Consider the following 461,373-nt stretch of genomic DNA (forward strand, 5'->3'; position numbering starts at 1 on the left):
TGGGCGATTACCGCTGGGGCGACCGAGACGAGCCGCGATCCTGAAACCGGCCTGGAAAGCTGGCAGGTCGAGGCACGCGGCATCCAGCTTCGTCTGACGCAGATCAGCCCCGATCAGGCGCGGGCCTTCTATCAGGCGCGCGGCTTCACCCCGGAACAGGCGGAAGACTATGCGTCCAGCTGCGTCTTCATGACGGTCGTCCGCAATATCGGCACCCTTCCGATCGAACACCGCCTGGCCGACTGGCGCTACGTCGCCGGCGACGGCAAGGCTCGCGCCCTCCGCAGCAAGGCTGAATGGGATGCGGCCTGGGTCGACCGCGGGGTCTCCGAGCCTGCCCGAATCGCATTTGCCTGGGCTCAGTTCCCCGCGACCCAGACTTTTCACGCGGGGGACTGGAATCAGGGCATGACCACCTACCAGCTTCCGCGCGGCAGCCGCTTCAACCTGATCGTCAACTGGCGCGCAGGTGACGCAGGGCGCAAAACAACACTCGAAAATGTGAGGTGTACGGATGAAATTCAGTAGCATGATGGGCGCCCTGCTCATGACAATGGGCATGACGACCTTCGCGGCGGATCTGCCGGCCTTGTCCCACAGCCTGACCGAGCAGGCCGCGAAAGTGCCGGCCCCGGTGCTGGCCCTTAAGGATCTCGATGGACAGTTGCACGACCTGGCCAGCCTCAAGGGCAAGGTCGTTCTGGTCAATTTCTGGGCGACCTGGTGCCCGCCCTGCCGCCGCGAAATGCCGTCCATGGATCGCCTTGCGCGCAAGCTGGCCGGCACACCGTTCGTCGCGCTGGCGGTAGACATCGGCGAAGATGCCGATACCATTCACACCTTCATCAGCCAGTTGGACGCGACGCCTTCGTTTCCCATCCTGCTCGATCCGCATGCCCGGATCATGCAAACCTGGAAAATCTCCGGCCTGCCCACGACCTACCTGATCGACTCGCAGGGCCGTATCGCCTACAGTGCGGTAGGCGGCCGCGAATTCGACCATCCGGAAATCGAACGTCAGGTGCGTGCCCTGCTCAAACCCTAGGAGCCCCATGCCATTCGACCGGGAAAGCCTGGCCCTGCTGGACGAAGCCCTGGTCGTACTGGCGGACGGCTTCCGGCATCTTCCCGACGTCCCGCAGACCGTCGACCTCGCCCAGCTGCGCGAACCGCTGCTCGCCGCCGCCAGCCGGCTGCAGGACAACGCGCCCTACCATCATCCGCTCTACGTCGGGCACATGCAGAAGCCGCCTCATCCCGTCGCGCGGCTGGCCTACACGCTGACCCTCTGGCTCAACCCGAACAACCACGCCTACGACGGCGGGCGCGCCAGTTCGATCATGGAGCAGGAAGCCATCGGCGAAATCGCGCGCATGGTCGGCTGGCCGGACAGCCAGGGGCATCTGTGCGGCGGTGGCACACTGGCCAATTTCGAAGCGCTCTGGGTCGCGCGCGAACAACATCCCGGCAAGGCCATTGCCGCTTCCAGCCAGGCGCACTACACCCACGAACGCCTGTCCGGCGTGCTCGGCGTACCGTTCCGTTCCATCGCGGCCGACGCGCGCGGACGCATGGATGCCGCTGCCCTGGAAGACGCCTTGCGGGACGGCACGATCGGCACGGTGGTCGTCACCCTGGGCACGACGGCAACCGGCGCCGTCGATCCGCTCGAACGGATCCTCGCCCTGCGCGCGCGTTACGCATTCCGGATTCATGTCGACGCCGCCTACGGCGGCTACTTCACACTGGCCGACAACCTGGACGCCGAAACCCGGCAGGCGTTCGACTGCGTTGCGCAGGCCGATTCCCTTGCCATCGACCCCCACAAGCACGGGCTCCAGCCCTACGGCTGCGGCTGCGTGCTGTTCCGCGACCCCGCCGTCAGGCACCACTACCGCCACGACTCGCCCTACACCTACCTGAGCTCGGACGACCCGCATCTGGGCGAAATTTCCCTGGAATGCTCCCGTCCAGGTGCCGTGGCCGTCGCGCTGTGGGCCACCCAGCGCCTGCTGCCGCTGGTGTCCGGCGGAACCTTCGCGCAAGATCTGGCGGCCGGCCGCATGGCCGCCCTGACCCTGCATGGTGCCCTGGCTGGCGACGCGCGTTTCGCCCCGCTCTTTCCGCCCCAGCTCGACATCGTCGTCTGGGCCGTCCGNGCCGACACCGCCAGTCAGGCATCCCTGCGCGCGCGCGCNTTGCATGCCGCCGCCAGGGAACACGACCTGCATCTGGCGCTCGTCACTCTGCCCAAGGCCATGCTGGAAGTCTGTACACCGGTACGAACCTGGGATACCGACACGCTGACCTGTTTGCGCGCCTGTGTCATGAAACCCGAGCACCGTGAATGGATGGACGAGATATTGGCACGCCTGGATACGGCTGCTGCGCTTGCCGGGTAAATGCGTTATCGCGCTTCGGCGCTTCGGCTCTCCGTCGCCGCTCTCGAACCGCCATGAGCCCGTCAGATTCGGACATGCGATGATCCACAACTAACGAGACGAGTCATTTCCAGCGCGTGAATCGACTTGAGTCGCCCGTCTGATCCCTGCTTTTTCAAATCACCTGTTTCGCTTGGGTGATTGGGATCCCCTGCAGATTTCATTCAGGCATGCGCACTTTCAAGAATCCGCATGGTCAGGCTTAATATATCGCTCATTTAAGGATCGGGTATGACCCTCGTCAAGACAGCCCTATTTTTGCTAATACTCGTCATCCTTGGCGCCGGCGTATTCATATGGTCAGGCACCTACAATCCTGGCGCCGACAGTCCTCACTGGAAAATCACCTACGCGCTGATGCAAACCGCGCGCGAGCGTTCCGTCGAACACCATGCCTCCGCCATCGCGCTACCCACCAACCTCGATGATCCGGACGTAATCCTGAAAGGCGCGGGCCAATATGCCGCAATGTGCACCAGTTGCCATCTGGCACCAGGCATGAGGGATACCGAACTGCGTCCCGGCTTGTATCCCAAACCGCCCAATCTGAGCAAAGGCAGCGTAGAACCCCGGGAGGCCTTCTGGGTCATCAAGCACGGCCTCAAGATGAGCGCGATGCCGGCCTGGGGAATGAGTCATGACGATCCGACGATCTGGAGCATGGTTGCCTTCCTGAGGAAACTACCCGCCATGACCCCGGCGCAATACAAGGAGATGGTCGCCAAGGCCCCGCCAGACGATGATATGGAGTCGGGCGGGGACGGCTCCGATGGTCACGCCCATGGCGACCACTCGCATGTCCACGAGTGAGCGATCCGGCTCACGTGCCTGCCAACGCCTGGTCGAGCTGTGGTTTCTGTTGGGCGAATGTTCCATNAANAAACGACGCGCCAATGACCGTGATGGGGGCGACCCGAACCCCATAGCGTGACTTGGCTTCATCGGCCACGCCCGGGGCGGTAATGTCCCGCTCTTCAAACGGGACACCGCGATCCGCGAGATAGCGCTTGACCGCGGCACAATCGGGACATCCCGGGCTGGTGTAGACGATGACTTGCCCGTTGCCGGAACGAGTGTCGGTCATGGCCTGGATGTCACGGACAGGCTCAGGATCAGCCGGGCAAGCTGCGTCGCCTGGGCATCGCTGGCCAACCCCGGGGGCATGCGGCCAAAGCCGTGTGCTATGTGCATGGCGAGCAGGTTCTCCGCATCCGCCCGACTTGAATAGCTTGTCGCGATCGACTCGAAGGAGGNGCCGAAGCTCGCCCCCGACACCACATGGCATTGCAGGCAGGCCGGGTTGTGTTCATGGATGTAGCCCAGCAGCGCCTTGGCGCGGGTCGGATTCACCTGGCCGGGAGAAGCCTCCTCGGGACTGCCTGGAGATCCCATCATGCCTACGCCCATGCCCCCTGCTTCGGCCAGCCTCGGACCGGCAAGGCATGCCAAGCCGAATGCCGCAGCCACGCCAAAAACCATCGCTTCACGTAAATAGCGCATGAAACCTCCTCATCGAAAATCGTATTGCAATAACGACCAACGGCCTGCCAAAGGCAACGCACCAGGATCAGGCATGGGCCCTTGGGATGCCAGGGTACGCTCAAACCGATTGGCGTGCCCGCAGCACCTTGATCTGGAACAGCGTGTTGCGTTCGTCCTCTTCGAGTGCGGCACGGATGTGTTGTACGGTCGCCTGATAGCGCGGGATGATGTTGTATTTCAAGGCATTGACCCGCTTCTGCGTCTTGCGGCTGGCGGCGAGCAACCGCCACAGCGCGTTTTCCGCCTCGCCCAGTCGCGCCAGCGTCACGGTCAGTTCGCGCAGGCGGATACGCGCCTCGTCGAAGCTGACGTCGGTCCACATCAAGCCGACCGGCTGCAAGGGCAACGGCTCGGCCGACACGCTGGGATATTCCACGCCGACGCTGGAACGCGCCACCACCTTGATCGCTACCGCCGGCTTCAATCCGACCGACGCCTGGCGCAGCATCTGCTCGCCCATGCGTATCTGCACGATACCGAGCCAGCGGTAGGCTTCGGCAAGTTCGCGCTGGGTCTGCGCGCGCAACTCGCGATATTGCGCCAGCCGTTCATAGACCAGCCGGGTCAGCAGATCGCGTTTCTTTTCCAGCATCTGCCGGCCCTGCTCCAGGAAACGCGCCTGCCTGCCGACCTGCAGCAACGCGCTTTTCGTGGGGGNGACGGGAAGGCGCTTCTTCATGCGCCGTCCTTCCGGACGGCAGGTACAAGATTCAAGTTGCAAGTTGCAAGAAGGACGCAATCCATTGCTTTTCCTTGTAACTTGTAACTTGCACCTTGCATCTGTTTCACGCCGTCCCCTTGTGATACTTCGCCAGTTCCTCTTCCGACACCCGGATCAGCGATTCCGGCGGCAGCAGGAAAGCAGATCCCAGGCGAGGTTGAGCGTTTCATGGATACTGCGGTCTTCGTCCTCGCCCTGGTTGATGAAGCGCCGCTCGAAGGCGTCGGCGAACGCCAGGGTGCGGCGATCGGCGTCGGAGAGTTCTTCGGCACCGATGATGGCGGCCAGCCCCGCACTTCCAGCGCCTTGGCGTAGCTGGCGAACAACTGGCTGGCGACGTGGGGTGATCTTCGCGGGTGAAGTTCTTGCCGATGCCGTCCTTCATCAATCGCGACAACGACGGCAGCACCGTCACAGGCGGGTAGACGCCCTGGTTGGACAGCTCGCGCCCGAGCACGATCTGGCCCTCGGTGATGTAACCGGTGAGGTCGGGAATCGGGTGGGTGATGTCGTCCGACGGCATCGACAGCACCGGAATCATGGTGATCGAGCCGCGCCGGTTCTTGATGCGTCCCGCGCGTTCGTAGATTTCCGCGAGGTCGGAGTACAGATAGCCGGGATAGCCCTTGCGCGCCGGCACGTCGCCGCGCAGCACCGCGACTTCCCGCAACGCTTCTGCATAGGCGGTCATGTCGGTCATCACCACCAGCACGTGATAGTCGAGGTCGAAGGCGAGGTATTCGGCGGCGGTGAGCGCCGCGCGCGGCGTCAGCAGGCGTTCGATCACCGGCTCGTCGGCGAGGTTGAGGAACATCACCACCTTGTTGAGCACCCCGCTTTCTTCGAAGCTTTCCTGGAAGAAGCGGGCGTCGGCATGCGAGGCGCCGAAGGCGGCGAACACCACCACGAACTCGGCGGCTTCCTCGCCCAGCAGTTTGGCTTGGCGTACGATCTGCGCCGCCACCCGGTTGTGCGGCAAGCCGCCGCCGGAAAAGATCGGCAGTTTCTGGCCGCGTGTCAGCGAATTCATGCCATCGATGGCCGAGATGCCGGTCTGGATGAATTCGCGCGGGTAGGCACGCGCCGCCGGGTTGAGCGGCTCGCCATTGATGTCGCGACGGTCGGCGGAAATGACGGGCGGGCGCCCGTCGCATGGCCGGCCGGAGCCGTTGAACACGCGGCCGAGCATGTCGCGCGACACGGGCAACTTGTAGGGTTCCTCCAGGAAACGTACCCAGGTTCGTTCCAAATCGAGTGCATCGGTCCCTTCGAACACTTCCACCAGCACGGCATCGTTGGCGCTGCGGATGACCAGGCCGGAACGTACACGGCCGGCGTGGTCGCGCAGTTGCACGCGCGAGCCGGCCGCCACACCGGGCACGCCGGCCATGACGACGAGGCCCTCCCTGGGCGGACGCGGCGGTGCGGAATTCGATGTTCTTCATGGCCGGATCGCTTCCATCGCCGAGGACGGTGCAGCGGGCGTATATTCCAGCAACAATGGCTCGAAGGCCGTCGGGATCGCAGCGATTTTCACCTTCAATGCTTCGAGGTCGTCCGAGCTGTGCTGACTCTTCCAGCGCCGCGCTTGGGCCAGCAGCGGCATCTGGATCAGGCGCCGGGCCGGCGCGCCGAGCTTCACCAGTTTCATGCCCTGACGATAGATGTCGAGCAATGCCGACAGCAGCGCGAACTGCTTTTCAGGCGAGGCGAAGCTGTCGACCTCGTCGGTGGCGGCCTGCTGCAGCAAGCCTTCCTTGATCAAACTGGCGGCTTCCAGCGTCCAGCGCTGCTCGGACGACAGCGCCTCGACACCGACCAGGTTGACGATGCGTTGCAGTTCCTCGGAGGCGGCGAGCAGATCTAGCGCGGCGGCACGCGCGGCTTCCCAACCCGGATCGATGTTGTCCGCCCACCACTTCGCAGCGGAGTTTACATAGCCCGAAAAGCTTTCCAGCCAGTCCACGGCCGGGTAATGGCGGGCATCGGCCAGTTCCTTCGACAGCGCCCAGAAGGTCTGGATGATTTCCTTGGTATGGCTGGTCACCGGTTCCGAGAAGTCACCGCCCGGTGGCGATACCGCGCCGATCAGCGTCACTGAGCCGTGGTCGCCGGCTAGGGTTTCCACCCGTCCGGCACGCTCATAAAAAGCCGCCAGGCGCGAACCGAGGTAGGCCGGATAGCCCTCTTCGACCGGCATCTGGCCCAGCCGGCCGGCAACCTCGCGCAATGCCTCGGCCCAGCGGCTGGTGGAATCAGCCACCATCACCACGTCGTAGCCCTGGTCGCGGAAATATTCCGCCAGCGTGATGCCGACATAGATCGAGGCCTCGCGCGCCACCACCGGCATGTTGGAGGTGTTGGCCACCAGCAGGGTGCGTTCCATCAGCGGGCGGCCGGTGTGCGGATCCGTCAGCGTGGGCATGGATTCGAGCACGTCGGTCAGTTCGTTGCCGCGTTCGCCGCAGCCGACATAAATGACGATCTGGGCGTTGCACCAGCGTGCGACCTGGTGCTGCAGCATGGTCTTGCCGGCGCCGAACGGACCCGGAATCGCCGCCTTGCCGCCCTTCAGCAAGGGGTAGAAGGTGTCGAGGATGCGCTGTCCCGTGATCAGCGGCGCGACGGCATGGTCGCGCTGCCTGAACGGGCGCGGCGTGCGTACCGGCCAACGATGGAACAGGTGCAGTTTCTCGATGCGGCCGTCGGCGAGTCTCACCCGGCCGATCACGTCCTCCACGGTGTGCTCGCCTTCCGGCGCCAGTTCCAGCAATTCGCCCTGAACCCGCGGCGGGACCAGGATACGGTGCTGGATCGACTCGGTCTCCTGCACCGTGCCCAACACCTCGCCACCGACCAATGGCATGCCGGCATGACACCGGGGATCCGGCGCAAAATGCCAGCGCCGGCCGCGCGGCAGTGACGCCACCGCGACGCCGCGGGCGATGCGATCGCCACTCTGTTCCCACATCGCCTGCAAGGGGCGCTGCACGCCGTCGAAAATGCCGCCCAGCAAGCCTGGCCCGAGTTCCACCGACAGCGGCCAACCCAGGCCTTCCGCTTCTTCGCCCGGACACAGCCCGGCGGTGTCTTCGTACAACTGTGCCAGCGCCGTGTTGCCGTCGCGGCTGATGACTTCGCCTACCAGGCCCAAGCGGCCGACCTGCACCTGCTCGCCGAGCACCGTCTGCGGCAGGTCGAGTTTGACCAGGGGGCCGTTGATCTCGAGAATTTTGCCCATGTAATTCCTTTAATGCGCAAGCAGTGAGCAGTAAGCGGGGAGCTGTTAAACACCGGGGCGCTAGCGCATCCATTACCGCTCCCTGCTTACTGCTCACCGCTTACTCCTTTCACCCATGAATCAGCCTGCCAAGGTCGGGCGCGCTGGCGAACAGGCGTTCCATCGTCACGCGTGCCAGTTCGTCGGCCAGGCGCGCGTGGCGGGCTTCGACCGTCTGGTCGTATTGGGCGCGATTGTCGGCCAGCCGTACCCGGATGCCGCCTTCGCTGGGATCGCCGTGCGGGGCGAGCGTGACGCTACGCCCCGGCGCGCGCGCGCGCATTTCATCCACCGCGGCGCCAGGCGCTTTTCGTCTTCGGGCCGGACTTCCGCCACCAGATCGCCCGGCGGCAGGGCCTGCGCCGCCGCTGCCAGCCAGGCTTCGAGCACGTCCAGATAACGCGTTTCGTCCTGCACCAGATGCCGGAAAGCAATCTTGACCTCCGCCAGCGCGGACTCCGTAAGCGCCCAGCGCAGCCGGTCGAGTTCGGCTGCCAGCCGCGTTTCCGCCGCCTGGCCTTGCCGCCGCACCAGCCGCTCAGCCTCGACCTTGGCGCCCAGCACCTCGTGCTCGCCCGCCAGTCTCAGCTTCTCAGCCGACTCAGCGAGCATGCGCGCGCGTGCCGATTCGGCATTCTGCAGAAGTTCGCGCGCCAGCGTCCCGGCCTGCTGCTGCAGCGCCTGCTCGAGTTGGGAGACCTGCACATCGGCTTCCATTTTTCTCCATATTCATGAACTTGAGTAACAAGTTTCACGTTGCAAGTTACAAGATTGGTTGCCAGCTTTTCCTTGTAACTTGTAACTCGTATCTTGCAACTTGCATCTACTTCAGCGCATCCGGCCCGAGGACAGCCCGCACCACGTCGTCGACCGCCGGCGCATAATCCTGGGGCGAGGGCAAGGACGGCAGTTCGGTAATGACGATGCGCCCGCCTTCGTTGCGCAGGCGATTGAGCCAAGGGCCGCCGGCATGGGCCAGCGGCGTCTCCAGCAGTACCAATGCCGCCTCGCCGCTCTGCACCAGCTGCTCCAGCACCGTTTCCACGGTGGCCGGTTCGGCATCGGCGTACACGTCGGCGCCGATCAGACTGAAGCCGTCGGCGAGGCCAGCGCTGCCCAATACAACCAGACGCGCGCTATCGGACGGGCTGCCGGTTCCTGGCGGCATCGGCTCAGAGCTTGCCGAGCAGCAGGATAGACATGACCAGGCCGTAAATCGCGATCCCTTCGGCCAGCCCCATGTAAACCAGAGTGCGGCCGAACATTTCCGGCTTTTCGGCAATCACTGCCAGCGATGCGGAACCGATCGGCCCCAGTGCCATCGCCGCGGCAATGGCCGCCAGCCCCGTCGGCAGGCCGATGCCGAGCAGGGCCAGCCCCTGCCCCAAGGTGATCTCGCGCGCGGCCGTCGCAGCCGTTTCGGCCGCCATGACCTCCTGCACGCCCATCAGCAGGACGCCTGCAACGCCCAGGCCGAACAGCGCCAGGTTGGCCAGCAGCCCACCCTTGAGCCAGCCCGCGGATACGCGGCGCGGCTTCAGCATCAACCAGATTCCCACGCCCAGCGTGGCCGCCACCGGCACCCCCATCAATGCAATCAACCAGGTCATGTTTTCTCCTTTTTCGGTAAACGGTGAGCGGTGAGCGGTGAGACGGTCTCCGCTCACTGCTCACCGCTCACGCCTTCTCGATTCGCAACGGCACGAACGCCCTTCCATCTCCGCTGAAGAAGCGCGAGAACCCCTCGTAATACATCAGGCGTAGCGCCTGGATCGCAACAATGCCGCCTTCCAGCACGATGATGACGACATTGCCCAATACAAGCGTGATCCCATGACCGACCATGCCGAGGCCGTGCGCCAGGGTGAAGACCGCCAGCGCCAGCGCCACATGGTTGAGGCTGAAGGCCGCCACGCGCATGAACGACAGCGTATTCGAAAACAGGTTGATCGCGGTTTCCAGTGTTTCGATGGAAGTGACCAGCATGCGCTCGCCCAGCCCAGCCCGGGTTTCATGCCACTTGAATGCCGCCACCCCGGCGATTCCCAGCCCGGCCAGTATCCAGGATGTCTGCGCGACATCCGCCACGCGGGCCAGACTCGCCAGGATGCCGACGGCGCCGAGATAGAACGCCAGGCCGGCGAGGCCGCTGGAATCGAACAAGGCCTCGCCGCCCCGTCCGGCCGTCCATTTGTTGCGTACGTTGACCAGCAGCGTGAACACGATGAACCCGACGCCGAACGTCACCGCTATCGTCAGCACGCGGATCGGATCGTGCAGCGGCGACAACCAGCGCGGCGAGACGATGTCCTCGTAGCCGAAGACGCTGCCGTAGAAAANACCGAACAGCATCGACACGGCGCCGGCGGCCACGCCTATCCAGGCCATCTGGCCGAGGCGCCGCGCGAATGCCAACGCCAGCAGCAGGATCGCCGCACCGTGGCCGATGTCGCCGAACATGGCGCCGAACAGCAGCAGGTAAGTAACGGCGAACGGCAACGCCGGGTCGAACTCGCCGTAGCGCGGGACCCCGTAGCTTTTCACCAGCGGCACGAAGGGCGTGAGCCAGCCCGGATAGCGCACCAGCGACGGCACCTCGGCCGCGTCGCCGGCAGCGAGCTCACGCGGGTCGAGCCAGTAGCGGCCACGCAGGCGCACGTCCAGCGTTTCTCGCAATTCATCCAGCTGTCGGCGGGGGATCCAGCCCGACAAGGCAGCCAACCCACCGCGGCCGAGTATGCCTGCCTGTGCGGCCTCGGCCAATGGACGCGCCAGGGCCAGGCGCAAGCGTGCTTCATGCAGGCGCGGACCGAATTGTTCGCGCAGTCCGTCCCGGATCTGGCAGGCCGCGCCGGTTTGCGCGTTCAAGCGGATGCGTTCGGCCTCCAGCCAGGCGCGTGCCGCCTGCGGATGGGTACGCAGTTCGTCCGGTACCGGTAGTTCGCGCCAGCCCGCCTGAGCCAGCAGGCCGCGAACTTCGTTCCGGCGCGTGCGCGGTCCGGCAATCACCGCGAACACCTGTTCGCCTGCCTGATCGAAACGCGACACCAGGTACCCGGTCATGGACAAGGCTTCGGTCACCCGTTTGAGTTCCGCCGCCGGCAAACTGCCGATGCTCGCCGACAGCAGACTGTCGGGACGCAGCAGGTATGCCAGGTTCACATTCAGCCCTTCCAGCTTGGCCAGCGTGTCCTCCAGCGCACCAAGATGACTGCGCGCATCCTCGATCCTCGCCTCGTTCTCATGGCAATCGAGGCAATCTTTCCACACGTCTTTCAGCCAATGGTTCAGTTCCTGCAGATCGGCGAGCGACGGCGCTTCGGCATCCGCCGGTGGATTCAGGGNGCCGGTGTCGCCGCATTCCTCCTGCAGCTTGGACAGGCGGGCCTCCGCCTCGAGCCAGGCTTCGCGATACGCGGCTGCAGGCGATTCCGCAAGCGCGGTCTCCTTGCACGGCGCCGGATTGAACACACCGAAGCGGGCCAGCGCCAGGGCGGCATCCTGCGCTTCGGACGCCAACATCAGCAATTGAATCCTGAGCAGGGGTTCGGCGCGCAGCATCAGTTGAGCTCGGCGGGCGCGCGTCGCAGCGCCAGACGGATATCGTCGTCGGGCAGGCCGAGATGGCGCCCGCGCAGCACCGCCCGGACGGCGCGCAGGTCGCGTTCGCGCAGGATCAGGTAGGCGAACGCGCGGGCGATGCCGGGGGCACGGGCACGAAGCACCCGCAAGGCCTGTTCGGCGGCGACGTGCTCCATGCGTGCGAAGACATCGGGTACATCCGTCACGCCCGCCAGCCGGACCTGCCATGCCGCAGGCAGCGCGGCCAGCACGGCCTCCAGACTGTCTTGCGCAGCGAGATCCCGTAGCCGCGCGCCGGACAGGGCGTAATGCGACGCCACCAACAGGTAATACACCTCGGCAGGCGGCAATCCGTAATTAAAGCGGTAGCGCAGCAGCCAGACCAGGTTGATGCGGTCGACGAGATTGGCCATGAGGCTGCGGAACGGCGCACCCACCGCCTCTTCAAGCGGCTGGGCACGCTGGACCAGGCCTTCGTAGTAGCCGCGATCGAGCGCGGCATCGAGGCTGAACGGATCGTGGCTCTGTTCGAACGCACGCCGCGCGCGGCGCACGATGCCGGCATAGGGACCGGCTTCCAGGCGACGCAACAGTTCGCCGATATCCTCGGCGTGCGCCAGGTCCTGATTGTCCAGACGGCCGAACGTCCCCATCGGGATCAGCCGGGCGAGGACGGCCGCGGGACGCTCGTTGGTCATCTTGCTGCGCAGCAGCGTCTTTACGTTGGACATCTCGAAACGCGCCGTCCAGAAGGTCAGGAACGCACGCGCCTCCCCGGATTGGGGCCGGATCAGCACGCGCGTCTCGTCCAAAATCTGGGCGATGATGCGTTGCTCCAGCGAGCGGGAACCCTGGGGTCNCCCGGTCCGGTCGTAACCCGTTGCCAGTTGCGGCAATCCGCGTCCGATCAGCCTTTCCGCCACTGCGCCAGCCGGCGCGTCGACCAGCGCCGCCAGGACATCGTCCGGCCACAGGCGGCCGGCATACAGGCTGACGCGGGTATCAAGGTAAGCAGACATGGCAGCGGGGCGGCGTGATTAGGGAGCCCTGTNCCGTCTAGGGCCAGGCANGCCTTCATAAGGTCGGGTCGAGCAGCAGCGCCAGCGCCGCATCCACGGCTTCGGATTCGTGGCGGGCGGCCAGTTCGCGCAGCATGCGCTGACGCTCGCCGTATTTGCGCGTCAGCTCGGCCAGCATCTGGTCGGCGCGCCCCTGCGCTTCGTGCAGGTAAGGTGCCCGCAACTCGGCTCGCCCGGCATCGAAACGTGCCTCGGCGCCGCGCACGGTAGCCAGCGCGTCGTCCATCATGCGCTGGCGCTCCCGGCTGGCGTCATCGATGACCGCTTGCGCGCGGGCCTCGGCGTCGAGCAGTCTTTGCAGCGAATCATCCACCCGATTGGCTTCCTTCAGTCCGGTTCAGAAATGGCCCGGCGCATACCGTCCCGATCACGCCAGAACCAGCAAGGCTGCACCGGTAGCCGCGATGCCGATGCCGGCCATCCGCATCGCGCGTCGGCCCAGCAGGCCGCCAACGATGCCCACGCCATGCAGGCAAGCCGTGGCCAGCACGAAACCCAGGGCATACAGCACGGGCGACGTGGCCTGCGGCATTTCCATGCCGTGCGCGTAGCCATGGAAGAGTGCGAACGTGCCGGCGATCCCCATGCCGACGATGACGGAGGCGCGCCGCTGCGTGGCGACCAGCAACCCCAGCAACAGCACCGACAGCGCGATGGCCGTCTCGACATGCGGCAGCGCCCCNNCTGTCCAGGCCAGCACGCCACCCAAGCCCATCGCGCCGACAAAAGCGGCAGGCACCGCCCACAGCGCCCGCCCGCCTTGCTGCGCGGCCCACAGGCCGACCGCGATCATGGCGAAGAGGTGGTCCACGCCCAGAAACGGATGCGCGAAGCCGCCGGCGAAACCGGTCGGAGGATGGCCGGGGTGCGCGTATGCCGTGCCCGCAAACAGGCAGAGGACAGTCAGGACGATTGGGCGCGAGTAGTTCATCGGTTTCATTGCATGCTCTCCACGTTCAAAATCTCGTCGGCAAGTCACTTGATTTTCACCTGCACCAGTTCTTCGCCGTCCGGGTCGGTCACGTGGACGGCACAGGCAATGCAGGGGTCGAAGGAATGGATGGTGCGCAGGATCTCGATCGGCTGCTTCGGGTCCTGCATCACATGATTGTCCTGCAGCGCCGCCTCGTAGGCGCCCGGCTGGCCTTGCGTGTCGCGCGGGCCGGCGTTCCAGGTGCTCGGCACCACGGCCTGGTAATTGCTGATCTTGCCGTCGTCGACGACGATCCAGTGCGAAAGGCCGCCGCGCGGCGCTTCCATCAGGCCGACGCCCTGCATGTGCCTGGGCCAGGTCGACGGCTCCCAGTATTGCTCGTTGAACGTTCGGATGTCGCCGGCCTTGATGTTGGCAATCAACTGGTCATACCAGCCTTGCATGGCGTCGGCGAGGATCTTCGATTCCAACGTGCGCGCGGCGGTACGGCCCAGCGTCGAGAACAGCGCATCGACCGGCACGTCGAGCGTCTTCAGCGTGTAGCCCACCAGTTCCTTGGCCTGGGCGTTGCCGGTGGCATAGAGCATCAGCACGCGGGCAAGCGGGCCGACTTCCATGGATTTGCCCTGCCAGCGCGGCGACTTCAGCCAGGAATATTTCTTGTCAACGTCGAGCTGTTCATACGGCGGCTTCGGCCCGGTGTAGTTGAGTTCGGTCTCACCTTTGAACGGATGCAGGCCCTGTGCGTCGCCCTGGCTGTACTTGTACCAGGAGTGGCTGACGAATTCCTGGATCTCGTTGTCCGCATCCAGGTCGATGGGATGGATCTTGGAGAGGTCGCGATTGAGGATGACGCCGCGCGGGATGAGATAGGAATCGGTATCCCAGAAGCCTTTCGACGGCAAGTCGCCGAACGACAGGAAGTTGCCCAGGCCTTCGCCCCGCCCGGCCCAATCCTTGTAGAAACCGGCGATGGCGAGCGTGTCGGGGACGTAGACCTGATCGACGAACTCGCGCATCTGGCGGATGACGTTCTGGATCGTCTCCAAGCCCACCACGTTGAGCGCGGTGGCGTCCTGCCCGCCGCGATAATGCGGCCCACCCTGACCCTGGCCCACGCCGGGCTGAACGGAAATGGCCGAGGGCACGCCGCCCACCACGAAGTTGGGATGCGGATTCTTGCCACCGAAGATGGTGTGCAGCTTGACCACGTCGCGCTGCCAGGCGAGCGCGTCGAGATAATGCGCCACCGCCATCAGGTTGGCCTCCGGCGGCAGCTTGTAGGCCGGATGGCCCCAGTAGGCGTTGGCGAAGATGCCGAGCTGCCCTTGCTCGACGAAGGTCTTCACCCGCTTCTGCACGTCGGCGAAATAACCCGGCGACGATTTCGAATAGCTGGAGATCGACTGCGCCAGCGTGGAGGTGGCCTTGGGATCGGCCTTCAGCGCCGACACCACGTCGACCCAGTCGAGCGCATGCAGATGGTAGAAGTGCATGACGTGGTCGTGCACGTATTGCGCCGCGATCATCAGGTTGCGGATCAGCTCGGCATTGTGCGGAATGCTGTAGCTGGGGATGGCGCGGTGCAGCGCATCCTCGACCGAGCGCACCGAGGCGATGCCATGCACCAGGGTGCAGACGCCGCAGATACGCTGGGCGAACGCCCAGGCGTCGCGCGGGTCGCGCCCGCGCAGGATGATCTCGATGCCGCGCACCATGGTGCCGGCGGAATACGCCTGGGTGATCTTGCCGCTGGCGTCGGTTTCGGCCTCGATGCGCAGATGCCCCTCGATGCGGGTGATGGGGTCGACGACGACGCGTTGTGCTGTGGTCATGTGTTCAGGCCTCCAGGTGTTCCGCCAGCAGCTCGGTCAGGCCGAGCAGTTTGGTATTCATCTCGTAATGGTCGAAGCCTTCCTCGATCGTGATGCGGCAGTTGGCGCAGAATGTCACCATGGTGTCGACGCCCGCCTCCTCGATCTGGCGCTTCTTGATGCGGAAAGCCTTGGCGCGCAGCGCTTCCGCCTCCTCGGTGTGGATCGCGGAAGCGCCGCCGCCGCCGCCACAGCACCAGTTCAACTTCTGCTTGTCGGCGATCGGGATGTAGTTCTCCGCGACCTGCTGGATCAGCGGCTCGGGCGCCTGCAGCACGCCGCCGCGACGCACGATCTGACAGGNGTCGTGCAGGATGAGCGGATCCTTCAGCTTGTCCTTCATCTTCAACACGCCCTTCTGGCGCAGTTCGTCGAGCAGTTCCAGCACATGCACGACATTGAAGCCGAAGGGACGGCCAACCAGGTTGGGCCCCTCCCAGCGGATCGCCATGTAGGCATGGCCGCATTCGGGCGACAGCACGTTCTTCACCTTAAGTTTCTCGGCGGCGTCGACGATGCGCGTGACGATCACCTTGGCCAGGTCGGAACTGCCGATCTGGATGCCGGCGTTGGTCGCCTCGTAGGCGTCGGAGGCGAGCGTGAAGCTGATGCCCGCCTTGTGGAAGATCTTTGCCAATGCTTCGATGTATTCCGGGTAGTTGACGATCTCCATCGACGACAGCAGCACCAGGTAGTCGGCACCGGACTGGTCGACGGGGATCTTCAAACCGGTGTTCTCTTCAACGTGCTTGAGCACATTGGAGACCGCCGGCCACTTCAGGCCCATCGGCCNCCCGAGCTCGACCGTACGCTTGGTCGCGCTCCGGATGCCGTCGGGGACATGGCCCGACACCGCCATGCCTTCGCGGAACTTGCGCACCATGTAGACGATGTCGTTGCCCACCGGACAGACCAGCGAGCAGCGGCCACACAGCGTGCAACTGTCGTAGACCAGTTCCTGCCACTGGTCGAGCTCGGCGTCGGTCACCGGCTTCGACAGGCCGACCATTTTCTTCAGCCGCCCGAGCAGCGTGTATTCCTGTTCGTAAACGCGGCGCAGCGGCTCCAGCTTGTGGATCGGCGTGTATTTCGGATCGCCGGTCTCGGTGTGAAACAGGCAGGCCTCGGCACACAGGCCGCAATGCACGCAGCTTTCGAAATAGCTGGCGATGGGCGCATCGATGACTTCCTTGAGGGCGTGGATGCCTTTTTCGAGTGAGGTGCTCATACCGCTTCCTCCTTGAATATGTCACTTATCCCGAGCCCATCGTGTCGGGCGTGGCCGGTATTCGCGGACACTCGCATCCCCGCAAAGCGGGGCCCCTGCTCCCTGCTCATACCGGCACCCCTTGTGCGCATTGACGCGGCCGTTGTACCAGCGCGAGCCGAACAGCGTGAAGCCATGGAACAGCTTGCTGAAAGGCAGTACCACCAGCAGGATTTCCGCAGACAGGATATGCAGTGCCAGCATCTGGGTGTACGGCAGAAGCAGGTGCTGCGTCGCCATCCACCCCGTCAGTACCGGCAGGAAGGTCACCGCCCAGGTGAACCAGTCCTCGAAGGTGCTGAGGAAGCGCTTGACTGGCTTGTTGATACGGTCGGCCAGCATCACCACCATCGCCGCCATCGTCACCACGGCCGTCAACCCGATGAACTGCGAAGGCAGCGCAGGCCACGACAGACCGACAAGGTTCTCGATCAACAGGATGTGCGGGGCGCCCAGGAACACGATGATCGCCAGCCCGATGTGAAAAATATAGCCGCCGATATAACTGACCGGCGAACGCTTCAGCATGCCGGACGGCGGCAGCGAGCGCCGGAACACAGTATGGAAACCGGACGCGCCGGCAGCGTGGCGCGGCGCGGCGAGATCCTTCTTGCGGCCAAGCGTGTAGATCTCGATCAGGCGCCACAGCACGCCCAGGAGGAAGATGCCGACGGCGATGTCGAGGCCCGGCCCCCGGGTCCAGGTCAGAAATTGCAGATCAGTCATGCCTATTTCTCCAGGTCGGCCAGCGTGGTGGTCTCATGCGTCGCCTTGGCGGCGCTTTTCTTGACCCGGTTGGCGACGCTGACCGCCACCCCGGCACCGGCGCCCACGACCGCGGCGACAGCGGCGAACTTGAGAGGGTCGGCCGGCGCCGACAGCGCCTTGTAGAAGCCGCCGCCGTCCCAGAAATCGGGTTCGGAACAGCCGAGGCAGCCATGCCCCGATTCCACCGGCCACGAGGTGCCGCCATTCCATTTCACCGTAGCGCAGGCGTTATGCGTCACCGGCCCCTTGCAGCCGAGCTCGAACAGGCACCAGCCCTGGCGCGCGCCTTCATCGTCGAAGGTCTTGGCGAACTTGCCCTGGTCGTAGAACGGGCGGCGGTAGCAGCGGTCGTGAATGGTCTCGCCGAAGAAGGACTTGGGCCGGCCCTTGTCGTCGAGCTCGGGCAGGCTGCCGAAGGTGAGGTAATGCGCCAGTACGCCGGTCATCACCACCGGGATGGGAGGACAGCCGGGAATGTTGACGATAGGTTTGTCCTTGACGAGGTCGGACACCGAAACCGCGCCGGTCGGATTCGGGTTGGCCTTCGGGATGCCGCCGAAGGAGGCGCAGGAGCCGACGGCGATGACAGCGGCTGCACCAGCGGCCGCCTCCTTCAAGATGTCCACGTTGGAGCGTCCGCCGATGCAGGAGTAGGCGCCGTCCTGCCCCAGCGGGATCGAGCCGTCGACGATCAGCAGATACTTGCCTGCGTTGTCCTTCATCGCGGCATGCAGGGCTTCCTCGGCCTGGTGGCCGGCGGCGGCCATCAGCGTTTCCTGGTAGTCCAGCGAGATCATGTCGAAGATCATGCCTTCGATGGTCGGGGAGTGCGAACGCGTGATCGATTCGGTACAACCGGTGCATTCCTGGAACGGCAGCCAGATCACCGAGGGCCGTCGCGCCGCCGCCATCGCCTCGGCCATGGCACGGCCTGCCGTCGGCGGCAGGGCCATCATCGAGGCCAGCGTCGCGCAATACTTCAGAAAGGTACGGCGGGTCACTCCCCGCCGCGCAAGCGTATCGATCAACGGACCTTGCATGATGCGTGCCTCCTGACAAGAAACATTCCCGCGCTCCCTACACCTTAGAGGTCGGATACCAGCAGTTCAAGATATCCCGATCCAATTTCCACATCCTGGGGATGGGCCTTGACCAGATCGGGAACGAATGCCACTTCGATGAATTGCGACGTCACCGCGCCCTGCTCGTTGCGATGCGTCACCCACCACACGCCGGAGCATGCCGTTTCGTTCAAAGTCGATTCGCCATTGGCCTGCAAGGTGACGTCGATTTCACCGGCGCCGAGCTTGTCGCGCAGCCAGTCCAGGTCGGCCGGCGTCAGCGGCAATGCAGACAGATCGATGGCGGACGCTTCGCCGGTCGCGAGCAGACGCCGCACCATCTCGAGCAATTCGCGCAGGAGAGGCAGCGCATTGCCGGTCAGGCCTGGCTCGCCCGGCGGAACGACGTGTATGGGAATGGCATCAAGCGACATGGCGCCATACCCGGATCAGGTCACGGATCGCCGTACAGGCAGNGGAAATGGCAGCGGCGACGGTAGCGGTAGGATGCTCGCCCCAGTCGATGATCTGCGGCTGGATGGCCAACATGGCACGCTTCTCGGGCCAGTGCCCCGCCAAAATGGCGATGGCGCGCAGATCGGTCAGCCCCACCTCGTGCACCGAGGCTTTGCGATTGCTCATCAGGAATGCGTCCATCTCCTCCCCCTCCAGCAATGTCCAGTCGCCTGGTTTCGATTTGATATTCGCGGCATCAACGACGATCAGCGCATCGGCTTCCTCGATCGGTCCCGCCAGGGTGAACGAAAGCGTGCCGCCATCGAGCAGGGTCACATCTGGCCAATCTGCCAGTTCGGGTTCGAGTGCCTGTAAAACATGAATGCCAATGCCTTCGTCGGTAAGCAGGGTGTTGCCGATGCCGAGCACGAGCGTTTTCATCAATTCAATCTACCAGCCCGGAATTAGAATAACAACCAAGTAATTCGCTCAAGCTTCTGATTCTCCATCATTATTTTGTAATATTTGCGATCCGGCAGAGGGCCGGCAAATCACATATACTGGTTCGAGTGTAGATTTTGATTGCCGCCCATGTGTCTCGCCATTCCGATGCAGATCGAATCGATCGACGGCTTTACCGCCCGCTGCCAGGCCAAGGGGTGTGGCGCGATGTCAGTCTGTTCATGATGCAGGATGCGCTGCCCGCCGTCGGTGATTACGTCATGGTGCACGTCGGCTACGCCATCCAGAAGATCGCCGAATCCGACGCCCGCACAACCTGGGAACTGCTCGACCAGATCCTGGAGGGCCAAGCCCAGGAGGTGGGGCGTGCATGAACTGGCCGTCGCCCAGGCACTCGTCGAGCAGGTGGAAAGCGTGATCGATCAGCATCAGGCGAGCCATGCTGCTCTGATCCGCGTGCGCATCGGTCCCCTCGCCGGTGTCGTGCCCGAGTTGCTGGGCAGCGCCTTCCCGCTCGCCGCCGCCGGTAGCCGCATGGAACACGCCGTGCTCGACCTCGTCGCCGCACCGGTCCGGGTGCATTGCCAGACCTGCGGCGCGGAGACCGAAGCCGCGATGAACCGTTTGGTCTGCGGCACCTGCGGCGACTGGCACACGCAAATCGTCAGCGGTGATGAACTCCTGCTCGAAAGCGTTGAACTCGAAACCGTCCCCACCTGACCCCTCACCCCTCACTACTCACCCCTTACCACTTACCCAAAATGTGTGACACCTGCGGCTGCAACCTCACCCCCGGCAACAAGCACCTCGCGTTCAAGCCTGTCGCCAAGGGCGCGACTGCGGTCTCTGTGCTGAAAGGCCTGCTGGCGAAAAACGACGACCAGGCCGGACACAACCGCGAGCACTTCGACAAACGCGGCATCCTCGCGATCAACCTGATGTCGTCGCCCGGCTCCGGCAAGACCGCGCTGCTCGAGGCCACGCTCGTCGCGCTGAAAAACGAATTCACCTGTGCCGTGATCGAGGGCGACCTCGAAACCGAGAACGACGCCGAGCGCATCCGCGCCAAGGGCGTGCAGGCGCACCAGATCGTCACCGGCACCGCCTGCCACCTCGACGCGCATCTGGTGCACGATGCGCTGCATCACATGACGCTCGACGGCGTCGACATCCTATTCATCGAGAACGTCGGCAACCTGGTATGCCCGGCGAGCTTCGATCTCGGCCAGCATCTCAACGTCACATTGCTCTCGGTCACCGAGGGGGACGACAAGCCGGCCAAGTATCCGGTGATGTTCCGCGCCGCCGACGCCATGCTCCTGACCAAGACCGACCTCCTGGCCGTGCTCGACGACTTCGATCCGGACAAGGCCGAAGCGCACCTGCGCAATCTCGCCAATCCGGCGCCGGTGATGTGTCTGTCGGCGCGCAAGGATCTCGGCATGGAACATTGGCTGACCTGGCTGCGTGAGCAGCTTGCTTCACAGCGCGCCCGCGTGGCGATTGGACAATCGCGCCGCCCGGCGATCCAGGCCGACGGCATGAAATATCACAGGACCACGGCCTGATGAGCGAGTCCCGCGCCTGGCTGGACAGGATCCACGCCTTCGAATTCGACCGCCCGATCAAGATCATGAACGTGTGCGGCGGCCACGAGCGTTCGATCACCCATGCCGGCATGCGCGGCACTTTGCCGAAATGGCTCGAACTGGTGCCCGGCCCCGGCTGCCCGGTGTGCGTATGCCCGGAGGAAGACGTCTACCAGGCGATCCAGCTGGCGCTGCAGGACAAGGTCATCCTGGTTGCGTTCGGCGACATGCTGCGGGTGCCGGTCAATGTCAAAAAGGTGAGGTGCGCTCGCTGGCCGAGGCGCAAGCCGCCGGCGCCGATATCCGTCCGATCGCCAGCCCGCTCGATGCGCGCCGGATCGCGCAAGACAATCCTGGTCGCCCGGTCGTGTTCTTCGCCGCCGGCTTTGAAACCACCACGGCACCGACGGCCGCCATGCTGGCCGAGGGGATTCCCGACAACCTCAGCATCCTGTTGTCCGGCCGCCTGACCTGGCCGGCAGTCGCGATGCTGCTCGACTCCGGCAGCCCCGGCTTCGACGCGCTGGTCGCGCCCGGCCATGTCTCCACGGTCATGGGGCCGGAGGAATGGTCTTTCGTCATCGACCGGCACGAGATTCCCGCCGCAGTGGCCGGCTTCGGCACGGAGTCGCTGCTCGCCTCGTTCTATTCCGTACTGCGCCAGCTGAAGACCGGCGAGCGCTTTCTCGACAACTGCTATCGCGAGGTCGCCCACCCGGGCGGCAACCCGACCGGTCGCCGCTTGCTCGACCACACACTCGACATCGTCGACGCCAACTGGCGCGGCATCGGCATCATTCCAAGCTCCGGCTACGCGCTGAAGCCTGCCTTTGCACAACACGACGCACGCCTGCTGTTTCCCGACCACACCGACCCCGGCCGCCGCCGCGCGGCGAAATGCCGCCCGGCTGCGATTGCGCGCAAGTGGTGCTCGGCAAGATCTACCCCAACCAGTGCCGCATCTACGGCAAGGCCTGCACCCCGCGCAATCCGGTCGGGCCCTGCATGGTGTCGGACGAAGGCGCCTGCCGCATCTGGTGGGCAGGCGGCGTGCGCGTAGCCGCCGATGCCTGAACGCGTCGCCCGCTTCATCACGATCAGCGGCAGGGTTCAGGGCGTAGGCTTCCGGCCCTTCGTCTATCGGCTCGCCCATCGGCATGGCATCACCGGCTGGGTGCGCAACGCCAACGGCGCAGTGGAAATCCATGCGGAGGGACTGCCCGCACAACTCCAGCGATTCAGCGACGCCTTGCTGAACGATGCACCGCCCCTGTCGGCGCCCGCCAAACTGTCCAGTGAAAACTGCCCGCCCGAAGCGTCACATGCATTCTCCATTCTCGACAGTGAGTCCCGGAACGCGGCCGATATCCATGTGCCGGCCGACGGTTTTGTCTGTGCGGACTGCCTGGCCGAACTGCACGACCCGGCCAACCGCCGCCATCGCTACCCCTTCATCAACTGCACCCAGTGCGGGCCGCGCTACACGCTGATCACCGCCCTGCCCTACGATCGCCCCAATACGGCGATGCACGATTTCACGCTGTGCCCGGATTGCCGGCAGGAATACGAGAACCCGCTCGATCGCCGCTTTCATGCCGAACCCATCGCCTGCCCGACGTGCGGCCCGCACCTGCAGTTCGTCTCGGAGGATAAGACAGCAGACGGCGACGAGGCCGCGCTGGCCGCAGCCGTCGCCGTGCTGCAGTCCGGAAGGACTGTCGCGGTGAAAGGCGTCGGCGGTTACCACCTGATGTGCGATGCCGCGAACGATGACGCCGTCGCTTCACTGCGTGCACGCAAGTCGCGCCCGGCCAAACCGCTGGCGGTGATGTTCCGCAATCCCGACGCCATGCGCCGTGCCGTACAGACGACACCGGAACTGTTGGATTTCGCGGCGTCGGCCCAACGCCCCATCGTGCTGCTGCCGAAACGGGCTGACTCCGGCCTGAGCAATCTCATCGCACCCGGTCTCGCGGAAATCGGCTGCCTGCTGCCCTACTCGCCGCTGCACGACCTGCTGCTGGCCGATTTCGGCGGGCCACTGGTGGCGACGTCCGGCAACCTCTCCGGCGAGCCGGTGCTGACCGACAGGATGGAAGCGCAAACCCGGCTCGCCCATCTTGCCGACGCGTTCCTGCACCATGATCGTCCCATCGTGCGGCCGGCCGACGATCCCGTGTACCGCCCCATCGCCGGCACACCGCGGCCACTGCGCCTGGGGCGCGGCAACGCGCCGCTGGAACTCGGACTGCCTGCCCCGTTGCCCGAACCCGTGCTGGCGCTTGGCAGCCACATGAAGAACACGCTCTGTCTCGCCTGGGGATCGCGCGCCGTCATCTCGCCGCATATCGGCGAACTCGGCACCGCGCGCAGCCAGGACACCCTGGCGCAAGTGGCGTCCGATTTGCAAGGCCTGTATCAGGTGCAGGCAACACGCCTGATCGTCGACCGCCATCCTGGCTACGGCACGCGCCGTTACGCCCGCGCCGGCGGCTTGCCGGTGTTCGAGGTCTGGCATCACCACGCCCATGCGTCCGCGCTGGCCTGGGAATTCCCGGATGTCGCCGACTGGATCGTGTTTGCGTGGGATGGCGTCGGTCTCGGCGAGGACAGTACGCTGTGGGGTGGCGAGGCCTTCACCGGCGCACCCGGACGCTGGCAGCGTGCCGCTTCGATGCGGACATTTCGCCTGCCTGGCGGCGACAAGGCCGGGCGCGAACCGTGGCGCGCCGCCGCAGCACTGCTGTGGGAAACGGGACAGCCGGCACCCTTTGCACCCGAACCCCTGCATCAGGCATGGTCGGCCCGGCTCAACAGCCCGGCCAGTTCCGCCGTCGGGCGCCTGTTCGATGCCGCCGCAGCCTTGTGCGGCGTCTGTACCCACGCCAGTTTCGAGGGCGAGGCGCCGATGCGGCTGGAAGCGGACGCGGCCACCTCTGCCGCCAATGCCGTCGAACTGCCGCTCGCACGCGACCCGCTCGGCCTATGGCGTACCGACTGGGCGCCGCTGCTCCCCATGCTCGGCGACACGACCCGGCCGCCCGCCGAGCGCGCAGCCTGCTTTCATCTGAGTCTGGCGCAGGCGCTGGTCGAACAGGCGCAACAATTGCGCACGCAAACTGGCATCCGGTCGGTCGGCCTCACTGGCGGCGTGTTCCAGAACCGCGTGCTCGCGGAAGCTGCGATCAGTCTGCTTGAACGCGCAGGCTTCAGCGCTCATCTGCCCCAGCATGCCCCCGTCAACGATGCCGGGTTAAGCTTCGGCCAGGTCATCGAACTCCTCCACCAATAAAGACACGCCATGGACGACACCCGCATCCTTCTCGCACACGGCAACGGCGGCCGCCTGATGCGCGAACTCATCACCGACGTCTTTGCCCGCCATCTCGGCAACCCGCTGCTCGATACCGACGCCGACGCCGCCACGCTGCCGCATGCGGACGGCGAACTCATGGTCACCACCGACGGCTTCACCGTCGAGCCACTTGAATTTCCCGGCGGCGACATCGGCTCACTCGCCGTGCATGGCGTGGTCAACGACCTGGCAGTGGCCGGGGCCGACCCGCTTTATTTCACCGTGTCCGCGCTCATCGAGGAAGGGCTGGAAATCGGTGCGCTCGATCGCTACGTCTCCAGCTTCGCGCGGGCTGCGCGACAGAACCATGTCGCCGTCGTGGCCGGCGACACCAAGGTGGTGCGCCGGGGCGAAGGCAGCGGCCTGTATCTATCGGTCACCGGCATTGGCGTCAAGCGCGCGGCCACCCGCCTCGCCATGGACCGCATCGCGCCGGGCGACGTGGTGCTGGTGTCCGGTCCGGTTGGCGATCACGGCATTGCGGTGATGCTGGCGCGCGAGCAGTTCGGTCTCTCGGGCGAACTGCGTTCCGATTCGGCCTCGGTGCTGCCGCTGACGCGCGCCGTACGCGATTTTCCTGATCTCAAGTTCATGCGCGACCCGACGCGTGGCGGGCTCGCCACGGTGGCCCACGAAATCGCACGCGCCAGCGGCCACAGTGTGACGCTTGACCAGAACACGGTACCGCTGCGCCCGGAAGTCGTGTCGGTCTGTGAAATGCTGGGCTACGATCCGTATTTCCTGGCCTGTGAAGGCCGGGTCGTCGCCGTCGTCGANCCCTTCGCAGCCGACGACGTACTCGCCCGTTGGCATGCCCTGCCGGAAGGGCGGGACGCCTGCATCATCGGTCGCGTCGAAACAGGCGGCGGACGCGTGATCCTGGAAACCGGCCTTGGCGGCCGGCGCGTACTGGACGAGCTGGAAGACGATCCGCTGCCACGGATCTGCTGAATCGCAGTGTAGTGGCACGTCACGCCAAAATGCAGTTTCAGCGCCTGTGTCGATTGCATTGACGGATAATGCCCGGCTTCGCTCCCCCTCTGGAAACCAGGCCGCATGCAAAAAGAAGTCAAACAAGCCCCTCAGTACGCCGTCGTGGCGTCGGTTCAGCTCCCAGGGGTGAGCGACATGGAGTTTGAAGCCTCGCTGGCCGAGCTGCGCGAACTGGCCAAGACCCTGGGCTTCACGGTTACCCGTACGTTCACGCAAAAACGGTCCGGCTTCGATTCGACGGCCTATCTGGGCGTGGGCAAGCGGCGGGAGATCCACCATTTTGTCCAGGGCAAACCGGATAGCGAAACCGAGCCAGCCGTTCGTTCGCTGAANCCCTTGTATCGCCTCGACACGGTTGTCGAGGGAATGGACGACGAAGCGCCGGTCTCGCCCGACCCGATCGACGTCATCTTCGTCGACCACGAGATTTCCCCGTCGCAGGCGCGCCATCTCGAAAACGAAGTCGGCTGCCAGGTGATGGATCGCACCATGGTCATTCTCGAGATCTTTCACCGCAACGCACGTTCNCCCGCTGCGCGCGCGCAGGTGGAAATCGCGCGTCTGGGCTACCTGGCGCCGCGCCTGCGCGAGGCGGCGAAGCTTGCCGGGCCACAAGGGCGGCAACGCAGCGGCGTTGGCGGACGCGGGGCCGGCGAGTCGCACACCGAACTGGACAAGCGCAAGATTCGCGACCGCATCGCCGAGCTGCAGAAGGAGATCGCGGCGATGGACGCCGACCGCAAGACGCAGCGTGCGCGGCGACAGGCGCACCAGGGGCTCGCCAGCGTGGCGCTGGTCGGCTACACCAACGCAGGCAAGTCCACCCTGATGCGTGCACTCACGGGCAGCGAAGTGCTGGTCGCCAACAAGCTCTTCGCCACGCTCGACACCACCGTGCGCACCCTGTTTCCCGAGAGCGTTCCGCGCGTACTGGTCAGCGATACGGTCGGTTTCATCAAGAACCTGCCACACGGACTGGTCGCGTCATTCAAGTCCACGTTGGAAGAGGCACTGGATGCCTCGCTGCTGCTTCACGTCATCGACGCCAGCGACCCGGGATTCGAACGGCAGATCGAGACCACCGAGCACGTGCTGGACGAGATCGAGGCGCAGGACGTGCCACGCATCCGGATTTTCAACAAGATCGACCACGTCGGCGATGCGGCGGCACAGGCCGAACGCGAAGCTGCGCTGCGCGCCGCGTATCCGGGCTGCATCGTGATGAGTGCGCGCCGTCCCGACGACGTCGCGAAACTGCATCAGGCGATCGTTGCCTTTTTCCAGCGCGATCTGGTCGAGGCCGAGCTGTTCCTGCCCTGGTCGGCCCAGCAACTGCGCGGAAGCATATTCGCGCGTTGCGAGGTCCTGGCCGAGCGTGCCGATGCCGAAGGTGCGTTCTTCAGCGTGCGGGGCGAGCAGGCTGCCCTGGACAGTCTGCGCGAGCAGCTTGGTCAGACGCATTGAAAGATCGCCGTATCGAGCTGCTCACCGTTTGCACACCCACACCGATCACCCTCAAACCTAACGCCTTCGACCGCCTTCGGCTGAGGAAGCCGACAGCTGTCAGGATTTGGCCTGCCTGCGACAGCGATCCGCCCACACGGCCGCTTCCACCCGCGAACGCAGGTTGAGCTTCTTCAGCAGGTGCTTGACGTGGACCTTCACCAGCCTTCGGCGATATTCATGTCGCGGGCGATCAGCTTGTTGCCTGCCGCCGGCCAGATGGTCGAGGATGCGGCTTTCCTGCTCGGTCAGGCCGGCTTCGGCAAGGCTGGTGGGGCGGCTTTTCTCGCGCAGCGAAGCGACCAGCAACTGGGTCAGGCGCTCGCTGATGGTGATCTTGCCGTGCGCAGCCTCGACCAGCTTCTGCATCAGCTCCTCCGGTTCCATGTCCTTCAGCAGATAACCGTCGGCGCCGGCCTGCAGCGCCGCCATCAGATCCTCCGCCTGGTCCGACACGGTGAGCATGATGACGCGGGAATCGGAGCCTTCGTCCTGATCGCCTTCAGCACGTCGACGCCGTTCATGTCCTTCATGTTGAGGTCGAGCAGGATCATGTCGGGATGCAGGCGCTGTGCGAGCTGGATGCCTTCCTTGCCACTGGGGCTTCACCGACAAAGCGGAATTCGGGGTGGCCTGGATCAGTTGGATCACGCCCTTGCGGAACAGGGGTGATCATCGACGACCAGGATGGTGTGGGTATCGGACGGATTCATAGGGAAGGGGGCAATGGTTCAGTAGGCAAAGAAGGGATGTCGCGCCGCGCGGTTGGCATGAAGTGCAGGGTGACACGGGTGCCGGCGGCAGGAAGGTTCTCGACGCTCAACTGGCCGCCCAGGTTTCTGGCCCGCTCTTCCATGATCGTCATCCCGTAATGATGGGCTCCCGCTGCCTGGTGGACGCCGATGCCGTCATCGGTCACGATCGCCGACACCGACCCGTCGCTGTTGCAGTGCACGCTGATTTCCGCCTGGTGCGCCCGGGCATGGTGAAGCACATNTGAAAGCGCCTCGCGCACGATCTGCAGGGCGTGGATTTCTTCGTTGGGCGTGAGTGTACAGCCGGCCAGATGGACGTCCAGCGTGATCGGAATGCCGCCGCGGGCAGTGAATTCATTCACGGTGTCCTGCAGGGCGGCACCCAGGCCTTCTCCTTCGATACGTAGACGGAACGTGGTGAGGAGTTCGCGCAACTGGCGGTAGGCGCTGTTGAGGCCTTCTCGCAGTTCGGCCAGCACTTCGTTGGCTTCGCTGCCTGCGCCGGGCTGCGACGCCGGGTCCGCGGCAGGCAACAATGGCTTCAGCCGGCTGACCTGGATTTTCATGTAGGCGAGCGACTGCGCCAGCGAATCGTGCAGTTCGCGCGCCAGCGCGGCACGCTCTTCCAGCAGCGACAGCCGGCGAGTCTGCTCGGTACGGCGCGCGGTGCCGATGGCGATGCCGATATGGCGCGACAAGGCCTCGAGCAGCTGGGTCTGCCATTGCGCCAGCTCCTTGCCCGGAGGCATCTCCAGTTGCAACACGCCATAATGATGCTCGGTATCCTTGAGCGGCAACGTCAGCATGCGACGACCATCTGGCAGCGCATGGACGGCCAGCGTTTGGTGGGCAAGGCATTCCGCGCAACTCGTCAGACCGCACTGACCGGGATCGCTGTCGTCCGGGTGCAGCGTGCTGGCGATCACGCGNNCGCGCGTCTCGCCGGCCTCCACCAGACAGGCGAGCCCGTGTCCGACGCCGAGGACATTCTCCAGATCGTTCAGCAGGATGGCATAGGTGTTCGCCGCCACCGGCCCGTTGTAGAGCCGGGCGATGGAGTGATAGAGCAATTCCAGCGAACGGTTGGCGATGGTGAGCTCGGCAGTCTTTTCTTCCACCCGCGCTTCCAGGTTCTGATACATCCTGGAAAGATCCTCGGCCATGTGGTTGAAGGCCTGCCCCAGCCGTCCGAGCTCGTCGCTGCCGGTGTGCTCGGTACGCACCGCGAGGTTGCCCTGGCCGACATTGGCCGCAAACGACAGCAGGTCGCGCAGGGGCAGGATCAGGTCGTTGCGTGCCAGATACAGCGTGAGCGAGCCGACCAGCAGCGTCATCAGCAAGGCGGCGCCGAGCACCATGCGCAGGACCAGGATTTTCGCCTCGGTATCGCGTTCGATCTGCTTGACCAGGTGATCGATCTGGTCGACGAATACATTGATCTCCGCGATCAGCGGAGCCTGGTTTGTCTCTGCAGGTGGGCTGTTGTCCGCCTCCGCCCTGAAACGCGGCTTCACCTTCTGCCAGGCCTTCAGCACGGTCGCATAGCTGCGCGTGAGTTCGGTTTCGGCCTGCCGCGGCATCAATTCCGTGATGCGGGGATCGGCCAGCGTGGATCCGAACGTGTCGATCGCATCGCTGAGCTGGGCAGCGGCATTTCCGTCTTTCGACTGCCTGGCCGACAGTGCGAGGCTGGCCATCCTGTAGGTCTGCATGCGCAGGCTGCCCGCGAGGTTGATTGCTTCGCCGCTGCCCTGCACCGATTCGGCAATGATGCCCGAGCTGGTCATGCCGAGAATGGCGAAACAGGCGATCAACGCCAGGGCTCCACCCAGTTTCAGCAGCAGCGAATGCTGCAGGAAGCCGCGTTTTTCGTTCATATCCACCTTTGGGCCGGCTGGGCGCGCGAAAATAAAGAGGTACCTCGAAAGTACCATTCGTTCAGGATCATGCTGGCAACGATCTGTTGATTTGTTGTGAAAACATGGGCTTAACAATTTTTTACCATACATCTTTAGCCAGTGGCATGGGGCCAGCAATATCGTGATTCCAAACATTATTTGCAGACCTCGAGATCGTATTTTCTTTATATGCTAGATTCCAAATGCGACATTTTGTCGCAGCGGCGAGTGGTCGGGATGATCGCTTGCCGGATTCGAGCGATCCGGATTGTCTTGCGCCAATCCGAATGGACGTGCCGATTATTTTCAAGATGGGGAGCACCACGACATGACACAGGACCATACGCAGGACGATAGCAAAGTATCCGACACCCAGCCCGATCTGAGTCGCCGGAAATTCATGAACACCGCCGCCCTGGTCGGGCTTTCCGGCGCGGGGCTTTCGCTGGGCCTGTCTGCGTGCAACAAGAAATCGGCGCCCTCGACTGGCGACGGCGCCGGTACGGGTGCCAGCGCCCCGTCCGCTCAGGCAGGCGCGGTCGACTATAGCAAGTACGAAGTGCCGCCCGGCCAGCTCGACGAATACTACTCCTTCTCCAGTGGCGGCCACTCGGGCGAGGTGCGCATCTACGGCATTCCNTCGGGCCGCGAGCTGAAGCGGATTCCCGTCTTCAACATGGACGCGCTGGTCGGCTGGGGCATCACCAACGAATCGAAGGCGATCATCGGCACCAAGCCCGACGGCACGCTGAAATACCACACCGGCGACACGCACCACCTCCACCAGTCATACACGGACGGCACCTACGACGGCAAGTACATGTTCGTCAACGACAAGATCCACGGCCGCCTCGCGCGCGTCCGCATGGATACCATGGAAACCGACAAGATCACCGAGTTGCCGAACGTCCAGGGCTTCCACGGCACCTTCCCCGACAAGCGCGACCCGGTCGACTCCAACGTCAACCACACCACCCGCGTGTTCTGCGGCGGCGAGTTCTCGATTCCGCTGCCCAACGACGGGCGCGACCTGGAGGACGGCAGCAAGTACAAATCGATATTTACCTGCGTCGACTCCAATTCCATGGAGGTGCGCTGGCAGGTGCTGATCGACGGCAACTGCGACCTGGTGGCCAGCTCCTATGACGGCAAGCTTGCCGCGACCAACCAGTACAACACCGAGATGGGGCTCCATTACGAGGACATGATGGCGGCGGAAATGGACGACTGCCTATTCTTCAACATTGCCCGCATCGAAGAGGCCGTGAAGGCAGGCAAGGTGCGGTACATCGCCGGATCCAAGGTGCCCGTCGTCGACGGCACCAAGGCGGCCAACCAGGACCCCAAAACCGCGCTGACGTGCTATGTGCCGATCCCGAAGAATCCCCACGGCGTGAACATCAGCCCGGACGGCAAGTACTACGCTTGTTCGGGCAAGCTTTCGCCGACGGCCTCGGTCATCGAGCATGCCCTGGTACTGAAGTGGTTCGATGGCGGCCTGGCCAANCCCCGCGACGCCGTGGTCGCCGAACCCGAGATCGGCCTCGGCCCGCTGCACACCGGTTTCGACAACAAGGGTAACGCCTACACCACCCTCTTCCTCGACAGCCAGATCGTGAAGTGGAACGTGGAAGCCGCGATCAAGGCATACAAGGGTGACAAGAATGCCAAGGTGGTACTTGACCGCATCGACGTGCATTACCAGCCGGGCCACGGCTTCACGTCAATGGGTGAAACCAAGGAATCGGATGGCCGCTTCTTCATTTCCGACAACAAGTTTTCCAAGGATCGCTTCCTGCCCGTGGGGCCGCTGCACGCCGAGACTGCCCAGCTGATCGACATCAGCGGCGACAAAATGAAGCTGGTAGCCGATCACTCGGTGTATTCGGAGCCGCACGATTCCATCATCATCCGCCGCGACATCATCAAGACGCGCCAGATCTACAACATGGACGACTTCCCGCTGGCGGTGAAGGATCCCAAGGATTCGGGCGTCTTCCGCAACGGCAGGAAGGTGACCATCAAGCTCACCAGCCAGGCGCCGACCTTCAGCCTGCGGGAGTTCAAGGTCAAGAAAGGCGACGAGGTGACCATCATCCTGACCAACCACGACAAGGTCGAGGATCTGACGCATGGTTTCGCCATTCCCAAATACGACATCCAGTTCATCGTCAACCCGCAGGAGACCAAGTCGGTCACCTTCGTTGCCGACAAGCCGGGCGTTTACTGGTGCTACTGCACCAATTTCTGTCATGCACTGCACCTGGAGATGCGCAGCCGCATGCTGGTCGAGGCTTGACCGATTGCTCCGTTCCGCTCCCTGGGCGGAACGGACGACCAGATCGCAAGGCCGCCGGCTGGCCGGCGGGCAAAATGCGCGTTCCAGGTGATGTTCAGACATTTGCGGTGTTTTTCATGGATTATCTAGCCCGCCCTATCGCCTGTTTCCTGGCGATACTCTGTTTTTACTGCGCNCCCGGGCTGGCTGTCGCCGGCAGCTACGAGGCGCCGTTGCCGGTGCAACTATCCACCGATCCCGACCTGTGCGCGTACGTACCCTGCAAGGACGTGATGCCTGGCGCCGACAGCTTTTCCAAGCGCATGGGCAAACCGGCCTATGTCGAGGCCTACCAGAGCCGCAAAGACAAGCATGACGGGAAGGACGATCATGGCGACGAGAAAGACAAGCATGACGGGAAAGACGACCGCAAGCTGATCGGCTACGTATTCCTGTCCACCGACGTGGTCGATATCCCGGCCTACTCGGGCAAGCCGGTGGTGACGCTGATCGGCATGGATACCAAGGGCATCATCACCGGTGTCCGCGTCCTGAAGCACTCCGAGCCTATCCTGCTGGTGGGCATTCCGGAGTCGCAGCTCACCAAGTTCGTCAAGCAGTACCTCGGCAAGTTCGTCGGCGACAAGATCGAAGTGGGCACCTCCCGGCCGGGCGAAGGCATGATCGGCGTCGACGCGATCTCCGGCGCCACGGTGACGGTGATCGCTGAAAACCAGGTCATCCTGCGCAGCGGCCTCGAAGTCGCCCGCCAGGTGGGCATCGTCAAGCCCACGATCCGGCCCCAGGCGAAATTCAAGGACATCCCGGGCACGCTGGACTGGCAGGCGCTGCTCGACGAAGGCAGCGTCCAGGAACTCAAGGTCAAGGCGGACGAAATCGGCCAGGGGCCCGGAGGGCAGCCCTACATCGACATCTATTTCGGCTATCTCAACGAGCCGACGATCGGGCGCAGCGTGCTGGGCGAGCATGGCTATGCCGCCCTGATGTCCAAGCTCAAGCCGGGCGAGCATGCCATTTTCCTGATCGCCAACGGCACGGGATCCTTCAAGGGTTCGGGCTTCGTGCGCGGCGGCATCTATGACCGCGTGCTGGTGTCCCAGGACATCGATTCCTTCACCTTCCGCGATCTGGATTATCTCAACCTGTATGGCATCGAGGCCGCCGGTGCGCCACGCTACAAGGAGTCGGCCATCTTCATCATCCGTTCGCCTATCTTCAGTGCAGCCTATCCCTGGAGCCTGGTGTACCTGGCCAACAAGATAGACCGGCAGACCGGCACCAAGACCTTTACCAGCTTCGACCGGGAGTACTGGCTGCCCGCCCGCTATCTGGAAGGCGGGCGCCCGGAAATCGTCAAGCCGGAGGCGACCTGGGTCAAAGTCTGGAAATCGCGCAAGATCGAGGTCGTGCTGTTTCTGCTGTGGCTGATCGCTGCGGGCACCGTCTATGCGTTGCGCGACAAGCTGGTCCGGCGCTCCACCATGAAGGACACACGCTGGAAGGAAATCCCGCGCTACCTGCTGTGGGTCTCATCGATCGGCTTCGTCGGCTTCTACCTGCTGGCCGTGCCGTCGATCACCCAGGTGCTGACCTGGTTCCATGCCATCCTGTTCGAGTGGCGTTGGGAACTGTTCCTGTCCGATCCGTTCGTCTTCCTGTTCTGGATTTTCATCATCGTCACCACGTTCTTCTGGGGACGCGGGATGTTCTGCGGCTGGATGTGCCCCTACGGATCGCTCGCCGAACTGGTCTACCATGTGGCCGGCAAGCTGGGGCTGAAGCGCTACCAGCGCCACCTGCTGCCGCAGAATTGGCATGATCGGCTGAAATGGATCAAATACGGCATTTTTACCATCCTGCTCGCCGTGTCCTTCTATTCCATGGGATGGGCGGAAAAGCTCGCCGAAGTCGAGCCGTTCAAGACCACTTTCCTGGTCGGCGTGTGGAACCGCTCCTGGCCTTTCGTGACGTTCTGGACCGTCCTGATCGTCGCGTCGGCTTTCTTCGAACGCCCATTCTGCAAATACCTGTGCCCGTTGGGCGCGGCGCTCGCGGTGCCTTCTACATTCCGCTGGTGGGGACTCAAGCGCAAGGCGGAGTGCGGGCCGTGCGCGGCGTGCCAGGTGGGCTGCGGCTCGCAGGCGATCGACGACAGCGGCCGCATCGACCAGCGCGAATGCCTGTTGTGTCTCGACTGCCAGGTCCTCTATTACGACACCCATGCCTGCCCGCCGCTGGCCAAGGAACGCAAGCGCCGCACCAAGGCCGGCGAGCCGCTGACCGCGATCGGCGCGGACGGCTACTACATTCCCATCGTGCCGGTTTCCGCCCGTCCCACGCCGGCGGCCGCGGAACGGCCGAGCCTGCCCGCCTTCATCGGGCAGGAATTCTTCGACCATCTGTTCCCCTGGAGCCGCAAGGTATTCCAGCAGCCGGTCCTGCTGCAGGCGACCACGTTCGCGCTGACCGTGCTGGTGACCTGGGTGTGGGTGCTCGGCGCCGCCGGTCAGATCGGCCCCGGCATCGTGCTCGGTTGGTGGCTGGGCTGGAGCGCCTACGAGCTGGTGGTGCGTATGCGCTGCAAGCCCTACGTCAAGGATGGCCCGTGGTGGGGACGCAACCTGCGTCCGGCCTCCTGGGCCGACATGGCCGCCTACGTGGGGTTCAAGAACCTGCTCATCGCTGCCACCCTGTTCCTGATCATGAAGGGCACAGGGATACTGGATGTCCTGCAAGGCCTGCCGGCGCTGCAATGGCTTTACTAGCCGCCAGGCCGATCGTATGGCTCGTTCTGGGTGGCCTGCTGGCCTGCCTGACGGGCCTGGCGCGCGCCGACATCCTGACGGTGCACGCGGGCGAGTCCATCGGCGCGGCCATCGCCCAGGCCCGCCCGGGTGACGAAATACGGGTGGCGCGCGGCCTGTACCGGGAAAACCTGCGGATCGACAAGCCGCTGACGCTGAAAGGCATCGACCGGCCCACGCTGAGCGGCGGCCTCAAGGGCGACACCATCCGCATCACCGCCGAGGATGTCGTCATCGATGGGCTGATCGTGCGCGATTCCGGAGACAGCCTGCTCGACCAGAATGCCGGCATCTACATCCAGCCGGGCGCGCATCGCGCGATCGTGCGCAACTGCGACCTGACCTACAATCTATTCGGCCTCTGGATCGAATCGGTGCAGAACGTGCAGATCCTCAACAACGTGATCACCGGCAAGCGCGATTACCAGTCGGCCCGCCGCGGCAATGGCATCGAGCTCTACCACACCGAGGGCGCGCAGATCGTCGGCAACCAGATCAGCTTCGTCCGCGACGGCATCTACGTGGATGTGTCGAATCACGCGCTGTTCCGCAACAACCGCATCCACAATGCGCGCTACGGCACCCACTACATGAACTCCAACGACAACGTATGGGAAGGCAACGACTCGTACCACAACCGCGGCGGTCTCGCGCTGATGATGGCGCGCAACCAGGTGGTGCGGAACAATCGCGCCTGGGGCAATTCTGACCACGGCATCATGCTGCGCACGCTCCAGGATTCGGTGATCGAAGGTAACGTCGTCGCCGGCAATGCCCGCGGCTTTTTCATCTACGATGCCGAGTACAACACCATCCGCAACAATCTGGTGATGGACAACACGGTCGGCATCCACCTGTGGGCGGGCTCTTACCACAACAAGGCGACAGGCAACGATTTCATCCAGAACCGCACCCAGATCAAGTACGTGGCCAGCCGGGACGAGATCTGGCCCGGCAACTACTGGAGCAACTATGTGGGGTGGGACCGCAACGGCGACGGCATCGGCGATGTGCCCTACGAGGCGAACGACATGGTCGACTACCTGTCCTGGCGCCACCCGATGATGAAGCTGCTGCTGGCCAGCCCGGCCGTACAGACGCTGCGCATGGTCAGCCAGCAGTTCCCGCTGCTGCGCGCCACCAGCATCGTCGATCCCCAACCGCGGATGCAGCCGCACAACCCCGACTGGAGAAAATGGCGTGGCCTCTTCCCTTCCNCCCAATGACGCCGGCGCACCNCTGATCGTCGCACANGGGGTGCGCAAGCACTACGGAAACATCCGCGCGGTCGACGGCGTCGACCTCGACATCCGTTCCGGCGAACTGTTCGGCCTCATCGGGCACAACGGCGCCGGCAAGAGCACGCTGTTCAAGATGATGCTGGGCCTCACCCCCACCACCTCGGGCGACATCCGCATCGGCGGCGCGCTCGTCACCGGCCGCGACTTTCGTGCCGTACGGCGCACGGTCGGCTATCTGCCGGAGAACGTGGTGCTGTATGACAATCTCACCGGACTCGAGACGCTCTGGTTCTTCGCCCGGCTGAAGGGCGTCTCGCCGGCAGAAGCGGGCCCGACGCTCGAACGCGTGGGCCTTGCGCATGCGGCCAAACGGCGCGTACGCGAATACTCCAAAGGCATGCGCCAGCGTCTCGGCTTTGCCCAGGCCCTGCTCGGCAAGCCGCGCATCCTGTTTCTCGACGAGCCCACCACGGGCCTCGATCCGGAAGCGATCCGCAGTTTCTACGCGACGCTGCGCCAGCTCAGAAGCGAAGGTGTGACGACGGTTATCACCTCCCACATCCTCGCCGAGATCCAGGAACGGGTGGATCGCATTGCGATCATGGCCGCCGGCAAGGTGCAGGCCCGCGGGACGGTCCAGGACCTGCGTGAACAGGTGGACCTGCCGCTGTGGTTCAGCGTGCGCGTCTCGAAGGAGGATTTCGAGGCGGTGCGCGCCGCGCTTTCCCATCTGCAGGTGGAGGCGATCGAGGCGCACGATGATCACGTGAAGGTGCGCTGCCGGCGCGAAGCGAAGATGGCGGTGATCGAGGCGCTCGCCCGGCTGGACGGCCGCGTCCGCGACCTGACGGTACGCGAGCCTTCGCTCGAAGATGTGTTCTTCGGCTTTTCGGACTGAGAGGGCGACATGGAAATCGCACAGATCGCCACCATCGCGAGCAAGGAATTCTGGGACCGCATCCGCAATCGCTGGGTGCTGGCCGTGGCGCTGGTTTTCACCGCCTTCGCGCTGGTCATCGCCTATTTCGGCGCCGCGCAGCAGGGCGCCGTCGGCTTTCGCTCGATCGACCTCACCATCGCCAGCCTGGTCAGCCTGGTCATCTACCTGATTCCCCTGATCGCGCTGGTCCTGGGTTTCGACGCCATCGTCGGCGAGCGCGAACGGGGATCGCTCGATCTCCTGCTCTCGATGCCGATCACGCGCCTGGAACTGCTGCTGGGCAAATATTTCGGGCTGGCCGCCGCGCTGGCCTTCTCGACCATCGCCGGTTTCGGCCTGGTGGCGATCGTGCTGTCGGCCAGGCTCGACCTCAACGCCCTGTTTCACTACGCCGGCTTCATGCTCAGTTCGGTGCTGCTGGGCTGCGCCTTCCTGAGCCTGGCGGTGATGCTGTCGGTGTTCGCCGCCGACCGTACCCGGGCCTCGGGACTCGCGATCGCCACCTGGTTCTTCTTCGTGCTGGTGTTCGACCTGCTGCTGCTCGGCGCGCTGGTCGTCACCGGCGGCCAGTGGGGCGGCGAGATCTTTCCCTACCTGCTGCTGGCGAACCCGGCCGACGTGTTCCGCATCCTCAACATTTTTTCNCTGGACGACGTCCGTACCCTGTACGGGCTGGCGACCGTNTTTCCCCGTGCACTGGCCGACCCCTGGCTGCTCGGCCTGGTGATGCTTGCCTGGATCGTGGTGCCCCTGGGTATTGCAAGCTGGAGATTCCGTAAATGACATCAATCAGATCGACATTCATCCTCGCCGCGCTGACCGCAGCCCTGCTCGCGGCCTGCGGTCAGTCTGCAGGCCCGACCGCAGTCGCGCCGCTGGAAATCAGCCGCAGCACCTCCTGCTCCCTCGACGGCATGCTGCTTGCCGATTACCCCGGTCCCAAGGCGCAGATCTTCTATGCCGGGCAGGCGGAGCCGGATTTCTTCTGCGACACGATCGAGATGTTCCACGTCTATCTCACCCCGGAACAGGTCCGGGAAGTGCGCGGCATTTTCGTGCAGGACATGGGCAAGGCGGACTGGGACGAACCGCACGACCACTGGATCGACGCGAAATCCGCCTACTACGTCTACGGCAGCAAACGCGAAGGATCGATGGGACCGACCATTGCCAGCTTTGCGCTGGAACAGGATGCGACGAAATTCGCTGCCGAATACGGCGGCAAGGTCACCCGCTTTGCCGATATCCAGCCCGACATGGTCGTACTGGATGGCGGCGTACTCAACGACCGCCACATGTAAGAACACCATGCCCGAATTCTTTGAAAGCGTCCCGTTCGAGACGGCAACCGAAATCGAACAACTGGCCCGGCTGACCTACGAACTGCGCGAGAACTGCAACACCGTCCTGCAGTTCCATGGCGTGCCCGACGAAGCGGCACTCCTGCAGAAAATCCAGCGCGGCGAGGTGGCCGAGCATCCGGCCTATGAACACTATCTGGCAGCCCGGATTCTCGCCGATACCCGCGAAACGGCTCGTGCCGCGCTCGCCGAGCGCCTGAAGGAGGCCAACAGCAAATGAGCCTGCACCTCGAACTCGGTACGGCGATCGAACACGCTTTCCTGGACGATCTCGACGGGCCTGTCGAACACAGGCAGGACGCGCTCATCGTTCGGCTGAAGAATGGCGTGACGCTGGATGTGCGCTATGCCGCGGCGGATGCCTATTCGCTACGCTGGGTCTATGGCGAGGCCGAATCCGGTATCGACACGGCGCCTTTGCACCCGGACCTGGCGACCTTTCCCAACCATTTCCACGACGCCGCCGGGCGTATCGTGGCCGACCCGATCACACGTCCCGATGCCTCTCCGGAAGACAATCTGCGCAATCTGATTCGCGCCCTGTTCGACGACCCCAGCTCGGCGTCAAGGACACCGGATGAGGCAGCTGCCGCCCAGACTGCTGTCGTCGGGAGGCCTCACGATCGTATTCGCCACCTCCCTGCTGCTGCTCGCCGACGGGCAGCCGGGACGCGACATCGACCTGTTCAACAACGAGCTTTGCATCGTCGCCCCTGCAACGCCCTACGACCCTGCTGCTGGCCAGCCCATGTATGCGCCCCGCCCGGTGCCCGCCGCTGCACGCTGCCCGGTCTGCGGCATGTATCCGGCCCGTTATCCGCGCTGGGCGGCGCAAACCATTTTCAAGGACGGCGCCGCCCATTACTTCGACTCGCCGATCAACCTGTTCGACTTTCTCCACAAGGTCAGTCACTACGATCGGCGCTACACGCTCGATGATGTCGCGGTCAGCTATGTACGCGACCTCGAGAGCGGGCGATGGATCGAGGCCGGACAGGCCCATTTCGTCCACGGCTCCACAATCACCGGCCCGATGCGCACTGCCGACCTGCCCGCCTTCGCCAGCCGCACGGCTGCCGACGCCTTTGCCCGCCAGCACCGCGGTACCGTGCTGACCGCTGCGGACATGACGCCCCGCCTGTTGGCATCCCTGAGCCGAAACAGCCAGCATCGCCACTGACACAGGGAATCGACCCAGCCAAACGGGCTCAAAAAACGGGGAGCGCGATGCTCCCCGTTCCTGAATTGCACAAGTCCGACCATCCGGACTTGGTATTTATTTGACTTTATCCACCATGTAGTTCACCGCTGCCTTCACTTCGTCATCCGTGAGCTTGGGGTTGCCGCCACGTGCGGGCATTGCCCCTTNTGCACCGTTGAAGCCTTCGAGCGCGTGCTTGTACAGGACGTCCATGCCCTGGGCGATGCGCGGCTCCCAGTCGGCCTTGTTGCCAAACACGGNGGCGCCCGCCGCACCCGACGCATGGCACAGCGCGCAGACCGCGCCGAACACCTTCTTGCCCACGTCATTTGCGGGTTCCTCATGTTTTTCCATGGCGGCCGGTGCCGGTGCGGCCGCCTCGGGCGCGGCAGGCGCAGCTGCCTCAGGCGCACTTTCCTGTTNTCCGCAGGCGCCCAATAGCGTTGCAAGTGAAATGGCGAGGATGAGCGATGCTTTTTCATTTGAGTTTCCTGTTGTGCTGGTAAAGGGGGTGATTCATTAAAGCGTCCGGCCCAGGCGGCCCGCGCATCACATCGGACTGGCCACCTCGTTACGGTTCAAAATATAGCATCTCACTTCCGGACAGTCTTCACTGCTGAAGAGCTACTCCCAATATATCTATTGCCCTGCTCCACGCCAAACAATATCCAAAATACTTACGATAAAACATTGAATTAGCAGAATACCCCCACTACCTCTTTAGAGGTAGAAAGCGTCTCAAAACATACAAATCCCGACCTTTTCATTTACACCCATAGGCATACACTGCGGTCAACATTTCAGATAAACCAGTCTTGAAATCTCGGTAAAGGATGTGTCATGTCGACCCAGACCCAAAAGCAGATTTCCGTGCTCACGCTGAGCACGCTGGCATTCACCGCCTGCTTCGCCGTGTGGATGATGTTCGCGATCATCGGCATCCCCATCAAGAAAATGCTGGGCCTGAACGAGACCGAGTTCGGCATCCTGGTGGCCACGCCCGTGCTGACGGGCTCGCTCATCCGGCTGCCACTCGGCATGTGGACCGACAAGCTGGGCGGCCGCATCGTCTTTTTCGTATTGATGCTGGCGACGGTCGTGCCGATCTGGCTGATCGGCTACGCCACTGCCTACTGGCACTTCCTGCTGCTGGCGCTGTTCGTCGGCGTGGCCGGGGGCTCCTTCTCGGTCGGCATCGCCTATGTGGCCCGCTGGTTCCCGAAAAAGCGGCAGGGATTTGCCATGGGCATCTTCGGCGCCGGCAATTCGGGCGCGGCGCTGACCAAGTTCGTCGCGCCCTCCCTGGTGGTCGCCTACGGCTGGCAGTCCGTGCCGCACGTGTACGCGGTGGCCATGCTGATCGTGGCCATGCTCTTCTGGATCTTCACCTATACCGACACGGCGCATCACGTACCCAGCCACATCACCTTCAGGCAGCAGCTCGCCGCGCTGAAGGACCCCAACGTCTGGAAGCTCTCGCAGTATTACTCGATCGTGTTCGGCGGCTATGTGGCGCTGTCGCTCTGGCTGACCAAGTATTTCATCACCGAGTACGGCTTCTCCATCAAGACCGCTGCACTGATGGCAGCCTGCTTCTCGCTGCCGGGTGGCGTGATGCGCGCAGTGGGTGGCTGGATCTCCGACAAGGTCGGCGCGCACCGGCTCACCTGGTGGGTGATGTGGGTGTCGTGGATCTGCCTGTTCCTGCTGTCGTATCCGCAGACCGACATGGTGATCCAGACCACCAAGGGCGAATTCGCGCTGCACATCGGCCTCAATGTCTGGGTGTTCACCGTGCTGCTGTTCGTGCTGGGCCTGTGCTGGGCATTCGGCAAGGCCTCGGTATTCAAGTACATCTCCGACGAATACCCCGACAACATCGGCGTCGTCTCCGGCATCGTCGGCCTGATGGGCGGCCTCGGCGGCTTCGTGCTGCCCATCCTGTTCGGCGCCATCGTCGATCTCACCGGCATCAACAGCGGCATCTTCATGCTGATGTATGGCATCACCTGGGTATCGCTGATCTGGATGTACCTGACCGAGGTTCGCAAGCTGCCGATGATCAGGACCGCAGGCGCCGACCCGCTCGAGTAATTCCTCTTTCACGCCAGGAGCAATCTATGCCCACCAATATCAAGGAATGGAACCCGGAAGACGCCACCTTCTGGGAAACGACCGGCAGGAAGATTGCCTACCGCAACCTGTGGATCTCGGTGCCGGCCCTGCTGTGCGGCTTTGCCGTATGGCTGATGTGGGGAATCATCACCGTGCAGATGTCCAACCTGGGCTTTCCGTTCAGCCAGGACGAACTGTTCACGCTCACCGCGATCTCGGGCCTGGCGGGTGCGACCATGCGCATTCCTTCCTCCTTCTTCATCCGATTGGCNGGNGGGCGCAACGTCATCTTTCTCACCACCTCGATGCTGCTGGCGCCGGCGATCGGTACCGGCATCGTCCTGCAGCATCCGGACTGGCCGCTGTGGTCGTTCCAGCTGATGGCACTGTGGTCGGGCGTCGGCGGCGGCAACTTCGCCAGTTCGATGTCCAACATCAGCACCTTCTTTCCCAAGCGCCTGCAGGGCACCGCGCTCGGGATCAACGCGGGGCTGGGCAACTTCGGCGTGACAACGATGCAGATCCTGATCCCGCTGGTGATGACGGTCAGCGTGTTCGGCGCGCTCGGCGGCGAGCCGATGACGCTGGTGAAGGACAGCGGCTGGATCTTCGGCAAGATCCTCGCCGGCACGCCGACCTACATCCAGAACGCCGGCCTCACCTGGGTGCTCTCGCTGGTGCCGCTCGGCATCCTCGCCTGGTTCGGCATGAACAACCTGCTGCAAGTCTCACCCGACGCCGGCAACGCCATCACCGCGTTCATCAAGGTCACGTGGCTCTACACCCTGGTCTTCATCCCCGCCATCGGCGGCCTCTACCTCTACCTGCCGGCGCCGACGGGCCTCGGTGTGCTCAATATGTGGGTGGCGATGCCGCTCATCATCGTCGTCACGCTGCTGATCCTGAAGCTCGCCGCCTTCGGGCCGATGAAGGAGAACATCGCCAAACAGTTCGCGATCTTCAGGAACCGTCACACCTGGTCGATGACGGCGCTCTACCTGGTCACCTTCGGTTCGTTCATCGGCTTCTCGATGGCGCTGCCGCTGTCGATCACGGTCATCTTCGGCGACACCCACACCCTGAATGCCGCCACCGGCGCCTGGGTGCATGCCAAGAACCCGCACGCNCCCTCGGCGCTGCAATACGCCTGGATCGGCCCCTTCGTCGGCGCGCTGATCCGTCCGGTGGGCGGCTGGATCTCCGACAAGGTCGGCGGCTCCATCGTCACCCAGATCATCTCGGCCGTCATGGTCGCCGCTTCGGTCTATGCTGGATACGTGCTGATGCAGGCCTACCACTCGGCCACGCCAGAGATCTATTTCACCCAGTTCCTGCTGGTGTTCGTGATCCTGTTCGCCGCCAGCGGCATCGGCAACGGCTCGACCTTCCGCACCGTCGGCGTGATCTTCGACCGCGCCCAGGCGGGACCGGTGCTCGGCTGGACCTCGGCGGTCGCGGCCTACGGCTCCTTCATCGCGCCGGAGATCATCAAGGGCCAGCTCAAGGCCGGCACGCCGGAGAACGCGATGTATGGCTTCGCCGTGTTCTATGCGGTGTGCCTGGTGCTGAACTGGTGGTTCTATCTGCGCAAGGGTTCGGAGATTCGGAATCCGTAAGGCGTGAGGGTGAGGCGTGAGGCGAAACAGCCGACGCCCGCACTCCGCGTCACCCGCGCCTAACGCCTCACACCTAACGCCTCACCTGCGACTGTAAGGAGCAAACAATGAGTCACTTCCTCGACCGACTGACGTTCTTCAAGAAGACCGTTGCCGAGTATTCCAACGGCCATGGCGTCGTCAGCAACGAAGACCGCAGCTGGGAAAACGCCTACCGCAGCCGCTGGCAGCAGGACAAGGTGGTGCGTTCCACCCACGGGGTGAACTGCACCGGATCGTGCAGCTGGAAAATCTTCGTGAAGAACGGCCTGATCACCTGGGAGATCCAGCAGACCGACTACCCGCGTACCCGCCCCGACCTGCCCAACCACGAGCCGCGCGGCTGTCCGCGCGGGGCCAGCTATTCCTGGTATGTCTATTCGGCGCAACGGGTGAAATACCCGCTGATCCGCGGCCGCCTGATGGAAATGTGGCGCGAGGCGAGGAAGACGATGGAGCCGGTGGCGGCCTGGAAATCGATCACCCAGGATCCGGAGAAGGCCAAGCGCTACAAGTCGGTGCGCGGCCAGGGCGGCTTCGTGCGCGCCAAGTGGGACGAGGTGACGGAAATGATCGCCGCGTCCAACGTCTTCACCATCAAGGAATTCGGTCCCGACCGCATCTACGGCTTCTCGCCGATTCCTGCGATGTCGATGGTGAGCTACGCGGCCGGATCGCGCTATATGTCGCTGATCGGCGGCGTGTGCGGCTCGTTCTACGACTGGTACTGCGACCTGCCGCCGTCGAGCCCGCAGGTGTGGGGCGAGCAGACCGATGTGCCGGAGTCGGCCGACTGGTACAACTCGACCTATCTGATGGTATGGGGCTCCAATGTGCCGCAGACACGCACGCCCGACGCCCACTTCTACACCGAGGTGCGCTACAAGGGCACCAAGACGGTGGCGGTATCAAGCGACTTCGGCGAGATGGTGAAATTCGGCGACATCTGGCTGGCGCCGCGCCAGGGCACCGACGCCGCGCTGGCGCTGGCGATGGGCCACGTCATTCTCAGCGAATTCCACAACAAGAACAAAAGCCAATATTTCGATACCTACTGCCGCCAGTACAACGACATGCCAATGCTGGTCATGTTGAAGATGCACGAAGGCCAGCTAATCGCCGACCGCTACCTGCGCGCCTCCGACCTCACCGGCCACATGGGGCAGGACAACAATCCCGAATGGAAGACCGTGGTGTACGACGAAAACACCGGCTACCTGGTCGCACCCAACGGGTCGATCGGTTTCCGCTGGGGTCAATCGGGCGCATGGAACCTGGAAATGCGCGACGGCTATTCCAATAAAGAGGTGAAGCCGCAGCTGAGCCTGCTGAGCAATTACGACGACATTGTCGAGGTCGCCATGCCCTACTTCGGCGGTGACGATCACGACGAACTGCTCGTCCGCAACCTGCCGATCAAGCTCATCAGCGTCGGCGGCAAGGACGTGTATGTGGCCACCGTCTACGACCTGACGCTGGCCAACTACGGCGTCGACCGCGGCCTCGGCGGACCGAACCTGCCCAAGAGCTACGATGACGACGTGCCCTACACGCCGGCCTGGGCCGAGAAGCATTGCGGNGTGCCGCGCGCCGACATCATCACGGTGGCGCGCGAATTCGCCGACAACGCCGACAAGACCCTGGGCAAGTCCATGGTCATCCTCGGCGCGGCGCTCAACCACTGGTACCACAACGACATGATCTACCGCGGCATCATGAATCTCCTGATGATGTGCGGCTGCATCGGCCAGTCGGGCGGCGGCTGGGCGCACTACGTCGGTCAGGANAAACTGCGGCCACAAACCGGCTGGGCGCCGCTGGCCTTCGGCCTCGACTGGCATCGTCCGCCGCGGCAGATGAATTCCACCTCCTTCTTCTACGCCCACACCAGCCAATGGCGCCACGAGAAGCTGGCGGCATCGGAGATCCTGTCGCCGACGGCAGACAAGAANAACGGCGACTACCGGCTGATCGATTTCAACGTGCGTGCCGAACGCATGGGCTGGCTGCCTTCCGCGCCCCAGCTGGAGACCAACCCGCTCGACATCACCCGGGCGGCGGATGCTGCCGGCATCGACCCGGTCAAGTACGCGGTCGAGCAGATCAAGAGCGGCGCGCTCAGGTTCTCCTGCGAGGATCCGGACAACCCGAAGAACTTCCCGCGCAATCTGTTCGTGTGGCGCTCCAATCTGCTGGGTTCCTCGGGCAAGGGCCACGAGTATTTCCTCAAGTACCTGCTCGGCACGCAGAACGCGGTGCTGGGACCGGACCTCGGTGAACTCGGCGAGGCCAAGCCGAAGGAGGTGGTGTGGCACGACAAGGGCGCCGAAGGCAAGCTTGATCTGCTGGTCACGCTGGACTTCCGCATGTCGACCACCTGCCTGTATTCCGACATCGTGCTGCCCTCGGCCACCTGGTATGAGAAGGACGACCTCAACACTTCGGACATGCATCCCTTCATCCATCCGCTGTCCGAGGCGGTACAGCCACTGTGGGAATCGAAGTCGGACTGGGAAATCTACAAGACCATCGCGAAGAAGTTCTCCGAGCTCGCCGCCACCCATCTTGGCACGCAGAAGGACCTGGTGCTGACGCCGCTGATGCACGACACGCCGTCCGAACTGGGGCAGAGCCTGGGCGTGCGCGACTGGAAGAAGGGCGAAGTCGATCCGATTCCCGGCAAGACCCTGCCGACGATGACAGTCGTAACGCGCAACTACGGCGACACCTACAAGAAATTCACCGCACTGGGCCCGCTGATGACCAAGGTCGGCAACGGCGGCAAGGGCATCAGCTGGAATACCGAAGTCGAAGTGCAGCAACTCGCCGAACTGAACTACACCGTTACCGAGGAAGGCGTCAGCAAGGGGCTGCCGAGGATCGAATCGGCCATCGATGCCTGCGAAGTGGTCTTGATGCTGGCGCCGGAAACGAACGGCCATGTGGCGGTGAAGGCATGGGAGGCCCTGTCGAAGATCACGGGCCGCGACCACACGCATCTGGCCAGTTCGCGCGAGGACGACAAAATCCGCTTCCGCGACATCCAGGTGCAGCCGCGCAAGATCATCTCTTCGCCGACCTGGTCGGGTCTGGAATCGGAGCACGTGTCGTACAACGCCTGTTTCACCAACGTGCACGAACTGATTCCCTGGCGCACCCTGACCGGCCGTCAGCAGTTCTACCAGGACCATCCGTGGATGCTGGATTTCGGCGAGGGCCTGTGCGTGTACAAGCCGCCGGTCGACACCAAGACGATCGCGCCGCTGCTGGGCAAGAAGCCAAACGGCCACCACGAGCTGGTGCTCAACTGGATCACCCCGCACCAGAAATGGGGCATCCACAGCACCTACACCGACAACCTGCGCATGCTCACCTTATCCAGGGGCGGTCCCCACGTCTGGGTGTCCGAGATCGAGGCCAAGCATGCCGGACTGGTCGACAACGACTGGGTCGAGGTGTTCAACGTCAATGGCACATTGACCGCCCGCGTGGTGGTCAGCCAGCGCGTGCCCAAGGGCATGTGCCTGATGTATCACGCGCAGGAAAAGATCGTCAACGTGCCGGGCGCCGAAGTCAGCGGATTCCGCGGCGGCATCCACAACTCGGTGACGCGCACCATCACCAAGCCCACGCACATGATCGGCGGCTACGCGCAGCTGGCCTATGGCTTCAACTACTACGGCACGGTAGGTTCCAACCGCGACGAATACGTGATCGTGCGCAAGATGCAGAAGGTGGACTGGATGGAAGGTCCGCTGGTCGAACGATGAGCCGGACACCGGAATGAGGGTTTAGAGGGCGGTGTCTCCCGCCGCCTTCGCCCGCGTCCACTCTCTCCGGCGCGGGATTTTTATACAAGCACAGGGGCTGCCCCTGTCAGGCAAGGAGTTACAACATGAAAGTGCGTGCGCAAATTGCCATGGTCCTGAATCTCGACAAGTGCATCGGCTGTCATACCTGCTCGGTCACCTGCAAGAACGTGTGGACCTCGCGCGAAGGCATGGAATACGCCTGGTTCAACAACGTCGAATCGAAGCCCGGAATCGGCTATCCCAAACAGTGGGAGAACCAGGACGTCTGGAACGGCGGCTGGAAGCTCAAGGGCGACGGCAAGCTCGAACCGCGACAGGGCAGCCGCCTGAAGATCCTCGCCAACCTCTTCGGCAATCCCAATCTGCCTGAGATCGACGACTACTACGAACCCTTCACCTACGACTATCAGCATCTGCAGAAGGCGCCGCTGTCGGAGACGCCGCCCACCGCGCGTCCGGTCTCGGCCATCACCGGTCAGAAGATGGACAAGATCCACTGGGGGCCGAACTGGGAAGACGATCTTGGCGGCGAGTTCGCCTCGCGCAGCCGCGACAAGAACTTCGACAACGTGCAGAAGGAGATCCATTCGACCTTCGAGAACACCTTCCTGATGTATCTGCCGCGCCTTTGCGAGCACTGCCTCAACCCGACCTGCGTCGCGTCCTGCCCCTCGGGCTCGATCTACAAGCGCGAGGAAGACGGCATCGTGCTGGTGGACCAGGACAAGTGCCGCGGCTGGCGCATGTGCATCTCTGGCTGCCCGTACAAGAAGATCTACTACAACTGGAAGTCCGGCAAGGCCGAGAAGTGCATCTTCTGTTACCCGCGCATCGAGGCCGGCCAACCGACCGTGTGCTCGGAATCCTGCGTCGGCCGCATCCGCTATCTCGGCGTGATCCTGTACGACGCTGACAGAATTGAAGAAGCCGCCAGCGTCACCGACGAAAAGGAGCTCTACGAAGCGCAGCTGAAGATCTTCCTCGACCCGTCCGACCCGGCGGTCATCGCCGCCGCGCGCGCCGAAGGCATCCCCGAGGCCTGGCTCGACGCCGCGGTGAAGTCGCCGGTCTACAAGATGGCGATCGACTGGAAGATCGCGTTCCCGCTGCATCCGGAGTACCGTACCCTGCCGATGGTCTGGTACGTGCCACCGCTCTCCCCGATCCAGGCTGCGGCCGAATCGGGCCAGATGGGGATGAACGGCATCATCCCCGACACCCAGTCGCTGCGCATCCCGATCACTTATCTCGCCAACCTGCTGACCGGCGGCAAGGAGAAACCGGTGATCACCGCCCTCGACCGCCTGCTGGCGATGCGCGCCTACATGCGCGGCAAGTCGGTGGAGGGCAAGCCCAACACCGCCGCGCTCGATCAGGTCGGACTGACTTTCGCACAGGCCGACGAAATGTACCGTTATCTCGCGATCGCCAACTACGAGGACCGTTTCGTCGTCCCCACCACCCACCGCGAGGAGACGATCAACACCTTCGAGGAGAAATCGAGTTGCGGCTTCACCTTCGGCAACGGCTGTTCCGACGGCGTCTCGCCCAAGACCACCCTGTTCGGCAACCGCAGGAATGCCGTCCCGGTCGACCTGTCGCAGCTGCACGCCAAGAAGAAAACCGGTTAAGGAGCCCCACGATGAAAACTTTCAAAGTCCTGTCCCTGCTGCTGTGCTACCCGGAACCCGAGTGGCTGGCGGCGCTGCCCGAGATGCACACCGCGCTGGAGGACGAAACCGACTTCAATGGCGGCGCGCCGACGCGACTCGCGCCGCTGTTCGACCTGCTGCACGAGTCGAAACTGATCGCGCTGCAGGAAAACTACGTCGCCACCTTCGACCGCAACCCCTCGCATTCGCTGCATCTGTTCGAGCACATCCACGGCGAATCACGCGACCGCGGCTCGGCGATGATCGACCTGCTGGAGGAATACTGGAAGCATGACTTCGATGCCTCTGCCGCCGAACTGCCAGATTACGTGCCGCTGTTCCTCGAGTTCCTCTCGCTGCTACCGGCTGAGGAAGCTCTCGAACTGCTGGGCGACGCCGTGCACGTGCTTGCCACCATCGGCCGCAAGCTCGACGCCAACGGCAGTCCTTATGCCACTGCTTTCCAGGTGCTGGAAGCGCTGTCGCCGGTGGCGGCACAGGAACTGGCCGAGCCGCCAGTGCGCGACATGGACGAGGCGATGGAACTGTTCGGCCCGTCGATGGATGGTGTCGAACCGCTACTCAAGCCAGGTCCACAGGTAACGGTGGTGCGGATGCCGGCGTCGCGTCGGCAGGCGGCCGCTTCGACGCATTGATCAGGAGGATCTGAAAATGTCCTACTCGCAAACGTTCCTGTTCGGAATCTATCCCTACATCGCCCTGACGATCTTCCTGCTCGGCAGCCTGATCCGCTTCGACCGCGAGCAATACACCTGGAAGAGCGATTCCTCGCAATTGCTGAAGCGCGGCCAGCTTAGGCTGGGCAGCAACCTGTTCCACGTCGGCGTGCTGTTCCTGTTCTTCGGCCANTTTTTCGGCATGCTGACGCCGCATTTCGTCTACGAACCCTTCATCAGCGCTGGGGCCAAACAAGTGCTGGCCATGGTCTCGGGTGGCACGGCGGGTGTGCTGGCCTTCTTCGGCATCTCGCTGCTGCTGCATCGCCGCCTGACCGAGCCGCGCATCCGTGCCACGTCGAAAGCCAGCGACATCCTGATCCTGCTGCTGCTCTGGCTGCAACTGCTGCTCGGCCTCGCGACCATTCCGCTGTCGGCCCAGCATCTGGACGGCAGCATGATGATCCGCCTGGCCGAATGGGCGCAGCGCATCGTCACCTTCCGCGGCGATGCGGTCGAACTACTGCTCGGCGCGGGCTGGGTCTTCAAGACGCACCTGTTCCTCGGCATGACGATCTTCCTCGTCTTCCCGTTCACGCGTCTGGTGCATGTGTGGAGCGGTTTTGCCGCGACGACCTACGCCGTGCGCGCCTGGCAACTGGTGCGCCCGCGTGGCTGAGCAGCGTGACCCCAACGAATCAAGGAGACTGAAATGACGCATGTTGTCATCCTGGGAGCCGGCATCGCGGGCGTGACCGCGGCCTATGCCCTGAAAGCCCAGCTGGGCCCACACGACGAAGTGACGGTGGTGTCGGACAAGCCCTATTTCCACTTCGTGCCGTCCAATCCCTGGATCGCCATGGGCTGGCGCGAGCGCGCCGACATTGCCTTCCCCATCGCGCCCTATCTGGAATCGCGCGGCATCAAATTCATCCACAGCGCCGTCGAACGCATCCATCCCGACGTCATCCAGGTCGACCTGGAGAACGGCGACGTGCTGTATTACGATGCGCTGCTGATCGCCACGGGCGCCAGCGGCATGACCGACGCGATTCCTGGCCTTGCCGACTACACGCATTCGGTGATCCACATCGACCAGGCCGAACGCGCACTGGCGGCCTATCGTGAGTTCGTGCGCCACCCCGGACCGATCGTGATCGGGGCGGCGCCTGGCGCCAGCGTGTTGGGACCGCTCTACGAATATGCCTTCCTGATCGATGCAGACCTCAAGCGCCGCAACATCCGCGAACGGGTGCCGATCACCCTCGTCACGCCCGAACCCTGGCCCGGCCATCTCGGCCTTGGTGGCGAAGGCGCCAGCCGCGGCGCGGTAACCGCTGCGCTGGTCGATACCAAGATCAGTGTGATCTGCAACGCCATCACGACGCGCATCGACGCGGACCTCCTTCACATCGCCGAACTCAATGCCACCGGCGGCACCAAACAGACCCATGCGCTGCCATATGCCTATTCGGTCTATTGGCCGGCTTTCGGCGGNGTGCCCGGCATACGCAGTGCCGCCGGCCTGGTCGACAAGCATGGACTGGTGATCGTGGACGAGTACCTGCGCAACCCGGACTACCCCAATGTATTCGCCCTTGGCGCCTGCGTGGCACAACCGGCAGTGACCCACACCCCGGTGCCGGTGGGTGCTCCCGACTCGGTATACGCGATCCAGAAGGCCGGCGAGATTGCGGTGCACAACATCCTGGCCCAGCTCGGTGATGCGCAGCTGACGAGTTATGTCCCGCAACGCGCCAAGTGGCTCAGCGACATGGGCAACACCGGCGCCGCCTACCTGTCGGAACCCCAGGTGCCCTTGCGCGACATCAACTGGATGCGCCAGGGGCGCTGGGTGCATCAGGCCAAGGTCGATTTCGAGAAGTACTTCGTCAACCGGATCCGCCTGCAGCCTGCTGGCCACACTCCTTCCGTCGCTTCGCACATCGCCGGCGTGATGAGTCGAGTGCTGGCCGGAAACAGCGGCGAACCGCACCCGCCGCTGATGGCGGCCGGTGGCGGCAAGCCTCTCGAAATCCGGCTGCCGCAGGATCCCTGCATCGAGCTCAGGGCGCTGGCCAAATCGGTCGGTCGCGATCCCGACACATTGGCAGCCGACCTGCTGGCTGCCGCGGTGTCCGACGCCAAATCGTATCTGAACGAACCGGGCGTCGAGGCCATGGCGCTGGCACGGCGCGAACTCCTGGTGGAAGCTCTGCCGGAACGCCAACCGGGTGTCGAATTCCACGGCGGCGGGACGTGACGGGGTGCATCTGCCGATTCCGGCTTGATCGCATCGGCAGAACATGTAAACATATATAAGAAATGAATTATTAAGCAACGAATCGGAACAGGAGAAAATCATGGCCATCGATTTGCCCGAACGCGACGCGGAAGGTTATCTGATCGAACCGGGAGACTGGAACGAGGAAATAGCCAAGGTCCTGGCCGAAGGCGAGAACATCCAGCTCACCGACGACCATTGGGATGCCATCCGTTTCATGCGCGAATACTATGACGAACACCAGATCGCAGCCGATGCCCGCTTCGTCATCAAGCACCTGGCCGAGCGCATGGGCCGGGACGCTCAGAAGAAACTGTTCGAACTGTTCCCGTATGGCTATGTGAAGCAGGCCTGCAAGATCGCCGGCATGAAACGTCCGCGTGCCTGGAGCACGGGCTGATTGACAACCTGCGAACGGCACAGCGCGGCACCCCGCCACATCTGATTGCTCCCGCACGCCCCACATGGCCATGCTGCCCACCGACGATTTAGCGAAGCGTCCGCCGCCCGTCGGCTGGGCGCCTTTCGCGCTCGGCTTCCGGCCGTTTTTCCTGGCGGCCGGCCTCTATGCCGTGCTGATGATGGCGCTGTGGCTGCTTGTCCTGAATGGTGCCGTCATTCCCGGCGAACTGCTTCCGCTGGTCTGGCATGGCCATGAAATGGTGTTCGGCTTCGCCGTATCAGTGATTGCCGGCTTTCTGCTGACCGCAGCACAGAACTGGACCGGCCTACGTACGCCCTCGGGCCGTCCGCTGGCCGCCCTGTTCCTGTTGTGGCTGGCGGGGCGGCTGGGCTTCTTGATTCCGGGCCTTCCTACCGGCCTGATCGCGCTGATCGACCTGGCGTTCCTGCCGGTACTCGCGGTCACGCTGGCAGGGCCGATCCTGCGGACGAAGCAACTACACAACTATCCCTTCCCCATCCTGTTGCTGGCGCTGGCTGCGGCCAATGCGCTGGTGCACGCCGATGCCCTGCACTGGACGTCCGGCACGGCACGGCCAGGGCTGCATCTGGGTGTCTATGTGGTGATCATGATGATCACGGCAATGGGCGGACGGGTGATCCCCAGCTTCACCGACAACAAGCTGCGTACCCGCGCGCGCCGCTGGACAATCATCGAATGGCTGGTACCAGCCACCACCCTGCTGGCATTGATCGCCGCGCTGGTCGCGCCGACCTCGCCTGTCACGGCCCTGCTTGCCGCTGTAGCGGCGGCGGCCCACGCGATCCGCCTGGCGGGCTGGTATACCCCGAAATTCTGGTCGGTGCCGCTGCTGTGGATCCTCCACCTGGGCTATGCGTGGGTCCCGCTCGGCTTCGCGCTGCTGGCACTGTCGGCGGCCGGATGGAACACCGCTGCCGGCAGCGCGCTGCATGCCTTCACCGCCGGCGCCATCGGCGCCCTGACCCTGGGCATGATGGCGCGCGTCTCGCTCGGCCACACCGGCCGTCCGCTGGAACCACCGCCGATCATGACGGTGGCCTTCATCGCGATCAACCTCGCCGCGCTAGCCCGCGTCGCGCTGCCGCTGCTNTTTCCTGCCGCATATACGCAAGCCATGACCATGGCCGGGCTGGTGTGGATCGCCGCATTCGGCCTGTTCGTGGCGGTGTATGCCCCGATGCTGCTGCGCCCGCGCGTCGACGGCAAGCCCGGCTGAATACCTGGTCCGCGCATTGACGCGCGTGGCCTAACCGGTGCAGGCTCTGTCCTGCTCTCTTTCTGCCGATCCCGGCCGTGGCCCATGATCCGTATTGCGCGCTGGTTCATCTTCTGCCTGCTGTCCTCCTCCGTGCTGGCCGCTTCGCCCGAGGGTGTGGTGGCGGTCTCGCAACCGGCTGCCGCCGCGGCCGGTGCGCGCATCCTGGCACAGGGCGGCAACGCCATCGATGCCGCTGCCGCCGTGCAATTCGCGTTGAACGTCGTCGAGCCGCAATCGTCCGGCATCGGCGGCGGCGGCTTCATGCTGGTCCACCTGGCCAGGACCGGCGAGACCTACTTCGTCGATTCGCGCGAACGCGCNCCTGCACGCGCCCGTGCCGACATGTTCGCGCCTGACGGCCTGCCGATGACCTTTCCGCTTGCCTCGACCAGCGGCCTCGCAGTGGGCGTGCCGGGTACGCTCCTCGGCGTCGACACTGCCCTGCGCCGCTGGGGCACGATGAAGCTGGCCGACACGCTGGTGCCTGCGATCGAACTCGCCGAGCACGGCTTCCGTGTCAACCGTTTCCTGGCGGACGACATCGCGAACGATGACGGTCGAACGCAGATCCAGCCGGAAACCGCTGCGACCTTCCGTCCCGGCGGTGTGCCGCTCGCCGAGGGCGACTGGCTGGTGCAGCCCGATCTGGCGAAGACCCTGAAACTGATTGCGGCCAAGGGCCCCGATGCGTTCTACCGCGGCCCGATCGCGCGCGCCATCGTCAAGGCGCAGCAGCGCGAGCGTAGCGAGCTCGGCGATGCGGGCAAGGGCCGCATGACGCTCGCCGATCTGGCACAGTACCGGGTGGCGATTCGCCGGCCGCTGATCGGCCACTATCGCGGCTGGACGCTCGCCGGCATGCCGCCNCCCTCCTCCGGCGGTCTCACGCTCTTCGAAATCCTGAAGCTGCTCGAGCGCTTTCCGCTCGGCGACGTCGCACAAGGCTACGGCTTCGGCAGCCCCAAGACCCTGCATGTGATGGCCGAGGCCATGCGCCTGGCCTTCGCCGACCGCGCGGTGTGGATCGGCGACGACGATGCCGCGCAGGTGCCGCAACACGCCCTGCTGAATCCCGAGTATCTGGCGGCGCGCTCGGCATTGATCAAAACGGATCGCCGCATGGACACGCCACAGGCAGGCGACCTCACACCCTGGGGCACNCCCGCCGCCATGCGGCCGAAGCCGGCCCGCACACGGGAAGAAAGCCTCCACACCACCCACTTCGCCATCGTCGACCGCTGGGGCAACATGGTGAGCTATACCACCACCATCGAATACACCTGGGGTTCCGGTATCACCGTGCCGGGCTATGGCTTCCTACTCAACAACGAGTTGACCGATTTCAATTTCCTGCCCAGCGCCGACCCCGCCGAAGGCAATCCTGGCGCCAACGACGTCGCGCCATTCAAGCGCCCGCGCTCCAGCATGGCGCCGCTGCTGCTGCTGAAGGACGGCAAGCCCGTCGCCGCCTACGGCTCGCCCGGCGGCGCCACCATCATCAACTCGGTGCTCAACGTCACGCTCAACCTCATCGACCACGGCATGACAATGCAGCAGGCCATCGATGCGCCGCGCCTGTCGGTTACGAACGCAACGGGCAAGGTGAGCTGCGAAGGCGGCCAGGCCTTCATGCAGCCATCTTTCAGCCTCGCCACGCAGGACGCGCTGCGCACACTCGGGCATACCGGTCTGGGCGAAGCGGGAACGGACGGCTGCCGCGAAACCATCGGCTCGGTGCAGGCCATCGTCGTCGATCCCGCGACCGGCGCGCACAGCGGGGCCGCCGATCCTCGGCGCGAGGGAACGGTGATTCGGGTAGGGCGTTGACGCGAGGCCTGCCGGCACAAGGCAAGCCGGCGTCAAGGCGCCCGAGTATCTGCATGAGATCGAACCGGGTGCACTGTAGCCATCGTCACGCGGCGAATGCCTTGCCGAGCGTGAAGCAAGCTCGCTAACATGATGGCCTGTGGGAGCTGGTACGGCCCCGGAAGCGCTCCATTCCAAATCCTGGCCACGCAACACGTACGTGGCCACAACCGATACGGACAAGGAACATGCCGCGACGTCACAGGGAACATCACCGCACTGACCGTATCGGCTGGCTGCGTGCAGCGGTGCTGGGGGCGAATGACGGCATTGTTTCCACGGCCAGCCTGATCCTGGGCGTCGCGTCGGCACAGGGCGGCCACAGCAGCGTGCTCGTCGCAGGCCTGGCCGGCCTGGTCGCGGGTGCCATGTCGATGGCGGCCGGCGAATATGTCTCCGTGCATTCCCAGTCAGATACCGAGCAGGCCGATCTCGAACGCGAGCGACAGGAACTGAAGACGAACGATCCGGGCGAGCACCGGGAACTGGCGGCAATCTATGTCAACCGCGGACTCGATCCGGCCTTGGCGAAGCAGGTCGCCGATCAGCTCATGGCGCACGACGCGCTCGGCGCACATGCGCGCGACGAACTCGGCATCTCCGAGGCGCTGACTGCCCGGCCGATCCAGGCGGCGCTTTCTTCGGCCGCCAGCTTTTCCTTCGGCGCAGCCATGCCGCTGCTGGTCACGGTATTCGCGCCGGAAACCGACCTGATCCTGCTCGTCTCGGCAAGCTCGCTCGTATTCCTGGCGCTTCTGGGCGGCGTGGCGGCCCGTGCCGGCGGTTCGCGGGTGGCGATGGGCGCCCTGCGTGTCACGTTCTGGGGTGCGTTGGCCATGGGCGTGACGGCAGGCGTCGGGGCCTTGTTTGGCACGCTGGCGTGATCGGCTGCATAGCGGGCCTTGGATAACGCCTCGTGCTTTCTGGAGAAAACACCTATGAAACCGCGTGTCACCCTGATTACCCTTGGCGTGGACGACCTCGACCGTGCGGTGAAATTCTATGCCGAAGGCATGGGCCTCAAGACCGAAGGCATCGTGGGACGGGAATTTGCTTTCGGGGCCGTCGCATTCTTCGAACTCCAGGGCGGCCTGAAGCTGGCGCTGTGGCCCCGGGCAAGCCTCGCCCATGACACCGGGCTGCCTCCAGGCGCGCCCAATGCCATCGATATATCGCTTGCCCATAACGTCGCGTCCAGGGCCGAGGTCGATGCGGTGATGGCCGAAGCCGCCGCCGCAGGCGCCCGCATCGTCAAGCCTGCCCTCGATACCTTCTGGGGCGGATACGCAGGCTACTTCCTGGATCCGGACCAGCATCTCTGGGAAGTGGCCTGGAATCCCCAGTGGGTCCTGGATGCGTGACGCCTGCCCCGTATCGCTCCCAGCACAACCTAGGTTTCCATGAACAGCCCTCCAGCGAAGGGCTTGGAGGCAACGCTGAAGGCGGATACCCTGTCGCCCAACGTCGCCCGATCTCCTGATGGCGATCGAAAGAAGCCTACCATGTCCCATACCCGTACCCTCACCCTGACGTCGCTCGCCATGCTGGCCTTTGCGGGCAATTCCCTGTTCTGCCGGATTGCGCTCAAACACACCAGCATCGACCCGGCCAGCTTCACGACCCTCCGGCTGGCCTCCGGCGCGCTGACACTCTGGCTGTTGGTGAAGGCCAGGCAAGGCACCACGGCCGGGCGCGGCAACTGGCTATCCGCGCTCGCGCTGTTTGCCTATGCGGCGGGCTTTTCCTTTGCCTATGTGAGCCTGCCGGCGGCAACGGGTGCGCTGCTGCTGTTTGGCGTCGTCCAGGCGACGATGATCGGCCACGGCATGTGGACAGGCGAACGTCTGGGACGCATGCAGCTTGCCGGCTTCGTCCTCGCTTTCGGNGGGCTGGTCGGCCTCCTGCTCCCGGGCCTCTCGGCACCGCCGCTGCTGGGCTCGGCATTCATGCTGGGCGCCGGGATTGCATGGGGCATCTATTCCCTGCGCGGGAAAGGGACGGGAAACCCGCTCCGGGTCACGGCGGGCAATTTCCTGCGCGCAGCACCCATTGCAGCCGCATTGAGCCTGTTCATGATGCACGGCACGCCGCTGGATTACGCCGGCATCGGGTATGCGGTTCTGTCGGGCGCGCTGGCGTCGGGGATGGGCTATGCCATCTGGTACATGGTCCTGCCTGCACTGAAGGCCACCCAGGCTTCGATCGTGCAGCTCAGCGTCCCCGTGATTACCGCGCTGGGCGGCATCCTGTTTCTGGGCGAGCCACTCACCCTGCGGCTGAGCTTGGCGTCCGCCGCCATTCTCGGCGGGATTGCGCTGGTCATTCTCGAAAAGCCGGCCATACGCCCGCATGCGATCACGGCAAGCCAGCCGTAGACAACACAGCCCTTGCCTCGATGCGCCTAATCCGCCCGGCTCTTCACTTTCTCTGGCTCGCTGCCATCTCAATCGGCGGATGTGCATCCCATACTGTCATCCCGCTCGACGTCCCCATGACCGACGACGCTGCCCAGGTGGCCGTGCTGAGCGACCATTCGCGGCACCCTGTGTTGTTGCGAGGTGTCGACCAGAAGCCCGTGTCCGCGATCCGCATCCCGAATGCTTTCCGGCACACGATCTACCTGCTGTCGCCAGGCCTGCATGTCCTGTGGGTAAGCAGCGTGCCCTACGGACACCCCCTCCTGCCCCAGACTGTCCGCTGCTATGTCCTGGGCGCACATTTCGAACGGGGTGCGCGCTATGTCCTCGAAGAAGATCCTGACAACGAACACGTTCGGATGCTGCGCGAAGGGTCGGAGTTGCCGGCGGCATCCGGCCAACGGGTGGACAAGGCTCCTGTATTCCTGAGAGATTGCAGATGGCAGTAAGACCCGGCATAGGACGCGGGAATGGCCGGATCCAGGCCTCGACAATGCGCGCTTGCCAAGGACCGAACATGGCCTACGCTTCCAGATGATCCGCGGTGGGCATCCCGCTTGCCGGCCGCGGGCGCTCACACTGTATTTCCCCGGAAGGAGCAGACATGAAAGCCAGGTTATTGGTATGTGCCCTCGTTTCCAGCCTTGCATCCTGGAGCGCCATCGCCGACATGGTGGTCCCGATGCACAGCGTGAACGAACACGGGATCGGCCCGTCGGTCGGCCAGATCACCGTCTCGGAATCCCGCTACGGCTTGGTGTTCACCCCCGATCTCAAGGGCCTGGCGCCCGGCCTGCATGGGTTCCATATGCACCAGAATCCCGATTGCGGCCCGAAGGAAAAAGATGGAAAGATGGTCGCCGCCCTTGCCGCAGGCGGGCATTACGATCCTGAAAAGACCAATCGCCATGGCACGCCCTGGGGCGATGGGCATCTGGGCGACCTGCCGCCGCTCTATGTCGACCCGAACGGCAGCGCCACCCAGCCGGTGCTCGCGCCGCGCCTGAACATGGCGGACCTGAAAGGACGTTCGCTGATGATCCATGCCGGCGGCGACAACCACGCCGACCACCCAGCCCCGCTGGGCGGCGGCGGCNNGCGCGTGGTGTGCGGTGTCACGCCATAGGGGCCGCGGATGGACATCCGCGTCAAGCGCGCCTACGCAGCCCCCTCNCCGGACGATGGCATGCGGGTCCTGGTCGACCGACTGTGGCCGCGCGGACTTGCCCGGGACAAAGCCCGCATCGACCTGTGGCTCAAGGAACTGGCCCCCAGCACGGAATTGCGCAAATGGTTCAATCACGAGCCCGCGAAGTGGGCGGAATTCGAGCGTCGCTACCGGCAGGAATTGCAACAGCAGCCCGCAGCGCTGACGCATGCGATCGAGGCCCTCGGGACCGGGCCGGTGACGCTGTTGTTCGCGGCACGGGAAGAACGATACAACGATGCGGTCGCACTGAGGACATTCCTGCTTTCCCGGCGCTGACCGGAAACCGGCCACGGCCCCCTCCCGCACATGCTTCCCGGGCCGAGGCCGGCCATAGCATAATTCCGGGGCGATCTCGCACGATGCCAGATGGCTGGCTGTGCCGACTCGCGCCGCCCCAGGAATGCATCGTGTCGCCAAACGAACTCGAACACTATCTGCATCAGCACATTCCCCTGTCGCAGGCCATGCATGTCTCGGTCGTGTCGGCACGGCCCGAGGACGTCATACTGAGCGCGCCCCTGCCGCCGAACATCAACCACTGCGGCACCGTGTTCGGCGGCAGCGCCTCGGCCATTGCCATCCTTGCAGCCTGGTCGCTGCTTCATGCGCGCTTGCACGACGAAGGCATCGACAGCCGGCTGGTGATCCAGCGCAACACCATGCGCTACGAGCGCCCCATCGACGGCAGCTTCACGGCGCGTTCCTTTCTTTCGGACCCTTTGGCCTGGACCGTTTTCACGCGCACACTTCGGCGACGTGGCCGTGCCAGGATCGCGGTTTCATGCGTGCTCGAATACGCCGGCCGGCCTGTCGGCCAGCTTGACGGGCTGTTTGTCGCATTAGGCATGGACAGCGATTAAATCCCCGTCACAGGCCAGTACGTCGCGCTGAGGTTCCCGCAGTCGGCCANGTGGCCGATTTTTTCGCAACGATGATCCTTTGTCATGGCGATGTCATCTACGAATCCAACAATCCGGGCAGCAATTTCGATTGCCGACCCGGCGTCTTCCACATCCTGTCGTTGCGGTGAACGGGACGTCGCCCTCCTCATGACCACCGGAGAATCAAACTGTGCGAAAACTCATTCTTCCCCTGATGCTGGGCGCCAGCGTGTTTGCAGCCACCGCAGCCCAGGCCCATTCGTTCCATGACAAGGCATCCCATGATGCGCATGGCGTGCTCGGCATCGCCGTATTCGGCGACTCGCCCTACGGCACCAAGGACGCCGACACGGCCCAGTTAGATGCCACCCCGGCGTTCATCAAGACGATCAACGATGATCGCGATGTTTCGCTGGTTCTCCACGTCGGCGACATCCACTCCGGCAAGCAGACCTGCTCCCAGACCTACGATCAGTCGATCTACGACCTCTGGACTGCCTTCCAGTCTCCCGTGGTGTACACNCCCGGCGACAACGAATGGACCGACTGCCACAAAAGCAAGGAAGGCGGTCTCGACCCGCTTGCGAATCTCGGATATGTCCGCGACATCTTCTTTGCCACACCCGGCAATGCCATCGCCGTCGACAAGCCGCTGATCTCGCAGGCCCAGGCCTACGATGCGAACTATCCGACCGACGCCGAATACGTCGAGAACGTGATGTGGGAGCAGGCTGGCGTCGTGTTCGTGACCCTGAACGTTCCGGGCGGCTCGAACAACGACGAAGACAACTGGTTCGGCCTCGACCGCACGCAAGCGCAAACCGACGAGATCCTCAAGCGCACCAGCGCTGACCTGCGCTGGCTCGACAAGGCCTTCGCCCTCGCCAGGACAAATCACGCCCGGGCCGTGGTGATCCAGATCCAGGCCGACATGTGGGATCTCGACGGGCATGACCCGAAGGACCTGCACATCGCCAACTACCGGCAGTTCATCGACAGCATCGCGCTGCACACGACCGCATTCGGCAAGCCGGTTCTGCTTTTGAACGGCGACTCCCACGGCTATCGTTCGGATAACCCGCTGGTCAAAGGTGCGCCCTGTGCCGCCGAGAACGGCGCCACGGAAGCGGCGTGCAGCGACGACGCCTATGACAGCCATCCCAACGGTTACGACGTGAAGAACTTCCACCGCATCGTGGTGCATGGCAGCGTCGCCCCGATGGAATGGGTCAAGCTCATGGTCAAGCCGGGCGACAGCGATGGCCGCGCCAGCGCGAGCAGCTTCGGGCCATTCAGCTGGAAGCGCATGGTCCAGGTGTTGCCGCCGGCGCCGTAAATCGGCCTGGCCTGTTCGCGCGTGCGGACAGGCGCGTGGCGTCCCGAAACCGGCGCAAGCCGGTTTTCTCGCCAACCGGCAGCCTGCCCGGCGCTTCAGGCATGCGCCAAACCGGCACGCGTGTCCGGATCGAAGATCCGGTAGGCGGCGAGCTTGGCAAGATCATTGATGAAAAACCACGCCAGGGCATACCNCCACACCATGAGCGCCCAGCCCCAGCCCAGCGGCGTCATGAATACGCCGTAGACCGCGATCAACGTCGCCACCAGCTGCGTGCCGACCACCGCCAGCAACAGGATCGGTGCGGGACGTATCGACCAGAACGGGCCGCGCGTGCGGGTCAGGAAAATCGTCAGGTGCCCCGCGACGGACAGCTTCAGGTACATCAAGGTCTGGACATGCGCACGGTCAAGATGGAAGACGCGCTCGCCGAGATAGAACAGGCCAAAGGCGGAAACGACCCGGTCACGCCCAGCACCGTGGCGACGCCCAGTACGCTGGGNCATGTTCCAGGCTTCGGGCATGTTCTTGTAGTGCACGTTATCGTAGGCGATGGACAGAATGGCCCCGTCGTTGAGCAGGGCCAGCATCACGATCATCACCGCGGTCACCGGGTAAAAATTGAACACCAGGATGGACAAGGTCATGAACAGCAGTACGCGCAGCGTTTCCGTGATGCGATAGATTGCATAGCTGTTCATCCGCTGGAAAATTTTCCGGCTTTCCTTGATCGCGTCGACGATCACCGACAGGCCGGGCGTCATCAGCACGATGGACGCCGCCGCGCGTGCCGCATCCGTCGCGCCCGAGACGGCAATGCCGCAGTCGGCCTTCTTCAATGCAGNGGCATCGTTCACCCCATCGCCCGTCATGCCGACGATATGCCCGCGTTGCTGCAGGACGTCGACGATGTGGTATTTGTGTTCGGGAAAGACCTGGGCGAAACCGTCGGCGTTTTCGATGGATGCCGCCAGTTGTCCCGTTTCGTGGTGCCTGGTATCGCCAAAGCCGCTGGCATCGAGGAGGTTCGCTCCCAATCCCAGCTTGCCCGCAGTCTCGCGCGCGATGGCCAGTGCATCGCCCGTCACCATCTTGACGCTCACGCCCATTTCGCGCGCGGTTGCGATGGTCGCCCTGGCCTGCTCGCGCGGCGGATCGAACAAGGGCAATACGCCGACGAACTGCCATTGACCGTCGCCATCGGTTCGCGCCACGCCCAGGGAACGAAAACCGCGCGCCGCAAATTCATTGATGGCCTGATCGACAGCCGTGACGACCTCATCGGCATTGGCAGACAATTCCAGGATCACCTGCGGCGCGCCCTTGGTCACCTTGAATTCGTCGCCATCCGGTCCCTTGACGGTCGCCTCGGTGCGCTTGTGCACCGGGTCGAATGGCTGGAAGTGAAGCACCCCATAAGCCTTCAACGCATCCTTGTCTTTCAGCCCGCCCAGGACGGCCAGGTCGATGGTGTCCTGGTTGTCTGCGCGCGAGGCCAGTGCGGCGTCGAGGATGACCCGATCGGCCGGGATGCCATCGACGCTGAAGGGATCGCCCAGGGTCAATTTGTTCTGGGTCAGGGTGCCGGTCTTGTCCGAACACAACACATCCACGCCCGCCAGTTCCTCGATGGCCGCCAGGCNGGTGACGATCGCCTCTTTCCTGGCCAGCAGGCGCGCGCCGACCGCCATGGTCACCGACAGCACGGTAGGCATTGCAACCGGGATTGCGGCCACGGTCAGCACCAGGGCAAACTGCAGGGTGGTGAGAATGGGATCGTCGCGGAACAGCGCGACGGTAATGATGATCGCCACCAACACCACCGCGAGGACTATCAGGTAATTGCCGATTCTCAGCACCGCGCGCTGGAAATGGCTGGTTGTCTGCGCCCNCTGTACCAGTTGCGCCGTCTTGCCGAAATAGGTGTTCGTTCCCGTGGCATAGACCAGCGCGTCGATTTCGCCGGTGCGGACGATCGAGCCGGAAAATACCGCCTCGCCGGATGTGTGCGTGACAGGCAAGGATTCGCCGGTCAGCGCGGCCTGATCCACCTCGATCGGATCGCCTTCCAGCAAGCGTGCGTCCGCCGGCACGATATCGCCCAGACGCAGATGGATGACGTCGCCCGGCACCAGTTCACGCGCCGCCGGGGTGGTCCACTGCCCATCGCGCTTCACCTGGGCCTTGATTGCCAGTTTGGCCTTCAGCGCGGCAATGGCGTTGCCCGCCTGGTGTTCTTCCCAGAATCCGACCACGGCGTTGGCTAGAAGCAGCACGAGGATGATGACAAAGTCCGGCCAATGTTGGGCTACCGCCGAGAGGATGACGGCGGCTTCAATCATCCACGGGATGGGACCCCAGAAATAGCTGAGGAATTTCAGGAAAGCATTGGCCTGTTTCTCTTCCAGTTCGTTCGGCCCGTATTGCGTCAACCGCTTCTGCGCTTCGGCCTGGCTGAGACCGTCCGGCGACGACCCCAGTTNTTTCTCCACTTCCGGCAACGGCAGGGATTTCAGATCGTCATGTGCGCCGGGCTTCAATCCGGATGGCTCGGCCTGGTCACGATTGGCTTCCATATGGCTCTACTCCTGTCCTTGCACTGACACAGGGTTCCTGAGCCATCGGAATGGCTCCTGTTCGTACCCTTGGCATTCGCTGCATTGAATGAAACCGAAGCCGTTGCGCTTCTCTCAACCACGCCCCTACCGCGTCGACGTGACCAAGCTATTGACCGCCGCTTTCATGAATGGTTTGCAGAGCGTCGCCATGCCGTGCTGCCCATGCTTTTTCAGCCTCCGTTCATGCATCTCTACTACCCGATTCCCTGAGTCTCTGGCCGAACGTTGTCGAGAAGTTGAATACGATGCATGAAGGGAAACGGCATCACGGCTTCCTGTCCATGCCTGTTCAATTTTTGTGCAACAACAGGATCATGCCGCCCAATGCCGCCAATACCGCCAGCCACAACGTAATGGCGATGCGCGTGGCTTTCGAGGCGCGATCTTTCTCCCACCATGTCGCCGGACGAATGCCCTGCACCAGAAACGTCGTTACTCCAGCCAGATTCACGCAGATCAGATTCATCAGAAACAGCGACAACGCACCCATCGCCAGTACTGCATGCCCACTGCCAAGCAGCAGCCCGAACGCCACCAGCGGCGGCAATAGCGCCACGGCCACCATCACCCCGATCAAGATCGCCGACACGCCTGTCGTGAACGCCAGTGCCCCTGCCGCACCCGATGCCAAAGCCACGACGAGGTCGCCCAGCCCCACTCCGTCGCGCGATGCAATTTCCGGTATTGCCGGGTCCACCTGCAGCAGCACGCCGATGATCGTCGACAACACCATCGCCACCGAAATCCCGGCCAGGGCTGTCAGGAACGCACGCCGAAGCAGGGCCAGGTCGCCCAGGGTCGTAGCGAGTGCCAACGCCATGTTCGGCCCGAGCANGGGTGCGATCACCATCGCCCCGATGATGATCGCCACACTGTTGTAGTACAGGCCAACGGCCGCCACGATGGTGGACAACACCACCATCGTCAGATAGACCCGCGAGCACTGCGCGGCATCCTTGATGTCCTCGTACAACTCCTCGCGGCTGATCCGTTCCGGCGGTTTCTCCTGTGGAGCGGGCTGCTCGGGTTCTGGCTCTGGCTCTGGTTCAGCACGTGGCAAGGTCGCCTCGACAGCCAGAATCACCACCCGGTTGCCCTCTTTTCCGGCGTAACGTTCCCCCAACAGATCGAGCACGGCCTCGCTCTGTTCTGCATCCAGCAAGATCCTCACCAGCACGTCCCCATCGGGCAAGCGGATCTGCCGGTATTCGAGCGTCTTGTGCTCCTGGAGAAGCGCACGGATTTCCATGCCGTCCTGCTCCGGCAATACCATTTCGATCAGTCGCAGCGCCATCGCGGCGTCATCCTTTCCATTTCCAATCCTGAATTTCCGGCATGTCCTGGCCGTACTTGTTGATGTACTGCTTGTGCTCGATGAGCTTGTCCTTCAGCTGCTGTTTCAGGTAGACGCCCTTGTCGCCGGTCTGCGGCAGGCGGTCGATGGTGTCCATCACGAGGTGGAAGCGATCGAGGTCGTTCAGCACCGTCATGTCGAAAGGCGTGGTGATGGTGCCCTCCTCCTTGTAGCCGCGGACGTGGAAGTTGTCGTGATTGGTGCGGCGGTAGGTGAGCCGGTGGATCAGCCACGGATAGCCGTGGAAAGCAAAGATCACCGGCTTGTCGCGGGTGAAGATCTCGTCGAAATCCCTGTCGCTCAGGCCGTGCGGATGCTCCGTCTGCGGCTGCAGCTTCATGAGGTCGACGACGTTGACCACACGGATTTTCACGTCAGGCAGGCGTTCGCGCAGAATAGAGACGGCGGCCAGTGTTTCCAGCGTAGGCACGTCGCCGCAGCAGGCCATCACCACGTCGGGCGCGACGGCCTGATCATTACTGGCCCATTGCCAGATACCGACACCCTGGGTGCAATGCTTGATGGCCGCATCCATGGTGAGCCACTGCGGCGCCTGGTACTTGCCGGCGATCACGACGTTGACGTAATGCCGGCTGCGCAGGCAATGGTCCCAGACCGAGAGCAGGCAGTTTGCGTCCGGCGGCAGGTAAACGCGAACGATGGCGGCTTTCTTGTTGACGACGTGATCGATGAAGCCCGGATCCTGGTGGGTGAAACCGTTGTGCATCTGCTGCCAGACATGCGACGCGAGCAGGTAATTCAGCGACGCGATTTTCCGCCGCCACGGCAGGTCAGCCGTGACCTTCAGCCATTTGGCGTGCTGGTTGAACATCGAGTCGACGATGTGGATGAACGACTCGTAGCTGTTGAACAGGCCGTGTCGCCCGGTGAGCAGGTACCCCTCGAGCCATCCCTGGCACTGATGCTCGCTCAGCATTTCCATGACCCGGCCGTCCAGGGCGAGGAATTCGTCGTCGTCCTGCGTCCGTGCGTCCCACTGCCGATCAGTGGCCTCAAACACGGCATTCAGGCGATTGGAAAGCGTCTCGTCAGGGCCGAAGATCCTGAAATTGCGTTGCGCCCGGTTGAGTTTGACCACATCGCGCAGGAACACGCCGAGTTCGTGCGTGTCGGCCGCCGTCACGGCCCCGGGCGACGGCACCTTCACCGCGTAGTCCCGAAAATCCGGCATGATCAGATCACGCAGCAGCAGACCGCCGTTGGCGTGGGGATTGGCGCCCATGCGTCGCTCTCCTTCTGGCGCGAGTTCGGCCAGTTCCGGTTTGAGGCGGCCCGACTCGTCGAACAGCTCCTCCGGCCGGTAGCTCTTCAGCCACGCTTCCAACAGCCTGATGTGTTCGGGATGCTCGGCATCCACGGCAATCGGCACCTGGTGCGCACGGAAGGTGTCTTCGATTTGCAGGCCATCGACCACCTTCGGTCCGGTCCAGCCTTTGGGCGATTTGAACACGATCACCGGCCAGCGCGGGCGCATGGTGTTGCCGTTGACGCGTGCTTCGTATTGGATGCGCTTGATTTCCTCCATCGCGATGTCGAGCGTCGCCGCCATGGCCTCGTGCATCAGCGCCGGCTCATCGCCCTCGACGTAATAGGGCATCCAGCCGCAGCCGCGGAAGAACTGATCCAGTTCTTCCAGCTCGATGCGGGCGAAAATAGTGGGATTGGCGATCTTGTAGCCGTTGAGGTGCAGAATCGGCAGCACCGCGCCATCGGTAACCGGATCGAGAAACTTGTTGGAATGCCACGCCGTGGCCAGCGGTCCGGTTTCCGCTTCGCCGTCCCCGACGACGCAGGCGACGACGAGATCGGGGTTGTCGAACACCGCCCCGAAGGAATGGCTGAGCGAATAGCCCAGTTCGCCGCCTTCGTGTATCGAGCCCGGGCATTCAGGCGACGCGTGGCTGGGAATGCCGCCGGGAAAGGAAAACTGGAGAAAGAGCTTCTGCAACCCCGCCTCGTCCTGGCTGACGTTGGGATAGATCTCGCTGTACGTGCCTTCGAGATAGGTATGGCTCACGACGGCCGGACCGCCGTGCCCGGGGCCGGACACGTAGATCATATTGAGGTCGTATTTCTTGATGAGCCGGTTCAAGTGCGTGTAGATGAAGTTTTGGCCCGGCGTCGTGCCCCAGTGTCCCAGCAGCATGCGCTTCACGTCGCCCATCGCCAGCGGCCGCTTCAACAGCGGGTTGTCGTAGAGATAGATTTGCCCGACCGATAGATAGTTTGCCGCGCGCCAATAGGCGTCCATCCTGTTCAGCAGGTCCGGCGAAAGGGTCTTTGGCGTGGCATTCATGTGGGCTCCTTACTTATTCATCGAGGTCGAGAATGCGGCAGACTAATCGGGCGATCATCTGCTCTTCGTCCGTGCGGATGACGCGGACCCGCACCCTGCTGGCGTCCGTGGAAATCACGTCCGCGTCCACCGCGTTGCGCGCCGCATCCAGCTCGATGCCGAGGAAGCCGAGTCCCTCACCTATACGCGCACGAACGGCCGGCGCGTTTTCACCGATGCCGCCGGCAAAGACCAGCGTATCGATCCCGCCCAGCGCGGCAGCGTAGGCGCCAATCTGTTTCTTCGCCTGATAGCAGAACAGTGCCACTGCTTCTGCCGCGCGGACATCGTCCGCTTCGCGCGCGAGCAGGTCCTGCATGTCGGCGCTGGTCTCCGATATGCCGAGCAATCCCGATTCATGGTTGACCATATGATGGAATTGTTTCGCCGTCATGTTCTCGGTACGCGCCAGGTACCAGGCCAGTCCCGGGTCCAGATCGCCACTGCGGGCGCTCATGGGCAGACCCGCCGTCGGGGTGAAGCTCATGCTGGTGTCGACGCTTTTCCCTTCACGCACGGCCGTCACGCTCGCGCCATTGCCGAGATGCGCCAGGATCACCCGTCCCTGCGTGGATGGGGGCCCTCCAGCCGCGCGAGTTCTTCCATGAGGTAGGCGCAGGAGAGGCCATGAAAGCCGTAGCGCCGGACGCCCTGCGCGTCGTAACGCCGCGGGATCGTCAGCAGGCGGGCCACGCGCGGCAGGTCATGGTGGAAGGCGGTATCGAAGCAGGCGATCTGCGGAACGTCCGGGAAACGGCGATGGAACGCCTCGCTCAGAAGAATTTCTTCCGGCAGATGCTCGGGGTCGAACGGACTCAGTTGATGCAAGGCTTCAATCATCGTCGGCGTGATCCGCTGCGCTTCCCAGTACGCGGGCCCGCCATGCACCACACGGTGGCCGATGGCGGCCAGTGCCCCGCTTGCGATCTGGCCCTCGATCCAATCCATCAATACGCCGACCGCGGCCGTGTGATCCGGGGCGGACACGGGACGCGAAAAGACATCGGCACGATTCGGTCCCTGCACCGTAAACATGGCGGCCGGCATGCCGATCCGCTCGATCCTGCCTCGCAGAACCCGATGCAGCGACGTTCCCGTGTCGAACAAGGCGAACTTGATGCTGGACGAACCACCATTGACCGACAGGACGAAGGACTTTTCAGGTTTCAGCATAGATCGAATTCCCCGGGTGGAAGGGCGTCATCTTCGCGTTGCGAGGACGACGCCCGAGCGCGGTGCGACCTGATAGACCGCGGACGCATCCAGACGCGGCGCCGTGCCCGGCGAGGCGATATCCTCGGGTGCCGGGCGATGCGTATCCACCACCCGATGCCAGTGCCGGTCATCCGGCGCCTCGGGTACGCGAAAGTCGACGCCCTCGCTGCCGGCATTGAATATCAGGAACAGGCTGTCATGCGCGTCTTCATGTATCCGGCAAGCCAGTTGCCTGGCCGACGAATCGAACCAGTCGGGCACGTTGCCGTCCGGGCCGAACCACTGGATCTCCGCTTCCGTATAGAACCGTTCCCGGCTCAAGACCGGATGCACTCGGCGAAAGGCGAGCATTTCGCGCACGAATCGATGGAGCTCCCGGTGCTGTTCGAGTAGACGCCAGTCAACCCAGCTCGTCTCGTTGTCCTGGCACCAGGCGTTGTTGTTGCCGCCCTGGGTGCGACGAAACTCGTCTCCGCTCAGCAGCATCGGCACGCCGCGCGAGATCAGCAGCGTCAGCAGGAAATTCCTGATCTGGCGGCTGCGCATCGCCTCGATCGCGGGATCCGTCGACTCGCCTTCGATGCCGCAAGCGTCGCTGAAGTTGGCGTCGGTTCCGTCACGGTTGCCCTCGCCGTTCGCCTCGTTGTGCTTGGTGCGATAGCTCACCAGGTCGTTCAAGGTGAAGCCGTCGTGGCAGGTGACGAAATTGATGCTGGCCTCGGGGCCTTTGCCCGACTGCGCATAGATGTCGGCGCTGCCGCAGAGGCGGCTGGCAAAGAAGCCGAGCATTCCCTCATCGCCGCGCCAGAAACGCCGCACGTCGTCCCGGTAGCGGCCATTCCATTCTGCCCAGCGCCGTTCGGAGAAACTGCCCACTTCGTAGGCGCCGGCGGCGTCCCACGCCTCGGCGATGAGCTTCACGTCCCGCAGGATCGGATCCTCGGCGATCCGCTCGAGCAACGGCGCACTGGCCAGCAGCCTGCCCGTGCCGTCACGGCCGAGAATCGACGCCAGGTCGAAACGGAATCCGTCCACGCGCATCTCCACCACCCAGTGGCGCAACGCTCCCAGGATGTGATCCCGCACCACGGGATGATTGGCGTTGACGGTATTGCCGGTGCCCGCATAGTTCCTGTAATGGCGCAGGTCCGGCGCCAGCATGTAGAAGATCGCGTTGTCGATCCCGCGAAAACTCAAGGTCGGCCCCAGCTCGTTGCCTTCCGCCGTATGGTTGAAGACGACATCCAGGATCACTTCGATTCCGGCCTGGTGGAGTGCACGCACCATCTCCTTGAATTCCAGCGTCTGTTGGCCCTGGCCACCCGCGCTGCTGTAGGCGGCCTTCGGTGCCAGAAAGGCTACGGGATCGTAGCCCCAGTAGTTTCTGAGCGGTGCGCCCGTTTGCGGATTGCTGACCGGAAGCTGCCATTCGTTGAACTCGTGTACCGGCATCAGTTCCACCGCCGTCACGCCCAACTCCTTCAGATAAGGGATCTTTTCCATCAAGCCGCGGTAGGTGCCCGGATGGTCGACGCCCGCAGTGGGATGGACGGTGAAACCGCGGACATGAGTTTCGTAAATCACGGTCTCCGACCAGGGGCGCCTGGGCGGCAGGTCGTCATGCCAGTGGAACGGCTCGTGGATGAACACGCATTTCGGCATGGCGCCGGCGTCGTCCACCGGGGAAGGCTTCGAATCTGACGCCGCTGGATCGTATCCGCGCGCCGACCCGAAATCCCAATGCGAGTGTTGCGAGATCGCCGTCGCGAAGGGGTCCAGAAGCAGTTTGCGGAAATTGAAGCGATGGCCGTCCTGGGGCCGATACGGACCGTCGACACGATAGGCATACAGCTGGCCCGTTTGTATCCCCTGCACCCAGACATGCCAGACGTCGCCGGTGCGGTTGCGGACCGGATCCAGATCGATGGCCCGAGCCGGCACGGCATCATGCGCCCGATCGAACAATTCCAGCCGAACACGGCTGGCATGACGGCTGAACAGGGCGAAGTTCGCGCCCCCTTCGGACGCATNGGACCCCAGGGGCAAAGGCACGCCCCGCCGTATGTCGGCACGCTCGGACACCTCTGCGGCGTAGTCGTGCAGCGGGCGTTCCGGGGCGCTCACGATCGACCGGCCTCAACGTTGCCAGAGGATATGCGCATCTTCCAGCGGGACCGCCAGGCTGTCGTGGAACGGAATGAGGCGCGCCGTGTAGTCCGTCGCCGGACGGCTTGCCGGGACCGCGGCATGATACGCATAGCCGTTGGCCGCCCCCACCAGTTGCCGCACCCGCTGCATCGCCACCCGCACGGAGGGCGCGCCGTCCACTCCATTGGCATACAGTTCGACCCGCACCGTATCGGGATCGACGTCGTCGAGGTACAGCTGGATCTCGAATACGTGCCGTCCATCCGCGCTGTCCAGTTTGACTTNCCCAAACCGCAGGGCCGTCCAATCCTGTTCCAGCGTGTGCCGCATTTTCACCAGTTGCGCACCGAGTGCGCCCTGCTCGGCAGCGCGCGCGAGATAGGCCGAGGCGGCCGGGAGATAATGCTGCTCGGTGTATTCACGCACCGCACGGTTGGTGGAGTAGCGCGGCGTCAATTGCGCCATGCTTTCCCGCATCCGCGCCACCCAGGCGCCGGGAATGCCCTGCTCGTCGCGCGTATAGAACTCCGGGATCACTTCTCGCTCGAGCAGGCCGTAGAGCGCGTCGGCTTCGGCCGCATCCCAGGCCGGATCGTCATCATGCTCCTGGCCATCCCCCAGCGCCCAGCCCACTTCCGGCGTATAGGCTTCCGCCCACCAGCCGTCCAGTTCCGACAGGTTGATGCCGCCATTGACCAGCACCTTCATGCCACTCGTTCCGCACGCCTCCCAGGGGCGTCGCGGCGTGTTGAGCCAGACGTCCACGCCCTGCACCAGGTGTTCGGTCAGGTGCATGTCGTAGTCGCTGAGGAAGATCACGTGCGGGCGCGCCTCGGGACGGCGGATGAAATGGATCCATTGCTGGATCAGGGCCTGTCCGGCCAGGTCGGCGGGATGGGCCTTGCCGGCGATGATGAGTTGTACCGGGCGTTGCGGATTGGACAGCAGGCGCAGCAGGCGTTCCGGATCATGGAGCAACAGGTTCGGTCGTTTGTACGTCGCGAAACGGCGGGCAAAACCCAGCGTCAGGGTATTGCAGTCGAACAGGTGCTTCGCCTCGGCGATGGCTTCGGGCGGCGCACCGGATGCCGTAAGCTGCCGGGACAGGCGTTCGCGCGCGTAGTCGACCAGGGATGCGCTGGCGGCCGTGCGGAACTCCCAGAGCTTGGCGTCGGAGACCCGGCGTATGTCCTGCTCCAGCGTACCCGATCCATCCAGCCAGCGGTCCTTGCCGCAGGCTTCCGTCCACAGCACGTCGGCCGCGGCCGAGTCCCAGGTCGGCATATGAACACCGTTGGTCACATGGCCGACGGGCACTTCGTCCACCGGCCAGTGCGGAAAGAGCGGCGCGAACAGATGCCGGCTCACCCGGCCGTGCAGGCTGCTGACGCCATTCACCGCGCCGCTTCCGCGAATCGCCAGATACGCCATGTTGAAGGGTTCCGAGGCGTCGTTCGGGTTCTGTCGGCCCAGGGCCAGCAAGTCATGGCGCGTGATGCCGAGCTTCTGCTCGGCGTATCCGCCCAGATATTGCTCGACCAGGGCCGGCGCGAAACGGTCGAATCCGGCCGCGACCGCCGTGTGCGTGGTGAAGAGATTCCCCGCGCGGGTGACGGCGAGCGCGACCTCGAACGGCTGCCCGTTCGCCTGCATGAAGCTGCAGGCGCGTTCCAGCACGGCAAAGGCCGCATGCCCTTCGTTCAGATGACAGACTTCCGGCTGGATGCCGAGCGCCTGGAGCAGCCGCCAGCCGCCGATTCCCAGCAGCATTTCCTGCTTCAGCCGCAACTCGGGGCCGCCACCGTATAGCTCGCTGGTGATGCCGCGATGCGCGGGATAGTTCGCGGCGTCGTTGCTGTCCAGCAGGTAAAGCTTCACGCGGCCGACCTGGACCTGCCAGGCGCGCAGCCAGACCGAGTATCCGGGCAGCGCGATTTCCAGCCGCAGCCACTCTCCATCCGGTTTGCGCAGGGGCGTGATGGGCAGCTGTCCGGNGTCGTTGTAGGGAAAGCGCGCCTGCTGCATGCCGTCCTTGTCGATCTCCTGGCGAAAATAGCCTTGCTGGTAGAGCAGCCCCACCCCGATGACTGGAATACCCAGATCACTGGCCGCCTTGAGCTGATCGCCCGCCACGTTGCCGAGCCCGCCCGAATAAATGGGCAAGGCCTCGCTCAACATGTATTCCATGCTGAAGTAGGCGACACAGCCGAGTTGTGCGTGTGGGTGGGTCTGCTGAAACCACGCCGGTGCCTCCCCGGCATTCCGTCGTGCCTGCACGAGCGCGTCGAGGTTCTTGCGGAAAGCGGGTTCGGCCAGCACGCCTCGCAATTTCTCGCGTGACACCGTCTGCAACACGACCCAGGGATTCCGCGTCAGTGCCCAGAGTTCGGGGTCCAGTTTTCGCCAGACGGGGTCGGTGGCGTGGTTCCATGACGAACGCATATCCAGGGCCAGTTCGGCCAGGGAATCGAACCCCTCGATATCCGTGGGAAGCAGCAGTTCCTTCGGATGGCCGGATGGGGTGGGGTCATTCATGCTCGCTCCTTGTCAAATCGATATTGCTTCGCCCTGCATGGCGGGAGACGCCGGATCTTCAGGTCTTTTCGACGTGCCGCCATGATCGGCGCCCAGCATCACGTACATGGCCGGCACCACGAACAGGGTGAACAGCGTGCCGATCGACAAGCCGGTCGCAATGACCAGGCCCATGTTGAAGCGGCTCACCGCACCCGCGCCACTGGCGGTGATCAAGGGCATCACGCCGAACACCATGGCCGCAGTGGTCATCAGGATCGGCCGCAGGCGCAGGCCCGCGGCATGCTTGATGGCGTCGAGCTTGCTCTGCCCTTCGCGCTGCAGGTTGTTGGCGAACTCCACGATCAGGATGCCGTGCTTGGAGATCAACCCGATCAGGGTGACCAGGCCCACTTCAGTGTAGATGTTCAGCGTGGCATGGCCGATGCCGAGGTTGATGAACAGGAGCGCGCCCGAGATGGCCATGGGGACCGACACCAGGATGATGATGGGATCGCGGAAGCTCTCGAACTGTGCGGCCAGGGCCAGGAAGATGATCACCAGGGCGAAGAAGAAGGTCAGCACCAGCCCGCCCGATTCCTGCACGAACTGGCGGGAAGGCCCGGCGTAGTCGAAGGTATAACCTGCAGGCAGCGTGCGCTGGGCCAGCTGCTTCAGGCTCTCCAGCGCCTGTCCCTGGGCCACGAAGGGCAAGGCCACGCCCTGGATGGTGGCCGCGTTGGCCTGCTGGAAGTGACTGATCGTTTCGGGCTGGACCACGGTGCTGAAATGCACCACGGTGGACAGCGGCACCATGCTGCCGCTCGCGGTGCGCAGGTAGTAATGCATGAGTTGGTCCGGATTCAGGCGGTAGCGCTGGTCGACCTGGGNGATGACCTTGTAGGCGCGGCCGCCCAGTTCGAAGAAATTCACGTAACCGCCGCCCAGCATGGCCGACAGCGCCGAACCGATGTCCTGCATGTTCAGGCCCAGCTGTGCAGCCATGTTGCGGTCGATCTCGATGCGGGTCTGCGGCAGGTCGAGGCGCAGATCGGACTGCAGGAAGATGAACTGCCCGGTCTTCTGCGCCTCCTGCAGGAACTGCTGCGATACCGCGTAGAGCTTGTCGAACGACTCGGAGGTGGTGATGACGAACTGGATCGGCACGCCGCGGGCACCCGGCAGGGGCGGCGGCTGGAACACCGCGATCTGCGAGCCGGCGATCTGGCTCAATTTCTTCTGCAGTGCAGGCTGCAAATCCGTGGCGGTCTGGGTACGAGCATCCCAGGGTTTGAGGACCATGCCGCCGATGACCTGGGCGGGCGAATTGACCTGGAAGACATGGTCGGTTTCCGGAAAGCCCTTGAACACGTCGTAGATCTGGCTGGCGTAAAGCTGCCGCTGATCGATGGTGGCCGTGGGATTGTTGAAGGCGATGCTGATCAGCACGCCCTGGTCTTNCTGCGGCGCCAACTCCGACATCGAGATGGAATACAGGTAATAGATGGAGCCGAGAATGATGGCCGACATCACCGCCGTGACCGGCAGGTGATTGAGCGAGCCTTGAAGCAGGCGCTCGTAGCGTGCGTGCAGGCGCTCGAAGCTGCGGTCGAGGAACAGCACCAGCCGATCCTGCCAGTTGCGGCTTTGCGGATTGGGCGCTTTCAGCAGGCGCGAGCACATCATCGGCGACAAGGTCAGCGCGATCACCGCCGACATGACGACCGTTCCCACCAGGGTGAAGGCGAACTCGGTGAACAGCGCGCCGGTGAGCCCGCCCATGAAACCGATGGGAACGTAGACCGCCACCAGCACGATGGTCATCGCGATGATGGGATTCGCCAGTTCGCGCGCGGCGCGCACCGCCGCGTCCATCCGCGACATGCCGTTCTCGATATGGCGGCTGACGTTCTCCACGACGATGATGGCGTCGTCGACCACCAAGCCAATGGCCAGTACGATTGCCAGCAACGTGAGCAGGTTGATGGAGTAGCCCAGCGCCAGCATCACGGTGAACGTGCCGACGATGGACAGCGGGATGGCGACCAGCGGAATGATCACCGAGCGCAGCGAACCGAGGAAGATGAACACGACCGCGGTGACGATGAGTACGGCCTCCACCAGCGTCTTGATCACTTCGTTGATCGAGGAATTCACGAACTTGGTCGAGTCGTAGATGATGCCGCCCTGCAGGCCGGTCGGCAGTTGCGACTGAATGTCGGGCATGACCTTGCGCACGCGGGCGATGACGTCGAGCAGATTGGCGCCCGGCGCGACCTGGATGCCGACGAACACCGACGACTTGCCGTCGAAGGCGACCGCAGTGTCGTAATCGTCGGCGCCCAAGGAAACGTTGGCCACGTCCGTCAACCTGACGACCTGTCCGTCGACCGTCTTCACGATCAGGTTCTTGAACCCCTCGAGCGACTTCAGGTTGGTATTGGCTGTCAGGTTGACCTGCACCATCTGGCCCTTGGCATTGCCCGTGGAAGAAAGATAGTTGTTGGCGGCCAGGGCCGAATACACGTCGGATGCGGTCAGGCCGTGGGCGGCGAGCTTCTGCGGGTCGAGCCAGGCGCGCAGGGCGAAGTTTTTCGCGCCCAGGATCTCGGCGGTCTGTACGCCATCCACGGCCTGCAGCCGGGGCTGCACCGCGCGATTGATGTAGTCGGTGATCTGGTTGGGCTTGAGTACGTCGCTGTTGAATCCGATGTACATCGCGTCGATGGTCTGGCCGATGCTCACCGACAGGACGGGCGTCTGGGATTGCGGCGGCAACTGGTTGAGCACCGAGTTGACCTTGGCGGTAATCTCGGTGAGCGCCTTGTCGGGCGCATAGTTCAACCGCAGGTTGACGGTGATGGTGCTCATTCCCTGCACGCTGCTCGATGTCATGTAGTCGATGCCGTTGGCCTGGACAATGGCGTTTTCCAGCGGCGTGGCAATGAAGCTCGCCACCAGGTTGGCGTCGGCCCCCGGATAGACCGTGGTGACCGTGACCACGGCGTTTTGCGTGTAGGGATATTGCAGAACCGGCAGCAGCCCGATCGAACGCAGCCCGAGCACCAGAATGACCAGGCTGACCACGGTGGCCAGCACCGGGCGCCTGATGAAGATATCCGTGAATTTCGTGTTCATCGCGGCGGCCTTCAAGGGGTGGGCACGTTCGGATTCGGATTGTTCGAAGGCTGGACGCTGTTGTTTACCGTGACAGGAGAGCCGTTGCGCAGCTTGAGCTGGCCGGCGGTCACCACGGTTTCACCCGCCTTCAGGCCCTTGAGGATGGCGACCTGGTCGCCGCGCGTCGGACCGGTCGTGATGAAACGCTGCTCCACCGTCAGTCCGGACTTGCCGTTCGCGCTCTTGCCATGATCCGTCACGATGAACACGGTGGCGCCATAGGGGTTGTAGGTGATGGCGGCGTTGGGCAGGGTGACGTATTGCACGGGCTCGCCCTGGCCGATGCGCACCGTGGCAAACGCGCCCGGCAGCAAGGTATTGCGGGGATTGGGAACGCGGGCGCGCACCTTGAGATTGCGCGTGGCAGTGTCGATCTGCGGCTCGATCGCGGTCACGATGCCATGGAAGCTCTGGCCCGGCACCGCGCTGGTCTCGATCTGGGCCTTCATGCCCACGCGGACCAGATCGATCTGGCTTTGCGGCACGCTGAAATCGATTTCCATCGGATCGAGTTTCTGCAGCGTGACCACGGCCGTACCCGGCGCCAGATACTGGCCCAGGTTCACCTGGCGGATACCGAGCTGGCCGGNAAACGGCGCGCTGATCGTCTTCTGTGCGATCAACGCTTNTTGTACCGCCACCTGGGCTTGTGCACNTCTGAGTGTGGCCTTGTCGGTATCCACCACCGACTGGCTGATGGCCTGCACCGCAAGCTGGGCCTCGTCGCGCTTGAGAGTGGTCGCGGCCAGCGCCGCCGCCGCTTCGAACTGGGCCAGCTGCGCTTTCAACGGGGCGGGATTGAGCTCAACCAGCGTCTGGCCGGCGCGTACCTTCTGGCCCGAATCGAAATGGATGGCCGTGACCTGTCCGCTGACCTCGGCACTCAGGGCCGCCTGCTGACTCGCGCTGAAACTGCCCAATGCCTCGACGGTCGGCTGCCAGGTGCTCGTCTGCGCGACCGTCGTCGAAACCGTCTGCGGCGGGTTGGCCTGGCCCTTGATCGCCTTGCCGATCATGGTGTTCTTGAAACCCTGGAACGCCACCACGCCGCCCACGATCACACCGGCGAGAATGAGCATGATGATCATGCGCTTGGTTGTACCTGGGGTCATCGCGTGCTCCGTTGTGCGGTTTGCCTGAGAGGAATCGAGTTGCAGGTGGCCGGCCGTCAAGGGACCGTGGCAGAGGTCACGGCAGGCGTCGCCGCTCCCGCCGCCTTGGGCGTGTCGAGCACCCCGCCCCNCATGGCCTGGTACAAGGCTGCGCTGTCGGCCAGGCGGGCGGCCTGCGCCGCGATCAGGCCGATACGGGTCTGCTGCGCCTGCTGCTGGGCCGTGAGGAGCTGCAGATAGCTCGCCGCACCCAGGTGATATTGCTGCCGTACCAGATCGAGCGACGCCTGCGCCGAGGTGTCGGCCGCAGCCTGTGCCTGCAGGGCCTGGGCATCGTTGTCCAGCTGGCGCAAGGTGTCGGCCACATTGCGCAGCGCCTCCAGCACGGTCTGCTGATAGTTGGCACCCGCCGCCTGCAAACTGGCTTCGGCGGCGTTCGCGCCGGCTTTCAGGCCGGCGTTGAACAGCGGTTGGGCAAGTTGCCCCGCCAGGGTCCAGATCATCGACCCGGGACCGAACAGTGCGCCCGTGGTCAGGGCCTGCGTGCCCAGGCTGGCGCTGAGATCGATCTGCGGATAGAGATTGGCCACGGCCACGCCATACTGGGCCGTGGCCGCATGCAGCAAGGCGGTGGACGCCTGGATGTCGGGCCGCTGGCGCACCAGATCCGACGGCACCACCACCGGCAAGCGTTCGGGCAGGGTGAAATCGGTCAGCGTGAAACGCGGCATGTCGGCCGCGCCCGGCGCCCGGGCCGTCAGCACGGCCAGCAGATGGTCGGCCTGCTCCAATTTGTTGTGCAGAGGTGGCAAGCTGGCGCGAGTCTGCTCCACCTGGGTTTGCAGGGCCAGCACATCCGTCCGGGCGGTCGCACCGAGTGCGAAGCGCTTGCGGGCAATGTCGAGCTGGTCTTGTTGGGCCTGCAGGATGGCTTCGGTCGCCGCGATCTGCTCGCCCAGCTGGGCCTGTGCAAAAGCCGTGGTCACGATGTTGCCCGCCAGGGCCAGGCGCGCGCCCGCCAGCTGGTAGGCCTGGTAGTCGGCCTGCGCCGCCAGCGCTTCGAGCGCGCGGCGGTTGCCGCCGAACAGGTCGAGGTTGTAGTTGACGGCGACCCCGGCGTTGTACAGGTTGTAGAGCGTCTGCTGGTTGCCGCTCTCGCCGCGGCCTGCCGCGTTGGCCTGGTTACGACTGGCGCCGAGCTTGGCATTGACGGTCGGATACAAGGTGGAACCGGCCTGTGCCGCATGAAGTTGCTGAGCCTGGCGCAGCGTGGCCTCGGCTGCAGCCAGGGTGAAATTATCATGCAGCGCCTGCTTCACCAGATCGTCGAGTCGGGGCGAGCCGAAGGCCGTCCACCACTCGGGCGCCACGGCCTCGTTCATCACGACGTTCGGCGGCGGCGCCTCCCGCGTGTAGCGGGTAACCGTGGGGGCATCCGGCGTCCTGAAATCGGGACCAACCGTCGTACAGCCCGCCACCATCGCGGTAGCGGCCAGCCACCCGACATAGCGCTGCGGCAACAGGTTGAAAGTCGGCATCGATCGTACCCGGTTGATTGGCTTGGCCAGCCTGGACCGCGAATCCTTCATCATCGCTCGATGAAAGACGCCACCAGGAATGGCTGATGGAGCGGTACGTGCAGGATTTGGTTCAATGTATCCCCTGTCGCCGCGGGTTCCCTCATGGTTACGAAGCGGCTGCCAATGCGTCGCTGACGATGGCCTGGGCCTCGACCTGGATGCGATGCAGATGATCCGCGCCAAGGAAGCTTTCCGCATAGATCTTGTAGATGTCCTCGGTGCCGGAAGGACGCGCCGCGAACCACCCGTTCTCGGCAATCACCTTGAGGCCGCCGATCGACGCGCCGTTGCCCGGCGCCTGGGTGAGGATGGTCTGGATGGATTCGCCGGCCAGTTCGGCAGATTGCACCTGCCGCGGCGANNGTTGGGCAAGCTTCTGCTTCTGCGCCGGCGTCGCCGGCGCCTCGATGCGATCGTAGACCGGCTCGCCGAACTCGCGCGTCAGGTCGCGGTAGAGTTCGCCGGGATCGCGCCCCGTGCGGGCAGTGATCTCCGCCGACAGCAGGGCCGGCACCATGCCGTCCTTGTCCGTTGTCCAGACACTGCCGTCCCGCCGGACGAACGAGGCGCCCGCGCTCTCCTCACCGCCGAAACCCAGCGAGCCGTCATACAGACCTTCCACAAACCATTTGAAACCGACCGGCACTTCGACCAGCGTGCGGCCGAGCCTCGCGGCGACGCGATCGATCATCTGGCTGCTGACGATGGTCTTGCCGACTGCCGCTTCCTTGCGCCATTGCGGCCGGTGCTGGAACAGGTAGTCAATGGCTACCGAAAGATAATGATTGGGCGGCAGCAGACCCGCGTGACGGGTGACGATTCCGTGCCGGTCATGATCGGTGTCGCAGGCAAAGGCAATGTCGAAGCGATCCTTCAGGCCGATCAGGCTCTGCATGGCATAGGACGAGGAGGGATCCATGCGGATGCGGCCGTCCCAGTCGACGGTCATGAAGCGGAAGGTCGGGTCGACGGCGTCGTTCACGATCGTGAGATTCAATCCATAGCGCTCGGCGATCGGACCCCAGTAATGCACGCCGGCTCCACCCAGCGGATCCACGCCCAGGCTGATGCCCGCGCCACGAATCGCCTCCATGTCGAGCACGCTGCCGAGGTCGCCGACATAGGCCGTGACAAAATCATGTCGATGCGTGGTCGCTGCGCGCCGGGCCTGCTCGAGCGGGATTCGTTTCACGCCCTTCAGCCCGCTTTCCAGCAGCGCATTGGCGCGGGCTTCCATCCATCCCGTGACATCCTTGTCTGCCGGCCCGCCGTTGGGCGGGTTGTACTTGAAACCGCCGCTGTCGGGCGGGTTATGTGAAGGCGTGATGACGATCCCGTCCGCCAGCCCTTTGTCGCGGCCGCGGTTGTAGGTGAGGATCGCGTGGGAAATCACCGGGGTGGGCGTGTAGTCGTCCTTGTCCGCGAGCATGACCTCCACGCCATTGGCCGCCAGCACTTCGAGCGCACTGGCAAACGCCGGCTCCGACAACGCGTGCGTATCGATGCCCAGGAACAGCGGTCCGTCGATATGCTGCTGCATGCGGTAATCGCAAATGGCCTGGCTGATGGCCAGCACATGCCATTCGTTGAAACTGTTCTCGAATGCGGAGCCCCGATGCCCCGAGGTGCCGAATGCGACCCGTTGCGCGGGTACCGAAGGGTCGGGCCGGTTGCCGTAATAGGCCGTGACGAGTCTGGGTACGTTGACCAGCATGGCGGGCTGGGCGGGCTTCCCTGCAAGTGGGCTTGTTTCCATTCCTGACCTCTTGTTTGACGCACGACATCGTCCGGCGATCCCGGGCATGGCCGGCCTGTTGCCGGGCCGCCTGTCCTTGCCGGAGAGGCGGGAAATCCGGTCGTCCCATTGTGCCACGCCTCGCTTCCTTGCCATGGAAGACAACGCGCCGTCGTCCAAAGTTCAGCGGGCCGGATACTTCGGCGCATCGACGCGATTCGCCGCATGGCGCAAGACGGGCCCAACCATCTGCTATATATCGATATAGGCAGCGCGATCACACATTCATGATCCGCCTTCACCCGACAGGAAACGCCATGACACGCAATTCCATCGATATCGCCAGCCGCGTCAGTCCCGCTTTGTCGGCCTTGCTCAACAGCCGGGTCAACAACCCGGAATGCGAACAGCCGGTGACGCTCAAGGCCGTACGCCGTTTTCTGGCCGACCTGCTGCCCGCCGACTTCAAGGAAGCCGAACGGCTGCATCGCATTGACGTGAGCGAATCGCTGCTCGACGAACTGGATACCCTGATCGAGGAATTCGGGGCAGCCGCGCTTGCCGTGGATTTCATCCAGACCAGCGCCAGCGAACCGCTCTCACGCGCGATCGAGACGGTCGTGAACGACGAGAACCGGGAAAACCCGCCCACGCTGGCGGCTGTCCGGGATGCCATCCTCGACGGCCTCGGCGCGCGACTGGTGGGCGACGGCACGCTGGAAGACGACGAGGGCGAGACGCTGTTGTCGGAGATCGAAGCGCTGATCGAGCAATTTGGCGCCGATACGCTCGCCGAGGATTTCCTGCGCTATGAGTAGCGATGCATCCAGAATCCGGGAGACACTCGCATGCTGAAAAACCGGCGCGCCCGGCGTGGCGTGGCGATATCCCTGGTGATAGTGGGCGGCCTGCTGATGGCCTTGGCGCCTGAAATATGGCAGGGGTTGTTCGTCCTGCACTGGGCGTCGGCATCGAACTGGCGGGAATTGCTCTGGAGCGCAAAGCCTAGCCGCCGGAAACATCCCGCCCTTGTATGGCGAATGGAATGACGGTATCCCCGCCGTCTCGATCGGCTTTCGTTTCATTGCAGCACGACGCGCACACGGCCTCGCGCCGGACAGCGCGAACCGGCCGCCCTTGCCGATCGTGCGACAGACCGGTTGCGTGCGCATGCTGCCGCCCCCTGCAGAAAAATCAATATCTTGTCCATTGAATGGAGGAGCCTTCTTGCCCCATCAAGACGGAACAAGCTCGCCGCCTGGAATCCATCTGCTCGTATAGGACCCCAGCCCTCGCGCCATCCGACCTTGATCGCCGTCCAATTCACCAGGGTCACCCCTCATGTGTTGACGGCATATTTATCCGGCTACAATTCCGCCATGAGCCCCCATCGTGGATACCGGGTTGTTGTCCCTTCTACCCTGCGTACGGCGCCGGGACATACTCTGACCACTTGGCCATGAAGGCGCTTTCAATTTCGAGACGCCTGCTGCTGAGCTACCTGCTGGTAGCCGTGCTGCCGCTGACAGGACTGGCTGCGTTCTATCTGGCCTCGTTCGAAGCGTCGCTACATGAAAGCGTGCTGGCGAACATGGTCACCCTCGCGGACAAAAAAGCCGATCAGATCGATCGCTACATGCTGGAGCGGCGAGCGGACGCCCGCTTGCTCAGCCAGAGAAACCTGATCCGTCATGGACTGGCCCAGTTGGGGCTGGCTTACCATACGGGCGGGCTGAACTCNCCTCTCTACCTGGCTGCTGCACGCCCGTTGCAAAACGACCTGAGCATTTCCTACGAGGCCGGCAATTTCCACGATTTCCTGCTGATGGACACGGCAGGCAACGTGATNTTTTCCCTGCTGCACGAGCCTGATCTCGGCACCAATCTCCTGTCCGGCGCATACCGCAGCACGCCTTTGGCAAAAGGCTTCTACCTGACCCAGCAAAGCCTGCAAACCCGCCTCTCGGAATTCGCACCCTATGCGCCTGCCGGGAATCGGCCGACTGCCTTCTTGACCACGCCCGTGCTGGACAGGGACAAGCTCATCGGCGTGCTGGCCCTGCGGCTGGATGTGAACAAGCTGGAATCGGTCACGGCCGATCGCACCGGCCTCGGCCGCACGGGCGAAACGGTTCTGGCGCAACGCGATGGCAACGAGGCNTTTTACACCGGACCGCTCCGTCATATCCCGGATGCGGCCTATCGCTACCGGGTGCCGCTCAAGGCCGCCGCGCTGCCGATGCAGAAGGCACTGGCCGGCGACCATGGCAATGGGTTCGTACGCGACTACGCCGGGGTCGACAGCGTGGCGGCATGGCGTTACCTNCCCGAGTTGAGGTGGGGGATGGTGGTGAAAATGGACAGCGCGGAAGCGCTGGCGCCCGCCGCGCATCTGCGCCATGTCACCTATGTCGCGCTGGTCCTGTTCCTGCTCCTCTCAGGCGGCGCGGCCTATCTGCTGGGACGCGGTCTGTCGCGTCCCATCCGGAACCTCACCCGGGTGGCCGACAGCATCGCCGCCGGCGATCTGTCGCAGCGCGCCCCGCAGGACGGTCCCGACGAACTGGGCCGTCTGGCCCAGGCCTTCAATCATATGACGGATGCGCTGGAAAACATCCATCATACGCTGGAAGCCCAGGTGGAAGCGCGCTCGCACGAGCTGCGCAAGCTCTCTCTACTGCAGGGTGCCATTCTCGATAAGGCCGGGGCACTGGTGGTGGTGCTCGACCGCGAAGGCCGCATCCGCCGCTTCAATCGCGCCTGCGAAGAACTGTCCGGCTACGCATTCGAAGAAGTCGAGGGACGGTTCGTCTGGGATTTTCTGCTGCCGCCGGAGGAGCGCGAGCGGGTGCACCAGGAGGCGTTCGACGCGCTCGTTCGCAATCCCGAATCCTTGAGAGGCTCGCACACCAACCACTGGATCACCCGGGACGGGACGCGGCGCCTGATCGAATGGTCGAATTCCGTATTGCCGGACGAACAAGGCGAGATGGAGTTCATGGTGAGCATCGGCACCGACGTGACGGAGAAACAGCTGGCCCAGGCCGCCCTCAAGGAAAGCGAAATGCGCCTGAACGAAGCACAGCGCATTGCCCAGGTCGGCAGCTGGGAGTTCGATGTGGCCAGCAATACGCTGACCTGGTCGGACGAGACCTTCCGCCTTTTCGAAGTTGACCGGGACGCCTTCGGCGCATCGTACGAAGCATTCATGGACGCGGTGCATCCCGAGGACCGCGAGCGGGTCGGCCAGGCCTACCTCGACTCCTTGACGAACCGCAAGCCGTACGAGATCAGCCATCGGATCTGCATGCCGGACGGCCGCATCAAATGGGTGAACGAATGCTGCGAAATGCATTTCGACGCCGAAGGCAACGCCGTCCGTTCCACGGGCACCGTACAGGACATCATCCGGCGCAAGCAGGCGGAAGAAGCGTTACGGCTCTACGCCAACGTGTTCGAACACAGCGGCGAAGCCATCCTCATCAGCGACAGCCACAACCGCATCCTGGCGGTGAATCCGGCCTTCACCCGCCTGACGGGCTACGCCATCGACGACATCCGGGGCGAGCACCCGCAGATCCTGACGGCCGGGCAGGCACTCGACGACACCCATCAGGCGATGGCGGCCGCCCTCGAACAAGTGGGCTACTGGCAAGGCGAGGTGCTGGACCGGCGGAAAGACGGCTCGCTCTATCCGAAGTGGATGTCGGTCTCGGTCGTGCGCGACCTCGACGGCCGCCTTTCCCATTACATCACCAGTTTCACGGACATCACCGCACGCAAACTGGCCGAGGCGCAAATCAGCCAGCTGGCCTACCATGACGCCTTAACCGGCCTGGTCAACCGCTTCAGCCTGCAGGGCCAACTTGAACAGGCACTCGCCATGGCCCACCGGGAACAGCGTGCGCTGGCGGTGATCTTCCTGGATCTGGATCGCTTCAAGACCATCAACGACACGCTCGGGCATGCAGTAGGCGATGCATTGCTCAAGGACGTGGCGCAACGCCTGCGCGACAGCGTGCGCGAGAGCGACATCGTGGCTCGTCTCGGCGGCGATGAATTCGTGGTGGTGCTGACCGAAGTGGAAGGCGCCACGACCGCAGCCCGCGTCGCCGACAAGATCCTGCACACGCTGTCCCAGCCCTATCGTATCGGGAAAGATGCGCTGCATTCGACGCCAAGCATCGGCCTCGCGTTCTACCCGGACGACGGGGAGGACAGTGAAACGCTGATGAAGAACGCCGACACCGCCATGTATCACGCCAAATCGCTGGGGCGCAACAATGTCCAGTTCTTTACGGCCGAGATGAACCAGGCCGCCATGAAGCGGCTGACCATGGACCATGACTTGCGGGTGGCCGTGGAAAACAAGGAGTTCGAACTGCATTACCAGCCCCAGTTCGACAGCTGGAGCGGCCGCATCGTCGGATTCGAGGCACTGGTACGCTGGCGCCACCCGCGCATGGGTCTGGTGCCGCCTGCCGAATTCATTCCCATTGCCGAGGAAACAGGCCTGATCCTGCCGCTGGGCGAATGGGTACTGGACGAAGCCTGCCGCCAGCTCCGCGCCTGGCGCGATATCGGCATCGCCGACTTCAGCATGGCCGTGAACCTGTCCGCCCATCAACTGCACTCTGCCATCCTGCTGGCCCATGTCGCAGGGGCCCTGAANAAGCATGGCCTGAAAGGCACCGACCTGGAGCTCGAAATCACCGAATCGGTTGCCATGCACGACCCGGCCGCCAGCATCAGTCAGCTCAAGGCGCTGCGCAACCTGGGCGTACGCCTGTCGATCGACGATTTCGGCACGGGCTACTCCTCGCTCAGCTATCTCAAGCTGCTGCCGATCCACACCCTGAAACTCGACCAGTCCTTCGTGCGCGACATCGAAAGCGACAGCAACGACGTCGCCATCTGCACCGCCACCATCGCACTGGCGCACAGCCTCGGCCTGGCTGTGACCGCCGAGGGCGTGGAAACCGAAGCGCAGCGCCATTTGCTGACCTCGCATTTCTGCGATTTCATGCAGGGCTACCTGTTCAGCAAGCCGTTGTCCGCCACGGAGGCCCTCGCCTTCATCCAGAAGCGACAGGTGGCCTAAGGATCCCGGCATGGCCATCCTCAGGTCGCCAATTAAATGGGATATTGCTATCCTTTAAATAAGCGCTACGTTGATTCAACCCACATATGCAGGAGGTTCGATGCCCGTACTCAGCCCAACCCAACTAGATCAGCTCGCCCGGAAACTAAGGGAGGATTACCAGGCGCTCGTGCGCGAAGTTCGCGACGAACTGGAGAACTCCGGCAACCAGCATCGCATCGACCTGCTCAACCGCGAGCCGGGCGACAGCGGCGATGAATCGCTGGCCAATGCGCTGGCGGATTTCAACCTGACCATACTCGATCGCCATATCGACGGGATGCGGGATATCGAGGCGGCCCTGCAGCGCATCCGGAATGGCGAATACGGCGTCTGTGTCGACTGCGGGGACGCGGTCACGTTTCCCCGGCTGATGGCCTATCCGACCGCGAAGCGTTGCATCGTCTGCCAGGAACAACGCGAAAAACTCTACGCCCAGGAAGGCCGCCCGAAAATGTAAACGAAGACAGGACAAGCCTGTCTCCATCCCCCAACGGAGTCATCATGAAAACCCCGCTTCAAATCACCTTCCGCGACATGCCCCCTCCGACGCACTCGAGACGCACATCCGCGAGAAGGCCCAGAAACTCGAACAGCTTTTCGCCGACATCGTCAGTTGCCGCGTCGTGGTCGAACAGCCTGCAAAACATCAGCAACAGGGCAAGCCATTCAACATCCACATCGACCTGGGCGTGCCCGGGAAGGAAATCGTGGTGGACAGGCAGGAGAACGAGGATGCCTACATTGCCCTGCGCGACGCCTTCGACGCCGCCAAGCGGCAACTGGAAGACTACGCGCGGCAGTTGTGAGCCGCCCCGTCCGGACGCGCAGACATGAATGATTCCGCTGGATCGATGCAGGAGTTGGCCGAACTGATCCGGAGCCTGCATGATCCAGCCTGCTACGACCACCCCGCCGGCCCGGTGCAGGTGATCGAAACGCATATCTCCTACGTTCTGCTCACGGGCGCGTTCGCCTACAAGATCAAGAAGCCGCTGGATCTCGGTTTCCTCGATTTCAGCAGCCTTGCTAAACGCCTGCACGCCTGCTGCGACGAAGTGCAGCTCAACCGGCGGCTCGCGCCCGACGTCTACCTGGATGTCGTCCCCATCACCGGCACCCCAGCCATCCCGCGCCTCAACGGCAGCGGCGATATGTTCGAATATGCGGTGAAGATGCGCCAGTTCCCGCCCGACGCCACGCTCGACCGGCTCGATGCGGCGGGCGGAATGACCGCGCAACACATCGAAGCGATCGCCGCCGTCCTCGCCCGCTTCCATACGGAAGGCTGCGCACGCGCCGGACAAGACAGCCCATGGGGCAGTCCGGACGCCATCTGGGACCCGGTGGCCCAGAACTTCGCCCGGATCGCGGCACATCTCGACGACCCGGCCGATCGCGCGCAACTCGACGCCCTGCGGCACTGGAGCGAAACCGAACACGCCCGGCTCGCTCCGCTGATGGCGGCCCGCAAGGTTGACGGCTTTGTGCGCGAATGCCACGGCGACCTCCATCTGGGCAACCTCGCCTGGGTCGACGGACGACTGCTCGTGTTCGACTGCATCGAATTCAACCCCGAATTGCGCTGGATCGACATCCAGTCCGAAGTCGCGTTCTGCTACATGGATCTGCTGCAGCGCGGCCATGCCGAATGGGCCTGGCTGTTTCTCAATACCTGGCTGGAACAGACCGGCGACTATGCCGGGCTCGCCCTGCTGCGCTACTACGCCGTCTATCGCGCGCTCGTGCGCGCCAAGATCGCCGCCATCCGCACCGCCCAGACCGCCGGTCCCGAGCGCGATGCCGCGTTCGCCGGGATGCGCACGCTGCTGCATCTGGCGACGACGCTGACGCGCCCCTTGCCCGCCCGGCTCGACATCACGCACGGCTTGTCGGGATCGGGCAAGACCACCGTCACCCGCAAACTGATGCAGGCCCCGGGCGCGATCCGCCTGCGCTCCGATGTCGAGCGCAAGCGCCTCGCCGGGCTCGATGCCCTGGCCCGCAGCGGCTCGGGCATCGGGCAGCAGCTCTACGGCGCCGATGCCACCCAACGCACCTACGCATATCTCGCCCGCCTGTCAGGCGCTCTCCTGGATGCCGGCTGGCCCGTCATCGTCGACGCCACCTTCATTGCCCGCTGGCAGCGCGACCTGCTGCGCGAGACGGCGCAATCATGCGGCGTCGAATTTCATATTCTCGATTTTCCGGTGCCCGTCGCCGTCCTGCGCGAGCGCATCGTCCGGCGCGCTCGCACGGGCGGCGATGCGTCGGAGGCGGACCTGTCCGTGCTGCAACATCAGCTCGACACCCAGGAGCCGCTGGGATCGGACGAGCAGGCCCACGTTGTACCGATTGAGGTTGAGTGATTCAAGCGCCGGGTTGCCGGCGACGCTAAAAGCACGTCAGCCCTCCCGCCAGGCCTGTGCCAGGATGAATATGCCCATGGTGACCAGGACGCAGGCGGCCAAGCCGTTCAGTGTGGTGCCCAGCTTCGCTCCGATGAGTATCCCGGCTTTATCGGCCGCGTAGGCGTAGCCCAGTTTCACCCCGCCCACAGCCAATACCGCGCCGGCCAGAACGGCTCCGATATCGGGATGGGACAGAGTCCCCAGTTCAACGAAAGCAGGCAGGAATCCCAAATAAAACACGACCGCCTTTTGGTCGCCCAGGGTCACGAGCAGGCCTGTCATGAAGCTTGATTTCAGTGTGGCGGCACCGTTGGCAGGCCTGGCCTGCGTCGACCGACCTCGCTTCCATAGGGCGATCCCCAGCCAGACCAGATACGCCCCGCCGAGATATTTCACTAGGAAGAACAGGTCGCCCATTGCCTCGGCAAGCAATGCCAGGCCAAACAAGGCCAGCAGGATAAACAGCACATCGCCGACGACAACCCNCATGGCCACCGCCGCACCATGCACAAAGCCGTCGGACACCGAGCGCGTAGCAACCGCCAGGACGCTCACGCTCGGAACAGCTGCCAGCACTGCCATGGCACCGAACAACGCAAGCCAATTGCCGAGTGTCATGCCACGATCCGCCGGCGCCGCGCGCCCTGCGCAGTCATTCGCCTTCCCAATAGTCGAGCGAGCCGCTCTCGCGTCCGATGAACGTGAATCGTTGCGGCTTGCCATCTGCGCCCGCAGCGAGTTCGGCCAGGATGCCGAATTTCCCCGAATCCGGATACTCGCAGATTTCAGGCGAGAGCTTGGTGCTCACCGCCAGATAGCGCAGTTCCTCCGTGCCGGTATTGGTAATCTGGTGCGCCGCCTCTTTGCCGCCGGCCGGGCATGCAATCACGTCGCCTTCGCGGACGGGATAGGTCTGCGCCCCAATTCTGGCTTNCCCTGTGCCTTGCAGGATGAAGAACATCTCTTCGTTTACCTGGTGATTGTGGAAAGGAAACGCGCGTTTCCCGGGCAGTACGGCCGTGATGTTGTATCCGAGCTTCCGGGCGCCGATACGCGGGCTGATAAAACCCATCCTCGCATCAAAACGCTCCTCGGCCGTTCCCGTGGGTGCGAACACAGCAGGACGCGGTTCGAGTTCGACATCGGCAATGTTGATGATGGGCTTCATGCTGTCTCTCCAGTTGTGTCGATGAAATTCCGAATAGCGATGCCGGTCACACGCCATCCGGCAGATGGAACGCACCCAACTGCGTTTCTGGATGATGCCGCGGTTTGACAGCATCCGCCACCTTTGAAAAAGGAACTTCCTCGGGCGCGATTCCTCTTAAACTGCCGGCAAATTGTCGTCCATTCCGGCCTCCCGCAGCGGGAGGCCCAGTGTTAGCAATACGGGGAAAACCATGGCCTGTAGCGTTGTCGTCCTTAAAGAAGTCCCACTGTTTTCCTTGCTCGACGATGAAGAGCTCGCCGTCCTCGCCAGTCAGGTCGAATTGCGCAAATTCACGCCGCGCCAGCGGATCTTCAAGATTGGCGACCTGAGCGAACGCGCGTTCATCATGGTCTCGGGTTCCGTCCAGGTCACGACCATCGACGAGGACAACCAGGTCGTGCTTCTCGATATGCCCAGCCATGGCGACGTATTCGGCTTCGCCTCGATGCTGGCGCAGACGCCGCACCAGACCGAAGCCACGGCCGTCGAGGAAACGGAATGCATCGAAGTGGATCTCCATGACATCACCGTCCTCCTGAGGAAGAAGCCGGATGCCGGCCTGGACCTGATGACCGTCATGGGCAAGCAATTCCATGCCGCGGAAAGACTGGTCCGCCTCCGCGCCGCGCGCAACCCGAATGACGTGATCGAAGAGGCCGAGACGCTGGGCGAACGGGTCGCCGATATCGTGGCTTCCTTCGGCGGCTCGTGGACGTTCATCATGGCGTTTGCCGTGGTCCTGGCCGTGTACTCCGCCATCAACGTTGAACTGGGCAGCAAGGCCTGGGACCCCTACCCCTTCATTCTGCTCAATCTCTTTCTTTCGATGCTTGCCGCCATACAGGCCCCCATCATCATGATGAGCCAGAACCGGCAGGACAAGAAAGATCGCCTGCGGAGCGAACTCGATTTCGACGTCAACCGCAGGGCGCATGCCGAAATCCAGGGACTCGCCCACAGGATCAACATGCTGCATGACAAGATCGACGATGTCGAGGAACTGGTCCGTACGCCCAAGGCTTCATGACGCTGCGGAAGGCGGAATGGAGCCCAATCCGCCCCGCCGGATCAAAGCGTGATGGTCGCTATTTGCAGCCAGTTCCCTTGAGGGCTGTCGACAACGTCGAACCCGAATCNCCTGACGAATTCGATCATGTCGCGGTTGCTTTCGAGGATGCGCCCGTACATCGTATGGATCCCCTGGCTTTTCGCGCAATCGAACAACGCCCCCATCAGCTGGTGGCCGACGCCATGGTGTTTCCAGTGATCCGCCACGACGATGGCGAATTCGCAGCGTGTCTTGTCGGGCTGGGTCACGTATCGCGCGGAACCAATTACGATGTCGCCGTCTGCTTGGCGTGTCACGACGATCAGGTGCAGGCCCTGCTCCGGACCAAGCATGCAGGCCTGGAGTGCATTGCCCCCGCCGGGGTCGTAATCCGCATCCCCGAAGCGGAAGTAACGCGCGGCAAAGGACAAGCCCCTGATGAAGGCAGTCAGGGCCGGAATGTCCGATCCAGCAAGTTGACGCAAGGTGAACAAGGATCCGTCATCTGTCTTCCAGACTCTCGGTAATTCCACGATGGCTTTCCCGTATTGAATTGCGTCCAATGAACCCGACGCATTTATCCCTTGAACCCAGATATCCGGCACGGCCCGATTACCGACACCGACTATCCGGAAATAATGGCGGAAGGAAGTGGGAGTCGAACCCACCCGGGAGCGACTGACACCCCCAACCGAATTTGAAGTCCGGCCGCACCACCAGGCACGCTTCCCTTCCAATTGAAACCCGTTTCTCCTGTCGATCACTTCAGGCTGCATGATTCATCCTGCCGAACAGATCGACATTGCGCAATCGGTGCGCTTCGCGCACACGGCGCGTGTAGCCCACCCGGTCGAAGAATTCCAGTACCTGCACCGCACGCTTGCGGCTCAAGCCGCTGCGGTCGCGGAATTCGGCGGCACGCGTCTCGCCGTTCACGTGTTCCAGTTCCTGCACCAGGGTCGCCAGTTGCGCCACGCTGTCGGGCAGATAGAACAAATCGCGCACCACTTGGTACAGCTTCCNCTGGCGCGCCTGCTTTTGCAGCAGACGCCGCATCGACGCCTCGTTGCACCCCGCGCGTCGGGCCAGATCGCGCACCCAGGGTGGGTCGATGGCCCCTTCTTCCAGCCAGGNGAGGATGCGCTGATAGAGCGCATCCTCCTCGCAGCTGAGCGCAACGCTGTGCGTCGGCAGGTGCAGCCAGGGTCCGCTGCGCCGCAAAACGCCCGCCGTCAGCAGTGTGTCCGTCAGCGCGGCGAACGCGGCCACCGGCAGCGCCGGCAGGAACATGCGCCTGGCACGCGTGGCATCGGGCCCCAGCTCGTCGGGGAAACGTTCGTGAAACGCCGCAAGGCCGGCGCGCAGCTTGTCCTGCAAGCTCGTCCAGTGCGCGGCGGAAAACGCCCAGGTGGCGTGACCGTCACGCACCAGCGTGCTATCGATCGGCAGATGCGCAGCCGGGTCCTTGTCGTTCCAGTGGATGGCAAGCCGGTCAAGGTCGAGTCCCCGGAGCGTAAGCAACTGATGCAGCCGCTGCGAGGTGTCGGCGAGATCCAGCGCGGCGAGTTCCGCCAGCCGCTGCGGCGTCTTGCGCTTGCGCGCGGGCGCATCGGGATCGAGCACCTTGCCGCCGCCGATCGTGTGGCGGGCATCGGCGTCGCGCAGGATGAATCGGTCGCCGTGGAGCGCGCCGATCGGACGATCCGTGACCAGCTGCGCCAGCGCGCTGCCGCCCGGGGACAGGCGCTCGCCTTCCAGCAGCGCCACGCGCGCCATGACATGCGCCGCGCCCAGGTGCAGATGGACCGGTACCCAGTGCACGAGGGCCGCAGGCGCTTGAGGCGACAGCGTCAGCCGTACGTCGAGCCGCGCGGTCGGTGCATGCAGGTACGGTGCCACGATCCAGTCGCCACGCACGATCTCGTCCTTGCCCGCGCCGTGAAGGTTCAGGGCACAGCGCTGTCCCGCCTGCCCCCATTGCGCCGGGCGGTTCATCACATGCAGGCTGCGCAGGCGGACCGGCCGCCCGGATGGTGTCACCATCAGATCGTCGCCCACCTGGACACTGCCGGCGAATACGGTGCCGGTGACAATGGTGCCCGCGCCTTTCAAGGTGAAGCTGCGGTCGACCGCCAGCCGGAACCCGCCATCGGCTGTCGTCGAAGGCATGGTCTGCGCGGCTTCGTGCAGATGCGTGCGCAGGGCATCGATACCCTGCCCGTCCGGTGCGGAAACCGGAAATACCGGTATGCCTGCGAGCGCCGTTTCGGCCAGCAGTCGATGCAGATCGCGCTCGACTTCAGCCAGGCGCCCGGGCTCGACCCGGTCGATCTTGGTCAGCGCCACGACGCCGCGTTCGATGCCGAGCAGGTGCAGGATGTTGAGATGCTCGCGCGTTTGCGGCATCACGCCGTCGTCCGCGGCCACGACTAGCATAGCAAAGTCGATCCCGGCCGCGCCGGCGAGCATGGTGTGGATGAAACGCTCATGGCCGGGTACGTCGACGAAACCCAGCACCCCGCCGCCGGGCAAGGGCTGGTAGGCGTAACCCAGTTCGATGGAAATCCCGCGCAGCTTCTCGGCGGCGAGCCGATCGGTGTCGACGCCGGTGAGCGCCTGCACCAGCGTCGTCTTGCCATGGTCGATGTGCCCGGCGGTGCCGACGATCATGATGGCGCCGTGATTTCCTTGGAGGTGATGCGGTAGCTGAAGCTCGACGCGTCCAGGCTGTCCAGCATGCCGTCCGCGGTTTCGGCCTGCGGATACATGAGGAAAGGCAGCGTGACGTCGCGCGAGCCGGGCAGTGGAAGGTCGTGCGCGGTGTTGTAGGCCAGCCAGTTCATCTCCCAGGAACCGAACAGGCGCTTCCTCGCATCGACCACCATGTCGTCGTTGAGGCTGCGGCCGCCGGGCGGTTCCTCCAGCATCACCTTGCGCATGTCAGCGGGGTCGACCGGCACCCAACCGTGTCCGGAGAGCCATACTTCGGCGCGGCAGTGCTGGGCCTTGCTGATGTCGCCGCTCTTGCCCAGGCTCTTGTAGCCGAAGCGCGAGTCCGCCACGCGGATGCCGTAGACATCGCGCGCCGGCAGGCCGGCGGCCCGTGCAAGTCCGACGTAGAGGAATTGAGGTCGGCGCATTTTCCCGTCAGGTCGCCGGTTTCCAGCATGAAGCGGATATCGCCAAGCCCACAGCCGCGGGTTTGGGGGTTGCGCGCCGTATTGTCGACCACCCACTCGTAAATGGCCCGCGCCTTGTCCTGGTCGGTTTCGCGCCGCGGGTAATGTCGAGTGCGGTCTTCCTAACGATGCCGTCGGTGGGAAGCAGCTTCGTGGCCCGGGTATAGCGGCGGTGCATCGAAGCAGGCAGCGGGGCCGCCTGCCCGACGCGGCTCAGATCGATGGCGCGGTCGCGCGTGGCGAATCGGCTGGTCACTTCCAGTACGGGTTTCTTCTCCGGTGCCCATTCGCCATAAAGCATATCAACGCCACGCTCCCGGTCGTGCAGCAATTGTGCGCTGTCGGCATCGCCTTGCCACAGATTGCCCATGGGCCGGATCCAGTCCTGTTCCTGCAGGGAGGGAAGCGGCAACCAGACACGGGTGGCGCCGTGCGGCTTGAGCACTTCCACCCGGTGTGTCACCTCAAACGTCCGCCAGCCATCCTCTGGCGACGGATCGAATGCCGCCAGGGCCTGGCTGGCGGGCCACACTGTCCCCGCAGCCAATACAGCGGAAGTCATCAGGAAATCACGTCGTTGCATGCACCGCTCCTTCTTTCTCAAGTGATCAGGCGGCCAGCTTCGCGAGCTGGCCGATGAAATCCGCTTCGTCTGCCGCAGACAGGCAACGCACATCCAGACGCAATGCGCCGTCGGCAATACGGCCGATCACCGGTACGGGCAGGCCGCGCAGTGCCGCTTCGATCTCATGCAGTACGCCGCTTTTCCGGCCGCGGGGCCGCACGACCAGCGCATGGCTCGGCAGGCGGTCGATCGGTAGCGAGCCGCTACCGATCTGCGACAGGGCCGGTTCGACAGACACGCTCGCCGGCCAGTTCGCAAGCGCCAGCTGCATGCGCGGCAGCAGACGTTCGGTCTGCGCCCGGATGTCGTCCGGCGGCCGGGTGAGCACATGCAGGGTCGTGAGCCGATCGCCCAGACGGTCGGGGTCGCGATACAGGCGCAGGACCGCCTCGAGCGCCGCCAGCGTCAGCTTGCCGACGCGCAGTGCGCGTTTGAGCGGGTTTTTCTTGATGCGCTGGATCAGCGCGCGACGGCCCACCAGGATGCCGGCCTGCGGCCCGCCCAGCAGTTTGTCGCCGCTGAAACTGACCAGATCGGCCCCGGCTGCAATCGACTCCTGCGGCGTCGGTTCGTGCGGCAGGCCGAAGCGCGCCAGGTCGACGAGTGTGCCGCTGCCCAGATCGATCACGAACGGCAGTTCGTGGGCATGCGCAAGCTGCGCCAGGTCCGTCTCCGGCACGCTGGCGGTAAACCCCTGGATGGCATAGTTGCTGGCGTGCACCTTCATCAGCATGGCGCTGCGCGGGCCGATGGCGGCCTCGAAGTCGCGCAGGTGCGTGCGATTGGTGGTGCCTACCTCGATCAGCCTGGCGCCCGCGCGGCTCATGATGTCCGGGACGCGAAAGGCCCCGCCGATTTCCACCAGTTCGCCGCGCGAGACGATCACCTGCTTGCGCATGGCAAGCGTGTTGAGCAGCAGGAACACGGCAGCCGCGTTGTTGTTGACCACAGTGGCCGCCTCGGCCCCGGTGAGCTCGCACAGCACGGACTCGACGACGTCGTCGCGGTCGCCACGCCCACCGGTCTCGAGATCGTATTCCAGCGCACAGGGATGGCGTGCCGCCATCACCAGTGCCTCCACCGCCTCTTCCGGCAGAGGCGCGCGCCCCAGGTTGGTGTGCAGTACCGTGCCGGTGAGATTGAATACCCGTTTCAGGCGGGGCGCATTGTGCTGCGACAGATGCACGGCAAGCTGGGCCGTCACCGCAGGCTCGGTGTAATCGACCCGGTCGCCGCTGCGCGCTGCCTGGCGCGCGCGATCGAGTACGCTGCGCACGCCGGCAAGTACCGGCTCGCGGCCGTATTCGGCAATCANGGGAGAAACGGTTGTCCAGTTGAGGACACGATCGATCGAGGGCGGGCGTGGNNGGGCGCTATGCACGATAGACAATCCCTGGTTGGTGAGGGGTGAACAGTAAGCGGTGAGCAGTCAGGCGGGGCCGTGGATCAGGTACCAGTTGATTCCGCTGCGGGTGAAGCCCGCCTCGTCCATGAGCAGGTCCAGCGTCAGGGTGGCGAGATCATCGGCCACCGGATCGGCGAACGGGTCCTTTTCCTGCTGGATGAGCTTCAGATAGGTCTGGCATTCCGGGCAGCTCTCGGCCTGCACGACCTGCTTGCCCCNCTCCAGATGGTAGTGGGCGATGCCGCGGGTGTTGTCGCAGTTGCTGCATTTGGCACGCACCACGTGCCACTCCGAACTGCACAGCGTGCAATGCAGATAGCGCAGGCCGTTTTCGGCACTGCCGATGCGCACCACCGAACTGACCGGATGCGAGCCGCATACCGGGCACAGGTTGGGATGCTCGGGCCGCGCCACCTGTGCGGGTTCGAACTGGCGCGCGAGCCGGGTCCAGTGCGTCTGCAACGCGGCACCTATAATCGGCGCCACGGCGGCATCGAGCCNCTGGACGTTCCCATCAAGCAGTTGCAGAGCCTGCGCGTCCAGCCAGGCATCCTGTTTTTCCAGAACCGATTCCAGCGCCGCCTGGCCTGTTGCAGGCAGGCTGGGCAGCACCGTCCGTGCCAGTTGCCGTGCCGTGTCGCGCCAGCCATCCGGCAAACCGAGGCCGGCGGGCGCCAGCGGTGGCATCTGATGTTCGCGGCATTGCGCCAGCCGTTCGGACGCGGGCAGTTCCGCCGTAGGGCCTGCATCCAGGTATTCCTGCTGCGCCCGCGCAAGGCGGCCCACGAAGCGCAGATAGTCGCCCAGGGTGTGGCCTTCAGCCAGTTGTTCGAGCCGCCGCACGCGGCTGAGGAACACATCGGCGGGCGGCAGCCGCAGTTCGGGGATGTCGCCGGCTGCCGCTTCGATCTCGCCGGGTTGCAGGAGGGTGGTCGTCATGCGCTAGTCGCTGCCCTTGTCGGTTCTTCAGTCTAGACGATCGAGCCGGAATGCAAGGCCGGCTACTTGCCGGTCATCTCGCGATACCAGGCGCGGTGATGGTGCTTGGCCCAGGCGGCGGATACCGTGCCGCGCGTCATGGCACGAACCGAACCCTTGACCCAGATGGCCGCATAGACGTGCACGATAATGCCGAGGATCATGATCCAGGCTGTCAGTGCATGGACGACCACGGCGACGCGCAATAGCCAGACGGGAAAATACGGCGCGAACCAGGGTTGCCAGATCACGATGCCGGAAATCAGTAGCGTGGGAACTGTCACGACCACCGTCCAGAACAGGTATTTCTGACCGGCATTGTATTTGCCGACTTCAGGCAATCGCTCGTCACGATTGCACAGTTCATCGCCAATATGCTTCATCCATACCCGATCCGCGGGTACGAAGGCGTTGGCCCGCCAGAACCGCGCCGCCAGGGCGATGAAGAACAGACTCAGGAACACCCCTATAAAAGGATGGAGAATGCGATCCCAAGTGCCTCCGCCGAATAAATAGGCGAAAAGAAAAAGGCCGGATGGAACAGTGCCAGGCCCGACAACGCGGCAAGGACGAACGAGATGGCCACCAGCCAGTGGTTGCTTCGCTCTCTGGCAGAGTAGCGCCGTATCCAGGTAGTCATGATCGCTCCTTGCTGGGGTCGGAAGGCCGGGCCGGATCCACATCCTCTTCATCCACGACCTTCGGACCCACTGTGACGAAATGGAAAAATCCTGCAAAGACAGCCAGGCCAATGCCGAAGTTCATGAGGGGTTTGGTTATCCCTTTCCACAGGCTGACCAGCGGGCTGATGTGCGGATCCTTGGGCAGGTTCGCATAGAGCTCGGGCTGGTCGCCGTGCTGCAGCACGTACATCACGTGCGTGCCGCCGACGCCCTGCGGGTTGTACAGCGCCGCATTGGCGTAACCGCGTTCCTTGAGGTCGGCGACGCGCCCTTCGGCATGATGGATCATGTCCTGCTTGGAGCCGAAGACCAATGCGCCGGTGGGACAGGTCTTGATGCAGGCAGGCTCCAGGCCCACCGCCACCCGGTCCGAGCACAGCGTGCACTTGTAGGCCTTGCTGTCCTTCTTCGAAATGCGCGGGATGTTGAACGGACAGCCGGTGATGCAGTAGCCGCAGCCGATGCAGTGCTCCTCGTGGAAATCCACGATGCCGTTCGCATACTGGACGATGGCACCCGGCGACGGGCAGGCCTTGAGGCAGCCAGGGTCATCGCAGTGCATGCAGCCGTCCTTGCGGATCAGCCATTCCAGACGTCCCTGCTCCACCTCCACTTCGGAGAAGCGCATCACGGTCCAGGACTGGTCGGTGAGGTCGCGCGGGTTGTCGTAGAGGCCGACGTTGGTGCCGATCTCGTCGCGCAGGTCGTTCCATTCCATGCACGCCGCCTGGCAGGCCTTGCAGCCGATGCACTTGGAGATGTCGATCAGCTTGGCGACGTGAACAGGGTTGCGCACACGCGGAGGCGGCGTGGTGGTGGCGGAGCGTGCCTTGATGTCAAGTGATTGCAGTGCCATGGTCGCCTCCTAGACTTTCTCGATGTTCACGAGGAACGACTTGAATTCCGGCGTCTGCGTGTTCGCATCACCGACGAAAGGCGTCAGGGTGTTGGTGATGTAGCCATTCTTCGCCAGGCCCATGAATCCCCAGTGGATCGGCACGCCCACGGTGTGCACCTTCTTGCCGTCGACATCGAGCGTGCGCAGGCGCTTGGTGACCACGGCCACCGCGACGATGAAGCCGCGGTTGGATTTCACCCGCACGTGGTCGCCGGCCTTGATGCCCTTCTCTTTCGCCAGGTCCTCGCCGATTTCCACGAACTGCTCCGGCTGCAGGATGGCGTTGAGCCGCACATGCTTGGTCCAGAAGTGGAAATGTTCGGTGAGGCGATAGGTGGTGCCGACATACGGGAACTGGTCAGGCTTGCCGAAGGTCGCCCAGTCCTCCTTGAACACCCGCGCGGCCGGGTTGGACCGCGCCAGGGCGTTCTTCGGATGCATCGGGTTGTTGGCGAGCGGCGACTCCATCGGCTCGTAATGCTCGGGAAAGGGCCNCTCCGCCATCTTGTCGACGGCGAAGAAGCGCGCCACGCCTTCCGGATTCATGATGAAGGGATTCATGCCGTCTCCCGGCGGCGAATCCGGCTTGAAGTCCGGAATGTCGGAACCGCCCCACTTGCCGATCGCGGCGTCCCAGGCGATCAGCTTGCGCGTGGGATCGTAGGGTTTGCCGCCCGGGTCGCAGGACGCGCGGTTGTACAGCACGCGCCGGTTGGCCGGCCAGGCGAAGGCCCAGTTCAGCGTCTGGCCCATGCCGAACGGGTCGCTGTTGTCGCGCCGCGCCATCAGGTTGCCCTTCTCACTCCAGGCGCCGGAGAAGATCCAGCAGCCGCAGATCGTGCTGCCGTCGTCGCGCAGTTCTGCGAAGCCGTTCAATTGTTCGCCGGCCTTCACCAGGACCTTGGCCGGGTCCTTCGGGTCGGTGACGTCCTTCAGCGCACGGCCGGAATATTCCTTCGCCAGTTCTTCCGGCGACGGGGCATGCGGCTGGCGATGTTTCCAGGTCAGGTTGAGGATGGGGTCGGGAANAGCGCCGCCGTCCTTCTTGTACAGCTCGCGCAGCCTGAGGAAGATGCCGGCCATGATTTCCTGATCGCCCTTGGCGTCGCCCGGCGGTTCGGCGGCCTTCCAGTGCCACTGCAGCACACGGCTGGAACTGACCAGCGAACCGTCTTCCTCCGCGAAGCAGGTGGAAGGCAGGCGGAACACCTCGGTCTGGATCTTGGCCGGATCGACGTCGTTGTATTCGCCGTGGTTCTGCCAGAACTCCGAGGTCTCGGTGGCCAGCGGGTCGATGATCACCAGGTATTTGAGCTTGGCGAGCGAGCCGGACACCTTCACCTTGCACGGTGCGGAGGCCAGGGGATTGAAGCCCTGGCAGAGGTAGCCGTTGACCTTGCCCTGGTTCATGTTCTCGAACACCTGCAGCAGGTCGTAGCCCTTGTCGAGCTTGGGCAGCCAGTCATACGCCCAGTTGTTCTCCGCAGTGGCAGCGTCGCCATACCAGGCCTTCATGGTGCTGACGAAGAACTTGTTGTAGTTCTGCCAGTAGCTCAGCTGACCGGGCCGCAGCGGCTTGAAGGCACGCTTCTCGATATAGGCCTTGTAGTCCTGCTCCGCATCGCTGGGCAGCGTCATGTAGCCCGGCAGCAGGTTGGACAACAGTCCCAGATCGGTCAGGCCCTGGATATTGGAGTGGCCGCGCAGCGCGTTCATGCCGCCGCCGGCCGCGCCGATGTTGCCCAGCAGCAGCTGCACCATGGCGCCGGTACGGATCATCTGCGAGCCGTAGGAGTGCTGCGTCCAGCCCAAGGCGTACATGATGGTCATGGTCTTGTTGGGCGCCGAGGTCTCGGCGAGCATCTCGCACACCTTGAGGAAGGCATCCTTGGGCGTGCCGCAGATGTTGGTCACGGCCTCCGGCGTGTAGCGGCTGTAATGCGCCTTCATCATCTGGTACACGCAGCGCGGGTTCTGCAGCGTCGGGTCGGTGACGACATAGCCGTCCGCACCGATCTGGTAGCCCCAACTGGACTTGTCGTAGCTGCGCTTCTCCGGGTTGTAGCCGGAGTAGATGCCGTCGTTGAACGCGAACTCGTCCTTCACCAGAAAGCTGAAGTCCGTGTAGGTCTTCACGTACTCGTGATGGATTTTGTCATTGCTGAGCAGGTAGTTGATGACGCCGCCGAGAAAGGCGATGTCCGTGCCGGAGCGGATCGGCGCATAGAAATCCGATACCGCGGCCGAGCGCGTGAAGCGCGGATCGACGACGATCAGCTTTGCCTTGCGGTGCGCCTTCGCCTCGGTCACCCACTTGAATCCGCAGGGGTGCGCTTCGGCGGCGTTGCCGCCCATGATCAGAACCAGGTCGGTGTTCTTGATGTCAACCCAATGGTTGGTCATCGCACCGCGGCCGAACGTCGGGGCAAGACTTGCCACCGTCGGGCCGTGTCAGACACGCGCCTGGTTGTCGAATGCGAGCATCCCCAGGCTACGCGCGATCTTCTGCGTCAGGTAGCCGGTTTCGTTGCTGGAAGCGGAGGCGGCGAGCATGCCGGTGGAAATCCAGCGGTTGACCGTTTCGCCCTTGTCGTTCTTCGCGATGAAGTTCTTGTCGCGGTCGTCCTTCATCAGCCTGGCGATGCGAGTGAAGGCGTCGTCCCAGGAAATGGGCGTCCACTCCTTGCTGCCGGGCGCACGGTATTCCGGGCGCGTGAGCCGGTTCGGGCTGTGCACGAAATCGAGCAGGCCGGCGCCTTTCGGGCAGAGCGTGCCGCGGTTCACCGGATGGTCCGGATCGCCTTCGATGTGCATGATCTCGCTGTGAGCATTCTTGGCCTTGTCGCCCAGGCTGGAGATCAGGATGCCGCAGCCGACCGAGCAATAGGGACAGGTGTTGCGGGTTTCGGTGGTGCGCGCGAGCTTGAACTCCCGTACTTCCGCCAGGGCCTCGCCGGGCGCGAATCCCAGCGCAACGAGGCTGGAGCTGCCGACCCNCGCTGCGCATATCTTGAAAAACTGTCTCCGGGTCACTTGCATCTCGGTCCTCCATTCTCGTGAATTCAGGCACGCATGGAAAAACTATAGAAACAAAACATTCCCTTACAAATATTATTTATCGATCACCGTCATAAAAAACGTTCCAGCGATGGGCAGGAACCCGCCTGTCATGCGTCTGACGACAGCATGCGCCCCTGATTTCTGGATATTCGGCCCCGTTTCGCGGCGAAATAGCAGCCCGATCCGATTGCAGAACGGCGGCAAAGCGCTAGCGTCCGTCCTCGCCGCTGTCGCTGAAATCGCCCAGCGGCCGTTTGAACGTGTAGTCCGCCGGCCGGAGGATCAGTTGCCGTGCTGACGTTCCCACGCTGCCACTCGGGATGGTGAAAGGCAGCGCCACCACGGTCAGCACCGTCCCCACCACCGTGGCTGCCAGCCCCAGCGGCCGCATGACCACCGCGTCCACCACCATGTCGGTAGTCTTGTCGCCACTGACGGTGTCGTTCTGCTGGGCAGGCGCGGAGACGGGCATCAAGCCGAGGGTTGCAGCCAGCAGCACTGAGGCCAGTCCGTTACGCAGGGCGGCGCTCATGCCTTGCCCTGCGGCAAGCCCACGCCTGCCGATACCAGATAATCGCGCACATGCCGCAACTCCTGTTTGCTGCAGGTATTGCTGTTGTGCGGGCGATGCAGGAAACCCTCCACGCCGTTCAGCACGACTCGGAAGCTTGCGCCATGATGCGGCTCCACGTTGGCCCCCAGGTGCGCCAGCATCGCTTCCACTTCGCGCCAATGGACATTGCCGCTGACCGGTCCTTCGAAAATCGCCCGAAGCAAATTTTCGTGCTTGTGACTCATGAACAAAGACTCGGGACATTCAACACTCCTCCAGCATAGAACCGCCAACGCCTGACGTGAAGGGAAAATGGCGCCGGGCGCACGTCAAGGCATGCGCAGGAACGCATCCATCGCCGCCGGCGCCAGCGGCCGGCTGAACAGGTAGCCTTGCACTTCGCTGCAGCCGGCCTCGCGCAGGAACGCCAGTTGCTCCGCCGTTTCCACGCCTTCGGCGATGATGCCCAGCCGCAGACTACGCGCCAACTGGATGATGGCGCTGACGATGGCGGCATCGTCCGGATCGGTGTGGATGTCGCGCACGAAGGACTGGTCGATCTTGAGCCGGTCGACAGCAAAACGCTTGAGATAGCTGAGCGAGGAATAGCCCGTGCCGAAGTCGTCGATCGCCAGTCGGATGCCCAGGGCTTTCAGCTGCCGAACCGTGTCCAGGGTGTTCTCCACATCCTGCAGCAGGATGGATTCGGTCAGCTCCAGTTCCAGCAGGTGCGGCGGCAGCCCGCTGCGCGCCAGCGCGCCCGCCACGGTCTCGATCAGGCCGGCACGACGAAACTGCAGGGCAGACAGGTTGACCGACATGGTGATATCGGGCAATCCCGCCTGCCGCCACGTCTGGGCCTGGCGGCAGGATTGTTCGATCACCCAGGCGCCGATGGGCACGATCAGGCCACTGTCTTCCGCCACCGGGATGAAACGGGCCGGCGATATGTCGCCCAGTTCCGGGTTGTTCCAGCGCAGCAGCGCCTCCACGCCGGTCACCTTGCCGCTGTCGGCATCCAACTGCGGCTGGTAATGCAACTGCAGTTCAGCCCGGTAGAGCGCCTGATGCAGACGGTTCTGCAGCATCAGATGCTCGCGGGCCTGCCGGTTCATGCGGTCGTCGAAGAAGCGGTAGGTGTTGCGGCCCGCGTCCTTGGCGTTGTACATGGCCGTATCGGCCTTCTGCAGCAGGCTGTCGAAATCGCTGCCGTCCTGCGGATACATGGCGATGCCGATACTGCAGGATGCATTCATCGCGTGGCCGTTGATCTCCACCGGCTCGGCCAGCAGCCTGAGGATGTCTGCCGCGACGCGCTCCACCGTTTCCATGTCCGGAATCTCGTTGAGCAGCAGGATGAATTCGTCGCCGCCCTGGCGGCTGATGGTGTCGCTGTCACGCGTGCTGTGCGTCAGCCGCTTGACGGCTTCCAGCAAGAGCTGGTCGCCAGCAACATGCCCCAGGGTGTCGTTCACCCGTTTGAAGTTGTCGAGGTCGAGGAACAGCATCGCCACCAGTTTCTGCGACCGTTGCGCCCTGGCCAGCGCCTGCTCGAAACGGTCGCGCAGCAGTACGCGGTTGGGCAGGCCGGTGAGGACATCATGATGGGCGAGAAATTCGATGCGCGCCTCCGCCTGCCTGCGTTCGGTGATGTCCTGGCAGGCACCATACAGGCGGTTTCCGGCCTGGTCATCTGCCGCCTCCATGGCCAGCGTATACGCGCGGATGTAGTGGACGGCGCCGTCCTTCGCGAGGATGCGCAACTCACATTCGCTACGCTGGCCCGGCGCGAGATAGGCAATATTGCGATCGAATTCGGCGAAATCATCCGGGTGAACGAGATGGCGCCAGCAGCCTTTCGCCATGATCTCATCCAGCGAATAACCGAAGACCTGATCTGCCGAAGTCGTCGCCCAGTCGATGATCAGGTCCCTGTCCGCCGTCTGCATGCAGGAGTACAGCAGGTCGGTCGACACGCTGGAAATCAGGCGGTAGCGCTCTTCGCTCTCGCGCAGCGCCTGCTCCATTCGCTTGCGTTCGCTGATGTCGATGAAGTTGACCACTGCCCCTACCAGCTGGCCGTTGTGGTACATGGGATGGGACCAGTATTCGACCGGGAAGCTGGTGCCATCCTTGCGCCAGTGCACTTCGCTGTCCACATGGGTGGGCTTGCCCTCCAGGGTGGAACTGCGGATGTGGCACTGCTCCTTCGGATAGGGGCGGCCGTCCGGATAGCTGTGGTGGATCAGGGCATGGATACTCTTGCCGAGGACCTCCGCCTGCGTGTAGCCCAGCATGTCGAGACACGCCGGATTCACGAACGTGCAGATGCCCTGGCTGTCGACCCCGAAAATCGCCTCGGNGGATGCGTCCAGCAACAGGCGAAAACGCTCTTCGCTCTCGCGCAGCGCGGCCAGGGCCGCACGATGGCCCATGACCACGCCAAGGTCGGCAGCCAGCTTCTCCAGCAGGATCACTTTTTCCGGACCGAACGCATGGGGCTCTTCGCTATACACCGTCAGGGCGCCAATGACCCGTCCATACGCCCGCAATGGTGTCGCGGCCGACGATCGATAACCATGGAGGAGCGCACGTTCCCGCCACGGCGCAAACTGTTGATTGGTCTCAGTGTCGTCGTTGATCGCCGTGATGCCCAGGCGTATGGCGGTCCCGGTGGGCCCCTGGCCCTGGGGAGAATCGTCGCAGCGGATTTCCGCCTTGGGCAGATACGTATTCTCGAACCCTGCCTCCGCCACCGAATCGACCGTGACGCCGTCTTCGTTCACCAGGCCGACCCAGGCCATGCGGAACAGATCGTCCCGCACCAATTCCTGACAGATGCGTGCCATCAACTCATGCTCGGGCCGCTCCGCCATCAGCATTTCGTTCACTGCCGCGATGATCTGCAGCATCAGGTTGCGCTGTCGCATGACCAGCGCCTCGCGCCGCTGCTCGGTCACTTCGCGCAGGCTGCCCACCATGCGCAGCGGGTTGCCCTCGGCGTCGCGCTCCACGACCTCGCCCCGGTTATGTAGCCAGATCAAGGTGCCGTCGGCGTGCCGGATACGATGTTCGCGATCGAACACCGCATTGCCATCGAGACAGGCCCGTATCGCCGCCATCACGCCGGCCCGATCCTGCTCCTGCAGGCATGCAATGGCCTCCTGCCAGGTATGCTCGGTCTGCTGCACGTCCAGGCCCATCAGGCGCGCCCACTGCGGATTGTGTCGCACCCGTCCGCTACGCAAATTCCAGTCCCACACGCCTTCGCCGAGGAGCGCCAGGGCATAGGCCTGTTCGCTGCCATCGGGAAGCGGTTTGCCGGCCTTGCCCGCCTTCCTCTCGGCGGCGGGATCACGCCCCTCCGCCAGCAATGCCCGGGCGGCACAGCGGCGGCGTCTTGCCTCGCCCAGCGTCACCTCCGGGTATACCCCCAGGGCCAGGGTCTTGCGTTTGCCCCCAAAGCGATAATCCAGCCGCCAGTAGCGCGAGCCATCCGGATTCAGCAGCAGATACATGCCGCCGCCGTCTGCCAGCTTGAGCGGCTTGGCCGTCGGATGTGTCTGACGGATACGACGGTCGGTAAGAGGCGTGGCAATACGGGCCATGACAAAAGCAAAATGATTTTCGTAATGTCATCATCATACCGACAGATGCCGTCAGGTATACCGTCAAAAATATTCATGATAAACAGTACGAATTACAGCATTTTCATACGGGCATGCCGCTTTGCCATATCGACTGATTCAATCGTGTCATCCACCCATTCATTCGTTTTCCATATTGGATTTCTCGATTTTTTCCACTTGGCCTGACGACCTCACCAACGAAGGCAAGCCAATCGACGCGGCGGTCCGAATCCGCGAGCCCCGCAGATCCAGTCATCGCGGCGTGGATATCGAAGTACCGGCAGCAACCGCGGCAGGCCACGCCCGATAAAAGTTAGGAACGACCCGGCCCCACCGGGCGTTCCCCGGTGCCGCAACATTTCATCTGCGCGTTGAAGGTCCGCCACCGGCTGCGTATCCGTTGCGCCCCGATCGGCGCAGAGGCCTGCCACACCGCCGAAAACCGCGCGCTCCATACCGATCTGGCGTGCGATTCGACCCGACGCACGTAAACATTCGCGCCTTTCAACTTAAAATCCCTCTGGACGCTTGCGCTTCGACGCGCTCATCCCACCGCATCGCACACCCACATGAACGACCTGATACAACGACTCGACCTCTCCTTCCTCTCCGCTTCCTGGATTCATCAGGTGTTGACGCTCATCGTCGCCATCACCCTGCTCAACGTCGGCGCCTATTACCTGCTGCGCCGCATCGAAAAGATCGCCGCGCGCACCGCAACCGTCTGGGACGATGCCCTGATCAAGGCCACGCGCAAACCTCTCACGCTCATCCTGTGGGTGATCGGCACGACCTATGCCATCCAGATCGTGCACCAGCATCTCGGCACGCCGGTCTTCGATTTCGTTCTGCCTGCCCGCAACACCCTCATCATCGTCGCGCTGGCCTGGTTCCTGATGCGACTGATCAGCCAGGCCTCGCGCAATCTCCTCGTCCGCAGCGTCGAAACGGGGCACGGTGTGGACGCCACCACGGTCGACGCGCTTTCCAAGCTGGGGCGGGTCTCGATCATCGTCGTGGCCGCGCTGGTCATCCTGCAGAATCTCGGATTCAGCGTGTCCGGCGTGTTGGCGTTCGGCGGCATCGGCGGCATTGCCGTGGGTTTCGCTGCCAGNGACATGCTGGCCAACTTCTTCGGCGGCCTCACCATCTACCTGGACCGGCCGTTCACGGTGGGCGAATGGATCCGCTCGCCCGACCACCAGATCGAGGGCACGGTGGAATACATCGGCTGGCGCCACACCCGTGTGCGCGCCTTCAACAAGAACCCGATCTATGTGCCCAACGCGTTGTTCACCACCATCGTGGTGGAAAATCCCACCCGCATGACCAACCGGCGCATCAAGGAAACCATCGGCATCCGCTATGCCGACCTCGACAAGATGGCCCCCATCGTCGCCGACGTGAAGACCATGCTGCAGAATCACCCCGAGATCGACACCGGTGCCACGCTGATCGTCAACTTCAACCAGTTTGCCGCGTCGTCGCTGGATTTCTTCATCTACACCTTCACCAAAACCGTCGAGTGGGTGCACTACCACGAGGTCAAGCAGGACGTGCTGTTGAAAATCGCGGCCATCATCCAGAAGCATGGTGCGGAGATCGCCTTCCCCACCCGCACCGTGCATCTCGAATCGGCCGTCGAAGAAGCCGCGGCCGACTAGCGGCACACGCCGCTCGCGGCGGCTTTTCCGGGCGGCGCGGACCATGCGCTCGCCTGCAGCCCAGTCCAGCCGCGGAGGCAGGTCGTCTGCCTTGCCAAGACGTGCCCGGCTCCTCATACTGGCCCGACGAATTGGTCTTTTGGTCAGTCTCCTCCTGCCCCCAGCGGGCACTCTGTCGGCTTTCCTCATTGGCATCATTACCGCGCGCCCGGGCGCGGCTGCCGCAGTTCCACTGCGATCTTTCGCCTATCCACCCATGCCAGCGCACGGCTTCATCGTGCCCTGGTCATCATGAGGAATCACGCCATGGCAAAAGAAGAACTTGTAGAAATGGAAGGCGTCGTCAACGAAGTCCTCCCGCAAACCCGCTTCCGCGTCACGCTGGACAACGACTTTGAAATCACTGCCTACGCCTCCGGCAAAATGCGCAAGCACCGCATCCGCATCCTGGCCGGCGACAAGGTCACCATCGAAATGTCGCCCTACGACCTCACCAAGGGCCGCATCAATTTCCGCCACAAGGATAGTCACGTCCAGGCGCCACGGCCGGCCACGTTCAGAAAACTCAACTGATGCAAGGGCTGGCGGGCATGCATGAAATCGATTCGCCTACTGCTCCCGTGCGCGAAGCCGCCAAGCCGCATCCCCTCGGCGTCTGCAAGGCCTGCGGCGCCATCACCTACCGCAAGGAATCCGTCGGCCAGCGCTGCATCCGCATCCGGCGCGGCACGCGTTGCAGTGGCATCGTCGCCGTCGCCACGCGCGACGCCTGCTGGAAACAATGCACGAGCTGCAGCGGCACCGGAAAACGCGACACCGCACCCTGCACCTATTGCCGCGGCATCGGCTGGAACCTGGCCAAACCCTGGAGCCTGTAAGTTCGCGCGGCCTGTCGCCGGCTGGTGCGACCGCATGACATAATGTTCCCGGCCTCCACGCCGTAAACCCACTTAACCATGCATGGAAGTCGGGCCATCACTGCGTCCGTCACGAACCCCTATCCGATGCGCTCCATCGCCCGCCGTATTTTCCTCTGCCTGTTGGCAGGTCTCAGTGTTCCCGTCCTGGCCCAGGATCTACCGCCCCTCTCCCATTTGGTGATGGGCGGCGACACCGACTACACCATCAGGCAAGGCGATTCCCTGACCGCCATCGGCGCCCGCTTCGGCCTGGCACCCAAACTGCTGGCCCGGCAGAACGGCCTGCCCGCCAATGCCAGGCTCTACCCCGGCCAGCAGCTACGCGTCCACCATCCCCACATCGTCCCGGCGGCGCTCGACGACGGCATCCTCGTCAATCTCCCGCAGGCCATGCTGTTCAACTTCAGCCAGGGCAAGCTGGTTTCCGCCTATCCCGTCGGACTGGGCAAGCCCAGCTGGCCCACGCCGCAGGGCGAATTCAAGATCGTCAACCGGCAGGCGAACAAGCCCTGGCTGGTGCCCAAATCGATCCAGGAAGAAATGCGTCGCGAAGGGAAAATCGTGCAAGAGGAAGTGCCNCCCGGTCCCGACAATCCCCTAGGCAAACACTGGCTCGGCTTGAACCTGTGGGGCTACGGCATCCACGGCACCATCGCGCCGGCGAGCGTCTACCATTTCCAGAGCCATGGCTGCATTCGCCTGCATCCCGATGATATTGCGGAACTTTTCGACCAGGTACGGGTCGGAACGCAGGGACGCCTCATTTACCAGCCGGTTTTGCTGGCGGTGATCGAAGACGGCCGCATCCTGCTCGAAGTCCATCGGGACATCTACAAGAAGGGAATCGACCCCGCGCGAACCGTGCGCGATCTGGCTGCAGCCAACGGCTTGAGCCAGTCCATCGATTGGCCTAAAGTGGACGCCGTAATCGCCGCTCAGGATGGATTGGCCGAGGAAGTGGGCCACCTGCCAAGCAACGGATCGAAAGGACAACCATGAAGCACGTCAGCCGACGCAAATTTCTCAAATTGGGCCTGCTGGCCGCCGCGATGCCGCTGCCGGCCTCCGCCAGCGCATGGCTGGCTGCGCCCGAGCGCCGACTGAGCTTCCACAACCTGCACACCGGCGAGAACCTCGACCTGCCCTACTGGGTACAGGGCGACTACGTTCCGGACGCGCTCGCCGAAATCAATCACGTCCTGCGCGACTACCGCACCGACCAGGTGGCGGCCATCGATACCCGCTTGCTGGACCTGCTCGATCGCGTCAAGGCCCAGCTCGGCACCGCCCAGCCCTTCCAGGTCATTTCCGGCTACCGCTCCCCGCCACCAACCACATGCTGTCGGAACGCTCCTCCGGCGTCGCCAAGCACAGCCTACACATGGAAGGCAAAGCCATCGACATCCGCATCCCCGGCGTGGCGCTGGCCGACCTGCGCAAGACCGGGCTCGCGCTGCAAGGCGGCGGCGTCGGCTACTACCCCGCATCCGACTTCGTGCATCTGGACGTCGGACGCGTGCGGACCTGGGGCGGCTAGGCCGCACGATGCCTTTCCGGTCGCAATCGTTCGGCGTAAGGCCGGTGAATTGAAGACCGCTTCCTAGGCACCGACGCGTGCCCGACGACATTTTCCTGCAACAGGGTGAAACCCTGTCCCGATCCGGCCGGTCGAATCGGTCCCACTTGCATGCCAAGGAGGACTGTCATGACCCCCACTCGGGACCCACGTCCGGCGGCCTATCTCATCATTCTGCTCGGACTCGGGTTGGCCGCCGCCGCATCCCTCGTTCCCTTCTACCATGTCGCCTATCTGCTCGAACCCGGCATCCTGCTGGCCGTGCTGATGCCTTTCCTGCTCTATGGCCTGTTCATCGAAAGCCTGCGCGGTTCCTGGCTGCTCGCCACAGGCCTGCTGCTGCTCGCTGCCAACCTGGTGCTGGTCGCATTCGAACGCTACCTCCGTTACGACGGCTACACGGACGACCTGATCTACTGGGTGCCGACGCTGGCAGCGGTGCTCGTGCTGCCGATCGCCTATCGGCTGGGCCGACGCACCGACGAAGCCGATCCATCCGGCACGTCCTCACCCGTCTAACGGGCCGCATCGTTTGTATTCGAACCATGCGCGGCTATATTGAGTTGGCAACCGGCACTGAAGCCATCTATCCGGATCGCCCGCTTTCCCTGCAACCCAAACGACTCAGGACGCTATGTACGGCCCATACAATCACGGTTGGATGTTCGATGGCGGATTTGGCCTGCTGTTCGGGGGCTTGTGGATGCTCCTGATGTGNGGAATTCCCCTTCTCCTCGTCATTGCCCTGCTGAAATATCTGTTTTTCAGGCCGCACGACAAGAGCAGCCCCGACATCCGGCCAGAACAGAAAACGCCCCTCGACATCCTCAAGGAAAGCTACGCGCGCGGCGATCTCAACCGCGACGAGTACCTGCAGAAACGCGACGACCTCCTGGAAAAATAGGCGGCACGCGTGAATGTCCGACCCCTTCCTCGCCCCCACTTCTGAAAGGAGATTGCCATGAACATCACACGACCCAGCCGGCTTGCCGCCTTCGGACTTGCCGCCCTCTTGAGCGGAACCGCCCCAGCCCTTTTGGCAGCCGATTCCCCTCCTCCCCCGCAATATGGGCCCGGCATGATGAATGGCTATGGCGGATATGGCATGGGTCCCGGCATGATGGGCGGTGGCTATGGCGGGTATGGCATGGGTCCCGGCATGATGGGTGGCGGCTATGGTGGGTATGGCATGGGTCCCGGCATGATGGGCGGCGGCTATGGCATGGGCCCCGGCATGATGGGTGGGTACGGCATGGGTCCTGGCATGATGGGACCGTATTGGGGCAGCGGACTCGACCTGACCCCCGACCAGCAAGCCAAGATCAACAAGATCCAGGACGAGACCCGCAAGGCGCACTGGGCCATGATGGGCGAGATGATGAACCAGCAGGCCAAGCTGCGCGACCTGAACCTGGCGCCGAAACGGGACAATGCCGCCATCGACGCGGCCTACAAGGAATTCGGTAAGCTCCAGCAACAAATGTACGATTCCGCGGTGGCGGCGCACAAACGCATGGAGGCCGTCCTCACCAAGGAACAGCAGGAAAAGCTGCGCGATTATTGGCGCAGGGGCTGGACACCCACCCCGAAAAATGAGCAGGCTGGCCGACTCCAGCCGCACTGATCACCAGGGAATCTCGGTGCCGTTGTAGCGGAAGAAACGCCCGTTCAGCGCCATCTGGAAATTGTCCACCAGGGCGCGCATGCCGCGCACGCTCTGTGCCGGGGTGAGCATCGCATCCGGGCCGCCCATGCGGGTGCCCACCCAGCCCGGATGCAATAGCAGGACGCCGATGCCCTGTTGCGCCAACGCATGCGACAGTCCCTTCATGGCGGCATTCAACGCCGCCTTGCTTGAACGGTAGGCATAGTTCCCCGACACGCCGATCTCGGCGATGGAGCCCATGTGACTGCTGATCGCCACCACCAGTTTCTTCTCGCTGCGGGCCAGATGGCCGGCGAAGGCCTCGCTCACCCGCACCGCGCCCAGAGTATTGACGGCGAACGTGCGCAGCCAGACGTCATAGTCGATGCCGCCGAACGCGTCCATGAACTTGTCCAGGTACACGCCCGCATTGTTGAGCAGCACGTCGATGCGGGCGTCCTCCAGGTCGAGCTGCAGCGTGCGCAGCTGCTCGCCGTCGGTCACGTCGAGCCGATGCACGCTGAGGCGTGGATGCCGGCCGGCCAGGGCCTTGAGTTCGTCGGCCGCCTCGGGATGGCGGCACGTGGCGATCACCTGCCAGCCGGCCTCGGCATACTGCCGCGCCCATTCCAGTCCGAGGCCGCGGTTGGCGCCGGTGATCAGTATGCCGGGGAGCGTGTTCATCGGATGAGTCTCCAGATCTGTCCTCTTTTGTATAGACGGCAACTGCCTCGTGCGGGCGCTTTCCTTTGCCCCTCTCGTCGGCTTTACTGGAACGATACGGTCCGAAAGAAAGCGACTCAGCCATGAAGGAAATCCTGCCCGGCGTGTTTCACTGGAAGACTTTCCACGAAGGCATCCAGGCCTACGTCCATTCGTATTACCTCCGCGCCACCGACCCGACCGTGCTGATCGATCCGCGCGTGCCCGCACAGGGCATCGAGTGGTTCGCCGCGCACGGCGCGCCGCACGTCTACCTGACCAACCGCCACCACTATCGCCACAGCGACCGCTTCGCCGAACGCTACGGCGCGCAGGTCTGGTGCCACAAGGACGGCCTGCACGAATTCACCCACGGCGAAAAGGTGCGCGGCTTCAGCCACGGCAAGACCCTGCCCGGCGGCGTGCTCGCTCTCAAGGTCGCGGCGCTGTGTCCCGAGGAAACCGCGCTCCATCTTCCCTTGCACGGCGGCATCCTGAGCCTCGGCGACGCCATCGTGCGCGAACGGGGCCGGCTCGGTTTCGTGCCGGACGCCTACATGGGCGACGANCCGGAAGGCGTCAAATGCGGTCTGCGCAAGGCCTTCCTCAAGCACCTGCGCGAACGCGAATTCGATCATTTGTTGTTCGCCCACGGTGCACCCTGGATTGGCGGTGCCCGGGCGGGCCTACAGGCATTCCTCGACAGACTCGAACAGTAGCGGACTCGCACGGACATCCAAAAACAGGGGCCAGGCATTGCCTGGCCCTGTTCGCGATGCGGACCCGCTTACATGCCGCCGAGGTCGTCGATGGCATCGACCACGATGCTGGTACCGATCGCGATCATCAGGATATCGCCGGCCACCCGCACGTACTTGTGGCCGGCAGGCGGCACGCCGAGGCTCACCACGACCCGCGGAGGCAGATCGTAGACCACCACGTCGCGCGGCAACGGCCGACCGAGCTGCCATTTCCTGGCCTGGCCGGGCGGCATGCAGCCGTTGTGCTTCTTCGCGAGTCCCGGCGGGCAATGCCCGCGCTTGAAGCTGTCCGCGTAGTACTCGCGCACGACTTCACGCTGGCGGTCGCCGAAATGCACGCTCACCTGGACGTCGCCGCGGGTCTCCCTGCGGTCGCCGTCATGGCCACCCTTCGCGGCCTTGTCCGGCTTGCCATGACCGGCCCAGTCCGGTTTGTCGGCCAGAACCGGCCCAGCCGCGAAAAAGCCGGTCACGAACAAGGCAAAGGCGATGTGTTTTGATAAGGAAGCGCGCATGGGAACTCCAGTCGTCAGGAAAGGGACTGCGTGTCCGATCTCGTTCGGACACGCAGCGAGAAAGATACCCGAATTCCACCCCTCCTTCGATCCGCCTGCTGCGGACTACTGGCCGTCCGCGCTTACGGCTTACGTCCGGACTCGGCGCAACGGATGATCGCCTCGTTGGTCTTCAGCTTCAGACAGCGGCGCATGTCGCGCCCCTGCCGCCGCATCGGCTTGCTCGGCGCCATTTGCGCCGGCGCCTGGGCCATGGCCGGCGCTTCAGCGGTGCCGGCCGGTGCAGCCGCATTGGTCGGTACAGCCTCCTGCGCCAAGGCAAGATTGGCCACGCACAGCAGCGGCAGCGTCATCCATCCGATTTTCGTTTTCATACGACCTCCTCTCATGATTCGTGAACCCGCAGGCGCCCACGCCTACCCCAAGTCGGGGACGTCGGCCACTTCGCCCGCCACCGTATCGCCCACCCGGATCGTGCCGCCTGCCAGGATACGGGCATTCANCCCGCCATGGCCGCGCATCGCGTTGTAGCCGCCCGGTCCCAGTACCGCTTCCATACGCGAACAGGGATCGCAATGCCCCGTCACTTCCAGCACCACCCCGGCGCCAATGCGCAGCACCAACGGCCGGTCGCGAAACAACGCATGCGCCGCCAGCAGGTTCAGGCCCGACACCACCAGATTTCGTCGCAGCCACGCCGCCTCGATCTGCGTCCACCCGGTCAGTGCCGCGATCACCGGCAGATGCTCCGCCTGGATCAGCGTCACCTGCCTTTTGCCGCCCGCCACCCGGCTGCGCGACGGCTGCGCATAGTGGTCGCCCTCGAGCCCACAGGCGGCAATCGCCCGCACCGCATCGGCCGCGACCGTCTCGCNCCGATGCTCGGGCCGAATATAAATCGCCTCGATCCGCCCCGGACGGGCAAAGCGGGTCGTCAGATCGCGCAGGCCTGCTTCGTCCGGGGCGGCCGCCGGTCGACCCTGTTCCGGACTCATGCCAGCAGCCGCTGGGCCCACCACGCCAGCCCACCCACCACGCTCAGGCAAATCAGGCAGGCCAGCAGGATCTTGACGAATCGGGGCATGGGTAAGGTCGCGTTCCGATGCGTTATGTATCGCTGCCGGCCGGATACCCCACCGTTTGCGCAAGCGTGATGCGCTGACTCGGACCCAGCCCCAGGGCAGCGCCCAGCGCCGCGCGATCGAGCTGGCCGCGCACCACCCCGGCGAGGCCGGCCGATGCGCAATAGAGGTACACGTTCTGGGCGATGAAACCGGCATCGGTTGCGCTGTAGAACGCCGCTTCTTCCGCGCTGGCCTCGCCCGTCCGGTCGAGGTCCGCCACGTACACCAGGTTCAGCGGCGCGGTCGCCACGAAATCCTGCACGCCCGCCAGCGGGCGGAGATCGCCGGCCACCATCCGGGACAAGGCATGCGTCGGCGGATCGTAGCGATACGCGCCCTCTGGGGTGATCACGAGCACATCGGTCTCGCGCCAATCGCGTGCGGACGGCGCCGTGCGCTGCCCCGTGCCCGCCCGGTTCACGCCGTTCGCCGCCCACAGCAGATTCGACAGCACCTGCAACGGCAACACCCTGCCATCAAACTCCCGCGCCGAATGCCGCGCCTTCAGCGCCTGCATCANGGGAATGCCGCCCACCTTTTCGGGCGGGGGCAGGCTGATCGCGCCGGTTTCCGGTACCTGTCCCGCTTCCATCGTGCTCATCGTGCCCACCTCGTCGTGATTTCGCCCTTGCTGAAAGGGGCTTCTTTTACTCTAGACCGTTTATGCCGTCCGACCTGCCGAAACAGCAAGGCGTCCGGACGCCTCATGTCCGCATGACGGCGAGGCCTTCCCACTCATCGATTGGGATCGGCCTGCAAAACAGGAATCCCTGGTAGGCCCGGCACTCGTTCTGCAGCAGGAAATCCCGCTGGGCCTGGGTTTCCACTCCTTCCGCAATCACCTGCAAACCCAGCGACCGGCTCATGGCCATGATCGCCCGTACGATGGCCACATCGTTCTCGTCCTCAGGCACATCACGGACGAAGGATTGATCGATCTTCACCTGATCGAGCGGCAGGCGCTTAAGATAGGACAAGGACGAGTAGCCGGTACCGAAATCGTCCAGACAGAAACTCACGCCCAGCGCATTCAACTGCCGCATCTGGCTGACCACGAGGTCGACGTTGTCGAGCACCACGCTCTCCGTCAGCTCAAGCTTGAGCCGGGACGGATCGATGCCGCTCGCAGCCAGGCTGCGCTGCACCGTGGCGACGAAGTCGGACTGGTGGAACTGGCGGGCGCTGACATTGACCGCCATCTGCAGGAACCGTGTACGCGGATCGCGTTCCCAATCCTTGATCTGGGCGCAGGCCGTGTCCAGGACCCACTGCCCGATGGACAGGATGAGCCCGGTCTCCTCGGCCAGCGGGATGAATTCGGCCGGCGAGACCATCCCGCGCTCGGACGGAAACCAGCGCAGCAGAGCCTCCGCACCGATCAGTTTGCCGTGCTGGTTGACCTGCGGCTGGTAGTAGAGTTGGAATTCGTCCCGCTCCAGCGCCTGGCGCAACGCCGCCTCCGTCTCCATGCGCGAATCGATGGCCGCCTGCATGGCCGGGTTGAAGAATCGCGCCGTATTGCGACCGGCACCCTTGGCCTGGTAGAGCGCCACGTCGGCCTGCTTCAGCAGCATGTCGACCGTGGCGCCCTGCCNCTGGAACAGGGTCAGGCCGATGCTCGTCGTGCCCAGATATCGTGCTTCGTTGATACCCAGGGTATAGGGCTGGTTGAGTTCGAAGCGCACCTTCTCGGCGATGATTTCCGCCTGGTTGGCCGCGTATAGCGCATCCTGGCCCAGGCCTTCCAGCACCACCACGAATTCGTCGCCGCCCAGGCGGCACACGATATCCTCCTGGCGCATGTGGATGATCAGCCGCTGGGCCACTTCGACCAGTAGGCGGTCGCCGACATCGTGGCCCCGCGTGTCGTTCAAGGTCTTGAACTGATCCAGGTCCAGGATCAGCAACGCGCCGAATTCGCCGCTGCGATGGCTGGCGCTCAGTGCCTGGGCCAGCCGGTCCATCAGCAGCCGCCGGTTGGGCAGCCGGGTGAGCGCGTCGAAATAGGCCAGGTTACGGATCTGCTCCTCCACTCCCTTGCGCTCGGTGATGTCGCGCACCAGCCCCAGGACATAGGCTTCCCCGGCGTATTCGAAATAGTTGGCATTGATTTCCACCGGAAACGAACGGCCGTCGGCAGCCGTGTGGCGGCTTTCGAAGGTCATCGTCCTGTGCGCCTTGAGCTGTCCCCAGAAAGCCTGCCACTGTTCCGGTTGCGTCACGTCGCCATCGACATCGATCACCCGCAATGCCAGCAGAGCCTCGCGCGTCTTGCCGAGCGCCCTGCACGCTTCGTCGTTCACATAGTGGAAGCAACCCTGCTCGTCGGCCAGATAGGCCGCTTCCTTCACGTGGTTCAGGGCGAAATCCACCAGGGCCAGTTGCTGGTTCGCGCGCTCGCGCTCGGTGATGTCGCGGGCGATACCGAGCACACCGAGTACGTTTCCATGCCGATCGCGCAACGGTGTCTTCACCGTTTCGAGCAGGGCCCGGCATCCATCGGCGGCGAAAGTCACCCATTCCTCGTTGCGGACCGGTTGTCCAGCCGTCATCGCTTCGCGGTCCTTCTGCTGGAAAAAACGCGCCAGAGCGGGGTCCACGAAATCGAAATCGGTCTTGCCCACGATGTCCGACTCGCGCGCACCGTACAGGCGTTCGAATGCGGCGTTGCACATCCGGAAGCGGCCCTCCGCATCTTTGAGCCACACGAGATCGGGAACCGTCCCCAGAATCAGGTTCTTTTGCTGTTCGCTTTCTTCCAGGTTGCGGGTGACGGTTTTCAGCAGATCGTGCTCCCGCAGCAGCGTGCTTTGCCTGAACATCGCCAGCATGACGACGATGAACGCATTGACGTCGACGACATTACTGACGGTTCGGGGCACGCCCAGATGCGGGTCGGCCAGCTTGACCGCCACGCCGGACAGCACCACGGCCGCCAGCGGCAACAGGCGCAGGAAGCCTTCATACCAACGCTCCAGCGTGGGGTTGTGGGAAGGCTCGACCTTCCAGTACAACATCGCCAGCCCCATGCCCATTATTGAAAAGGAGAACAGGCTGTTGAACCAGGCGCCGTCGAGGGTCGCACCATCCAGCGCCATCAGGTTCCAGACCATCCAGCAGATCCCCGTGGTGGCGAGGGAAACCAGGAACAGCGCGTAGCTCCAGGACAATTTCAAACGCAAGGTCGGGATCGCAATCAGGCCGATGCATGCGGCGCTAAACAGGCTGACCGGATAGGCCACCAGCACGCTCATGGCCAGCCACGTCGTATCCCCGCGCTTGGGCAGATACAGCACCAACACCAACGTCAGGGCCGCAATGGCCAGCAGTGTGGCATCCAATATCAGGGTCTTGCGCTGGACGCGGTTGGCCATGCGGAATGCCTCGAACAGCAACCCTGCCCCCACGCCGGGGCCCAGCCATAAATAGAACAAATCGGACGGCGACGGAAAATCCCGGTAGTCAACAGCGACCTGCAGATCCCAGATCATCTGGCCGGCCGCGTATCCCGTCAGGCCAACCGCAATCCACCGCGCGCCCCGGGCGCTTTCCGGACGAACCCTGTGCAACGCGATCCAGGCCAATATCGCTGCCGTGACCGTACCTGCCGTCCAGTGGAGATTGTCGAAGAAACGTACCCACTGCACATCCTGGGCAAAGCGGATGCCCAGAACGCCGGCCAGCAGGCCGCTCAAGCCCGCGAACAACACAAGGCGGACAGGCGGCTGCCCGCCCCGGTTACCCCAATTCATCGCTGGAACCTCCGCCCGAGGCGGTCGCTTCCTCACCACCCATGTTCATCCGCATCGTAATTCCCCGCAGTGTCTTTTTCTTGTCCCTGTGGAGACGTCCTGCCTCTATCCGGCTATCGCGTCGCACAGCCGAACACAAGATTACCGGATAAACCATTCCATGAGCATGGTAATTGTGAATCTCCTCGGGCGTGCAGGGATGCGGGTCGACAAGACCGGCAATCGGGTGGCGGGATCCTGGCGCCCCGCTAGAACCGGGAGATCAGAGCGGCCGCGAGCCCCGGCAATCCGGATAGCGGATACAGCCCCAGAACACCTGGCCCGCGCGGCTGCCCCGCTTGGCCTTGCGCTTCACCATCCGGCTCTGGCATTCGGGGCAGAACGGCGCGCCGTTCGTCGTGATGCTGAGCGGGTCACGGAAGAACCGGGGCGGCGCGGTCACGCCGCTGATCAGCGCATGCAGCGCCTTGCCGTCCATCAGCTCGATGTTCTTGCCCTTGGCAAACGCCAGGGCCTCGTCCGTGAACACGCCCGAGGTCACCACGAACCCGCCGGCCGCGCCCCGGGCCGCCATCACCCCGTAGAGTTCGCGCACGATGCTCACGCCCACGCGGATCGCCCGCCACTGCTTGCACTGCACCAGGAAGAGCTCGCCGCTTTTCTTCAAGGTCAGGTCGACCCCGCCATCGGGACCATCGCCGCCGGTCGCCGTCACCGAATAGCCCTTGCGCCGGAACGCCTCGCCCACCAACGCTTCGAACTTCTTCCAGCTCATATCATTCAGCGCGGCGTGATCCGGGCTCGCGGCCACCGTCTGGTGCAAGGTGCGGCGCGTATAGCGGCCATAGGCGGACAGGCCCGCCCNCGCCAGGAACACGGCGGGCAGCAGATACTGGCCCACGCCGGCCAGCGTCCTGAACACCGTCTGGTTGACGAAATCGCCCATCTTTCCGGGCTGGACGACTGCCGTCACCTCGCGGATCGCGAGACTGTGCAATCCGACATATGCCACCAGCGCGAGCGCCACGCCCACCCACCAGGNGAGCTTGCCGGTGAGCTCGATCAGGTCTTCAACGGGACTTTGTTTGCGACGCGCCATGATTTTGATNNTAGGTGTGTAACGGACCCTGGATCCCTGCAACGCGAATCCGCCGACTGTATTCCTAGCCCGGAAACGCATCCGGACCGAGCGATTTTTATGGTGTCGTGCGAGAGATTACCAGCGCTTATTCAAGCCCGGAATACCGGCGCGGCGGCGTACGATATGAACGACGGCAGGCCGTCTTCCCCATTTACGCCCAGGGTCGCGCTCACAAGCCATGCCCGTTGCGGATCACGCCGACCGCGATGCCTTCGATGACCAGTTCCTGGCGCGTAAGGTCGACGACGATCGGCTCGAAATCGGGATTTTCCGGCAGGAGCCGCACCGTGTTGCCCCGTTTCTGGAAGCGCTTCACCGTGACCTCGTCGCCGATCCGCGCCACCACGACCTGCCCCGCCTTGGGCTCGGTGTCGCGATGCACCGCGAGCAGGTCGCCATCCAGGATGCCGGCATCCTTCATGCTCATGCCGCGCACCTTGAGCAGGTAGTCTGCGCGCGGAGTGAACATCGCGGCGTCGAACTGGTAATGCCGCTCGATGTTTTCCTGTGCCAGGATCGGGCTGCCTGCGGCCACCTGGCCCACGAGCGGCACCCCGCCATCGCCCTTCAACCGGATGCCGCGCGAGGTCCCCGGCACCAGATCCAGCACGCCTTTCTTCGCCAGCCCCTTGAGATGCTGCTCGGCCGCGTTCGGCGAACTGAAACCGAAGTGCTGCGCAATCTCGGCGCGCGTCGGCGGCAGGCCGGTGGTCTCCATCCACTCACGAATCAGGTTCAGGATTTCTTCCTGGCGACGGGTCAGATCACGCATGGGGCTTCCTCCAAATACTGTATGCATGTACAGTATAGTTACTGTATGCTTGTACAGTATAAAGACTGAACCCGTAAAACGCCAATACGCGGGCCGCACCCGCGCAGGCAAGCAGGAGAACCCTCATGATGAAACTCGGAAAGATCAGTTCCCTCGCCTTCAGCCACATGAAGCGGCGCGGGATTTCCATCGACGCCCTCAACGACCTGCTCGCCAACGGACAGGTCGAAAAGCAGTTCGACGGCGCGCAGGTCATTTACCTGGACAGCCCCACCCCGGCCCGTCCTGGGCCGGCCGTCCGACGCCCCGGCTGTATGCGGTGGTGGATGCGGCGGGCGAGGTGCTGACGGTGGAGAAGCGGGTGCGGATACGGGCATGAGCCGATCGCCTAATTGAAGCGGGAGATACTCAATTCACCGGCACCGTGCTATATTCTGGCCAGACTAGCCAGAATAAGCAGGAGTTCATCATGAACAGCGAATGGCAATTGCAGGAAGCGAAAAACAACCTGAGCCAGCTCATCAAGGATGCCGCAAGCGGCGACGCCCAGGTCGTCACCGTGCACGGCAAGCCGACGGCTGTGGTGGTGTCGGCGGAAGCCTACGCAAAGCTCACCCGCCCACGTCGGGGCAAGCTCTCCGCCGCGCTGTTGCAGCCCGACCTCGCAGGCAAGGACCTGGACTTCACTCGCAGCCCGGACACCGGTCGCAACGTCGAGCTATGAGCTGGCTGCTGGACACCTGCGTCCTCTCCGAATACATCAGGAAATCGCCCGCGCCGCAGGTCATCGCCTGGCTGGACGAGCAGGACGAAACCAGCCTCCATCTCAGCGTCATCACCCTGGGCGAAATCGAGAAGGGCATCCTCAAGCTGCGCACCACCGACCCTCGCCGCAGCCAGAAACTCACCGCATGGCTGGGCAAGGTGGAACAGCGCTTCGCCGGCCGCATCCTGCCCCTCGACGCCGCTGCCTTGCACGGCTGGGCGCAACTCGCCGCCCAGTCCGAACTGGCTGGGCGCCCCCTGCCGGTGATGGATGGCCTGATCATGGCCACCGCCCAGTGCCACGGCCTCACCGTAGTCACGCGCAACGTACAGGATTTCGGCCTGCTTCCGCGGGTATTCAATCCCTGGGCCCTGTAAGCGGCGCATCGATATTTACCCTCGCTTGTTATTCCGGGGCTGGACCAGGACGCCCCGCTTGTTGACTCCACCCTATCCACCCGGATTTGATGCGCAGGCAGGTACTATTACACTTCTGCCTCGCAGCGGGCCCGCGCTCGCAACGCCCCCGTGCCGATGAACCGACCGCTTCAGGAACGCCGATCCCGCTCCATGTCGTCTCCCGACTTCACGCCCGCCACGCCGGCCCTGCAGGATTGCATCGCGCGTTATTCCGGCGCGATTCCCACCCTGGCCGAACTTGGCAAGCGTCTTGCCGCCACCCGTGACGCCGACGCGCTGATCGACCTCTACGAACAGTGCTACCCCTTGCTGGAAAAAGCCATGTGGGCCGACGGCGCGGACTTCCACACGCTGCTGGCGAGCTACCAGGCCCTGTTCCGCGAACAGGAGGCGCTGATTGCCCAACGCTGCAAGCATGGTCAAGTCAGCGACGACCGCCACCACTTCATCCTCAGCATCCCGGTGGCGGATCGCCCGTCGCACCTGCGCGCCTGCCTCGAAAGCATCTACCAGGTGTGCACGCTGTTCGACTACGGCGGCCACACGTCCGGCCGGTGGGACGGGATCCAGATCGTCGTCAGCGAGGACAGCCGCGACGAAGCCAATGTCCGCCGGCATATCGAGCTGGTCGAGGCATACCGGCAGAAAGGCCTGCAGGTCGTTCACTTCGGTCTCGCCGAACAGCACGATCTGCTGCACGCCCTGCCGCCGTCCACGCGCGAACGGCTGGGCACGCTGCTCACCACCCAGCCGCGCGACCGGTTCTGGCTCAAGGGCCAGGCCGCCAACCGCAACCTCAGCTACCTGAAGTGCCTGCAGCTCACCGCAGACAAGCGCAACACGCTCTACTACCTGATCGACAGCGACCAGTCGCTGTGCGTGAACCGGCAGACCGCCGCCGGCGAAGAGACGGTCTTCGCGCTGAACTACTTCCACGCCATCGACAAGATCTTTCGCACCACCGACACCCTCATGCTCACCGGCAAGATGGTGGGCGACCCGCCCGTGTCGCCGGCGGTGATGGCCGCGAATTTCCTCGACGACGTGACCGCCTTCTTCACCCGCCTGGCCACCCTGCACGCCGACCAGGCCTGCCAGTTTCACGACCTGCCCGCGCAGCCGGTGGGCGACGCCGCCTATCACGACATGGCGAAGCTGTTCGGCTTCGACAACCAGCCGGCGACCTTTCCCTATGCCTGCCGCCTCGCCGGCGCGCACGACCACAGCGCGTGCCTCGCGGATTTTGCCCAGCGGCTCAACGCCTTCTTCTTCGGCGAGCACCTCACGCGCAAGACCGGGTTTGCCTACGGCAGCGGCTTCACGCAGCTTGCGCCTGCGCGCACGGTCTATCCCGGCAACTACATCGTCAACTACGCCGGTCTGAAATACGTCATCCCCTTCGGCCACCTGCGCCTGCGCATGTCCGGCCCCACCGCCGGACGGCTCATCGCCGCCGAAATCGGGCAACGCTTCGCCTCCTTCAACATGCCCAACCTGCACCGCCGCACCACCGAGGCCGGCCCCGGCGACGACTTCCGCCCCGGCGTGGAACTGGGCGAGGCCAGCGTGGACGTCTCCAATGAATTCGAGCGCCAGTTCTTCGGCGACCTGATGCTGTTTTCCACCGAAGCGCTGGTCAAACAGGCCGACGTCACCCGGCCCTTTGCCCAGGGCGCGATCGAAACCGTCGTCGCGCAGAAGGAAACCGAACTGCTCGCGCTGTACCAACAGAAGCATGACGCCATCGCCGCGCGCAACCGGCAGCTGGACGACCTCGTCTTCCACGCCGGCCATTGGTGGCTGCAGGCTGCCGAGCATGTGCCCGCCCTCGCCCTGGCGCTGCGGCAGGTGCGCGCCTTCATCGACAACATCGACCGCAATTTTGGCGAGCAGGCGCTGGCCTGGCGCCAGATCCAGTCCGCCGCGCATCGCGCCGAACGCAAGCGGCAGATCGTCGAAGCCTTGATGGCCTACCGCGCCGAGCGCGACGCCTGGGACAGCCTGTTTTGAGGGTGCCTTGAGGATACCCGTGGGGTGAGGATGACTTTCGCGCCACAATGCGCAATATTGCGCAACTGTTTAGCCAATAAAGTTGCGCAATATTGCGCATTTTCGGAAAATTCNCTATTCAACAATGGCTTGACGACAACCATGCTGTCCTTCCAACCGAGCATAAAGCTCGAAAAAGCCCTCAAGAAGCTACAAGCCGAAGTGGTGAAGGCTGCCTCCGGGCTGGGTTCGCTCTCGGACGGCGAGGCGCATTATCTGAATCGCTGCGCCCTGATCAGCAATGTGGGCGCCTCCACGCGGATCGAAAACGCGCTACTCACCGATGCCGAGGTGGAATGGGTGGACACCACGCTCTCGGTCGATGGGCGCATCACGGCCTTCGAGCAGCACAAGGACATCATCCTCGACAAACTTTCCAAGGATCGCGAGCGGAGCGTGGAAGAGGTGGTTGGCTGCCGCGAGGTGTTGACGACGATCTACGCACAGACGCGGGATTTCATTCCACTCACCGAGATGGTGATACGCGGCCTGCATCATGACTTGCTCAGGTTTTATCCGCAGGCCTCACCCTATGCAGGCGCGTACAAAACCACGCCCAACCGCGTGATTTCCAANAACCACGCCACGGGCGAAGTGCGCACCGTGCTCGACCCGGCCGCGCCCGGCATCGCCACCGAGACCGCAATGGCCGACCTGGTGGCGTGGTACAACGCCAGCCGGCGCGAATCGACCTGGCCGCTGCTGGCGGCAACGGAATTCGTGTTTCGGTTTCTGGCGATTCATCCTTTCCAGGATGGGAATGGACGCATCGGACGCGCGCTGTTTCTTCTGGCGCTGTTGCAATCGGACGACGAGCCGCTGGCCGCAGTCATGCCCTACGTCACACTGGATAGGCGCATCGAGCAGAACCGCGCAAAGTACTACGCAGTGCTGCATGAAGTATCGCAGGGGACGTTTCAGGCTGACCCGACACACTACCGCTACGAACCGCTGGCTTGGTTCTTTCTGAAAATGCTGGAAGATGCGTTGCACGACATGGAGCACACCCGCGCACGGTATGTGCGCCTGCAAAAGCTGTCGGAAACCGCGTCGGCCGTGCTGCAAAGTTTCAAATCGCGACCGGAGCAACGCTTGCAGGTGAACGACATCGTGAGTGCGACCCAACTGCCGCGCCGAACTGTACAGTACGCCCTGAAAACACTGACCGATCAAGGCTTCCTGCAACGCCTGGGGCAAGGCGCCGGGGTGAGATATCAGCTGGTGTTTTAATGTGGCGCCGCTTCAAGGCGCCTGATATATATCTAAAGCGTCACCGAATCCGCCGCCCGCGCGATGATCCGCGCCCGGCATTCCCGGTAGGCCGCCTGCGCCAGACTCAGCGCCTCCTCGGGAATCACGACATGCGAATAATCCGTTCGGGTCTGGTCGATGCTTCCGCTCCGCATCCGCGCCGACGTATCCCNCCGGCGCGGCTTACCCGTCTGGCCGAACACCTCATACCGCTCGCTCAAGGGCGAATCCAGCGCGAGCTGGTCCGTCAGCCGGGGCAATAGTTTCCCCGGCGCGCGTTGCAGCAATTCCGCGTCGAAATAGAAATAAGGCCAATCGCTCGTCTGGCAGAAGGCATCCAGCGCCCGCACCCGCTCGACGTAGTAGCGCGCCGCCTCGACCGGCGAGGCGTACAGGTCCGGGTCCGGCTTCTGCCGGAACAGGTGCACGATGCTCCTGATCGTGTGCGCCGGCTCCGCCAGTGCGACCAACACCTTGAGTTCGGCCACGCCCAGCCGCCCGGGCGTCAGCACATAGTCGTTGTGCAACAGCTTGTCGAACAGGTAGCGGCTCCCCGGCTTCGGCACTTCGTCATGCCGGAACGCCTCCAGCTGCCTGTCCAGCGCGGCGGCGTCCTCATAGCTGAGATGCATTTCGTAATAGCCGTTGATCTGCGGATGCGAACCGAGAATATGCCCCGCCAGACTGGTGTAGGCGCGCATGTGGCTCAGCAGGAAGATTCGGACGTAGGGATCAGGCGAAGCGCTCATTGGTTCAATTCGTAGTCGGCCGTCAGTATTCTCATTTCAAGAATCGGGAATAACCGGCAGCGATATTCTGCTGTTCGTAATGGAACAGCGCGTATTCAGCCATGGCCATTTTCAGCCGTGCGCACGGTGCCGCCCCATCCACTCCATCGCGGCAGCGATCAGCAGGATTGCGAGGAACAACAAGTAAGGCGCGTACTGGTTGACGGCCGACGCCCAGACATTGAGCTCGTTCAGCAACAGCGCCCACAGGCCAATCGCGACATAGGTCGACACCAGCACCACCGCCAGATTCACCCACGGGCGCAGGCCGATCAGAAACCCGATGATTGCCCCCACCACCGGGCCCGTCATCCAGAACGGCGCAAACACGAAAACGAACAGGCCGGCAACGCCGAACTTGCGCACCACGCCCCCGCCGGACTGAGCCGCGTGGTGGATGCGCGTGATGAAAGGCTCCAGGGTACGCAGCCGGATCAGATGCCGCGTGCTCTGCACGAACAGCGGGTAGATCACCAGCACCTGGATGGTCTCGATCAGGATATTGAGAGGCACCACCTGGACATGGCCGAAACCGCTCGCATAGCCGAAGGACATCCNCGCTTCGCGGCCGATGATCAGGTTCAGCCCGGTCATGATCGCGTAGGGAAGAACGCGGTCCGGATACAGGTGCCAGCCGATCCCGAACGCCAGCAGCATCAAGCCGGTGAGCGCCAGGCCGAGGCCCAGCATGCGGCCTTCGGGACTGGCGAAAAGGGTTTCACGCATGTGGGGGCCTTGGGCTGTCTGGGTATGTACGGAAATGCTTCTCTAAAAGGCGATCCGGCAATCAATCATCAAGCGGCTTCGCTCTCAAGAACCAGCAATTCTTTGGTCGCCCGAGTCATGGCCACGTAAAGCAGCCGCGNCTCATCTTCCGCCGCCTTGTCGTCGTCGGTCGAAATACTCACATCCGGTATCGCCACCAGCGGGAATTCCAGCCCCTTACTGCTGTGGAAAGTGATCAGTTTCACCGTGTCCTGCTTGTCGCCGAACTCCATGTTCTTGTGGCTTGTGATCGGCACGCCTGCGTTCTCAAAGGCACGGATGATAGTTTTGCCGACCGGCTCCCAATGCCGGTAGAGGACGGCCATGTCTCTCCACGCAGTGCCGTCCCGATGCGCCGCCTTGAATTGCTCGACAATGTATTTCGCCTCGTCTTTCAGCGTCGGCAGCTTGATCAACAACGGCTTGGGTCCGTGACGCCCAGCCGACACAGGCGCCAGCCGGGGCACACCATCCTCCGACGCTTCCGACGGTGAAAGCAGTTCCTTGGCAAAGTGGGCGGCAAATTCCAGGACCTCCTGCGTATTGCGGTAGTTGATCTTCAGAACCGTCGTCCGTCCCTGCGCCTGCACCCNCACGCTCTTGAAGCTGAAATTGCGCTTCTCGCCATGGTCGTATATCGACTGCGCATCGTCGTACAGCACCAGTAGCGCATTGGTATGCGGGTCAACCATCTGCACCACCAACTTGAACCATTCCGGCTTGAAGTCATGGCCCTCGTCGATCAGCACAGCTTCGTACTGCCCGGAAGGAATGAGCTTTCTATCCACCCCGCGAATGACCTTGTCCACCAAGTCGTCCCAATAACCTTCCCGTTTGGCATTACCTTGCGGCAGCCCCACGTTATAGGCGGTCAACTGGCGATGGCACCAGGCATGAAAATTCTGCACGACGACCTTATCGGCCACGCCCTTTTCCTGCATCCAGTGTTCCAACCGCTTGGCCAGCGACTTGTTGTAGCAAAGAATCAGGATGGGTTTGGTACACACCTTGGCCAGATATTCGGCCCGATAACCGAGGATCAATGTTTTGCCCGATCCGGCCACACCATGAATCACGCGGTGGCCTTCGCCCAGGCTGCGGGCAAGCTGCTCCTGCTGCAAGTCCATCACCCGCAAAATATCGGGTAGCTCGGCAGGCTCTGCCCNCTCTCCGCCAAACAATTCGCCCTGATTTCCCAACAGACGGATATCAGGAAACATATGCCAGCGCACCCGGTCGATCTGCGGCAAACCCAGTTTGCCATAACCACCCACCGTGAACATGTCCCACAGCCGTTTCTGGAAGGCTTCCATCTCCACCGAGTCGACCATCTCGTCCTGGCAGATCACCCGATGGGGTTCCAATACGTCCCCCAGATCCGTGCTTTCGAACTGCTTGCGGCTGATGTTCGCAAGCACCACGCCATAGGCCCAGGGAAACAACAACTTGCCCTGCATGCGGCCACTGCTGAAAACCAGCTGCGGGTCTTTTTCCAATACGCCGGCCACGGCATGCGCGTATTGGCGGGCCTGCTCCAGCGGGTTGGCCACATGCTTCAATCCCTTGTCAGTCAGCAGGGAAACGTCCGACCTGCTAATCGACTGGATCGTATCCAGCTTCCAGTCCTTTACCTCCAGAATCAGCAGCCCACGCTTGGGATGCAGTACGACAAAATCCGGATGCCGCATCGACTGTCCGATCGGCACGTCGTACCAACACAGATAGTCGTCTTCAAGTTTGGATTCCAGGCGTTGGGCGAAGCGGCGTTCGCCCGGGGTCATGCGGGAAGTACAGGCAGAGTAGCTGGGTATCAGAGTGGCCATACTTTTTGTAAGCGGACATACTGAAGATGAATTTATCCCTTCACACTCACAATCCTTCGTAATACGCCCGGATTTTTCNTGCCATCAAACTGCGGCGCAGCTTTAGAAAAGCTTCGTAATCATCCAACTCCATTTCTACTATTGATGCCGGAACGCAGTTGGCCGAAAGATTCACCATCAATGTTTTCTCATCGGCAATCGCACCATATTTCAAGGCGCCACCATTGCATTGAGCGATGATGTCAGCGAAATAGCCATGTGGTGACTTATTCCCGATCTTGATGTTGATCTCTTCCTGTGTGTAGGCGTAGTTGGCGATCTGGTTGTATTGACTGCGAGAAAGCCCAGCTTTCTTAAGCAGATCGCGCGGGAAGATGTGGTGGATATCACCGAGGTGGCTCACCAGCTCGCGCACCGTGATGTCCTTGGAAAGCAGGCCGGTGTCGTTGGCGCGAACCTGGGCAGCAACGAACACCCAGAAGTAGGGGCTGCTGGTGCCGGAGGTTTCCAACTGCTGCACCAGGCCCACCTCCCAGAATGCAGGAGACAGCTCGGCGCTCTCCACCTTGGCGAGGATGTCGGCGAAGTCACCGGAGGCGATCTGGCGAATGTCCTGGTCGAACTGCGTCTCGGCCGATCCTGAATAACGGCCCGTCAGCACTGACATCACGAACCAGCGCCGCACAAAGGACTCGATCTGACCATCATGGATGCCTTGAGAACGAAGCCGCAAGTAAACGATGTAGGCAAAGTTCAAGGCGCCCTGGGTTCGGATCATCGCAGTGGTGATGAAGCCAGCCGACTTGATGATCATCACGAAACGCTTGAAGTGGGACTCGTTGATGAAGTCGAGCACGCCCTCGTTCAGCCTGGCGAACGACGCTTCGGCGATGGCCTCCTCGTAGTTCTTCGTCTCGAAGTTGCGGCCCGAGAGCAGGCTCACCAAGTCGGCCAGCTTGCCGCGCCCGAACTCACTGGTAAACGCCACCCGCAACAGGTCGTTGTAGCTGGGGTCGTAGAGGTCGTCGTTCTCGTTCCGCAGCCAGGCCATCTTCTGAAAGTAAGGCGACGCTGCGAACTCGGCATCGTTGTTCTTGATGAAGCCATAGAACTCTGGCGCCACCGCCAGGTGGCAGAAGTAGTCGATGCACTTCCTGAGCTGCTGGCCGCCGTAGCGCAGGTCGGCGGCGATCTTCGACATGACGAAGTCCGCTTGGGACAGCACCGTCCCCTTGGAGTTGATGCGGATGAAGATTTCCGTCACCGTCTCGATGTCGAGGTCATGCGACAGCTCGATCAGGCCGATCTGCTTCTTGGCGATGTCGGTCAGGTTGGCCAGCGACTCCTCGACCTTGTCCTCGTCGGCGTCCGGGTTGGCATCGAGATAGGTGCGGATAGCCTTGGTCAGCTTGATTTCGCCTCCGACCATGGGGGCAATGTCCGGAATCCAGGCCGCATTCTTGGTGATCGCCGGGTTGCTCACCTCGAAGCGCTCCTCGATGGGGTGGAAGGCAATCGAGACGCGCACCTTGCGGTATTCCTTGTTGACCACAGGCTGGCCCAGCACCGCCGCCGTCAGCGCCGTGATGCGCTGTTGCCCGTCGATCAGGATCATCTTGCCCGAGGCCGTGCTGCCGTCCTTCAGCTTCACATCCGGATTGCGCCATGCGATCAGGTATCCAACCGGAAACCNCTGGTAGAGCGAGTCAAGCAGGTCGCGCACCTGCGAAGCATCCCAGACAAAGGGGCGCTGGATTTCAGGAATGGCGATCTCGCCCTCGCGCACCTTGGAGAGCACGCTTTCGATCAGGTATTGGTTGACGGCGTATTTCTGGGTTTTCATGTAGCGGGTTTGCGGTTCATTTGAGATCAAGAGCTTCTTGTCGACTACGCAAAGATTCCTCTGCCTGCACGTAGAAAATATCTGGGTCTTGCACCACGATTGTTCGATTTACGCCGCTTTGTATGTCTTCTCTAGTTGCAACCACTACGCCAAGCTGCTGAGCTTGGTCAAGGTCGGCCTTAACCTCCTCTCGACCGAGCGCTGTCGCAATCACTGGCAGAAGCCGTATGTGATGATTGCCAGACGCATCAAGCCGCTTCCGTATGGTCTGGGCTCGTTCGACGAGCTTCGCAAGTTTCGACTCCGCCTTCAGATGCCCTATTGTGCACTCCACCAACAACATGTGGCCTTTTGGTGTTGTTGCCAAGAGATCAGTGGCATCTGACAAGCGTGGCGCTGCACCTACATGCACTACGTTGAATCCAAGCATCCAGAGTAACCATGTAACGCCAATCTCGAAATCCCGCGCCTCACGCCGCGGTTTTGATTCCTCAAATAAGAAATCACGAAGCACCGTGAGCTTGTCATCGAGCTCTTCAAGAGCTGCCCTTCGAGGATTTTGGGACAGGGACGGATCGCCTAACCAAGATTGGTGCTGCGCTGCGCCGCTATATACCGCGAAGCATTGAAGCACAGCACCGGACGGAATATCCAGAGTTCCAACCCCTCGCCAAAATGCTCGCCTGGNCTCCCATGCCATATCCTTACCACTAATGGTTCCACGATCTTTCACCTGCCCGTGCAATTGCACACGGTAGCCGAGGTGGCACTCTTGCCGATTAAGGGCATTTGCTAGAAATATCGCAGGGTTGGCAACAGTTCCTTGCACCTGTGAATTGAAATCCATTTCGGCCACGTTAGTCGCGATGACTTCTAAGTGAGCGAAATCACCCTTATAGGGGCCAAGAGAATATGCCGTGAGTAGCTCGCCGAGAGAATCAAATGGAAGCGCGGCGGCCTTAAGCTCCCAATCAAATTGTGGTTGCTGGATATAGCCATGGCGCTGTGCTCCAGAGATCATCAGAACTTCCAGCCGGCTTCCGTTGCCAATCCCTTCCGGATGATATGGCAATAAATGTGCGGACGGCTTGGAATCGGTTATGGGCAGCAACAGATAACCGAGCGGCGTTTCAATTGACTCCGATGCAATGATTTTGTCGACAAAAGCACGCGGTGAGAGCCCAAGTTCAGCAAGCGGGAAATATCCTCCTACGACGTTTGCAGATTCGAATGGCGAGTCCTGAACCGATAGCGGAGATACCCGAAGGAACAATCTCCCATAGATCATGTGTAACTGACCGTTTTGACGCACAGCTACAAAACTTAGCCCAGCGTGGATATAGGCTTCCTCCCAGGGGGAAATGTCAGTCCAGAACCGCTCGATAGTTTCGATATTGTGGTCTGTCATATCAATGTTATTGAGCGTTGTTTGCTGTGAAAACCCTGGATAGGAGTGCGTCGAAGGCGGCTTGTGCCTTGGCAGTGGAAGCGAATTGCTGGAATTGAATGGAATGAACCGCAGCAGCCCGCTCGCCGAAATCCTTCTGTTTGGCATAGGGTGCAATTGGCAGTGCGAGATCGTAGAGCTTGCCCTGTGAAATGTTGCGCATGGAGGCGCTTGTACCAGAGGAGAGCTTGCCTAGCTCCCGTCTTACGCGGGAAGACTGAAAAAGCGCATGCATATAGGCTAGCTCGACTGGCTCCGCCCACACAAACCGCCATAGTTTGTCCGGCAGTAGTGTCTTGCCATCTGTGCTGCCGACGATAGCGGTAGCACCAACCAGTTCTTCTGTATTCGCTCGGGAGAAAAGCATATCGCCAGCTCTGACGATGTGCGATAGCGGAGGGATGTATCCATCCGGTGCCGGTTTACTCTCCGATTCACGATAGACGCCAGAGGTGGCCGCGCTAACTTTAAGAATCCGATAGGCGGAGCCGTTTTCAGGCCCAGACTGAATGTTCTTGCCGCCCTCGAAGCGGGACACGAAGTCCGAGACTTTCCGCACTGGCCACCCCTTCGGATTCGTCGCCGGGTCGCCGAACATGTCGAGGAACAGGGCGGAGATCAGTTCGGCGGCTTTCTGCTCGGCCTCGCGGCGCAGCCGCACGATACCCTCGGCGCGGGAGAGGAGATCGACGATGCGGCGCTGTTCAGGAAGTGGTGGCTTGGGAACCAGGATTTCCTTCAAGAACTTGAAATGTCGACTGTATCCAGCACTTGGTAGCTGGACAGAACGAAAGTAGTAGAACAAAAACTTGGCATCGAAGCCATCTAATGGCTGTAACGCTTTAACGCCATCAGCGCCAAGGGCGAAAGGGAAATCGACATATTTAAATGCTCGGGTGTGGTCCCCGAAGAGCACCAAAGGCAAAGCGCCTCTATATTGGTTGGAAACCTGCGTATATCCAGCGATGAATTCTTGTCCTTGGTCGATTACGGGAGTTCGTCGTGAGGCCGATATTCCTTACGCTGGACCTTAATGTTCCCTCCAGTGCAGTCGCGCACAGCGTTTGCGAAGGGCACATAAGGAAACGCGGAAGCGCTCATATGCTGTTCTCCGACAGCGCCTCACGCAGCGCTTCGACTTCTTCGGCAATCTCCGCCTCGATGGCTGCCAACTCGTCCAACAATTCGCGCGGGTCCTGATGCTCGACGGCGGTCTGGCTCATGGGGCGGTAACGGCCCGCCGACAAGTTGAAGTCGTTCGCGCGCAGGGTGGCCGCATCGGCGAACCACCACTTCTCCAGCCATTCGGCCTGCTCGTCCCGTGCCTGCCAGCGCTTCCAGTTAGCCTCGCTGCTCTGGTAGGCGGCGATCAGACCGGGCAGGTCGTCATCCTCGATGGGCGTGTCGTGGTTGGCGTCCAGCTTGTAACCGTCGTTGTCAACGTGCAGGAAGAACACCTTGTCAGTGGNCGCCCCCTTCTCGAACAGCAGCACCGAGGTCTTCACGCCCGAGTAAGGCTGGAAAACACCACCCGGCAGCGAGAGCACTGCCTTCACACGGCAGTGTTCTATTAATTGACGTCTTAGCTCCTTGTGGGCGCCGGAGGAGCCGAACAGCACACCTTCGGGCACGATCACGCCGCAGCGTCCTCCGGGCCGCAGGCTGTCAAGCATGTATTTGAGGAACAACAGCTCAGTGGCGGTGGTGGTGCCCACCTTCACATCGTCAACGATGCGGTCCTTGTCCACCCGCCCCGAGAATGGCGGGTTGGCGAGCACGACGTGGTAGCCCTCCTGGGGTAGGCCCAGCTCGCGCTTCATTTCGTTGTCCAGCGTGGTGGTCAGCACATTGCGCAGCAGGATGCGCACATTGGGCAGGCCGCGGAGTATCAGGTTCATGGTGGCCAGCCGCACCATCTTGGGATCGACATCGTTACCGTGGAAGGTGGCGTTGTTGAGCGCAGAGGCCTGCGCGGCAGAGAGCTTGTCGCCAAAGCCGCGCCTTTGCTTCTTGCCGTCGACTTCGTCTTCATGGATGGCAGCCGGGGACGAGTTGGCAAGGCGGATGTGGTTGTAGGCGGCCACCAGAAAGCCTGCCGTGCCGGCGGCGGGGTCATAGATCGTCTCGCCCACCTTGGGGTCGATCATTTCGACGATGGCGCGGATGATGTGCCGCGGGGTACGGAACTGGCCCAGCGAACCGGCCTGTTTGATGCGCCGCAGCAGGTCTTCGAAGAGGTCGCCCTTGGTGTCGGCGTCGGCCTGATCCAGGCGCAGTTCGTCCACCTTGCCGATTACCTGGGTCAGCACGGTGGGCTCGATGATGGTCAACCGCGCACCCGACATGAAATTCTGCGCGGCTTGCGCACCCATTTCGGCATAGAAGGAAAACACTTCGTCACGCACGAAGCGCACCAGGGCTTCGCCAGTGAGCGCCCTGGCCCAGACCGACCAGCGGAAACGGTCACGCGGAATGGTGGGATTGCCCTTCGACTTCGCTTCGCTACGCTCAGGGTGAACGGTGGCGTTGAGCGGATTCTTCAACTCCCATTTACCGGCGAAGATCGATTCGTAAGGTTGCTTGAGAACCTTGGACTTGAGAGCGTTCTCGGCGTCGATGCCTTCGACCAGGTAGAAGAAAAACANAAAGGAAAGCTGCTCGGCATTGCTGACGGGGTCGGGGTAGCCGCCGCCGAAAAGATAGTTCTCGATATCCCAGAGGTCCTGGCGCATCTTGGGGGTCAGGGGCATGAAACGTCCTTGTCTTTGGTATCAGTGCCGCGCTTCGGGCTGGGTGTCGTCGAGCGGGCTTGAGGATGTGTCGCTACCGAAAACGGCGGCATTGAGGGATTCCAGCAATCGATCCAGCGGCCCTGCCCCGCCGAATACGCGGGAGGCTTCTTTCAGCCCACCCATCTGGGAAAAGGTGTGGAAGTATGCGAAATGTTCGGGAATCACTTCGGTGAGGGTATCTGCATTGGCACGTAGCTGGCTGCCCAGCAGGCGCAACCAGCGTTCCTGGTCAGCGTTGAGAGTGTCCTGGCCGAGGAACCAGGCCTCGAACCGGGCGCCGAGTTCGGCAGCCTTCTGTTCGCTGGCTTCGGNGAAGACGAGGTTGCCGTTCTCGTCCACCGATATCCACTCGCGCGTCGTCGGGTCGATGTGGTCGTTGATGTCCAGGGCCAGCAGGCGGCGCGGCTCGTATGTCTTCTTGAGCGCCTGCTTGGCGATGACGACTCCGCCCTGGGCGTATTCCTCGTCGTCGCCGTGGTAGTCGGCCACGCCGACGAAGTCGAACAGGGTGAAGATCGGCTTCTTGTCGGCCTTGCGGGTGCCGCGTCCGCGCATCTGCTGGTAGAGGATGGCGGAGCGGGTGAAGCGTGCGAAGACGAGGTTGACCACTTCGGGGCAGTCGAAGCCGGTGTCAAGCATGTTCACCGACACGAGAATTTGCGGGAAGGGCTCCTTCTTGAAGCGCTTGATCTTGGTCATGCCGTCCACGGTGTCGTCCGGCCCCATGCCGGACACGACATAGTCAGCATAGCGCACGGAGGGATCGGACTTCTTGTCGGCGAACTCGGCATCGAGCAACTCAGCGAGCGTGGCGGCGTGGCGCTTGGTGACGCCGAAAACGATGGTTTTTCCGAGCAACGGCTTACGCAGGACGCCCTTGTGGTCGAGGTAGCCATTCTCCATCACCTGGCGGAACTCGCGCACCATGGCCCGGTTGCGTTCGGGGATGGTAAAGCGGCGCTCCAGCGCGTTGGGATCGACCGTGATGCGATCCGAGTCCTTGAAAAGTTGCTCGAACTCGGCGCGGGCAGCAGCATCCATCGCCGTCCAGTCGAGCTCGTCCTTCTTCACCTCGAAGCCGCCATCGGCGGCGGTCTTCACGGTCTTGGCCTTGTAGATTTGATAAGGCACCAGATGGCCGTCGTGGATGGCGTCCTTGAGCTTGTAGGAGAAGGTGGGCTTGTCCACCTCGAAGAAGCGCAGGGTGTCGCGCACGAAGAGTTTGTCTTCCTCGTCCGGCGCCATGTCGTCGAGGTTAGCGACACAGGGCGTGGCGGTGAGGCCGATCTGCACGCCGTCGAAGTGTTTGAGCACGCCGCTCCACTTGCCGTAGATGCTGCGGTGGCATTCGTCGGAGATAACGAGGTCGAAGTAGCCCGAGGAGTAGTCGCTGTAGATGTTCACCATGCTCTGCAGCGTGGTGATGGTGATGAGCTTCTCGTCCTGAAAGCGGCGGCCCGTGCGCAGCACATAAGAGGGGTAGTCGGGCAGATGTTCGGCGAAGGCGTCTTCGGTCTGCTTGGCGAGCGGGATACGGTCCACCAGGAACAGCACGCGCGTGATGGCGTTCGCCTCGAACAGGCGCTTGATGAGCGCGGCGGCGGTGCGGGTCTTGCCGGTTCCGGTGGCCATCTCGACCAGGAGCTTGCGGCGGCCCTGGCTCATCTCCTTGCAGAGGGTGTCGATGCAGGCGTGCTGGTAGTCGCGTTCAACGATGCGGTTGTCGATGGATACGTCGAGTAACTCGCGCTTGACCTTGGCGGTGGCAGCACGGCGCTCCAGATCGTCTTGTTTGAAGAAGGTCCTGACCGGGTGCGGGTACGCTTCGCGTTGCCATTCCCAGAAGCGTATTTCCTGGCCATTGGCGAGAAAAACGTAGGGCACATTGAGCTGGCGGGCGTAATTCCTGGCCTGCTCGGCGGCGTCGACAGGGTTCACGGAGAAGCGCTTGGCTTCGATGACGGCAAGCGAGCGGCCGTGACGGTCGCAAAGGACATAGTCCGCGCGCGTGCCGTCCTCCAACACGACTTCATAGCGAACGCTGTTGGTGTCCTTTGTATCCCATCCCTGGTCAGCCAGTAACGCATCGATGAGGACGCGCGAGAAGGCTTCGTTGCTCCCCATCCCTCACCCCATATGGTTTTTAGGCATTTTAGCGCAGTACCACGTTAGTCCCACCGAATCTTGAAGGCACTACAGGAGCAACAACGGCACCTCGAGAAACCTAAGCTAGCTCAACGTTACGGGTCACATCAACTTAGCAACTCGAAGAGCCTCGAGATGACATCCCCCTGAAACAACGGGTCTTCCAAGGCATAGGCATTGAGAATGCGCCCAAACAAACACCCAACCTAGCCAAGCTGCTCTAATATCGCAAAATAAATAAAAGAACACCGGGAGCGGAGCCGGCTATCTGCATAAGGGGAAAGATGGATTCGGATTCGAATACGCCCGGCAACGCGTTTTCCGGGGTGTTGCGCGACGAGATCGTGCAGTTGCGGCCGCAGGCGAACGATCCGCAGCAAAGCGCCGAAGCCTGCGCGGACCGGGCGCAACTGGTGGGGCTGGCCTTTTCCGGCGGNGGAATCCGCAGCGCGACGTTTTGCCTNGGGGTGATCCAGGCGCTGGCGCGGCTGCGGCTGTTGCGCGCGTTCGACTATCTGTCGACGGTGTCGGGCGGCGGCTATATCGGGGCCTGGCTGTCGACGCTGATNTTTCGCAGCCGCAAGCCGGGGCAGTCGGTGGCGGATGCGCTGGCGGCGGTGGAGCTCGAACTGTCCGGCGAATCGCGGCCCTGGTGCGCGGCGGGCACGATCGCCTCGGATTGCCCGCCTGAGCACCCGTCGCTGCGCTTTCTGCGCCGCTACAGCAATTACCTCACGCCCAGGCTGGGGCTGTTCTCGGGCGATTCGCTGGCGGCGATCTCGACCTATCTGCGCAACCTGCTGCTGAACCAGCTGGTCCTGGTGGCCTTCTTCGGCGCGCTGCTGACGCTGCCGTATGGGTTGCTGAACTGGAGCCGCTGGCTGTCCGATCCGCAGAAGTTCGCGCTGGTCACGCCGCTGGCCGACACCGGGGTGCCCGTGCTGTTCGGGATGGCGATCGGGCCGCTACTGGTCGCGATCGGCGCCTGCGCGATGAGCCTGATGCGTTTCAACAAGGGTGACCGGTTCAATTCGACCGGGCCGGGCTTCATCATCGGCCTGATCGTGGTGCCGTCGCTGGTCTCGGCGTGGCTGTTCGCGCTGGCGCTGAAGGCGCATGCCCCGGCCGCCGACTATTCGCTGCAGGACTGGGTGACCTGGACGATGCTGGGGTATCTGGCACCCTGGCTGGTGGTGTTCTGGATCAAGAGCGGCGGCAGCAATATCGCGCTGACCTTGCTGGGCAAGCTGATGGCGCTGTGGGCGGCGCGCAACGATTCCGAGCGCCTGCGCGAGGCGCTGGCTGAACTGGTCGAGTGGGGCGCGGGGCTGGCCCGTTTCGCCTGGCAGCTGCCCTGGACGCTGCTGGCGGGCGCGCTGGGCGGCGTGCTGTTCTACTGCCTGCGCCGNGGGGCTGCGGATCTGCCCGAGGTGGGCGGCGTGGCCTATGCGACCACGTTCGGCACGCCGCTGGTGCTGCTGAGTTTCTCGACGGTGGTGACGCTGCACATCGGGATGATGAAGCGGCTGTACACGGACCAGAACCGCGAATGGTGGGCGCGCCTGGGCGGCTTCATCCTGCTGGCGGCGCTGGCCTGGCTGGGCCTGTTTGCGGTCACGCTGTATGCCGCGCCGCTGGTGAAATGGCTGGCGGGGCTGGCGCTGGCGGGCGGCCTGGCCTGGGCGGCCACCAGCATCGGCGGGGTGCTGCTGGGCAAGAGCTCGCTCACCGGCAACCGGGGCAAGTCGGGCGGCGGCAAGGCCGTGTTGAACAAAATCGTGGTGGCGGCGCCGTATGTGTTCATCGTCGGCCTGGCGATCGGGCTGTCGAGCGTGCTGAACGCGGTGCTGGCCAGTCCCGAGCGGCTGTGCGACGTCTGCGTGCCGATCGCGGCGGCGGGGCCGTTCGGCCCTATCCTGCATGCGTCGCTGCTCAATCTCGGCCGGGTGGACATGGGCAATGTGCTGTGGGTGGGCGGCGTCTGCGCGGCGGTGTTCGGCCTGCTGGGCTGGCGGATCGACATCAACCTGTTCTCGCTCAACGGCTTCTACCGCAACCGCCTGACACGCTGTTATCTGGGCGCCACGCGCGTGGGGCAAACGCTGCCGACCAAAATCGTGCGCAAGCCCCATCCGTTCACCGGCTTCGATCCCGGCGACGACCTGCCGCTGTCGGTGCTGGGCAACCAGCGGCCCTTCCCCATCGTCAACGCGGCGATGAACCTGAACGGCGGCGAGGACCTGGCCTGGCAGACGCGGCGGGCCGCCGCTTTCGCCTTCACGCCCTTCCACACCGGGTTCGAGTTCTGGGATTCGGAAGGCGACCGCATCGGCGCCTATCGCCTCACCGAGGAATACGCGGCCAACCAGTTTTCCTTTTTCAATCCGCCCGGCGGCATCCTGCTGGGCAACGTGGTCGCCACCTCGGGCGCGGCGGCCAATCCCAACATGGGCTACCACACCTCGGCCGCGCTGTCGGCGCTGTTGAGCGTGTTCAACGTCCGCCTGGGCCGCTGGTGCGGCAATCCGCGCCACCCCAAGGCGTGGCGCAAGGCCAGCCCGCGCTTCGGCGGCCTGGCCCTGCTCAAGGAGGTGTTCGGCATGCTGGACAGCTGCGCCAGCTTCCTCAACGTGTCGGACGGCGGCCATTTCGAAAACCTGGGCATCTACGAACTGGTGCGCCGGCGCTGCCACGTCGTGGTGGCGGTGGACGCCGGCTGTGACCCGGACTACCAGTTCGAGGACCTGGCCAACGCCATCCGCAAGTGTTCGGCGGATTTCGGGGTGGGAATCGAGATCGACCTGGCGGCGCTGCGGCCGCCCAAGGGCAAGCGCAAGCATTGCCCGGCGCATTTCGCGGTCGGCTGCATCCGCTATCCGAACGGCGCGCAGCCGGGCATCCTGATCTACATCAAGGCTTCGCAGAGCGGCGACGAATCAAGCGACGTGCGCGAATATGCGGACTGCCACCGCAGCTTTCCCCACGAGTCGACGAGCGACCAGTTCTTCGACGAGAACCAGTTCGAGAGCTACCGCAAGCTGGGCCGGCATGTCGGGCTCAAGGTCTTTGCGCCGCTGTTCTCGCCCTTGATCAACACCTCGGCCCATGACATGACGCCGGAACAGATTCGCGACGCGCTGCCCGAGCGGCTGCCCGACCATCCTGACCTGCAGGCGCGTCAGCGCATGTAGGCATAGCCTTCCTGCTGCAGCCGGACGATCTCGGCGTCGCCCATCGGCACCATGGAGACGAAGCCGTGGATGTCCTTGGGCTTGAAGCCCTGGCTCTGGGCGGCGAGCTTGCACATCCTGAATTCGATGATGCCGCCCACGGACAGGCTTTGCGCGCGATCCATCAGCGCCTTGTATTTGGCGTAGTTCTTGATGGCGAAGAACGGGATGACGTTGCCGTGCAGGACGATGACGATCTTGCTGTCGAAGGGATCGGCGCCGTTGAGCACGCTCAGGTAGCTGGTGCGGTCGAGTACGCTGGTCAGCCCTTCCACCGAGCCGGTGGTGGTATCGAAGACGACCTTTTGTTTTTCATAGTGGATATCCAGATCCTTGGCGCTGCCCCAGGGGGCGTTGCTGTCGGCGAGGACAGGCAGGCTGAAGGCGAGTGCGGCGATGACGAGGATGCGTTTGAGCATGAGGGTCTCCGGGTGGGATGAGGATGGGTGCCTGCAAGCTTGGTCCGGGATGCGGCCGATTCCTTACAGGGGATGCGGGATCGGTTGCGCGCCGCCGTCATAGCAGCTGGGCGACTTCGAACACGGCATTGATGGTCCGGCCGTTCCAGTTGTATTCCAGATAGGCAGCGTGCTGGCAGTTTTTGACGATGCCCGTGCGCAAGGCCGCCAGGCATTCGCCGCCCGGGTGGCGTACCGAAGGATACAGGATGCCGTGCGCCCCGTCGGCCCGCAGCTGCTGCCCGATGCCCTGGGCATGGCCGTAGTCGTCGGGATCGACGATGCCGGGATCGGCCCGGCTGGCCTTGCGCAGATCGACCGCCCGGCCTTGGGCGTCCACGCTATAGAGCCGCATCTGCAGCCGCATGGACGGTTCCTGGGTGGCCGCCATGAAGCGGGCCGAATGATGGCGGGTTTCGGCGATGGCGGTGTCGCGCGCGCGGGCGCAATAGAACACGCCGTAACTGCCATCGCTGAAGCGGCTGCCCTGCGGGTTGAGATGGGTGAAGGCCGCCATGATGCAGGTGCTGCCAGGGCCGAACAGGCGCTCATCCGGCGGAACCAGGCTGATCTCGCCGACCTCGTCGCGGATGCGGTCGTTGGTCATGGCTTCCAGCGCGTAGAGGGCGTCGAAATCCTCGGGGCGCGCGACGCGCTCGAACAAGCCGACGGACGGAAAGCGGCTGGGGATCACCCGCCAGGCCGGGGTCCACGTCAGGCGTGTGGTCGGGTAGCTCAAGCCCAGCCGCCCCTAGGCCCAACCACCACGGCGGGCATCCAGGTACTGGCGCACGGCGACCAGGTCGGCGACGTTGCCGCCCAGCATGCGGTCGAGCGCGCTCCTGCCGCCGAAGAGCGGCGCGCTGTTGGGCTTCTTCACCCAGGCGTCGGCCGCCGCCACGGCCGGCAGCAGGATCTGCAGCGCCTTGTAGATGCCCAGCAGGTAGGACAGGCGCTCGAGGGTGTCGCGCTTGAGGTCGGCGGTTTCGGGGGCGGCTTTCCACTTGAAGAAGGTCGAACGGCCGGGCGCGCCCAGCAGCACCATCTGCTCGTCGGTGCTCAGTCCCCAGTCGCGCGCGATGTTGAAGAAGGCGCGCAGGCCGGCGGCCGACAGGTCGCGGCTGCTGGGTTTGGGTGGGGCCTGGCGGGCGGTTGCCGGGTGTTGCATCGCTGTCTCGCGTCAGTATCTTTCTGAACTCACGATACAAGACTAGTCCATAAATGGACTATTGGCAATCACGGGCAGCCAGTACGGGGCAGGGCCTAGTCTTTCCCTGCCTCCTCGTCCAGCTTCCTCAAATGCGCCAGCTTCTCGGCAATCTTGCCTTCGAGCCCGCGCGGGGTGGGCCGATACCAGGTCTGTTCCTCGATATCGTCGGGGAAGTAGCGTTCGCCGGCGGCGTAGGCTTCGGGCTCGTCGTGGGCGTAGCGGTAGGCGCGGCCGTAGCCGAGTTCCTTCATCAGCTTGGTGGGCGCATTGCGCAGGTGGATGGGAACGTCGTTGGAGGNGTTGGACTGCACGAAGGCGCGCGCGGCGTTGTAGGCGACGTAGACGGCGTTGCTCTTGGGCGCGCAGGCCATGTAGAGGCAGGCTTCGGCCAGCGCGAGCTCGCCCTCGGGCGAACCCAGCCGCTCGTAGGTTTCGACGGCATCGAGCGCCAGCCGCAAGGCGCGCGGGTCGGCCAGGCCGATATCCTCGCTCGCCATGCGGATCAGTCGCCGGCCGAGGTAGCGCGGGTCGGCACCGCCGTCGAGCATGCGCACGAACCAGTAGAGCGAGGCGTCGGGATCGCTGCCGCGCACGCTTTTATGCAGCGCGGAAATCTGGTCGTAGAAATTCTCGCCGCCCTTGTCGAAGCGGCGCAGCGACTGCGCCAGCGCGTTCTCGACGAAGGCGGTGTCGACTTCCTTCACCTGCGAGCTGCGCGCGGCGGTGTCGAGCTGTTCCAGCAGATTCAACAGCTTGCGGGCATCGCCGTCGGCGTAGGCGGCCAGCAGTTTGTCGACACCCTCGCCCAGCTTCAGGTCGGGCAGTTCTTTGAGGGCGCGCCGCATCAGCTGGCCGAGTTCGTCGGGCGTGAGCGATTTCAGCACGTAGACCTGGGCACGCGACAACAGCGCGCCGACGACTTCGAACGAGGGGTTCTCGGTGGTGGCGCCGATGAAGGTGAAGAGCCCGGATTCGACGTGCGGCAGGAAGGCGTCCTGCTGCGACTTGTTGAAGCGATGGACTTCGTCGACGAACAGGATGGTGGTACGGCCGAGGGTCTGGTTCATGCGCGCGCGCTCGACCGCTTCGCGGATGTCCTTGACGCCAGACAGCACGGCCGAGATCGCGATGAAGTCGGCGCCGAATGCCTGCGCGGTCAGCCGCGCCAGCGTGGTCTTGCCGACGCCCGGCGGTCCCCACAGGATCATCGAATGCAGCTTGCCGGAATCGAAGGCGAGCCGCAGCGGCTTGCCGGGGCCCAATAAGTGCGTTTGCCCGACGACGTCGGCCAGAGTATGCGGGCGCAGGCGCTCGGCCAGCGGCGCGTGGGNGTCATCGCGCGCAGGTTCGGGCGTGTCGGCCTGGAAAAGGTCTTGGGTGGACATTCGGGAATTGTAACGGGGTGAGCGGGCGAAACCAGCCACCATTCGGACTGCTAGTTGTGATGTTTCAATAGGTTGTTCACCCGGAAGGATCTGGGAGACTGGAGTTTCCACGCTTCAGAACTTCCAGAGGGGCCGACCGGATGAACAGCCATAAGAATGCCAGAACCACCTTCGAGGGGCGCAAATTGCTCGTTGAGCGCATTGCCGTGATGGGGCTTGCGCCCGCTGCCGAGGCCGCGGGCATCAGCGTACGTACCGCCAGAAAGTGGCGCAGCCGATTCAGGCAATCAGGGCCGGACGGCCTACTCGATCTCAGCTCCAGACCCCGTAAGACGCGCAGCACCGTGGACGAGGCGCTTTGCCAGAGGATCGAACAGCTACGCCGTGCGCGCATGCCCATGCGGCGTATCGCCGCCACCGTCGGTCGCAGTGTGGCGACCATCAGCCGGGTGCTGAGCCGCTTGGGACTGTCCAGCCTCAAGGCCCTCGAACCTGCCGTTGTCGTCCAGCGCTACGAGCGTGATGCGCCTGGAGAATTGCTGCACATGGACACCAAGAAGCTCGGCCGGATCGTGCGTCCCAGTCATCGCGTGACCGGCAACCGGCGCGACAGCGTCGAAGGCGCGGGCTGGGAGTTCGCTCATGTGGCCATCGACGACCACTCCAGGGCGGGGTTCGTGCAGATGTACGCGGATGAGCGCCGCGACTCGGCGGTGGACTTCCTCAAGGCCGCTGTGGCTCACTATGCCGCGCTGGGAGTGAAGATCAAGCGCCTGCTGACCGACAATGGTCCGGCGTATCGCTCCCACCTGTTCGCCAGGACGTGCCAAGCCTTGGGCATCAAGCACACCTTCACGCGGCCGTACCGGCCGCAAACCAATGGCAAGGCCGAGCGCTTCATTCAGACCTGCCTCAGGGAGTGGGCCTACGGCCGTGTCTGGCGCAACAGCGCGGAACGAACCGCGTGGTTGCCCGCGTTCCTCGCCTATTACAACGCTCGAAGGCCGCACTCGGCTCTCCGCTACAAGCCTCCAGCTTCTCGCCTTGGCGGGAACAACCTATTGCAACTCAACAGCTAGTGCGCGTGTCGAACGATCGACGCCCCTACCTCTTGGTTACATGCCCTTCGACAGGCTCAGGGCGAACGGGCTTAAAAACGTATGCTTTGAGTCACCCACACGCTTAACCACCGTTCGGGCTGAGCCTGTCGAAGCCTGTCCCGAGCCCTTCGACGTTGCTCAGGAGAGCCTTGCCGAAGCGGCCCTGCCCTGCCCCGACCACTCACTCCCCACGACATCCGCCCNCTTGGGTGGCGTGAACTTGAAGCGCGACGGCGCGATGGACGGATTGCGCACGAAGTGCGTCAGCTTGAGCGTGGTGTGCTGACCGAACTGGTCGAACAGTTCCATCTGCACCAGGGCGTCGCCCTTGAAGCCCATGCGGATGCGCTCGAAGGTGGTGTCGCGGTNTTTGGGCGTGGCGTCCAGCCATTCCAGGCCGTCGCTCTCGCCCGCGTNTTTCAGGCTGAAGTATTTCTCGATGGCGTTGTCGCCGGCCAGCAGGGCCGCAGGCGTGCCGGCAATGACGTCGCCGAGCGGCTTGACGGTGACTTGGTCGAGGTCGACGTCGTACAGCCAGAGTTTGGCGCCGTCGCCGACGATCACCTGCTCGTAGGGCGCGTTGTAGTCCCAGCGGAACTTGCCGGGCCGGGCAAACGCCATCTGGCCGCTGGCTTGCTGGGTGATGCGGCCGTTCTTGTCGGAGACGGTCTGGACGAAATCGGCCTGGGCGGTCCTGGCGCCGGCAATGAAGGCTTTCAGACGGTCGACACCGCCGGCATGGGCTGCGCTGGCGACCAGCGCAAACAGCAGAAACAATAAACGCATGAAGGCTCCAAAGAAAGTGCGCCACAAGGGCGCACTTTGCATGACTCTGCAGGATGGCGAAAGTTTATTTCGTCTTGCAGGTTTTGATGCCGAACGGCAGGTAGGCCGGGCAAAATCCGAAGATGGCGGTCAACAGGACGACAAAGCCCACGATACCCGCTGGAACCATCCAGTTCTCGGCGCCCGGCAAGTTCGACATCGCATACCCAATGAGCGCGATCCCGACCACTGCGCGGACAATACGATCAACTCCACCGACGTTTTTGCCATGCTTCCTCCTTTTGATTAAGTGAACGTGTGCGATTGCTCGCCCTGCCATGCCAAATAGGCATGGAACTGACACGCAGGGCGAAGCTTAACGCAATTCACCCGATCAGCGGCACGATCAGCAACGCAACGATGTTGATGATCTTGATCAGCGGGTTGACGGCCGGACCGGCGGTGTCCTTGTAGGGATCACCCACGGTGTCGCCGGTGACGGCGGCCTTGTGTGCCTCCGACCCTTTACCGCCGAAATTGCCTTCCTCGATGTACTTCTTGGCGTTGTCCCATGCACCGCCGCCGGTGGTCATGGAAATCGCCACGAAGATGCCGGTGATGATGGTGCCGAGCAGCACACCGCCGAGCGCCTTGGGCCCGAGGATCAGGCCGACCAGCACCGGAACCAGCACCGGCAGCAGCGACGGCACGATCATTTCCTTGATCGCCGCCTTGGTCAGCATGTCGACCGCACGCGAATAATCGGGCTTGGCCGTACCCGCCATGATGCCGGGGATTTCCTTGAACTGGCGGCGCACTTCGACCACTACCGAACCGGCCGCGCGGCCAACCGCTTCCATGCCCATCGCACCGAACAGATAGGGCACCATGCCGCCGATGAACAACCCGATGATGACCATGTGGTCGGACAGGTCGAACAGCGTGATGCCGCCGGTCTTGGCCTGCAGCGCATGCGTGTAGTCGGCGAACAGCACCAGAGCGGCGAGGCCGGCCGAGCCGATGGCGTAGCCCTTGGTGACCGCCTTGGTGGTGTTGCCCACGGCGTCGAGCGGATCGGTGATGTCGCGGATGGCGCTCGGCAGTTCGGCCATTTCGGCGATGCCGCCGGCGTTGTCGGTGACCGGGCCGTAGGCGTCGAGCGCGACGATGATGCCGGTCATCGACAGCATGGCGGTCGCGGCGATGGCGATGCCGTACAGGCCAGCCAGCGCATACGCGCCATAGATCGCCAGACACACGGCCAGCACCGGCGCCGCGGTGGACTTCATCGACACGCCGAGGCCGGCGATGATGTTGGTGCCGTGGCCGGTGGTCGAGGCCTGCGCGATGTGGCGCACCGGGCTGTACTCGGTGGCGGTGTAGTACTCGGTGATGACGACCATCGCGGCGGTGAGTGCAAGACCGATCAGCGCGGCGTAATACAGGTTCATCATCGGGATGACCGTGCCGTCGTTCATCTGCAGGCCATCGCCAATCAGCATTGTCGTCACCGGGTAGAAGGCGATCAGGCTCAGGCCGCCCGCCACCGCGAGGCCGCGATACAGCGCGTTCATGATCTTGCCGCCCTCACGCGCGGTGACGAAGAACGAACCGACGATGGAGGCGATGATCGACACCGCGCCCAGCGCCAGCGGATAGATCACCGCGCCGCTGCCGGCCTGGCTCGCCATCAGCGCGCCCAGCAGCATGGTGGCGATCAGGGTCACCGCGTAGGTCTCGAACAGGTCGGCCGCCATGCCGGCGCAGTCGCCGACGTTGTCGCCGACGTTGTCGGCAATCACCGCCGGGTTGCGCGGATCGTCCTCGGGAATGCCGGCTTCGACCTTGCCCACCAGGTCGGCGCCGACGTCCGCGCCCTTGGTGAAGATGCCGCCGCCGAGACGCGCGAAGATGGAGATCAGCGAGCCGCCGAAGCCGAGGCCGACCAGCGAGTGGATCGCGCCTTCAGACGTCGCGCCCATCGCGGTCAGCACGGCGTAGTAGCCGGCCACGCCCAACAGGCCCAGCCCGACCACCAGCATGCCGGTGATGGCGCCGCCCTTGAACGCGACGTTGAGCGCCGCATTGAGGCCGTGCGAAGCCGCTTCGGCGGTACGGACGTTGGCACGCACCGACACGTTCATGCCGATGAAGCCCGCCGCGCCCGAGAGCACCGCGCCGATCAGGAAACCGATCGCGGTGTGAGCCCNCAGCGCCAGCCACAGCGCGACGAACAGCACCGCGCCGACCATGGCAATGGTGGTGTATTGGCGGTTGAGGTACGCTTGCGCGCCCTGCTGTACCGCCAACGCGATTTCCTGCATGCGTGCATTCCCGGCCGGCTTTTTCAGAATCCAGCCGATCGATATCACGCCATATACCAAAGCCAGCACTGCGCTGGCCAAGATCCACATCAACTGCGTCTCCATCACAACTCCTTTATCGTTTTACTACGCACCAAAACAAAACGGCAGCTTGCGCTGCCGTCGACCTATTTACCCATTGCCAGCCCACCCTCGAACCGTGTACCGGGCTCGAACCCGAAGATCCGGTCAAGCTCAAGGTCCCGGATGAGCTGATCGACCGCCTCCTGCCCATGCTCACGCTGCACCTCGGACAAGATCAGCTTGGCCGAATTGCCGTTGTAGAAGCCGCCGAAATCGGCCTGTACCTTGAGCAGTTGTTTTGCGCGGTCGAGTGTCATGTTTGTGGGTGAGGGGTTAGGCATGAGGCGCATACCGCGGCAATGCTGGCTTTGCTCCTCACCTCTCCCTCCTCACCGCCTATCAGAGTTTGAACGTGGGCAGCTTCTTCGCCACCGCAACGTTCTTCAGCGTCACGTACACCGGCAGGCCGTCCTTGTACTTCGGATAGTCCTCACCCTGGATCAGCGGCGTCAGATAGCGCTTGCACTTGGGCGTGATACCGAAGCCATCCTTGGTGATGAAGTCGCGCGGCATGAACTTCTCGACGTTGGCGACCTTGGACAGCGGCGCCATGCCGATCTTGTACTTGTAGGGGCTGTCGGACAGGCGGTCGACCGTCGGCATCACCGAGTTGTGGCCCTTGACCGCAAGCTCGACCGCTTTCTTGCCGAGTTCGTAGGCCTGCTTGACGTCGGTCTTCGAGGCGATGTGGCGCGCAGCGCGCTGCAGGTAGTCGGCGACGGCCCAGTGGAACTTGTGGCCGAGCGCGTNCCTGATCATGTTGGCGACCACCGGCGCGGCGCCGCCCAGCTGCGCGTGGCCGAAGGCGTCGCGCGTGCCCTGCTCGGCGAGGAACTTGCCGTCCGGATAGTGACAGCCTTCGGACACCACCACGGTGCAGTAGCCGTGCTCTTTCACCAGCTTGTCGACGCGGGCGAGGAATTTCTTCTGGTCGAATTCGATCTCGGGGAACAGGATCACGACCGGAATGCCATGGTCCTCGACCAGGCCGCCGGCCGCGGCGATCCAGCCGGCGTGGCGGCCCATCACCTCGATCACGAACACCTTGGTCGAGGTCTTGGCCATCGAACGCACGTCGTAGCTGGCTTCGAGCGTGGACACGGCGATGTACTTGGCGACCGAGCCGAAGCCGGGGCAGCAGTCGGTGATCGGCAGGTCGTTGTCGACCGTCTTCGGCACGTGGATCGCCTGGATCGGATAGCCCATCGCCTCGGACAGCTGGCTGACCTTGAAGCAGGTGTCGGCCGAATCGCCGCCGCCGTTGTAGAAGAAGTAGCCGATATTGTGCGCCTTGAACACCTCGATCAGGCGCTCGTATTCGCGCTTGTTGGCTTCCAGCGACTTCAGCTTGAAGCGGCAGGAGCCAAACGCGCCCGACGGCGTGGTGCGCAGCGCCGCGATCGCCGTGGCCGATTCCTTGGTGGTGTCGATCAGGTCTTCGGTCAGCGCGCCGATGATGCCGTTGCGGCCGGCGTAGACCTTGCCGATCTTGTCCTTGTGCTTGCGCGCAGTTTCGATGACGCCGCAGGCCGAGGCGTTGATGACGGCGGTCACGCCGCCGGACTGCGCGTAGAAGGCGTTCATTTTTTCGCCATGATGGGTGCTTCTCCTTGTTATTTCTGGTGGTCATTTGCAAAACAAAAGCCAGCACTGTGTTAATTGAAAACAGTGCTGGCTTAGTTTTAACTATTGCCGGACGCTTCGCCCTCGGCCAGGCGCTTGGCTTCTTCGTCGGCCTGCATTTTCAGCAGTGTGGTGACGCAGTCGCCGATGTCGTCGTATTCCTCGCGTCCGGTGCTGAAGCGGTCGCGGATGCGATAGAAGAACATGCTGCGATAGCGCGAATCGCCGGTCTTCGACAACACGAAGTGGCAGCCGTGCTCGTTCCAGTAGAAGCCTGGGCACAGCGTCAGTTCGCGGTCGTCGATGTGCAGGCGGATCTCCGTTTCTACGTCCTGGATGACGACGTCGCGGCCATAACGCTCCTTCACGGCGCTGGAGACAATCCAGCGCTCGGTGTCGGTCAGCGGGTGAATCTGTTGTGGCATCGTCGCCTTAGCCAAGTGCCTTAAAGATCGAATCACGGATGCCTTCGACCTTGCCGACGCCGGCAATCTTCACGTACTTGGGTGCGCCGGCCTCGCCGCGCGCGGCCCAGTCGCCGTAGTACTTCACCAGCGGCTCGGTCTGCGCGTGGTAGACGTCAAGGCGCTTCTTGACCGTTTCTTCCTGGTCGTCGTCACGCTGGATCAGGTCTTCGCCGGTGACGTCGTCCTTGCCGGCCACCTTGGGCGGGTTGAACACGACATGGTAGGTACGGCCCGACGCCACGTGGACGCGGCGGCCCGACATGCGCTTGACGATCTCTTCGTCCGCCACGTCGATCTCGACCACGTAGTCGATCGGCACGCCGGCGGCCTTCATCGCCTCGGCCTGCGGAATGGTGCGCGGGAAGCCATCGAACAGATAGCCGTTCTTGCAGTCGGCTTCGGTCAGGCGGGCCTTGACCATGCCGATGATGATGTCGTCGGACACCAGGCCGCCGGCGTCCATGATGGCCTTGGCCTTCATGCCGAGCTCGGTGCCGGCCTTGATCTGCGCACGCAGCATGTCGCCGGTGGAGATCTGGGGAATGCCGTATTTTTCCTTGATGTAATTGGCCTGCGTACCTTTGCCCGCACCCGGACCGCCCAATAAAATCAAACGCATTGCGTGTCTCCTCGATTATGGATATGTCAAAACCGCACTAGCCTAAGGCAAGCGCGGTTCGAGCAACACTTAAAATTTTTATTGCGGGATTCAAGAGGCTGCTATGCAGCCTGAAACAGGGCCCGCACCCGCGCCAGGTCTTCCGGCGTATCCACGCCCGNGGCGGGCGCGATCGGCGTCACGCCGAGGCTGATGCGGTGGCCGTGCCACAACACCCGCAATTGTTCGAGCATCTCGTAGCGTTCCAATGGTGAACTGGCCAGGCTGGCGTAAGTGCGCAGGAAGCCGACGCGGTAGGCATACAGGCCGATGTGGCGCAAGGCGCCGAATTCGTGTGGCATCGGCTGCTGCGTGGCAAAGGCATCGCGCGGCCAGGGAATGGGCGCGCGACTGAAATACAGCGCGTAGCCGGCCTCGTCGGCCACCACCTTGACGACGTTGGGATTGATGAAATCGGCATGGTCGTGGATCGGATGCGCCAGCGTGGCCATCACCGCATCGTCGTGCAGCACAAGCTGGCGCGCCGCTTCGCGGATCAGCGCCGGGTCGATCAGCGGCTCGTCGCCCTGTACGTTCACTACCAGCGTGCCATCGGGCCAGCCCAGGGTTTCGGCGACTTCCACCAGGCGCTCGGTGCCGGACTGGTGATCCGGCGAGGTCATCAGGGCCTGGTGGCCGGCGGCTTCGACGGCCTGCTGCACCCGCATATCGTCGGTGGCGACGACCACCGATTCGGCGCCCGCCAGCAGGGCGCGGTCCAGCACATGCAGCACCATGGGCCGCCCGCCGATATCCGCCAGCGGTTTGCCCGGCAGGCGGCTCGACGCGTAACGGGCGGGAATGACGACGCGGAAATGCATGTCGGAGCGTCGTCGTGACTACTTGGCGTGGATTTCGTCGGGCGACAACGCACGCGCCTCTTCCGGCAGCATCACCGGAATGTCGTCGCGGACGGGATAGGCCAGGCGGCAGGCGCGGCACACCAGTTCATGCGCCGATTTTTTCCAGTCGAGCGGGCCCTTGCAGACCGGACAGACGAGGATTTCAAGAAGCTTTGGGTTCATCGATCAGAATCCTGTTGAATGGGGACAAAGCGGCCGACTCGGGCCGCTTCGACTTGCTTTGATAGAGGTGGATGTCGGCGACCGACAGCAAAGTCATCAGGTCGTTGCCGTCACGCGGGGCCTGGCTGACACCCAGGCTCACCGCCATCGGCAGGCCGTTGCTGGCGCGCCAGGCTTCGGTACGGGCCTCGATGCGCTCGAAAATCTGGTGGATGGCGGCCTCGTCGCGCTGCGGCAGGAGTGCGACGAACTCGTCGCCCCNCCAGCGTCCGCATACGCCCATTTCGGCCGATTCGTTGAAGATCTGCGCAAATTCGGCCAGCACGCGGTCGCCCACGCCATGGCCGTAGCGGTCGTTGACGGCCTTGAACTGGTTCAGGTCGGCAAATAGCACCGTGGCCGGCGTACCCGCATTCGCCTTGTCGAAAATGGTGTCTGCCGCGGCCAGCAGGCCATGCCGGTTGAGCAGTCCGGTCAGTGTGTCGAAGCGGCTGCGGTAGTCGAGCTGACGACGCTGCGCCTCGATGTGTCCCATCAGGATGTAGGCATACAGTGCCAGCGTGACCCAGAACACGCCGAAGAACACGTCGCCCGCACTGACTTCGAACCCACCCAGGCGATACCGGAAGGCAAAAGCGATGGCCATGCCGAGGAACGCACCGCCCAGTACTTCGGCGAACAGCCGCATGCCGTAACGCATGCCGTTGCCCAGCAGCACCATGAGAAAGGCCAGTGCGGAAGGCGGAATCGGATTGGGATCGTGGATCACGCACAGGGTGACGATGATCAGGTCGGCGCTCATGGCGCTGCGTATCTTCAGCAGCGTGACGCCTTGCAGCGCCTGCCGGANAAACCAGCTGTTGATGAAGAAATAAACGCCCAGGGCAACCAGCAGCTGCTCGATGCTGAACAGCACCGGGCGGACGCTTTCCAGTGTGGAGAAATAAATGACCGCCAGCGAGAAGAACAGATAGCGGGTGAAAAACTGGGTGACGATCTCGGAACGGTCGGGTACCCAGAAGCCGGCGTCATCGCTTTCGGCTTCCCAATGGCAGGGATGGCGGCGATCGCTCCAGTCCGAACTTTTCATGCCCATACCTCCCTCCTTTAGATGCGTACGCATGGGCGAACGCAATTATTGTTTGAGGCGTGCGCCCAGCCAGCGAACAAATCCATTTTCCGGGGTGACCTCCAGTTCCACCGCCCACCAGTCCGGCCCCGCGAATTCCCGGCATTTTACCGCGTCTTTTTCGGTCATCAGCACCGCCCCACCCACGGGCAGGTCCGTTGGTCGGAAAACGTGGTGATCGGGGAAGGCTTGCGGGCGATAGTGCAGGCCGTGTCGGTCGAGCATGGCGAAGAATCCCTGCGGTCGGCCTATCCCGGTCGCGGCAAGCCAGTCGTGCGGCGGCAGGTCGCGTAGCGCCAGCTNTTCCTGCGGGGCGCACAAGCGATAGGCGCGTCCCGCATTGTAGCCGGCCCGCCAGCCTGTGACCGAGCGATAGGTGCGCGGCTCGGCAGTACCGCGCACCACCTGGACGACCGCATCGACGCTGGCCAGCCGGGCAGCGGGTTCGCGCAGCGGCCNCGCCGGCAGCGGCCAGCCATTGCCCAGTCCGGTCGTCGCATCGATGACGGCCAGTTCGATGTCGCGACGCAGACGGTAATGCTGCAGACCGTCGTCGGACACGATCACATCCACGTCCGGATGGCATTCGAGCAGCATGCGCGCTGCCGCCACCCGGTCGCGTCCAACCACGACCGGCGCGTCCGTCTTGAGTCGAATCAGCACGGGTTCGTCGCCCACCTGCGCCGGCGGGCTGTCGGCCTGCACCTCGACACAACCGCGTGCCGTCCCACCATAGCCGCGGCTGACGANCCCGGGACGATAGCCCTGGCTGCGCAGCCAGTTCACCAGCCAGATCACCAGCGGCGTCTTGCCGCTGCCGCCGGCCGTGATGTTGCCGACCACGATCACCGGCACACCGACCGATACCGCGTGCAGCCAGCCGCGCCGATACGCCAGGCGCCGCCCTGCGGACACGACGGCGAACAGCATGGCGAGCGGCAGGAGCAGCACGGCGAGCACGCCCGTGCGTGCCCAGACATGCTGTAGCGAAGACATGGGCCCGCTTAGGGGTTGGTTTGCGTGGCGAAGGTAATGCGGGTCAGCCNCTCGCGGCGCGCCGCTTCCATCACGTTCACCACGGATTGATGGGTGGCGCGCGCATCGGCGTTGATCACCACGACCGGCCTGTTCTCGTTGGCGGCGGCTTTCTTCAGTGCGGTGGCCAGGCCATCGATCGATGCATCGCCCACGACCGTGCTGTCGATCTCGTAGCGGCCATCCTCGGAAACGGCCACCTCGATCTGCTTGGGCGGGCTGGGCGTCTGGGCAGCACTGCTGGTCGGCAGGTTGATCTTGAGTTCGGCGAAACGCGCGTAGGTCGTGGTCACCGCAAGAAAGATCACGATGACGAGCAGGATGTCGATGAACGGAATCAGGTTGATTTCCGGGTAGTCCTCGCGGCGGCCTTTTCTGAAATCCATAGCTGCATTTACTTCCGGTCGCCGTGGACGATTTCCACCAGCTTGATCGCCTGCTGCTCCATGTCGACCACGAGCGATTCCACTTTGGCCCGGAAGTAGCGATAGAAAATCATTGCCGGGATCGCCACGATCAGGCCGAACGCAGTGTTGTAGAGCGCGATCGAAATGCCATGTGCCAACTGGCCGGGATTGGTGCCGCCGCCGGTCTGCGCGCCGAAGATCTCGATCATGCCGATCACCGTGCCGAGCAGTCCGAGTAGGGGTGCCATGCTGGCGACAGTGCCGAGCGAGGTCAGAAAGCGATCGAGTTCATGGGTCACGGCGCGTCCGGACTCCTCGATGGACTCCTTCATGATCTCGCGTGAGTTGTGGGCGTTCTTCAGCGCGGTCGCGAAGATCCGTCCCAGCGGCGAGCCATCGGCCAGATGCGTGACCAGTTCCTGCGTCACGCCGCGTTCCTGATAAATCTTGATCGTCTCCAGCAACAGACCCGCAGGGGCGACCTCCCGGCTGCGCAAGCTGTAAGCACGTTCGATGATGATGGCCACGGCGAGAACCGACGCCAATATCAACGGCCAGACCGGCCAACCGGCCGCCTCGATGATGGCAAGCACTGAATACCACTCCCAATAAAACAACAGGCGAAATGTAGCGCTCACGCGCCGGTTTCGGCAAGCACCAATTTTAGACCGTCGGCATTTTCAGTCGGGGCCCGAGTTCTCCACAATTGATGTGGATAAGTCTGTGAAGAACGCCCTGCCGGGTTCCCTAAGCGCCCGCCCACAAAGGAAAAAGTGGTTTGGCCCAAAAGTAGACAATAAGCTTACCCCTTTAAAATCAAGAATTTACAAAAAGACAACTATCGTCAATAGGGTTATCCAATTTTTTGTGATCGTTTGGTGACTGTGCATGAACCGTACCGAGCCCAAGCCGTTATCCTGCACGCCATGGATTTCCCGGACGACTTTCCCGACAACGCGCCCGCCCTGCCCGTGCTCACCGTCAGCGAACTCAATCGCATGGCGCGCCGCGCGCTGGAGTCGCAACTCCCATTGCTCTGGGTGGAGGGCGAAGTCTCCAACTTTACCCGTGCCGCCTCCGGCCACTGGTATTTTTCCCTGAAGGATGTGAACGCGCAGGTGCGCTGCGTGATGTTCCGTGGGCGCAACCAGTTTGCCGATTTCACNCCCGCCAACGGCGACCACGCCGAGATCCGCGCCCTGCCTTCGCTGTACGAAGCGCGCGGCGAATTCCAGCTGGGCGCCGAGGCGATCCGCCGCGCCGGTGCCGGGCGGCTGTATGAAGCNTTTTTGAAACTGAAGGCCAAGCTGGAAGCCGAAGGCCTGTTCGACCCGATGACGAAACGCGCCTTGCCGCGCTTTCCACGCACCGTGGGCATCGTCACCTCGCCTCAGGCCGCCGCTCTGCACGATGTGCTGACCGCGCTGGCGCGCCGCATGCCGGGCCTGCCGGTGATTCTCTATCCCACCCCGGTGCANGGGGCCGGTGCCGGCGCGCAGATCGCTGCCGCCATCCGCACGGCGGGCGAGCGTGCCGAATGCGACGTGCTGCTGGTATGCCGCGGCGGCGGCTCGCTGGAGGATCTGTGGGCATTCAACGACGAGGCGGTGTCGCGCGCGATCGCCGCCAGCCCGATGCCGGTGGTGAGCGGCGTCGGCCACGAAACCGATTTCACCCTGGCCGACTTCGCCGCCGACCTGCGCGCGCCAACGCCCACGGCCGCGGCCGAACTCGCCAGCCCGGTGCGCCAGGAGCTATTGCAGCAACTGGATCACCTGTCCCGCCAGCTCCACCATCATCACGCGCGCAGGCAGCACAGCGAGATGCAGCGGCTGGATTACCTGGCGCGGCGGCTGGTCCACCCGGCCGAGCAGTTGCGCCGCCGACAGACCGAATTGAACCAGTTGGCGCAGCGTCTCCACCACACCAGCGGCACGCGCCTGACGCGCGAACAATTGCGCATCGCACGCCTGAGTCAGCGGCTGGTCACGCCGCGCCATGTCATCCAGCGCGAACAACAGCGCCTGGGCGCGCTGGGGCTGCGCGCGCAACGCGCGGTTCAGGGCGGTTTCGGTCAGCACCGGCTCACTCTGGCGCGGCTGGCCAGCAGCCTGGCCCACCTCAACCCCGAAGGCGTGCTGGCGCGCGGCTACAGCATCGTCCAGCGGGAAAACGGCAGCGTGGTCCAGGATGCCGCGGTGCTCGATGCCGGTGANAAAATCGGCATCCGTCTGCACCGCGGGCAGATCCGCGCCACGGTCGATTCCACCCGCGAGGACTGAGCGGCTTACGACCTTAAATGGCGGGCCACGAGGTCCATCGCCTGCGCGCCCAGATCGTCCGCGAGACAATCCAGCTCCACCACGTCAGGCCACGAGCGCAGCCAGGTCAGCTGGCGCTTGGCGAGCTGGCGGGTGGCGGCGATGCCCTGCTCGCGCAAGTCCTTCAGATCGACTTCGCCGTCGAGATAGGCCCAGGCCTGGCGGTAGCCGACTGCACGCATGGACGGCAGATCGGCGTTGAGCGCGTAACAGCGGCGCAGGGTGTCCACTTCGTCGATCAGGCCTTCGGCGAGCATGGCATCGAAGCGCGCGGCAATGCGCTGGTGCAGCACCGCGCGTTCGGACGGGATCAGGGCCAGTTGCAAGACGCGATACGGCAGTTCGGATTGCACACGGTCGAGCAGCGCCGACATCGGGGTGCCGCTGAGCCGGAAAATCTCCAGCGCACGGCCGATGCGCTGCGAATCGTTCGGTGCCAGTCGCGCGGCGGTCGCCGGATCGACCGCAGCCAGCTCGGCGTGCAGCGCCGGCCAGCCGCGCGCGGCCGCCTCCGCCTCCAGTTCCTTGCGCAACGCCGCATCGGCACGCGGCAAGTCGTCCAGTCCCTGTAGCAGCGCGCGAAAGTACAGCATGGTGCCGCCGACCAGCAGCGGCACCCTGCCGCGCGCGGCGATGTCGGCCATCAACCGCCGCGCGTCGTCGCAAAACGCTGCGGCGGAATACGTCTCGGTCGGGTCGCGGATATCGAGCAGATGGTGGGGCGCGCGGGCGAGCGTGGCCGCGTCGGGCTTGGCGGTGCCAATGTCCATGCCGCGATACACCAACGCCGAGTCGACGCTGATGATCTCGAGCGGGAAGCGCTCGACCAGGCCGACCGCCAGCGCGGTCTTGCCCGAGGCGGTCGGGCCCATGAGGAAAATGGCGGGCGGATGGCTGGATACAGGCATGGGGGCGATTATCCCCAGCTTTCCGTCGCGGCCGGCTCCCGTGTATGCGGAAAGTCCCCATGGAGCGCAACCATTTAAGGTCTAGAGTGAGAGACAGCAGGCAGGATGTCTGCCTGAAATCCGATGCGCTTATCCAATCCGGAGGGCCGTAGTCCATGAATACCGACGAACTCAGATCCGTGGCGAATGCCATCGTCGCACGGCAGAAAGGCGTGCTGGCAGCAGACGAAAGCAATCCCACCATCAAGAAGCGCCTCGATTCGATCCAGGTGGAGTCCACCGAGGAAAATCGCCGCCGCTACCGTGAAATCCTGTTCACCACCGCAGGAATCGAGCGCACCCTCGGCGGCGTCATCCTGTTCGATGAAACCCTGCGCCAGCATACCCGCGACGGCATTCCTTTCCCCAGGCTGCTGGCAGACCGCGGTATCGTTCCGGGCATCAAGGTCGACCAGGGTGCCAAGGCGCTGGCAGGCCACCCCGGCGAGAAGGTGACCGAGGGACTGGACGGCTTGCGCGACCGGCTTGCCGAATACAAGCAGCTGGGCGCGCAGTTCGCGAAGTGGCGGGCCGTGATCGAGATCGACGAACGTGCTATCCCGTCCGCTTTCGGCCTCCGCGCCAATGCCCACGCGTTGGCGCGATATGCCGCGCTGTGCCAGGAGGCCGGGCTGGTGCCGATCGTCGAACCGGAAGTACTGATGGACGGCGCCCACGGCATCGAACGCTGCGAGGCAGTGACGGCACAGGCACTGCAGGCCGTGTTCGCCGAACTCGACGCCCATGGCGTGCTGTTCGAGGGCATGCTGCTGAAACCGAACATGGTGATCGCCGGCAAGAAGTGCGCACACCAGGCCGGCGTAGAAGCGGTGGCCAAAGCTACGCTACGCTGCCTCAGGCGCTATGTGCCGGCCGCGGTGCCGGGGATCGTGTTCCTGTCCGGCGGGCAGAGCGCGGAAGACGCGACCGAGCATCTCAATGCCATGAATGCGCTGGGACCGCAACCATGGCAGGTCAGCTTTTCCTATGGACGGGCACTGCAGGCACCGGTGCTGGCCGCCTGGCAAGGTCGGGAAGACCGGGTCGCGGCTGCGCAACAGGCACTGCTCAAACGTTGCAACCTCAATGGCCTGGCCCGCGACGGACAATACGTACGCGCCATGGAAAGCGCAGCCTGATCCCGGCCACTTGGCCACGTATGACGGCACGGTAGAACGTGCCATAAAAAGCGGCAGGGTTTCCCTGCCGCTTCGACTGCCGGTGCCCGAGACGTCAGGCCGCGTGCGCGTACTGCGTCTTGGCCTTGCGTGCCGCCTCGATTTCTTCCGGGCCATAGGCCTTGCCGGACCACAGCATTTCGTAGGCGATCTCTTCGTTGCCGTTTTCACAGAGATCCAGCACTTTCTGGAACAGCGGCTGGAAGGTTTNCGAACGATGCGATCTCTCGTGGTTCTCGAAATCGGTCCAGAACGTCACGATCAAGGCTTCCTTGCCTTTCATCGGGCTTTCGACAGCCTGGCCGATGGTCGAGCCTTCGTTCGACACCTGGCCGGAGTTCAGGGCAACGAAACCGCCGACGAAACCGGTATCGGAATGGTAGGTTTTGACGTTCTCACACAGAAACGCCACCCGTTCCTGCAAGTCGTCCACCGTGTATTCCGGTTTCAGAACCACCCGGTTGACTGTCACGATACCGTCGGTCGGAAAATTAGCGATCAATCCACTCATGGTTTTTCTCCTGTTGTAGAAGGGAAGTACTGCGACTCCAGTCTACATACCTGAGTAATTTAGTCAACTAATTTATTTAATTTATCTATGTGTCAATCATAATTTCTGATAATGATTCCCGACCAGGCTGACCCTATGGATCAACAAATCATATGTATCTTTNTTGTTCTCTCCGTCTGCCGGGGCGCTTCTTCATGATCACCACGCCCTTGGCGACGTCGATATCGGCAACCGGAATGTTCTCGTACANGGGATTGAGCGGCTTCAGCATCCAGCCGTCGTCCCGCTTCACGATCTGGCGGAAGATGTATTCCTCGTTCACGTAGGCCACCACATAGGAGCCGTCCTTGACCAGACCGGACGGCTCGACCACGATGATCTCGCCTTCCTCGAATTCCGGCATCATCGAATCGCCCAGCACCATCAACGCGTAGGGTTCGGCGCTGGCGCAGTTGCTGGCCTCGTTGACCTCCTGGATGGGAATGGTTTTGCGTTCGGTACGTTCGTTCATGATGGGCTCGCTTCGCCAAATTAATTAGCCAAAGCTTATATATAAACGCGCCAGTCGCAAAATCAACGGCCGCGCATGAACATGGCGTCGAGTTCTCCGAGGCTGACCTGGAACCAGGTCGGACGGCCATGGTTGCACTGCCCGGCCCGTTCGGTGGCCTCCATTTCGCGCAACAGCGCGTTCATCTCGGGCAGCGTCAGACGGCGGTTGGCGCGCACCGCGCCGTGGCAGGCGAGTGTCGCCAGCAATTCGTTGCGCCGCTCGGCAAGCAGACGCGCCACGCCGAATTCGGCAATTTCGGCCAGCACGGCGCGGGTCAACTCGACCGGGTCGGCGTCCTTCAGCAGCCACGGCACCGAACGCACCGCCACCGAGGTTGGCGATGTCACCGACAATTCGAACCCGATCCCGGCCAGTTGATCCAGATGCGGGCTGATTTCCGCCACATCGCGGGCGTCGACCGTCAGCGTGACGGGGATCAGCAGGGTTTGCGCCGGCACGGCGCGCGCATCCAGCGCCGTCTTCAGCTTTTCGTAGACGACGCGTTCATGTGCGGCGTGCATGTCGACCAGTACCATCCCCTGCGCGTTCTGCGCCAGCACGTACACGCCGTGCAGTTGGGCCAGCGCATAGCCCAGCGGTGGCGCATCGGCCCCGTCATCGGGCACGAGGCGCATCGGCGGCACAACTGGCCTCTCCGAATCCTGCACCCCGGCCCCCTGGTCCAAAGGCGCATAGAACGCCATCGCTTCGTTCACCTGCAGCGGCATCGCCGTTTGCCGGGGCGCGACCCAGCCTGGCTGCGGGGAAGCCTGCGACGGCCGGGATGCGGCCACGGCGACATCCGCCGCCACCGGCGCCGACAGCAGGCGCTCGACCGCATGGAACAGGAACTGGTGTACGCCGCGACTGTCACGGAACCGGATCTCGGTCTTGGCCGGATGCACGTTGACGTCGACCAGATCCGGCGGCAGTTCGATGAACAGGCAATACGCCGGATTCAGCTGGTGATGCAGGACGTCGCGGTAGGCCTCCTTCAAGGCGTGGACGATCAGCTTGTCGCGCACGTAGCGGCCATTGACGAATACATGCTGGCTGTCGCGGCTGCCCGTGGCGGCGCTGGGACGGACCACCCAGCCGGACACCCGCAGCACGCCGGCAGCGGCCTCGACTGCGATGCTGTTCTGCTCGAACGCCTCGCCCAGCACCTGGCGTACTCGCGCATAGGCAGGCTCGGCATTGAGGCGCAGTTGGGTCCGGCCATTGTGGCTCAGCGTGAACGACACCTGCGGGTTCGCCAGGGCCAGGCGACGCACGGTCTCGGCGCAATGGGCGTATTCGGTAGCTTCGGTCTTGAGGAACTTGCGCCGCGCCGGGGTGCTGANAAACAGGTCCTGGATGTCGATCGTGGTGCCTGTGGCGCGCGCGGCGGGCGCCGGCGCGTCGAGGCGTCCGCCTTCGGCCTGTACTGCCCAGGCGTGCTCGGCATCTGCACTGCGGCTGGTGAGCTGAACCCGCGCGATGGCGGCAATCGATGCCAGGGCCTCGCCGCGGAATCCCAGGCTCGCCACCTGCTCCAGGTCGGCCAGGCTGGCGATCTTGCTGGTGGCATGACGGGTCAAGGCCAGCGCCAATTCGTCGCGTGCGATGCCGCCGCCGTTGTCGGCGACGCGAATGCGCTTGATGCCGCCCTGTTCCAGATCAATCTGGATGTCGGTGGCCCCGGCATCAAGGCTGTTTTCCAGGATCTCCTTGAGCGCCGCGGCCGGACGTTCGACTACCTCGCCGGCTGCGATCTGCGAAATCAGCACATCGGGCAGAACGCGGATGGTCATAGCGAGCCCGCAAACGCGACACCCCGCCGGGCAGCCATGGCACGTCCCAGACGCTCGATGGCGGCAGCATCCAGAACCTGCCGTGCCAGCGGCAGCACATGGGTGTTCTCGAATTCGAGATGGCTGCGATTGAGTGCGACGAAACGTTGCGTCAACGCCTCATCCAGCGTGGCAGCCGAGCCGGCTTCGATCTGCTGCAGCTGGCCGCGCAGCCGTCGCCACAACAGCGCCAGTTCGTCGTGTTCCAGGGTCAGGGTTTCGACCAGATCGCAGGCGCCCGGCGCGCCGGCCTGTTCGAGCAGCGGAAACAGGTTGCGTTCCTCGTCGTCGTGGTGATGCACCGCAGCCGTATCGAAATAGGTCAGGATCGCGCCCGCCGCCTGCTGTGCCTGGGCATCCGCACCATGTGCCGGCAGATGCGCCAGCAGTTTGCCGAGGGTATCGCACTGCCGGGCTATGCGGCCATGACACGCTTCCAGCACATCGAGCGGCCGGTCGAATCCAGGGGCCGCCGCACCGAGCAGGCTCACGGTCATGGGTTGCGCGTCAGCCGCGACGGCGCAGTCAACGGATGCTTGGCGAAGTAATCCTTGACGCCATCGACGATGGCATCCACCAGCTTGTCCTGGTAGCCGGGGTCGTTGAGGCGTTTTTCTTCTTCAGGGTTGGAGATGAACGCGGTCTCGATCAGGATCGAAGGAATGTCGGGCGCCTTCAGTACGGCAAAGCCCGCCTGCTCCACCTCGCCCTTGTGCAGCGTATTGACGCCGCCGATTTCCTTCAGCACCGCCCGCCCCAGTTTCAGGCTGTCGTTGATGGTGGCGGTCTGCGACAGATCGATGAGCGTGCGCTTGAGGAAGGGATCCTTGACGTCGACGTTGACGCCGCCGATCAGGTCCGCGTCGTTTTCGCGTTTGGCCAGCCAGCGCGCGGCGACCGAGGTCGCGCCATTCTCGGACAGGGCAAACACCGACGAGCCACGCGCGTGCGGCTTGATGAAGGCATCGGCATGGATCGACATGAACAGGTCGGCCTTCAGCGCACGCGCCTTGACGACCCGCTGCCCGAGCGGCACGAAATAATCGCCGTCGCGGATCAGGACGGCATGCATATTTTCCTGGGCGTCGATTTTCTGTTTGAGCTTCTTGGCCAGCGCCAGTGTGATGTCCTTCTCGTGCGAGCCGTTCGCCCCGCTGGCACCGGGATCCTCGCCGCCATGGCCGGCATCGACCGCCACCGTGATCAGTCGCGTGTATTGTGGCACTTCCGGTTTGGCTGGCGTGGCCACTGCAGGCTGCGAGGTCGCGGCCGGGTCGCTTGCCACCGTATCACCCGCCTGGGCCGGGTAGATATCCACCACCAGACGATGCGCATACTGTCCCAGCGGCTGCAGCTGGAATATGGAAGGCTTGACGGCTGTTTTCAGGTCCAGCACCAGACGCATCACCCCGGNGCGGTTGAGTCCCACGCGGATCGCGCCGATGTAGGGATCGTCCGGGCTGAGTTGTCCGGCCAGCGCGTCAAGCGCCGCACCCGCCTCCACGCCCTCAAGATCGACCACCAGCCGCTGCGGGTTCGACAGCATGAAGTATTTGTACGCGACCGGTTGTGGCGCCTCCAGGGTGATCCGCGTGTAGTCGGACGACGGCCACAGACGGGTGGCGCTGAGTTGCAGCGCCTGGGCCCAGCCCGACGCAAGCAAACCGCACAGCAGGAAAATTCTCAACAAGGCGTGCAACATGTCTCCAGATAGTGGGCGCCGCGCGGGCTCGCCGCTTCACATTCAATTTCGCGCGCATCGTCGGCGATTGTCAACCGGATGACCACATCCGGGGCAGGCAACCAGCCGGCAGCCTTGTCCGGCCATTCGATCAAGCTGACCACCCGGCCATCGCTCACGTCGCGAAATCCGGCGTCAAGCCACTCGCGCGGATCATGCATACGATATAGATCAAAATGATACAGTTCAAATGTAGGCAGGTTGTAGCTTTCTACCAGCGTATAGGTCGGACTCTTCACCCGACCGCCATAACCCAGCGCGCGCAGCACCCCGCGCACCAGTGTCGTCTTGCCCGCACCGAGATCGCCTTCCAGATAAAAAGTCAGCCCTGCCGTCATTCCCTGCGCCAACTGCGCGCCGAATGCCAGCGTCGCAGTCTCGTCGGCCAGATGGCGACGGCAGTGCACGGTATCATCGGTCTTATGCATGAGCAGGATTTAACTCGACTGGCGCAGCAAATCAAGCAATGGGGGCGCGAGCTCGGCTTTGCCGCGGTGGGCATTGCGGACGGCGAGCTGAGCGCCGCGGAGGCAGGCTTGCAGGCATGGCTGGATCGGGGCTTTCATGGCGAGATGGATTATATGGCGGTGCACGGCACAAAGCGCAGCCGGCCGGCCGAACTGGTGCCCGGCACCGTGCGCATCATCAGCGCGCGGCTGGATTATTTTCCGCCCGACGCCCTCGATCCGCATGCGGTGCTGGATGATGCCGCCGCCGCCTACATCTCCCGCTATGCGCTGGGCCGCGACTACCACAAGGTGTTGCGCAACCGGCTGCAAAGCCTGGCCGAAAAGATCAGCACAGAAATCGGCGACCATCATTTCCGGGTCTTCACCGACAGCGCGCCGGTGATGGAAGTCGAACTCGCCACGAAATCCGGCCTCGGCTGGCGCGGAAAGCACACCCTGCTGCTGAGCCGGCAGCACGGCTCGTGGTTCTTCCTCGGCGAGATCTATACCGACCTGCCGCTGCCGGTGGATGTGCCGGAAGCCGAGCACTGTGGCACCTGCCAGGCCTGCATCGACATCTGCCCCACACAAGCCATCGTCGCGCCCTATTCGCTCGACGCACGGCGCTGCATTTCCTATCTCACCATCGAGCTGAAAGGCAGCATTCCTCCTGAGCTGCGTCCGCTCATCGGCAACCGCATCTATGGCTGCGACGACTGCCAGCTGGTGTGCCCGTGGAACCGCTTTACGCAGACCGCCGCGCTGCCTGACTTCGGCGTCAGGAACGGGCTCGACAGCGCGCGGCTGGTCGAACTGTTCACCTGGAGCGAGATGGACTTCAACGACCGTCTGGCCGGCTCGGCTATCCGCCGCATCGGGCATGAACGCTGGCTGCGCAATATCGCCGTCGCGCTGGGCAACGCGCCGCCTTCGCCTGAAATTGAAGCAACGCTCAATGCTCGCCTGGACCACCCGTCCGAACTGGTTCGCGAGCATGTCGCGTGGGCGCTGGCGCGTCAGAAAGCGGCTTAAGCCGCCCGCAATTCCTGCCGCGCTATTTAATTCACGCGCAACTCGCGCTGCGCATGCCGGATAACCGACGCGCCCGAGTTCAACGCCAACCCCGCCAGCACCAGCGCCACCGCGATATCCGGCCAACCATGCGCGGTCGCCCACACCCCGGCTGCCGCTCCCATCACCGCCAAGTTGCCCAGCGCATCGTTGCGCGAACACAGCCACACCGAACGCGCCTGCGCGTCGCCCTGGCGATGCGCATACAGCAGCGCGGCGACACCGACGTTGATCGCCAGCGCCAACAGGCTCACCCAACCCATGATGAACGGTTCCGGCACCACGCCCGCCGACCACTGCCAGGCCGACTTGCCGAGCACGAACACACCGTAACCGACCATCAGCCACCCTTTCCACAGCGCTGTGCGCGAGCGCCACACCGGCGCCAGGCCGAGGACGAACAGCGCCACGCCGTAGTTGCCGGCATCGCCGAGGAAATCGACCGCGTCGGCCAGCAGCGACACCGACTGCGCCGCCAGGCTGGCAACGATCTCGACGCCGAACATCAGTACGTTCAGCACCAGCGCAATCCACAGCGCACGCCGGTAGCCCGGGTCGGGCGGCGCCGCGTTGCACACCGAATCGCAACCGCAGCCGCTCATGCCGGATGCCGCCACAGGCGGCCCTGAAGGTAAAATACTGGCTCTGTCATCCCGCCATCCTGCCACCCATGTCCACGAATGCACACTCCCCAATCGGCGTATTCGATTCCGGCATCGGCGGGCTGACCGTGGTGCGCGCGCTGATGGAGCGCCTGCCCTACGAGAACATCGTCTATTTCGGCGACACCGCGCGCGTGCCCTATGGCGTGAAGTCGGTCGAGACCATCGCCCACTTCACCACCCAGATCGCGCAATTCCTGCTGGAAAAAGACGTCAAGCTGCTGGTCATCGCCTGCAACACCATGGCGGCGGTGGCGGCCCAGGTGGTCAAGGACCTGTCGCCGGTGCCGGTGCTCGACGTCATCGACGCCGGCGCGGTGTCGGCGCGCGGCGGCAAGAAGATCGGCGTCATCGGCACGCCCACCACCATCAACAGCAACGCCTACGCGCGCGCCATCCACGACTACGCGCCCGACTCGCGCATCCATTCGCAGGCCTGCGCGCTGTTCGTGCCGCTGGTGGAGGAAGGCTGGCTCGACCACGAAGTCACGCGATTGGCGGCACAGGACTACCTGAAGCCTCTTCTGGCCGAGCACATCGACACCCTGGTTCTCGGCTGCACCCATTACCCGCTGCTGAAGCCGCTGCTGCGCCAGGTGGTCGGCGACGAGGTCGCACTGGTCGACTCCGCCGAAGCCATGGCCGAACAGGTCGCGGCCGTCCTGGCGGAGAAGCATCTCGCCAACCCCAGCCATGTCCAGCCGCGTTACGATTTCTACGTCACCGACGTGCCGCTGCGCTTCCAGACCATCGGCGAGCGCTTCCTGGGGCGCACGCTCAACAACGTGCACGTGGTGAAGTGGTGATCGCAAAACCGCGGCCATGATCCGGGTCAACGCCCAGATCGAGCTCGACGAGCGCGAAATCCAGGAGGATTTCGTCCGCGCTTCGGGGCCCGGCGGGCAGAACGTTAACAAGGTGTCGACCGCCGTGCAACTGCGCTTCGACGTCGCCCGCTCGCCTTCGCTGCCGGACCCGGTGCGTGTCCGCCTGATGACCCTCGCGGGCCGCCGCCTTACCCAGGACGGCGTACTGATCATCGAAGCCGAGCGCTATCGGAGCCAGCGTCGCAACCGCGACGACGCGCTGGAACGGCTGCTCGCACTGATTCGCGAAGCCTGCGAAGTGGAAACGCCGCGCCGTCCGACCCGTCCCACACTGGCGTCNAANAAACGGCGCCTGGACCGCAAGCAGCGGCGGGGCGAGACCAAGAAACTGCGTGGCTTGAAATCTGGAACCGAGCATTGATCGGATCAAGCTTACGGATAGCGCGTCCGCTTCATTTCCACATCACGTCGACCTNTTGCCGCGCGGCAGCCGTAAGCAACTCGATCAGGGGCAAGGCCCGGTGCGCCAGGCTGACAGGCGGTTCGTCGGAATCGTCACCCCTGCTCTCCGATGCATCGTGCGGCGCGGCCGCCTTGGCCGTTTCGACCGCGCGTTTCAAACGATCCAGCGCCGCAGGCACATCCTCGGCCAGAATCGCGCCGGGAACCGTTTCGCTGTGCCCCATCATCCTCAACATGCCTAATGCGACATCACCGAACATGGTAATGTCCGCATAGGCTTTGCACGTAAACGTCACCAGCACGCCAATACCTTCCATCTACTCTTTATCGATCGTTCGTTCGGATCACCGGTGATCCGGACCGCGCCCTTCGTTTCTCTTCCNCTGCCCTTGTTGCCCGGATGGGCCGCGCTGCATCTGATAATGCTGCTGTGTCACGGGCTCGCGCGGCTGGTAACGGTAGCGTTCGGAACGAATCGTATGCTGACGTTCCTGCTCGCGCGGGTAGCGATCTCCCGAATAATTCCGCTGATAGGACGGCAACGGTGCGGGGCGGGNGGCGGAACGGCGGTCCCATTGGTCCCACCCGCCTCGACGCTGTTCCCACTCGCGGCCCCAGTGCTCGCCCCAGCGCGGCGGCGCGTCGGCGCGCCAGCCATGGAAATAGGGCGGCGGACGACGGTAGTAGCGCACCGGGATACGCAGGATATACAGCGGCACGTCATAGTAATCCACCAAATCCCACGGCCCGTTATACCAGCTGCTCACATACCAGTTGTCCCCAATAAATACCCAGTACAGTCCGTCATAAAAGAAGAAATTCAAATCCACGCGCGGATCGTAGTAGACCGGATAGCCTGGCACCCGAACCAGCCGCGGATAGGCCGGCATGTTGATCCCAATGCTGACGCCGGGCACGCTGATGCCGACGCCGACGCTAACGTCCGCACGCACCGTCGTTAATGGGACAAACAGCATCGACAACACAATAAGCAGGTAGCGCATTTCCATTCTCCTGTTGAATTGTTCAGTCCCTGAATATCCGACGCCCGATCTGCCATCCTGCCCACAGGTATCGGGGCCATTTGCCCGCGCGTCCCCGCCGTAGGCGTGCGAACACAAGTGCAGCCCCTAGCAACAGGACCGGATGCCGTCTGACGGTGCGAAGCGCCGCCAGGCCCTGATCCGCCAATGCCAGCGGTGCATGCCAGGGCGCAACGGTTCGCGCCAATGCGCGCCGTTGCGCGGCAGCCTGCGCCACCAGGCTCTCACGGTGTTCGGCCAGACGGTTCGACATATTGCTCATGATCGTTGCACCAAGTGCTCTCGGTCCTTCGATAACTCGGCCAGGCTTGCGGCGAACAGCTTCGGTTTAGTTCTGAGTCGGTGCCGGGCGAAACCAATCGCCGTCACACCGCCCACCAGGAAAAATACCGTCAGTCCCACCAGTGCCAGAAGGCGATGGCTCTCCCAGAAGGCGACCACGATCAGGAAAACGAGCAGCACCACACCGATACCGATACAGAACAGCGCCACAAATAGCATCACCAGCACCGAGGCCAGCCGCGCTCGCTCTTCTTCCAGTTCCGTCGACAGCAGGTCGAGCCGGGTGTGTACGATAGCGATGAGACTTGCGGCGAGCCNCCTCAGGGAATCGAACAACCCCTCGCTTCCACCTGGTTTGGGGTCACTCATGAGATGTCGCTAGCGGCGCCCCATGATGAAACCGACAAGCAGCGCGATACTGGCGGAAATGCCGATTGCTTTCCACGGATTCTCGTGAACGTAGGCATCCGTCGCCTTGGCAGCCGCCTTGGCCCGCACCAGCAGCGCAGCTTCGGCATCAGCCATCTGTGCTTTCGCCTTGGCAAGCGACGCTTCGGCCTTGGCGCGCACCGAAGCCAGTGCCTCGCCGCCCTGGTTGGCCGTCGCCTTGATCAAAGCCTCGGCATCCGATACGACCGTCTTGAAATCAGCAATAAGCTGCTCTTTCGTTACGTCGGGAACATCCGATTCGCCAGATACGTTTTGCGTGCTCATTGCCTATTCCTCCATTAAATGCCGATGCTCAAAGGCCAACCTGCTTCTGGCCTGTCTCACGATCAATACTCTTGCACTCTCATTTATGTTTATAGGCCAATTTCCCTGCGCAGTCTGCGCGCGGGCGCACGGTGCATCACATTACAGGCGATCGAGCCTTGGCCAGGCAATGCAGCCGGAATGGACGGCGAGCTCAAACCGGAGAGGATCCCTGCTGCCAGCGCTCAATAACCGAAGGTCAGTCCCATCGATTCCCGCACGTCGCGCATGGTGTCGCGCGCCAACTCCTGCGCCTTCTCGCAGCCGTCGGCGAGGATGTTGCGCACCTGGTCGGGATTGTCTTCGTAATACACCGCACGCTCACGGATCGGCGCGAGCTCGGCCAGCACGGCGTCGATGACCGGCTGCTTGCATTCGAGGCAGCCGATTCCGGCGCTGGTGCAGCCCGCCGTGGCCCATTGCCGGGTCGCGTCGTCGGAATACACCAGATGGAACTGCCACACCGGACAGTTGGCCGGATTGCCAGGGTCGGTGCGGCGGACACGCGCAGGGTCGGTCGGCATCGTGCGGATCTTCTTGGTGACCGTCTCGGGATCCTCGCGCAAGGCAATCGTATTGCCGTAGGACTTGGACATCTTCTGCCCGTCCAGCCCCGGCATTTTCGAGGCCTCGGTCAGCAGGGCCTCGGGCTCGACGAGGATCATCTTGCCGGAGCCTTCGAGATAGCCGAACAGGCGTTCGCGATCGTTCATCGACAGGTTCTGCGCGTCATTCAACAGTGCCTTGGCTGACTCCAGCGCCTCGTTGTCGCCCTTCTCCTGGTAGGCGGTGCGGCATTCCTCGTAGAGCCGGGCCTTCTTCGAGCCGAGCTTCTTGACCGCGGCGCGCGCCTTGTCCTCGAACCCCGGCTCGCGTCCATACATGTGGTTGAACCGGCGAGCCAGTTCGCGGGTGAACTCGATATGCGGGATCTGATCTTCACCGACCGGCACACGGTTGGCGCGATAGATCAGGATGTCGGCGCTCATCAGCAACGGATAACCGAGAAAACCGTAGGTCGAGAGATCCTTGTTGGCCAGCTTTTCCTGCTGGTCCTTGTAGGTGGGCACGCGTTCCAGCCAGCCGAGCGGCGTCATCATCGACAGCAGCAGATGCAGTTCGGCGTGCTCGATTACGCGCGACTGAACGAACAGCGTCGCCTGTGCCGGATCGACGCCTGCCGCGAGCCAGTCCACTACCATGTCGCGCACGTTCTCGTCGATCCCCTGCGGCGTGTCGTAGTGCGTGGTCAGCGCGTGCCAGTCGGCGACGAAGAACAGGCACTGGTATTCGTTCTGCAGGCGCAGCCAGTTTTTCAGGACGCCGTGATAGTGGCCAAGATGCAAGCGCCCGGTGGGGCGCATGCCGGAGAGAACGCGATCGGAGTACATGGTTGGTGAGTGGTAAGTGGTGAGTGGTGAGTGGTGGCGGTCAGGACAGCACGAGCTGGATCAGGCCGACCAGCTGGGCGGGCTCGAGCCCGGTGACCAGCGCGGTCAGGCCGATGAACGCGCTGATGAGCGGCCACAGGATGAAACCGAGTATGCCAGTGAACATCAGGCCGAGCAGGATGAACAGGCCATATGGCTCCAGCCGCGCGAACTGCATCGCCTGCTTCACCGGCAGCAGGCTGACGGCGATGCGGCCGCCGTCAAGCGGCGGCAGCGGGATCAGGTTGAGCGCCATCAGGATGACATTGATGAATACGCCCGCCGCGCCCATCAGCATCAGCGGGGCACTGGCGAAGCTGCTTCCCAGCGCATGGCCAAGCTGGATCATCAGCGCCCAGAACACGGCCATGGCGAAGTTCATGCCGGGCCCGGCAGCCGCCACCCACAGCATGTCCTGCTTGGGACGGCGCAGGCGGGCGAAATTGACCGGCACCGGCTTGGCCCAGCCGAACAGGATCATCCCGCCGCCCAGCAGCTTGCTGGTCAGCAGAATCACCAGGGGCACCAGGATGGTTCCCACCGGATCGATGTGCTTGAGCGGATTGGCGGTGATGCGGCCCGCCGCCGCCGCGGTCATGTCGCCGAAGAAACGCGCCACATAGCCGTGCGCGGCTTCATGCAAGGTGATCGCAAAGATGACCGGCAGGGCGAACACCACGATTTTCTGGATCAGCGTGAGTTCCATGCGCGATCAGCCTTCGAAATCCGCCGTGTCGCCCTTGCCGAAACGCAGCACGGACGGCGTGTCGGTCGTGAGATCGACGACGGTGGTCGGCGTCAGGCCGCAGGCGCCGCCGTCGATGACCAGGTCGACGAGGTGTTCCAGGCGTTCGCGGATTTCCCACGGCTCGGTCAACGGCACGTCCTCTCCATACAGCAGCAGCGTGGACGACAGGATGGGCTCGCCGAGTTCGGCCAGCAGCGCCTGCACGATGGGATGCGCGGGAACCCGCAGTCCGATGGTGTCGTGCTTCTTGTGCAGCAGACGCTTCGGCACTTCACGGGTACCGCGCAGGATGAAGGTATAGGCGCCCGGGGTATGTGCCTTCAGGAAACGGAACTGGGTGTTGCCGACCTGGGCGTAGCGTCCGAGTTCGGACAGGTCACGGCAGATCAGCGTGAGGTCGTGTCCGGTATCGAGTCCGCGCACCGACAGCAGCCGCATCGCCGCCTCCTTGTCGCCGATATGGCAGCCCAATGCGTAGCAGGAATCGGTGGGATAGACGATCACGCNCCCGCGCTTGAGGATGTCGACCGCCTGCTGGATCAGGCGGGGTTGCGGGTTTTCTGCGTGGATATTGAAGAATTGCGCCATAAATCGTCAGGTCGGGGAAAGGGAAAAATGCGGTTCAAGCTCCGGCCAGCCCTGCCAGACCGGCTGGCAGTAGTGCGGCAGCGCGGGCAGCCGGCCGATATCGATGCCCTCGCCCGGCGCATGAAAATCCGCCCCGCGCGAAGCCTTGAGGCCGAATGCACGGGCCAGGTCGGCAAACTTGCCGTATTCGGATGGATGGTGGCTGCCGGTGATGACCTCGATGCCTTCGCCGCCCAGCGCGCGGAAGGCGTCCAGCAGCAGGTGCAGTTCGCGCGCATTGAAAGCGTAGCGCCCCGGGTGCGCGATCACGGCCATGCCGCCGCTGGCGCGAATCCAGCCGACGGCGTTTTCCAGCGTGGTCCACTGGTGCTCGACGTAGCCGGGATTGCCGCGCGTCAGGAAGCGCCGGAACGCGCCGCGCATGTCGGGCGCATGGCCCTGCGCCACCAGCCAGCGGGCGAAATGCGTGCGGCCGACCATTTGCTTGTTGGCGGCAAAGTCATAGGCGCCTTCATACGCACCGACGATGCCAGATCGCGCCAGGTCGTCCCCCATGCGTTGCGCACGCTCGATGCGGCCCATGCGGATGTTGTGCAGGCCAGCCGCCAGTTCCGGATGAACAGGATCGATGCGCAGGCCGACGATGTGGACCGTCTGTCCGCTCCAGGTCACCGAGATCTCGACGCCCGGGATCAGCGCCAGCTCCGTGCCCTCGGCCGCCGCCTGCGCAGCAGCAAGCCCTGCCACGTCGTCGTGGTCGGTCAGCGCGAGCGCATGCACGCCGTTCGCGGCTGCGCGCGCAACGACTTCGGCGGGCGGCAATACGCCGTCTGACACGTTGGAATGGCAATGCAGATCGATATTGAGCATCGATGATCGGGTCTGGCGACCAGCGCCAAAAGCGCTTGGTCAGGAGGGGGAATCATAGCAAAATAAGAAATCGCCCGAATTACGGCTGACTGCGCGGCCCCACCATAATGAAAAAACTGCTGTTCGACCTCTTCCCCATCATCGTCTTTTTCATCGCCTACAAGCTGGGCGACGCCAACGCCGACGCCACGCGTACCTTGCTGGCCGGTCTTGGCTTGCCCCAACCGACAGGCGTGGGCNNGAAGCCCGGCATCTACCTCGCTACGCTGGTCGCCATCGTCGCCAGCGTCGGGCAGATCGCCTGGGTCAAGCTGCGCGGCCACAAGGCCGACACCATGATGTGGGTCAGCCTTGGCATCATCGTGCTGTTCGGCGGCGCCACACTGTGGCTGCACGACGAAAGCTTCATCAAATGGAAGCCGACCGTGCTGTACTGGATTTTCGCCGGCATCATTTTCGGGGCCGCCGCCTTCGGCCGCAACGTCATCAAAAGCGTCATGAACGAACAGATGGAACTTCCTGACGTCGCATGGGGTCGGTTGAACGCGAGCTGGGGTGGATTNTTTGCCTTCATNGGGGTTGCAAATCTGTTTGTCGCCTTCAACTTCTCGACGGATACCTGGGTGGATTTCAAGCTGTTCGGCAGTCTGGGGTTGATGCTGGTGTTCGTAATCGGCCAAAGCATGATGCTGACCCGGTATTTGGATAAAGAATCGTTCGACAAGGAAGAAAAGCAATAATGTTCTATGCCATCGTCGGCCAGGATACGGCCGACAGCCTCGATCGGCGACTGGCCGCCCGCCCCGCCCATGTGGAACGTCTGCATGCCTTGCAGCAGGCCGGACGGCTGTTGCTGGCCGGCCCGTTCCCGGCCATCGACAGCAATGACCCGGGCGCTGCAGGGTTCACCGGCAGCCTGATCGTCGCCGAATTCGACACGCTCGCCGACGCACAGGCATGGGCCGAGGCCGATCCCTATGTCACGGCGGGCGTCTATGCCGGCGTCAGCGTCAAACCCTTCAGGAAAACCCTGCCCGCATGAGCACGCCCGACCTGATCCGCCAGCGCCTTGCCGCGCTGGAGCCCGAAACCTACACGCTGGAAGACGAAAGCGCCCAGCACCGAGGCCACGCCGGGGCAGCCTCGGGTGGCGGGCACTTCCGTCTCACCCTGGTGTCACATAAATTTCGTAATCTTTCCACCCTCGCCCGCCACCGACTGGTATACGAAGCCATGGGCGAGCTCATGCAACGCGAGATTCATGCGTTGTCGATCACTGCTTTAACCCCGGAAGAACTCTGAAAGGAATCCGAATGCGTCTTGCCCTTCTCCCCGCCCTGATCATGCTGGCGTTTACCCCGCTGGCACANGGCGCAAACACCCGCGCCTGCGACCCCACTCCGGCCGCGGCCGCCGACAAGCCGCTGGCTGTGGTCAACGGCAAGGCAATTCCCGCCCTGTACGGCGACCTGGTCAAGCGCGAAATGGCCCAGGGCCAGCCCGACTCCCCGCAACTGGATGCCCGCGTACGCGAGTCCCTGATCAATCTTGAACTGCTGTCGCGCGCCGCGCTCGACAAGGGACTCGACAAGGAACCGCATCTGGCCGCGGCACTGGATATCCGCCGCAAGGATCAGCTTGCCAAGGCCTACCTGGAGGATTACGTCAAGGCCCACCCGGTCACCGACGCCGAAATCCAGGCGATGTACGACAAAGCCAAAACGGAGCCGATGGAGCCGGAATACCAGGCCCACCACATTCTGGTGAAAACCGAGGCCGAAGCGAAGAAACTGATCGCCGAGTTGGGCAGCAAGAAGGCCAAATTCGAAGATCTGGCGAAGAAATATTCCAAGGATCCCGGCTCCGCCAAGAACGGCGGCGCACTGGACTGGTCCGACCGGCGTGCCTTCGTGCCCGAATTCTCCGACGCGCTGGCTGGCCTGAANAAAGGCGAAATCACCAAAACCCCGGTGAAGACGCAATTCGGCTACCACATCATCCGTCTCGACGATACGCGTACGCCCAAGCTGCCGCCGCTGGATGCCGTGCGGAGTGAAATCGTCAAGCAGCTGCAGCAACAGCGCATCCGCGACGCCATCACGGCAGCGCGCACCGATGCAAAAATCGAGTAATCCGCTAATAATATTAAACGGGGCTTCGCCTCGTCTTCACCTGATAGGGAGCCGATCATGGCCAGCAAAGAATACAACCACCTGCAAGACGTTTTCCTCAACACCCTGCGCAAGGAACGCATCCCGGTCTCGGTGTTTCTCGTGAACGGGATCAAGCTCATGGGGCGAATCGAATCGTTCGACCAGTTTGTGGTGCTGCTGAAAGGTCAGGATCAGGCCGCCCAGATGATCTTCAAGCACGCCATCTCGACCATTTCGCCCTCGCGCGAAGTGGTCCTGCCGCAACGCGACGCCGAGGCCTGAGTCGCCTTATTCAGTCGGGGCGGCCAGCAGTGCGGCCGCCGTTTGTGCGTTCACCAGGACCGCGCCACCGCCGCGGTAGGGCTGCTTGTAGCGCGCTGAAACCCCAGCCAGCTGGCGGCTATTGCCCAGATACACCACGGCATAGCCTTGCGGATGAGTTGCCAGCCATTGCGTCGCGCGGGCCCCGGTCACTTCGGCCAAGGGCGTTTCCAACCTGCCGAGAAACTGGTATTGCGCATGGTAGGTCGCGATATTCGCAACCGGGCGACCTTCATCTTGTACCGCTTTGATTGCCTGTGCCATCGACTTGACGTCGTACATGGGCTCGATCGAATGCATCGCAGCGATTTGCACCAGCGCCATCAGGGCCGCGCCGAGCAGGGCCAGATTCGGTATCGGCGCCACACCGCGCCGGCCCGCCACCCACGCGGCAATAGCCAGCACAATCAGGACCCAACCCGGCCAGGCCGGCGGCAATGCCGTCACCTGACGATGCAAGGCTGCAATATGTCCTGTGGCAGCCAGGACCAGCACACNCCCAAGCACCGCCGCCAGCAAGGCCGGCAGCCCGACGCGCGCGTCCGCACGTCCCGCCATCAGCCGCGCCGTCAGCAAGGCGAAAGCGGGAAACAGGGGAACCAGATAATGCGGCTGCTTGCCGCTGATGAAGCAAANAGCCACGAACACCGGCAGCATCCACGCCAGGCAGAAGCGAGAACCGCGATCCAGGCCCTCACGACGGTGCTGGATCAGCGCCTTCCACCAGACCGGCCAAACGAACCAGGGGAACAGCAACAAGGGCAGCAGGGGTACATACCACCAGAACGGCCGCCGGTGCGCGAAGGACTCGACCATGCGGTTGGCTGTCTGGCCCCAGAAAATCGCATTGCGATACGCCTCGCCCCCTGAAAACCCGGCCGGCAGCGCCCACGCCAGCGCGATGGCCGCGCCCAGCAGTACTGCCAGCAGCGTGCCGCCGAGCCAGCGTTTCCATTTCAGACCCGGATTCCACCATGGCGCCAGCGCGACGACGGGCAGCAGATGCAGCAGGATGACCGGTCCCTTGGTCAGTACGCCCAGGCCGATCGCCACCCCCAGCATGACGAAGCCGCGGCGCTTTCCCTCGGTGGCCGCCAACACGCCGTGGAGGCCGATCAGGACCCAGAAGGTCAGCATCACGTCGAACATGACCGATGTGGAAANAACGATCCACAACAAGGCGCTCACCAACACCAACGCGGCCCGTCCGCCGAGACTTGCATGCCGGGGCCACAGTCGGGNGGCGAGCCGATAGGTCAGCAACAGTCCACCGGCAGAAAACAAGGGAAGCACCAGGCGTGGCCACCAATCATTGACGCCGAACAGTGCCCAGCCGGCCTGGAACATCCAGAACATGAACGGTGGTTTGTCGCTATAGGGCGCGCCATTCTTGAACGGCACCAGAAAGTCGCCACGCAGCCACATCTCCCATGCTGCGCTGACATAGCGCGTCTCGTCGATCGGAGTCAGGGGACGCGTCAGGATCGCCACCGCAGCCAGGGCAGCCAGCAGCAGCAGGCTGAACAGCAACAGGTTGCGTCCAGAGAGATCAGATGTGCGTTGTGGATTCATGGGCATCGATATTCTCGTCCAGTGCCGCATCGATCTGCGCGTCGAGGCTCTGGCCGTGGCGGAAATGTCTATACAGGTAGGCGCCCAGCGCGCCCGAGATCAGGAACAGACCGATGGCGAGCGCGAGTTTCAGAGCCGGTGCGATCTGCACGCCGCTGCCCACCAGGGCGAACACCAGCGTCTGCGGCAGATAGCCGAGCAATGTGCCGACCAGGAAATGCACCGGCCGGATGCTGGAGATGCCCGCAGCCAGATTGGTGAGCAGGTTGTTGCCCACCGGCAACAGGCGGACCAGCACCGTCATGGCAAACGGATGGTCGTGTATGAATCGGTCGAAACGATGGGCACGCTCTCCCAGCCGCGCCCGCAATAGGCCTTTGCCGAACAGGCGGGCATAGCCGAAACTCAGTATGCAGCCCAGCAACGCGGCCAGCGCGCCAAGCAGAGTGCCCAGCCCGACGCTGAAGGCATAGCCGCCGAGAAAGGCAATGATCTGGCGTGGCAGGCCGATGGCGGTAAAAATCCCGCCCATCAGCAGGAACAGCAGCGCACCGTTGACGCCGTGCCCGCGCACCCGCGCATCGATCCAGGCCTCGTTGACGCTGCTGCCCAGGTCACTGGTTTTGAACAGGTAGCCCAGCAGCGCCAGACTCAATATCAGCGCCAGGCCCTTGACGATGACGCGCGCCCTCATTTACAGGTCGGAATTGGACTCGATGACAGGCAGACGCACCCTACGCTGCAGCCAGGCCACGCCGAACAGGTCGACGATGCCCACCCACAGTCGGTTGTGCACGCCATACTTGGAGGTGCCGCGCTCGCGCGCACGATGGTGGACCGGAACCGATACCACTGCGCCGCCGTTGCGCATCACCAATGCCGGCAGGAAGCGGTGCATATGGTCGAAATTGGGTAGCTGCAGGAAGGTCTCGCGGGCAAATACCTTGAGGCCGCAGCCGGTATCCGGGGTATTGTCCTTCAGCATGCGCGAGCGTACGCCATTGGCGATTTTCGACGACAGCCTGCGCAGGAAGGTGTCGTTGCGGCGAGCTCGCCAACCAGCCAGAAGTTCCAGATTAGGCGGTTGTGCCGGATCGGCCAGCCGGGCCAGCAAGGCGGGAATGTCGGCAGGGTCGTTCTGCCCGTCCCCGTCGAGCGTTGCGATCCACTCATGGCGCGCCGCAGTCACGCCTGTCGTCACGGCCCGGCTCTGTCCGCACGAACTGCGATGCCGGATCACCCGCAGCATGGGAAATTCGGTTTTCAGCGCATCCAGCCGTGCCTGCGTGGCATCGGTACTGCCATCGTTGACATAGATGATTTCAAACGTCGTGTTTCCGGACAGCGCCGCCGCGATTTCGCGCACCAGCGGTTCGACGTTGTCCTGTTCATTCTTGACGGGAACGACTACGGAAAGCCTGCCATGGTAGGCGTATTTGGGCATTGCTGTATTTATATGGGTCGCTTAGTGTTGGCGGCACAAGGAGATATCTCCAGGCTGGGCCGCATCGACAGGCTTCCGAAGCTTGAAATTTCAGAAGCTTGGCATTCTAATTTATTTTCAACGCCGCGTATGCTCCGGACACACCGGCATGCCCGCTCCGTGCGCCGACCCCTGATCCCTTCTGCCAGGATCCGAAAAACAGCCTGACAGGTGTCGATTTTCCCCGGCCTGCTTCGTCGTAGTGATGAAGGACTTGCGCTGACCTCAGACAATGGTCCGATTCCCACCCGAAACAACCAGGAGAAACCCATGCGATTCATGATTATCGTCAAAGCCACCACCGAGTCCGAAGCCGCAACGCGCCCGGCTCCCGATGAAGCCCTGCTGGCCGACATGGCCGATTACCACGAGAAACTGGCCAAGGCCGGCGTGCTGCTCGATGCATCCGGGCTTAAGCCAAGCGCGCAAGGCTGGCGCATCCGCTATGACGGCGAGACGCGCAGCGTACTCGATGGCCCATTTACCGAGACCAAGGAACTGATCGCGGGCTATACGCTGATCCAAGTGAAGACGCGCGAAGAAGGCCTGGAATGGGCGCGCCGCTTCCCTAATCCGGTCGGTGCGGGCAAGCCGGCAGAAATCGAAGTGCGACAATTGTACGAACTGGACGACTTTGCGCCGTCGGCCGCGATCGAGCGTTTCCGCGACATGGACACGGCCAAGCAATAACGACGCCTCTGGACACAGCCCCGATCGGCAATCTGTCGATTTGGCAGCACGCCGTACGTCGTACGAAGTGAAGCACCGGACCGGAATGCGTTTCCGCCCTATTCAATCCGACAGGAGAAAAACATGAGCCCAATCCAAGCAAACCCCATCCCGAATGGCATGCATACGATCACNCCTCACCTGGTATGCCACGGTGCCGCCGATGCCATCATGTTTTACGGCAAGGCCTTCGGCGCCGTCGAACTGGCACGGCTGCCCGGCCCGGAAGGCAAACTCATGCATGCGATGATTCGCATCGGCGACTCCAACCTCATGCTGGTCGACGAATTCCCCGACTGCGGCTCGCTGGGGCCGCAACCCGGCCAAGGCTCGCCCGTGACGATCCATCTCTATGTCACGGATGTCGACGCAACGTTCGACCAAGCCGTCGCCGCCGGCGCCAAAGTCACGATGCCGGTCGACGATATGTTCTGGGGCGACCGCTACGGCAGGATCGAAGACCCCTTCGGACACCAGTGGTCGATCGCCACCCATACCCGCGACCTCAGTCCGCAGGAAATCCAGGCCGCGGTTGCAGCACTCGGTAGCTGATCAACGCACCCGCATTCGTCGACATGTGGTGGAAAACCCTTCCCATATCGTGGTCCGACCCGGCCGCCCCCGGCAAAAGGAAGTTCCCGTGTCGATCCCCACCCAGGAGAAACCATGGCATATCTGCTTTTGATCGTCGAACCGCGCGGACAACGCGATACGCGCACCCAGGAAGAAGCTCGGCAGCTTTATGACGACATGGTGCGCTACGGCCAGGGACTCGCGGCGCGCGGGTTGCTGCGCGCCAGCGAATCGCTGCGCCCCGACCAACATGGCGTGCGGATCCAGCAACGCGAGGGCAAGGCCATTTTGCGCGACGGGCCTTTTGCCGAGGCCAAGGAGATGGTCGGCGGCTTTTTCCTTATCGACTGCGCCACGCGCGAGGAGGCCATCGCCATCGCCAGCGCGTGTCCCGCTGCGCAATGGGCCACCGTCGAGGTACGCGAGGTCGCGCCCTGCTATGTCGGCTAGGCCATCGGAAAAGCGCAAACGTCGCCCATGCCCCCATCTGGCCGTGGATTGCACCTGTCCTGCGCCCAGCTGAACTTCCCTGTTTAGAGGAGGATTCCATGTCCACCCAGATATTCGTCAATCTGCCCGTTGCCGACCTCAGACGCTCGATTGCATTCTTCACCCAGCTCGGCTTCAGCTTCAACGAGCAATTCACCGACGACACGGCAACTTGCATGGTCATCGGCGACAACATCTTCGTCATGCTGCTGGTACGCGATCGCTTCCAGAGTTTCACGCCCAAGCCGGTATGCGATGCCATGAAACATACGGAAGTGCTGGTCTGCCTGTCGCGCGACAGTCGGACAGCGGTAGACGCCATGGTACGCGCTGCCGTTGCTGCTGGCGGTTCGACCTACAACGAACCCCAGGACCATGGCTTCATGTACGGCCATGGCTTCCAGGACCCGGATGGGCACATCTGGGAACTGGTCCACGTACAGCCCGCATAACAAGGAGATGTCCATGCCCTACGTAGACGGTTTCGTCCTCCCCGTTGCCACCGCCAATCTGGCGGCCTATCGTCGCATGGCCCGCAAGGCAGGCAAGATATGGCGCGAGCACGGCGCGCTCGAATATGTCGAATGCCTTGCCGACGACGTCCAGCCTGGCAAGCACACGTCGTTCCCGCAGAGCGTGAAGCTCAAGGACGGCGAAACCGTGATATTTGCCTGGATCGTGTACAAATCCCGCAAGGACCGCGACCGCATCAACAAAAAAGTCATGGCCGACCCGCGCCTGGGTAGCATGATGGATCCAGCGGCCCTGCCCTTCGACGGCGAGCGCATGTTCTGGGGCGGATTCAAGACCCTGATCAGTCTCTGAGACCACCATGAAACCCGGGGAAATCCATGCATACTCTGACGACCTGCTCGTGTTTCAAGGACCAGGCCGCAGAAGCCGCCCGGTTCCTCGCGTCGGCTTTCAGTGAATTGAAGATCACGGGACTCGCGCGCTGTGGCGCCAACGAATTCCCGCGGGCAGCGTCCGTACCATGAGTTTCGAGCTGTTCGACCAGACCTGGCTGGCGATCAACGGCGGACCGCACTTCAGCTTCAACGACGGCGTCTCACATCGTCAACTGCGATGCGCAGGACGAAATCGACCTGCTCACGGGCGACGGCGGCGCGCCTGTGCAATGCGGCCGGCTCAAGGACAGATTCGGCCTGCCCTGGCAGATCGTGCCACGCATAGTAGGCGACATGATGAGCGACCCCGATGCCGACCGCACCAATCGGGTCATGCAGGCGTTGCTGCAAATGACCAAGCTTGATATTGCCACGCTGAAACAGGCCTATGGGCACGCCTAGTCCGGGCAGCGAAGCCGCCCGCACCATCGAGGCGATCTGGCACATCGAAGCGGCCAGAGTCATCGCCAGCGTTGCACGCATGCTGCGCGACGTCGGCCTGGCCGAGGAGTTTGCGCAGGATGCGCTGGTCGCCGCGCTGGAACACTGGCCGGCGACAGGCGTGCCGGACAATCCCGGCGCCTGGTTGATGACCACCGCCAAGCGCCGTGCGCTCGATCACCTGCGTCACGAGAAGCTGGCCGCGCCGAAACACGAGGAGCTCAGCCGCGAGCTCGACGCACAGCACGCAATGGCTACCGCCGACTTCAATGACCGAGTCGACGACGCGCTCAGCGACGACGTGGGCGACGACCTGCTGCGCCTGATCTTCACTGCCTGCCACCCCGTGCTTTCGCCCGAAGCGCGCAGCGCGCTGACGCTGCGCATCATGGGCGGTCTCTCCACCGACGAGATCGCACGCGCCTACCTCAAGCCAGAAGCCACCATTGCACAACGCATCGTGCGCGCAAAACGCACGCTCGCGGCCGCGCACGTGCCGTTCGAAGTGCCGCGCGGCGTGGAGCTGGCGGACCGTCTCGCGTCGGTGATCGAGGTTCTGTATCTCATCTTCAACGAAGGCTATTCGGCCACTGCAGGCGACGATTGGGTACGTCCGGCGCTGTGCGAGGAGGCGCTGCGCCTGGGCCGCGTGCTCGCCGGACTCATGTCGTCCGAACCGGAAGTTCACGGCCTGGTCGCCCTGATGGAAATTCAGGCTTCGCGGCTTGCCGCGCGCATCGACGCGAAAGGCGAACCCATTCTGCTGCTCGACCAGGATCGTGCGCGCTGGGACCCTCTGCTTATCCGCCGCGGCCTGGCCGCGCTTGAGCGCGCCGAATCCCAGCCTGGCCCGCTAGGCCCCTACACCCTGCAAGCGGCCATTGCGGCTTGCCACGCGCGTGCCGCCACCGCCGACGTCACCGACTGGGCACGTATTGCCGCCCTCTATGACGCGCTTGCCCAGGTTGCCCCCTCACCGGTCGTCACGCTCAATCGCGCCGTGGCGGTGGCCATGGCCTTTGGTCCCATAGCTGGGCTGGAAATCGTGGACACCTTGCTTGGCGAACCCAGCCTGGAAAATTATCATCTGCTGCCGAGCGTACGCGGCGATCTGCTGGCCCGCCTGGACCGCATCGCCGAAGCCCGTGCCGAGTTCGAACGCGCCGCCACCCTCACCCGCAACGCGCGCGAACGTGCGCTGCTGCTTGCCCGGGCTGCCGCATGCGCCCGCGGCCATCGGCCGGGAGCTGTCGACTCCTAGGGCCCGCGGGCTGGGCTGCTGATAAGGGAAATGAAGGGAATTATGGCGGGGAGGGGGACTGGATGGCCTCCCTGCTACATCAAACAACGGCGCGGGTTTCCGTGGAGCCGCTTACGCAATGTTCCCAGAGGTGTTCCCGCTGAGAGCGCCAGAAGATTGTGTGCGAGGTGCCCTGCCAACGCAAGTCCCTCAGGTAGACCTGTGGTCCTCCTTTGCCCTCGGCCAGAAAACCGCCTCGTGGGNAGGTGAAAGCTCAAGCTCTACCATCGGTGTCTTTCCCTGTTGAATGTCGCCCCCACGGAATTCGCAACCCACTACTGTCCAACCCTCTGCCAAGCAACGCATGACCGCGCCGCCAAGCATATCGCCAACGCCCCCATATTCATCCAGAANGCTTTTTCTTCCAGCTAAAACATCGGTGAGCACGTAAGCGGGTATGGTGAGTTTCATGCTGCCTCCGGCGGATGAACCGAGCTTGAGCGGGCCATCAGGGTGCCGATAGCGGTGCCTTGGCTCCACTTCTTTCCGGGTTAACGGGAAGGTGAATTTCCAGCGATTAAAGTCAAGCTGTCTGATGAACTCCCACTCCTCGTCAGTGAGTGGGTACCTGCAATCTGCCACCGGATAACTGGTGCTACGCGCAACGCGAGAAACTCCGGGCCCCAGAACCGTCGCTTGCTCAACATTCACAACAAGCACACCAGAAACTCCTCCCTCCTTATGGACAGCCGCCCCAAGGGCATGTTCAAGACGAATGCCGCCGCTGCTAGCGAAGCTGGAGAGAGCCCCACTCACGTCACTGCCAATGCAGACGAGATGCGGTCCGTTCACACTATGCTGTCGGACCTTTGCGCGCAATGCACGGTGGGCAGCATGTTCACTCACCACTTTGGGTGCTTCCAGACACGGCCCTCCCACGGTCAGGAACCCAGGGTTGCCAAGCGGGCGCGGCGACGACATTAAAGTAACGGGATAATCGCTCAGCCTTGCTTGGTGCTGCTCTTGGGGGCGGCCTGCAACAGCCGAGAGAAACTGCGCGACGTCAGCGCTCGCAAGGAACCGCTTTCTGTCGTGCTCTTGTGGCAAGTCGAGCTTTGGCCCAGCGGGGTGGCCGTAAGCTCCGTGAAACTCGCAGCGGAGCAGGAACTGGTTAGGGACGAGCGACGAAAGGGCTTCATGTACCCACCGCGCCACGAGAGATTTGCGCCGCTCTTCATCCTCAAAACGGGGGTTCAGATAGGTCACTTCGATAGACACCCACCGGCCCGTCGGCAGTTCCAGCCGGATATCTGGCCCACCCCGNNGAGGCTCAAGCTCCACACGCCCGAGCTGTGCCACGGCCTCAGAAACAACTAGTTCCCATACTGCCGCCGCCCGTGTTTCCGCCCTCCTTAGATTACCCCTCGTTTGCTTAAGCGCGCGGCCAGCGATGGACTCACATCGCCGCAACAACTCGGCAGCCTGCTCTTCTTTCAACATATGGGAAAAGGTGGTTACCCCCGCGCCACTATCGAATCATTCAGAGCCTTCACCACATTGGAAATGTAGGCGCGGTCCTTACTCGTCAGCGCCGTCATTTCACCACCTGCCGTGGCTAAGACAACGTGGTACTGCGTCTTTTGACCTATCCACCAAACGGCAGCAAGGACAAGCAACCCGATCCCGACCGCGTAGGCATCCGCTATAAGCGCAACAACGCCGAAAATCCCGCACCAGATCGGATACACCCTAGTAGGGCGCTGCTCGCTATTTTTCACTGACGTGATGCCGGCCATAGCAAAGGTTTGTGAGGGCACTATGAACCGCGCACTCGTGACCTTCACATCATCCAGACTCAAGAATGTTTGCTCTTCCATTTTCCCCTCCCTTGCTTAGTCCCAGCCGCTCAACACCGGCTCTTGTGGGCTGACATCATAACTAAAACTCTCCACGGGCGTAGCCTTTACCCTGCTCAGAGACACCGAAGCCGCTCAGAAAATTAAAGCGAAATTTCTGTGAGGTCTATCTTCATCTCCCGCTGTTGCGGTTTCCCCGTGGGGGCGCAGCGCCGCACCCCATCCGCTATGATTGGCTCATTACTTGACAATGCGGAGAGAGACCATATGGCAGCAAACGTGGGGAGCGGCGGATACTGGACGAAGGCCGACAAAGAGGAGCGAGAGTGGTACCTCTCTAGAATAGAGCCCGAGGACTCACGGCTATTGCAGAACGAAACAACGGCAGCACAAGCAATGACAAGCATGCTCTTTGGGGTCAATGCTGGTGGGGCGGTGGCTATGCTCGCCTATGTCTCATCCGACCATGCCCAAGTGCCCCACCCCTATACCGTGCTCATCGCTTTTGTAGTCGGCCTTGTCGTGGCCTTGGTGCTTGCCATCCTCGGCTACTACTCAACGCAAACAATGCTCGCTAGATGGACAGGGGTACTGCTAAGTTCTACGCGGGCGACATCAATTGGCGTGCTCTCTGGGATACAAAGCGCCATCGCACTGGTGGCTGCATCCCGGTATCTTGCATGCGCTTGGCTGGCTTGCGCTGTTTTCCTTCCTATTCGGGGCGGGCTTCAGTATCTATCAAGTGTGGCAGCTTCCGGGTTCATGATTAGCCGCCATACGCGGTAATAGCCCCCTCCCCTTCACCCTCATGGGCTTCCCCAGTGCGCCCCTAGCGTTGCTTGATAGTGCTGGAACAGTCGGACCGCAGCCGCTGCTGCCCAGTACCTCCGGCCACCTCTGACGAGTCAGGCATACACGCGGCCACCCTTGGCGAACTCAGCCAGCACCAGCCGCCTAGCCTCTGACCCCTCGGGCAAGTCGTAGCCATGCACCGCCAGCCAGTCATCAGCGATAGGCGCAACCCTGAGAAGTCATCTTCCACAGCCTTACGCCGCGTGAGGTCGGGGTGATGCTCGAAATCGCCGGAGCCTTCGCCGACGAACCCGGCGAGCTTTCGCTGTGTCTTGCTGAGCAGGTTGAACTCGCGGAACGGCGGCTTATCCGTGACGCGCTTCAAGGACGGTCGTTGCCTTGACGTTTGGTGTCGGGTGTTGGCGCAAGCCGGCCCAGCACCGCTCTCGCGTCATGAATCGATGGAGAGCGCCCGATTGATGGCGTTTCCAATATCAACAACGGCATGAGACGCGACCTCATACGCCGGTGCTATCACTTCTTCTATCTCACGTTCTGGATAGTTTCTGCCGCCATATGTAATAGCACCAAACTCCATAGCGTATGGTGTGTCTCGGCCCACCGGCTCAATAGCTAAGCACGGTTCGACGATGCCCCGATGCTTGCCGTGATTTACGATAGCGTTGAGGGCAGCGAAAGAAGGTTGGTCGGCCACCCCACGAAGAATGTGCTCGATTTCGATGTGTTTCGGAGTGCTTGCCGCCAACACCGTGACGATACTTCGAACACTGACATCACACTCTTTCAATGGCTTGGGTCCGAGGTTCTGACCGAGCGCGAAATAGACAACGTGGGCGAGGGAGTCCGGGATTGAATGGATACCTTGGGCACACGCGATCATGTTCGCCTCGACCATCATCAGGCATTCGTCCAGAGTGGCCCGCTCTTTAGCCTCGGGGAACAACGTCAGCGCATGAATGCTTTCGGTTTCAAGGCGGTCGTCAATATGGGTCTTTAGCAGACGCTTCGCTTCCTGAAAGTGGTAACGCGCGTGACGCTGGCGCTCATGTACGGCACGTAGACAATGCCGGGCACGATAAAGCTGCTCGCGCCCGTAGCGTTGTTCAATAAGCTGGCGGGTTAATGCTACGTCCCAGCGTGGCATTTGGCGCGGTCAAAGAGCGGGTTTGGATGCTGTGACTTTCTTGGCGTGGATAGCAAGGATATTGGCACAAACCGAAGCCACTGTTTCTGGCTGCGGTGTCTGGGGGCATTCAAGCGTAAATATCTCGAATCATTTTGATCGTTGACCGTTCCTTCATCTTGCCGCCGTGGTTCTTGATCCTGTCAGCAGCCCAATAGGATTCCATGAAACCATGTTTTTGATAGAAGGAGATCACCTTGGTTTGGTTGATGGCGTCCGTGATCAGCATACGTCCGGTAGTGATCGATTGAATTCCGGCAAGCTCGCCGATAGCAAGATCGAGGATTAGTTTGCCGATGCCCTGCCGCTGAAGACTTTGATGGACGGCGAGGCGACCGATTTTACAGCCGGGAATGCGGGTAATTCAATTTCGTAGGCAAGGCCAAGATCGCCAATCTCGCTGGTTTTTAGGGGAATAGCGTCGTTGGACAAAGTTATATAACCAACCACGCTCGCGAAGTCCTCATGGAACAAAAGGCTAGTATGGCCTAGATGATCCGAGTGCAGATTCGCTGCCTCAGAGTGCAAGAAACTATCGAGACTAGTTTCGCCGCTCGAGAAGCTGTCGATACGATATAGCTCGCTTTGCGCTACCTCGTTTATCGGGATCAGCGCAGTAAAGCCCCCTTCCGACAGCATTAGGCCGCGGTTTTACGGAAACGTGCTGTGACAGCAGATTGTTGCGCCGCTTTAGCTTTTGCAGCCAGCTTTGCGGCTTTCAACCGCTGTTCGTCAGAAATCGGAGTCTCAGCGATGGCGCGGATTACCCTAGCGGCTTGCTGATTGGCCCTAAACTGGTGGGAGACATGAACCATAAACTTGGCCCCGCCTTGAGTGCCTTTAAGGGTCTTGGGCTCAATCATGAGGTCGCCAACCATCGTAACACTGGTCGTTCCCCAGGTTTTTGGCTCGAACGAATTGCCCCGACGAAGAGCGAAGAAGTTTCACCTGAAGCTTTTTCATAATGTGCAGTATATCTGATGCGCACCATTCAAGAAATTTTCGCCCGAAAGGTTGCTATTGCGCCACAGTTCCCATTGGACTCACGCTTGCTCGCTAGGGAGAGGAGCGGTCTCGTCTCCCCCTGCGGGATATCAGTATTTTGTTCTCTTAATGCTGCGATCTGTTTATCAACCGCAGAGAAAGTGCGGCTCAGGTCGATATTCACAGGGATTACGATCTCGCAATCGATTTTTCCCCGTTGGGCAGCATCACTTCAATTATGCCGTTACCCAATACCGATTTGTAATATTCAAGGTAGACAACCGCATCCTCCAATTGTCCCCCATCCGCCGGCGCTACGAAGCCACTCTGGTCGATATTCGTATGGGCTCGGCCCTTCGTAAAGTCCAGGAGAAATACGAGTTGCAATGTGCGCCTGTCGTTTTCTGCACATACCAGAACAGGCCCATTATGCGCAGAGTGAACCGTCAAGCCAAGGCCCGTAAATGGCTCCGCAGCAGCGTTCGGCCAGCAGTTTATCGCCACCCGCAACCCGTTTAGCCCAATCTTGCGGCGCAGTACCGATCCACCCTGTTTGAGTTCGTCAACGTGCTCGGGCCGCATGTACGAGTAAAGGGGTTGAAGCCGATCCCGATGACAATGAACGTCAGAGCGGTCCGGAACCCCAAGTTCCTCGCGGATATATTTTTCCGCCAATGCTTTGACTACAACCAAGTCCTTTGTGAGTCGAATACGATCCGCAGGAATATCAGGGTCTACCACTTCCCCTGTGAGAGACGCGTGGGCGACGGCGCAGCGACCGCTCTCGAATATATGCTTGCTAACGTCAAATCCCTCTTCGCCCAAGGCGTTTACGCGATCTCGGGCGTCCCCGCTTAAGTCCATGAGTGCCTGGCCAATCCAGCGTTTCCGTTGGCCACCGTGATCGAACTGGGACTCGATCACCTTGTAAAAGCTCAGAAAAGCATAGCCGTCGTGGAAGTGCTCCAGTCGCATGCCTTCCCTCCAAAACGCCAAGGCTCGGCGCGAGTTATCGTCCCGAATCAACGGCATATGGTTACAACTGAGCCCCATACGCCACGCAGTAGGTGTGCGGTTTTGAGAACCTGCCGAATATAGGATGGGGCGGCTACCGGTTATGTGCCCAGTAATGTCGACATAGCCATTGTTGAACCAGCCAAATACGGAAGCGAAGCGATAGACCTTGTTCAGCACTTCGTGCTCTTGACCTTTACGGCAACGCATCGAGATACACGGGCCGACAGTGTGGTTCTCGATCTTCCGAACTGCCCGTAAGAAGTAGTCCTCACCGTCGTAATGGACCATTACATCTTCATCCGCCGGCCAAGCTATTGAACTATGAACAGCCGCCGTTAGCCAGTCGCTAGGTCTTCGGTAGAGTTCTTCTACGGCGTCACCGAAAAGGTGCGGAATATAGGGGCATTCAAGCAACTTGGTACCTAAGTCGGTTGGATTCTGTGTGGCACAGCATACGACAGAATTGACACCGCAGAGCCGTCATCAGTCACGTGCTAAGCCGGCATAAAACCAGCCATGGCGTATTGCTGAAACCCTGAGACGCCAAGAGCCCGGACCGAACTAGGCGCACCCGAGATATAGGGGTTGGTGTATGGGTATGTCTGGAATCCCGCCGATAAGCCGCGCAGAATATAGGGGTATGGCGGAGAGGGGGATTCGAACCCCGTCAGGATATTATCCTGAACACGCTTTCCAGGCGTGCGACTTAAGCCACTCATCCACCTCTCCGAGAGCGGCGCATCATACCGGAAGCGCCCGCGCCCGGCAAATTGAATGCAGAATCCACGGTTTCCCGCCTCTGAGGCAGAAAAATGACTTTAGCCCCTTGAATCCCGGTCATTCGTCCCCAGTTCTCCGCCAGTACCAATTGGGAGCCCACATGCAGGACGAACTCAACACCGATGCAAGCCCGGCCACAACCCAGGCCGAGAAAGAAACCATGCCCAGCCTGGAGGAGATGCTGAAAGCGGCCGAACTCCAGGCCGCCGAACATCACGACGCCTGGCTGCGTGCCAAGGCGGAGACCGAGAACATGCGCCGCCGCGCGGACGACGTGGAGAAGGCGCGGAAGTTCGCGGTGGAAAACTTCGCCAATGAGTTGCTGGCGGTGAAGGACAGCCTGGAAGCTGCGCTGGCGGTCGACTCGCCGAGCGTGGAAAACCTCAAGGACGGCGTCGAACTGACCCTGAAGCAACTCGTGGCCGCCTTCGGCAAGTTCAACCTGAACGACATCAATCCGATGGGCGAGAAATTCGACCCGCACCAGCACCAGGCCATCCAGATGGTCGAGTCCGACCAGCCGGCCAATACCGTGGTCACCGTGCTGCAGAAAGGCTACCGCCTGCACGACCGCACCCTGCGGCCAGCACTGGTGATAGTCGCCAAGGGCAAGGACTGAAACAGTCTTGAAATAGGCGCCGCCTCCCCACATTCGAATCAATTCAATCTCTTTAAGAAGGAACGCATCATGGGACGCATTATTGGCATTGACCTGGGTACCACCAACTCCTGCGTGGCGGTCATGGAAAACGGCACGCCGAAGGTGATCGAGAACGCCGAGGGCGCGCGCACGACGCCGTCCATCGTCGCCTACACCGAAGATGGCGAGATCCTGGTCGGCGCGCCGGCCAAGCGCCAGGCCGTCACCAACCCGAAGAACACCCTGTTCGCGGTCAAGCGCCTGATCGGCCGCCGCTTCGAAGAGAAGGAAGTGCAGAAGGACATCGGCCTGATGCCCTACAAGATCGTCAAGGCCGACAACGGCGACGCCTGGGTGGAAGTGCGCGACAAGAAAATGGCCGCGCAGCAGGTGTCGGCCGAAACCCTGCGCAAGATGAAGAAGACCGCCGAGGACTATCTGGGCGAAGAAGTCACCGAAGCCGTGATCACGGTACCGGCCTACTTCAACGACAGCCAGCGCCAGGCGACCAAGGACGCCGGCCGCATCGCCGGCCTCGACGTCAAGCGCATCATCAACGAGCCGACCGCAGCCGCCCTTGCCTTCGGCATGGACAAGAAGGAAGGCGACCGCAAGATCGCCGTGTATGACCTCGGCGGCGGCACCTTCGACATCTCCATCATCGAGATCGCCGAGATGGACGGCGAGCACCAGTTCGAAGTGCTGTCCACCAACGGCGACACTTTCCTTGGCGGCGAGGATTTCGACCAGCGTCTGATCGACTACATCGCCGAAGAATTCAAGAAGGAACAGGGCGTCGACCTGAAGAAGGACGTGCTCGCGCTGCAGCGCCTGAAGGAAGCGGCGGAAAAGGCCAAGATCGAGCTGTCCTCGAGCCAGCAGACCGAAGTCAACCTGCCCTACATCACGGCCGACGCCTCCGGGCCCAAGCACCTGGCGGTGAAGATCACCCGCGCCAAATTCGAAGCGCTGGTGGAAGATCTGATCAAGCGCACCATCGATCCGTGCAAGATGGCGCTGAAGGATGCCGGCCTCACCACCTCGCAGATCGACGACGTCATCCTGGTCGGCGGCCAGACCCGCATGCCCAAGGTAATGGACGCGGTGAAGGACTTCTTCGGCAAGGACCCGCGCCGTGACGTCAACCCGGACGAAGCCGTGGCCGTGGGCGCCGCGATCCAGGGCGGCGTGCTGCAGGGCGAGGTCAAGGACGTGCTGCTGCTCGACGTCACGCCGCTCTCCCTGGGCATCGAAACCCTGGGCGGCGTGATGACCAAGCTGATCCCGAAGAACACCACGATCCCGACCAAGGCCTCGCAGGTGTTCTCCACCGCCGACGACAACCAGAGCGCGGTGACCGTGCACGTGCTGCAGGGCGAACGCGAGGTCGCTTCGGGCAACAAGAGCCTCGGCCAATTCAACCTGTCCGACATTCCGCCGGCGCCGCGCGGCATGCCGCAGATCGAAGTCACCTTCGACATCGACGCCAACGGCATCCTGCACGTGTCGGCCAAGGACAAGGCCACCGGCAAGGAAAACACCATCCGCATCCAGGCCAGCTCCGGTCTGAGCGAGGAGGAAATCCAGCGCATGGTGAAGGACGCCGAAGCCAATGCCGCCGAAGACCACAAGGCCGTCGAACTGGCGACTGCGCGCAACGCCGCCGACGGCATGATCCATTCGGTGAAAAAGTCGCTCACCGAGTACGGTGACAAGGTGTCGGCCGACGAAAAAGCCGCGATCGAGGCCGCATTGAAGGAAGCCGAAGACGCCGTGCGCGAAGGCGACAAGGACACCATCGAGGCCAAGACCAATGCGCTCGCCACCGCCAGTCACAAGCTCGCCGAGCAGATGTACCAGGCCGAGCAGGCCAAAGGCGGCGCGCAGCCGGGCACGGAAGCAGGCGCGGGCAGCCATGCCGCGGACGACAACGTGGTCGATGCCGAGTTTGAAGAAGTGAAGGACAAGTAATAAAGGGAACGGTAAGCGGTGAGCGGTTAGCGCCGTTCACCGCTTTCGTCTTTTCCGCTTACTGCTCACCGTTCCCCGCTCACCACCATGTCAAAACGCGACTACTACGAAGTCCTCGGCGTCACCAAGAACGCCTCGGACGAAGAAATCAAGAAGGCCTACCGCAAGCTGGCCATGAAGCACCATCCCGACCGCAATCCTGACGACAAGAGCGCGGAGGAGAAATTCAAGGAAGCCAAGCAGGCCTACGAAATCCTGTCCGATTCGGACAAGCGCGCCGCCTACGACCAGTTCGGCCATGCCGGGATCGACCAGCAGGCCGGCATGGGCGGCGGCTTTGGCGGCGGCGGGTTTTCCGACGCCTTCTCGGACATCTTTGGCGACATCTTCGGAGGGGGCGGCGGCAACCGTCGCGACCGTGTCTATCGCGGCGCCGATCTGCGCTACAACCTGGAAATCGAACTGGAGGAAGGCGCGCGCGGCACCGAAACCAAGATCCGCATTCCCACCTTGGAAGAATGCGGCACCTGCCACGGCAGCGGCGCCAAGCCCGGTACCCAGCCGACCACCTGCACCACCTGCGGTGGACACGGGCAGGTCCGCATCCAGCAAGGCTTTTTCTCGGTGCAGCAGACCTGCCCGCGCTGTGGCGGCACCGGCAAGATGGTGGCCGATCCCTGCACCAGCTGCCATGGCGAAGGCCGCGTCAAGAAACACAAGACGCTGTCGGTCAAGATTCCCGCCGGCGTCGACAGCGGGGACCGCATCCGTCTGGCCGGCGAAGGCGAAGCCGGCGTCAACGGTGGCCCGCCGGGCGATCTCTATGTGGTGATCCACCTCAAGGAGCACCCGGTGTTCAAGCGCGACGGCGACGACCTGCATTGCGAAATGCCGATCAGCTTCGCCACCGCCGCGCTCGGCGGCGAGGTCGAGATTCCCACGCTGGACGGCCACGCCAAGATCAAGATCCCTGCCGAAACACAGTCAGGCAAGGTGTTCCGCCTGCGCGGCAAGGGGATCAAGGGCGTGCGCAGCCACGCGCCGGGCGATTTGATGTGCCACATGCTGGTGGAGACGCCGGTGAACCTGTCCGAGCGCCAACGCGAACTGCTGCGTGAGTTTGATGACTTGAGCCCGGGACGCAACAATAATCCCCGCGCACAGTCGTTCATGGATAAAGTGAAGTCGTTCTTCGGACAATAGTCTGATTCCACTCCGTATGTGGCATCCTTCCATACGGAGAGAGATGGCTGCCTGCGGCCTTTTCCGGATGGCCGCAGCACATTCCCCGCATCAACCAACTGGAGGACATCCCATGCGCAAACTCCCTTTGATCGCTGCAAGTTGTTCCGTATTGTTCGCCTCGCCTACGATCGCCGCGGAAGAACCCGTCATCGTCAAAATTCCCAGGCTCACCGTCGAGGCATCCGGAAAACTCGCCCATGCCGCGATGGAGGCCTGCCGCAAGCAGGGTATCCAGATCGGGGTGACCGTGGTCGATCGCAGTGGCGATGCCATGGTGGTATTGCGCGACACGCTGGCGCCGCGCATCACCCTGGAGATCAGCAAGCAGAAGGCCTATACGGCGGTCAACTTCAACGCTGCCACGTCGGCAATGGTTGATCGTTTTACCCAACCGTTCTCGGTCGGCAAGGTCGAAGGACTCGTGTTTTCTGCTGGCGGCGTGCCGATCGAGGCTGCCGGCAACATCGTCGGCGCGGTCGGCGTCTCCGGCGCTGCAACGGGCGAACAGGACGAGGCCTGCGCACGCGCGGGCATCCAGGCAATCCAGTTCGAACTGGAAACCGCCGGCCTCTGACGCCTTGGCTAGGGGGCCCCCAGCTACTTGAGCCGAGCCAGCCAGGCTTGCTCCTATTTCTTGCCCCCGGGTTGGGGTCTCGGCCGCGCAGTACCGGAAATGGGGAATCAGGCTCGGGCTGCGGCAAACAGATGAAAGAAATTCCGCGTCGTGGCTTCACCCACCGCTTCGGCCGTCATGCCACGCACCCGCGCGATTTCTTCCGCCACATGCTTCACGAATCCCGGCTGATTGGTCTGCCCGCGGTGCGGCACCGGCGCCAGATAGGGCGAATCGGTCTCGATTAGCATGCGTTCCAGTGGAATGGAGGCGGCCACTTCGCGCAGCGCAGCGGCGTTCTTGAAGGTGACGATGCCGGAAAACGAAATGTAGAACCCCAGCTCGATCGCCGCTTCGGCCACCGCCAGGCTTTCGGTGAAACAGTGCATCACCCCGCCCGCCTCGCCCGCGTTCTCCTCGCGCATGAGGCGCAGGGTGTCGTCGGCCGCGGAACGGGTGTGGATGACCAGGGGCTTGCGACAGGCACGCGCGGCGCGGATATGGGTGCGGAAGCGTTCGCGCTGCCATTCGAGATCGCCGGTCAGCCGGAAATAATCCAGCCCGGTCTCGCCGATCGCCACCACCTTGGGATGATCGGCCAGCGCAACCAGTTCCGTCACCGTCGGCTCGGTGCAGTCTTCATGATCCGGATGCACGCCCACGGATGCATAGACGTTGGGATGCGCCTCGGCCAGCGCACGGATTTCAGGGAATTTTTCCAGCTCCACGCTGATGCAGAGCGCGTGGCTCACCTGGTTGGCCGCCATCAGGTCGAAGACCTCCGGCAGTTTGCCGGCGAGATCGGGGAAATTGATGTGGCAGTGGGAATCGATATACATGCGGCTCGGGAACGCCGCAGACGGCGTTACATGGTGTGAGTGGGACGCACCGATTTTAACGAACCGCCGAGCAAACCTTCAATCTTGTTTTGCGCCGCCTTGCCGCTCTCGTTGAAAGCGAACTGCACGCCCACACCTTGGGTACGGCTGCCATGGGCGCCGGAAGGCGTCACCCATACCACTTTTCCGGACACCGGCAGCTTGGCGGGATCGTCCATCAGCGTCAACAACATGAACACTTCCTCGCCCATCTTGTATTGCTTGTTGGTAGGAATGAACAGTCCGCCGCCCTTGATGAATGGCATGTAGGCGGCAAAAAGCGCGGACTTTTCCTTGATGGACAGGGATAGCACGCCAGGGCGCACCTGTCCTGCGACATCGTTGACTGCTGCATTCATCATCGATCCTTTTCAATCAAACAGGTGCCGGTACTGGATCAGCCAGGCCTCGAGCTGCAACGCCCGATTGAGCGGATGCGCCAGCGTTCGGCCTTCGTTCGCCTGCGTTCTGGCAAGCGCCAGCAATCCAGCCAGATCGGCCTTGCCACCCAATCGCACCAACACTTCCGCAAAATCGCGGTTGAACTGTACGCTGCCCTGCAACCTGACCGACAGCAAATCACCCAGCCACTTGTATGCCACGTTGTGCCAGATCTGCGGATTGACCGTCTTCCAGCGCTCGCCCAGGGTGACCGGATCGAGCCGGCCGGGATCTGCCAAGCCTTCCAGCACGCCGCGCCGCTCGTCCAGCTCGGCCCCCTCTGCCCAGCGCTGCGCGTCGAGCGGCGTACCGCCGGACAGCGCCAGCAGGTCCATCGCGTCATCCACACCCTGCCCGGCCAGCCATTGCGCTGACTGATCGGCCGGCGGCAGGCCGATGTCGATCCGGGTGCAGCGGCTGCGTATGGTCGGCAGCAGTCGGCGCGGTTGATCCGAAACCAGCACGAATACCGTATTTAACGGCGGTTCCTCGAGCACCTTTAACAGTGCGTTGGCCGCCGCCAGATTGAGGCCGTCCGCCGGATCGACCAGCACCACGCGAAACCCCGCCCGGTAGGTGGAGAGCTGCACGAAGTCGACCGCCTCGCGCGCCTGGTCGACCTCGATCGCGGTCGCCATGCGGGTTTCCCCCTCCTTGCCGGTTTTCTCCTGCAGCGTGAGCAGCCGGAAGTCAGGATGCGCGTCCGTCCCGAACCAGTGGCAGGCCGGACATTCGCCACAGGCCGCGCCATTCGGCTGCGGCGCCTCGCACAGCAGCGCTTGCGCCCATGCCCGCGCCAACGCGCCTTTCCCCACCCCGCGCGGTCCCGCCAGCAGCAAGGCCTGCGCCGGGTGCGCCANGGTCGCCAGCAATCGCTGCCAGGACGCATCCAACCAGGGATAGGGCGCGCTCACCCCAGTTCCTTCAACAATGCGCCGATCTCGGCTTGCAGGTCGGCGATACTGTGACGCGCATCCAGCACGCGAATACGCGCGGGTTCGGCCCGTGCCCGCTCGAGATAGGCGTTGCGCACGCGACTGAAGAAGCTGTCGGCCTCGCGTTCGAAGCGGTCGGCGGGTCGCGCAGCCGAGCGGCGCGCTTCCGCCACGTCGGGCGGCACGTCGAACAGCAGGGTGAGATCGGGCGCAAAGCCGCGTTGCACCCAGGCTTCCAGCGCGGCGATCCGTTCCGCGGCGATGCCGCGCCCGCCGCACTGGTAGGCGTAGCTGGCATCGGTGAAACGGTCGGACACGACCAAGCGCCGCGCGCAAGCGCAGGCTGGATCAGTTCGGCCAGATGTTGCTGCCGGGCGGCGAACATCAGCAGCAGTTCGGTGTCGGCATCCATGTCACGGTGCAGCAGCAGTTCACGCAAGGTCTCGCCGAGCGGGGTACCACCCGGTTCGCGGGTGACGACGATCTCCCTGCCTTGCCGGCGCAGCCAGTCGGCGACGAAGCCCAGATGGGTGCTTTTACCGGCGCCGTCAACGCCTTCGAGCGTGATGAATTTTCCGTGGATCATCGTTGATAGCGTTGGTAGCGATTTACCGCGCGGTTGTGCGCGTCGAGCGTGCTTGAGAATACATGGGTGCCGTCGCCCCGCGCAACGAAGTACAGCGCATCCGTCCTGGCCGGATTGAGCGCAGCCTGGATGGCTGCCTCGCTCGGCATGGCGATGGGCGTGGGCGGCAGCCCGGCGCGCGTATAGGTGTTGTATGGGGTATCGCGCTGCAGATCAACCTTGCGCAGGTTGCCGTCGAAGCGCTCGCCCAGGCCATAGATCACGGTGGGGTCGGTCTGCAGGCGCATGCCCAGTCGGAGCCGGTTCAGGAAGACGCCGGCGATCCTGGGGCGCTCGAATGCCACGCCGGTTTCCTTTTCCACGATCGACGCCATGATCAATGCCTCATACGGCGTGCGGTATGGCAGCCCGGGGCACGGGTCTCCCAGGCGGCCATGAGCTTCTCATGCTGCCGGCGATAGGCGCGGCGCAGCACACTGAGATCGGAGGTATGAGGCGCATAAAAATAGGTATCGGGAAACAGCAGTCCTTCGATGTGATCCTCCCCGGCGCCGATGGCCTGCAGGATTTCGGTATCGCTCATGCTGGCGCTTTCATTCTTCAGCATGGGCTGGGCGGCAAGCGCAGCACGCACCTCGCGCCAGTTCCAGCCCTCGATGAACTGCACCATGGCCTGCGAGACCTCTCCGCGCTGGATCATCGCGTACAGTTCCAGCGGTGTCAGCGGTCTGTCAAGGGTATACACGCCCACCTTGAGCGTCCCGGCCTTGCCCAGTATGCGTCCAAGCAGCCAGAACACCTGCGCATTGCCGACCACGCCCTCGCGTTCGAGCATGGCGCTCAGGCTGCGCAAATTCGTGCCGGGTACCACATTGAGCATCTTCGGCAGGGGCTCGATCTGCAAGGGCCGGTTGCCATACCATGCCAGTCCGCCTGCCCCCATGAGCGCAAGCAGCGCAGCGAGCGCAATCAATCGTTTAATCGACGTCTTCATCCAAGGCCTTACTCAAAAGCGCAGCCCAACCCGCAGGTGGCCATATTGCGTCATCCAGCCTGGCCACACGGCGCACGCCGATGACACTGTTGCAGACCATCACTTCGTCGGCGGCGCGTATAGCCGCGGGCAACAGACGGCCGACATGAACCGGAATACCGAGACGCGGCGCAGCTGCAGCAGGCGCGTCCTGGCCACGCCCGCCACGCCGCATTCGCTCAGGTCCGGCGTGAACAGTTCGCCGTCCTTCACGAGCAGCAGATTGCTCATCACCCCGCCAATCACCGCGCCAAGGTCATCGCACAGCAGCCCCTCGAGAATCGCCGGATCAGCCCATTCGGCACGCGCGAGCACGTTCTCCAGGCGGTTCAGATGCTTGATCCCCGCCAGCCGGGGCTGCCGTGCCAGCCGTAGGGTGCACCAGCGCGCCACAATTGCGTCCGGCGCACCGGCCTGTGCATACGCCGGTAACGGCGCAGAGAAAACGATCCGGGTGGCCGCCTGGCTTGGCGGCGGCGCATAGCCGCGTGCGCCGGTGCCGCGCGTCAGCACGATCTTGACGACCCTTCCCGGTCTCGGCCACACGGCAGACTTCCCCATGCAGCACGGCTTCGTCGGGGCAGTCCAGCATCAGTGCCGCACAGTCGGCCACCAGCTTGACGTAGTGATCGCGCCACCACAACGGCCGTCCGCCCTGCGTGCGCAGGGTGCGGAACACACCGTCGCCATAGGCCAGCCCACGATCACGGGCATCGACCGAATCGGCCGGCTGGCCATTGACGAGCATCATGCGATTTCCAGTAGGTGCCACAGACCGCGCAGCAGGATGCTGCGCGTCCGGACATTGAAAACGAAGCGGCCGTCACGGCTGATATCGCTGCCGGTGCGGTTGTAGCGCGGTACCCGCTGCGGTTCATGGATAATCGGCATGGTGTGTCCCTTGGAACAGCCGCTCATGGTGCCGTCTGGACACACCGCACGCAAGGCATCAAGCACGGCCACGTCAGGCAACCGGCTTGATCGGATGCGATGGGGCGGTCCACCGCGGAGGTCAGGCGCGCTTGAAAACCAGCGAGCCGTTGGTGCCGCCAAACCCGAAATTGTTCTTAAGCGCAAAGTCGATCTTCATGTCGCGCGCCGTGTTGGCGCAGTAATCGAGATCGCATTCCGGATCTTGCGAGAAGATGTTGATGGTCGGCGGCGACAGTTGGTGATGCACCGCCAGCACCGTGAACACCGATTCCACGCCACCGGCACCGCCCAGCAGGTGACCGGTCATCGACTTGGTCGAGTTGACCACGGTCTTGTAGGCCGCATCGCCCAGGGCAAGCTTGATCGCGTCGGTTTCGTTCTTGTCGCCCAACGGGGTCGAAGTGCCGTGCGCGTTGATGTAATTGATCTGGTCGGGATTCACGCCAGCGTCGCGCATCGCATTCAGCATGGCACGGCGGGGACCGTCGGTACTCGGCGCTGTCATGTGATAGGCATCGCCGCTCATGCCGAAACCCGTCACCTCGGCGTAGATCTTCGCACCGCGCGCCTTGGCGTGTTCGTATTCCTCGAGCACCAGCACACCGGCGCCCTCACCCAGCACGAAGCCGTCACGATCCTTGTCCCAGGGGCGACTGGCAGTGGCTGGATCGTCGTTGCGGGTGGACAGCGCACGCGCGGCGGCAAAACCGCCCACGCCGAGCGGCGAAGTGGCGCACTCGGCGCCGCCGGCGACCATCACGTCTGCGTCACCATGCTCAATCAGGCGGGCGGACAGGCCGATGGCATGCAGACCGGTGGTGCAGGCGGTGACGACCCCAGGTTGGGGCCTTTCATCCCATACAGGATCGAAAGGTTGCCGGAAATCATGTTGATGATGGACCCCGGAATGAAGAAGGGGAAATCTTCCGCGGGCCGGACTCCATCAGCAGGGAATGTGTCTCCTCGATCAGTGGCAAACCGCCGATGCCGGAGCCGATGTTGATGCCGATGCGCTCGGCATTGGCTTCGGTGACTTCGAGGCCCGAATCACGGATTGCCTGGATGCCGGCGGCCATGCCGAACTGGATGAAGACATCCATGCGGCGCGCTTCCTTGGGATTGAGATATTGCTCGACGTCAAAACCCTTCACCTCGCCAGCCATATGGGAGGCGAAAGGCGAAGGATCGAAACGGGTAATCCGGGCGATCCCGGTGCGACCGGCAACCAGATTGTCCCAGACCTCCGGGATGGTATTGCCGACCGGGAGATGATTCCCAGGCCGGTCACGACAACACGACGCTTGGACAAAAGTCAGTCCTTTTTATCGATCCGGCACGATACGGGTGTACGCCGAATCATTGAACATTGAAAAGCGCACTATTGGACGACCAGCGAACCACGCCAAGCAAGCGGGCAGGCAACGCGCACTCGCAGCTTCGCACATGGCCGGATCGACTCAATAGCCGGGTGAACGATCAGCTCGAGTGGCTGTTGACGTAGTCGATCGCCTGCTGGACGGTGGTGATCTTTTCCGCATCTTCGTCGGGGATTTCACAGCCGAACTCTTCTTCCAGCGCCATCACCAGCTCAACCGTGTCGAGCGAGTCGGCGCCCAGGTCGCCGACGAAGGAGGACTCATTCTTGATGTCCGCTTCGTTGACGCCCAATTGCTCGGCGACGACCTTAATTACACGCTGTACGTTATCCATTACTGATCCTCTCTTGAAATAAGGCTTCAACAAAATTGAAGCCGGACGATTTTACCAAACTTTCGGGGGCGGTCACGCCATGTACATGCCGCCGTTTACGTGCAGGGTGGTGCCGGAAATGTAACCTGCGGCCGGCGATGCCAGGAAAGCGACAGCCTGCGCGATATCTTCGGCGGCGCCCAACCGGCCCAGCGGGATATGGGCAAGCAGCGCCTCGCGCTGTGCGTCCGGCAAGGCGCGCGTCATGTCGGTGTCGATGAAACCCGGAGCCACGCAGTTCACCGTGATGTTACGGCTGCCGACCTCACGCGCCAGCGACTTGGTGAAGCCCATGATCCCGGCCTTCGCCGCGCTGTAGTTGGTCTGTCCGGCATTGCCCATCGCGCCCACCACCGACGCGATGGAAATGATGCGGCCGGCCCGTGCCTTCATCATGGCGCGCAGCACGGCGCGCGACAGGCGGAACACGGAGGTGAGGTTGGTCGCCAGGATGTCGTCCCACTCCTCGTCCTTCATCCGCATCAGCAGGTTGTCGCGGGTGATGCCGGCGTTGTTGACCAGAATGCCGATGGCGCCGAAGTCCTTTTCAATCGCCGCGATGACCGCGTCAACCTCGGCCGCGTCGGTGACGTTGAGTTTCATCCCGCAGCCCGTGATGCTGGCCGCGGCAAGGTAGTCGCTGATCGCCTGCGCACCCTTGTCGCTGGTCGCGGTCCCTACGACGGTGGCCCCAGCCTTGCCGAGCGCCAGCGCGATGGCCTGGCCGATTCCGCGGCTGCCACCGGTGACCAGTGCCACCTGCCCTTCAAGATTCGCGCCGTGCGCGAGGCGTCCTGCAGCATGTTGTCTCCTGTCAGTTGTTCAATGCAGCCTGCAGGCTGGCTTCGTCGACCAGCGCCACGGCCGGCAGGCTGTCGTCGATGCGTTTATTGAGGCCTGCCAGCACCTTGCCAGGGCCGCATTCGATCACCCGCTCGATACCGGCGGCTTTCAGGGCCTGCACGGTCTCGACCCAGCGCACCGGGGTATGCAACTGCTTTGCCAGCGCGGCACGGATCGCATCCGCATCGGCATGGCTTTGCACGTCGGTATTGTGCAGCACGGGGATGGTCGGCGCCGCAATCGCCACACCCTGCAGATGCGCCAGCAGCTTGTCGGCAGCCGGCCGCATCAGCGAGGAATGCGACGGCACGCTGACCGGTAGCGGCAGGGCACGCTTGGCGCCCTTTTCCTTCGCCAGCGCCATCGCGCGTTCGACTGCGGCCTTGTTGCCTGCGATCACGACCTGGCCGGGCGAGTTGAGATTGACCGCCTCGACGACTTCGCCTGCCGCCGCGTCGGCGCAGACCGCACGCACGGCATCGTCGTCCAGTCCCAGAATCGCCGCCATCGCGCCGACACCTTCGGGCACTGCAGCCTGCATGGCCTCGGCGCGGAAGCGCACCAGCCTGATCGCGTCGGCGAAGCCCAACGAACCCGCCGCGACCAAAGCCGCGTATTCGCCTAGGCTATGGCCGGCCAGCAACGCGGGCGCCGCGCCGCCCGCTCCCTGCCACACACGCCAGGCGGCGATATCGGCCGCGAGCATCGCGGGCTGCGTGTTGATGGTCTGGTTCAGCAGATCAGTCGGGCCGTCGGTCACCAGTGCCCACAAGTCCAGGCTGAGCGCGTCGGAGGCTTCGGAAAGGTGGCACGCACTTCGTCACGCCTGCCCCACCCCTGCATCATGCCGACCGATTGCGAGCCCTGCCCGGGAAATACGAATGCGAGTTTCATCACGTGTCCTTCTTAATACTTGAGCAGCGCCGAGCCCCAGGTGAAGCCGCCGCCGAAGGCTTCCATCAGCACGGTCTGACCGCGCTGGATGCGGCCGTCGCGCACTGCCACGTCGAACGCCAGCGGCACCGAGGCCGCCGAGGTATTGCCATGGCCGGCGACCGTGGTGACGACGTTGTCCATGCTCATGCCGAGCTTTTTCGCGGTGGCCGAAATGATGCGGATATTGGCCTGGTGCGGCACCAGCCAGTCGATGTCGGATTTGGAAAGACCATTGGCTTCCAGCGTTTCGTCGACGATGCGGTCGAGCGTATTGACCGCCATCTTGAACACGGCGTTGCCTTCCATCCGCATCAGTGCCGGTTCGCGCATACCGGTCGAAGCGCCGGTGGTGGTGCGCAGCAATTCCTTGTGGCGGCCGTCGGCATGGATATGGGTGGCGATGATGCCCGGCTCGGCAGACGCCCCCAGCACCACGGCACCCGCGCCGTCTCCCCACAAGATGCAGTTGCTACGGTCGTTCCAGTCGGTGATGCGCGACAGCGTTTCGGCACCGATCACCAGCACGTGCCGGGCCGCGCCGGTCTTGATGAACTGGTCAGCCACCGACAGGGCGTATACGAAACCGCTGCATACCGCCTGCAGGTCGAAAGCGGGCTTGCCGTTGATCATCCCCAGTTTGGACTGCACGATGCAGGCCGTGCTGGGGAACACCAGGTCGGGCGTCGTGGTGGCAACCAGCAGCAGATCGATGTCGTCGGGCTTCAGGCCTGCCACGTCGAGTGCGGCGCGTGCCGCCTGGAAGGCGAGGTCGCTGGTGAATTCGCCTTCGGCGGCGATATGGCGTTCGCGGATGCCGGTGCGTTCGACGATCCATTGATCGTTCGTCTCGACCAGTTTTTCGAGATCGGCGTTGGTGAGGATGCGCGCAGGCAGATAACTGCCGGTGCCGAGAATGCGGGAATAGGTCAAGCGGCTACCCGTTGCAGGAGNTTGGATCTGATCGGTAATGCGTTTCAGCACGTTGTTGCGGACTTCGTCGCTGGCGGTTTCGATCGCGTGTTCGAAGGCAAAGCGGTCGGCCGAACCATGGCTCTTCACCACGACCCNCTTGAGCCCCAGCAGCGTGGCACCGTTGTAGCGGCGCGGGTCCATCCGGCGTTTGAAAGCGCTCAGCACCGGCATGGCCAGCAGGCCGGCGAGGCGCGTCAGCCAGTTGCGGCGGAATTCGGCACGCAGGGTCGTGGAAATCATCTTGGCAAGCCCCTCGGAGGCCTTCAACGTCACGTTGCCGACAAAGCCGTCGCACACCACCACGTCGGTCGTGCCTTTGAAAATGTCGTTGCCTTCGACGTTACCGTAGAAATTCAGGTGGCTGTCGCGCAGCAGTTCGGCAGCCTGCTTCACCATTTCGTTGCCCTTGATGTCTTCCTCGCCGATGTTCAGCAGGCCGACACTCGGGTTCGGCTTGTGCTCCACGGCCGATACCAGCATCGCGCCCATGATGCCGAATTGCAGCAGGTGTTCGGCCGAGCAATCGACGTTGGCGCCCATGTCGAGCACCAGCGCATGCCCCGTGGTCGTCGGCATGACGGCAGCAATGGCGGGACGGTCGATGCCGGGGAGGGTTTTCAGGACGAAGCGCGCGGTCGCCATCAGGGCGCCGGTATTGCCCGCCGACACGCAGGCATCGGCCTCGCCGGACTTGACGAGGTCGATGGCCACGCGCATCGAGGAATCCTTCTTGCCGCGCAGGGCCAATGCCGGCGCCTCGTCCATCGCCACCACCTGGCTGGCATGGCGCACGATGAGACGGGGACCGGTCTTGGCCCGGCGCGCCTTGAGTTCGGCCGCGACAATGTCCTGCGGCCCGACCAGAATCACGTTCAGGTCAGGATGACGCGCAAGACAACGGATCGCCGCCGGGACCGTGACATGGGGGCCGTGATCGCCCCCATGACNATCAATGGCGACTGTGATGTTTCTCATACAGCCGGAATCGTTGGCTGAGTGGATCGCGCCGGGCGGCAACCATCACGCCATGGCGCGCAAATGAATTATTCGCCTTTGGCCTTGACGACTTTGCGGCCGCGATAAAAGCCGTTGGGGCTGATATGGTGGCGCAGGTGCGCTTCACCCGTGGTCGGCTCGACGGCCAGCGGCGGGTTGGTCAGAAAATCGTGCGAGCGGTGCATGCCACGCTTGGACGGGGATTTTTGTTCTGCTGGACTGCCATTTCATACTCCTTAAAAATCGTGGCGCCGGATTCCGACACCCAAAACCTATTGCGCTCCACGTAGGGAGCATTCACCTTCTGCGTGCATGGGTGCAAGCGGCAGGCTCAACAACACTTCATCCTCAACCAGCTCGACCAGACTCAATCGCTCGCCTGCCTGAATCGCATCACTGCCAGGCAACGCGTCCAATCGTTCCAGCTCGGCCTCGTTGCGCGCCAGATACAACGTGCGCTCAAGCCCGACCGTATAAGGCATGTTTCCCAGGCAACGCTGGCAGGTCAGCCCCACCTCGCCGCTGATCGACACGTGCAGGGACAAGCTGCCACGCTGGTCCACACGCCCGACAACTCGACAGAACAGCGCGCCTTGCGTAAATTCACGGGCAAGCCGCGGAAACGCAGCCACATCGGACTGGATTTCCCACGACTGCGCATCCCTGCAAAAACGCCATGGATCGACCTCAACAGACGGAAGCATGGCGACGCACCCCGGTGGATATGGTCAACAACATTAGCCCGCAATGATATGATTTCGCGTTCTTTTGTCAAAGAAACCCTAGCCATCCCAACTTCAGGCGAACCCATGCTTAAGAAAATACTGGTCGCCAACCGGGGCGAGATCGCCGTCCGCATCGTGCGCGCCTGCGCCGAACTGGGCATCAAGTCGGTCGCTATCTACACCGATGCCGATCGTCACGCCCTCCATGTGAAGAAGGCCGATGAGGCCTACCACATCGGCAAGGACCCGATTCTCGGCTACCTGAATGCGCACACGCTGGTCAACCTGGCGGCTGCATCGGGCTGCGACGCGCTGCACCCCGGCTACGGTNNTTTCTCCGAGAACCCTGACTTGGCGACCATCTGCGCACGCCGCGGCATCCGCTTCATCGGCCCCTCGCCAGAGGTGATCCGCCGCATGGGCGACAAGATCCAGGCCCGCAATGCCATGATCGCCGCCGGCATCCCGGTGGTGCCGGGCTCCGACCACAACCTGGAAAACGTCGAGGAAGCNGCGCGCGCTGGCCAACAGGATCGGCTATCCGGTCATGCTCAAGGCCACCAACGGCGGCGGGGGCGAGGCATCCGCCGCTGCGACAGCGAGGAAGACTTGCTGAAGAACTACGACCGCGTGGTATCCGAGGCCAGCAAGGCCTTCGGNCAAGCCGAGGTCTTCGTCGAGAAATGCGTGGTGCAGCCCAAGCACATCGAGGTGCAGATCCTGGGCGACACCCAGGGCAACATCATCCACCTGTTCGAGCGCGACTGCTCGATCCAGCGGCGCAACCAGAAACTCATCGAAATCGCGCCGAGCCCGCAATTGACCGAGGCACAGCGGCAATATATCGGCAAGCTGGCGGTGCGTGCCGCCAAGGCGGTCGGCTACGTCAATGCCGGGACGGTGGAGTTCCTGCTCGACCAGGACAACCAGTTCTATTTCATGGAAATGAACACCCGGCTGCAGGTCGAGCATCCCATCACCGAGACCATCACCGGCGTCGACATCGTGCAGGAGCAGATCCGCATCGCCTCCGGCCTGCCGCTGCAATACAAGCAGGAAAACATCGCGCATCGCGGCTACGCCATCGAATTCCGCGTCAACGCCGAAGANCCCAAAAACGAGTTCCTCCCCAGCCTGGGCCGCATCACGCGCTATTATTCGCCGGGCGGCCCAGGCGTACGGGTGGACGCGGCGATCTACACCGACTACGTGATCCCGCCCTACTTCGACTCGATGTGCGCGAAGCTCACGGTATGGAACCTGACTTGGGAATCCGCCGTCGAGCGCGGCCGCCGCGCGCTGTCCGACATGCTCGTGTATGGCGTGAAGACGACGATTCCGTATTACCAGGAAATCCTCAAGAATCCCGAGTTCCGCAGCGGGCGTTTCAACACCAGCTTCGTCGAAACGCACCCCGAACTCACCCAGTACACCGAAAAGAAACCGCCGGAAGTGATCGCCGCCGCCATCGCCGCCGCCNNATCGCCGCCCACCAGGGACTCTGACATGACCAAAGTTTTCGTTACCGATCTCGTCCTGCGCGACGGCCACCAGTCGCTCATCGCCACCCGCATGCGCACCGAGGACATGCTGCCGATCTGCGCCAAGCTCGACTCAGTCGGCTTCTGGTCGCTGGAAGCCTGGGGCGGCGCCACCTTCGACGCCTGCGTGCGCTTCCTGCGCGAAGACCCGTGGGAGCGCCTGCGCAAGCTCAGGAAGGCACTGCCGAACACGCGCATCCAGATGCTGCTGCGCGGCCAGAACCTGCTCGGCTACCGCAATTATTCCGACGACGTGGTGCGGGCCTTCGTCCAGAAGTCGGCCGACAACGGCGTCGACGTCTTCCGCGTGTTCGACGCGATGAATGACCTGCGCAACCTCAGGGTCTCGGTCGAGGCGGTGAAAACCGCCGGCAAGCACGCCGAAGGCGCGATCTGCTACACCACCAGCCCGGTGCACGACATCCCGCATTTCGTCGAACTCGCCAAGGGACTGACCGAGATGGGCTGCGACACCATCGCGATCAAGGACATGGCGGGCCTGCTCACGCCCTACACCGCATACGATCTGGTGTGCGCGATCCGCGAAGCCACCCACCTGCCCATTCACACACACAGCCATGCGACCTCCGGCCTGGCGCACATGACGCACCTGAAGGCGGTGGAAGCCGGCGCCACGATCATCGACACCAGCGTCGGTGCGTTTGCCGAGGGCGCCAGCCACCCCACCACGCAAAGCCTGGTCGCCGCGCTCGCCGGCACCGCCTACGACACCGGCCTGTCGCTGCCGCTGATCGAGGAAATCTCGGCCTATTTCAAGGAGGTGCGCAAGAAGTACTGGCAGTTCGAATCGGCCTTCACCGGCACCGATACCCGCGTGTTGATCAACCAGGTGCCGGGCGGGATGATTTCCAACCTGGCCAACCAGATGAAGGAACAGGGCGCGCTCGATCGCATGGACGCGGTGCTCGACGAAATCCCGCGCGTGCGCCAGGACCTCGGCTACCCGCCGCTGGTCACGCCCACCTCGCAGATCGTCGGCACCCAGGCCGCGTTGAACGTGCTCACGGGCGAACGCTACAAGTCGGTCACCAACGAGGTGAAGCTCTACCTGCAGGGCCGCTACGGCAAGGCCCCAGGGCACGTCAACGAGGAAGTGCGCAAGCTCGCCATCGGCGACCTCGAGGTCACCACCTGCCGTCCGGCCGACCTGATCGCCGACGAGCTCGACAAGCTGCGCAGCGAAATCGAAGGCCTGGCCAAGTCCGACGAGGACGTGCTGACCTATGCCATGTTCCCTGAAATCGGCAAGACCTGGCTGCAGGAACGCGCGGCCGGCAGCCTCAAGCCCGAACAGCTGTTGCCGCCGGGCGTGTCGCAGCAGGAATCCGCCCAGCACTATGCGGCCGACGAGTTCAAGATCACGCTGCACGGCGAGACCTACCACATCAAGCTGTCCGGCAGCGGCCGCTCCGACGCCGCCCAGCGTCCCTATTTCGTGTCGATCGACGGCGTCTCGGAGGAAGTCCTGGTCGAGCCGCTGAACGAGGTCGCGGTCTCGACGGGCGGCGACAGCGCACCGCGCAAGGCCACCGCTGCACCGGCCACCGCCGGCCAGAAGCCGCGCGCCAGCCACCCCGGCCACGTCACCGCCGCCATGCCCGGCACCATCGTCGACGTGCTGGTGAGCATCGGCCAGAAAGTGAAGGCCGGCGACGGCGTGCTGGTGATCGAGGCGATGAAGATGGAGAACGAGGTGCAGGCGCCGATCGCCGGCGTCGTCATCAGCATCTTCTGCAAGAAAGGCGATGCGGTGACGCCCGACATGGCACTCGTGGAGATTCAGCCGGAATGACGCTTGTCCTGGCTTCGACTTCGCGCTACCGGCGCGAACTGCTGGCGCGCCTGCATCTACCCTTCGAAGTGCTGGCGCCCGACGTCGACGAAACCCCGCTGCCGGGCGAGACCCTTCGGCCACCGCGCTGCGGCTGTCGGTGCTGAAGGCGCAGGCGGCGGCGGCGACCTATCCCGACGCGCTGATCATCGGCTCCGACCAGGTGCTGATGCTGGACGACGCGCAACTCGGCAAGCCCGGCGATTTCGACCGGGCCTTCGCCCAGCTGAAAAGATGCAGGGCCGCGCCATGGTCTTCCATACCGCGCTGACCTTGCTGAACAGCCGCACCGGCCACGCGCAGACGCAGGATGTACCGACCGTGGTGCACATCCGCCCGCTGACCGACACGCAGATCACCGCCTACCTTAGGAAGGAACAGCCCTACGACTGCGCAGGCTCGGCCAAGAGCGAATCGCTCGGCATCGCGCTGATGGAACGCATGGACAGCCCCGACCCCACTGCCCTGATCGGCCTGCCGCTGATGGCGCTGACCGGGATGCTGCTGAACGAAGGCGTCGACGTCCTCACATGCCAGCCGGCACCCTCTACCTGATCCCGGTCCCGCTGGGCCCGGTCAGCCCGGAAGCCTGCCTGCCGCCCGACACGCTCGCGGTCGCGCGCCGGCTCGACCACTTCGTCGTCGAGCGCGCCAAGACCGCGCGCGCACACCTGAAGGCGATGGGCCATCCGCAGCCGCTGCAGTCGCTGAACCTCGAAGAGCTCAACGAACACACCCCGCATGCCGCCATTGCCTCGCTGTTGGCGCCACTCAGGGCCGGACACGATGTCGGCCTGCTGTCCGAGGCAGGCTGCCCGGCGGTAGCTGATCCCGGCGCGGCGCTGGTCATGGCTGCGCATCGCGCGAACATTCCTGTAGTGCCGCTGATCGGTCCGTCGTCGATCCTGCTGGCGCTGATGGCCTCGGGCCTGGGCGGGCAACGCTTCGCCTTCCACGGCTACCTGCCCGCCAAGGAACCCGAGCGCAGCCAAGCCATCCGCGAACTGGANAAAACCGCGCGCCGCAACAAAGCGACCCAGCTGTTCATCGAAACGCCCTACCGCAGCGCGGCNCTGCTGGACGCCTTGGCCACCACCCTGTCGCCCGACATGCTCGTCAGCGTCGGCGCCGATCTCAGCCTGCCGAGCCAGTTGATCCAGACGCGTAGCGCCAAGGACTGGCGCGACAAGACCGATGCGGTCAAGGACCGTCTGGTCGTATTCGGGGTCGCTGCCTAGAACGCAGGCAATCAGAATGTCAGCGTATCGAGCCTGAGCGTGACGACGTCACCCACCTCGGTTTGCGCCTGCAACCATTCGGCGCCATCGTGGGTGTATACGTCAAGCGGCAGCAACTGCTGCGCAATACCGTCCACCGTCACCTCAAGCCACTGCTTCGTGAGTGCGGCGAACTCCAAGCGTTCGTGCTGCGCGCAGGCGATCGGCCGGTAATCGCTCAACGCAGCGTGACACCCGCTTNTTCGAACGGCGTCAGCGCCTTCGCCATCGATGCCCCCAGGCGTCCGGCAAGGCGTTCTGCCAGACCTTCATGCTGGGTGAAGTCGACAATGTCCTTGGCCTTGATGACGTCGCGTGCAACCGATTCGACATTGCCCAGGCCGTCGGCCAGGCCCAACTGGATGCTCTTCTCTCCGCTCCACACCAGGCCGCTGAACATCTCGGGCGTTTCCTTCAGGCGCTTGCCGCGGCCTTCGCGAACCACGCTGATGAACTGGCCATGGATCTCCTCCAGCATCTGCTTGGCATAGGCCTCCTGCTTGGGATCGACCGGTGAGAAGGGATCGAGGAAACCCTTGTTTTCGCCTGCGGTCAGCAGGCGGCGCTCGACACCGAGTTTCTGCATGGTCTGGGTGAAGCCGAAGCCGTCCATCAGTACGCCGATGGAGCCGACAATGCTGGCCTTGTCGACGAAAATCTTGTCGGCCCCGACGGCGACGTAATAGCCGCCCGAGGCGCAGATGTCGTCCACCACGACATACAGGGGAATGTCCGGATGCAGGCCACGCAGGCGCTTGATCTCGTCGTGGATCTGGCCGGCCTGGACCGGGCTGCCGCCGGGGCTGTTGATACGCAGGATCACACCCTTGGTTTTCTTGTCGTCGAATGCGCTCTGCAGGCTGGCGATCACGGTATCGGCACTGGCCTTGTCGGATGCGATCTCGCCCTGCAGATCGACCAGCGCGGTGTGTTCCTTGATCGACACGCCGTCCGATCCGAACCAGCCCGCCGCGAGAAACAGGATGATGAAGAGATACAAGAAGCCCAGCGTCTTGAACAGGATGCTCCAGTGGCGGCTGCGGCGCTGTTCCTGGATGGCCGACAGCGCCAGTTTTTCCAGGACGCCACGTTCCCAGTTTGCCGGGGCGGATTTTTCGGGTTCACTCATTCTTTTTCCATCAGGCTGTTTCTAATACATACACATGGCCGTCGCGTTCGACGACCGGGATCGGGATCAGGCCGCGTCCGGCACACCGCCCACCGACGCAGTGCCCGCTTGCCGGATGGTACAGCGCGCCGTGGGTGGAGCAGATCAAGTATAGCCGCGAGTCGTCGAAGAACTCGCCTTCCTGCCAGTCGAGTTCAACCGGCACATGGCCGCACTGGTTGAGAAAGGCACGTGGCTGGCCGTCATAACGTACCACGAACGCCTGCTGCGGCTGGCCGAAACGCATCAGCTCGAAGCGCACGCCACGGCCCAGTTCGACGAGATCGCTGGCGGCGCAGATCAGGCGTTCGCGCTCAGCCATGCGTGTACCTCGACAAAACTGTCCATCAGTGCGAGCGGCGCGTGTGGATGCAGGTCGCCCGCCTCGTGTGCGCCATAGGTCACGCCCAGGCTGGCGACGCCGGCATTCGACGCCATCAGGAGATCGTGGCTGGTGTCGCCGATCACCAACGCGCGCGGGGGTCGGCGCCAAGTTCGTCGAGCAGCTCCAGCACCATGGCCGGGTGCGGCTTGGTGCGTCTGGTCGGCGCAGCGGGTGGCAGCGAACCAGTGCCCCAGGCCGCTGGCGTCGAGCGCGCGGTCCAGGCCGAGCCGGCTCTTGCCGGTGGCCACCGCGAGCGTAAAGCCGCTGTCATACAGTTCGCGGATCCCGCTTGCCACCCCGTCGAACAGCGGCAGGTCGGCGTCGCGGCCGAGGTAATGGTGGCGGTAGCGCTCAACCAGGCGCGGATAATCGTCCGCAGGAAGATCCGGCAGCAGGGTCTGCAGCGCCTGGATCAGCCCGAGGCCGATGATCTGGCGCGATGCGCGATCGCTCGGCGCGGCCAGGCCGATATCCTCGCAGGCACGCTGGATCGAGTCGACGATCACCCCGGCGGAATCCATCAGGGTGCCGTCCCAGTCAAAAATCAACAAATCAAACTGCTTGGGCATGCTTCAAGGTATCCAGAAAAGAAGTCAGATCGGCGGGAAGCGGCGCTTCGACCGTCATGCGCTCGCCGGTGATCGGGTGGTCGAAGACGAGCTTCGCCGCGTGGAGGAACATGCGCTTCAAACCCTGTTTGACCAGCTGTTTGTTGAGTTCGAAATTCCCGTATTTGTCGTCCCCCGCGATCGGAAAGCCCAGATGCGAGGTATGCACGCGGATCTGATGGGTACGCCCGGTCTTCAGTTCCGCCTCCAGCAGGGTAAACGCATCAAACTGCTGCAGGCGGCGGAAGATGGTGTGGGCGGTCTGCCCCTCATCGCGCACCGTCACCCTTTTCTCGCCCTCGTCGGTGACGCGTTTGTGCAACGGCAGCTTCACGTGCTGCACCGGATTCGGCCAGCGCCCCGCGACCAGCGTCAGGTAGCGCTTCTCGATCCTGCCTTCGCGCATCGCGGCATGCAGGCCGGTGAGCGCACGTCGCTTCAGCGCGATCAGCAGCACGCCCGAGGTTTCGCGGTCGAGCCGGTGCACCAGCTCCATATAGCGGCATTCCGGCAGTTCCAGCCGCATCTGCTCGATCACCCCGCGCGAAATGCCGCTGCCGCCGTGCACCGCCATGCCGGCTGGCTTGTTCAGTGCGATCAGGGCCTCGTCGCGGTACAGAATGTTAGGCACCAGGCGGATTCCGCCCTGCGGCAGGTGGGTGGCGGGGGTGATGACCGGTGTGGCCACGCGCACCGGCGGAATGCGCACCTCGTCGCCCAGCTTCAGGCGGTAGCCGACGTCGACCCGGCCGCCGTTGATACGCACCTCGCCGCCCCGCACCAGCTTGTAAATGCGACTTTTCGGCACGCCTTTCAGCCGAGCCATCAGAAAGTTGTCCAGCCGCTGGCTGTCCGCGCTGTCGTCGATCTTCAGCCGCCTGACCGAATCTTTCTCTAAGTCCTTCATTTTCATATACACTACCGCCGGTTCAGGCCAAGTTTTGCCTGTCAATTGCCCGGCATCCATGCCGGAAATTTTAGAGATCACGCCGGTTAAAACGCTCACCGGCCGCCGCCAGCCCGGCCCGTCTGGATTCCTGCCGCCCAGCCAACCTCACGTTGGCGCGAGCAGTCGAAGCCACCCGCCCCGCGCAATCGGCAAAGCAGCGATGTTATCAATGACGCGACAAGAAGCATACGAAATCAGCATTCACGCTCGGCTCCGCGCCAGCGGGAATCGGAAAGACCGCCCCGGCCATGCCGGCGACCCTCTCCAGGAACAGGACACCTCACCCATGCCATTTCACTCAATCCAACCCGTGATTGCATGAGCCGCCCGCTTTAGGCGGCAGTCTGGCCTGTCCCGTATGCACGCGCGCGGGAGTAAATATGAAGCGCATGCTTTTCAACGCAACCCAGGCGGAAGAACTCCGGGTTGCCATCGTCGACGGACAGAAGCTCGTCGACCTTGACATCGAGTCCGCCAGCAAGGAACAACGCAAGGGCAACATCTACAAGGGTGTCATCACCCGCGTCGAGCCCAGCCTGGAAGCCGCATTCGTCGATTACGGCTGCGAGCGCCACGGTTTCCTGCCGTTCAAGGAAATCTCCCGCGCCTGCCTGCCCAACGGCGGCCGTGTCCCCGAAAACCTGAAGGAAGGCCAGGAACTGCTGGTCCAGGTGGAGAAGGACGAGCGCGGCAACAAGGGCGCCGCCCTCACCACCTACGTCTCGCTGGCCGGCCGCTATGTCGTGCTGATGCCGACCAACCCGCGCGGCGGCGGCGTGTCGCGCCGCATCGAAGGCGAAGAGCGCAACGAACTGCGCGATACCCTGGCGCAACTCGACATCCCCGAAGGCATGAGCCTGATCGCCCGCACCGCCGGCATCGGCCGCAGCGCCGAAGAATTCCAGTGGGATCTGAACTATTTGCTGAGCCTGTGGAAAGCCATCGACGGCGCCTCCACCTCGCAGCCCGGCGCCTTTCTGATCTATCAGGAAGGCAGCCTCGTGATCCGCGCCATCCGCGACTACTTCTCGGCCGACATCGGCGAAATCCTGATCGACACCGAAGACATCTACGAACAGGCGCAGCAGTTCATGGCGCACGTGATGCCGACCAACGTCAACAAGGTCAAGCTCTATCGCGACGACGTGCCGCTGTTCTCGCGCTTCCAGATCGAGCACCAGATCGAATCGGCGTTCTCGCGCCAGGTCAACCTGCCGTCCGGCGGCGCCATCGTGATCGACCACACCGAAGCGCTGGTGTCGGTCGACGTCAACTCGGCGCGCGCCACCAAGGGCAGCGATGTCGAGCAGACCGCGTACAACACCAACCTCGAAGCGGCGGACGAAATCGCCCGCCAGATGCGCCTGCGCGACCTCGGCGGCCTGATCGTGATCGATTTCATCGATATGGAAAACCCCAAGCATCAGCGCGAAGTCGAGAACCGCCTGCGCGATGCCCTGCATCATGACCGCGCCCGTGTGCAGACCGGCAAGATCTCGCGCTTCGGCCTGCTCGAAATGTCGCGCCAGCGGCTGCAGCCCTCGCTCGGCGAGACCAGCTACACGCCCTGTCCGCGCTGCCACGGCACCGGACACATCCGCGGCACCGAATCGTCGGCACTGCACATCCTGCGCATCCTGCAGGAAGAGGCCATGAAAGAGAATACCGGCGCCGTACACGTGCAGCTGCCGGTCGACGTCGCCACCTTCCTGTTGAACGAGAAGCGTGTCGACATCCACACCGTCGAATCGCGGCTCAAGGTCAATGTGGTGTTGATCCCCAACATCCACATGGAAACCCCGCACTACACCATCACCCGCCTGCGTCATGACGAACTGAACCTGACTGGCTCGGCCGAGCCCAGCTACAAGATGGCGGTCGTGCCGGAAACCGAATCGGTCTACCAGACCGCCCAGGCTGCCGCGCCCGCACGCCAGGAAGCCGCCGTCAAATCCATCGCACCGCCGCAACCGGCCCCCGCAGCACGCCCAGTGGTGCCGGCCGCGCCGCCAGCAGCCCAGGGTGGCCTGTTCGAACGCATCTTCGGCTGGTTCAAGAAACGGGCTGAAGAACCTGCTGCAGCCGAAACCGCCCCCGCGGCCGAACCGGTTCCCGCCATCGCGCGCAGCGAACGCCCGAGCGAGCGCCGGGGCGAGCGCGAGCGCAAACCCGGCCAGCGCCGCGGCCGCGGCGAAGGACGGGGCGAGCCTCGCAACGGCGAAACCCGCCAGCAGGAGCCGCGCCAGAGCGAAGGCCGTGAGGCTCGCGAGCCCCGGGAAGCCCGCGGCAGCGAGCAACCCAAACAGCCGCGTCCGCCGCGCCAGCCGAAGCCGCGCCCCGAAGCCGAAGCCGCACCGCGCGCAGTGGAAACGGCCGAGGCGCCACGTGAAGCCGGCACCGAGGAAAAACGCGAGCCGCGCAGCCGCCGCGGACGCGGCAATCGCCGTCCGCGCGATGCCCGTCCGGATACGGCCGAGGCAGGCAGCGCGGCCGCGCCGCACGCCGTCATCGAAACCGCCGGTTATCGCGCCATCATCGAAATCGCGCGCAAACCCAAGCCAGCACCCGCCCCGGTAGCGGTCGCCGCCCCTGCGCAGCAGGCCCTGCAACTGGAAACCGTGGCCGTGCCGAGCGCACCNTTGCCCGGTGCGGTCACCGCATCGCCGGCCACCATCCTGGCAGATCTGGCAGCCAGCAAGGCCGATCTGCAACAGGTGGAAACCCAGGGAGTTGCCGTCGACACGGCTGAGCGCAGCGAACCGTCTCGCTCACGTCGGCGTCGCCGTCCCGCGGTCAAGGCCGAAGCCGAAGCCGCCAGCCTGATGCAGGTGGAAACCACGGCGCCCGTGACGAGCGCCACCGAGATGCCGGCACCGGCTGCAACGGCTCCGCACCCCACGCGCCGCCGTACCCGCCCGCAGGTGACACCACCCCAGGAACCGCTGGTGCAGGTGGAAACGCAGTCGAATTAATCGACCGCACCACCCCACAGAACATGGGCCGCTTGAAGCGGCCCATGTTCTTGCTGCACCCGAGATAACCTGCAATTCGACTCAACGCGCGCGGCAGACCTCTGAACGGCCCGCCTGTTCGATATAGGCGATCAGATCGGCACGCTCCTGCCTGTCTTTCACGCCGGCATATCCCATCGTGGTTCCAGGAACGGCCTTCATCGGATCGGCCAGAAAACGATCAAGGGTTTGCCTGTTCCAGACCCAGTTCGCGCGCTTCATCGCCGCCGAATACTCAAAGCCCGCCACGCTGCCTGCGCGCCGTCCCAGCAAGCCGCAATGTTTCGGTCCGGTGCGGTTGTAAGCGAGCGCATGACAGGCAAAGCAGCGCGCATAGACCATTTCGCCTGCTTTCGGGTCACCGGCCAATTCACCTTTCGCCGCAGCCGCGCCGACGGCAACAGCGAGCACGGCTGCAATCGACATGGGCGCCAGCTTCACGACATGAACGCGGCAGGCACCGGTGCGTCGCCCAGCGCGTTACGCAGGATCGCCCAATGCATGGCCTCGTCGCCCAGAATGCTGGCTGCAGCCTTGGCCAGATCGCGGTTGTCGAAGACCGGTACCGCACCCAGATAGGCGCTGACTGCGCCCTTTTCAAGCATGGCGGCGAAACGCAATACATCGGACTGGGTTTTCAAAGTCTCCACCGGGAAGGTGTACTTCTCTTTTGCCGACACGGGCTGGCCGCCCAGCTTGATGATGGTTTTTGCGAGCACGTCGGCATGCTCCTTGTGATGCCCCTGAAACGTCACGGCCAGATTGAGCACGGGTTTCTGCAGCAGGCCACTTTCCGCCCCGACCTGGTATGCGGCGATGGCCTCGAGCTCTGCCCCCAACGCGCTATTCAGCACGTTCACATCGGAACCTGCGGACCGGTTCCCTTNTGCCAGCACATCCCGGCCGGCCAGCAACGCGACCGCCGTACCGGAGAGCACAAGCCCCGATTTCCCGAGGAAGGAACGGCGTGTTTCCAGGTCGGGCGCGTCAGAGGCGAGGGAGAGTGAAGCATCCGGGGATTGAATGCGTGAAGACATGGTGTTTTTCCTTTTCAAAAGTGCTGCGAACAAACCTGCATGCCCAGCCGCGGCCCAGCTGTGCCTTGTGTCGGACAACCAGGCGAATCAAATACCGGGGATGAATTGCCGAGCTGGCGCAACACGCCAGCGACGATGCGATCGCAACGATCGCCGGCAAACGAGAATGCCTCGCTCAGGCTGAAGTCGATTTCGCGTGCCAGGGCTTCGCGCAACAAGCCTTTCGCCCGGAAATAGCGCGTGCGTACCGTGGCCTCTGGAATATCCAGGCAAATCGCCGTCTCGGTCACCGACATTTCCTCGATTGCCCGCATGACGAATACCGTGCGGAAGGCATCCGGCAGCCGGCTGATCTTGTCCTCGATCAACCGCCGGGTTTCCGCGCGCAAGGCGGCACGTTCAGGTTGCTCAGACGTGTGTTCATCCATCTCGGCTCCCTGCGCCATCCCGATCTCGCGGAAGTCCGCCGGATCGGCAACCAGGTCGATCACCTTGGCGCTGCGGTTAAGCTTGCGTGCGCGCCGGATCGACACATTGACCGCAATACGGATCAGCCAGGTCGACAATTTCGCATCGCCGCGGAAATGATCCATTGCGTGATAGGCCAGCACATAGGCCTCCTGAACGGCATCCTCGGCTTCGGCATCGTCTTTCAGGATGCTGCGTGCGGTACGGTAGAGCGTCTGGTTGTAGCGGCGCATCAGGCACTGAAGCGCAAGCCTGTCTCCCGATGCAATGCGTCCCGCCAATTCGGCGTCCGTCAAATCCTTGATGGGTACTTGCGGCACAGGCTGCTGCATGAATGTCTCCTGATGTGCGATCTACTGTCACGCCATTAGATGACAGCACAACACATCCCGTTCCCGCTGGCGATACCCAGCCTGGAATAACGGTGATCACGGAGATGAGACAAGCCGGGCAATCAGCAGCCCAGCCTTGCAAGTCGACGAAGCGCTAAACGGATTTTCGGGTGTTTACGCTTGAAGCTGAGGTGATTTCGCGGATCAGGCCCTGTACCGCATCCGCGATCATGTCGAGGTTTTCCTCGAATCCCTGCGGACCACCGTAATACGGATCGACCACATCGAGGTTGGGGTATTTGCGGCTGAACGACAGCAGTCGGCGGATCTTGCCGTGGTGGCGCGCCGGCGCGCGCTTGATCAACTTGTCGTAATTGTCGCCATCCATCACCAGGATGTAGTCGAAGCGTTCGAAATCCTCGTCCGCCACCTTGCGCCCGCGCAATTGGCTGATATCGATGCCGCGCTGGCGAATGGCCTGCTGCGCACGCGGATCGGGTGCCGAGCCGATGTGGTAGGCATGCGTGCCGGCCGAATCCACCTCGACATGCCGGTCCAGACCGGCGTCCAGGACAGCCTGGCGAAGCATGCCCTCCGCCATCGGAGACCTGCAGATATTGCCCATGCACACCATCAGTACCTTAGTCATGTTCTTCCACACCAAATAACACTTGCTTGAGTTCCTTCAACTGGTCGCGAAGTTCCGCAGCTTTCTCGAATTCGAGGTTCTTCGCCGCATCCAGCATCTCTTTTTCCAGCTTCTTGATCCGCTTCGTCAGCGCTTTTTCATCCAACAACTTGTATTCGGCCACAGTCTGCGCCGCCTTGAGCTCCTGGCGCGTGGCATCGGCGTCGTACACGCCGTCGATGATGTCCTTGATGCGCTTGACCACGCCACGCGGCGTGATGCCGTGCTCGGTATTGAAGGCGACCTGCTTGGTACGGCGGCGCTCGGTTTCATCCATCGCGCGCCGCATCGAATCGGTGATGCGGTCGGCATAGAGGATCGCGGTGCCGTTCAGGTGCCGCGCGGCGCGGCCGATGGTCTGGATCAGCGAACGCTCGGAGCGCAGGAAGCCTTCCTTGTCGGCGTCGAGGATCGCGACCAGCGACACCTCGGGAATGTCGAGGCCTTCGCGCAGCAGGTTGATGCCGACCAGCACGTCGAACTCGCCCAGCCGCAGGTCGCGGATGATCTCGACGCGCTCGACGGTGTCGATGTCCGAATGCAGATAACGCACCTTGATGCCGTGCTCGGCGAGGTAGTCGGTGAGGTCTTCCGCCATGCGCTTGGTCAGCGTGGTGACGAGCACGCGCTCGCCGACGGCGATGCGCTTTCTCGCTTCCGACATCAGATCGTCGACCTGCGTCCCGACCGGCCGGACCTCGACCACCGGGTCGACCAGGCCGGTCGGGCGCACCACCTGCTCGACAACCTGGCCGGCATGCTCGGCCTCGTACTTGGCCGGGGTGGCGGACACGAACACCGTCTGCGGCATCAGCCNCTCGAATTCCTCGAACTTCAGCGGGCGGTTGTCGAGCGCCGACGGCAGACGGAAGCCGTAGTCGACCAGGTTTTCCTTGCGCGAGCGGTCACCCTTGTACATGCCGCCGACCTGGGTGACGGTGACGTGCGACTCGTCCATGAACATCAGCGCGTCCTTCGCCAGGTAGTCGATCAGCGTCGGCGGCGGCTCGCCGGCCTTGCGCCCCGACAGGTGGCGCGAGTAGTTCTCGATGCCCTTGCAGAAGCCGAGCTCGACCATCATCTCGAGGTCGAAGCGGGTGCGCTGTTCCAGCCGCTGCGCCTCGACCAGCTTGTTGTTGGCGTAGTACCACTCCAGCCGTTCGCGCAGTTCGACCTTGATCTGCTCGATGGCGCGCAAGGTGGTCTCGCGCGGGGTCACGTAATGGCTCGAGGGGAACACGGTGAAGCGCCCGACCTTCTGCAGGATCTGGCCGGTCAGCGGGTCGAACAGGTGCAGGGTTTCCACCACGTCGTCGAACAGCTCGACGCGGATTGCGGTTTCCGCGTGTTCCGCCGGGAAGATGTCGATGACGTCGCCGCGCACCCGGAAATGGCCGCGCGAGAAGTCGATATCGTTGCGCTCATACTGCATCTGCGTCAGCCGTGTGATGACGTCGCGCTGCGTCATCTTCTCGTTCTGCCGCAGCAGCAGGATCATGCTGTGGTAGTCGGACGGGTCGCCGATACCGTAGATCGCCGACACCGTGCAGACGATCACGGTGTCGCGCCGCTCGAGCAGGGATTTCGTCGCCGAGAGCCGCATCTGCTCGATGTGCTCGTTGATGCTGGAGTCCTTCTCGATGAACAGGTCGCGCGCCGGTACGTAGGCCTCGGGCTGGTAGTAATCGTAGTAGGAGACGAAGTACTCGACCGCGTTTTCCGGGAAGAACTCGCGCATTTCCGAATACAGCTGCGCCGCCAGCGTCTTGTTGGGCGCCATGATCAGCGCCGGACGCCCCGTCTGCGCGATGACGTTGGCCATGGTGAAGGTCTTGCCCGAGCCGGTCACCCCCAGCAGAGTCTGGAACGACAGGCCGTCCTCGATCCCTTCGACCAGTTGGGCGATCGCGGTCGGCTGGTCGCCGGCCGGCGGAAACGGCTGGAACAGACGAAACGGGCTATTGGGGAAGGTGACGAACACGGGTAAAATCGCGCGGCTAAAACTTGTCGATAGTAGCACTTCCGCTCCAGCGGATGCTCTAAAGGAACCATAGTGGAACTCTCCCGCCGCGTACAGGCCATCAAACCCTCGCCCACCCTGGCCGTCACCGCCCGCGCCGCCGCGCTCAAGGCGAGCGGCCGCGACATCATCGGCCTCGGCGCCGGCGAGCCCGATTTCGACACGCCGCAGCACATCAAGGACGCGGCGATCAAGGCGATCAACGCAGGCTTCACCAAATACACGGCGGTCGATGGCACGCCCAGCCTGAAGGCGGCGATCATCGCCAAGTTCAAGCGCGACAACGGCCTCGACTATGGCCCCAAGCAGATCCTGGTGTCGTGCGGCGGCAAGCAGAGCTTCTTCAACCTGGTGCAGGCAGTGATCAATCCCGGCGACGAGGTCATCATCCCCGCGCCGTACTGGGTGTCGTATCCCGACATCGTCATCCTCGCCGACGGCAAACCGGTGATCGTCGAGGCCGGCATCGAGCAGGGTTTCAAGATCACTGCGGCGCAGCTGGAAGCGGCGATCACGCCGAAGACCCGACTGGTCGTCATCAACAGCCCGTCCAACCCCACCGGCGCAGTCTACAGCGGCGACGAACTCGCCGCGCTCGGCGCCGTGCTGCGCAAGCACCCGCAGGTGCTGATCGCCTCCGACGACATGTACGAGCATATCCGGCTGAACGACGTGCCCTTCGTCAACATCCTCAACGTCTGCCCCGACCTCTACGACCGCACCCTGGTGCTGAACGGCGTGTCGAAGGCCTACTCGATGACCGGCTGGCGCATCGGCTACGCGGCGGGTCCGGAAGCCATCCTGCGCGCGATGACCAACGTGCAGTCGCAGTCCACGTCCAACCCCACCTCGATCTCGCAGATGGCTGCCGAGGCCGCGCTGACCGGCGACCAGGGCTGCATCACGCCGATGCTCGACGCCTTCAAGGAACGCCACCGCCTCGTCGTCGACGGGCTCAACGCCATCCCCGGCTTCAGCTGCGTCGACAGCGGCGGCGCGTTCTACGCCTTNCCCTACGTGCGCCCCGCGATCCTGAACCTGCTGGCGCGCGATGTCATCGAGGAAGCAACCGACATCGCCTTCTCCGAATACCTGCTGGAAAGCGCCGACGTCGCCGTCGTCCCCGGCTCGGCCTTCGGCGCCGAAGGCTATATCCGCCTGTCCTTCGCCACCTCGCACGCCAACCTGGAAAAGGCGCTGAAACGCATCGCTGCCGCGCTGGCCTAGCGCGCCGGGCGCGGGTAGGCTAGCGGCATGTCCCCACCCTCCGCCCTGCCCTCCCCGCGCGGGACTGCTTCCCTTCCGGGAACGCTGAGCTGGCTGCTCCAGCTCGGCTACACCACCGCGCGCCTGTTCAAGCAGAACAGCCTGCAGAACCACGCCGCGGCAACCTCGTTCTACTTCCTGCTGTCTGCCACCCCGCTGCTGCTGTTGCTGAGCTACGCCCTGCAGCTGCTGGGCCACATCGCCGAGAACTCGGTGCCCGCCACCATCCTGATGGCCGCGCTCTACAGCCAGATGCAACTGGACACGCTCACCTCGCTCGGCTTCATTCCGCGCCAGACCCAACTCGCCGCCGGCGGCGTCGGCCTCGTCACCCTGCTGCTGTCGTCGCGCGGGCTGGTGAACACGATGCAGGGCGCGTTCCGCATCATNTTTCCCGACCAGACCAAGCGCAACCTGGTGGTGTCGTGGGTGCTGCCGTTGATCATCCTGCCGGTGCTGTTCCTGCTGATGGGCGTGGCCGCCCTGGCGCAGGTGACGCTGAGCTTCCTGGCGCAGAACGACTTCATCGGCATCGGCAACGCGCTGGTCCTGAAGGCGCTCAACTCGCTGTTCGGCTTCGCCATGATCTGGGCGCTGCTGTTTGCCGCCTACTGGCGGCTGCCGCGCAGGCATCCGCGCNNGCGCGTCGCCGCCGCGTTCGCGCTGGCCGCGACGGTCAGCCTGGGACTGCTGTTCGCCCTGTTCGGCGCCTTCTTCAAGCTGGAGAACTATCACAGCCTGTACGGCGCACTCGGCGGCGTGGTGTTCGTGCTGATCGGCGCCTATTTCGCCTTCCTGTTGCTCTATCTGTGGGCGCAGGCGCTGTACGCCTGCGGCAAGGCCGACATCACCGCACTGGAGAAGCTGTTCCTCGCCGCCACCGACGAAGGGACCAGCAAGCTCGAAAGCTACGTCTTCGGCAGCGCCCATCGCCTGCTGGAAAAATACGGCCAAACCTACCCGGCCGGCCATGTGCTGATCGCGGAAGGCGACGACTCGCGCATCGCCTACTTCCTCTACGCCGGCCGCGCCGGNGTCTACAAGGACACCGCCGAAGGCCGCCGAAGGCTGAGCGAACTCAACGAAGGCCAGCTATTCGGGGAAATGGCCTACCTGCTGAACGAAAAGCGCACCGCCTCGGTCGTCGCCGACAGCGAGATCACCGTGCTGGCCTTGCCGCCCCATCTCCTCGAAGAACTGATGCGCCATTCCGCCCCGCTGTCGCGCCGCATCATCGACACGCTCTGCCAGCGGCTGGAGCGGATGAACCTGGCAAACCCGGGCTGAATTGATCAAAAATAGTGTATGGATATACACTATTCCAATCGCAATCCCAACCCGGCCTGACCCCTCATCCGGGAACGCCGGATATCGCAACCGCCATGTCCTTGCAGTCGCTCTACGTCGATCTCAATTCCTTTTTCGCCTCGGTCGAGCAGCAGCTGCGCCCTGAACTGCGCGGCCGGCCCATCGGCGTGCTGCCGGTGATGGCCGACACCACCTGCTGCATCGCCGCCAGCATCGACGCCAAACGCTTCGGCATCCGTACCGGCACCCCGGTGTGGCAGGCCAGGAAACTCTGCAAGGACATCGTCTTCGTGCAGGCACGGCCATCGATTTATGTGGAGATCCACCATCGCATCATCACCGCGGTGGAATCCTGCACCCCCGTCGGCGAGGTGCTCTCGATCGACGAAATGGCCTGCGAGCTGATGGGCAGCGACCGCGAGGAAGCCAATGCCATCAAGCTCGGCAAGCAGATCAAACAGGCGATCTACAACCAGGTCGGCGACATGCTGCATAGCTCGATCGGCATCGCGCCCAACCGCTTCCTCGCCAAGACCGCGTCCAACATGCAAAAACCCGACGGCCTCGTCGTCATCCGCCGGAACGAGCTGCCCGGGCGGCTGTACGGCCTCAAGCTCGGCGCGCTGACCGGCATCGGCCGCGCCATGGAACAGCGCCTCAACCAGCTTGGCATCCATACCGTCGAGCAGCTCTGCACCGCCAGCAAGGAGACCCTGCGCCATGCCTGGGGCGGCATCGAAGGCGAACGCTTTTATGCCAAGCTGCGCGGCGACGCGACGGCCGCCGCCCCCACCCAGCGCGCCAGCATCGGCCATTCGCACGTGCTCGCCCCCGAACTGCGCGATCCGGCCTCCGCCCTCGCCGTGCTCAAGCGCCTGCTGCACAAGGCGGCGATGCGGCTGCGCCACTACGGCTACTGCGCGGGCGCCCTGAGCCTGCACCTGCAATACATGAAGACCGACACCGGCCATCCCCGCTGGGTCGACCAGGCACGCTTCTCGCCGCACGCCGACACCTTCAAGTTCAACCCCGTGCTGGCCGAACTGTGGCAGCGCCGTCCGTCCGACCCCGGGCCCATCCTCAAGGTCGGCGTCACCCTGTCCGACCTCGTCGAACACAGCCAAGTCACACGCGACCTGTTCGACCCCGAAGACCAGAACGAACCCCTCAACAACGTGCTCGACCAGATCAACCAGCGCTACGGCCCCAACACCCTGTATTTCGGCGGCGCCCACAACAGCCGCGGCGCCGCGCCGATGCGCATCGCCTTCAGCCACGTGCCCGAATTGCAGGTGGAAAATGACGGCTGAGGGTTGACCGAATCGCCCGCCATCTCTAGAATGCGCGCTTCCCATTCCCCGATAGCTCAGTCGGTAGAGCGACGGACTGTTAATCCGCAGGTCCCTGGTTCGAGCCCAGGTCGGGGAGCCAGATACTGGTTGTAAAACCAGCACTTAGCCCAACCTACGAGGTTGGGTTTTTGCTTTATGCTCTCTGTGTCAGCACATAGTCAGCAACGGTCAAATAACGACAATCTAGGGAGGAGTAATGGGGGTCTATCGAGTCGCCGAGGTTTGTCCCAATGGGCATGTTTCCACTAGTGCCGCTGACGAGCACCCGGATCTCCGAGAAAAGTTCTGTTCGAAGTGCGGGGAAGAAACGATAACGAAATGCCCGACCTGCCACTCATCAATTCGCGGTTATTACTACGTTGAAAACTTCTTCACGCTAGGCAGCGTGTATCAGCCTCCGGCGCATTGTCACAACTGTGGTAGCGCCTTCCCTTGGACGGAACGAAAGCTGGCTGGCGCGGTTGAATACTTGGAAGCGGGTGCTGATCTATCCGCCGAAGAAATCCAGCAGTTCAGAACTGACCTTGTCGAGTTAACAAAGGACAGCCCAAAGACACAGGTTGCGTCCCTCCGCTTCAAAAAGGTGATGGGGAGAGTTGGCACCTCAATTGCCGCCGGCGTGCATGACATTGTTGTCGATGTGCTAAGTGAAGCTGCTAAGAAAGCGATTTGGGGAGGTTGAACATGGCTAATGCATGGATCACAGGCAGGGCGTTCATCCCGACAGTCGGGAGCGAATACGAAGTGACTTTCGGCAAGATCATTTACAACGGACAGACAGGCTATTGGACTGCGCGCATACGTGCCGACGGTTTGCAGCCATCGCAATGGATCGACCTCGACACGGGAGCACAACTCGATCCCGCGCTGGCCGCCTACGTGGTACAAGCGTATAGGGAAATTTGAGCGGCCGTTATGGCGCTACAGGGCGGCACGCTAACTCACCCATATCTCGCTTCAGTTCGCCTTGAGCGATGTTCCAAAGCACGTCGCCATTGATCTCGTCCAAGACCAGACGTCGAGTCATGGAAACAGGATGCTCTCTACATTCATTATCTGAATCCCTTCATGGCCTCTCTTACCTGAGCCCCAATGGCTTCCTGAAACTCTTTGGATTTCAATAAGGAAATTAAGGAGACGGGGTCATCCTCTTTCGAGTTCGAACCATTTGGTTCCGGTACACCGAATGAGCGATCGCCAATTTGAACCCTAAATTTATCGCGATCTGTTTTCTCTAACGGCTCAATAAAGGGGCCGAGTGCTTCCAGCTCTAAAGCGAGTTTTCTGTTTTTCTGTTCAATGGTAAAAGCGTGACTCGCCTGCCGTCCTGCATAAGCCGCAAAGATACCGAACGTTAGGGAAAGAAATACCCTGGTTGCCAAGCCATGATAGAAAGAAGTATCGGAAGAGGCTTGGAGAGCCGGTGGTGAATTCTGAACTGAGGGGATGGGGTTGGCCTGGTGAAGTGCAGCGTTTCCCGCAGGGAAGAATTGTTCCTTTGGAAACGCGGACAGAAAAGCCACGGCAACGAGCCCAATAAGAGCCATCACCGTAAGCGATTGCCAGACATACAACCTAAGTCTCGCTTGATCGGCTACCTTCTTATATCCAGATGTAACGCCTAGATTCCCAATCACGCCGACCAAACTCTCGATCTCGGATTTTTTTGCTTNCATGTTCTGAAGCAATACTGTTGCAGCCCCTTTGAATTCTGTGTGAAGTAAGTCCAAGCTGGCTTTATGTGCGTCACTCGCCTGTTTTTCGCGATCTAGCAATTCACTCTTGTAATCCTTGTACGTCTCTTCGTACTTCGTCATGAGGAGCGAAAATCTAGTCTGGCTCTCGCTTTGAAGTTCGGCGAAAGCGGTTCGTCTCGAGTCTTGATCTGTCGAAAACTGCGATTGCTGTTCAGCTATAGCTGCGGAGTACCTGGCTAGATATTCGGCTTGGGAGGCCGCGAACTCAGTAGCTCGCTTGTCCTGGGCTGCAGAAAAGTGCGATTGCTGTTCTGTTATTAGTGCAGCCAGACGTTGTTGTTCGGCAGTAATGGCCACTTCTAGAGCCGAAAGCGTTGCTGCATTCGCTGTGGCCTTTTCCCGGAGATCACGCTGCAACTCAAGGGCCTCGCGAAGGTGCTTCTCTAACGTACTTCGATACATCGACGCGGCTTCACCGATAACCGTTAGGTCATCTGCCGTCACCGCGCCAAGAACAAGGGCTACGTTCATCAATGCGGAATCTGCCTGCAGATTCGCACTGGTGAGCTGACTCACATCGCCTGTGGAGGTGAAGGCGTCAACGTGAGCTTGAATTTGCGTCAGGTTGGACGCTAGGTTTTCTATCGAGTTCGGTGCGAGGAGCACAGGGTCCACTGCTGCGAGGCGCTTGCCACAAAAGATAAGTACGGTCCGGAGGCGCTCAAGTGAATCAACTGCATCGGCTCCAGTTGCCTCGCTCTGTAGTGCCCGATCAATCGCTGGGCCTAAATCTTTTANGTGCCCCCAAATGCGATGGGAATGTATTCTGTCTGTCCACTGGCCCACGATTTACCCCTTTCACCTTACTTATAATTGGACTAGCCCAACTTCATTAAACACCGTTGAGCCTTAACCTTGAGGTACTGGTTCGCTGGCCTGCTTATCTTCCAAGGCAGCGGTTTTATTTTCTTGTTGGCTCACGGTGATCGAGAGGGCCTTAGGTCTTGATACCTATGCTGGCGCGAACCTTTGTCAGCTTGGCCGCATTCAGGAGCCCGTCGTCCAACGTATAAAACATTTTGGCGTCGTTATTGCTGGCAATAGCCAAGTGCAGCGCATCACCCGCCCGCAGCTTGGTAGCGAAGTACTGGATGTACGCCTTGGCGAGTTCGTAGTCCGCAACACCGGGGGCCAGTATCTGGAATGACTCAGCCATCATTTCGTCGAACTGGCCAATGGCCAGCAGCGCATCGGACTCTGCAAGTCCGCCCATTCGGACTTCGCGCGCGATGAGGCTGGCGAACTCGACGCGGGTCCAGTGGCTGACGTAAAGCTCCCCACCGGGAGCTTGGCGAAGAAGGCCTCGATTTTGGTGCTGGTGGCTTCTTCGAGGATGAGCGGCGCCAGAAAACTGGTGTCGAAGTACAGCATCAAAGCTCCTCGTCGCGCATCTCGCGCAGCAGCTCGGCGCTGGATTTGCGCCAGCGGGGCATGCGACTGCGAAACTCGGCGAGGGATTTGACGGCGTGCTTGGGCTTCTCGACCGGCGTGATGCGGGCGATTGGAAGTCCACGACGGGTGATGACCACTTCCTCACCCGCTTCGACCTGGTCAAGAAGATGGCTGAGATGGGTTTTGGCTTCTGCCAACGTCACGGTGCTCATATACCCTCCGATTGGTCATTCTGTTGGTCATATAGTAGCGCAATGCCGTTTCCTGGCAAATCTGCCACGTCAGTCATTCCAACTGCTGGCGATATGGTTACTGGGCGCATCTGGGACGGGAATGTTGAGGCCACTCGGGCCTTTCAGTGGAATCCAGGAGAGGAGCGGAAACACAATCACCCTGGTTCGTAGCAAGACCAACTCGGAAAGCCAAATACAAAAAGACCCACAACAATGCGGGCCTTTTTCATTTCCAGTTGCCGCCCTTCGCATGCATCCGTTCAGGGTCGACAATCAGCCTCGGCTAGTTCTCTTTGATCTCGCCGAGCAGTTGCGAGAATTTTTCCATCTGCTGCTGGGAAAAGCTTGCCCTTGCGAAGGCAGCCAGCATCATCGCTTTCTGTGGGTTCATGCCTTCCAGCGATATCGAGCGGTTCGCCACATCTGCCAGTTTACGCAGGTTCGGCGTGGCGACACCTTTATGCTTGAAGAACGATTCAATTCTCGTTGCCCATTCTTCCGGGATTTTGCTTCGCCCTTTTTCCAAATTACTTAAAAAGCCGAGGTCACGCCCAATGCGGCCGCCATTTCGCTCTGGGTCACCTTGGCGTCAAGCCTCGCTTTCCTCACGACTATCCCAAATTCCGTTAGATTGACCATATAGTTTCCATGCAAGCGTCCATCAACGATTAGGGGGATTCATTGATGCGTATCAAGGGGAGTAGCGTTAGCAGCTCGGCGAGGTTTCCCGTGGGGAAGGCATGGCGATTTGTTGTTATCGACACGCCATGAAAGACTGGCAAGACAGGCACCCCGGACATCCGGTGGTGGCGTTCGCTTGAGCTGGCGGGGTGATGCCTCTGTCCGGAGATCCCGGTGGTTTGGCCAAAGGCCGTACGGCCCAATACACGTATCGCGGCAAAAGGCTTCACGCCATCGTTTAACGCATCCAAGAATCCTTAATTTTCAGTACAAAATCCTCCTTATCCTGGGAGGATTTTTGTTTGATCCTCCAGAACATCAACGATCCTGGCGCCTTCGCATCGCAAGACCTTGCAAAACCGAGAGGCGCAGCAACAGAAATTATTGACGACCCCAATCATCAATCAAGCGATTGCCATTTTCAAAGACTTAATGTCAATGACTTATATAGGAAATGACTATGGGGTGGCGGATGGGCGTTTTCATCCCGGTTTGATGCTGCCCGGAAGCGAAGACAGCGCATTCGCGGGTGGCCGGTTCGTCGTCGATTGGTCCACGTTTCCCTTCATTCGCGCCGCGATGTGCGGGCCTTCTCCAAGGATCGCTACAATAGCCGCTGAACCGGCTCCGCCTCCGTCCCCTAATGTGCCATGACAATCCAGAAAATCGCGCGTAACGATCCGTGTCCGTGCGGAAGCGGAAAGAAGTACAAGCAGTGCTGCCTGCTCACGGCAGGGCAACCCGCCTCNCCCGCTTCGGCGGCGATGGATCTCGCGAATGCCTTGCAGCGCGCATCCGAGCACTACCAGGCCGGGCAGTTGCGCGAGGCCGACGCGGTTTGCCAGCAGATCCTGCAACTGTCGCCCAATCATCCGGATGCCTTGCATATGCAAGGGATGATCGCGTATCAGATCGGCATGCTCGATGTGGCGGCCATCCTGCTCGGCAGTGTGACCGAGATCGCGCCGAACTTTGCTGACGGGCACAACAACCTGGGGGTGGTGCTGATGGCGCAAGGCGCGCTGGACGAGGCGATCGCCCGCTACCGGCAAGCCATTGCGCTGCAGCCCAATCATGCCAACGCCCATTACAACCTGGGGAATGCGCTCAAGGAACAGGGCCGGATGGACGAGGCGATCGCCAGCTACCGCAAGGCCGTCGCGCTCACGCCGAACTATGCCCAGCTGCACAGCAACCTGGGCGATGCGCTGCAGACGCAAGGCCGGCTGGACGAGGCGATCGCCAGCTACCGCAAGGCCCTCCGGCTCGATCCGGATCTGGTGGAAGTGCACTACAACCTGGGCGATGCGCTGAGGGAGCGGGAAGACCTGGACGAAGCGGCTGCCAGCTACCGGCGGGCGATCGAGCGCAAGCCTGACTATGCCGACGCGTACAACAACCTGGGCAACGTGCTGAAGGACCAGGACAAGCAGGACGAGGCGGCCGAAGCCTATCAGCAGGCCATCCGGCTCAAGCCGGATTTCGCCGAGGCCTACAACAACCTGGGCGTCATTTTCCAGAAGCAGGACAAGCTGAACGAAACGATCGCCTGCTGCCGGCAAGCCGTTTCGATCAAGCCGGATTTCGCCGAGGCCTACAGCAATCTGGGCGAGGCGTTCTATGCGCTGGGCCGTTTGGACGAAGCCATTGCATCCAACAAGCGGGCGCTCGAAATCAGGCCCGACTCCGCCGAGACCTACAACAGTCTGGGAAACGCCCTCAGGGAACGCGGCCGGCTGGACGAAGCCGCCGCATGTGGCAGGCAGGCACTGCTGCTCAAACCGGATTTCGCCGAAGCCTACAACGGCCTGGGCAATACGCTCCAGGCGCAAGGCAGGCTGGACGAAGCCATTGCCTGTTACCGTCAGGTCCTGTCGTTCAAGCCGGATTCCACGATCGCCTACAGCAACCTGCTGTATACGATGCAGTACATGGACACCGTCACGCCGGCGGAAGTATTCAGCGAACACCAGCGCTACGCCGAGCGTTTCGAAACTCCGCTCAAGGCGCATTGGCGGGCCCACGCCAACAGCCGCGACCCCGGGCGGCGCCTCAGGATCGGGTATGTCTCCGCGGATTTCTACAATCATGCGGTGGCCTTCTTCATCGAGCCGATCCTGGCCGGGCACGACAAGTCCCAGGTGGAGATCTATTGCTATTACAACCACATCAAGCGCGATGCCCATACCGAGCAGATCGCCGCCCACGCCGATCACTGGCTGGCCTGTTCGAAAATGAGCGACGAGCAGCTCGCCGAACGCATTCGTGCGGACGGCATCGACATCCTGGTCGACCTGTCCGGACATACCGGCTACAACCGCCTGCCGGTGTTCGCCCGCAAACCGGCGCCGGTGCAGGCCACGTGGATCGGCTACGCCGGGTCCACCGGGCTGACCGCGATGGATTACCGGATCACCAATGCGGAAATGGACCCGCCCGGACTGACCGAGCGCTACCACAGCGAATCGCTGGTGCGCATGCCGGACTCGGGCGTGGCCTACCGGCCGGCACCGGGCTGTCCGTCCGTCAATCCCTTGCCGGCCCTGAGCGCCGACACCTTCGTGTTCGCCTCNCTGAACAATCTGATCAAGATCAACCCATCGGTCGTCCATCTGTGGGCACGGATCCTGGAAGCGCTACCGCACGCCAGGCTGATGCTTGGCAACATAACGGATGACGGCGTCCGGCAGCGGGTGATCAAGCAGTTCAGCCAGGCGGGCGTGGAAGCCGATCGCCTGATCCTGCAGCCGCGCATGTCGTTCAGCGAGTACCTGGCGCTGCATCACACGATCGACCTGGCGCTCGACCCCTTCCCCTACAACGGCGGCACCACCACGATGCACTCGCTGTGGATGGGGGTGCCGGTCATCACCCTGGCCGGCGAGCACATGGTGTCGCGCTGCGCGGTTCCCTTGCTGTCGCGTGTCGGCCTGAGCGACTTCATCACGCACAACGAGGAAGACTACTTCCAGCTCGCCATGCGGATGGCGCAGGACCTGCCGGGGCTGGATCGAATCCGGCAGTCCTTGCGCGAGCGGATGACGGCGTCGAACTATGGCCCGGAAACCGTCACCCGCCACCTGGAAGCCGCCTATCGGGAGATGTGGCGGACATGGTGCAGCAGCTGAGGCGCGCGCTTCAGCGCACGCCGGTACGGCGCAGAAACAGCGTGTCGCCGCTGACGAACGCCGAATCGTAGAAGGGGCTGCCGAGCAGTTCGTCGCCCACCCGCCGCGGGCCGTCGCCGAACGCCCACACATAGTCGTCCAGCAGCAGCCATCCGCCCTCGGCGAGATAAGGACTCCATAGCTCGACGTCCCGCCGCACGTGGTCGTAGCGATGGTTGGCGTCGACGTGCAGCAGGCTCAGCCGCCCGCTGACCGGGATGCTGCCCAGTTCGGGGCTGTGCAGCGCACCGCTGCGGATGGCCGCCTCATACTGGCCTGTCGCTTTCTCGGAGGTTGCGCGGATATACCCCATGTTGTCGAGCAGAGCTGCGGCATTCAGGAATACCCTGAAGATTCTTTCGCTGTCGATGTCCGTGTTGGCGAGTTCGACGTTGATGATCGCGGCGGCGGCGCCCTGGTCGGTCAGTTCGGCGGTGTTCCACGGATCGACGCAGATCATGCTGCCCAGTGTGTACTGGCGGGCCAGATAGCCCAGCGCAAACGCCGAGCGCCCGTACAGGCATCCCACTTCGAGCAGGTCGCCGGGCGGCAGCAGGCGGGCGATGTCGCACAAGGCACGTAGCTTCCCGACGTCGGAATCGCCGGGAATGCTCAGGAACTGGCGGTGCAGCGCGGAATACCGCGCGGGCGACAAGGGCGGACGGATCGCCTGGGGCATCGCAAGTCCGGCAAGCGGGGAGTCGGACGACATCAAGGCAGCCCACGCCTCGTGTGGCGCAAAGCGCCGCTGCGTCGCGGAAAACGGATCGGGGCTGCAGAGCGTGAAGCGGAAGCGGGCCGGGTGTGTTTTCAGGAGCGTGTCCAGATGGCGCCAGACGCCCTGATGCGGCGCATGGACCGTCGTCACCGCATGCTGCTCGAGCGCGTTCTGCAAGGCCTGGTCGAATGCCGGGTCGGTGATGAAGGGCAGCCGGGTGAAACCGTCGACCGCTTTGTCCCCGGGGCCGGCCATGGCGGAACTGGCGCCGACGACCGTGAGGCCGAGCGCCTTCGCGGTCCGGATGAAGACATCCGCGTCGTCGATATCGAGCGGGAAGATCAGTATGGTTGTCGTGTTCATGTCAGGCGATGCCGATTCAGCAGGCATGATGCGTCCAGTCGAGGATGCATCTGAGGTCGCGTGCGTCCAGGTTTGCGCGGGCGAGAAAATCCGTGTCGGCCGACAGCCGCGTCACCATCTGCGCTTTCTCCGCGTCGCTGAGCAGTGGATGCGGATCGCAGCCCATCAGCGCGAAGTGATCCAGGAAATAACGCCCCAGCTGACTCGAATCGGACAGCGCGAGCTTGTCGGCAAGCTGGCGCGATCGCGTGGCATAGGCGGGCTTGCCGGACAGCCAGACGAGCCAGCCCGGCATGACGACCCTGAGCGATGCCCCATGTGAAATGGGACGACGGGCGGCCAGCGCATGGGTCAGGGTGTGCAGGATCCACGGGACTTTCTTGCCGCAGGAAAACAGATAGGACAGCGAGAGCGTCGATGCAAACATGGTGTTGGCCCGAAAGCCGTACGAATCTTTCCAGGTTTGCAGTGCCGGCGTGTTCCTCAGCAGGTAGTGGATGGCTTCGAGAATGATCGCGTCGACGATTCCCGTGCTGTCCTCCATCGAAAAATACTGTTCCAGCAGATGGGACAGGATGTCGGTGTAGTTGTCGGCCAGCACCTGCGGTGGCAGCGTGATCGTGTAGTCGGGGTTGCAATAGGCAAAGCGCGGACGCGTGGACAGGCTGCTGAACGCGATCTTTTCGTTGTCGGCGCGGCGGCGGATGACGAAGCTGCCGTTGACCTCGGTGCCCGTTCCGGTGGTCGTCAGTACCACGCCGAGCGGCAGTGCGGGTGCGGCGAAACCCTGGCGCGCCGCGTGAACCGCCCAGATGTCGCGTGTCCGGTTGGCCGCCAGCAGGGCGATGGCCTTGGCGGCGTCGATCACCGAACCGCCACCGATCGCCAGGACGAAATCCACGCCGTGATCGAGTGCGAGTCCGGCGCCTGCCCCGACGAATGCGTCATCCGGGTCTTCCCGGCATCCGGGATGCTCGAGGTACGCGATGCCGCGCGCGTCGAGCAGGCCGGTGACGTCGTCGTAGCTGCCATTCGCGCGTGCGCTTTCGCGTCCATAGACCAGCAGCACCTTCGCAACGGGCTGTTCGTCCAGTTCCCGTTCCAGCAGCGATCGCGCGCCCGACCCGAACAGGATCCGGGTCGGCATGGAGAACGCGAAATCAAGCATGGGCGGACGCCGTGCAGTCAGACCGCATAGAGGACCGTTTCGATCGCGCTGATCGTGGAGTGATGTTTGACGTGCAGGCGGTAGCCATAGCGCTCGCTGATGATGACGGGGATCCTGAAGTAGTCGTCGAGGTTGTGGTACAGGCACAGGCACAATTTGGGGCGGTCGCGTTCGATCGTGCGATGCGCGCCCTGGACGACGCGTTGCTCCGAGCCTTCGACGTCGAGGGCGATCATCGACACCTTGCCCTCGATATAGTCGTCGATGGCGACGCCTTCGTGCTGATAGGTGCTGTTGGCCGCGTCCGTGGTGACGTGCGCGTCGAGCCCGGAATTGGACATGTCGTCGTCGAAGCTCAGCAGCGTGTTCTCGCTCCAGAGGATCTTGTTGTGGATCGTCACCTGCGGTGCGGCCTTGAATTTTTCCCGGAGGTAGGCCGACCAGGTCTTGCTGGGCTCGAAGGCCGCGATGCGGATGGCGGGGTTGTTTTCGAGGGCGCGGTCGAGATGCTTGCCGTTGAAGGCGCCGGCAAAGACGAGCTGGCCGGAGGCGTCGAGCCGTTCGTTGATGTCGTTGCCGAAATACGGGCTGGCGCTGAAGAGTGACTGGTCCCAGAGCCGTCCGCACAGGATGTTTTCGATGCAGCCCCGGTAGGTCTTCTTCGACACCGGATCGGCGAGCAGGCCGATGGCCCGGTCGCACTGGTCCAAGTTTTTCTGCAGGTAGTCGTAGACCTCGAAGGTCCGGCAATGGAACAGCGGGAAATAATATAGCTCGCTTGCCACCACCCTGGCCTGCAGTTCGAGCAGGCCGGCCGTGATGATGATCACGGTGTCCTTGGGCAGCATGGCCTGCACGTCCTTGAAAGGCAGGACGGGGATGCCCCAGAGCGTCTTCTCGGCGATCTCGCGCGTGCTGTCACAGACACCGTAAGGCGTGGGCAGGAGCTTGCCGTCGCCGCAGTACTGCTCGACGAAGCCCTTGAGCCGTCGCCCGGCGCCCCACAGGATGAGCTTTTTCCCCTGCAGGCCCTTGATCGTGTTGGCCAGGTAAGTCGTGTCGATCTCTGAAAATAACATGGAGGTCGCTCGCTAGAGAGGTTGATCGAGTGTGGCCTGGAACTGGGCCAGCGTGGCCTTCAATCGGTCCGCAANAANATCGAAGTCCGCCTCGGTCGCGGCGTAGTTCGGCAGCAGGCGGATGGTGCGACCGAGATTGCAATGCTGGAGTAGCAAGCCGTTCTGCTGCGCCAGCCTGCAGAAAAGATCGCCCGCCTGCTTGCTGTCGAGCCGGCCCGTGTCGCTCAGGTCGAATGCACACATCAGTCCCTGGCCGCGGGGATTGCCGATAAGAGAGGATTCGGCAGCAATCGCGCCGAGTTTAGCCAGGAGGTAGGCGCCGGAGGTGCGGTTCCGTTCGAGCAGGCCGCGGGTCTCGATCTCGTCGATCAGGTGGGACACCAGGGCGCCGGCATACGACTCGTTCTGGTGGGAACTGAAATACTCCATCGCGAACTTCGCATGGGGAACGGTATGGCCGTTGGCAATGACGCAGGAGACCGGGTAGCCCATTCCCATGGCTTTTGCGGACACGACGAAATCGGGCACGCATCCGAGCTGCTGATAGTAGAACCAGCTGCCCGTCCTGCCGAAGCCGGTCTGGCATTCGTCGAAGATCAGGAAGATGCCGTTGTCGTCGCAGAGTTTTCGGATCGCCTGGAAATACCGGCGCGACGGAAAGTAGAATCCGCCACCCGAGATGATGGGCTCGAAGATCGCCGCGGCGATGTCGTCGGCGGAGTCATCGAGGATCTGGCGGAACGCCTCGATGCAACTGTCGGTTTCCGCGTCGTCATCGCCATGGCTGCGCGGCGCCGGCGTGACGTAGGAATGCTCGACCGGCGGCCGGATCCGGTCGCGCGACATCGAGTACGCGGCGCTGCCGTGCGTCAGTCCGTGATAGGCCTTGTCGAAGGCGATGACGCCCGGCTTCTCCTTGATGTGCTTCGCGTACTTGAGACAGCATTCGACGGCCTCCGCGCCGGTCGACAGGAAGAGGATCCGACCGTTCATCTCCGGGGCGCGGTCATGAATCTGCTTGGCGGCCAGCAAGACCGACCGGGTCAGGGTGGACGTGTCCGTGTCCTGCAGGGTCTGGGAAATCTCCTGCATCTTGCGGGCGACGCCGGGGTCGGAGTGGCCCAGCACGGCGCAGAACTGGCCGCTGTTCAAATCCAGATACGGGTTGCCATCCGCGTCCCAGACGTAGCTGCCCTGCCCTCGCACCAGGACGATGTCGCGGAAGCTCAGCACGGGAAGCATGTAGCGCCCGTATTCGGCAAGCAGGGACGCGTTGTTGTCTGGTTGGCTCATGTCAGGTGGCTCAATGGCATCAAGGTGCGGGGGATCGATCGCATTTGCCTTCGATCAATGCAACCAGTCCGCCGACGGTCTTTGCCTGGTCGCCCAGCATGTCCGCTTCCGAGAACTGGATGCCGAAGCGCTCTTCGATGCGGAAGACGAATTTGATGAAGGCGAGCGAATCGATATGGCCGACGTCGAGATATCGGTAGGCGGGCAGCGCGGCAGGTTCCGGGACTGCGCCTTTTTCTTCGAGCAGTTGCACGATGAAATCGTAAATAGGTGAGGACATGGCGTTCGTCTGGTCGGGGCGCGTCATACCGTTTCCCACTTTCGTGTCTGCGCCGATCGGGAAATGGCCTCCAGGAAACGCAGGCCTTCTTCCGATTCCTGGGCGCCGTAGACGAACGCGTTGCGCGTCATGGCGCCGGATTGATGCTGGCGCAGCTGGTCGGCAATATCGGCGTAGAGATTGGCGAAAGCCTCGATGAACCCGGAGGGATGGCCGGATTTGAAACGGTTGTAGCGCAGCTGCCTGGCCAGGTCGGCATCGCCGGACCCGCGGTCGATGAGCAGCCTGCGGCCGTCGGCCTGGCTGAACAGCAGATCCTCGGGCTGCATCTGGAACCACTCGGCGCTGGCGAGACTGCCGTAGACGCGTATGCGCAGGCCATTGCGGTTACCGAGCGCCGTTTNTCCGAACCAGGACTGTACCCGCAGGTCGTCTTCGTAGTGCGCAAGGCAATAGACGTTGTCGATGATGTCGCCGAACTGGCCATAAGTGGCCTGATCGCCGATGACTTCGAGCGGCGCCTTGCCCCNCGTCAGGAAATGGACCAGATGATGGGCGTGCACGCCGAGATCGAGCGACACCGTGGGAACGGCATGGTCCTTGAGGCGCCAGGCTTGCGGCGCAGCCGCCTGCCGCAGGAAGCCTTCCTGGGGAATCTCGATCTGGATCTGCTGCAGGCGCCCCAGCTGGCCGTCGGCGATCATGCAGCGCAATTCGCGCACCATCGGGTAGCCGGAATAGTTGTAGGTGACCGCCAGGAAGCCGCGGTTGCGGTCCACGGCTTCGCCGATGCGCCGGCACGCTTCGCTGGACACCGCCAGGGCCTTCTCGCAAATGACCGGATAGCCCGCATCGAGCGCCGCTATCACGCTATCCCGGTGATCCGGCGTCGGCGTCAGTACCAGGATGGCATCGAGCGCTTGCCTCTCGTTTTCCAGCAGCGCGTGCCAGGTGGCGTGCGTGCGCTCGGCAGGGATACCGTACGTCCGCGCCGTCTCCTCGTTAACGTCGGCACGCCGGCTGAAGCACCCGCTGTCCACGCGGAAATGGCCGTCCAGCCGGCTGGAGTTGTAGTGCGTGTAGCCCACGGCCGAATTCAGGGCGCCGCCGATGAAGCCCAGTCGCAGCGNGGGAAGTTGGGTATGGGCCATGCTTATCCTTTATGCAGGCCGGTTGAATAGGCCTGTCGCAGTGCAGGTTTGTCGAGTTTACCCATTGCGTTCCGCGGAAGCGCATCGACGACGAAGAAGCGGCGCGGCTGCTGGAAGTCCCCGAGGCGCTGCATACACAGCCGTTGCAGGTCGCGCAACTCCGGTGGGACATCCGGCGCATGGAAGGCGACGACCACGCCAACCACTTCACCCAGATGCTCGTCCGGCAGCGGAATGGCCGCGCATTCCCTGACTGCTGGGTGGCTGGCGACCACGTCCTCGATGTCCTTCGGATAGACGTTGATGCCGCCGCTGATGATGATGTCCTTGATCCGCCCAAGGAAGTACAGAAAACCCTCGCTGTCCATCCTGCCGAGATCGCCGGTACGGAAATAGTCCCNCCACATCGCGGCCTGCGTGGCGGCCGGCTGGGCATAGTAACCGCTGAACAGCATGGGTGTGCGGCACGCGATTTCGCCCGGCGTGTCCGGCGCTGCCGGCTGCCCGTTTTCGTCGAGGATCAGCACGTCCGTTCCCGGAATGGCGGTGCCGACCGAGCCCAGTTTGCGAGACGCCGCGCCGGGTGCCAGGTTGGTGGCAATGGCGACCTCCGACGCGCCATAGCACTCGTGAAATTCACAGGACAGGTGGGCCAGCAGCCTGGCCTTCGTTTCATCGTCCAGGAGTGCGGAAGAAGACACCAGGCAGCGCAGCGATGGCAGCGTTTCCTGGCTGGCGATCAAGGCGTCCAGTATTTGCCTGAGCTGGGACGAAACCGCGATGGAGAAGGTCACGCCATGTTCGCGGACCGTGGCGATCCAGCTGGCCGGAGTGAAGTGCGCCATGACGATGCTCGTCCNCCCGGAAATCAACGGCATCAGCACCAGACGTTGCGCCAGGGAATGATAAAGCGGGGTGGCGGCCAGCGTCACGTCGTCCGCAGTAACGCCGTACAACTCGGCAGCCGCCGCGGCGCGAAGCCGCTTGGTACGCTGGCTGAGGAGGATGGGCTTGGGCTGTCCGGTGGAGCCGGAGGTAAGCACCATGAGATACGGCAACGTCTCCGACAACGAGGGCGCCGGCCCGGGCGTAGCGCGGCCTGTCTCGATCAGCGCCTGCACGGATGTCCAGCCTTCCCGGACACCGCCGGCCACGACACGCATACCGCCGGGCGGGAGACGCAGGCCGGCCAGATTGGAAATCGCACCGGCCCATGCGATCAGATGCCGGACATCGGCGGCCTTGAAGGTGGCGGCCAGCGCTTCCGCGCCCAATCCCATGCTCTGGGGCACGATGACCACGCCGAGGCGCGCACCGGCGAGCAGGGCCAGGACAAACTCGGCGCAATTTGGCAGCATCACGCCGAGATGGTCGCCCGCACGCACCCCGGCAATCGACAGGCCATCCGCCAGCGCATCCACCTCCCGCAGCAGGTCGCGATAGATGTAGCGGGCGTTGCCCACCACGAGCGCCAGCTTGTCGGGGCTGTGTTCGGCGGCATGCCGGAAGTGCCCATAGAGGGCTGCAGGGTGCGATGAAGTCAGCATGGGTATGCTAACGGGCAGAGCGGGCGATAAATTGAAGAAAAGTCTGGCTCGATAGCGGAAAGCGTTCGCCGCTCGCCGAAACATACACCTCGTCGGCGAGCGTGTTCCGGGTCACCAGCGTGTTGGCGCCCACGAAGCACTGCCTGCCGATCCGGATGTTGTCGCCGACGGTAGCGTTGATGCCGAGGAAGCAGGCGTCCCCGATCACGGTCTCGCCCCCGATGGCAACGCCCGAATTGATCCAGCAGGCGTCGCCGATGCGGCAACCATGCCCGATCGACACATTGCTGGCAATGAAGACGCTGTTGCCGATCTGCGTATAGGGGTGGATGGCGGCATGATCGAGGATGATGGTGTTCTCGCCCACCGACACGCTGGCGTGGCGCACCACGGAGGCGTGGACATAGCTGGCGAAGGCGTAGCCCTTGGCCAGGCCTTCCCGGTACTTGCGGACCCGCAAGTCATTCATCTCCCGATAGCCGACAGCGATGATCAGGCAATGGTCTGCCGGCGGGTAGTCCGTCTCGATGTCATCGAACGGGATGACGGGAAGGCCTTCGATGAAGGGATCGGCCAGGACGGAGCGGTCGACCGTAAACGCCACAACCTCGTACTCCAGTCGCGCAAACTCCAGAAACATGCGTGCCATCTGGCCATTGCCATAGATGATCAGTTTTTTATTTCCCGACGCAGCGGTCATGCGCCCATCCTTTCCATGACGCTCTGTTCTACATGCATGACTGCGCTGCAATCAGCCGGGTAATGGTGTCGATCTGCCTGTCGTCCAGGTTCGGGTAAATCGGCAGGCACAAGATTTNTTCCGCGGCCTCGACCGCAACCGGGAGATTGTCGGGATGCGCGGAGGNGAGTCCTCGATACATCGAGAAATCCGAAATCAACGGATAAAAATAACGGCGCGGGTGGATGCCGTTGTCCTTGAGTGTCTGGTGAAGGTCGTCCCGGCTGATCGGGTAGTCGGCCTCGACCAGAATCGGGAAATAGGCGAAATTGGAAATATCTCCGCGTTCCGCCGGCATGCATTGGATCCCCTTCACCGCTTCCAGGCGTTTGCGATAGGCCGCGTCGATTTCCCTGCGCCGCGCAAGCGCCTGGTCGATATATTTCAATTGGAGCATGCCCAGTGCCGCATTGAACTCGCTCATCTTGCCGTTGATGCCGGGGGCGACGACTGCCACCTCGCTCACATGGCCAAAATTCTTCAGATGGTCGATGCGCGTTTTGGTCTTGGCATCCGGGCAGACGATCGCCCCGCCCTCGAAGGTATTGAACACCTTGGTGGCATGAAAGCTCAGCACCGACAGATCGCCATGCCGCAGGATGCTGCCGCCTGCGTCGCGTACGCCGAACGCATGCGCCGCATCGTAGATGACCTTGAGGTTGTAGTTGTCGGCGATGTTCTGGATGGCCTCGACATCGCACGGGCGGCCGTAGCAATGCACGGGCATGATGGCCGTAGTCTGCGGCGTGATCGCGGCCTCGAGCCTCGCCGGGTCGAGATTGAGCGTGTCGCGGTCGACGTCCACGAACACGGGCTTGATGCCGTTCCAGAGCAGGGAATGCGATGTGGCCACGAAGGAATAAGGCGTGGTGATGACCTCACCCGTGATGCGCAAGGATTGCAATGCCGTGATCAGGGCGATCGTGCCGTTGGTGAACAGGGCGATGTGCTCGACGCCCAGGTACTCGCCCAGCGCCTGTTCCAGTTGCTGATGGAAGGGGCCATTGTTGGTGAGCTGCTTGCTCTCCCAGATTTNTTCCAGGTACGGGATGAACTCGTCCAGGGGCGGCAGATAGGGTTGCGTGACGTAAATCTGTTCCGGATCAGTGCTCATCGATCAACCTTGGTATATCAATCGTTCGCTACAGGAAAACGCGCGTGTTCATATATCTATTATGGGGCGCCTGGTGCGGGCGTGACTTCATGAACGACTCAGGCCGGGCAACCTGAAGCCGCACGTAGTCTGAGAGCAGACCCGATGCCCGATGATAATGGCTTCTTCGAAGGATTTGTTGGATTGGGAAGGCCAGTCCGTTCGGCAAAAGCTTGCGGAAACGCTTCGCCTGTCCTGTCCGAGGCCCGATGAAACGGGCATGCCCAATGCTGCAAGGCCCGCATCACTGCGGGCCTTGCAGGTTTCAGGTGTCGGCGTTTCCGCCTGCCGGATCAATACGTGGCCTCGTGGACCTGCGGCATGCCGTCGTCCACCCAGCGGGTATAGCCGCCTTCCATGTTCAAAACGTTCTTGAATCCCATCATCTGCAGCACGGCGGCCGTCATGGCGGAACGTCCGCCGGTGGCGCAGTAGACAACGATCTGACGGTCGCGGGCGGCGGCCAGTTCGGGCAGGTGCTTGGGATAGGCGGGGTCGGCAGCCGCCTCGATGATGCCGCGCGGCACCAGCTGCGCGCCCTTGATGTGGCCCGTCTCGAATTCGCCATGTTCGCGCACGTCGAGCAGCAGCAGGTCCTCCCTCGCATTGAGTTTGTCCAGCAGCGCCTGCGNGGTGATTTCCCTGACGCAGGATTTGGCAGCGCGGACGAAATCCATCAGGCTCATGGGCTGTTCGGGTTTGAAGGTGTTGTACATCGCGGGTGGTCCAGGATCGGGTTGTTGAAAGGCCGAAAAATATCAGATTGCAGCGCCGGGCACACTCATGCCCAGTACTTCGCCTTGTCCGGCAACACCCAGCGCACGCCGCCGCGCGGATCTTCCTTGTCGCCGCGGTAGCGCGGGATGAGATGGATGTGTAGATGCGGGACGGTCTGGCCGCCGGCCGGGCCGTGGTTGATGCCGATGTTGTAGCCGTCAGGCTGGTGGTGCTTGTCGAGGATGTCCTTCGCTTGTGCCAGCATGCCGAGCAGCGCAGTCTGCTCGGCTTCGGTGGCCTCGAACAGGGTGGCGACATGACGGCGCGGAATGATCACCGTATGGCCGAGCGAGACGGGAAACCCGTCGCGATAGGCTACGGTGAGTTCATCTTCGGCAACGATGCGGTGCGGGTCGAGCTGGCAAANAGGACAGGGTTTGGTTTCAGGTGCGGTCATGCCTTGGATGTACTCGTGTTGTTGGTGCGGTCGGGATAGGGCCGAGTTTACCCGATGCGTTCACGCAGACGCGGTTGGCGCCCTCATCGACAGGATCGCCCTAGCGCGACGCTACCCCTTGGGCAGGATTTCGTCCCAGGGCGGTTTGCTGCCGATCCGCTGGGCCAGGTATTCAACCAGGGCCCGGACGCGGTGCGGCACGTAGCGATTGCTCGGAAAGACCGCGTAGATTCCCAGTTCAGGCGCGCGAAACGCCGGCAGCAGGATATCCAGGCTATGTTCGCGTACCGCCGTTTCGACGATGAACGTGGGAAGATAAGTGATCCCGAGCCCGCCTATCGCGGCAGCGAGCAGGGCGTCGCCGCTGTTGGCCTCGAGCCGGCCGGCAACGGGAAACCACTCGGTCTTGCCATCGAGGCTAAAGGCCCAGCTCGAGCGCGTGGCGAGCACATAGCCGAAGCACTCATGCCGGATCAGGTCCTTCGGGTGACGCGGACGGCCATGGCGCTTGATATAACCGGGTGCGGCCACCACGACGCTCCGGCTGCTGCCGATCTTGCGCGCCACGTCGCCCGGCTCCAGCCGGTCGGTGATGCGGATGGCCAGATCGAAGCCGCCTTCAATCAGGTTGGTACGACGGTCGCTAAATTCCAGTTCAATCGTGATCTCGGGATTCGCAGCCATGAAGTCACCGAACATCGGCATCAACTGGCGAATGCCGAAGGAGAACGGCAAGGTGATGCGGAGGTGACCGCGCGGCGCTTGACTGTCCTCGGTCAGGCCGGCTTCGGCGGCATCCACCAGCCCGAGGATCTCGCGGCATTTTTCCAGGTAGGTGGCTCCGGCCGACGTGAGGCTCAGGCGTCGTGTGCTGCGGGCCAGCAGCTTCGTTCCGAGGTGTGCTTCGAGCGCCGCCACCTGCCGCGTCACCACCGAGCGTGCCACGTTCATCTGTTGCGCGACGGCGGAGAAGCTGCCGAGTTCGGCCACCCGCACGAAGAGCCGCATGCTGTCGAGTCGGTCCATGTATGCCTCCGTCCGATTGTTGTCTTATGAGCAACAATAATTTGCCAAATGTAGCCTATTTCTCCAATCCCGGCTTGCGTACAGTGAACCTATCGTCTCGTCCGTACTCTGGAGTTCAGATCATGAATCTCACCGCTCGCGCTTCCTTCTTAAGCCTCATGAAACCTGGCACGCGGCACGTTGCGCCGTTCGTCGGCCTGGCCGCCCTGCTGCTGTCGGCGGGTGCCCAGGCCATCGAGTTCAACCAGCTGCTGGCCGACAAGAGCGCAGTGAGCTTTGCATACAAGCAGATGAACGTGCCGCTCGATGGCGGATTCAAGCGCTTCGGCGGCCGGATCAACTTCGATCCGGCGAAGCCGGCGCTCGCCAAGGCTGAAATCGACATCGAGCTCGCCAGCATCGATACCGGCTCCGAGGAAGGCAACGACGAAGTGGCCGGCAAGCTCTGGTTCAACACCAAGCAATTTCCCGTCGCGCGTTTCGTGTCCACCTCGATCAAGCCACTGGGCAACAATCGCTTCGAAGTGGCCGGCAAGATGAGCATCAAGGGCCGCACACTCGATACGAAAACGCCCGCCACGTTCAGGCAGGAAGGCAATCTCGGCGTGTTCGAAGGCAGTTTCGCGCTGAAGCGCGGCGACTACGGCATCGGCGAAGGCATGTGGGCCGACTACGGCACCGTCGCCAACGAAGTGCAGATCAAATTCCGGCTGGTTGCCGCTGCGGCAGCCGGCAAGAAGTAGTGCGTCCCATCCCTCATTCACCCAGGAGAATCCCCATGAAGAAACTCGTCATCGCCCTTGCCTTCGCTTCCGTCGCCGCCAGCGCGTTCGCCGCGCCGGAAACCTACGTCATCGACCCCACGCATACCCAGCCGCGCTTCGAGTACAACCACTTCGGCTACTCGAACCAGGTGCACAGCTTCGACAAGACCAGCGGCACGATCGTCTACGACAAGGCCGCCAAGACGGGCTCTGTGGACGTCACCATCGACGCCAAGTCAGTGAACACCGGCTACCCCCTACTGAACCAGCACATCCAGGACGAGGATTTCTTCGATACCGCGAAGTACCCGACCATCACGTTCAAATCGACGTCCGTGAAATTCGACGGCGACAAGCCGGTGTCGGTCGACGGCAACCTGACGATCAAGGGCATCACCAAGCCGGTGACGCTGACCATCACCTCGTTCCAGGCGATGCCGCATCCCATCATGAAGAAGGACGCGATCGGCGCCAACGCAATAACCAAGATCAAGCGTACCGAATTCAACATGGGCAAATACGCACCCTATGTGTCCGATGACGTGACCCTCGAGATCCCGATGGAAGCGGTCGCGGTCAACAAGCAGTAATCCGCCGCTGACTCTCTGGCGGAGAAAGGAGTCCGATATGTCTCATCTGCCCGTCGTGTTCGTGTCCCACGGCGCCCCCGATGCCCTGCTGAAGGCGCCGGAGGCCGTGGCCTGTTGGCGCGATATCGGTCGGGCGATTCCGCGGCCGACGGCGATTCTTGCGATTTCGGCGCACTGGGAAGCGCGCCAGGCCACGGCCAGCCTGTCAGGTGCGCCGGAGACAATCCACGACTTCTCGGGTTTCTCGCCAGACCTGTATGCCATGCAGTATCCCGCGCCAGGCGCGCCGGCACTGGCCGAACGCGCCGTCGCCCTGCTGTCCGCTGCCGGCGCGCCGGCGGAGCTGCACCCCAGCCGCGGACTGGACCACGGCGCCTGGGTGCCGCTGTCGGCAATGTTTCCGCAGGCCGACGTCCCGGTCACGCAACTCTCGCTGGTGCGCAACGCCGGCCCGGCCGCCCATTTCGCGCTGGGACAGGCGCTGGCGCCGCTGCGCGAGGAAGGCGTGCTCATCGTCGCCACCGGTTCGATCACGCATAACTTCGGCTGGCTGGACTGGCAGGCGACTGGAGACCCGACGCCGGTTCCACAGGCGAAGAGCTTTGCCGACTGGGTCGCCGCGCGCGTCGCGGCACAGGATGTCGCGGCCCTGCTGGACTATCGTTCAGCNCCCCATGGTTCGGCGTCGCACCCGACCGAAGAACACTTCCTGCCGTTNTTCGTCGCCCTGGGCGCCGCGGACGGCGATCGGCCCACGCGCCATCAACCTCCCTTCACCTATGGCGGCCTCGCCATGGACGCCTATGTGTGGTGTGACCCGGCGGAAGCCAATTAGTCCATTGACCCCTTAAAGGAACCCATCATCGTGAGCATCTTGTTTTCTCCCATCACACTCGGCAGCCAGGTTCTGGACAACCGCGTCGTCATCGCCCCCATGTGCCAGTATTCGGCCGACGAGGGTCGTGCGACCGACTGGCACCAGATCCACCTGGGGCACCTGGCCCTGTCCGGCGCCGGCCTGATGTTCATCGAGGCCACGGCAGTTGCGCCGGAGGGCCGCATCTCGCCCGCCGACCTGGGGCTCTGGTCGGACGAGACGGAGGCGGCGCTAGCACACGTCCTCCAGTCGATCCGCCGGCATTCNCCGATTCCCATCGCCATCCAGCTGGCGCATGCCGGCCGCAAGGCCTCCACTGAGGTGCCGTGGGCCGGTGGGCAGTCGATCGCGCCGGCCAGCGGCGGCTGGCAAACCGTCGCGCCGTCCGCCCTGCCCTATGCGGCAGACGANCCCCGCCCGGCCGCCCTCGATGAAGCCGGACTCGCACGCATCCGCAACGATTTCGTGGCTGCGGCGCAGCGTGCGCAGCGGCTGGGCTTCAACGTGATCGAACTGCACGCGGCACATGGCTATCTGCTGCACCAGTTCCTGTCGCCCCTGTCGAATACCCGCGACGACCGCTACGGCGGCACGCTGGAAAATCGCATGAGATTTCCACTCGAGGTGTTCGACGCTCTCCGCGCCGCCGTGCCGGATGACACGCCGGTGGGCATCCGGATTTCCGCCACCGACTGGGTGGAGGGTGGCTGGGATATCGAGCAGAGCGTCGCGTTCGCACAGGAACTGCAGCGCCACGGTTGCGCGTTCATCGACGTGTCCAGCGGCGGACTCTCTCCCTTGCAGGACATCCCGGTCGGACCGGGCTACCAGGTCGGCTTCGCCGACAGAATCCGGCGCGAAACCGGACTGCCCACGATCGCTGTGGGCCTGATCACCGAGCCCGAGCAGGCGGAAACGATCCTCGCCTCGGGCCAGGCCGACATGGTGGCGCTCGCTCGCGGTATGCTGTACGACCCGCGCTGGCCCTGGCACGCAGCGGCGACACTCGGCGGCCAGGTCGATGCGCCGAAACAGTACTGGCGTTCCCAGCCGCGGGTCTACAAAGACCTGTTCAAGCCGGGATAAAACAGCCTGCCGGACCGGCAGCGGAGACAGCACATGAGCGAACACGACTTTCAAGGAATCGAATTGCTGCCCGCCACGCTGCCGGTCCGGCAGCTTTTCATTGTGCTGCACGGCGCGGGCAGGACGCCNCCGGACATGCTGCCGCTGACCGACACGCTCGGTGCCGCCTTTCCCCAGGCCGCGTTCCTGCTGCCCGAAGGCATCGCCGCGTTCGACGGACACGACAGCGGCAGGCAATGGTTCTCCCTCGATGGCTTGAACGACGGCAACCGGGCCGCCCGGGTAGCCGCGGCCATGCCGGCGCTGCACGCGCTGATTCGACAGGCCCAGGATCATCTCAAGGTGATGCAGCCGGACACGGCGCTGGTCGGCTTCTCGCAGGGCGCGATCATGGCGCTGGAATACGGCATTGCGCATGATGGCGGTGTCGGCCGGGTCCTGGCGTTTTCCGGTCGCTTTGCGACGCTGCCCGACCGGGCGCCCGAATTCACGACCTTGCACGTGTTGCACGGAAAAGACGACCCGATCATCCCGGTCGAGCATGCCTATGCCGCCTATGAACGGCTCATGCAGTGCCAGGGAGACGCCACGCTGGACGTGGCCTCGCCGGTCGGGCACGAACTCCATCCCGCCCTGATCGACCGCGCCCTCCATCGCCTGCAGACCTGCATTCCGCTGCGCACCTGGAAAAACGCGCTGAACGGCGCCTGACGCGGACGCTTCGTGACAGCCGAGACGCCCAAGCCCACTTCGCCCTGGGCGCCCCTCCACAACCGCGTGTTCCGCACGTTATGGATTGCGTCGGTCGCGTCGAACATCGGTTCCTGGATGCACGAGGTCGGTGCCGGCTGGCTGATGACCTCGCTCGCGCCCAATCCCCTGATGGTGGCGCTGGTGCAGGCTGCTACCACGGCCCCGGTCTTCCTGCTGGCGCTGCCGGCCGGAGCCTTGGCCGACATCGTCGACCGCCGCCGCTACCTCATCACCGCCCAGGTGTGGATGCTGGCCATGGCGGCCACGCTGGGCGTCCTCACGCTTGCGGGCCTGACCACCGCCCCGCTCCTGTTGCTGTTCACCTTCGCGCTCGGCACCGGCAACGCCATGATGATGCCGGCCTGGGGTGCGATCACGCCGGAACTCGTGCCACGCGCCCAACTCCAGGCGGCGATCGGGCTGAATTCCATGGGACTGAACGTCGCCCGAGCCGTCGGCCCCGCGCTGGCTGGCGTGATCGTGGCCGCCGCCGGGCCGGGCGCGGTCTTCGTGCTGAACGCCGTGTCGTTTCTTGCCGTCATTGCCGCCTTGAGGCATTGGCAGCGCCCGCCCACGGCGAGTGGACTACCCGCCGAACGGCTTGCCGGCGCGGTACGTGCCGGTCTGCGCTATGCGCGCCATTCGCCCGAGTTACGCGCAGTGCTCGCCCGCGGCGTCGCCTTCTTCGTGTTCGCCAGCGCCTCCTGGGCCTTGCTGCCGCTCATCGTCAGGCAGGAACTGCACAGCGGCCCCGGTACGTACGGACTCTTCCTGGCTTGCCTGGGGCTGGGCGCAGTGGCCGGCGCCCTGCTGCTGCCCCATGCGCACGCCCGCCTCTCACGCGACCGGATCGTGGCCGGCGCGACCGGGCTGTACGCCCTGGCCATGCTGGCGCTCGCCCACAGCGGGAACGTGGTTGCGGCCGGGACGGCCATGCTGCTGATCGGGGTTGCCTGGATCAGCGTGGTCTCCTCGCTGATGACCGCCGCGCAGACGGCCCTGCCCGGGTGGGTGCGCGCGCGTGGCCTGGCCTTGTTCTGGGTCGTCTACATGGGAGGGATGGCGGCCGGCAGCGCATTGTGGGGCCAGGTCGCCTCCTGGACGGGCATCCCGCTCGCGCTGAGTGTCGCCGCCATCGGCGCACTGATCGGGATTGCCCTCACCCGCTCGTACCGGGTCGGGCGGCATGATGTCGTCGATCTTTCACCCTCGCTGTTTTGGCCCACGCCCATGATGGCCGGGGAACGCGAAAGCGACCGCGGGCCGGTCATGGTCACGGTGGAATACCGGATCGATCCGGCCCAGACCGAGGCGTTCACCCGAACCATGCAGCAGATCAGCCGGATCCGCCGGCGCGATGGCGCCTTCATGTGGGAGCTGTTCTGGGATGTCGAACATCCCGAACGCATGGTGGAATGCTTCATGGTCGAATCCTGGCACGAGCATTTGCGCCAGCACGAACGAGTCACGGTTGCGGATCGGGACGTCCTGGAACAGACACGGGCATTTCATCGTGGCAGCGAGCCGCCCAAAGTCACCCATCTGGTCGCCGGCAAGACCCGGCCGGCCATGACATCGCGATTTCCCTTCTGACATTTCGCAGGGCACCCCGTCTACACGCCCAGGTCAGCCGACCCGTTTTTGCTCGCCAGGCGGCCCTGAGGAAGTTCTTGCACATATTAACGAGAACGATTATCGTTATGCAAACGTAAATGATTTTAGACACCTATGAAAGCCCTTGTCCTTGCCTGTTTGATGTTCCCCCTTGCCAGCCTGGCAGCCGATCTGGAAGCCACACTGACGATCAAGGACCATCAATTCACGCCCAGCGAACTGAAAGTGCCCGCAGGCAAGAAGGTCAAGCTGCTGGTCAGCAATCTGGACAGCACGCCGGAAGAATTCGAAAGCCATGAGCTCAACCGCGAAAAACTGGTGGCAGGCAATGGCAAAGTCACGATCTATGTCGGTCCGCTCGCGCCCGGCAAATATCCCTTCTACGGCGAATTCCACGACAAGACCGCGCGTGGCGTGATCGTGGCGGAGTAAAGCATGTTCGGATCGGCCATCATCGTTTTCAGGGAAAGCCTCGAAGCCGCCCTGCTCATTGGCATCATCGCCGCCGCCACGCGCGGCCTGACCGGCCGCAACTTCTGGCTCGCCATCGGCATTGGCGCCGGCCTGGGCGGCGCCCTGGTGGTGGCCGGGCTGACTGAAACCATCGCCGAGATGGCTGAAGGCGCCGGACAGGAACTGTTCAATGCCGCCATCCTGGGCATCGCGGTGCTGATGCTGGGCTGGCACAACATCTGGATGGCCACCCACGGGCGCGAGATGGCCGCGCAGGCCAAATCGATGGGGAATGCCGTTCGGACGGGACAGCGGGAAATGTCAGCGCTGGCCATCCTGATCGCCCTGGCTGTCCTGCGCGAAGGTTCGGAAACTGCCCTGTTCCTGTACGGACTGGCCGCGGGCGATGGCTCGAGCCGGGTTTCCATGCTGAGCGGCGGCCTGCTGGGTCTGGCGGCCGGCATCGGCGCGGGATGGGTACTGTATTCGGGGCTCGCCCGGATTCCGCTGCGCCATTTCTTCACTGTCACCAGCGCCCTGATTCTTTTTCTCGCAGCCGGCATGGCCGGGCAGATGGCACGCCTGCTGATCCAGGGCGACCTCATTCGCCCGCTCGCCAGCCCGCTCTGGGATTCCTCGTCCCTATTGCCCATGGACTCGCTCCTGGGCAACCTGCTGCACATCTTCGCCGGCTACGAAGCCCGCCCCAGCGGCATGCAGGTGCTGTTCTACACGCTGACTTTCCTCGTCATCCTGTTCGGGATGCGCTGGAGTCGNCCCCGCATCCCCCAAGCAACCTGAAAGGAAATCCCATGAAACGCAACGCAGTGTTGATTGCTGCGACGGGCATGCTGCATCTGCAATCCGCCCTCGCTGGCCCCACCGACTACGTCTACACGCCCACCGTGGAGAAAGGCGAGAAGGAGATCGACTTCAAGTTCGGCACCGCCGACAACGACCCGCGGCAATCCATGGCCTCGCTGGGACTGGGCTACGGCGCCAACGACTGGTGGTTCACCGAGGTCTATGTGAAGTATGCAAAGACCGGCGGCGACGGCGTCAAATACGATGCCGTCGAATGGGAGAACAAGTTCCAGCTCACGGAGACCGGAAAATATCCGGTGGACGTCGGCTTCATCACCGAGATCGAAGTGCCGAGCGACCACGACGAAGGCGTTGAACTGAAAGTCGGCCCGCTCTTCCAGACCGAGTTCGGCAAGCTGCAATTCAATGGCAACATCCTGTTCGAGAAGCGCTTCAACGCCGCCGTATCCAGCCCGACCGAAGCCGGCTACCAGTGGCAGGTGAAATACCGCTGGCAGCCCGCTTTCGAATACGGGCTCCAAGGATTTGGCGGCACCGGCCCCTGGAACGACTGGGAAGCCTCCCGGGACCAGTCGCATAAGATAGGACCGGCCGTCTTCGGCAAACTGGCCACCGCCCACCACCATGCCATCAAGTACAACGCCGCTTGGCTGTTCGGCGTGTCGGATGCCACCCCGGACAATACGTTCAGGCTGCAGACCGAATACGAGTTCTAACAGGACAGTGTGCGCCACCCAGGAACGATGCGCACACTGCTCATATTTGCCACCCCGATTGTTTCGAAAGCGCTTTTTCCATATCCTCGCCACAGACAACGGAGGACGTCATATGCGCTATAGCAATCCGAGCGCTCCGTTGACTGGCTACTGCTGACTGGTTAGCGGGGAATCGAGTTGCGCCATGCCGAGAGCCGCCTGCTCGTTGGCAACGGCAGCGTACTTCATCACAGCTGCATCATCTTGTTGCTTGGCGGCTTCCTGGGCCTGGACAAGCGCACTGGCCGCTGTGGTCCACAATGCCTNTTTGGCTGTCGCCAGATCCACGCTAGACTCCGCTCGCGCCAAAGCTTCCGCGGCCTCGGCTGACAAAACCGGCTTGCTGTTGTTTTCGGCAGCGCATACGCCGTACCCAAGCCCACCCATCACAAACCCGCTCCACACCAACCAACCGATTGCAATACGACGTGAATTCATTTTCCCTCCTGACAATTACCCGGGCAGCAGCATTCCGCCGCCCATACTCGTTATTTTCTGAAAACCGATGACTTGAGCGGTAGACCATTGCTGAGATACGAATGGAAATACTCCAGATTGTTGTACTCTTCTCCGCCGATCTCCATGGGCACCGCACGCACCAGCTGATTACATGCCGAGTAGCGCCGCTGCAGCGTGAACAAAGTGTAATCTCCACCTCGGAAGGCCGGCCAGTGCGTGGCCTGTCCCGGCAACATCGAGAGATACTCGGTACGCAGGATTTCACCAACATGGTCTACGTGGCAGCTGGCGCAGGAAANATTGAGCTGGCCGCGACGCTGATAGAAAAAACGGCGACCGGACTCGAAAGCCGCCAGGGCGCCGCTGCCCTTCACCTTGATGTTCATGAGCATGCCATCCGATAAAGTCCGGGCATAGGCGGTAAGCAGGCCCATGGTATTCATGTCAGCTTGCTTGTAGGGTGCTTCACCATTATTGACACGGCACTGGTTGAGTGCCATTTCGAAGGTGACCACTTNTTTCATGGTTTCATCGTAGTAGGGGTAATTGCCGGCTACGTTCCTGCCACCTCCAGGAAAGCAATCGGCATAAAGCTTGCCATTCTTGAACGGGGTCTCCCACAACTGGCGGCCCTTGTCGATCTCGGACTCGAACGGCGGGAACGCCATCATGTTTTCATATTGCGCCTTGGCATCCGCGCTGAAGGCCAGCGCACCATGCACATAGTCTTCGAATTTGATATCGGGGTATTTTTNCTGCACCGCCTGCACGCGATTCAGCCGCTCCTGTTCCGGCGAGACGGACAGCGCTTCGGCGCTGAAAGCCAGCATGCCCAGACAGGACAGCATCCATGTTGCTCGTTTCATGTTTCTTTTCTCTCTTAAAACCAGATGACAGCCGGGCATTCACAGCCCGTAGACGTAATCCACGACTTTGTTGATCTCCGCGTCGGTCAGAATCCTGTTCTTGCCGAATGGCGGCATGGCCGTGTCGGGGTTGGCGCGCGTAGCGTCCCAGATCTGTGCGTACAGATTTTTCCGATCCGGGAATCGTGCAGCCATGCCTATCAGCGGCGGAGCGATGTTGGTGTTGGTCACCGCTTTAGGCTCTCCGGGCATGGCATGACATGCCAGACAATTTCCCTTGCGGTTATCGAAAGCCAGTTCCTGCCCAGTTGGCTCCGGCCTGGATGCCTCCGCGGCCTGCGCAGAGGGGATGAATGTGGCAGTAAGCAGAAGGCTCAGGCTGGCTGCCGTGACGATTGCAATTTGTTTCTCCATCAGTCTTGCCCTGTCAGTTTTAATTAACGCCATAAATAAAATTACAAACATTTTGTTCTCCTCCCGTACCGCGTGAGAAGAAACTGGAATAGATCCTGCTGGGGTGTACTACCCTCGTCCGCGAAATGCGACTACCGCATGGCGCCGAGCTTTTCTCCGCTTTCACTCAAGCTATGCATATCGCAGGGACCGGGCTTCAAATCAGGACAGGTAGTCGTGACATCGGTTGCCACCCCATTGACGTCGGCATGACTGAAATCAGCCTCATGCAAATTTGCGCCAATAAAATTCAGCCTCTCTTGAAATCCGAGTGGGTAAGCTGACGTCATATTGACCNNAACCTGGATGAGTGAATTCATGACTGCCAAGCTGTTTGAAACTGCCCTTGGAATTGCCCCGCCGTGGACGGTGGCGTCGGTCGACTTCGACGAGTCGGCCAGGACCTTGACCGTGCTGATTGACTTCAAGGCTGGCAGCCGCTTCAAGGTCTCGGGCCATGAAGGCGTGCATCCGGTGCACGACACCGTGACCAAGACCTACCGGCACCTGAACTTCTTCCAGCATGAGTGCCATCTGCAGGTGCGCACGCCGCGAGTGAAGCTGCCCAATGGTTCGGTGCGACTGGTCGAGCCTGACTTTGCCGGGCGGCTGAATGGCTTCACGCTGCTGTTCGAAGCCTTCATCCTGATGCTGGCGCGCCAGATGCCGTTTGCCGCCGTGGCGCGCATCGTGGGCGAATCGTCCCACCGGGTGCTGGCGGTGTGCCAGAAGTACGTGGAGATGGCCTGCGGCCTGGCGGATCACTCCGGTGTCACGGCGCTGGCCATTGACGAGACCTCGCGCGCCCGAGGCCACAGTTATGTCACCCTGGCCGCAGACGCCGAGGCCAGGCGCGTGCTGTTCGTCACGGAAGGGCGCGACGCCCAGACCATTGCGCAACTGGCCGAGTATCTGGGCGACCATGGCTGCCCGGCCGGGAACATCGCCTCGGCGAGCATCGACATGTCGCCAGCCTTCATCGCCGGAGTCAGCCAGCATCTGCCCAATGCCCGCATCACCTTCGACAAGTTCCACGTCATCGGCCACGCCAGCACGGCGGTGGACAAGATGCGCCGCATCGAGCAGCGCACCGACAAGTCCCTCAAGGGCATGCGCTGGACGCTGCTCAAGGATGCCTCCCGGCTCAAGCCCGAGGCTGCTGCCGATCTTGACGCACTGATTGCCAGGATGACTGTCAAGCGCACGGCGCGCGCCTGGGTCTACAAGGAGCAACTGCGCGAAATCCTTGATCGCAAACAAATCAACGTCGTGCGCGCCATGCTGGAACACTGGTGCACTTGCGTCATGCGCTCCAAGGTCGAGCCGATGAAGGAGGTTGCCCGGATGATCCGATCCCATCTGGAAGGAATCGTGGCCTGGGCTCAGACACGGCAGACCAATGGATTTCTGGAGGCGATCAACGGCTTGTTCCAGGCCGCCAAGCGGCGTGCCCGTGGCTTCACCCGCATCGACACAATCAAAACCGTCATCTTCCTGATCGCCGGCCGTCTCGATTTCCACGCCATTAACCCTCATGCAGAACAACCCACTTGAAATTCAACAGAGCCAAAATTCACATCGGTCAAATCGGCGAATAGGAAGCGGGACTCGTACAAATCGGTCCGGCTCAGATTCGCACCGGTCAGGATGGCCCCTTCCATATTGGAATATTCCAGTTTGGCCTCGGAGAAATCGGCACGGGCCAGATTGGCCATATTTAAATTGGCGCGGCTCGATATCACTCGTTTCAGGTCGGCGCCTTCCATTTCCGCGCCGCTCAGGTTGGCCCCGCCGATGACCGCACCGCTCAGGTTGGCCTCAGTCAGTTTGGCTTGATAGAGCGTGGCGCCGGTCAGATAGGAACCGGCAAGATTGGCCCGGGACAGATCAGCGTGGGACAAATCCGCCCCTATGAGATTGAGGCCGGCCAGATCAACCCCAGCCAGATCGCATTTCACGCAGGCATTGGTCGCGAGTAGTTGATCGCGGCTTTCCCTATACTGCACGGGTGTTTGGGCAAAGGCCACGTGCACCATCCCCGCGCCTGCCACCAGGAATGCAATGCCTGTGATCAGGCCGGCCCGACAGAAGCGGGAATACCCGGGATGTGTCATCCGCATGTCTGCTCTCCTCTCCGGCACTAGCCGCCGATACCTGCCAGTGCCGGTAAGCACAGACCGTCATGCAGTTGCAGATACATCATGATTCCAGAACCGCGGCTCAATGCTTTCCCGCGTGATCCGCCTTCATGTCGCCCAGCAGATAACGAATTTGCAAAGGCTTCTGCCCCTTCATGGTCACGGTCAGGAGGATCCTGGTACCGGCAACAAGCCTGATCCGGGAATCTTTTCCAACCAGTTCGTTGGCGCCGGCCGGATTCAATTTCACCGTCATGGCTTGCGTGCCCGCGATGAAACGCAGGCTGGCGCTTGCGCCCTGGGTCGATTGGGGCGTATCGCCATGGTCGGTGACCCATACCTGGGCCTCGCCGTCCTTCACCACCAATTCGAAGTGGTACATCTCCGCCATGCGTAGCAAACCGCCGTGGCCGCCCTTGATGGTGGCCAGATATTCGTTACTGTGCGCCAGTGCCGCAGTCGGCAGGCCCAACGCAGATAGCAGCCCAAGGCAGGCAATCCAGCGCATTGCCGAGGCAAATGTATTCGCGATTGTTCTTTGAATATTCATGCTCGTCTTTCAGTTCTTTAATAATCTTTTCTTCGGACACCCCGTCGGCGGCGATGCCGCCGACGAGAGAACGAAACGTTCCGTTACACCGAAGTACTGCGCGAGAACTTCATGCCTTCCCAGCTTTCCGGTACCACGACGTGGTCGTGCATGCCACCGGGAACGGCAATACGGGCTTCGATCTTGTCGGTCTCGACGTTAAGAATCACCAAGCCGGACTGTCCGCCCTGGTTGCCGCTGTACACCGTAGTCATGTATTTGCCGTCAACCGAGCAGTCGCAGGTGTGGGGGTCCGGGCCGGTATCCCACTTCGCGGTCACCTTCCAGGTTTTGGTATCCACCTTGCAGATGTAGCCATTGTTCGGCTTGCGCGCCCACATGGTGAAGTAGGCAAAACGCGAATCCGGTACGTTACCCATATGCAGCGGCAGATATTTGTCGCCGAACCCTTCGACGAAGGCTTCCTTCTTCCATTTGAGCGGATTCTCATCGGTCGAACGGTAGATCGCGATGTTGTTCTGCAGCACGTTGTTACATGCACAGAAGTATTCGCCGCTCGTGATGAAGCCAGCCTCGTGCAAAGGCGTAAGCACCGACGGAACGGAGAAGGTCCAGGTGAAGCCCTGTTGCCGGGTCAGCGGGAAATTGTTAGGCGCGCCTTTGGCCGTAGAAAGCAGCGCAACCACTTCCCAGGTACGCGTATCGACGATTGCGCAGCAGCCGAGGCGGCGGATCAGGATCGCCCCAAACGGCAGGGTCGGGTGCCAGGTAAAGGCATCCACGAATACCGCGGTCGGATCGGCTGGCATCAGTTCTTCGCCCAGCATCGCCTCATGGGTCGTCTTCATGCCTTTGCGGCCCACGTAGTCGAACTTGCCGGTGGTGGCATCGGGGAAGATATGGCTGATGTGAAGCTGTCGCTTGACGGGATCGTAATCGGCACGGAAGGCCTTGACGATTTTCGGGTTGTCATCGATGGTGGTGATCAGCACCATGTCCTTCTGGCCATCTGCAAACGCGACATACTTGTTGGCGTTTTCGCCCACACCGATGGACACGTGCACCCCCAGCGACATACCCGTGGTCACGCCGATGTCGTTGACCACTTCTATGTGGTTTTGCTTGCCACTACCGTCGTAGCGCATCTTGAACATCTTGAAATCGCCACGATCGCGCCATTCGGNGGAGTTCTCGTTGACATAAGGCGTCCCGGGTGGCTGCATGGTCTGGTAAAAGTCGAATCCCTTGTAGGGATCGGCCGAAGGCATGGCCGCGATGTGGTGCGGGATGGGCATGTTGACACCCGCCAGGCCGTAGTTATACCAAGCCAGGGTTTCCGGCACGGCAAGGTCAAGCGCCTGCACGTAGCCGCCGTACTTGCTCGGCAGCAGCACGACGTTACGATCGAATTTCTTGTAAAAATCGGCCTGCGCTTCGTTGAGCGGATTGTGGCGAGCCGCCATGGCGCTCCCCGAACCCAAAACACCTGCAGCCCCGGCCATGCCGGCAGCGAGCGAACCTTGTATGAACTGCCTTCTGGAAATACTCATTAATTTAACTCCTTGCGTTGTATTGCTTTATGCAGACGCCCTAGCGTCGATTCAGATGTCGCCTTTCTTCCAGTCCTGCGGGCCGACGAAGACCTTTTCGATCGTGCCGTTGGCCGACAACAGGAAGCTGGTCGGCAGACCGCGAATCCCCAGACGCGTAGAAACGCCTTTAGGGCTCAGCACGTCGTTGGGCGCCACATACATATCCCGCTTCAAGTTGTGCTCCTTCTTGATCAGGCGCATGGTTGCCGCCGTGGAAGGAATCGCTTGCGTCGGGCCACCCATCAGGTGCGTGCCCATCGTGTCCGCATTGATAAAGACGACGTTCGCGCCGCGTCCATATTTGTCCACGAATACCTCGGTCTTTTTCAGCTGTTCAACCGAAACTGGTACCGCAGAGATGAAAAACACCACCAGCGTCCGTTTGCCTGCCACCAGACTGCCGAAATCGGCCTTTTNTGCATTGGAGTCATAAATCTCGATATCAGTCGGCATTTTTGTGCCGACCGCCATCGGTTTGATGAACACTTCACCCCNCACCTGCTCGGCAGATGGGAAGGTTCCATCCTTACTATCTGCCAACACCGCGCTAACGGGTATTGCAAGCAGCCCCAACGCGAAAGAGCTGGCCCCGCCGTGCAAAGTGCAGAAACGACGCGTCGCTTCCCCAGCCCACCTGATACCGTTGTTGCCTTAGATTTCATCTGTAAATTCTCCTGTTGTTAAACCTTGTCGCACACCGACCTGAAATCAGAACCGGATGGCACACAACCGAACTGCCATCTAGAGATCTGGCGGCCAAACCACTCTCCAGAAAGCCCGCCCAACAAAGCTGCGACACCTTGTCGCGGTTGGTCTCTAGCACTTCCCATGCCAATTTGATTTATTATTTGTTTTCAATAGGTTGAACACACGCCGCCCCACTTTGTTTCAGCGAATGTTTCACGTTGAAAAAACTCGTCCGACCTGCGCAATCCCACATCACCCACGCAAAAAAACCGGTAGCGCAGGGCTACCGGTAAAGGAGGAGGAAATTGAGCGATTAGATGAGGCCAGACTTTCATCCACGGCTTAAGCAGCCATTGAATGGAAATGCAGCAAGCCTGGAATCAGCGCATCGTCAGTCTCTCTCTGGCGATTGTTGCGGGCTGAGCGCCCTCAAATGAATTGCGCTGCAGAGGGAAGAAATAACTTGGATCGATCACGGTCAACCCAACAGGCCGGAACAGACGAAACACTCACGAAGTGGCCGGATGCTCACATGCGCATATCGTTGTCCTGCTCGATTACACCACAGGCCACACGCGCACCGGAATTGCCGGCCGGATCGGAAAAATCGTCTTCTTTGGCGTGAATGACGATCGCGCGATTGACAATGGAATTGAGGCCGATCAACGCCAGACTCACACCCGGCACGTCCACGCTCACGTTGGCGACGCCGTTCCGGTCCGCTTCAATATTGCCTAGGTCGCCCAGATGATGTGCCTCGCCGGAGGGCGCGCCATGGGCCCCGCCAGAAGGCGCGAAATGACCGCCTGCACTCATTCCATCCGGCGAATCACAATTGCCGTTCACATGAATATGGAAACCGTGTTTTCCCGGCGTCAGGCCCACCACGCTTCCCTTGATCAGCACATTACTGTTGTCATGTTGAACCAGATGCAGCGTGCCGTTCACCTGACTGCCTGAAATGGCCACCAGTTCTGCCGTCGCATTCGAGCCTCCATGATTGTGACCCATGGGAGACGCTCCATGATGGCCATGGTGGGAATGCTCTGCCGCACCAGCGTGCCCCACCGCCCCAAGCAGCGCGGCAACGGCGATCCGACTCATATAACGGGTTTCAAGTATCCCGTTCCATCTGTCCTTCATCAAATACTCCTTGTCATCAAATTGAGTGTATCCAGGGCACCTGTTCGTGCACTGCAGGAGGCGCAGGCCATTTCCGTTCCCGCCGCNAGCTTGCTACGTATGGATTTGAACGATGCGCCGGGCGGGTTCGTTCCATTGTGAAACGAGCCCGTCCGGCCATCAGAACCCGCCACTTGCCAAGCTATCCAGAATGGCGCGCAAGTCATCATCAAACTGCTTGAGGGTTGCCCTGCCTTCGTCTGTCAGATTCTTGTCGTTGGCAAGCAAGCTCAAAATATGGGCCGGACGCTGCATCATGACCGTGGTCTTGCCGTCATGCTCGATGAGCGCCAACCGGCATGGCGCAAACATCTCGAAGTTGGGCACATGATGGGTGACGGTGTAGGCCTTGGTCAGATTGCAGAACTCGATGAGCTGAAGCGGCGGCGCATCGATCCNCCGCCCCTGCAGGCCTTCCTGCACATTGAGCACGTTGATGATGGCGTAATTCCTGGCTTCGAGTTGTGAGATCAGCATATCGCGCACGTTCGCGATGTTATCTGCCACGGAAACCTCGAACTTGAGCTCGGTTGCCACTACTTGGGGCTCATCGGCCATGACTGATGTCGCTGGCAAGATCGTCAGCAAGCCCAGTAAAAACAGCATGCGGCTGTTGCGTTTAATGCGGGAAAAAATTTCATCACCCTCTCTCCTGTTTGTTTCAAACAACAGGCCGTGAATCGGCCCTGCCGAATTTGAGCAAACAGCATGCCAGACGATGCGGGATCCTATTCGCGCCGACTTGGCGTGAACTGGAGATTGAATTCGCGCATCTTGCGCCACAGGGTGGTACGGCCGATGCCCAATTCACGCGCAGCCTCGCCGATATGCCTGGCACGCCGCAAGGCAGCCTCGATCAACATGCGCTCGGTCTTGGCAAGGCTGCCCCCTCTCCTTGCGGCAATGGGACGGGGACATCGGCCTCTGATATGTTGCCCAGATGCTGCAACAGATCTTCTGGCAGGGCGTTGATATCGATCACCCCCTGCTCGTCAGCGAAGACCACCATTTGTTCCACGAAGTTTTCCAACTGGCGGATATTCCCCGGGTACGGATAAGCCTGTACACAGGCCAAGGCGCGCGGCGTCAGACCGAGTCCGCTTCGCCTGTACTTGGCACTGTAGACTTCGAGAAAACGCGTCAGCAACCGCTTGAGATCCTCGCCTCGCTCCCTGAGCGGCGGCAGATGCAGCCGGATACCATTGAGGCGGAAATACAGATCGGAACGGAAATGCCCACGTTCCATGAGGCTGTCGAGCACCTGATTGGTGGCAGAGATCACCCGGATATCCACCTGTTTGCTCTTGTTCGATCCCACCCGGCGGATCTGCCGCTCCTGCAGTACGCTCAATAGCTTGGCCTGCATCGCGGGCGACAGGGTATCCACCTCGTCCAGGAAAATGGTGCCGCCATCCGCTTCCTCGAACAGACCGGCACGGGAATCGGTTGCGCCGGTGAAGCTGCCTCGCACGTGGCCAAACAGTTCGCTCTCCAGAAGCTGCTCCGGCAGGCTGGCGCAATTGATGCTGACAAAGGCATGCCCGCTGCGCGCTTTTCTCGTGGATGAGTCGGGCAATACGAGTCTTCCCGGTGCCGGTCTCGCCGGTAATGAGCACGCTGATGTCGGTGGCTGCCAGCCGTTCCGCCTTGATCAGGGTCGCGCGCATCTGCGGTGTATCGGCCACGATGTCGTCTGCCTCGCGCTGCCCCGCCGTGGGAGGGCTCCGCATTGCAGTGGCGTAATTGCGCAATGCCTGGCTGGCATGGATTTTTCCAGAATATCGTGTTCGCTGAACGGCTTGGTGAGGTAATCAAATGCGCCCAGGCGCATCGCATCGACTGCCGATTCGATGCTGCCATAGGCCGTGATCAGGATCACCGGCAGGTGAGGCTTGATCTGCTTGATCTCGCGCAGCAGATCAATTCCGGACATGTCATCCATACGCAAATCGGTAATCACCAGGTCGTATTCAGCCTGGCTCAAGATCGCCAACGCCTGGCTGCCGCTTTCCGCCTCGCTGGTATCGAAGCCGGCACCCAGCAGCATGAGCGACAGGCTACGGCGCAGGCTTTTCTGGTCGTCCACCAACAGGATATGTAGAGGTTTGCTGCTCATGCCTTTGCTATCGAACGTTCAAGAGTCGCGTCGACCGGTTCGGGCAAGGGTACACGCACATAAAACTGAGTGCCACGCCCCACCTGGCTTGCAATGCGGATACGACCTCCCCACTCCTGCACGAAGCGCTGCACGATGGCGAGCCCAAGCCCGGCACCATGCGAGCGCTGGGTATAAAACGGCTCAAAAATCAGCTTGCGCTCCAAGGNGGNGATGCCCTTGCCAGTATCCGCCACGACCAGCAGAAACCAGCCAGGATAGACGCGTACCGTGGCATACACATGGCCCCGGCCATGAATGGCCTGCGACGCATTGAGCAGGAGGTTCCACAGAACGACTTCCAGACCATCCGCATCGAACAGATGGGACATGGCGTTGCCCGAGATACCCGCCTCCACTTCGATCATTTGTCCCTGTTGCTGGACATGACGCTCCAGAGCCGCACACACCTTGTAAACCAGCGCCTCCAGTACCACCGGCTTGTTTGCCATCACACGCGGCTTGCCAAACATGAGGAAGTCGCGCGTCAGATTATCCAGCCGCGCCACCTCGTCCTGGATGATTTCCAAGGCATCGCGGCTTCGGCCCTCGTTACTGCGCTCCGCCTTCAACACCGCCAGACAATTGGTAATGGCCGACAGCGGATTGCGTACCTCATGCGCCACCGAGGCAGCCATCTGGCCCAGCGCTGCCAAGCGTTCCGCGCGAATTTTGTTTGCCTCGGACAGTTTAAGTTGCTGGTTGATTTCGGATAATTGCTGGTAGCTATGGGCATTGTTGATTGCGATACGGACCTGGCCGGCAAGCAGTTCCCCCTTGGCCAGGGTCGCCTCGCTGAATTGCACCCGCTCCTTGCGTATCAACACCATGGCGCCGATCAGGCGTTCTTCGTCCAGTANGGGAAACAGCGCCATCGCCCNCCAATGGCAACTCAATGGCTGTTCTGAAACCCATAACGCCTGACTGTCCGGCCACAGCATGGCACGTGGGCGGAAGTGGCCGTCGATATTATTCAGGAGCCGTGCGCATGAATGGCCGTCACGGCACCAGGCCTCCAGTTCAGCGGTACAAGCCTTGTCGCTGTCGGCAAACCATCGGGCCGCCAGAGTGAAGCGCCCGGGTTCCTTCTCGCTGGGAAGCCAGACCAGCGCCCNCTCACTGTCCAGCAGGTCGGCGCTTTCGCTGCACACCGATTCAAGTACCCGCTTGAGGTTCAGGGTTGAGGTCATCATGGCCGATACTCGTAGCAAAGCGGCCCGGAATTCGTTGGCATCAAGCCAACGATGGTAAAGCAGTGCATTGTTGACGATCGTGCCAATCTCCGCCGCCAACGCCTGCAACTGGCCCATGCGCTGGCGCAAGTGCTCACGATCTTCCATGAGCAACCGAAGGTGGCCGATCTCCTGGCCGCTCGCAGTGAGCGACAGGCAAACCGACTGATCGACCGTGCCGGAAGAGCATTCGTAATAGCTTCCCCNCGACTCCCTCACCAACTGACAGCTTTGCCCAAAACAGGTGGCGTTCGACGCCTTGGCCCGGATGGGCCAGTGCGATCCCAGTTGGGGCATATGTCGCTCGAACTCGTCGATTTCATCCGCCGGGATGCTCAGGATCAACTCGCCACAGGGGATACCCAGCAGTTGGTTGACCGCACTGGACACCACATCGAGTGCATTGTTGAGATCGGGCGAGGTCATCGCCTCGCGCGCCATGCGGTTGCGTATCCTGAGTTCCTGATTGACGTTTCTGATCCTGCGCTGGGTGCGATGCAGCCGCCGGTTGGCGCGCATCAGAACATGGCGCGAGCGCTCAATGGTATTGAGCGCCAGCAGAAAACCGACTGACACCGTGACCATGACGCCCAGATAGAACATCATTTTGACCCCGTGCCACCCCCACCAGATGATGTCCCATAGTGTGGAGAAGTTGAACAAATAGGCACTCTGCGCAAACACCAATAGCAGACTGGCGATCACCAGTGCAAGGCTTTTCCGATACTTCCGGTAATAGCCGTAAAAAGCAACGGCATCGAGCGCATAAAGAAAGCTGGGCAGGTAATGCACGCTATGCGTGGTCGGCAGAAAACTCAGAGAATTGGGGTAGGTGCCTGACATCAGGTTCGGAATGAATATCTGATACAGGACTGCCACCATCAATATGACCAGCCCGCCCACTCCCACTGTGAGCATATCGCTGTGAGTAGGCCAGCGTTTCCGATCTGAGAAAATATGGGCCACGATGCCGGCCAGGATCAGCCCGCTTCCAGACAGGGAAGAGACGGTATGGTAGGCGACGAAATGGTGCAGTTCCGGGCCCGGATTGGACCAGGCATGCAGGATGTCCATGACCCCCATGGACAGGAAAGCCATTCCGAAAAATGCCCCACCATAGCTCTTTTGTCTCGCGCTCACGGCCAGAATCATGCCGGCGATCATCAGTGCCACAAAACCGCAGAATGACTCGATCAGCATGTGGCTCTTGATCTCGACAAACTGCTGCGCAAGCAGATGAGGAGAAAGATTTCCAAACAGCAGGATCGGGAGTAAAAGCAGGAACACTACCCACAGCATCACTCCGGTCTCGAGCAGGTTGCCCGCCCGCTCCGATTCAGGCAGCCCGATTCCACGTTCCATTCGAANAAATTTCACCTGCATTGCGTTTGCTCCAGCCTTGGCGGCCGCGGATAAACCATCTACTTCATGTTAGGTCAGCGCAGTCCGGACGAGGATTATCGGCTCACAATCCGCTCGGCACCAGCCAGCCCTTGCGGCGGCTGGCCATCCAATGGAAGAGCGTCGGGATCACCAGCAGATTGAGCAGGGTCGAGCTCAACATGCCACCCAGCAAAACAATGGCCAGCGGCCGTTGCAATTCCTTTCCAGTGGGGTCGCCCAGAATCAGTGGGATCACAGCCAGTGCGGCTGTAAATGCCGTCATCAAAATAGGGACCAGGCGGTCCACCGACCCTTTCAAGGCGATTTCTCCGGCATTGAGATCTGGACGCATGCGAAGCAGGGACTGATAGCGGGATATCAGTAGCAGGCTATTGCGGGTGGCCACGCCGAACAGGGCCACCATGCCGATCAGCGAGGATACGTTGAGGGTCTCTCCGGCCAGTGCGAGTGCGAATACACCGCCGATAAGGGCCAAAGGCAAATTGAGCATGACCAGCGATACCAACGACCAACTCCGGAACGCCTGATACATGATGACCGACATCAACAGTATTGCGGCGGCGGACGTCACCAACAGAGTGCGGGATGCACGTTGCTGCCCCTCGTAGTCGCCCCCGAACTCAATACTGTAGCCAGGCGGCAATGTAACCTTGTCGCGAATGCGGTCCTGGGCCTCTCGTACCACCCCGTCAAGATCCCGTCCTTCGGTGTTCCATTGCACCACTGCGCGGCGTGCGGCCCCATCGCGGTTGATCATGTAAGGCTCCTGCACCGATTTCAGTTCGGCCACTTCACGCAATGGAATGACTGCACCGCCAGGTGACATCAGCGGCATTTCGCCCAGAGTCTGGATATCGCTGCGGGTTGCTTCGTTCACACGCATGAAAATATCGAAGGTACGGTCCTGTTCCAGAACTTTGGATACCGCCACCCCATTGAACGCGGCACTCACCTGGGTAACGACCGCACCCGGGGTGAATCCATAGGCGGCTGCGACGGCCCGATTGACCCGGATATCGACACCCGGTACCAAAACCATCGGCTCCATCTGCAAATCCACGACGCCCGTCACGCCCTTCACCGCTTGATAGACTTCCTGCTGCTTCTGCTGCAGCACCTCGAAATCCTGGCCATAGATCTTCACTGCAACCTGGGCACGCACCCCGGACAGGATCTCCGACATACGGTGGGTGATGAACTGGGACACATTGACCGACATGCCTGGAATCTGCGTCAGCTTGTCACGGATGCGCTGCATCACCTCGGGCACGTTGCGGGTCCCCGGCTTGAGTGCAATATCGAACTCGCTGAAATTCACAGGCTGGGCATCCTCGTCCAGACGCGAGCGTCCGGCACGCTGGGCAAGGCTGGCAATCTCCGGCATATCGCCGATCAATTGCTCGATCTTGCGGCCCACACGCAAATTTTCCTCCAGTGACGTACCCGGCATCAGCGTGGTCGCGATCACCAGGTTTCCCTCATGGAAGGCGGGAATAAAAGATCGGCCAAGGGACGGAATCACCAGGATCGCCGCGACCAGGATCAATGCGGACATCGCGGCCGTCGGCAAGGGCCGGTCCAGGCAGGGTTTCAATACCTTCTCATAACGGCTGAGCAGCATGTCGGAAATGGGGCTCAAGCCATAGCTCTGATATTGCGGCCGCCGCCCCATGAGGTAGTAACTCAGCACCGGCACGAGCGTGATGGCAACCACAAGAGAACTGGCGATGGCCGCCAAGTAGGAGATCGCCAGCGGTCGGAAGATACGGCCTTCGATGCCCTGGAGGAAAAAGATTGGTATGAAAGCCACGACAATCACGAAGGTGGCGAACACCACCGAATTGCGGATCTCACGCGAACCTTCGTAAACAATCTCCAGTGCAGGCAACGGCTCCGCCGCCTGCTTGTTTTCACGCAGGCGGCGCAGAATATTCTCGACGTCGATGATGGCATCGTCCACGACTTCGCCAATGGCGAACACCAGCCNCCNCAGAGTCAGGGCGTTGATTCCGATGCCAAAGAGCCACAGCACCAGCACACCGGCCATCAGGGAAACGGGAATGGCAATCAGGCTGATCGCAGTGGGACGCCAACGGAACAGGAACAGCAGCAGCACCAACGCCACGATAAGGGAGGCGTCGAGCAATGCGCCTCGCAGATTGGCGATGGCGGTCTCGATGAAACTTGCCTGGCGGAATACATCGGGAATCAACTGAATATCCGCGGGCAGGCTGCGCGCCAGATTGGCCAGTGCCTTCTCGACGTTGTGTGTGGTTTCCAGCGTGTCCGCGCCCCACAGCTTGGAGACGGTTCCGATCACGGCCGGGCCACCGAAGATCTGGCCATCGCCTCGTTTGACCTCGCTCCCAAAGCGCACTTCCCCCACATCCTCGACCCGGATCGGCTGTCCTTCGCGCATGGCAATCAGTGTCTCCGCCACATCACGGAGGCTCTGCACCCGGCCATTGACACGAATGAAATATTCCTCCTCGCTGGTGGGATAGACAAACCCTCCGGGCGCCACCAGATTGGCGCGACGCATGGCCTGCATCACGTCTTCGCTGGATACGTCGTACTTGCGCATGCGAATGGGATCAAGCATCACTTGGTACTGCTTCACCCCGCCACCCACAGCCACCACAGACGCAACCCNCGGTTGGGCCAGCACCCTGTTGCGAATATCCCAGTCCGCCAGCGTGCGCAACTCATGTTCGCGGTTCTCGCCAGACCAGTCGACCAAGGCGAACTTGAGCAGCCAGCTCACTGCTGACGTGACCGGCATCAATTGGGGCGCTTGGGCCGACTCGGGCAGTTGGCCCTGCACCAGTTGCAAACGTTCCTGAATGATCTGGCGGGCACGGTAAATATCGACACCCCATTTGAATGTGATCGTGATGCGCGACAGGCCAACCGACGAGTTGGATCGGATTTGATCGATATACGGGGCTCCCTGCAGAACGATCTCGATCGGCCTGGTGACCAGCCCTTCAACGTCTTTCGTCGAGTATCCCGGCACTTCGGTCTGGATCTGCACCTGCGNGGGCGCAAATTCCGGGAATACATCTACCGCCATGTGCAGTGCGGCAACGATCGACGCGCCGGCCATCAGCACGTATAGCAGCACCACGGCCAGCCGGTTCTTGAGGGACCACTTGATTGCCCAATCAAACATCTTCGTTCACCCGTCTCAGTGATGGTGGTCGCTGTCTGCTACGCTGGCATGATTGCCGGACATGCGGTACACCCCTTCCAGAATCATCTTGCCGTCGACCACCACCCGGTCGCGCGGGTCGACACCCACCACCTGGAGCCAACTCTCCGTTTCACTCAATACCGCCACCGGCTTGCGCAGATAGCGTCCGGGTGCAGCTTGCACGTACACGACCGGATCCAGCTTCTGACCCAGAACCGATTGGCGCGGCACCCAAATTCCCACCTGTCCATCCAGGACAAGCACAAGCTCCACCGTCTGGCCGGTGACCAGCCCAGGTACGCTGCGCCCCAGATCCAGCAGGAAACGGGCACGCTGCGTCCGGGGATCGATACCCGGCACCACCTCGGCTATCGGACGCTGCATCTTCACGCCGCCAGGCAAGGCGACCTCGACCTTGATGCCTGGCCGAAGCAGGGTCTCCTGGCCGGCATAGACATAGCCTTCCACCCACAATGACTGCTTGCTGGATACCATGCGCGCCACCGACTTTCCTATCACCACGAACTGCTTCATGGTGCGGTCGCCTGCATTGACCAGCGATCCGGGCTGCACGAACAGGTCGGTAACGAATCCGTCAGTGGGCGCCTCCAGGATGAGGTGTTCCACCACCGTTCCCTTGTCGATCAACGCGGCGATCTGCGGATCGGTCATCCCCCACCAGCGCAGGTTTTCCTTGGCGTCCTTGAGGTAATTGGGCAGCCGCCCCTCCTCGCGAAGAACCTGAAGCCGCTCCTCGTTTTGCAGGAATTGCAGATACCCCTTCTGGGTCGTGATGAACTCGGGATTGAAAATGGACACCATCGGCTGCCCCTTTCTCACGCTATCGCCGGGGCGCACGAAGACCTGAACAATCTGGCCGCTGACGACAGTATTGACATCCAGAACTGCCTCGGCATTGGGCACGACCTGGCCGTAAGTCTGCAGCCGCTTGGCAGGGGCATCGGCCCTGACCGCTGCGAGCGTGATAACGTCTCCAATGTCACGCACGCCCGAGGGCAGCCTGACCTCGCTGGCTTCACGGCTGCGTTCAATGATCTGTTCAAATACCCCAGAGTCGCCGTGCGCATGAACCAGGGCGGGCATACTCAGCGCAAGCAAAACAATGGGAAGCGCCAATACCACCTTAATGAACATGCGCGTCCCCGAAAAACTGACCGTAGCCACCCCCATTCAGCAGCCCCAGATGCTCAGGCTCTCTTAAAACCTGTAACCGCACCCACTGCCTCTGATTGACCGGGTTCACAAAGGCATACACACGCTGCACCTTCGCGGCCACCGCTATCCGCCCCTTGGCTGGATCGTTCACGTAGACCGTCGCTGACTGTCCCGGCTTGACCGCCGAAGCCTCACTTACCGGCAAACTCGCTTCCACCACGATTGCGCCAGGCTGAGCGATCGTGGCGATCGTGGTGCCACTGGTCGCGTATTGGCCGCCCTGTGTTCCGGCATTGAGGATCTGGTTATTGACCACATTCAGGCTATACAGGTAGCCCGAGATCGGGGCCTTGATCTTGATCAGCTTGAGCGGCTGGCGCGTTGCTTCCAGACGTTTGATATCCTCCTCCGACATACCGCGCCAGAGCAGATTCATGCGCGCATCGACCATCTTCTCTTCGCTGGTCATGGAAAATGCCCGGACAGCATCCATGTTGGCAAACAAACCCAGATAGGTAGCCTGTACTGTCTCCAGTTCGGCGCTTTCTATCTCGCCCAGCACCTCGCCCCGGCTCACTCTTTTCCCGACATACACGTTGCGGAGATTGGCCATGCGAGCGTTGATCTTGATTACCACACTCACCATATGACGGGGATCGATCGATACCTTGGCCGGATAAAGCTTCGCCGGCTCCGCCTCCGTCTCTTCATCGTCATGATGATGGGCTGCGGCAGGCGCGCTAAACATGGACGAATCGGAATGCGCCCATGCCTGCTGTTGCAGACCAGTCAATAGACAAAACAACGCAGTGCAACCAATGATGGCGGGCAGCATGATCAGTATGGGCAGCCGTTCCAGAATGTACCTCCCAACCCGTCAGCAATGACTGTGCCACTGTCCACACCCACGCATACGCGCCGTAGTGAGCCCTCATTCCCCCAAATGGCGTTTCATGATGTTTCAATACGGAACATCAATGGCTTGACCCGCGTTCTCTGGAACAGTCCTGGCACGCAGGAAAGGAAATGTTCCGGCTTCCCGCCCATACATAAATGGCTCATGGCATCGCGTGCTCGTCTTTATTGCAACTAAGATAAAGACATTAAAACGAATAGGGATTAGCCATGGTTTTCGCCAATCGCCATCAGGCAGCCGAGCGTCTCGCGACAGCCTTGGCCTCGTACAAAGGCCAGCANCCCCTGATTCTTGCCATCCCGCGCGGCGCCGTACCGATGGGGCAGCAACTCGCGCGGGCCCTCGAAGGCGAGCTCGACGTAGTACTGGTGCGCAAGCTGCGCGCCCCCTTCAATCCTGAATTCGCCATTGGCTCGATAGACGAATCAGGCTGGACGTATGTGGCCGACTACGCGGAGTCGGTCGGCGGCACGCCTGCCTATCTCGCGCAAGAAAGGCAAGCCCAACTCGACGTCATCAAGAAACGACGCGTGCAGTACACACCGTTGCGCTCACCGATCGACCCCGCCGGACGCATCGTCATCGTGGTCGATGACGGGCTGGCGACGGGTGCGACGATGATTTCTGCGCTGCATGCGCTGCGCGACAAGAAACCGGCACGCCTGATCTGCGCGGTACCGGTGGCACCGGCCGACACGGTGGAGAAGATCCGCCCCTATGCGGACGAGGTGGTGTGCCTGTCGACGCCAATGTCTTTCCAGGCAGTGGGGCAGTTCTATACGGACTTTCCGCAGGTGGACGACGCCGAAGTCGAGGCCATCCTCAAGCAGGCTTGAGCGTCAGCGCGGCTTCACGCGCACACCATCACGGATCGTTTCGTCCGGATGGGCCACCACCCGGTCGCCGGCCTTGAGTCCTGACAGCACCTGGGTCGCCAGCCCGGCACGCTGGCCGATTACGACCGGTGCCTGACGGACGCGCCGGTCATCCAGCCTGAATGCCGCCCACCCCGAGCCCAGGCGGAACAACGCGCTGGTCGGCAGTTGCAGCACGTCCTTGCCTTCCCACAATACGAAACGCGCCTCCACCCGGTAGCCGTCGCCGAGCCGTGCCCACGCCTCGCGCGGCGAAGTGAAGTCGACGATGACGCGCACCCGTTGCTCCTCGACGCCGAGCGCGGAGATTTTCGTGAAACCGCCCGGCTCGACGACACGCACCCTGCCCTCGATCGACCGGTCGCCGCCCCAGCGGTCCAGGATCACCTTCGAACCCGACGCGATCTTCACCGCATCGGTGGACAGCACCTCCACCTCGGCTTCCAGGCTTTCGGGATTGCCGATCTCGAGCAGGGGTTGGCCGGCCGCCACCGGACCTTCGCTTTCATGCTGCACCCTGAGCACGCGCGNCGCCACCGGTGCCCGCACCTGCAGTGCCTCGGCCGTGCGGCTGCGCTGCAGCTGCGCAGCGCTGGCGGCCGCGGCGCGCGCCGTCTCCAGATCGAAGCGCGCCACCCTGACCGCATACTGCGCAGCCTGTTCCGCGGCACGGGCGCGGGTTTCTGCGGTGCCGGCCGCATCGAGCGCCTGGGCGGAAACGAAGTTCGACTGCCGCAGGGATTCGGCACGCACGCGTTCCTGCTGTGCCAGCTGCGCCGCGGCCGCGGCGGCACGCGCATTTTCCTGCGCCACCGCCAGCGCGGCCTGCGCGGCGCTCACCTGCGCCTGGGCCTGCACGCGGGTGCGCGGGTCGAGGCCCACCGAACGCGCCGGCTCGATCACGGCGAGCACCTGGCCGGCCGCCACCGCATCGCCGGCCTTGAGGTCGATGCACCGCGCGTAGCCGGCCACCGGCGCCGACACCAGGTAGCGCTCGCGCACCCGGGTCTTGCCCTCCTCCTCCACCGTCACCGTGAGCGGCGCCCGTTTTACTTCGGCCATATCGACCGGCACCGCACGCGGCATGAAGCCGATCACGAGGCCCGCCGCCACCAGTGCGGCCGTGGCGAGCATTCCGATTTTTGCGCGTAGACGCATGTCCGTTGTTGTCCTATTCGCGTGTTTTCAACACCGCCACCAGGTCCAGCCGGCCCAGGCGTCGCCATAGCAGCAGCCCGGACAGCAGCGCCGAGACGATGACGACGCTTGCCCCCATGGCGTAGTTTTCCGGCGTCAGGATCAGCGGCAGCCGGTATAGCTCGCTCTGGAACGCCACCACCAGGATGCTGACCAGGCCGATCCCAACCAGGAAACCGACCGGAATCGCCGCCAGCGTCAGCAGCGCCAGTTCTCCCAGCAGGATATAGGCGATCTCGCCACGGGTGAAGCCCAGCACGCGCAGGCTGGCGAGTTCGCGCCCACGCTCCGACAAGGCGATGCGCGCACTGTTGTAGACCACGCCAAAACCGATGGCGCCAGCAAGCACGGTGGCCACCAGGTTGTAGAACAGGATGAACTCGCCGATGGTGGCATAGAAGCTCTGGACCGCCGTCTTGTTGGCGACCATGCCGAGCACGCGCGGACGGTCGTGCAGCCTGGCGTACAGTTCCGCCTCGCTGCCCGGTTCCACCGCCAGATAGGCGCCGGTCACCGTATTGCCCTCGCGCATCAGGGCATTCACCGAGTCCTTCTGCATGTAGGCCGACACGCCCAGATACTGCTGGGTGATGCCGAGCACCGGCACCTGCCGCACCGGGCGGCTGCCTTCCAGTACCTCCACGGTCAACATGTCGCCCGGCTTCACGTGCAGGATGTCGTTCGCCAGATAATCGGTCAGCACGACGCCGCCCGGCGGCACTGCCACCGGCTTCAGCCGGCTGTCGAGCGAGCGGTGCAGCTGCCCTTCCGGCTGGATGCCGAACAGCGCGGCGCGATGGCGGTACTGGCCGAAGCGCAGGATCGCCGGCACGTCGCGATAGCCCTCGACGTATTCGACGCCGGGCAGCGCGGCAAGCTCATGCAGGGCGTGGCCGGAGGTGGGATCGATGAAGGCGAGCGCCAGATCCTCGCGCGAGGCCTGGCGGAACTGCACGTCGACCATGAAATCGATCGCCCCTTTCTGGTAGTTGCCCACCATCATCAGCCCGCAGGCGCAGGCAATGCCGAGCACGGTCAGCAACGACTTCAGCGGACGCCGCCCGATATGACGCAGGATCATCCGCGACGGCGAGGCGAGCCAGCGCTGCAGGCCGATGCGTTCGATCACGTTGGCGCGATAACGCGCCGGCATCTCCGGGCGCATACCTTCGGCCGGCGGCAGACGCACGGCGCGCATGACCGAAACCAGCGTGCCGCTGACCGCCGCCAGCGCCGACACCGCCAGCGCGATCAGCACCGTGCCCGGCTGCAGCCGGTAGTCCAGATAGGGAAAGCGGAAAGTCGTCTCACTGTAGACGTGCGACAGTCCCTGGCCGAACCAGGTGCCGAGCGCCACCCCGGCCGCCACCCCGAGCAGCGCCATCAGCAGCACCATCTTGACGTAGTGCATGCCGATCGCCGCATAGCTATAGCCGAAGGCCTTGAGGATGGCGATCTGCTCGCGCTGCAGGGCGATCAGCCGGCTCAGCACCACGTTCAGCAAGAAGGCGGCGACGCCGAGGAAAATGGCCGGGAAGATGGTGGCCATGGTCCGCAGCTGCTTCAGTTCCTCGCTGAGAAAGCGGTTGGAAAACTGGTCTTTGCGTCCATAGGCGCCGGTGCCGCCGTAGTCGGCGAGGATCGCGTCGACGCGGTCGATCACGTCCTGTTCGTTGGCGTCGCGCGCCAGCGTCAGGCTGACCTGGTTGAAGGCGCCTTTCATGTCGTAGGCGATGCCGAGCGCGTTGCGTGCCATCCACAGCACGCCGTAGCGCTTGAAGTCGGGAAACATGGACCCGGGCGCGATCTGGTAGACATACTCGGGCGACACCGCGACACCGACCACGGTGAGCGTCTTGCGCTTGCCGTGGATGATGGCGGCGAGCGTGTCGCCTGGCTGCAGATGGTGGGCATCGGCGAAGGTGTCGGACAGTACCACCTCGTCGGTGCTCCACGGCCGCACCGTGCGGCCGCGCTTGAAGTAGAGCCGGTTGAGCTGCGCCTCGCCGACATCCGGCAGCGACAGGATCTGGCCGGTGATGGGATCGGAAAAGCCCGCCACTTCGAGCTTCACCCCGGCCCTCACCCGTGTTTCCAGGCGCTCCACGCCCGGCAGCGCGGCAAGCCGTTCCGCGACCGGCTCGGGCGCGCGTTTGAGGCTGGCAAACACGTCGGCGAGACGGTATTCGCTGTAGAAGCGGTCACGCGTGGTGACCAGCGAATCGTAGGTGGAGAGCGACATCACCATGGTGGCGACGCCGCCCATGATGACCGCGGCAATTGCCAGCACCTGGCCGCGCATGTGCCAGAGATCACGGAACAGCTTGCGGTCGAGCGCCTTCATCGCGGCCTCCCGCTATGCCGTTCCCAGTGCCGGTAGAACATCTGCTTGGCCCACAGCATGGCCACAAGATAGGCGGCGACGATGCCGGCCAGCACCGCATAGAACGCGGGCGGCAGTGCGACAAAGCTCAGCTCGCCGGCAAACGGCAGCCAGGGCAGCAGCGCCGCCACTCCCACTACCGCGAGCGACAAGGTCACCAGCCAGACGTTGGGCCGGCTGGCGAGCGGGCTGCCGCGGGTGCGGATGATGAAAATGACCAGCACCTGGGTGGCGATCGACTCGATGAACCAGCCGGTATGGAACAGCGCCTCGTTCGCCTGGAACACCTTCAGCATCACGAAGAAAGTCAGGAAGTCGAACACAGAACTCACCGGCCCCAGCGTCAGCATGAAGTTGCGGATGAAGTGCATGTCCCACACCCGCGGGCGAGCCAGCGTATCCTCGTCCACCCGGTCGAGCGGAATGGCGATCTCCGACAGGTCGTAGAGAAAATTGTTGAGCAGGATCTGGATCGGCAGCATCGGCAGGAATGGCAGGAACAGCGTGCCGCCGGCCATGCTGAACATGTTGCCGAAGTTGGAGCTGGTGCCCATCATGATGTACTTGGTGACGTTGCCGAAGGTGCGCCGGCCTTCGCGCACACCCTCCTGCAGCACGTTCAGGTCGTGCTCCAGCAGCACCAGGTCCGCCGCCTCCTTGGCGGCGTCGACCGCGCTGTCGACGGAGATGCCGACATTGGCGGCGTGCAAGGCCGGCGCGTCGTTGATGCCGTCGCCGAGAAAGCCCACCACGTGGCCGCGCGCCCGCAAGGCATTGAGGATGCGCGTCTTCTGCGTCGGCGTGACGCGGCAGAACAGATTCACCCGCTCCACCTGCGCGTGCAGGGCCGGGTCGTTCATGGCCTGGATGTCGCTGCCGTTGAGCACGCCGGTGATCGCCACGCCCAGCTTATCGCAGATGTAGCGCGCGACCAGTTCGTTGTCGCCGCTGACGATCTTGACCGCCACGCCGCCAGCGGCCAGCGCTGCGAGCGCCGGCGCGGCGCTGGCTTTCGGGGATCGAGAAAGGCGGCGAAGCCGCTGAACACCAGTTCGCTCTCGTCGGTGACCACGGCATGGTCCTGCTGCGGCGAGACTTGGCGCCAGGCGATGCCGAGCACGCGGAAGCCGTCGCGGCTCAGCATCTCGAACAGGGCAAGGATGCGTTCGCGCGCGGCGGCGTCGAGGGGGCTGTGCCTCGGCGTCTTCGTACCGGGTGCACAGCCGCAATACGTCCTCGAGCGAACCCTTGACCATCAGGCTGCGCGTCCCCGCGCGCTCCAGCAGTACCGAGACCCGCCGCCGCTCGAAGTCGAACGGCACCTCGTCGATCTTGCGCCAGGGGCTGACGTCGATGTGGGTGTGCGCGAGGATCGCCTCGTCGAGCGGGCTCCTGATGCCGGTCTCGAACTGGCTGTTGAGGTAGGCGAGTTCCAGCACGCGCTCGCTGTCGCGGCCGAGGGCGTCGACATGGCGCTCCAGCCGGATGTGTCCCTCGGTCAGCGTGCCGGTCTTGTCGGTGCACAGCACGTCGATGCCGCCCAGCTCCTGCACCGCCGACAGCCGCTTGACGATGACGCGGCGCCGCGCCAGCCGCATCGCGCCCTGCGACAGCGTGACCGACAGCACCATCGGTAGCAGTTCCGGCGTCAGCCCCACCGCCAGCGCCACCGCGAACAGGAAGGACTCGAACAGCGGGCGGTGGAACGCGGCGTTGATCAGCAGCACCGCCAGAACCAGGATCACGGTAAGGCGCAGGATGAGGGCGCCGAAGGCCTGCGTGCCGCGCTCGAATGCCGTGGCCTGCGGGCGTTGCACCAGGGTGTCGGCGATCTGCCCCAGCGCCGTCGCGGAACCGGTGCGGACGATGAGCAGGCGTCCGGCCCCGCTGATGATGGAGGTGCCGAGGAATAGCGCGTTCGTCGCGCTGGCCATGTCGGCGTCGGGAAGCGCATCCTGCGCATGCTTTTCCACCGGGTAGGATTCGCCGGTCAGCAGGGCCTGGTTGACGAAGAGGTCGCGCGCGTCCAGCACGCGCCCGTCCGCCGGCGCCAGGTCGCCTGCCGCAAGCAGGACCACGTCGCCGGGCACCAGTTCGGCGACGGGGATCTCGCGCGCCAGGCCGCCACGGACCACCTTGGCACGCAAGGCCACCGAATGCCGCAGCTTCTCGACGGCACGGCTGGCGCGAAACTCCTGGAAGAAATCCAGGGTCACGCTCATCAGCACAATGACGCTGATGACGATGAAGCTCTTCATATCGCCGAGCATCCCGGTAATCGCGCTGGCTGCCAGCAACACCAGCACCAGCGGATTCCTGAAGTGGGCCAGGAACTGCAGCACCCATGCCCGCTCGGCATGCGGACGCAGCTGGTTGGGGCCGAAGCTGCGGCGCCGCGCGCCGGCCTCTGCCTCGCCCAGGCCTTCGGGCGAACAGCCCAGCCGCGCCTGCAGTTCCGCCAGCGGCAGCCGCCAGAAATCGGGGAGAGCGGATCGGCGGGGGCATTGTTCACCAAGCCAGTTCGTGCGCCGGCTTCTTGGTGGCGTTTTCGTGGATATCGGCGATCCGGCCGTCCGACAGCCGGATCACGCGGTCGGCCATGTCGGCAATGCCGGCATTGTGGGTGATCAGCACGGTCAGCGTGCCGAGCTCGCGGTTGACCTTCTCCAGCACCTCGAGCACCACCACGCCGGTGGCCGAATCAAGCGCGCCGGTCGGCTCGTCGCACAGCAGCACTGCCGGGTTCTTGGCGACGGCGCGCGCGATCGCCACGCGCTGCTGCTCGCCGCCGGAGAGCTGCGCCGGAAAATGGTCGAGGCGGTTGCCCAGCCCCACCAGACCGAGCGCATCCTCCGGCCGCATCGGGGACTCGGAAATCTCGGTCACCGCGGCGACGTTCTCGCGCGCGGTGAGGCTGGGAATCAGGTTGTAGAACTGGAACACGAAGCCGACATGCTCGCGGCGGAAGCGCGTGAGCTCCGCCTCGGTCGCGCCGGTCAGCTTGTGGTCGAGGTAATAAACCGCGCCACCGCTCGGCGCGTCGAGCCCGCCGAGGATGTTGAGTAGCGTGGACTTGCCGCTGCCCGACGGGCCGAGCAGCACCACCAGCTCGCCGCGATAGAGCGTGAGGTCGATGCCGCGCAAGGCCTGCACCTCGACCTCGCCCATGCGGTAGACCTTGGCGAGGTTGCGGGCAACGAAGACGGGCGAGGTTTCGGCAATGCGTTCCATGTTCATCCGCGGGTTCCCTCGGATCATGCCATGTCCCCGGCATGGCCGAAAGCCGGGCAAGGCCCGAACCGGCTCGCACAGACGCACGTTATACTGGCCTGAGGTAGTTTGAATACAAAAGAGAGCAGACATGACCCCTGAAATCGCCCTGGTACTCACCGTGCTGGCCGTCACCGTTTTCCTCTTCGTAACCGAGGCGCTGCGCGTCGATGTGATCGCAATCCTCATCATGCTGGCTTTGGGCTGGCTGCAACTGGTGACGCCGCAGCAGGCCTTCTCCGGCCTGGCCAGCAACGCCGTCGTATCGATCATCGCGGTCATGATTCTCGGCTATGGGGTCGATCGTTCCGGCCTCATGAACCGCGTGATCAAGCCGATCATGCGCTTTGCGGGCAGAAGCGAACCCCGCCTGATCGGCACCGTCTCCGGGGTCGTCGGTGGCATATCCGCCTTCATGCAAAACGTCGGCGCGGCAGCGCTGTTCCTTCCGGCGATGCTGCGGATCGCCAAGCAGACTCATATCCCGGTTTCACGCCTGTTGATGCCGATGGGCTTCGCGGCAATTCTCGGCGGTACGCTGAGCATGGTCGGCTCGAGCCCGCTGATCATCCTCAACGACCTGATGCAGGCTGGAGGACAGGAAAAGTTTGGCCTGTTCAGCGTGACCCCGTTGGGTCTGGTCCTGCTTGGCGCAGGGATTGTCTATTTCATGCTCGCCGGAAAATACGTGCTGCCTGCGAAAACCGGGGAGGACACCAACGGGAAGCAACAGCGCGAGCTGATCGAATCATGGCAGCTCCCTACCCGCCTCCACGAACTGCGCGTCCCCGCGGCCAGCCCGCTCATCGGCAAGACCCGCGAGGACGCTCACATGGAGACGGCTTATCAGCTGCACCTGATCGCGCTGGCGGACGGGGATGAAATCCTCTATGCGCCCTGGCGGCATGCCCACTTTGCCGCCGGGCAGGTGCTGGCCTTGATCGGCGAGCGGCACGAGGCGGAGCGTTTCGCCGCCGAATGGGCGCTTGATCTGAGCGAAACCGTGGAGCGGTTCGAGGCGCTGCAGAATCCCACTGCGGCAGGGTATGCGGAACTCATCCTGGCGCCGCGTTCCTCGCTTGCGGGCAAGAGCATCCGCGACATCAGCTTTCGCCGGTCTTACCGGGTCGAGCCCCTGTTGCTGCTGAGCGAGGGGCAGGCCGAGCGCGGCGACTTCTCCGACCGTCCTCTGCGACCCGGCGACGCCATCGTCGTCCACGGTCGCTGGAGCGAACTGAAGACGCTGGCCCATGATCGGGACTTCGTTGTCGCCGCCCCGGTCGAGGCGGAAGACATCGACGAATCCAAGGCCTGGGTCGCCGGCCTGTGCTTTGCCGGCGCCATCGGTCTGGCCTTGAGCGGGGCGACCTTGTCGATTGCATTGATGAGCGGCGCGCTGGCCATGATCCTGCTGCGGGTGATCAGCATCGACGACGCCTATCGCTCGGTCGATTGGCGCACGGTCTTCCTGCTTGCCGGACTGATNCCCCTGGGCGTGGCGATGGAGTCGACGGGCGCAGCCAGCTATGTCGCGCATCAGATGATGCGGGTGCTGACCGACGGCCATACGCTGCTCATCCTGCTGGCCATCGCCACCCTGACCACGCTGTTCTCCCTGTTCATGTCCAACGTCGCGGCCACCGTCCTGCTGGTACCGCTGGTCATCGAATTGTCGGAACTCGCCGGGATCGACCCGCGCGGAGCGGCACTGCTGGTGGGGGTATCGGCGTCAAACTCGTTCATCCTGCCCACGCACCAGGTGAATGCGCTCCTGATGGGCCCTGGCGGGTACCGCAATGCGGATTACCTGCGCGCAGGCGGCGGCATGACCCTCCTGTTCCTGGGCATTGCCGTGGGCTACATCTACCTGTTCCACGTGTGACCTGCCACGCAGGCCAGCCCGGGTTTGTGCGACAAGCCCTAGGCTACGGGGTGCAGGTGACGGACAAACCAGGCTGCGGCCTGCCTGGCCACGGTTTCCAGCGTACCGGGTTCCTCGAACAGGTGGGTGGCGCCAGGAACGATCACCATGTCCTTCTCGCAATTCAGCTGATCGTAGGCCAGCTGGTTGAGGTCGATCACGCCGTCGTCATGGCCGCCAACCAATAAAAGCGTGGGCGCGCTCACCCGCAGCAGTGCCTGCTCGCTGGCGAGGTCGGGACGGCCGCCGCGCGAGACCACCGCGCGGACTTCGCCGCCCAGTTCGGCTGCGGCCTCGAGTGCAGCCGCGGCGCCGGTACTGGCGCCAAATAATCCAAGCGGGAGGTTCCGGGTGGCGGCCTGTACGCGGACCCAGCGCACCGCATCCAGCAGACGCTGCGTCAACAGCCCGATGTCGAAGCGCCGGGCGTAATCGCGATCCTCCTCCGGCGTCAGCAGGTCCATCAGCAACGTGCCGACCCCGGCCTGCCGCAGCACGCCGGCGACAGTGTTGTTGCGCGGTGAATGGCGCGACGAGCCGCTGCCGTGGGCAAACAGCACCAGGCCGGCAGCGCCCTCGGGCAACTCCAGCATTCCCTCGACGGTGACGTTGCCGGCCGGGATGTGGACCAGGGTGGACGTGTTCATGCGCGGTCCTCCCGGTGCATGGAAATCGGGATGCGGCGATTGCCGAAAGGGTGGCTGAACGTGCCGAAGCGGCCGGCGATGGCATGACCGCAATGCGGGCAATGGCCGTCGGGCGTGACGCTGTAATGCTCGATGCGATACCAGTCGCGCACGATCAGGGGCGCGTGGCAGTCCGGACAGAAGGTGGTACCGCCGGTGGTGTCGTGCACGTTGCCGGTGTAGACGTAATGCAGTCCGGCCTTCAACGCGATATCACGCGCACGGCTCAGCGTCGAGGCAGGCGTGGAAGGCACGTCCTGCATTTTCCAGTCGGGGTGGAAAGCCGAGAAATGCAGCGGCACCTCGGGGCCGAGTTCGCGCAGGATCCACTGGCTCATCGCCTCGAGCTCGGCGTCGGAATCGTTGTGGCTGGGGATCAGCAGCGTGGTGATCTCGAACCAGACGTCGGTCTCGCGCTTGAGATACACCAGCGTGTCGAGCACCGGCTGCAGATGCGCACCGGTCAACTTGACGTAGAAGTCGTCGGTGAAGGCCTTGAGGTCGACGTTGGCCGCGTCCATCTTCGCGTAGAACACGCGGCGCGGTTCGTCGTGGATGTAGCCGGCGGTCACCGCCACCGTCTTGAGGCCGCGCGCATGGCAGGCATCGGCGACGTCCATCGCATATTCGGCAAAGATCACAGGGTCGTTGTAGGTGAAGGCCACGCTCCTGCAACCGGCGCGTTCTGCCGCGATGGCGATCTCGTCCGGCGAGGCCTGGTCCATCAGTGTATCGGTCTCGCGCGACTTGGAGATGTCCCAGTTCTGGCAGAACTTGCACGCCAGGTTGCAGCCGGCCGTGCCGAAGGAGAACACCGACGATCCAGGGTAGAAGTGGTTGAGCGGCTTCTTTTCGATGGGGTCAACGCAGAAGCCGGATGAGCGGCCATAGGTCGTGAGCACCATCCGGCCGCCTTCCATCTTGCGCACGAAGCACAAACCGCGCTGGCCCTCGTGCAGCTTGCAGTCGCGGGGACAGAGGTCGCACTGGATGCGGCCGTCGGGCAGCGCATGCCACCAGCGCGCGGGGTATGCGATTCAGGAATGCTCATGCGGCCACCTCTTCAAAAGGACGTAAGGGCGTCGGATAGCGCGTCGGTGGCGGCCGCATTCGCGGTCGTTCGCACGTGCCGAGGCTCACTGCTCATGCGGCCACCTCTTCAAAAAGACGTAGGGGCATTGGATAGCGCGTCGGTGGCGGCCACATTCGCGGTCGTTCGCACGTGCCGAGGCTCACTGCTCATGCGGACCCTCCTCTTTCCACTTGCTCACCGTGTAGCGCGACAGCTTCACCTGCTCCGCCCAGAAATCCGCGGGTAGTCCGGCCTTGCGTTTCAGGTGCGCCAGAAATTCGGCCGGCTTCGGCAGTTGTTCCCACACCTGCGGCAGGAAAGTGCTGCGGTAGTGGCCATACTCGAACACCACGCCGTCGACGTGCGGGCGCAACGCGGCGAGCGCCGCCGCTTCATCAGCCACCGCCAGCGGTTCGGTCGGCGACAGCAGCGACACCTCGACCCGGATCTCGTCGAACTCGGTCTGCGACAGCGGCATGAAGCGCGGGTCGCGGAATGCCGCCGCCACCGCGTTCTCGCGCACGTCGATACCGAGCGGGCGATGCGCCTCCAGCGTGCCGATGCAGCCGCGCAACTCGCCCTGCCGGGTCAGGGTGACGAAGGTGGCGCCCGGTTCGGCCAGCCAATCGGACTGCGCGGATGCCACGCCCGGGTGGCCCAACTTCGAGGCGATTTCCGTGCGCGCCAGCTTCAGCAGGGTCGCGCCCTTCTCCGCATCTGGCCGGTCGCTGTCGGCCTCCGGTTGGAAAGCGAAGGCGGCGTAGCCGACCACCCGCTCGGGGTCGCCTGCGGTGTCGCTGGAGTTGCGCACGTCCAGCGCAATCGGGTGCAAGCCGTGCTGTTGGGCGGCCAGCAGCAGACCGTTGACCGGCGTCGCGCCGCAGGCCTGCTCGTGGTTGAGATGCGGGTTCAGCGCCAGGATGGCCTTGACGGTCTCGCCGTCCACCTGGCGGGCGAGACCGTCGGGCAGGAAATGCGACAGATCGGAACTGATCACGATCAGCGTCTCGTCGCCGCCCCACACCTGCTCCAGCACCTCGGCCACCTCGGCGGCGCTGGCGTCGCCCACCGCCAGCGGCAGCAACTGAAAGTCACCAAGCACCTGCTGCAGGAAGGGTAGTTGCACTTCCAGCGAATGTTCCATCTGGTGCGCCGCGGCGCTGCGCACCACCTGCGGCAGTCCGGCGAGTGCCTGCATGCCCGCGCAGTCCAGCGGGACGTCACCAAGCGGCGTGGCAAAAGNCTCCGCCTCGGGCAGCGCCAGCCCGCGGACCGGGACACGGTGGGTGGGACCGAGCAGCACCACCCGGCGGATGCGGCCGCGCAGATTGGCCAATGCCGAATAGGCGCTGGCGGCAACGGAACCGGAATAGATATAGCCGGCATGCGGTACGATCAGGGCCTTCGGGGCAGGCCGGGCAGCGCCTGCCCCGGCGTGGGCCAGCAGGTCGGCGACGGTGCGCTTGAGCTCGATCGGGTTGTCCGGGTAGAACAATCCCGCAACGGCAGCGGGGCGGACGGTGGGCATATGGCATTCCCTCATTAATCAGCCTAGTAAATCTGGGGGATTTGTCCGCTTTCAAGTGATGCCTGGCCGGATCCGCGTTTGCGCCGATAATAATGTGCCCGAGGCGACCGGATCGCCCTCATTCCAATATCGAGGAGACTTATGGCTTCATCCAGAGCGGCCGACGAAGGCACCCTGCTCAAGGCCATCCTGCAGGAATCGACAACCGAGGTGATGGTGTTCGACGCCGACACTCTGCGGATCGTCCAGGCCAATCCGGCGGCGACCAAGAATCTGCACTACCAGCCCCGAGCCCTGCAGAAACTGACGCCGCTGGATTTTCTGCCTCCCGAGGACAGGCAAGCCTTCCATACCCTGCTCACCCTGCTCAGGCATGGNAAAAAGCGCCGCACCGCGCTCAGCGTCCACTGCCGCCGCCGGGACGGGACCCTGTATCCCGCCGAGGTCCGGATGCTGTACTCGGCCGACCACGANAAACCGGTTTTCGTCTGGATCGCCAATGACGTCAGCCAGCGCGAGGCCACACGGCAGGCCCTGGCGCATTCAGTATCGGACATGCACGCGATCGTGGCGCATATCCCGGGCATGGCGTTCCAGATCCAGCGCCGGCACGATGCCCCGCCCACGCTGCGCTACGTGAGCGAACAATCCGCCCAGCTGCTCGGCATCAAGGCGTCCGCCTTGCATGGCAAGCCCGAGCGCTTCTACAAGCTGATCCTGGAGGAGGACCGGCCCGACTACCTGGCCCAGCTGGCGCAAGCCGACGGCGGCCATATGACCTTCAACTGGGAGGGACGCATCTGGATGAAAGCCTGGAAGGACGTGAAATGGGTCGCGATACGCGTCAGCCAGCGCAAGGACGAGGACGGCACGATCTGGGACGGCATCATGCTGAACATGACGCACAGCAAGCAGGCTGAGGCCGAACTCCTGCGTTCGCGGGCCCAGTTGAGCGCACTGGCCGCACACGTCGAAGCGGTCAAGGAACAGGAGCGCCTGCACTTGGCACGCGAGGTGCACGACGACCTGGGCGGCAACCTCACCACCATCAAGATCGGCCTGTCCTGGCTGATGCGGCACCTCCCGTCCGACCAGCCGCTGCTGATCCAGCGCACGGCCTACCTGGACAACGTGGTCGACCAGACCTTCGAGGCCGCGCACCGGATCGCCTCCAACCTGCGGCCGGCAGCGCTCGATTTCGGCATCGTTCCCGCCATCGCCTGGCAGCTGCAGCGTTTTACCCGCAACACCGATATTCCCCATGAATTCAGTGCGCCCGAGGATGCCATCCCGCTCGGCCCCGATGCGGAGATCGCCGCGTTCCGCATCGTGCAGGAAGCGCTGACCAACGTCGCCAAGCACGCCCGCGCCACGCGGGTGAAACTCAGGCTGGTGCGGGAACCGGACAGCCTGCGGATCACGCTGACCGACAATGGCCGCGGCCTCCAGCCCGCGCCGGGAAACGGGAATGGTTTCGGCATACTCGGCATGATCGAGCGCGCCGCCGCACTGGGCGGCGAGCTCACCGTACAGCCCGCCAAACGGCAGGGTACCCAGGTCAGCCTGCGCATTCCCCTGGCCGTCCTTGTGCCCGATCCGGCTGAATGACGGCATAATCGTCCCAATACCAAGCAGAGAACGTTCGTGGCAGCCGCAAAACCCTATCGCATCCTTATCGTCGACGACCACGCCATCGTCCGCGAGGGACTCAAGCTGATCCTGGCCGACGCCGAGGACATCGTGGTGGCCGGCGAAGCCGACTGTTCCAGCCGCGCCCTGCAGATGGCACGGCTGGAACCATGGGACATGGTGCTGATGGACATCTCCATGCCTGACCGCAACGGCCTGGAAACGCTGGAACTCATGAAGAAGGAGCACCCCGGCATCAAGGTGTTGATGCTATCCATGTACCGGGAAACCCAGTATGCGGTGCGGGCGCTGAAATCCGGCGCGGCGGGTTATCTCAACAAGCAGAGCGCGCCCGACCAGCTGGTCCACGCCATCCGCCTGGTCGCCTCGGGCAAGAAATACATCAGCGCCGAAGTCGCCCAGGAACTCGCCAGCCAGGTCAGCGGTGAGCGCACCGGCCTGCCGCACGAGGCCCTGTCCAACCGCGAATACCAGACCTTGTGCATGATCGCCTCGGGACTGACCGTCTCCGCCATTGCCGACAAGCTCGCCCTGTCGGTCAAGACCATCAGCATGTACCGGGCCCGCCTGCTGCAGAAAATGCAGTTGAAAAACAACGCCGAACTGACGCATTACGCCATCAAGCACGGCCTGCTCGATTAGGCGCCAAGGCGCTTTCCGTCCCGCCCGAGCGCGCCGTGGGCCTGTTTTAGAAATACCGGGGTTTTCCCGCCTTAATCCGGACTTCATCCTGCCGGGGCCGGCCCTACCATGCGAGGCATAGTCAATGCCCTTCCCGGGCCTGAGTGCCGACATGGCTGAGCCAAACGACAAAATCAATCTTGCCAATCCGACCGAGGTCGCGCGCGAAACCCTGCGCCGCCTGGCCCTGCGCCGGATCGCGCCCACCCCGGACAACTACCAGACGCTATACGAGGAAATCGTGGGCGGGCCGAGCGCCCAACCCGCTATTCCCTCGAGTGCGGCCACGGCCGCCAGCGCCCTGTCCGGCCTGGTGATGGACCTCAACCTGCACCATCCCGAACTGGCTGCACCCGTGGAAACGCTGAATCAGGCCATCCGCAAGAACGACTGGACGCAATGCCGCAAGCAACTGGGCCACATCACCTTGCAGCTCAAGCAGCAGGGCGAAAGCAGCGGAGGCGGCGGGGAAAACCTGGCCTTGCTGCGCGACCTGCTGGCCAAAACCCTGGAATTCGGCGTCGTCACCCAGCTGTCGCACAGTCCGCGCCTGGCCGAGAAGGCCCAGCATCTCGCCGCCGCGGTGCGCGACGCCAACAGCGCATCGGCCTTGCGCAGCGTCACGTCCGGCCTGAAATCCCTGTGGGTCGGCATCGAGATGCAGGCCCCGGATCTCCAGCAGCAGCAGGAGATGCTCAAACGCATCCTGCTGCTGCTGGTCGAAAACATCGGTGAACTGCTGGACGACGACACCTGGCTGCGCGGCCAGCTCGACATGGTCGAGGAAGTCATCGCAGGCCCGCTCCAGATCCAGACGCTGCAGGAAGCGGAGAAGCGGCTCAAGGAAGTCATCTACAAGCAGAGCATGGTCAAGCACGGCCTGCGCGAGGCCACCGCCACGCTGAAAGCCACCATGACCACCTTCGTCAGCCGCATGCGGGACGCCGTGGCGGCCAACGACGAATACCAGGGCAAGATCGCCACCCACATCGAGCGCATCCGCAATACCGAGGACGTGCTGGAACTGAACCGCATCCTCGAGAACCTGCTGGACGAAACGCGCAGCGCGCAGGCCGACACCCGGCGCGCCCACGAGCAACTGATCGGAGAGCGCGATGCCGCCGTGCAGGCGGAGAGCCGCATCAAGCAGCTGGAAACCGAGCTCGCCCAGATGAGCGCCCTGGTGCGCGAAGATCCGATGACCCGCAGTCTCAACCGGCGCGGACTGGATGACGAATTCGCACGCGAGGCATCGCGTGCCGATCGTTACGACACGCCCTTCAGCATCGCCGTGCTCGATGTCGACAATTTCAAGGCGCTGAACGACAAGCGCGGCCACCAGACCGGCGACGAGGCGCTGATCCACCTGGTCAAGGTGGCAAAGGAAGAACTGCGCATCACCGACCACATCGCACGGATGGGCGGCGAGGAATTCCTGATCATTCTTCCCAACACCCCGCTCGATGAGGCCGCGCGCATCATCACCCGCCTGCAGCGCAGCCTCACCAAGAAATATTTCCTCGACAACAACGAAAAAGTATTGATCACCTTCAGCGCCGGCGTCGCCCAGCGCGTGCCTGGCGAATCGCAGGAAGCCTCCATCGCCCGTGCCGACAGCGCCATGTACGAAGCCAAGCACAGCGGCAAGAACCGCGTCTGCCTGGCTTCGGACGCGCCTGTCAAGGCCNNGAGGAGTGAAGATCATGCAGATTTTTGAAGCCGCAGCCTTAACTTTCTCCAACCCCGACGATTCCTCACACAACGGCGGTTCATGTAGCCCCAACGGGCAGACCAACGTTGACGGCACCAGAGCACCCTTTGGGGCACAGAAGCCGGAACCATCGACCCACTTAAGGAGAAACAAATGGCACAAGTAATCAACACCAACGTAGGCGCTCTCTTTGCTGGCGCTGCCCTGAACAAATCGGCACTCGCTTTGCAAACCGCCCAGCAGCGCCTGTCTTCCGGCCTGCGCATCAACAGCGCTGCGGATGACGCGACCGGCCTCGGCATCGCCACCACCTACGATTCCAAGATCCGCGGCGCGAACATGCAGATCCGCAATGCCAACGACGGCATTTCCAAAGCCCAGATCTCGGACGGTTACCTGGCCCAGATCACGGAAAACACCCAGCGCCTGCGCGAAATCTATGTGCAGACCGGTGCGGTCTCCAACCAGGAAGCAACTGCCCTCCTCGCTGAAAATGCGCGTATCGACGGTCTGGTCACTGCCAGCTCCGCCGTGACCGTGGACGAGNNCGGCGGCACGGCCGGCGGCACGGGTACGACCTTCACCGCTGCGACGTCCTACTCCAACCTGGCTGCATTCGACACCGAGTTGACCGCCATCGGCACCGCCCGTGCCAAGTTCGGCGCCGACATGTCGTCGCTGGCTTCCGCCGTGGCCACGCTGCAGACCGCTTCGGTGAACTACTCGGCTTCCTACAGCCGCGTCATGGATACCGACTACGCTGCCGAAACCGCGGCCCAGGCCAAGAACAACATCCTGCAACAGGCCGGTACCGCGGTCCTGGCGCAGGCCAACCAAACGCCGCAAACCGTGCTGACCCTGCTGCGTTAAGCGGTTTTGATAGGAGACACCCCCAACCGCAGCAGTCGGTTGGGGATTTGACATGAAGGATATCGCGATGATTATCCAGAACACCACCCTCATGAATCAGGCCGTGCTCCCGGCCGCGCGCGCCCATGGCGCCGCCCCTACCGAATCCAAGGTTGTCGTCGACACCCAGGCCCACAATGTTCCCCAGCAACCTTCCGCGGCAGAACTGAAAAACGCAGTGGAAACGCTCAACAAAGCCATGCAGCAATCGAACCAGAACCTCGAGTTCAGCGTGGACACCGACACGAAAAAGTCGTGGTCAAGATGGTGGACACCAGCACGGGTCAACTGATTCGCCAATTCCCATCCGAAGAAACCCTTGCGATTTCGCGTGGAATCGAACAATTCCAGCAAGGTCTGCTGCTGAAACAAAAGGCTTGAGTCAGGAGATTCATCATGGCCATTACTTCGTCGACCACGACCGCACTTGATGTCCCCACCCTCGTCTCGCAGTTGATGGCGGTCGAGCGGCGTCCGATCGACACGCTCAACACCCAGATCACCAGCTATCAGACCAAGATCTCTTCCTTCGGCACGCTGAGTGGCCTGGTCTCAAGCTTCCAGACCGCAGCCCAGAATCTGGGCACCACCCTGCAGAAACTCGCCGCCACGCCCTCCGATCCCAGCGTCTTTTCCGCTACCGCGGGCAGCACCGCCGTGCCCGGCAACTACACGGTCGAGGTAAGCAAGCTGGCGCAGTCGCAGAGCCTGGTTGCCGCGGGACAGGCCAGCAGCACTGCCGCCATCGGCAATGGCACCGCCACCACGGTCACGTTCGACTTCGGCACCATCGGCGGCGGCACCCTGACCAACGGGGTATACAGCGGCGCGGCCTTCACGTCGAACGGCAACGGCACCGCCAGCATCACCATCGACAGCACCAACAACACCCTGGAAGGCATACGCGACGCGATCAACTCTGCTTCCATGGGCGTGACCGCGACCATCGTCAATGACGGGTCGGGCACGCCCTACCGCCTCGCGCTGACCTCAGGCAGTTCCGGTGCCAGCAACAGCATGAAAATCACCACCAGCGGCGGCGACGGCTCCATCGGCAGCCTGCTGGGCTATGATCCGGCCGGCACGCAGAACCTGACCCAGACCATCGCCGCCCAGAATGCCGACCTCACGGTGAACGGGATCGCGATCACCAGCGCATCCAACACGGTGAGCGAGGCCATCCAGGGTGTCACGCTGACGCTCACGAACACCACCGCCGCGCCGGCCAGCCTGACGGTCGCGCGCGACACCACGGCAATCAACACCGCGGCATCCGGGTTTGTCGACGCCTACAACGCCCTGGCCAGCCAGATCAAATCCCGCTCCGCCTACGCCACCAACGGCTCGGCAGGGGGCGCCTTGGCGGGCGACGGCACCTTGCGCGTCATGCAGGACCAGTTGCGCGGCATTTTCAATACGCCCGCCAGTGGCGGCACCTTGACATCGCTTGCCGAGGTCGGCATCGCCTTCCAGAAGGACGGTTCGCTGAGTCTGGACAGCAGCAAGCTCAATAGCGCCATCTCGGCCAATTTCAGCGATGTGACCAATTTGTTCTCGTCGTCGACGGGCTTCGCCACCCGGCTGGCCGACTGGGCCCAGTCCACGCTCGACCCCGGCGGCCTGATCGATACGCGCACCCAGAGTCTCAACAAATACGTCCAGGACCGCAACGACGAAATCGACCGCCTGGAAAACCAGATGACGGCCCTGCAGAAGAAATACACGGCCGAATATACCAACCTGAACCTTCTGCTGAGCCGCATGAATTCCACCAGCACTTATCTGACTCAGCAGTTGAGCAGCACCTCATCCAAATGAGCGCCGCCTGCATCGTTCCGAACGCGCCACGTGACTGCCCCGCCGGCCGTCCGCATAAATAAACCAGGAGGAAGACGTGTACACACAATCCAGAGTTGCCGCCAACGCCTACGCCAACGTCGGTCTCGAAACCGGCGTGGTGGCTGCCAATCCGCACCAGCTCATCATCATGTTGTATGAGGGGGCCGAACTTTCGGTGCGGATGGCAATCCGGCACATGAATGAAGGCGACCTGGTCAAGAAATCGGCCGCCATCACCAAGGCCAGCACCATCATTCTGGAAGGCCTGCGCACTGCACTCGATACCCGCCANGGAGGCAAACTCGCGATGCAGCTCGACGCCCTGTACGACTACATGGGCAAGCGCCTGATGCTCGCCCATCTCAAAAANCAGACCGAGCCGCTGGAAGAAGTGCTGGGGCTGTTGCGTGAACTGCATGACGCCTGGAAACAGATCGGCGTCACCGGCCAATCNCCCGCCGTNCCCCTCCAACATCCCATCGCCGCTTGAACCGGAGACTTTCATGACCAGCCACGAAATCCTCACCACCTATGAATCGCTCTCCGAACTGACCGGCAGCATGCTGAATGCCGCTCGCCAGGGCGAATGGGATGATCTGGCCGTGCTGGAGCAACGCTGCCAGGCCTATGTCGGCAGCCTGATGCAAACCGATCGGGTTCGCCTGAACGAAAGCGAACAACGCACCAAGGTCGCGATCATCCGTACCATCCTGCAGAACGATGCCCAGATCCGTGCACTGGCCGAACCGCGCCTGCACGAATTGCAACAGCGCCTGAGCCTGTCGCGTGCGAGCCAGCGTAGCGTCAAGGCCTACAACGCGCAGCGAACCTGACGCCTCCCCATGTTCCCGGTTCAGTTCATGGCTCGCATGATGGATGCCCCGCTCTCGCGGGACACCACGCCGCGGCCCGTGTCCGGACTGGTGCCTGTACAGGCGGTCCTGAACGCCACCGAACGCGACCAGACCACCCCGCGTCCCACATTCGAACACCTGGCTCTGGGCCAGACGCTGACCGGCCTGGTCAAGAGCCTGAGCAAGGGCCTGGCGCTGGTCGAGATCGACGGACAAACCGTTGCAATGCGGCTGCCNCCNGAAACGGCGCCGGGCGATACGCTACGCCTGCGCTTCGCCGGCCACATGCCGCAACCCGTATTTCTGCTCGCCACCCCGCAAGCTGCCGCCAGCGACGCCCCGCAGTTGAGCCAGACGGCACGCATGCTGAGTGACTTGATGCAGCACCTGCCGGGACACAATACCTTGCCTACGGTCACCCGGAACGGCCCTCTGCTCGACCAGCCGAACGTAAACCCGACCGTGATGGCGCTTGCGCTGCGTACCGCACTGGTCCGCAGCGGCCTGTTTTATGAATCCCACCTCGCCAACTGGACGGTCGGCCAGGACAGTCTGGACGGCCTGATGCAGGAGCCGCAGAATCGACTCGTCGCGACGGAAACCGCGCGCGCTGCTGCCAACCCCGCGGGTACGCTCGCCCTGCCCAATACCGCCGAAGCGGTCGGCGACAAGCCGCTCAATCCCATGCACGCCCTGCTGTCGCAGCAATTGCAGGTGCTGGAGTCCCCGCAATTCGTCTGGCGCGGNGAAGTCTGGCCGGGCCAGCCACTGGAATGGCATCTGCGCCAGGAAACCGATACCGAGCAGGGGCAGGCGCACGCCGATGCCGCCAACGACGCCGGGGCAGGCTGGGAATCGCATCTCAAATTGAGCCTGCCGCAACTCGGCAACCTGACTGTACACATCAAGCTCGATGCACACCAGGCATTCAGCATCCGGATGGTGCCGGAACAGCCCGAATCCGAGACCCTGCTGCAGCGAAACCGGGGACAGCTGGCGAAACGGCTGGCCGACGCCGGCTGCGCGCTCCACAGCCTGACGGTGCAACACGATGACGGCGCCTGACAAACAGCGGGCCGCGGCGGCGCTCGCCTACCGGACCGGCGATGCGGCGCCGCGCGTGGTCGCTAAGGGTCGGGGCATTCTTGCCGATACTATTATCGAGAGGGCACGCGCGTCGGGCGTTTACGTCCACGAATCGCGCGAGTTGCTGGCGCTGCTGATGCAGATCGACCTCGACAGCCACATTCCGCCGCAGCTCTATATTGCAGTGGCCGAATTGCTGGCCTGGCTTTACCACATGGAAGAATCCGATAAACAGGCATTGCCACATAACAACACTTGATCAGAATGGCTTCTTCACCCGAGCAACACGACCCCCATTCCTCCGAACACGAAGGCCAGCTGGCACGCTTTACCCTGCATTCGCGCACAGAGATACTCTTCCTGCTGCGTGCGATCCAGAAACGCAAGCTGCTGGTCAATCTCGATCTGCCGGGCAGCCGGCAGATCATCGTCACCTCGGTGCTCAAGGTGAACGAATCCAGCAACACCCTGATCCTCGACAGTGCTCGTGGCGACGCGCTCAACCACGAATTGCTGTCCGGCAAGGGTGCGGAGTTCGTCACCCAGCTCGACGGGGTATCGATCACCTTTGCGACCGGCCCGGTGACCTTGTGCGAATACGAGAAGCTGCCGGCGCTGCGCATCGCCCTGCCGCGCGCGATCATCCGCCTGCAGCGACGCGAGCATTTCAGGGTGCCGATGCCCATCGCCAATCCGGTCAGGTGCATCGTGCCTGCCCTCTCGACGGAGGATAACGAACCGATCTCCGCGCACATCGTGGATATCGGCTGCGGCGGCGTGGCGCTGGCCGACACCAGCGGACGCCTCGGCAATGCAGCCGGCCGCATCATGCCTGATTGCAAGCTGCTGCTGCCCGAGACGGAAGCGATCGTGACTACCCTCGAGGTCCGCAATTCGGCCCAGATACGCTTGCAGAACGGTGCGTTCCAGACGCGCCTGGGCTGCAAGTTCATTGATCTACCCAACGACATGGCGGCCAAGCTGCAGCGCTTTGTCATGGATATCGAGCGTGCACGGCGAAACAGCCTTTAGAACGCACGCCCACCCCTACATGAATGCTTCAAGGAGATCCCACCATGCAAACGATCCAGCAGGAAATTGACGAACGGACCAATCTGACCAGTTCCAACAAACTGGAACTGCTGTTGTTTCGCCTGGGCGAGGATCCCGGTCTCGACCGCAACGAGCTGTTCGGCATCAACGTGTTCAAGATCCGCGAAATCATCCCCATGCCGACCATCACGGCCGTCGCCGGATCACCGCCCCACATGATGGGCGTGGTCGATCTGCGTGGCCAGATCCTGCCGGTCATCGACCTGCCGGCCGTGGCGGGCTGCACCCCGAAAACGGGGCTGAACATCCTGCTGATCACCGAATACGCCCGCAGCACGCAAGCCTTTGCCGTCGAATCGGTTGAAGACATCGTGCGGCTCGACTGGCGCCAGGTGCTGTCTGCCGAAGGCAATGGCGCGAGCGGCATGGTCACCAGCATCGCCCGCCTGGACGGCGAGAACAGCGACCGGTTGGCCCAGGTGCTGGACGTGGAAACGATCCTGCGTCAGGTCATGCCGTCGACCGAGCAGGAAATCGATCCCGACAATATCGGCCCGCATGTCGATCTCAAACCTGGCACCGTCATCCTGGCAGCCGACGACTCGCTGATCGCACGCACCATGATCGAGCAGGGGCTTGAGGCCATGGGCCTGCCCTACATCATGTGCAAGACCGGGAAGGAGGCCTGGGACCAGTTGCAGGCCTTCTCCGCCAAGGCGCAGGAAGAAGGCAAAACCGTCCACGACCGGGTTGCCCTGGTGCTGACCGATCTGGAGATGCCCGAGATGGATGGCTTCACGCTGACCCGCAACATCAAGCAGGACCCGCGCTTCAGCGCCATTCCCGTGGTGATCCACTCGTCACTGACCGGGTCGACCAACGAGGCGCACGTCAGGAAGGTTGGCGCAGATGCCTATGTCGCGAAATTCGTCGCCGAGGACCTGGCGAATGCCTTACGCCAGGCACTGAGCACCGTGCATTGAAAAGCAAGTTACAAGATGCAAGTTGCAAGTTGCAAGTTGCAAGAAATCTTAGGCCCAGGGCTGAAACCTGGGCGCCGCGTGAACCTTGTACCTTGAATCTTGCAACTTGAAGCCCTCGCATCGCGGGGGCGCTCTGTTTTAGATGCCCATGTTCATGATTTCCTGATAGGCGGACACCAGCTTGTTGCGGACCTGCACGGTCTGCTGGAAGGCAATGCTGGATTTCTGCAATGAAATCATCGCGTCGGAGAGGCTGACGCTGGGATCTCCCATCTCGAAACGGTCGGCCAGCTTCTTCGATTGCAACTGGACCTCGTTGACCTGGTCGAGCGAGGATTTCAGGGCCGACTGAAAATCGACCGCGCCGGTAGCCGGCTTGGCTTGAAGGGCGCCCTCGCCTATCGGGTTGGCCCCCGCGGGCGTGGCGCGGGCCGCAGCAGCCTTCAACTGCGCCACCATTGCCTCGATCCTGCTGGTATCGATCATGCCTACGCTCATTGTGCCCTCCTTGTCTTTTCAGGCGGTTTTCCACGTGCTCACCTTACCAGCCCGGTCACAAGCCATAAGCGCGATAAGCGCCTGAAACCGGCTTCTATTCCCCGATTGAAAACCGTTGCACTGCCGATAATTCGTTCACATAGCGACATCCTCATGGGATCACACGGCATGAACACGGCAATCGAAAACAAGGCGCACCATGACGCCAGAACGATAGGGGCAGAATGATGGCGGGTGCAGGTGAAATGGTGGTTCCGGCCAATGTCATGGATTTCACACGGACGGCCGGCGGACGAAAAATCATGCTGATGCTGGGCGCGGCCGCGGTCATCGCGATCATGGCGGCCGTCTGGCTATGGGGCCAGCAGCCCTCCTATCGCGTTCTGTTCGCGAACTTCAGCGACCGTGACGGCGGCGCGATCGTCGCCGAGCTCGAGAAAATGAACATCCCCTACAAGTACGCCGAAGGCGGCGGCGCCCTGCTGGTGCCGGCCGACCGCGTCCACGATGCACGCCTGAAACTGGCTGCGCAAGGCTTGCCCAAGGGCGGCAATGTCGGCTTCGAACTGATGGAGAACCAGAAGCTGGGCGCCTCGCAGTTCCTCGAGCAGGTCAATTTCCAGCGCGCCATGGAAGGCGAACTGGCCCGTTCGATCGAATCCCTCTCGGCGGTGCAGGCCGCGCGCGTGCACCTGGCCATGCCCAAGGACTCGGTCTTCGTCTCCGAACAGAAACAGCCCACCGCCTCGGTGCTGCTCAACCTGCACCCCGGCCGCGTGCTGGACGCCCAGCAGGTCAGCGCCATCGTGCACCTGGTCGCCAGCAGCGTTCCCGAACTCTCGCCGAAGAACGTGACCATCGTCGACCAGAACGGCAACCTGCTGTCCGACACCAGCAAGGCAGCCAGCGCCAACGGCATGGACCCGAGCCAGATCAAGTACGTACAGGACTACCAGCAGAACGTCGCCAAGCGGATCGAATCCATCATTTCNCCTATTGTCGGCGCGGAAAACGTGCGGGCCGAAGCGACGGCCGACATGGATTTCTCGCGTAGCGAACAGGCGGTCGAGTCCTACAAGCCGAACCAGGCGCCCGATGCCATGGCCATCCGCAGCCAGCAGATCAGTGAATCGCAGAACGGCAGCGCCAGCCCCGCCGGCGTGCCCGGCGCGCTGACCAACCAGCCGCCGGCCCCGGCCACCGCCCCGATCACGGTGCCCGGGCAGAAAACGCCTGCCGCAGCCGTGCCGGCCACCCCGACCACCAACACGCACAAGGATTCCACCGTCAACTATGAAGTCGACAAGACCATCCAGTACGTGCAGAAGGCGGGCGGCGGGCTGAAGCGTCTGTCGGTTGCCGTGGTCGTCAACTACCGGAAAACCGTCGACAAGGACGGCAAGGTCGTCATGAAGCCGCTAAGCCCGGCCGAAATCACCCAGATCACCAACCTGGTCAAGGAAGCCATGGGCTACAACCAGGAACGCGGCGACACCCTCAACGTGGTGAACAGCTCCTTCGCAAGCCAGCCGCCGGAAATCATCCCCGAAGTACCGCTATGGAAGCAGCCCCAGACCATCGACCTGGCCCTGCAGACGGGCAAATACCTGCTGATGGCCGTGGCGCTGCTGCTGCTGTATCTGCGCATGCTCAAGCCGATGCTGAAGAAGATCGCCGAGGCCCCCGCCCTGCCTGCACCCGGACACGATGCCCATCTGCACCACGGCGGTGGCGACATGATGGCGCTGCCCGGCCAGCGCAATTATCAGGAAAACCTCGCGCGCGCGCAGAAACTGGCCAGCGAAGACCCGCGCGTCGTCGCCAACATCGTCAAAACCTGGGTAGGCAGCCATGAGTGACAACGGCATTACAAAGGGCGCAATCCTGATGCTCGCGCTGGGCGAGGAAGGGGCGTCGGAAGTCATGAAATATCTCGGCCCGCGCGAAGTGCAGAAGCTGGGCGAGGCGATGACCAGCATGAAGGCCATTCCGCAGGAAGAGGTCGAGACCGTGTTGCACGACTTCAACAACGTGGCGGACCAGAATTCCTCGCTGGGCCTGGACTCGGATGACTATATCCGCAGCGTACTGAAGAAGGCGCTGGGCGACGACAAGGCGAACTCGCTGCTCAACCGCATCCTCGGCGGCGGCGGCGATGCCAGCGGCATCGAAAGCCTGAAATGGATGGACGCCGAATCGGTGGCCGATCTCATCCACAGCGAACACCCACAGACCATCGCGACCATCCTCGTTCATCTGGAGCGCGACCAGGCCTGCGAAGTGCTGGGCTGCTTCACCGAGCGCCTGCGCAACGACGTGCTGCTGCGCATCGCCACGCTTTCCGGCGTGCAGCCCGCAGCCCTGCGCGAGCTCAACGACGTCCTGACCAAGCTGCTGTCCGGCAGCGACGTCCTGAAGAAACAGCCGATGGGCGGCACGCGCGCAGCGGCCGACATCCTCAACTTCATGAGCGGCGACAACGAGCAGTCCGCCATGGAATACCTGAAGAGCTACGACCCCGACATGGCGCAGAAGATCATGGACGAGATGTTCGTGTTCGAGAACATCATGGACATCGAGGATCGCGGCGTGCAGTTGCTGTTGCGCGAAGTTCAGTCCGACTCGCTCATCATCGCGCTCAAGGGTGCGTCGGAGGAAATGCGCGAGAAAATCTTCAAGAACATGTCGCAACGTGCCGCTGAAATGATGCGGGAAGACCTGGAGTCCAAGGGTCCGGTGCGCCTGTCCGAGGTCGAGGCGCAGCAGAAGGAAATCCTGATGATCGTCCGCCGCCTGGCCGACGAAGGCCAGATCTCGCTGGGCGCCAAGGGAGAGGAACAGTATGTTTAGCAGCTTGTCTGGCTGTATTCGTCGTGTGCGTTGTCGCCAGAAAGCGATGGATGCAAGGCGCGGTGCGACGGCAAGGGCCATCCCCTTGCCTAGCGCCGTAACGCAGCAGACGCGCTTTCTGGCGACAACCCGAAGGGCCGGGCCGCTACGGGCGCATTGCGGCGTTGCGGGCCGCTTGTTGTGGGTAGCACAACGGCGCGCCCCGCGCCTTGCCCTGCATCCCGTAGAGGTCCGGCGCGCATGACGAATACAACCAGACAAACTGCCAACGTCATGTCCAGCGTGGACCAGGCCGCCTGCCAGCCCTGGGAGATGACCAGCTTCGATGCCCACCTGCATCCGGCAAAGCATGCCGGCCACACCGCCGTCGTCCTGCCGACGATCGAACAGATCACCGCCATCCAGGAACAGGCGCGGCAGGAAGGCTATCAGGCCGGCCATGCCGAAGGGCTCGCCGCCGGGCGCGAGGAGGCCGCCCGCGAAGCGGCCCGTTTGCACGATCTGGCCAACACCTTCTCGGTCGAGGTCGCCCAGGCCGATGAAATCATCTCCCAGCAAATCCTCGACCTGTCGATCGATCTGGCCCGTGCATTGTTGAAATCGGCGCTGGCAATCCGCCCCGAGCTGGTCATTCCCATCGTCAAGGAAGCGGTGCGCTACCTGCCGGTTCTGCACCAGCCGGCCCTGCTGTTCCTGAATCCGGCCGACGCCTTGCTGGTCAAGGAGCGGATCGGCGACGAACTCGAAAAATGGGCTGGCAACTTGCCGACGACGGGCAACTCGAACCCGGCGGCTGCCGCGTGGAAACGGCCAGCAACCAGATCGATGCCTCGCTGCCCACCCGCTGGCAGCGTCTGACCGCAGCGCTCAGCAAGAATTCGGACTGGCTGGCCGCCTGATGGATAGGGACACGTCTNNCCCCAGCACCCGCTGGAAGGCCTACTTGCAGGACTGCGGGGAACTGCTGGCGATCGCCGAACCCATGCAGATATCCGGCCGCGTCACCCGGGTGGCCGGACTGGTGATGGAAGCCGTCGGGCTGAAACTGCCGGTCGGCAGCGCCTGCACCGTGCCGCTGCCCAATGGCTCGCAACTCGAGGCCGAGGTGGTGGGATTCGCGGGAGATCATGTGTTCCTCATGCCGCAAAGCGACGTCGAGGGCATCGTGCCCGGCGCACGCGTGTTCCCGGTGGAGGTCATTCCCACCCTGCCCCGTGCCGGCCAGGTCAATCATCCGCGCCGGCGGCCCAGCGACCGTACCCGCCATCTGCCGGTCGGCGAGGGATTGCTGGGACGCGTGCTCGACAGCGGCGGCCGTCCGCTCGACGGTCTCGGCCCGGTCCACGCCTCGGCCACCGCGCCGCTCAACAACCGCGCCGCCAATCCGCTGGCGCGCGCGCCGATCACCGACATCCTCGATGTCGGCGTACGCGCGATCAACAGCATGCTGACCGTCGGCCGCGGCCAGCGTATGGGCCTGTTCGCCGGCTCCGGCGTCGGCAAGAGCGTCCTGCTCGGCATGATGGCGCGCTACACCAGCGCAGACGTGATCGTGGTCGGCCTGATCGGCGAACGCGGCCGCGAGGTCAAGGAATTCATCGAGCAGATTCTCGGCGAGGAAGGCCTGGCGCGCGCCGTGGTCGTGGCCGCACCGGCCGACACGCCGCCGCTGATGCGGTTGCAGGGCGCAGCGTACGCCACTTCGATCGCCGAGCATTTCCGCGACCAGGGCAAGAACGTACTGCTGATCATGGATTCTCTCACCCGCTATGCCATGGCGCAGCGCGAGATCGCCCTGGCCATCGGCGAGCCGCCTGCGACCAAGGGTTATCCGCCATCGGTATTCGCCAAATTGCCGGCGCTGGTCGAGCGTGCCGGCAACGGCAAGCCGGGCGGCGGCTCGATCACGGCCTTCTATACCGTGCTCACCGAGGGCGACGACCAGCAGGACCCGATCGCCGATGCCGCACGCGCCATTCTCGACGGCCACATCGTGCTGGATCGCTCGCTGGCCGAGAGCGGTCACTACCCGGCCATCAACATCGAACAGTCGATCAGCCGCGCCATGCACAGCATCACGACGCTGGAGCAGCAGCAACTCGCGCGCCGTCTGAAGAAGCTGTATTCGCGCTACGAGCGCAGCCGCGACCTGATCAACGTCGGCGCCTACGCGGCCGGCACCGACCCGCTGCTGGACGAGGCCATCCAGCTGCAAACCGGCATGGAGGCCTTTCTGCAGCAGGCCATCCACGAACGCGCCGGCGTGCAGGAAAGCCTGGCCGATCTCGCAGCCCTGTTCCAATAACCTTCCGACGAATCGAGCACACTGAATGGCGTCTCCCTCCGCTCTCAACACCCTGATCGATCTGGCACACAAGGAAACCGACGAAGCTGCCAAGCAGCTGGGCCTCGCCTTGCGGATCGGCGATGAAGCGGTGCAGAAGCTCGACCTGCTGCTGCAGTACCGCAACGACTATGCGGAGCGTTGTCAGAGCAACCTGACCAACGGGATCAGCACGACGCATTTCAACAACTTCCAGATGTTCATGCAGAAGCTCGATCACGCCATCTCGGGGCAGCAGAAGGTCGTCAACGACACCCAACTGCGGATTGCCCAGGCGCGTGCCGCCTGGCAGGCCTGCGAGCAGAAGAAAATGTCCTTCGTCACGCTGGCCGAGCGCGCGAACAAGGAACAGTCCCGCCGCGAACTGTGGCGCGACCAGAAGCAGAACGACGAGCATGCCGCCCGGCGCTCGCAACACAAAAGAACTCCTTCCTGAGGCAGGACCGACACCATGAATGCGACCCCCATGAATCCCACGTCCGGCAATGCCGTTCAGCCCGCGCCGCAGGCNGGAAAATCGGCAGACGCCGGTACGCCGGACGTTCCGTTCAGCCAGGTGCTGTCCAGCGAGATCGCCCAGACCCGCAAAAGCGACGCGCCCCAGGAAAGCAGCCATGCCGACGCGAAGCCGGATCCGGCCGCTTCCCGCCCTGCCGGAGCGGCCGAAGGCAAGACCGATTCCGCGCAGACAACCAAGGCAGGCGAGAAAACCGAGCGTGACCATGACAAGAAAGGTGAGACGGACGCTGCAGAGGCGTCCACGGTCGCACCGGAAACCCTGCTTGGTCTGCCGATCAGCCCGGACGTATTCAAGCCGACGGTGGTCCCCGTCGGGACAAAGGCCGCCGCCGCGGAAGGCGCCGTTCCGGAAACGGCATCCGGCCACGGTGCGGCGGCCGTCCCTGCCCTGGGCGCACCGGGCATATCCGCCCAGGATGCCCGCAAAGGCCGCGCCATTCCGCTCACGCAGACTGTGCAACAAGCCGCGCAACACGATGCCCGCCAGGCCGGCAGCGAACGCGGCACGCAGAAACTCGACCCGCGTCTTGTCGGCCAGGAAGACACACATGCTACAGCCGGGGCCGCACGGACAGCCACTCCGACCGATGCAGCCGCCGCGTTCCAGGGACAGCTGGCAGCAGCCCGGCACACCGACGCCGTGAAGACGGGCGACCTGCTGCCGGATATCGTCAGCAATCCTGCACTGCGGACGACTCCACACGCATCGATTGACACCCAGCTCGCACCAACCGACGCGTCGTCCTCCCGCTTGGCGCCCTCCGTCGGAACGACGGCCTGGAGCCAGGCGCTGGGCGATAAACTGGTATGGATGGCATCGGGCGCCCAGCAAACCGCTTCGCTCACGCTCAACCCGCCCAACCTCGGACCGCTGCAGATTGTGGTGCATGTCACCAACGACCAGGCCACGGCCAGCTTCTTCTCTGCCCAACCCGAAGTCCGCCACGCCCTGGAAGCAGCCTTCCCGCGGCTACGCGAAATGATGAACGACGCCGGCATCCAGCTTGGGCAGGCGACGGTCAGCGCGGATACGCCACAGCAAAACAGCACGCCCGATCGTCAGCCGCAACGCATCGCGCTTCCGTTCTCCGGCGCCGACCACGCCGCATCGGCCGGCCTCCAGGCCGTTCAGGCGCCGATCCGTCAATCCGGACGCGGTCTGGTCGACACCTTCGCCTGACCGGGCAGGCGCGACATCACACGATATGCGCCCCTTTTTCCCCTCTTTTACCGAATCGAAGACGCATGTTCCTTTTCATAATGACAAACATCTACCCCCATTGCACATGTAGAGGAAAGCAACAATGGCCGCACCTGCCGTACCTGTCGAATCGTCCGAAGCCGAGGAAGCCGTTCCGGTCAGGNNAAATCGAAGAAAAGCTGTTCATCATCGCAGGCGCCCTCGTGGTCCTGCTGGGTGGCGGCGGCGCTGGCGCGTGGTTTTCATGCATGGTGCGCATGACACCAAGGAAAAGGCTGTCGAGCCGGCCAAACCNCCGGTGTATCTGCCGCTCGACACCTTCACCGTCAATCTCCAGGGAGGCGAACAGTATCTGCAGACAGACATCACGCTGCAGGTGGCCGATCCGGCCCAGGTCGATGACATCAAGCTGCATATGCCGCGCGTCCGCAGCCGTCTGCTGACGCTGCTCTCAAGCAAGCAGGCCGACGAGCTGGTCACGCCGGACGACAAGAAGAAGCTGGCGCAGGAAATCCTGGCGCAGATCAAGCTGCCGTTCGACCCCAACGGTAAACCGCAACAGGTGGACGATGTCCTGTTCACCACGTTCGTGATCCAGTAAGAAGACCTCATCCATGGCCGACAACTTTCTTTCGCAGGACGAAGTCGACGCGCTGCTGAAAGGCGTGACCGGCGAAGTCGACGAGGCGCCGGCCGAATCGGACGATCATTCGGGCGCGCGTCCCTACAACCTCGCCACGCAGGAACGCATCGTGCGCGGCCGGATGCCGACGCTCGAGATCATCAACGAACGGTTTGCACGCCAGTTGCGGATCGGCCTCTACAATTTCCTGCGGCGCGGCGTGGAGATCTCGGTCGGACCGGTGCGGGTATCCAAGTACAGCGAATTCATCCGCAACCTGGTCGTGCCCACCAACCTGAATCTGGTGCAATTCAAGCCGCTGCGCGCGGCCCTGATGATCTTCAACCCCGACCTGGTCTTCCTCATGGTCGACAACCTGTTCGGCGGCGACGGGCGTTTCCACACTCGCGTCGAAGGACGCGACTTCACCCAGACCGAACACCGCATCATCCAGCGCATCCTGAACATCGTCTTCGAGGCCTATTCGAAATCCTGGGAGCCGGTCTACCCAATCGAGTTCGAATTCATCCGCTCGGAAATGAACACCCAGTTCGCCAACATCGCCACACCGAACGAAGTGGTGGTAGCGGTCACCTTCGCCATCGAGCTCGGGCAGATCAGCGGCGAAATGCATATCTGCATGCCGTATTCGATGATCGAACCGATCAAGGACCTGCTCACCAGCAGCCTGCAGGCCGAAAACCTGGAAGTCGACAAACGCTGGATCCGCCTCATGCGGCAGCAGATCCAGATGGCGGAAGTCGAGATCGTCGCCGACCTGGGCACGGCCGCTGTCAGCCTGCGCGACATCGTCGACATGAAAGTCGGCGACGTCATCCCGCTCAACATCCCCGAAACGATCGAAGCCAAGGTGGACGGCGTCCCGGTCATGGAATGCGCATACGGAAAGTTCAACGGTCAATACACCCTGCGGGTCGAGAAACTGCTGTCGACCAGCACGAACGACCCGCAAACAGGAGATCAACATGTCTGAAGACATCACCCAAACCATCGCGGAAGACGACTGGGCGGCCGCCATGGCCGAACAGGCCACGCCTGCAGCCGTCCAGTCGAGTCCTGAAATCTTTCCGGAACTGTCGGGCAACACCGCCGCGGGCGGACTGGCCAAGGATATCGATTTCATCCTGGACATCCCGGTCCTTCTGACCGTGGAACTGGGGCGGACCAAGATCGCGATCAAGAACCTGCTCCAGCTGGCCCAGGGGTCGGTGGTCGAACTCGACGGACTGGCCGGCGAACCGATGGACGTGCTCGTCAACGGCTGCCTGATCGCGCAGGGCGAAGTGGTGGTGGTCAACGACAAGTTCGGCGTGCGTCTCACCGACATCATCACGCCGGCCGAGCGGATCCGGAAACTCAACAAATGAAGCGTTTTGCCGCAAGCGTCGTGTCGAGCCTGCCGATCCTGGTGCATGCCGCCGATGCCGTCGCGCCGGCTCCTGCGGTCTCGGCCGCCGGCAGCCTGCTCCAGGTATTCATCGGTCTCGTCGCCGTATTGCTCCTGATCGCTGCCACGGCCTGGGTCGCCAAGCGTTTCGGCGTCACCCGCGGCGGGGCATCCAACGTACTGCACGTCATCAGCAGCGCCTCCGTCGGTGCGCGTGAACGGGTCGTGGTGGTCGAAGTCGGCGAATCGTGGCTCGTGGTCGGTGTGGCACCGGGCAGCGTCAATGCCCTGATGACCCTGCCCCGCGGCGAAATCCAACCCACGTCCGCCCCTTCCCTCAACACCAGCTTTGCGGCAGGCCTGCAGCATCTGATCGAGAAACGTCGTGGAAAATAAGTTGCATCGCCGCACGATGCGTACACTGCTCATGCTGTTCGCCTTGTTGCTGCCCTCACTGGCACTGGCGCAGAGCGCAGGACTACCCGCCTTTACCAGCACCCCCAGCGGCGGCGGCCAGACCTACACGCTGAGCCTGCAGACCCTGCTGCTGCTCACCTCGCTATCCTTCCTGCCGGCCGCGCTGCTGATGATGACCAGCTTCACCCGCATCATCATCATACTGTCGCTGCTGCGCCATGCGCTGGGCACGCAATCGTCGCCGCCCAACCAGGTAATGATCGGCCTGGCGCTGTTCCTGACCCTCTTCGTGATGGGGCCGACCCTGGACAAGATTTACACCGAAGCCTATCAGCCGCTTTCCGAGAACCGTATCCAGGTGGGTGAGGCGCTCGACAAGGGCGCCGTGCCGCTGCGCGCATTCATGATGAAGCAGACGCGCGAAACCGACCTCGCCCTGTTCGTGAAGATGTCGGGCACAGCGGCGCCGAAAACCGCTGCCGACGTGCCGATGCGCGTGCTGATCCCGGCCTACATCACCAGCGAACTCAAGACCGCCTTCCAGATCGGCTTTGCCGTGTTCATTCCCTTCCTCATCATCGACATGGTCGTCGCCAGCATCCTGATGGCAATGGGGATGATGATGGTGTCGCCCGCCATCGTTTCGCTGCCCTTCAAGATCATCCTGTTCGTCCTGGTGGACGGCTGGAATCTGTTGCTGGGCTCGCTGGCGCAAAGCTTCTATTAACCCGACCCTGAGAGACACACGCCATGACACCCGAAAGCGTAATGACCCTGGGCCGCACCGCGCTGGAAATGACCATCCTGGTGGCGTCCCCTGTCCTGCTGGTCACCCTGGTGGTCGGCCTGATCGTCAGCGTCTTCCAGGCCGCCACCCAGATCAACGACGCCAGCCTCTCGTTCATTCCCAAGGTCATCGCCGTGCTTGCGACCTTCGCCATTGCCGGCCCTTGGATGCTGACGGTCATGACCGACTACATGCGACGGGTATTGACCGACCTTCCCAGCCTCATCGGCTGACCTCCCGCAGAAATCCATGATCAGCCTCACCGATGCCCAGCTCAACGCCTGGCTGATCAGCTTCATCTGGCCCCTCACCCGCATATTGGGCCTGATCATGTTGGCGCCGGTATTCGGCCACAGTTCCGTACCGCGGCGCGTCAAGATCGGCCTGGGCGTGTTCATCGCCCTGATCATCGCCCCCACGCTGCCGCCCATGCCCGATATCGGACTGGGCTCCTGGTATGGTCTGTTCATCCTGATCCAGCAGCTGCTCATCGGCATGGCGATCGGCTTCATCATGCGCGTCGTGTTCGCCGCGGTCGAGGCGGCGGGTGAGATCGTCGGCCTGCAGATGGGTCTGGGGTTTGCGTCCTTCTTCGATCCGCAAAGCGCCGGCCAGACGATCGTGATTTCCCAGTTCTTCAATCTCCTGGCCGCGCTGCTGTTCCTCGCGGTCAATGCGCACCTGCTGCTGCTGGGTATCCTCGCCGAGAGTTTCAAGAGCCTGCCTATCAGTCCGCAGCCGCTCTCCACGGCAGGTTTCTACAGCGTCGCCAACTATGGCTCCGTCGTGTTTTCCGTCGGCCTCCAACTGGCACTGCCGCTGATCGCCATCCTGCTGATGACCAACCTGGCACTCGGCATCCTCACGCGCTCGGCGCCCCAGCTCAATATCTTTGCGATCGGTTTTCCCATCACCCTGGGAGTGGGGCTGATTGCGCTGGACATCACCCTGCCCTACTTCACGCCCCAGTTCGAGCATATGTTCCGGAATGGCTTCGAAGCCACGACGGCAGTCATCCGGGCGCTTCATCCCTAGCAGGCAGGACGGGCGAAACGAAAACGCCGGGCCGCAGGGAATCCCTGCAGCCCGGCGCTTGAATCCGGAAACTCCGAAAGGCTTTAGAAACCGAGACTGTCGAGCAGATCGTCGACCTGGCTCTGGTCGGCCACCACGTCGTTCCTGCTCGCGGGATTGATCTGGGGGCCGTTGAGCAGGCCGCTATTGGATTCCCGTTTTACTTCGGCCGGCGCATAGTCGATCAGCAGTTGCACCAGTTGCCGCTCCAGGTTGTGTGCAAGATCGGTCACCTTACGGATCACCTGCCCGGTCAGATCCTGGAAATCCTGCGCCATCATGATGTCCAGCAACTGCTGCTTGGTGGCGCTGGTGTCGTTGCGCATGTCCGCCAGGCATTGCATGGTCATGGTCGCCATGTCGCGGTAATTGGCCTCGGAAAATGGCGCCTTGAAGGCAGCCTGCCAGCCATTCAGGATTTCGTCGGCGCCCGCATCGATGCGTTCCTGCATGGGAATGGCCGCATCCGTGGCGTTGAGCACGCGCTGTGCTGCCTGTTCGGTCATGCGCGCCACGTAGTTGAGGCGTTCCCGCACGTCGGGGATCTCGGTCGTCGCCTTTTCCAGCACCTTGTCCAAGCCCAATTCACGCAGGCTGTCGTGCAGCGTCCGGGTGATCTGCCCAACCCGCGCCAGCATCTCCTCCGACTCGCAGCCCTCGGGACTCGCGGCGTGCGACACGGTCACGGCTACAGCAGAGCCGACGAATTGCGTTTCCACGTCAGGCTCCCGCTTTGTCGAGTTTTCAAATATCTTCGAGAGCTTCTCGTCGAGTGTGGCCGCGGTAAAAGGTTTGACGACGTAGCCACTGGCGCCGGCCTGCGCCGCAGCGATGATGTTTTCCTTCTTGGCCTCGGCGGTCACCATCAGGACCGGCAGCTTTGAGAGGGTGGCATCGGCACGGATGTTCTGCAGCATGGTCAGGCCATCCATGTTCGGCATGTTCCAGTCGGACACGACGAAATCGAAATTTCCGGAACGCAGCTTGGCCAAGCCGTCGGCACCGTCTTCCGCTTCTTCAACGTTGGAGTATCCCAGTTCCTTGAGCAGATTGCGCACGATGCGGCGCATCGTGGAAAAGTCGTCGACAACCAGGAATTTCGTGTTCGGATCGGCCATGCAGTACTCCATTGGTGCAGTTCATTGTTACTGGATTAATCGGCATTGCGGCGTCAAACTTAAGCGCGAAATCCGCCTGCGCAACGGGTATAAACGGACGTTTACACCCGCATCGCGCGGTTGCCATGCGCCGCAANAAATTCCATCACCCGGCCCGGCAATTCGTGCAGCGGGGCCACCTCGTGCGTGGCGCCGCTGGCAATGGCTTCCTTGGGCATGCCGAACACCACGCACGATGCCTCGTCCTGCGCCAGGTTGTAGGCCCCGGCCTTTTTCATTTCCAGCATGCCCGCCGCGCCGTCCTTGCCCATCCCGGTAAGGATGACGCCGACCGCGTTCTTGCCCGCGCTGACGGCCGCCGAATGGAACAGGACGTCGACGGAGGGACGATGGCGGTTGACCGGCGGTCCCTGGTCGAGCTTGGTCATGTAGTTGGCGCCGCTACGCACCAGCATCAGGTGGGAATGCCCCGGTGCGAGGTAGGCGTGGCCGGGCAGCACCCGTTCCCCACCCTCGGCTTCCTTGACGGAAATCTTGCACAGCTTGTCGAGCCGGTTGGCGAACGAGCGGGTAAAGCCTTCCGGCATGTGCTGGGTAATCAGGATGCCCGGACAGTCGGAAGGCAGCTGGACCAGGAAATCCTTGATGGCCTCGGTGCCGCCGGTGGAGGCGCCGATGATGATCAGTTTCTCGCTGCTCGTCAGCGGGTTGCGCAACGGCGCCAGCGGCCCCGCAGGATGCGTCGGGGCAGTCCCCGGCGTGCGTTGCTTGATCCGGGCCCGTGACGCGATGCGGATCTTCTCCGCAATCAGGTCAGTGTATTCCAGCATGCCGCTCTGGATCGAGATCTTGGGCTTGGTGACGAAATCCACCGCTCCCAGTTCCAGGGCCCGCATGGTGATTTCGGAACCGCGTTCGGTCAGCGTCGACACCATGAGCACGGGCATCGGGCGCAGGCGCATCAGTTTCTCGAGAAACTCCAGACCGTCCATCTTCGGCATTTCGACATCCAGCGTCAGGACGTCCGGATTGGTCTGCTTGATCAGATCGCGCGCCGCCAGCGGATCGGGGGCCACGCCCACGACCTCCATGTCCGGCTGGCTGTTGATGATCTCTTTCATCACGCCGCGGATCAGCGCCGAGTCATCCACGATCAGAACCTTGATTTTCGTCATGCTAAATTCCGGGTCTCATCCCTGCCGGCGGTCAGAACAAATCGATCTCGCCGACCACCTCATTGGTCTTAAGCCGGCTCGCGTAGTCCTGCTCGCGTTTCACCAGCGTGTAATTGTTGAGTTGCTTGAGTTTCTTCACGAGGACCTTGCCGGTCTGCGGAAAGAAATACACCTTGCGCGGGTGCACGTCGTTCAGGTCCTCCGCCACCACGCGTATGTTTTCCGCCTTCAGGAAATCGCGTACGAACTGGGCATTGCGTTCGCCCACGTTCATGCTGGTGAAGCCGCGCAGGACGTTGCCGCCGCCGAATACCTTGGCCTCGAGATTGTCGCGCCGGGCGCCTGCCTTGAGCAGCTGGTTGATCAGCACCTCCATCGCATATGCGCCGTAGCGCATCGAGGCCGACATCGGATTGCCGGCATCGCCGCCCCCGTCCGGCAGCATGAAGTGATTCATGCCGCCGATTCCCGACACCTTGTCCCGGATGCACGCCGCGACGCAGGAGCCGAGCACGGTAACGATCAGCATGGGACGATTGGTGAAGTAATACTCACCGGGCAATATCTTGGCGGCCTCGCAGTCGAAGGTCCGGTCGTAATACAGATTGGTCGCAAGCTGCTCTTCGATGGCAGGATTCATGCGTGTTTCCTGGCACCGGCATGGCGGGAATTCAGTTCATACACCGTCTTGCCGCGCAGCTTGAAGGCGTCGGACGCGTACATGAAGTTTTCGGAATGCCCCGCGAACAGTAGTCCTTCCGGCTTCATCAGCGGAACGAAGCGCTCCAGAATCCGGCTCTGTGTCGGCTTGTCGAAATAAATCATCACATTGCGGCAGAAAATCACGTCGAACGGCCCGCTGACCGGCCAGCTGCTGGCCAGCAGATTGAGGGGTTTGAACGTGATCAACTGGCGAAGTTCGGGGCGCACCCGCACCAGGCCGGAACGCTCTCCCTTGCCGCGCTGGAAGAAGCGTTTGACCCGCTCCTGCGCCATCTTGTCGATGCGATCGATCGGATACACGCCGTTCGCCGCCGTCTCGAGCACATTGGTATCGATGTCGGTGGCCACGATGCTGACCGGCGGCGTGAGCGTTCCGAACGCCTCGCATACCGTCATGGCGATCGAATACGGCTCCTCGCCGGTCGAACTGGCCGAACACCAGATCGAAAGCGGCGCTTTCATGCCGAGCATGTGCTCGGCGAGAATCGGAAAGTGATGCGCCTCGCGGAAGAACGAGGTCAGGTTGGTCGTCAGCGCATTGGTGAACGCCTCCCATTCGTCACTGTCGCGCCCATTCTCCAGTTCGTCGAGATATTCCTCGAAGGAATTCAGTCCCTTGGCCCGCAGGCGACGCGCCAGACGGCTATAGACCATCTCCTGCTTGCTGTCGGTGAGTGCAATCCCGGCCTGCCGGTAGATCAATGACCGTATCCGGGAGAAATCGCGCGGAGTGAATGAAAATACCTTGGCGCTGTCGGGCGGAGTCTTCAATACAGGCTTCATGTCGAAATGTGCGTCCAATCTATATTGCGTTCCAGGCTGAACGCACGAATCAAACCAAGCCCGATTTTCCTGTTCTGGACCATTCCGTCACACGCCACGCCCGTCGGGTTCATCCGACGGGATCATCCAACCATCTATCCGTCTACGCTGCCAGGCTTTCGGCCGCGGCGGGCTGGGGACGGGATTGTCCCATGGCGGCCGTGGCTTGGCGGCTGCCATTTGACCGCTGTCCTGTCCGGACCAGCTTGAAGGTCTTGACCAGTTCGGCCAGCTTGCCCGCCTGGTCCTGCAGGCTTTCGGCCGCAGCCGCCGCTTCTTCGACCAGCGCCGCGTTCTGCTGCGTCATCTCGTCCATCTGGCCGACGGCCTGGTTGATCTGCTCGATCCCGGCACTCTGTTCCTGGCTCGCCGTCGCCGTTCCGCCGATGATATCCGCCACCAACTGCACCGAGGTCACGATATCTTCCATCGCCTCGCCAGCCTCGTCCACCAGTTTCCGGCCCATCTCGACTTTTTCAACCGAGTCCTCGATCAAAGACTTGATCTCCTTGGCCGCACCGGCGCTCCTCTGGGCGAGGTTCCTCACTTCGGAGGCGACGACGGCAAAGCCGCGGCCCTGTTCGCCCGCACGCGCGGCTTCGACCGCCGCGTTCAGGGCGAGGATGTTGGTCTGGAAGGCAATGCCGTCGATGACGCCGATGATGTCGGAGATCTTCCGCGAGCTGTCCTTGATCGAACCCATGGTGTGGATGACCTTGCCAACGACGTCTCCGCCGTTGACCGCAATCTCCGCCGTCGAGGAAACCAGCTTGCTCGCATGGTGCGCACTCTCGGCGTTTTGCTTGACGGTGCTGGTCAGCTCTTCCATCGAGGAGGCCGTCTCTTCCAGGCTCGAGGCCTGCGATTCGGTTCGTGCAGACAAATCCGCGTTGCCCGATGCAATTTCGCTTGCGCCCGCATTCACCAGATCGGTGCTTTCCCTGATCTGCCCGACCAGCCACTTGGTGTTGATCTGCAGGATGCGCAGCGACTGCATCAACCTGGCCAGCTCGACGATCCCCTTGGCCTCGATCTGCCCGGTCAGATCGCTCGAACTGATCCGGTCGATTTCCTCCCGAACATGCTCAAGCGGCACCACCACGCTGCGATAGGACAGCACCCCGAACACCACGGCCAGCGGCACGCCCAATATCGAGATCGCCATCAACCAGTTCAGGTAGGACGTACCGTTGCCGGTCGTCGCCAGCCAGGCCAGAACACCGATCCCGGCAAACAGGGCACCGACCGACCCGGCAGCGATGGCCAGCATGGTCTTCAGCGACAGATTCTTCAGCAGGCGGCAGCGCTGGACGAAGGAACGCTTGACTGCCTCGCCCTCGTGGATTTCGAGCATCGAATCGCCGGCCTTGATCGCACGATAGGCGCTGTCCGCTGCCTGCACCTGATCACGACTGGGTTTGCCGCGAACGGAGGTATAGCCGACGACCGTGCCGTTCTCGACGATCGGCGCCACATTGGCTTCCACCCAATAATGATCGCCATTCTTGCACCGGTTCTTCACCAGCCCAGTCCAAGCCTTGCCGCTCCGTAGCGTGCTCCACAAATCGGCGAACGCCTCGACCGGCATATCGGGGTGGCGCACGATGTTATGCGGTGCGCCGATCAGCTCGTCCTCGCTGAAGCCGCTGATGTTGACGAAATCCCGGTTGACAAAGGTGATTCTGCCGTGGGTATCCGTCTTCGAAGTCGGCGCCTCATGGTCCTTCAGGACGTATTCGGTATTGGTGACAGGCAGGTTGGATCGCATTGCTTTTTCCTTTTTAGGTTTGATCGCGGCGCTTCGCTCTCCCGTGCCACCGCTCAGAATTCTTCCCATTCGTCGTTGCCGCCGCCGACTGCAAGCTTCTTCGGAGGCGCCAGCTGCACCGCCTTGGGCGACGTGCGTTTCTGGGCGGCCGGCAGCCTGGCCACGTTGCCATTCGATATCGGCAATTCGGCCGGCCGACTGTAGGCCCGCGCAGCGGATTCCAGTTTGAACACGCTCACCGCCTCGGCCAGCTTGCCCGCCTGGTCCTGCAGACTCTCGGCCGCAGCCGCAGCTTCTTCGACCAGCGCCGCGTTCTGCTGGGTGGCGTCGTCCATCTGGGTGACGGCCTGGTTGACCTGTTCGATCCCGGCACTCTGTTCCTGGCTCGCCGCCGCAATCTCGCTCATGATGTCGGTGACCCGTTTGACCGAGGTGACGATCTCGTCCATGGTCTTGCCGGCTTCGTCAACCAGCTTGCCGCCGGCGTCAACCTTGCCAACCGAGTCTTCGATCAAAGACTTGATCTCCTTGGCCGCACCGGCGCTCCTCTGGGCGAGGTTCCTCACTTCGGAGGCGACGACGGCAAAGCCGCGGCCCTGTTCGCCCGCACGCGCGGCTTCGACCGCTGCATTGAGGGCGAGGATGTTGGTCTGGAAGGCGATGCCGTCGATGACGCCGATGATGTCGGAGATCTTCCGCGAGCTGTCCTTGATGGAGGCCATGGTGTCGACGACCTGGCCGACGACGGCTCCACCCTTGGCGGCAACGTCGGCGGTGGAAACCACCAGCTGGTTGGCCTGGCGGGCGTTCTCGGCGTTCTGCTTGACGGTGCTGGTCAGCTCTTCCATCGAGGAGGCCGTCTCTTCCAGGCTCGAGGCCTGCGATTCGGTACGCGACGACAGGTCGGCGTTGCCGGAGGCTATCTCGCGTGAGGCGACGGCTATGGTCTCGGTTGCATGCCGGATATCGCTCACCGTGCCGGTCAGGTTTTCACGCATCGCATTGATGGCGAACAGCAGGCTGGAAGTATCGCCCTTTTCCAGGGTGACCGACTTGGAAAAATCCCCGCTGGAGATGGCGTGTGCGATCTCCACGGCATAGGCAGGCTCGCCGCCCAGTTGTTTCATGATGTGACGGACCAGCCAGAACACGATGGCGCTTGCCACGACCAGGGCCAACACCACGAGAACCAGCGTGATCGTCAGCATGCGCTGGCTGAATGCGGCCATCTCGGTCTTGGTATTCTCGACGGCGCTGCGTTTGACTTTGAGGTAGTCCATCAGACGCGTCCTGATCTCGCGCCAGACCGGTGTTTCTTCCTTGCTGATGACCGCAATGGCCGCGGCCTGATCGCTGCTGGCAAGCGACACCACCTTGGCGTGGAGCGGGATCTGCTGCTCGCGCAATGCGACCACTTCCTGCAGGACCCTCAGGTCATCAGGATGAGTGGCCGCGAGGGCCAGGGCTTTCTGGCTGGCCTNTTTGAATTCGGCGGACGCCATATCCAGATTTTTGTAGGCCAACTGATTGGTCGGATCCATGACGATATTGCGCACGGCCTGGCCCATTTGCAGCCCTTGGGAATACAGGAGATTGGCTTCCTGGGCGAGCGCCAGATCCTGCGCGAGGAAATTCTCGAACCGGTTCTTGTTGCTCTGCATGCCGGTCAGCGCCACGCCGATCGCGATGCCGAAGAGCACGAACACCAACCCCATGCTCAAGACGATTTTTGACTTCAGCTTCATCATTCAAAACTTTCGATATTCATTGTTACGTTTACTGGCTGAAACAACGACCCACCCACAGCTGCATACCACTGGAGATGGCATGGCAGCGGGGGATGGACAGGCATCTCAGAACTCTTCCCATTCGTCGTTGCCGCCGCCGGCAACCGCCAGCTTCTTCGGCCGGGCAACCGCAGCCGGTACGGCAACAGGCTTGCCCCCTGCGGGCGGCCGGCTTCGCCGNNCCACCACATCCTTCAGTACCGGAAGCTCGGAACGCACGCTGTAGGCGCCGCTCTCCAGCTTGAACACGCTCACCGCCTCGGCCAGCTTGCCCGCCTGGTCCTGCAGACTCTCGGCCGCAGCCGCAGCTTCTTCGACCAGCGCCGCGTTCTGCTGGGTGGCGTCGTCCATCTGGGTGACGGCCTGGTTGACCTGTTCGATCCCGGCACTCTGTTCCTGGCTCGCCGCCGCAATCTCGCTCATGATGTCGGTGACCCGTTTGACCGAGGTGACGATCTCGTCCATGGTCTTGCCGGCTTCGTCAACCAGCTTGCCGCCGGCGTCAACCTTGCCAACCGAGTCTTCGATCAAAGACTTGATCTCCTTGGCCGCACCGGCGCTCCTCTGGGCGAGGTTCCTCACTTCGGAGGCGACGACGGCAAAGCCGCGGCCCTGTTCGCCCGCACGCGCGGCTTCGACCGCTGCATTGAGGGCGAGGATGTTGGTCTGGAAGGCGATGCCGTCGATGACGCCGATGATGTCGGAGATCTTCCGCGAGCTGTCCTTGATGGAGGCCATGGTGTCGACGACCTGGCCGACGACGGCTCCACCCTTGGCGGCAACGTCGGCGGTGGAAACCACCAGCTGGTTGGCCTGGCGGGCGTTCTCGGCGTTCTGCTTGACGGTGCTGGTCAGCTCTTCCATCGAGGAGGCCGTCTCTTCCAGGCTCGAGGCCTGCGATTCGGTACGCGACGACAGGTCGGCGTTGCCGGAGGCTATCTCGCGTGAGGCGACGGCTATGGTCTCGGTGCCGTGACGCACCTGGCCAACAATGGTCACCAGGCTGGCGTTCATGTTCTTCAGGGCCTGCAAAAGCCGGCCGATCTCATCATTGGAGCGCACGTCGATCGTCTGCGTCAGGTCGCCGGCGGCAACGCTCTCGGCCAGGCGCAACGCCTCATTCAGCGAGCGGGAAATCATGCGGATCAGCCAGTAACCGATCAGGCCCGCCAGCAGCACGCCAAACGCGATGGCGGCGATGGACACGTTGCGCACCAGGGCATAACGCGCCTGCGATGCTTCGAATTCGCGCTTGGCCACATCCAGCTGAAGCTGGTTCAGCGCTTCCATGCTTTTCTGCACGGGAGGGTAGGCCTGCGTAAGCGGTCCCTGCAGCAGTTCACTGGCCTGCTGGAAATCGTGGGCGTGCAAAGCTGCCAGGGCGGGGATCATGCCCGTACGGCCATAGATTCTGCGGTTGGCATCGAACTCGTCGGCAAGCTTCTTTTCCTCGGGCGTCAGATAGGTCCCCAGATAAGATTTCCAGATAGTCTCGATCTCCTTGATCGTATTGCCGACTTCCTCGACTTTCTTGTCGACCACGGAGACGTCATCAGGGAATGCCGACAGCTGGCCTGCCGTGACGCCGGACAAGGTGATCTGGTTCTGGTTGACCAGCATGGATATGCGCGCCAATTGTCCCAGTGCGACCGTCCTGTCCTCGTAGACGGACTTGAGTGCGCCATTGGTCGAATTGAGGCTGGTCAGCCCCAGGATTCCGATGCCCACCAGAAGTACGGACAGGAACCCAATCACGAAAACCAGCCGCGACTTGATACTCAGATTTGCCAGCATTTCAATTACTCCTTCTCACTCAATCCAGACCGTCTAATCCGGGACCTGTCTGGTCAACACAGCTGAAACTTCGTCAAAGACCTCATCGGTACTGCGTTCAACACGTTGAAATAATTGATGCTCTGGCTCTGCCCTTTTTCAGGCCCGGATAACCGTACAAGCAGTCAGAACTCTTCCCATTCGTCGTTGCCGCCGCCGGCAACCGCCAGCTTCTTCGGCCGGGCAACCGCAGCCGGTACGGCAACAGGCTTGCCCCCTTGCGGGCGGCCGGCTTCGCCGCCACCACATCCTTCAGTACCGGAAGCTCGGAACGCACGCTGTAGGCGCCGCTCTCCAGCTTGAACACGCTCACCGCCTCGGCCAGCTTGCCCGCCTGGTCCTGCAGACTCTCGGCCGCAGCCGCAGCTTCTTCGACCAGCGCCGCGTTCTGCTGGGTGGCGTCGTCCATCTGGGTGACGGCCTGGTTGACCTGTTCGATCCCGGCACTCTGTTCCTGGCTCGCCGCCGCAATCTCGCTCATGATGTCGGTGACCCGTTTGACCGAGGTGACGATCTCGTCCATGGTCTTGCCGGCTTCGTCAACCAGCTTGCCGCCGGCGTCAACCTTGCCAACCGAGTCTTCGATCAAAGACTTGATCTCCTTGGCCGCACCGGCGCTCCTCTGGGCGAGGTTCCTCACTTCGGAGGCGACGACGGCAAAGCCGCGGCCTTGTTCGCCCGCACGCGCGGCTTCGACCGCTGCATTGAGGGCGAGGATGTTGGTCTGGAAGGCGATGCCGTCGATGACGCCGATGATGTCGGAGATCTTCCGCGAGCTGTCCTTGATGGAGGCCATGGTGTCGACGACCTGGCCGACGACGGCTCCGCCCTTGGCGGCAACGTCGGCGGTGGAAACCACCAGCTGGTTGGCCTGGCGGGCGTTCTCGGCGTTCTGCTTGACGGTGCTGGTCAGCTCTTCCATCGAGGAGGCGGTCTCTTCGAGGCTCGAGGCCTGCGATTCGGTACGCGACGACAGGTCAGCGTTGCCGGAGGCGATCTCCCGTGAGGCGACGGCTATGGTCTCGGTGCCGTGACGCACCTGGCCGACGATGGTCACCAGGCTGGCGTTCATGTCTTTGAGCGCTTGCATCAGCTGGCCGACTTCATCCGTGGAGTGGACGTCGATACGCTGCGTCAGGTCGCCTTCGGCAACGCCTCGCGCAAGCTTGACCGCTGCATCCAGCGGACGAGTGATGGCGCGGATCAGGATGAAGCCGAACCAGGCCGCCAGGGCCAGACCCAGGGCGATGGCCGCGATGGCGACCACCCGGCTGCTCTCGTAGCGGCTGCGGGCCGTTTCGAATTCATGCTTGGCGACCGCACCCTGCAATTCGATCAGTTTGAACAGGGTTTCGCGGGCAGCCGAAAACTTCGGGGCAGCATCCTTGGAGGCATTCTCCTTGGCCGTATCGAAGTCCGATTCCATCGCCAGCTTCATCGTGACATCGCGCGAGGTCGTGTAGGTTTTCCATTGCGTATTGAAACTGTCCGCCAGTGCCTTCTCGTCCGGGGTCATGGCCGTACGCGTGTATTTGGCCCAGAGCTTGTTGATTTCCACGTCCAGTTGCTGCGTGTCCGTATTGGCCTTGATGGCCACGTCCGNCCCAGGGGCCGTGGCGGCAACCGTGGCGTTGGTCCGGGTCCGGTTGGCCATGTCGATGATGCGACCCAGATCCATCAAGGGAACGGTCCGATCCTCGTATACGGTTTTCAAGCCTGCATCGGTTTTGCTCATACCACTCAGCCCGATGCCTCCGATCACGAGCAGCAGCACCGCCATGAAGGAAATAAGGATGACCAGGCGCGACTTGATGGTAAGGTTCCCAAACATTGCAGACTCTCCAATTGATTTGAAACCTCTGCTTAACTACTGACGAATTTGCATAGTCCTGATATAACGGCCCCATCGACGAACTGTAAGGGGAGCTGACCATGCTGGGTCGCGTACAACCGCAGAAATCCTTTGGTGACGAAGCGCTGGAACTGCACGTTTCCGACCGCCACTTTCTCATGAAAGTATCCGGGCTGGTGGATTGGGCTGCGTTCGATCATTACTGGCCGGGTCTGTACGGCGCCACCGGGAATCGCTCCCACGACCCCTTGGTCTGCTTCAAAATGCTGTTGCTCGAACAGTGGTACAACCTGTCAGACCCTGAATGCGAAGCGCAATGCGCCGACCGCCTGTCCTTCCGCCGCTTCCTCGGCCTTTCGCTGGCCGACACCATTCCCGACGAGACCGTGCTCGTGCGCTTTCGCAAGCGGCTCCTGAAAGCCGGACTCGCCGAGCCGCTCTTCGCCTCCGTGCTGGCGCAGATCGAAGCTGCCGGCGTGATCGTCAAGCGCGGCACCCTGGTGGACGCCACCATCGTGCAATCGGCGCGTAAGGCGCCACCCAAGGACGCGACGGGTGGCGACACCGACGCCCGTTGGGCGGTCAAGAATGGGCGTCCGGTCGCGCACGGGTTCAAGGCGCATATCGCGGTGGACGACGGCAGCGAGATCGTGCGTGCCATCGAGACCACCAGCGGATCGGTGCACGATTCCGTGCCGATGGATACCTTGCTGGATCGTGCACCCGCCCAGGCGGTGTATGCCGACGCGGCCTACTGCGACGCGGCGCGACGTAAACGGCTACGGGCTCGTGGGATTGCGCCGCGGATACGTTTCAACCCGCGCGGCGGCGAACTCACGCCCAGACAAACCGCACTCAATCACCGCTGGTCGAAAGTGCGTGCGAAGGTCGAGCATGTGTTTGCCGACTGGAAAGAGCGACGATCGCTGGCGCGGTGCCGCTATGAGGGGTTGAAGAAGAACGCCTTGCACTTCACGCTCGTCGCCATCGCGCACAACCTGCGGCGCTGGTCGGTGCTGGCCGCATGAGCGTCCGGGTGGGGAGCAATCCGTCCGGCGAAACGGAATCCATGCGGATGATGGAAAAATGCCCATCCGCAACCGCCGATACGGCAAAGCCGCCAAGCAATCGGCGTGAATTTCATGTCGGAAAACCACGTCGCGTCAGCCTCGTGGAGTTAAGCAGAGGTTTCGATTTGTTATGTAGATAGGCTTGTACGATTGATCAGGCTGCCAGCTTCTCGATCAACCCCATTTCGGCGCTGGACATCAGCTTGTCGATATCCACCAGGATCAGCATGCGTTCGTCGAGCGTGCCAAGGCCGATGAGATAGTCCGTATCGAATGTCGTCCCGATTTCCGGAGCGGGCCGGATCTGCTCCGGCGTGAGCGTCGTCACGTCGGACACGCTGTCCACCACCATGCCGACGACCCGCCCGCCAATATTCAGGATGATCACCACCGTGAACTGGTCGTAGGTCGGCGTTCCCAGGTCGAACTTGATGCGCATGTCGACGACCGGCACGATGGTGCCGCGCAGGTTCACCACGCCCTTGATGAAGTCGGGCGCATTGGCGATCCGGGTCACCGGCTCGTAGCCGCGAATCTCCTGCACGCGCAGGATGTCAATCCCGTACTCTTCGCGGCCGAGGGTGAAGGCCAGAAATTCGTTTCCGGCACTTTCTCCGGCAGCTTCCATGCTGGTCTGCGTTTGCGTGGTATACGACATGGTTCTTGTCCTTAAATCTGGCCTTAGAAGAAAACAGGATCAGCGTTGAGCTGGCGGCTCGACCGCAACAGGGCGGACACGTCGAGAATCAGGGACACGCCCCCGTCGCCGAGGATCGTGGCGCCGGAAATCCCGGCCACCTTGCGGAAATTCGATTCCAGGTTCTTGACCACGACCTGCTGCTGCCCGACCAGGCTGTCGACCAGCAGGGCCGCTTTCTTGCCGTCGCTTTCGAGGATGACGATGATGCCCTGCGAGGGATCCTCGAACCGGGGATCGATCGCGAAGATCTGATACAGCGGGATCAGCGGCAGATATTCCTCGCGGACCTTGACCACCTTGCCCTGGCCGGCGACTTCCTTGACGTCCACCGCAGCCGGCTGCAGCGATTCGATGACGTAGCCCAATGGCAGGATGTAGATCTCCTCGCCGACCTTGACCGACATGCCGTCGAGGATCGCCAGCGTCAGCGGCAGGGAAATGGCGATCGTGGTGCCGGTTCCAGGGATCGAGCGAATGTCGACTGTCCCGCCCATCGCGGTGATGTTGCGCTTGACGACGTCCATGCCGACCCCGCGTCCGGAAACGTCGGTCACCACTTCCGCCGTGGAGAAACCGGGGGCAAAGATCAGTTGCCAGACATCGGCATCGGGCATCGCGTCCGATACCGGCAGGCCTTGCGATTTGGCCTTGGCAAGTATCCTGTCGCGATTCAGTCCGCCGCCATCGTCGCTCACCTCGATCACGATATTGCCGCCCTGGTGCGCGGCCGACAGAACCAGCTTGCCGGCTTCAGTCTTGCCGTTGGCCTTGCGCCTGTCGGGCATTTCGATGCCGTGGTCCACGCTGTTGCGAACCAGATGGGTGAGCGGATCGACGATGCGCTCGATCAGGCCTTTGTCGAGTTCGGTGGCGGCACCCCGCGTGACGAACTCGACTTTCTTGCCGAGTTTGGCGGCCAGGTCGCGCACCATGCGGGNGAAGCGCGAGAACACGTAGTCCATCGGCATCATGCGGATCGACATCACGGCTTCCTGCAGATCCCGCGTGTTGCGCGCCAGCTGGCCGGCACTGTTGAGCAGCCGCTCGTGATGCAGGGGATCGAGCGCGGCGATGCGCTGCTCGATCATGGCCTGGGTGATGACCAGTTCGCCGACCAGGTTGATCAGCTGGTCGACCTTCTCCACGCTGACGCGGATCGAGGACGACTCCTGGCTGGCGCCTTCCTTGTCGGTGGCGCGACGGCCGTAGTTCTTGACCTCGCCGGCAGGCACGGCCGCGGCCGCATCTGCCACTGGGGAGGACACTTGCGGTGCCACAGCGGGGCTCTTCTCCGGCTCGAAGATTCCATAGCCCGGATCTTCGACGGGCGTGCTGGGCGCAGCACTGGCGGATGCTGCTGCAGGCGCGGCGTCATACGTGATCTTGAGATCGTCCGGGTCGAGCACGAACGAGCAGATGGCGACGATGTTGTCCTGGCTCTCGCCGGTGGTCAGGATGAACACGGCGCGCTTGTCTTCCAGGGTCTCCCGTTCGATCGTGCCGAGCAGACCGAGCTCGGCTGCCAGCGCGTCGACGTCCTTCTGCGGCACCTCGGGCAATTCGATCCGGAAACGGCAATTGCCATCCGCATCCACGACCGGGGCCGCCACGGGCTCGGGCGCTGCGGCGGCGGGCGACGGGCTCGCTGCGGCAACCGGGACGTCGGCCACGATTCCCTGCGACAAGGCCTTCAGCCGCTGGCAAACACTGTCTACCGCGGCCTGGTCGACGCTCGAACCATGATGATGGCCATCCATCTGCATGGTCAGCACATCCTTGGCCACCAGGAAGGCATCCACGTGCTCGGGGGTCAGCGCCATTTCACCCTTGCGGATGCGATCGAGCAGCGACTCCAGCATGTGGGTGACTTCGGTGATATCGGTGAACGCGAACGTGGCGGCGCCTCCCTTGATGGAATGCGCGGCGCGGAAGATCGCATTGAGATCCTCGCTGTCCGGTGCAGACACATCGAGAGCCAGCAGAAGCTTCTCCATTTCGGCGAGCAGCTCGTCCGCCTCGTCGAAAAACACCTGGTAGAACTGGCTCATGTCAATTGTCATTTTTGAACTCCGTCATGTTTCGCTGCGTACCCTGTCGTCGAGTCTTCAGCCGATCAGTTTCTTCACCACTTCGGTCAGACGCGTCGGATCGAAGGGTTTGACCAGCCATCCGTTGGCGCCCGCTGCCCGGCCCATTGCCTTGATGTCGTCGCCAGACTCGGTTGTCAGCATCAATATCGGCACACTCTGGTAATTCTTCATGGCGCGTAATGCCTTGATCAGGCTCAAGCCATCCATGCCGGGCATATTCTGGTCGGTCAGTACCAGATCGACGGTCTGCTGCTTCGCCTTGTTCAGACCATCTTCGCCGTCGATGGCCTCGATCACGCCATAGCCGGCCGCCTTCAGGCTGAAGGAGAGCATCTGGCGCAGCGAACCCGAGTCATCCACTGCAAGTATTGTTTTCATCGTCATTGCTCCTGCTACTTTCGTTAGCGGGACAGGCCCGCGCATTTCGTAATCTCAAAACAGTTCGATGTCGCCGCTTTCCATGTGGCGCTGGTTGACCGTGCTGCGCACGGCCCCGGCCAGTTCGCTGCAGCGCGCCCCGACCCGGTCGCTGATGCGATTCAGCATGACCAGCATTTCCTCGCTGCCGCTTTCCGGCAGGTCGGCCGTCCCGTTCGTGCCAAGCTCACCGAATACGTCGCGCAATCCCGCCAGGTGCTGCACCATCCGGCCGATGAGCTGGCTGGTCATGTCCTGGAACTGCAAACCCGTGACGGCGGCACCGACATGCTGGCCGATCTCTTCGCGCAGCGTCTCCAGACGCGCAGCCTGCTCGGGCGCCGGTTTTCCGGCCGACAGCATGCTCTTGAGGGTTTCCTGCTGCAGGTCGATGGCGTGGTGGATCGCCATGAAACTGGCGCACAGCTTCTTGATCGCTTCGTTCAGCAACACGTCCATCTGCACCAGATCGCGCTCGACCTCGGCCAGGTGCTGGTCCCCGTGCGTGGACACGCCAGACAACAGGCGCATGACCTGGGTTTCCACCAGATCGGGCACGGATTCCTGGGAAAGCATGCCCATGCTCACAGGAACTTGAAGAGTGACAGGCTGGAGGTTTGCGCGAACGATTTCTGCGCGGCTTCCAGCGTCGTTCGCTGCCGCGACAGATCGGTCAGCGCCTTGGTGTAGTCGAGATCCTGCAAACCTGACAGGGTCTGGCTGTACTGGAGGTTCTTGTTGGTGCCGGAATTGTCGAGCGACGTGAGTTCCTGCATGCGCGTACCGACCGATGCGCGTACCGTGGACACGTTGTCCAGGGCTGCTTGAAGATCGCTATTGGCGGTCGTCAGGGTGGCGCTCAATCCCGTGGTTCCCGGCGTGTTCAATTGGGTGATGAGGTCGTTCAGGGTCTTGAACATATCCTGCCNCCCACCCTGGAACACGCCCTGGCCCGGGCTGCTGACCGCCATCTGGCGCGTGGCGTCGACCTGGATCAGGCGCTGTCCCTGGTCGCCCTGGTACTGCACGCCGGAAGCGGTCTGGACAAAGGGCGGCGTCGAGGTCTGAAAGCCCGAGAACAGGTAGTTCCCCTGGCCGTCGCGGGCATTCGCCAGGCCCATCAGCAGACCGAGGCTGCTCTGCAATGCGGTGGCAATGGAAGCACGCTCGCTATCGCCCAGGGTCGGGTTGCCGGCCGAGATCGCGGTGGTCTTCACTTCCTGCAACAGATCCGTCACGCTCGACAGCGTACCGTCCACGGCGGCGAGCGAGTCCTTTGCATAGCCGCGGTTGGTGCCGTACTGGGTGTTGAGCGATTGCGACTGCGTCACTTCGAGCGCCCGTGCCGCCGCGACGGGATCGTCCGACGGCGTGAGGATGCGGCGGTCGGCGGCAACCTGCTGCTGCGTCTTGTACAGGGCGGCCTGCGCGTCGGCAATGCGGGCGGCGCCATTGTCAAACAGGGTCTGGGTACTGATGCGCATGATCTTTATTGTCCAATCGAGAGCAGAACATCGAACAACTGGCTGGCAATCTGCATGACCTTGCCGGCCGCTTGGTAGGCCTGTTGATAACGCAGCAGATTGGCCGCCTCCTCGTCGAGGTTGACGCCCGACTCGTTCTGCGCCGAAAGCGTGGCCTGGGAAAGCAGATTGCTGGCCGCGGTGCTGGTCACTTCGAGTTCGCGGGTCTTGTTGCCGATCTCGCTGACGAACTGCGAATACGCGCCCTGGTAACTGGTGGTGCCGTTGCCCAGCGTATTGCTGGTCTGCAGGTCGCCCAGCAGCAGGGCATTGCGGCTGTCGCCCACGCCGCCGGTATTGGATGCCACGGTAAAGCTGTCGCCTGCGGCCGGCGTGCCGCTGATGCTGGTACTCCAGCCGTTGTAGCTGATCGTTGCGCCGGGTGTATACGTCAGGCCCGTCGGGTTGCCCGTTCCCGTGCCCGTCACGTTGTAGGTCGTGGCTGACGTGAACGTGATCGTGACGGGCTGCTGCAGATTGGCATTGGGTGGAGGCGGCGTGTTGACGCTGCCGGCGCCGATGGTGCCGGTACCGGTATTGCCGCTGGCCGCGCTGGCACGGATCGGTGCTGCGGCCGCGAGCAAGGCCGGGTCGCTGATCGCCACGCCGATACCGGACGCGCCGTTGGCGGTGGGACGGATCAGGAAGTTGTCGCCTGCTGCAGGTGCGGTCGACACGTTGATGGTCACGCCGTCCACGGTCTGCGGCAGGGCGGCGGGTGCGAAAGTCGTCGCGGTATTGTCGGACAGGCGGGTCAGCGTGTAATTGCTGCCGTCGTACTGCAGGCGATAGTCGCTGGTGGTCAGGGCGCCGGCATCGCTGATGCTGGCGGTCACGACAGCCGAACCGGTATTGCCCGTATTGGCGTTCACCACCGGCGAGGCCAGCGTGAACAGGGCGCCGCCCAGGTTGCCGTTGAGGTCCTGGCCGAGGCTGTGTTGGGCATTGACGGTGCTGGCCAGCCCGATGGCAACCCGGCCCAGCGCGTTCTGTGCCGGTTCCAGCGTCTTGCTGCGGAACTCGGCCAGGCCACCCAGCTGTCCGCCTACCAGGCTCGACTCGCTCAGGGGAATGGTGCTGCCGCTGCTGGACTGGTAGGCCACCACGATTTTCGAGAGATCGGTCGCGGACGCCACGCTGACCAGCTTTGACGTCGTCGTGCCCACCACCAGCGACTGGCCGTTGCCGATGAATACGTTGTAGGAACCGTCGCCCTGCTTGACGACCGTCGCCTTGATCTCCTTGTTCAGATCCAGGACCAGCTGGTCGCGCTGGTCGAGCAGATCGTTGGNGGGCTGGCCGGTCGCCCGCTGGGCCTTGCCGATCGAATCGTTCAATTGCGCTATCTGCTGGGCATAGCTGTTGATGCTGCTGACGCTCGACTGGATCTGGCTGTTGACGCCCTGGCTGATTTCATTGAGCTGTCCGGCCAGGCTCTGGAAGCGTCCGGCCAGCGCATCGGCTGACGACAGGACGGCCTGGCGCGCGGGAACGTTCGACGGATTCGAGGCCATGGCCTGAATGCCGCTGAAGAAATCCTGCAGGGACGGCGACAGGCCCGCCGTCGAATCGGCCAGCATGTTGTCGATCTGCTTGATCTGCGTGTAGTACGTGTCGAGGCCGCTTTGCGAAGCCTGGGCGGACTGCACCTGTACCCCCAGGTATTCGTTGTACACGCGCTGGACCGTGGATATCTGGGTGCCCTGCCCCATGAAGCCGAAGCCGAAGTTCTGTGGCTGGGCCGCGCCCTGTATCACGACCTGGCGGCTGTAGCCTGGCGTCGACGCGTTCGCGATGTTATGGCCGGTCGTGCTCAGTCCTGCCTGTGCGGCAGCGAGGGCGCTCTGACCGATACTGAGAATGCTGGTAGCCATCTATCTGGTCGCCAAGGTTATGAGGGAAGGAATATAAATACGCTTGATAGGTGAATCGGTCGGCCTGTGCTTTTCTTGAGTCAGGTCGTTTCTACCATCCGGATCACGCCCATCAGCTTCTGGGCGTAGCCCGGATCGGTTGCGTAGCCCGCCTGCTGCAGCCCCTGGGCGAAACCGGCGGCATCCTGGCCTTGTGCGATCGCGTTCTGATAGCGCGCATTGCCGCGCAGCAGGTTGGCGTAGTCGCGGAAGGCGTCGGCATAGGAGTCGTAGGCGCGGAAAGTGTCCACCTGCTTCTGCGGCTTGCCGTTGACGTATTCAGTGGTGACGATGTCGACGGTACGGCCTTTCCACGACCCGCCCGCCTTGATGCCGAACAGGTTATGGCTGTTCTGGCCGTCGGCCCCGCGGATTTCGTTGCGGCCCCAGCCGGTTTCCAGTGCGGCCTGTCCCATCATGAAGCTGGCGGGAATGCCGCTGCTGGCGCTCGCCGCCCGGGCGTGCGGCAGCAGCTTCTGCACAAAGGCATCGACATGCGGAGGGTTATCCCCGCTGCNGGGTGGCGATCGGGGCTGCCGTTTGCGTTGCCGGGCCGGGCGCAGGCACTTCCCGGGCGCCTGGACACGCAGCGGCGGGGCATTCAATTCCATTCCCTTTTGTGGGGGATTCAGGGGCAGGCCGGCCGGCGCGGTTCCATCGGACGACGCGCCATCGACACCGGGTGCATTCAGGGTGCGCGAAAGCTGGCGCACCATCATGTCGGCCAGGCCGATCCCGCGGCTGGCAAGCTTCTGCGTCAGCTGCTGGTCGAGCATCGCGGTGTACATGCGGGTCTGTTCGGAATCGAACATGCCGTCCTGCGGCGACGCCTCGCGCATGCTCTTCATCAGCATGTTCATGAACACCGCCTCGAACTGCTGCGCCGCCGCCTTCAGCGCTTCGGGCGAGGACTGCTTCGCCTCCAGCTTGAGCTGGCTGACGCCCTGGACGTCGAGCGCGAACTTGGAGGTGAGGTCGGCGCCGCCAATCATTCAAATGATCTCGAGTTCCGCATGCAACGCGCCGGATGCCTTCAGGGCCTGCAGGATGGCCAGCAGGTCCTGGGGTGTCGCGCCGATGGAATTGAGCGCCTTCACCACGTCGGCGAGCGATGCGCTGCCCTTCACCAGCATGACTTCGCCCGGCTGCTGACGGATTTCGATCTGCGATTGCGAGGTGACCACCGTCTCGCCCTTGGAGAACGGTGCAGGCTGGCTGATGACCGGCTGGGTATTGATGATCACCGACAGGTTACCGTGCGACACTGCGCTGGGGTCGAGCATGACCGCCTGGTTCATCACCACCGAGCCGGTGCGCGCATTGATGATGACCTTGGCCATGGCCTGGGCCGGATTGACGTCGAGGCTCTCGATCGCGCCCAGGAAGGCCACGCGCGCATCGTCGCCCACCGGCGTCTTCACCTGGATGACACGCCCGTTCAGCGCACGCGCGGTGTCCTTGCCGAAGCGGGCGTTCACCGCATCGACCACGCGGCTGGCCGTGGTGAAATCGCTTTGCATCAGTTCAAGATTGATGGTGCCGGATGCGCCCAGCACCGTGGCGACGCTGCGTTCCACAGTCGCGCCGCTCGGGATGCGCCCCACGCTCAGATGGTTGATCTGCACCTTGCTGCCGCTGGCCGACGCACCGGCACCGCTGACCACGAGGTTGCCCTGGGCCATCGCGTAGACCTGGCCGTCGGCGCCCTTCAGCGGCGTCATCACCAGCGTGCCGCCGCGCAGACTCTTGGCGTTGCCCATCGACGACACCGTGATGTCGATCGTCTGTCCGGCCTGGGAAAACGGCGGCAGATCGGCGGTCACCATGACCGCCGCCACGTTCTTCAACTGCATGTTGGTGCCGGGCGGCAGGTTGACGCCCATCTGCATCAGCATGTTGGTGATGCTCTGGGTGGTGAACGGCGTCTGCGTGGTCTGGTCGCCGGTACCATCGAGGCCCACCACCAGGCCGTAACCCACCAGCTGGTTGTCGCGCACGCCCTGGATGGTGGCGATGTCCTTGATGCGTTCGGCCTGAGCGACGCCGCTCAGCGCAAGCGCAGCCAGCAGAAACAGAGACGGAATCCTCATGAGGGCCACCATTTACAAGGGAATGAAACTGAGGAAAAAGCGCGCCAGCCAGCTCATCACTTCGGCCGAGTCGAACTTGGCGCTGGAGCGGTATTCGATGCGCGCGTCCGCCACTTTGGCCGACGACACGGTATTGCCCGCCTGGATGGTGTCGGGCTGTATCACGCCGGACAGGCGGATGTACTCGGTGCTCTTGTCGAGCGCGATCTGCTTTTCGCCGGCGACCACCAGATTGCCGTTCGGCAGCACCTCGGTCACGGTGACGGTGATGTTTCCGGTGAAGAGGTTGCTGGAGTCGATCGCCGACTTGTCGTCGTACGAGGTCGACGAATCGGCCTTCACGCCGGCGCCCTGGAAGGTCTTGAGCGGCAGCCCGGCGACGGCGCTGATCGACGAATCGACCGCGCCGGTCTTCGACCCATTGGACGACGCCTTCTTGCCGGCCTGCGTCTTCTCGTTGATGACGATGGTCAGCACGTCGCCGACGTGGCGCGCGCGCCGGTCTTCGAACATGGGGGTATAGGAAGCGACCTGGAAGATGGCGCCATTGCCTGCCGCCTGGGTGGGCAGCGCCTGCGGACGCGCCGTGGTGGGCTGCTGGATGATGGACGNACGGCGTGGTGCCGCAACCCGCCAGCCCCAGCAGCATCCCGACACATCCCACGATACGCGACATCTTCATGGCAAACCTCAGAGCTGGGTCAGGCGCTGCAACATCTGGTCGGATGTCGTGATCGCCTTGCTGTTGATTTCATAGGCACGCTGGGTCTGGATCATGTTGACCATCTCTTCCACGACGTTGACGTTCGAGGTTTCGACGTAGCCCTGATTGAGCGTGCCGGCACCGTTGCTGCCGGGTGCGTTGGAACTCGGCGTGCCCGATGCGGCGGTTTCGGCATAGAGGTTCTCGCCCAGGCTCTGCAGGCCGGCCGGGTTGACGAACATCGCCAGCTGCAGGGTACCGACGGTCACCGGCGTGGACGAGCCGGCCTGCTGCACCGACACCGTACCGTCGCGCCCGATGGTCAGGGTCTGGGTATCGGGCGGAATCGTGATGGCCGGCTGCACCGCATAACCGCTGGACGTCACCAACTGGCCGTTGGAATCGGCCTGGAAGGAGCCGTCGCGCGTGTAGGAGGTCGTGCCATCCGGCATCAGCACCTGGAAGAAGCCGTTGCCCTGGATTGCAACGTCCTTGGCGTTGCCGGTCTGCTGCAGATTCCCTTGCGTGAAGATGCGCTCGGTGGCCACCGTTTTCACGCCGGTTCCGATCTGCAGGCCGGATGGCAGTTGCGTCTGCTCGGACGACTGCGCGCCGGGCTGGCGGATGGTCTGGTACAGCAGGTCCTCGAACACCGCACGCGCGCGCTTGAACCCGCTGGTGCTGACGTTGGCGAGGTTGTTGGAAATCACGTCCATTTGCGTCTGCTGCGCATCCAGACCGGTTTTGGCAATCCACAGTGAGCGAATCATGTCGGTTCCTTCAAGAATTGGGGGATCAGTTCATCGACAACAGCTGGCCGGCCTTGCTGTCGTTGCTCTCTGCGTTCTGCAGCAGCTTCATGTTCATATCGAACGAACGGGCCAGCGAGATCATGTTGACCATGGCGTCGACGACGTTGACGTTGCTCGACTCAAGCGCGCCGCTGACCACCTTCACATTGGGATCGGCTTCCGCCGTCTGGCCATCCTTCATGCGGAACAGGCCATCGTCGCCGCGCACCAGATCCGCCGTGGGCGGGTTCACCAGTTTCAGCTTGCCGACCGAAGTGAGGCCGGTGGCGGCGGAACCGTCGGGCACCAGCGAGATCGTGCCATCCTTGCCGATGGCGACGTTGCGGCCCGGCGGGATGGACAGCGGACCGCCGTCGCCCATGACGTTGAGGCCGTCATGGGTCTGCAGCACGCCGTTCTCGTCCATCTTCAGGCTGCCGTTGCGGGTATAGGCTTCGCTGCCGTCGGCCGCCTGCACCACGATCCAGCCGTCGCCCTGCACCGCCACGTCGAGGTCGCGACCGGTCTGCTGGATCGCACCGGAACGGAAATCGCTGCCGGTGGTGGAGTCGACCACGAACGCCCGGGTGGGCAGGATCGCGCCCTGCACCGGCACCGCGCGGAACTGGTCGATCTGCGCACGGAAACCGGTGGTGGTCGCGTTCGCCAGATTGTTCGACGTGGTCGCCTGCTGCTCCAGCGCATGCTTCGCGCCGGTCATGGCGGTGTAGATGAGACGGTCCATGCGGCCTCCTTAAACGCTCACTGCATCAACGCAGGTTGACCAGGGTCTGCATCACCGCATCCTGGGTCTTGATGGTCTGCGCGTTGGCCTGGTACACCCGCTGCGCGGTGATCATGTTGACCAGCTCGGCGGTAAGGTCGACGTTGGAGTCTTCCACTGCCGACGACTGCAACACGCCCAAGCTGCCCGAGTTGGGCGTGCCGACCAGCGGCGACCCCGAGGTCGAGGATTCGGTCCACATGTTGTTGCCCATCTGCTGCAGGCCGTTGGGGTTGGAGAAATTCGCCAGCACCACCTGGCCCAGCACGGCCGACTGGCCGTTGGTATAACGGCCCAGGACCACGCCGTCGGAACCGACGTTGAAGCCGGCCAGGCGACCCGAGGTATAGCCGTTCTGATCCAGCGTGTTGACGCTGAACGCGGAGCCGAACTGGGTGGTGCCGGTGTAATCGAAGGTGACGGGGAAAGGCGAGGTCGCGCCCGTTGCCGTGGCCGGCACGTTGATGGCCGCAAGCGGCATCGCGGTCGTCAGGGCGCCGCTGGCGTTGAAGTTGAGCGTGGCGACCGGGCCCGCGCCGATCTGGGTTCCGTCGTTGGCCGCATACACATCCCAGGCGCCGGACGGCCTTTTCACATAGTAGGTTTGCAGCGTCTGGGAATTGCCCAGGCTGTCGTAGACCGATACCGCGGTCGAATTGTGGAAGGTGGTCGGGTCGTTCATGTTGAACGGCGTGACGGTCCCGTCGATCGGCGTGCTGCCCGAATCCAGGTTGAGCACGGCAGTCACGTCCGTGGTGATGTTCGGCACCAGGTCGGCCGTATTGATCCGGATCGGCGACGGTGCGCCGACCGACAGCACGCCGCTCGCATTCGCCGTATAGCCGGTCAGCTTGGCCCCAGTCGGGTTGACGATGTAGCCGCTCTTGTCGAGCTGGAACTGGCCGTTGCGCTGGTAGGCGATCTCGCCGTTGGTGTCCATGCGGAAGAAGCCGCCGCCATTGATCGCCATGTCTAGCGGATTGTTGGTGGAGGTGATGTTGCCCTGGGTGAACTGCTGGGTCACCTGCGAAACCTTGGTGCCAATGCCGACGTTGGAGCCGCCGGCACCCGTCAGGGAGTTGGCGTAGACGTCGGCGAACTGGGCCTGGGACTGCTTGAATCCGACCGTGCCGGAGTTGGCTACGTTATTGCCGATGACGTCCAGGTTCTTTGCGGCGGCGTTGAGTCCGCTCAATCCTTGCTGAAAACTCATGTTCTGCTCCTTGTGATGATGACTGGCGGCTTATCCGGCACGCCGACTCGAACTGCTCAGAAAATCTGCCGGACGTCGGCATACCCCACGTTCGTATTGCCCGCCAGATTCAACTGCACGCCCTGGCTGTTCTGCGAAACGCTGTTGACCGTCCCCAGGTTCAGGGCGGTGCTGTCGATTGCCTGGCCACCCTGGACGGCATCGATCTTGAAGCTGTACTTGCCCGTGGGCGCAGCCGTCCCGGTGTCCGTCAGGCCATCCCATGCCACCACGTTCACGCCCGCGTCGCGCGAACCCAGCGTCAGCTTGCGCACCAGGGAGCCCGATGCGTCGTAGATGCTGGCCGTGACCTTGTCGGCGGGGCGCGACAGGTCGAATCCCACGACGTTCTCGAGCTGGGCCGGGCTGATCGTATCGCCCGGAACCAGGACCGTCCGCCCGATCAGGCTGGCGGCCTGCGACATCTGGTTGGTGCCCAGGCTGGCGGCCATCGCCTGCAGGCTGCTGTTCATGTTCTCGATGCCCTGCACCGTGCTGAGCTGGGCCATCTGGCTGGTCACCTGCGCGTTGTCGAGCGGGTTCAGCGGATCCTGATTCTTCATCTGGGCCACCAGCAGGCTCAGGAAGCGATTCTGCGTATCCGCCACGCTGCTCTTCGAGGACGTGGATGCGCTTGCGCCAAACAGGCTGTTTACATTACTGGTGTCTTGTACGGTGCTCATGGTCGTTCCTCGTTATCGTTGCTGTTCACTGTCCCAGGCTCAGGGTCTTGAGCAGCAGGGTCTTGGTGGTGTTCATCATGTCCACGTTGGACTGGTACGAGCGCGAGGCGGAGATCATGTTGACCATCTCCTCCACCACATTGACGTTGGGCATGGTCACGTAGCCTTTCTCGTCGGCGAGCGGATTCTTGGGGTCGTACACCTGCTTCATCGGCGACTGATCCTCGACCACCGCGGCCACGTTCACCCCGGTCGCGCCGTTCTCGCCTACCGGCGTGGCGGCGAACACGACCTGCTTGGCCTTGTAGGGCGTGCCGTCGGCGCTGGTCGCGCTGTCGGCGTTGGCCAGGTTGCTGGCGACGGTATTCAGCCGCTGCGACTGGGCGTTCATGGCCGAGCCGGCCACGCTGAAGATGTTGGACAGTGACATGCGCTATGCTCCTTATCCCTGGATCGCCGCCATCATGGTCTTGATCTGCTGCGTGATCCGGGTCAGATTGAATTCGTAGTGAACGGCGTTGTCGGCAAAGGCGGCGCGTTCGGCATCCATGTTCACCGTGTTGCCGTCGACGCTGCCCTGGGCCGGCGTGCGGTACAGCAGCCCGGCTTCCGCCGCCACGCCCGGGTTGCCCGCCAGATGGCCGGGGGCGGTGGTGGCCAGCGCCGTGCCGTCGGTCGCGGACGTGCCCTGCAACGCGCTCTGCAGGGCGGTCTTGAAATCCAGGTCACGCGCCTTGTAGTTCGGCGTGTCGGCGTTGGCGATATTGGAAGCCAGCACCTGCTGGCGCTGCTCGCGTATGCGTAGCGCCTGGGTGTTGAAATTCAGCATGTCATCAAGCCGGTTCAGCATGGTTTTCACCTCTTTCTGCCGCAAAGCCTTTTTGCGATGACTGCATCCTAGGTACTCGCCTGTCCATTCAATCGAACGATAAAGGGCACAAAGCCCGTTCATTTCGCCGTTTAAGATGGGGCGACGCTCCCTACAATGCGGCAGTGTGAGAAACCGAGCCAAGGAGTCGACATGGCACACAAACGTATCTGGGCCCTGGCAGGCCGACTGGGCGCCGGCCTGGCATTCGTGGCCGGCCTGGTTCTGCCCGCCGTGGCCCCCGCAGCGGACCAGCAGGACCCGGCCGCCATCCAGGCGCACGCCGAGCAGTTCCTGAANAAACAGACCGCCGGCCTGCCCGGCAAGGTGACGATCCAGGTTGCCGCGCCGCGCGCCGCGCTGCCCGCCTGTTCCGCATTCGACGCCTTCCAGCCCACCGGCAGCCGCAGCATGGGGAAAACCACGATCGGCGTGCGTTGCCTGGCGCCCAGCCGATGGACGGTCTACCTGGCGGCGCAGATTCGCGTGATGGGGTCGTACGTCGTGACCCGCGAGCCACTGCCCGCCAACCATATCCTGAGCGCGGACGACCTCACGCTGCGCGAAGGCGATCTGGGCAGCCTGCCGGCCGATGTCGTCACCAATGCCGATGACCTGAAGGGATATCGCACGGTATCNGGGGTGGCCGCCGGGGCGCCGCTGCGCAATGCGCTGCTGCGCCCTCCGCTCGCCGTGCAACAGGGGCAGAGCACCCGCCTGGTGATGAACGGGCCGGGCTTTTCCATCCAGAGCGAAGGCCAGGCGCTGGCCAACGCCAGCCGGGGCGACCGGGTCCGGGTNAAAACCCCTTCCGGCGAAGTGGTCAGCGGCGTGGCGCAGGACGGCCAGCGGGTGGTCGTCGCCTTCTAAATCGGGTAGATTGGATCGGGCAGACTTCAGAAAGTCCGTAAATTGACGTTACTGAGTTAGCTTAAGAAACCGAGCACCTGCCCGATCAGGAAACTGCCATGAAAATCGATCCCGGCCTGAAACCGATCACCCTGCCGAATTCCGTCGAAACCCGCCCCAACAAGGCCGAAGACGCCAAGCCCGCAGACGCCCAGAAGACGGATGTCAACCTGAGTCCGCGCGCCCTCCAGCTGAAACAGCTGGAATCGCAACTGGCGGCGATTCCGGTCGTCGACCGCGCCCGCGTGGACAGCATCAAGCAAGCCATCACCCGCGGGGAATACACCATCAATACCGGAAACATCGCGGAAAACCTGCTCAACTCGGTCAAGGAAATGCTCCATGTCGCCAAGTGATCCGTCTTCCAGCCCGGCCCTGATCGCCAAACTGACGATGGAAGGCGCGGCCTGGCAGGCCCTGTTGAATGTCATGGGCGAAGAGGAACGCGCGCTGGTGGACGGCGAAGCCGATCGCCTGGCCCCGCTGAACGCCTCCAAGCTGTCGCAACTGCAAACGCTCAGCAACCTGGCGCGCACGCGCCATGACGATCTGCTGGCGGCCGGCCACACNCCCGACCACGCCGGAATGGATGCCTGGCTGACCCGGCATGGCCAACCCGAACATCTCACCCGCTGGCGGCAGCTGTGCGACATGGAACAGCAGGCGCGCGCCCTGAACCAGCGTATCGGCACGCTGATCGACATGCGTCTGGCCTCCACCCGCCAGGCGCTCAATGTACTGGTCCACGCCGCGACCAATCAGAACGGCCTGTACGACCAAGCCGGCCAGTCCGTCGCCGCCAACAAGGGCAAGCCCCTGGCAGCCGCCTGAGCCTGCGCCCCAGACGCTAGCGTTCGAAACGTCCGGACGCGATCGCCCGCATCAACTCGATTTCCAGTGGCCAGGGCTGGCCGGTCATCCGATCGGCCAGTGCCTCGCCCAGCACCCCCGCCCACACGACGCCGCGCGAAGCATAGCCCGCCGCGACATACAGTCCGGTCTGCCCGTCGATTGCGCCCACCAGCGGCAGCCGGTCCGGCAAGGTGGCGCGCAACGAGGCGCGGCCACTCACCTGTCCCACGGCCACACGCTCGCCCGCGCCCGGCAGGATCGCCTCCAGCCGGGCCAGGTTGGCGAGATCGCTTTCCAGGCGGGGTGACGTGTCGTCGTCATCGTGTTCGTACGTAGCGCCGACCAGCGGTTGTGCGCTTGTGCCCTTCAGGGTGCCCGGCGTCACATAGCCTTCACGGGCAATCACCCGCCGGATGTCCGGCAGGCTGCCGGGCGGCAAGCGCGTGATCTGCCCGCGCACGGTATTGAGCGGCCAGCGCTGCCCCGGCACCAGCCTCAGGGCATCGCGCGCGTTCGCCAGCACCACGGCATCGGCCTCGGCCAGCACCGTGCCTTCCCGATCCATGACGTGCCATCCCGCCGCAACGCGCGTCACGCGCGCAACGGCACAGTTCGTCTGCACACGGATGGCCAGATGGCCGAGCCAGGCACGGCACAGGCTCCCCGGAACCACCCAGCCCGCTGCCGGGTAATACACACCGGNGGCTGCCACCGGCCAGTTCGCCAGTTCGCGTGCTTCGTTCCGTTCCACCCAATACGCATAATCGGTCGGCGGCATCGTGACCGCCAGCGCCTGCTGCTGCTTCACAGCCGCTTCCGTATTCTTGGCCAGATGCAGCACGCCGCAACGCGCCCACTCGACGCCATCCAGCATCGCCCATGCGCGCAGGTCGTGCAGGAAGGCCGCCCGCGTCAGGCGCGTCGCACGGTTGTCGTCGCGCGAGATCACCGGCCGGAACACCGCCACCGGATTACCCGAAGCCGCCTGCGCCGGCGAACCGGCACGCTCCAGCACGGTGACCGCCACGCCACGCTGTGCCAGCGCATGCGCCACGGCAGCGCCTGCCACACCTGCGCCGACAACGGCGACATGCCGCGGCACCGCAGCGTCGGCCCGGCGGCTTTCCCNCTGGAAACGTGCGTGCAGGCAATGCCGCTTGCGGCCGTAGCCCGCCCGCTTCTCGCAGATGAAACCGATCCGCCCCAGACCCTCGCGTACCGAGGCCGCCACGGTATAGGTCGCGGCCATCGCGCCCGGCCGGGCCAGCGGCACCAACGCGTCGAACAGCGCGGCCTGCCACAGGTCGGCGTTACAGTCGGGTGCGAAGCCATCCAGGTAGAACGCGTCCACCTCGGCCTGCACCTGCGGCAGGCAATCGAGCGCGTCGCCCAGCATCAGGGTGAGCTGTACTCGCCCGTCGTCGAGCGCGATGCGGTGGAAACCCGGCGTCAGCGTCGGCCAGTTCGCCAGCAGCTCTTCCGAGAGCGGTGCGAATTCCGGCCACTGTGCATGCAGCCGCGCCAGATCTTCGGTGCGGAACGGGTGTTTCTCGACCGACAGGAAATGCAGCCGCGCACAACGCGCCGGATCGTCGCGCCAGGCCGCCCAGGTCGCCAGGAAATTCAGCCCAGTGCCGAATCCTGTTTCGAGCACGACAAAGCGACTACGCCCTGCCCACGCCTGCGGCAACCCGCAGCCCTGTAGAAACACATGGCGTGCCTGCCCCGCACCGCCATCGGCCGAATGATAGATGTCGCCGTAGGNCGCGGAATACGGCACGCCGTCCTTGAATTCGAGATGGGCGGGGACAATGGTTTTCAGCATGGTCGAATGTTACATTGGGGCGGTTCCCCTTTGCTTCGCCCCATCATGCCCAAACCGAAATCCTGGCTCCGTCTCGTCATCATCATGCTGGCAGTCGCCGCGCTCGCCTATGCAGGCTGGCATTTCACCCGCCCGAAACCGCCCGAAGTCGAATTGGCCACGATTGCGCGCGGCACGGTCGAATCGACGGTAGTCAACACCCGCGCCGGCACGGTCAAGGCCTGCCGCCGCGCCAAGCTGGCTCCGGTGGCAGGCGGGCAGATCGTCAAGCTGTGGGTGAAGGAAGGCGAACGCGTGAAGGCCGGCCAGCCGCTGCTCGAACTGTGGAACCGCGACCTCGCTGCGCAGCGTGAACTGGCCACTCGCCAGCTGACCACGAGCGAGGAACGCCGCCGCGAGGCCTGCATCATGGCCGACAACGCACAGCGCGATGCCGATCGCACCGCTCAACTGGCAGCCAAGGGATTCGTCAGCCCGCAGAGCACCGAAAACGCCCGCGCCGATGCACGCNNGCGCCAGGCCAACTGCGATGCGCTCGCCGCCGACGTCAAGCGCGCGCAGGCGCAGATCAGCGTCACGCAAGTCGGGCTGGAGCGCACCACGCTCACCGCGCCGTTTGCCGGCATTGTCGCGAAAATCACCGGCGAGGTCGGCGAATTCACCACGCCCTCGCCGCCCGGCATTCCCACCCCGCCTGCCGTGGATTTGATCGACGACAGTTGCCTCTACGTGAGCGCGCCGATGGACGAGGTCGACGCNCCCCGGCTGAAACCCGGCCAGCCTGCGCGCATCACGCTCGACGCCCTGCCCGGCAAGGTCTTCGCCGGCCACGTCCGGCGCATCGCACCCTACGTGACCGAGGTCGAGAAACAGGCGCGCACGGTCGGCGTCGAGGTCGATTTCGACACGCCGCCGGAAGCGGCCCTGCTGGTCGGCTACAGCGCCGACGTGGAAGCCATCATCGAGCGCCGCGACAAGGTGCTGCGCGTGCCCACCCAGGCGATCCAGCAGGACGGCACGGTACTGGTGCTGGGCAAGGACGACACGCTGGAGACGCGCCATCTGAAAACCGGGCTGGCCAACTGGGCGTTCACGGAAGTCGTCAGCGGCCTCGGGGCCGGCGACCGCGTGCTGCTGTCCTTCGACCAGGAGAACGTGAAGGCCGGCGTGAAGATCGCTCCCAAGCCCGCGCAGCCATGATCCGCCTCACCTCGATCACCCGCGTGTTCCGCATGGGCGACCAGGAAGTGCGCGCGCTCAATGGCGTCAACCTCGACATCGCATCGGGTGAATACGTGTCCATCATGGGCCCTTCGGGCTCGGGCAAGTCCACCCTGCTGAACGTCGTCGGTCTGCTCGACCGTCCCGACAGTGGACGCTACGAACTGGACGGTTCCGACGTCACCGACCTGTCCGAGACCGAGCGGGCACGCGTGCGCCGGGAAAAGATCGGCTTCGTGTTCCAGTCCTTCCATCTCGTGCCACGGCTGACCGCAGCGGAGAACATCGAGTTGCCGCTGATGTTGGAAGGTATCGCCCCGGCCGAGCGCAAGTCGCGCGTCGACGCCGCGCTCGATGCCTTCGACCTTAAAGACCGCGCCCGCCATCGCCCGGCCGAACTTTCCGGCGGCCAGCGCCAGCGCGTGGCGATCGCACGCGCCACCATCCTGCGCCCCACGGCGCTCCTGGCCGACGAGCCGACCGGCAACCTCGACCACCGCATCGGCGCCGAAGTCATGGCGCTGCTGGAAGGCCTGCACCATGCCGGTACCACACTGATCGTCGTCACCCACGACCGCGAACTCGGCGCCCGCGCGCATCGCCACATTGCCATGCGGGATGGCGAGATCGTGGGGATGAAAATGAAGGCGGCCACTGTTCGGCCTGTGCTAGGCAAGAGATGTACCAAAGTGGGCACAGGGCCACTTCGGCAAGCTCAGGACAGGCTTCGACAGGCTCAGCCCGAACGGTGGTTGGGTTGCGTGTGTGCGGAAGCCCGCCCCCTTAGCCCGTTCGCCCTGAGCCCTTCGTCTATGCTCAGGAGAGCCCTGTCGAAGGGCAGCATTGTCACTGACCTGTCATCCACACGTGTTTCGACAGGCTCAACACGAACGGCCCCCGGATCGCCCGATGAACCTGCGCGACACCCTGACCCTCTCCTTCTCAACCGTGGTGAGCTACCGCACCCGCTCGCTGCTCATCGTGCTGGCGATGGCGCTGGGTGTGGCAGCGGTGGTGGTGCTGACGGCGCTGGGCGAAGGCGCACGGCGCTACGTGGTGGGGCAATTCTCCTCGCTCGGCACCAATCTGGTCATCGTGCTGCCGGGCCGCGCCGAGACCTCGGGCGGCCTTCCCGGCGCGGCGCTGGGGCAGACACCGCGCGACCTGACGCTCGACGACGCGCTGTTCATCAGCCACCTGCCGCAGGTCAAGCGCTATGCGCCGCTCAATGTGGGTGTGGCCGAACTCTCCGCCGGCGGGAAGCTGCGCGAAGTGACGGTGCTCGGCAGCACGTCGGAGTTGCTGCCAATCCGCCACATGAAACTGTCGCAGGGCAGTTTCCTCGCACACGGCTCGGAACGCAGCGCACAGATCGTGCTGGGTAGCGTGCTGGCGCATGAGTTTTCCCAGACGGCAACGCAGTCGGCCAGCGCGTTCGCCTCGGCGACAGCCGATTCATGGTCTCGGGCGTGCTGGCCGTCCAGGGCGAATCGATGGGTTTCAATTCCGACGAGATCGCCATCATCCCGGTTGACTACGCGCAGGAACTGTTCAACACCAACACCTTGTTCCGCATCCTGGTCGAAGCCCGCAGCCGCAACGCCATCGAGCCGGCCAAGGCCGCCATCGCCCACGCCCTGAAGCTGCGCCACGACGGCGAGGAGGATGTGACCGTCATCACCCAGGACGCCATCCTCGCCACCTTCGACCGCATCCTGCGCGCGCTGACGCTGGGCGTGGCGGGCATTGCCGCGATCAGCCTGGCGGTGGCCGGCATACTCGTGATGAACGTGATGCTGGTGGCGGTGGCGCAGCGCACCTCGGAGATCGGTCTGCTGAAAGCCCTCGGCGCGCCCGCCGCCGACATCCGCCGCCTGTTCTTCGCAGAAGCAGTATGGCTGTCGCTGGCGGGCGGTGCCATCGGTTACGCGCTGGGGAACGCCGGCGCCTGGATGATCCGGCTCGCCTATCCAACGCTGCCTGCCTGGCCGCCAGCTTGGGCCAGCGTGGCGGGCGTGGCCACCGCCCTCATCACCGGCATCCTCGCCAGCCTGCTGCCCGCGGCGCGCGCGCGGCTGGACCCCGTTCTGGCGCTGAGCGGCAAATGAGCTTCATCGACACCCTGCGCTTCGCCCTGCACGCCCTGACCGCGCACCGGCTGCGCACCTTCCTGTCCGCCACCGGCATCGCAGTAGGCATTGCCGCAGTGATCCTGCTCACTTCGATCGGCGACGGCATCCATCGGTTCGTGCTGGCCGAGTTCACCCAGTTCGGCACCAACATTATCGTCGTCACTCCGGGCAAGATCAGCACGCACGGTGCATCGGTCGGTGCCATCGGCAGCGCGCGACTGCTGACCATCGACGACGCATTGGCGCTGAAGGCCTCGCGCTACGCGCAATACACGAATTCCGGCGTGATGGGCAATGCCGAAATCCGCGCCCACGGCCGCAGCCGCCGCGTGACAGTCTATGGCGAAGGGCCGGATTTCTCGCGCGCGTTCAACATGCACGTCGCGGTCGGCCAGTATCTGCCCGCCGACGACCCGCGCAATCCGCGCGCCTATGCCGTACTGGGCGCGAAAGTGCAAACCGAGCTGTTCGGCACGAGCAATCCGCTGGGCGCCACCCTGCAGGTCGGCGCGACACGCTTCCGCATCATCGGCGTCATGGCGCCCAAGGGCCAGGTGCTCGGCTTCGACCTCGACGACACGGTCTACATCCCCACTNNGCGCGCGCTGGAAGTGTTCAACCGCGAAGGCGTCATGGAAGTCCACGTCGCCTACAAACCCGGTTCACCCCTGAAGGCCGTGGTCAAGGACATCGAACGCATCCTGGTCGCGCGTCACGGCCGCGAGGACTTCACCGTCACACCGCAGCAGCAGATGCTCGACACGCTTTCCACCGTACTCGAAGTGCTCACCTTCGCCGTCGCCGCGCTCGGCGGGATTTCATTATTGGTCGGCGCAGTGGGCATGGTCACGCTGATGCACATCGCCGTGGCCGAGCGCGTCGCCGAGATCGGCCTGCTCACCGCGCTGGGCACGACGCGCGCGCAGATCCGCACGCTGTTCCTGATGGAGTCGACCGTCCTGTCCACCCTGGGCGGGCTTGGCGGGTTGGCGGTCGGCGCCGGGATCGCCGGGCTGCTGAAGCTCACGGTCAGCGACCTGCCGGTCAATACACCTTGGGATTACGCCTTCGGCGCGCTCGGGGTGTCGGTGCTGATCGGGCTGGCGGCCGGCGTGGTGCCGGCGATGCGCGCGGCACGGCTCAACCCGGTGGATGCATTGCGCGCCGAATAAGGCCCTCCATACCGCGACCATCCATCCATGGTGTCGCACAGGCAAGCCGCCCACCCGGCAGAAAACCCGATTGACAGTTGTCCTACAAGCAGGTGCGCCATCCACCTATACGAACGGAACGGCACTCCCATTAAATTTTCAGCCTCTCTTGAAATCCGAGTGGGTAAGCTGACGTCATATTGACCNNAACCTGGATGAGTGAATTCATGACTGCCAAGCTGTTTGAAACTGCCCTTGGAATTGCCCCGCCGTGGACGGTGGCGTCGGTCGACTTCGACGAGTCGGCCAGGACCTTGACCGTGCTGATTGACTTCAAGGCTGGCAGCCGCTTCAAGGTCTCGGGCCATGAAGGCGTGCATCCGGTGCACGACACCGTGACCAAGACCTACCGGCACCTGAACTTCTTCCAGCATGAGTGCCATCTGCAGGTGCGCACGCCGCGAGTGAAGCTGCCCAATGGTTCGGTGCGACTGGTCGAGCCTGACTTTGCCGGGCGGCTGAATGGCTTCACGCTGCTGTTCGAAGCCTTCATCCTGATGCTGGCGCGCCAGATGCCGTTTGCCGCCGTGGCGCGCATCGTGGGCGAATCGTCCCACCGGGTGCTGGCGGTGTGCCAGAAGTACGTGGAGATGGCCTGCGGCCTGGCGGATCACTCCGGTGTCACGGCGCTGGCCATTGACGAGACCTCGCGCGCCCGAGGCCACAGTTATGTCACCCTGGCCGCAGACGCCGAGGCCAGGCGCGTGCTGTTCGTCACGGAAGGGCGCGACGCCCAGACCATTGCGCAACTGGCCGAGTATCTGGGCGACCATGGCTGCCCGGCCGGGAACATCGCCTCGGCGAGCATCGACATGTCGCCAGCCTTCATCGCCGGAGTCAGCCAGCATCTGCCCAATGCCCGCATCACCTTCGACAAGTTCCACGTCATCGGCCACGCCAGCACGGCGGTGGACAAGATGCGCCGCATCGAGCAGCGCACCGACAAGTCCCTCAAGGGCATGCGCTGGACGCTGCTCAAGGATGCCTCCCGGCTCAAGCCCGAGGCTGCTGCCGATCTTGACGCACTGATTGCCAGGATGACTGTCAAGCGCACGGCGCGCGCCTGGGTCTACAAGGAGCAACTGCGCGAAATCCTTGATCGCAAACAAATCAACGTCGTGCGCGCCATGCTGGAACACTGGTGCACTTGCGTCATGCGCTCCAAGGTCGAGCCGATGAAGGAGGTTGCCCGGATGATCCGATCCCATCTGGAAGGAATCGTGGCCTGGGCTCAGACACGGCAGACCAATGGATTTCTGGAGGCGATCAACGGCTTGTTCCAGGCCGCCAAGCGGCGTGCCCGTGGCTTCACCCGCATCGACACAATCAAAACCGTCATCTTCCTGATCGCCGGCCGTCTCGATTTCCACGCCATTAACCCTCATGCAGAACAACCCACTTGAAATTCAACAGAGCCAATTTTCATCTGCGTCGCCGACATCGCAGCATCCCCGCTCGGTGCGTAGCCAGCAACCATGTTGCATCTTTGGCTCCCATCCATTTCGTAAGGAGATCCGCATGAAACACGTATCCAGTATTGCAGCATTCGCCCTCGCGTCAGGCCTTGCCCTGCTGGCAACCGGATGTGACCGCAAGCCCGCAGATCAGCCGGCCAATGCAGCCAGCCCGACGACGGGCGAGAGAATGGACAACGCTATCGACCAAACCAAGCAGGCAACCCAGGATCTGGGCAACACGCTGGAACAGAAAGCCGACCAGGCGGGACAGGCCATCGACGACGCCACGATTACGACGTCGATCAAAGGCAAGTATCTGGCCGACGATACCCTCAAGGGCCTCGACATTTCGGTTGAAACGGACCACGGCGTGGTGATGCTGACCGGTACGGTACAGAGCGATTCGGCCAAAGAGCTCGCCTCGAAGATTGCTCAGGGCGTAGAGGGCGTGGTAAGCGTCAACAACCAGCTCACCGTCAAATAAGCCGTTCGCTCCTTGGAACCGGTCAGCGCTTTCCGCCTGTCATGGCTCCGACGCCTCATGAGTGGCCTGGAAACTCGCTACGCCCGCCAGCGCTACCGAGGTGCTCGGGCAACAATTCGTCGCTTCCGTCCATGTCCCCCACTTCGTCATAACGCAGGGGCCGGGCGCCTCCTCGCAGGAAATCGCCGCCCGTTATCTCGGCCAGGATCACCATGTGGTCGCCCGCCGGATGCCTTGATACGGCGCGGCAGTCGAGATAGGAGAGCCCTTCATCCAGGATCGGGGCGCCTGAGGGCGCTGCGTGCCAGGCTACTGCGCTCAGTTTGTCCTCGTCCTGGGCGCTATGGTTGCCGAAGAAGTCTGCGAGGGCGCATTGGTCGCGCTGCAATACCGTCACTGCGAACACGCCACCTTCCACGAGCAAGGGATATGACGCATTGTCGGGATTGACGGCCATTGCCAGCATGGGCGGTTGCATGGACACCTGCATGACCGACGAGGCGGTGAAGGCGTTCCGCCGGCTGTCCTTCCCCACGCCCACCACATAAACACCTTGGGTCACGGTCATCAACAGACGCTTGACGGGGTTGTCTACGCTCATGTTCACTCTGCTGGCACATGCGCCACACTTAGGGGCCGAGCACGCACTATGCGCGGATAGGCCAACCTGGGCGAATCGGCATGGTCCGAAACTGGCGTAAGACAATTCCGGCTGCGCGAGCGAGCCGGGAAAATGCGGAGTCCTTGTTAGGCGTGACTCGCCTCAACCTACTTGAACAACCCGATTGCCGGGTCAATCGGCCGCCATTACGGCTCATACCCTTCACGATGCGTCGCATTGATCGTGCGCAGCAGCTCTCGGAAGGGAATGCTGCGCTCGTGCTTCTTGAACAGCGGCATGAAGGCGAGGTCCTCGCCCGACCCCACGCCCGCATACTTACCGGAAGCCATCGCTTCGTGCAGGTCGCGCAGCATCTTGTCGAGGTCGTCCAGGAAGGGCGTATAGGTCGACGCCTCGTCATCGTCGTGTTCCAGGCAGGCACGCAGTTCGTCGACTTCGTACACCGCTTCGTGCACCAGGTCGATCAGCTGATTGAAGTCTTGGGCTCTTTTCATGTTCGTGTGCGTGTTGGAGAAAACGTAAGGATACCGCCGCTTGGCGGGCGGTGCGACAGGCGCGCGATTCGAACGCAAGTTCCGGATTGCGGCGCGGTCCGAACCGGCCGACACTGTGATGAACGAAACCCGGATGCACTCGCCATGGATACCGAATCTGCCGTTCCNCCACCGCATGCCGACGAGCCGGAAGCCGACCCGCTCACCGAACGGCGCTGGCAGGCGGTGGTCCGCCGCGATCCGCAGGCGGATGGCGAATTCGTCTACGCGGTCCGCACCACCGGCGTGTATTGCCGCCCGTCGTGTCCGTCACGCGCAGCGAAACGGGAGAACGTGGCGTTCTTCGATACCGCCACGCTTGCGGCGGCGGCGGGCTACCGGCCCTGCCAGCGCTGCCGGCCGGACGCACCTTCGCTGCAGCAGCGGCGCCATGCGCTGGTGCGCCAGGCCTGCGAGGCCATCGAGCATGGTCCGGCCACGCCGACGCTCGCGCAGCTGGCGCGGCAGGCCGGGATGAGCCCGTATCATTTCCAGCGCATCTTCAAGGCCGTCACCGGCCTTTCCCCCAAGGCCTATCACCAGGCCCTGCAGGCCAAGCGCGTCACGTCCGCGCTGCAGTCCGCGCCGTCGGTGACGGCGGCCATCTACGATGCCGGCTTCAATTCGACCGGCCGCTTCTATGAGAACGCCCCCGCCCTGCTCGGCATGGCGCCGGGCCGCTATCGCCAGGGCGGTGCCGGCGAGCACATCCGCTACGCCGTCGAACGCTGCACGCTCGGCTGGATCGTCGTCGCGGCGACCCGCAANGGGATCTGCGCCATCGAGTTCGGAGACGAACCGCAGGCGCTGGCCGATCGCGTGCGGACCCGCTTCCCGCAGGCCGCGTTCGAGCCGGCCGACGATGCGTTCCGGCACTGGGTCGCCCGGGTGCTGCGCCATATCGAACAGCCGCGCGGCGTGCTGGACCTGCCGCTGGACGTGCAGGGTACGGTCCTGCAGCACCGCGTCTGGCAAGCGCTGCAGGCGATCCCGGCCGGCCAGACCGTGAGCTACGGCGAGCTCGCCGAACGTCTCGGCCAGCCGAAGGCCCATCGCGCCGTGGCGCACGCCTGCGCCGTCAATCCCGTGGCGATGGTGATCCCCTGCCACCGTGCCGTGCGCGCGGACGGGTCGCTGGCCGGATACCGCTGGGGCCTCGAACGCAAGGCGGAACTGCTGAAGCGGGAAGCGGCCGCCTCTCTCCTCAAAGAACCGTCCGCCGATGCCGTTATTGATGGAAAGCCATCAAAACGACACAGGAGGACACGGTGAGCATCAAGCGCGACATCGAATACGCCATTTACATCCACGGGGCATGGAAGACCCATTTCCGGAATTTCCTGGGCGGGCGGGCGCCGATGGACATGTCTGTCGTCGGCAGCACGCACGCGTGCAAGCTCGGGCACTGGCTCGACAACGAGGCGCGGCGGATGCTGTCGCCCGACGACCATGCCGAGGCCTGCCGGCTGCACGCCCGGTTCCACGAAGTGGCCGGCGGCATCGTCGACAACATCAAGCAGAAGAATTTTGCGGTCGCGCGCGTCGCTGATCCCGGGCGGGGCCTTCGACCAGGCCAGCCACGGGATGGCCGCCTTCCTGCGCAGGATGCCCATGCGGCAGCGGGCGCGCGGCAGAACCGACACCGAGGTGAAGCAGGCCGCCTGACCGCCTCTTGCCTCCTGCCGTACGACAGACACAAAAAACAGGGGCCGCCGCCCCTGTTTTCCTTGGTGAAACCGCTGATCAGCCCTTGACTGGCTTGGCGGCGATTTCCTCCAGCCTGCGCGCCTTGATGACCTGACCGTTCAGCGCGGCGTCCTTGGCGCTGCCACCGTAGGCCACGACCATCAACTGGCTGTAGTACATCACCGGGATGTTGAACTTGGTACCGTAGCGCTGGTTGATCTGGCCCTGGTAGATCTCGACGTTGGCCTGGCACAGCGGGCACGGCGTGACGATCATCTCGGCGCCATGGTCGTAGGCCGACTCGACGATGTCCTTGATCTGCGCCTGCGCCTTCTCGGGTTCCGAGAACGCCAGCGCGCCGCCGCAGCAGGTCACCTTCATGTCGTATTCGGGAATCGACTCGGCGCCCACCATCTCGACCATCTTGTCGAGGTAGACCGGGTTTTCAAACGACTCGCCGGCGACGCCGAATGGGCGGTTGGTCTGGCAGCCGACGTAGCCGGCGATCTTGACGCCTTCCAGCGGACGCACGACGTGCTTCTTCATCTCGTCGAAACCGAGGTCCTCGATCAGCACTTCCACCATGTGGCGGATCTCGGGCATCTCATTGATCGTCAGCCCGGCTTCCTTCAGCGCTTCGCGGGTGTCGGCCATCAGCGTGTCGGAATGCGTCAGGCGCTCGCGGGTCTCGCGTGCGCCTAGCCAGCAGGCGGCGCAGGTGGCGACGATCTCCTGCCCGGGCAGGTTCTTCTCGGACAGCGCGAAGTTGCGCGCATTCATCACGTGGCGCGGCAGTTCGCCGGCTTCCGCATAACCAATGGATGCGCCGCAGCAGTTCCAGTCGGGAATCTCGGTCAGCTTGACGTCGAGTGTCTTGCACATCGACTCGACCGAGGTCAGGTAGTTGGATGCGGAAGCGCCCTTCTGCGACGAGCAACCGGGGTAAAACGCGTATTCATGTTTGGCCATATCTTTCTCCTCAGCCCGCCATCTTGGCGGCCTTGCGGCTGCGTTCGATTTCGTAGGCTTNTTTCAGCATCGCCTGGATGCCTTTCTGGTCCTTGCACTTGTGGCCGCCGAGCAGTTCGAACGGGTTGAGCCGCTTGGCCTTCAGGAGGCCAATCGCCACGTCCTTCATCTTCATGCCTTCCTTGATGCCGGCACCGAAACCGTCCTTGAAGTACAGGCCCATCGACAGCTTGAGCTCGTTTACGCGTCCCGTATGGGTGCAGTTCTTCCAGAACAGGCCGCTGAAGAAGCGCGTCGGCTGCATCTTCGGCGCCTTGCCGAGCCGGTGCGCGTATTCGGCGATGCCGTGCATGATGTGGGTGATCGGCAGCTTGCGCGGGCAGCGCACGATGCAGTTGTAGCAGGAGGTGCAGTTCCACATCGAGGTCGTGGTCAGCACTTCCTCGCGCTTGCCGGCACGGATCATCATGAAGAGTTCCTGCGGCGGGTGCTCCCAGGCCGACTGGAAGTTGGTCGGGCAGGAACCGGAGCAGACGCCGCATTGCATGCACATCTTGACCCAGTCGCCCATCTCGACCTGTTCTTCGATTTCCTTCAGGAAGTTGTTGCGGTATTTCTCCGCCAGTGCGGTGTTTGCGCTCATGGTGGGTCTCCTGTTAGAAGCCTTTGAACGGGCTGGGGCCTACGGCAACCAGCTCGGCGGCATACTTGTTGATCATGTCGGGCACCCGCTCGATGTCCGTGATGGCGACTTCGAGATCGCGCACACGCTCCGATTCCAGATTCAGCGTCTTCAGCGTGTCATCGATCTTGGACATGCGCACACGCCCCAGTTCGGAACCCTTGACGAAGTGGCACTGATATTCGTCCCCGGATTTGCACCCCATCAGCATCACGCCGTCGTAGCCGGCGTTCAGTGCATCGGTGATCCAGATGGTGTTGACGGAACCGAGACAGCGGATCGGAATGATGCGCACGAAGGCCGAGTACTCGTTGCGGCTCATGCCCGCCATATCGAGCGCCGGGTAGGCGTCGTTCTCGCACGCCAGGATCAGAATGCGCGGTTNTTCCGAGAACTCGTCAGGGATGTCGACCGCCTTGATCTGCGCACCGACCGTGTTGACCGAGTAGTTCTCGAACGAGATCACGCGCACCGGGCAGGCGCCCATGCAGGTACCGCAACGGCGGCAGCGCGATTCATTGAATACCGGGAAGCGCTTTTCGTCCTCGTCGATGGCGCCGAACGGACATTCCACTGTGCAGCGCTTGCACTGGGTGCAGCCTTCGAGACGCACCTTCGGGAACGACAGGTCGCCCGAACGCGGATGCGCGGCGCGGCCGAGCTCGGCATTTTCCAGTGCCTGGATCGCCTTCAGCGCGGCACCGGTGGCATCCTCGCGCGCCTGCGCGATGTCCATCGGGCGGCGCACCGGGCCGGCCGTGTAGATGCCGGTACGGCGGGTTTCGTAAGGGAAGCAGATGAAGTGCGAATCGGTGAAGCCCTGCTTCAGCTGCGGCACGTCCGGCCCCTGGCGGTAGGTCAGGTTGAGGATGGAAATCGGCTTCACTTCCACTGCGGCGCTTTCGGCAGACGGCTCGCCTTCCTGGCCTTCGACCTGCGGCTTGGTCAGGGCATCGATGTTGATGCCCGAGTTCGCCACCTGGCCGGTGGCCAGCACCACCAGGTCGACGTCTGCCACGGCGGCATCCTTGTCATCGAGGATCAGGTCATGGAATTTCACCGTGCTGGTATTGCCGCCGGGTACCACTTCGGCGACCTTGCCCTTGGTGAAGATGACGCCCTTCTCCTGCGCGCTACGGTAGAAGTCCTCGCCGTTGCCGGNGGTACGCAGGTCAGTGTAGATGATGGTGGTGTCGACGGACGGGTTGGCGTCCTTGAAGTACATCGCCTGCTTGATGCTGGCGTTGCAGCAGAAGCCCGAGCAGTAGGACAGGTGCGTGCCGGTCGGGTCGCGTTGGCCGGCGCATTGCACGAACACCACCGATTTCACCGGCTGGTTGTCCGACGGACGGCGAATGATGCCGTCTCCTGCCGCAGCCGCTTTCGCCAGCGCTTCGAGACCGGCCTGGTCGACCACGTTGGGCGACTTGCCGCCGCCGAGCTCGGGCAGCTTGTTCATGTCGTACAGCGTGAAGCCGGTTGCCTGCACGATCGCACCGATGTCTTCGGTGTGCGTCGCACCCGATTCGGTGGCGATGTCGACCACGAAACGGCCCGGCGCACCATCGGTCTTGGCGATGGTGGCGTTGAGGTAGACCTTGATGTTGCTGTCGCCCATCACCAGGGAGGCGAGGTCGGCCACGCCGGTATCGGCCGGCGACTTGAAAGGCTCGTGCACCGGCGTGCGCTTGTAGAGCTTGCCGGCCCAGCCGCCGAGTTCGCCGGACTTTTCCACCAGCACCACCGAATAACCGGTCTTCGACGCTTCGATCGCGGTCGTCATGCCGGTCACGCCACCGCCCACCACCAGCAGGGTCTTGCTGCTGCCGGTATTGGTGTTGCCGCCGGGTGCGGTCATCGCCTTCACTTCGGCGCAACCCATGCGGATGTAGTCTTCCGCCATGTCCTGCGTGGTTTCGCGCGCTTCCTCGGTATCGGGACGGATCCAGATGACGCCTTCGCGCAGGTTGGCACGCGCCACCGCGTTTTCGGGGAAGAAGAACGCTTCGGTCTTGGCGCGGCGCGAGCAGGCGCCGATCATGATATGGGTGACGCCTTCGTTCGCGATGTCGTTCTTGATCATCGCCACGCCGTCGGCGTTGCACAGGAAATCGTGCGATTTCGCCAGCGGCACCTTGCCGTCCTTCTGTGCGATCTTGACCAATGCGTCCGTATCCAGACGCTCGCCGAGTCCGCAGCCCTTGCAGATATACGCTGCGACTTTGATGTCAGCCATTGTTTACGCCTCCGCCTTCGCTACTTTGTTGACCACCTGGATGGCGCGCAATGCCGCCGCGGTGGCCGATTGCACGGCACGGTTCACGTCCAGCGCATTCGACGCGCAACCGGCGCCGAACACGGCACCGTTGGCCGGATCGGCTTCGATGAAGCCGCTCGAATCCGCCACGATGTGGCCGGGAATGTTGATGCCCTTGACTGAAGGTTCCATGCCGACCGCCAGCACCACCAGATCGTGCGGCGTGGTGTAGCGCTTATAGCCTTCGGTGTTGACGCCCCAGCACACCGGGTTGCCCTGCTCGTCTTCGGTGATCTTCGCGACCTTGGACTTGATGAAGCTGACCGAGGGATCGGCCTGGATTTNTTGATAGAAATCCTCGAAGCGGTCGATGGCGCGAATGTCGATGTAGTAGATGGTCGACTTGCCGTCTTCCGGATACTTCTCGCGCACATGGTGCGTCTGCTTCAGCGACGCCATGCAGCAGATGCGCGAGCAGTGGCGCAGGTGGTTCTCGTCACGCGAGCCGGCGCACTGGATGAAGGCGATGTTCTTCGCTTCCTTGCCGTCGCTGGGGCGCAGGATCTTGCCGCCGGTGGGGCCGTGGATGTCGGCCAGGCGCTCGAATTCGACGCTGGTGATGACGTTCTTGAAGCGGCCGTAGCCGTAAGGCTGAATTTTCGCCGCATCGTAGGGCTGCCAGCCGGTCGCCCATACCACCGCGCCAGCCTTGACCTGGATCGTCTCCTCCTGCATGTCGAGGTCGATCGCGCCGTACTTGCAGGCGGCCTTGGCCTTGTCCGCATCGGAGGTACCGATGATCGCCGGGTCCAGCACGTAGCGCTGCGGATAGGCCATCGCATTCGGCAGGTAGGCCGCCTTGTGCTGGCCGAGGTTGTAGTTGAACGGATCGTCCACCATCGTCTCGACAGCGCGCCCGCAATCGCCGCAGGCGGTGCAGTTCTCGTTCACGTAGCGCGGCTTGATCTTGATGGTGGCGGTATAGTCGCCGGTACCGCCTTCGATGCCGGAGACTTCGGCCAGTGTCAGCACGCGCACGCGGGNGTTGTTCTTGAGGCGGCGCAGGTTGATTTCCAGACCGCAGGTGGGGTGGCACAGCTTGGNGAAGTAGCGATACAACTGGGAAGTCCGTCCGCCCAGTGCGGGATNTTTCTCAACCAGAACGACGTTCTTGCCGGTTTCGGCCGCTTCGAGCGCGGCGGTCATGCCGGAAATCCCGCCGCCCACCACGAGAATCGTCTCGTTGGTCGCAACATGCTCCGTCATTGTTGTTTCCTCCATCCAATGGATGCAAAATCATTTGAAACCGCCCGAAAAACCGCCCCGGACGGTCGGGCATTTCATATAAGTGAATCCCTGAAATGGTACTCGAAGGCCATGCCTGCCGCCACGGCCAAGTGCGCATTCTCAATCGAAGTTTTCTATGCGGGAATAAGGGAAGTGTTTTCAGCAGGCCGGGCCGTCCCGGCACCTCCCTCAGGCCGGCTTGAACGATCCCATGAAACGTGTCATATCGTCGGCTGGCAACGGCCGGCTGATCAGGTAGCCCTGCATCACGTCGCATTTCAACGCGCGCAGATAGCGCGCCTGCTCCTCGTCCTCCACGCCCTCGGCGATGATCTCGAGCCCGAGGCTGTGGCCCATGGCGATCACGGCCTTGACGATCGAGGCATTGCCGCTGTTGGTCGTCACGTCGCGCACGAAGGAAATGTCGATTTTCAGCTTGTGTACCGCCAGCTGCTGAAGATAGGCCAGCGAGGAATAGCCGGTGCCGAAATCGTCGATCGACAGGCATACGCCCAAGGCCTTGAGTTCGGCCAGCGCCTTGAAGGACTGGTCCCGGTCCATCAGGACGAAGCTTTCGGTGATTTCAAGCTCGAGCTGCGCGGGGGCGATCCCGCTTTCCTGCAACGCCTCTTTCACCGATTTGACCAGATGTCCCCGGTTGAGCTGGACGGCGGAAACGTTCACCGAAACCTGCCTGGGCGCCCGTCCGCTATCCGACCAGCCCCGGATCTGACGGCATGCCGCACGCAATACCCAATCCCCGAGCGGCACCACCAGGCCGCTTTCCTCGGCCAGCGGGATGAATGCGTCGGGCGGGATCATGCCCCGCTCCGGGTGCTGCCAGCGCACCAGCGCTTCAAGACCCACGATCTCGCCGCTGGTGAGATCGACCTGCGGCTGGTAGTACAGACACAGTTCCTGCCGCTCGAGCGCGCGGCGCAGGTCGGCTTCGAGCGTCAAGCGCTCCTTGGAGCGGCTGGTCATCTCCGGCGAGAAGAAGCGCAGGACACCCCGCCCCTGCGCCTTGGCCTGGTGGAGTGCGGCGTCGGCGCTGCTCTGCAGGGTCGCGGCATCGCGGCCATCGGCCGGATACAGCGCGATGCCGATGCTCGCGCCGGTGTAGATCTGCTTGCCGTCCAGCTGGAAGCGTTCGCCCAGCGCATCGATCATGTGCTGGGCGACCAGATCGATGCCGGGCAGGCTCATGCCGCGCTCGACGATGATGTAGAACTCGTCGCCGCCGATACGGGCGATCACGCTGCCATCGGGCAGCAGGTCCAGCAGGCGCTTGCTCACCTCGACCAGCAGCTGGTCGCCCACGCTGTGGCCGAGGCTCTCGTTGACGGTCTTGAAGCTGTCGAGATCGAGGAACAACAGGGCAAACCGGCCCTGGCTGCGTTCGGCATTGAGGACGGCCTGTGCCAGCAGTTGCGCGAACAGCGCGCGATTGGGCAGGCCGGTCAGCGGATCGCGGTGCGCGAAGAAATCCAGCTTCTGCTCGGCCCGCTGGCGATCGGTGATGTCGCGATGGGAGCCGCGCACGCCCAGCGCCTTGCCTGTCGCGTCATGTACCTTCCGGCATACATGCTCGATCCAGCGTTCGCCGTCGTCGCGGGCGCGGATGCGGAAGATGAGCAGTTCCGGATTGGCACTGGACGCGCATGGACCCTGCTTTCGCCAGGCCTCCAGATCGTCCGGATGGATGATCTTCTCCATCAGGCCGGCGTCGGCGAAGAAATCGGCGGGGGCGTAGCCCGATACATCCTGGCAAGCCGGCGACACATAGAGATAGCTGCCGTCGGNGGCCAGCCAGTACTCCCAGTTGGGCGAATAGTCGGCCAGGATGCGGTACTTCTCCTCGCTCTGCTCGAGCATGGCCGTGCGCTGCGCCACCTGGTCCTCGAGAAAATGGCGCAGCCGGGCAAGCTCGAGGTGCGTGCGCACGCGCGCGCGCACCTCGTCGATGTCGAACGGCTTGGTGATGTAGTCGGCCGCGCCGATGCTGAATCCCCTGACCTTCTGCTGCGTCGCATCGACCACTGTGACGAAGATGACCGGAATGCGGTTGCCGGCCGGCGTCGCCTTGATGCGCCGGCAGACTTCGTAGCCATCCATCTCCGGCATCATGATGTCGAGCAGGACCAGGTCGGGCGGCGTCGGCCCTTCGACCAGCTCGATCGCCCTGGCGCCGGTGCGGGCGACCAGGATCCGGTAGTCGTCCTTCAGCGCTTCCAGCAGCTCATGGATGTTTTCCGGAATGTCGTCGACCACCAGCAGCGAGGGCGGGCGTTCCGGATCGGCATGCTCGGCAATGTCGAACATCACCGGGTTCTTCCGGTAGCGCTGCAATTCGAGCTGGGTGCGGATGCGCACATGCAGCAGTTCCGGATTGACCGGCTTGACGAGGTAATCGGCCACGCCGAGCCTGAGGCCGCGCGCCTCGTCGGTAGCATCGTCCTGCGCCGTGACGAACATGACCGGGATGTCCGCGGTAGCGGGGTGCGACTTCAGGTGGGCCAGCACGGAATAGCCGTCCATGCCCGGCATGCGGATATCGAGCAGGATCAGGTCGGGCGGTGGCTGGTGCTGGGCAAGCTGGAGAGCCTTCTCGCCGCTGGTGGCCGCAATGATCGCATAGTCGTCGCGCAGGACATGCATCAGCGCGTGCAGATTCTCGTGNNCGTCGTCGACGATGAGAATGCGGGGGCGACCCGGGGCGGATTGCGTCATAGGCTCACTCCGTTTCCGATTTCAGGCGTTCCAGCAGCGTACGGAGCTGCATCCGTGCTTCATCGATGGCGAAAACATCGACCTGGGCGGCCAGTGCTGCGATCTCGGCTTCCAGCGGCGTACCGCACACGCCCGCGCGCAGTTCCAGCAACANGGGCTCCGCCGCCCCCAGGTCGCCGTCCAGGGCCCGCGCCAGACGGTCCAGCCGCGCCCGAATCCCGGCCGCATCGAGCGGCTCGGCAGCAGGCACGGGGGCCGGCGGAAGTCGGGATGCCAGGCTGTCGATATCCTGCATCACCGCCTGCAGTCGCGCCTGCAAGTCCGCCAGCACGGCCGNGGGAGGCATCGTCTCCTGCTTCAGCAGCGTGTCGACCTCGCCCACTTTCTCGTACAGCGCTGTGGCCCCGATATTCCCGGTGACGCCCTTCAGTGCATGGCAATACGCTTCCGCCTGCTGCAGGCNCGCCTGCGCCAGCAGCCGCTGGAGTTCCTCGCCGGCGTCGGCATAGCGCTCGCGAAAACGGCGCAACTGCCTGCAGTATGCCTCGACCTTGCCGCCGATGCGGCGAATGCCTTCGCTCGCGTCGAGACTGGCGAGCGCCCGCAGCGCGGGCGGGATATCCTCCATGTGCCGTTCCGGCGCGGCATGTACCGCCGCGCCACCACGGGGCACCCGCAGGTGCAGCCATTTCGCCAACACGCTCAGCAGCCGGTCGGGCGCCACCGGTTTGGTAACGTGGTCGTTCATCCCTGCGCTCTGGCTCTTTTCGGCATCCTGCACCATGGCCAGCGCGGTCATGGCGATGATCGGCAGCGTGGCGAATCGCTCGCCGCCAGGCGCCGCTGCCAGCGCACGAATCCGGCGAGACGCTTCCAGGCCGTCCATGACCGGCATCTGGATGTCCATCAGGACGGCATCGTAATCCTGCATCCGCACCTTCTCGACCGCCTCCTGGCCATTCACGGCCACGTCTACCTCAATGCCTTCGCTGCGTAGCAGCTCGGTGGCGAATTCGCGGTTGATGTCGTTGTCCTCGACCAGCAGCAGGCGGGCGCCGGCCAGCTGGCCGGCGGACACCGCGTGATCCAGCGGGTTGCCGCGAAGCCGGTCGTCCGGGCCGAGGATGCGTCCGCGCCCCAGCACCGAGAGGATGGTGTCGAGCAGCGTCGACGGCGACACCGGCTTGATGAGAAAGCCGTTGACGCCCACCTGCTCGGCCAGCCGGATCACGTCCTCGCGCCCGTAGGCGGTCACCATCACCACCTTGGGCTGGTGCGGGCCGGGCAGGTCGCGATGGATGCGCTGCGTCGCCTCGTCGCCGTTCATCCCCGGCATGCGCCAGTCCATCAGCACCAGGTCGAAGGGCGCGTCGCCTGCCGCCTTGAGCGCCGTCAGCGCCTCGGGACCGCTTTGCGCCGTTTCCACGTCGAGATGGAAGAAGCGCAGCATCCCCGCCAGGATTTCGCACGACACTTCGTTGTCGTCCACCACCAGGACACGGATCCCCTTGAGCAGCGGGCCCGCCTGCTCCACCAGCTCGCGCCGCCGCGCCTCGGCCTGCTGGGCGATCAGAAACCGGACCGTGAAGCAGATCGTCGTCCCCACCCCCGGCTGCGAATCCTCCACCCAGATGCGGCCGCCCATCTGTTCGACCAGATTCCTGGAAATGGCGAGTCCCAGGCCGGTACCGCCGAAACGGCGCGTGGTCGACTGGTCGGCCTGGGTGAATTTCTCGAACAGCCGGGACTGCACCTCCGCCGTCATGCCGATGCCGGAGTCGCGCACGCAGGCCTGCAGGGTGAGCGCCGTATCGGTGAGGTCGATGCCGCTGAGCGCCAGTTCGACTTCGCCTTGCTCGGTGAATTTCACGGCGTTGCCGCACAGGTTGAGCAGCACCTGGCCCAGACGCAGCGGATCGCCAATCAGCACCGGCGGGATCGACACGTCATAACGAATGAGGAATTCGATGCCCTTGTGCTCGAGCTGGTAGCTGATCGCGTCGGCCAACTGTTCCATCACCCCGTCGAGGCCGAACTCGACGCTTTCGATCTCCAGCTTGCCGGCCTCGATCTTCGAAAAATCGAGAATGTCGTTGATGATGCCGAGGAGCGAATGCGCCGCGCCCTGTGCCTTGGTCAGGTGGTTGCGCAGGCTGGGCGCCAGGTCGCCCTTGAGCGCCAGATAGAGCATGCCGAGGATGGCGTTCATCGGGGTGCGGATTTCGTGGCTCATGTTGGCCAGGAAATCCGACTTCATGCGCGTCGCCTCCTCGGCCAGGGCCTTGGCCGTGCGCATGGCCTCCATGGCGGCGCGTTCGGCCGTGATGTCCTCGATGATGCCCACTACCCCCTTGGACGGATCGGCGGGATCGACACTGCGCACCGACATCCGGGACCAGAAGCGGCTGCCGTCCTTGCGCACGACCGGTTGCTCGCGCACATGGGTTTCGCCCCGCGCGATCTGCGCATACATCTCCTGGCCGACCTGGATGAAGCTGGCGTCATCGGCATACCACATGCGCGTCGACCGGCCGACCTGCTCGCCCGGCGCACAGCCGAACAGTTCGTCCATACGCCGGTTGCTGCGCACGACGACCCGCTCCTTCGCCAGCACGATCCCCACGCTGGCGGAATCGAACAGGGCCTGCAATTCGCCGCTGCGCTCCGCCACCAGCCGCTCCAGATCGGCACGCTGGCGCTCCAGCTCCTGCGTCGTCCTGACCAGCGCCCGCGTCCGCTGGTCCACCTGCCAGCGCAGTAGCAGGCTGATCAACAGCAGCAGCAGCATTGCCGCCGCCAGCCCGGCCAGCGACCAGCGCACCCAGCGTGGTATCCGCGTGGCGGACGCCGCCGCCATCGTGCGATGCAGGGCCTCGAAATAAACCGAATCCGGATCGTGCCGCCAGGCGGTCAGATGCGCATCGATGCGCGCCAGCAGATCGGCGTTGCGGCCTTTCGTCGTCGCAAAGTAAAGGGTCGATGGCAGAAAGACGATTGGTGTTTCCTGCAACTTGTACTGGTCGCCATTGCGCGCGGCATAGAAACTGTTGGTCACCACCGCATCGGCCTCACCCGCCGCCACGGCGGCGTACCNCTGGTCCAGCGACGTCACCGGCACGGCCTGGTAGGCCAGGTGGCTGCCCGCCATCAACTGGGCGAAGAAGGCTTGCTGGATCCCGCCCTGCAGAATGGCGATGCGCCGGCCGGCAAGATCGGTGAGCGATTGCACCTTCAAGTGGGNGGCGCTGTAAACCTGGGACCAGCTGCTGGCGACCGAGACGCCGTGAAAATCGTAACGCTGGGCGCGCTCGCTCGAGAAGGCCACATCGGGCATCAGGTCGATCTGCCCAAGTGCCAGCTGCTGGAGGCAGCTCGACCACTGGCATGGGATATAGCGCAGTTGCCAGCCTTCGTCGCGCGCCATCGCGTCCAGCAGTTCGACGAACAGGCCAGCTGGCTGGCCGTTCGCGTCGGTGTAGACCTTGGGTGCGTTTTCGTAGAGCCCCACCCTGACGACGCGCTGATCGTGCGTGCCCTCCAGTCCGACGCGCCATTGCCAGGCCATGGTCGCCAGTGCAAGCAGCACGGCCAAGGCGACAACGGGCAGCAGGAGGCGGGGGATTTCAAGACCAATATTTATTTTTATCAAGGGTCCGGCAAATATAGCCTGATTTCTTATCGAGCAGCGGCAACACCATACTTGCCAGGCACGACATCGGGCCGGGCTGTCGCGTGAAATAGCTTAAAATTGCGGCTTGCTTCATATCAGCCTGCCCTCCCCGATGGAATCCACTCAGACCGCGCCGGCACAAACCGGCGATCCCGCCCTGGTACGCGACGTCAGGAAACGCCGCACTTTTGCAATTATCTCGCACCCCGATGCGGGTAAAACCACACTCACAGAGAAGCTATTGCTGTTCGGCGGCGCGATCCAGATGGCCGGCACGGTCAAGGCCAAGAAGAGCGGCAAGTTCGCCACCTCCGACTGGATGGCCGTGGAACAGGAACGCGGCATTTCGGTCGCGAGCTCGGTGATGCAGTTCTCCTACGACGACTGCGTGTTCAACCTGCTCGACACNCCCGGCCACAAGGACTTCTCGGAAGACACCTACCGCGTGCTCACCGCGGTCGACGCCGCCATCATGGTGGTCGACGCCGCCAAGGGCGTCGAGGAGCAGACGATCAAGCTGCTGGAAGTGTGCCGGATGCGCAATACGCCCATCATCACTTTCATCAACAAGCTCGACCGCGAGGTGCGCGAGCCGCTGGAACTGCTCGACGAGATCGAGTCGATCCTGAAGATCCACTGCGCGCCGGTGACCTGGCCGATCGGCATGGGCAAGCGCTTCCAGGGTGTCTACCACCTGATCCACGACGAGATCCTGCGCTTCAAGGCCGGCGAGGAAAACGCCGGCCAGCAGTTCGAATCGCTGCAGGGGCTGGGCGAAGCGGCGTTGCGGGAGCGCTTTCCGCTCGAAGCCGACACGCTCTTGTCCGAGATCGAACTGGTGCGCGGCGCTGGGGCCACCTTCAACATCGACGACTTTCTCGCCGGCAAACAAACCCCCGTCTTCTTCGGCTCCGGCATCAACAACTTCGGCGTGCGCGAAGTGCTGCGCGCGCTGTCCGACTGGGCACCGTCGCCGCTGCCGCGCGAAGCGATCGAACGCACAGTCGACCCCACCGAACCCAAGTTCACCGGTTTCGTGTTCAAGATCCAGGCCAACATGGATCCGCAGCACCGCGACCGCATCGCCTTCTTCCGCGTCTGCTCGGGCCGCTACAGCCCCGGCATGAAGGTGCGCCACCGCCGCACCGGCAAGGACATGAAGATCGCCAACGCCGTCGTCTTCATGGCCAACGAGCGCACCCGCATGGAAGACGCCGTGGCCGGCGACATCATCGGCATCCACAACCACGGCCAGCTGCACATCGGCGACACCCTCACCGAAGGCGAGGCCCTGCAGTACAAGGGCATCCCCTACTTCGCGCCGGAACTGTTCTCCAAGCCCCGCCTGCGAGACCCGTTGCGTGCCAAACAGCTGAACAAGGGGCTACTGGAACTCGGTGAGGAAGGCGCGGTGCAGGTGTTTGCNCCCTTCGCTGACAACACGCTCCTGATCGGCGCCGTCGGCCCGCTGCAGTTCGAGATCGTTGCGCATCGGCTGAGAACCGAATACGGCGTCGACGCCACCTTCGAGAACGCCGGCATCCACACCGCGCGCTGGGTCACCTGCCCGGATGCCCAGCACCTGGCTGAATTCACCAAGGCCAATACGCTGAAGCTGGCAAAGGACGTCGACGGCAATCTGGTCTATCTGGCGGATACGCGGGTGAATCTGCAACTGGCGCAGGAGCGCTGGCCCAAGGTCGCGTTCCACGACACGCGGGAGCATGGGCAGGTGATGGGTTGACCTAGACGGTCATCCCGAAGACACCGCCGCTACAACACCCACCCCGCCAGTTCCAGCGCCCCGCGCACCACCGCCGCGACGGCAAGCGCCACGCCGATGGAAAGCGCGACCGAATAGAGCGCGTCACGCCGGCCGAGCAGCTTAAGCATCATGGCGAAAGTGGACACGCAGGGCACGTAAAAAGTCAGGAACACCAAGAAGGTGGCAATCTGCGTGGTGTCGAGCACGCTGGCCAGCTCCTGCGTGCCGAGCGCCTGGAACACCATGAGCAGCGACAGTTCCTTGCGCAGCACGCCGAACAGGATCGGCACCCCAAGCGCCACCGGCAGCCCCAGCCACCACACCGTCACCGGCGTGAGCGTGAGATTGACCCAGGCATCGGCGCCGTAATGGCTCAGCAGTGCCAGCACCACGCTGCCCGCCACCAGGAGCGGCAGCACGATGGTGACGATGTCGCGGCTGCGCTCCCAGGTATTGGCCAGCAAGGCGCGCAGGGTGGGCACGGCGTAGGCGGGAATTTCCTGGATCATGCCTGGCGTGGTCTCGGGATAGCGGCGCTTCAGGAGCTTGCCGACCAGGCTGACGACGACGGGCGCGAGCATGAAGAGGGCGAACACGCCGAAACCGCCGAGATATTTTCCACCCACCGCCAGGATGATGGCCGAGCGCGCCGAACATGGCAGGAAGGTGATCAGGAGCGAAGCCACCGTGCGGTCGCGGCCGTGGGTGACGGCCGCGGTCGCAGCCAGTGCAGGCACGTTGCAGCCCAGCCCCATCAGGAACGGCAGGGCGACGCCGCCGTGCAGCCCCAGCCGATGGAAGCCGCGATCGACCACGAAGGCCACGCGGTGCATGATCCCGGATTCCTCCAGCCACACCAGCAGCAACACCAATGGAATCATGTAGGGAATGACGATGCCGGCGAGACCGATGAAGCCGTCGAGCACCGCGCGGCCGAGCACGCCCGTGAGTTCGGTCGGCTGCCACGGCTCGGCCCACGCGATCAGGCGCGCGACCGTCAGGCTGTCGAGCACGGCGCTCACCTCGAATACGAACAGCAGCACCAGCGCGAACACCGCCAGCGTGCCGACGAAGCCCCAGCGCGGATGCAGGAAAAGATCGTCGGCCCACACCTGCCAGCGCGGCGGCGCGCCTTCCTGACCGGGGCGGGTCGCCGCCTCGGTCAGCAGGGCGGCGCGGTGATGCCGATCGGCATGCAGCTCCTCCGCCAGCCGGCGCGGCAAGGCCGCATCGGCAATGGCGCGCGCGGCGAGCAAGGCCGCGTAGCGATCGGGAAAATGCGCCTGCAATTCCTGTGCGAAATAGCCGTCGTTTTCCGCGAGCTGTAGCGTCAGTAGCGTCTCGGGGACTGCGAAGGCCGCCGCCACGTCCGGCTGGCGCGCGATCTCGGCAATGGCCCGCAATTGCGCTTCGATGTGCGCACTGTAGGGCGGAGTCGCCGGATGCGGTTGCAGAAATCGTGCTTCGCGGGCGACGTGCACCACGGTGGTATACAGATCGGCCAGGCCGATGCCCATGTGCGCCACGGTCGGCACCACCGGCGCGCCCAGTTGGGCCGACAGGGCGCGCACATTGATGAAGCGTCGCCGGGCACGTGCCTCGTCCATGCGGTTGAGCGCAAACACCATCGGCCTCCCCAGCTGCATCAACTCCAGCGCGAGCTCGAGATCACGTTCCAGCGCCGTGGCATCCATCACCACCAATAGCACGTCGGGGGCGGCAAACGTGTTGTCGGGCTGATGCGCTTCGTGCTGCGCGATGGCCGGCCAGCGGTCGCCCCACAACAGATACTTCAACGTCACACAGGCGTCCGCATCCAGATGGTGCAGGCCGCCGATGGCGGGCAAGGCGACCAGGGAAATCTGGTCGATCCCCACCTCGACCAGGCATTCCTCATACGCAGGCCCGATGCCGGCCAGACGCTCGTGGTGGGTGGACGTACTGGCGGCCGCACGAANAATGCTGTGCTTGCCACTGCCGGTGCGGCCGACGATGGCCACGCGAGGGCGCCTGGCACCGCGCAGCCCAGGACCGTGAAGGGGAAAACTATGCGCGGGCGAGGTCATGGAATGAAAACGCTCAGCTTTCCCTGAACAAACGGATCGCCTCGTCCAGCCGCTGCACCGCATGCACCGTCATGCCGGCGATCTTCTGCTTGGGCTGGTTGGCGGCCGGCACGATGGCCTGGGTGAAGCCGAGTTTGGCGGCTTCCTTCAGGCGCTCCTGGCCGCGCTGTACCGGGCGGATTTCTCCGGCGAGGCCAACTTCGCCGAACATCACCAGCTTGTCGGGCAGCGGCTGGCTGCGGAGCGAGGACACGATGGCGGCGAGCACGGCGAGGTCGGCGGCGGGTTCGCTGATCTTCACCCCGCCGACGGCGTTGACGAACACGTCCTGGTCGAAGCAGGCGATGCCGGCGTGGCGGTGCAGCACGGCGAGCAGCATGGCGAGGCGGTTCTGCTCCAGGCCGACGCTCAATCGGCGCGGACTCGGCGCGTGGCTGGAATCGACCAGCGCCTGGATTTCCACCAGCAGTGGCCGCGTGCCTTCCTGCGTGACCAGCACGCACGAACCGGGCACCGGCTCGCCGTGGCGCGACAGGAAGATCGCCGAGGGGTTGGACACGCCCTTGAGGCCCTTCTCGGTCATCGCGAACACGCCGATCTCGTTGACCGCGCCGAAGCGGTTCTTGAACGCGCGCACCAGCCGGAAGCTCGAGCCGGTGTCGCCCTCGAAATACAGCACGGTGTCGACGATGTGCTCGAGCACGCGCGGGCCGGCGATGGCGCCTTCCTTGGTGACGTGGCCGACCAGGATGATCGCGGTGCCGGTCTGCTTGGCGTGGCGCGTGAGCTGCGCCGCGCATTCGCGCACCTGCGCCACCGAGCCGGGGGCCGAGGTCAGCGACTCCGAATACACGGTCTGGATCGAGTCGATCACCGCGACTTCGGGCTTCAATTCGGCAAGCTGCGCCAGGATGGCTTCGAGACGGATTTCCGGTAGCACCGGGAACGTCGTCTCGGGCAGGCTCAGGCGACGTGCGCGCAGCGCGACCTGGCGCGCCGATTCCTCGCCGCTGACATAGAGCGTTTTCAGGTTGCCGGATAGACCGGCCAGGGCTTGCAACAGCAGCGTCGACTTGCCGATGCCGGGGTCGCCGCCGATCAGCACCACCCCGCCCGGCACCAGGCCTCCGCCAAGCACGCGGTCGAGTTCGCCGATGTCGGTGGCGATGCGGCTTTCCTCGGAGGCCTCGACGTCATGCAGCAGTTGCACGGTGCTGGTCGCCGCCAACGCGGCGAAACGCGGTTTCGCTGATTCGGCGATGGTCTCGACCAGGGTATTCCAGGCGTTGCAGTGGGNGCACTGACCCTGCCACTTGGGCGACTGTCCGCCGCATTCGGTGCAAGTGTAGATCGTCTTGGCTTTGGCCATGTGTGGATTCAATAATCTACTGCGCGGACGTGATCCGGCGCGTCCGGTGCTCGGAATCCTCATGTACTTCCATGTACATTCCGGTTCCTGCGCTCCGAGCGCACCCGGCTGACGCCCGCTCGCTACGATTCTTGAAACCACACATCAAGCGGGGAATACGCCTGTCGACAGATAGCGGTCGCCGCGGTCGCAGACGATGGAGACGATGACGGCGTTCTGAACCTCCCTGGACAGCTGCAGCGCAGCCCACAGCGCGCCACCGGACGAGACGCCGGCGAAGATGCCTTCCTCGCGCGCCATGCGGCGGGTGGTTTCCTCTGCATTCGACTGGCTCACATAGATCATGTGGTCGACACGGTCGTAGTCACAAATTTGCGGCACATACTCGTCCGGCCATTTGCGGATGCCGGGAATCTGCGACCCTTCGGTGGGCTGCACGCCGACGATCTGGATGGCGGGGTTTTGTTCCTTGAGGTAACGCGAGCAGCCCATGATGGTGCCGGTGGTGCCCATGCTGGAGACGAAGTGGGTGATCGTACCCTGCGTGTCGCGCCAGATCTCGGGGCCGGTGGTACGGTAGTGGGCGGCGGGATTGTCGGGGTTGGCGAACTGGTCGAGGATCTTGCCGATACCCTGCTTCTCCATCGCGATCGCGAGGTCGCGCGCGCCTTCCATGCCGGCCTCCTTGCTCACCAGCTGCAATTCGGCACCGAACGCACGCATGGTCTGCTGGCGTTCGATCGAGGCATTCTCGGGCATGAGCAGGATGAGCTTGTAGCCGCGCATGGCCGCCGCCATCGCCAGTGCGATGCCGGTGTTGCCGCTGGTCGCCTCGATCAGGGTGTCGCCGGGCTTGATCTCGCCCCGCGCCTGGGCCGCATCGATCATCGACAGCGCCGGGCGGTCCTTCACCGAGCCGGCCGGATTGTTGCCTTCGAGCTTGACGAGAATCGTGTTGCTGGTCGGGCCGGGCATGCGCTTCAGGCGCACCAGCGGCGTGTTGCCAACCGTATCCTCGATGGTCTTGTAGGTACTCATGTCTTCAACAGGTGTTCGATGTAGCGGGAAGTGCCTTCTTCCACGCTGTAAAAGGCCGCATCATACCCCGCCCCGCGCAACGCGGAGATATCGGCTTCGGTATAGCTCTGGTACTTGCCCTTGAGTGCCTCAGGAAACGCGATGTAGCTGACGAGGCCCTGGGCCTGCATCTGTTCCAGCGTCAGCGCCGGCTGGCCCTCCGCGGCGCGGCATGCGTTGACCGCCGCCACCGCGACGTCGTTGAAGCTCTGGCAGCGTCCGGTGCCGACGTTGAAGATGCCCGACACGTCCGGGTGGTCGAGGAACCACATATTGACCCGCACCACGTCCTCGATCGAGACGAAATCGCGCCGCTGCTCGCCGTTGGGATAGCCATCGCAGCCCTCGAACAGCTTCACCCTGCCCTCGGCACGGTACTGGTTGAAGAAGTGGAACGCCACCGAGGCCATGCGCCCCTTGTGCTGCTCGCGCGGGCCGTAAACGTTGAAATAGCGAAAGCCCGCGATCTGCGCCGTCCGGTCGTTCCACAGGCGCCGCACGCTCTGGTCGAACAAGAACTTGGAATAGCCGTAGACGTTGAGCGGCGACTCGAATTCGCGCGATTCTGAAAACACGCGCCCCGCGCCATACACGCTCGCCGACGAGGCGTAGAGGAACTGCGCGCCTTCGTCCTGGCAGAACTTCAGCAGTGCGCTGGAGTAGCGGTAGTTGTTCTCCATCATGTAGCGCCCGTCGGTTTCCATGGTGTCGGAACACGCGCCTTCGTGGAAGATGGCCGCCACGGCGCCGTCGAGCACGCCCTCCTCGACCAGGTCGAGGAATTCGACCTTGTCGAAGTAGTCGGCGATTTCGCAGTCGGTCAGGTTCCTGAACTTGTCCGCCTTGGTCAGGTTGTCGACCGCGATGATGTTGGTCTCGCCGCGTTCGTTCAACGCTTTGACGATGTTGGCGCCGATGAATCCGGCGGCGCCGGTGACGACGGTATACTGGCTCATGTTGTTTCCTTGAAAACTTCGTCTGCGGTGGCGACCGCAGTGCCGAACTTGCCGACCACGATGCCCGCTGCACGGTTGGCCAGCCTAACGGCCTCGACGCCGCTCGCTCCAGCCGCCAGCGCCACGGCAAAGGCGGCGATCACGGTGTCGCCGGCGCCGGAGACATCGAACACCTCCTGCGCACGGGTGGCCTCGTGATGCGCACCGGCTGCGTCGAACAGGCTCATGCCCTCTTCACTGCGCGTCACCAGCAAGGCCTCCAGCTGGAAGCTCGCGCGCACGGCCGCGGCCTTGTCGGCGAGCTCGGCCTCGGATTTCCAACTACCGGCCACGTCGCGGAATTCACTGCGGTTGGGGGTGATCAGCGTGGCGCCGGTATAGCGCGCCCAGTCGTCGCCCTTGGGATCGACCAGGATGGGCTTGTTCGCCGCACGCGCCAGTTCGATCATGCGGGTGACGTGCGTCAGCCCACCCTTGCCATAGTCCGACAGGATCACCACGTCGCAGTCGGCCAGAAGTTGCGCATAGGCTTCCAGCTTGGCCGCCAGCACCTCGTGGCCGGGCTGGGTCTCGAAGTCGACGCGCAGCAGCTGCTGCTGGCGGCCGATGACGCGCAGCTTGGTGATGGTGGAGAATGCCGGATCTTCGTGCAGATGCACGGTGAACGACTCGGCCTCGAGCAGGGCTCGCAGGGCCTGTCCGGCCTCGTCACGCCCCGCCACCGACAGCAGCGTGACTTGCGCACCGAGCGCCGCCGCGTTGCGTGCCACGTTGCCAGCGCCACCAATGCGGTCCTCGTTGCGTGTGACGTGCACCACCGGCACCGGCGCCTCGGGCGAGATGCGCGAGACATCGCCGAACCAGTAGCGATCGAGCATCACGTCGCCCACCACCAGGACGCGGGCACGGCGGATGGCGTCACGCAGCGACATTGGGTATCCCCATTACTGACGGCCGATCGGCAGGTAATCGAAGCCCATCTCGCGCATCGCCTGCGGCTCATAGAGATTGCGGCCATCGAATACCAGCGGTGTCTTCAGCAGCGACTTCATGGTGTCGAAGTTGGGGCTGCGGAAGACCTTCCATTCGGTGACGATCAAGAGCGCGTCGGCGCCTTTCAGCGCGTCCATCGGGCTGTCGACCAGCAGCAGGTCGGCGCGCTCGCCGTAGATGCGGCGCGTTTCCTCCATTGCGGCCGGATCGTAGGCCGACACGCTCGCTCCCATCGCCCACAGCGCTTCGAGCATGGTGCGGCTGGNGGCTTCGCGCATGTCGTCGGTATTCGGCTTGAACGCGAGACCCCACATGGCGAAGCGCTTGCCCTTGAGGTCGGTGCCGAAGCGCGCGGTCAGCTTGTTGACCAGGATGTGCTTCTGCGCGTCGTTGGCCTCTTCCACCGCGTCGAGCACGCGCAAGGGAATGCCGTTTTCCTGGCCGGTGCGACGCAAGGCCTGCACGTCCTTGGGAAAACACGAGCCGCCGTAGCCGCAGCCTGCATACAGGAAGTGATAGCCGATGCGCGGGTCGGAACCAATGCCATGGCGTACCTGCTCGATGTCGGCGCCGAGCTTTTCGGCCAGGACGGCCAACTCGTTCATGAAGGAAATGCGCGTCGCCAGCATGGCGTTGGCGGCGTACTTGGTCAGCTCGGCGCTGCGCACGTCCATCACGGTGAGGCGGTCGTGGTTGCGCTGGAACGGCGCGTAGAGCTGACGCAACAGTGCCGTGGCGCGCTCGCTGTCGGTACCGATGACGATACGGTCGGGCTTCATGAAGTCGTCGACCGCCGCGCCCTCCTTCAGGAATTCAGGGTTGGACGCGACATTGAATTCGATTGCCGCGCCACGACTGGCCAACTCCTCCGTCAGTGCGGCACGCACCTTGTCGGCGGTCCCGACCGGCACGGTGGATTTGTCGACCACCAGCTTGTAGTCGCTCATGTGGCGGCCGATGCTGCGCGCCGCCGCCACCACGTACTGCAGGTCGGCCGAGCCGTCCTCATCCGGCGGCGTGCCGACGGCGATGAACTGGATCTGGCCGAAGGCCACCGACTCCTTGATGTCGGTGGTAAAGGACAGGCGACCGGCCGCGACGTTGCGCTTCACCATGTCTTCCAGCCCTGGCTCATAGATCGGAATGCCGCCGGATTTCAGGATCTCGATCTTGTTGGGGTCGACGTCGAGGCACAGCACTTCATTGCCCACTTCGGCCAGACAGGTCCCCGTCACCAGGCCCACATAGCCCGTTCCAATTACCGTGATTTTCAAAGCGTCTTCTCCCTAAGAATTCTGTATATCGGACTGTATCTGTTTGAGCGCAGCCAGAGGATCGGTTGCGGCGGTGATCGGGCGCCCGATCACTAGATCGGTCGCGCCCGCGCGCAGGGCTTCTGCCGGCGTCATCACGCGGCGCTGGTCGCCGGTTTCGGCACCGGCCGGCCGGATCCCCGGCGTGACCAGGCGGAAATCTGCGCCCAGATCGGCGCGCAGCATGGTGGCCTCCTGCGCCGAACAGACCACGCCATCGAGCTGACAAGCCTGTGTCAGCCGCGCCAGCCGCAGCACCTGGTCGGCCGGCGCATCGGCCACGCCGACCTCGGCCAGATCCTCGGCGCCCATGCTGGTCAGTACCGTCACGGCAATCAGGAGCGGCCGTTGTTCGAGGCCTGCCAGCGCATCCAGCGCCGCCGCCATCATGCGGCGCCCGCCCGAGGCATGCACGTTCATCATCCATACGCCCAGTCCAGCCGCTGCCCGGCACGCCGCCGCCACGGTATTGGGAATGTCGTGGAATTTCAGGTCGAGAAAGACATCGAAGCCGCGCGCCACCAGCGTACGCACCAGTTCCGGTCCGGCCACGGTGAACAACTCCTTGCCCACCTTGAGCCGGCATAACGCCGGATCAAGCCGCGCCACCAGCGCCAATGCCGACGTCGCGTCCGCATAATCCAGCGCCACGATGATCTTGGTCGAATTCACCTCGTCCCTTTCACTCACTACTGACTGCTCCCCACTCACGCTTCGCTCCGCTCGGGATCGAAGCTGTCCCAGCGCCCGCAGGCCGGGCAACGCCAGAAGAACTGCTTCGCCTTGAAACCGCAACTGCCGCACTGGTAACGCATCATGCGCTGGCTATGCGAGGCCACTAGGGTCTTTTCCACCTGCAACAGTTCGCGCATCTCAGGCTCTGCATTGACGAGCTCGGCTTCGAGCAGGCGGTCCAGCGTGCGCAGGCTGGGATTGCGCCGCAATTCCTCACGCGCAAGCTGGCTGGCTGCGGTAGCACCTTCGATTTCGGCCACCGCCAGATACAGCGCATTGAACACGTCCGGCGACGGCTGCCGGGCATACAGGGCGCGCAGCCACTGCACGCCTTCGTCCAGCCGCCCCAACAGACGGTAGCTGCCGAGTACGCGATCCACGACCAATGCCATATGGGCCGCGCTTTGCGTTTCGACCAGACGCCAGTCGGCAATAGCAGCTTCGTGCCGCCCCGCTGCCGCGTCGAGGTCGCCCGCCATCAGGTTGGCGCGCACCGACTGGCGGTTGATGGACAGTGCCTGCTGCAACTGGGCGACGGCGGCTTCAGTATTGCCCCGGGCCGATTCGAGCAGCGCCAGTTCGCAATGGAAGTGGGCGATGTCGGCGTTGAGCGGCTTGCTGGTGTCCTTTTCCAGTATGTGCGCGGCGTCGATGGCCTTCTGCCAGTCCTTCTCCTGCACGTAGATTTCCAGCAGGTAGGTACGTGCCAGGCCGTGCTGTGGCGTTTTCAGCAGCCTCGTGAACACCTGCTCGGCGCGATCGAGCAGCCCCGCCTTGAGGTAATCCTGGCCCAGTTCGCTCATTGCGCGCAGGCGCTGTTCTTCGGCCAGGCCTTCGCGTTCCAGCAGGTTTTCGTGCATGCGGATGGCGCGATCGAGTTCCCCGCGCCGGCGGAACAGGCCGCCCAGCGCAAAGTGCAGATCGATGGTTTCAGGTTCGAGCTTGACGACTTCGAGAAAGGCCTCGATGGCCTTATCGGGCTGCTCGTTGAGCAGAAAATTCAGGCCGCGGAAATACGAGTTGGGCAGCGCACGCGACTCGGTCACCACCTGCCGGATGTCCACCCGTGCGGCCAGCCAGCCCAGCACAANAAACAGGGGAAACGCCAGCAGCCACCAGAACTCGAATTCCATGGGCTTATACGACGGGCAGATCGGTTTGCGTGACCGTATCCAGCTCGGCCGCCTTCGGCTTGCGGCCCAGTTCGCGCCGTAGCCGAAACAGTGTGGGCAGCAAGGCGAGCACCCCGATCAGGGCGCCGAGGATGAATGCCAGCCCCAGCATGACGATCAGCGGCGCCTGCCACACATAATCCAGATAGGAGTAAAAGGTCACGCTATGACTGTTTTTCAGGGCAAAGCCCAGCACCAGCAGAAAAACCAGCAGTTTTGCCAGTAAGCCCAGATAGTGCGTGAAATTTTTCATGTGTATGCGCCAGGAAGTTCGCCCATTTTACCCGCGCGGCGCCAATCGCCAAAGAAAACGGCGCCTTGCGGCGCCGTCTTGTGGGTCTTGCTGTCCTGACCGGATCTACCGGCCGCGGGCCGGTCGTGAGTACGAAGGCGCCGACGCACGTATGGCATCGCACGACGCTCCCACAACCATGCCTAGAGCGGAAAATCCACCCGGTCGCGCAACTCCTTGCCCGCCTTGAAGTGCGGCACATACTTGGCCGGCACCTGCACGCGCTCGCCAGACTTGGGGTTGCGCCCGAGACGGGCGGGACGAAAGCTCAGACTGAAGCTGCCGAAACCGCGGATTTCGATACGTTCCCCGCGCGACAGGTTTTTCGCCAGCGCGTCGAGGATCGTCTTCACCGCCATCTCGATATCCGCAACCGAAAATTGCGAATGTCGCGCCGCCAGTTGAGCAATCAGCTCGGACTTGGTCATGGATTACTCGGCGTTCTTGTTGTCGAGCTTGGCTTTCAGCAGCGCGCCGAGGTTGGTCGAGCCGCTGGCTGCCGCTGCGGATTCGGCCGAGAATTTCTTCATCGCCGCATCCTGCTCGGTCATGTCCTTGGCCTTGATCGACAGGTTGATCACGCGGTTCTTGCGATCCACGTTGATGATCATGGCCTCGATCTCGTCGCCTTCCTTGTAGTGGCTGCGCATGTCTTCGACGCGGTCACGCGAGACTTCGGAGGCACGCAGGTAGCCTTCCATGTCGCTGTCCAGCTGCACGGTGGCGCCCTTGGGCTCCACGGTCTTGATGGTGCCCTTGACGATGCTGCCCTTCTCGTGGCCCGACGCGTAGCTGGTCAGCGGATCGCCTTCGAGCTGCTTGATGCCGAGCGAAATGCGCTCGCGCTCGAGGTCGATGCCCAGCACCACGGCTTCCACGTCCTGGCCCTTGCGGAAGTTGCGCACGGCTTCTTCGCCGGGAACGTTCCACGACAGGTCGGACAGGTGAACCAGGCCGTCGATGCCGCCCGGCAAGCCGATGAACACGCCGAAGTCGGTGATCGACTTGATCGCGCCGCTGACCTTGTCGCCCTTCTTGTGGTTCATCGAGAAGTCTTCCCACGGGTTCGACTTGCACTGCTTCATGCCCAGCGAGATGCGGCGCTTGTCCTCGTCGATGTCGAGCACCATGACTTCGACTTCGTCGCCCAGCTGCACGATCTTGGAGGGGCTGACGTTCTTGTTGGTCCAGTCCATTTCGGAGACGTGCACCAAGCCCTCGATGCCTTCTTCGATCTCGACGAACGCGCCGTAGTCGGTCAGGTTGGCGACCTTGCCGAACATGCGGGTGCCCTGCGGGTAGCGGCGCGCGATGCCGACCCACGGATCATCGCCCAACTGCTTGATGCCCAGCGACACGCGGTTCTTCTCGGTGTCGTAGCGCAGGATCTTGGCTTCCAGTTCCTGGCCGACGTGCACCACTTCGGACGGGTGCTTGACGCGGCGCCAGGCCATGTCGGTGATGTGCAGCAGGCCGTCGATGCCGCCCAGGTCCACGAACGCGCCGTAGTCGGTGATGTTCTTGACCACGCCCTTGACGATGGAGCCTTCCTTCAGGTTTTCCATCATCGCTTCGCGATCGGCACCCATGGTCTCTTCCAGCACGGCACGGCGCGACACCACGACGTTGTTGCGCTTGCGGTCGAGCTTGATGACCTTGAATTCCATTTCCTTGTATTCGAAGGGCGTGGTGTCCTTGACCGGACGCATGTCCACCAGCGAACCCGGCAGGAAGGCGCGCAGGCCGCCCACCAGAACGGTCAGGCCGCCCTTGACCTTGCCCTGCACCATGCCGGTGACGATACGGCCTTCGTTCATCGCGGCTTCCAGATCCAGCCATGCGGCCAGTTTCTTGGCGCGCTCGCGCGACAGCTTGGTGGCGCCGAAGCCGTCTTCGATCGACTCGATGGCGACCGCAACGAAATCGCCGACCTTGGCTTCGATCTCGCCTTGGTCGTTCTTGAATTCTTCGAGGGGGATCAGGCTCTCGGACTTGAGGCCGGCATTCACCGTCACGAAGTTGTGGTCGATGCCGACGATTTCGGCGGTGATGACTTCACCCTGGCGCATTTCCTGGTGCTCGAGGGATTCCTCGAACAGGGCGGCAAAGCTTTCCATGGACTCGGGGGCAGAAGCAGCGGTAGCAGTAGACATTAAGAACCTTCTTGTCCGTCGGTGAGGACGGGGTTAGTTGCACATCGCCAGCCTGCGGGCGCAGGTCTGACACGGTTGATTACTTCATTGCTCGTTGCGCTTGCATAAAGCGTAGTGCGCCAGCACCGCCTGCACCGCCGACTCGATATCCATATGGGTCGTGTCGAGCAACAGCGCATCCGGCGCGGGTTTCAGCGGTGCAACGGTGCGGGCGGAATCGCGCGCATCGCGGGCCTGCATATCCGCAACAAGGGCCGTTAGACTAGCAGAGTTCCCCTTTTCGATCAACTGCTTATAGCGCCGTTCGGCACGCGCCTCGGCGCTGGCGGTGAGGAAGACCTTGGCCGCTGCGCCGGTGAACACCACGGTGCCCATGTCGCGGCCGTCGGCCACCAGCCCGGGGCTNNGGCGGTAGGCGCGCTGGCGGTCCAGCAGGGCCGCGCGCACCGCCGGCAGGGCCGCCACTTTCGAGGCGCCTTCGCCCACGGCTTCGGCACGGATCGCATCGGTCACGTTCTCGCCCGCCAGCCAGACCGAGCCGTCGTGGAAGCTTGCCGGCAAATTGGCCGCCAACTCCGCCACCCGCGCTTCGTCGTCCAGCGCCACGCCCTGCTTCATCGCCGACAGGGCGGTCAGCCGGTACAGCGCGCCGCTGTCGAGAAAATGGAAACCCAGCGCCGTCGCCACCCGTTCGGCGACGGTGCCCTTGCCCGAGGCCGAGGGGCCGTCGATGGTGATCACGGGTGAGGNGGTGAGGGGTGAGGGGTGAGGCGGCGTTCATTGGGCAATCCCCGCAAATGTCTTGAAATACGTCGGGAAGGTCTTGTTGACGCACGCCGGGTCGTTGATGCGCACCGGCACGCCGCCCAGCGTCACCAGCGACAGGCACATCGCCATGCGGTGGTCGTCGTAGGTATCGATCACAGCGTGAGGCGTAAGGCGCGAGGCGTGAGGCGGGGTGATGCGGATGAAATCCGCGCCCTCCTCCACCGTCGCGCCGACCTTGCGCAGCTCGGTTGCCATCGCGGCGATGCGGTCGGTTTCCTTGACCCGCCAGCTGGCGATGTTGGTCAGCGTGGTCACCCCGTCGGCAAACAGCGCTGCGACCGCCAGCGTCATCGCGGCATCGGGAATATGGTTGCAGTCGAGGTCGATCGCTTTCAGGCGGCCATCGGCCGGTGCGCTCGCCTCGATCCAGTTCGGCCCCATCGCAATCTGCGCGCCCATCTTTGCCAGCGCGTCGGCAAAACGCACGTCGCCCTGCACGCTGTCGCGCCCCACGCCCTCCACCCGCACCGGGCCGCCACCGATGGCGCCCGCAGCGAGGAAGTAGGAGGCTGACGAGGCGTCGCCTTCGACCCAGATTTCGCCCGGGCTCTGGTAACGCGCCGTCGCCGGCACGCCGAAGGTTTGCCAGCCATCGCGCGCGATCTCGACGCCGAAGCGGCGCAGCATCGCCAGCGTGATCCCGATGTAGGGCTTGGAAATCAGTTCGCCCGCCACTTCGATCGTGGTATTGCGCTGGCGCAGCGGCAAGGCCATTAGGAGGCCGGTGAGAAACTGGCTCGATACATCGCCGCGTACTTCGGTGGTGTCGCCGGCGATCTCCGCCGGATGGATCTTCAGCGGTGGAAATCCCTCCTGGCCGAGATAGTCGATACGCGCGCCCAGCTTGCGCAAAGCATCGACCAGATCGCCGATCGGCCGCTCGTGCATCCGCGCGACGCCTTTCAGCACATACTCGCCGCTCGACAACGCGCACGCGGCGGTCAGCGAACGGAACGCGGTGCCGGCATTGCCCAGGAACAGTTCGGCCTGCTTGACCGGAAACGCGCCACCCACGCCGGTGATCTCATAGTCGTCGGAATCGCTCACGCGCGCGACGCCCACGCCCAACGCGCGCAGGGCATCGAGCATGACCCGGGTGTCGTCGGAATCGAGCAGCGCGCGCACGATGGTCGTGCCTTGCGCGAGCGCCGCCAGCAGCAGCACGCGATTGGAAATGCTTTNTGAGCCAGGGAGGCGCACCGTGCCGCGCGCGGCGTTGCTTGCGGGTAAATCGAGAAATTCCATCAAACGTCCTGAGTCTTCAACCAGTGTTCGCGTGCCGCACGGGCGCGCGAAAAATCTTCAACAAGGCATCGGCATCCCCTGCATCGACCGCCTGGCGCAGCGTCTGCAAGGCGTCCAGATAGGCGTCCAGTTCGGCCACCAGCGCCTCCCGGTTCGCCAGCGCAATGTCGCGCCACATCTCCGGGCTGCTGCCGGCGATGCGGGTGAAATCGCGGAAGCCGCTGGCGGCAAACCGGAAGAACGTATCGCCATCGGCGCGTTGTGCAAGGTCATCCACCAAGGCAAATGCTGCGAGATGCGGCAAATGGCTCACTGCCGCGAAGATGCGGTCGTGCTGTGCGGCCTCCAGTGTTTCGACCTGTGCTCCGGCCGCTTCCCACAGTGCACGCACGGTAGCGACCGCGTCGGCGCGGGTCTCATCCTGCGGCGTCAGCACCACGCGCTTGCCCTGATAGAGATCGGCGCGCGCAGCACCGGGCCCGCTTTGTTCCGAACCCGCGATCGGATGGCCAGGCACGAAATCGGCAAAACGTGTGCCGAGCGCGGCGCGCGCCGCCTCGACCACGTTCGCCTTGGTGCTGCCAGCGTCGGTGACGATGGCGCCGGCTTTCAGATGTGGCGCCAGCTTGTTCAATACGGCTTCGGTCTCGCCCACTGGCATGGCCAGCAGGATGCAGTCGGCCTGCCCGGCTTCCGCCCAGTCGGCGGCACGGTCGATCAGGCCGAGTTCGCGCGCGACGGTGAGCCGCGCGGGATCCCGCCCGACCCCGAGCACCTCGCGCACCGCGCCGACCTGCTTCAGCGCCAACGCGAACGAGCCGCCGATGAGGCCGGTGCCGACGAGAGCGAGTCTGTCGACGATCACAGACAAGCTCTCAACGCGTCGAGGAAGCGGGCGTTCTGCCCGGCCAGGCCGACCGACACACGCAGGAATTCCGGCAGGCCGTAATTGGCGACCGGGCGCACGATGACGCCGCGCTTCAGCAATTCGGCGTTGATGCGCGCGACGTCGCCGACTTTGGCCAGCAGGAAATTGCCCTTCGACGGCACGGTGGCGACGTTCATATCTGTCAGCCCTGCCGTCAGCTGCGCCATGCCGGCGCTGTTCAGCGCATAGCTGCGCAGCAGGAACTCGATGTCGTCGAGCGCGGCCTCGGCAGCGGCGAGCGCAGGCGCATTGACGTTGAAGGGGTGGCGCACCCGGTTCAGCAGGTCGATGACGTCGGGATGCCCGACGCCGTAGCCGACGCGCAGCCCGGCCAAGCCATAGGCCTTGGAGAAGGTGCGGCTGATCAGCAGATTGGGGAAACGTTCGATCCACGCGAGGGTGTCGCAGCGGTCGTCGGTTGGCAGATATTCGCCGTAGGCCTCGTCGAGCACGACGAGCACCTGGGACGGCACGGTTTCGAGAAAGGCCTCGATCTCCGCCCACGGCAGGAAGGTGCCGGTCGGGTTGTTGGGGTTGGCGATCCACAGCACGCGGGTGTCGTCACGGATCGCAGCGCGCATCGCCGCGAGATCGTGGCCATAGTTCTTCGCCGGCATCGCGATGCCCTGCGCGCCCACGGTCTGCGTGGCGATTGGGTACACGGCGAAGGCGTGCTGGGCGTAGACCGAGGACGTGCCCGGTGCGAGGAAGGCGCGCGCGGCCATGTCGAGGATGTCGTTCGAACCGTTGCCCAGCACGACCTGGTTCGCCGCGACGCCGAGTTTTTCCGACAGCTTCGCCTTCAGCGCGAAACCGGCGCCGTCGGGATACAGGGCCATGTCGTGCAATGCGTCCTGCGCCGCCGCCAGGGCCATCGGACTGGGGCCGAGCGGGTTCTCGTTCGATGCGAGCTTGACGATGTCGGCTTCGTTCAATCCCAGTTCGCGCGCAAGTTCGGAAATGGGTTTGCCGGGCTGGTACGGGGCGATCGCACGCACATACGGCGGCGCGAATTCACAACAATTCATCACGATGCGACGGGGTAGGAACCCAGAATCTTGAGGAAAGCGGCGCGCGTCTCGATTTCGGCAAGCGCCGCGGCCAGATTCGCATCCTGGCGATGCCCCTGGCAGACGACGAAGAAGAGGTATTCCCAGTTGCCCGAACGCGCCGGCCGCGATTCAAGCTTGCTCATGGAGATGCCGGCGTCGGCGAGCGGTTGCAGCAGCCTGACCACCGCACCCGGCTCGTTCTTCGTGCTCATCACCAGCGAGGTCTTGTCGCGGCCCGACGGCGGGGAGTCGTTCTGCCCCAGCACCAGAAAGCGGGTGGTATTGCTGGCTTCGTCTTCGACGCGCGCTTCCACCACGTCAAGGCCATACAGTTCGGCGGCGGCTTCGCTGCCCAGCGTGGCGGCATCGGGTTCGGCGGCGGCGCGGCGCGNCCCTTCGCTATTGCTGACTACGCTGACGCGTTCGGCATTAGGAAGATGGCGACTGAGCCACTGCTGGCACTGGGCAAGCGATTGCGCGTGGCCATACACGCGCTGGATGCCACCCAGCCCGCCATGTTTTCTCATGAGCGTCTGATGGATCGGCAGCATGACCTCGCCGCAGATCTTGAGCGTGCTGGCGACGATGAGGTCGAGCGTGCGGCCGATCACCCCTTCGGTCGAGTTCTCCACCGGCACCACGGCAAAATCGGCACGTCCGGTCTCGACCGCCTGGAAGCAGGCGTCGATGTCGGCCTCGGCGAGCGCCTCGGCCTCATGGCCGAAATGCTTGTGGACCGCCTGCTGGCTGAACGTGCCGGCCGGACCGAGATAGGCGATGCGGGTGGTCTGCTCCAGCGCACGGCAGGCGGAGATGATTTCGCGGATCAGGCGCTCGACCGCATCGCCCGACAGCGGACCGGGATTGGTCTCGCGCAGGCGCCGCACGATCTGCGCCTCGCGTTCGGGGCGATAGATCTTCTCGCCGTTCTTGGCGCGTCCAACCTGCTGGGCGATGCCCGCCCGCTCCGAGATCAGTTGCAGGATGGCGTCGTCGATGCTGTCGATGCGCGCACGCAGCGCCTTCAACGCGTCGTCCATCATGCCGGCAGGTAGCGCACCGCCAGCACGCCGGCAATGGCGGAGAGTTGCTGCATCACTGCGGCGGTCACGGCGCTGTCGACGTCGACCAGCGTATAGGCCATGTCGCCCTTCGACTTGTTGACCATGTTGTGGATGTTGAGCCCGGCGGCAGCAAGCACCGACGAGATCTGTCCCACCATGTTGGGCACGTTGGCGTTGGCAATCGCGATGCGGTATGCGGATTCGCGCGCCATGCTGACGTTGGNGAAGTTGACCGAATTGAGGATGTTGCCGTTTTCCAGATAGTCGGCGAGCTGCTCGGCCACCATCACCGCGCAGTTTTCTTCGGCCTCCTCGGTGGAGGCGCCGAGATGCGGCAACGCAACCACCTTGGCGTGGCCCTTCAGCGCATTGGCCGGGAAATCGCAGATATAGGCATGCAGCTTGCCGGCGTCCAGCGCCTCGATCACGGCCGCATTGTCGACCACGCCTTCGCGCGCGAAATTGAGCAGCACCGCCCNCGAACGCATCATCCCCAGCCGCTGGGCGTTGACGAGGTTGCGCGTGGCGTCCAGCAGCGGCACGTGCAGGGTGACGAAGTCGGCCATGCGCAGCACGTCCTCGACGCTCTCCGCCCGCCTGACCTGCGACGGCAACCGCCACGCGGCGTCGACGGTGATCGCCGGATCGAAGCCGACCACGTTCATGCCGAGCTTGATCGCCGCCTCGGCAATGGTGGAACCGATGGCGCCCAGGCCGATCACGCCCAGCGTGCGGCCCGGCAGTTCCATACCGGCAAACTGTTTCTTGCCGGCCTCGGTCGCCTTGTGCATCTCCTCGTCGCTGCCTGAGAGCCCCTCGACGAACTTCAGCGCCGGCACCAGGTTGCGCGCGCCCAGCAGCATGCCGGCGATCACCAATTCCTTCACTGCATTGGCATTGGCACCCGGCGCATTGAACACCGGCACGCCACGTTCCGACAGCTTCTTCACCGGGATGTTGTTGGTCCCTGCGCCGGCACGCGCGATCGCGCGCACCGATGCCGGGATGTCCATTTCATGCATGTTGGCCGAACGCACCAGGATGCCGTCCGGGTCGGTCACGTCGCCGCCGACTGTATAGGCCTCCGGCAGTCGCGCCAATCCGCGCGCAGAAATGGCGTTGAGCGTGAGGATCTTGCGCGGCTCAGCCATGGCTTTTCTCGAATTCGCGCAAGCAGTCGACCAGCGCGCGCACGCCCTCGACCGGCATCGCGTTGTAGATCGAGGCGCGCATGCCGCCGACCGAGCGGTGGCCCTTCAGCTGCAGCAGGCCGCGTTCCTTGGCAGTCTTGAGGAAGGCCTCGTCGAGCGCGGCGTCCTTGAGCGTGAACGGCACGTTCATCAGCGAGCGGTTGTCTTTCGCCACCGGCGAGTTGTAGAAGTCGGTCGCATCGAGGGTGTCGTACAGCAGGCCGGCTTTCTCGCGGTTGGTCTTTTCCATCGCGGCGAGGCCGCCGCGCACCTTCAGCCACTTGAATACCAGCCCCGCCGTGTACATGGCGAAGGTCGCCGGTGTGTTGTACATCGAATCGTTGTCGGCGTGGATCTTGTAGTCGAACATGGTCGGCGTGCCCTTCAGCGTCTCCCCGATCAGGTCGTCGCGCACGATGACGATGGTCAGCCCGGCCGGGCCGATGTTCTTTGCGCGCCGGCGTAGATCACGCCGAACTTCGATACGTCGATCGGGCGCGACAGGATGGTCGACGACATGTCGGCCACCAGCGGGACGCTGCCGGTCTCGGGCGTCCAGAAGATCTCCACGCCGCCGATGGTCTCGTTGGGCGTGTAGTGGACGTAGGCCGCGTTGGGATCGAGCTTCCATTGGTCCTGTGTCGGCGCATAGCTGAAGTTCTTGTCCTCGCTGGAGGCCACGACGTTGACCGTGCCGTATTTCTTCGCTTCCTTGATCGCCTTCTTCGACCATTCGCCGGTATTCAGGTAATCGGCGCTGGTTTTGCCGCGCAGCAGGTTCATTGGCACCATGGCGAACTGCGACGACGCCCCACCCTGTAGGAACAGCACCTTGTAATTGGCGGGGATGCCCATCAGTTCACGCAGATCGGTTTCGGCCTCGGCGGCGATGCCCATGAACTCCTTGCCGCGGTGGCTCATTTCCATCACCGACATGCCGGAGCCGTGCCAGTCGACCAGTTCGGTCTGCACCTGTTGCAACACATCCTTGGGCAGCACGGCCGGGCCGGCACTGAAGTTGTAAATGGTCATGCGTGTCCCCTTCATTCCTCGTCGTTGTCGGTTTCAGCCACTTTTTCCAGGCTGATCAGTGTCTCGCCCTTGTCCAGGTTGATCAGCGTGACGCCCTGCGTCGCGCGGCTCATGGCACGGATTTCCTTGACACGGGTACGGATCAGCACGCCACCGGTGGTGATCAACATGATCTCGTCGTCCGGCTTCACCAATGTCGCAGCCACCACCTTGCCATTCCGTTCGCTGGTCTGGATCGCAATCATGCCCTGCGTCGCACGCGCGTGGCGGGTGTATTCGGCGATCGGCGTGCGTTTGCCGAAGCCGTTCTCGGTCGCGGTCAGCACGAAATCGTTCTCGTCCTCGGCCACCAGCAGCGAAATCAGCTTCTTGCCTTTGGCAAGCTTCATGCCGATCACGCCGCGCGCGGTGCGGCCCATCGGGCGTACGTCGTTCTCGTCGAAGCGCACCGCCTTGCCGCCGTCGGAGAACAGCATCACGTCGTGGCGGCCGTCGGTGATCGACGCGCCGATGAGGAAATCGCCGTCGTCCAGCCCCACCGCGATGATGCCGGCGGTGCGCGGACGCGAGAAGTCGCTCAAGGGCGTCTTCTTGACGATGCCGTTGCTGGTCGCCATGAAGACATATTGATCGTCGTCGAAGGTCTTGACCGGCAGCAGCGCGTTGATCTTCTCGCCGTCTTCCAGCGGCAGCAGGTTGACGATGGGCTTGCCGCGCGCCGCCCGTCCGCCCTGCGGCACGTTGTAGACCTTGAGCCAGTACAGCCGGCCACGGTTGGAGAAGCAGAGGATGTAGTCGTGGGTATTGGCGATGAACATCTTCTCGATGAAGTCTTCGTCCTTGGTGCCCGCTGCCTGCTTGCCACGTCCGCCGCGCTTCTGCGCACGGTAGTCGTCGATCGGCTGCGACTTCATGTAGCCGCCATGCGACAGCGTGACCACCATCTCTTCCGGCTTGATCAGGTCCTCCATCGACATGTCCTGCGCGTTCTCGACGATGGTCGAGCGACGCGCGTCGCCGAACTGCTCCTGCACCTGGGTCAGTTCCTCACGGATGATCTGGGTGATGCGCGAAGGATTGGCCAGGATATCGAGCAGATCGGCGATCTTCGCCATGATCTCCTTGTACTCGGAGAGGATCTTGTCCGATTCCAGGTTGGTCAGGCGCTGCAGCTGCATTTCGAGGATGCGCTGCGCCTGGATCTCGGACAGACGGTAGCCGTCGGCGTGCAGGCCGAACTCGGGACCGATGTTCACCGGGCGCGAGTATTCGGGATCGATGCGCGCCAGCATTTCCTCGACCATCGCCGATTTCCAGGCGCGGCCGAGCAGGCGCTCCTTGGCGATCGCAGGCGTTTCCGAGGACTTGATCAGTTCCACGATCTCGTCGACGTTGGCCAGCGCCACGGCGAGGCCTTCGAGGATATGGCCGCGTTCGCGCGCCTTGCGCAGATCGAACACCGTACGGCGGGTGACGACTTCGCGGCGGTGGCGCAGGAAGGCATCAAGCATTTCCTTCAGGTTGAGCAGGCGCGGCTGGCCTTCGATCAGCGCCACCATGTTCATGCCGAAGGTGTCCTGCATCTGCGTCTGCTTGTACAGGTTGTTCAGGATCACGTCGGCGTTCTCGCCGCGCTTCAACTCGATGTAGACACGCATGCCCGACTTGTCGGACTCGTCGCGCAGGTCGGCAATGCCGTCGATCTGCTTTTCGCGCACCAGCTCGCCGATCTTGATCAGCAGGTTGGCCTTGTTCACCTGGTAGGGCAGCTCGTCGATGATGATGGCCTGCTTGCCGCCGCTCTTGTCGAGATCCTCGATGTGGCAGGTGGCGCGCATCACCACGCGGCCGCGGCCGGTGCGGTAGCCGTCGCGCACGCCCGACAGGCCGTAGATGATGCCTGCTGTCGGGAAATCCGGCGCCTTGACGATGGCGATCAGCGACTCGATGTCGATCTCGGGGTCGTCCAGCAACGCGAACAGCGCGGCACAGATATCGGTGAGGTTGTGCGGCGGGATATTGGTCGCCATGCCCACCGCGATGCCGGACGAACCGTTGATCAGCAGGTTGGGGATCTTGGTCGGTAACACCAGCGGTTCCTGCTCGGAGCCGTCATAGTTGGGACCGAAGTCGACCGTTTCCTTGTCGAGGTCGGCCAGCAGTTCGTGCGCGATCTTCGCCATGCGCACTTCGGTATAACGCATCGCCGCCGCGTTGTCGCCGTCGACCGAGCCGAAGTTGCCCTGGCCGTCGATCAGCGGGTAGCGCAGCGAGAAGTCCTGCGCCATCCGCACCATGGTGTCGTAGACCGCCGTATCGCCGTGCGGGTGGTACTTACCGATGACGTCGCCGACCACGCGGGCCGACTTCTTGTATGCCTTGTTCCAGTCGTTGCCCAACTCGTTCATCGCGAACAGCACGCGACGATGTACGGGCTTCAGGCCGTCGCGCACGTCCGGCAGCGCGCGTCCGACGATCACGCTCATGGCGTAATCGAGATACGACCGCCTCATCTCCTCTTCGAGGCTGACCGGGAGGGTTTCCTTGGCAAACTGTTCCATAACCGGTTTTTTATTTATTCAGGCTTTAAAGCACGCGATTTTAGCATGTCCGGGAGGCTCGGCCGCCTTTGCCAAACCACGGCCGCCTTTGCCAATCCAATCGTAAACGGCGAGAATCCACGCCACCATGAAAGCCCCCGCCGACCTTCTTCTCCTGCCGCAATGGGTGGTACCCGTCGAATCGGAGGGGCCGCTGGCCGACCATGCCGTCGTCGTCGTGGACGGCCGCATCCTCGACGTGCTGCCGGCCGATGCCGCACAGGCCCGCTACGACGCCGTGCAGACGCTCGCCCTGCCGGGCCGGGCGCTGATCCCGGGTTTGGTCAATCTGCACGGTCACGCCGCGATGTCGCTGTTTCGCGGCTTCGCCGACGACCTGCCGCTGATGGCCTGGCTCAACGACCGCATCTGGCCGGCCGAGAAGAAGCACGTGTCCGAGGCCTTCGTGCGCGACGGCACCCTGCTCGCCGCCGCCGAAATGCTGGCGGGAGGCGTCACCACCTGCAACGACATGTATTTCTTCCCCAAGGCCGCAGGCGAAGCCTTCCTGCAGGCCGGCATGCGCGCCACCCTAGGCATGATCGTGCTGGAGTTCCCCAGCACCTACGCCTCGGACGCCGACGACTACCTGGCCAAAGGGCTCGCCCTGCGCGACGAATTGAAGGATGAATCACTGCTGGGCTTCGCCTTCGCCCCGCACGCACCCTACACCGTTTCGGATACCACGTTTGGCCGCATCAACACGCTGGCCGAACAACTCGGCCTGCCCATCCACACCCACATCCACGAAACCGCCGACGAAATCCGGGACAGCCTGAAGCAATACGGGGTCCGGCCGCTGGAACGGTTGGCGCGCCTGGGGCTACTGGGACCGAATTTCATCGGCGTCCACGCCGTGCACGTGAACGAGGCCGAAATCGGACTGTTGGCGCAGCACGGCTGCCACCTGGCCCACTGCCCGACCTCGAACCTGAAGCTGGCCTCCGGCATCGCACCGGTGGACCGATTCATCCGAGCCGGTATCAACCTCGGCTTCGGCACCGACAGCGCCGCCAGCAACAATCGCCTCGACCTGTTCAGCGAAATGCGCCTGGCCGCTCTGCTGGCCAAAGGGACCAGCGGCGACGCTGCCGCCCTGCCCGCCGCCGCCGCGCTAAAAGCCGCCACGCTGGACGCCGCCCGTGCGCTCAACCTCGACGACAAGATCGGCAGCATCGTCCCCGGCAAACGCGCCGACCTGGTCGCGGTCGACCTGCATGCCCTGTCAAGCCAGCCGGTGTTTGACCCCGTCTCGCACCTGGTTTACGTTGCAGGTCGCGAGCACGTCACCCACGTCTGGGTCGACGGCAGGATGAAACTGAATGACCGCCGTCTGGTCGATCTCGATATCGACGACCTGACCGCCCGCGCCGCCTACTGGCGCACCAAACTCGCCCCACAAGGATAGCCATGAGCAACGTCGACGCTGCCGAAATCGCCAAGTTCTCCGAACTCGCCCACCGCTGGTGGGACCCGAACTCNGAATTCAAGCCGCTGCACGAAATCAATCCGCTGCGCCTGAAATGGATCGACAAGCAGGCACCGCTGGCCGGCAAGACCGTGCTCGACGTCGGCTGCGGCGGCGGCATCCTGGCCGAAGCCATGGCCGCCGCCGGCGCCACGGTGAGTGGCATCGACCTCTCCGAGAAGGCGCTCAAGGTCGCCAAACTGCACCTCTACGAATCGGGGCACAGCGTCGACTACCAGCTGATATCCGCCGAAGACTATGCCGCGCAGCACGCCGGCGAGTTCGACGTCGTCACCTGCATGGAAATGCTCGAGCACGTGCCCGACCCGGCTTCCATCGTCGCCGCCTGCGCCAGGCTGGTGAAACCGGGCGGCTGGGTGTTCTTCTCCACGCTGAACCGCAACGCCAAGAGCTACCTCTTCGCCATCGTCGGCGCCGAATATGTGCTCAAGCTGCTGCCGCGCGGCACCCACGACTACGCCAAGTTCATCCAGCCCGCCGAGCTGGCCCGCATGACGCGCGAAGCCGGGCTCGACACCCGGGAACTGATCGGCATGACNCTACAACCCGCTGACCAGGATCTACAGGCTGGAAGCCGACACCGACGTCAACTACCTGATGGCGACACGCCGGGGAGTAAAGCCGTGAAGCTCGAGAACATCCGTGCCGTCCTGTTCGACCTCGACGGCACCCTGGTCGACACCGCGCCCGACCTCGGCCACGCACTCAACCTGCAGCGCGCGAACCACGGCCTGCCGCCGCTGGCCGACGAGGTCATCCGCCCGCAGGCCTCGCACGGCGCGCGCGGCCTGCTCGGCCTCGGCTTCGACCTGCATCCCGACGACCCGCACTTTGCGTCCATGCGCGAGGAATTCCTGCAGCTGTACGCCGACAATATCTGCCGCCACTCACAGCCCTTCCCCGGCATCCTCGAATTGCTCGATGCGCTGGAGCAGCGCGGCCTCGCCTGGGGCGTGGTCACCAACAAGCCGGCGCGCTTCACCGAACCGCTGATGTCCATCCTCGACCTGGCCGAGCGCGCCGCCTGCATCGTCTCCGGCGACACCTGCCCGCAACCCAAGCCGCACCCTGCCCCCATGCTCGCGGCCGCCGAACTCTGCAATGCCCTGCCGGCGCAGTGCCTGTACCTGGGCGACGCCGAGCGCGATATCCAGGCCGCCACCGCCGCCGCCATGCCGGCGCTGGTCGCCGCCTGGGGCTATCTCGATGCCGCCGACCAGCCTCACACCTGGGGCGCCCACGCGGAAATCCATCGCCCGCTCGACACCCTCGACTACCTGGCGCCCTGAACCATGGACTACACCCTCCTCAAGCATATCCACCTCACCACCATCGCCATCACGCTAACGCTATTCCTCCTGCGCGGCGTCTGGATGATGGTCGACTCNCCNCGGCTGCAGGCGCGCTGGGTGCGCATCGTCCCGCACGTCAACGACACCCTTCTGCTGATCAGCGGCTTCGGCCTCGCCATCATGCTAGGCCAATATCCGCTGGTGGACGGCTGGCTCACCGCCAAGCTTGTCGCGCTGATCGTCTACATCGTGCTCGGCACCATCGCACTCAAGCGCGGCAGGACCAAGCGCACGCGCATCGCCGCCTGGATCGCCGCCCTGCTCGTGCTCGGCTACATCGTCGCGGTTGCGGTCACGCACAACCCCTTGCCTTTCCTGTAAGGCCGCCCGTTCGGACGGGTCGTGAACCGTTCGCCCTGAGCTTGTCGAAGGGCATGTCCGAATGGGCACAGGGCTACGACAAGCCTGTCCCGAGCGAGTCGAAGGGCTCAGCCCGAACGGGGTTGAGACCTGTCACGATTTATTCCCCGCCCCGGAACTTTCCCGCCACCCCGCCCTCTATGCGGTACACTTGTAGCAGCAACACACATGGGGCCGACCTGGCTTCGACGTGGGTCGCAAAGCAGCGTAGGGCATACCGAGGGTCAGAGCACCTCGTAAATCCAACTGAAAAACTTTAGTCGCAAACGACGAAAACTACGCCCTGGCCGCTTAAGGTCCAGGACTCACACTAGCCTGTTCATGGGCTAGGCCGGGTCAAACCGGCAGTGAGTTAATTCACATGAAATCGTGCTTGTCCGGGTCGCTTGGGCAGGTGCAAAATCCAAGGCGACTCGGCGAGATCCAGCCTGTTCGGCGGGCGTGATGGAGCTTAAAGCATAAAAACACCGGACTAAGTATGTAGAACTGCCTGTAGAGGGCTTGCGGACGCGGGTTCGATTCCCGCCGGCTCCACCAGAATATGATCCACGGTGGTCCAAAGAAGGCCATGATTCTTGTTAAACACAAGGATTGTGGCCTTTTATTTGCCTGTAACGTCCAGTAGCGCCTGGTGAAATCTGACGAGAACTGACGGTACTACCGGATTCATCTGATGCGGTTACCGATAGGGGTTACAGATGGCCGCGAACGGTCAGGTTCGCGTGGCCGTCGGATTTACGGCTTCTTGGGCGTGGTGTATTTGACTTCCTTGTGGAACGGTTCCCAAAGGGTCTCGTACCCGACATAGCCCTTCTCAGTCGGCGGTTTTTGCCGGGTGGTCAGAAAGCGTGATTTGCCTTCCGGGACCAGACGCTTGATTTTGGTGGGCTCGCTCATGATGACCTCTCGATACGAAATGGGGCTGGGAAACAGGCGGTTTCAACGCCATTCAAATGGGAACGGCACGACAGTTGTTCAGGTCAGGGGCTGCCTCCATCTTGCCGCCGTACCGGATTTCCTCGTCGGTGGCATCACGCACCAGCAGGATCTCCAGCTTGAAAATCACTTCCCGGCCGCACAGCGGGTTGTTGCCGTCTATCGTCACCGTTCTGGTGTCCACCCGGGTCACCAGAAAACTCCTGGTCTGGCCGTTGTCGTTTTCCATCAGGATGGCAGTGCCGACTTCACGGTAGGGCTCGGGGACGTTTGCGATGGCTTCGACAATCACCAGTGCTTCGTCCCGTGGTCCATAGATGTCGTTGCAGTCGATATGCACCTCGATGATGTCGCCCTCGGATTTGCCTTCGAGCGCATCCATGACCCGGGGCGACAGTATCTCGTTGACGCCATGGACATAGCCCAGCGGAAACTCGACCATCGTCAGCACCTGGCCTGTTTTCCGGTCGATGACCTTGTAGGTCAGTTCGACATATTTGTTGGCTTCGATGATGGCTTTCATGGGCGCCCCCATGTTTCAGAAAATGGAGGCGGCAAAGATGCGCACCTCGCCCTGTTCATAGCCCAGCACCAAACGCCCGAGCCATTCGCCTTCCTTCTTCGTGCTGCGGACCCGGTACAGCACCGTGACATGCTGGCCTCTGCGGATGATGCCCAGGTAGTCCCAGTCCGGGCGCAGGCTCCGGGTCAGCTCGCTGTTGGCGAACTGTTTGCCGAGCTCGATTTCATTGAGGCCGAACAGCAGGTCATAGGAAAACTTGCGGATGAATTTGCCGTATTGCCCCAGGTTGGAGTACTTGATCAGGTCGCGCCACATCGGGTGGGCGATCTCCAGTATCGCTTCGTCGCTGTGATCGACGATGTTGATCGAGGTCTCAGGTGCGGCCTGAACGACAGAAGTGGTCATGAGCAATTCCTTGTAGGGTCACGAAAAACACTGCGCAGGAACAGGCGGGTCTTCAGGGCGCCGCGGCTTACTCGTCCTTGCCGACCAGGTGGTAGCACGGGGCCTTTTCCATGGTGTATTCGCCGGTCTCGGGATCGCGACGCGATACGGTGAGGACGTGCCAGTTCGCGTCGTCGAGCTTCATCGCGTCTCCGCGGTAGTAGTACCCCGGCCAGCGGGTTTCCTTGCGGAACAGAGTGTGTTGCATGACCGCTTCGGAGGTGAGGTGGCGATGCTTCAGTTCCCAGGCGCGCAGCAGTTCATGGATGTCCTCGGCGGCGACCTTCTCCAGGTCTTCTTCCATGATCTTGAGTTNTTTCAGGCCGATCTGCAGCAGTTTGTCGTTGGTCATGTAGTTGACCGTCGCCCCTGCGCAGTACTCATCCATCAGCTTCTGCAGACGGTCCAGACCCTGCCGCGGGTTGATGTAGTTCGGATTGACGCTCCCCGCGGTGATTTCGTTGCGGTAGATCCGGTAATGCTCCATCGGCTTGTAGATCTCTTGGCGCCGGCGCTCGATCTGCTCGTCGGACACGTGAATGCCCTCAGCCTTGCCGTCGTCGATGTATCTGCACGCCGCCTTGGCGGCCAGCCGGCCTTCGGTGAACGGCCNCGACGAGAACGCGTGCGGCGTACCGCCGACGGCGTCGCCCGCGCCGAACAGGCCCTCGACCGTGGTCATGCGGTTGTAGCCCCAGTAGTATTCCGGCGGGGACACGTCCTCGGGGCCCGAACACCAGGCGCCGCAACCGGTCGCGTGCGAGCCCATCACGTAGGGCTCGGAGGTGGTCAGCTCCGGGTTCTCAAACTTCGGATTGACGTCAGTTGCGGCCCACAGCACGGCCTGGCCCACCGTCATGCCGAGGAAGTTATGCCAGCCGATCTCCTCGAGGTGCGGATCCTGAAAGGCCTCCATGGTCACCATGTGGATGGGGCCGCGACCGGCGTTCACCTCGGAGATGAAGGCGTGGTTGCGCAGACAGGTCGGAATCGGTTTGTGGGACAGATGCTGGCCTTCGGTATCGAGATATTCCTTGCCGACCATTTCGGTCAGCGCCGGGAACCACTTCGACTCGTACTCTTCGCCGTTGCAGTTCTGCGTGTAGGTCTTGAGGTGCAGGAAGTAGGCGCCCACCGGACCGTAGCCGTCCTTGAATCGCGCCAGCACGATGCGGTTTTCCATCTGGGTCATTTTCGCACCCGCCTGGATCATCAGGCCATAGGCCGAGCCAGACGACCACGGCGCGTACCAGACGCGGCCGGCGCCCTCGCCCACCGAGCGCGGCTTGAAGACGTTGGAGGCGCCGCCCGCGCCGACGATCACCGTTTTGGATTTGAAGACGTGGTAATCACCGGTACGCACGTTGAAGCCCACTGCCCCGGCCACGCGATTCTCCTTGGCGTCATCCATCAGAAGATGGGTGACGCAGATCCGGTTGTAGACCTTGTCGGCCGATTTCTTGGCGGCCTCGGCGACGATGGGCTTGTAGGATTCGCCGTGGATCATGATCTGCCAACGCCCCTCGCGCTGATAGTGGCCGGTCTTGGGGTCGCGCATGATCGGCAGGCCCCACTCCTCGAACTGGTGGACGGCGGAATCGACGTGACGTGCCATGTCGAACAGCAGGTCTTCGCGCACCATCCCCATCAGGTCCATCCGCGCGTAACGAACATGATCCTCTGGCTTGTTCTCGCCCCAGCGCGTGCCCATGTAACAGTTGATCGCGTAGAGGCCCTGAGCCACCGCGCCCGAACGGTCGATGTTGGCCTTTTCGGCGATGACGATCTTCTTGTCCTGCCCCCAGTAGCGCGCTTCCCACGCAGCGCCCGTGCCGCCGAGGCCCGCACCCACGACGAGGACGTCAATGTTGTCTTCGACCATCGTGTTGTAAGCCATCAGTAGACCACCCCTTCCTTCATCACCAGACCGTTCGATTCCAGTGTATGCAGATCGCCATCGTCCAGACGGATGTATTTGGGCTCATTGAACAGCAATTGGCTGTCACGCATCGCCTGGCTCGGCGCGGGCACAGCGGAGAGTTGCGGGATGTGCTTGCCCCAGGGTTTGGTCGTGATCGGCGCCAGCAGCTCCATGTCCTTTTCGCCGTTGCGGAACTTGATGCGCCAGGCAATGACGCCTTTTTCCTCGTCGCGCCGGACGCGCACCGAATGGCCCAGCGGCGCGAAGTCGGCGTAGCCGCGCACATCGATCGCGTCCTGCGGGCAGGCCTTGACGCACGAGTAGCACTCCCAGCACATGTTCGGCTCGATGTTGTAGGCGCGCCGGGTGACTTTATCGATGTGCATGATGTCCGACGGACAGATGTCGACGCAGTATCCACACCCGTCGCAACGCGTCATGTACACAAAGGTCGGCATGGTGTTCCTCTCGATTTTCCGGGTTCAGTGGGACTAAAAATGGTTGGGCGCTTCACGCTTGATGCCCAGTCCCATGTTGGGCGGGTTGGCGCCTATGTAGGCCGCGACATCGGGAAACCGCGCCTGCACGTCGGGATCCGACGGATCGTAGATTGCGGGCATGTTTTCCCTCGAACCATCCGCCTTGATGATCCGTTTCTGGAACGCTGCCGCGGGTTTGAAGAACATGTGCGCGAACTTGGACCAGTACACCGAGCCGAAGAGCAGCGTGCTGAAGGCGACGAACAGGACGAAGAACAGCATATTCAGCACGCCGGCGCCCATGGTGAAGGACCAGAGCAGCGCGAAGCTGGCCATGCCCAGCAGACCGATGATGAAAAGGTCGCCGCGCCCGTTCAGCTGATACCACTTGACGCCTTCGGAGGCGACGTCGACACGGATGCTGAACCAGAACCAGTACCCGCCCACGCACAGCATGGCCGCGCCCAGGTGCCAAAGCAGCGGCAGGACGGTCGGTGCCGGAGTTTCCGGGGTCGGATAGGCAAAGATCAGGATCGCCGTCGTGACGACAAAAATGATGAAGCCGTACATGGTGAAGAGATGCGAAACGCGGCGTTTGGGATTGTTGAATTCGCCCGAGGTCAGCACCTCCTTGGCGACGGTCTTCAAGGCCAGTGCGCTTTNTTCCCCGGCGCCGAGCATGCGTGTCGCGTTCTTTCTGGCCTGCCTGGCATTCTCGAAAAAGTACTGGGCACTTTTCTTGTGCAACATGTCGAGTATCGTCCCGACCACCACTAGAACAACCATCAGTACGACGTAAGCCTGCATGGCAGNTCGGGGGATGACGGCGGCGAGTTCGGCGAAAGGGTTGCTAGCGATCATGGGTTCAGGTCTCCTCAGGTCTCAAAAATACGAACACGAGCCCTTCGTATATGAAATAACTAGGCGACTACAGATGCATGTTGCAGAACACACCGCCCCGATGCCCCAAATCGCTATTCGCTGTTGTCCGATGATTGGGTATTCCTCGGCCGGCCCACATAGCGCAAGCCAGTTCATGCACCATAGGGCTGGCAAATTTATTTTCAAGGAAAATGTTGTCGGCCGAGAATAAGAAGCGGCGAACGTCGGTGGTTCTCAATGCGGAGATTTTCTATTCGCCTCATCAAGCAAGCTTCTTATTCGCGGCTTAACAGCCCGTTGCCGGCGCCAGCCCGCATGGTGTCAGACGAAACTTACGACAGTATCGGCATGCTCCGACAGGTCTGTTATCCATATTCGGCGGGTGAGAAGCGCCGGCGGGCGTCGATCCCGACACTGGCAACATCGCAAGATCCGCGACGCTGAGATTGATTTTAAAGACAATCTGGCCGGCTAGCCGAGTTGGGCCACTCGGAGTGGATCCCCGTTGCCAACCTACCGAATGCGAGTGGCTCTTCAGACCGAGTTCGTTTCCAGCGTCAGCAAAGCACGTGACACCTGCCGTTCAATCACCCTGAGGGCACAGGTGACTAGGTGTCTCTGCCGAACATGCGCCAGCCAACACTCTCAAATCATGCACTCTTCTGAAGGTTACTACAGCGGGACAAACTGCCTGCGGCCCAGCGCCCGCCACACTTCGCTCATGAAGCGGCGCTGGTTGAAATCCGACTTTTCCATGATCTGGGTGACGCGGCCGTTCAGCGCGTGCCGGTCCTCCTCCGTCAGCAGCTTGGCAGTGAGGATAAGGATGGGGATCTTGGCCGTTTCGGGATGCGCGGCGAGCGCTTCCACCACGTCGAAGCCGCTCACCTCCGGCATCATCAGATCGAGGATGATCAGACTGGGCAAATGGGTTTTCGCCATCGAAATGCCTTCGGCCCCGCCAGACGCCTGCAGCACCTTGAAAGGGAGGGATCTCAGGTAGGCCATGGCGAGTTCGACTGCATGCGGATCGTCGTCCACGACCAGGATGGTCCGCGGTTCGTCGGTTTCGTCGGTGCGCCCGAGCCCGAGCCGCTCCAGCGCGGCATCGAGGCCATCCTTCAACACGGGCTTTTGCAGCACCTCGGCGGCCCCCAGCGAGAAACCCTTGCTGCAGTCGGCGACGATCGACATGATGACCACGGGGGTCTGCGCGAACTGGGGGTNCTGCTTGATCCGGGCAAGAAGCTCCCAGCCGTCCATGTCGGGCAGCAGGATATCGAGACTGATAAGGTCGGGCCATGGCGGCTCGTTCAGCATGGAGAGCGCGATCTGGGCCGACGCCGCGCGCATGACTTCGCAGCCGTTGGCCTCCAGTTGCATGCGGATGAGATCGGCCGCCTGATTGTTGTCTTCCACCACCAGCACCCGCGGTGCTTCCGCCACCACCGGCGTGGCATCGGGCCGGACCAGGATGGCCTGCCTGTCCGCTTCGCCGGGCGTGTCGCGGTAAGGCAGCCATACCGTGAAGCGGCTGCCGCGGCCGGGCAGGCTGGCCACCCGCACGGCGCCGCCATGTAGCTCCGCCAGCTTGCGTACCAGCGCCAGACCCAGACCTGTTCCTTCGAAACGGCGAGAAAGCGAACTGTCGATCTGGACGAAAGGCTGAAACAGCCGCGCCATGTCGTCCGCCTCGATGCCGATGCCGCTGTCGGACACGTCGATCTGCAGGAAGGCATCGACGTTTTCGGGAAGCGGGGTGCGCACCTCGGGCAGGTCGCCCGCCCGCTGTAACGCCGCCTCGCGCGTCACCACGCCGGCATGCAGCGTGACCGCGCCGCCTTCCGGCGTGAATTTGACCGCATTGGAAAGCAGGTTGTAGACGATCTGCTTGAGCTTGCGCGGATCCAGCCAGCACGGCGCGATCTCCTCGGGCACGTCCAGCTTCAGGCTGATCCGGTGCGCCAGCGATTTCTCCTTGACGATGGAGAGGCTGCCGCCCAACAGGGGAATGGGATCGGTCTTCTCCAGTTCCAGGTGCATCTTGCCCGCCTCGACCTTGGACAGATCGAGCACGTCGTTGATGAGTGCGAGCAGATGCTGGCCGCTGTCGAAGATGTCGCACAGATACTCGTGCTGCTTGTCGTTCAGTTCGCCGACCAGGCCGTCGCGCAACACTTCCGAGAAGCCGATGATCGCGTTGAGCGGCGTGCGCAGTTCGTGGCTCATGCTGGCCAGGAATTCGCTTTTGAAGCGGGTCGACTCCTCGGCGGCCTGGCGCATCTGGATGAGCAGGCTTTCCTTTTCCTTGGCGGCGCTGATGTCGTTGATCATCCAGATCGCGCCGTCCGGATAAAGCTCGGGATCCAGCGGCTTGTGGACGACGTGCGCCCAGAACGGAACGGCCTGGCGCTTCAGCTGGATTTCGGTATCGAATAGCTCGCTCGGCGCACGTTCCTGCCCGGGGTCGCCCCATAGCGTCCCGTTTCCTGCCGGCTGCAGCAGCGAGCCGATCGGCGTACCCGCCAGCGCGTCGGGCGAAACCGTGCCGAACAGGTCGGCCGTCTTGGGATTGGCGCGCACGATGCGGTTGTGGGTGGAAAACACCACACCCACCTGGATGTTGTCGAGGATGGTTTCCAGCTCCAGGGTGCGCTCGCGCACGCGCTTCTCGAGTTCCGCGTAGACCTGGACGTTCTCCAGCGCGACCGCCGTCGTGTCCGCGAGCGCCTGCAACACCTTCACCTGCTCGGGGCTCGGCTGATGCCGCTCTGCCCAGTAGTTGCCGATGGCGCCCACCGGATCCAGGGTGCGGATCGGCACCATCGCCAGGCTTTTGACGAAAGTGGGGCGGTAGGCATCGGCGGGAATGCGCGAATCGGCGTAGATGTCCTCGATCACGGCAGGCTGCCGGTTCAACATGGCCCAGCCGCTGATGCAGACATCCATGGGAAAACGCTGCCCTTTCCACAGGGNGCTGATCGCATCCTCGTCGGCGTAGAAGCATTTGTCGCCGTCGCGCAGCACGAAGGTTGCACCGTCGGCGCCGGTGAGCGCACGCGCCGCATGCTTGACGATGTCCATCACCGTGGCCAGGTCGCGCGCCATCGACAGGCGTTGCACGACCTCGACCAGCTGTTCCATCGCATGGCCATACCACAGGGCCCGCTCCCGGGCGTTTCCGGAGTTTGTCGATTCTGTCATGGCGAGGTCCGTGTCGGGGTGATCGGAGAGATGGGTGCGCGCGCCATCGCTCAGTCGGTGTGCGATTGATAGATGTCGTTGAATACGTCGGCACAGCGGATAAACGCGGCCAGCACGGCAGGATCGAAGTGGCTGGGGTGGGTCCGCTCGTCGCCCTCGACGATCAGGCTGAAGGCCTGCTCGTGGGTAAAGGCGGGCTTGTAGGGGCGTACGCTGCGCAGCGCATCGTATACGTCGCAGATCGCCATGATCCGCGCTTCCAGCGGGATGGCGTCCCCCGCGAGCCGACCTGGATAGCCGCTGCCATCCCATTNTTCATGGTGATTCTGGGCAATGGCCGCACCCATCCGGGTGTAGGGCGAGGTGGTCTTCCCGCCGCCCAGGATCCTGGCGCCGAGTTCGGCATGGGACTTCATGCTCTCCCACTCCACCGGATCAAGGCGGCCGGGCTTGAGCAGGACCATATCCGGCACGCCGATTTTCCCGATGTCGTGCAGCGGGCTCGCATGATAGATCGTCTCGACGAAGTCCTGCGGCATCCCCAGTTGTCCGGCCAGGTGCTTGCAGTAGTGGCTGATGCGGCGGATGTGCGCCCCGGTTTCCTCGTCGCGGAATTCCGCTGCGCGCAAAATGGTGTAGAGCGTGTCGAACTGGCTTTCGACGAGTTGCTCGGTGCGCTCCCTCACCTGCACTTCCAGCGTGTGGTTGTAGTTGGTCAGGAAATCGCTGTATTCCTTGAGCCGCAAGAGGTTGCGGACGCGCACCCACAATTCCGCGCGGTCCACCGGCTTGGTGAGGAATTCCTCGACACCGCTCTGCAGGGCGGCCAGCCTCGATTCGCGTCCCGACAGGGAAGTCACCATGATGATGGGGATGGCCCGGGTGGCATCGGCAGCCTTGAGTTCCGCCGCGACCTGGAAGCCGTCCTTGCCCGGCATCATGGCATCGAGCAGGATGAGGTCCGGCTTCTCCGTCGTCGCCCACTGGAGGGCGGCTTCGCCGGTCTGCGCTTCGAACGTGAGATAGCCTTCGGATTTCAGCAGCAGCGAGAGATGGGCCCGGTTCTTGGCGTCGTCATCGACGATCAGGATGGTTTNTTGTATGACGGCGGCGTCCATGTGTGCCTATTCTCCCTGCAGGTCCACGGTCGCGCCGGCGGGAAGCGCGGCTGCGATCGTTTCGAGAAACGTTCGGTAATTGAAGGGTTTGGCGATATAGCCGTCGCAGCCCGCCGCCCGGATCTTGTCCTCGTCGCCTTTCATGGCAAAGGCCGTGAGCGCAAAAACCTTGCTGTGCCGCAAGCCGGCATCGGCCTTGATCACTTGGGTGGCAGCGAGTCCGTCCATCCCGGGCAGCTGAATATCCATCAGGATGATGTCAGGCCGATGCATCCGCGCCAACGCGATTCCGGCTTGCGCGTCGCTCGCCTGCAATGTCGTGTATCCGGCGTTTTCCAACAAAAAGCTCGCCAGCTTCATGTTGTGAGGGTTGTCTTCGATGATCAGGACAGTTGCCACGGCACATTTCCTCGGCCTTCCGGTTCGGACTGTTCCCCGCTTTGATTTTTATTTTGGTGTTCGTGTCGATACGTCCGGCAAGACCGGCACACGCTTCGATTACAGCACAGCATAGGCCATCTCATCAAATCGACTGCCGGCGCAACCACCACCATGCCGTTTACGGCTTCAGGGACTGTCATCTAAATAACGGCCCAAGCACGCGACATGGAAAATGGCGTTGGCACGACGACAAGGTTAAACAAAAACAACGCCTTATCACTCCACCTACCCATTTGGATAATCCCGAGAAAATCACTCAAGTATTGTCTATACTGGAGAAGGTCTTCCTTATTCCCTGGAGACTGCCATGTCTACTCGCCCTCCATGACACCCCCATGCTCGACCAGCTTGAAAGCGGGCCGTGGCCGAGCTTTGTAACCGGCCTCAAGCGCCTGGCCAAGGACAACGACATGATGGTTGACCTGATCGGTCAGCTGGAAACCTCGTACGAAACCCGCAAGGGTTACTGGAAAGGCGGTACGGTCGGCGTGTTCGGCTATGGCGGCGGCATCATTCCGCGCTTCACCGAACTGAAGGACGAAACCGGCAAGCCGCTCTTCCCCGAGGCCGCCGAATTCCATACCCTGCGCGTGCAGCCGCCCGCCGGCATGCACTACACCTCCGACCTGCTTCGCAAGCTGTGCGACGTGTGGGTCGACAACGGCGGCTCGGGGCTGATCGCGTTCCACGGCCAGTCCGGCGACATCATGTTCCAGGGCGTCAGCAGCGAAAACGTGCAGGCGGTGTTCAACGGCCTCAACGAGATCGGTTTCGACCTCGGCGGTGCCGGCCCGGCGCTGCGCACCTCGATGTCCTGCGTCGGTTCGGCGCGCTGCGAAATGTCGTGCTTCGACGAAGCCCGCGCGCTGCGCACCGTCATCAACAACAACCTGGACGACATGCACCGTCCGTCCCTGCCCTACAAGTTCAAGTTCAAGTTCTCCGGCTGCCCGAACGACTGCGTCAACGCCATCCAGCGCTCCGACATGGCGACCATCGGCACCTGGCGCGACAACATTCGCATCAACGAGACGCTGGTGCAGGACTATTATAAGGTGCACGGCATGCACGACCTCTACAACGATGTAGTCGGCCGCTGCCCGACCAAGGCCATTACCGTGGTGCCGGCCGATCAAGTGCAGGCGGGCGAACACACCTCGGTGGCGCATCTCGGCGACGGCAACGCCCTGTGCATCGACAACAAGAACTGCGTGCGCTGCATGCACTGCCTCAACGTCATTCCCGGCGGTCTGCTGCCCGGCAAGGACAANGGGGTGTCCATCCTGGTGGGCGGCAAGGGCGTGCTGAAGATCGGCGCCACCATGGGCAGCGTGATCATTCCGTTCATGAAGCTGGAAACCGACGAGGACTTCGAGAAGCTGAACGAACTGGCGCGCAACATCCTCGACTTCTTCGCGGAAAACGCGCTCGACCACGAGCGCACCGGCGAAATGATCGAGCGGATCGGGCTCGCCAACTTCCTCGAAGGCATGGACATCCCGGTCGATCCCAACATGATCAAGGAGCCGCGCTCCAACCCCTACTTCCGCTCCGACGACTGGGACGAGCAGGTAGCCAAGTGGGTGGAATACAAGCAGAAAGCGGCCTGAGCGGGACCGATATGGCCGCATGACGTCGCCTGCGCTTGCGCGGGTTCCGAGTTGTCTGATGGGCTAGTAGGCCGGCATCACAGCCCGACAAGCTGGGCGTGCAGTCCTCGTTCCTCGAAGCGATGGAGCAGGCTGGACGCCCGCGTGGCGTCCGTATCGTAGACCACCATGATCATGTGTGTTTTTCCGGGCGATGTCCCACCGAGATCACGCCCGCATCATGGCGAATGCCTTCCTCAAGGCGATACAACGCCTCGTCGTCGAGCGTTTCGTTGATGTGTACAAGCACGTCATTCAGCCTTGCGTTCATCTTGCTCTCCTTATCGCGAATGGGAGAAAAGCACGGCTACTTGCCGCGAACGAGCAGGACCGGCTTGCTCGCCACGCGCACGATTCCCTCGGCGACGCTTCCCAGGAACAGGTGGCTCAGACCGCGCCGGCCATGCGTCCCGACCACGATCAGATCGGCGGGCCAGGCGTCGGCTTCGCGCGCCAGGACATCGGGGATGCGATCGCCCAACCTGTCCAGTTCGATCAGCCGGGTATCGGCCTCGACGCCGGCCTCGGCTGCCGTGGAAGCCGCCTTGCCGAGTAGCGCTCGCCCGCTGGCGGCCAGCACGTTCCAGAGTTCCGCCGTGTTCGGGAATTCAGACCAGTTGAGGTTGACTTCATCCACCACGTTGACAATGCGCAGGCGCGATCCCGCCGCCCTGGCGAATTGAATGGCCTCGTTCAGCGCCAGTTCGGAAGTCTGGCTGCCATCGATCGCCACCAGAATGGACTTGTACATGATGCACCTCTCTCACGTGCGTGCGTCCGGGGAAGCCGGGGCGCCTCGCAGCCATCAGCCCTCTTCATGACAGGCTGCAGACCGTGTGAATTCATCATAGTCCATTGATTTCCGTCCGACGCTGCCGGGTGGCAAGCGCGGGACGGCGGACGCTGCGTTTACGAGTTGGCACCCTCGCGCAATTCGTCCATGATCTCATCCATGTCCTTTTCCCAGCGTTCCAGCACGGGCTTCAGCGCCGGGTCCGGGAAAACTGCTGCAGCGCCTGCGGATGGCTCGCCACCAGGATGGCCTGCTCGCCTTCCGCAAAAATCGTGATGTTCAGCGGCAGGAAGGGAATCAGTTCGGGATGGGCGGCCGTCACCTGCCGCACTTCATCCAGCTTGCCGAAATACACCACGCGGTACATGTCGCTCTTGAATTCGCGCCGGGCCAGGTTCTCGTTCACCTGCTGCAGGCGGGTGATCGTATAGCCGCGGGACGAAATGGCGCTTTGCAGCAGCGTCATCGCCTCGGGAAAGGGCGCGTTCACGCGCGCCATGATCAGGTCTTCCGCCAAGGCGGGCGAACCGAGGGCAAGCAGCGCCAGGACAGCGACGCCCATTTTCTGCATCAGCGTCTTCATAGCGTCGACTCCTCCATGATGGCGGTGTAGTTCTGCTTCATCTGTTCGCACAATTCATTCAACTCGGAATTGTTGAACAGCCGGCTCAGCACCTTGGGGTTGACCGACATCACCTGGACCTTGCCGTCGGGTTTTTCCAGGATGGTGATGCGGCAAGGCAGGAACATTCCCACGCGCGGATCGATGGCCAGGGCCTGGTTGAGCAGGCTGATGTTGCAGAAATAGACGATGACCTGTTTCGGGTTTTCGGTTTCCGGCTTGGTCAGGCCATATTCCAGCGTCTGCACCCGTCCATAGAAGAAGTTGTGGGTGGTCACCGCCGTCTTGACGTTTTCCACGGTGGTTTTCAGGTCATAGGGCGAGTCGCGAACGATCACCGGAGTCTCCGCCTGCAATACCTGCGCCGAGCCTGCAAGCGGTTGCTTCTCGAAGCTGCGTACGTAGCTGACGATGTCGTCGATGTCTTTTTCCTTGAGCCCCTGCTTGAGGAAGGACACCATCGGCGTGCCTGCGCGCCCTTTCATCAGCGTGGCCTTGATCATGGCGTCGGGCGCTGCAGCCAGGAAGCCGGGGTTATGCAGCGCGGGCGCCATGATGGGCAGGTCGCGCGGCCGCGAGAAGGTCACCCCGGTGCCTTNTGCGCCTTCGCCATTGACGCCGTGGCAGGCGACGCAGTATTTCTGGAACAGCTGCTTGCCGTGTGTCGGATTGCCCTGTACCGGCTTGTCCGAATAGGTGACGGCCGGTCCGTGGTTCCAGGAGCGCACATAGCCGACAATGGCGTCGATTTCGTCTTCCTTCAGGCTGGAAAAGGTCGGCATGACCCGGCCCGGACGGCCCAGGTGGATGGTCTTGCGCAGATAGTCGTCGCTGATGCTGGCCTGGAACGAAGGCAGCGCCAGGGGAACACCGATGCCGCCCGTGCCTTTTTCGCCATGACAGGCGGCGCAGTTGCGCGCATACAGCTTGGCGCCGTTCAGATCCGCCTGGGCCTGTGAGCAGCCCAACCCGCCAAGCAGGATCAATGCAAATAGACGAAGCAGCATGAGCGTTTCTCTCCGTTCAATAAGAATACATAAATATCTTAATATTTATTCTAAACCTGTAAATCCCCAAAACAAACCGGTTTCGCGCGATGGATTGCCGGGGCATGCAAAAATATGCGCAGGCGGAGCCCGCCATCGCCCCGCCTGCCTATCTGCTATAGCCGTATCGATCGGTTTTGCAAAGCCGGGAAGCCATGCAAAACCGCGCCCAACCGACGCTACGATACTCCACGCATCCCTTTGAACGCACAACGATGAAAGAACTGATCAACTGGTTGCCNCCCGAACTGGCCTCGTTGCCGCGCTACGTCGTGGCTCTGGCAATCGGCCTCCTGATGGGCCTGGAGCGCGAACGTAATCCGGCGGCCAAGGCAGGCCTGCGCACNCTTGCCCTGACGGCGCTGCTCGGGGTGCTGGCGGCACATCTCGCAACGACCCTGGGTGAATTATGGCTGATCGCGGTGGGGCTGTTCCTGGTCGGCGCAATGATGATCGCGGCCTATCTACATGCGGCGCAGCAGGAAAGCGATCCCGGCACGACGACGGTGGCGGCGTTGATGCTGTGCTACGGCCTTGGCGTGATGGTGTGGCACGACGAAATCCAGCTGGCGGTCATGCTGGGCATCGTCGCGACCATGCTGTTGTATTTCAAGCCCGAACTGCGCGGCTGGAGCCAGCGCATGAGCCGCCACGACCTGCTGTCGGTCCTGCAGTTCGCGGTGCTGGCGCTGATCATCCTGCCGCTGGTGCCGAACCGGAATTACGGTCCCTACGGCGCGCTCAACCCCTATCAGATCTGGTGGATGGTGGTGCTGATCGCCGGCGTGGGCCTGGCGGGCTATGCCGCGCTGCGTCTGGTCGGCCAGGAACGGGGCGCGGTGATGCTGGGTCTGCTGGGCGGGCTGGTGTCGTCCACCGCGACGACCCTGGCCTTCAGCCGCCACGCCCGCACCAACCGGGACATGATGCCGATCGCCGTGATCGTCATCGTGCTCGCCAACCTCGTGGTCGAGGTGCGGCTGGGCGTGCTGGCCGCGGTGCTGGCGCCCGGCGTGCTGCCGCAACTCCTGCCGGTGCTGGTCGGCGGCCTGGCCATCGGCGGCCTCGGCGCAATCTACGGNGTGCGGCTGCTGCGGCCGCAGGGCGAAATGCCGGCGCTGGCGATGGCCAACCCCACCGAATTGCGCACGGCGCTAGGCTTCGGTCTGATGTATGCGATCGTCCTGCTGGCGGCGGCCTGGCTGTCGGACTGGCTGGGAACGCGCGGACTGTATGCAGTGGCGCTGGTATCGGGGCTGACCGACGTGGACGCCATCACGCTGTCCAGCTTGCGCCTGTATGACCTGGACAAGCTGCCCGTTGCCGTCGTAGTCAACGTCGTCACGCTCGCCACGCTGGCCAACCTGGCCTTCAAGTCGCTGCTCACCCTGGTCATCGGCGGCTGGCAGATGGCACGCCATGCGGTGGCGGGCATGGGCGCGATCGGCCTGGGACTGGTGGTCGCGTGGGCTATAATGCGCGGCTTTTCCGCCTAATCCCGAGCACAATCATGGAAGCTGAAAGCCTCAATCAGATCGAAGCCAAACTCGCCGACCTGGGCGAGCGCGCCACCCAACTCAGGNGGTTTCTTTGACTACGATCACAAGAAAGATCGCCTAGAAGAAGTCGTCCGCCTGTCCGAAGCGCCGGACTTCTGGAACGACGCCGCCCGCGCCCAGGAACTGGGGCGTGAACGCAAGTCGCTGGAAGACGTGGTGCAGGTGCTAGACCATGTGGCGTCGGGCCTGAAGGATGCTGCCGAGCTGTTCGAGATGGCGCGCGAGGAAAACGACGACGACACGCTCGCCGCCGTGCAGTCGGACATCGCCGGCATCGAGAAAGACGTCTCCACGCTGGAATTCCGCCGCATGTTCAACAACCCGGCCGACCCCAGCAACTGCTTCGTCGACATCCAGGCCGGCGCCGGCGGCACCGAGGCCTGCGACTGGGCGTCGATGCTGCTGCGGCAGTACCTGAAATACGCCGAACGCAAGGGCTTCAAGGCCGAGCTGCTGGAAGAATCCGAAGGCGACGTCGCCGGCATCAAGTCCGCCAGCATCAAGATCGAAGGCGAATACGCCTACGGCACCCTGCGCACCGAAACCGGCGTCCACCGCCTGGTGCGCAAATCGCCGTTCGATTCGTCCGGCGGCCGCCACACCTCGTTCGCCAGCGTGTTCGTCTACCCGGAGGTCGACGATTCGATCGAGGTCGACATCAACCCCGCCGACCTGCGCATCGACACCTACCGCGCATCCGGCGCCGGCGGCCAGCACATCAACAAGACCGACTCCGCGGTGCGCATCACTCACCTGCCGACCAACATCGTGGTGCAGTGCCAGAACGACCGCTCGCAGCACAAGAACCGCGCCGAGGCGATGTCGATGCTGAAGTCCAAGCTCTACGAAGCCGAACTGCGCAAGCGCCAGGCCGAGCAGGACAAGCTCGAGGCCGGCAAGTCGGACGTGGGCTGGGGCCACCAGATCCGCAGCTACGTGCTCGACAACTCGCGCATCAAGGACCTGCGCACCAACGTCGAAGTCTCCGCCACACAGAAGGTGCTCGACGGCGATCTGGACGTGTTCATCGAAGCGAGCCTGAAACAGGGCGTGTGATGCAGGCCTCGGGCGACGATGCGAGCCTGGCGGAATTTCTCGCCCCCGGCCTGATTGCGGAAGACATCCCGCCGCTGTTTCCGCTGCTCGCCGCGCGCCCATTGATCGGCGCGCTGATCGCGCTGTTCCGCGGCGGCGACGAAGAAGTCCTGATCCGTCTGATGGTGCTGCGCGAAGTCGGCCTGCGCGCCGACGCGCCGGAATGGACGCCGCGTGAACTCGAATCGCATTTCGCCTACCTCTCGCAAACCAAGCTCAACACCGTGCTGGCGCGGCTGCGCGAACACGCCTTGCTGCTGTGGGACAGCGAGCGCCGGGTGTACCAGCTTTCGACCGAAGGCCGCATGGTGCTCTCGGCGCTATCGAACCTGCTCGCGTTCAACCTGGAGACGGACGGCGAACTGGGCTTTCTGGCGGCGCAGGTCGCGGCGGGCGCGGCGGTCGGCAAGCTCGCCCCGGAGGCCTTATCCCACCTTTTGGCACGGCTCGGCGAGCTGGAAGAGGAATTTGCCCAGGCGGTCGCTTCGGGCTCCGAGTTCAGATTGCGCGCCGCGCAATCCAAACTGGCCTCGGTGCAGCAATGGCTTGATCGCGCCAACGCAGTGATGAAAAACCTGGCCGACGCCGGCCTCGACGACGACAGTTGGCGGCTCGCGCAAAGTATTGGCCAGCGCCAGTCACGGCTGCTGCGCATGGCCTCGGTGTTCCAGCGCGAATTGGCGGCGATTGCGCGCCAACAGGTGCATCTGTCGCAGGGTGGCTTGTCCACGTCCGAACTCGCCGCATGGCTGAAAAACCAATCGCTCGACCAACTCGCCGCTTTTGCCGAGAAATGTCTAGCAACCACGCCGGAATGCTGCTTCGTGCTGCCCGACGTGATGCTCGACAACACCGAGGAATTCATCGCGCGCGAGCAACCCAATCGCAAAACCTCGGCCATGCCTGCGCCCGCCGAAATCGAATACACCCGCGACATTCCGCTGGAACCGCCGCGTGAGCTCGTCGAACTCACCCGCATGCTCGCCGCTCTGAACGCCTCGATCAGCGTCGCCGAAACCGTCGTCGGCGGCAGCTTCGGCTCAGCTTCCTATCGCCTCTCGCTGCTCGCCTTGATCGGTGAAACCAACATCGGCCCTGAACTCTCGCCACTGGCCGACCTGCCGCTGACGCTGCAATGGGGCGATGACTTGCAAGCGGTCGGCCGCGGCGAAGTCGCCCGGATCAGCGCAGGCCGCATCCTGCCGCAGGAAAACAACGATAAGTCTCCAGCATGAACACTGATCTCGCCGCCCATCTGATAGCCCGCCTGCTCGCGCTTCGCTATTTGCCGCGCGACGATGCCGACGTGCGCCGCCTGCTGATCGATGCCAGCTTCCGCGACGAAGTCGAAACGCGGCTCGCTGCCAGCGGCCTGCGCCTGCTGGCCCAGCCTTTGCCGCGCATATTTCGGTTGCGCTGGCCCGCGAACAGGAAGCCGCCGTGTTCGAGCAACACGATGCCTGGCAAGCATCGAATATCGGCCTGCCCAAGGATGCGGTCGCGCTGCTGGTCATCCTGTGGGCGCTCATTATCCTGCCCAAGCGAGAACGCCAGCTGGCCGGCGAATCGACGCAAGCCCACACGCAGAACGAGTTGTTCGAAATCGTGAAACTCACCCCCTCCGCCCACGACGCGTCGCGTGGCATTCCGGAAAACGTGTTGCTGGAAGACTATGGCAAGCTGCTTGGCGGGAAGGCACGCCTACAGCAGTTCGCACTGCCGCAACTGTCGCGACTGGGCTTTATCGAGCGCCGCAACAAGATCATCTTTGAGGGTCCGCTGCTCGACCTTGCGTTCGACTACGCCGAGTTCGCTCCGCGCATCCTCGAAGGCGCGCTGTCCGACCTGCTCAAGCAACGCGGCGTATTGGAAGAACGCGAACCAAACCTCGAGGATGATGCCTGATGTTCCGTCTGCTCGAACTCGAAACCGTCCACTGGGACTTCTGGCGCAGTTTCCGCCTACCGCTCGACGCCTCCATCGTCACCATCTCCGGCCCAAACGGCTCGGGCAAAACCACGCTGCTCGACGCGCTGCGCACCCTGTTGGCGCTCGACTGCTCGAAAAAGCGCGATTACAAACGCTACGTACGGCGCAACGGCGAGGATTTCTGCTGGCTACGCAGCGTGATCGACAATCAGCGCATGCCGGGGTCCAGCCGCCGCCCATTTGGCCTGCCCTACACCAGCGACCGCATCACGCTGGCCTGCCGCATCGACAAGAAAGGCGGCGACTGGACGCGCAAATACTGGATCGCCGACGGCGAAGTCGCGCTGGCCGACCTTGAAAAACAGGGTGAGGAATTCGGCGTGCGCGACTACCAGCGCGTCCTGCATTCCGCCGGTCTGTCGCCCGCCATCGCCCGCGTGCTCTCGCTCGAACAGGGACAAACCGACAAGCTGTGCGAACTCTCGCCTCGGGAATTGCTGGATCTGGTGTTCCAGGTGTTCGGCGACAAGGACGTGCTCGACCGCTACCTGGAAGCACGCCACCACCAGGAACACACCGCACGCGAACTAGACGCCGGCCAGAACCAGCTCGAAGCGCTCGGCAACAATCTTGAAAAACACGAACAGAAGGTGAATCGCTATCGCGAGTGGCAGCGCCTCAACCAGGAACGCGTCGAACTCGTCAGCGAAATCCGCCCGCGTCTGGAGCACTGTCTGTTGCAACGCGAAGCCGAGAACGCCGCACGCACGCTGCTGACACAACGCCGAGAATGGCGCGCAAAGCAGGTCGAACTGCGCCAGCGCCAGCTCGATCTGGAGATGCAAAAGACAGCGCTCGATCAGGCGCTGCTGAGAAAGCAAGCCGCGACCGAAAACGAGCGCGCGCAGAACGACGCCTTGTACGCGATCAACCGCGAACTTGGCGGCGCTGAAGTCATCGTCAAACAGCAAAAACGGTTAGAAGAACAGGTTCAGGCAGCCGGCGGCGAAGTCGCCGACGCGCGAGAAATCGAGCGTTTGGAAAGCCAGCGCTCGGGCCTGCGGCTTAGAATCGAAAAGCTCGAACAACGCCAGGCCCAACTCAGTGAAATGCTGGAGAACCTCGCCGCCGGCCGCCGCACTGATCCCGCGCACGTCACGGCGTTCCGTCAGGCGCTGACCTCCGCCAACATCGCCCACCACCTGCTCATCGACGTAGTCGAGATCGCCGACCCGGGCTGGCAGGCGGCGGTCGAGGCCGTGCTCGCTCCTTCCGCGCACATCGTCCTGCTCGAACACGAGCGCGACGCCGAGCGTGCCATGGCCATCGGCGAAAAGCTCAAGTACCGCTCGTTCATCGTGCCCGAGTGCGTCGCGCCCGGCCTCGCGCCCCAGGGTTCGCTGCTTGAGGTCGTGCGCTTCACCAGCCGCGTGCCCGAATGGCTCTTGCGCACGCTGGAACGCACGCGTCGCGTCGACGACGTGGCAGCAGGCGCAAAGCTGCCGCGCGGAGAAGACTGGATCACCCGTTCCGGCTATCTGCGCGAACGTCGCGGCAGCCGCCACGCCGCGCCCGAACAGGCCGTGTTCGGGCGCGCCGCGCTGGATGCATTGAGTGAAGAACGCACCGCGCTCAACAAGCAGCTTGCCCCGCTCAAGGCGCAGCAGGCCGATCTCGCCGAGAAAATCCGCACCCTGCAAGCCTGCGTCTCGGGCGACGCCGCAGCCGGCGAACTTGCCCGACGCGCCGCCGAATTCGCCGAAGTGCGTACCGCTTACGAAGCGCTGGTCGCCCGTCGCCGCGAAAACGGCGTCTACGACGCGCAACAGGAACGCGAAGCCGCCGATGAAGCCGTCGCTGCCGCGCGCGCGGCCTTGAGCGGGCTCGAAGCCAACCTCGCCCGCCTCGCCCGCGAAATCGCCGAACGCGAAAACCGCAGCGGACGCGACGAACAAATCCGCCGCTGCTTGCAATTGCGGCGCGACCGCCGCCAGATGCCCGCCGCCTGGCGCGACGCCGCAGCCAACCAGCAGCTGGTGGAAAAATGGCGCGATGCCACCAACATCGACCGCCGCCTGGCCGAAATCGACACCAAGTTCGCCGACGAAAGCTGGGAAACCGACGACAGCGTCGTCGCCCTGCGCGACAAGATCGCTGCCAACTACCAGCAGATGGAAGCCGACCTCGCCACCCGCCGCCACGACAACGCACTCGCCAGCGAACAGACTCAGGCCGCGCGCGAAAACTACATCGCCGTGCTGCGCCACACCGTCGGCCGCTACGCCAAAAACCTCAAGACGTTGGGCGAAGTTGCCGGCATCAAGGTCGAGCACGAACCCGTCGCACTTGGCAACGACGACATGACGCTGGCGCAGGCCGGGCTAGCGGTGCGCTTCGACTTCGACGCCAAGGGCTTCATGGGCATGAACGACGGCGACGCCTCCGGCGGCCAGCAAGTGATGAAGTCGCTGATCCTGCTGGTGGCGCTGATGATGGAAGAATCGCGCCCTGGTGGCTTCGTTTTCATCGACGAGCCCTTTGCGCATCTGGATATCGTCAACATCGAGCGCGTATCGGGTTTCTTGAAAGCGACGAAAGCGCAATATCTGCTCACCACTCCGGTGACGCACAACGTCAACATCTACGACCCGGCCACGCTGACGCTGGTGACCTTCAAGAAACGTCCGGGCGAGGCTTGGGCACCTGGCGTAAAAGTGCTGATGCGCGATACCTCGGCGGTGCATTGACCATGCTGCGCGTCACACCACAGAGTAAAACCCGGCGGTTGCGCGTATCCGAGCAACCACCGCGCGGACTCGACAGCCTGCCCCACGACTGGCGGCAATTGCTCAAACGCTGGGTCAAACGCGGCGGCGACAGCCGCTGGGAAACGCTCAAGGGCGACGCTGGCGTGGGACAACAGAATCTGGCGCAGGCGCTGCTCGACTGGTTACTCGATAACGGCTGGATTCAGCTCGACGAAAAATTCGAGCGCGCAGAATGGTGGCCCTATCGAGTGGAATTCCGCGATCCCGCGCCGTTGCGTGCTGCCCTCGGTATCGTCAATGCGGATGCCGCCGCGGCGCAATGGCATGCGCTGCGTTCAACGTTGCCACCCGACACGCTTCTACTCGACGCGCTCGACACCTTGCCGCCCAAAACCGCACTTGCACGTACCGATCTCGCTGCGGCATTAGCGCGCTGGAAGTACGAGCAGCGCAGCGGCACACAGCGCGACTTTGCCTTGTTCGCACGCGGAACTACCAAGGCCGTTACCACGGCAGATTGGGCGTGGCTCGACGAGGTTGCCGATCTTGTCGAAGCGGGTATCGAGCGTCACACGCCTCTGCTGCTGATTGCTGCACCGGTTGAGCTTCGTCTCCCGGACGCCGTGCTGAACCTCGCCGCCTGCGCCGATTTCTGTGCCCTGACTCCGGCGACTCTGACTGCGGCCCACTCCGCGAACGGCACACCGGAACGGTGGCATTTGGTGGAAAACCGTACCAGTTTCGAACGCGTCGCCCGCACCCACGAAGCCAATACAGGCATTATCTGGCTGCCTGGCTTCCCGCCAGGCTGGTGGCGCGAAGCTGTGGCGCGTTTGCTCAAACTGGTACCCGCGCCCGCTGCCATCGCCTGCGACCCCGATCCAGCCGGTGTCGCCATCGCCTTACAGGCCGGTTCGTTGTGGCAAGCAGCCGGCCTCGACTGGCAGCCCTGGCACATGGACATCGCCACCCTGCAAGCTCTACCCAGTCACGGTGTCCTCAACGCATGGGACAGCGCACGTATTGCACAACTGAGGCAAACGCCAGCATTACCAGCAAAACTAGTCGAACTGCTCGATTACATGCAACAACACAACATCAAAGGCGAGCAGGAGGGTGCCCTGTAACATCCCGATGTCATCGTTTTCAAGCTCTGCCACTGTTGGAGACCCCATGCGTACCGACACCCCCGTCACGCTGTTTCTCAAGGACTACGCCCCGCCCGCCTGGCTGATCGACACGGTCGATCTGCACGTGGGCATTTTCGAGGGCCATGCCGAGGTCCGCGCGCGGCTCGCCTGCCGCCGCAATCCGGCTACGCCGGCCGGCCCGCTGGTGCTGGACGGCGAAGCACTCGAACTGCTGAGCGTGTCGCTCGACGGCGCCGCACTCGACCCGGCGCGCACCCGCTACGCCGACGCGCGCCTGCACATCGCCGGCCCGCTGCCGGACACCTTCGTGCTGGAAACCGTCGTCCGCATCGACCCCGACCACAACACCCAGCTGTCCGGCCTGTACCGTTCCCGGGACGGCTACTTTACCCAGTGCGAGGCCGAGGGATTCCGCCGCATCACCTTCTACCCCGACCGGCCGGACGTGATGGCCGTGTTCACCTGCACCGTGGAAGCCCCACGCGAGCAGTTCCCGGTGCTGCTCGCCAACGGCAATCCGGTTGCCGCAGGCAACAGCGACGACCCCGCGCGCCACTGGGTACGCTGGGAGGACCCCTTNCCCAAGCCGGCGTACCTGTTCGCGCTGGTCGCCGCCAGGCTCGATGTGCTGGGAGACACGTTCACCACCGCATCGGGCCGCCCGGTCAGGCTCGAAATCTTTGTCGAACCCGGCAAGCTCGACCAGTGCGGCCATGCGATGGCCGCACTGAANAAAGCCATACGCTGGGACGAAACGCGCTTCGGCCTGGAGTACGACCTCGACCGCTACATGATCGTGGCGGTGGGCGACTTCAACATGGGGGCCATGGAGAACAAGGGCCTCAACATCTTCAACACCAAGTACGTGCTGGCCCGGCCCGACACCGCCACCGATGCCGACTACCAGGGCATCGACCGCGTCGTCGCGCACGAGTATTTCCACAACTGGACCGGCAACCGCGTCACCTGCCGCGACTGGTTCCAGCTGTCGCTGAAGGAAGGCCTCACCGTCTTCCGCGACCAGGAATTCGGCGCCGATGTGCACTCGCGCGCCGTCACCCGCATCCAGGAAGTACGCGCCCTGCGCGCCGCTCAGTTCCCCGAGGACGCCGGCCCGATGGCGCACCCGATCCGGCCCGCCTCCTATGCCGAGATCAACAACTTCTACACCGCCACCGTCTACAACAAGGGCGCGGAAGTCATCCGCATGATCCACACCCTACTTGGAGAAGACGGCTTCCAGCGCGGCATGAAGTTGTATTTCGAACGCCACGACGGCCAGGCCGTCACCTGCGAGGATTTCGTCGCCGCCATGGCTGACGCGAGCCAAGTCGACCTCGCACAGTTCCGCCGCTGGTATGCGCGCGCCGGCACGCCGGTTCTCAAAGCAAGCGGCGTTTACGACGCAATGGCGCAGACCTACACGCTCACGCTGACGCAGACCCTGGCGTCCACCGCCTACGAAAAACGGCTGCTCGATGCCGGCCAGGCCGTGGACGACGGTGCCCTGCACCTTCCCGTCGCCGTCGGCCTCGTGCTGCCAGACGGCCGCGACGCCACGCTGCAACTCGCCGGTGAAAATGAGGCCAGCGGCACCACGCGCGTGCTCTCGCTCACCGAGCCCACGCAAAACTTCGTCTTCGAGCGCGTGCCTGCCGCGCCGGTAGTGTCGTTGCTGCGCAATTTTTCCGCGCCGGTGCGGCTGGACTTCGAGCAGAGCGACTTAGAGCTCGCCCACCTGATGGCGCACGACGCCGACGCCTTCAACCGCTGGGAAGCCGGCCAGCGCCTCGCCACGCGCGTGCTGCTGGCGGGCATTGCACAAGGCGGTGCGGGCGACGCCTGGATTCCCTCCACGTTCGTCCACGCCTGCGCGCGCGTGCTGGCCGACGGCCTGGCAGGCGATGCCGCGCTGGCTGCCGAGGCCCTGGCGCTGCCGTCCGAAACCGTGCTCGCCGACACCGTCGCCGCCGCCGGCGGTGTCATCGATCCCGACGCCATCTTTGCCGCGCGCCTCGCGCTGCGCCGCTCGCTTGCCACCGCCCTGCGCGACCGGTTCGAAGCCGCCTGGCAGGCGCTTGCCCCCACGGGCGACTATGCGCCCGACGGCGCGCAGGCCGGCCGCCGCGCTTTACGCAACACCTGTCTGGCTTATCTCGCCGACGCCGCGTCCGCGGAGGTCGTGCCGCGCCTCGTTGCACAGGTCCAGACCGGCGGCAACATGACCGACGTCGCCGCCGCGCTGGCCACCCTGGCCCAGCTCGACGTGCCCGAACGCGCACCTGCGCTCGCTGCCTTCTACGACGCGTGGCACGACGAAGCCCTGGTCGTCGACAAATGGCTGTCCATCCAGGCCACCGCACGCACCACCAGCGCCGCCACCGTGCGCGAACTCATGCGCCACCCGGCGTTCGATCTCAAGAATCCCAACCGCGTCTACGCCCTCATCCGCGGCTTCTGCGGCGCCAACCCGCGCGCCTTCCACGCCGCCGATGGCGCAGGCTACGCGCTCGCCGCCGATGTCATCGCCGACCTGCAAGCCATGAACCCGCAGGTCGCCTCCCGCATCGCGCGCAGCTTCGACCGCTGGCGGCAGTTCGACGCCAGCCGACAGGTCCATGCGCGCGCCGCGCTGGAGCGTATCGCGGCGGTCGAGGGGCTGGCGAAAGATGTGGCGGAAGTGGTGGGGAACGCGTTGAAGGCTTGATCGTCGGCCGCACTGGTGCTTGTTGGCTGAAGTTTTGCTGGGCTGCCGTCGCCCGTAGCGGCCAGTCAGAGAAGAAGTCGCTACGGCTGGTATTCGGCCGCTGCCGGCGGGTTCCGAGCCAACTCCGCCCGCTATGCGATCTTGAACAGCCACTGATCAGGACTCACGCCGGACGGCTGCTTTCCAATCCGGTGAACCCCACTCTCGACCAGAAGGAGACCTTGGCTTGGATCTTCTGAATCGTGGCCATACTGAAAAACTGCGTTTGAGTCGCCAGCCCGAGTGTAGGTGGTCAGAAGGGGTCTATGTACCGCGCTGTTACACTTTCAGGATTTTATGGGACCGCCGTTAGGGTGGGTGAGTTACATGCCATCGAGGGGGCCTGCTGTGTCTTCGATTTGCAGCATTGCCATCGCGGGAATCAAGGCCGGTGTGGCGAAAGAAACCGTTATTAAATAACTTGCTGATCTGTTAAAAGTTTCTGAGTAAAAGCTTGTCTCCATGCTCAATTCGCATACATTCGTCGTGAAGAACGGATCTTGCAAAAGCAGCGAAGTATGAAACGGCTCTGCAGAACACAGGAAGAAGCATCGTCGGGCCAGGGAATCCCGCAGAATATCTGGACTTCGACATTACAGAAACGCGCCAACCACGAATAAGTCTGGCGAGACGGTAACCTCGTCAGCCGCAACAAAAATAAGGGGTAAGTTATGTTGTTAAAGCGTATTGAGCGTGACATTAAATCCATAAGTAAAACCAATCTACTTAAGCTTGCTGTTTTACTTGGCACCTTGCATATAGGACAAGTATTTGCATTATGTAATGGTGGTGTTACCGTCACCTCTGCCCTGGATATTGCAGCAAGTTGTGATGGAGGAAATGTAAAAGGTTTAACGCTTGATACTGGCGCTGCCGTAGATATTAACTCTGGAGTCACTGTATCAAACGACGCACCTTTTGGTGTGAATGGTAGAGCGGTGGTTGTTTTAAACACTGCAACATCGGCCTCCTTGATCAATCACGGGTCAATCTATACATACAATCAATGGGGATTGTGGACCCAAGCCGGAGGCAATGTTGATGTTGTCAACTTTGGGCAAATTGATGCAACAGTTAGGTACGGAATTTCCAATCAAGGGACAATTACCTCGTTAACCAACGTGGGAACGATTACCGGCGGCTTTGGAAGTATTGGGAATAGTGCTGGAACTTCGAGTTATGGTCATTTCTGGTGTACGGGAAGGTAGAAAGGATGGCGTATCCTGTTGATTGATCACGCCAGATCAACAACCAACAGAAGGTGATACGCCATGGCCAAGTCTACCCTGAAGACTCTTCCACAACCAGAAAAAGACGTTATTGATCCGCTGACCGAGCTGCTGCGGACTGGGGCACGGGAGCTGATCGCACAGGCCGTCGAGGCCGAGCTTCAGGCGCTTCTGGATCAGCATGCCGAGCACCGGCTCCCGGATGGCCGTCAGGCCGTCGTGCGCAATGGCTATTTGCCTGAGCGTACTGTCCAGACCGGCATCGGCAATGTCGACATCAAGGTGCCGAAAGTACGGGATCGGAGTGGTTCCGGGGTTCGCTTCAACAGCACCTTGCTGCCGCCGTACCTGAAGCGAGCCCGGAGTGTGGAGGAAGTGCTTCCCTGGCTGTACCTGAAGGGTGTGAGCACCGGCGATTACCAAGAGGCACTGGCCGCGTTGCTGGGTGATCAGGCCAGGGGCTTGTCGGCCAACACCATCAGTCGCTTGAAGCAGCACTGGATCGATGAGCACCGGGAGTGGTGTCAGCGAGATTTGAGCCAAAGCCGCTACGTGTACTGGTGGGCCGACGGCGTATACAGCAACGTGCGCATGGATGACCGCCTCTGCCTGCTGGTGATCATCGGCGTGACGGAGCATGGGCGCAAGGAGCTGGTTGCGGTTGAGGACGGCTACCGAGAGTCGGAGGCCAGCTGGTCAGAACTGCTGTCGGGACTGCGGGCCCGGGGCCTGACGACCAGCCCGAAGCTGGCCATCGGCGACGGCGCTTTGGGCTTCTGGAAAGCACTGGCCAAGTGCTATCCGGACACCCGCCATCAGCGCTGCTGGGTGCACAAGACGGCGAACATCCTGTCCGCGCTGCCAAAGTCGGTGCAACCGAAAGTCAAGGCGGCGCTGCATGAGATCTGGATGGCCGAGACGCGGGCTGACGCACACAAGGCCTTTGACCGGACTCTGGTTCGCTTCGAGTCGAAGTATCCCGGCGCCATGGAACGGCTGCGCAAGGATCGTGAGGAGCTGCTGGCCTTCTACGACTTCCCGGCAGAACACTGGATCCATATCCGGACGACCAATCCGATCGAATCGACGTTTTCGACGGTGCGCCTGAGAAGCAAGAGAGCGCGGAACTGCGGCTCCCGAGAGACCACGCTGGCGATGGTCTACAAGTTACTGGAAACCGCGCAGAAGCGCTGGAAACGGATCAAGGGATTTGATCTGCTGGCCCTCGTGGTCAACAACGTGAAGTTCAAGGACGGCGAGCAAGTACAGGATCAATCAGACAGGAACGCGGCTTGATGCCCATACACCAGATTTGACAATAACTCTGGAACTTCGATCGATGTTTTTAATAATTTACAAGGGCAAAGTGGAGCATCATCAAGCCCCGTAACGCTCGTTGGTAGTTTGCCGTTAAGTTATAATATTATTATTAACGACCCGGCTCATTATGGGCAATTGTCTGCCCCTGGTAGTGTTGGCGCAATGGCTTTTAATATTTATGGCAATGCGGGCACAACCTTGGTCCCTGGAGTCAATGCCTCGACGATAACTGCTAACCGCTATCTAAACGTATTAAAAGGCCTTAACTCCCTGTCTGGCGTGACTGGTGTAGCAGGTACATATAATGGCTACAACTATAGTTTGGTTGCGAATGGATTATTGGCTGATAGTTGGGATTTACTCGTATACCTGAGCGGCCCATCGGCAATTGATACACAAGCATCAATCCGTAAATCCGCACAAAGATTACGGGGTGTTTTCAATCATGCTGCCACTTCTACAAACTTTGCAAATATGAACACATACGACTGTAATCTGTTTGATAGTCAAGGCATGTGTTTATCGGGAGGTGGCCGCTACACCAATGGGGATAATCCAGACTCAAGCAGCACTAGCGCTGTAGTTGTTTTTGGCTACAAAGCCTCGGAAAATATCCGAATTGGCGGGTTCCTCGATGAAAATGTAAATAACAACATGCCTACAGGCATTAAAGTTTCAAACAAGACGCCAATGATGGGTGTATTTCTTGTGTGGAATCAGAATGCTGACGCTCTAGGTTATCAAGTCAAGCTGGCGAATGCTTATTTGGATAACGATATAAAAACTACTCGCGATGTGATTGGCACCTCTGAAGCAGGGGTTGGATCCACAAACCTGAATACGCAAAGCTATGTGGGTGAATTAAGTTATGCCTTCACTTATAGGGATAACACATTGCTGCGCCCTTATCTTGCGTTGCGTTACACCGCCATCAAACAAGATGGCTACACTGAGACGGGGGTTTCTTTCCCCTTGCGTTATGCCTCCTTAGCTGATCGTTCCACAACTGCACTGGTCGGATTAAAACTACACCATGCAATGACGCCCAGAATCACTTTGACGGGCAGTCTGGGTGTTGAGCACGACCTGGAACACAGAGTAGATGACTATTCTGCAACCTCGACTGGGATTAGTGGCTTAACTTCCGAGAACTTCAACGACAGCATTCAACGCACAAGAACGGTAGCTTCTGCAGGCGCCTATTATGCGGTGTCCAAAAACAACGTATTTCTGGTGATATTTACTACCAGCAACTGCCATTCCAAAGCACTGGCTCAACAACAGCTTACGTCAGCTATATGATTGGTTTCTAGTTTTTATCTTGATTGTACAGATCAAGTATTCACCTGACACCGGCTCCGAGCCGGTGTTGTTTTAGGCAGCCTCTGCCAAGCCTAACCCGGGCTGCTCGACGATGCCTTCCAGAAACATCCGGATAGGCGTGCTTCTTTCCATCATGCGGCCCTGGTGAGGCCGCACGTGGTTGTAGTGGTGCAGGTAACGATCCAGATCCTCCTGCATCTGTTCAACCGACTCGTACCAGGTCGTTCGGCCCGCCACCCGAAAGTGTTCGTCCAGCAGGGTGCGATGCAGGCGTTCGACGAAGCCGTTGCTCTGCGGCCGGCGCACCCGCGTGGTCCCCCTTCAACCTGAATTTGAATCGATGGCCGGTAGGTGGAACATAGCTGACTTAGCTTGCTCTGAATGCCAATGGCAGCAACGGCCGAAGACCCGCCTGTCACGCCTGGATAGTCAACCATCGCAACCTCTGTTGGACCCGTGTGAACCAGCCAAGGTGCCCGAACCCGTCCGCAATATCATTCACATACTCGACGCCTTCCAGGATGGCCAGTCGCGAAGTGGCCCGTCAGGGCATCCCGGACGTAGTGGCTCTCGTACGGCGAGCGGAGTGGCGGGCCAGGCCCGTCACTCCGCTCGCATCTGGTCAAGCCGTGCCTTGACCTCGCGCTTGCCCATCTTCCGGACGGTCGCGATGACGGCAAGCTGCTCGTTCCTTGGGCGCGACGTGCCGGCTTCCCAGTTGTAGATGGTTTGGGCGGAGACGCCCACCAGCGCCCCCATCTCCGGCGCGGACAGTCCGAGCCGCGTCCGCTGCGCACGCACACCTTGCGGTTTGAACCGCAGTTTCGTTTCGGATTCTCCGTCGGCGATAGGCGCGGCCTTCTTCGACACCATTTTTTCGAGGCGGGCTATCTGCTTCTCCAAGGCATCGATGCGCCGCTTCAAAGCGGCGATATCGGTGCGGTAGCGGCTCGATGCCTTCTTGAGGCTTTCGGTTTCGCCGCGCAACTGTCTGCGGACGAGTCGGGCGATTTCTTCCTTGAGCACAGATGCGATGTTCGACAATTTACGGTCCTCATAGCGTACGGGTAAAGGTAAATGGTACAGGGATCGGCTTCGTTCAACTGCGCTGATCGACGGCCATCGCCAAATTGGTCGCCCACGCCTCGGGCTTTGCCGCCGCCGCCAGCACTGGAGACAATGAGCGGCCAGTGTGGCGCAGCTTGCCGACTCCGGTACGAAGCTCGAGCTAAATGTCTACTTTCGACAACGGCAGGGGATGGCCATCGACTTTAAAGAAGGCGATCATGGGCCGCTCGTCGAGTGTCCGTTGAGTAGCGGAAAACGGTCCATCCGAATTCCAGCAAGAATGCACCTGGAAAGATGAGCAACCCATTTTCTTCCGTGTCGGATAAGACGCCGATATTCTAGTGAAAATCGGCCAGTTATTCTTGTCGCCCAACCACGCAGCCTGAAACCATGTCTGCCGCTCGGCACAGCCATCGCAACAATTTTACGTTTTCTTAACGCCTTCACCCTCAGTCTTAGCCGCATCTTTATTGGCAGGTCTCTATAGTCCATTGCATCGCCGTTCGCATTGCAAGGAGATGTCATGGACCTGTTCTACCTCGCAGGCATTGCCCTGTTCTTCGCTCTGATGGCGGCGCTCGCCGTCGGTTGCGCCAAGTTGGGAGGCGCCAAGTGAGCTGGCTGCTCATTGTCAGTGCCCTAGTCGCGATCGCACTGCTCATCTACCTGGTCGCCGCCCTGCTCAAACCTGAGGATTTTTCATGACTGACCATGCCTGGCTCCTGCTCGGAGCGTATCTGGTAATCCTGCTGCTGGTGGCCAAGCCGCTTGGCATCTACATCGCCAATGTGATGGAAGGCCGCGGCCTCGTCCTGCGCCTCGGCGGCCCCATCGAGTCCGTGCTGTATCGCCTCGGCGGCGTGAAGAAGGATGAGGAAATGGGCTGGCTGAAATATGCTCTCGCCATCCTGCTGTTCAACGCGCTCGGCGCGCTGGCGGTCTACGCCCTGCAAAGGCTGCAGCTCTGGTTGCCACTGAATCCCCAGGCGATGGCCAACGTCAGCCCGGATTCGTCGTTCAACACCGCCGTCAGCTTTGTCACCAACACCAACTGGCAGGGCTATGGCGGCGAATCGACCATGAGCTACCTGACCCAGATGCTCGGTCTGGCGGTGCAGAACTTCCTTTCCGCCGCCACCGGCATCGTCGTCGTCATCGCGCTGATTCGCGGTTTCGCCCGCCACACCGCCAAAACCATCGGCAACGCCTGGGTCGATCTCACCCGCATCACGCTCTATGTGCTGCTGCCGATTGCGCTGGTCTACGCCGTGTTCCTGGTCGGCCAGGGTGTCATCCAGAATTTCGATGCCTACAAGAACGTGACGACCGTAGAGGCCACCCGGTACGACGCGCCCAAACTCGATGCCACCGGCCAGCCGGTCAAGGACGACAAGGGCAACGCCGTCATCGAGTCCGTCTCGACCCAGACGCAGGCCCTGGCGATGGGCCCGGTCGCGTCGCAGGAAGCGATCAAGACGCTCGGCACCAACGGCGGCGGCTTCTTCAACGCCAACTCGGCGCATCCTTTTGAAAACCCGACGCCACTTAGCAACTTCATCGAGATGCTGTCGATCTTCCTGATCCCGGCGGCGTTGACCCTCACCTTCGGCCGCATGGTGGGCGACATGCGTCAGGGCTGGGCGGTGCTGGCCGCGATGACGCTGTTGTTCGTGGTTATGGCGGTTGCGGCGATGAGCTTCGAACATCAGGGCAACCCGCTGCTGGCCAGCCTGGGCGCCGACACATCGGTCGGCAACATGGAAGGCAAGGAGACACGCTTCGGCATCGCCGACTCGGGCCTGTTCGCCACCATCACCACGCTGGCCTCCTGCGGCGCGGTCAATGCCATGCACGACTCCTTCATGCCGCTGGGCGGCTTCGTTCCCCTGTGGAACATGATGCTCGGCGAAGTGGTGTTCGGCGGTGTCGGTACCGGGCTCTACGGCATGCTGGTGTTCGCCGTCATGGCGGTGTTCATCGCCGGCCTGATGATCGGCCGCACGCCGGAATACCTGGGCAAGAAGATCGAGGCCTACGAGATGAAGATGGTGTCCATCGCCATCCTGGTGACGCCGCTGCTGGTGCTGGCCGGTACGGCCATCGCCGTCATGGTCCCGGCCGGTGTCGCCGGCATCGCCAACCCCGGCGCGCATGGCTTCTCGGAAATCCTCTACGCCTTCACCTCGGCCGCCAACAATAACGGCAGTGCGTTTGCCGGGCTGTCGGCCAACACACCGTTCTACAACAGCATGCTCGGCATCGCCATGTGGNNTTCGGCCGCTTCGGCGTCATCGTGCCGGTGTTGGCCCTGGCCGGCGCGCTGGCCGCGAAGAAGCGCATCGCCGCCAGCGCCGGCAGCATGCCGACCCACGGCCCGCTCTTCGTCGTGCTGCTGATCGGCACCGTGGTGCTGGTTGGCGCCCTCAACTATGTTCCCGCGCTCGCGCTCGGGCCGGTGGTCGAGCAGCTGATGCTTGGGCTCGCTCACTGAGCCGAAGGAGATAACTGAAATGTCGCACAAGAAATTGGCCATGTTCGACCCGGTGTTGGTGAAGCCGGCGATCGTCGATTCCTTCAGGAAACTGAACCCTGCCATACAATGGCGCAACCCGGTGATGTTTGTCGTCTATGTCGGCAGCATCCTGACTTCCGTGCTCTGGATACAGGCTATGGCCTGGCAGGGCGAAGCCCCGGCCGGGTTCATCCTCGCCATTGCCCTCTGGTTGTGGTTCACCGTGCTGTTCGCCAACTTCGCCGAAGCGCTGGCCGAGGGCCGCAGCAAGGCCCAGGCGGCCTCGCTGCGCGGGCTGAAGAAAGAGACCCAGGCCAAGAAAATCAAGGGTGCGCAGTTCACCGATACGTGGACAACGGTGCCCGCCACCGACCTGCGCAAGGGCGATATGTTCATCGTCCATGCCAGTGAAACCATTCCGGCCGACGGCGAGGTCATGGTCGGTGTGGCCTCGGTCGACGAGTCGGCGATCACCGGCGAATCGGCACCGGTGATCCGCGAAGCGGGCGGCGANCTTTCCGCCGTCACCGGCGGCACCCGCGTGTTGTCCGACTGGCTGGTCGTGCGCGTGACGGTCAATCCGGGCGAAACCTTCGTCGACCGCATGATCGCCATGGTGGAAAACGCCAAGCGTCAGAAGACGCCCAACGAGATCGCGCTGACCATCCTGCTGGTGGCGCTGACCATCGTTTTCCTGGGCGTCACCGTCACCTTGCTGCCCTACTCGATGTTCAGCGTCAGTGTGGCGAAGGCCGGCACACCCATCTCCATCACGGTGCTCATCGCGTTACTGGTCTGCCTGATCCCGACCACGATTGCCGGCCTGCTGTCGGCCATCGGTGTCGCCGGCATGAGCCGCATGATGCAGGCCAATGTCATCGCTACCTCCGGCCGTGCGGTCGAAGCGGCGGGCGATGTCGATGTGCTGCTGCTGGACAAGACCGGAACGATCACGCTGGGCAACCGCCAGGCGACCCACTTCCTGCACGCCGCCGGCGTCAAGGAAGCGGAACTGGCCGACGCAGCCCAACTGTCCTCGCTGGCCGACGAGACGCCGGAAGGCCGCAGCATCGTCATTCTGGCCAAGGACAAGTTCAAGCTGCGCGGCCGTGACGTGCATGAACTGGGTGCCCATTTCGTGCATTTCACTGCCCAGACCCGCATGAGCGGCGTCGACCTCAACGGCCGCGAAATCCGCAAGGGCGCGGCCGAAGCGGTGCGTGCCTACGTCGCGGAACGCGGCGGCCATTTCCCGCCCGAGGTGGACATGATCGTCGAGCAGGTTGCCAAGCGCGGCTCCACCCCGCTGGTGGTGGCCGAGTCTGCCGGGGGCCACGCCCGCGTGTTGGGAGTGGTGGAACTGAAGGATGTCGTCAAAGGCGGCATCAAGGAGCGCTTCGCCGAACTGCGCCGCATGGGCATCAAGACGGTGATGATCACCGGCGACAACCGCCTCACCGCCGCCTCCATCGCCGCCGAGGCNGGGGTCGACGACTTCCTGGCCGAGGCCACGCCAGAAGCCAAACTGAAGCTCATCCGCGAATACCAGGCCGAAGGCCGGCTGGTGGCGATGACCGGCGACGGCACCAACGACGCCCCGGCGCTCGCGCAGGCCGACGTCGCGGTGGCGATGAACACCGGAACCCAGGCTGCCAAGGAAGCCGGCAACATGGTCGACCTCGACTCCAATCCGACCAAGCTGATCGAGGTGGTGGAAACCGGCAAGCAGATGTTGATGACACGCGGTTCGCTCACCACCTTCTCCATCGCCAACGACGTCGCCAAGTATTTCGCCATCATCCCCGCAGCTTTCGTCACCACCTACCCGCAGCTCGCGGCGCTCAACGTCATGGGACTGGCCAGCCCGGCTTCCGCCATCCTGTCGGCGGTGATCTTCAATGCGCTGATCATCATGTTCCTGATCCCACTGGCGCTGAAGGGCGTGAAATACCAACCCCGGGGTGCTGCCGTGCTGTTGCGCCGCAACCTGGCCGTCTATGGCCTGGGCGGCCTGATCGCGCCCTTCATCGGCATCAAGCTGATCGACCTGGGGCTGGCCGCCATCGGTCTGTCTTAAGAAAGGAAAATCATGAAAGACCTTATTCGCCCCGCCTTCAGCCTGTTCGTCCTGCTGTCCGCCGTCACCGGCATTGTCTATCCCGTGGCGGTGACCGGAATCGCGAAAGTGCTGTTTCCTGCACAAGCGGAGGGTAGCCTGATCGTCGAGAACGGCAAGCCGGTCGGCTCGCGGCTGATCGGGCAGAACTTCACCGACCCGAAGCACTTCTGGGGTCGNCCCTCGGCCACCGGCCCGATGCCCTACAACGCCAGTGCCTCCGGCGGATCCAACCAGGGCCCGCTCAATCCAGCCCTGAAAGACGCGGTCAAGGCCCGGATCGATGTGCTCAAGGCGTCCGACCCGAGCCAGACGGCGCCGATTCCGGAAGACCTGGTCACCGCCTCGGGCAGCGGCCTCGATCCCGAGATCAGCCCGGCCGCTGCGCGTTGGCAGGCCCCGCGCGTCGCCCGCGTCCGTGGCCTGAGCGAAGCCGAAGTGAGCAGGCTCATCGACGCCCATACCGAGGGACGCCAGCTCGGCCTGCTGGGCGAACCGCGGGTCAACGTGCTGGCGCTGAACCTGGCGCTGGACCGTCTGGCCAAACCCTGACGCTGCCATGGAACTCCTGAACTTCCTGATGGCGATCGCCGCCCTGCTTATTCCCCTGCTTTTTGCATGGGTCGTTGTGACCTACTTGGCTAACAAGCACCCCGAGAAACAAGAAAGGAAATCAAGCAAATGAAACTGCAGCACCCCATCTTCCACGTCCTCGTCCTCATGGCCTCAATGGCGTCCCTGCCTACGCTCGCCGAAGACAGCCCGCACACGCTGACCGCCAACGTCGGCCTCACCAGCAACTATGTATTCCGCGGCATTTCCCAGACGGGCGGCAAGCCTGCCATTCAGGGCGGCTTCGACTATACGCACGCCAGCGGTCTCTACCTGGGCACCTGGGGCTCCAACGTCAGCTGGCTGACGGAATTCCAGGGCTACACCAGCGGCAGCATGGAGCTCGATCTCTACGGCGGCTACCGCAATACCATCGGGCCGATCAGCTATGACGTGGGCGCGATCCGCTACATGTACCCGGGCAGCAAGAAAGACAGCGTTGTGGGTGCCTGGACCTCGGAGATTTATGGCTCGGTAGGCTGGAAATGGTTTACGGCCAAATATTCCCACTATGTGAGTGACTCGGTGTTCGGCGTCGGCCCGAATACCAATGGGTCCTACTACCTGGATATTTCCGGCAGCCTGCCTGTTGCAGACACCGGCCTGGCCCTGGGTGCGCATTGGGGCACCTTCAACTTCAAGAACGACGATCAGTTTATTGCCGCCTACGGCGTCTCGCCGGATTACAAGGACTGGAAGGTCAGCGCAACGTATGACCTGGGCAAGCTGGCCAAGCGGGCGTCCGGCATGACCCTGGGCGTCGCGTACAGCGACACCAATGCCGAGAAAGCTTTCTGGACGAACACCGGGACGAGCAATACCGGCGAGTATCTGGGCAAGGCTGCGACCACTGCATGGATTTCCAAGACGTTCTAACTTGCTGACTCATTGGAACGGTGCAGGTGCCCCTCCTATTCCCCCACCTGCAATCGATTCCACGTGGTTGATTGGCATAGCCTGTCCAAGGCAGCGTAAATCTGGAGACGAACGTGAATCTGAATCCCTTGGCCGTGATCAAGTCTGGCCTGTTTATCGGCGCGAAAAAGGCNCCCGGATCGAACACGCTCGCCAGTTATCTCTACCCGGGAAATATCTGCCTCGACGTCGCGGTCTCGAACAAGCTTGAGCTTTTCAATGTCATCGGTCGGCACATGGAGCGCGAGCATGCACTTCCCCAGGAATGGGTAGCCCGGGGTCTATCGCGCCGCGAGCTGGCCGGATCCACCGGCCTTGGAAAAGGCGTCGCCATCCCCCATGCCCGCGTCAAGGAGCTGGAACGGATGCAGGTTGCCTATATGCGCCTGAAATCGCCCATCCCCTTCGATGCCCCGGACGGCGACCCGGTCATTGATATTCTGGTCCTGCTGGCGCCGAACCAGGCCAACGAGGAACACCTCAGAATTCTGGCCGATGCCACCCAGTTGTTCTCCGACCGCCGTTTTCGCGCACGCCTGCACCAGTGCGGTCACGCCTCGGAGGTCAAGCAGCTGTTCGCCTCCTGGAGCCAGCCCGTGGCCCCCTTCTTTAGCCGCGCTTAACAGTCCGGCGGCCAATTTTACGACATCTTGACGCGGCTGCCGCTAGGATGAAATGCATCGTAACGACAGGAATTGACATGCGTATCACTCAGCAGAGAGAAGAGCCACCCCCGCGTATAACGACAAGATATGCATCGGCATCGCCCTGGTCGGGAAGACATCCGGGTCGCGACGCGCGCCGATGGCTGCGAGGTCGCACACGGCAGCTTCCCGGCCAGCTCCCTCGGCACCGCGGCCTTGCTTTGTTACCTGACCGATTGGCAGGCGCCATTGAGACTTGCCGTGGCCACCGCGGGCGCCGCCGCCCTCGGCCTTGCCCTGGCAGTCGGCGCATCGCATGACCGGGAGGTGTTCCTGGTTTCCGCACAAACCCATAGCGCGGCATCGGATCTCGCCCGCTATGCCGAACATGCCATTTGACCACGTGGGGAATTTGATGATCCACATTTGCCCAGTCTGCGGGAAGGCACATGCGGTGAACGCTGCCCGTCACTCGGTGGCTTGGGGGCGCCAGTTCACGTGTTCCCCGAGTGTGAGTCTGAGCGCCGCCGTCGCATGCGCAGGCATCTGCTTGAATCCTGCCCATTGCGTGTGCAGGACGGACGCTGAAAGTACACTGAGCCCATGCCTGCCAACGATCAAGACAACCGCCCCGACCCCGATACCCTGCTTGCCCGCATCGAGGCCGATACCGAACGCGAACAGAGGGGGAAGCTGAAGGTCTTCTTTGGCGCCTGTCCCGGCGTGGGCAAGACCTATGCCATGCTGAGCGCGGCACGAGCCCTGCAAAGCCAGGGGCGCGAGGTGGTGGTGGGCCTGGTGGAAACGCATGGACGTTCCGAGACCGCACAGTTGCTGGACGGACTCGAACTGCTGCCNCCCAAGGTCGTGGCCTACCAGGGAAGGGAGCTGCGCGAGTTCGACCTCGATGCGGCGCTGGCGCGCAAGCCCGCCCTGCTCCTGGTGGACGAACTGGCGCATTCCAACGTGCCCGGCTCGCGCCACCCCAAGCGCTGGCAGGACGTCGAGGAACTACTGGCAGCCGGCATCGACGTCTGGACCACGGTGAACGTGCAGCATCTGGAAAGCCTCAACGACATCGTCGGCAACATCACCGGCATCCAGGTGCGCGAGACCCTGCCGGATCGCGTGTTCGAGCAGGCGGCCGAAGTGGCCCTGGTCGACCTGACCCCGGACGAACTGATGCAGCGCATGAAGGAAGGCAAGGTCTACCTTCCCCAGCAGGCCGAGCGCGCCATCCGCAATTTCTTCCGCAAGGGTAATCTGATTGCCCTGCGCGAACTGGCCTTGCGCCGCACCGCCGACCGGGTAGATGCGCAGATGCGGGAATACCGCACCGACCAAGCTATCGAAACGGTCTGGCAGGCCAAGGAACGCCTGCTGGCCTGCATCGGCCCGGGCGCCGGCGGCGACCGGCTGGTGCGCGCCGCCGCCCGGCTGGCGGCGGATCTGCACGCCGACTGGATCGCCGTCTACGTCGAGACCCCCGCGCTGCAGCGCCTGTCCGAGGCCAACCGCGACAAGATTCTGAGGACGCTGGCCCTGGCCCGCGAACTGGGTGCGGAGACCGCCACCCTCGCCGGGCAAGAGGACACCCAGACCCTACTGGCCTATGCCGTCAGCCGCAACGTATCGAAACTGGTGGTGGGCAAGAGTTTGCGTACCGGCTTGTCGCGGATGCTGCGTGCGCCCCTGTCGGACCGGCTTTCCGCCCTGGCCGAGGATGTCGACGTCTATGTCGTCGCACATGAGGCAGAGGCCCGGTCTCCCGCGGAGGCAGTCTCCACGCCTTTCGTTCTCGACCCGGAGTCCGTGCCCATGGCCCGGTGGCCGGGCTATGTCTGGGCCGGGGTGGCCTGCGCCCTCGCCACCGTGTTGGCCCAGCTGGTCAGCCCATGGCTCGATCTGGCCAACATCATCATGCTCTACCTGCTGGGCGTGGTCGCGGTGGCGGTCCGCTACGGGCAGGGGCCTGCCATCCTGGCCTCCTTCCTCTGCGTACTGGCTTTTGANTTTTTCTTCGTGCCCCCGAAGCTGTCCTTCAGTGTGGCGGACACCCGTCACCTGCTCACCTTCACCATCATGCTGGGAGTGGGCCTGACGATCAGCAGGGTGGCGGCGAGCCTGCGCTATCAGACCCGCGTCGCCATGTACCGCGAGCGTCGTACCCGAGCGCTCAACGAACTGGGCAGGGAGTTGGCNGGGGCGCTGCTGCCGGCAGACATCGTGGACATCTCCCACCACCATCTGGAAGGCTTGTTCCAGTCTCAGGTCTGCATCCTGCTGCCTGACCTCCAGGAAAAACTGCATGCGCCCACACCCTTGCCCGGACACCAGGAATTGCCGCTGGACCCGGCGATCGCCCAGTGGGTCTACGATCACCAGCAGCCCGCGGGGATGGGCACCCAGAGCCTGCCGGGCGCGCCCATGTACTATCTGCCGCTGAAGGCGCCGATGCGCACGCGNGGGGTGCTGGCCCTGCTGCCCAGCCAGAAACGGCTCCTGTTCCAGCCCGAACAGGCCCGCCTGCTGGAAACCTTCGCCGCCCAGATCGCCCTGGCGCTAGAGCGGGTGCATTTCGTGGAAGTGGCACAGGACGCCCTGGTGCGGATGGAGTCCGAACGGCTGCGCAACGGCCTGTTGTCCGCCCTGTCTCACGATCTGCGCACGCCGCTAACCGTGCTCGCGGGCCTGGCCGACTCCCTGCCGCTGGCCGGCCCGCCCTTGCCGGAAGCCCAGGCCGAGATCGCCCAGGCCATTCGCACCGAGTCGCTGCGGACCAGTACCTTGGTGAGCAACCTGCTGGATATGGCGCGTTTACAGGAAGGCCAGGTTCAACTCAAACGGGAATGGCAACCTCTGGAAGAAGTGGTGGGCGCGTCACTGCAGACCCTGGCGGCCCCGCTGGCGCGGCACGAGGTAGTCGTCGACCTGCCGGCGGATTTGCCCTTGTTGGAACTCGACAGCGTGCTGATGGAACGGGTGTTCTGCAATCTGCTGGAGAACGCCGCGAAATACACCCCGGCGGGTAGCCGCATCGAGATCGGCGCCCACAACGAAGGGGACCGCGTCAGCATCACCATTGCCGACAACGGACCGGGGCTGCCGCCCGGTCGCGAGGAAAGCCTGTTTGAAAAATTCACCCGTGGCCAGGACGAATCNCCCGTGGCNGGGGTTGGTCTGGGCCTCGCCATCGTGCGTGCCATCGTCCAGGCGCACAAGGGAACGGCCAANGGGGAGAATCGCCCGGAGGGCGGCGCCCGCTTTGTCATCACCCTGCCCGCCGGCCAGCCGCCTGTCGTCCCTCCGGAGACCTGAATCCTGATGGAAAACCTTCGCGTCGCTTCGCCCACCGTGGTCGTCATCGAAGACGAGCCCCAGATCCGCCGCTTTGTGCGCACCGCGCTGGAGGCCGAGGGCTGCCACGTGGTGGAAGCCGGTGAAGGGGAGCGTGGCCTGGTGGAAGCCGGCACGCGCAAGCCCGACCTGGTCATTCTGGACCTGGGCCTGCCGGATCGGGATGGTGTCGACGTGGTGCGCGACCTGCGCAACTGGTCGGCCGTCCCCATCCTCATCCTCTCCGCTCGAGTCGACGAGACCGACAAGGTGGCCGCCCTGGACGCCGGGGCGGACGACTACCTGACCAAGCCCTTTGGCGTGGCGGAACTGCTGGCGCGGGTGCGCGCGCTGTTGCGTCGTACGCGCCCGGGCGGTAGCGAAGGGCCGCTGATCACATTTGGCGAGGTCACGGTGGATCTGGCCCGCCGTCAGGTCCACCGTGGCGACTCGGAGGTCCATCTCACCCCCATCGAATACCGGCTGCTCGCCCTGCTCATCGCCAATGCCGGTCGGGTGCTCACCCACCGGCAGCTGCTGAGGGAAGTCTGGGGCCCCAGCCACGCCGAGGATACTCACTACCTGCGTGTCTATATGACGGGCCTTCGCCGCAAGCTGGAGGCGAACCCGACTCTGCCTCGCCACATCCGCACCGAATCCGGCGTGGGCTATCGCCTCGTGACCGACACATAATTGGAATGTATTTCCACTACTCGCTATGGTCGCGCGGGACCGAGCGACCCCTTTGAGCCGGGAAGAGAACGATGGAGGCGACGATCCGGACCCGCCGCTTTCGCTCGATGTCATCGCTGATTTCCTGTGTGATCGGGAGGGAGCGGACCCCTGCTCAAATGCCGCGCTTGACCATGGCGACCAGTTGGTCGAGCGCCACGCCCCAGCCTGCTTCAAAGCCCATGGCAGCGTGCGTCCGGCACCCTGCCTCGTCTGCATGAATGACGGTGGCGCGGTAGCGGGTGCCGTTTTCGCCATGCGGGGCCATTTCAACCTTTGCGGTGAACATGAATTCGGCTGATTCATCGCCGCAGGGGCGTTCATCAATGCGGGCCGGAAGGCGCACGCGCGCGCCGCGCCGGAGCGCATCGCCGCGATCGATGGCCTGGCGAAGGATGTGGCGGAAGTGGTGGGAATGCGTTGAAGGTGTGAAATAGCTTGCAGTTCTGGGGATGCCTTACCCTGATCAAATTAGAAATCTCTCCTTGGATCAAAATAATTTAATTTCTGTCTTGACAGAAATTACTGATATTCCTATATTGGCCACATGAATCTGAATCCAGTCGCTCAACGCTTCATTCTTCATTGGGGAGAAATGGGCTCGAAATGNGGGGTCAACCGTACGGTTTCCCAAATCCATGCCCTGCTCTATCTCACGGGCAAACCCTTGCCTGCCGACGAGATTGCCGAAACGCTGGAGGTTGCGCGTTCGAACGTGAGCACCAGCCTGAAAGAATTGCAGAACTGGAACCTCATTCATGTCGTGCACATGATGGGCGACCGGCGCGATCATTTCGCCACCTCGGGCGACGTATGGGAATTGTTCAGAACGGTGGTCCGGGAACGGAAGGAACGCGAATTCGACCCGACCATCGGCGTGCTCAAGGACTGCCTCGCCAGCCCTGAACTTGGTCGGGAAGAAGCTGTCGCGCAACAGCGGATCAAAGAGACGCTTGCACTGATGGAAGCGCTCTCCACCTGGGGAGATCAAATGCTGCGGCTGGAGCCCGCCACGTTGATGAAGGTCATGAAACTGGGCGCCAAGATCCAGACACTGCTGCTTTCAAAGAAGGACAGTTGATTTTTTTGCCCAAATATTTCTGTTATGACTGAAATTTTTGTAATTAAAGGAGAAATAATGTCCACTGCCACGCCACTCACCATCTACTTCGACGCTTCGTGCGCCCTGTGCAACAGCGAGATGCAGAACATCAAACTGCATGACTTCGAAGACGCCCTGATTCTGGTCGATTGCTCGGCCCCGGATTTCGACGACGGCCCGTTCCTCGCCGAAGGCATCACGCGCGACGTCATGATGAATTGCCTGCATGCGCGTGATGCGAACGGCGCGTGGCTGAAAGGCGTCGCCGCCTTCGAGGTGATCTATCGCATCGCCGGGATGGCCACCATCGCCAGGCTGTGGGGACATCCNCTGACCCGGCCGCTGGCCGAACGCGCCTATCCCTGGGTGGTACGGCACCGCCATTTCCTGTCCGCACTCGGGCTGCATCACGTGTTCGCGCTATGGAGCAAACATACCGCGCGGCACGCCAACTCACTCAGCGGGAAATGCTCCGCCGGGCACTGCACCATCAATCGCTAACGGGAGACCGCCATGAAACTCACACTATTCTTCGCCACGTTAGCCCTGAGCATAGCCGTGGTCAGCATTGCGATGCTCTATCTGCGCCGCACCACAAGAAGGGTCATTGGGGAGTTGTGTCAGTCCGACGCGGGCGCCGAATTCTGGCTCCGCAGCGCCGATATCCTCGCCTACAGCGGATCGCTGATGCTGGTACTGATCTTTGGCAATGCCACCACCGCGGTCGAGTGGGTGGACGTGGTACGAACCACGCTGATCCTCACGCTCGGCGGCCTTTTCGTCACGGTTGTTTTCGTCGCCCGCAACGTCTGGAAGACGGTCGCACCCAACCCCGGAGCACGAAATGAACGTCCTGGTATGTGGCGCCACCGGGTTCGTCGGAAGGCACATCGCACACGCCCTTCAACAGAGCGGCCACACCGTGTATCGCGGCGTTCGCGAGCCGACTCGCACGGGCGACATCGCAATGGACTACCGCACCGATACACGCGCGGAAATCTGGCTTCCACGCCTTGCCGGCATCTCGGTGGTCATCAATGCGGTCGGCGTGCTGCGCGACAGTCCCGCTAATGCGATGGCCTCACTCCATACGGGAGCACCACGGGCGCTCTTCGAAGCGTGCGCAAACGCAGGGGTGGAGCGCATTGTGCAGGTGTCGGCATTGGGCGTTGACCGGGGCATCCAAACGCCCTATTTCACGACGCGCCTTCAGGCCGAACAGGCGCTACTCAGCCTCCCGGGCAGCGTGCGATCGCTGATTCTTCGTCCTTCGCTCATCTACGGCGAAGACGGTGCCAGTGCGCGGATGTTCAAGCTGCTCGCGCGGCTTCCACTCCACCTCCTGCCCGCCGGTGGCCTATATCCCCTGCAACCGCTCCATATCGACGACATTTGCGCCGCCGTACACCATTGGCTGGAAGACCCGGTAGCCGAAAGCCAGATCGTCCCGGCCGTTGGATCAGAGTCCACCACGCTGCGCGGCATGCTCGACAGTTATCGGGCCCAAGTCCACCTCGCGCCTGCGCTTCACCTGTCGGTACCGCGCTATCTGATGCAATTAGCCGCACGCCTCGGAGATCACATCCCGGCCAGTCCCTTGTGCAGCGACACCCTGAAAATGCTGTTGGCCGGAAACGAGGGGAACCCGGCCGCGTTCGCCATGCTCCTGGGGCGCCCGCCGAGAAGCTTTCGGCACTTTATCTATGAAGCGNNAGCCGAGTTGAATACGCTTGAAATTTGGTCGGCGCGTCTCGTCATCAGCACCGTCTGGGTGCTCACCGGTCTCGTGTCNGCTTGGCGGGTTTCCCTATCCGCGAGCCTGGATCTACTTGCNGCGGGTGGGGTTGCAGGGCCCGATCTCCGAGGCAACGCTTTATGCCGCCGCTCTGCTCGACATCGTCCTCGGCGTGCTGACAATAACGCGTCCCAGCAAACGCCTGTGGAAGGCCCAGGCGGTTCTGATCCTCATCTACACCGTGATCATATCCGTGCGGCTTCCGGAGTTCTGGCTGCACCCTTTCGGGCCCGTTTTAAAGAACCTCCCGATTTTTATGATCCTGTGGCTGCTGCATCGTCATCAAGGGACCCAACCATGAACACCTATCTCGCCCTCAAGTGGGTGCACATCCTGTCCAGCGTGCTACTGGTCGGCACCGGGTTCGGGAGCGCTTTCTATCTCTATTTCATCCACAGAACGAAAAACATCCAGGCAATCGCGGCAGTTTCACGATTGGTCGTCCGGGCGGATTTCTGGTTCACGACNCCCGCAGTCGTCGTGCAGCCGGCGACAGGACTCGCGATGGCAATCATGGTGGGATATCCGCTCGATCAGGCCTGGTTGATGTGGACCACTGCGCTCTATCTGTTCGCCGGCACATGCTGGGTGCCCGTCGTATGGCTCCAGATCAAGATGGCGGCACTCGCTTCAGTCGCAGCGAACGATAGCGCGGAACTTCCCTTCCGCTACTGGCAATATGCCCGCTATTGGGAACGCCTCGGCTACCCGGCATTCCTCTCTATGCTCGGCGTATATGGCCTGATGGTGTTCAAGCCCGTCTAGACAAGGCCGCATCAATCAACGTCCATGCCCTTGATGGCTGCGGTTACCAGCTTGCGGCGGACGTCATCAGCGAATTGCAGGCGATCAACCCGCAGGTCGCGTCACACATCGCACGCAGCTTCGATCGCTGGCGCCAGTTCGACGCCGGTCGGCAAGCCCATGCGCGCGCGGCGATCGAGGGCTTGCGAAGGACGTGGCGGAAGTCGTGGGGAATGCGCTGAAGGTTTGATTACGGGGAATACGGCGTTGCCGATTCGGAGCAAGGTGAAGCTGCTTGGCTGAATTGTTGCTTGCCACTATCGACTTGAAGATGACGTTCGGGCCTTTGAAAAGCAGACGCTCAACGTGTAGCTAACTGGTCTGCTCGGAGTGACTGCAACGCTATACCTTGGTAGCAAGCTCCGTCCACTCATCGAAGTTAGTCCTCGCAGGTATAGCCCAGTTGTTTGCACCACCACCCCAAAGCCTTCTCACGCCAAGTTCTCGAATTCCTGATGCCACTTCGATCAACTGGGGCAGAGCCTTCCAGAGCCCTTCGACAATTTGTAAGTCCGGCACGATGCCTTCATGCACTAAGTCATTACGCTTGCTACGAGCCCGGTTAAGCGTCTTGTAGCATTCCTTACTGATGATCTTCGAGAGTCGTAGAAGCTTATGCTTTGCCGAAATCTTATCAAGGCCAGNGTTTCTTTTAAATGNAGCATGGCACTTGGCAACACGAGCGGGGAATGTGCTCTTGTTCTTAACGTAGTTCTCTGCCCACAGATACTCCGTAAGCTGCTCCACCGCTATCCAAAGATTATTGAGTGCGTCACTGTAATTGCGATACACCATCGCCGTGTATCCGTTCAAGAGAAAAAGCGGAGAAAAGTTGTGGACAGCCCGAATAACCTGTTGACCCTGACTGTATGCCTTCTGTATCTCCACCGCCATCAACACTCTGGGGTGCATCAAAGGCGATAGTCGGTCATTGATGGCAGCCCAGTTCAACCGCAGTTGGGTATGAAGGGATGGCGTATAGGCAAAAAGCCTCGTCCTGTCCTGCAAAGCACCGACGACAAGATCATTCGAGTGAAGCACCTCTGTATGGACACCGCCTATCAACAGGCTACAAAGAATTTCGTTGAGCTTGCTTACGCCATCAGCCTTGCATGGGAAGTCTTCACATTGCGGAATTGCTATCGCCCCGTCATAGCTGATAAGCGCAGGTATCCCACTAGATGTGCCTAGAGGGAGGGTTGCCACCACTTCTGCCAGCTTGTTGCCATCGTAGGAGTTCGCATTGATCTGATCGAGGGAGATATTCAATCCAGAAGTTTCATCACGATGGACTGCCGTATATGGGAACAGATAGGCCATCCAGGCGGGGTTATACGAAGGAACACTGGAAACGGGTTGCGTGTAACCCGGAGGGGCTTCTTCCTGTTTAATCCAGTCTCCCTGGTACCAAACGTATGAGTCGTCTGGCTTTGGTTTAATGGCTTCAGACAGCGTAGCGGGAATATTCCGGTTATTCAGGGCAAGCGGATCAACCCCATGCTCAAACGCATGGATCAGTCCCGTTTCTGTATCTTGATAGTGCTTCATCACCCTCCGTCGTCGCCATCCGAGAAATTCACCACAAATTTGTCTATCCCGATCACGTGGCATCCCACTACCCGTGGCCCCTCAACGACCTATGGATGGCCTGGGGAGCAAGAAAATAGACACTTTATGGGATCGTACAACTAGCCGACAGGCTGCTTTACTGATTACTCTAAGGTCTGTTTCTGGCCGGTTGCAGTCAGCAAGCGTAGGAGGCAATAAGTGCAACGCATTGCACCGAATGATGTGCCCACAAGCGGCGCAATGCCCATTGGTTATTGCGCCCTACTTGCCGCGGTATTCAGCGTCACCCCTCCGCCACCACCCCCAGCACCGCCTCGCCATACGCTTCCAGCTTCTTCGTCCCCAGCCCCGATATCTCGCCCAGTTCCGCCAGCGTCACAGGTCGGCGCGCGGCGATTTCGCGCAGGGTGGCGTCGTGCAGGATGACGTAGGCGGGCACGCCCTNTTCGTTGGCGGTTTCGCGGCGCCAGGCGCGCAGGGACAGGAACAAGGGATCTTCGTCATCGTGGACGCCGGCGCCGGAACTGGGGGCGAGACGTGATTTCTTGCGCGCCGGCCGCGCTTCGATGGCGCGCAGCATGACGGTTTCCTCGCCCTTGAGCACGGGCTTGGCTGCCTGGGTGAGCTTGAGCGCGCCGTAGGCGCTGTGGTCCACCTCCAGCAGCCCGCGCACGACGAGCTGGCGCAGCACGGCGCGCCAGACCTTGTCGGTCTGGCTGGCGCCGATGCCGAACACGGAGAGTTGTCCGTGGCCGAAGCGGTCGATCTTTTCCGTGGTCTTGCCGAGCAGCACGTCGATGACGTGGCCGGCGCCGAAGCGCTGGCCGGTGCGGTAGACGGTGGAGAGCAGCTTCTGCGCGGCCTCGGTGCCGTCCCACAGCGTAGGCGGGTTGAGGCAGACGTCGCAGTTGCCGCAGGGCTGGCTGGCTTCGCCGAAGTAGCTCAACAGCGCGACGCGGCGGCAGCTGGCCGCCTCGCACAGGCCGACCAGGGCGTCGAGCTTGGCGTGGCCGATGCGCTTGTGCGCGTCCTCGGCCTCGCCCTCGTCGATGAAGCGGCGCTGCGTGACGACGTCCTGCAGGCCCCACGCCATCCACGCCTCGGCCGGCTCGCCGTCGCGCCCGGCGCGGCCGGTTTCCTGGTAGTAGCCCTCGACCGAGCGCGGCAGGTCGAGATGCGCGACGAAGCGCACGTCGGGCTTGTCGATGCCCATGCCGAACGCGAGCGTGGCGACCATGACGACGCCGTCCTCGCGCAGGAATTNTTCCTGATGACGGCGGCGCGTGTCGTTGTCCATGCCGCCGTGGTAAGGCAACGCGGTGAGGCCGGCCTGCGCCAGGCCAGCGGCGGTTTCCTCGACCTTCTTTCGCGTGCTGCAATAGACGATGCCGGCCTCGCCTTTGTGTTCGGCAAGGAAATCGAGCAACTGGCGGCGCGGGTCGGATTTCTCGGCAATGCGATAACGGATGTTGGGGCGATCGAAGCTGGCGACGAAGACGCGCGCGGCGCCCAGATCAAGGCGTTGCAGGATTTCGGCGCGCGTCGCGGCGTCGGCGGTGGCGGTGAGCGCGATGCGCGGCACCGCGGGAAAGCGCTCGTGCAGCGCCGACAGACCCAGATATTCCGGGCGGAAGTCGTGCCCCCATTGCGACACGCAGTGTGCCTCGTCGATGGCGAACAGCGCCACCCTAGCCTGTTCGAGCAGGTCCTGGAAACGCGGCGTGAGCAGGCGCTCCGGGGCGACGTAGAGCAATTTCAACTGGCCGGTGACGAATTCGCGCTCGACCTGCATTGCCGCCGCACCGTCGAGGCTGGAATTGAGGAAGGCCGCGGCGATGCCGAGTTCCTGCAGCGCCGCGACCTGGTCCTGCATCAGCGCGATCAGCGGCGACACCACCACCGCACAGCCCTCGCGCAGCAGGGCAGGAATCTGGAAACACAGCGACTTGCCGCCGCCGGTAGGCATCAGCACCAGCGCGTCGCCACCCGCAACGAGTGTGTCGACGATGGCGGTCTGCTCGCCGCGGAACGCGGAGTAGCCGAAAACGCGGTGGAGCAGGCTTAATGGGGTGTCGGACATGAAGCTGATTTCAAATAAGGCACGCTGGCGGCGCCGGGCTAATGTCCGACACTGTTCGTTTAGAGTGATTCATTTTGACCGTTCGCCCTGAGCCTGTCGAAGCCTGTCCTGAGCCAGCCGAATGGGGCAGCCCTTCGACAGGCTCAGGGCGAACGGCTCAGTGGCCAAATGAAAGCATTGGGTTAATTCTGATTTTCCAGCTGGAAAATCAGCGTGTCACATCGGCTATAATTGTGTCACGTTTTGCCCCGTTGGAGGCACCCATGAAAACCCTGACTATCCGCGAAGCCCGCGAAGGCCTGTCGCACCCCGACCAGATGTTCGCCGATGCCGACGAAGTACTGGTCGTGAAGCATGGCGAGCCGGTAGCGCGCATCCTGCCGGTGGCGCCGGCGGCTCCTGCACGCAAGCTTCCGTCGCTCAAATGGCTGCGCGATCAGTGCCCTATCAGGAAATTCCCAGCGAGGTGCTGATTCGCGAAGATCGGGATGCGCGTGGCTGAGGCTTATCTCGATACCAGCGCCCTCATCAAACTGTATGTGGCCGAGGCGTTCTCCACGGAAGTGGAGCAATTCGTCGCCGCGGCCGACGGCATCGTCATCAGCCGCTTGAGCATGCTGGAATGGCATTGCGCCATGGCGCGTCGCCTGCGCACCGGACAGATCACCCAGGACTACATGAACCTCGCGCGCACTGAGTTCACCCGCCATCTGGCCGAGGGATATTTCCGCATCGTGCTGTATGACGATCCCCTGTTGAGCGACGCCCTGCGCGTGCTCGACAGCACCCACCCAATCCCCTTGCGCACGCTGGATACCATTCATCTCACCGCAGCACGCAATGCCGGACTCGCACGCATCGCCACCGCCGACGACGTGATGCGACGCGCAGCCCAACAACTCCAACTCGAAGTCGCCTATTTCGGCGATTGATTCCCCGCTCATCATGAATACAGAAACCTCTACCCCGACACTCGACGAGAACCAGATCATCGCCGAACGCCGCGCCAAGCTCGCCGCGATCCGCGAGGCGGGCGTCGCCTTCCCCAACGATTTCCAGCGCCACGACTACGCTGGCAAGCTCGCCGCCGAGCATGGCGAAAAACCAAGGAGNGCGCTGGAGGCCGAAGGCGTGCAGGTGCAGCTGGCCGGCCGCATGATGCTGAAGCGCGTGATGGGCAAAGCCAGCTTTGCCACGCTGCAGGACATGAGCGGGCGCATCCAGGTCTACGTTTCCAACGACCTCACCGGGCTCGACGCGCACGACGCGTTCAAGCACTGGGACCTCGGCGACTTCCTCGGCGTCACCGGCACGCTGTTCAAGACCAACAAGGGCGAGCTGACGATCCAGGCTAAGTCGATCCGCCTGCTGTCCAAGGCGCTGCGCCCGCTGCCCGAGAAATTCCACGGGCTGGCCGACCAGGAGCAGAAATACCGCCAGCGCTACCTCGACCTGATCACCAACGACGTCGCGCGCGAGACCTTCATGCGGCGCTCGAAGATCATCCAGTCGATCCGCGAGTTCATGAGCGGCCACGGCTTCCTCGAAGTCGAGACGCCGATGATGCATCCCATCCCCGGCGGCGCCGCGGCCAAGCCCTTCGCCACCCACCACAACGCGCTCGACATGGAGCTGTTCCTGCGCATCGCGCCCGAGCTCTATCTCAAACGCCTGGTGGTCGGCGGCTTCGAGAAGGTGTTCGAGATCAACCGCAACTTCCGCAATGAAGGCCTCTCGACGCGGCACAACCCCGAGTTCACCATGATGGAGTTCTACGAGGCCTATCGCGAATACGGCTATCTGATGGACTACACCGAGGCGCTGATCCGCCACACCGCGGTCGCCGCCACCGGCTCGACCACGGTCACCTATCAGGGCAACGAAATCGAGCTCGGCAAGCCGTTCGACCGGCTCACCATCGTCGAGGCGATCCGCAAGTACCACCCCGAATACACCGTCGAACAGCTGAACGACCGCGACTGGCTGATCAGCCAGTTCACCGCGATGAAGGCCAAGTACAAGCCACAGGACGGCCTCGGCGGGCTGCAGCTTTCCTTCTTCGAGGAGACCACCGAAGCGCTCCTGATCCAGCCGACCTTCATCATCGACTACCCCGCCGAAGTCTCGCCGCTGGCGCGTCGCTCCGACGCCCAGCCCGACATCACCGAGCGCTTCGAGCTGTTCATCACCGGACGCGAAATGGCCAACGGCTTTTCGGAACTCAACGACGCCGAGGACCAGGCCGAGCGTTTCATGGAGCAGGTGCGGCAGAAGGAAGCCGGTGACGAGGAAGCGATGCATTACGATGCAGACTTCATCCGCGCGCTCGAGCACGGCCTGCCGCCCACCGGCGGCTGTGGCATCGGCATCGACCGCCTGGTGATGCTGCTGACCGATTCGCCGAGCATCCGCGACGTCATCCTCTTCCCGCAGATGCGGCGCGAAAGCTGATCCAGCCGCCATGGGGCAATACGCGCTCAAGATCGGCCTGTCCGCGCTGATCCTCGTCGCAGTGGCCGAAGTGGCCAAGCGCAGCACCTTCTGGGCGGCCGCGCTGGCGTCCTTGCCGCTTACTTCGCTGCTGGCCTTTGTCTGGCTGTATCTCGACACCGGCGACGTGCAGAAGGTCGCCACGCTGGCCGGCGGTATCTTCTGGCTGGTGCTGCCCTCCCTGCTGCTATTCGTTCTGCTGCCGCTTCTGCTGCGCAGCGGCTGGGGATTCTGGGTCAGTCTCGCCGTATCCAGCGCCGCCACGGCGCTGGCCTACCTCGGCATGGTCAAGCTGCTGGCTGCATTCGGCATCCGCCTGTAACTGCATCGCCTGCGCACGGCGCGCTTCCGGTAAAATTCCGCCTTTCGCCTGTTTCGACCTTCTTTACACGAGTCAATCCATCATGACCGACACCTTCAACAGCTTCGACTCCTTTTCCACCGGCAGCGGCAGTGCCCGCTTCGCCTCGCTGAAGAAACTGGAAACCGCCCTCGGAACGTCGGTGGCGCGCCTGCCGGTATCCATCCGCGTCGTGCTGGAGTCGGTGCTGAGGAATTGTGATGGCGTGAAGGTCACACCCGAGCATGTCAGGCAGTTGGCAAGCTGGAAGCCCAATGCCGAGCGCACCGAGGAAATCCCCTTCACCGTGGCGCGTGTGATCCTGCAGGACTTCACCGGCGTGCCGCTGCTGGCGGACCTCGCCGCGATGCGCTCGGCCGCACAGAAAATGGGCAAGGATCCGAAGAAGATCGAGCCGCTGGTGCCGGTCGACATGGTGGTCGACCACTCGATCCAGGTCGACGCCTCGGGCACGCACGACGCGCTCGACCTCAACATGAAGATCGAGTTCGAGCGCAATCGCGAGCGCTACCAGTTCCTCAAGTGGGGCATGCAGGCCTTCGACACCTTCAAGGTGGTGCCGCCCGGCGTCGGCATCGTGCACCAGGTCAACATGGAATACCTGGCGCGCGGCGTGATGGAGAAGGACGGCATGGCCTATCCCGACACGCTGGTCGGCACCGACAGCCACACCACCATGATCAACGGCCTCGGCATCGTCGCCTGGGGCGTGGGCGGCATCGAGGCGGAAGCGGCGATGCTCGGCCAGCCGGTGTATTTCCTCACGCCCGACGCCGTCGGCGTGAACCTCAAGGGCCACGCCAAACCCGGCGTCACCGCCACCGACGCCGTGCTGACCATCACCGAAATGCTGCGTAAAGCCAAGGTCGTCGGCAAGTTCGTCGAGTTCTTTGGCGAAGGGGTGGCTGCCATGTCGGTGACCGACCGCGCGACCATCGCCAACATGGCGCCCGAATACGGTGCGACCATGGGCTTCTTCCCGGTCGACGAAGCCACCTGCCAGTACTTCGCTGCCACCGGACGCGCGCCCGCACAAGTCGACACGATCCGCGCCTACTACCAAGCACAGGGCCTGTTCGGCATTCCCAAGGCAGGTGAGATCGACTACTCGCAGGTGCTGGAACTCGACCTCGCCAGCGTCGAACCCTCGGTCGCCGGCCCCAAGCGACCGCAGGACCGCATCGCGCTGGCCGGGCTGAAAACAGCATTCACCAGCCTGATGGACAAGCCCGTCGCCGACGGCGGCTACGGCAAGGGCGCGGCTGCACTGCGCCGCGATAACCAAAGCGGTGGCGACACGCCGATCAGGCACGGCGACATCGCCATCGCCGCCATCACCTCCTGCACCAACACCTCCAACCCGGGCGTGATGCTGGCGGCCGGCCTGCTGGCGAAGAAAGCCGCCGCACTCGGCCTGAAGCCGCCTGCGCACGTCAAGACCTCACTCGGCCCCGGCTCGCGCGCGGTCACCGAATACCTGAACAAGGCCGGGCTGATGGACGCGCTGGAGCAGGTCGGGTTCAGCGTGGTGGGCTACGGCTGCACCACCTGCATCGGCAACTCCGGCCCGCTGAAGCCCGAGATCGAGAAGGCGATCGCCGACAACGACCTGGTCGTGGCTTCGGTGCTGTCCGGCAACCGCAACTTCGAGGCGCGCGTGCACCAGGCGGTCAAGGCCAACTTCCTCATGTCGCCGCCGCTGGTCGTCGCCTTTGCGCTGGCCGGCCGCGTCGACATCGATTTCGAGAAGGAGGCCATCGGCACCGGCAAGGACGGCAAGCCCGTGTTCCTCAAGGACCTGTGGCCCACCAACGCGGACATCAATGCCGTGATGGGCACCGCGACCGACGCCGCGGCCTACCGCAAGATCTACGCCGACGCCGGCGCCGACAATCCGCTGTGGGACGCTGTCTCCGCCCCCACCGGCACCGTCTACGAGTGGGACGCGAAATCGACCTACATCCAGCAGCCGCCCTTCTTCGTCGGCGCCAAGGCCGCCAGCCCGGCCATCCGGCGCGCACACGCACTGGCCATCTTCGGCGACTCGGTCACCACCGACCACATCAGCCCGGCCGGCGGTATCAAGCCGACCTCNCCTGCCGGTCTCTATCTCACCGAACACGGCGTGCAGAAAGCCGACTTCAACAGCTACGGCGCCCGCCGCGGCAACCACGAAGTCATGATGCGCGGCACTTTCGCCAACGTCCGCATCAAGAACCTGATGATCCCCGGCTCCGAGGGCGGCATCACGCTGCAAGGCGGCGAACAGAAGCCGATCTACGACGCCGCCATGGCCTACCAGGCCGAAGGCATGCCGCTGATGATCTTCACCGGCGAGGAATACGGCACCGGCTCGTCCCGCGACTGGGCGGCCAAGGGCACCACCCTGCTCGGCGTGAAGGCCGTCGTCGCCAAGAGCTTCGAGCGCATCCACCGCGCCAACCTCGCCGGCATGGGCGTGCTGCCCTGCCAGTTCAAGGACGGCGTCGATGCGGCTTCGCTCAAGCTCGACGGCAGCGAGACCTTCGACCTCGAAGGCACCGAATCCGGCATCACGCCGCAGCAGGATGTCACGCTGGTGATCCACCGCGCCGATGGAAAAGTGGAACGCGTCGCGCTCAAGCTGCGCATCGACACGCCGATCGAGGTCGAGTACTACAACAAGGGCGGCATCCTGCCCTTCGTGCTCGAACAACTGGTGGGGTAAATCCGGTGTGCGCAGGCTCCCAAGGACAAGGAGCCGCCAGCGAAATAAACTGGCCCAGTGACGCGTGTCACTGGGCCAGTTTCCGGTAGAGCGTCCGTTCGCTGATCCCCAACTGCGCAGCCAGCGACTTGCGGTCGCCGCCATGGTGCGCCAGCGCCCATTGCAGATAGCGCAGTTCCGCCGTCTCCAGCGGCACGATGTCGTCCACGCCCGGCATGCCTGCCTCGTCGCTTTTCAGTTCGGGTGGCAGATGCTCCTCCAGCAGGGTATCGCCGTCGGCCATCAGCATCGCGCGTTCGATGATGTTGCGCAGTTCGCGGATGTTGCCCGGGTAATCGTAGTCTTGCAGCCGGGCCCGGGCGGCTTCGCTCAGTGTGTAGGCCCGCCCCGGCGCCAGCCGCGCCAGCAGCGTCTCGGCAAGGAGGCCGATGTCGCCACGCCGTTCGCGCAACGCGGGGAGTTGGATCGGAAACACGCTGAGCCGGTAATACAGGTCGCGCCGGAAACTGCCGCGTTCGACCATGGCCTTGAGGTCGCGATGAGTGGCGGCGATCAGGCGAAAATCGGCACGCAGCGTCTCCACGCCGCCGACCCGGCGAAAGGTCCCCGTTTCCAATAGACGCAACAGCTTGACCTGCAGGCTCAACGGAATGTCACCCACCTCGTCCAGAAACAGCGTTCCGCCCGACGCCGATTCGACCAGGCCGATCTTGCGCTGGCTGGCGCCGGTGAACGCACCCTTCTCATAGCCGAACAGTTCGCTCTCGAACAGGGTTTCGGTCAGCCCCGAGCACTCCACCACCACGAACGGTCCATGCTCGCGCCGGCTCTGCTGGTGGATGGCCTGCGCGACCAATTCCTTGCCGGTGCCCGATTCGCCCAGCAATAGGGCGGCGGTGTCCGACGGCGCCACGCGCCGGACCAGTTCGAGCATGCAATTGAAGGCCGGCGACTTGCCGACCATGCCGCTTTCGGCGGGAAAACTGCTGGCCTCGCGTACCGTCAGCATGCGTTCGACGAAATACTCGACCTTGCCCGACGTACCGACGATCGGCGTCAGCTCGACGCCGACATGCTCCTCGCCGCGCGGCGTATGGTGCAGATGCAGCACACGCCGGGGCTCGCCGCTGGCCCGGCTGGCTGCGAGCGGGCAGGATTCGCCGCATTCGTCGCAGGGCCGGCTGTAGCCATGCGATATCGCGTAGCAAAACTGCCCGACCACATTTCGTTCTCCGGCATACACGCGGCGGTAGGCCGCATTGGCCGCCAGAATCCGGTAATCGACCCCCATAACGATCTGGGGATCGGGATGGGTCTCGAGAAAGCTGATGAGTTCGTTGGCAGGTGACATTGTCTTATGCCATTTATGTCATTTACGTCACATAAAGGTAGCATGTTTTGCCATAAATGGCAGTTCGTGCGTTCAACGCCTGTCACAAAATTGATCTATTCTTTTGAAACCAAAGGGAAATAAAAGCCCCCGTCGATCCCAGGGAGTTGGCACGGCACTTGCGAATATTGGAGTACTCATGAAACCGCCCATGCCCACTTTCCTGCGCCATCCGCTGGCCAAAGAAATCTCGCTCGCCATTGCGATCAAGCTGCTGGTGATCGCGGCCATTTTTATGCGTTCTTCGACGGCCATGCGCTGCACCCCGACGCCGATGCCGTAGCCGAGCGCCTGGCCAATCCCAATCAACCCGCCCACTCCTCTCAACCCTCACCCGGGAGCCCCCATGCTGACTGAAGAACTCGTCGATCTGTCGCGGCTGCAATTTGCAGTCACCGCGCTCTATCACTTCCTGTTCGTACCGCTCACGCTGGGGCTGGCCTTCATCCTGGTGATCATGGAGCTGACCTACGTCATCACCGACCGTCCCATCTACAAGGACATGGTGCGCTTCTGGGGCAAGCTGTTCGGCATCAACTTCGCGCTCGGGGTGACCACCGGCATCACCATGGAATTCCAGTTCGGCACCAACTGGGCGTATTACTCGCATTACGTCGGCGACATCTTCGGCGCGCCGCTGGCGATCGAAGGGCTGATGGCCTTCTTCCTCGAGTCGACCTTCATCGGTTTGTTCTTCTTCGGCTGGGACCGGCTCAACAAGTGGAAGCACTTCATGGTGACAGTGCTGATGGCGGTCGGATCAAACCTGTCGGCGTTGTGGATCCTGATCGCCAACGGCTGGATGCAGGATCCCGTCGGCGCGACGTTTTCCTTCGTCACCATGCGTATGGAAATGAGCGATTTCTGGGCCATCGTCTTCAACCCCACGGCACAGGCCAAGTTCGTGCACACCGTGTCGGCCGGCTACGTCACCGCCTCGCTGTTCGTGCTCGGCATTTCCAGCTACTACCTGCTGAAGGGCCGCGACCTCGACTTCGCGCGCCGCTCGTTCCGCATCGCCGCCGGCTTCGGTTTTGCCTCGGCGCTGTCGGTGATCGTGCTGGGCGATGAATCGGGCTACACCGTGAGCGAATCGCAGAAGACCAAGATGGCGGCGATCGAGGCGATGTGGGAAACCGAGCCCGCCCCGGCGGCCTTCACCGTGTTCGCCGTGCCGAACGAGAAGGCCGAGCGCAACGACTACCAGCTGCAGATNCCCCACGCCCTGGGCCTGATCGGCACGCGCTCGCTCACCAAGACCATGCCCGGCATCAAGGAGATCAAGGAAAGGAATCGCGAGCGCATCGTGGACGGCATCAAGGCAGTGACCGCATTGGAGCAGCTGCGCAGGAATCGCGACGATGCCGCTGCGCTCGCGCAGTTCGACGCGCACAAGGCCGACCTCGGCTTCGGTCTGCTGCTGAAGAAATACATTGTCGACGTGTCGCAGGCCACGCCCGAGATGATCCAGCAGGCGGTCGACGACACCATCCCGCGCGTCGCGCCGCTGTTCTGGAGTTTCCGCATCATGGTGGCGCTGGGTTTTGCCTTCCTGCTGCTGTTCACGCTGGCGCTGTTCTATTCGATCAAGGGCAGCTTCATCGAGAAGAAATGGCTGCTGCGCTGGGCGCTGTGGTTCATCCCGATGCCTTGGGTCGCCGCCGAACTCGGCTGGGTCGTCGCCGAATACGGCCGCCAGCCGTGGACGATCTATGGCGTGCTGCCGACGCACATCTCGGTGTCCAACATCAATGTCGGCAACATCTACGGTTCGCTCGCCGGCTTCGTCGGCTTCTACACCGTGCTGCTGATCGTGGAGATGGTTCTGATGACGAAGTACGCGCGGCAGGGGCCAGCCAGCCTTGGCACGGGCAAATACCACGGCGAAAAGGCGGCTGGCGGCGCACTGCCTGCAGGCGCACCGGCGAAGAACATCTAAGGAGCTGACATGGACTACGAAACCCTGAAACTCGCCTGGTGGCTGCTGATCGGCGTCCTGCTGGTCGGCTTCGCGATCATGGACGGTCACGACATGGGCATGGGCGTGCTGCTGCCCTTCGTCGGCAAGAACGACCTCGAACGCCGCGCCGTCATCAATACCGTCGCGCCGCACTGGGATGGCAACCAGGTGTGGTTCATCACCGCCGGCGGGGCGATCTTCGCCGCCTGGCCGCTGGTCTATGCCACTGCATTTTCTGGCTTCTACTGGGCGATGATGGCCGCACTGTGGGCGCTGTTCTTCCGTCCGGTGGGCTTCGACTACCGTTCCAAGATCAAGAACCCGACGTGGCGCAGCACCTGGGACTGGGGCCTGTTCATCGGCGGCGCGGTGCCGCCGATCATCTTCGGCGTCGCCTTCGGCAATCTGCTGCAGGGCGTGCCCTTCCATTTCGACGACATCCTGATGTCGACCTATACCGGCAGCTTCTGGCAACTGCTCAACCCGTTCGCGCTGCTCGCCGGCGTGGTGAGCCTCGGCATGATCACCTTCCAGGGCGCGAACTACCTGATGATGCGCACCGAGGGCGATATCTACCGCCGAGCCCGTGGCGCCAGCCTGCTCTTTGGCGCGCTGACCTTCGTCACCTTCGCGCTGGCGGGATGGTGGGTGGCGACCGGCATCGACGGCTACGTCATCACCAGCGCCATCGACCCCAACGGCCTGCCCGACCCGCTCGCCAAGACCGTGGCAACCGCGGCCGGCGCCTGGATGACCAACTACCACACCTACGCGTGGGCGAAGTGGGTGCCGATCGCCGCGTTCGCCGCGCTGGCAGCGGGCATGCTGTTCGCGCGCCTCGGCCAGGCCGGGCTGGCGTTCTGGTCCTCGTCGGTCGCATGCGCCGGCATCATCGGCACCGCCGGCGTGTCGATGTTCCCTTTCGTCATGCCGTCGTCGAGCGATCCGCGCTCCAGCCTCACCGTGTATGACGCCGTGTCCTCGCACCTCACGCTCGGCCTGATGCTCGGCGCCACGGTGATCTTCATGCCGCTGATCATCTTCTACACCTCGTGGGCCTACAAGGTGATGTGGGGCAAGGTCACGACGGAATTCATCGCCGCCAACGACAAGTCGGCTTACTGAAAGGAATCGCCATGTGGTATTTCGCCTGGATACTCGGAGTCACGATGGCCGTGCTGCTCGCCTCGATCAGCGCAATGATGTGCGACGCCAAGGAATGCGCGCTCGACGAAGTGCGCAACAAGAACGCGAACGACGCACGGCAAGGTTGATCCTCCATGGATGAGCGTACCCGCATCGCGCGGGCAGGTCCTTCGTTTGCCTTGATTTCGCAGGCTTGTCACAGGAGTTCGTCATGAGCGCACCCCATATCGTCGTTCTCGGATCGGGATTCGCCGCACTCACCGCCGTGCGCGAACTGCGTCGGCGCGACCGCGATGCACGGATCACGCTCGTCGCCCCACGTGCGGCGTTGACGTACTACCCGAGCCTGATCTGGGTGCCATCGGGGCTGCGGCGTGGCGCCGATCTCGATATCGACGTGTCGGGTTTTCTGGCCAAGCACGATATCGCTTTCCACGCCGGCCGCGTCACCGGCCTTGCCGACGGCGGGCGCACCGTGCTGACCGACAGCGGNCCCCTCGCCAACGATGCCCTGCTGATCGCCAGTGGCGGGCGCTTCCTCAAGGCCTTGCCCGGCATCGAGCACGCGCTGACGATCTGCGAAGGCGCGTCGGCGGCCGAGGCGATCCGTGAACGGCTGGCCGACATGACGGACGGCACGATCGCCTTCGGTTTCGGGACCAATCCGAAAGAACAGGGTGCGATGCGCGGCGGCCCGATGTTCGAACTGCTGTTCGGCATCGACACGCTGCTGCGCAAACAGGGCCGCCGCGACCGCTTCAAGCTGGTGTTTTTCAATGCCGCGAAAACGCCGGGCAAGCGCCTGGGCGACAAGGCGGTCGCCGGCCTTCTGCGCGAGATGCAGAAGCGCGACATCGCCACCCATCTCGGCCACAAACCCCTTGGCTTCGAAGCGGACAGGGTTCGGACCGAGGACGGCAATATTCCGGCCGATCTGATTCTCTTCATGCCCGGCATGAGCGGTCCCGCCTGGGCAACCGAGGCCGGCCTGCCGCTGTCCGACGGCGGATTTTTCCAGGCGGATGCCCATTGCCAGGTCGCCGGCGCGGACAAGGTCTATGTCGCCGGCGATTCCGGGAGCTATCCCGGCCCCGACTGGCTGCCCAAGCAGGCGCACATCGCCGACCTGCAGGCCAAGGCCGCGGCGCAGAACCTGTTGCTGGCCCTGGCGGGCAAGCCGCCTGTCGCGCGCTTCAAGGCCGAGCTCATCTGCATCGTCGATACGCTCGACCGCGGCATCCTGGTCTATCGCGACGAGAAACGTGCGCTCATGCTGCCGCCATGCCGCCTGTTCCACTGGGCCAAACGGTTCTTCGAGTGGCAGTACCTGCGGCCCTACCGCAAGGCGAAACCGACATGATGGCCATGCTCGACCGCGGGTGGGTACGCGGCATCACGCTGGCCTCGGCTTTCGTGCTCATGCTCCTCGTCACGCTGTTTCCGCGACCGTTGACCGTCGAGGATGGCAGCCCTATCGGGCACGGCACGCTCATGCTGATCATGTGGGGGCTGGCGGCAGGCTTCGTGCACGGCATCGGCTTCATTCCACGCAACAGGATCCTGCGCACATTGCTCGGCCCCGTCGTCGCCTGGCTCGGCATGGGCATGGTGCTGGTTTTCTATGTGCAATATTTCCTGAGGTAGCGACATGCAGGCGACCCGGCGGAAGCTGACCGCAACCCTCCTTTTCATGTCCACTTTTCTTCAATCGAACTCTCCTTCATGGCACACATCGTCATTCTCGGCGCAGGCACGGGCGGCACGCCCGCAGCCTACGAAATTCGCCATCTGCTCGATAAGTCGCACACCGTCACCCTGATCAATGCGTCGGACACCTTCCAGTTCGTGCCTTCCAACCCCTGGGTCGCGCTGGGCTGGCGCGAGACGCGCGAGACCACGTTCAAGCTGCGGCCTTACCTGGAGAAGAAGGGCATCCGCTTCATCGCCCAGCGCGCCGACGAAATCGACGCGGCCCACAGCCGGATCCACCTGGCCAACGGCGACGTCGTCGATTACGACTATCTGGTGATCGCCACCGGCCCTCGGCTCGCCTTCGATCTGGTGCCCGGCGCGGGTCCGGAAGGCGGCCACACGCAATCGGTGTGCACGGTGGAGCACGCCGAGCGCGCGTATGCGGACTATCTCGAGTTCCTGAAGAATCCCGGCCCGGTGGTGATCGGCGCGCTACCCGGCGCGTCGTGCTTCGGCCCCGCCTACGAATACGCGATGGCGCTGGAAACCGACCTGCGCCGCCGCAAGCTGCGCCACAAGGTGCCGATTACCTATGTCTCGTCCGAACCCTATGTGGGGCACCTTGGGCTGGGTGGCGTGGGCGACTCGAAGGGACTGCTGGAGGCCGAATTCCGGCAGCGCCACATCAAGTGGATCACCAACGCGAAAACGACCCGGGTCGAGGCGGGGAAAATGCATGTCGAGGAAGTCGACGATTTTGGCGAGAAGGTGCGTGAACACACGATCGATTTCAGTTACGCGATGATGCTGCCGCCGTTTCGCGGCGTGGCGGCGGTCGCCGCAGTGGAAGGCCTGTGCAATCCCGGCGGTTTCGTGATCGTCGACGAATATCAGCGCAGCCCGACATACCCCAACATCTATTCGGCGGGCGTGTGCATCGCGATCCCGCCGGTGGAGCAGACCCCGGTCGCCACCGGCACGCCCAAGACCGGCTACATGATCGAATCGATGGTCACCGCCATCGTCCACAACATCGCCGATGAACTCGCCGGCACGCCGCCCAGCCATACCGGCACCTGGAGCACGATCTGCCTGGCCGACATGGGCGATACCGGCGCAGCCTTCGTGGCGATCCCGCAGATCCCGCCGCGCAACGTCACCTGGGCGAAGAAAGGCAAGTGGGTGCACCTGGCCAAGGTGGCGTTCGAGAAATATTTCATGCGCAAGATGAAAACCGGCAACTCGGAGCCGCTGTACGAGAAATACGTCCTGAAGGCACTCGGAATCAAACGTCTCAACTAATCCCGACTGAACAAGAGCCGCCTTGCACAGACTGGGATCTCGAGCTTGTTGCTCGCAGGCTACGCCACGTAAAGCGTACGCTCCGCAAATAGCGGCCAGCCTATACAGGGAAACCGGCGGCCAAGCGGGCTGAATGCTAGTTCAGCCCGCGGCACTCTGGCCCCGTCTGGGCTTTTAGAAATTGAACTGCCGCCCGAAGAACGTCGCTACCTTGTCCGGCGGCAAGGGCTTGGCGACCACATAGCCCTGGATTTCGTCGCAGCCCTGGTCTTTCAGGAACGCCACCTGCTCGACCGACTCCACGCCCTCGGCCACCACCCGCAGATTCAGGGCATGCGCCAGGCGGATGATGGCATTGGCGATCTCGGCGTCGTCGCTGTCGGTCAGGACATCGTCCACGAAGCTCTTGTCGATCTTGAGCGCGTCGATCGGCATGCGTTTCAACTGGCCCAGGTTGGAATGTCCGGTACCGAAATCGTCGATGTAGACATGCAGGCCGCGCTGGCGCAGGGCGCCGAGCATGTCGAAGGTACGCGCCGGATTCTCCATCGCTGCACTCTCGGTCACTTCCAGCTGCAAATACGATGACTCCATGCCGGTTTCCTTCAGGATGGCATCGATATCGTCGATCAGGCGTGCGTCGGAAAACTGGCGCGGCGACAGATTGATGGCCACGGGCGGCGGGTTGAGGCCGGCATCGCGCCAGACGATCCACTGTTCGCACGCCGCCCGCACCACCCAGCGGCCCAGCGGCATGATCAGGCCGGTTTCCTCGGCCACCGGAATGAACTGATCGGGCCAGATGATGCCGCCGGACCGGGTCAGCCAGCGCGCCAGGGCTTCCAGCCCCACCACGCGGCCGCTGGCGAGATCGACTTTCGGCTGATAGGCCAGCGCCAGTTCGTCGCGCTCGAGCGCCTGGCGCAGACCGGTTTCCAGGTTCAGCTGTTGCTGCGCCACGGTGTTCAATTCGTCGCTGAAGTATTCGAAGCCGCTACGGCGCTGCTTGGCCTGATACATCGCCAGATCGGCCTGGCGCAGCAAGGTGTTGGCGTCGAGCCCGTCGTCCGGATACACGCTGATGCCGATGCTGGCGCCGATGGCATAACGGCGCCGCTCGAGCTTGAACGATTCGGCCAACGCCTTGAGCAGCTTGCGGGCCACGCGGCTGGCAGCCCGTGACGCCGGCGGGTGCATCAGGATGACGGCAAATTCATCCCCGCCCAGCCGGGCGACGAAGTCGTCGGCGCGCAACTGCTCATCCAGCCGGTTGGCCACGACGCGCAGCACCTGATCGCCCACTTCGTGTCCCTGCGAGTCGTTGATGTGCTTGAAGCGGTCGAGATCGATGAACAGCAGCGAGATCTGGAGCTTNNCGCGCTGCGCGCGCGCCAGCGCATGACCGAGGAAATCCTGGAAATACGAACGGTTGGGCAGGCCAGTCAGCGGATCGTGGTTGGCCAGCATGTCGAGCCGCATTTCGGAATAGCGGCGTTCGGTCAGCGCAGCCGACACGAACAGGCCGCCCAGCGCCATGGTCATCATGCTGATCTGCAGCGCAAACACGTCGCGCGGCATCGTGGCACTGCTCAGTCCACCGAAGGAGACGAGCGAAACGCCCAGCACGATCAGCGCAGCCAGGAATATGGCCACGCTCGCCCCGGTCACCGAGAATCGCAGCGCCGCCCACAGTACGCCAGGTAGCAGGACGAACAGGACGATTTCGGCCGGCCGCAAGGGCTCGGCGTATTCCATCATCACACGGGTCAGCAGCAGCATGCCGAGCACCAGCACCAGACCCTCCAGGCGTGCGCCCTTGTTGGTCGGTAACAAATCCCAGCGCGACGCCGTCAGGAGCAGCGGTGCGATCAGGTACACACCGAGCAGTTCTCCCAGCCACCAGACCCCCAAGGTCCGCCACACCAGGTCGGCATGCAGATGACCGAAGAAACCCAGGCTGAATACGCCCGCCAGCGCAGTCACCGCACATCCCAGCGGCGCCGCTACGAGCGCGAACTTGGCGACACTGGAAACATAATCGAGCGTGGAGCTGAAGGGCGGCAGGTAGCGCGGCAGATACCCGATCACGGCGGCACCAGCGGCCGCGCCGAGCGCCAGGCGGAATGCCGCTTCCGGCGGCAGGATCTGACTGTTGAGCGCAAACGATCCCAGCAGCACCCCCACGACGCCTGCCATGCCAAAGCGCAGGCTTGCCATGGCGCCGATGCCGGCAGCCAGCCAGACCACGGCCACCACATCGGCGACATACGCCGTGATTGTGAGGCTGGCCCACCCCGCCAACGCGTAGGCCAGCGCCGTCAGCCCGACAATCAGCGCAATGCGCCTGACTTCGGTCAGGGCTGGCAATGCCGGAAGGGCCAAGGTGTTAAATCCGGCTATTGTGCGGGATCGACCTCGGCACGCACGGATTCCAATGCGTCCTTGAGTGTCTCCTCGGACAAGCCGTTGAGTTGTTCGGCCAGCATTTCGGCCGCATCGATGGTGTCGGCTTCATCGGGCAGGCTGTCGGTATCGAGGTTGGCGACGAATACCGCCGCCGCACCGGTCACCTGCAAGAGCTGCCGACGCTCGTTCATCAGCATGTCGATTTCATCGCGCAGCAGGCGGATTTCATCTTCTTTCATGGCGTGCAGGGTCATGCGTATCTCCGTGTTTCTTCATCTGATCAGCCAAACAGGGTCAATACCCCGGTGTAGCCATATAAACGGTTGTAGGAAATTTCCCCGTTGGCAAAGAACCCTACCAACGGAAAGTCTCCGAGGGTGTCGCGAATCAATTCCAATTCCCGGTTCGGCGCACCGAACATATGCTGGCCGCGCCCCAGACAGGAATAATATACGCCGCCCCGGATCGGCACGGCCAGTTGCGCCCCGATGGCCGAGAGCATCCGCAACAAGTCGTCTTCGGCGGTCTGCTGGTCGCGGCGACAGAACAGCAGTTCGTCTCCCGGCTCGACATACTCGCCGATCGCCACGAGGTTGTTCTGCGGGTCGACGCCGAGAATGTTGCGCACCAGATAATCTCCGGTATCCGAACCGCGGACTGGCAGGCCGACAAAGATATAGCCGGCTGCACGCCGCAGATCGCGCGCCAGCACGTCGCCGATTTCCTCTTTCATCACATCCAGCGCAGGGCGGTGATCGAGACTGCCGATGACGTTCTTGTTCGCTGTGGTGATGCGATGGCGCGGCCCCAGTGGCGAGATGCCCTGCGTCAACCGCGTCGCCAGTTTCACCCGCTCGCTGAACAGCACGCCCGACAAGCCGCCGCTCACCACACCATCGCTGATCTGCGCCGTCGTCTCGCCACGCGAACTCGACAACCCGCCGACGACAAATCCACTCGATACATGTGCGGAAAGACTGTCGATCAATTCCTGTATGCGGCTGTTTGCCGGATCGCCATGCGCCACGGCGAAATAGGCTTGCGCCGGCTGCGCCTCGATGTCCTGCGGCGAACGCAGCACCGGCAGCATGCTGAAATCGGCGGGATCGAATTCCGCCAGCATCACGGCCAGTGCGGGTTCTTCCAGATACTCCACGCCCGTGGCGCAAACGCCGACCCNCACGCTGCCGGTCCAGTGGGGCACGCCGGTCGCGCTTTTGAAGAATGCCAGGATCGCATCGAGTTCGTCGGCAAAGGTGTCCGACACATACAGGAACCCCAGCGTCGCGCCCGACGGGATCGCACCCAGCTGGCCCATGCAGGCCTGGGCCGCCTGGGTCCAGTCGGGATTCGCGGCGTGGGCGAATTTGAAAGGCGATGTCATGTCTTTAAGTCAGGGAATGCATCCACATAGCGTACCGACCTCTCAGCCGGCAAGCCCATGCGTCAATAGCCCGTCTGGCCGCTGCTCGGCAACTCGCCTTCGCCGAAGAAGTTCCACAGCAGATGGGCGACCACTTCAGGGGCGATCACGGTGTGCTGGTTATGGCTTTCCTGAAGCGCCACCCGCAGCTTCTTGCGCAGTTCGGGATCGCCGGTCAGGTCGAAAATGATGTCCACCTTCGCCCCCATGGTCACCACTTCCATCGCATCCTTGAACACCGGCACCTTGCTATGGCTGAACCCCAATGCAACGGGCGATTCCAGATTGCGGTGCGCAACGGCGACGATCTCCACGTTGACGCCCTCCTCCTGGATCTTCTCCAGAAAATGCTCGGCGAATTTCTCCCCGACTTCACCCAGTCCCAGTAGGGCAACCTTGACGACATGACTCATGAAAGAACTCCTCGTATCAGTTATGGTGGAAACAGTGGACCTGTTTTTATTCGCCCATGCGATCCGGATGACCCGGTCGCCTGTCGGCGCATTGTTTGCGCATGGGTAGCATACGGTCCCCGCACGCGCCTGTCGATACTGCGGCCGCCAGTCCCTACGACGCATCGCGCAAGCCTCACCTGTTCACGCCCCATGGGCCGGGGATATGATTCGGCTTATCATTCAAGGCGTCCGTCATGCCCGACATTGCTTCGCTCCACCCGTTCATCACCCCCTATGCCAGCGGCATGCTAGAAACGGCAGGTCGCCATCGCATCTACTGGGAAACGTCCGGCAACCCGGATGGCATCCCGGTGCTGTTCGTGCACGGCGGGCCCGGCTCCGGCACCTCGCCTGTGCAGCGGCGGTTCTTCGATCCGGCACGCTACCGCATCGTTTTGTTCGACCAGCGCGGCAGCGGCCGCTCCACGCCGCATGGCGAACTGGCCGACAACACCACGCCGCATCTGATCGCCGACATGGAAGCGTTGCGACGCGAACTCGGCATCGACTCCTGGCTGGTCTTCGGCGGTTCGTGGGGCTCGACCCTGGCGCTCGCCTACGCCGAGGCGCATCCCGAGCACTGCCGCGGGCTGGTGCTGCGGGGTATTTTCCTCTGCCGCAAAAGTGAGATCGACTGGTTTCTCCACGGTATTCGCGTCCTGTTTCCCGAGGCGCAGCGCCAACTCGCCGAATTCATCCCGGAGGACAAACGCCACGATCTGCTGACGGCCTACTATCGCCGCCTCGTCGATCCTGATCCGACCGTGCACCAACCCGCCGCCCATCACTGGGCCACCTTCGAGGCCTCGTGCTCGACCCTGCTGCCCAACCCCGAACTCGTCTCCGCGTTCGGCGACGACAANAGAGCCCTGTCCTTGTCGCGGATCGAAGCGCACTATTTCGTCAACAACATCTTCCTGCCCGACAACAGCCTGCTCGCCAACGTCGATCGTATCCGCGGCATCCCGGCAATCATCGTGCAGGGGCGCTATGACGCCGTCTGCCCCATCGTGTCGGCCGACGAACTCGCGCGCGCCTGGCCCGAGGCCCGCTATGTCATCGTGCCGGATGCCGGACACTCTGCATTCGAGCCGGGGATCGCACGCGAACTGGTCGCTGCGTGCGACCAGTTCGCCCAGACCGGAGCATTCGACTGATGGCCCTGTCTCCCTATGTCTTCGACGCCAGTGCCGAAAATTTCAACCGGCTGGTGCTGGAAAACTCGCACAAGGGCCCGGTGCTGGTGCATTTCTGGACCCCCAAGGCCGGCCCCTGCTTCATCCTGATGCCGCGGCTGGTGAAGCTGGCTGCCGAATACGGCGGCAAGTTCCTGCTCGTCATGCTGAACGCCGACGAACTGCCCGAGCTGGCGCGCCGCTTCAGCGTGAATTCGGTGCCGACGGTGAAATTCTTCTGGCGCGGCGAGGTCGCCCACACCATCCACGGCGCCGACCCCGACAGCAGCTTCCGTGAAGTACTCGATCGCTTCATCGCGGGCGATGCCCACCGCGCTCATGCGCTGGGCGTCGCCGCATGGCAGGCAGGCAATGTGCAGCAGGCGCGCATGCTGCTGGCCAACGCGGCGATGGCCGAGCCCGACAACCTCGCCATCCCGCGCGATCTTGCCAAATTGCTCTGGGCCGAGGGCGAAGGTGAACAAGCCCTGAAACTGCTCGACAGCTTGCCGCCGGAGGCACGGACGGCGCCCGAGATCGCCCGCCTGCACGCGCACCTGAATCTGGCCGAAACGGCCCGGCAGGCGCCGCCGCTGGCCGAGCTCGACGCCCGCCTTGCTCAGCAGCCGGACGATCTGGATGCACATTTCCAGCGTGCAGCTCAGTTGCTGGCTGCAGACCAGTTTGCAACCGCCATGGACGAACTGCTGTGGATCGCGCGAACCGATCGCGGCTACCGCGACGACATCGGCCGTAGCAGCCTGCTCGCACTGTTCGATCTACTGGGCAGCGCACATCCGCTGACGCGCCAATACCGCCAGGCGCTGTCCGAATCGCTGCATTGAAGTTCGACCACCCCGCCTTCGCACCTTATCGATCTCTGATCGATGCGCTGGATCTCGTATGCGCCCAGCCCGCGCCCGGCGCGGATTGCCTCGATGCGCTCAACGCCCAGGCCATCCGCCTCGATACACGCAACGCGCGTGGCCTACCGCTGCGTTTTTGCACCCGACGGCCGCCTGTCCGCGCGCGATTACGAAACGCACATCCTGCAGACCGGGCAGGTACCGACCCGCGCCGAGACATGGCACGACGTGCTGAACGCGCTGGTCTGGCTGCGTTTCCCGCGCTTTAAGGCTGCGTTGAATGCGGCCCATGGCAGTGCGATTGCCGGCGAGACCGGGCCAACCCGAGGCCGCCGCCGCGATGCACTGACGGTACTGGACGAGTCCGGCGTATGGGTGATCAGCCGTGATCCGGCATGGCCGGCCCTGCTGTCCGAGCGCGCCTGGAGGCCGCTGTTCTGGGACCACCGGCATGCGGTTGAAACCGCGATGCGATTTGTCGTGGTCGGTCATGCGCTGCTGGAAAAGCTGCTCGCCCCCTATCCGGGGATGACCGGAAAATGCCTGACCTTGATTGCAGCGTCGCTCGACCCCGATGGTGTGGAGGAACTGTCGGTTCGTGCGCTTGCCGGGATCGACTCGCCACGCCAACTCGCACCCTTGCCGGTGCAGGGCATCCCCGGCTGGGACCCGGCCAATGCAAGCGCGGCGTATTACGCCAACCAGGACATCTTCAGGCCGGCGCGCCGCCTCTCCTCATGACATGACAGCCCGTGTCCGCCGTATGCGGTTCGCCTCAGCTTGCCGCAGCCGGCCACTCGCCGCCTGCCACCCAGGCCTGGGCCATGTCCAGATCGTCGAACAGGCGGATATCCGCCGACATGAACATGCGGTTCACCCACATGCTCCACGCCACCCACTGGTCGCCGGTCAGTATGGCGATACGGCCGAAATCGGTCTTGTGCTCGCGTGAAAACTTCAGTTCCTCCCACGCTACGTCGACACTGAACGACAGCATGTCACGCAGATCGAACAGCAGGTTGACCGTACCCTGGAACTGGATGCCGTAGTTCACTGCCTGTTCAAACTCCTGATAATCGGCCAGCGTGAATTGGCCCATTACGGTGACGGCGATCTGGTTACCCTTGACGTTCAGGCTGATCATGGTGCGCTCCTCTGGAAAGTGCTTTCACTATAGCGAATCGGGCGGGGTTGAGGTTGACGCGCGGACTGCCCAGATGCCGGCGACGGCCACGACTGCCATGCCCACCCACGCCATCAGCGGCAGCCGCTCCCCGAACAGCATCACACCGTACAAGGCGGAAAATCCGACCGTGGTATAGGCCAGCGAGCCGACCGTGAGCGTGCGGCCGCGATGATACGCCCGCGTCAACGCCAGTTGCGCGACTGTGGCGGTGACGCCGATGCCGATCAGCCACGGCCAGTCGGCCCGCTGCGGAATGTGAGACCCGACCAGCGCCATCCAGGCAGCGCCACCCGCGGTCGATAGCAGCGTGAAGTAAAACACCACCCGCCATTCGGACTCGCCCAGCCTGCCCAGATTCTTGACGTTGACGTAGGCCACCGCGGCCAGCATCCCCGATGCCAGACCGGCCAATGCAGGCAGCCAGGCCTGGCCCTGAACCTGCGGCCGCAACAAGAGCAATACGCCGACGAAGCCCAGCAGTACCGCACCGACGAGACCGCGCCCGTGGCGCTCGTGCAGCCACCAGGCCGACAAGGCGGCGAGAAACAGCGGGGCCGTGTAATTGAGGGTGACCGCGGTGGCGAGCGGCAGTTGCGACAATGCATAGAAGAACAGTACCAGCGCAGTGAAACCCGCCAGTCCGCGCCACAGATGGGCGCTGAAACAAGGTGTGGCAAGCGGAGCCCACACCTGACGATGATGGATGGCGATCGCCGCCCAGATCGCCAGCAGGCCGAATGCCGATCGATAGAACACCTGTTCGGCGGGCGAGAAGTTTGCGGAGGCGTGCTTCACCAGCACGCTCATCAGCGCGAACAAGGCAGCCGCCACCAGCATCCAGCTCGACTTCATGGCGGACAGACGAAAAAACGGGCGGCATCGGCCGCCCGCTCGAAATGCTCAACCCTCTCATTTGAGATGCGGCCCGATCTCGCGCCGCAGGAAGGAATGGAAATGCATCATGCCGTCTTCCAGCGGCGACTGGTACGGCCCGGTCTCGGAAATACCCTGCTGGTACAGCGCGCGCCGCCNCTTGTGCATACGCTCGCAGATATCCTCGTCCTCCACCGCGGTCTCATGGTATGCGGCCTGCTCGGCCTCGATGAAGGCGCGCTCGAACAGGGCGATATCCTCGGGATAGTAGAACTCGACGATGTTGGTGCACGACTCGACCCCGGTCGGCACGATCGACGACACCACCAACACATGCGGATACCACTCAACCATCAGGCCGGGGTAATAGGTCAGCCAGATTGAGCCGTGCGCGGGCGCCTTGCCCTGCTGATACGCCAGCACTTGCTCGTGCCATTTCTGGTAGACAGGGGAACCTGCCTTCGACAAACCACGATTGACTCCCACCGTCTGCACCGACCACCAGTCCCCGTATTCCCATTTCAGGTCGTCACAGGTGACGAAATGGCCGAGGCCCGGGTGATACGGCGCGACGTGGTAGTCCTCCAGATACACCTCGATGAAGGTCTTCCAGTTGCAGGCGTAGTGTGTGACCTGTACGCGATCGAGCATGAAGCCCGAAAAATCCAGTTCGCGCGCCGCCTGCATGCCGGCCAGATCGGTCTGCACATCGCGCTTGCCGGCAAACAGCAGGCCCTGCCAGTTCTGTAGACCGGTACGGTTCAGGTTCAGGCAGGGATTGCCGGGAAACTCCGGTGCCCCCATCAGTTTGCCCTGGCTGTCGTAGGTCCAGCGATGGATCGGGCAGACGATGTTGTTGGACGGCAGCTTCCCGCGACCGGTCAGCATCAGCGCCTGGCGATGGCGGCACACGTTGGACAACAACTCGATATTCGTTCCGCCGTTGACCAGCATTCTCGCGCCATCGAACATTTCCAGCGCGTGATAATCGCCCGGCTCGGGCACCATCAATTGGTGGCCCGCATAACCGGGACCCTGCTTGAACAAATGCTCGAGTTCCAGCGCATAGATGGCCGGATCGAAATACCAGGAAACTGGCAACTGAGGCGAAGTTAGCGACACGGCGCTGGATTCGGCGAGATCGCTCATGGCGTACCCTACTCAAAACCAAGCCCCTCCAGTAATGACACTGGAGCGGCAAGTAAATGACCCACCGGATTTAGAGCGTGGTTGCTGACGTTTTGGCGTCTTGGCGACCACGGCCTCCCCGCCCCTTGAGGGGTGCGGGTACGGATGACCCCCGTCAGACGAAGGTATCGCCTGGCAGGAAAGCGCGAAATTCTAGCATAGCCGCATACCCGGGAGGCGCCTCAACGCTGAATTTGTTAAAGTATCGTCCTTTCTCCGCCGGGTTCGATATTCATGGCCAAGTCCCGCGCCGCCACGCCCCCAAAGATTACGAGTCCGCACTGGCCGAACTGGAAGCCATCGTGGCCGAAATGGAATCCGGCCAGCTGCCATTGGAAGCCTCGCTGACGGCCTACAAGCGCGGCGCCGAACTATTGCAGTACTGCCGCCTGCAGCTCGCCGACGCCGAGCAGCAGGTGAAGATTCTGGAAAATGGCGCCTTGCAGCCGTTCAAGACCGAAGACACCGATGACTGATTTTTCCGCCTGGACCCAGGCATGCCAGACGCGCATGGAAAGCGTGCTGGCCGAATGGCTTCCGCCATCCAGCATTGCCCCGCAACGCCTGCACGAGGCCATGCGCTATGCCGTGCTGGGCGGCGGCAAGCGCGTGCGCCCGCTGCTGGCATTCGCCGCGGCCGACGTCACGGGCGCTGCCCCTGAACGCGTGCAGCATGCCGCGGCGGCGGTCGAACTGATCCACGCCTACTCTCTGGTGCACGATGACATGCCAGCGATGGATGACGACGCGTTGCGGCGCGGCAAACCCACGGTGCATGTCGAGTTCGACGAAGCGACCGCCCTGCTGGTAGGCGATGCGCTGCAGAGCCTTGCGTTCGATATCCTGGCGTCGCGTCCGCTGGCCCATGATGCCGATACCCAGCTCAGGATGGTGCAGCTGCTGGCGCAGGCGGCCGGCTCGCGCGGCATGGCCGGCGGTCAGGCGATCGATCTGGCGAGCGTGGGTAAACCGCTCGACCTGACCGAACTCGAATTCATGCACATCCACAAGACCGGCGCGCTGATCCGCGCCTCGGTGCTGCTGGGTGCGCAGTGCGGCACGCTGTCCGACACGACTGCCGCCGCGCTCGACCATTACGCCAAGTGCATCGGTCTCGCCTTCCAGGTGGTCGACGACGTGCTCGATGCCGAAGCACCGACCGCCACGCTGGGCAAGACTGCCGGCAAGGATGCGGCCAACAACAAACCGACCTACGTCAGCCTGCTCGGCGCAGCGCGCGCGCGAACTCGCGCAGGAGCTGCGCGCCGATGCCCACGCCGCGCTGGCCAAGCTGGGTCCGCCTGCAACACGCTTGCGCCAGCTGGCCGATTTCGTCATCGAGCGGACGTTCTGACATGCCCACGTCCCTGCTCGACACCGTCAATTCGCCGGACGAACTGCGCACGCTGTCGCCTGCCGACCTGCCCAAACTCGCCCACGAACTGCGCGAGTTCCTGGTCAATTCAGTCGGCCAGACCGGCGGCCATCTCGCCTCNAATCTCGGCACGGTGGAACTCACGATCGCCCTGCACTATGTATTCGACACCCCGCGTGACCGCATCGTATGGGACGTCGGCCATCAGACCTACGCCCACAAGATTCTGACCGGTCGTCGCGCCGGGATGGCCGGCCTGCGCCAGCCGGGCGGCATCGCCGGATTCCCGCGTCGCGCCGAAAGCGCGTTCGACGCCTTCGGCGCCGGCCACTCCAGCACGTCGATCTCGGCGGCGCTCGGCATGGCCGAAGCCTTTCATCAACTGGGAAGCGACCAGCGCGCCGTGGCCGTCATTGGCGATGGCGCGATGACTGCCGGCATGGCGTTCGAAGCGCTCAACAACGCCGGGGCAACCGATCTNCCCCTGCTGGTGGTGCTGAACGACAATGACATGTCGATCTCGCCCAACGTCGGCGCGCTCAACAATTACCTGGCGCGGCTGATGTCGGGCAAGTTCTATGCAGCGGCACGCCGCGCCGGCGAGAAAGTGCTGTCCGTCGCCCCGCCGATCCGCGAACTCGCCAAGCGCGCCGAGGAACACATGAAAGGCATGGTGACGCCGGGCACCTTGTTCGAGGAATTCGGCTTCAACTACATCGGTCCGATCGACGGCCATGACCTCGACGTACTGCTGAACACGCTCTCCAACATCAAGCAGCTCAATGGCCCGCAATTCCTGCATGTGGTCACCCGCAAAGGCAAGGGCTACGCGCCCGCCGAAGCCAACCCCTGCCTGTATCACGGCGTATCGCGTTTCGACCCCGCTGCGGGTGTCACGGAAAAAACCGGTGGCAAGCCGACCTACACGCAAGTATTCGGCGACTGGCTGTGCGACATGGCCGCCGCCGACACGCGACTGGTCGGCATCACCCCCGCGATGCGCGAAGGCTCCGGCCTGGTGCGCTTTTCGCAGGATTATCCCAAACGCTATTTCGATGTCGGCATCGCCGAACAGCATGCACTGACCTTTGCCGCCGGCCTCGCCTGCGAAGGCATCAAGCCGGTGGTGGCGATTTATTCGACCTTCCTGCAGCGCGCNCATGACCAGTTGATCCACGACGTCGCCCTGCAGAATCTGCCGGTGATGCTGGCGATCGATCGCGCCGGCCTGGTCGGTGCAGACGGCCCGACTCACGCCGGCAGCTTCGATCTCTCCTTCCTGCGCTGCATCCCCAACATGCTGATCGCCGCACCGTCGGACGAGAACGAATGCCGGGCACTTTTGACCACCGCCTTCCTGCACGAAGGTCCGTCGGCGGTGCGCTATCCGCGCGGCTGCGGGGTCGGCGCCACGATCGACGCCGGGCTCGACGCCGTCGAGATCGGTAGGGGCGTGCTGCGGCGACGCGGCCATGACGTGGCGCTGGTCGCCTTCGGCAGCCTGGTTGCACCCGCCCTTCAAGCTGCCGAAGTACTCAACGCCAGCGTGGCCGACATGCGTTTCGTAAAGCCGCTGGATCTGGACCTGCTGCGCGAACTGGCGCACGGTCATCGCCTGCTCGTCACACTAGAGGAAAACGTGGTGGCGGGCGGGGCCGGCGCCGGCGTGGCCGAGGCGCTGGCCGAACTCGGTGTCATCATGCCGATCCTGCATCTGGGCCTGCCCGACACCTTCATCGAACATGGCGACCCCGCCAGGATGCTGGCCGACTGCGGACTCGATGCCGCAGGCATCGAGCATGCCGTCCGTCAACGGATAACCCTATTACCCGAGTAGTTTACTCAACTATTCCGGCAGTTTATACTTAGTCTAAACTGCATCGATACCAAGGAGCCTGCCATGAACCAGATTTGCGATACCGCCGTTTGCATGCCGGACGTGCAAAGTTCGGCCGACACGCGGCAAATCGCCATCAACAAGGTCGGCATCAAGAGCATCCGTCACCCGGTTCGCGTGGCGGACAAGAGCGGCGGCGTCCAGCACACCATCGCCACCTTCAACATGTACGTGTTCCTGCCGCACAACTTCAAGGGCACGCACATGTCGCGCTTCATCGAAATCCTCAACACGCGCGAGCGCGAGATTTCGGTGGAAAACTTCGAAGGCATGCTGCGCCAGATGGTCGAACGCCTGGAAGCCGAATCGGGCTATATCGAAATGAGCTTNCCCTACTTCGTCAACAAGGCCGCGCCCGTCTCCGGCGTGCAGAGCTTGCTCGACTACGAGGTCACCTTCATCGGTGCGATCGAGAACGGCGAGTACACCCACACCACCAAGGTGCTGGTGCCGGTGACCAGCCTGTGCCCGTGTTCGAAGAAAATCTCCGAGTATGGTGCGCACAACCAGCGCTCGCACGTCACCGTAACCGCGAAGACCAACGGCTTTCTGTGGATCGAGGACCTGGTACGCAAGGTCGAGGATCAGGCCTCGTGCGAACTGTTCGGTCTGCTGAAGCGGCCGGACGAGAAATACGTCACCGAACGCGCCTACGACAATCCGAAGTTCGTCGAAGACATCGTGCGTGATGTCGCCGCGGCGATGAACGCCGAACCGCTGATCGATGCGTATGTCGTGGAAGCCGAAAATTTCGAGTCCATCCACAATCACAGCGCCTATGCCGTGATCGAACGCGACAAACAGATCCAGGCGTAAAGCGCTGGCCCCGTTTGCAGCGCAGGCTAACGTTAAACGCCGCGACCGGAACTACACGCGAAACCGGCCCGCTCCCAACCCGAACCCATCAAAACACAAGGCCTGCATTGCAGGCCTTGTGTTTTGATGTCAACGAATAATCAGTAACGCTGCGTCAGCGTCATCGTCTGGCCATCGCGCTTCATTTCCATCCGGTTCAGGAAGCTCATCCCCAGCAACGGCACGTTCAGACCGGTTTCCACCACCATCCCGTCCACCTGGTTGACCGAGATGCCGCCGACCTTGACCGTATTGAACTTGACGCGCCACGCAGGCACCACACCCGCCGCAGTCCCCACACCGACCGGCTGGCCCGACCGGTAGTCGATTCCGATACGCTTGGCCTCGGCTGCACTGATGGCGATGGCGGTAGCACCCGTATCGACCAGAAAGGTCATCGGATATCCGTTGAGCGCACCTGCCGCCGCGAAATGACCACGCGCGTCGGCCGTGAGGGAAATGCTCGGGCGGCTGTCCGTCGCCGTACCACCCGCGAACGACTGGCCCATGCCAAGGGTCCGGCGCTTGCCCTCAATATCGAAGCTGGCGCTGTCGGAATCCGCGGAGACCAGTTTCACGCCCTGGATCGTTTGCCCCGCACTGAGGGTACGCGGTTTACCGCCGTCGATACTGACGATCGCCTTGTCCTTGAACAGGCCCACCACCGATATGCTTGTGGCCCAGACGGTTGTGCAGGCCAACCCGCCAACAGCTATCATCATCGCGACCGTTTTCTTCTTGAGAGGCATCATGCGTCCTGTTCTGGTTTTCCGTCATTCGCCCACCGAGGGGCCGGGGTATTTCACCACATTCCTGGATCGTCACGGCATTCCTTGGCAACTGGTGCGCGTCGACGCCGGCGACAGCGTGCCTGAAAACCTTAACGGCGCTTCAGGCGTCTGCTTGATGGGCGGCCCGATGAGCGTCAATGACGATCTGCCCTGGATCCCGCCNCTGCTGGCGCTGATCCGCCAGGCGGTCGCCTCGGACATTCCGGTGATCGGCCATTGTCTGGGCGGCCAACTTATGGCCAAAGTGCTGGGCGGCACGGTCGGCGCCAATCCGGTCAAGGAAATTGGCTGGGGCGACGTTCGCATCACCGACGCCGACGCTGCGCGCTCCTGGCTGGGCGACACCACGCAGCCCATGCTGGCATTCCACTGGCACGGCGAAACCTTCACCCTGCCGCCGGGTGCCACGCGCCTTCTCGACAGCGCCTTCTGCGTCAACCAGGCTTATGTGCTCAACGACCGCCATATCGGCATGCAATGCCATGTTGAAATGACGCCCGAACTCGTCGCCAGCTGGTGCGACAACGGCGCCGACGAAATCGCCACCAGCGACAGTCCCGGTGTGCAGTCGCCCGATGCGATCCAGGCGGATTTGCCCGCCCGCATCGCCCGCCTCCATGAACTGGCGGACAAAATTTATTCCCGCTGGATTCAAGGGCTTAGAAAATAATCGCAAGACCGCCCCGGGAAGACGCTGGACAGCCGCATCGCGCGGCGTAGGATAGGCAGCGGAGTCATATCCAGTCTTACAGCATCACCTGAATACCTGAAACAGGAAATATTGGAGGATTTATGCAGAACGTGGATTACGCCAATTTCGATTTCGGCGAGCGCCTGAACGGTTTCATCAACGAAGTGATGAATTTCGGCGGCGCGCCGCGAACCGAAGCCGACCTTACCGAAGGCCAGAAGGTCTTCGTGCGCGCAGTCAAACGCGAAATGGTCAAATATGCTGACCCCAACCGCCACGGCTACCCGCATAACCTGCTGGAGCAGATGGAATCCTTCACCCGCACCGTAGGCGACCTGCACAACTCCTACTTCGACTCGGGTATGCGCAAGGTCAGCGACTGTCTCTACAACCGCTGGAAGATGCTTTACGAAGAAACCAANAAACTGGCCGCGGCCGGCGGCGATACCAAACCCGCCTGGGTCGACGTCATTAAGACCGAGCAAACCGACATGCCAGCCTTCTTTGACGCATAACGATTTGTTTTTGAATGAAAAAGCCCGGGTAATCCGGGCTTTTTCATTTTTGCGATTAATATCAAACCTGCTTATCCTCAAATAAAAATAAAGGATTATTCAGGGCTCCCCCGGTGCTATTCTGCCCAGACTCTAATACCCCCATACAGTCTGAGGAGACAGCATGTCCAAACTGGTACGCCCCCATGGCGGCGGTGAACTCAAACCCCTGCTACTGACGGGCGACGCACTCGTCGCCGANAAAGCCCGCGCAGCCTCGCTGCCCAAGCTCAAGATGAGCTCGCGCGAAACCGGCGACCTCATCATGATGGGCATCGGCGGCTTCACCCCGCTGGACGGCTTCATGACCAAGTCCGACTGGCAGGGCGTCTGCGACGGCTACAAGATGGCAAACGGCCTGTTCTGGCCCATCCCCGTCACCCTCTCGACCGACGACGAGTCCATCAAGGACGGCGACGAGATCGCCCTGGTCGACGGCGAATCCGGCGAGATCATGGGCACCATGAAGGTGACCGACAAGTACACCATCGACAAGGCGCACGAGTGCATGCAGGTCTACAAGACCACCGACCTCGAGCACCCCGGCGTCAAGATGGTCATGGCGCAGGGCAAGTACAACCTGGCCGGCCCGGTCAAGGTCCTGTCCACCGGCACCTTCAAGGAAGAATACGGCGACCAGTTCATGACCCCGGCCGAGACCCGTGCCCTGTTCGAGAAGCTGGGCTGGTCCAAGATCGCGGCATTCCAGACCCGCAACCCGATGCACCGCTCGCACGAATACTTGGCCAAGATCGCCATCGAGACCATGGACGGCGTGCTGGTCCACTCGCTGCTGGGCGCGCTGAAGCCGGGTGACATCCCCGCTGAAGTCCGCTCCGAAGCGATCAGCGTGCTGGTCGAGAACTACTTCGCCCCCAACACCGTGATCCAGGCCGGCTACCCGCTCGACATGCGCTATGCCGGTCCGCGCGAAGCGCTGCTGCATGCGCTGTTCCGCCAGAACTATGGCTGCTCGCACCTGATCGTCGGCCGCGACCACGCCGGTGTCGGCGACTACTACGGCCCGTTCGACGCGCAGAAGATTTTCGACGAGATCCCCAAGGGCTCGCTCGAAACGCAGAACATGAACATCGACTGGACCTTCTGGTGCAAGAAGTGCGGCGGCATGGCCTCGCAGCGTACCTGCCCGCACACCAAGGACGACCGCATCCTGCTGTCCGGCACCAAGGTGCGTTCGATGCTGTCCGAAGGTCAGGACCTGCCGGTCGAATTCAGCCGCCCGGAAGTCGCGAAAGTGCTCCAGAAGTACTACGCCGGGCTGACCGCCGAACAAAACGTCAAGATCGAGTTGAAAGGTCACTCGGCGGCATGATGATTTTGCGGACGGTCCACGGACCGTCCGTTTTTCTGCGCCGCACTGTGGCCAGAAAAGAGTTTTAGGACACGAGCCTACCGGAAGCGGATTCGCGAGTCGCCCCGGCCAAGGACGGGTTCAGTTCTAAGCGGACCGCGACGTACGCGGATTGTTAGCTAACTTTAGGAGACTGTAATGCCAACCTATGTTCGTACCGACAAGTGCGACGGTTGCAAGGGTCAGGACAAGACCGCTTGCATGTACATCTGCCCGCACGATCTGATGAAACTGGACAAGGACGGTTCGGAAACCGGCCATGCCATGCGCGCGTTCAACCAGGAGCCCGAGCAGTGCTGGGAGTGCTATTCCTGCGTGAAGATCTGCCCGCAGCAGGCGATCGAAGCCCGCCACTACGCCGACGTCGTGCCGCTGGGCGGCATGGTGCAGCCCCTGCGTGGTTCCGACTCCATCATGTGGACCATCAAGTTCCGTAACGGCACGCTGAAGCGCTTCAAGTTCCCGATCCGCACCACGCCCGAAGGCTCGATCGACCCCTTCGGCGGCAAGCCGACTGCCAGCCTGGCCAACATCACGGCCACCGGCTTCTTTACGGGCTCGGCCGATGGCGGCATCACCAAGGGTTACCGCGCCGGCAATCCTGCTGAACTGATTCGCAAGTAATTTAGAGAGGTAAACGAAATGGCTGGAGAATTTGGTAATCCCGAAGTTATCCAGGAGGAAGTCGACATCCTCCTGATCGGCGGCGGCATGGCTTGCTGCGGCGCCGGTTACGAAGTCATGCGCTGGGCAGACGCCGCCAAGGCCGAGCTGGGCATGGACCTGAAGATCAAACTGGTCGACAAGGCCGCGATGGACCGTTCCGGCGCCGTTGCCCAAGGTCTATCCGCGATCAACACCTACATCGGCACCGAGCAGGATCCCGCCGACTACGCCCGCATGGTCTCCAACGACCTGATGGGCATCACCCGCGACGACCTGGCCTACGACCTCGGCCGTCACGTCGACGATTCCGTGCACCTGTTCGAGGAATGGGGCCTGCCGATCTGGAAGACCGACGAAAACGGCGAGCGCCATGACGGCTCGCAAGGCCTGCCCGCGCTGAAGGATGGCGGCAAGCCCGTGCGTTCCGGCAAATGGCAGATCATGATCAACGGCGAATCCTACAAGTGGATCGTGGCCGAAGCCACCAAGAAGGCGCTGGGCATGGATCGCATCCAGGAGCGTATCTTCATCGTCAAGCTGGTCAACGACAAGAACGACCCCAACCGCATCGCCGGGGCCGTCGGCTTCTCGACCCGCGACCACAAGGTCTACGTCTACAAGGCCAAGGCCATCCTGCTGGCCGCCGGCGGTTGCGTGAACATCTTCCGTCCGCGCTCCGTCGGTGAAGGTACCGGCCGTGCGTGGTACCCGGTGTGGAACGCCGGCTCGACCTACGCGATGGCTGCCGAAGCTGGCGCCGAGCTGACCATGATGGAAAACCGCTTCGTGCCCGCCCGCTTCAAGGACGGCTACGGCCCGGTCGGCGCATGGTTCCTGCTGTTCAAGGCCCAGGCCGTCAACGCCTACGGCGAAGTCTACATGCAGAAGAACAAGGAACTGCTGAACGACTANCCNCCCTACGGGCAGGCAGCCGTTCCCGCATCGTGCCTGCGTAACCACCTGATGCTGAAGGAAATGAAGGAAGGCCGCGGCCCCATCTACATGGACACCGTGACCGCTCTCGCGAAACTGCGTGAGACCCTGACCCCGCGCGAAGTGAAGCACCTCGAAGCCGAAGCCTGGGAAGACTTCCTCGACATGTGCGTCGGCCAGTGCGGTATCTGGGTGGGCGAGAACATCGAGCCGGAGAAGAAGAACTCCGAATTGATGCCGACCGAGCCCTACCTGCTGGGTTCGCACTCCGGCTGCTGCGGCATCTGGGTGTCGGGTCCCGAAGATCTGGGCGCCCCGACTGACGAAAACCACGCCGATGCGGGCAAGATCCCGGCTCACCTGCCCAAGGGTTGGAACTGGGGCTACCGCTCGATGACCACGGTCAAGGGTCTGTTCACCGCCGGCGACGGCGTGGGCGCATCCGGCCACAAGTTCTCCTCCGGCTCGCACGCCGAAGGCCGCATGTGCGCCAAGTCCATGGTCAAGTACTGCATCGACAACAAGGACCTGAAGCCCGAACTCGACACCTCCGTCGAGCAGCTGGTGGAAGACATCTACAAGCCGGTGCGTACCTTCCTGGAGCACAAGGACTACACCACGGCGATCGACGTCAACCCCAACTACATCACGCCCAAGATGCTGCAGTTCCGTCTGCAGAAGATCATGGACGAGTATGTTGCCGGCGTCGCGACCTACTACACGACCAATGCCAACATGCTGGGCGTGGCGGAAGACAAGCTGAAC

Annotated in this window: 418 protein-coding genes, 3 tRNA genes, 2 other RNA genes and 26 pseudogenes (2 of these 449 only partly in view); 201 read left to right on the top strand and 248 right to left on the bottom strand. The window is 63.0% G+C overall.

Going from position 1 to position 461,373, the window contains the following annotated elements; genetic code table 11:
- From HZY77_RS04035 to HZY77_RS04050, 4 genes are all read left to right on the top strand, one after another.
- Positions 1–528 carry the 3' portion of a hypothetical protein gene (locus tag HZY77_RS04035; protein ID WP_296818986.1) on the top strand. Its footprint begins 75 nt before the window's first position, so 528 of the gene's 603 nt are visible here — the last part of the coding sequence; its start codon lies off the left edge, out of view; the stop codon is at positions 526–528.
- Positions 515–1,045, top strand: coding sequence for a TlpA disulfide reductase family protein (locus HZY77_RS04040; protein ID WP_296818989.1), 531 nt, complete (start codon positions 515–517; stop codon positions 1,043–1,045). The genes HZY77_RS04035 and HZY77_RS04040 overlap by 14 nt, the downstream gene beginning before the upstream one ends.
- Before the next feature lie 7 nt (positions 1,046–1,052).
- Positions 1,053–2,402, top strand: coding sequence for an aminotransferase class I/II-fold pyridoxal phosphate-dependent enzyme (locus tag HZY77_RS04045; protein ID WP_296818991.1), 1,350 nt, complete (start codon positions 1,053–1,055; stop codon positions 2,400–2,402).
- A 270-nt stretch (positions 2,403–2,672) separates the two neighbouring features.
- Positions 2,673–3,251 carry a cytochrome c gene (locus tag HZY77_RS04050; RefSeq protein ID WP_296818993.1) on the top strand — a complete coding sequence of 193 codons (579 nt, stop codon included), beginning with the start codon at positions 2,673–2,675 and terminating at the stop codon, positions 3,249–3,251.
- Between the two features lie 10 nt (positions 3,252–3,261).
- On the opposite strand, the gene HZY77_RS04055 is transcribed toward HZY77_RS04050, so the two are convergent.
- The 17 genes from HZY77_RS04055 to HZY77_RS04135 all read right to left on the bottom strand — a co-directional run bounded on the left by HZY77_RS04055 (position 3,262) and on the right by HZY77_RS04135 (position 19,446).
- Positions 3,262–3,525: a glutaredoxin family protein gene (locus tag HZY77_RS04055; protein ID WP_296818996.1), complete on the bottom strand. Its 264-nt coding sequence runs from the start codon at positions 3,523–3,525 to the stop codon at positions 3,262–3,264.
- 516 nt (positions 3,526–4,041) lie between these two features.
- Complete coding sequence (locus HZY77_RS04060) at positions 4,042–4,662, bottom strand: V-type ATP synthase subunit D (protein WP_296818999.1); 621 nt, start codon at positions 4,660–4,662, stop codon at positions 4,042–4,044.
- A gap of 208 nt (positions 4,663–4,870) precedes the next feature.
- Complete coding sequence (locus HZY77_RS04065) at positions 4,871–6,094, bottom strand: V-type ATP synthase subunit B (RefSeq protein ID WP_296819002.1); 1,224 nt, start codon at positions 6,092–6,094, stop codon at positions 4,871–4,873.
- 51 nt (positions 6,095–6,145) lie between these two features.
- Positions 6,146–7,945 carry a V-type ATP synthase subunit A gene (locus HZY77_RS04070; RefSeq protein ID WP_296819006.1) on the bottom strand — a complete coding sequence of 600 codons (1,800 nt, stop codon included), beginning with the start codon at positions 7,943–7,945 and terminating at the stop codon, positions 6,146–6,148.
- Between the two features lie 165 nt (positions 7,946–8,110).
- On the bottom strand, positions 8,111–8,689 hold the full coding sequence (locus tag HZY77_RS04075) for a hypothetical protein (protein WP_296819008.1): 579 nt from the start codon (positions 8,687–8,689) through the stop codon (positions 8,111–8,113).
- Positions 8,690–8,807: 118 nt separating this feature from the next.
- Positions 8,808–9,152, bottom strand: a complete 345-nt coding sequence (locus tag HZY77_RS04080) for a V-type ATP synthase subunit F (protein WP_296819010.1) — start codon at positions 9,150–9,152, stop codon at positions 8,808–8,810.
- A 4-nt stretch (positions 9,153–9,156) separates the two neighbouring features.
- Positions 9,157–9,594 carry an ATP synthase subunit C gene (locus HZY77_RS04085; protein ID WP_296659324.1) on the bottom strand — a complete coding sequence of 146 codons (438 nt, stop codon included), beginning with the start codon at positions 9,592–9,594 and terminating at the stop codon, positions 9,157–9,159.
- Positions 9,595–9,661: 67 nt separating this feature from the next.
- A complete protein-coding gene (locus HZY77_RS04090; RefSeq protein ID WP_296819012.1) occupies positions 9,662–11,545 on the bottom strand; it encodes a V-type ATPase 116kDa subunit family protein in 1,884 nt (627 codons plus the stop codon).
- A complete protein-coding gene (locus tag HZY77_RS04095; RefSeq protein ID WP_296819014.1) occupies positions 11,545–12,585 on the bottom strand; it encodes a V-type ATPase subunit in 1,041 nt (346 codons plus the stop codon). The genes HZY77_RS04090 and HZY77_RS04095 overlap by 1 nt, the downstream gene beginning before the upstream one ends.
- 55 nt (positions 12,586–12,640) lie before the next feature.
- Positions 12,641–12,958 carry a hypothetical protein gene (locus HZY77_RS04100; protein ID WP_296819017.1) on the bottom strand — a complete coding sequence of 106 codons (318 nt, stop codon included), beginning with the start codon at positions 12,956–12,958 and terminating at the stop codon, positions 12,641–12,643.
- A gap of 54 nt (positions 12,959–13,012) precedes the next feature.
- On the bottom strand, positions 13,013–13,585 hold the full coding sequence (locus HZY77_RS04105) for a HupE/UreJ family protein (RefSeq protein WP_296819019.1): 573 nt from the start codon (positions 13,583–13,585) through the stop codon (positions 13,013–13,015).
- Between the two features lie 35 nt (positions 13,586–13,620).
- Positions 13,621–15,414: a nickel-dependent hydrogenase large subunit gene (locus tag HZY77_RS04110; protein ID WP_296819021.1), complete on the bottom strand. Its 1,794-nt coding sequence runs from the start codon at positions 15,412–15,414 to the stop codon at positions 13,621–13,623.
- Between the two features lie 4 nt (positions 15,415–15,418).
- Complete coding sequence (locus HZY77_RS04115) at positions 15,419–16,681, bottom strand: (Fe-S)-binding protein (protein WP_296819023.1); 1,263 nt, start codon at positions 16,679–16,681, stop codon at positions 15,419–15,421.
- 21 nt (positions 16,682–16,702) lie between these two features.
- Positions 16,703–17,446, bottom strand: coding sequence for a hypothetical protein (locus tag HZY77_RS04120; RefSeq protein ID WP_296819025.1), 744 nt, complete (start codon positions 17,444–17,446; stop codon positions 16,703–16,705).
- A 2-nt stretch (positions 17,447–17,448) separates the two neighbouring features.
- Positions 17,449–18,528, bottom strand: coding sequence for a hydrogenase small subunit (locus HZY77_RS04125; RefSeq protein WP_296819027.1), 1,080 nt, complete (start codon positions 18,526–18,528; stop codon positions 17,449–17,451).
- A 44-nt stretch (positions 18,529–18,572) separates the two neighbouring features.
- Positions 18,573–18,983, bottom strand: coding sequence for a hydrogenase expression/formation C-terminal domain-containing protein (locus HZY77_RS04130; protein ID WP_296819030.1), 411 nt, complete (start codon positions 18,981–18,983; stop codon positions 18,573–18,575).
- A complete protein-coding gene (locus HZY77_RS04135) occupies positions 18,973–19,446 on the bottom strand; it encodes a HyaD/HybD family hydrogenase maturation endopeptidase (RefSeq protein ID WP_296819033.1) in 474 nt (157 codons plus the stop codon). Before HZY77_RS04135 ends, HZY77_RS04130 begins: the two co-directional genes overlap by 11 nt.
- 168 nt (positions 19,447–19,614) lie before the next feature.
- Between HZY77_RS04135 and HZY77_RS04140 the strand changes: the two are divergent.
- The 9 genes and pseudogenes from HZY77_RS04140 (at position 19,615) to hflX (ending at position 26,868) form a co-directional block, all read left to right on the top strand.
- Positions 19,615–19,841 (top strand): annotated as a pseudogene (locus HZY77_RS04140) (HypC/HybG/HupF family hydrogenase formation chaperone).
- Positions 19,834–20,187, top strand: coding sequence for a hydrogenase maturation nickel metallochaperone HypA (locus HZY77_RS04145; RefSeq protein WP_296819036.1), 354 nt, complete (start codon positions 19,834–19,836; stop codon positions 20,185–20,187). Before HZY77_RS04140 ends, HZY77_RS04145 begins: the two are co-directional and overlap by 8 nt.
- Before the next feature lie 41 nt (positions 20,188–20,228).
- Positions 20,229–21,035 carry a hydrogenase nickel incorporation protein HypB gene (gene hypB, locus HZY77_RS04150; protein ID WP_296819038.1) on the top strand — a complete coding sequence of 269 codons (807 nt, stop codon included), beginning with the start codon at positions 20,229–20,231 and terminating at the stop codon, positions 21,033–21,035.
- 65 nt (positions 21,036–21,100) lie between these two features.
- A pseudogene (locus HZY77_RS04155) lies at positions 21,101–21,238 on the top strand (hydrogenase formation protein HypD); the annotation flags it as partial.
- Positions 21,208–21,873: pseudogene (locus HZY77_RS04160) on the top strand (hypothetical protein); the annotation flags it as partial. The pseudogenes HZY77_RS04155 and HZY77_RS04160, both read left to right, overlap by 31 nt.
- Positions 21,874–21,953: 80 nt before the next feature.
- Positions 21,954–22,130 (top strand): hypothetical protein, encoded by a 177-nt coding sequence (locus HZY77_RS04165; RefSeq protein ID WP_296819040.1) that lies wholly within the window; start codon positions 21,954–21,956, stop codon positions 22,128–22,130.
- Positions 22,123–24,348: a carbamoyltransferase HypF gene (hypF, locus tag HZY77_RS04170; RefSeq protein ID WP_296819043.1), complete on the top strand. Its 2,226-nt coding sequence runs from the start codon at positions 22,123–22,125 to the stop codon at positions 24,346–24,348. Before HZY77_RS04165 ends, hypF begins: the two co-directional genes overlap by 8 nt.
- 9 nt (positions 24,349–24,357) lie before the next feature.
- A complete protein-coding gene (gene hypE, locus HZY77_RS04175) occupies positions 24,358–25,362 on the top strand; it encodes a hydrogenase expression/formation protein HypE (protein ID WP_296819045.1) in 1,005 nt (334 codons plus the stop codon).
- A 105-nt stretch (positions 25,363–25,467) separates the two neighbouring features.
- Positions 25,468–26,868, top strand: coding sequence for a GTPase HflX (hflX, locus tag HZY77_RS04180; protein ID WP_296819048.1), 1,401 nt, complete (start codon positions 25,468–25,470; stop codon positions 26,866–26,868).
- Positions 26,869–26,967: 99 nt separating this feature from the next.
- On the opposite strand, the pseudogene HZY77_RS04185 reads toward hflX, so the two are convergent.
- Together HZY77_RS04185 and HZY77_RS04195 are read right to left on the bottom strand one after the other, a co-directional pair.
- Positions 26,968–27,461, bottom strand: a pseudogene (locus HZY77_RS04185) (response regulator).
- A gap of 155 nt (positions 27,462–27,616) precedes the next feature.
- Positions 27,617–29,539 (bottom strand): type IV pili methyl-accepting chemotaxis transducer N-terminal domain-containing protein, encoded by a 1,923-nt coding sequence (locus HZY77_RS04195; RefSeq protein WP_296819055.1) that lies wholly within the window; start codon positions 29,537–29,539, stop codon positions 27,617–27,619.
- A gap of 349 nt (positions 29,540–29,888) precedes the next feature.
- Here HZY77_RS04195 and nosZ point away from each other — a divergent pair, with 349 nt between their 5' ends.
- The 8 genes from nosZ (at position 29,889) to HZY77_RS04235 (ending at position 39,385) form a co-directional block, all read left to right on the top strand.
- A complete protein-coding gene (nosZ, locus tag HZY77_RS04200; RefSeq protein WP_296819058.1) occupies positions 29,889–31,859 on the top strand; it encodes a TAT-dependent nitrous-oxide reductase in 1,971 nt (656 codons plus the stop codon).
- A 116-nt stretch (positions 31,860–31,975) separates the two neighbouring features.
- Positions 31,976–34,624, top strand: a complete 2,649-nt coding sequence (locus HZY77_RS04205; RefSeq protein WP_296819062.1) for a 4Fe-4S binding protein — start codon at positions 31,976–31,978, stop codon at positions 34,622–34,624.
- Positions 34,612–35,889: a nitrous oxide reductase family maturation protein NosD gene (locus HZY77_RS04210; protein WP_296819065.1), complete on the top strand. Its 1,278-nt coding sequence runs from the start codon at positions 34,612–34,614 to the stop codon at positions 35,887–35,889. Before HZY77_RS04205 ends, HZY77_RS04210 begins: the two co-directional genes overlap by 13 nt.
- Positions 35,890–35,920: 31 nt before the next feature.
- Positions 35,921–36,802, top strand: coding sequence for an ABC transporter ATP-binding protein (locus HZY77_RS04215; RefSeq protein ID WP_296819068.1), 882 nt, complete (start codon positions 35,921–35,923; stop codon positions 36,800–36,802).
- Between the two features lie 9 nt (positions 36,803–36,811).
- On the top strand, positions 36,812–37,627 hold the full coding sequence (locus HZY77_RS04220; RefSeq protein ID WP_296819071.1) for an ABC transporter permease subunit: 816 nt from the start codon (positions 36,812–36,814) through the stop codon (positions 37,625–37,627).
- Positions 37,624–38,145: a nitrous oxide reductase accessory protein NosL gene (locus HZY77_RS04225; protein ID WP_296629815.1), complete on the top strand. Its 522-nt coding sequence runs from the start codon at positions 37,624–37,626 to the stop codon at positions 38,143–38,145. The genes HZY77_RS04220 and HZY77_RS04225 overlap by 4 nt, the downstream gene beginning before the upstream one ends.
- A 7-nt stretch (positions 38,146–38,152) precedes the next feature.
- Positions 38,153–38,425 carry a hypothetical protein gene (locus HZY77_RS04230; RefSeq protein ID WP_296629817.1) on the top strand — a complete coding sequence of 91 codons (273 nt, stop codon included), beginning with the start codon at positions 38,153–38,155 and terminating at the stop codon, positions 38,423–38,425.
- Between the two features lie 357 nt (positions 38,426–38,782).
- On the top strand, positions 38,783–39,385 hold the full coding sequence (locus HZY77_RS04235; protein WP_296819073.1) for a nitrous oxide reductase accessory protein NosL: 603 nt from the start codon (positions 38,783–38,785) through the stop codon (positions 39,383–39,385).
- Between the two features lie 96 nt (positions 39,386–39,481).
- Here HZY77_RS04235 and HZY77_RS04240 read toward each other — a convergent pair whose 3' ends face one another.
- Entirely contained in the window at positions 39,482–39,760 is a 279-nt protein-coding gene (locus tag HZY77_RS04240; protein ID WP_296819076.1) for a c-type cytochrome, read from the bottom strand.
- A 486-nt stretch (positions 39,761–40,246) separates the two neighbouring features.
- Here HZY77_RS04240 and HZY77_RS04245 point away from each other — a divergent pair, with 486 nt between their 5' ends.
- The 18 genes from HZY77_RS04245 (at position 40,247) to HZY77_RS04330 (ending at position 61,014) form a co-directional block, all read left to right on the top strand.
- Positions 40,247–41,500 carry a nitrate/nitrite transporter gene (locus tag HZY77_RS04245; protein WP_296819078.1) on the top strand — a complete coding sequence of 418 codons (1,254 nt, stop codon included), beginning with the start codon at positions 40,247–40,249 and terminating at the stop codon, positions 41,498–41,500.
- Positions 41,501–41,526: 26 nt separating this feature from the next.
- The gene (locus tag HZY77_RS04250; protein ID WP_296819080.1) at positions 41,527–43,137 is read left to right on the top strand and encodes an MFS transporter; all 1,611 of its coding nucleotides are present in this window, start codon (positions 41,527–41,529) and stop codon (positions 43,135–43,137) included.
- A 107-nt stretch (positions 43,138–43,244) separates the two neighbouring features.
- A complete protein-coding gene (locus HZY77_RS04255) occupies positions 43,245–46,946 on the top strand; it encodes a nitrate reductase subunit alpha (protein WP_296819083.1) in 3,702 nt (1,233 codons plus the stop codon).
- Between the two features lie 125 nt (positions 46,947–47,071).
- Positions 47,072–48,619, top strand: coding sequence for a nitrate reductase subunit beta (narH, locus tag HZY77_RS04260; RefSeq protein ID WP_296819086.1), 1,548 nt, complete (start codon positions 47,072–47,074; stop codon positions 48,617–48,619).
- Between the two features lie 11 nt (positions 48,620–48,630).
- Positions 48,631–49,296 (top strand): nitrate reductase molybdenum cofactor assembly chaperone, encoded by a 666-nt coding sequence (gene narJ, locus HZY77_RS04265; RefSeq protein WP_296819088.1) that lies wholly within the window; start codon positions 48,631–48,633, stop codon positions 49,294–49,296.
- A gap of 16 nt (positions 49,297–49,312) precedes the next feature.
- The gene (narI, locus tag HZY77_RS04270) at positions 49,313–49,996 is read left to right on the top strand and encodes a respiratory nitrate reductase subunit gamma (protein WP_296819090.1); all 684 of its coding nucleotides are present in this window, start codon (positions 49,313–49,315) and stop codon (positions 49,994–49,996) included.
- A gap of 33 nt (positions 49,997–50,029) precedes the next feature.
- Positions 50,030–51,580 (top strand): FAD-dependent oxidoreductase, encoded by a 1,551-nt coding sequence (locus HZY77_RS04275; protein WP_296819093.1) that lies wholly within the window; start codon positions 50,030–50,032, stop codon positions 51,578–51,580.
- A gap of 100 nt (positions 51,581–51,680) precedes the next feature.
- A complete protein-coding gene (locus HZY77_RS04280; protein ID WP_296629844.1) occupies positions 51,681–52,001 on the top strand; it encodes a TusE/DsrC/DsvC family sulfur relay protein in 321 nt (106 codons plus the stop codon).
- Between the two features lie 64 nt (positions 52,002–52,065).
- Positions 52,066–53,262 (top strand): NnrS family protein, encoded by a 1,197-nt coding sequence (locus HZY77_RS04285; protein ID WP_296819095.1) that lies wholly within the window; start codon positions 52,066–52,068, stop codon positions 53,260–53,262.
- Positions 53,263–53,346: 84 nt separating this feature from the next.
- On the top strand, positions 53,347–55,131 hold the full coding sequence (gene ggt, locus HZY77_RS04290) for a gamma-glutamyltransferase (protein WP_296819101.1): 1,785 nt from the start codon (positions 53,347–53,349) through the stop codon (positions 55,129–55,131).
- Positions 55,132–55,358: 227 nt separating this feature from the next.
- Positions 55,359–56,054 carry a VIT family protein gene (locus HZY77_RS04295; RefSeq protein ID WP_296819103.1) on the top strand — a complete coding sequence of 232 codons (696 nt, stop codon included), beginning with the start codon at positions 55,359–55,361 and terminating at the stop codon, positions 56,052–56,054.
- A gap of 54 nt (positions 56,055–56,108) precedes the next feature.
- The gene (locus HZY77_RS04300) at positions 56,109–56,531 is read left to right on the top strand and encodes a VOC family protein (RefSeq protein WP_296819105.1); all 423 of its coding nucleotides are present in this window, start codon (positions 56,109–56,111) and stop codon (positions 56,529–56,531) included.
- Between the two features lie 141 nt (positions 56,532–56,672).
- The gene (locus HZY77_RS04305; protein WP_296819107.1) at positions 56,673–57,545 is read left to right on the top strand and encodes a DMT family transporter; all 873 of its coding nucleotides are present in this window, start codon (positions 56,673–56,675) and stop codon (positions 57,543–57,545) included.
- Between the two features lie 116 nt (positions 57,546–57,661).
- Positions 57,662–58,036 (top strand): hypothetical protein, encoded by a 375-nt coding sequence (locus HZY77_RS04310; RefSeq protein ID WP_296819109.1) that lies wholly within the window; start codon positions 57,662–57,664, stop codon positions 58,034–58,036.
- 155 nt (positions 58,037–58,191) lie between these two features.
- Positions 58,192–58,713, top strand: a complete 522-nt coding sequence (sodC, locus tag HZY77_RS04315) for a superoxide dismutase [Cu-Zn] SodC (RefSeq protein ID WP_296819112.1) — start codon at positions 58,192–58,194, stop codon at positions 58,711–58,713.
- A 9-nt stretch (positions 58,714–58,722) separates the two neighbouring features.
- Complete coding sequence (locus HZY77_RS04320; protein ID WP_296819115.1) at positions 58,723–59,073, top strand: DUF488 family protein; 351 nt, start codon at positions 58,723–58,725, stop codon at positions 59,071–59,073.
- A gap of 131 nt (positions 59,074–59,204) precedes the next feature.
- Positions 59,205–59,657, top strand: coding sequence for a YiiD C-terminal domain-containing protein (locus HZY77_RS04325; protein WP_296819117.1), 453 nt, complete (start codon positions 59,205–59,207; stop codon positions 59,655–59,657).
- 211 nt (positions 59,658–59,868) lie between these two features.
- On the top strand, positions 59,869–61,014 hold the full coding sequence (locus HZY77_RS04330) for a metallophosphoesterase (protein WP_296819119.1): 1,146 nt from the start codon (positions 59,869–59,871) through the stop codon (positions 61,012–61,014).
- Between the two features lie 95 nt (positions 61,015–61,109).
- On the opposite strand, the gene HZY77_RS04335 is transcribed toward HZY77_RS04330, so the two are convergent.
- From HZY77_RS04335 to pgm, 11 genes are all read right to left on the bottom strand, one after another.
- Positions 61,110–63,590 carry a plasma-membrane proton-efflux P-type ATPase gene (locus HZY77_RS04335; protein ID WP_296819121.1) on the bottom strand — a complete coding sequence of 827 codons (2,481 nt, stop codon included), beginning with the start codon at positions 63,588–63,590 and terminating at the stop codon, positions 61,110–61,112.
- Between the two features lie 331 nt (positions 63,591–63,921).
- Complete coding sequence (locus tag HZY77_RS04340; protein WP_296819123.1) at positions 63,922–64,926, bottom strand: TIGR00341 family protein; 1,005 nt, start codon at positions 64,924–64,926, stop codon at positions 63,922–63,924.
- Positions 64,927–64,933: 7 nt separating this feature from the next.
- On the bottom strand, positions 64,934–67,303 hold the full coding sequence (locus HZY77_RS04345; RefSeq protein ID WP_296819125.1) for a phosphoketolase family protein: 2,370 nt from the start codon (positions 67,301–67,303) through the stop codon (positions 64,934–64,936).
- Positions 67,304–67,316: 13 nt separating this feature from the next.
- Complete coding sequence (locus tag HZY77_RS04350) at positions 67,317–67,901, bottom strand: hypothetical protein (protein WP_296819127.1); 585 nt, start codon at positions 67,899–67,901, stop codon at positions 67,317–67,319.
- Positions 67,898–68,515: a hypothetical protein gene (locus HZY77_RS04355; RefSeq protein WP_296819130.1), complete on the bottom strand. Its 618-nt coding sequence runs from the start codon at positions 68,513–68,515 to the stop codon at positions 67,898–67,900. The genes HZY77_RS04350 and HZY77_RS04355 overlap by 4 nt, the downstream gene beginning before the upstream one ends.
- 27 nt (positions 68,516–68,542) lie before the next feature.
- On the bottom strand, positions 68,543–70,681 hold the full coding sequence (gene glgX, locus HZY77_RS04360; RefSeq protein WP_296819132.1) for a glycogen debranching protein GlgX: 2,139 nt from the start codon (positions 70,679–70,681) through the stop codon (positions 68,543–68,545).
- Between the two features lie 12 nt (positions 70,682–70,693).
- Positions 70,694–73,240: an alpha-glucan family phosphorylase gene (glgP, locus tag HZY77_RS04365; RefSeq protein WP_296819133.1), complete on the bottom strand. Its 2,547-nt coding sequence runs from the start codon at positions 73,238–73,240 to the stop codon at positions 70,694–70,696.
- A gap of 12 nt (positions 73,241–73,252) precedes the next feature.
- The gene (locus HZY77_RS04370; RefSeq protein ID WP_296819135.1) at positions 73,253–76,357 is read right to left on the bottom strand and encodes an efflux RND transporter permease subunit; all 3,105 of its coding nucleotides are present in this window, start codon (positions 76,355–76,357) and stop codon (positions 73,253–73,255) included.
- An 11-nt stretch (positions 76,358–76,368) separates the two neighbouring features.
- On the bottom strand, positions 76,369–77,511 hold the full coding sequence (locus HZY77_RS04375) for an efflux RND transporter periplasmic adaptor subunit (protein WP_296819137.1): 1,143 nt from the start codon (positions 77,509–77,511) through the stop codon (positions 76,369–76,371).
- Between the two features lie 56 nt (positions 77,512–77,567).
- Positions 77,568–79,049: an efflux transporter outer membrane subunit gene (locus HZY77_RS04380; protein ID WP_296819139.1), complete on the bottom strand. Its 1,482-nt coding sequence runs from the start codon at positions 79,047–79,049 to the stop codon at positions 77,568–77,570.
- Positions 79,050–79,197: 148 nt separating this feature from the next.
- Positions 79,198–80,847, bottom strand: coding sequence for a phosphoglucomutase (alpha-D-glucose-1,6-bisphosphate-dependent) (pgm, locus tag HZY77_RS04385; protein WP_296819141.1), 1,650 nt, complete (start codon positions 80,845–80,847; stop codon positions 79,198–79,200).
- Between the two features lie 296 nt (positions 80,848–81,143).
- Here pgm and HZY77_RS04390 point away from each other — a divergent pair, with 296 nt between their 5' ends.
- From HZY77_RS04390 to HZY77_RS04415, 6 genes are all read left to right on the top strand, one after another.
- Positions 81,144–81,644 (top strand): hypothetical protein, encoded by a 501-nt coding sequence (locus tag HZY77_RS04390; RefSeq protein ID WP_296819143.1) that lies wholly within the window; start codon positions 81,144–81,146, stop codon positions 81,642–81,644.
- A 30-nt stretch (positions 81,645–81,674) separates the two neighbouring features.
- Positions 81,675–81,875, top strand: a complete 201-nt coding sequence (locus HZY77_RS04395; RefSeq protein ID WP_296819145.1) for a hypothetical protein — start codon at positions 81,675–81,677, stop codon at positions 81,873–81,875.
- 410 nt (positions 81,876–82,285) lie between these two features.
- On the top strand, positions 82,286–85,927 hold the full coding sequence (locus HZY77_RS04400) for an EAL domain-containing protein (RefSeq protein ID WP_296819147.1): 3,642 nt from the start codon (positions 82,286–82,288) through the stop codon (positions 85,925–85,927).
- 100 nt (positions 85,928–86,027) lie between these two features.
- Entirely contained in the window at positions 86,028–86,426 is a 399-nt protein-coding gene (locus HZY77_RS04405; protein ID WP_296819149.1) for a TraR/DksA family transcriptional regulator, read from the top strand.
- 106 nt (positions 86,427–86,532) lie between these two features.
- Positions 86,533–86,775, top strand: coding sequence for an HPF/RaiA family ribosome-associated protein (locus HZY77_RS04410; protein ID WP_296820824.1), 243 nt, complete (start codon positions 86,533–86,535; stop codon positions 86,773–86,775).
- A 24-nt stretch (positions 86,776–86,799) separates the two neighbouring features.
- Entirely contained in the window at positions 86,800–88,335 is a 1,536-nt protein-coding gene (locus tag HZY77_RS04415) for a bifunctional aminoglycoside phosphotransferase/ATP-binding protein (RefSeq protein WP_296819152.1), read from the top strand.
- Positions 88,336–88,371: 36 nt separating this feature from the next.
- On the opposite strand, the gene HZY77_RS04420 is transcribed toward HZY77_RS04415, so the two are convergent.
- A complete protein-coding gene (locus HZY77_RS04420) occupies positions 88,372–88,995 on the bottom strand; it encodes a LysE family translocator (RefSeq protein ID WP_296819154.1) in 624 nt (207 codons plus the stop codon).
- A 34-nt stretch (positions 88,996–89,029) separates the two neighbouring features.
- Positions 89,030–89,545, bottom strand: a complete 516-nt coding sequence (locus tag HZY77_RS04425) for a cupin domain-containing protein (RefSeq protein ID WP_296819156.1) — start codon at positions 89,543–89,545, stop codon at positions 89,030–89,032.
- A 232-nt stretch (positions 89,546–89,777) separates the two neighbouring features.
- Between HZY77_RS04425 and HZY77_RS04430 the strand changes: the two genes are divergently transcribed.
- On the top strand, positions 89,778–90,614 hold the full coding sequence (locus HZY77_RS04430; protein ID WP_296819159.1) for a DUF1003 domain-containing protein: 837 nt from the start codon (positions 89,778–89,780) through the stop codon (positions 90,612–90,614).
- Positions 90,615–90,655: 41 nt separating this feature from the next.
- On the opposite strand, the gene HZY77_RS04435 is transcribed toward HZY77_RS04430, so the two are convergent.
- From HZY77_RS04435 to HZY77_RS04500, 14 genes are all read right to left on the bottom strand, one after another.
- Positions 90,656–91,240, bottom strand: coding sequence for a GNAT family N-acetyltransferase (locus tag HZY77_RS04435; protein WP_296819161.1), 585 nt, complete (start codon positions 91,238–91,240; stop codon positions 90,656–90,658).
- Between the two features lie 34 nt (positions 91,241–91,274).
- A tRNA-Sec gene (locus tag HZY77_RS04440) sits at positions 91,275–91,370 on the bottom strand.
- Positions 91,371–91,400: 30 nt separating this feature from the next.
- Positions 91,401–93,305 carry a selenocysteine-specific translation elongation factor gene (gene selB / locus HZY77_RS04445; RefSeq protein ID WP_296819164.1) on the bottom strand — a complete coding sequence of 635 codons (1,905 nt, stop codon included), beginning with the start codon at positions 93,303–93,305 and terminating at the stop codon, positions 91,401–91,403.
- On the bottom strand, positions 93,302–93,775 hold the full coding sequence (locus tag HZY77_RS04450; protein WP_296819166.1) for a transglutaminase family protein: 474 nt from the start codon (positions 93,773–93,775) through the stop codon (positions 93,302–93,304). Before HZY77_RS04450 ends, selB begins: the two co-directional genes overlap by 4 nt.
- A 7-nt stretch (positions 93,776–93,782) precedes the next feature.
- The gene (locus HZY77_RS17740; RefSeq protein WP_363154320.1) at positions 93,783–94,397 is read right to left on the bottom strand and encodes a hypothetical protein; all 615 of its coding nucleotides are present in this window, start codon (positions 94,395–94,397) and stop codon (positions 93,783–93,785) included.
- 25 nt (positions 94,398–94,422) lie between these two features.
- A complete protein-coding gene (selA, locus tag HZY77_RS04460; RefSeq protein ID WP_296819168.1) occupies positions 94,423–95,820 on the bottom strand; it encodes an L-seryl-tRNA(Sec) selenium transferase in 1,398 nt (465 codons plus the stop codon).
- A 48-nt stretch (positions 95,821–95,868) separates the two neighbouring features.
- On the bottom strand, positions 95,869–96,783 hold the full coding sequence (gene fdhE, locus HZY77_RS04465; protein ID WP_296819170.1) for a formate dehydrogenase accessory protein FdhE: 915 nt from the start codon (positions 96,781–96,783) through the stop codon (positions 95,869–95,871).
- Between the two features lie 62 nt (positions 96,784–96,845).
- Positions 96,846–97,307: a formate dehydrogenase subunit gamma gene (locus HZY77_RS04470; protein WP_296820825.1), complete on the bottom strand. Its 462-nt coding sequence runs from the start codon at positions 97,305–97,307 to the stop codon at positions 96,846–96,848.
- Positions 97,289–97,462, bottom strand: coding sequence for a hypothetical protein (locus HZY77_RS04475; RefSeq protein WP_296820965.1), 174 nt, complete (start codon positions 97,460–97,462; stop codon positions 97,289–97,291). The genes HZY77_RS04470 and HZY77_RS04475 overlap by 19 nt, the downstream gene beginning before the upstream one ends.
- Positions 97,459–98,361 carry a formate dehydrogenase subunit beta gene (fdxH, locus tag HZY77_RS04480; protein ID WP_296819172.1) on the bottom strand — a complete coding sequence of 301 codons (903 nt, stop codon included), beginning with the start codon at positions 98,359–98,361 and terminating at the stop codon, positions 97,459–97,461. The genes HZY77_RS04475 and fdxH overlap by 4 nt, the downstream gene beginning before the upstream one ends.
- Before the next feature lie 9 nt (positions 98,362–98,370).
- Entirely contained in the window at positions 98,371–101,442 is a 3,072-nt protein-coding gene (fdnG, locus tag HZY77_RS04485; RefSeq protein WP_296819173.1) for a formate dehydrogenase-N subunit alpha, read from the bottom strand.
- A gap of 229 nt (positions 101,443–101,671) precedes the next feature.
- Positions 101,672–101,995 (bottom strand): hypothetical protein, encoded by a 324-nt coding sequence (locus HZY77_RS04490; protein ID WP_296819175.1) that lies wholly within the window; start codon positions 101,993–101,995, stop codon positions 101,672–101,674.
- Positions 101,992–102,261, bottom strand: a complete 270-nt coding sequence (locus HZY77_RS04495) for a type II toxin-antitoxin system HicA family toxin (RefSeq protein WP_296629950.1) — start codon at positions 102,259–102,261, stop codon at positions 101,992–101,994. Before HZY77_RS04495 ends, HZY77_RS04490 begins: the two co-directional genes overlap by 4 nt.
- Before the next feature lie 84 nt (positions 102,262–102,345).
- A complete protein-coding gene (locus tag HZY77_RS04500; protein ID WP_296819177.1) occupies positions 102,346–105,624 on the bottom strand; it encodes an EAL domain-containing protein in 3,279 nt (1,092 codons plus the stop codon).
- 590 nt (positions 105,625–106,214) lie between these two features.
- Between HZY77_RS04500 and HZY77_RS04505 the strand changes: the two genes are divergently transcribed.
- The 7 genes and pseudogenes from HZY77_RS04505 (at position 106,215) to HZY77_RS04535 (ending at position 111,429) form a co-directional block, all read left to right on the top strand.
- Complete coding sequence (locus HZY77_RS04505) at positions 106,215–107,309, top strand: mechanosensitive ion channel family protein (RefSeq protein WP_296819179.1); 1,095 nt, start codon at positions 106,215–106,217, stop codon at positions 107,307–107,309.
- A 306-nt stretch (positions 107,310–107,615) separates the two neighbouring features.
- The gene (gene infA / locus HZY77_RS04510; RefSeq protein ID WP_296819181.1) at positions 107,616–107,882 is read left to right on the top strand and encodes a translation initiation factor IF-1; all 267 of its coding nucleotides are present in this window, start codon (positions 107,616–107,618) and stop codon (positions 107,880–107,882) included.
- Positions 107,882–108,187, top strand: a complete 306-nt coding sequence (locus tag HZY77_RS04515; RefSeq protein ID WP_296819183.1) for a hypothetical protein — start codon at positions 107,882–107,884, stop codon at positions 108,185–108,187. The genes infA and HZY77_RS04515 overlap by 1 nt, the downstream gene beginning before the upstream one ends.
- Positions 108,188–108,265: 78 nt before the next feature.
- Positions 108,266–109,228, top strand: a complete 963-nt coding sequence (locus tag HZY77_RS04520; protein ID WP_296819186.1) for a L,D-transpeptidase family protein — start codon at positions 108,266–108,268, stop codon at positions 109,226–109,228.
- A gap of 50 nt (positions 109,229–109,278) precedes the next feature.
- Positions 109,279–109,766: pseudogene (locus tag HZY77_RS04525) on the top strand (DUF882 domain-containing protein).
- Positions 109,767–109,934: 168 nt separating this feature from the next.
- Complete coding sequence (locus HZY77_RS04530) at positions 109,935–110,324, top strand: hypothetical protein (RefSeq protein WP_296819189.1); 390 nt, start codon at positions 109,935–109,937, stop codon at positions 110,322–110,324.
- 442 nt (positions 110,325–110,766) lie between these two features.
- Entirely contained in the window at positions 110,767–111,429 is a 663-nt protein-coding gene (locus HZY77_RS04535; RefSeq protein ID WP_296819191.1) for a Spy/CpxP family protein refolding chaperone, read from the top strand.
- Here HZY77_RS04535 and HZY77_RS04540 read toward each other — a convergent pair whose 3' ends face one another.
- The gene (locus HZY77_RS04540) at positions 111,430–112,134 is read right to left on the bottom strand and encodes an SDR family oxidoreductase (RefSeq protein ID WP_296819193.1); all 705 of its coding nucleotides are present in this window, start codon (positions 112,132–112,134) and stop codon (positions 111,430–111,432) included.
- 122 nt (positions 112,135–112,256) lie between these two features.
- Here HZY77_RS04540 and HZY77_RS04545 point away from each other — a divergent pair, with 122 nt between their 5' ends.
- A complete protein-coding gene (locus tag HZY77_RS04545) occupies positions 112,257–112,871 on the top strand; it encodes a hypothetical protein (RefSeq protein WP_296819196.1) in 615 nt (204 codons plus the stop codon).
- A 68-nt stretch (positions 112,872–112,939) separates the two neighbouring features.
- On the opposite strand, the gene HZY77_RS04550 is transcribed toward HZY77_RS04545, so the two are convergent.
- From HZY77_RS04550 to lexA, 7 genes are all read right to left on the bottom strand, one after another.
- Positions 112,940–113,428, bottom strand: coding sequence for a hypothetical protein (locus tag HZY77_RS04550; protein ID WP_296819199.1), 489 nt, complete (start codon positions 113,426–113,428; stop codon positions 112,940–112,942).
- 122 nt (positions 113,429–113,550) lie between these two features.
- Positions 113,551–113,802 carry a hypothetical protein gene (locus tag HZY77_RS04555; RefSeq protein WP_296819201.1) on the bottom strand — a complete coding sequence of 84 codons (252 nt, stop codon included), beginning with the start codon at positions 113,800–113,802 and terminating at the stop codon, positions 113,551–113,553.
- A 42-nt stretch (positions 113,803–113,844) separates the two neighbouring features.
- On the bottom strand, positions 113,845–114,423 hold the full coding sequence (locus tag HZY77_RS04560) for an MOSC domain-containing protein (RefSeq protein ID WP_296819203.1): 579 nt from the start codon (positions 114,421–114,423) through the stop codon (positions 113,845–113,847).
- Between the two features lie 112 nt (positions 114,424–114,535).
- On the bottom strand, positions 114,536–115,153 hold the full coding sequence (locus tag HZY77_RS04565) for a SagB/ThcOx family dehydrogenase (RefSeq protein ID WP_296819205.1): 618 nt from the start codon (positions 115,151–115,153) through the stop codon (positions 114,536–114,538).
- Positions 115,154–115,256: 103 nt separating this feature from the next.
- A complete protein-coding gene (locus HZY77_RS04570) occupies positions 115,257–118,304 on the bottom strand; it encodes an EAL domain-containing protein (RefSeq protein ID WP_296819207.1) in 3,048 nt (1,015 codons plus the stop codon).
- Between the two features lie 262 nt (positions 118,305–118,566).
- Positions 118,567–119,403 carry a restriction endonuclease gene (locus HZY77_RS04575; protein WP_296819210.1) on the bottom strand — a complete coding sequence of 279 codons (837 nt, stop codon included), beginning with the start codon at positions 119,401–119,403 and terminating at the stop codon, positions 118,567–118,569.
- Positions 119,404–119,614: 211 nt separating this feature from the next.
- On the bottom strand, positions 119,615–120,217 hold the full coding sequence (gene lexA / locus HZY77_RS04580; RefSeq protein WP_296630008.1) for a transcriptional repressor LexA: 603 nt from the start codon (positions 120,215–120,217) through the stop codon (positions 119,615–119,617).
- 125 nt (positions 120,218–120,342) lie between these two features.
- Between lexA and HZY77_RS04585 the strand changes: the two genes are divergently transcribed.
- The 5 genes from HZY77_RS04585 to HZY77_RS04605 all read left to right on the top strand — a co-directional run bounded on the left by HZY77_RS04585 (position 120,343) and on the right by HZY77_RS04605 (position 124,681).
- Positions 120,343–120,564: a hypothetical protein gene (locus HZY77_RS04585; RefSeq protein ID WP_296819212.1), complete on the top strand. Its 222-nt coding sequence runs from the start codon at positions 120,343–120,345 to the stop codon at positions 120,562–120,564.
- A gap of 122 nt (positions 120,565–120,686) precedes the next feature.
- Positions 120,687–120,941, top strand: a complete 255-nt coding sequence (locus HZY77_RS04590) for a type II toxin-antitoxin system Phd/YefM family antitoxin (protein WP_296819215.1) — start codon at positions 120,687–120,689, stop codon at positions 120,939–120,941.
- Complete coding sequence (locus tag HZY77_RS04595; RefSeq protein WP_296819217.1) at positions 120,938–121,360, top strand: type II toxin-antitoxin system VapC family toxin; 423 nt, start codon at positions 120,938–120,940, stop codon at positions 121,358–121,360. Before HZY77_RS04590 ends, HZY77_RS04595 begins: the two co-directional genes overlap by 4 nt.
- Positions 121,361–121,516: 156 nt before the next feature.
- The gene (locus tag HZY77_RS04600) at positions 121,517–123,412 is read left to right on the top strand and encodes a hypothetical protein (protein WP_296819221.1); all 1,896 of its coding nucleotides are present in this window, start codon (positions 121,517–121,519) and stop codon (positions 123,410–123,412) included.
- Positions 123,413–123,553: 141 nt separating this feature from the next.
- On the top strand, positions 123,554–124,681 hold the full coding sequence (locus HZY77_RS04605) for a Fic family protein (RefSeq protein ID WP_296819225.1): 1,128 nt from the start codon (positions 123,554–123,556) through the stop codon (positions 124,679–124,681).
- A gap of 32 nt (positions 124,682–124,713) precedes the next feature.
- Here the strand turns inward: HZY77_RS04605 and HZY77_RS04610 are convergent, their stop codons facing one another.
- The 7 genes from HZY77_RS04610 to HZY77_RS04640 all read right to left on the bottom strand — a co-directional run bounded on the left by HZY77_RS04610 (position 124,714) and on the right by HZY77_RS04640 (position 136,284).
- Positions 124,714–125,451, bottom strand: a complete 738-nt coding sequence (locus tag HZY77_RS04610) for a hypothetical protein (RefSeq protein WP_296819228.1) — start codon at positions 125,449–125,451, stop codon at positions 124,714–124,716.
- Between the two features lie 111 nt (positions 125,452–125,562).
- Positions 125,563–126,216, bottom strand: a complete 654-nt coding sequence (locus HZY77_RS04615; protein ID WP_296819231.1) for a small multi-drug export protein — start codon at positions 126,214–126,216, stop codon at positions 125,563–125,565.
- A 68-nt stretch (positions 126,217–126,284) separates the two neighbouring features.
- The gene (locus tag HZY77_RS04620) at positions 126,285–128,078 is read right to left on the bottom strand and encodes a 3'-5' exonuclease (RefSeq protein ID WP_363154332.1); all 1,794 of its coding nucleotides are present in this window, start codon (positions 128,076–128,078) and stop codon (positions 126,285–126,287) included.
- A 46-nt stretch (positions 128,079–128,124) separates the two neighbouring features.
- Positions 128,125–129,921, bottom strand: coding sequence for a DUF262 domain-containing protein (locus HZY77_RS04625; protein ID WP_296819237.1), 1,797 nt, complete (start codon positions 129,919–129,921; stop codon positions 128,125–128,127).
- Positions 129,922–131,336: 1,415 nt separating this feature from the next.
- Positions 131,337–132,293, bottom strand: coding sequence for a hypothetical protein (locus HZY77_RS04630; RefSeq protein WP_363154334.1), 957 nt, complete (start codon positions 132,291–132,293; stop codon positions 131,337–131,339).
- 172 nt (positions 132,294–132,465) lie between these two features.
- A complete protein-coding gene (locus HZY77_RS04635; RefSeq protein WP_296819240.1) occupies positions 132,466–134,118 on the bottom strand; it encodes an N-6 DNA methylase in 1,653 nt (550 codons plus the stop codon).
- A 21-nt stretch (positions 134,119–134,139) separates the two neighbouring features.
- Positions 134,140–136,284 carry a DEAD/DEAH box helicase family protein gene (locus HZY77_RS04640; RefSeq protein ID WP_296819243.1) on the bottom strand — a complete coding sequence of 715 codons (2,145 nt, stop codon included), beginning with the start codon at positions 136,282–136,284 and terminating at the stop codon, positions 134,140–134,142.
- A 305-nt stretch (positions 136,285–136,589) separates the two neighbouring features.
- Here HZY77_RS04640 and HZY77_RS04645 point away from each other — a divergent pair, with 305 nt between their 5' ends.
- Entirely contained in the window at positions 136,590–139,496 is a 2,907-nt protein-coding gene (locus tag HZY77_RS04645; protein WP_296819246.1) for a patatin-like phospholipase family protein, read from the top strand.
- Here the strand turns inward: HZY77_RS04645 and HZY77_RS04650 are convergent.
- From HZY77_RS04650 to HZY77_RS04665, 4 genes are all read right to left on the bottom strand, one after another.
- The gene (locus HZY77_RS04650; protein ID WP_296819250.1) at positions 139,484–139,954 is read right to left on the bottom strand and encodes a DsrE family protein; all 471 of its coding nucleotides are present in this window, start codon (positions 139,952–139,954) and stop codon (positions 139,484–139,486) included. The two genes, HZY77_RS04645 and HZY77_RS04650, sit on opposite strands and share 13 nt — an antisense overlap.
- A gap of 97 nt (positions 139,955–140,051) precedes the next feature.
- Positions 140,052–140,732, bottom strand: coding sequence for an RES family NAD+ phosphorylase (locus HZY77_RS04655; RefSeq protein ID WP_296819251.1), 681 nt, complete (start codon positions 140,730–140,732; stop codon positions 140,052–140,054).
- A 12-nt stretch (positions 140,733–140,744) separates the two neighbouring features.
- Positions 140,745–141,161 (bottom strand): MbcA/ParS/Xre antitoxin family protein, encoded by a 417-nt coding sequence (locus HZY77_RS04660; protein WP_296819253.1) that lies wholly within the window; start codon positions 141,159–141,161, stop codon positions 140,745–140,747.
- A 95-nt stretch (positions 141,162–141,256) separates the two neighbouring features.
- A complete protein-coding gene (locus HZY77_RS04665; protein ID WP_296819256.1) occupies positions 141,257–142,588 on the bottom strand; it encodes a replication-associated recombination protein A in 1,332 nt (443 codons plus the stop codon).
- A gap of 140 nt (positions 142,589–142,728) precedes the next feature.
- On the opposite strand from HZY77_RS04665, the gene HZY77_RS04670 reads away from it, so the two are divergent.
- Positions 142,729–143,667 carry an IS481 family transposase gene (locus HZY77_RS04670; protein ID WP_296819259.1) on the top strand — a complete coding sequence of 313 codons (939 nt, stop codon included), beginning with the start codon at positions 142,729–142,731 and terminating at the stop codon, positions 143,665–143,667.
- A gap of 159 nt (positions 143,668–143,826) precedes the next feature.
- On the opposite strand, the gene lolA is transcribed toward HZY77_RS04670, so the two are convergent.
- The 13 genes from lolA to HZY77_RS04735 form a co-directional block, all read right to left on the bottom strand.
- Positions 143,827–144,474 carry an outer membrane lipoprotein chaperone LolA gene (gene lolA, locus HZY77_RS04675; protein WP_296819261.1) on the bottom strand — a complete coding sequence of 216 codons (648 nt, stop codon included), beginning with the start codon at positions 144,472–144,474 and terminating at the stop codon, positions 143,827–143,829.
- Positions 144,475–144,538: 64 nt separating this feature from the next.
- On the bottom strand, positions 144,539–144,793 hold the full coding sequence (locus HZY77_RS04680; protein WP_363154339.1) for a DUF2892 domain-containing protein: 255 nt from the start codon (positions 144,791–144,793) through the stop codon (positions 144,539–144,541).
- A gap of 46 nt (positions 144,794–144,839) precedes the next feature.
- On the bottom strand, positions 144,840–146,882 hold the full coding sequence (locus tag HZY77_RS04685; RefSeq protein WP_296819263.1) for a sodium-translocating pyrophosphatase: 2,043 nt from the start codon (positions 146,880–146,882) through the stop codon (positions 144,840–144,842).
- Between the two features lie 62 nt (positions 146,883–146,944).
- Positions 146,945–147,157 (bottom strand): hypothetical protein, encoded by a 213-nt coding sequence (locus HZY77_RS04690; RefSeq protein WP_296630060.1) that lies wholly within the window; start codon positions 147,155–147,157, stop codon positions 146,945–146,947.
- A gap of 82 nt (positions 147,158–147,239) precedes the next feature.
- Positions 147,240–148,484: a 6-phosphofructokinase gene (locus HZY77_RS04695; RefSeq protein WP_296819265.1), complete on the bottom strand. Its 1,245-nt coding sequence runs from the start codon at positions 148,482–148,484 to the stop codon at positions 147,240–147,242.
- A 98-nt stretch (positions 148,485–148,582) separates the two neighbouring features.
- Complete coding sequence (locus HZY77_RS04700) at positions 148,583–148,948, bottom strand: hypothetical protein (RefSeq protein ID WP_296633440.1); 366 nt, start codon at positions 148,946–148,948, stop codon at positions 148,583–148,585.
- 7 nt (positions 148,949–148,955) lie between these two features.
- A complete protein-coding gene (gene adk / locus HZY77_RS04705; RefSeq protein WP_296764936.1) occupies positions 148,956–149,609 on the bottom strand; it encodes an adenylate kinase in 654 nt (217 codons plus the stop codon).
- A gap of 101 nt (positions 149,610–149,710) precedes the next feature.
- On the bottom strand, positions 149,711–150,469 hold the full coding sequence (gene kdsB / locus HZY77_RS04710; protein ID WP_296819267.1) for a 3-deoxy-manno-octulosonate cytidylyltransferase: 759 nt from the start codon (positions 150,467–150,469) through the stop codon (positions 149,711–149,713).
- Positions 150,470–150,487: 18 nt separating this feature from the next.
- Complete coding sequence (locus tag HZY77_RS04715) at positions 150,488–150,673, bottom strand: Trm112 family protein (protein WP_296819270.1); 186 nt, start codon at positions 150,671–150,673, stop codon at positions 150,488–150,490.
- A complete protein-coding gene (locus tag HZY77_RS04720; protein ID WP_296819272.1) occupies positions 150,654–151,763 on the bottom strand; it encodes a GGDEF domain-containing protein in 1,110 nt (369 codons plus the stop codon). Before HZY77_RS04720 ends, HZY77_RS04715 begins: the two co-directional genes overlap by 20 nt.
- A 45-nt stretch (positions 151,764–151,808) precedes the next feature.
- The gene (gene lpxK / locus HZY77_RS04725; protein WP_296819274.1) at positions 151,809–152,798 is read right to left on the bottom strand and encodes a tetraacyldisaccharide 4'-kinase; all 990 of its coding nucleotides are present in this window, start codon (positions 152,796–152,798) and stop codon (positions 151,809–151,811) included.
- A gap of 8 nt (positions 152,799–152,806) precedes the next feature.
- On the bottom strand, positions 152,807–153,223 hold the full coding sequence (locus HZY77_RS04730) for a biopolymer transporter ExbD (RefSeq protein ID WP_296819276.1): 417 nt from the start codon (positions 153,221–153,223) through the stop codon (positions 152,807–152,809).
- An 8-nt stretch (positions 153,224–153,231) separates the two neighbouring features.
- Positions 153,232–153,837 (bottom strand): MotA/TolQ/ExbB proton channel family protein, encoded by a 606-nt coding sequence (locus tag HZY77_RS04735; RefSeq protein WP_296820829.1) that lies wholly within the window; start codon positions 153,835–153,837, stop codon positions 153,232–153,234.
- Between the two features lie 333 nt (positions 153,838–154,170).
- Between HZY77_RS04735 and xseA the strand changes: the two genes are divergently transcribed.
- Positions 154,171–155,526, top strand: a complete 1,356-nt coding sequence (xseA, locus tag HZY77_RS04740; RefSeq protein ID WP_296819278.1) for an exodeoxyribonuclease VII large subunit — start codon at positions 154,171–154,173, stop codon at positions 155,524–155,526.
- A 5-nt stretch (positions 155,527–155,531) separates the two neighbouring features.
- On the opposite strand, the gene miaA is transcribed toward xseA, so the two are convergent.
- The gene (gene miaA, locus HZY77_RS04745) at positions 155,532–156,473 is read right to left on the bottom strand and encodes a tRNA (adenosine(37)-N6)-dimethylallyltransferase MiaA (protein WP_296819280.1); all 942 of its coding nucleotides are present in this window, start codon (positions 156,471–156,473) and stop codon (positions 155,532–155,534) included.
- 155 nt (positions 156,474–156,628) lie between these two features.
- On the opposite strand from miaA, the gene HZY77_RS04750 reads away from it, so the two are divergent.
- The gene (locus HZY77_RS04750) at positions 156,629–157,651 is read left to right on the top strand and encodes a class I fructose-bisphosphate aldolase (protein WP_296819282.1); all 1,023 of its coding nucleotides are present in this window, start codon (positions 156,629–156,631) and stop codon (positions 157,649–157,651) included.
- A 94-nt stretch (positions 157,652–157,745) separates the two neighbouring features.
- Here HZY77_RS04750 and HZY77_RS04755 read toward each other — a convergent pair whose 3' ends face one another.
- The 6 genes from HZY77_RS04755 to tsaE form a co-directional block, all read right to left on the bottom strand.
- Positions 157,746–158,201: a ligand-binding protein SH3 gene (locus tag HZY77_RS04755; protein ID WP_296819284.1), complete on the bottom strand. Its 456-nt coding sequence runs from the start codon at positions 158,199–158,201 to the stop codon at positions 157,746–157,748.
- 148 nt (positions 158,202–158,349) lie between these two features.
- Positions 158,350–158,712: a S24 family peptidase gene (locus HZY77_RS04760; protein WP_296819286.1), complete on the bottom strand. Its 363-nt coding sequence runs from the start codon at positions 158,710–158,712 to the stop codon at positions 158,350–158,352.
- A 62-nt stretch (positions 158,713–158,774) separates the two neighbouring features.
- Positions 158,775–160,547 (bottom strand): DNA mismatch repair endonuclease MutL, encoded by a 1,773-nt coding sequence (gene mutL / locus HZY77_RS04765; protein WP_296819289.1) that lies wholly within the window; start codon positions 160,545–160,547, stop codon positions 158,775–158,777.
- Complete coding sequence (locus tag HZY77_RS04770; RefSeq protein WP_296819292.1) at positions 160,544–161,083, bottom strand: hemerythrin domain-containing protein; 540 nt, start codon at positions 161,081–161,083, stop codon at positions 160,544–160,546. Before HZY77_RS04770 ends, mutL begins: the two co-directional genes overlap by 4 nt.
- Positions 161,080–162,288: an N-acetylmuramoyl-L-alanine amidase gene (locus tag HZY77_RS04775; RefSeq protein ID WP_296819294.1), complete on the bottom strand. Its 1,209-nt coding sequence runs from the start codon at positions 162,286–162,288 to the stop codon at positions 161,080–161,082. The genes HZY77_RS04770 and HZY77_RS04775 overlap by 4 nt, the downstream gene beginning before the upstream one ends.
- Entirely contained in the window at positions 162,270–162,755 is a 486-nt protein-coding gene (tsaE, locus tag HZY77_RS04780; RefSeq protein ID WP_296819296.1) for a tRNA (adenosine(37)-N6)-threonylcarbamoyltransferase complex ATPase subunit type 1 TsaE, read from the bottom strand. Before tsaE ends, HZY77_RS04775 begins: the two co-directional genes overlap by 19 nt.
- Between tsaE and queG the strand changes: the two genes are divergently transcribed.
- The gene (queG, locus tag HZY77_RS04785) at positions 162,750–163,808 is read left to right on the top strand and encodes a tRNA epoxyqueuosine(34) reductase QueG (RefSeq protein WP_296819299.1); all 1,059 of its coding nucleotides are present in this window, start codon (positions 162,750–162,752) and stop codon (positions 163,806–163,808) included. The two genes, tsaE and queG, sit on opposite strands and share 6 nt — an antisense overlap.
- A gap of 26 nt (positions 163,809–163,834) precedes the next feature.
- Here the strand turns inward: queG and HZY77_RS04790 are convergent, their stop codons facing one another.
- The gene (locus HZY77_RS04790; RefSeq protein WP_296819301.1) at positions 163,835–164,449 is read right to left on the bottom strand and encodes a cation transporter; all 615 of its coding nucleotides are present in this window, start codon (positions 164,447–164,449) and stop codon (positions 163,835–163,837) included.
- 68 nt (positions 164,450–164,517) lie between these two features.
- On the opposite strand from HZY77_RS04790, the gene murI reads away from it, so the two are divergent.
- Both murI and arfB read left to right on the top strand, forming a co-directional pair.
- The gene (gene murI, locus HZY77_RS04795; protein WP_296819303.1) at positions 164,518–165,315 is read left to right on the top strand and encodes a glutamate racemase; all 798 of its coding nucleotides are present in this window, start codon (positions 164,518–164,520) and stop codon (positions 165,313–165,315) included.
- A 16-nt stretch (positions 165,316–165,331) separates the two neighbouring features.
- On the top strand, positions 165,332–165,757 hold the full coding sequence (gene arfB / locus HZY77_RS04800; protein WP_296819305.1) for an alternative ribosome rescue aminoacyl-tRNA hydrolase ArfB: 426 nt from the start codon (positions 165,332–165,334) through the stop codon (positions 165,755–165,757).
- Between the two features lie 31 nt (positions 165,758–165,788).
- Here the strand turns inward: arfB and HZY77_RS04805 are convergent, their stop codons facing one another.
- The 9 genes from HZY77_RS04805 to HZY77_RS04840 form a co-directional block, all read right to left on the bottom strand.
- The gene (locus HZY77_RS04805) at positions 165,789–166,100 is read right to left on the bottom strand and encodes a DUF1840 domain-containing protein (protein ID WP_296820830.1); all 312 of its coding nucleotides are present in this window, start codon (positions 166,098–166,100) and stop codon (positions 165,789–165,791) included.
- Between the two features lie 42 nt (positions 166,101–166,142).
- Positions 166,143–166,802, bottom strand: a complete 660-nt coding sequence (locus tag HZY77_RS04810; protein ID WP_296819307.1) for a hypothetical protein — start codon at positions 166,800–166,802, stop codon at positions 166,143–166,145.
- A gap of 22 nt (positions 166,803–166,824) precedes the next feature.
- Positions 166,825–167,103 (bottom strand): YqjK family protein, encoded by a 279-nt coding sequence (locus HZY77_RS17745; protein WP_363154349.1) that lies wholly within the window; start codon positions 167,101–167,103, stop codon positions 166,825–166,827.
- A complete protein-coding gene (locus tag HZY77_RS04815) occupies positions 167,100–167,492 on the bottom strand; it encodes a phage holin family protein (RefSeq protein WP_296819309.1) in 393 nt (130 codons plus the stop codon). Before HZY77_RS04815 ends, HZY77_RS17745 begins: the two co-directional genes overlap by 4 nt.
- 9 nt (positions 167,493–167,501) lie before the next feature.
- Entirely contained in the window at positions 167,502–167,837 is a 336-nt protein-coding gene (locus HZY77_RS04820) for a DUF883 family protein (RefSeq protein WP_296819312.1), read from the bottom strand.
- 224 nt (positions 167,838–168,061) lie between these two features.
- Entirely contained in the window at positions 168,062–169,267 is a 1,206-nt protein-coding gene (locus HZY77_RS04825; RefSeq protein WP_296819314.1) for a tryptophan--tRNA ligase, read from the bottom strand.
- 40 nt (positions 169,268–169,307) lie between these two features.
- On the bottom strand, positions 169,308–170,012 hold the full coding sequence (locus HZY77_RS04830) for a site-2 protease family protein (RefSeq protein WP_296819316.1): 705 nt from the start codon (positions 170,010–170,012) through the stop codon (positions 169,308–169,310).
- 6 nt (positions 170,013–170,018) lie between these two features.
- The gene (locus HZY77_RS04835; protein ID WP_296819318.1) at positions 170,019–170,642 is read right to left on the bottom strand and encodes an L-threonylcarbamoyladenylate synthase; all 624 of its coding nucleotides are present in this window, start codon (positions 170,640–170,642) and stop codon (positions 170,019–170,021) included.
- A 6-nt stretch (positions 170,643–170,648) separates the two neighbouring features.
- Positions 170,649–171,512: a 3',5'-nucleoside bisphosphate phosphatase gene (locus tag HZY77_RS04840; RefSeq protein WP_296819321.1), complete on the bottom strand. Its 864-nt coding sequence runs from the start codon at positions 171,510–171,512 to the stop codon at positions 170,649–170,651.
- Between the two features lie 107 nt (positions 171,513–171,619).
- Here HZY77_RS04840 and HZY77_RS04845 point away from each other — a divergent pair, with 107 nt between their 5' ends.
- The 5 genes from HZY77_RS04845 (at position 171,620) to hfq (ending at position 173,947) form a co-directional block, all read left to right on the top strand.
- The gene (locus tag HZY77_RS04845) at positions 171,620–172,252 is read left to right on the top strand and encodes a septation protein A (RefSeq protein WP_296819324.1); all 633 of its coding nucleotides are present in this window, start codon (positions 171,620–171,622) and stop codon (positions 172,250–172,252) included.
- The gene (locus tag HZY77_RS04850) at positions 172,252–172,554 is read left to right on the top strand and encodes a YciI family protein (RefSeq protein WP_296819326.1); all 303 of its coding nucleotides are present in this window, start codon (positions 172,252–172,254) and stop codon (positions 172,552–172,554) included. The genes HZY77_RS04845 and HZY77_RS04850 overlap by 1 nt, the downstream gene beginning before the upstream one ends.
- Entirely contained in the window at positions 172,551–172,814 is a 264-nt protein-coding gene (locus HZY77_RS04855) for a BolA family protein (protein ID WP_018509405.1), read from the top strand. The genes HZY77_RS04850 and HZY77_RS04855 overlap by 4 nt, the downstream gene beginning before the upstream one ends.
- A gap of 11 nt (positions 172,815–172,825) precedes the next feature.
- Positions 172,826–173,644, top strand: coding sequence for a peptidylprolyl isomerase (locus HZY77_RS04860; RefSeq protein ID WP_296819329.1), 819 nt, complete (start codon positions 172,826–172,828; stop codon positions 173,642–173,644).
- 57 nt (positions 173,645–173,701) lie between these two features.
- Positions 173,702–173,947, top strand: coding sequence for an RNA chaperone Hfq (gene hfq / locus HZY77_RS04865; protein WP_018077292.1), 246 nt, complete (start codon positions 173,702–173,704; stop codon positions 173,945–173,947).
- A gap of 6 nt (positions 173,948–173,953) precedes the next feature.
- Here hfq and HZY77_RS04870 read toward each other — a convergent pair whose 3' ends face one another.
- From HZY77_RS04870 to HZY77_RS04880, 3 genes are read right to left on the bottom strand one after another with little or no spacing between them, the layout of a single operon-like run.
- The gene (locus HZY77_RS04870; protein ID WP_296819331.1) at positions 173,954–175,558 is read right to left on the bottom strand and encodes a glycosyltransferase family 39 protein; all 1,605 of its coding nucleotides are present in this window, start codon (positions 175,556–175,558) and stop codon (positions 173,954–173,956) included.
- Positions 175,536–176,252, bottom strand: a complete 717-nt coding sequence (locus HZY77_RS04875; protein ID WP_296819333.1) for a VTT domain-containing protein — start codon at positions 176,250–176,252, stop codon at positions 175,536–175,538. Before HZY77_RS04875 ends, HZY77_RS04870 begins: the two co-directional genes overlap by 23 nt.
- On the bottom strand, positions 176,253–177,002 hold the full coding sequence (locus HZY77_RS04880; RefSeq protein ID WP_296819336.1) for a glycosyltransferase family 2 protein: 750 nt from the start codon (positions 177,000–177,002) through the stop codon (positions 176,253–176,255). It abuts the gene before it with no gap.
- Between the two features lie 309 nt (positions 177,003–177,311).
- Between HZY77_RS04880 and HZY77_RS04885 the strand changes: the two genes are divergently transcribed.
- From HZY77_RS04885 to HZY77_RS04910, 6 genes are all read left to right on the top strand, one after another.
- Complete coding sequence (locus HZY77_RS04885; RefSeq protein ID WP_296819339.1) at positions 177,312–177,731, top strand: YciI family protein; 420 nt, start codon at positions 177,312–177,314, stop codon at positions 177,729–177,731.
- Between the two features lie 123 nt (positions 177,732–177,854).
- On the top strand, positions 177,855–178,322 hold the full coding sequence (locus tag HZY77_RS04890; protein ID WP_296819341.1) for a VOC family protein: 468 nt from the start codon (positions 177,855–177,857) through the stop codon (positions 178,320–178,322).
- A gap of 114 nt (positions 178,323–178,436) precedes the next feature.
- A complete protein-coding gene (locus HZY77_RS04895; RefSeq protein WP_296819343.1) occupies positions 178,437–178,793 on the top strand; it encodes a YciI family protein in 357 nt (118 codons plus the stop codon).
- Between the two features lie 98 nt (positions 178,794–178,891).
- Positions 178,892–179,284 (top strand): VOC family protein, encoded by a 393-nt coding sequence (locus tag HZY77_RS04900; protein WP_296819345.1) that lies wholly within the window; start codon positions 178,892–178,894, stop codon positions 179,282–179,284.
- A 13-nt stretch (positions 179,285–179,297) separates the two neighbouring features.
- The gene (locus HZY77_RS04905) at positions 179,298–179,657 is read left to right on the top strand and encodes a DUF1428 domain-containing protein (RefSeq protein ID WP_296819348.1); all 360 of its coding nucleotides are present in this window, start codon (positions 179,298–179,300) and stop codon (positions 179,655–179,657) included.
- 471 nt (positions 179,658–180,128) lie between these two features.
- Positions 180,129–181,442 carry an RNA polymerase sigma factor gene (locus HZY77_RS04910; protein WP_296819351.1) on the top strand — a complete coding sequence of 438 codons (1,314 nt, stop codon included), beginning with the start codon at positions 180,129–180,131 and terminating at the stop codon, positions 181,440–181,442.
- A gap of 1,493 nt (positions 181,443–182,935) precedes the next feature.
- Here HZY77_RS04910 and HZY77_RS04915 read toward each other — a convergent pair.
- Entirely contained in the window at positions 182,936–183,298 is a 363-nt protein-coding gene (locus HZY77_RS04915) for a DUF6232 family protein (protein WP_296819353.1), read from the bottom strand.
- A 1,048-nt stretch (positions 183,299–184,346) separates the two neighbouring features.
- Here HZY77_RS04915 and HZY77_RS04920 point away from each other — a divergent pair.
- On the top strand, positions 184,347–184,472 hold the full coding sequence (locus HZY77_RS04920; protein ID WP_296819355.1) for a hypothetical protein: 126 nt from the start codon (positions 184,347–184,349) through the stop codon (positions 184,470–184,472).
- A 48-nt stretch (positions 184,473–184,520) separates the two neighbouring features.
- On the opposite strand, the gene HZY77_RS04925 is transcribed toward HZY77_RS04920, so the two are convergent.
- From HZY77_RS04925 to HZY77_RS04950, 6 genes are all read right to left on the bottom strand, one after another.
- On the bottom strand, positions 184,521–185,234 hold the full coding sequence (locus HZY77_RS04925) for a hypothetical protein (RefSeq protein ID WP_296819357.1): 714 nt from the start codon (positions 185,232–185,234) through the stop codon (positions 184,521–184,523).
- Positions 185,235–185,343: 109 nt separating this feature from the next.
- Positions 185,344–185,637 carry a GNAT family N-acetyltransferase gene (locus HZY77_RS04930; RefSeq protein ID WP_363154600.1) on the bottom strand — a complete coding sequence of 98 codons (294 nt, stop codon included), beginning with the start codon at positions 185,635–185,637 and terminating at the stop codon, positions 185,344–185,346.
- Positions 185,559–185,912: a hypothetical protein gene (locus HZY77_RS04935; RefSeq protein ID WP_296819360.1), complete on the bottom strand. Its 354-nt coding sequence runs from the start codon at positions 185,910–185,912 to the stop codon at positions 185,559–185,561. The genes HZY77_RS04930 and HZY77_RS04935 overlap by 79 nt, the downstream gene beginning before the upstream one ends.
- A complete protein-coding gene (locus HZY77_RS04940) occupies positions 185,912–186,136 on the bottom strand; it encodes a hypothetical protein (protein WP_296819362.1) in 225 nt (74 codons plus the stop codon). Before HZY77_RS04940 ends, HZY77_RS04935 begins: the two co-directional genes overlap by 1 nt.
- A gap of 310 nt (positions 186,137–186,446) precedes the next feature.
- Entirely contained in the window at positions 186,447–187,451 is a 1,005-nt protein-coding gene (mauJ, locus tag HZY77_RS04945) for a methylamine utilization protein MauJ (protein WP_296819364.1), read from the bottom strand.
- A 464-nt stretch (positions 187,452–187,915) separates the two neighbouring features.
- Positions 187,916–188,003: transfer RNA gene (locus HZY77_RS04950), tRNA-Ser, on the bottom strand.
- Between the two features lie 151 nt (positions 188,004–188,154).
- On the opposite strand from HZY77_RS04950, the gene grpE reads away from it, so the two are divergent.
- The 4 genes from grpE (at position 188,155) to HZY77_RS04970 (ending at position 192,484) form a co-directional block, all read left to right on the top strand.
- On the top strand, positions 188,155–188,673 hold the full coding sequence (gene grpE, locus HZY77_RS04955; protein WP_296819366.1) for a nucleotide exchange factor GrpE: 519 nt from the start codon (positions 188,155–188,157) through the stop codon (positions 188,671–188,673).
- A gap of 69 nt (positions 188,674–188,742) precedes the next feature.
- Positions 188,743–190,665 carry a molecular chaperone DnaK gene (gene dnaK, locus HZY77_RS04960; protein WP_296819368.1) on the top strand — a complete coding sequence of 641 codons (1,923 nt, stop codon included), beginning with the start codon at positions 188,743–188,745 and terminating at the stop codon, positions 190,663–190,665.
- Between the two features lie 87 nt (positions 190,666–190,752).
- Entirely contained in the window at positions 190,753–191,868 is a 1,116-nt protein-coding gene (dnaJ, locus tag HZY77_RS04965; protein ID WP_296658367.1) for a molecular chaperone DnaJ, read from the top strand.
- A 112-nt stretch (positions 191,869–191,980) separates the two neighbouring features.
- A complete protein-coding gene (locus HZY77_RS04970) occupies positions 191,981–192,484 on the top strand; it encodes a heme-binding protein (protein ID WP_296819370.1) in 504 nt (167 codons plus the stop codon).
- A 107-nt stretch (positions 192,485–192,591) separates the two neighbouring features.
- On the opposite strand, the gene HZY77_RS04975 is transcribed toward HZY77_RS04970, so the two are convergent.
- From HZY77_RS04975 to HZY77_RS05045, 15 genes and pseudogenes are all read right to left on the bottom strand, one after another.
- Positions 192,592–193,362 (bottom strand): TatD family hydrolase, encoded by a 771-nt coding sequence (locus tag HZY77_RS04975; protein WP_296819372.1) that lies wholly within the window; start codon positions 193,360–193,362, stop codon positions 192,592–192,594.
- Between the two features lie 26 nt (positions 193,363–193,388).
- Positions 193,389–193,760, bottom strand: coding sequence for a PilZ domain-containing protein (locus HZY77_RS04980; RefSeq protein ID WP_018509422.1), 372 nt, complete (start codon positions 193,758–193,760; stop codon positions 193,389–193,391).
- A gap of 12 nt (positions 193,761–193,772) precedes the next feature.
- Positions 193,773–194,756, bottom strand: coding sequence for a DNA polymerase III subunit delta' (holB, locus tag HZY77_RS04985; protein WP_296819374.1), 984 nt, complete (start codon positions 194,754–194,756; stop codon positions 193,773–193,775).
- Positions 194,753–195,363 (bottom strand): annotated as a pseudogene (gene tmk, locus HZY77_RS04990) (dTMP kinase). Before tmk ends, holB begins: the two are co-directional and overlap by 4 nt.
- Positions 195,360–196,357: pseudogene (gene mltG / locus HZY77_RS04995) on the bottom strand (endolytic transglycosylase MltG). Before mltG ends, tmk begins: the two co-directional pseudogenes overlap by 4 nt.
- Before the next feature lie 99 nt (positions 196,358–196,456).
- Positions 196,457–196,957, bottom strand: coding sequence for an aminotransferase class IV (locus HZY77_RS05000; protein ID WP_296819377.1), 501 nt, complete (start codon positions 196,955–196,957; stop codon positions 196,457–196,459).
- Between the two features lie 186 nt (positions 196,958–197,143).
- Positions 197,144–197,287, bottom strand: coding sequence for a hypothetical protein (locus tag HZY77_RS05005; protein WP_296819379.1), 144 nt, complete (start codon positions 197,285–197,287; stop codon positions 197,144–197,146).
- 121 nt (positions 197,288–197,408) lie between these two features.
- Positions 197,409–198,638, bottom strand: a pseudogene (fabF, locus tag HZY77_RS05010) (beta-ketoacyl-ACP synthase II).
- Positions 198,639–198,805: 167 nt separating this feature from the next.
- Positions 198,806–199,039 (bottom strand): acyl carrier protein, encoded by a 234-nt coding sequence (gene acpP / locus HZY77_RS05015; RefSeq protein WP_018078559.1) that lies wholly within the window; start codon positions 199,037–199,039, stop codon positions 198,806–198,808.
- A 72-nt stretch (positions 199,040–199,111) separates the two neighbouring features.
- Entirely contained in the window at positions 199,112–199,837 is a 726-nt protein-coding gene (fabG, locus tag HZY77_RS05020) for a 3-oxoacyl-ACP reductase FabG (RefSeq protein WP_296819382.1), read from the bottom strand.
- Between the two features lie 55 nt (positions 199,838–199,892).
- Positions 199,893–200,815, bottom strand: a pseudogene (gene fabD / locus HZY77_RS05025) (ACP S-malonyltransferase).
- Between the two features lie 12 nt (positions 200,816–200,827).
- Complete coding sequence (locus tag HZY77_RS05030; RefSeq protein WP_296820832.1) at positions 200,828–201,787, bottom strand: beta-ketoacyl-ACP synthase III; 960 nt, start codon at positions 201,785–201,787, stop codon at positions 200,828–200,830.
- Positions 201,784–202,804: pseudogene (gene plsX / locus HZY77_RS05035) on the bottom strand (phosphate acyltransferase PlsX). Before plsX ends, HZY77_RS05030 begins: the two are co-directional and overlap by 4 nt.
- Before the next feature lie 68 nt (positions 202,805–202,872).
- A pseudogene (gene rpmF / locus HZY77_RS05040) lies at positions 202,873–203,051 on the bottom strand (50S ribosomal protein L32).
- Between the two features lie 46 nt (positions 203,052–203,097).
- Positions 203,098–203,529 carry a YceD family protein gene (locus tag HZY77_RS05045; RefSeq protein ID WP_296819384.1) on the bottom strand — a complete coding sequence of 144 codons (432 nt, stop codon included), beginning with the start codon at positions 203,527–203,529 and terminating at the stop codon, positions 203,098–203,100.
- Between the two features lie 105 nt (positions 203,530–203,634).
- Here HZY77_RS05045 and HZY77_RS05050 point away from each other — a divergent pair.
- The 4 genes and pseudogenes from HZY77_RS05050 to HZY77_RS05065 all read left to right on the top strand — a co-directional run.
- A pseudogene (locus tag HZY77_RS05050) lies at positions 203,635–204,972 on the top strand (acetyl-CoA carboxylase biotin carboxylase subunit); the annotation flags it as partial.
- A gap of 84 nt (positions 204,973–205,056) precedes the next feature.
- Positions 205,057–206,904 carry a sodium-extruding oxaloacetate decarboxylase subunit alpha gene (oadA, locus tag HZY77_RS05055; RefSeq protein WP_296820833.1) on the top strand — a complete coding sequence of 616 codons (1,848 nt, stop codon included), beginning with the start codon at positions 205,057–205,059 and terminating at the stop codon, positions 206,902–206,904.
- A pseudogene (locus tag HZY77_RS05060) lies at positions 206,901–207,498 on the top strand (Maf family nucleotide pyrophosphatase). The gene oadA and the pseudogene HZY77_RS05060 overlap by 4 nt, the downstream one beginning before the upstream one ends.
- The gene (locus HZY77_RS05065) at positions 207,474–208,181 is read left to right on the top strand and encodes an SAM-dependent methyltransferase (protein ID WP_296819385.1); all 708 of its coding nucleotides are present in this window, start codon (positions 207,474–207,476) and stop codon (positions 208,179–208,181) included. The pseudogene HZY77_RS05060 and the gene HZY77_RS05065 overlap by 25 nt, the downstream one beginning before the upstream one ends.
- An 11-nt stretch (positions 208,182–208,192) precedes the next feature.
- Here HZY77_RS05065 and HZY77_RS05070 read toward each other — a convergent pair whose 3' ends face one another.
- The 5 genes from HZY77_RS05070 to HZY77_RS05090 form a co-directional block, all read right to left on the bottom strand.
- Positions 208,193–208,402 carry a transcriptional antiterminator, Rof gene (locus tag HZY77_RS05070; RefSeq protein WP_296819387.1) on the bottom strand — a complete coding sequence of 70 codons (210 nt, stop codon included), beginning with the start codon at positions 208,400–208,402 and terminating at the stop codon, positions 208,193–208,195.
- Complete coding sequence (locus tag HZY77_RS05075) at positions 208,399–209,349, bottom strand: S49 family peptidase (protein WP_296819390.1); 951 nt, start codon at positions 209,347–209,349, stop codon at positions 208,399–208,401. The genes HZY77_RS05070 and HZY77_RS05075 overlap by 4 nt, the downstream gene beginning before the upstream one ends.
- Positions 209,350–209,359: 10 nt before the next feature.
- Positions 209,360–209,710 (bottom strand): Rieske 2Fe-2S domain-containing protein, encoded by a 351-nt coding sequence (locus HZY77_RS05080; protein ID WP_296658427.1) that lies wholly within the window; start codon positions 209,708–209,710, stop codon positions 209,360–209,362.
- The gene (locus HZY77_RS05085) at positions 209,689–210,342 is read right to left on the bottom strand and encodes an HAD hydrolase-like protein (protein WP_296819393.1); all 654 of its coding nucleotides are present in this window, start codon (positions 210,340–210,342) and stop codon (positions 209,689–209,691) included. Before HZY77_RS05085 ends, HZY77_RS05080 begins: the two co-directional genes overlap by 22 nt.
- Entirely contained in the window at positions 210,326–211,294 is a 969-nt protein-coding gene (locus HZY77_RS05090; protein WP_296819396.1) for an RluA family pseudouridine synthase, read from the bottom strand. The genes HZY77_RS05085 and HZY77_RS05090 overlap by 17 nt, the downstream gene beginning before the upstream one ends.
- 416 nt (positions 211,295–211,710) lie before the next feature.
- Between HZY77_RS05090 and HZY77_RS05095 the strand changes: the two genes are divergently transcribed.
- Entirely contained in the window at positions 211,711–214,302 is a 2,592-nt protein-coding gene (locus tag HZY77_RS05095) for an Rne/Rng family ribonuclease (protein ID WP_296819399.1), read from the top strand.
- Positions 214,303–214,383: 81 nt separating this feature from the next.
- Here the strand turns inward: HZY77_RS05095 and HZY77_RS05100 are convergent, their stop codons facing one another.
- From HZY77_RS05100 to uvrB, 5 genes are all read right to left on the bottom strand, one after another.
- A complete protein-coding gene (locus HZY77_RS05100; RefSeq protein WP_296819400.1) occupies positions 214,384–214,782 on the bottom strand; it encodes a c-type cytochrome in 399 nt (132 codons plus the stop codon).
- Complete coding sequence (locus HZY77_RS05105; RefSeq protein WP_296819403.1) at positions 214,779–215,378, bottom strand: ferritin-like domain-containing protein; 600 nt, start codon at positions 215,376–215,378, stop codon at positions 214,779–214,781. Before HZY77_RS05105 ends, HZY77_RS05100 begins: the two co-directional genes overlap by 4 nt.
- 14 nt (positions 215,379–215,392) lie before the next feature.
- Positions 215,393–216,178, bottom strand: a complete 786-nt coding sequence (locus tag HZY77_RS05110) for an RNA polymerase sigma factor (protein ID WP_296819406.1) — start codon at positions 216,176–216,178, stop codon at positions 215,393–215,395.
- 154 nt (positions 216,179–216,332) lie between these two features.
- Positions 216,333–216,827, bottom strand: a complete 495-nt coding sequence (locus HZY77_RS05115; protein WP_296658448.1) for a low molecular weight protein-tyrosine-phosphatase — start codon at positions 216,825–216,827, stop codon at positions 216,333–216,335.
- Positions 216,820–218,847, bottom strand: a complete 2,028-nt coding sequence (gene uvrB, locus HZY77_RS05120; protein ID WP_296819409.1) for an excinuclease ABC subunit UvrB — start codon at positions 218,845–218,847, stop codon at positions 216,820–216,822. Before uvrB ends, HZY77_RS05115 begins: the two co-directional genes overlap by 8 nt.
- A 72-nt stretch (positions 218,848–218,919) precedes the next feature.
- Between uvrB and HZY77_RS05125 the strand changes: the two genes are divergently transcribed.
- The 6 genes from HZY77_RS05125 (at position 218,920) to HZY77_RS05150 (ending at position 223,718) form a co-directional block, all read left to right on the top strand.
- Positions 218,920–220,113 (top strand): pyridoxal phosphate-dependent aminotransferase, encoded by a 1,194-nt coding sequence (locus HZY77_RS05125; protein WP_296819411.1) that lies wholly within the window; start codon positions 218,920–218,922, stop codon positions 220,111–220,113.
- A gap of 27 nt (positions 220,114–220,140) precedes the next feature.
- The gene (locus tag HZY77_RS05130; protein WP_296819414.1) at positions 220,141–221,439 is read left to right on the top strand and encodes a YhjD/YihY/BrkB family envelope integrity protein; all 1,299 of its coding nucleotides are present in this window, start codon (positions 220,141–220,143) and stop codon (positions 221,437–221,439) included.
- A 95-nt stretch (positions 221,440–221,534) separates the two neighbouring features.
- On the top strand, positions 221,535–222,770 hold the full coding sequence (locus HZY77_RS05135; protein WP_296819417.1) for a DNA polymerase: 1,236 nt from the start codon (positions 221,535–221,537) through the stop codon (positions 222,768–222,770).
- A gap of 45 nt (positions 222,771–222,815) precedes the next feature.
- A tRNA-Asn gene (locus HZY77_RS05140) sits at positions 222,816–222,891 on the top strand.
- Between the two features lie 117 nt (positions 222,892–223,008).
- Positions 223,009–223,494 carry a DUF2321 domain-containing protein gene (locus HZY77_RS05145; protein ID WP_296819420.1) on the top strand — a complete coding sequence of 162 codons (486 nt, stop codon included), beginning with the start codon at positions 223,009–223,011 and terminating at the stop codon, positions 223,492–223,494.
- Positions 223,495–223,496: 2 nt separating this feature from the next.
- Positions 223,497–223,718 carry a hypothetical protein gene (locus HZY77_RS05150; protein ID WP_296819423.1) on the top strand — a complete coding sequence of 74 codons (222 nt, stop codon included), beginning with the start codon at positions 223,497–223,499 and terminating at the stop codon, positions 223,716–223,718.
- 1,788 nt (positions 223,719–225,506) lie between these two features.
- Here the strand turns inward: HZY77_RS05150 and HZY77_RS05155 are convergent.
- From HZY77_RS05155 to HZY77_RS05165, 3 genes and pseudogenes are all read right to left on the bottom strand, one after another.
- Positions 225,507–225,821, bottom strand: a pseudogene (locus tag HZY77_RS05155) (type II toxin-antitoxin system VapC family toxin); the annotation flags it as partial.
- A gap of 118 nt (positions 225,822–225,939) precedes the next feature.
- Complete coding sequence (locus HZY77_RS05160; RefSeq protein WP_296819425.1) at positions 225,940–226,173, bottom strand: type II toxin-antitoxin system prevent-host-death family antitoxin; 234 nt, start codon at positions 226,171–226,173, stop codon at positions 225,940–225,942.
- A 304-nt stretch (positions 226,174–226,477) separates the two neighbouring features.
- Entirely contained in the window at positions 226,478–226,720 is a 243-nt protein-coding gene (locus HZY77_RS05165) for a hypothetical protein (RefSeq protein ID WP_296819427.1), read from the bottom strand.
- An 805-nt stretch (positions 226,721–227,525) separates the two neighbouring features.
- On the opposite strand from HZY77_RS05165, the gene HZY77_RS05170 reads away from it, so the two are divergent.
- Positions 227,526–230,003: a tetratricopeptide repeat protein gene (locus HZY77_RS05170; protein ID WP_296819431.1), complete on the top strand. Its 2,478-nt coding sequence runs from the start codon at positions 227,526–227,528 to the stop codon at positions 230,001–230,003.
- Between the two features lie 10 nt (positions 230,004–230,013).
- On the opposite strand, the gene HZY77_RS05175 is transcribed toward HZY77_RS05170, so the two are convergent.
- The 12 genes from HZY77_RS05175 to HZY77_RS05230 all read right to left on the bottom strand — a co-directional run bounded on the left by HZY77_RS05175 (position 230,014) and on the right by HZY77_RS05230 (position 241,733).
- Positions 230,014–231,123, bottom strand: coding sequence for a class I SAM-dependent methyltransferase (locus HZY77_RS05175; RefSeq protein WP_296819434.1), 1,110 nt, complete (start codon positions 231,121–231,123; stop codon positions 230,014–230,016).
- Between the two features lie 16 nt (positions 231,124–231,139).
- Entirely contained in the window at positions 231,140–232,291 is a 1,152-nt protein-coding gene (locus HZY77_RS05180) for an iron-containing alcohol dehydrogenase (protein ID WP_296819437.1), read from the bottom strand.
- A gap of 17 nt (positions 232,292–232,308) precedes the next feature.
- The gene (locus HZY77_RS05185; protein ID WP_296819440.1) at positions 232,309–233,370 is read right to left on the bottom strand and encodes an FkbM family methyltransferase; all 1,062 of its coding nucleotides are present in this window, start codon (positions 233,368–233,370) and stop codon (positions 232,309–232,311) included.
- Between the two features lie 12 nt (positions 233,371–233,382).
- Positions 233,383–234,663, bottom strand: a complete 1,281-nt coding sequence (locus HZY77_RS05190; RefSeq protein WP_296819443.1) for an aspartate aminotransferase family protein — start codon at positions 234,661–234,663, stop codon at positions 233,383–233,385.
- A 19-nt stretch (positions 234,664–234,682) separates the two neighbouring features.
- A complete protein-coding gene (locus tag HZY77_RS05195; RefSeq protein ID WP_296819446.1) occupies positions 234,683–234,943 on the bottom strand; it encodes an acyl carrier protein in 261 nt (86 codons plus the stop codon).
- A 23-nt stretch (positions 234,944–234,966) separates the two neighbouring features.
- Positions 234,967–236,094 carry a Gfo/Idh/MocA family oxidoreductase gene (locus HZY77_RS05200; protein ID WP_296819451.1) on the bottom strand — a complete coding sequence of 376 codons (1,128 nt, stop codon included), beginning with the start codon at positions 236,092–236,094 and terminating at the stop codon, positions 234,967–234,969.
- Positions 236,095–236,096: 2 nt separating this feature from the next.
- The gene (locus HZY77_RS05205) at positions 236,097–237,641 is read right to left on the bottom strand and encodes a class I adenylate-forming enzyme family protein (RefSeq protein ID WP_296819453.1); all 1,545 of its coding nucleotides are present in this window, start codon (positions 237,639–237,641) and stop codon (positions 236,097–236,099) included.
- Between the two features lie 7 nt (positions 237,642–237,648).
- Positions 237,649–238,341: a DapH/DapD/GlmU-related protein gene (locus HZY77_RS05210; protein ID WP_296819455.1), complete on the bottom strand. Its 693-nt coding sequence runs from the start codon at positions 238,339–238,341 to the stop codon at positions 237,649–237,651.
- Between the two features lie 28 nt (positions 238,342–238,369).
- Entirely contained in the window at positions 238,370–239,494 is a 1,125-nt protein-coding gene (locus HZY77_RS05215) for a DegT/DnrJ/EryC1/StrS family aminotransferase (RefSeq protein ID WP_296819458.1), read from the bottom strand.
- A 332-nt stretch (positions 239,495–239,826) separates the two neighbouring features.
- Positions 239,827–240,249, bottom strand: coding sequence for a rhodanese-like domain-containing protein (locus HZY77_RS05220; protein WP_296819461.1), 423 nt, complete (start codon positions 240,247–240,249; stop codon positions 239,827–239,829).
- A 65-nt stretch (positions 240,250–240,314) separates the two neighbouring features.
- Positions 240,315–240,707 carry an HIT family protein gene (locus HZY77_RS05225; protein WP_296819464.1) on the bottom strand — a complete coding sequence of 131 codons (393 nt, stop codon included), beginning with the start codon at positions 240,705–240,707 and terminating at the stop codon, positions 240,315–240,317.
- Between the two features lie 111 nt (positions 240,708–240,818).
- The gene (locus HZY77_RS05230; protein ID WP_296819467.1) at positions 240,819–241,733 is read right to left on the bottom strand and encodes a LysR family transcriptional regulator; all 915 of its coding nucleotides are present in this window, start codon (positions 241,731–241,733) and stop codon (positions 240,819–240,821) included.
- A gap of 122 nt (positions 241,734–241,855) precedes the next feature.
- Here HZY77_RS05230 and HZY77_RS05235 point away from each other — a divergent pair, with 122 nt between their 5' ends.
- The 9 genes from HZY77_RS05235 to HZY77_RS05275 all read left to right on the top strand — a co-directional run bounded on the left by HZY77_RS05235 (position 241,856) and on the right by HZY77_RS05275 (position 249,411).
- Positions 241,856–242,476: a YceI family protein gene (locus HZY77_RS05235; RefSeq protein WP_296819469.1), complete on the top strand. Its 621-nt coding sequence runs from the start codon at positions 241,856–241,858 to the stop codon at positions 242,474–242,476.
- Positions 242,477–242,511: 35 nt separating this feature from the next.
- Positions 242,512–243,087 (top strand): YceI family protein, encoded by a 576-nt coding sequence (locus tag HZY77_RS05240; protein WP_296819472.1) that lies wholly within the window; start codon positions 242,512–242,514, stop codon positions 243,085–243,087.
- A gap of 37 nt (positions 243,088–243,124) precedes the next feature.
- On the top strand, positions 243,125–243,922 hold the full coding sequence (locus tag HZY77_RS05245; RefSeq protein ID WP_296819474.1) for a class III extradiol ring-cleavage dioxygenase: 798 nt from the start codon (positions 243,125–243,127) through the stop codon (positions 243,920–243,922).
- A gap of 30 nt (positions 243,923–243,952) precedes the next feature.
- Positions 243,953–245,050 (top strand): NADH:flavin oxidoreductase/NADH oxidase, encoded by a 1,098-nt coding sequence (locus tag HZY77_RS05250; RefSeq protein ID WP_296819476.1) that lies wholly within the window; start codon positions 243,953–243,955, stop codon positions 245,048–245,050.
- A 33-nt stretch (positions 245,051–245,083) separates the two neighbouring features.
- Positions 245,084–245,761, top strand: a complete 678-nt coding sequence (gene ypfH / locus HZY77_RS05255; protein ID WP_296819478.1) for an esterase — start codon at positions 245,084–245,086, stop codon at positions 245,759–245,761.
- Between the two features lie 12 nt (positions 245,762–245,773).
- Positions 245,774–247,396, top strand: coding sequence for an MFS transporter (locus HZY77_RS05260; protein WP_296819480.1), 1,623 nt, complete (start codon positions 245,774–245,776; stop codon positions 247,394–247,396).
- Between the two features lie 135 nt (positions 247,397–247,531).
- Positions 247,532–247,849 carry a cupredoxin domain-containing protein gene (locus tag HZY77_RS05265; RefSeq protein WP_296763949.1) on the top strand — a complete coding sequence of 106 codons (318 nt, stop codon included), beginning with the start codon at positions 247,532–247,534 and terminating at the stop codon, positions 247,847–247,849.
- A 3-nt stretch (positions 247,850–247,852) separates the two neighbouring features.
- The gene (locus tag HZY77_RS05270) at positions 247,853–248,671 is read left to right on the top strand and encodes an FTR1 family protein (RefSeq protein WP_296819483.1); all 819 of its coding nucleotides are present in this window, start codon (positions 247,853–247,855) and stop codon (positions 248,669–248,671) included.
- Between the two features lie 11 nt (positions 248,672–248,682).
- Positions 248,683–249,411, top strand: coding sequence for a hypothetical protein (locus HZY77_RS05275; protein WP_296819487.1), 729 nt, complete (start codon positions 248,683–248,685; stop codon positions 249,409–249,411).
- Between the two features lie 147 nt (positions 249,412–249,558).
- Here HZY77_RS05275 and HZY77_RS05280 read toward each other — a convergent pair whose 3' ends face one another.
- The 3 genes from HZY77_RS05280 to soxX form a co-directional block, all read right to left on the bottom strand.
- Entirely contained in the window at positions 249,559–249,888 is a 330-nt protein-coding gene (locus HZY77_RS05280; protein WP_296819489.1) for a hypothetical protein, read from the bottom strand.
- Positions 249,889–249,938: 50 nt separating this feature from the next.
- Positions 249,939–250,775: a sulfur oxidation c-type cytochrome SoxA gene (gene soxA / locus HZY77_RS05285; protein WP_296819492.1), complete on the bottom strand. Its 837-nt coding sequence runs from the start codon at positions 250,773–250,775 to the stop codon at positions 249,939–249,941.
- A gap of 39 nt (positions 250,776–250,814) precedes the next feature.
- Complete coding sequence (soxX, locus tag HZY77_RS05290; RefSeq protein ID WP_363154376.1) at positions 250,815–251,240, bottom strand: sulfur oxidation c-type cytochrome SoxX; 426 nt, start codon at positions 251,238–251,240, stop codon at positions 250,815–250,817.
- 306 nt (positions 251,241–251,546) lie between these two features.
- Here soxX and HZY77_RS05295 point away from each other — a divergent pair, with 306 nt between their 5' ends.
- Positions 251,547–252,782 (top strand): ISL3 family transposase, encoded by a 1,236-nt coding sequence (locus HZY77_RS05295; protein WP_296820769.1) that lies wholly within the window; start codon positions 251,547–251,549, stop codon positions 252,780–252,782.
- On the opposite strand, the gene HZY77_RS05300 is transcribed toward HZY77_RS05295, so the two are convergent.
- From HZY77_RS05300 to HZY77_RS05365, 13 genes and pseudogenes are all read right to left on the bottom strand, one after another.
- A complete protein-coding gene (locus tag HZY77_RS05300) occupies positions 252,761–253,348 on the bottom strand; it encodes a pentapeptide repeat-containing protein (protein ID WP_296819493.1) in 588 nt (195 codons plus the stop codon). The two genes, HZY77_RS05295 and HZY77_RS05300, sit on opposite strands and share 22 nt — an antisense overlap.
- Positions 253,349–253,448: 100 nt before the next feature.
- The gene (locus HZY77_RS05305) at positions 253,449–253,916 is read right to left on the bottom strand and encodes a hypothetical protein (protein ID WP_296819496.1); all 468 of its coding nucleotides are present in this window, start codon (positions 253,914–253,916) and stop codon (positions 253,449–253,451) included.
- Between the two features lie 83 nt (positions 253,917–253,999).
- A complete protein-coding gene (locus HZY77_RS05310) occupies positions 254,000–255,466 on the bottom strand; it encodes a twin-arginine translocation signal domain-containing protein (protein ID WP_296819499.1) in 1,467 nt (488 codons plus the stop codon).
- 51 nt (positions 255,467–255,517) lie between these two features.
- Complete coding sequence (locus HZY77_RS05315) at positions 255,518–256,051, bottom strand: TlpA family protein disulfide reductase (protein WP_296819501.1); 534 nt, start codon at positions 256,049–256,051, stop codon at positions 255,518–255,520.
- A 672-nt stretch (positions 256,052–256,723) separates the two neighbouring features.
- Positions 256,724–257,338 carry a superoxide dismutase family protein gene (locus HZY77_RS05320; protein ID WP_296819504.1) on the bottom strand — a complete coding sequence of 205 codons (615 nt, stop codon included), beginning with the start codon at positions 257,336–257,338 and terminating at the stop codon, positions 256,724–256,726.
- Between the two features lie 159 nt (positions 257,339–257,497).
- Entirely contained in the window at positions 257,498–258,046 is a 549-nt protein-coding gene (locus tag HZY77_RS05325) for a DUF302 domain-containing protein (protein ID WP_296819507.1), read from the bottom strand.
- A gap of 59 nt (positions 258,047–258,105) precedes the next feature.
- Positions 258,106–258,240: a helix-turn-helix domain-containing protein gene (locus tag HZY77_RS05330; protein WP_296819509.1), complete on the bottom strand. Its 135-nt coding sequence runs from the start codon at positions 258,238–258,240 to the stop codon at positions 258,106–258,108.
- Positions 258,234–259,107, bottom strand: a pseudogene (locus tag HZY77_RS05335) (sigma 54-interacting transcriptional regulator). Before HZY77_RS05335 ends, HZY77_RS05330 begins: the two are co-directional and overlap by 7 nt.
- On the bottom strand, positions 259,029–259,493 hold the full coding sequence (locus HZY77_RS05345; protein WP_296819514.1) for a response regulator: 465 nt from the start codon (positions 259,491–259,493) through the stop codon (positions 259,029–259,031). The pseudogene HZY77_RS05335 and the gene HZY77_RS05345 overlap by 79 nt, the downstream one beginning before the upstream one ends.
- Positions 259,490–262,147 carry an ATP-binding protein gene (locus HZY77_RS05350; protein WP_296819516.1) on the bottom strand — a complete coding sequence of 886 codons (2,658 nt, stop codon included), beginning with the start codon at positions 262,145–262,147 and terminating at the stop codon, positions 259,490–259,492. The genes HZY77_RS05345 and HZY77_RS05350 overlap by 4 nt, the downstream gene beginning before the upstream one ends.
- Positions 262,148–262,229: 82 nt before the next feature.
- Positions 262,230–265,280 (bottom strand): efflux RND transporter permease subunit, encoded by a 3,051-nt coding sequence (locus tag HZY77_RS05355; RefSeq protein ID WP_296819518.1) that lies wholly within the window; start codon positions 265,278–265,280, stop codon positions 262,230–262,232.
- A gap of 75 nt (positions 265,281–265,355) precedes the next feature.
- On the bottom strand, positions 265,356–266,516 hold the full coding sequence (locus tag HZY77_RS05360; RefSeq protein ID WP_296819521.1) for an efflux RND transporter periplasmic adaptor subunit: 1,161 nt from the start codon (positions 266,514–266,516) through the stop codon (positions 265,356–265,358).
- On the bottom strand, positions 266,506–267,372 hold the full coding sequence (locus tag HZY77_RS05365; protein ID WP_296819523.1) for an efflux RND transporter periplasmic adaptor subunit: 867 nt from the start codon (positions 267,370–267,372) through the stop codon (positions 266,506–266,508). Before HZY77_RS05365 ends, HZY77_RS05360 begins: the two co-directional genes overlap by 11 nt.
- A gap of 290 nt (positions 267,373–267,662) precedes the next feature.
- On the opposite strand from HZY77_RS05365, the gene HZY77_RS05370 reads away from it, so the two are divergent.
- Entirely contained in the window at positions 267,663–268,289 is a 627-nt protein-coding gene (locus HZY77_RS05370; protein ID WP_296819526.1) for a phosphoribosyltransferase family protein, read from the top strand.
- 3 nt (positions 268,290–268,292) lie between these two features.
- Here the strand turns inward: HZY77_RS05370 and HZY77_RS05375 are convergent, their stop codons facing one another.
- Genes HZY77_RS05375 through HZY77_RS05390 form a run of 4 tightly spaced genes read right to left on the bottom strand, consistent with a single transcriptional unit; the run spans position 268,293 to position 275,145 of the window.
- Positions 268,293–269,486, bottom strand: coding sequence for an HlyD family efflux transporter periplasmic adaptor subunit (locus HZY77_RS05375; RefSeq protein ID WP_296819529.1), 1,194 nt, complete (start codon positions 269,484–269,486; stop codon positions 268,293–268,295).
- A gap of 13 nt (positions 269,487–269,499) precedes the next feature.
- Positions 269,500–271,869 (bottom strand): ABC transporter permease, encoded by a 2,370-nt coding sequence (locus tag HZY77_RS05380; RefSeq protein WP_296819532.1) that lies wholly within the window; start codon positions 271,867–271,869, stop codon positions 269,500–269,502.
- Positions 271,866–274,466 carry a magnesium-translocating P-type ATPase gene (gene mgtA / locus HZY77_RS05385; RefSeq protein WP_363154602.1) on the bottom strand — a complete coding sequence of 867 codons (2,601 nt, stop codon included), beginning with the start codon at positions 274,464–274,466 and terminating at the stop codon, positions 271,866–271,868. Before mgtA ends, HZY77_RS05380 begins: the two co-directional genes overlap by 4 nt.
- Positions 274,417–275,145, bottom strand: a complete 729-nt coding sequence (locus HZY77_RS05390) for an ABC transporter ATP-binding protein (protein ID WP_296819534.1) — start codon at positions 275,143–275,145, stop codon at positions 274,417–274,419. The genes mgtA and HZY77_RS05390 overlap by 50 nt, the downstream gene beginning before the upstream one ends.
- A gap of 124 nt (positions 275,146–275,269) precedes the next feature.
- Between HZY77_RS05390 and HZY77_RS05395 the strand changes: the two genes are divergently transcribed.
- Positions 275,270–277,060, top strand: coding sequence for an SLC13 family permease (locus HZY77_RS05395; RefSeq protein ID WP_296819537.1), 1,791 nt, complete (start codon positions 275,270–275,272; stop codon positions 277,058–277,060).
- 38 nt (positions 277,061–277,098) lie between these two features.
- Here HZY77_RS05395 and HZY77_RS05400 read toward each other — a convergent pair whose 3' ends face one another.
- The 3 genes from HZY77_RS05400 to amrB form a co-directional block, all read right to left on the bottom strand.
- The gene (locus HZY77_RS05400) at positions 277,099–277,746 is read right to left on the bottom strand and encodes an alpha/beta family hydrolase (RefSeq protein WP_296819539.1); all 648 of its coding nucleotides are present in this window, start codon (positions 277,744–277,746) and stop codon (positions 277,099–277,101) included.
- Positions 277,743–278,822, bottom strand: coding sequence for an AmmeMemoRadiSam system radical SAM enzyme (amrS, locus tag HZY77_RS05405; protein WP_296820838.1), 1,080 nt, complete (start codon positions 278,820–278,822; stop codon positions 277,743–277,745). Before amrS ends, HZY77_RS05400 begins: the two co-directional genes overlap by 4 nt.
- Before the next feature lie 195 nt (positions 278,823–279,017).
- A complete protein-coding gene (amrB, locus tag HZY77_RS05410; RefSeq protein WP_296819541.1) occupies positions 279,018–280,385 on the bottom strand; it encodes an AmmeMemoRadiSam system protein B in 1,368 nt (455 codons plus the stop codon).
- 141 nt (positions 280,386–280,526) lie between these two features.
- On the opposite strand from amrB, the gene HZY77_RS05415 reads away from it, so the two are divergent.
- The 12 genes and pseudogenes from HZY77_RS05415 (at position 280,527) to HZY77_RS05470 (ending at position 291,151) form a co-directional block, all read left to right on the top strand.
- Positions 280,527–281,993 carry a PAS domain-containing sensor histidine kinase gene (locus HZY77_RS05415; RefSeq protein WP_296819543.1) on the top strand — a complete coding sequence of 489 codons (1,467 nt, stop codon included), beginning with the start codon at positions 280,527–280,529 and terminating at the stop codon, positions 281,991–281,993.
- 36 nt (positions 281,994–282,029) lie between these two features.
- Positions 282,030–282,677, top strand: coding sequence for a response regulator transcription factor (locus HZY77_RS05420; RefSeq protein ID WP_296819545.1), 648 nt, complete (start codon positions 282,030–282,032; stop codon positions 282,675–282,677).
- Between the two features lie 151 nt (positions 282,678–282,828).
- A complete protein-coding gene (locus HZY77_RS05425; RefSeq protein WP_296819547.1) occupies positions 282,829–284,433 on the top strand; it encodes a GGDEF domain-containing protein in 1,605 nt (534 codons plus the stop codon).
- Between the two features lie 147 nt (positions 284,434–284,580).
- A complete protein-coding gene (locus HZY77_RS05430; RefSeq protein ID WP_296819549.1) occupies positions 284,581–285,297 on the top strand; it encodes a flagellin in 717 nt (238 codons plus the stop codon).
- 91 nt (positions 285,298–285,388) lie between these two features.
- Positions 285,389–285,717, top strand: a pseudogene (locus HZY77_RS05435) (flagellar protein FlaG).
- 15 nt (positions 285,718–285,732) lie between these two features.
- The gene (fliD, locus tag HZY77_RS05440; RefSeq protein WP_296819552.1) at positions 285,733–287,154 is read left to right on the top strand and encodes a flagellar filament capping protein FliD; all 1,422 of its coding nucleotides are present in this window, start codon (positions 285,733–285,735) and stop codon (positions 287,152–287,154) included.
- A 76-nt stretch (positions 287,155–287,230) separates the two neighbouring features.
- The gene (gene fliS, locus HZY77_RS05445; RefSeq protein WP_296819554.1) at positions 287,231–287,665 is read left to right on the top strand and encodes a flagellar export chaperone FliS; all 435 of its coding nucleotides are present in this window, start codon (positions 287,231–287,233) and stop codon (positions 287,663–287,665) included.
- Between the two features lie 13 nt (positions 287,666–287,678).
- Entirely contained in the window at positions 287,679–288,008 is a 330-nt protein-coding gene (locus HZY77_RS05450; RefSeq protein WP_296632350.1) for a flagellar protein FliT, read from the top strand.
- Positions 288,009–288,017: 9 nt separating this feature from the next.
- On the top strand, positions 288,018–289,094 hold the full coding sequence (locus tag HZY77_RS05455; RefSeq protein WP_296819556.1) for a flagellar hook-length control protein FliK: 1,077 nt from the start codon (positions 288,018–288,020) through the stop codon (positions 289,092–289,094).
- Entirely contained in the window at positions 289,081–289,374 is a 294-nt protein-coding gene (locus HZY77_RS05460) for an EscU/YscU/HrcU family type III secretion system export apparatus switch protein (RefSeq protein ID WP_296632354.1), read from the top strand. The genes HZY77_RS05455 and HZY77_RS05460 overlap by 14 nt, the downstream gene beginning before the upstream one ends.
- 5 nt (positions 289,375–289,379) lie before the next feature.
- Positions 289,380–290,147 (top strand): flagellar brake protein, encoded by a 768-nt coding sequence (locus HZY77_RS05465; RefSeq protein ID WP_296632356.1) that lies wholly within the window; start codon positions 289,380–289,382, stop codon positions 290,145–290,147.
- 44 nt (positions 290,148–290,191) lie between these two features.
- Complete coding sequence (locus tag HZY77_RS05470) at positions 290,192–291,151, top strand: chemotaxis protein (RefSeq protein WP_296819558.1); 960 nt, start codon at positions 290,192–290,194, stop codon at positions 291,149–291,151.
- Between the two features lie 138 nt (positions 291,152–291,289).
- On the opposite strand, the gene fliE is transcribed toward HZY77_RS05470, so the two are convergent.
- The gene (gene fliE, locus HZY77_RS05475) at positions 291,290–291,649 is read right to left on the bottom strand and encodes a flagellar hook-basal body complex protein FliE (protein WP_296819560.1); all 360 of its coding nucleotides are present in this window, start codon (positions 291,647–291,649) and stop codon (positions 291,290–291,292) included.
- A 227-nt stretch (positions 291,650–291,876) separates the two neighbouring features.
- Here fliE and fliF point away from each other — a divergent pair, with 227 nt between their 5' ends.
- The 13 genes and pseudogenes from fliF (at position 291,877) to fliR (ending at position 302,832) form a co-directional block, all read left to right on the top strand.
- A complete protein-coding gene (gene fliF / locus HZY77_RS05480; protein ID WP_296819563.1) occupies positions 291,877–293,508 on the top strand; it encodes a flagellar basal-body MS-ring/collar protein FliF in 1,632 nt (543 codons plus the stop codon).
- Positions 293,501–294,499, top strand: coding sequence for a flagellar motor switch protein FliG (gene fliG, locus HZY77_RS05485; RefSeq protein WP_026240991.1), 999 nt, complete (start codon positions 293,501–293,503; stop codon positions 294,497–294,499). The genes fliF and fliG overlap by 8 nt, the downstream gene beginning before the upstream one ends.
- 312 nt (positions 294,500–294,811) lie before the next feature.
- Positions 294,812–295,398: pseudogene (locus HZY77_RS05490) on the top strand (FliH/SctL family protein).
- Positions 295,398–296,804, top strand: coding sequence for a flagellar protein export ATPase FliI (gene fliI, locus HZY77_RS05495; protein ID WP_296819565.1), 1,407 nt, complete (start codon positions 295,398–295,400; stop codon positions 296,802–296,804). The pseudogene HZY77_RS05490 and the gene fliI overlap by 1 nt, the downstream one beginning before the upstream one ends.
- Positions 296,805–296,829: 25 nt before the next feature.
- Positions 296,830–297,279, top strand: coding sequence for a flagellar export protein FliJ (fliJ, locus tag HZY77_RS05500; protein ID WP_296819567.1), 450 nt, complete (start codon positions 296,830–296,832; stop codon positions 297,277–297,279).
- A gap of 15 nt (positions 297,280–297,294) precedes the next feature.
- Positions 297,295–298,542 (top strand): flagellar hook-length control protein FliK, encoded by a 1,248-nt coding sequence (locus HZY77_RS05505; RefSeq protein WP_296819570.1) that lies wholly within the window; start codon positions 297,295–297,297, stop codon positions 298,540–298,542.
- A 265-nt stretch (positions 298,543–298,807) separates the two neighbouring features.
- Positions 298,808–299,164: a flagellar basal body-associated protein FliL gene (fliL, locus tag HZY77_RS05510; RefSeq protein WP_296819572.1), complete on the top strand. Its 357-nt coding sequence runs from the start codon at positions 298,808–298,810 to the stop codon at positions 299,162–299,164.
- Positions 299,165–299,177: 13 nt separating this feature from the next.
- On the top strand, positions 299,178–300,179 hold the full coding sequence (gene fliM / locus HZY77_RS05515) for a flagellar motor switch protein FliM (RefSeq protein ID WP_296819574.1): 1,002 nt from the start codon (positions 299,178–299,180) through the stop codon (positions 300,177–300,179).
- On the top strand, positions 300,172–300,573 hold the full coding sequence (gene fliN, locus HZY77_RS05520) for a flagellar motor switch protein FliN (RefSeq protein WP_296658525.1): 402 nt from the start codon (positions 300,172–300,174) through the stop codon (positions 300,571–300,573). Before fliM ends, fliN begins: the two co-directional genes overlap by 8 nt.
- The gene (fliO, locus tag HZY77_RS05525; protein WP_296819577.1) at positions 300,570–300,989 is read left to right on the top strand and encodes a flagellar biosynthetic protein FliO; all 420 of its coding nucleotides are present in this window, start codon (positions 300,570–300,572) and stop codon (positions 300,987–300,989) included. Before fliN ends, fliO begins: the two co-directional genes overlap by 4 nt.
- Positions 300,990–301,005: 16 nt before the next feature.
- Positions 301,006–301,737 carry a flagellar type III secretion system pore protein FliP gene (gene fliP, locus HZY77_RS05530; RefSeq protein ID WP_296819580.1) on the top strand — a complete coding sequence of 244 codons (732 nt, stop codon included), beginning with the start codon at positions 301,006–301,008 and terminating at the stop codon, positions 301,735–301,737.
- 23 nt (positions 301,738–301,760) lie between these two features.
- Positions 301,761–302,030, top strand: a complete 270-nt coding sequence (fliQ, locus tag HZY77_RS05535; RefSeq protein WP_296632384.1) for a flagellar biosynthesis protein FliQ — start codon at positions 301,761–301,763, stop codon at positions 302,028–302,030.
- Positions 302,031–302,046: 16 nt separating this feature from the next.
- The gene (gene fliR, locus HZY77_RS05540) at positions 302,047–302,832 is read left to right on the top strand and encodes a flagellar biosynthetic protein FliR (protein ID WP_296819583.1); all 786 of its coding nucleotides are present in this window, start codon (positions 302,047–302,049) and stop codon (positions 302,830–302,832) included.
- A gap of 83 nt (positions 302,833–302,915) precedes the next feature.
- Here fliR and cheZ read toward each other — a convergent pair whose 3' ends face one another.
- From cheZ to HZY77_RS05585, 9 genes and pseudogenes are all read right to left on the bottom strand, one after another.
- On the bottom strand, positions 302,916–303,509 hold the full coding sequence (cheZ, locus tag HZY77_RS05545; RefSeq protein ID WP_363154604.1) for a protein phosphatase CheZ: 594 nt from the start codon (positions 303,507–303,509) through the stop codon (positions 302,916–302,918).
- A 105-nt stretch (positions 303,510–303,614) separates the two neighbouring features.
- Positions 303,615–303,989 (bottom strand): annotated as a pseudogene (gene cheY, locus HZY77_RS05550) (chemotaxis response regulator CheY); the annotation flags it as partial.
- Between the two features lie 101 nt (positions 303,990–304,090).
- Positions 304,091–305,164: a chemotaxis response regulator protein-glutamate methylesterase gene (locus HZY77_RS05555; RefSeq protein WP_296819586.1), complete on the bottom strand. Its 1,074-nt coding sequence runs from the start codon at positions 305,162–305,164 to the stop codon at positions 304,091–304,093.
- A 31-nt stretch (positions 305,165–305,195) separates the two neighbouring features.
- A complete protein-coding gene (cheD, locus tag HZY77_RS05560) occupies positions 305,196–305,804 on the bottom strand; it encodes a chemoreceptor glutamine deamidase CheD (protein WP_296763858.1) in 609 nt (202 codons plus the stop codon).
- Positions 305,801–306,670, bottom strand: a complete 870-nt coding sequence (locus tag HZY77_RS05565; RefSeq protein ID WP_296763855.1) for a CheR family methyltransferase — start codon at positions 306,668–306,670, stop codon at positions 305,801–305,803. The genes cheD and HZY77_RS05565 overlap by 4 nt, the downstream gene beginning before the upstream one ends.
- A 142-nt stretch (positions 306,671–306,812) precedes the next feature.
- Positions 306,813–308,477 (bottom strand): PAS domain-containing methyl-accepting chemotaxis protein, encoded by a 1,665-nt coding sequence (locus tag HZY77_RS05570; protein WP_296819588.1) that lies wholly within the window; start codon positions 308,475–308,477, stop codon positions 306,813–306,815.
- 53 nt (positions 308,478–308,530) lie between these two features.
- Positions 308,531–310,222: a methyl-accepting chemotaxis protein gene (locus HZY77_RS05575; RefSeq protein WP_296820841.1), complete on the bottom strand. Its 1,692-nt coding sequence runs from the start codon at positions 310,220–310,222 to the stop codon at positions 308,531–308,533.
- 108 nt (positions 310,223–310,330) lie between these two features.
- Positions 310,331–312,058 (bottom strand): methyl-accepting chemotaxis protein, encoded by a 1,728-nt coding sequence (locus tag HZY77_RS05580; protein WP_296819591.1) that lies wholly within the window; start codon positions 312,056–312,058, stop codon positions 310,331–310,333.
- A 97-nt stretch (positions 312,059–312,155) separates the two neighbouring features.
- Complete coding sequence (locus HZY77_RS05585; RefSeq protein WP_296819594.1) at positions 312,156–313,928, bottom strand: methyl-accepting chemotaxis protein; 1,773 nt, start codon at positions 313,926–313,928, stop codon at positions 312,156–312,158.
- A gap of 101 nt (positions 313,929–314,029) precedes the next feature.
- Here HZY77_RS05585 and HZY77_RS05590 point away from each other — a divergent pair, with 101 nt between their 5' ends.
- Complete coding sequence (locus HZY77_RS05590; protein WP_273704130.1) at positions 314,030–314,977, top strand: IS5 family transposase; 948 nt, start codon at positions 314,030–314,032, stop codon at positions 314,975–314,977.
- A gap of 196 nt (positions 314,978–315,173) precedes the next feature.
- On the opposite strand, the gene HZY77_RS05595 is transcribed toward HZY77_RS05590, so the two are convergent.
- From HZY77_RS05595 to flgB, 15 genes are all read right to left on the bottom strand, one after another.
- The gene (locus tag HZY77_RS05595) at positions 315,174–315,677 is read right to left on the bottom strand and encodes a chemotaxis protein CheW (RefSeq protein WP_296660967.1); all 504 of its coding nucleotides are present in this window, start codon (positions 315,675–315,677) and stop codon (positions 315,174–315,176) included.
- Between the two features lie 23 nt (positions 315,678–315,700).
- Entirely contained in the window at positions 315,701–317,779 is a 2,079-nt protein-coding gene (gene cheA / locus HZY77_RS05600) for a chemotaxis protein CheA (protein WP_296819602.1), read from the bottom strand.
- Between the two features lie 45 nt (positions 317,780–317,824).
- On the bottom strand, positions 317,825–318,187 hold the full coding sequence (locus HZY77_RS05605; protein WP_018507828.1) for a response regulator: 363 nt from the start codon (positions 318,185–318,187) through the stop codon (positions 317,825–317,827).
- 54 nt (positions 318,188–318,241) lie between these two features.
- On the bottom strand, positions 318,242–318,808 hold the full coding sequence (locus HZY77_RS05610) for a chemotaxis protein (RefSeq protein WP_296819605.1): 567 nt from the start codon (positions 318,806–318,808) through the stop codon (positions 318,242–318,244).
- Positions 318,809–318,810: 2 nt separating this feature from the next.
- Positions 318,811–319,710 carry a flagellar hook-associated protein FlgL gene (flgL, locus tag HZY77_RS05615; protein ID WP_296819609.1) on the bottom strand — a complete coding sequence of 300 codons (900 nt, stop codon included), beginning with the start codon at positions 319,708–319,710 and terminating at the stop codon, positions 318,811–318,813.
- A gap of 5 nt (positions 319,711–319,715) precedes the next feature.
- Complete coding sequence (gene flgK, locus HZY77_RS05620) at positions 319,716–321,623, bottom strand: flagellar hook-associated protein FlgK (RefSeq protein WP_296819611.1); 1,908 nt, start codon at positions 321,621–321,623, stop codon at positions 319,716–319,718.
- Positions 321,624–321,703: 80 nt separating this feature from the next.
- The gene (flgJ, locus tag HZY77_RS05625) at positions 321,704–322,654 is read right to left on the bottom strand and encodes a flagellar assembly peptidoglycan hydrolase FlgJ (protein ID WP_296819613.1); all 951 of its coding nucleotides are present in this window, start codon (positions 322,652–322,654) and stop codon (positions 321,704–321,706) included.
- A complete protein-coding gene (locus HZY77_RS05630) occupies positions 322,655–323,752 on the bottom strand; it encodes a flagellar basal body P-ring protein FlgI (protein WP_296819616.1) in 1,098 nt (365 codons plus the stop codon).
- A gap of 12 nt (positions 323,753–323,764) precedes the next feature.
- Positions 323,765–324,409 carry a flagellar basal body L-ring protein FlgH gene (locus HZY77_RS05635; RefSeq protein ID WP_296819618.1) on the bottom strand — a complete coding sequence of 215 codons (645 nt, stop codon included), beginning with the start codon at positions 324,407–324,409 and terminating at the stop codon, positions 323,765–323,767.
- Between the two features lie 33 nt (positions 324,410–324,442).
- On the bottom strand, positions 324,443–325,225 hold the full coding sequence (gene flgG / locus HZY77_RS05640; RefSeq protein ID WP_018507821.1) for a flagellar basal-body rod protein FlgG: 783 nt from the start codon (positions 325,223–325,225) through the stop codon (positions 324,443–324,445).
- Between the two features lie 25 nt (positions 325,226–325,250).
- Entirely contained in the window at positions 325,251–325,991 is a 741-nt protein-coding gene (gene flgF, locus HZY77_RS05645) for a flagellar basal-body rod protein FlgF (protein WP_296636401.1), read from the bottom strand.
- A 25-nt stretch (positions 325,992–326,016) separates the two neighbouring features.
- Positions 326,017–327,243 carry a flagellar hook protein FlgE gene (gene flgE / locus HZY77_RS05650; protein WP_296636404.1) on the bottom strand — a complete coding sequence of 409 codons (1,227 nt, stop codon included), beginning with the start codon at positions 327,241–327,243 and terminating at the stop codon, positions 326,017–326,019.
- Between the two features lie 56 nt (positions 327,244–327,299).
- On the bottom strand, positions 327,300–327,965 hold the full coding sequence (locus HZY77_RS05655; RefSeq protein WP_296819620.1) for a flagellar hook assembly protein FlgD: 666 nt from the start codon (positions 327,963–327,965) through the stop codon (positions 327,300–327,302).
- Between the two features lie 25 nt (positions 327,966–327,990).
- A complete protein-coding gene (gene flgC / locus HZY77_RS05660; RefSeq protein ID WP_296636412.1) occupies positions 327,991–328,395 on the bottom strand; it encodes a flagellar basal body rod protein FlgC in 405 nt (134 codons plus the stop codon).
- Positions 328,396–328,407: 12 nt separating this feature from the next.
- On the bottom strand, positions 328,408–328,815 hold the full coding sequence (flgB, locus tag HZY77_RS05665) for a flagellar basal body rod protein FlgB (protein WP_296636415.1): 408 nt from the start codon (positions 328,813–328,815) through the stop codon (positions 328,408–328,410).
- Positions 328,816–328,986: 171 nt separating this feature from the next.
- On the opposite strand from flgB, the gene flgA reads away from it, so the two are divergent.
- The 3 genes from flgA (at position 328,987) to HZY77_RS05680 (ending at position 330,573) form a co-directional block, all read left to right on the top strand.
- Positions 328,987–329,703 (top strand): flagellar basal body P-ring formation chaperone FlgA, encoded by a 717-nt coding sequence (flgA, locus tag HZY77_RS05670; protein WP_296819622.1) that lies wholly within the window; start codon positions 328,987–328,989, stop codon positions 329,701–329,703.
- A 98-nt stretch (positions 329,704–329,801) separates the two neighbouring features.
- A complete protein-coding gene (gene flgM, locus HZY77_RS05675) occupies positions 329,802–330,098 on the top strand; it encodes a flagellar biosynthesis anti-sigma factor FlgM (RefSeq protein ID WP_296819624.1) in 297 nt (98 codons plus the stop codon).
- Positions 330,085–330,573: a flagellar protein FlgN gene (locus HZY77_RS05680; RefSeq protein ID WP_296819627.1), complete on the top strand. Its 489-nt coding sequence runs from the start codon at positions 330,085–330,087 to the stop codon at positions 330,571–330,573. The genes flgM and HZY77_RS05680 overlap by 14 nt, the downstream gene beginning before the upstream one ends.
- A 16-nt stretch (positions 330,574–330,589) precedes the next feature.
- Here the strand turns inward: HZY77_RS05680 and mnmC are convergent, their stop codons facing one another.
- On the bottom strand, positions 330,590–332,419 hold the full coding sequence (mnmC, locus tag HZY77_RS05685; RefSeq protein ID WP_296819629.1) for a bifunctional tRNA (5-methylaminomethyl-2-thiouridine)(34)-methyltransferase MnmD/FAD-dependent 5-carboxymethylaminomethyl-2-thiouridine(34) oxidoreductase MnmC: 1,830 nt from the start codon (positions 332,417–332,419) through the stop codon (positions 330,590–330,592).
- Between the two features lie 45 nt (positions 332,420–332,464).
- Between mnmC and HZY77_RS05690 the strand changes: the two genes are divergently transcribed.
- The 6 genes and pseudogenes from HZY77_RS05690 (at position 332,465) to HZY77_RS05715 (ending at position 338,924) form a co-directional block, all read left to right on the top strand.
- Positions 332,465–333,619 carry an efflux RND transporter periplasmic adaptor subunit gene (locus HZY77_RS05690; RefSeq protein WP_296819631.1) on the top strand — a complete coding sequence of 385 codons (1,155 nt, stop codon included), beginning with the start codon at positions 332,465–332,467 and terminating at the stop codon, positions 333,617–333,619.
- A pseudogene (locus HZY77_RS05695) lies at positions 333,616–334,272 on the top strand (ABC transporter ATP-binding protein); the annotation flags it as partial. The gene HZY77_RS05690 and the pseudogene HZY77_RS05695, both read left to right, overlap by 4 nt.
- A 277-nt stretch (positions 334,273–334,549) precedes the next feature.
- Positions 334,550–335,748 (top strand): annotated as a pseudogene (locus HZY77_RS05700) (ABC transporter permease).
- Positions 335,745–336,944, top strand: coding sequence for an ABC transporter permease (locus tag HZY77_RS05705; protein WP_296819633.1), 1,200 nt, complete (start codon positions 335,745–335,747; stop codon positions 336,942–336,944). Before HZY77_RS05700 ends, HZY77_RS05705 begins: the two are co-directional and overlap by 4 nt.
- A gap of 206 nt (positions 336,945–337,150) precedes the next feature.
- Positions 337,151–338,386: an ISL3 family transposase gene (locus tag HZY77_RS05710; protein ID WP_296820769.1), complete on the top strand. Its 1,236-nt coding sequence runs from the start codon at positions 337,151–337,153 to the stop codon at positions 338,384–338,386.
- Between the two features lie 115 nt (positions 338,387–338,501).
- Complete coding sequence (locus HZY77_RS05715) at positions 338,502–338,924, top strand: BON domain-containing protein (RefSeq protein ID WP_296819636.1); 423 nt, start codon at positions 338,502–338,504, stop codon at positions 338,922–338,924.
- Positions 338,925–338,979: 55 nt separating this feature from the next.
- On the opposite strand, the gene HZY77_RS05720 is transcribed toward HZY77_RS05715, so the two are convergent.
- Together HZY77_RS05720 and HZY77_RS05725 are read right to left on the bottom strand one after the other, a co-directional pair.
- On the bottom strand, positions 338,980–339,525 hold the full coding sequence (locus tag HZY77_RS05720; RefSeq protein WP_296819638.1) for a flavin reductase family protein: 546 nt from the start codon (positions 339,523–339,525) through the stop codon (positions 338,980–338,982).
- Positions 339,526–339,731: 206 nt separating this feature from the next.
- Positions 339,732–340,040, bottom strand: coding sequence for a hypothetical protein (locus HZY77_RS05725; protein ID WP_296819640.1), 309 nt, complete (start codon positions 340,038–340,040; stop codon positions 339,732–339,734).
- Between the two features lie 144 nt (positions 340,041–340,184).
- Here HZY77_RS05725 and ada point away from each other — a divergent pair, with 144 nt between their 5' ends.
- The gene (gene ada / locus HZY77_RS05730; protein WP_296819642.1) at positions 340,185–341,351 is read left to right on the top strand and encodes a bifunctional DNA-binding transcriptional regulator/O6-methylguanine-DNA methyltransferase Ada; all 1,167 of its coding nucleotides are present in this window, start codon (positions 340,185–340,187) and stop codon (positions 341,349–341,351) included.
- Complete coding sequence (locus tag HZY77_RS05735) at positions 341,348–341,833, top strand: CZB domain-containing protein (RefSeq protein WP_296819644.1); 486 nt, start codon at positions 341,348–341,350, stop codon at positions 341,831–341,833. The genes ada and HZY77_RS05735 overlap by 4 nt, the downstream gene beginning before the upstream one ends.
- Here HZY77_RS05735 and HZY77_RS05740 read toward each other — a convergent pair.
- The 6 genes from HZY77_RS05740 to HZY77_RS05765 form a co-directional block, all read right to left on the bottom strand.
- Complete coding sequence (locus tag HZY77_RS05740; RefSeq protein WP_296660991.1) at positions 341,823–342,734, bottom strand: CoB--CoM heterodisulfide reductase iron-sulfur subunit B family protein; 912 nt, start codon at positions 342,732–342,734, stop codon at positions 341,823–341,825. The genes HZY77_RS05735 and HZY77_RS05740 overlap by 11 nt on opposite strands.
- Before the next feature lie 10 nt (positions 342,735–342,744).
- Positions 342,745–343,377 carry a 4Fe-4S dicluster domain-containing protein gene (locus tag HZY77_RS05745; protein WP_296819646.1) on the bottom strand — a complete coding sequence of 211 codons (633 nt, stop codon included), beginning with the start codon at positions 343,375–343,377 and terminating at the stop codon, positions 342,745–342,747.
- A 13-nt stretch (positions 343,378–343,390) separates the two neighbouring features.
- A complete protein-coding gene (locus HZY77_RS05750) occupies positions 343,391–345,652 on the bottom strand; it encodes an FAD-dependent oxidoreductase (protein WP_296819648.1) in 2,262 nt (753 codons plus the stop codon).
- 3 nt (positions 345,653–345,655) lie between these two features.
- Positions 345,656–346,939: an FAD-dependent oxidoreductase gene (locus tag HZY77_RS05755; RefSeq protein WP_296819650.1), complete on the bottom strand. Its 1,284-nt coding sequence runs from the start codon at positions 346,937–346,939 to the stop codon at positions 345,656–345,658.
- Positions 346,940–347,149: 210 nt separating this feature from the next.
- Positions 347,150–349,690, bottom strand: a complete 2,541-nt coding sequence (locus HZY77_RS05760) for an EAL domain-containing protein (RefSeq protein WP_296819652.1) — start codon at positions 349,688–349,690, stop codon at positions 347,150–347,152.
- Positions 349,691–349,694: 4 nt separating this feature from the next.
- Complete coding sequence (locus tag HZY77_RS05765) at positions 349,695–353,255, bottom strand: response regulator (protein WP_296819654.1); 3,561 nt, start codon at positions 353,253–353,255, stop codon at positions 349,695–349,697.
- 217 nt (positions 353,256–353,472) lie between these two features.
- On the opposite strand from HZY77_RS05765, the gene HZY77_RS05770 reads away from it, so the two are divergent.
- Entirely contained in the window at positions 353,473–355,104 is a 1,632-nt protein-coding gene (locus tag HZY77_RS05770) for a peptide chain release factor 3 (RefSeq protein ID WP_296819655.1), read from the top strand.
- A gap of 29 nt (positions 355,105–355,133) precedes the next feature.
- Here the strand turns inward: HZY77_RS05770 and HZY77_RS05775 are convergent, their stop codons facing one another.
- Entirely contained in the window at positions 355,134–357,125 is a 1,992-nt protein-coding gene (locus tag HZY77_RS05775; protein ID WP_296819656.1) for a ferrous iron transporter B, read from the bottom strand.
- A 79-nt stretch (positions 357,126–357,204) separates the two neighbouring features.
- Complete coding sequence (radA, locus tag HZY77_RS05780; protein WP_296819657.1) at positions 357,205–358,560, bottom strand: DNA repair protein RadA; 1,356 nt, start codon at positions 358,558–358,560, stop codon at positions 357,205–357,207.
- Between the two features lie 61 nt (positions 358,561–358,621).
- On the opposite strand from radA, the gene HZY77_RS05785 reads away from it, so the two are divergent.
- A non-coding RNA gene (locus HZY77_RS05785) (sX9 sRNA) lies at positions 358,622–358,698 on the top strand.
- A 6-nt stretch (positions 358,699–358,704) separates the two neighbouring features.
- On the opposite strand, the gene cysM is transcribed toward HZY77_RS05785, so the two are convergent.
- The 17 genes and pseudogenes from cysM to gyrA form a co-directional block, all read right to left on the bottom strand.
- A complete protein-coding gene (cysM, locus tag HZY77_RS05790; RefSeq protein ID WP_296819660.1) occupies positions 358,705–359,598 on the bottom strand; it encodes a cysteine synthase CysM in 894 nt (297 codons plus the stop codon).
- Positions 359,595–360,593 (bottom strand): ADP-glyceromanno-heptose 6-epimerase, encoded by a 999-nt coding sequence (gene rfaD / locus HZY77_RS05795; protein ID WP_296635828.1) that lies wholly within the window; start codon positions 360,591–360,593, stop codon positions 359,595–359,597. The genes cysM and rfaD overlap by 4 nt, the downstream gene beginning before the upstream one ends.
- Positions 360,590–361,525 (bottom strand): D-glycero-beta-D-manno-heptose-7-phosphate kinase, encoded by a 936-nt coding sequence (gene rfaE1, locus HZY77_RS05800; protein ID WP_296819663.1) that lies wholly within the window; start codon positions 361,523–361,525, stop codon positions 360,590–360,592. The genes rfaD and rfaE1 overlap by 4 nt, the downstream gene beginning before the upstream one ends.
- Before the next feature lie 12 nt (positions 361,526–361,537).
- On the bottom strand, positions 361,538–362,860 hold the full coding sequence (locus HZY77_RS05805; protein ID WP_296819666.1) for a UDP-glucose/GDP-mannose dehydrogenase family protein: 1,323 nt from the start codon (positions 362,858–362,860) through the stop codon (positions 361,538–361,540).
- Positions 362,861–362,872: 12 nt separating this feature from the next.
- Positions 362,873–363,571 (bottom strand): orotidine-5'-phosphate decarboxylase, encoded by a 699-nt coding sequence (pyrF, locus tag HZY77_RS05810; RefSeq protein WP_296820843.1) that lies wholly within the window; start codon positions 363,569–363,571, stop codon positions 362,873–362,875.
- Positions 363,572–363,606: 35 nt separating this feature from the next.
- Positions 363,607–364,767, bottom strand: coding sequence for a lipopolysaccharide assembly protein LapB (gene lapB / locus HZY77_RS05815; protein WP_296819670.1), 1,161 nt, complete (start codon positions 364,765–364,767; stop codon positions 363,607–363,609).
- Between the two features lie 4 nt (positions 364,768–364,771).
- Positions 364,772–365,059 (bottom strand): LapA family protein, encoded by a 288-nt coding sequence (locus HZY77_RS05820; protein WP_296635817.1) that lies wholly within the window; start codon positions 365,057–365,059, stop codon positions 364,772–364,774.
- A 182-nt stretch (positions 365,060–365,241) separates the two neighbouring features.
- Positions 365,242–365,526 carry an integration host factor subunit beta gene (locus HZY77_RS05825; RefSeq protein WP_059757474.1) on the bottom strand — a complete coding sequence of 95 codons (285 nt, stop codon included), beginning with the start codon at positions 365,524–365,526 and terminating at the stop codon, positions 365,242–365,244.
- Positions 365,527–365,529: 3 nt separating this feature from the next.
- Positions 365,530–367,251: a 30S ribosomal protein S1 gene (rpsA, locus tag HZY77_RS05830; RefSeq protein ID WP_296660996.1), complete on the bottom strand. Its 1,722-nt coding sequence runs from the start codon at positions 367,249–367,251 to the stop codon at positions 365,530–365,532.
- Between the two features lie 84 nt (positions 367,252–367,335).
- Entirely contained in the window at positions 367,336–367,992 is a 657-nt protein-coding gene (gene cmk / locus HZY77_RS05835) for a (d)CMP kinase (RefSeq protein WP_296819673.1), read from the bottom strand.
- 36 nt (positions 367,993–368,028) lie between these two features.
- Positions 368,029–369,324, bottom strand: coding sequence for a 3-phosphoshikimate 1-carboxyvinyltransferase (aroA, locus tag HZY77_RS05840; RefSeq protein WP_296819676.1), 1,296 nt, complete (start codon positions 369,322–369,324; stop codon positions 368,029–368,031).
- Between the two features lie 16 nt (positions 369,325–369,340).
- Positions 369,341–370,189 carry a prephenate dehydrogenase/arogenate dehydrogenase family protein gene (locus tag HZY77_RS05845; protein ID WP_296819680.1) on the bottom strand — a complete coding sequence of 283 codons (849 nt, stop codon included), beginning with the start codon at positions 370,187–370,189 and terminating at the stop codon, positions 369,341–369,343.
- The gene (gene hisC, locus HZY77_RS05850; protein WP_296819683.1) at positions 370,186–371,280 is read right to left on the bottom strand and encodes a histidinol-phosphate transaminase; all 1,095 of its coding nucleotides are present in this window, start codon (positions 371,278–371,280) and stop codon (positions 370,186–370,188) included. Before hisC ends, HZY77_RS05845 begins: the two co-directional genes overlap by 4 nt.
- The gene (gene pheA / locus HZY77_RS05855; RefSeq protein ID WP_296819687.1) at positions 371,280–372,344 is read right to left on the bottom strand and encodes a prephenate dehydratase; all 1,065 of its coding nucleotides are present in this window, start codon (positions 372,342–372,344) and stop codon (positions 371,280–371,282) included. The genes hisC and pheA overlap by 1 nt, the downstream gene beginning before the upstream one ends.
- Complete coding sequence (locus tag HZY77_RS05860) at positions 372,344–373,519, bottom strand: phosphoglycerate dehydrogenase (RefSeq protein WP_296819690.1); 1,176 nt, start codon at positions 373,517–373,519, stop codon at positions 372,344–372,346. Before HZY77_RS05860 ends, pheA begins: the two co-directional genes overlap by 1 nt.
- Positions 373,512–374,590 (bottom strand): annotated as a pseudogene (serC, locus tag HZY77_RS05865) (3-phosphoserine/phosphohydroxythreonine transaminase). The gene HZY77_RS05860 and the pseudogene serC overlap by 8 nt, the downstream one beginning before the upstream one ends.
- An 11-nt stretch (positions 374,591–374,601) precedes the next feature.
- On the bottom strand, positions 374,602–377,151 hold the full coding sequence (gyrA, locus tag HZY77_RS05870; RefSeq protein ID WP_296819692.1) for a DNA gyrase subunit A: 2,550 nt from the start codon (positions 377,149–377,151) through the stop codon (positions 374,602–374,604).
- A gap of 127 nt (positions 377,152–377,278) precedes the next feature.
- On the opposite strand from gyrA, the gene HZY77_RS05875 reads away from it, so the two are divergent.
- The 5 genes and pseudogenes from HZY77_RS05875 to ssrA all read left to right on the top strand — a co-directional run bounded on the left by HZY77_RS05875 (position 377,279) and on the right by ssrA (position 380,928).
- Positions 377,279–378,598 (top strand): TRZ/ATZ family hydrolase, encoded by a 1,320-nt coding sequence (locus tag HZY77_RS05875; protein WP_296819695.1) that lies wholly within the window; start codon positions 377,279–377,281, stop codon positions 378,596–378,598.
- A gap of 2 nt (positions 378,599–378,600) precedes the next feature.
- Positions 378,601–379,306: pseudogene (ubiG, locus tag HZY77_RS05880) on the top strand (bifunctional 2-polyprenyl-6-hydroxyphenol methylase/3-demethylubiquinol 3-O-methyltransferase UbiG).
- Positions 379,303–379,968, top strand: a complete 666-nt coding sequence (locus HZY77_RS05885; RefSeq protein WP_296819698.1) for an HAD-IA family hydrolase — start codon at positions 379,303–379,305, stop codon at positions 379,966–379,968. Before ubiG ends, HZY77_RS05885 begins: the two are co-directional and overlap by 4 nt.
- Positions 379,969–379,971: 3 nt before the next feature.
- Positions 379,972–380,352, top strand: coding sequence for a SirB2 family protein (locus tag HZY77_RS05890; RefSeq protein ID WP_296819701.1), 381 nt, complete (start codon positions 379,972–379,974; stop codon positions 380,350–380,352).
- 209 nt (positions 380,353–380,561) lie between these two features.
- Positions 380,562–380,928, top strand: a transfer-messenger RNA (tmRNA) gene (gene ssrA, locus HZY77_RS05895).
- 198 nt (positions 380,929–381,126) lie between these two features.
- On the opposite strand, the gene HZY77_RS05900 is transcribed toward ssrA, so the two are convergent.
- The 9 genes from HZY77_RS05900 to HZY77_RS05940 form a co-directional block, all read right to left on the bottom strand.
- Entirely contained in the window at positions 381,127–381,288 is a 162-nt protein-coding gene (locus tag HZY77_RS05900; protein WP_296819703.1) for a hypothetical protein, read from the bottom strand.
- A gap of 52 nt (positions 381,289–381,340) precedes the next feature.
- Entirely contained in the window at positions 381,341–381,850 is a 510-nt protein-coding gene (locus HZY77_RS05905; protein WP_296819706.1) for a peptidylprolyl isomerase, read from the bottom strand.
- 15 nt (positions 381,851–381,865) lie between these two features.
- Positions 381,866–382,255, bottom strand: coding sequence for a hypothetical protein (locus HZY77_RS05910; protein ID WP_296819708.1), 390 nt, complete (start codon positions 382,253–382,255; stop codon positions 381,866–381,868).
- A 67-nt stretch (positions 382,256–382,322) separates the two neighbouring features.
- Entirely contained in the window at positions 382,323–384,191 is a 1,869-nt protein-coding gene (gene aprA, locus HZY77_RS05915) for an adenylyl-sulfate reductase subunit alpha (protein WP_296819710.1), read from the bottom strand.
- Entirely contained in the window at positions 384,191–384,673 is a 483-nt protein-coding gene (gene aprB, locus HZY77_RS05920) for an adenylyl-sulfate reductase subunit beta (RefSeq protein WP_296819712.1), read from the bottom strand. The genes aprA (HZY77_RS05915) and aprB (HZY77_RS05920) overlap by 1 nt, the downstream gene beginning before the upstream one ends.
- 33 nt (positions 384,674–384,706) lie before the next feature.
- The gene (locus tag HZY77_RS05925; protein ID WP_296819713.1) at positions 384,707–385,555 is read right to left on the bottom strand and encodes an adenylyl-sulfate reductase; all 849 of its coding nucleotides are present in this window, start codon (positions 385,553–385,555) and stop codon (positions 384,707–384,709) included.
- 693 nt (positions 385,556–386,248) lie between these two features.
- Positions 386,249–388,780, bottom strand: coding sequence for a response regulator (locus HZY77_RS05930; RefSeq protein ID WP_296819716.1), 2,532 nt, complete (start codon positions 388,778–388,780; stop codon positions 386,249–386,251).
- Between the two features lie 50 nt (positions 388,781–388,830).
- Positions 388,831–389,898 carry an HD domain-containing phosphohydrolase gene (locus HZY77_RS05935; RefSeq protein WP_296819718.1) on the bottom strand — a complete coding sequence of 356 codons (1,068 nt, stop codon included), beginning with the start codon at positions 389,896–389,898 and terminating at the stop codon, positions 388,831–388,833.
- 6 nt (positions 389,899–389,904) lie between these two features.
- Positions 389,905–390,297 carry a response regulator gene (locus HZY77_RS05940; RefSeq protein WP_296819720.1) on the bottom strand — a complete coding sequence of 131 codons (393 nt, stop codon included), beginning with the start codon at positions 390,295–390,297 and terminating at the stop codon, positions 389,905–389,907.
- A 377-nt stretch (positions 390,298–390,674) separates the two neighbouring features.
- Between HZY77_RS05940 and dsrA the strand changes: the two genes are divergently transcribed.
- On the top strand, positions 390,675–391,949 hold the full coding sequence (dsrA, locus tag HZY77_RS05945) for a dissimilatory-type sulfite reductase subunit alpha (protein WP_296819722.1): 1,275 nt from the start codon (positions 390,675–390,677) through the stop codon (positions 391,947–391,949).
- 172 nt (positions 391,950–392,121) lie between these two features.
- Here dsrA and HZY77_RS05950 read toward each other — a convergent pair whose 3' ends face one another.
- The 4 genes from HZY77_RS05950 to HZY77_RS05965 form a co-directional block, all read right to left on the bottom strand.
- The gene (locus HZY77_RS05950; RefSeq protein WP_296819725.1) at positions 392,122–392,259 is read right to left on the bottom strand and encodes a hypothetical protein; all 138 of its coding nucleotides are present in this window, start codon (positions 392,257–392,259) and stop codon (positions 392,122–392,124) included.
- A 36-nt stretch (positions 392,260–392,295) separates the two neighbouring features.
- On the bottom strand, positions 392,296–392,739 hold the full coding sequence (locus HZY77_RS05955) for a universal stress protein (RefSeq protein WP_296819728.1): 444 nt from the start codon (positions 392,737–392,739) through the stop codon (positions 392,296–392,298).
- A gap of 232 nt (positions 392,740–392,971) precedes the next feature.
- On the bottom strand, positions 392,972–393,364 hold the full coding sequence (locus HZY77_RS05960) for a DUF302 domain-containing protein (protein ID WP_296819730.1): 393 nt from the start codon (positions 393,362–393,364) through the stop codon (positions 392,972–392,974).
- The gene (locus tag HZY77_RS05965; RefSeq protein ID WP_296819732.1) at positions 393,361–394,410 is read right to left on the bottom strand and encodes a c-type cytochrome; all 1,050 of its coding nucleotides are present in this window, start codon (positions 394,408–394,410) and stop codon (positions 393,361–393,363) included. Before HZY77_RS05965 ends, HZY77_RS05960 begins: the two co-directional genes overlap by 4 nt.
- A 254-nt stretch (positions 394,411–394,664) precedes the next feature.
- Between HZY77_RS05965 and HZY77_RS05970 the strand changes: the two genes are divergently transcribed.
- From HZY77_RS05970 to HZY77_RS06015, 10 genes are all read left to right on the top strand, one after another.
- On the top strand, positions 394,665–395,945 hold the full coding sequence (locus HZY77_RS05970; RefSeq protein WP_296819734.1) for an MgtC/SapB family protein: 1,281 nt from the start codon (positions 394,665–394,667) through the stop codon (positions 395,943–395,945).
- Between the two features lie 14 nt (positions 395,946–395,959).
- Positions 395,960–397,064, top strand: a protein-coding gene (prfB, locus tag HZY77_RS05975) for a peptide chain release factor 2 (protein WP_363154415.1) whose coding sequence is annotated in 2 segments (ribosomal slippage) — positions 395,960–396,031 and positions 396,033–397,064 — 1,104 coding nt in all. Because the reading frame shifts where the segments join, the coding sequence is not laid out codon by codon here.
- Complete coding sequence (locus HZY77_RS05980; RefSeq protein ID WP_296819737.1) at positions 397,064–398,338, top strand: hypothetical protein; 1,275 nt, start codon at positions 397,064–397,066, stop codon at positions 398,336–398,338. Before prfB ends, HZY77_RS05980 begins: the two co-directional genes overlap by 1 nt.
- Positions 398,339–398,543: 205 nt before the next feature.
- Entirely contained in the window at positions 398,544–399,008 is a 465-nt protein-coding gene (locus tag HZY77_RS05985) for a hypothetical protein (RefSeq protein WP_296819739.1), read from the top strand.
- Positions 399,008–401,779 (top strand): ATP-binding protein, encoded by a 2,772-nt coding sequence (locus HZY77_RS05990; RefSeq protein WP_296819741.1) that lies wholly within the window; start codon positions 399,008–399,010, stop codon positions 401,777–401,779. The genes HZY77_RS05985 and HZY77_RS05990 overlap by 1 nt, the downstream gene beginning before the upstream one ends.
- Positions 401,780–401,781: 2 nt before the next feature.
- Positions 401,782–402,927: a hypothetical protein gene (locus HZY77_RS05995; protein WP_296819744.1), complete on the top strand. Its 1,146-nt coding sequence runs from the start codon at positions 401,782–401,784 to the stop codon at positions 402,925–402,927.
- Between the two features lie 46 nt (positions 402,928–402,973).
- On the top strand, positions 402,974–405,658 hold the full coding sequence (pepN, locus tag HZY77_RS06000) for an aminopeptidase N (protein WP_296819747.1): 2,685 nt from the start codon (positions 402,974–402,976) through the stop codon (positions 405,656–405,658).
- A gap of 710 nt (positions 405,659–406,368) precedes the next feature.
- On the top strand, positions 406,369–406,905 hold the full coding sequence (locus tag HZY77_RS06005) for a hypothetical protein (RefSeq protein WP_296819748.1): 537 nt from the start codon (positions 406,369–406,371) through the stop codon (positions 406,903–406,905).
- Between the two features lie 63 nt (positions 406,906–406,968).
- Positions 406,969–408,222, top strand: a complete 1,254-nt coding sequence (locus tag HZY77_RS06010) for an IS256-like element ISMaq7 family transposase (RefSeq protein WP_296816209.1) — start codon at positions 406,969–406,971, stop codon at positions 408,220–408,222.
- A 108-nt stretch (positions 408,223–408,330) separates the two neighbouring features.
- Positions 408,331–409,548, top strand: coding sequence for an autotransporter outer membrane beta-barrel domain-containing protein (locus tag HZY77_RS06015; protein WP_296819750.1), 1,218 nt, complete (start codon positions 408,331–408,333; stop codon positions 409,546–409,548).
- A gap of 72 nt (positions 409,549–409,620) precedes the next feature.
- Here HZY77_RS06015 and HZY77_RS06020 read toward each other — a convergent pair.
- Positions 409,621–409,884: pseudogene (locus tag HZY77_RS06020) on the bottom strand (integrase core domain-containing protein); the annotation flags it as partial.
- A 288-nt stretch (positions 409,885–410,172) separates the two neighbouring features.
- Complete coding sequence (locus tag HZY77_RS06025) at positions 410,173–410,613, bottom strand: helix-turn-helix domain-containing protein (protein ID WP_296819753.1); 441 nt, start codon at positions 410,611–410,613, stop codon at positions 410,173–410,175.
- A 636-nt stretch (positions 410,614–411,249) separates the two neighbouring features.
- Between HZY77_RS06025 and kdpF the strand changes: the two genes are divergently transcribed.
- From kdpF to kdpE, 10 genes and pseudogenes are all read left to right on the top strand, one after another.
- On the top strand, positions 411,250–411,342 hold the full coding sequence (gene kdpF, locus HZY77_RS06030) for a K(+)-transporting ATPase subunit F (protein ID WP_296819756.1): 93 nt from the start codon (positions 411,250–411,252) through the stop codon (positions 411,340–411,342).
- Positions 411,339–413,128 (top strand): annotated as a pseudogene (gene kdpA, locus HZY77_RS06035) (potassium-transporting ATPase subunit KdpA). The gene kdpF and the pseudogene kdpA overlap by 4 nt, the downstream one beginning before the upstream one ends.
- 19 nt (positions 413,129–413,147) lie before the next feature.
- Complete coding sequence (kdpB, locus tag HZY77_RS06040) at positions 413,148–415,226, top strand: potassium-transporting ATPase subunit KdpB (protein WP_296819757.1); 2,079 nt, start codon at positions 413,148–413,150, stop codon at positions 415,224–415,226.
- A 12-nt stretch (positions 415,227–415,238) separates the two neighbouring features.
- Positions 415,239–415,817 carry a potassium-transporting ATPase subunit KdpC gene (gene kdpC, locus HZY77_RS06045; RefSeq protein ID WP_296819760.1) on the top strand — a complete coding sequence of 193 codons (579 nt, stop codon included), beginning with the start codon at positions 415,239–415,241 and terminating at the stop codon, positions 415,815–415,817.
- Between the two features lie 7 nt (positions 415,818–415,824).
- On the top strand, positions 415,825–415,950 hold the full coding sequence (locus HZY77_RS06050) for a hypothetical protein (RefSeq protein WP_296819762.1): 126 nt from the start codon (positions 415,825–415,827) through the stop codon (positions 415,948–415,950).
- On the top strand, positions 415,947–416,753 hold the full coding sequence (locus tag HZY77_RS06055) for a TorF family putative porin (RefSeq protein ID WP_296819765.1): 807 nt from the start codon (positions 415,947–415,949) through the stop codon (positions 416,751–416,753). The genes HZY77_RS06050 and HZY77_RS06055 overlap by 4 nt, the downstream gene beginning before the upstream one ends.
- A gap of 113 nt (positions 416,754–416,866) precedes the next feature.
- The gene (locus HZY77_RS06060) at positions 416,867–417,415 is read left to right on the top strand and encodes a PTS sugar transporter subunit IIA (RefSeq protein WP_296819767.1); all 549 of its coding nucleotides are present in this window, start codon (positions 416,867–416,869) and stop codon (positions 417,413–417,415) included.
- 129 nt (positions 417,416–417,544) lie between these two features.
- Entirely contained in the window at positions 417,545–417,835 is a 291-nt protein-coding gene (locus HZY77_RS06065) for a hypothetical protein (protein WP_296819770.1), read from the top strand.
- A gap of 204 nt (positions 417,836–418,039) precedes the next feature.
- Positions 418,040–420,754 carry a two-component system sensor histidine kinase KdpD gene (gene kdpD, locus HZY77_RS06070; protein ID WP_296819772.1) on the top strand — a complete coding sequence of 905 codons (2,715 nt, stop codon included), beginning with the start codon at positions 418,040–418,042 and terminating at the stop codon, positions 420,752–420,754.
- Positions 420,755–420,760: 6 nt separating this feature from the next.
- Entirely contained in the window at positions 420,761–421,465 is a 705-nt protein-coding gene (kdpE, locus tag HZY77_RS06075; protein ID WP_296819774.1) for a two-component system response regulator KdpE, read from the top strand.
- Between the two features lie 154 nt (positions 421,466–421,619).
- Here kdpE and HZY77_RS06080 read toward each other — a convergent pair whose 3' ends face one another.
- On the bottom strand, positions 421,620–421,793 hold the full coding sequence (locus tag HZY77_RS06080; protein WP_296819776.1) for an SRPBCC domain-containing protein: 174 nt from the start codon (positions 421,791–421,793) through the stop codon (positions 421,620–421,622).
- Positions 421,794–422,099: 306 nt separating this feature from the next.
- Between HZY77_RS06080 and HZY77_RS06085 the strand changes: the two genes are divergently transcribed.
- The 6 genes and pseudogenes from HZY77_RS06085 to HZY77_RS17765 all read left to right on the top strand — a co-directional run bounded on the left by HZY77_RS06085 (position 422,100) and on the right by HZY77_RS17765 (position 425,387).
- Positions 422,100–422,585: a MarR family transcriptional regulator gene (locus HZY77_RS06085; protein WP_296819779.1), complete on the top strand. Its 486-nt coding sequence runs from the start codon at positions 422,100–422,102 to the stop codon at positions 422,583–422,585.
- A 57-nt stretch (positions 422,586–422,642) separates the two neighbouring features.
- A complete protein-coding gene (locus tag HZY77_RS06090; protein ID WP_296819781.1) occupies positions 422,643–423,107 on the top strand; it encodes a DUF393 domain-containing protein in 465 nt (154 codons plus the stop codon).
- A 343-nt stretch (positions 423,108–423,450) separates the two neighbouring features.
- Positions 423,451–423,978: pseudogene (locus HZY77_RS17750) on the top strand (NAD-dependent epimerase/dehydratase family protein); the annotation flags it as partial.
- 466 nt (positions 423,979–424,444) lie between these two features.
- Positions 424,445–424,702 carry a DoxX-like family protein gene (locus HZY77_RS17755; protein ID WP_363154607.1) on the top strand — a complete coding sequence of 86 codons (258 nt, stop codon included), beginning with the start codon at positions 424,445–424,447 and terminating at the stop codon, positions 424,700–424,702.
- Positions 424,699–425,166, top strand: a complete 468-nt coding sequence (locus HZY77_RS17760) for a DUF2269 domain-containing protein (protein ID WP_363154609.1) — start codon at positions 424,699–424,701, stop codon at positions 425,164–425,166. Before HZY77_RS17755 ends, HZY77_RS17760 begins: the two co-directional genes overlap by 4 nt.
- Positions 425,091–425,387 carry an aminopeptidase N C-terminal domain-containing protein gene (locus tag HZY77_RS17765; protein WP_363154424.1) on the top strand — a complete coding sequence of 99 codons (297 nt, stop codon included), beginning with the start codon at positions 425,091–425,093 and terminating at the stop codon, positions 425,385–425,387. The genes HZY77_RS17760 and HZY77_RS17765 overlap by 76 nt, the downstream gene beginning before the upstream one ends.
- A gap of 1,670 nt (positions 425,388–427,057) precedes the next feature.
- On the opposite strand, the gene recQ is transcribed toward HZY77_RS17765, so the two are convergent.
- On the bottom strand, positions 427,058–428,854 hold the full coding sequence (gene recQ / locus HZY77_RS06100) for a DNA helicase RecQ (protein WP_296819785.1): 1,797 nt from the start codon (positions 428,852–428,854) through the stop codon (positions 427,058–427,060).
- A gap of 263 nt (positions 428,855–429,117) precedes the next feature.
- Here recQ and HZY77_RS06105 point away from each other — a divergent pair, with 263 nt between their 5' ends.
- The 5 genes from HZY77_RS06105 (at position 429,118) to acnA (ending at position 434,412) form a co-directional block, all read left to right on the top strand.
- Positions 429,118–429,327, top strand: coding sequence for a type II toxin-antitoxin system prevent-host-death family antitoxin (locus HZY77_RS06105; protein WP_296819788.1), 210 nt, complete (start codon positions 429,118–429,120; stop codon positions 429,325–429,327).
- 15 nt (positions 429,328–429,342) lie between these two features.
- Positions 429,343–429,786, top strand: coding sequence for a type II toxin-antitoxin system VapC family toxin (locus HZY77_RS06110; protein WP_296819791.1), 444 nt, complete (start codon positions 429,343–429,345; stop codon positions 429,784–429,786).
- Positions 429,787–429,799: 13 nt separating this feature from the next.
- On the top strand, positions 429,800–431,305 hold the full coding sequence (lysS, locus tag HZY77_RS06115) for a lysine--tRNA ligase (protein ID WP_296819793.1): 1,506 nt from the start codon (positions 429,800–429,802) through the stop codon (positions 431,303–431,305).
- A 10-nt stretch (positions 431,306–431,315) separates the two neighbouring features.
- A complete protein-coding gene (locus HZY77_RS06120) occupies positions 431,316–431,666 on the top strand; it encodes a DUF3147 family protein (protein WP_296819795.1) in 351 nt (116 codons plus the stop codon).
- An 82-nt stretch (positions 431,667–431,748) separates the two neighbouring features.
- Entirely contained in the window at positions 431,749–434,412 is a 2,664-nt protein-coding gene (acnA, locus tag HZY77_RS06125) for an aconitate hydratase AcnA (protein ID WP_296819797.1), read from the top strand.
- Between the two features lie 67 nt (positions 434,413–434,479).
- On the opposite strand, the gene HZY77_RS06130 is transcribed toward acnA, so the two are convergent.
- Complete coding sequence (locus tag HZY77_RS06130; protein ID WP_296819799.1) at positions 434,480–435,763, bottom strand: sigma-54-dependent Fis family transcriptional regulator; 1,284 nt, start codon at positions 435,761–435,763, stop codon at positions 434,480–434,482.
- 190 nt (positions 435,764–435,953) lie between these two features.
- Between HZY77_RS06130 and HZY77_RS06135 the strand changes: the two genes are divergently transcribed.
- The 7 genes from HZY77_RS06135 (at position 435,954) to HZY77_RS06165 (ending at position 441,902) form a co-directional block, all read left to right on the top strand.
- Positions 435,954–436,085 (top strand): hypothetical protein, encoded by a 132-nt coding sequence (locus HZY77_RS06135; RefSeq protein ID WP_296819801.1) that lies wholly within the window; start codon positions 435,954–435,956, stop codon positions 436,083–436,085.
- 63 nt (positions 436,086–436,148) lie between these two features.
- Positions 436,149–437,741 carry a cytochrome ubiquinol oxidase subunit I gene (locus HZY77_RS06140; protein ID WP_296819803.1) on the top strand — a complete coding sequence of 531 codons (1,593 nt, stop codon included), beginning with the start codon at positions 436,149–436,151 and terminating at the stop codon, positions 437,739–437,741.
- Positions 437,742–437,750: 9 nt separating this feature from the next.
- Positions 437,751–438,887, top strand: coding sequence for a cytochrome d ubiquinol oxidase subunit II (gene cydB / locus HZY77_RS06145; protein WP_296819805.1), 1,137 nt, complete (start codon positions 437,751–437,753; stop codon positions 438,885–438,887).
- Between the two features lie 11 nt (positions 438,888–438,898).
- A complete protein-coding gene (cydX, locus tag HZY77_RS06150) occupies positions 438,899–439,036 on the top strand; it encodes a cytochrome bd-I oxidase subunit CydX (protein WP_296631879.1) in 138 nt (45 codons plus the stop codon).
- 83 nt (positions 439,037–439,119) lie between these two features.
- A complete protein-coding gene (locus tag HZY77_RS06155) occupies positions 439,120–440,268 on the top strand; it encodes an FAD-dependent oxidoreductase (protein ID WP_296819807.1) in 1,149 nt (382 codons plus the stop codon).
- Entirely contained in the window at positions 440,265–440,552 is a 288-nt protein-coding gene (locus HZY77_RS06160) for a cyd operon YbgE family protein (protein ID WP_296819810.1), read from the top strand. Before HZY77_RS06155 ends, HZY77_RS06160 begins: the two co-directional genes overlap by 4 nt.
- 78 nt (positions 440,553–440,630) lie before the next feature.
- The gene (locus HZY77_RS06165) at positions 440,631–441,902 is read left to right on the top strand and encodes an FAD/NAD(P)-binding oxidoreductase (RefSeq protein ID WP_296819812.1); all 1,272 of its coding nucleotides are present in this window, start codon (positions 440,631–440,633) and stop codon (positions 441,900–441,902) included.
- A 174-nt stretch (positions 441,903–442,076) separates the two neighbouring features.
- On the opposite strand, the gene HZY77_RS06170 is transcribed toward HZY77_RS06165, so the two are convergent.
- The 4 genes from HZY77_RS06170 to HZY77_RS06185 all read right to left on the bottom strand — a co-directional run bounded on the left by HZY77_RS06170 (position 442,077) and on the right by HZY77_RS06185 (position 446,144).
- Positions 442,077–444,284, bottom strand: coding sequence for an EAL domain-containing protein (locus HZY77_RS06170; RefSeq protein ID WP_296819814.1), 2,208 nt, complete (start codon positions 444,282–444,284; stop codon positions 442,077–442,079).
- A 14-nt stretch (positions 444,285–444,298) separates the two neighbouring features.
- Positions 444,299–444,562 (bottom strand): hypothetical protein, encoded by a 264-nt coding sequence (locus tag HZY77_RS06175; protein ID WP_018507711.1) that lies wholly within the window; start codon positions 444,560–444,562, stop codon positions 444,299–444,301.
- Positions 444,563–444,588: 26 nt separating this feature from the next.
- Positions 444,589–445,692, bottom strand: coding sequence for an FIST N-terminal domain-containing protein (locus HZY77_RS06180; protein ID WP_296819817.1), 1,104 nt, complete (start codon positions 445,690–445,692; stop codon positions 444,589–444,591).
- A gap of 62 nt (positions 445,693–445,754) precedes the next feature.
- Positions 445,755–446,144 carry a hypothetical protein gene (locus HZY77_RS06185; protein ID WP_018507709.1) on the bottom strand — a complete coding sequence of 130 codons (390 nt, stop codon included), beginning with the start codon at positions 446,142–446,144 and terminating at the stop codon, positions 445,755–445,757.
- 236 nt (positions 446,145–446,380) lie between these two features.
- On the opposite strand from HZY77_RS06185, the gene pip reads away from it, so the two are divergent.
- From pip to HZY77_RS06200, 3 genes are read left to right on the top strand one after another with little or no spacing between them, the layout of a single operon-like run.
- Positions 446,381–447,343, top strand: a complete 963-nt coding sequence (gene pip, locus HZY77_RS06190; RefSeq protein ID WP_296819819.1) for a prolyl aminopeptidase — start codon at positions 446,381–446,383, stop codon at positions 447,341–447,343.
- Positions 447,343–448,206 (top strand): tetratricopeptide repeat protein, encoded by an 864-nt coding sequence (locus tag HZY77_RS06195; RefSeq protein WP_296631907.1) that lies wholly within the window; start codon positions 447,343–447,345, stop codon positions 448,204–448,206. The genes pip and HZY77_RS06195 overlap by 1 nt, the downstream gene beginning before the upstream one ends.
- A 42-nt stretch (positions 448,207–448,248) precedes the next feature.
- Complete coding sequence (locus HZY77_RS06200) at positions 448,249–448,968, top strand: DUF3025 domain-containing protein (RefSeq protein ID WP_296819822.1); 720 nt, start codon at positions 448,249–448,251, stop codon at positions 448,966–448,968.
- Positions 448,969–449,002: 34 nt separating this feature from the next.
- On the opposite strand, the gene HZY77_RS06205 is transcribed toward HZY77_RS06200, so the two are convergent.
- From HZY77_RS06205 to HZY77_RS06215, 3 genes are read right to left on the bottom strand one after another with little or no spacing between them, the layout of a single operon-like run.
- Complete coding sequence (locus tag HZY77_RS06205) at positions 449,003–449,371, bottom strand: STAS/SEC14 domain-containing protein (RefSeq protein ID WP_296819824.1); 369 nt, start codon at positions 449,369–449,371, stop codon at positions 449,003–449,005.
- A gap of 27 nt (positions 449,372–449,398) precedes the next feature.
- Positions 449,399–450,265: a DMT family transporter gene (locus HZY77_RS06210; protein WP_296819825.1), complete on the bottom strand. Its 867-nt coding sequence runs from the start codon at positions 450,263–450,265 to the stop codon at positions 449,399–449,401.
- A gap of 57 nt (positions 450,266–450,322) precedes the next feature.
- Positions 450,323–451,435 carry an aromatic ring-hydroxylating dioxygenase subunit alpha gene (locus tag HZY77_RS06215; RefSeq protein ID WP_296819827.1) on the bottom strand — a complete coding sequence of 371 codons (1,113 nt, stop codon included), beginning with the start codon at positions 451,433–451,435 and terminating at the stop codon, positions 450,323–450,325.
- A 233-nt stretch (positions 451,436–451,668) separates the two neighbouring features.
- On the opposite strand from HZY77_RS06215, the gene HZY77_RS06220 reads away from it, so the two are divergent.
- From HZY77_RS06220 to folE2, 4 genes and pseudogenes are all read left to right on the top strand, one after another.
- Complete coding sequence (locus HZY77_RS06220) at positions 451,669–451,950, top strand: exodeoxyribonuclease VII small subunit (protein WP_363154432.1); 282 nt, start codon at positions 451,669–451,671, stop codon at positions 451,948–451,950.
- Positions 451,943–452,828: pseudogene (locus HZY77_RS06225) on the top strand (polyprenyl synthetase family protein). The gene HZY77_RS06220 and the pseudogene HZY77_RS06225 overlap by 8 nt, the downstream one beginning before the upstream one ends.
- A 1-nt stretch (position 452,829) precedes the next feature.
- Complete coding sequence (gene dxs, locus HZY77_RS06230) at positions 452,830–454,686, top strand: 1-deoxy-D-xylulose-5-phosphate synthase (RefSeq protein WP_296819831.1); 1,857 nt, start codon at positions 452,830–452,832, stop codon at positions 454,684–454,686.
- Positions 454,687–454,749: 63 nt separating this feature from the next.
- Positions 454,750–455,562 (top strand): GTP cyclohydrolase FolE2, encoded by an 813-nt coding sequence (folE2, locus tag HZY77_RS06235; RefSeq protein ID WP_296819834.1) that lies wholly within the window; start codon positions 454,750–454,752, stop codon positions 455,560–455,562.
- 140 nt (positions 455,563–455,702) lie between these two features.
- Here folE2 and HZY77_RS06240 read toward each other — a convergent pair whose 3' ends face one another.
- Positions 455,703–456,263, bottom strand: a complete 561-nt coding sequence (locus HZY77_RS06240; protein ID WP_296819837.1) for a TIGR02281 family clan AA aspartic protease — start codon at positions 456,261–456,263, stop codon at positions 455,703–455,705.
- A gap of 88 nt (positions 456,264–456,351) precedes the next feature.
- Here HZY77_RS06240 and HZY77_RS06245 point away from each other — a divergent pair, with 88 nt between their 5' ends.
- The 5 genes from HZY77_RS06245 to aprA (HZY77_RS06265) all read left to right on the top strand — a co-directional run.
- Positions 456,352–457,062, top strand: coding sequence for a type 1 glutamine amidotransferase (locus tag HZY77_RS06245; RefSeq protein WP_296820847.1), 711 nt, complete (start codon positions 456,352–456,354; stop codon positions 457,060–457,062).
- A 122-nt stretch (positions 457,063–457,184) separates the two neighbouring features.
- Positions 457,185–457,598 carry a hypothetical protein gene (locus tag HZY77_RS06250; protein WP_296819839.1) on the top strand — a complete coding sequence of 138 codons (414 nt, stop codon included), beginning with the start codon at positions 457,185–457,187 and terminating at the stop codon, positions 457,596–457,598.
- A gap of 163 nt (positions 457,599–457,761) precedes the next feature.
- On the top strand, positions 457,762–458,970 hold the full coding sequence (gene sat / locus HZY77_RS06255) for a sulfate adenylyltransferase (RefSeq protein ID WP_296819842.1): 1,209 nt from the start codon (positions 457,762–457,764) through the stop codon (positions 458,968–458,970).
- A gap of 177 nt (positions 458,971–459,147) precedes the next feature.
- On the top strand, positions 459,148–459,633 hold the full coding sequence (gene aprB / locus HZY77_RS06260; RefSeq protein ID WP_296771264.1) for an adenylyl-sulfate reductase subunit beta: 486 nt from the start codon (positions 459,148–459,150) through the stop codon (positions 459,631–459,633).
- Positions 459,634–459,651: 18 nt separating this feature from the next.
- Positions 459,652–461,373, top strand: the 5' portion of a protein-coding gene (aprA, locus tag HZY77_RS06265) for an adenylyl-sulfate reductase subunit alpha (RefSeq protein WP_296819843.1). The gene runs 300 nt beyond the window's last position; the window shows 1,722 of its 2,022 coding nt (coding positions 1–1,722); the start codon lies at positions 459,652–459,654; its stop codon lies off the right edge, out of view.

Origin of the sequence: Thiobacillus sp. (assembly GCF_013693775.1) — a bacterium.
In the GTDB taxonomy this organism is placed as follows: Bacteria; Pseudomonadota; Gammaproteobacteria; order Burkholderiales; family Thiobacillaceae; genus Thiobacillus.

Coding starts and splice junctions, on each gene's coding strand:
- adk (WP_296764936.1), bottom strand. CDS start 149,609: ATGCGTTTGATTTTATTGGGCGGTCCGGGTGCGGGCAAAGGTACGCAG.
- HZY77_RS05605 (WP_018507828.1), bottom strand. CDS start 318,187: ATGAAAACAATACTTGCAGTGGATGACTCGGGTTCGCTGCGCCAGATG.
- HZY77_RS05275 (WP_296819487.1), top strand. CDS start 248,683: ATGAAACGCAACGCAGTGTTGATTGCTGCGACGGGCATGCTGCATCTG.
- HZY77_RS06105 (WP_296819788.1), top strand. CDS start 429,118: ATGAAAACCCTGACTATCCGCGAAGCCCGCGAAGGCCTGTCGCACCCC.
- rpsA (WP_296660996.1), bottom strand. CDS start 367,251: ATGTCTACTGCTACCGCTGCTTCTGCCCCCGAGTCCATGGAAAGCTTT.
- HZY77_RS05570 (WP_296819588.1), bottom strand. CDS start 308,477: ATGCGATCCAACCTGCCTGTCACCAATACCGAATACGTCCTGAAGGAC.
- HZY77_RS05990 (WP_296819741.1), top strand. CDS start 399,008: ATGTTCCGTCTGCTCGAACTCGAAACCGTCCACTGGGACTTCTGGCGC.
- HZY77_RS05450 (WP_296632350.1), top strand. CDS start 287,679: ATGACCAGCCACGAAATCCTCACCACCTATGAATCGCTCTCCGAACTG.
- oadA (WP_296820833.1), top strand. CDS start 205,057: ATGACCAAAGTTTTCGTTACCGATCTCGTCCTGCGCGACGGCCACCAG.
- fliJ (WP_296819567.1), top strand. CDS start 296,830: ATGGCGTCTCCCTCCGCTCTCAACACCCTGATCGATCTGGCACACAAG.
- HZY77_RS04230 (WP_296629817.1), top strand. CDS start 38,153: ATGCCCGAATTCTTTGAAAGCGTCCCGTTCGAGACGGCAACCGAAATC.
- HZY77_RS04540 (WP_296819193.1), bottom strand. CDS start 112,134: ATGAACACGCTCCCCGGCATACTGATCACCGGCGCCAACCGCGGCCTC.
- HZY77_RS04535 (WP_296819191.1), top strand. CDS start 110,767: ATGAACATCACACGACCCAGCCGGCTTGCCGCCTTCGGACTTGCCGCC.
- HZY77_RS04715 (WP_296819270.1), bottom strand. CDS start 150,673: ATGAACCCAAAGCTTCTTGAAATCCTCGTCTGTCCGGTCTGCAAGGGC.
- flgF (WP_296636401.1), bottom strand. CDS start 325,991: ATGGACCGTCTCATCTACACCGCCATGACCGGCGCGAAGCATGCGCTG.
- HZY77_RS05175 (WP_296819434.1), bottom strand. CDS start 231,123: ATGAACACGACAACCATACTGATCTTCCCGCTCGATATCGACGACGCG.
- tsaE (WP_296819296.1), bottom strand. CDS start 162,755: ATGCATAAGACCGATGATACCGTGCACTGCCGTCGCCATCTGGCCGAC.
- HZY77_RS04310 (WP_296819109.1), top strand. CDS start 57,662: ATGACCGACGACGCTGCCCAGGTGGCCGTGCTGAGCGACCATTCGCGG.
- HZY77_RS04895 (WP_296819343.1), top strand. CDS start 178,437: ATGGCATATCTGCTTTTGATCGTCGAACCGCGCGGACAACGCGATACG.
- HZY77_RS04395 (WP_296819145.1), top strand. CDS start 81,675: ATGCTGAAAAACCGGCGCGCCCGGCGTGGCGTGGCGATATCCCTGGTG.
- HZY77_RS04875 (WP_296819333.1), bottom strand. CDS start 176,252: ATGAGGGCGCGCGTCATCGTCAAGGGCCTGGCGCTGATATTGAGTCTG.
- HZY77_RS06065 (WP_296819770.1), top strand. CDS start 417,545: ATGCATCGGCATCGCCCTGGTCGGGAAGACATCCGGGTCGCGACGCGC.
- HZY77_RS04840 (WP_296819321.1), bottom strand. CDS start 171,512: ATGCTCAATATCGATCTGCATTGCCATTCCAACGTGTCAGACGGCGTA.
- HZY77_RS04590 (WP_296819215.1), top strand. CDS start 120,687: ATGAACAGCGAATGGCAATTGCAGGAAGCGAAAAACAACCTGAGCCAG.
- HZY77_RS05195 (WP_296819446.1), bottom strand. CDS start 234,943: ATGTCCTCACCTATTTACGATTTCATCGTGCAACTGCTCGAAGAAAAA.
- queG (WP_296819299.1), top strand. CDS start 162,750: ATGCATGAGCAGGATTTAACTCGACTGGCGCAGCAAATCAAGCAATGG.
- HZY77_RS04515 (WP_296819183.1), top strand. CDS start 107,882: ATGCAAGGGCTGGCGGGCATGCATGAAATCGATTCGCCTACTGCTCCC.
- HZY77_RS05240 (WP_296819472.1), top strand. CDS start 242,512: ATGAAGAAACTCGTCATCGCCCTTGCCTTCGCTTCCGTCGCCGCCAGC.
- HZY77_RS04110 (WP_296819021.1), bottom strand. CDS start 15,414: ATGACCACAGCACAACGCGTCGTCGTCGACCCCATCACCCGCATCGAG.
- HZY77_RS06200 (WP_296819822.1), top strand. CDS start 448,249: ATGCGCTGGATCTCGTATGCGCCCAGCCCGCGCCCGGCGCGGATTGCC.
- HZY77_RS05900 (WP_296819703.1), bottom strand. CDS start 381,288: ATGAGCGAGCCCACCAAAATCAAGCGTCTGGTCCCGGAAGGCAAATCA.
- HZY77_RS05710 (WP_296820769.1), top strand. CDS start 337,151: ATGACTGCCAAGCTGTTTGAAACTGCCCTTGGAATTGCCCCGCCGTGG.
- HZY77_RS05630 (WP_296819616.1), bottom strand. CDS start 323,752: ATGAGGATTCCGTCTCTGTTTCTGCTGGCTGCGCTTGCGCTGAGCGGC.
- HZY77_RS05715 (WP_296819636.1), top strand. CDS start 338,502: ATGAAACACGTATCCAGTATTGCAGCATTCGCCCTCGCGTCAGGCCTT.
- HZY77_RS05470 (WP_296819558.1), top strand. CDS start 290,192: ATGCAAACGATCCAGCAGGAAATTGACGAACGGACCAATCTGACCAGT.
- HZY77_RS04080 (WP_296819010.1), bottom strand. CDS start 9,152: ATGCCGCCAGGAACCGGCAGCCCGTCCGATAGCGCGCGTCTGGTTGTA.
- HZY77_RS05720 (WP_296819638.1), bottom strand. CDS start 339,525: ATGAGCGTAGACAACCCCGTCAAGCGTCTGTTGATGACCGTGACCCAA.
- HZY77_RS05090 (WP_296819396.1), bottom strand. CDS start 211,294: ATGAAAATGAAGGACTTAGAGAAAGATTCGGTCAGGCGGCTGAAGATC.
- HZY77_RS05590 (WP_273704130.1), top strand. CDS start 314,030: ATGCTGGGTCGCGTACAACCGCAGAAATCCTTTGGTGACGAAGCGCTG.
- HZY77_RS04550 (WP_296819199.1), bottom strand. CDS start 113,428: ATGCGCGCTTCCTTATCAAAACACATCGCCTTTGCCTTGTTCGTGACC.
- HZY77_RS04495 (WP_296629950.1), bottom strand. CDS start 102,261: ATGAGTCACAAGCACGAAAATTTGCTTCGGGCGATTTTCGAAGGACCG.
- miaA (WP_296819280.1), bottom strand. CDS start 156,473: ATGCCTGTATCCAGCCATCCGCCCGCCATTTTCCTCATGGGCCCGACC.
- dnaJ (WP_296658367.1), top strand. CDS start 190,753: ATGTCAAAACGCGACTACTACGAAGTCCTCGGCGTCACCAAGAACGCC.
- HZY77_RS05465 (WP_296632356.1), top strand. CDS start 289,380: ATGGCTTCTTCACCCGAGCAACACGACCCCCATTCCTCCGAACACGAA.
- HZY77_RS04690 (WP_296630060.1), bottom strand. CDS start 147,157: ATGACACTCGACCGCGCAAAACAACTGCTCAAGGTACAGGCCGATTTC.
- fdxH (WP_296819172.1), bottom strand. CDS start 98,361: ATGGCACTGCAATCACTTGACATCAAGGCACGCTCCGCCACCACCACG.
- HZY77_RS05905 (WP_296819706.1), bottom strand. CDS start 381,850: ATGAAAGCCATCATCGAAGCCAACAAATATGTCGAACTGACCTACAAG.
- fliR (WP_296819583.1), top strand. CDS start 302,047: ATGATCAGCCTCACCGATGCCCAGCTCAACGCCTGGCTGATCAGCTTC.
- lexA (WP_296630008.1), bottom strand. CDS start 120,217: ATGCGTGATCTGACCCGTCGCCAGGAAGAAATCCTGAACCTGATTCGT.
- HZY77_RS04790 (WP_296819301.1), bottom strand. CDS start 164,449: ATGAGCGGCTGCGGTTGCGATTCGGTGTGCAACGCGGCGCCGCCCGAC.
- hypF (WP_296819043.1), top strand. CDS start 22,123: ATGCCTGAACGCGTCGCCCGCTTCATCACGATCAGCGGCAGGGTTCAG.
- fliN (WP_296658525.1), top strand. CDS start 300,172: ATGTCTGAAGACATCACCCAAACCATCGCGGAAGACGACTGGGCGGCC.
- HZY77_RS04295 (WP_296819103.1), top strand. CDS start 55,359: ATGCCGCGACGTCACAGGGAACATCACCGCACTGACCGTATCGGCTGG.
- flgG (WP_018507821.1), bottom strand. CDS start 325,225: ATGATTCGCTCACTGTGGATTGCCAAAACCGGTCTGGATGCGCAGCAG.
- hfq (WP_018077292.1), top strand. CDS start 173,702: ATGGCCAGCAAAGAATACAACCACCTGCAAGACGTTTTCCTCAACACC.
- HZY77_RS04660 (WP_296819253.1), bottom strand. CDS start 141,161: ATGCAACACCCGGCAACCGCCCGCCAGGCCCCACCCAAACCCAGCAGC.
- HZY77_RS17745 (WP_363154349.1), bottom strand. CDS start 167,103: ATGAGCAATATGTCGAACCGTCTGGCCGAACACCGTGAGAGCCTGGTG.
- HZY77_RS05390 (WP_296819534.1), bottom strand. CDS start 275,145: ATGAACATGGAACGCATTGCCGAAACCTCGCCCGTCTTCGTTGCCCGC.
- cheD (WP_296763858.1), bottom strand. CDS start 305,804: ATGAATCCTGCCATCGAAGAGCAGCTTGCGACCAATCTGTATTACGAC.
- HZY77_RS05330 (WP_296819509.1), bottom strand. CDS start 258,240: ATGTTGATCGAGGCTGCCTTGCGGCGTGCCAGGCATATCGGCGAGGCT.
- HZY77_RS04165 (WP_296819040.1), top strand. CDS start 21,954: ATGCCGCCCGGCTGCGATTGCGCGCAAGTGGTGCTCGGCAAGATCTAC.
- HZY77_RS05265 (WP_296763949.1), top strand. CDS start 247,532: ATGAAAGCCCTTGTCCTTGCCTGTTTGATGTTCCCCCTTGCCAGCCTG.
- HZY77_RS04585 (WP_296819212.1), top strand. CDS start 120,343: ATGATGAAACTCGGAAAGATCAGTTCCCTCGCCTTCAGCCACATGAAG.
- HZY77_RS05045 (WP_296819384.1), bottom strand. CDS start 203,529: ATGCTTCCGTCTGTTGAGGTCGATCCATGGCGTTTTTGCAGGGATGCG.
- HZY77_RS06005 (WP_296819748.1), top strand. CDS start 406,369: ATGTTGTTAAAGCGTATTGAGCGTGACATTAAATCCATAAGTAAAACC.
- HZY77_RS05460 (WP_296632354.1), top strand. CDS start 289,081: ATGACGGCGCCTGACAAACAGCGGGCCGCGGCGGCGCTCGCCTACCGG.
- HZY77_RS06185 (WP_018507709.1), bottom strand. CDS start 446,144: ATGAGTCATGTCGTCAAGGTTGCCCTACTGGGACTGGGTGAAGTCGGG.
- HZY77_RS04700 (WP_296633440.1), bottom strand. CDS start 148,948: ATGCCACAACAGATTCACCCGCTGACCGACACCGAGCGCTGGATTGTC.
- fliD (WP_296819552.1), top strand. CDS start 285,733: ATGGCCATTACTTCGTCGACCACGACCGCACTTGATGTCCCCACCCTC.
- HZY77_RS05380 (WP_296819532.1), bottom strand. CDS start 271,869: ATGAAGGCGCTCGACCGCAAGCTGTTCCGTGATCTCTGGCACATGCGC.
- HZY77_RS04975 (WP_296819372.1), bottom strand. CDS start 193,362: ATGTATATCGATTCCCACTGCCACATCAATTTCCCCGATCTCGCCGGC.
- HZY77_RS06165 (WP_296819812.1), top strand. CDS start 440,631: ATGGCACACATCGTCATTCTCGGCGCAGGCACGGGCGGCACGCCCGCA.
- HZY77_RS04040 (WP_296818989.1), top strand. CDS start 515: ATGAAATTCAGTAGCATGATGGGCGCCCTGCTCATGACAATGGGCATG.
- fliE (WP_296819560.1), bottom strand. CDS start 291,649: ATGAGCGTAGGCATGATCGATACCAGCAGGATCGAGGCAATGGTGGCG.
- HZY77_RS04085 (WP_296659324.1), bottom strand. CDS start 9,594: ATGACCTGGTTGATTGCATTGATGGGGGTGCCGGTGGCGGCCACGCTG.
- HZY77_RS05145 (WP_296819420.1), top strand. CDS start 223,009: ATGGGGGTCTATCGAGTCGCCGAGGTTTGTCCCAATGGGCATGTTTCC.
- HZY77_RS05400 (WP_296819539.1), bottom strand. CDS start 277,746: ATGAACACGTCCACCCTGGTCCACATCCCGGCCGGCAACGTCACCGTC.
- HZY77_RS04345 (WP_296819125.1), bottom strand. CDS start 67,303: ATGAATGCCACGCCAAAGACCCTTTCGCCGGACCTGCTGAACAGGATG.
- HZY77_RS05825 (WP_059757474.1), bottom strand. CDS start 365,526: ATGACCAAGTCCGAGCTGATTGCTCAACTGGCGGCGCGACATTCGCAA.
- HZY77_RS04970 (WP_296819370.1), top strand. CDS start 191,981: ATGCGCAAACTCCCTTTGATCGCTGCAAGTTGTTCCGTATTGTTCGCC.
- kdpE (WP_296819774.1), top strand. CDS start 420,761: ATGGAAAACCTTCGCGTCGCTTCGCCCACCGTGGTCGTCATCGAAGAC.
- narJ (WP_296819088.1), top strand. CDS start 48,631: ATGAAAACTTTCAAAGTCCTGTCCCTGCTGCTGTGCTACCCGGAACCC.
- HZY77_RS06010 (WP_296816209.1), top strand. CDS start 406,969: ATGGCCAAGTCTACCCTGAAGACTCTTCCACAACCAGAAAAAGACGTT.
- HZY77_RS05305 (WP_296819496.1), bottom strand. CDS start 253,916: ATGAATATTCAAAGAACAATCGCGAATACATTTGCCTCGGCAATGCGC.
- HZY77_RS06160 (WP_296819810.1), top strand. CDS start 440,265: ATGATGGCCATGCTCGACCGCGGGTGGGTACGCGGCATCACGCTGGCC.
- cydX (WP_296631879.1), top strand. CDS start 438,899: ATGTGGTATTTCGCCTGGATACTCGGAGTCACGATGGCCGTGCTGCTC.
- HZY77_RS04650 (WP_296819250.1), bottom strand. CDS start 139,954: ATGCTCAAACGCATCCTCGTCATCGCCGCACTCGCCTTCAGCCTGCCT.
- soxX (WP_363154376.1), bottom strand. CDS start 251,240: ATGTTTGTAATTTTATTTATGGCGTTAATTAAAACTGACAGGGCAAGA.
- HZY77_RS04130 (WP_296819030.1), bottom strand. CDS start 18,983: ATGTCGCTTGATGCCATTCCCATACACGTCGTTCCGCCGGGCGAGCCA.
- narH (WP_296819086.1), top strand. CDS start 47,072: ATGAAAGTGCGTGCGCAAATTGCCATGGTCCTGAATCTCGACAAGTGC.
- HZY77_RS04910 (WP_296819351.1), top strand. CDS start 180,129: ATGGGCACGCCTAGTCCGGGCAGCGAAGCCGCCCGCACCATCGAGGCG.
- HZY77_RS04125 (WP_296819027.1), bottom strand. CDS start 18,528: ATGCAAGGTCCGTTGATCGATACGCTTGCGCGGCGGGGAGTGACCCGC.
- HZY77_RS05000 (WP_296819377.1), bottom strand. CDS start 196,957: ATGGGGAAGTCTGCCGTGTGGCCGAGACCGGGAAGGGTCGTCAAGATC.
- HZY77_RS04555 (WP_296819201.1), bottom strand. CDS start 113,802: ATGAAAACGAAAATCGGATGGATGACGCTGCCGCTGCTGTGCGTGGCC.
- HZY77_RS04925 (WP_296819357.1), bottom strand. CDS start 185,234: ATGCCACGCTGGGACGTAGCATTAACCCGCCAGCTTATTGAACAACGC.
- aprB (WP_296819712.1), bottom strand. CDS start 384,673: ATGCCGACCTTTGTGTACATGACGCGTTGCGACGGGTGTGGATACTGC.
- HZY77_RS05995 (WP_296819744.1), top strand. CDS start 401,782: ATGCTGCGCGTCACACCACAGAGTAAAACCCGGCGGTTGCGCGTATCC.
- HZY77_RS04405 (WP_296819149.1), top strand. CDS start 86,028: ATGCCCGTACTCAGCCCAACCCAACTAGATCAGCTCGCCCGGAAACTA.
- HZY77_RS05360 (WP_296819521.1), bottom strand. CDS start 266,516: ATGTTCATTAAGGTGGTATTGGCGCTTCCCATTGTTTTGCTTGCGCTG.
- HZY77_RS04915 (WP_296819353.1), bottom strand. CDS start 183,298: ATGGAAGAGCAAACATTCTTGAGTCTGGATGATGTGAAGGTCACGAGT.
- HZY77_RS05150 (WP_296819423.1), top strand. CDS start 223,497: ATGGCTAATGCATGGATCACAGGCAGGGCGTTCATCCCGACAGTCGGG.
- HZY77_RS04235 (WP_296819073.1), top strand. CDS start 38,783: ATGAGGCAGCTGCCGCCCAGACTGCTGTCGTCGGGAGGCCTCACGATC.
- HZY77_RS04225 (WP_296629815.1), top strand. CDS start 37,624: ATGACATCAATCAGATCGACATTCATCCTCGCCGCGCTGACCGCAGCC.
- HZY77_RS04280 (WP_296629844.1), top strand. CDS start 51,681: ATGGCCATCGATTTGCCCGAACGCGACGCGGAAGGTTATCTGATCGAA.
- fliO (WP_296819577.1), top strand. CDS start 300,570: ATGAAGCGTTTTGCCGCAAGCGTCGTGTCGAGCCTGCCGATCCTGGTG.
- HZY77_RS05180 (WP_296819437.1), bottom strand. CDS start 232,291: ATGCTTGATTTCGCGTTCTCCATGCCGACCCGGATCCTGTTCGGGTCG.
- HZY77_RS04300 (WP_296819105.1), top strand. CDS start 56,109: ATGAAACCGCGTGTCACCCTGATTACCCTTGGCGTGGACGACCTCGAC.
- HZY77_RS04885 (WP_296819339.1), top strand. CDS start 177,312: ATGCGATTCATGATTATCGTCAAAGCCACCACCGAGTCCGAAGCCGCA.
- HZY77_RS05005 (WP_296819379.1), bottom strand. CDS start 197,287: ATGCCGATTATCCATGAACCGCAGCGGGTACCGCGCTACAACCGCACC.
- fliG (WP_026240991.1), top strand. CDS start 293,501: ATGAGTGACAACGGCATTACAAAGGGCGCAATCCTGATGCTCGCGCTG.
- HZY77_RS05610 (WP_296819605.1), bottom strand. CDS start 318,808: ATGGGCATGCTTTCCCAGGAATCCGTGCCCGATCTGGTGGAAACCCAG.
- flgE (WP_296636404.1), bottom strand. CDS start 327,243: ATGAGTTTTCAGCAAGGATTGAGCGGACTCAACGCCGCCGCAAAGAAC.
- fliQ (WP_296632384.1), top strand. CDS start 301,761: ATGACACCCGAAAGCGTAATGACCCTGGGCCGCACCGCGCTGGAAATG.
- acpP (WP_018078559.1), bottom strand. CDS start 199,039: ATGGATAACGTACAGCGTGTAATTAAGGTCGTCGCCGAGCAATTGGGC.
- HZY77_RS05820 (WP_296635817.1), bottom strand. CDS start 365,059: ATGAAAAATTTCACGCACTATCTGGGCTTACTGGCAAAACTGCTGGTT.
- HZY77_RS06130 (WP_296819799.1), bottom strand. CDS start 435,763: ATGTCACCTGCCAACGAACTCATCAGCTTTCTCGAGACCCATCCCGAT.
- HZY77_RS04935 (WP_296819360.1), bottom strand. CDS start 185,912: ATGCTGTCGGAAGGGGGCTTTACTGCGCTGATCCCGATAAACGAGGTA.
- HZY77_RS04450 (WP_296819166.1), bottom strand. CDS start 93,775: ATGCGCCGACCTCAATTCCTCTACGTCGGACTTGCACGGGCCGCCGGC.
- HZY77_RS05295 (WP_296820769.1), top strand. CDS start 251,547: ATGACTGCCAAGCTGTTTGAAACTGCCCTTGGAATTGCCCCGCCGTGG.
- HZY77_RS04670 (WP_296819259.1), top strand. CDS start 142,729: ATGAACAGCCATAAGAATGCCAGAACCACCTTCGAGGGGCGCAAATTG.
- HZY77_RS04600 (WP_296819221.1), top strand. CDS start 121,517: ATGAACCGACCGCTTCAGGAACGCCGATCCCGCTCCATGTCGTCTCCC.
- HZY77_RS05910 (WP_296819708.1), bottom strand. CDS start 382,255: ATGACCACTTCTGTCGTTCAGGCCGCACCTGAGACCTCGATCAACATC.
- HZY77_RS04355 (WP_296819130.1), bottom strand. CDS start 68,515: ATGCTGAAACCTGAAAAGTCCTTCGTCCTGTCGGTCAATGGTGGTTCG.
- HZY77_RS04070 (WP_296819006.1), bottom strand. CDS start 7,945: ATGGGCAAAATTCTCGAGATCAACGGCCCCCTGGTCAAACTCGACCTG.
- HZY77_RS05300 (WP_296819493.1), bottom strand. CDS start 253,348: ATGCGGATGACACATCCCGGGTATTCCCGCTTCTGTCGGGCCGGCCTG.
- HZY77_RS04900 (WP_296819345.1), top strand. CDS start 178,892: ATGTCCACCCAGATATTCGTCAATCTGCCCGTTGCCGACCTCAGACGC.
- HZY77_RS05135 (WP_296819417.1), top strand. CDS start 221,535: ATGTCCTTGCAGTCGCTCTACGTCGATCTCAATTCCTTTTTCGCCTCG.
- HZY77_RS05160 (WP_296819425.1), bottom strand. CDS start 226,173: ATGAGCACCGTGACGTTGGCAGAAGCCAAAACCCATCTCAGCCATCTT.
- HZY77_RS05080 (WP_296658427.1), bottom strand. CDS start 209,710: ATGGCTGAGCGCGAACGCCTGATCTGCGCCGCCAGCGATCTCGTCGAA.
- HZY77_RS04820 (WP_296819312.1), bottom strand. CDS start 167,837: ATGAGCACGCAAAACGTATCTGGCGAATCGGATGTTCCCGACGTAACG.
- HZY77_RS04475 (WP_296820965.1), bottom strand. CDS start 97,462: ATGACTACCTGGATACGGCGCTACTCTGCCAGAGAGCGAAGCAACCAC.
- HZY77_RS06120 (WP_296819795.1), top strand. CDS start 431,316: ATGGGGCAATACGCGCTCAAGATCGGCCTGTCCGCGCTGATCCTCGTC.
- HZY77_RS04920 (WP_296819355.1), top strand. CDS start 184,347: ATGCTCGAAATCGCCGGAGCCTTCGCCGACGAACCCGGCGAGCTTTCG.
- HZY77_RS04940 (WP_296819362.1), bottom strand. CDS start 186,136: ATGATTGAGCCCAAGACCCTTAAAGGCACTCAAGGCGGGGCCAAGTTT.
- HZY77_RS04065 (WP_296819002.1), bottom strand. CDS start 6,094: ATGGCCGGCGTGCCCGGTGTGGCGGCCGGCTCGCGCGTGCAACTGCGC.
- HZY77_RS04830 (WP_296819316.1), bottom strand. CDS start 170,012: ATGGAACTCACGCTGATCCAGAAAATCGTGGTGTTCGCCCTGCCGGTC.
- HZY77_RS05345 (WP_296819514.1), bottom strand. CDS start 259,493: ATGAGCAGCAAACCTCTACATATCCTGTTGGTGGACGACCAGAAAAGC.
- HZY77_RS04415 (WP_296819152.1), top strand. CDS start 86,800: ATGAATGATTCCGCTGGATCGATGCAGGAGTTGGCCGAACTGATCCGG.
- infA (WP_296819181.1), top strand. CDS start 107,616: ATGGCAAAAGAAGAACTTGTAGAAATGGAAGGCGTCGTCAACGAAGTC.
- HZY77_RS04880 (WP_296819336.1), bottom strand. CDS start 177,002: ATGCCCAAATACGCCTACCATGGCAGGCTTTCCGTAGTCGTTCCCGTC.
- murI (WP_296819303.1), top strand. CDS start 164,518: ATGTCCACGAATGCACACTCCCCAATCGGCGTATTCGATTCCGGCATC.
- rfaD (WP_296635828.1), bottom strand. CDS start 360,593: ATGAGCCAGTATACCGTCGTCACCGGCGCCGCCGGATTCATCGGCGCC.
- HZY77_RS04750 (WP_296819282.1), top strand. CDS start 156,629: ATGAATACCGACGAACTCAGATCCGTGGCGAATGCCATCGTCGCACGG.
- HZY77_RS05320 (WP_296819504.1), bottom strand. CDS start 257,338: ATGAAGGACAGATGGAACGGGATACTTGAAACCCGTTATATGAGTCGG.
- HZY77_RS05230 (WP_296819467.1), bottom strand. CDS start 241,733: ATGGACCGACTCGACAGCATGCGGCTCTTCGTGCGGGTGGCCGAACTC.
- aprB (WP_296771264.1), top strand. CDS start 459,148: ATGCCAACCTATGTTCGTACCGACAAGTGCGACGGTTGCAAGGGTCAG.
- gyrA (WP_296819692.1), bottom strand. CDS start 377,151: ATGGAACAGTTTGCCAAGGAAACCCTCCCGGTCAGCCTCGAAGAGGAG.
- HZY77_RS05185 (WP_296819440.1), bottom strand. CDS start 233,370: ATGTTATTTTCAGAGATCGACACGACTTACCTGGCCAACACGATCAAG.
- dnaK (WP_296819368.1), top strand. CDS start 188,743: ATGGGACGCATTATTGGCATTGACCTGGGTACCACCAACTCCTGCGTG.
- HZY77_RS04855 (WP_018509405.1), top strand. CDS start 172,551: ATGAGCACGCCCGACCTGATCCGCCAGCGCCTTGCCGCGCTGGAGCCC.
- HZY77_RS04905 (WP_296819348.1), top strand. CDS start 179,298: ATGCCCTACGTAGACGGTTTCGTCCTCCCCGTTGCCACCGCCAATCTG.
- HZY77_RS04120 (WP_296819025.1), bottom strand. CDS start 17,446: ATGACTGATCTGCAATTTCTGACCTGGACCCGGGGGCCGGGCCTCGAC.
- HZY77_RS04490 (WP_296819175.1), bottom strand. CDS start 101,995: ATGAGCGCCGCCCTGCGTAACGGACTGGCCTCAGTGCTGCTGGCTGCA.
- HZY77_RS17740 (WP_363154320.1), bottom strand. CDS start 94,397: ATGCAACGACGTGATTTCCTGATGACTTCCGCTGTATTGGCTGCGGGG.
- HZY77_RS04850 (WP_296819326.1), top strand. CDS start 172,252: ATGTTCTATGCCATCGTCGGCCAGGATACGGCCGACAGCCTCGATCGG.
- HZY77_RS05725 (WP_296819640.1), bottom strand. CDS start 340,040: ATGAAAAGAGCCCAAGACTTCAATCAGCTGATCGACCTGGTGCACGAA.
- HZY77_RS04770 (WP_296819292.1), bottom strand. CDS start 161,083: ATGACCGTGAGCCTGCTCGGTGCGGCGGCCCCTGGATTCGACCGGCCG.
- flgM (WP_296819624.1), top strand. CDS start 329,802: ATGAAAATCGATCCCGGCCTGAAACCGATCACCCTGCCGAATTCCGTC.
- HZY77_RS04430 (WP_296819159.1), top strand. CDS start 89,778: ATGGCCTGTAGCGTTGTCGTCCTTAAAGAAGTCCCACTGTTTTCCTTG.
- HZY77_RS04245 (WP_296819078.1), top strand. CDS start 40,247: ATGTCGACCCAGACCCAAAAGCAGATTTCCGTGCTCACGCTGAGCACG.
- HZY77_RS05085 (WP_296819393.1), bottom strand. CDS start 210,342: ATGCCCAAGCAGTTTGATTTGTTGATTTTTGACTGGGACGGCACCCTG.
- fliM (WP_296819574.1), top strand. CDS start 299,178: ATGGCCGACAACTTTCTTTCGCAGGACGAAGTCGACGCGCTGCTGAAA.
- HZY77_RS05875 (WP_296819695.1), top strand. CDS start 377,279: ATGAAAGCCCCCGCCGACCTTCTTCTCCTGCCGCAATGGGTGGTACCC.
- HZY77_RS05595 (WP_296660967.1), bottom strand. CDS start 315,677: ATGTCGTATACCACGCAAACGCAGACCAGCATGGAAGCTGCCGGAGAA.
- HZY77_RS06055 (WP_296819765.1), top strand. CDS start 415,947: ATGAAACTGCAGCACCCCATCTTCCACGTCCTCGTCCTCATGGCCTCA.
- hypB (WP_296819038.1), top strand. CDS start 20,229: ATGTGTGACACCTGCGGCTGCAACCTCACCCCCGGCAACAAGCACCTC.
- HZY77_RS05740 (WP_296660991.1), bottom strand. CDS start 342,734: ATGGCCAAACATGAATACGCGTTTTACCCCGGTTGCTCGTCGCAGAAG.
- HZY77_RS06210 (WP_296819825.1), bottom strand. CDS start 450,265: ATGAAGTCGAGCTGGATGCTGGTGGCGGCTGCCTTGTTCGCGCTGATG.
- HZY77_RS05950 (WP_296819725.1), bottom strand. CDS start 392,259: ATGAACGCAAGGCTGAATGACGTGCTTGTACACATCAACGAAACGCTC.
- HZY77_RS06080 (WP_296819776.1), bottom strand. CDS start 421,793: ATGTTCACCGCAAAGGTTGAAATGGCCCCGCATGGCGAAAACGGCACC.
- HZY77_RS06195 (WP_296631907.1), top strand. CDS start 447,343: ATGGCCCTGTCTCCCTATGTCTTCGACGCCAGTGCCGAAAATTTCAAC.
- HZY77_RS04390 (WP_296819143.1), top strand. CDS start 81,144: ATGACACGCAATTCCATCGATATCGCCAGCCGCGTCAGTCCCGCTTTG.
- hisC (WP_296819683.1), bottom strand. CDS start 371,280: ATGAATTGTTGTGAATTCGCGCCGCCGTATGTGCGTGCGATCGCCCCG.
- rfaE1 (WP_296819663.1), bottom strand. CDS start 361,525: ATGTCGCTGCGTGACGCCATCCGCCGTGCCCGCGTCCTGGTGGTGGGC.
- flgC (WP_296636412.1), bottom strand. CDS start 328,395: ATGTCACTGTCCAACATCTTCAGCGTGGCCGGCTCGGCCATGAACGCC.
- HZY77_RS06135 (WP_296819801.1), top strand. CDS start 435,954: ATGCCCACTTTCCTGCGCCATCCGCTGGCCAAAGAAATCTCGCTCGCC.
- HZY77_RS05655 (WP_296819620.1), bottom strand. CDS start 327,965: ATGAGCACCGTACAAGACACCAGTAATGTAAACAGCCTGTTTGGCGCA.
- HZY77_RS05980 (WP_296819737.1), top strand. CDS start 397,064: ATGCAGGCCTCGGGCGACGATGCGAGCCTGGCGGAATTTCTCGCCCCC.
- cheZ (WP_363154604.1), bottom strand. CDS start 303,509: ATGCTGGCGCGGGTTGGGCAGATCACCCGGACGCTGCACGACAGCCTG.
- HZY77_RS06050 (WP_296819762.1), top strand. CDS start 415,825: ATGGAACTCCTGAACTTCCTGATGGCGATCGCCGCCCTGCTTATTCCC.
- HZY77_RS04980 (WP_018509422.1), bottom strand. CDS start 193,760: ATGAATGCAGCAGTCAACGATGTCGCAGGACAGGTGCGCCCTGGCGTG.
- HZY77_RS04050 (WP_296818993.1), top strand. CDS start 2,673: ATGACCCTCGTCAAGACAGCCCTATTTTTGCTAATACTCGTCATCCTT.
- grpE (WP_296819366.1), top strand. CDS start 188,155: ATGCAGGACGAACTCAACACCGATGCAAGCCCGGCCACAACCCAGGCC.
- HZY77_RS06205 (WP_296819824.1), bottom strand. CDS start 449,371: ATGATCAGCCTGAACGTCAAGGGTAACCAGATCGCCGTCACCGTAATG.
- HZY77_RS04680 (WP_363154339.1), bottom strand. CDS start 144,793: ATGGCAGGGCGAGCAATCGCACACGTTCACTTAATCAAAAGGAGGAAG.
- HZY77_RS05110 (WP_296819406.1), bottom strand. CDS start 216,178: ATGCAGCAGCCTGTGCCGCAAGTACCCATCAAGGATTTGACGGACGCC.
- flgB (WP_296636415.1), bottom strand. CDS start 328,815: ATGCTGAACCGGCTTGATGACATGCTGAATTTCAACACCCAGGCGCTA.
- HZY77_RS05955 (WP_296819728.1), bottom strand. CDS start 392,739: ATGTACAAGTCCATTCTGGTGGCGATCGATGGCAGCCAGACTTCCGAA.
- cysM (WP_296819660.1), bottom strand. CDS start 359,598: ATGAGTACCTACAAGACCATCGAGGATACGGTTGGCAACACGCCGCTG.
- HZY77_RS05210 (WP_296819455.1), bottom strand. CDS start 238,341: ATGACCGCTGCGTCGGGAAATAAAAAACTGATCATCTATGGCAATGGC.
- HZY77_RS04825 (WP_296819314.1), bottom strand. CDS start 169,267: ATGTACTCCGATCGCGTTCTCTCCGGCATGCGCCCCACCGGGCGCTTG.
- HZY77_RS05565 (WP_296763855.1), bottom strand. CDS start 306,670: ATGAAGCCTGTATTGAAGACTCCGCCCGACAGCGCCAAGGTATTTTCA.
- HZY77_RS04595 (WP_296819217.1), top strand. CDS start 120,938: ATGAGCTGGCTGCTGGACACCTGCGTCCTCTCCGAATACATCAGGAAA.
- HZY77_RS04530 (WP_296819189.1), top strand. CDS start 109,935: ATGACCCCCACTCGGGACCCACGTCCGGCGGCCTATCTCATCATTCTG.
- cydB (WP_296819805.1), top strand. CDS start 437,751: ATGGACTACGAAACCCTGAAACTCGCCTGGTGGCTGCTGATCGGCGTC.
- HZY77_RS06175 (WP_018507711.1), bottom strand. CDS start 444,562: ATGACCCTGCACGCCATGAAAGAAGATGAAATCCGCCTGCTGCGCGAT.
- HZY77_RS05365 (WP_296819523.1), bottom strand. CDS start 267,372: ATGCTGCCCGCCATCATTGGTTGCACTGCGTTGTTTTGTCTATTGACT.
- fliP (WP_296819580.1), top strand. CDS start 301,006: ATGCGTACACTGCTCATGCTGTTCGCCTTGTTGCTGCCCTCACTGGCA.
- HZY77_RS06110 (WP_296819791.1), top strand. CDS start 429,343: ATGCGCGTGGCTGAGGCTTATCTCGATACCAGCGCCCTCATCAAACTG.
- HZY77_RS05115 (WP_296658448.1), bottom strand. CDS start 216,827: ATGACTAAGGTACTGATGGTGTGCATGGGCAATATCTGCAGGTCTCCG.
- HZY77_RS05960 (WP_296819730.1), bottom strand. CDS start 393,364: ATGAAGACGCTGATGCAGAAAATGGGCGTCGCTGTCCTGGCGCTGCTT.
- HZY77_RS05235 (WP_296819469.1), top strand. CDS start 241,856: ATGAATCTCACCGCTCGCGCTTCCTTCTTAAGCCTCATGAAACCTGGC.